Genomic DNA, 461,373 nt, shown 5'->3' with positions numbered 1-461,373 from the left:
GACCACCATTCGCTTTCCTGACACCCAAAGCCCTGGCAATGAGCTCTACGACCGCTATGGAAGTGCAGCAGCAAAAGAGAAGGGCTCCGACAATGTGATTGGTGTGCAATCCCCCGTTGTGGATGCGCTCATTGATGCGATTGTTCGAGCAGAAACCAGAGAACAGTTGCAAGCAGCAACGCGCTCGCTCGATCGCGTCCTTTGGAATAGTTACTATGTGGTACCCCATTGGTATAGTCCAACTCATCGGATTGCGTACCGTAAAGAAATGGGTTATCCCAATCCTCCACTGTATTTTTCTGCCGAGTCGTGGATCTTGTCCTTATGGTGGCGGCAAGGGGCGCGTCAATGAACTCCGAAATCCTGATCTACATCATCAAACGGATCCTACTGATGATCCCCACCTTACTCGGGGTTTTGACCTTGACCTTCGCGGTGGTGCAGTTTGTTCCTGGTGGGCCAGTAGAGCAACTGATGCTCGAACTAAAAGGTAAGGGCGATGCAGCGGTGGGTGGTGAGTCCTCGGGAGGGGGAGTTACCTACCGAGGTCGTCAAGGGGTGGATGCAGAGCGGCTTGAGCAAGTTAAAGCCTTATATGGCTTTGATAAACCCCCGCTTGAGCGGTATTTCATGATGCTCAAACGCTTTGCGCAATTTGATCTAGGACAGAGTTATTACCAACACAAAAGTGTTTGGGATTTGGTGATCTCGAAGCTTCCTGTCTCCATCAGCATTGGTCTTTGGACTTTCTTTATTAGTTATTTAGTGTCCATTCCCTTGGGAATTGCTAAGGCGGTTCGAGATGGCACGCGCTTTGATCGCGTCACCAGCACAATGATTTTGGTGGGCTATGCGATCCCAGGGTTTGTTTTGGGTGTATTGCTATTGGTACTTTTTGGTGGTGGCAGTTTTCTGCAAATTTTTCCTCTGCGTGGCCTAACCTCCGACAACTGGAGCGAGCTCAGTCTGATTGGCAAAGTATTGGATTATCTCTGGCATTTGGTCTTGCCGATTACAGCATCCGTACTCGGTAGCTTTGCAGTAATCACGATGCTCACAAAAAATTCTTTTTTAGAAGAGATTCGAAAGCAGTATGTACTCACTGCACGGGCAAAAGGCGTGAGTGAAAACAAGGTTTTGTGGAAGCATGTCTTTCGGAATGCTCTAATCCCGCTAATTACTGGATTCCCCGCGGCATTTATTGGAGCCTTCTTTGCAGGCTCACTCTTGATTGAAACCCTATTCTCTTTAGATGGCTTAGGTTTGCTTTCGTATGAAGCGGTGATGCGCAGGGATTATCCCGTAGTCTTTGGCACACTCTATTTATTTACCTTGATTGGTCTTGTTACCAAATTAATCTCAGATCTTTGCTATGTGCTGGTGGACCCCCGCATCCAATTTGGCTCTGGGGGTGGATCGTGAGCAAATGGCTGCGCTTCAAAGCCAATCGCTTAGGCTATATCAGCTTGTGGATTTTTTCGATCCTCTTCGGCTTGAGTCTATGCGCGGAGCTGATTGCGAACGATAAGCCCTTGGTAGTGCGCTACGAGGGCAAATTCTATTTCCCATTGGTAAAAAATTATCCAGAGACTGTGTTTGGTGGCGACTTTGCGACGCGCACTGATTATTTGGATCCGGATATCAAGAAGAACATTACCGATGGCGCGAACTGGGCGATATACCCCATCATTCCGTACAGCTATGAGACCCTCAATTACTTTGCTAAAGAGCCAAATCCCGCGGCACCATCCGCAGAGAACTGGTTGGGTACGGACGATCGTGGGCGTGATGTATTGGCGCGTCTCATTTATGGATTTCGTTTATCGATACTGTTTGGTATTGCGTTGACTGTGGTGGGTGTGGTGATTGGAGTGATCACCGGTGCGCTCATGGGATTTTTTGGAGGACGCTTTGACCTCATCACCCAGCGCATCATTGAGATTTGGTCAGCGATGCCTGAGTTGTATCTACTGATTATTTTTGCTTCGATCTTTAATCCCAGCGTTCTTTTGTTAATTATTTTGTTGGCTGCATTTGGGTGGATGGGTTTATCTGATTATGTGCGCGCCGAGTTTTTTCGCAATCGGGCCCTCGAGTATGTGCGAGCAGCTAAAGCCTTAGGGCTGACGAATGCCCAAATTATGCGACGGCATATCTTGCCAAACAGCTTAACCCCCGTTATTACCTTTTTGCCATTTCGGATGAGTGCAGCGATTTTGTCGCTCACCAGTTTGGATTTCTTGGGTTTAGGAGTACCACCCGGAACGCCTAGCTTAGGCGAGTTGCTATCGCAGGGAAAGGCAAACCTCGATGCGTGGTGGATTTCGCTATCAACCTTCTTTGTGCTCGGGGGTACCTTACTTTTATTAACGTTTATGGGTGAAGCGCTGCGAGATGCGTTTGATGCACGCAAGAGTAATCCGCTAACCGGAGCGCGAGCATGAGTTTGCTTCGCTATGAGCAACTCTCTATCTCGTTTGGCGCAGGCCGACGCGAAAAGTTTGCCGTTCGCGATTTGGATCTCAGTATTCAGCCAGGTGAGCGGATTGCCTTAGTTGGTGAATCTGGCTCAGGCAAAACACTCTCTGCGCTTGCGCCATTGCGCCTTACTCCAGAGGGCGCGCGTTTACAGGGCCGTATTCTTTGGCAGCGTGAGGATGGCAAGGAAGAAAATCTCTTGGACTTATCGATTGAACGAATTCGGGAGATTCGGGGGCGTGAGATCGCGATGATCTTTCAAGAGCCGATGACCGCACTTAACCCTTTATTCACGATTGGCAATCAAATTGTTGAAGCGGTGCAAGTCCATGAACCTTTGATGCCGATGGAGGAGTGCCGCCATACTGCGATTGCACTTCTTAAGAAAACGGGGATCCCGCAACCAGAAGAACGTTTTTATGCCTATCCCCATCAACTATCGGGTGGGCAACGTCAACGCGCCATGATTGCAATGGCGCTAGCATGCAAACCACGCCTACTGATTGCCGATGAGCCCACCACTGCCTTAGACGTGAGTTTACGGCTGCAAATATTGGATTTATTAAAGGACCTGCAAGAGGAAGCGAAAGAGCGTGGCGGCATGGCGATTTTATTAATCACCCATGACCTCAACTTGGTGAAGCATTTTGCAAGTCGGGTAGGGGTTCTAAATCAGGGGTGCTTGGTGGAGTGTGGGCCAACCCATGAGGTTTTCTCGCACCCCACCAATCCATACACTGAGCAATTGGTGAACAGCCAGCCTGTGCGTGAACTACTTCCTTTAGTGCCATTAGCTCCTGTTTTGTTGACCGTCAACCAATTGAGTGTGTCCTATCCACAATCTAATTTTGCTAACGGCTCTATGCGATGGCGAAATTGGTTTTCAAAGGGGAAGCGCCATCAAGTTCTCAAGCCCTTGAGTCTTGAACTGAAACAAGGGCAAACGATTGGTGTGATTGGTGAGTCTGGTTCAGGAAAAACAACATTAGCGATGGCCATCTTGGGATTGCTCGGAGAGACAACGGGCAAAGTGGAAGGTGATGTCTCGGTCTTGGATCAACCGTGGCTATCCTTGAGACCGATCGAGCGTCGTGCGATGCGCGCCCATTTGCAGGTGATTTTTCAGGATCCCTTTGGTTCCTTGTCGCCACGCATGACTATCTTTCAAATTGTGTCGGAGGGTTTGGATGTTCATCAACCGCATTTGTCGCATGATGAACGCGAGAGTCGGGTGGTGGAGATCTTGCGTGAAGTGGGTTTAGACCGCTCTGCGCTGCAACGCTATCCCCATGAGTTCTCTGGTGGCCAACGTCAACGTATCGCTATCGCTCGTGCATTAATCCTCAAACCACAAATATTGGTATTGGACGAGCCCACCTCGGCCTTGGATGTTTCGATCCAAAAACAGGTTTTAAAGTTGCTCAGCGAGCTTCAAAAAAAGTACAACCTGGCCTATCTCATCATTAGTCATGATCTGGCTGTCATTCGGGCAATGTCCCACGAACTCATGGTTCTGCGAGCCGGGGAGGTGGTGGAGTATGGTGAGACCGAGGCCATGGTTCGTGACCCTAAAGAGGGATATACCAAGGCCTTGTTTAGTGCTGCTGAGCTAACCTAGCAATAAAAAATCGATATAAAACAGTTGGTTACTGATTAGAGTGAAGGGTTAACCCGCTTTCACTTTTACCAAGGCTTTGCTAGAATCCAATCCATGCCTATTCGTAAGCACATGATCCTTTTGCCTTTTCAGTTCCTGACCGCCATGGTTTTGGGTGGTTTTGTGTTGACTGCGAGTGCTAACACCGGTGCTGACGCAGTAGCAAAAGAGGCCCCAAAGCCGGAAGTTCGAATTGAGAACAACTCATCTTACTTTGCACGTTTTACTTATCAAGTGGTGGATTCTGTTTCAACAAAAACAGAAGCTTTGATTAATGAAGCGATGCAACTGATTGGGGTACGGTATCGCTGGAATGGCGATCTGCCGCAATCGGGATTGGATGCCAGTGGTTTTGTGCGATTTGTGTTCAGAGACAAGTTAGGATTTTTACTCCCACCAAAGTCCTCGCAAATGAGTAAAGTGGGTAAGCCCATTTCTCGTGATGAGTTGGAGCCGGGTGATTTGGTGTTCTTCAACACCATGCGCCTCACCTTCTCGCACGTTGGTATTTACGTGGGCGATAACAAATTTATTCACTCCCCATCCAAAGGTTCAGCAGTGCGCGTCGATGATTTGGCGAGCACCTACTGGGATAAGCGCTTTGATGGCGCTAGACGTTTAGATGGGACCGATGAGTTAAGCAATGCGGAGCGCAATGCCTTAATTCAAGAAGCAAAAAAATTACGGACTCAAGCACGTAATCTTTAATCGCATTAAACCTTCTTTAGTCTCTCTTTGATCTCCACTACTTTTTCTTGAGTGGCAAGCTCGCCAGCAAGGATTGCGGCGTTCCGCGCCCTGAAGTCGGCGCTACCCATTTGCTTGAGTTGGGGTGTAATGACGACATCTGCTTTTGCTAACTCATATTGATTAATACTCTGTTGCATGATGCTAATCGTTTGTTGTAACAAACCCAGTGTGCCCGTCGCATTAAATGCGCTAGCATCGGAAGAGATATTGACGGCTATTACAAAAGTGGCGCCCATCTCGTATGCGTAACGGACTGGAACGGGAGCAACCAATCCGCCATCGACGTATTCACGACCTTGAATGACTGCTGGCTGAAAGACACCGGGAACGGCGCAGGATGCACGAACTGCTAAACCAGTATCGCCTCGACGAAAAAGAACCCCTTTACCCGTTTGCAATTCAGTGGCAACAATTCCGAGGGGCATGGCCATTTGCTCGATCGTCTTATTCTGGACCTCGCGATTCACCATGCTTTGTAAGGCATCACCTTTAATCAATCCGCCAAAGCGTCCAGCAAATGGATAGGCCCAGTCTGCAAGAGCTGCCTCATCTAGATTAAGTCCAATCCGATTGAGTTCAAGGCCGCTATAACCAGAGGCATAGAGTGCTGCAATGACACTCCCCGCGCTTGATCCCACCACGAGATTGGGACGAATTCCTTGAGCTTCGAGAGCCTTAATCACCCCAATATGCGCAAAGCCACGTGCAGCTCCGGAGCCAAGAACCAGGGCAATGACCGGTGGCTTAGGACTTTCACGAAATAAGCCACATGCGGGGAGGGTGCTAATTCCTGCAAGACCTAAGCCTTGCAAAAATCCGCGACGATTTGGAGAAAATAGCGACATTTGGCTATTGTATTGAGCCTCCCCTATAATGGGAGGATAGGTGTAAATTGCCTCGTAAGCGACTTGACCTCCTTGGATGGCTGGCCTCTCCCCCGAATAAGAATTGATGTGAGTTGCCCGCGCAGTCCAGATAACACCCCAACCTTTTTTGACGATTGTGAATAAGCCTCTAAACAGCCTCGCTGTTTGATACAACATATGGATACCGATCACTACAAGCGGGTCATTGAGACCGCCTTAATTTGCGCCCAAGAGCCATTAACAGTTCATGAGTTGGGCCGACTCTTCGTGGACCCACCCTTAGCGTCTGCGGAGTTGCAAACTATTCTGCTCGAGATTCAGAAAGAGTGGCAAGACAAAGGAATGGAACTTGTCAGCATCGCAACGGGCTGGCGTTTTCAAAGCCGTCTTCACCTGCGCGAGTATTTGGATCGCCTCACTCCAGAAAAGCCTCCAAAGTATTCACGAGCAGTTTTAGAGACCCTGGCAATCATTGCTTATCGCCAGCCGGTTACTCGTGGTGAGATTGAGGAGGTTCGTGGCGTGGTAGTTAGCAGTAATGTGATGCGTCAGTTGGAAGATCGTGGCTGGGTGGAAGTGGTTGGTCATAAGGAGACCATTGGTCGCCCAGGCCTTTATGCCACCACCAAACAATTTTTAGATGATTTGGGTTTAAAAGATTTACAAAGTTTGCCGATGCTTGAAGATGGCTCTATCTCTGCGGAAGCCTTGGGGCAGGCTGTGATTGAGTTTGATGCCGATGCAACGGTGGAAACCGTGATTCCGCTGGAGTCGTCCCCTGAGAGTGCTGAGAATGACAAATCCTGAAAACGATTCGTCTATCGTTCATACGAGCCTAGACCCAGTCGATGGCGCTGCCTCCCGCGATGAGGGTGGCGAACAGCGTAAAGACCGAGGCCCAAGGCGTTTTAATAAGTTCAATAACAAATCCCGCCCGGGTAAGTTCAATAAAAATAAGCGTCATTCAGGAGGATCCTCGAATGAAAATCCAACAGCACCTGCTCCAGTTTCTCCTGAACTAATTGCTGAGACCGAAGCATTATTTGCATCGGTGGTTTCCGGTGAGTTTGACGCTGCTCTCGAAGCGCCTGAGCCTGTCTTGCAGGCAGTTAGTGATGATCCAGCACAGATCTCTCATGAGGCTGGCGTCGAGCGTCGTGCGAGCAAGGCGGGGGAGGAAGATTCCGAAGAGTCGGAGTCTTTAAGTGATCTGGAGCGTTTGCAATTTGCGAGCGTCGATGAGCTACCACTGAGTTTGCGCGATGAAGTTTGGTCTGATTTGGATGGTTTAGATGATGACGCAGATGATGAGGATACGGTTAAGCTCCATAAGGTCTTGGCCGATGCTGGAATGGGATCACGTCGAGAGATGGAAGATCTCATTATTCAAGGTCGTGTTTCTGTCAACAGCATGCCTGCCCACATTGGTCAGCGCGTTGGCCCGAGCGATATTGTTCGCATCAATGGCAAGGTTGTGCATCGTAAGATTCCGACAAAGCCCCCTCGTGTGATTCTGTATCACAAACCCGCCGGAGAAATCGTCAGTCAAGCTGATCCCGAGGGACGCCCCAGCGTATTTGATCGCTTACCAAAACCTCGCCAAGGCCGCTGGATTGCTGTGGGTCGTTTGGATTTCAACACTGAGGGACTATTGCTCTTCACGACCTCTGGTGAACTGGCAAATCGATTGATGCACCCACGCTACGGCGTTGAGCGTGAATACGCGGTGCGTATTCTGGGTGAGTTATCGGCTGAGTCTACTGAACAATTAAAAACAGGTATTACGCTTGATGATGGGCAAGCACGGTTTCTGCGTTTGAGCCAAGGCGGTGGTGATGGTGCGAATCGCTGGTACTCGGTTGCGTTGACCGAAGGGCGGAATCGTGAAGTACGTCGCATGTTTGAGGCGACCGGGCATGTGGTGTCGCGTTTGATTCGAACCCGTTATGGCATCTTCATGCTGCCACCGCGTTTGCGTCGTGGTAAGTGGGAAGAGGTGCCGATGGACAGCGTGGCACAACTCATGCGCATGGCGGGTCTGAAGTTGCCCCAAAATATGGCAAAAGAAAAAGGTCAGACTCAAGGCCGATCATCGCGGCTGGATCCAGCCAGTGATCCAAACTTTCAGCCTGATCCCATGCAAACCTCGGTGTCGTACTGGGGGTCGAAGGAGGCGCTCACGCTCGCAACTCACCACGGACACGGGGTATCGCATTTACCCGGCCAGGGGCGAACCAATGGTGGCGGAGGGCGTGGCGGCTTTGGGCAAAAACCGTCTCACTCAAAGGGTGGTAAATCGGGCTCACCCCGCTCTAAGGGCCAAAAGGTCCATCATGCGAGTGGCTTTAGTGCCCCATCGGGCAATAATCCAGGAGGTCAACGGCGACCCAGTAAAGGTAAGCCGTTCAAAGGACCCCGTAAGCCACGCAACCCGGGCGAAAGTTTCTGATTTCTCAGTCATTTTTCTGATTCAGGTATAATTCATTACATACACCGGCTGATGTTGACATCAACGTAAGCCGGCCTGTTCTGGTAATGAGGAATATGGGCTTGTAAGCCCATTTTTTTTTGCCAAACGCTTTGTAAAAGCGGCTTTGTAACAGCGGTTGATTTGTGGGGAAGATGTGAAAGAACAGCAGATTATTTCTGCCGAGGTGCGCAATTTGGGGTACTCGCTCGTGGATATTGAGCGGGAAGGTCGTGGTTTATTGCGAGTCACGATTGAGAACCCCGATTATGAACGCATGATTACCGTTGAGGATTGTGAGAAGGTGAGTCATCAGTTGACTTACACCTTTGCAGTTGAAAACGTGCCATACGAGCGACTCGAGGTGTCTTCACCAGGGTTGGATCGACCGATTAAGTCGGGTGATGATTTTGTTCGGTTCGCCGGTTTAGAGATTGAGCTGAAGTTGCGAATTGCAGTGGGTAATCGAAAGAATTTCAAAGGGGTGTTGCAAGGCCTGAGGTCTGGAATTGTCAACACTCCGGATGCAAAGTTTAGTTTGTTATTTGAGGCGAGTGATGGATCTCCAGCCGAACTGGAATTTAGTTTGTCTGAAGTGGAAAAAGCTCGTTTGGTCCCTGTTATTGATTTCAAAGGAAGAAAATCATGAGTCGTGAAGTTCTCATGTTGGCAGAAGCCCTGGCCCGTGAAAAAAATGTTGATCGTGAGATCGTGTTTGAAGCACTTGAGATGGCACTTGCCTCGGCAACGAAGAAACGGTACACCGAAGACGTTGATATTCGGGTTTCGATTGACCGCACTAGTGGTGAGTATGAAACTTTCCGTCGTTGGTTAGTGGTGCCTGATGAGGCTGGTTTACAAGAGCCCGATAAGGAAATTTTGCAATTTGAGGCCAAAGAGCAAATTTCGGATATCGAGACAGGTGATTACATCGAAGAACAAATTGAATCCCTAGCCTTTGGTCGCATTGGCGCACAAGCCGCGAAGCAAGTGATCTTGCAACGCATTCGCGATGCCGAGCGTGAGCAAATCTTGAACGATTATCTTGAGCGCGGCGAAAAGATTATGACCGGCACCGTCAAACGGGCTGACAAAAATGGACTAATCGTCGAATCAGGTCGAGTCGAGGCGTTGCTGCGTCGCGATCAAATGATCCCTAAGGAGAACTTACGCTCTGGTGATCGTGTGCGTGCCTATATTCTGAAAGTGGATCGTGAGGCACGTGGACCTCAAATTGAACTGTCGAGAACATGCCCTGACTTCTTGATTAAGTTGTTTGAGAATGAGGTGCCTGAGATCGAGCAACGTTTACTGGAAATTAAGGGCGCTGCTCGTGATCCTGGAATCCGAGCCAAGATTGCGGTCGTGACCCATGACAAGCGCATTGATCCGATCGGTACCTGCGTTGGTGTACGGGGTACTCGTGTGACTGCAGTGCGTAACGAAGTCGCGGGTGAGGCCGTTGATATCGTTCTATGGTCTGAAGATCCTGCGCAATTTGTGATTGGCGCATTAGCACCGGCACAAGTGTCATCGATTGTGGTGGACGAAGAGCGTCATGCCATGGATGTGGTGGTTGATGAAGAAAACTTGGCGATTGCGATTGGTCGCAGTGGCCAGAACGTTCGTTTAGCCAGCGAGTTAACTGGCTGGCAAATTAACATCATGACCCCAGAAGAGTCTGCTGAGAAGTCTGAGAAAGAATCCGTCGCCGTTCGCCGACTCTTTATGGATAAGTTGGATGTTGATCAAGAGGTCGCTGATATTTTGATCGATGAGGGCTTTAATTCGCTCGAAGAAGTTGCCTATGTACCGCTTTCTGAGATGCTCGAGATCGAAGCATTTGACGAAGATACGGTTAATGAACTGCGCACACGTGCACGCGACTCCTTGCTAACTATGGAATTAGCGAAAGAGGAGCGTCTTGAAGAGGTTTCTCAAGATTTGCGATCGCTTGAAGGTCTTTCCACAGAATATATTGCAACTTTGGCTGAGAACCAAGTGCATACACGCGATGATCTAGCTGGATTAGCTGTAGATGAGCTCGTTGAGATGACGGGTATGGATGAAACAGCAGCCAAAACGCTCATTATGAAGGCGCGCGAACATTGGTTTAATGCATGAGGGGAAGCGCATGGCGACAACAACTGTAAAAGCATTAGCCGAGGAGCTTAAACGAAGTTCTGCTGATTTATTGGTGCAACTGAAAGCCGCTGGAATCGACAAAGAGTCGGAGGCTGACAAGATCACTGATAAAGACAAGACCGCGTTACTTGCTTATCTTCAAAAAGCACACGGTAGTGCCGAGACTGGCACTCGGAAAAAGATCACACTGACCAAGCGTGAGACCAGTGAAATCCGTCAAGCCGATTCAGCAGGAAGAACCCGTACCGTCCAAGTTGAGGTGCGCAAAAAGCGTGTCTTGGTAAAACGTGATGAAGCCGCAAACGTTGATGAGCCAACCGAGGCAAAACCAGTGGTAGCAGTTGAGACCAAGCCTATTTTGTCGGATGAGGAGTTGGAAAAGCGTGCCGCCGAGGCTGCGCGTCAAGCTGAACTCTTAGCACGGCAAGAAGCGGAGATGAAAGCGGCGAGTGAGGCCAAGCAGAAAAAAGCGGAGACCGAGCAAAAACCGAGCAAAGTCGATTCTGAGAAAGAGGCCGCTAGTAAGGAGCAGGCTAAAAAAGAGCTAGCTGAGCTACAAACGCGCCGTGCGGCAGCTGAACGTGAGGTATCAGCGATTCGTGACATGATGAGCACCCCGGCACGCGTGCTTAAAGCTCCGAGTGAGATCGCCAGTGAGGAAGCCAAAAAAGGTACCTTACATAAGCCCGTCAAAGCCGATGGTGGCGAGGATAAGAAAAAGCCCACCAAGGTTGGTGGCAAACTGATTAAATCATCGGAGACATCCTCCACTTGGCAAGAAGAAGGGGCCAAGCGTAAGGTTGGCTTAAAAACACGCGGTGATCTGACCGGTGGCTTAGGTGGCGGATGGCGAACAGGTGGCGGTCGTAAGAAGCAACAGCATCAAGAAGATAGTCCAGCCAGTAATTTCCAGGTTCCTACTGAGCCGATTGTGCGCGATGTGCACATTCCCGAGACCATCACGGTTGCAGATCTCGCTCATAAGATGTCAGTTAAAGGTGCCGAGGTTATTAAGTTACTCATGGGCATGGGTCAGATGGTGACCATTAACCAAGTCTTGGATCAAGACACCGCAATGATCATTGTTGAGGAGATGGGTCATAAAGCCCATGCTGCTAAATTGGATGATCCGGAGATTGATCTTGGAGCAGCCGCAGAAGATGCGCCACTAATGCCAAGACCTCCTGTTGTGACTGTGATGGGCCACGTTGATCATGGCAAAACCTCGCTCCTCGATAAGATCCGGGTTGCAAAAGTGGCGGCTGGTGAAGCGGGGGGTATTACCCAGCACATTGGTGCTTATCACGTGGATACTCCACGTGGCGTTATTACTTTCCTTGATACGCCTGGTCACGAAGCATTTACCGCGATGCGTGCTCGCGGTGCAAAGGCAACGGATATCGTGATTTTAGTGGTCGCTGCCGATGACGGCGTGATGCCGCAAACGCGTGAAGCCATTCATCATGCAAAAGCAGCGAATGTCCCCTTAGTGGTTGCAATCAATAAGATCGATAAGCCTGAAGCAAACCCCGATCGCGTTAAAACTGAGCTGGTGAGCGAAGAAGTGGTGCCTGAGGAATATGGCGGTGATTCACCATTTATTGGAGTATCCGCAAAGACTGGCGAAGGCATTGATACTCTATTGGAAAACGTTTTGCTGCAAGCGGAGGTATTGGAGCTGAAAGCCCCTAAAGACGCGCCTGCGCAGGGCATCGTGATTGAAGCTCGTTTGGATAAAGGCCGTGGACCGGTCGCTACGGTCTTGGTTCAATCGGGCACCTTAAAGCGCGGCGATATGTTGTTAGCGGGTCAGTCCTACGGGCGTATCCGGGCGATGTTGGATGAGAACGGCAAATCTAGCAATGAAGCAGGACCATCCATACCGGTCGAGATTCAAGGTTTGTCTGAGGTACCCGATGCTGGGGAGTCGTTCCAGGTGGTGGCTGATGAGCGTAAGGCTCGTGAGATTGCACTGTTCCGCCAAGGTAAGTTCCGAGACGTCAAGTTGGCTAAACAACAGGCGGTCAAGTTAGAGAACATGATGGAAAACATGGGCGAAGGCGCTATTGAAGCGAAGGTCTTGCCAATCATCATTAAAGCTGATGTACAAGGTTCTCAAGAGGCGCTGGCTCAATCGCTACAAAAACTTTCGACTGATGAGGTCAAGGTTCAGATTGTGCATGCTGCCGTTGGTGGGATTACCGAAACCGATGTCAATCTCGCGATTGCTTCTAAGGGTGTCATTATTGGCTTTAACGCGAGAGCCGATGCAGTGGCTCGCAAGCTCGCCGAGAGTAACGGCGTTGATATTCGGTATCACAACATTATTTATGACGCGGTCGATGAAGTAAAAGCGGCTCTTAGCGGCATGTTGACCCCAGATAAGAAGGAAGAAATTACTGGCTTGGTTGAAATTCGTCAGGTCTTCCTTGTCTCCAAGGTTGGTGCGATCGCAGGTTGTATGGTGCTCGATGGAGTTGTGCGGCGTAACTCAAGGGTTCGCTTATTGCGTGACAACGTCGTGGTATGGACTGGTGAGCTCGATTCCTTAAAGCGGTTTAAAGACGATGTGAAAGAAGTGAAAGGCGGCTTTGAGTGCGGTCTCTCCTTGAAGAATAACAACGACATTCAAGAGGGTGATCAACTCGAGATCTTTGAAGTGACTGAAGTGGCTCGAACCCTTTAATCATCATGCATAAAACAAGCCCTCATCGTCACCAGCGTCTTGCGGATCAAATCCAGCGCGACTTAGCCGAATTGATTCCTCGAGAGTTACGTGACCCTTTAAATGGTTTGATTACGATTCAGGCGGTAGAGCTCTCGCCTGACCTTGCGCATGTAAAGGTGTACTTCACAGTTTTAGGTGGCGACCCACAGTATGCGTTGGGATCGTTACAAGAAAAAGCGGGTTATTTGCATTCCTTACTCTTTAAACGGATGCACACTCATACAGTCCCCACCTTGCATTTTGTATTTGATACCTCGATTGAGCGGGGCGCAGAGATGTCACGATTAATTGATCAGGCATTGGGCTCAAAGCCTAATTAATTGTGATGGCGCAACGAATTGATGGGGTAGTTTTGCTTGATAAGCCCAATGGAATGAGCTCGCAAAGTGCGGTGACTGCCGTCAAGCGTCATTTTCAGGCAGAAAAAGCTGGGCACACTGGCACTTTGGACCCCATGGCGACCGGTTTATTACCCATCTGTTTGGGTGAGGCTACTAAGTACTCACAAGATCTTTTGGATGCGGATAAGACTTATATTGCAACTGTACGGTTTGGCATCGAAACCGATACCGGTGATGCCGAAGGCCAAGTGTTAAGCGAGCGATCGACTGCTGAAGTGGTTGATAATTTGATGGCTAAGACATTATTGGAAGCCATTTTGCCTAAGTTCATTGGTGAAATTGAGCAAATTCCACCGATGTACTCCGCATTAAAACGCGATGGCAAACCGCTCTATGAATATGCGCGCTCGGGTGTGGAGATTGAACGTGAACCCCGAAAAATAACCATTTACTCGATTCGTCTAGTCGCTATCCATTGGCCCCACGTAGAGATCGAAGTTCATTGCAGTAAGGGAACATATATCCGAGTCTTGGCGCAAGATATTGGCAATTCACTAGGCTGTGGTGCGCATTTGAGCGCATTGCGGCGTACCAAGGTTGGCCACCTCAGTCTGGAGCAGGGCTGTACTCTAGAGACCCTTGAAAATACCCCCAAGGTATTACTTCCGGTGGACGCCTTATTGCAAACCCTACCTGAGTTGACGGTCGATGACCAACAGGCCAAGCGTTTAGAAATGGGTCAGCGCGTGCCTTGCGCACTCAATCGTGCGAGCCAGTGGGCTAATTCTTTATTTCGGATTTATCGCAGCCAAGCCTTGCCGCAAAACTTTATTGGCACTGCGGATTGGCGTAGTGGTGTTTTACACCCCAGACGCTTTATTGCCCAACGACTTTTGAATCAAAACTAATTTATCTTTTTGTAAAGCAACTCATGACCAAACGCGCACTTCGTAATATTGCCATCATCGCCCACGTTGACCATGGCAAAACGACTCTTGTTGATCAACTTTTACGGCAATCCGGAACTTTTCGCTCCAACGAAAAGATCTCTGAGCGCATTATGGATTCCAATGATCTCGAGAAAGAGCGCGGTATCACCATCTTGGCTAAAAACTGCGCGGTGGAGTATGAGGGTACGCATATTAATATTGTGGATACCCCGGGTCACGCTGATTTTGGTGGCGAGGTTGAGCGCGTTCTGTCAATGGTCGATGGCGTATTGTTGCTAGTGGATGCGGTTGAGGGCCCGATGCCCCAAACCCGATTTGTGACCAAGAAAGCGCTTGCCTTGGGTTTAAAGCCCATTGTTGTCATTAATAAGGTGGACCGCCCTGGAGCCCGATGTGATTACGTGATTAATGCAACCTTTGAGCTCTTTGATAAATTGGGTGCAACCGAGGAGCAGTTGGATTTTCCTGTGATTTATGCCTCGGGCTTAAATGGCTATGCCGGTACTGACGAGAATGTGCGTTCTGGCGATATGCGCCCGCTATTTAACGCGGTTCTCACGCATGTGCCAGTACGCGATGATGAAATCGACGCCCCGTTGCAGTTGCAGATTTCATCAATTGATTACAGCAACTATGTCGGCAAAATTGGTGTGGGCCGGATTCGGCGCGGCAAAATTAAACCCGGTACTGATGTGGTGTGTGTTAATGGACCGGATGGAACCCCCTTTAAGGGGCGCATCAATCAAGTGCTGAAGTTCAAAGGGCTCGAGCGTGAAGTGGTTGATGAGGCCATTGCCGGCGATATTGTCTTAGTAAATGGCATTGAAGATTTAGCAATTGGGACCACGATCTGTGCACCCGATCAGGTTGATGCTTTACCGATGCTCAAGATTGATGAGCCAACCCTCACCATGAACTTCATGGTGAACACGAGTCCTCTTGCTGGGCGCGAGGGTAAGTTTGTTACAAGCCGACAAATTCGGGAGCGTTTAGATCGTGAGCTCAAATCCAATATGGCATTGCGGGTCCGCGATACCGATGACGACACCATCTTTGAGGTATCAGGTCGGGGCGAGCTCCACCTCACCATTTTGGTTGAGAACATGCGACGCGAAGGGTATGAGTTAGCTGTATCACGACCCCGTGTGGTGTTTCATGAGGAGGATGGGGTGAAGTTAGAGCCCTACGAGAACCTCACGGTGGATGTGGAGGATACGACGCAGGGTGGGGTCATGGAAGAGTTGGGTAAGCGCAAAGCTGAACTGCTGGATATGGTGAGCGATGGTAAGGGCCGTACCCGTCTTGAGTATCGGGTTCCAGCCCGAGGTTTAATTGGTTTTCAGGGTGAGTTTATGACCCTCACCCGTGGTAACGGACTCATGAGCCATAACTTTGATTCCTATGGTCCTGTAAAAGAGGGTATCTTGGGTGAGCGCCACAATGGTGTATTGATTAGCCAAGATGATGGTGACGCAGTTGCTTATGCACTGTGGAAACTGCAAGATCGTGGCCGCATGTTTGTCTCACCGGGCGATCCTCTCTACGAAGGCATGATTATTGGGATTCATAGTCGAGACAATGATTTGGTGGTGAATCCCATCAAAGGAAAGCAACTCACCAACGTGCGGGCCTCTGGTACGGATGAAGCGGTACGCCTCGTACCACCGGTACAACTCACCTTGGAATACGCCGTGGAATTCATTGCCGATGACGAGTTGGTTGAGGTGACCCCCAAGAGCATCCGCTTACGCAAGCGCTTTCTGAAAGAGCATGAGCGTAAAAAGGCCTCGCGCGAGGAAGTGTAATCCTTTCTCCCCTTTGGAAAAATGTAGTAACATTGCTACATTTACTGGATTGTGGGGAATGAAATGCCCAAGACCTTATCTAGCCGCGAATTTAATCAAGACACCAGTGGTGCCAAGAAGGCCTGTCAATCAGGCCCAGTCTTCATCACCGATCGAGGCAAGCCTTCGCACGTGCTGATGCGATACGAAGATTACCAACGTGTGATTGGTCAACAAAAAACCATTCTTGATCTTGTGGGTATGCCTGGATTGGCTGAGATTGAATTTGAGCCTGCGAAAATAAAACGCTTTACGAAGCCAAGCGATCTTTCCTAATGTATCTTCTCGACACCAATGTCATCTCGGAGCTCCGAAAAGCCGGTACTTCCAAAATGAATCCACAGGTTCATGATTGGGCACAATCAATTGCCCCAACCCGTTTATTTCTCTCGGTGATTAGCATTCTAGAAATCGAACAAGGCATTCTGTCCGTAATGCGCCGAGATAAAAAGCAGGGCCAGTTATTAAAAAAATGGCTGATGCAAATGATTCTCCCGGTATTTGCTGATCGGATTATTCCAATTGATGTTCCAATTGCATTGCGTTGCGCAGATCTCCATGTTCCTAATCCATCTTCTGAGCGAGATGCCATGATTGCAGCGACAGCGATAGAGCACCGCTTGACTTTGGTGACGCGTAATACTGGTGATTTTGATCCAACTAAATTGAAGTTGATCAATCCTTGGGACTGATTGCATGAGCATCAAGCGTTTAGCTGTCGCTCCCATGATGGAGTGGACCGATCGTCATTGCCGATCATTTCATCGAATGCTAACTAAGCGAGCCGTGCTCTATACCGAGATGGTCACCACGGGGGCGCTTTTGCACGGTGACCAGCCACGGCATTTGGATTTTAGTCAGGAAGAGCACCCGATCGTTTTACAACTTGGCGGCAGCGATCCGGCTGAGCTCGCTCAATGTGCAGCGCTTGCCCAACAATGGGGCTATGACGAGATCGATCTCAACTGCGGTTGCCCCTCAGAGCGCGTGCAAAAGGGTGCATTTGGGGCATGCTTGATGGCCGAGCCTGAGCTCGTTGCCCAGTGTGTGAGTGCGATGCGTGCCGTCTGCGATCTACCAATTTCGGTGAAGCATCGCTTGGGTCTTGATCAAATGGATGCGGCCCAGTCGCCGCGTGACTATCAATTTGTATTGGATTTTGTACTGGCAGTCGCGGCCGCAGGAGCAACCCAGGTAACGATTCATGCGCGTAATGCGGTCTTAAAAGGCTTATCCCCGAAAGAGAATCGTAGTAAGCCCCCATTGCACTATGAGGTTGCGAAGCAAATACGTCGTGATACACAAAAGCACTATCCAAATCTTCGTGTACTACTTAACGGTGGCCTAGAATCCAATGAGCAGGTTGCACAATATTGGAATGATTTTGATGGTTTTATGATCGGCCGTGCTGCTTATCATTTTCCGGCGATGCTATTGGGCTGGGATGATCTCGTCGAAAGTGATGGCAATGCAGTAGGTTATCTCTTTAGTGAGGCAGACTGGCACCGTATTCAAATTGGTTTGGTTGAATACAGTCAAGCATGGTTAGCCCAGTGCAATGCGCATCGTAAAGACTTCTATTTGGGAGCGATTACTCGGCACATCATGGGTCTTGCTCACGGTCGTGCGGGGTCGCGCCGTTGGCGTCAACATCTATCGGATCATCATGCTTTGGCACGGGTTAAAACACAGGATGCCATCGAAACCTTCTTTTTGGAGGCCAGTATGGAGTTGGGTGATTGGGCGCTATTTGAGCCCCCATCAATCGGTTCGAGGGCATAGTCGTTATAATACTTAAGTAGCAATGGTGGACGTAGCTCAGTTGGTAGAGTCCCAGATTGTGATTCTGGTTGTCGCGGGTTCGAGTCCCGTCGTTCACCCCATTTAGCTACTGACTTGGCCTTACGTCAATCACTTCGATAATCGCTGTATTGCGATCTGCCTCCCCGATTATTCGTTCACTGCGGTCTTGAACGGTCGGTATCACAATTTCTTCACAAATTGGTTTAGAACTAAAGACGTTAAAGAAACTGCAATCTTTTTTGGTTGCTGCAGATGTCGCGTGTTCGAGGGGAGAGCGCCCTGTGGTGACTGTTGATGTAACACTTACCGCGGTCATGGGGCTTGCAGCTACCGCCGATCCTGCAGCAGTACCCGCGCTACTTGCTGCTGCCATGATGGGTGCGGCGCAGCCTTGTAAACCTGAAATACTAAGAATACTAAGAAGTGCAATGAAAATGTAGAGAAGGGAGACCGACCCTTGATGGGTAGTTGAAGGCTTGATTGAACTAGTTAGGTCGACACGCAAGGTTATAGACTCCAGCTGGCCAATCACCACTCGCGATTGCCTCAAAGCTGCTATCGGGCGTCTTGATATCTTCAACCACCTTGCCAGTACCCCGTTTACCTGACATAAATTTAACCTCTAGTGGTCGGTATTGAACCTGTCCGCAGTGGTATTCATTTAGACCAATGATGGAGTTCACTGGTGATTTAGTTTTTGGCTCAACTCCCGGTTTCTTAAGATCGAGCATCGAAAGAACTTGGACCTTATCGCCTGACTTCTTGATGCTGGATTTATCAATCAAGACGGTTATGAACTCATTGCTTCCCAGTTCATCCCAAGCGCCGAAGGCAAAACTGGAGCTTAGGGTGAAGATGCAAGTAATTAGAAGTTTAAGACGTGTTTTCATCATGATCCTATACAGTTCTACCGATTGTAATGGGTCAATGCGACAACTCAAAACGACTTAGCTTTTAAGACCAATTCACGCTGAACCTGCTTAGGCTTCATCGCCAATGGAATTAATTGATTCGTTGCCCATGAGGCGCTCAAATTACGATAGCGATGACTTTGAACCCAACCCGACTGACCGGTAGGAAGCATAAAAGCCGATTGTTCTGGATCATTGAGGTCATAGATCGCCCTCAGACTTGGTGCATGATTAGCCTGGAATGGCGCTTTTGGATTGTTCAGAACTGGACGACCCACATTGACCGTAAAGGCATCCCCTGGAAATGGAATGTTGACATTGAAGAACTCCGCTAAGAGGGGAATGTTTTTGAAGGGGCGATGTTCAGACACAGCATGATGCGCTGTTCCCCAACGCCAATCAGTACTCGATTTTCCGTAGCGTTGGCTCAAATCATTGAGCGCTCGTTGCAGAGCGAGATTGGCGGCACCTTGGCAATTTTCTCGTTCTGCGGTAGTGTGCACATCGCACCAGGGGCTGTCGGGATTACTGATTTGATGATTGACCGCCCTCCGAAACGAGCGTCTGCCATATTCCTCAGTAAACGAATCACCCAAACGCGAGAATAGGATCCGCGTTAATTGATCGACCCAGGTATTAAAGATAAGGGCAGCGGTGGAATCAATACTCATGCTTCCATCGAAGCGATCGATCACCGACTGAATCCCTGGCTGCAAAGTATGGCCTGATTGCGCATTTTTAAACAGAGGTAAGAGTGCTTGCGCTCCAAGGGAGAGAACATCGCCCTGCATAGCCTGCATCGAAGTGCGATCATGCTGATCTTTCTCTCCAATCATGGCTGCAATACGGTCATAACGAAAGGGCAAGTCCCAGTCTCCGGTTAGTGGATTGGGATTGCTTGCAGAAATAATTTCCTGATTGGCGCTCGCTAGCCACTCCGCTGTTGGATTAAAAAAGCTGGGAAGTTGCTCAAATGGTAGGTAGGCTGTCCAATCAAATTGGCGCTCCCATCCGAGAGCAGGAGCGACGCCATACAAGCCTTGATGCAATTGCCGGCGTGGCGCAACCCCAGCAACTTGCAAGGCAATATTACCTTGAACATCTGCAATCGCAACGGTTTGCATCGGAGCGTAATGATGACGCAAAGCATTTTTGAAAGAGTCAATCGAATCGGCCCGATTCATGAGGATGCCGCCCATCAAGGTTTGATTCTCAACATCCAAAGCGGTCCAGCGTAGGGCTAGGGCATAACGCTGCGTATCAATTACCTTTTTGGCACGGGCATGGCTATCGGAAATAATAGGACCATGGCGACTTTGTTTGACGACAAACCGCAAGGGCGGTTTATCTTTAATCTGAATAATCTCCTCGCGAGCTAAAAAGGAGAGCGGACCGTCAGGACCGATGTATTGATTCGGATTATCAGGATCAATTTTTTCAAGATAGAGATCTTGCACATCTGGTCCGGTATTGGTAAATCCCCAGGCAATTTTGTCGGTCCTACCCAAAACAACGGCTGGTATGCCTGGCAGGGTGGCCCCGATTACATTTAAGCCTGGAGCTTCGAGGTGTGCAAAGTACCATGTCGATGGAGCACTTAATCCCAAATGCGGATCGTTGGCGAGCAAGGGTTTGCCTGAACTCGTTTTTTTACCCGTAAGCACCCAATTGTTAGAGCCCAAGCCTTCTTGTTGATCACTTAGCCATCCCACCGTATCGGCATGTTTTAGTAAGTAAGGCTCTCCATCACGAGATGCTTGAACCTTGGATTGAGTGGGCCTAAATACCTGATGTTCGCGATATAGCTTGGCAAAATCGACGTTGGTAACTGGATTGGTGCCGGGATAGGGTGGCATCACCTGCCATATATCAGCTGTGCTGAGATATTGAGAAAGCTCTAAGCTAAACAATTCTTTTTGCCAGTTATCGCCCAAATCTAACGCCATCATTAAAGACCATGCAACACTATCTGCGGCAGACCAATAACCGGGCTTGGAACCCGTCAAAAAATACTCGATCGGTAAGGCCCAACCGAGTGCTCGATTACCAGCATTGACGCCATCGGCATAGGCTTGAACCAATTGCTTGATTTCTGCTGGATAGCGCTCAAACTGTTTCTCAGCCGCTTGTTTAATCCCTAGGGTACGAATAAAGCGATCAAGTGAGACGGTGCGCTCACCCAAAATCTCGGAGAGTCTCCCTGAAGCCAAGCGACGACTAATCTCCAGTTGCCAAGAGCGTTCAGTCGCATGCAAAAATCCTAAGGTGTAATACGCATCACGCTGGGATTTTGCCTTAACGTGCGGCACATCGTTCTCATCAAATTGAATCTGAACGGTTTGACCCAGACCGGCACTAATGATTGTTCCAGAAAGATTTGATTTAGCACTTACCCAATAACTTACAGCAAGGATGACTAGGCAGATGAATAAAAGGATTAGTGCAACGATCAAGTAACGCAGGAACTTCGTGAGACTGGATTTGCGCTTTAGGGTTCTCATATCAACGGCAAACGATTACAAAAAAACCCCGCCGTAGCGGGGTTGATTGGTTTTAAACCTCACTTGTAGAGAACTTGCGGTAACCACAAGCCAATTTCTGGGAATACATACAGCAAAACAAGCGCAATGACCTGAATGCCCATAAACGGCATCATCCCCATGAAGATCTGATTTAAGGTGACGTGGGGAGGTGCAACACCCTTTAAATAAAACGCAGACATCGCAACGGGGGGCGATAGGAATGCAGTTTGTAGGTTCAGGGCAACCAATAGACCAAAGAACAGCGGATTGATTCCAAAGTCATCAAGTAAGGGTACAAAGATTGGCATAAAGATCACAATAATCTCAGTCCATTCCAAAGGCCAACCCAATAAGAAAATAATGACTTGTGACAGAATCAAGAACTGCAATGGGCTAAGTCCTAAAGATAGAACCCATTTTTCAACCAAGTCTTGGCCGCCAAGTAATGCAAAGGCTGCCGAGAAAATGGACGAACCCACAAAGAGCCAACAGACCATCGCACCCGTCTTCGCCGTTAGGAAGACCGACTCTTTAATCACCGTCATATTGAGCTGCTTGTAGGCAGCCGCTAATATAAATCCACCAATGGCGCCGACTGCCGCTGCTTCGGTAGGCGTTGCCAAACCAAAGACGATGGAGCCTAATACAAATAAGATTAAAACCGCAAGCGGGAAGAAAGAGCTCAAGAGCATCTTGAAGATTTCAAGACGCACCCAAGTGAGGAGGGCATAGTAAATCACCAAAATGGCGCCGAGAATACCGCTCATGATCCAGAACCACAGCGGTGCATCGACGGGTTTTGGTGGTTCAGCAGCCGCTGCTGGCTCTGCAGGGCCCGAGGTCTTTGCTACTGGCTTTTCATCTTCAGCGCCTGGTGGCAGGGCCAGACCAGTTCCGCCACTATCTTTTTCAGCGCCAGGAGGTTCGCTAAGGCCGGTTGAACTTGAGCTACTTGAGTAATCACTACCACTACCCGCTTCGCCCATCGGAACCACATCCATGCTAATCACTTCGACTGGCTTAGTGGCTACTTGGTACATCGTGGCAGTGAAAGCAACAAATACGATCAGTGGGATCAGAGCAATGAACAGCGATTTCAACATCTCTTTACCACTGACATTGATATTGCGTTTACCTTTAAGGCCAACCAATAAAGCAGGTAATACTTTTTGACTAATCTTCTCGCCAAGCTCGGTATAGCTCATCGGCAGAGGCACTTTGCGCTCAGACTCAGACAAAGGCGGCATGAGATTTGGTTTGAGTTTAGCCAAAATGATCACATAGCCAATGTACAAACTGGCCAACATGATTCCTGGGAAAAAAGCGCCTGCATACAACTGCACCACCGATACGCCAGCGGTTGCGCCATAGACAATCAAGAGTACCGAGGGTGGAATCAAAATACCGAGGCAGCCACCAGCGGTAATACATCCTGCTGAGACACGGGTGTCATACCCCGCTTTCAACATGGCAGGCAATGCCAAAAGACCCATTAAGGTCACCACGGCACCCACAATGCCGGTTGCCGTTGCAAATACAGCGCAGGTAAAAATGGTTGCAACTGCCAAGGAACCTGGTACACGAACCAAAGCCAAGTGAAGTGATCTAAACAGCTTTTCAATGAGATTGGCGCGCTCAACTAAATAACCCATGAACACGAATAGGGGAATTGAGATCAACACGTCATTGGTCATGACCGCGTAGGCACGCTGCACCATGAGGGATAAAGTGTTTTGCAGTGCTAAATCAGGATTTTGAAAGCTGTATGCAAAAAACGTGAAGATCATACCCATACCCATTAAGGTAAAGGCGGTGGGGAAGCCAAGCATGATGGCAACCACGACAAGGGAGAGCATTAGCAGGCCAATATGCCCACTCTGAATATTGCCCCACGGCATTAAAACGATGGTCAATAAGACCACCAATGCCATGATGGAAAAACCAAATAAGAGTTCTTTACGCATAATGATTATTCCTTATCCTTGCCAACCATCGCCTTAAGGGCGTCGACGTCAACTTCCTCAACGTCTTGTTCGCGGGAGGGCCATTCACCCTCGCGGATGCAAACCACGCAACGCAAAATCTCAACGATACCTTGCATTAAAAGAACCACTCCGGCAATCGGAATAATCGTTTTAAAGGGGTAAAGCGGAGGGCCGTCGGCCGTGATCGAAGAGTGCTCCAAAATTCGCCAAGAGTCAGCGGCATACCCATAGCCAGCGTAGGCAAGCGCAATCACTCCGGGAATGAAGAAAACAATATAGAGAATGAGATCAAAAATCGCTTGGGTACGGGGCTTTAAAAAGCCATACAAGATGTCACCACGTACATGACCATTTTTTGCCAGGGTGTACGCACCTGCCATCATGAACATGGTGCCGTACATCATGATTTGAGCATCAAAAGCCCAGGCATGCGGACTATTGAGCACATATCGTGAAAACACCTCAAAGCCGATGAGAGCAGTAAGCCCAACCACCAACCAAGAGAAACAATGGCCGATAAATGTCGAAACTTTATCAACGGTTAAAAAAAGGTTTTGCATGGCTACACCTACGATTTAGATATAAAAAATGGGATGGTTATTTGCTAACCATCCCATTGGGTTACAGCAAACCGGTATTCTAACAAAAACCGGCTAAGTTGTTGCTAGCTTAGGCCTTTTTTGCAGGAGCTGCTGGCTGACCAAAGTAGTGGTCATACGCCATGCGGCGCTGGACGTTGGTGTCCAGATCCCACTTCACGGCACGCTTAGCAAATGCACGCTGCGAGTCAACAATCTTCTTAAAGAGTGCGTTCTCTGCTGATTTCTTGGCTACCACCTCGTCAAACACCTTCAACTGAGCACGCAACACCGAGTCAGGGGTCTTGAAGAACTTGACACCTTGCTTGGCTTGCATTTCTTCGTAGGCCGAGGAGTAGCGATCTACTGCTTTCCAAGACATATCAGCAGAAGAAGCTTCTACGGCATAGTCAAGGATGTTACGGAGCTTGGCAGGCATCGCGTTGTACTTGGTGCCGTTAAAGAGGATCTCAAACTGCTCAGCATTTTGGTGATAGCTTTGCAACATGCAGACCTTAGAAACGTCTGGGAAGCCCAACTGGCGATCGGAAGATGCATTGTTGAACTCCGCTGCATCAAGAAGACCACGATCCATCGCAGGAATAATTTCCCCGCCAGGAAGCGCATTGACTGACACACCCATGGCTGTGAACATGTCAATCGAAATACCAACGGTACGGTACTTGAGACCTTTCATGTCCTCAATCTTGGTAACAGGCTTCTTGAACCAGCCTAGAGGCTGGGTAGGCATTGGGCCGTATACATAGGATTTGACGTTGGCGCCAACTACTTTGTAGAGCTCATCGAGTAGCTCTTTGCCGCCGCCGTATTTGTGCCATGAAAGGAGCATGTTGGCATCCATACCGAAGGATGGACCTGATCCCCATAGGGCAAGCGCAGCATTCTTTCCGTAGTGATAAACAACCACACCATGACCGCCGTCCAAAGTGCCTTTAGAAACAGCATCTAAGAGACCAAAAGCAGGAACCACTGCACCAGCAGGCAGAACTTCAATTCGGAGTTCGCCACCAGTCATGTCGTTCACTTTCTTTGCGAAGTCGAGTGCGTACTCGTGGAAGATATCCTTCGCTGGCCATGTGGACTGGAAGCGCAATGTTTGTGGCGCTGCCTGACCTTGAGAAATCATTGGGAAGCTAAGAGCAGCTGCTCCAGCGCTACCGACTGCTGCACCTTTCAAAAATTTACGACGTGGTGCTTGTTTTTTGGTTTCGGACATTCATATCTCCTGGTTAATATCAATTTAATACTGCGTGTAAAGCAGAAGGAAATTGTAGGATTATTGGCGGGAATGAGATATCGGGTAAACCCTTTGTTTGCATGGCTTCATGGTTATTTAAAAAGGGTGTTCGGAAAGGGTCTTCAAGCCGCTCGTGATACGATTTCATCTAGCTATCATTGTTGCAACGCATCAGCGTGCGTAACATTTTTAATACAATGTTGGATTGCGTTTGCCCGAGTGGTGAAATCGGTAGACACAGCAGATTTAAAATCTGCCGCTCATAAAAAGGGCGTGCCGGTTCGATTCCGGCCTCGGGCACCAGTTATGGATTGCGTACGCAGCGAAATCCGATGTAGACCACCACAGTATTTTCTGGCTTAGTGGCCACATTACCCTCCATTTGTTGCTCAGGACCATACCACCACGATGCCCCTCGGGTAATGCGCTCACTGTTAACTTTAGTTGACGTCCATTCCCATACATTGCCACCCATATCAAAGAGCCCATTGACCCCTGGCTGGGTAGTGCCGGCGGCCACATGGCCATCGCCACGCAGCAAACTTCCTGCCGGAGCCAAGCCTTTGTAGTTTCCGCATGCTGAACTTAAACAATGGGAAGCTTTGGGGGTGCTACCGTTTGGGTAGGGATAGCGTTGCCCTCGCTGAAAACCTGCCGGCGGGGATTTGCGTTGCTCTACGAATGCTGCCTCAACCCATTCTTTATCGGTGGGCAAGCGTTTTCCAAAGAATTCGCAGATCGATTGAGCCTCAAAGGCATTGAGGTGAACGGCTGGTTCATTATCTCCAGCTGCTACCCCGTATGGCGTTCGCCAGGTCCACCCAGGTTTTTTCACAAAACCTAATTCATAGGAGGTGCCACCCCCAGCCTTCTCCGCCGCACTTTGAAATCCAGTCGCAGCGGCATACCGTTTGACTTCGCCAATCGTCATCTCATATTGATCCCAAAGAACACCGTGCACCTCAAGGCTGGGAATGGTTGATTTCACTGACTGAGCTTGTAGATGAAAACTAAAGGTCAGGAGTGAAAATATGCAAATTTTGCTAATTGTGAGAATATTCATATAAGTTTGTTAACCTAGATTTTGATTAACAATCATTTTTGCTGAATTTCAATTCTTTTGCACAGTGAAATTAACGTGCAACCCGGCCCATGAATAAATCCATTCTTTTTCTTGTTAGCACGTTCTTCTTAGCGCAAAGCGTTTTGGCTAATCCTGAGCCATCTAAAACTAACCGAGAGATAGCAAAAGGCGATGCGCCTATGACTGCGGAGGTGCTTGCGGTCTTTTTTACGCCTCCGACCGGGGCGGCGCGCGGGTTAATTCGTTATCTAGATGGCGCCAAGAAAAGTATTCAGGTGATGGCCTATAGTTTTACTTATCTTGAGATCGCTGATGCGCTTGCTAGGGCAGCCAAACGGGGCGTGGATGTGCAGGTGATTCAGGATGGGCCAACGGCTGCGAATAATTTTGACGTGATCCCAGTTTTATTAAAAGGCGGCGTCTCGGTCCGGGGCAATAAAGCGCATCGTATTTTTCATCATAAGGTGATGATCATTGATGGCGATATTGTGGTGACTGGAAGTTATAACTTCACCAATAGTGCTGAGAAAAGCAATGCGGAGAATATGATTATTTTGCGCTCAACACCACTAGCGCAGCAGTATTACAAAAACTTCATCTCGCATTGGGAGCGCAGTTACCCAATTACTACGCCACCAGAGCGAAAGACAGCCAAACCTAATTAATCGGGCTCGGTCACAAATCCCAATTTCGTTAAGCCCGCGCGCCGTGATGCGGCGAGCACTTGAGCTACGGCATCGTAGCGCACGGATTTATCAGCCCGCAAGTTAATCTCAGGCTGTGGATCTTTCTTGGCCGCTTTATCTGCATATGCCGAGAAGGTAGCTAAATCGATCGGTGTGCTATTCCAAAAGATTTGGCCCTTGCCATCAATCGTTAATTGAACCGATTCAGGTTTTATCTCATTGCGAACGCTATTGGCTTTGGGCAGTTCGACCTTCACTGCTTGCTGGACCACGGGCAGGGTGATCATAAAAATAATCAGCAAAACTAACATGACATCCACCATCGGGGTCATGTTGATCTCGGCCATCAGGCCATCTTCGTGGTGATCGTTTGAGGGATTACTAAAGGACATGATTAATCTTTCTGGGCAACGCGTGCGCCAGTCACAAAGTAGGCCAAGAGATCATTGGCAAAGCGATTGAGGTCTGCAACCACTAAGCGATTCGAGCGATTAATGGTGTTATAGCCAAGCACGGCTGGAATCGCAACAGCGAGACCAAACGCGGTCATGATCAGTGCCTCACCAATGGGTCCGGCGACTTGATCAATCTGTGCACTACCAGAGCTACTAATTGCAATCAGGGCGTGATAGATCCCCCAGACCGTACCGAATAAACCGATAAATGGTGCAGTTGCACCAGTCGACGCTAAAAACGTTAATCCTTTTTGCAATTGAGCGGTTGAGGAGTCGACCCCATTTTTTAAACTACGCGCCATCCATTCGGAGTAGTTGAGCGTTTGAAAGAGTTCGCGATGGCTAGCGCTTTGGTTCTGATGATGAGCCGAAGCTTCATGACCAGTCCTTGCAACCATAAAAAAGGGATTCATTGCTTGATTGCTTAAGTGACTGAGTCCCTCATCAAAAGAGCGGGCTCGCCAAAAAGAATCCAGTTCACTTTTAAGGTGTTTGATATTGCGTAAGCCCCATAAGCGACTGATCAAAATCACCCAGGTCACAATCGACATCAACAAAAGTAAAAGAGCAACAAAGTGAGTGACGAAGTCCCCCTGGGTCCAAAGGTGGTGAAGGCCAAATGCATTGTTCATATTAGGGACTCTTTAGGTTGAATTTAATTAATAGATTAGTTGAGATTTTAGTGGGACTACCGTTGATGGTGTAGGGTTTAAATCGATACCGCTTCCCAATTTCCATCGCCGCCCGATCAAGCCTTGGGTAGGAACTCGACTGTAATAATCGCGCTTCCTCCACTTCACCAGACTCGCTAATGATGAGCCTGACCACCACTTCACCTTGTTCGCCCGCGCGCTTTGAGAATGAAGGGTAATACGGATCTGCGTCAGGCTGGTAGACCACTACTAATTTCCCAATATCCGTTTGGATGGGGGTGCCACTAATTCCACCTCCACCAGTAGGCGGGGCAACACTTGCATTTTGGTTACTTTCGCTGGGTTTGGCGGCCGCAGTTTCTGTCGGGGCTGCAGTCTTTTGTGCTGGCGTTGGATTTGGAGCGGGAGCAACGGATTTTTCTGGTTTTTTAGGTTCAGGTTTGGGTGTTGGTCTGGGTGCTTCAACTGCCGGCTTTGGGGCGGGGGGCGTCGCCGCCTTCGTTGGCGCCTGCGGAGCCTCTGGGGCCACGAGATTTGCCATCACCCGTTCATCATTTTGATAATCCGGTGGCTTTGGGCTTAAACCAAATTGAAAGGGAATAATTAAGGATAAATGCGCAAGAACCACCAGCGCGATGATGATGCCCTCATCCCGGGAGAAGGGGAGGCGCCATTGTCTGGAACTAGCAAGGACCATGCTCAAATCATCAATGATTGGTTGTTGATGCTGCGGAGTGACAGGGGAGTTTGCAATAAGCGCTCTGCCATCGCCTGTAATGTATCCCCATTCGCAGTGCTCAGCAAGTTTAATGACATGATCTCTGCCTCATTGGCTAGGCCATGCTGCTCAAGCTGCCGACCCAGTTGACGAACCACGGCATCGCTTGTATCCACGATGGTGATTGATGCGCCAATGAGCTCCCTAATATGATTTTTCAGAAAAGGGTAATGCGTGCAACCCAGAACCAGGGTATCTGCCTGTGCCTCCACGATACCTTGCAGATGCGTTTGCAATAAAGTGCGCATTGCTGGAGATTCGATTTCTCCATTTTCAATAAGTGGTACTAGGCCGGCGCCGGCTTGCTTAATAAAACGGCATTGACTTGGTAATGTCGCCAAGAGTGCATTGAACTTATCGCTATTGAGGGTTGCTTCAGTAGCGAGCACACCCACAACGCCATTCTGGGATTGCATCGCCGCTGGTTTGATACCAGGCTCTACGCCAATGACGGGTATCTGCAGCTCCGCGCGGATTTGGGCAATCGCTTCAGCAGTTGCGGTATTGCATGCCACCACAATCGCATCGCAACCATGCTCGACTAGGTAGCGGCACATGTGCAAGCTTCGATTAGCAATCCAAGAGGCTGATTTTTCTCCGTAGGGCGCGTTGGCAGAATCGGCTAAATAAATGTAGTGATGCAAAGGCAATTGCTTTAGCGCCTCATCCAAAATGGATAGACCACCAACCCCAGAATCAAATACACCGATCGTTGCCAACGTTGCTTACCAGTTTGATCCGTTAAGCGACGCTCACTGGAATTTTGCCAATCTTCATTTGCCACTCTTTAGGTCCAGTCTCATGCATGGAGATTCCTTTTGAGTCAACTGCTACAGTGACTGGCATGTCGACCACATCAAACTCGTAAATCGCTTCCATGCCTAAATCTTGGAATGCAACGACTTTGGCATGAGCAATTGCTTTGGATACGAGATAGGCTGCACCGCCGACTGCCATGAGATATGCGGAGCGATGTTTCTTGATTGACTCAATCGCCACCGGGCCGCGTTCGGCCTTACCAATCATTGCAATTAAGCCAGTTTGACCTAACATCGTCTCAGTAAATTTATCCATCCGGGTCGCAGTGGTTGGGCCTGCTGGACCAACTGCTTCACCACGCACTGGATCAACGGGCCCAACATAATAGATCACGCGATTTTTAAAACTCACAGGTAATGACTCGCCTTTAGCCAGCATGTCGGCAATGCGTTTGTGAGCTGCATCGCGACCCGTGAGGATCTTGCCATTGAGTAATAAGGTCTGACCGGGTTTCCAACTAGCTACTTCCTCGGGTGTCAACGCATTGACATCAATGCGTTTGGATTGTTTGGTGTCCGGTTGCCATGCGACGGCAGGCCAATCGTTCAACGACGGAATATCAAAATGAGCCGGGCCGCTACCATCAAGGTGAAAGTGGAGGTGTCGTGTGGCTGCACAGTTCGGAATCATCGCTACTGGTAATGAGGCGGCATGCGTGGGGTAGTCCATGATCTTGACATCGAGTACGGTTGCAAGACCACCAAGACCTTGAGCGCCGATCCCTAATTGGTTGACCTTTTCATAAATCTCAAGACGTAACTCGTCAATACGATTTTTGGGGCCACGCGCAATCAGCTCTTGAATATCAATCGGTGCCATCAACGATTCTTTAGCAAGCAAGGCAGCTTTCTCCGGCGTGCCACCGATTCCGATTCCAAGAATACCGGGAGGGCACCACCCAGCACCCATGGTAGGGACGGTCTTCATCACCCAATCCACAATGGAGTCCGATGGATTGAGCATCACCATCTTTGCTTTATTTTCAGAGCCACCACCTTTGGCAGCACAGATCACCTCAAGATCATTGCCTGGAACGATTTCATAATGAATGACCGCAGGCGTGTTATCGCCCGAGTTTTTGCGTTTACCTGCTGGGTCAAGTAATACAGAACCTCGCAGGGGATTGTCGGGATTCATGTACGCACGCCGCACACCCTCATTCACCATATCCGCAACACTCATGGTGGCACCACTCCAATTGATGTTCATGCCCACTTTGAGAAAGACCACCGCAATCCCGGTGTCCTGGCAGATCGGTCGTTTACCCTCCGCACACATTTTGCTGTTGGTCAGAATTTGGGCAATCGCATCCTTTGCTGCCGGGCCTTGTTCGAGCTCATAGGCACGTCCCATGGCTTGGATGAAATCCCGAGGATGGTAGTAGGAAATAAACTGAAAAGCGTCCGCAATGCTTTGAATCAGGTCGTCTTGGCGTATCGTAGGCATAGGAATATTTCAATAAGTGGAATGAAATAAGCATTTTAAGGGTTTGCCATAGGGCAAATCAGGACTTAATTCACTTATCGTCATATGAAACGATAGACCGATTGTTTGTTGTGTTGTCACTATAAGTTCGAAGAGAGGGTGTTATTCGTATGGAACCATTAATGCAAGAAAACCGGATTTTTAATCCGCCCGCTGATTTTGTAAAAAACGCCGCCATTTCAGGAATGGATGCTTACAAAAAGTTATGCGCAGAAGCAGAAAAAGATTACGAGGGATTTTGGGGGCGCCTAGCCAAAGAGAATCTCCATTGGAAGCAAGTGTTCACGAAAGTGCTTGATGAGTCCAAGGCACCTTTTTATAAATGGTTTGAAGATGGCACAACGAATGCCTCCTACAACTGCCTTGATCGTAATTTGCAAAATGGCAATGCCAATAAAACCGCCATCATTTTTGAGTCGGATGACGGTAAGGTAACAAAGGTTACGTATCAAGAGTTACACGATCGCGTTTGTCAATTAGCGAACGCGTTGCGTAAACGCGGTATTAAAAAGGGTGATCGCGTCATCATTTATATGCCGATGTCAGTCGAGGGCGTGATTGCCATGCAAGCCTGTGCTCGCATTGGCGCCACACACTCCGTGGTGTTTGGAGGCTTCTCCGCAAAATCCTTGCAAGAGCGCATTATTGATGCGGGTGCGGTTGCAGTAATCACCGCCGATGAGCAAATGCGCGGAGGTAAAGCATTGCCTCTGAAGACGATTGTCGATGAGGCCTTAGCGCTTGGCGGCTGCGAGATCATTAAAAACGTGATCATCTACAAGCGCACAGGCGGCAATATTCCCTTTAAGGCTGGCCTTGATTCATGGATGCACGAAGTGACTGCGAGCGAAGCAAAAACCTGTGATCCAGAATGGGTAAGCGCTGAGCATCCTTTATTTATTTTGTACACCTCCGGATCAACCGGTAAGCCAAAAGGTGTGCAGCATTCCACCGGCGGTTATCTGTTGTGGGCCATCCTCACGATGAAGTGGACCTTTGATATCAAGCCAAGCGATATCTTCTGGTGTACGGCGGATATTGGTTGGGTCACTGGACACTCCTACATTGCCTATGGACCATTGGCAGTGGGTGGTACACAAATCGTGTTTGAAGGTGTGCCCACCTTCCCGAATGCTGGCCGCTTTTGGGAGATGATTCAAAAACACAAAGCCACGATTTTCTATACGGCACCGACTGCAATTCGTTCTTTGATTAAGGCATCGAATACGGACCCTAGCGTTCATCCTAAAAATTACGATCTCAGTTCATTGCGTCTCTTGGGATCGGTGGGTGAGCCAATTAATCCCGAGGCATGGATGTGGTACTACGAGAACATCGGCGGCTCGCGTTGTCCGATTGCCGATACCTTCTGGCAAACCGAGACCGGTGGTCATATGATTAGCCCATTGCCTGGCGCAACTCCCATGGTTCCCGGTTCTTGCACCTTGCCATTGCCAGGCATTATGGCCGCGATTGTGGATGAGACTGGTAACGATATGCCCAATGGTCAGGGTGGCATCTTGGTGGTGAAGCGTCCTTGGCCATCGATGATTCGGACAATTTGGGGTGATCCCGATCGCTTTGTGAAAGCGTATTTCCCAGATGAGTTTGGTCGCAAACTTTACTTGGCAGGTGATGGTGCAATTCGGAACAAAGATACTGGCTACTTCACCATTACTGGCCGTATCGATGACGTTCTCAACGTGTCAGGCCATCGTATGGGCACCATGGAGATTGAATCGACCCTGGTTGCCAATCCGCTAGTCGCCGAAGCTGCTGTTGTAGGGCGCCCAGATGATATGACTGGCGAAGCAATTTGCGCTTTTGTGGTTCTTAAGGGTAAACGTCCCGAAGGGGAAGAGGCCAAGAAGATTGCGACTGAATTACGCAATTGGGTGGGCAAAGAAATTGGTCCGATTGCGAAACCGAAGGATGTGCGCTTTGGTGATAACTTGCCAAAGACCCGCTCTGGAAAGATTATGCGCAGACTCTTACGCGTGATTGCGAAGGGCGAGGATATTACGCAGGACACCTCGACGCTTGAGAACCCGGCAATCTTAGAGCAATTAAAGAAGTCACTGTAAGCTTGCAAAATCAACAGAAATCATTCAACACTCTTCGAACCGTATAATGAACGGTTTCGGAGAGGTGGATGAGCGGTTTAAGTCGCACGCCTGGAAAGCGTGTGTAGGTTAATAGCCTACCGCGGGTTCGAATCCCGCCCTCTCCGCCAATGAGTTCTTTGTTTGCATTCGATAATCCCAGAAAGAGGATTCCGAGATGAAATCTTCCATCTTCACCCAAGGGCTTGATAAAAACCCTGCGAATTACGTTGCTCAGTCTCCGCTGACCTTTATTGAACGTGCTGCATTGGTCTACCCACAAAGGCCAGCAGTGATTCATGGGAGTGTGACGCGCACCTGGTCAGAAACCTACGCGCGCTGCCGTCGGTTTGCTTCTGCGCTTACTCAGCACGGAATTCAACGTTTTGATACCGTCGCCGTGATGTTGCCAAATATTCCAGCGATGGTTGAGGCGCACTTTGCAATTCCGATGACCGGCGCAGTTCTATGCGCACTCAATACTCGTTTGGATGCGTCTGCTATTGCATTTATGCTTGAGCATGGCGAAGCCAAGGTCGTATTGATTGACCCTGAATTTTCTGGAGTGATGCAAGCCGCATTAGTAATTCTTCACGAGAAAAAGCTTCCATTACCGTATGTCATCGATGTAAGTGATGCTTTGTATTCGGGTTCCGGTAAAGCAATTGGTTCGATTGAATATGAGCAATTTATTGCCAAGGGAGATCCAGAGTTTTCATATCAACTCCCAAGCGATGAATGGGACTCCATCTGCCTGAACTACACCTCTGGCACAACGGGCAATCCAAAAGGTGTGGTGTACTCACATCGGGGCGCCTATACCAATGCGATCTCAAATATTTTGGAGTGGGACATGCCACGCCATCCTGTGTATTTATGGGTATTGCCATTATTTCATTGCAATGGTTGGTGTTTTCCATGGACTGTTGCCGCACGAGCAGGCATTAATGTCTGCTTACGTAAAGTCGACGCGAAGCAGATATTTGATGCGATTCGCGAACACCAAGTGACCCATTATTGTGGTGCGCCGATTGTTCATAACATGCTCATTAATGCCCCCGATGATTTAAAAGAAAGGATTGCCCATCGTGTGAGCGCTATGGTTGCCGGTGCAGCACCGCCAGCAGCCATGATTGAGGGCATGGAAAAGATGGGGTTTGATATTACCCATGTATATGGTTTAACTGAGACTTATGGTCCCGCTTCAGTGTGTGTCAAGCATGATGATTGGACCTCGGTGGATGTGGGAGAGCGCGCTCGATTAAATGCGCGACAAGGTGTTCGGTATCACTTGCAACATGCCGCTTTAGTGATGGATCCCGAAACGATGCAACCCGTCCCAGCCGATGGCGAGACAATGGGCGAAATTATGTTTCGGGGCAATATCGCGATGAAAGGTTATCTGAAGAATGAAAAAGCAACGCAAGAAGCGTTTGCAGGAGGGTGGTTTCATTCGGGCGACCTAGCCGTCATGTATCCCGATGGGTACATCAAAATTAAGGACCGTAGTAAAGACATCATCATTTCTGGTGGAGAAAATATCTCCAGCATTGAGGTTGAAGATGTGTTGTACCGGCACCCTGCAGTTTTAGCTGCAGCGGTCGTTGCAAAACCGGATTCAAAGTGGGGCGAGACTCCATGCGCATTCATTGAACTGAAGGCCGGTGCGAATCCCACCCCAGAAGAAATTCTGGAGCATTGCAAAAAACACCTCGCTGGTTTTAAGGTGCCTCGTGCAGTGGTCTTTGGTGAGATACCTAAAACAGCAACTGGAAAGATTCAGAAATTTGAATTGCGTAAGCGCGCCGGTTCAGCCACAGCCATTGATGTTTAATTATGCCGGTTGACTATCGCGCCCCGCTGGCTGATATGCACTTTATTGTGCATCAGCTCATCCCGCTCTCCAGAATTCAGGCCTTACCAGGCTATGAAGAAGTGGATGATGATTTAGTCAATACGATTTTGGAGGAAGCCTCTAAGTTTGCGAATCAGGTCTTAAGCCCCATCAATTGGACGGGCGATCAAGAGGGCTGTATCTTGGAGCATGCCGTTGTGAAAACTCCAAGTGGGTTTAAGGATGCCTATCAGCAATATATCGAAGCGGGATGGATTTCTTTAGCAGCAAATCCTAATTTTGGAGGGCAGGGTTTGCCTGCATCGCTCGCTACCCCCGTCAATGAGATGTGGCACTCTGCCAATATGGCATTCATGCTATGCCCCATGCTGACCGCGGGTGCTATTGAGGCGATTGAGCACCATGCAACTGCAAATCAGCAATCAATTTATTTGCCAAAATTGATTTCGGGTGAGTGGGCGGGTACGATGAACTTAACCGAGCCAGCAGCCGGATCGGATTTGTCAGCCGTTAGTACCAAAGCGATCCCCAATGGCGATCACTATTTAATTACCGGTACCAAAATCTTTATTACCTATGGTGAGCATGACCTTACTGAAAATATCGTGCATTTGGTATTGGCACGTTTGCCAAATGCACCGGCTGGCGTAAAAGGAATTTCTCTATTTATCGTACCTAAGTTCTTGGTGAATGCCGATGGTAGCTTGGGTCCACGCAATGATGTGCAGTGTGCTTCGATTGAACATAAGCTTGGGATACACGCAAGCCCCACCGCAGTAATGTCTTTTGGGGAAGCTGGCGGAGCAATCGGTTATTTGGTGGGCGAGGAAAACCGTGGCTTGGAATATATGTTCACGATGATGAACAATGCGCGTCTAGCGGTTGGTCTTGAAGGTGTTGCAGTTGCCGAGCGTGCGTATCAGCAGGCTGCCGAATATGCCAAAGAGCGCGTACAGGGTAAGGTCCCTCAAAAGAGCGGCAAATTACCGATCTTGCATCATGCTGACGTCCAGCGGATGCTCATGCTGATGAAAACCCAAACCGAGGCCATGCGAGCCTTGGCCTACATTGCGGCGGCTGAAGTGGATTTTGCTCAAAAGCATCCTGATGAGGCGATTCGCCAAAGTAGCCAACGTCGTGTTGATTTTTTAACCCCCATTGTTAAAGCCTGGTCTACGGAGCAAGCGATTGAAATTGCGTCCTTGGGAGTGCAAGTGCATGGTGGGATGGGTTATATCGAAGAGACGGGTGCTGCTCAACATTTACGCGATGCGCGCATCACTACCATTTATGAGGGAACAACTGGCATTCAGGCTGGCGATTTGCTTGGACGAAAAATTATTCGCGATGATGGTGTCGAGGCACGAAAACTAATTGCAGAGATTGAGGCTGAAGCACAAGCGTGTCAAAACCATACCGATCCTGATCTCCAGTTAATCGGCCACGAATTGCATAAGGCGACTCAAGCACTCGCTAAGGCCCTAAATTGGCTGCTCACTGCGCACAATGATCAACCGCAAGCCACCTTGGCAGGTGCGTACCCATTATTGCGTTCGTTTGGCATTCTTTGTGGTGGCTGGCTCTTAGCAAAATCAGCCTTAATCGTGAATAGCCCAAGTTATTCTGGTCAAAATGGATTTGCATCCCAGAAAAAAGCGAGTGCTATTTTTTATACCCATGAAGTGTTGCCACACGTCGCAGGGCTTGTGCAAACAATTTGTGCTGGCGCTGATGTTGCAAAAGCCATGAACGATGGCTTGGCCGATTTAATGAATCCCTAAGCCCTGTAAACCAATTTCAGCTAAAAGCCCCGCTTTTTTACCATTCTCAGCGGCATCTTGGGCGCTGGCATTACCGTCCACGGCGCGTTGCGCAACGCCATGCAAGATGGCTGCAATCCGAAAAAAGTTATATGCCATATAAAAGTTCCAATCCGCATTAGCATTGCGTCCGGTACGCACTTCATACGCTTTGATGTAATCTTCTTCAGACGGAATCCCAAGATACTGCAGGTCAAGGCCACCAATGCCGCGCCATAAAGCGGGAGGGATTCTCCAGGCCATGCATTGATAGGAAAGGTCTGCCAGCGGATGACCCAAGGTTGAGAGCTCCCAATCGAGCACACCCATGATCGTGTGATCCTTAGGATGGAACACGAGGTTATCTAGACGAAAGTCACCGTGTACGAGGGTGGTTTCATCATCGCTCGGAATGTGATGAGGAAGCCATTCAATGAGTTGTGCCAGGGCGCTTGGTATTGGAATAGTGGTTTCCTGCACTTGCTTTGACCAACGACTTACCTGCCTCGCAAAATAATTACCGGGTTTGCCAAAACTCTCCAAACCAATTTGGCGGTAATCCAATTGATGAATCGCAGCCAGCACTCGATTCATTTCGTCGTAGATCGCTCCCCGCTCGATAGAACTCATTTGCGGAAGCGATTGATCATGAAATACCTGCCCAGCTAGATAAGACATTAAATAGAAAGGGGTGCCAATCAGTGACTCATCCTCACACAGCGCGAGCATTTTGGGAACTGGTACAGCGGTTGATGCTAGGGCACTCATGACGCGGTATTCCCGTTCAATCGCGTGGGCGGAGGGCAATAGCTTGCCAGAGGGTTTTTTACGCAGCACCACGCAGTCGGAGCCACACCTAATTTTGTAGGTTGGGTTGGATTGACCGCCAACAAGTGATTCAATTTCGATCGAACGGGTATCTAAACCAAGTTGACCAAGATAAGTACGCAACCGAGGATGATTGATCGACTGATCCACAATCTACCTTACAAGGAGCTAACTAAATGGGCTCCATCGACAACTAGGGTGCTGCCTGACATCCCCTGACCAGCTGCTGAGGCAAGAAGCAAAATAGGGCCATCCAAATCTTCTGGTTCGTTAAAGCGTCGACTAGGAATACGCATGCGTAGCTTCTCGCCCAACTCACTTTGCAAAAATTCTCGGTTGAGATCGGTGATCACGTAACCTGGCAGGATGGCATTTACCCGAATTTGATAACGGGCGAGCTCAAGCGCCATCGTTTTGGTCACTTGGATAACCCCCGCTTTAGAGATGGCATATGGGGCAACCCCATTAATTTGGCGTTCCCCAAGAATGGATGCCATATTAATAATGGAGCCTGCAGTCTTTGTAGCTACCATCGTGCGTGCCGCTTCAGTAGCTACTAGCCAGACCCCTTTTAGGTTGGTATCCACAACCCTATCCCAATCCGCTTCAGTTTGCTCTAACAAACTCTTGGTGACAGAAACGCCTGCATTATTAATCACGATGGTTGGCCGTGCCCACGAAGTGATTTGCGTGAAGCATTGCGTCACACTGGACTGCTGGGTCACATCCAAGTGAAAAGCTTTGGCATGACCTCCAGCGCTGACAATCTCCTTTGCCAATAATTCAAGCTCTTTTATATTGCGAGAGGCGAGAGCGACTTTAGCACCAGCGTTTGCTAATAAAAGACTGCAGTGTCGGCCAATGCCACTTGATGCACCCGTCACCACGGCCACTTGTCCGTCGAGACGAAAACGTTCAGTGGGCGATGAGCTCATCGTGTTTGATCAAGTAATTTACGAGCCATGCTCCAACGGTGAACTTCACTGGGACCATCGTAGATCCGAAAAGCACGCATATCGGTAAAGATTCGCATCACGGCCGACTCGCCAGTTACACCTTGACCGCCCATTATTTGCACACAACGATCAACTACGCGCCACTGCGCTTCAGAACAAACAACTTTTGCCCGACTGGATTCGTAATTGCATTTTTGTCCCTGATCCAATAGCCAAGCAGTATGCAAAATATGTAAGCGCGCAGTTTGTAAATCCATATCGTTATCCGCCAACATGAATCCAACCCCTTCGTGATCCCCTAAACGTTGTCCAAAGGCTTGGCGTTTTTGGGCATAGGCAAGAGCAATATCATGGGCACGACGGGCTTGACCTAACCAGCGCATGCAATGCGTGAGTCGTGCAGGCGCTAAGCGAACTTGGGCATACCGAAATCCCTTACCGAGTTCACCTAAGATCTGATCGGCGGGGATGCGCAAATTAGTAAAGCGCAAAACACTATGACCGCCAGCAAAGCATTGATCCATAGATTCCATATTGCGCTCAATCTCAATGCCGGGCGCATTCATATCGGATAAAAACATGGTTGCCTGATTATCTTCAGTACGCGCCATGATGATGACGTAATCCGAGCCATCAGCACCGGTAATAAACCATTTACGTCCGTTAATCACATAGTCATTGCCGTCTCGAGTCGCTGTGGTTAATAACATGGATGGGTCCGAGCCAGCTCCGGGTGCAGGCTCGGTCATGGCAAAGCAGGAGCGCAGTTTTCCTTGCACTTGAGGGAGCAACCACCGCGCTTGTTGAGCGGGACTGGCCACCTGTTCCATCAAATGAATGTTGCCTTCGTCGGGTGCATGAATGTTCATTGCAATAGGTCCGAGGCGCGAGTAGCCAGCCTCTTCAAAAACAATGGCTTTAGCGACATGACTTAAACCTAAGCCGCCATGCTTAATGGACGCATGGGGAGTTAGTAGACCAGCCGCTTTAGCTAATGCAATTAATTCTTGGCGTAACTCGGGGGTGGGGCCATGTGCCGTTTCTCGGGCATCGCCCTCAAAAGGGATCACTTTTTGAGTAATAAAGTCTCGGGTTTTATCCCGAAGAGCAATGAACTCAGGGGTGAGATTAAAGTACATGACCCATTGTAATCCGAGCGATTTGGCCTAACCCATTGATTTTTGCCAAACAAAGCAGCCTTGATTAGGGTTTTCGCTATACAGGGCAATACGTTGATCCACTATTCTTAGTCAATTCAGGCTTCTAGGATCGTTTATGCAGGATGTAGATGGTTTCATTTTGACCACAGCGCACTTAACCAAATCATTTTTTGGATTTACTGCAGTTCATGATGTCAATTTGAATGTGAAACGCGGCAGCATTCATGCATTAATCGGTCCGAATGGAGCGGGGAAGACCACCTGCTTTAATTTGCTAACAAAATTCTTAGAACCCACTAAGGGCAGCATTACGTTTAATGGTCAAGACATTACCAAAGAGAAACCTGCGCAAATTGCGAAGCGCGGCATTATTCGTTCCTTTCAAATCTCTGCAGTCTTTCCCCATATGACTGCCTTAGAAAATGTGCGTATTGGTTTGCAGCAACAGCTTGGCACCTCTTTTTATTTTTGGAAAAGCGAACGCTCATTGGATGTTCTAAACGATCGTGCGATGGATGCATTACGCCAAGTGGGCCTCGACCGCTTTGCTGATGAGTTGGCGGTCAATCTTCCGTATGGCCGCAAGCGCGCTTTAGAAATTGCCGCAACCGTTGCCATGAACCCCGAACTCATGTTGCTTGATGAGCCAACTCAAGGAATGGGTCATGAAGATGTTAATTTGGTCACCGAGTTAATTAAGCAGGTTGCAAAAGGCCGGACGGTATTAATGGTAGAGCACAACATGAAAGTAGTTGCGAACATCGCACATACGATTTCCGTACTGCAACGTGGTGAGGTAATTGCGGAGGGCCCCTATGAGCAAGTATCTAGAAATCCACAGGTCATGGAGGCATACATGGGTACTGCCGATACTGAGTTGCAAGGTCACTAAATACCATGAGCGCCGCACTTGAAATTCATGATCTCAATGCTTGGTATGGCGAGTCCCACGTCTTGCATGGCATTAATCTAACGGTTCATCCTGGCGAGGTGGTTTGTTTATTAGGTCGCAACGGCGCTGGCCGCACGACGACTTTAAGGGCGATCTTGGGCCTTGTTGGTCAGCGCACTGGTTCGATCCAGGTCAATGGGCAAGAGGTGATCGGGATGCCAACCTATCGCGTGGCAAAGCTCGGTATCGGTTATTGCCCTGAAGAGCGCGGTATTTTTACTAGCTTGACCTGTGAGCAAAATTTAATGCTGCCGCCCAAAGTTGGCAAGGGTATGGCGATGAGCGTTGACGATATTTATGCGATGTTTCCGAACCTCTATGAGCGGCGCTCAAGTCCTGGCGGCAAACTCTCCGGTGGCGAGCAACAGATGCTGGCGATTGCCCGCATTTTGCGAACGGGAGCTAACTTACTGCTTCTCGATGAGATTACCGAAGGTCTTGCGCCAGTCATTATTCAGAAACTAAGCGAGGTTGTAAAAGTATTAAAAGAACGTGGATTTACGATTGTGTTGGTTGAACAAAATTTTCGATTTGCCTCAAAGCTCGCTGATAGAAACTATGTGATTGAGCATGGGCAAGTTGTAAAAATGGTGGAGAGACATCAACTCGAAGCTAGTCAAGAGGAGCTCAAGATTCTGTTGGGTGTTTAGTTGTGAAAAGGTGGTAAAAGTTTAAAAGGAGAAGTTCAAATGAAAAAAACTGCAATCGCTGCGCTCGTATCCGCTGCCTTTTTGACAGCGGCTATTCCTGCAAAAGCACAAACCGTCTCGGATAACGAGATTCGTATCGGGGTATTAACAGACCTTTCTGGTATCTATTCTGCGATTGAGGGACCTGGCGCCGTACTTGCCGCTCAAATGGCTGCTCGTGACTTTGGTGGTCAAGTATTGGGCCGCAAAATCGTGATTACCTCTGCAGATACTCAGTCCAAAGCTGATTTATCTGGTTCAAAAGCCCGCGAGATGTTTGAGAAAGATAAGGTCGACATGATCGTCGGTAACGTTTCGACCGCTTCAGCCTTAGCTGCGATGGAGGTAGCTGAGCAATTTAAACGCGTATCGATTGTGACTGGCGCGGCTTCATTGCCCATTACCAATGAGAAATGTACGCCATACAGTATTCACTACGTGTATGACACCTATGCGCTCTCACGCGGTACTGGTAAGGCAGTGGTGGACTCTGGAAAGAAGACATGGTTCTTTGTTACTGCCGACTATGCCTTTGGACATACATTAGAGCGTGACACAACTGAGGTGGTACTAGCCAACGGTGGAAAAGTATTGGGTAGTGTGAAGCACCCAATTAATACCCAAGATTTTTCATCATTCATGGCTCAGGCACAATCCTCGAAGGCTGAAGTGATTGGTTTAGCCAATGCCGGTGGTGACACGATCGGATCGATTAAACAAGCCGCTGAGCTAGGCATTATGGGTTCGAAGCAAACCGTTGTGCCCCTGCTCATGTTTATTAGTGATATTCAAGCGTTGGGATTAAAAACAACCCAAGGCATGAACTTTACTGTAGGCTGGTACTGGGACTTTAATGACTCCAATCGCAAGTTTGCTGAGCGCTTCATGAAAGAGTTCAAAGGCAAAGCACCAACCTCGGTTCAAGCGGGTGTTTATTCAGCCACGATGCAATATCTGAAAGCTATTGAAGTCACTAAAACCGATAATTCGGATGCGGTCATGAAGCAAATGAAGTCGGTTGAGATTAACGACGGTTTATTCAAGGGCAGGATTCGTGCTGATGGTAAGTTTGAACACGATATGTACTTGCTTGAAGTGAAGAAGCCAAATGAGTCGAAGGGACCCAATGATGTAGCAAAAGTTGTTAAAGTAATTGCTGCAAAAGATGCAACGTTGCCCTTGGCTCAATCGAAGTGCAAATACGTTACTAAGTAATCAAAGGTGAATTGATTCATGTTTGAGCTTCTTGGGATTACACCGCAAGCCTTAGTCTCGCAACTATTGATTGGTTTAATCAATGGTTCGTTTTATGCATTACTAAGTCTAGGTCTTGCAGTCATCTTTGGACTTCTCAATGTGATTAATTTCACCCATGGAGCTCAATATATGTTGGGCGCCATGCTGACTTGGATCGGCTTAACTCAAGTGGGTCAGTGGATTGGAATGCCAGAGTTTGAGGTTAATTATTTTGTGGCTTTGATTCTGGCGCCACTGATCGTAGGACTTTTTAGCATCGTGATTGAAAAAACGATGCTAAAGCGTCTTTATCACCTTGATCATTTGTATGGGCTCTTACTGACCTTTGGTTTGGCTTTGGTCATTGAGGGTTTATTTCGACATTGGTACGGCGTATTAGGAAATAGTTATCCGGTGCCTGATGTCCTAAAAGGCGGTATCCGGGTGGCTGAACTATTCTTGCCGTATTACCGACTGTGGGTGGTGTTCTTAGCTTTAATCGTTTGCTTTGCAACTTGGTATTTCATTGAACGTACAAGCTTGGGTAGCCTATTGCGAGCAGGCACAGAAAACCCACGTCTTTTGCAAGCGCTTGGTGTGAACGTACCGCTGATCGTGACGCTTACCTATGGGGCGGGTTGCGCTTTAGCGGCATTTGCGGGTGTGATGGCAGCCCCGGTTTATCAAGTTACCGCAGTGATGGGATCGAATCTGATCATTGTCGTCTTTGCCGTAGTGGTGATTGGCGGTATGGGCTCGATTGCGGGTGCCATTGTGACTGGTCTTGGTCTGGGGATTGTGGAGGGACTAACAAAGGTTTTCTACCCCCAAGCTTCATCCGTATCAATCTTCATCATCATGATCATTGTGCTCTTAATAAAACCCGCAGGCTTATTTGGTAAGTCGAATTAATCATGAAGCCAACGCTATCCCCACTCGACAAGATTTCAATCGTCATCATTGCTTTCTTGGCAATCGTACCTTTTCAGGGCATTGTCTACGATCTGTTCATGATGAAAGTCTTTTGTTTTGCTATCTTTGCAGCTTCTCTTAATTTGTTACTGGGTTACGCGGGCCTCCTGTCGTTTGGTCATGCGGCATTCTTTGGAACGGGTGCTTACATTACAGCGTACGTGATGAAGGAGTGGGGCTTTACACCTGAATTAGGCCTCATCATGGGAGTGCTTTGCTCAACTGCTTTGGGATATATCTTTGGGGCCTTGGCAATTCGTCGCCAAGGAATTTACTTTGCAATGATTACTTTAGCGTTGGCACAAGTAATCTATTTCTTGGCAACTCAAGTACCCTTTACCAATGGTGAAGATGGCATCCAAGGGGTACCCAGAGGAAAGTTCTTGGGTTTGATTGATCTTTCAACCTCCACCCCGATGTATTACTTTGCCTTGGTCGTATTTGTTATCGCATTCTTTCTGATTAAGCGCATTGTTAGTTCCCCGTTTGGCCAGGTCTTGAAATCCATTCGCGAGAATGAACCGCGAGCCATTTCCCTTGGATACGATGTAAATCGGTATAAATTAATTGCATTTACCTTATCGGCCGGTTTAGCAGGATTAGGCGGTGGATTAAAAAGCTTAGTACTGCAATTAGCATCCTTATCTGATGTCTTTTGGCACACGTCTGGTGAGGCAGTGTTGATGACTATTTTGGGCGGCATTGGAACATTGTGGGGACCTGTTGCAGGCGCTGCTGTCATCATCAATCTGCAAAATTACTTAGCCAACTTAGGCGGGTGGAGCACAATCACTACCGGAGCAATTTTTGTGGTCTGCGTTCTTGCATTCAGACGAGGAATTATTGGAGAAATTGCGTATCGTCTCAAGATTAAGTTGTAGTCATTTTTTTTGACACATTACATTCAATGGTTTCGGTCATTATTGTTCTATGAATAACCTTGACATGCATTCCAAATTTAGCGCTGAACTTAAGAAAATTTTCATTCTTTTTATTTACTTTGCAATCTGGTTTTCTGCACTCTCGTTTTTAAGTTACTCCATCTTGCGGCACGATGGAATTCCTTATGCACCGCTTAGTTTCGCCTTGATCAAAGCTTTTTTGTGTGCCAAGTTTATGCTTATGGGTCAGGCACTTTATCCGATCGAGAGTAGGCGCGATAAGCCACTGATTGGACAGATCCTACTTCGCTCGATTGTCTACCTAGGTATCGTTATTTTGTTGAGTGCTCTCGAATCCGGTTTGGATGGTTGGATCCACCACCGAGGATTTATTAGCTCATTAGCTAATTTTGGAAATGGTGACCCGATTCATATACTGGCACTCAGTTTGATTTATTGGTTAATCGTATTGCCTTACCTCACATTTATGAGCTTGCAATCGGTCATTGGGTCGCCGGAGATGAAAAAGATTTTTTGGGGCTAATTACAAATTGATGCGATTGCCCAGTAATCGACCCCTTCGCATCGCACTCATATCGGGCGTGGTACTGGCAATCTTGGCCAGTCTATTTTGGTTGATTGGTGTCACTTGGGCGCCCACGTGGATCAAAAAGCAAATTGAGGGATACAGCCAGCAACTGGGCTATTCAATTCAGATTCAATCGATTGATGTCAAACCCTTTCAATTAGCGGTTCAGGTACAAGGCTTACGCCTTGACCAGATTCAAGGCAAGCAACTATTTGGCTTAGATACTGGCTTAATTCGCTTGCGCTGGAGCAAATTAATTACTGGAGAGTTGGGGGTCCAGGATCTCCAGCTAACGAATCCATCGATTTTGCTTGAGCGTGCAGCAGGCGCTGGATCGAAGTGGAACTGGATGCAACTGATTGAGACAATCAATACACAAAAGCCACCATCGACTGAGGCCAAACCGAAGGCAATCAAAGTATCGGTCGATCGTCTAGCAATTCAAGGGGCACGTCTTCAATTTCGCGATGGGCAAACTAAGTTTGCGGATGACTTGGGGCCATTTTCCCTCAATCTTCGGCAACTCAGTAATTATCGACAGGCATCCGATGAGCCTGGGGTTGAAGGGTTGTATGAGCTCGATCTCGGTAAAGTCGATTTACTGATTCCGTCGCTCAATAAGATGGTGGTTTTTGAAAAGGTTCAAGCATCAGGAGGAGTTAGCAGTCCAGAATCCGATCAGCTTGAGGCAAAGTTAAATCTCAAACTTGATGCGGGTTTATTGGATTTCCTTTTTCATCTGGAGCCTAAACAAAATTTAATCAAGATCGATGTGGCCATCGATAACCTGTCTGTTGCCCCGATGATTACTTTGTTACCAGCCAATAATCCATTGCAAACGAACTCGGGCGTGATGGCTGGAAAATTGCAATATCAAACTCGCCAAGGCTTATGGTCAACCAGCGGTGATTTAAGTCTCAAGAATTTTGAAATTACGGAAGGTAAGCCCAGGCAAGCCTTTATGAAGTGGCACCAAGCCGATTTCAAGCAAATTGATCTTCGTCGGTTGGCGAGTGGTAAAACATCACTCACGATTGATGAGATTCAGTTTGATCAGCCGGACTTTAAGTATGACCTTGATGAGCAAGGGTTCTCTAACATTCGTCGAATGTTTGCTAAGCCAGTTTCAACCACAACACCATCTACGGGTCCGGTTGAGGAGAAATCAGCCAATTTTGAACTTGATATTAAGGCACTTAAATTACGAAACGGCATCGTGCATTTTGCTGATTTGGGGGTGGTGCCGCAGTTACAAACGGATATTCGTAAGCTAAATGGTTCTTTACTTGGCGTGAGTAACGTTCCAGGCCGTTACGCTGCGATTGCTCTTGATGGCTTGATTGCCGATCGCGGCAGCTTTCGGGCAAAAGGTCAGGCAGCGTTTGATGACCCCCGACGTAACCATGACGTGTTGTTTGAGTTTAAAAATGTTCCTTTGAAAACTGCTAATGCCTATTTCATGAAATACGCTGGGTATCCGATTCAAGATGGGCGTTTAGATCTCATGTTGAACTACAAGGCAAAAGACGCTGAACTGGTTGGTCAGAATCGATTTGTGATCAAAGATATCGAACTTGGGGAAGAGGTGCCTAATTTTCAGGGTCGGCGCTTACCATTGCGCTTAGCCATTGCCTTATTAGAAGACTCCGATAACGTAATTGATATTTCCTTGGGGATTAAGGGAAACGTAGATTCTCCCGAGTTCTCGGCGACCGGCCTCGTTTGGCAAGCGATTCGAACGGTTCTAACGAATATTGTTACCGCACCGTTTCGCGCATTGGCATCCTTATTGGGGCTTCAAAGTGATGCACCAATTCATGCAGTATTGGGGGAGAGCTCTTATCTGCCGGTTGATCAAGAGAAGCTCGATAAATTAGCGGGTGTTTTAGTAAAACGCCCCAATGCCACGATTGAGTTTGTTGGCGTTTATGACCCGAGTGCCGATAAGGCAGCCTTAGCAAGGGCGCGTGCTGATCGCGCTATTTTGAATGCTGCTGGATTTAAATTAAGCCCTCAGGAACCCCTTCCTATACCGAGTCTTTCCGACCCTCGGGTGCAAGCCGGAGTAAGGTCAGCCTATGGGCAACAAGTCGGCCGAATTCAGTTGGCACAGCGTTTGATTTCCCTGCCAGACAACGAGGCCCGCTATCAGCAACTTCGCAATGAGCTCATTCAAAGTTATACCATTAGCGAAGCGGAGCTAATGCAGTTGGCAAGCGCAAGAGCTAATCGCGCAAAAGAGTTGATGGTTGCTCAGCAGCCTAACTTAGCAGAACGAATTACCATAGGAACATCCAAGGCGGGCGGTGCCGATCAAGACGGCATACCGTTGGGTGTTTCCTTGGGTAGTAAAAAATAACACGAACAAAGAATATTTATTTTTGAGTTAATTAGCCCCGTCTCATTTATTGCCGCCTGCACGATTGTGTTGGTGGCGTATTTCATTTTTGGGGTGACCGGATTTGGATCATCGATTATTTCAGTACCGGTGCTGGTGTTATTTTTCCCCCTGCAGGTTGTAGTACCGATTATGGTGATATTGGATCTGTGTGCGGCATTCTATTTGGGTACAAAGTCTTTTGATGCGGCGGATAAGAGGGAGCTCTCTTGGTTGCTGCCATTTAGTTTCATTGGCATGGTCATTGGTATCACCTTGCTCTTGAAGGCACCGCCCGAGCCTTTACTAATTACCTTGGGTGCCTTTGCAGCGTTTAATGGAATTCGCGTTTTGATTAAGAAAAAATCTGCCCCCATCCAAACCATTTCACAGTATTGGTCCATTCCTTTTGGTGTAGCAGGGGGGATTTTTACGGCATTGTTTGCTACAGGTGGACCGATTTATGCATCCTACTTAGCAATGCGCTTTAACGAGCCCAATACATTGCGCGCAACCATGGCATTTGCCATTCTGATCTTCGTGTTCTTGCGTTTAGTCTTCATGTTGGTAACGGGCCTGATATTGAACTGGGAGGTCTTGGGTCTTGCATTGTTTTTGGTACCCTGCATGGTAATTGGTCTATGGATCGGATCAAAAACTCATCGACTCTTGAGTATTCATCATATGCAATTGGCGTATGGCAGTATTTTGCTATTTGCAGGATCGGTCCTGTTAATTAAGCAACTGGTTTAGGTGATAGACTCAAACGATGACAACAAAAATGATGATTGCTGGATTGGTCTTTGCCAGTGCTTTTGGCTTATCAGCTTGTGGCACGGTGCAGTCCGCTGCACAAGCGGATTGCACGGCAGTGGGGTTGCGGGTTGGAACCCCCGACTATGAGGCCTGTTTTAAAGCCCGTGTCCGCGAGAGGGAAATGGATTACAGCAATACCTTTTTGCCCAGTTCCAATTAATCTAGCTTGGTAGAAACTGGTCTGTGTGTCCAACTTCAGGGTTAACCCTGATTCGAGAGATCTTGAGCCATATCAATTACTTACAGGGGTAGATCAATTACATTGATTTCAACCACTAAATGGCCATGCAGTACGACCTTTTAAATAACTATTTATATTCTGACTGAGAGACTAAAACAGCATGAATCACCCTAAGCCTTCCAACGAAATCAAGGCGGTTGCCATCGCAAGCGCGGATGACCTTCGTGAGCGAATTCGGCAAAAAAGTAAATTAAAAGGGCGACAGGCGGACGATGCATCATTGGCCGAAGTAAAGAAACTCATCGGTGATGGTCCGTATCGTCGCGACCTACTGATTGAGAACTTGCATCTACTCAATGATGCATACCGTGCTTTGCATGATCGTCATTTGGTTGCACTTGCAAAGCTGATGAACTTGCCAATGGCTGAGGTGTATGAAGTAGCGACCTTCTATCATCACTTTGAAGTGGTGCGCGGTAACGATCCGGTTGCCGATATTACAGTGCGCGTATGCGATGGATTGTCATGCGAGTTAGCTGGGGCCAAACAGTTATTGGAGCGCCTACCAACGATATTAGGCAATCCCAAGACCAAGATCATTGCTGCTCCTTGCGTGGGTCGGTGCGAGCAAGCCCCGGTCGCTGTGGTGCATCAATACCCTGTATTGTTTGCTGATGCGGAAAAGGTATCGAAAGCGGTTAAAAATCGTCAGCTCATGCACCCTAAGGCAAAGGATGATGCCCAATTCGAGCCCGCAGATTTTGCAGAGCACGCCGTAAGCCCAGAACAAAAAGCCAATGAGGTGTCGCCCGCATATGTGGGTTATGAAGCGTACTGCGCAAAGGGTGGTTACGCTTTGGTGAAAGAGTTTGATAGCGGTAAACGCGAGATTGAAGCCATCATTAAGGCAATGGAAGATTCTGGCTTACGCGGTCTTGGTGGAGCAGGATTTCCAGCTGGGCGTAAATGGCGGATTGTGAAGGATCAACCAGCACCTAAACTCATGGCAATCAATATTGACGAGGGTGAGCCAGGAACATTCAAAGATCGCACCTATCTAGAGCGTGATCCCCATCGTTTCCTTGAGGGAATGTTGATTGCTGCGCGAGTGGTTGGGATTGATGCTTGTTACATTTACCTGCGCGATGAGTACCATGGTTGCCGCGAGTTACTCGCTGCTGAAATTAAAAAACTTCAGGCAAATGCATCCTTTAAGTTACCGCTCATTGAGTTGCGTCGTGGTGCAGGTGCCTATATCTGCGGTGAAGAGTCCGCCATGATTGAGAGTATTGAGGGTAAGCGGGGCGAGCCCAGAATGCGTCCTCCTTACATTGCGCAAGTCGGCTTATTTGGTCGACCCACGCTTGAGCATAACTTTGAAACCTTGTATTGGGTGCGCGACATCATTACGCGTGGACCGCAGTGGTTTAGCACCTATGGTCGTCATGATCGCAAAGGCTTGCGTAGCTTTAGCGTGAGCGGTCGGGTGAAATATCCCGGTGTCAAACTGGCACCAGCTGGCATCACCATTCAGGAATTGATTGACGAGTATTGCGGCGGCATGCAAGAGGGCCATACCTTTTATGGGTACCTGCCTGGCGGTGCCTCAGGCGGCATCTTGCCAGCCACCATGAATACCATTCCATTGGATTTTGATACCTTGCAGCCTTATGGATGCTTTATCGGCTCTGCAGCCGTGATGGTCTTTAGTCATCAAGACAAGGCGCGCGATGCAGCGCTCAATGTCATGCGTTTCTTTGAGCATGAGAGTTGTGGTCAGTGCACCCCATGTCGGGTTGGTACAAGTAAAGCCGCACAATTAATGCAAGCAAGCACATGGGATCAAGCAACCCTGGAGGATCTGTCTACCGTCATGGTTGATGCCTCGATTTGTGGTCTGGGGCAAGCCGCACCAAACCCCATTCGTTGCATCCATCAATATTTCCCCCATGAAATTGCATAACCGCTTAGATAGGGAGCTTAAGGCGTGAACGCACCAGTCAATCCGCAAGAACTAGCACTGCAAACCGTTGAGTTCAAGCTCGATGGTAAGACGATTGTTGCCTATGAGGGTGAAACCATCTTAAAAGCAGCAAAACGCCATGGCATTGATATTCCCCATCTCTGTTTTAAGGACGGCTATCGGCCCGATGGGAATTGTCGTGCATGCGTTGTTGAAATCAATGGCGAGCGTACCCTGGCCCCTAGTTGCTGTCGCGCTGCAACGGCTGGGATGGAGGTAAAAGCCAATAGTGAGCGTGCGTTAAAGAGTCAAAAATTAGTGCTTGAGATGTTGCTCTCCGATATGCCCGATGAAGGTTATAAATGGGTTGGTGATAGTGATGCCGAGCGTGAGCGCCAACAGCATGGAGAGTTAAGTGAGTGGGCCAATCGCCTCGATGTAGCAGTTCGTCCTGAACTCAAGGCCTTGCGTCGTCATCAACCCTCTGCTGATTTGTCACACCCTGCGATGGCAGTTAATTTGGATGCCTGCATTCAGTGCAATCGATGTGTGCGCGCTTGCCGTGAAGAGCAAGTCAATGATGTGATTGGTTACGCCATGCGGGGTGCGCATAGCGAAATCGTATTTGATTTGAGCGATCCGATGGGTACCAGCACTTGCGTTGCGTGTGGTGAATGCGTACAAGCTTGCCCAACGGGTGCATTAATGCCAAAGACCCACATTGGTTCCCAAGCAGTTGATCGCCAGGTCGATTCGGTATGTCCATTCTGTGGAGTAGGCTGCCAAATTACGTACAACGTAAAGGACGAAAAAATTGTGAGCGTAGATGGTCGCGATGGCCCTGCAAATCACAGTCGCCTATGCGTTAAAGGCCGATTTGGATTCGATTATGTACATAACCCTCAACGTTTAACCAAGCCATTGATCCGTAAGCCTGGTGTACCAAAGGATGAGCACTCGATTGAGTCTGCCGGTAAAAAGCCTGAAGATTGGAGCGAAGTCTTTCGTGAAGCCAGTTGGGAAGAGGCCCTTGATCTGGCAGCCAGTAAGTTAAAAGCGATACGCGATCAACATGGCAAGAAATCCTTGGCAGGATTTGGTTCAGCCAAGGGCAGTAACGAAGAGGCTTACTTGTTTCAGAAGTTGGTACGTACTGGTTTTGGTAGCAATAACGTCGACCATTGCACGCGTTTATGTCATGCATCGAGTGTGGCTGCATTGCTTGAGGGCGTTGGCTCTGGAGCTGTGAGTAATCAGGTGAACGATATCGAACACTCTGGTTTAATCCTTGTAATTGGTTCTAATCCAACCGCCAATCATCCGGTGGCTGCAACTTGGATGAAAAATGCTGCTAAGAATGGCACCAAGATTGTGTTGGCCGATCCACGCGTGACCGATATTGGTAAGCATGCATGGCGGACCTTGCAATTTAAGCCCGATACCGATGTCGCCATGCTCAATGCCATGATCTACACCGTGATCGAAGAGGGACTGTGCGATCAGCACTTTATTAAAGAACGCGCTTCCAATTTCGAGGCCCTCAAAGAGAATGTAAAAGGTTACAGCCCTGAAGCGATGGCCCCGATTTGTGGCGTACCTGCTGCGACACTTCGTGAGGTAGCGCGCGAGTTTGCCAAATCCAAAGCCTCAATGATCTTGTGGGGGATGGGTGTTAGCCAACATGTGCATGGCACCGATAATGCCCGTTGCTTGATTGCTTTAGTCAGCATTACCGGTCAAATTGGTAAGCCTGGTTCTGGTCTGCATCCATTGCGTGGACAGAACAATGTTCAAGGCGCCAGTGATGCGGGACTAATACCGATGATGTTCCCGAACTATCAGCGCGTTGATAATGCCCAGGCGCATGAGTGGTTTGAGAAGTTTTGGAATACACCGCTTGATAAAAAGCCCGGGTATACCGTGGTTGAGATCATGCATAAGATCACAGCGCCGGATTCTGATCCCGATAAGATTCGGGGGATGTACATCATGGGTGAGAACCCCGCCATGAGCGACCCGGATCTTAATCATGCGCGGCATGCCTTGGCTTCCCTTGATCATCTTGTGGTGCAAGATATTTTTATGACCGAGACTGCGTGGTTAGCGGACGTCATTCTGCCAGCAAGTGCTTGGCCCGAGAAAACCGGTACGGTGACCAACACCGACCGTATGGTGCAGTTGGGTAAGCGTGCCTTAAACCCACCTGGTGACGCGAAGCCTGATTTATGGATTATTCAGGAGCTTGCTAAGCGGATTGGTTTGCAGTGGGGCTATCAAGGCGAGGAGTGTGGCGTTGCCGAGGTCTATGACGAGATGCGCCGTGCTATGCATGCTGTGATCAACGGAATTACCTGGGATCGCTTGCAGCGTGAGTCATGCGTGACCTATCCATGCTTAAGCGAAGATGATCCTGGCCAACCCATCGTATTTGATGAGAGTTTCCCAACTCCCGATGGCAAAGTAAAACTGGTTCCTGCTGATCTTATTCCAGCTAACGAGCGACCCGATACCGAATATCCTTTTGTATTAATCACGGGCCGTCAGCTCGAGCATTGGCATACTGGAAGTATGACCCGACGCGCAGGTGTTTTGGATGCCATTGAGCCAATGGCAACCGCGTCGATGTGCGGTGAAGATATGGCGAAGTTAGGCCTGAACCCCGGTGATGTAATTACCGTGAAGTCGCGCAGGGGCGAGGTTGGGATTCATGTGCGCCGGGATGATGGCACGCCAAGTGGAGCTGTGTTTATGCCGTTTGCTTACTACGAGGCGGCTGCCAATCTAATGACTAACCCCGCATTGGATCCCTTTGGCAAGATCCCGGAGTTTAAGTATTGTGCTGTTGCCGTTCAAAAAGGCGGTAAGCCAGCGCAGCACATCGGTTATGACCTAACAGTAAACGATGCTATGCTCATTCAATGAGCGTAGCGCATGACCATCATCCTGTACTAATCATTGGGGCCGGCTTAGCCGGCCTTACAACTGCGCTTCACCTCGCCGACCATCAGCCGGTTATTTTGATGGCTAAACGCCGTCTGAGTGAAGCGGCGACCGCATGGGCGCAAGGCGGAATTGTTGGGGTTCTCGATCAAGAGGACAGCATTGAATCGCATGTAGTCGATACGGTCAATGCTGGAGCAGGTCTGGTCGTTGAATCTGTGGCGCGTTACGTTGCTGAACAAAGTGCACAAGCGATTCATTGGCTGGTTGAGCAAGGCGTACCATTTACTCCCGATCAGGCCGGACCAGAGGGATTGCACTTAACTCGTGAGGGCGGGCATAGTCATCGACGAATTGCTCATGCCGCAGATGCAACTGGTAAGGCAATTCATGAGGTATTGCTGGATAAAGCCAAAGCGCATCCCAATATTCGGATTCTAGAGAATTGGATTGCTCTTGATTTGATCACTAACAAACATTTACAAGTCCCTGCGAAGTACAAATCGAATCGTTGCTTCGGGGCATATGCACTTGATATTGAAAAAGGCCGAGTTGAAACGATCTTAGCTAAAGCGGTTGTCCTGGCGACGGGTGGTTTGGGTAAGGTCTATCGCTACACCAGCAACCCAGACACCGCAACGGGTGACGGAATTGCCATGGCATGGCGTGCAGGCTGCCGGATTGGCAATATGGAGTTTGTGCAATTTCATCCAACCTGTTTGTATCACCCAAGCGATCGTACATTTCTGATTACTGAGGCGATGCGTGGCGAGGGTGGAATCTTGAAGCTACCAAATGGTCATCGCTTCATGCCAGAGCATGATGAACGCAAGGAACTGGCTCCACGCGATATTGTGGCGCGTGCGATCGACTTTGAGATGAAAAAACATGGCTTGGATTATGTGCATCTCGATGCAACGCATCTAGGAGAATCCTTCATTCGCGAACACTTCCCGATGATCTACTCCCGCTGCCTTGCTCTGGGTATCGACATTACTAAAGAACCAATTCCGGTGGTACCTGCTGCACATTACACCTGCGGGGGTGTTGTCACCGATCTTAAGGGACGTACCGATTTGACCGGCTTGTATGCCGTTGGTGAAGCAACCTATACTGGATTACATGGCGCCAATCGCTTGGCCTCGAATTCATTACTGGAATGCGTGGTCATTGGTAAAGCTGCTGCAGCTGATATTACAGAACAGGATGATGTTGAGCAAGCCCCAGTACGACTGTGGGATGAAAGTAAAGTTGAAGATGCTGATGAGCAAGTGGTGATTGCACATAACTGGGATGAGCTACGCTCCTTGATGTGGAACTACGTTGGTATTGTGCGAACCACGCGAAGACTTGAACGCGCCTTACATCGTATTGAGCTCTTGCGCACTGAGGTTCAAGATTACTATGCTAACTTTCGAGTAAGCCGAGATTTGATTGAGTTACGCAACCTACTCGAATGCGCTGAATTGATTGTGCGTTCTGCTTTGTTACGCAAAGAGAGTCGAGGATTGCACTTTAGTCGCGATTACCCAAAAACATGGCCTGTCTCATACCCAACCATTCTGACCCCGATTCAAACCCAACAATCTAGCTGATGCGATCAATACGCATCGAATAATCGATTGCCTGAATATCCTTAGTTAATTTACCAATCGAGATTCGGTCGACACCCGTTGCTGCAATGGCACGGAGTTGATCTTGGGTAATACCGCCAGAAGCTTCCAATAAAGCTCGACCATTCGTAAGACGCACAGCTTCGCGCATTTGATCGAGGTTAAAGTTATCGAGCAAAATACTCTTGGCGCCTTGGCCGATCGCCTCTTGGAGTTCTGCAAGGCTTTCCACTTCAATTTGTACATCCACCCCTGCATTGAGTTGATTGGCAGCAGCCAACACCGCAGTAATACTCCCTGCCGCCGCAATGTGATTTTCTTTAATCAAGATGCCATCCCATAGGGCCATCCGTTGATTCTGACCATGACCCACTCGAACCGCATATTTCTGGGCTTGGCGTAGTCCTGGAATGGTTTTGCGGGTGTCCAAAATAGCGCATCCTTTGGGATTGGGGCTAGCATCTGCAATTGCTTCAACGTAGCGGCGAGTGGTGGTCGCCGTTGCAGAAAGGGTCTGAAGAAAGTTCATAGCAGGGCGCTCAGCGCTCAGAAGTGCTCGTGCATTCGCAGTCATTTCGCAGACCAAGCGATCGGGTGCCAGCCAGTCACCCTCAGAAGAGAGCCAATGAACAGTTGCCTGTGGGTCAAGTGCCTGAACCACCGCATCAAACCATGCGGTTCCACACAGCACCGCTGGCTCGCGCACAATTAACCTAGCATGCGCAGTTTGATTGGCAGGCACAAGATTGGCAGTCCAATCTCCACGACCAATATCCTCATAGAGGGCATCGCGCACATTGCGGGCAATGGCTTGATCTAAGGATTCATTATCAGAAAACATATTCAAAGCAGCTTATGCAGCGCCAATATTTCTAATGAAGCCGTGCTGGGCTTTGGCTAATAATTCTGGGTGGGTGGAGGTAAAGTCCAGCATGCGAAGAATGCATGCAAGTGCTTCGGAACGAATAGGCTCTTTCACCTCGATTTCACCAATGCCATGCTCTAAGCATTGCAAGATGCCGTATAAGCCATTCATGGCCATCCAAGGGCAATTGGCACAGCTTTTGCAGGTAGCACTCTCACCAGCGGTTGGTGCTGCAATCAACTTTTTCTGAGGCGCGAGTTGACGCATGCGGTGCAAGATGCCCTGATCAGTGGCCACAATGTATTCAGGAGCACTACCCTCAAGTACCGCTTTAATCATCGCTGAGGTTGAGCCAACCACATCTGCTTGATCGACAACGTGTTGTGGTGACTCTGGATGAACAAGAACCATGGCATTGGGATGCTTCTGGCGCATTGCTGCCAGTTCGGTTGCTTTGAATTCATCATGCACAATGCATGCGCCATTCCACAGAATCATATCGGCGCCAGTTTGCTCTTGTATGTAACGTCCCAGATGTCGATCGGGTGCCCACAATATTTTCTTACCTTGCTGATCCAAATGGTGCACGATGGCTAGTGCGCAAGAGCTGGTCACCATCCAATCCGCCTGGGCTTTCACAGCGGCACTCGTGTTGGCGTACACCACGCTGACTCGATCTGGATGGGCGGACTTGAATTTACGAAAGTCTTCCGCGGGACACCCTAAATCAAGCGAGCAGGTTGCCTCAAGGTCTGGCATGAACACGTGCTTTTGGGGACTCAAAATCTTCGCAGTCTCACCCATGAATCGCACACCAGCAACGATTAAATTTTGGGCAGCGTGATTTTTACCAAACCGAGCCATCTCTAAGGAGTCAGAGACAAAACCCCCAGTTTGCATTGCAAGATCTTGAATATCGCCATCGACGTAATAGTGCGCCACAATGACCGCATCCCTTGCCTTCAATAAGGCCTTAATGCGCTCAATCACATCCCGTTTCTCTTCTAAACCAAGCGGTGCAGGCGTTTTGGCCCACGCCTGTGCAATACAAGTAGCCCCCGATGCATCTTGCTGGGGGTAATCATAAAAATTACCGGTCGAGAGTGATTGATTCATTGTGCTCATCCATCAATCTTAACTCGCAATCACTTTCGCGATAGAATCCCATGCTTAAAGGGGATTTCTATGAAGCGGATCATGTTATTGGCTAAGTTACATCGGGTGGTCGTCACCGAGGCCGATTTGCATTACGAAGGTTCCTGTGGGATTGATGAGAATCTCATGGATGCAGCTGATATGCGTGAATATGAAAAGATAGAGCTCTACAACATTAATAATGGCGAGCGATTCTCCACATATATTATCAAGGCACCCAGAGGTTCAGGTGCGATCGCTTTAAATGGTGCCGCTGCTCGTAAGGCCCACGTGGGTGACCATCTCATTATTTGCACCTACGGACCCATTGATAACGCCGAGTCTAAAACCCATAATCCCAAAATTGTTCTAGTAGACGAGCAAAATCGGATTAAAGAAATTAAAAAGATTTAAGTGGGTTTCTACTAAAACGGTAATCTTGCATCCGGCTTCACAGCTAAAAGAGCCGCTTTGAATTCTTGCTGGATTCGTTGAATCGCTTCTTCCGAATCAGCCTCAAATCGAAGTACCACAATCGGTGTTGTATTCGAGGGGCGAGCCAAACCAAAGCCATCGTCATATTCCACCCGTACACCATCAATCGTATTAATCGATTGAGAACTTGGGAACTTGGGGTTAGCCTTGATTTTCTCAAGCAAGACAAAAGATTCACCCTCGGCACATGGAAGTTGCAATTCAGGGGTGCAAATGGCATTCGGTAGGGCATTTAACACTGTACTTGGATTATCAAAATGACTAAGGATTTCTAGTAGGCGGGCGCCGGTATAGAGACCATCATCAAATCCAAACCAGCGATCCTTAAAAAAGATGTGACCGCTCATCTCCCCAGCTAGAGGGGCACCAGTCTCTTTCAGCTTGGCCTTGACTAAGGAGTGGCCAGTCTTCCACATGAGAGGCTCACCCCCATGTTCACGGATCCATGGGGCAAGGTTACGCGTACATTTGACGTCATAAATGATTTGGCCCTTTGGATTGCGACTGAGTACATCCTTGGCAAACAGCATCATTTGCCGATCCGGAAAAATCACCTCGCCATCTTTGGTTACTACACCAAGTCGATCGGCGTCGCCATCAAAGGCAAGACCCAGCTCATTGCTAGTGCTTGCAAGGTTGCGAACTAGGTCTTGAAGATTCTCAAGGTGGGCAGGGTCCGGATGGTGATTGGGAAAATGCCCATCAACCTCACAAAAGAGTTCTTGCACCTCACAACCCAGGGCCCGAAATAATTCTCCAGCAAACGCGCCACCCACGCCATTGCCACAATCGATGGCGATTTTTATGGGTCTGGCTAGGCGAACATCGCCAACAATGGTTTGTAAGTACTGAGGGAAGATATTGAAGCTGGAACGTTTGCCACTCCCTTGGCGAAAATCATCCGCTTCAATTTGCTGGCGCAGCCCCTGAATCTGATCGCCATAAATCGCTGATCCACCGAGTACCATCTTAAAGCCGTTGTAATTGGGCGGATTATGGCTGCCGGTAATCATGATCCCAGATTTGGGTTGGCTATTTCCAATGGTCTGATGGGTAGCAAAGTACACCATCGGTGTGGCGACCATTCCGAGGTCAATCACATTAATGCCGGTCGATAGCAAACCCTCGGTTAGGGCCTCAATCAGAACTGGGCCCGAGAGTCGACCATCTCGACCAATAACAACGTCCATTTCTCCCAAATCGCGCATTTGACTGCCAAAAGCTTGGCCAATTGCTCGAGCAATCTGTGGATTAAGAGTTTCATCAATAATGCCGCGGATATCGTAGGCTTTAAAAATCGAGGCAGGAACATTCATGGAATTATTTTCGGAAATAAGAAATTCTGGCAGCAGTGATGGAGTCCAAGGTATCACCCGAACCCTCTTTTTCTTGGAGGGCGCGTTCAATGGGTTTTGCTAGTACTTTGCCAAGTTCAACTCCGGGCTGATCAAAGCTATTAAGACCCCACAGCGATCCCAAGCAAACAGCACGGTGCTCATAAAGAGCAAGTAAGGCGCCCAAATGATAGGCATCGAGTTTGGGCAGCACAATTAAATTACTGGGACGCTTTCCAGGGTAGCTAAGATTAGGGTCGCTCGCATCGCGACCTAAGGCTAAGGCTTGGGCTTGTGCCAAACAATTGGCTAAGAGAGCGAAGTGATGATCCTTGGCTTCTGGTAGAGCGCTCATTGCTTCTTTGACGGCAATTAGATCAACCGGAATGCACTCTGGACCTTGATGCAGTAACTGAAAATACGAGTGCTGTGCATTAGTGCCAGCACTGCCAAAGACAACGGGAGAACTAAGTGATACGGGCTTACCAAAGCGATCCACTTGCTTGCCATGACTCTCCATATCTAATTGCTGCAACCAGTATGGAAATAGTTCAAGGGCATGTGCATATGGAATCACGGCGTATGCCTTGGAATGGTGTTTAGTTTGTTGATGGTACAAAGCCAAGGCCATCAGAATTGGAAGATTTTGATCGGCGCGAGCGCTAATCGCATGGCGATCCATGTGATTAGCACCTTGCAAAAATTGTTTGAAGGTATCAAAGCCGTATTGCAGTGCGATGGGTAGACCGACCGCAGACCATACCGAAAATCGTCCGCCAACCCAATCCCAAAAGGGAAAGATATGCTCTGCCTGAATGCCGAACTCTTTGGCTGCTTGGACATTGCTGGTAATGGCAAACAAGGAGTTTTGGATTTGTGAGCTGGTGAGGTTCTTGGTTTTAAACCAATTAAGAACAGCTCGCGCATTCATCAAAGTCTCGGCTGTACCAAAGGACTTGGTCACAATCAATACCTTGGTACTGTTGGCTTGAGCACGCTCTAAAGCATGACTTAGTTCAGCACTGTCGACATTGGCTACAAAATGAACTCGCAGCCCGCGATTGGATTTATTCGCTGAGTGAGCGAGGGCTTGCACAGCAAGTCGTGGGCCAAAGTCTGAGCCCCCAATACCAATATGAATTAAATCGGTCACACCCACCCATTTATTGCATAAGCCCTCGATTCGTTGCCAGACTTCAGCGATCTCTGGCATGACATCCTTACCATCAACCAAAATTGGGCTCTTATCGAGATTACGCAGTGCCGTATGCAGTGCAGGGCGATGCTCACTAGTATTTACACGCTCACCATTAAAAACAGCATTTAAGTGGTCACTGACCTTTGCTTCCTGAGCGTTCGCAAATAATCGTTTCCAATCCTTAGCGTCAATACCCTGGTAGGCGAGATCCAAAACGATACCAGCCGCTTGAAGGGAGCCAAAAACCGCGCTTGAGGGGTTGCTCGATGATTCTGCGTTAGAGAGTGCGGTCATGCAGTGATTTTATCAATAAGGGCATCAAAAGCATCAAGATTAAATTTCAATGAAATGGTACGATTTGGCATCAAAAAATAACAAATTAATATGGAAAAACTGGATTGTGTGGTGGTGGGAGCTGGAGTTGTTGGTTTGGCAGTCGCCCGAGAAATGGCATTGCAAGGTCATGAAACTGTATTACTCGAGCGGGAAGCATCGTTTGGAACCATTAGCAGCGCCCGAAATAGTGAAGTTATTCATGCGGGCATTTATTACCCAAAGGATTCATTAAAAGCAAAATTATGCGTTGAGGGTAATCGCATACTCTATGAGTATTGCCGCGACCATCAAGTTGGGACCCAGCGCTACGGTAAATTAATTGTGGCAAGCGATCCACAGCAGGTTGACGATCTGCATGGGATTTTCTATCGCGCTCAGCAAAATGGTGCACGTGAAATCAGCCTCATCACAGCCAAAGAAGCCAATACTCTAGAGCCGGATCTTCGTGTTGCCGCAGCAATTTGGTCAAAAACCACCGGCATTGTGGATAGCCATGCTTATATGCTGTCACTGCTTGGCGGTTTTGAGGATGCGGGCGGGATGGTTGCTTATCTCTCACCTTTAAATCATGCGCGCGCGATCCCTGGAGGATTTGAGCTGGAGGTGGGCGGTGCTGATGCGATGCAACTGCAAACGAAGTATCTCATTAATTGTGCAGGTATGAGCGCCCCAGCAGTTGCACAACGCATAGAGGGAATACCAACGGAACACATTCCAACAGCCTATTTTGCGAAAGGCAATTACTTTTCCTTAGCAGGCAAGTCACCATTTCAGCATTTAATTTATCCCGTACCAGAACCGGGTGGCTTGGGAGTGCATTTGACACTCGATATGGCGGGGCAGGCTAAGTTTGGTCCCGATGTGGAGTGGCTCGAGATTGAGTCTGAGGATCAGATTAACTATTCAGTCGATCCGATGCGGGGCGAGCGATTCTATGCAGCCATCCGTCAATACTGGCCAGACCTTAAGGATGGTAGTTTGCAGGCCGATTATTCAGGGGTACGTGCGAAGATCGTATCGAAAGATCAACCCGCTGGAGACTTTCGGATCGATAGCCCCAATGAACATGGAATTGAAGGTCTCTATAACTTCTTTGGCTTTGAGTCACCCGCACTAACCTCCAGTTTGGCAATCGCGAAGTATCTAAAGGGTTTGCTTAATCCCTAGGCCTCAATTCTTCATCCAAGCTTCAACTCCCCTATAATTGCTCCTTCTTAGGAAGCGTGGCAGAGTGGTTGAATGCACCAGTCTTGAAAACTGGCGAGGATGAAAGTCCTCCGTGAGTTCGAATCTCACCGCTTCCGCCACCACTTATTTCAAGAACAATTCCTGCAGGTCATTGAGATAGCGCATGCCCAGTGGACTGGCTTTGAGTCGCGTAGGATCTTCGTCCAATAATCCTTTACGAAGAGCCTCTGCAATCGGTTTGCTAATCGCGGTGAGCCCAAGACCCGTTCGCTCCGAGAACATTGCTGTTGGCACCCCATCAATTAGTCTTAATGCTCCTAGCATGAACTCAAAGGGTAAATCGTCTTGCGTGAGCACTCGGTTTTCAATGACGGCGTGACCCTGTTCGGTCATCTTACTCATATAGGTCTCAGGGTGGCGTTCACGGATCTGACGTGTTATTCGATCCGGAAACGAGATCTTGCCATGCGCACCAGCACCAATGCCAATGTAGTCACCAAACTCCCAATAATTCAGATTATGTTTGCACTGTTGCTTTGGCTTGCTGTATGCCGAGACTTCATACCGACTAAAGCTATGCGCCGCCAGTGTCTCTAATGCCGATTCAAACATGGCATGGCTCTCATCTTCGTGCGGAAGTGGTGGCGGATGACTCGCAAAATAGGTATTTGGTTCGAGTGTTAAGTGGTAGAGCGATAGATGGGATACATCAAATGATAGGGCTTCTTGAAGATCAGCCCGGGCCTCGAAAAGGGTCTGCTTGGGAAGGGCGTACATCAGATCAATATTGATGCGTTCAAAATGATCGTGTGCGATTTCAATGGCACGGCGCGCATCGTGCTGATTATGAATCCGTCCCAATGCCTTGAGATGATCTGAGTTAAAGCTCTGTATCCCTAAGGACACACGGTTAATGCCAATACTGGCAAATTCAGCAAACTTACCCGATTCGACCGATCCTGGATTGGCTTCAAGAGTGATTTCAGCATGGGGCTCGATGGGGATGAGAGCCCGTACATGGGATAAAAGATCATCGAGGCCTTTGGGGGATAAGAGGCTAGGAGTGCCGCCCCCAATAAAAATGGTATGGACTCGACGACCCCATACATTGGGAAGCTCGGTTTGGAGATCAGCCACCAGCGCTTCGATGTAACGGCCCTCATTAAATCCGCCATCTTTGACCTGATGCGAATTAAAGTCACAGTAGGGACACTTGCGCTCACACCAGGGGAAATGGATATACAGCGAGAGAGGAGGGAGCGCGGTGAGCGCGAATGCAGCCTTAAGCATGGGGTCGATAAAAAAACGAATCGCTCTGCAATTGCCTCATTAACTGAACCAGCGCTTGGCCTCGATGGCTAATCGCATTCTTGCGCTCTGGACTTAACTCTGCGGCGGTCATTTGCAATTGCGGTAAATAAAAGTAGGGGTCATAGCCAAAGCCCTCTTGACCGCGTGGCTCATCGATAATCTCACCGTCCCAACGCGTTTCAACGATGATCGGATTGGGATCATCAGCGTCTCGAACCACTACCAAGGCACATACATAGTGGGCTCGACGGTTTGCATGACCCACCAGTAAGGACAAAAGCTTTTGGTTGTTATCGGTATCTGAGCAATGCTCACCGGCAAAGCGGGCTGAGCGAACACCGGGCGCACCACCTAAGGCATCCACACAAATGCCGGAGTCATCGGCAATGGCAGGTAAACCGCTAAGCTTGCTGGCATGCCGAGCCTTCGCTAGGGCATTATCGATAAAGCGGTCAAAGGGTTCCTCTGCTGCGCTAATCCCAAGTTGTCCCTGAGGAATGAGTTCAATTGCAAAGGGTTTAAACAGTTGTGAAAACTCTCTCAGCTTGCCTGCATTATTCGAAGCCAATACCAAGCGTTGGTTCATGCGGCTAGAGCATTTTTCTGGATACGCGTTAGCTCCTCAATGCCAACTTGAGCAAGGTTTAATAGTGCGTCGAGTTCAGAGCGTGAGAACGGAGCCCCTTCGGCCGTTCCTTGAACCTCAATCATGCCTCCACGACCGGTCATCACCACATTCATATCCGTATCGCAGTCGGAGTCTTCTGCGTAATCAAGATCGAGAACGGGGACGCCCTGATAAATACCCACCGAGATCGCGGCAACACTATCGATGATCGGATCGGAGGTAATCAGCTTCTGGTGAAGTAAATGATTGACCGCATCGCGGGCAGCAACATAGGCACCGGTAATCGCTGCGGTGCGCGTTCCCCCGTCGGCTTGAAGCACATCACAATCAAGATGAATAGTGCGCTCGCCAAGTCGTTTGAGATCAAAGACGCTGCGCAAGGCTCGACCAATCAGTCGCTGAATCTCTTGAGTACGTCCGCTTTGCTTGCCTCGGGCAGCTTCACGATCCGATCGGGTGTGGGTGGAGCGGGGCAGCATGCCGTATTCGGCGGTTACCCAGCCTTCACCCGAGCCTTTTTGATGGGGGGGTACCTTCTCGAGAACGCTTGCGGTGCAAAGAACCTTGGTGTCCCCAAATTCGATTAAGACCGAGCCCTCGGCGTGTTTTGTAAAGGAGCGGGTGATGGTGATGGGCCGCAGATCACGTGCTTGGCGTTGGCTGGGACGATTCATGGAAGACTTCCTTTTTTGCAATTTACAATGCCTACATGATATCGAGCATGACTGGTTATGGCAGTGCTTCCCACCCCATTACGATTGGTCAGGGGAGCTTTGCCAATCTTCAGGTGGAGATTCGGGCAGTTAATAGCCGCTTTTTGGATCTGAGCTTTCGGATACCCGATGAGTGCAAAAGCGCTGAGGGTGCTTTGCGTGAGCTCCTCAATAAACATCTAAAGCGCGGCAAGGTTGAGGTTCGGGCTGCTTGGCGTCAAAGCTCAAGCGAGCATGGGCACTCCCAAAGTGCGATTGCAATAGACCTCGCCAAGCTGAGGGCCTTGAAAGATGCACAAAAAGCGATTCGGGAACAGTTTCCTTCCGCAGAGGAGCTTCGCATTGCCGATATTCTGCGCTATCCGGGTGTGGTTGCGGATTCGGATACCGCTGAGGACCAGTGGCATGGCGCAATTCTGAAGGCCGGCGAGGAGGCCTTGCAGCAGTTGCTTCAATCACGGCAGGTCGAGGGTCAGGCGCTCGCTAAGGTTTTAACGAATGCTCTCGATGCGATGCAAGGCATGGTGACCAAACTTGAACCTCGTATTCCTGAGATTGTGACCCTTTATCAAAACAAATTAGTGGCTCGGATCGAGGAAGCCTTGGGTGTTCATGCGACGCAAGCCAATATCCCGTTTAATACCGAGTTACTAGAGCGTATTCGGCAGGAGGTGGTTTTGTATGCGGTTCGTATTGATGTTGCCGAAGAGTTGGCTCGTCTTAAAACGCATATTCAGGTCGCAAGGACCGCGATTGCAGAGGGTGGGGCCGTGGGTAAGCGCTTAGATTTCTTGATTCAAGAGCTAAATCGTGAAGCCAATACCCTTGGATCTAAATCAGTTCATGAGGACTGCACAAATACTGCATTGGAACTCAAATTATTGATTGAGCAAATGCGCGAGCAAGTGCAAAATTTGGAGTGATGACCATGAGCACTCCAAAATCGTACCAAGGTAGCATGTTGATGATTGTGGCCCCTTCAGGGGCAGGTAAATCGTCTTTGGTGAATGCACTCCTGGAGTCTGACCATCGATTGCAGCTCTCGCTATCGTGTACCACGCGTGCACCGCGTGCCGGTGAGCTGGATGGGCGCGATTACTCCTTTATTACTAAAGAGGACTTTTTGGCTAAGCAAGCTGCCGGAGATTTTTTAGAGTCTGCGCAAGTGCATGGCAATCTCTATGGCACTTCGCGCTCGTGGATTGAGGGCCAAATGCAACAAGGCCATGACGTCATCTTAGAAATTGATTGGCAAGGCGCTCAGCAAATTCGCAAATTAATTCCTCAGGCGATTTGGGTGTTTATCTTCCCTCCCTCAATTGAGGCTCTTGAGGAACGTTTGCATAAGCGTGGCCAGGATGACGAGGTCACGATTGCAAAGCGTGTTGCAGCTGCCCACATCGAGTTACAACACGCCCACGAAGCTGATTTCATTGTCATTAACGAGGTCTTTGCAGACGCCCTACGCGACTTGCAGGCGATTGTGGCTGCTAGCCGCCTGCGGACAGGGCCCATGATGGCGCGTTACCCAGCCTTGGTCAAGCGACTTGGGGCATGATAGCCAGTCATCGGGTATCCTATAGGGGTTAATCTAAATAAGTGAGTTCAGAATGGCCCGTATTACTGTAGAAGATTGTCTAAAAACCATTCCCAATCGTTTTGAGTTGGTCCTAGCTGGCACCTACCGCGCCCGGCAATTAGTTCAGGGACATGCAGCCCGAGTCGACGCAAAAGATAAAGCAACGGTTGTTGCTTTGCGTGAGATTGCTGTTGGGGTAACCGATCGGGATATGTTGACCAAAGTACCTCTCTAAGCCGGAGGTCCCGCTGTGGCGTCAACTGTCACCACAACGGGTTCGCTAGACGAAGTCTCGTCTAGTCAGATGCGCACAAGCGCTTCTTTACCAAGCGCCAACCCCGCCCAAAGTGTAATTGCTTCTTTGTTGGAGCAGTCGAGCCGCCATCTTTTTGGCCCCACCTCACAACCCACATTACCCCCCAAGCAGCAAGTTGTATCAATTACCGGTTTAACTGACAAGCTTCATTATTTAAAGCCTGAGGAAATAAACCAGATCAAGAAAGCGTTTCAGTTCGCAGACGCCGCGCACTTGGGTCAGTACCGCCATAGCGGCGAACCCTATATTAGTCATCCGGTCTCGGTTGCCGAGCTGTGCGCAACTTGGCGTTTAGATGCCCAGAGCATCATGGCCGCTTTGCTCCACGACGTGATTGAGGATTCTGGCTGCACTCAGACCGATCTCATCAATCAATTTGGTACGAAAGTGGCTGAGCTGGTTGAGGGCTTAACCAAACTCGATAAATTAGAGTTTCAGAGTCATGCCGAGGCTCAAGCTGAGAGTTTTCGGAAAATGTTTATGGCAATGGCCCGTGATGTGCGCGTCATCTTGGTCAAGTTGGCTGATCGAACCCATAATATGCACACTCTTGATGCGGTCCCCATTGAAAAACGACGCAGGGTTGCATTAGAGACGATGGAAATCTACGCCCCGATTGCACACCGTCTGGGGCTCAACTTAATCTACCGTGATTTACAAGATATTAGCTTTAAGCATTCCATGCCGATGCGTTTTCGGGCGATTGAGAAAGCGGTTAAGAAGGCGCGCGGTAATCGTCGTGAGATGGTTGACAAGATTCTGGATGCGGTGCGGATGCAATTTGCCAAGGCTGGGATTGAGGTCGATTTGCAGGGTCGTGAGAAAACCCTCTTTAGCATTTATCACAAAATGCGCAGTAAGCATTTGAGCTTCTCGCAAGTCTTGGATGTTTACGCTTTCCGAGTTACCGTCCGTACGATCGATGAGTGCTACCGAGCCCTTGGAATTTTGCATTCCATCTATAAACCTATGCCCGGGAAGTTTAAGGATTACATCTCGATTCCTAAGTTGAATGGCTATCAATCCTTACACACCACCTTAGTGGGTCCATCTGGTGTACCGGTCGAGTTTCAGGTGCGCACCGCGGACATGCACGCCGTGGCTGAGTCTGGGGTAGCGGCCCACTGGGCTTATAAGGATGGCTCACCGGAACTCAGTGAAGTGCAAAACCGCGCGCACCAATGGTTGCAGTCGCTCGTTGATATTCAAGATAACAGCGGTGACTCACAAGAATTTTTAGAGCACGTCAAGATCGATTTGTTCCCCGATGCGGTCTATGTATTTACTCCTAAAGGCCAAATCCGTGCCTTGCCACGGGGCGCAACGGCCCTCGACTTTGCCTACTCCATCCATAGCGATCTTGGCAACACCTGCGTTGCGGTCAAGATTAATAATTTGCAATTGCCACTGCGTACCGAACTCAAGAATGGGGACATTGTGGAAGTGATTAACTCCACATCTTCACAGCCAAACCCAGGGTGGTTGGAGTTTGTACGCACTGGCAAAGCTCGCGCCGCCATTCGTCATTCATTGAAAACCAAGCACTATGCCGAAGCATTGCAATTGGGAGAACGTTTATTAGCGAGCGCGCTGCGACATCAGGGTGTCGATGCAGGACTCTTAACCCCGGAGATTTGGGAAAAGTTATTACATTGGACCGGCGATAAATCCCGCGAGGAGGTTTGCGTCAATATTGTCTTGGGACGACGGACTGCTGCTGAGTTAGCGACTCGTTTAAAAATCCTAGTTGGCGAAGAGGGCGGGTCTGAGCAAATGCGTCTTGGCTCGAACGATTGGGGCGGTTCGGATCATGAGACGCAAACGCAATCTCTGGTCGTGGATGGTCGTGAGGGTATGTCGGTCAGTTTTCAAACCTGTTGTCATCCGATTCCTGGCGATGACATCATGGCTTATCTGGGTAAAGGAGAGGGATTGCAAATCCACACCCAAGATTGCAAGGTGGCGCATCGCATGCTGTCAAAAGACAGTGATAAATGGGTTGGTGTGCAATGGAGTAAAGACACTAAGCGAGAGTTTGATGTGGCTATTACAGTAGATACTAAGCAAGGAAAGGGCGTGCTCGCCCGCGTTGCGAGTTCGATTACATCGGCTGATTCGAACATCTTAAATGTTTCAATGGATGATAAATACAAAGAGGACTCTGTGACGATGCGCTTTACCATTCAAGTATTAAATCGTTTGCATCTCTCTCGAGTGTTACGCGGTTTGCGCGCCAATACCGACGTGTTCCGGGTAATCCGTAATAAAAGCGTCTAGTTCTTAGCAGTCCTCGTAGCGCACATCCAAAATATCAATTTCCTTAACACCCGCAGGCGTTTGGATGCGAACGGTGTCGCCCACTTTGGCTTTGATTAGGGCTTTCGCAATTGGTGATATCCAACTCACATAGCCTTTTTCGAGATCGACCTCATCGACCCCAACAATCCGGATTTGGGTATCCGCTCCCTCGGCATCGCTATAGATAACGGTTGCCCCAAAAAAAATTTGCTCAGGATCACCACCATTTGCAATGCGTTCTTGGTTATTGACCACCACTGCATTCTCCAAACGTTGGTTGAGGAATCGAATCCGTCGATCGATCTCGCGCAAACGCTTCTTACCGTAAATGTAATCGCCGTTTTCTGAGCGATCTCCATTGGATGCGGCCCAATGGACCACTTGCACAATTTCAGGACGCTCGTGGTCCAAAAGATGCAAAAGCTCAGTTTTTAGTGCCTCATGCCCAGCCGGTGTGATGTAGTTCTTCGTATCCATGGCATAATTCTGCCTGATGCGGCTGTAGCTCAGTTGGATAGAGTACTTGGCTACGAACCAAGGGGTCGTGGGTTCGAATCCTGCCAGCCGCGCCATATTCCTTGATTTGCCCCAGTGGCAAGTTTTTATAAGTCACGATTCTTTGCTTTAATAGTCAGAATATGGCTTCTCCCAAACGCACATCCTCAACGGCCCCAGTTGCAAACTGGCGCGCATCGGGAGCGACTGCTTGCGTGACTCTATCGGGACAAATTAGTGCCGACACCTTGGGACATACATGGCAAGAAGTTCGCGATCATCAAATTGCCTGGTTGACACAAGGTTCCGCGAGTAAAACCTTGCAAATTGATGGGGCAGGAATTCAGTACATTGATGGTGCCGGACTGGCATTTTTAATCGATCTGCAGCATGCCCAAACACTGCATGGGGGAACGATTGAGCTACGAGGATTTAGTGCCACCCATCAAAATCAATTAAAGCGGTTTACGCCCTTTGAAAAATTATTCCCAAAAGAGGAAAAGGGTTTAGACGACGGAATATTCGTTAAGGCTGGCAAGGCAGCGAGCTTACTTTGGAATGATATTCGGGGCATTATCTTTTTCACTGGCCAGGTCGCAAGCGAACTGATTTGGGCCGCACGTAACCCCCTGAAGGTCCGTTGGCAAGATTTTGCAAGCGTTGCTGTGCAAGCCGGTCTTGCTGCGATGCCAATCGTCGGATTAGTTGCTTTTCTAATTGGTGTGATCTTGTCGTTTCAATCAGCCATTGGCATGGAAAAGTTTGGAGCGATCACCTTTGTTGGGCCACTCGTTTCCTTGGGGATCTTTCGAGAGCTAGGACCTTTGATTACTGCCATCCTTTTAGCGGGTCGATCCTCCGCTGCATTTGCCGCTGAGATCGGTACGATGACTGTTAATAGCGAAGTCGATGCTTTGGTGACGGCTGGATTAAACCCCATTCGCTTTTTGGTTCTGCCCCGAGTCTTAGCAGGTTTGGTGGTGGCGCCGATCTTAACCATTTATGCCGATCTAGTGAGCGTTTTTTCATCTTCGCTCACGATGCTGATCTACGGTGTACCCTTGGTTAATTTTTATGAAGGTGTTCTCAATACTGTGGTGCTAGAAGACATTTTTTCGGGATTAACTAAGGCTACTTTATTTGGCGTGGTGGTTGCTAGTGTGGGTTGTTTGCGAGGGATGCAAACGGGTACTGGTGCCGCAGCGGTCGGGATCTCTACAACGCGAGCAGTAGTGAGTAGTATTGTGATGATTACGGTAGTCGATGGAATTTTTGCTTACGTCTCGTATCGGACGGGTTTCTAATGAATCCAATTGAGGTCAAAAATCTGACTGTGGGTTATGGCAACAAAGTGCTGTTGCAAAATCTCAATTTCTCGGTCGCTGATGGTGAGGTATTTATTATTCTCGGTGGCTCGGGTTGCGGTAAATCAAGTTTACTTAAAAATCTATTTGGGCTTTACCAACCTCTAGCAGGTGATGTGTGGATTGAGGGCATGAATATTACCCAGTCGATCGGCCAACAACGCCAAGACATCATGACGCATTTTGGTGTGATGTATCAGCAGGGCGCATTATTTGGTTCAATGACACTCCTTGAAAATGTGCGACTCTTTATGGAGGAGTACACCGAGCTAGATGATGATGAGATGGATCTATTAGCGCGTTGCAAATTGGATCTGGTGGGCTTATTGCCTTATGCCAACTACATGCCCAATGAGATTAGCGGGGGGATGCAAAAGCGTGCAGCCATTGCGCGCGCCATGGCCTTAGACCCGAAGATTCTGTTTCTGGATGAGCCTTCTGCCGGACTTGATCCAATTACATCAGCCGATTTAGATCAGACCATCCTTGATTTAGCAAAGAACTTAGGCATTACGTTTGTAATCGTGTCACACGAGTTGGCTAGTATTTATGCGATCGCGGATCGGGTAATTATGTTGGATAAAGATACTAAACGTATTATTGCGCAAGGAGACCCGAGGGTCTTGCGAGATACGAGTACGGATCCCAAAGTTCATCAATTTTTTAATCGCGTTATGTCGAAGGAAGTAGCATGAGTCAATCGAATCCAAATTACTTTCGCTTGGGATTATTCGTATTTGCCGGCTTTGCTGCCATTCTTGCGTTGATTTTGATATTTGGAACGGGTCAACTCTTTAAGAAAACAATCATGGTAGAAACCTATATTGAGCAATCAATTACAGGATTGGATGTGGGTGCCCCGGTACGCTTTCGGGGAGTGAAAGTAGGGCAAGTTACTTTTATTGGTTTATCGGGAAGTTTGTATGAGTCAAATGAACCCTTCCCCGAGCGCAAAGAGTATGTGGTGGTACGGATGTTGATTGATGGCGATGAGGAAAAATTATTAGGCCCAACTAAAAAATTACCCAAGGACTTGCGTGCTCGCGTTAAAAGCCAAGGCATTACGGGCGTGAATTATGTTGAACTCGATTATGTTCGCGATATGGGTAATTACAAAACTCTTCCATATAACTGGAAGCCACAGTATTTGGTGATTGATGCCTTGCCCAGCCAAACCGACATCTTTTTTTCGGGAGTCCGTAAAGTATTGGATAACTTGGGTGAAATGAATTTAGCAGAAACCCAGAAGAAATTTGATGTGCTCCTAACCAATCTCAACACTATTATTGGTGGTGATGGTAACGACAATACTGGTATTGCTAAATCGGTTGAACGACTCAATGTATTGCTTGGCAGGATCGATGAGGTAGCTAATAAGACAGAGCTTGAGCTCTTGATGCGTGAAGTGATTGCGACCACAGTGATTCTTCGTCAAACCTTATCGAGCATGCAAGGCGATACGATTAGCTCGATCGATAATCTCAAACAAATTACCGATCAGTTAAATGATTTTGCAAAAGTGGCTAGTCGATATCCGAGTAGCATGGTTTGGGGAGAGCCCCCACCACGCATTACCTTGCCACAAACTGGAGCCCAACCATGAGCTTTTCACTGCGTCACGTTACCCGGGTATTGGTCCTGTTTGCAGCCATTGCTACATTAGTTGGCTGTGCGCCTACCCGACCCAATCTGGACATAAGCACTTGGTTGATTGATCCAAAACGAACTGGAGAGCCTCGTAAGCCAAACACAGATTTTTGGTTGAAGGTTGGTCCCGTATCCGTTGACGGACCATTCGATAGTAAATCCATGGTTTATCGCTTGGGCGATCAGCGCTATGAGAAGGATTTCTATAACGGGTATATTTCCACTCCTGCTGAGATGGTGAGTAATGCGACGCGCCAATGGATTAGCGAAGCCAATATCTTTAAGGCGGCAGTGAACCAAAGTAACACCTTCTTTCCGTATTACGCACTTCAAGTGAATGTTACTGAACTGTATGGGGATTATCGAGGCCAGCCTGAAGCCGTGGTTAGCATCCATTTTTATCTAACCGTTTTATCAACCGGTACTCAAAATCCGATCTTAATGAGTAACCGTTACACACAGCGCGTGCCTTTAAAGGATAATCGTCCAGGTACGTTAGCCAATGGCTTACAGCAAGCGTTCGCCACCATCTTGCAGCGTTATGAAGTGGATTTAGATGCTGGCACAAAGAAACTGCCAAAGCCATTGACTCAGCCGAAGTCAACTAATAAGTAAAACAACGAATAAGGGAGTGCACGATGGATTTAGGAATTAAGGGAAAGACTGCATTAGTGCTGGCATCAAGCCGAGGCTTAGGTCAGGCGATGGCACATTCTTTGGCGCGGGAGGGCGTCCAGGTTGCGGTGACCGGTCGAAATGCCGAAGGTCTCGCACAGACCGTCAAAATGATTGAGTCGGTTGGCGGCAAGGCGCTCGCCTTAAATTGGGATCTCGCGGATCTCAATGCAATTGATGGTCATGTACAGACGATTGAAAACCAGTTGGGACCAGTCGATATCTTGATTAATAACACTGGTGGACCGCCACCAACATCAGCGAGTGGTCAAGATCCGCAGTTGTGGCAAAAAAGCTTCCAGGAGATGGTGCTCTCCCTCATGAAAATTACCGATCGGGTCTTGCCAGGGATGCGTGAGCGTCGTTGGGGCCGCATTATTACCAGTACCACTTCCGGAGCAATCGTACCGATTCGTAATCTAGCGATTTCAAACACCTTAAGAGCTGCATTACTCGGTTGGTCCAAAACCTTGGCTGCGGAGGTGGCAGCCGATGGGGTAACCGTAAATGTCATCATGCCGGGTCGAGTGGCAACTGATCGCTTACGCCAACTCGATGAGGCGCGTGCGAAGCGGGAGAACATCACCTACGACGCCGTTGTAAGCGCAAGTTTGAAAACCATTCCTGCAGGTCGTTATGGTGATCCAAAGGAGTATGGCGATACCGCGGCATTCCTAGCAAGTCAAAATGCTTCTTACATCACTGGCTCTGTAATTCGGGTGGATGGTGGTCAGGTTCCCAGTATTTAATTAATATGCAGATGCTCCTAAAAGAGCTTCGCGCTAAGGAGCTCTTTTGGCTCTTTATTGCCCTTGTGCTTTCCGTAGCTGCGCTCTCCAGCGTCAGCTTTTTAGCCGATCGTCTTCAACGCAGCTTTGAAATCGATGGCCGTATGCTGCTGGCTGCCGATTTATTGATCGCTGCAGATCAGCCCATTGCACCTGCATTGATTGAGGCGGCAAAGTCTCAGAAATTAAATATTGCCCAGACAGTGGTGTTCCCCAGCATGGTAAGCCATGGTGGGGAAAGTAAATTAAGTTCATTAAAGGCCGTAAGTGCCCTCTATCCCCTCAGGGGGCAATTGCAAATTAGTCGTCAAGTGCATGACGGTAGGGTCGATGAACGATCGATTGAAGAGGTCACCGGAATGCCTCCCAAAAATACGGTTTGGGTCGACCCCGCCGTATTAATTTCCTTGCGTGCAAAGTTAGGCGATTCACTGAGCATTGGCGATCGTCAATTTCGGATTGATGCAGTCATTGTGCGGGAACTCGATCGTGGTGCAGCCTTTATGAACTTTGCACCCCGAGCCATGATTGGTATTGATGATTTAGCAAGTACAGGGTTGATTGGCTTTGGTAGTCGAGTGACCTATCGCCTACTGCTATCTGGAACCGATCCTCAAATTCGGGGCTACCAAGATTGGGCTCTCAATCATATTGAGCAACAAAAATTACGCGGTATTCGCATTGAGTCCCTAGAGAATGCTCAGCCGGTCATGCGAAAAACCTTAGAGCGTGCAGAACGCTTCTTATCGCTTGTGGCTTTAATGACTGCCTTAATCTGCGCCTTAGCAATTGCCCTTGCTGCCAGGCGCTATGTTCTTAAGCAAGCCGATAGCTGCGCAGTGTGGAAATGCTTTGGTGCGAGTCAGGCGCAAATTCTTCGCAAACAACTGTATATCCTCACGATGATTGGTGTGGTAGCAACTATTCTTGGGGGATTCATTGGCTGGTTTGCTCAAGAGCTGTTGATGCAACTCTTGGGTGGGCTTATTCAGACTCGTCTGCCATTGCCCTCGGTATGGCCCGTGGTTTGGAGCGTGGTGTTTGCGCTTTTACTGCTCTTTGGTTTTGCAGGACCACCGATCTTAACCTTAAGTCAGATCTCCCCATTGCGTTTAGTGCGCCGAGAGTTTGGCAAGGTACCACTGGCTGCTAAATCGATTGCATTATTTGGATTCATTAGTTGTTTGGTATTGGTATTTTGGGCAACCCGTGATCTGAAGTTGCTGGTTTGGGCGACTGGTTCATTTGGGCTTGGCGCATTACTCTTTGCGGGGCTCGCTTGGCTTGGCTTGTGGGGTCTTGAGCGCTTTAGTCAATCAAGTTACCTTGCGAGGATCGGCTTTGTGACCCGCTTTGCGATCAGCACACAATCGCGCCGCGCTGCTTTTGCCATGATTCAGGTGAGCTCTTTGGCGTTAGCCATCATGGCGCTCCTACTGATCTTTTTGTTGCGCCAAGACTTATTGCAAAGTTGGCAAGCCAATGTGCCTGATAACGCCCCGAATCGGTTTTTGATCAATATCCAAAATGATCAGAAAGCAGAAGTGCAGCGTATGTTAATTGCCGGAGGCATTACTGAGGCTCAGCTTTATCCAATGGTTCGGGGGCGACTCACGCATATTAATGAGCAAGAGGTGATGCCTGACAATTACCAAACCGATAATGCCCGCCGCCTAGTCGATCGTGAATTCAATCTCTCGTACACCAATCAATTACCAAGCGACAATCAGTTAGTTGCCGGTCAATGGTTTGGTAATTCGGTCACTCCACAAATCTCGATTGAGAGTGGTATTGCGAAGACCCTCAATCTTCGCATGGGCGATCAAATGAGCTTTGATATTGCGGGTCAGAAAATTACTGCACCCATTACCTCGATGCGCAAACTTGATTGGGGCTCCATGCAGGTTAATTTCTTTGTGATCTTTCCTCCGAAGGCCTTGGATGATTTCCCAAAATCTTGGATTACTTCGTACCACCAGCCCAAAGAACGCGAAAATTTGGATCTCAAGTTGGCTCAAACCTATCCGAATTTAACAATTGTTGATATTGAGAACTCGATTCGTCAAATTCAGGAGGTGTTAAATCGTCTGGCGAGTGCTTTGGGTCTGTTATTGGTCTTTACTTTGTGTGCCGCGATTTTGGTACTCTTTGCCGCCATTGGCTCCACGCAAGACGATCGTTTCCGGGATGCGGCTCTGCTCAAGGCGGTGGGTGCTTCGAAGCGAACCCTGGCGCAACTCGTTGTCATTGAGCTCACCACCATTGGATTTTTGTCAGGCCTATTGGGCGGCTTGGCTGCCAGTGCGACCACGTGGGCTTTGGGTCGATACGTATTGGAAATTGAGTTCTACTCCTTTGGTACCGCGATTGGACTTGGTATTGTTCTAGGGGTATGCGTGAGTTTGCTTGCCGGATTTCGCTTGCAGCAAAAGATTCAGACGGCAAGCACGATGGAGTGCTTGCGCGAAGTCTAGTCAGTCTTAGAAACCGAAGTTGCTGTGACCTTCGATTTTGGTGGTAACTGAACCAATTTAGTTTGTGCCATCCGATCTGGTATGCCCTGGCGATGCTTGCGATCCAAATAGGTGGTAAGCGGCCAAAGGAAAAGAGAAACTGAAAACAATAAACCAATGATTTGCCATCCTCGTAGTGGATGGATTGCGTGAACAATGAGGCAGGGCACAATCCATAGCGAGCCGTAGACGTAACGCCAAAGTGCCTGATTTTTGGCAAGCAGCCCACCATCCTCAGCCACAATTTGCATACGCCAGGTTTGCATGGCCAAAGTTTGTCCATTGCGTCGCCAGTACCAGACAAAGTAAAACCCCAACACACCATACAAGTAGAAAAAACTGAGCCAACTGGGAATGGCAATACCAAATAGAACCCCAATTAATAAATTGGGAACCATAAAGGCAAGCGCTAGAACTCCAACGAGGAGCAGTTGTTCGTAGAGGTTACAAAATACGCGTCGCCAAAATCGAGGGGTTGGCAAAGCATTTATCTCGGCGGGGTTCATCCCCACAGTTTATTTGATTGTGGCGCTAGACGATGAGGCGTTCGATGAATTGAGGGGTTGCCGTGTTTGTATGGCAGGTGATGTTACGGCACCCGTCTTTTTACGACTTTGCTCTTGTTGAGCTAGTTTCTGTTTTTCTTCCTCCGAAAGCTGTTGATAGGCTTGCCAAGCAGCTGCTTTTTGCTCCGGAGGGAATTGCAAACTCGAAAGATAGTTATCACGGGCTAGGCGCCGATCTTTTTGCGGAAGTTTGGCCCATGCAGCCATTCGTGACTGCAAGCGTTCTTGTTCAGCACTCGACATGGTTGGGTAGCGATTGGCCACCTTCAGCCATTTGGTCTTACTTGCGTTTGTAAAACTGCTCCAGTCGGACTCGAGAGAAGCAAGCACTGCTTGCTGAAGAGGGCTCAGGTATTGCCAGTCAAGATTTGTTGCTTTCTTGATTTCGGTTTTAGCTTCCGCAGGATTAACCGTGGTGGAATTCTGAGCATATGCCGGATAAATTAGCACCAAGCCAATAAGCAGGGAGGCAACACGAAACGTGATGCGAGCGGTTCTCACTAGATTTTTTCATCCTCTGACGGAGTGGCTTCTTGAGGCTTGGCACTGGTTTTAAGTTTTAGATACGCCATGAAACCGTTATCGACAAATGCATCGGGAGGCACGTCATCCGTCAACAGGGCAATATCCACATTGGCGATGTCTTTAATGCGCTGATCTTCTTGCCATTCTGCAATCGCAATCAGACCAAATACCACGATGGCAATTGGAATTAGCCAACTGCTCAGCGACCAAAGTGGCTTCTCCCAAGAAAAGTTTTTATTACCAGGATGTGCAGTTTGTACGGAATGTACAAAGACCAGCTCAGGCTTTGCCCGATTGACGGCAAGCAAGCGTGCTTCGCGAAGGCGATCTTGGGTATCGCCACTAAGTTCGTGGCTACTGGTATTGAGTAGGCTGGTGACGCGTTTTGCAAAACGCTCCTCCACTGAACTCGCAAATTGTTTCTGATTCGTATCTTTCATCACAACACAATCCCCTTGGCCTTTAAAGCAGCTGCCAAAGTGTGGGCGGCTCGGGAGCAATGGGTTTTCACACTTCCCTCGCTGCATCCCATGGCGAGGGCCGTTTCGGACGTACTAAGCTCATCCCAATAACGCATGAGGAAGGCTTCCCGTTGACGATGTGGCAATTTTGATATTTCTTGTTCCAGAGTGGCCAAAAGCTGACGCTTAGCCAGCGCTGTAGAGGCATCCGAGGGCATTTGGCCTTCTTCCCGAATCTCAATCAGTTCAAGGGGGTCAAAATCCTCCTCCCCATCCATGCCAGCCCCCAGAGCGGAGAAGGGGGTCTCATAGGTCGAACGGACCTTTTGACGTCGAAACCAGTCATGAATCCGATTTTGCAGAATTCGGGTGAAAATCAACGGGAACTCTCCGGCGGGCCGATCACCATATTTTTGGGCCAAGCTAATCATCGCATCCTGAACAACATCGAGAGCGGCCGCCTCATCCCGAACCGCATAGACGGCCTGTTTGAAGGCTTTTTTCTCAACGCCAGCTAGAAATTGATCGAGTTCTTGGGCGGATGCCATGTGAATTACTACGAATAAATGATCGTTGTTTTTGTGGTTTGCTTGCGATGAATGGACCCAAAATACAGTCTAAACCCACTCATTCTAGGCTATTGCTTTACAATGGAAGGCTTACCGCAAAGAAACCATCCAAGAAGTGGCAGTCTTTTTTCTTTGCGGCTGTGCCGTTCGAACCCGGACCATAAGTAAGGGACAGAACAGCCTAAACAATTTTTTGCCGAAAATTGCAAAGGAAAATGACAATGAATACGAGTAATGCTGAGTTTTTAGCCACCAAAGGTGGTCAGGACGCAACCGGTCCTCAATCTGATTCCACAAGCCCTGCAAAACAACCTGCCCCCGAAATGATTGGTGCTGAGATGTTGGTGCATGCCTTGCATGCTGAGGGAGTCGAGTATGTCTGGGGCTATCCCGGTGGTGCGGTTCTCTTTATTTATGACGAGATCTTCAAGCAAGATAAGTTTGAACACATTTTAGTTCGCCATGAACAAGCTGCGGTTCATGCGGCCGATGGTTACGCGCGCGCCACTGGCAAAGTCGGTGTTGCTCTCGTTACTTCCGGTCCTGGGGTCACAAATGCCGTCACTGGTATTGCAACCGCTTACACCGATTCCATTCCGATGGTCATCATTACCGGTAACGTGCCAACCTATGCCATTGGTGAGGATGCCTTCCAAGAGGCTGATACGGTAGGTATCACCCGTCCGATCGTAAAACATAATTTCTTGGTCAAGGATGTGAACGATCTTGCGGTGACCCTTAAAAAAGCCTTTCATATTGCTCGCACCGGCCGTCCTGGACCTGTATTGGTCGATATTCCAAAGGATGTTTCGGCAACTAAAGGGCCCTTTGTCTATCCCGATAGTCTGAGCATGCGTTCATACAACCCGGTGATCAAGGGGCATAGTGGACAGATTCGTAAAGCAGTATCCCTATTACAAGAGGCTGAGCGCCCCTATATTTATACCGGTGGCGGCATCATCATGGCCGAAGCCGCCAAGGAACTCAAAGAGTTTGCTGAGCTTTTAGGTTATCCAGTGACCAATACTCTGATGGGCTTGGGTGGATTCCCGGGGACGCATCAGCAGTTTGTGGGCATGCTTGGAATGCACGGCACCTATGAAGCCAATATGGCGATGCAGCACTGCGATGTATTGATTGCAATTGGTGCCCGTTTTGATGACCGCGTGATCGGTAACCCTGCACACTTCGCAAGTCATCCTCGCAAAATTGTTCATATTGATATTGACCCATCGGTGATTTCAAAGCGCGTCAAGGTAGACGTTCCGATTGTGGGTGATCTCAAAGAGATTTTGGTTGATATGAGTGCTCAATTAAGAGCGGCACCGGCGCGTAAGAATCAAGCGAAGGTGAAAGCCTGGTGGGATCAGATTAATGAATGGAAGAAGCGCGATTGCTTGAAGTACGATCGTGATTCCCAAATCGTCAAGCCTCAATACGTCGTTGAAAAACTGTGGGAGCTGACCAAGGGCGATGCCTTTGTGTGCTCAGACGTTGGCCAACATCAGATGTGGGCAGCCCAGTTCTACAAGTTCAATGAACCACGGCGCTGGATTAACTCGGGTGGCTTAGGCACCATGGGCGTTGGTTTGCCTTATGCCATGGGCATTAAAAAAGCATTCCCAGATCAGGAGGTCGTTACCATCACCGGAGAGGGTTCGATCCAAATGTGTATTCAAGAACTTTCAACGCTGACTCAGTACAACACGCCGATCAAGATTGTTTCCTTAAACAATCGATATTTAGGCATGGTGCGTCAATGGCAAGAATTAACCTACAGTAAGCGCTATTCCAGTTCCTACATGGATTCATTGCCCGATTTTGTGAAGTTGGCTGAAGCCTATGGTCATGTGGGGATGCGCATTGAGACCAAAGCAGATGTTGAGCCCGCACTCAAAGAGGCTCTCAAATTAAAGGATCGCACTGTGTTTATGGATTTCCAGATTGATCCGCAGGAAAACGTCTGGCCCATGGTACAAGCAGGTAAGGGCATTAGTGAGATGCTGCTTGGAAGTGAGGATCTCTAATGCGTCACATTATTTCTGTTTTGCTCGAGAACGAGCCGGGAGCGCTCTCGCGAGTCGTTGGCTTATTCTCGGCTCGCGGTTACAACATTGAGACTCTTAGCGTCGCACCGACTGAAGACCCATCCCTATCCCGCATGACCTTGGTCACGATTGGCTCAGATGATGTGATTGAACAAATTACCAAGCACCTCAATCGCTTGGTTGAGGTGGTGAAAGTATTTGATTTAACGGAAGGCCCACACATCGAGCGCGAACTGATGATGATCAAAGTGCGGGCGGTTGGTAAGGAGCGCGAGGAATTAAAGCGCACCACGGATATATTCCGCGGACGCATTATCGATGTGACTGATAAAAGTTACACGATTGAGCTCACTGGTGTGAGTAGTAAGTTAGATGCATTCATTAGCGCAATTGATCGCGCATCCATTCTTGAAACAGTCCGTTCTGGCGGTTCGGGAATTGGGCGCGGTGAACGTATTCTGAAAGTTTAGTTTTAATCACTCTTTATTTAATTTAAGGAAATCGTATGAAAGTTTTTTATGACAAGGACGCCGATCTGTCCCTGATCAAAGGTAAAAAAGTCACCATTATTGGTTATGGCTCACAGGGTCATGCCCACGCGCAAAACTTGAATGACTCTGGCGTGAAGGTCACCGTGGGTTTGCGTAAAGATGGCGCATCGTGGAAAAAAGCAGCCAATGCCGGTTTACAAGTCAAAGAAGTTGCTGAGGCAGTGAAAGACGCAGACGTTGTGATGATGCTGTTGCCCGATGAGCAAATTGCCGAAGTCTACAAGAACGAAGTACATGCCAACATCAAACAAGGCGCCGCCTTAGCGTTTGCCCACGGTTTTAATGTGCATTATGGTCAAGTGATTCCTCGCGCCGATTTGGATGTCATCATGATTGCTCCGAAGGCACCTGGCCATACCGTTCGTAGCACATACACCCAAGGCGGTGGCGTACCCCATTTGATCGCGGTCTATCAAGACAAGTCGGGCTCAGCACGTGATTTAGCCCTCTCTTATGCAACTGCGAATGGCGGTGGCCGTGCTGGCGTGATTGAGACCAATTTCCGAGAAGAGACCGAAACCGATTTGTTTGGTGAGCAAGCTGTCTTATGCGGCGGTACTGTGGAGTTAATTAAAGCCGGATATGAGACCTTGGTTGAAGCCGGTTATGCCCCGGAGATGGCCTATTTTGAGTGCCTGCATGAGTTGAAGTTAATTGTGGACCTCATTTATGAAGGCGGTATCGCCAACATGAACTACTCGATTTCAAACAATGCCGAGTATGGTGAGTACGTCACTGGTCCAAGGATTGTGACCGAGGACACCAAGAATGCGATGCGTAAAGCCTTGCACGATATTCAGACGGGTGAGTATGCCAAGAGCTTCATCCTTGAAAATCGCGCTGGTGCACCCACCCTGATTTCACGTCGCCGTTTGACCGCTGATCATGAGATTGAAGTTGTGGGTGCGAAATTGCGCGCCATGATGCCTTGGATTGCGAAAAACAAACTCGTTGACCAATCGAAGAACTAAGCTCAGAAGGTAATCATCCGATGATGTATCCACACCCCATCATTGCCAAAGAGGGCTGGCTCTATTTAGTTGTGATTGGGGTTCTGGCTTTTGTGGTCCATCGCTATGCCGGTTTTTTCTGGTCTTGGCCGCTCTGGCTATTCTTCACCTTCACGCTGCAATTCTTTCGTGATCCACAACGAATCGCGCCCCTTGGTAAGGATCTTGTTTTATCGCCAGCGGATGGGCGCATTGTGGTGGTTGAGAAAGCCCATGATCCCTATGCCAATCGGGAAGCCTTAAAGATTAGCGTGTTCATGAATGTCTTTAATGTGCACTCCAATCGGTCTGCGGTGAATGGACTGATTAAGCAAGTTACCTATTTTCCAGGCAAGTTCTTTAACGCCAGTATTGATAAAGCCTCTACCGAAAATGAGCGCAATGCGGTCGTGATCGATGCCAATGGCAAGACCATCACCCTTGTGCAAATCGCCGGTTTAATTGCTCGTCGTATTTTGTGCTACATCCACATTAATGATCGTGTGAAGCGCGGGGAGCGTTATGGCTTTATTCGCTTTGGTTCCCGGGTCGATGTGTATTTGCCTTTAGATGCTGAGCCCTTGGTTAGCGTCGGTGAAAAAGTTTTTGCTACCAATACTGCGTTAGCTCGCTTACCAGGATTAGATTAGCAACATGACTTCGCGTCGTAAGTTCCGAATGGGCCGCCCCCGCTTTCTGCGGAGTAAAAATACACGGCGTGAGGACTGGAGCTCGGCCGATGAGTCGCACGAGGATGATCTGATCGAAGATCCACCAAGGCCTCGGAACAAAGGGATTTACTTATTACCGAATTTATTCACCACGGCGGCATTATTTTGTGGGTTCTTTGCCATTGTGAACGCCATGAACCATCGTTTTGAGATCGCAGCGATTGCGGTCTTTGCTTCACTGGTTCTTGATGGCATGGATGGCCGAATTGCGCGAATGACCAATACGCAAAGTGCGTTTGGTGAGCAATACGATTCTTTGGCAGACATGGTCTCATTTGGGGTGGCCCCAGCGTTGGTGGCCTATGAGTGGGTTTTAAAAGATCTGGGCAAGTGGGGCTGGTTAGCAGCATTTACCTACTGTGCTGGCGCCGCACTTCGTCTAGCCCGCTTTAATGCCAATATTGGCGTGGTTGATAAAAAGTTTTTCCAGGGTTTGCCAAGCCCTGCGGCCGCAGCGCTCTTGGCTGGTTTCATTTGGTTGGCAGACGATAACAAGATACCCGTGAAGGATTCGGCAATTCCATTAGTCACCTTTTTCATTACGATTTATGCAGGACTAACCATGGTTTCGAATGCCCGTTTCTACAGCGGTAAGGCCTTGGATATTCGTTACCGTGTGCCTTTCTGGGTTATGGTTCTTTTGATCTTGGGTTTTGTCTTGATTTCTTCAAATCCACCACTAACTCTGTTTGGCCTCTTTGTGGTGTATTCCCTGTCTGGCTATGTATTGTGGATGTGGGAGCGGGCGATGGGTCGTCGGATTGGTGGAGAAACCACAGTCTCAGCTAAGTCCGAGTAAATGCGGTATATTATTTCCATGATGAACCAATTAAGCGCACTTCTACTTCTTCTAGCACTGGGCCTTAGGCTCGGGGCGGGTCGCGCTTAGACACATGAAGTAAGGCACTAAGTTCGCAAACCAGCCCCAGCTAAATTGCTGGGGTTTTTGTTTTAGAAAACGGAGCATTGGATTATTAAAGAAGGAATCAATGATGAGTGATCGATTAATTATTTTTGATACCACCTTGCGTGACGGTGAGCAGTCGCCTGGTGCATCCATGACTCGAGATGAGAAGGTGCGGATTGCACGTCAACTTGAACGCTTACGAGTTGATGTGATCGAGGCCGGCTTTGCGGCTAGCTCAGAGGGTGACTTTGCAGCAATCTCTGCGGTTGCTGCCGCGGTGAAGGATTCAGTCGTATGCTCCCTCGCACGTGCCAATGAGACCGATATTACTCGGGCCTCTGATGCCCTAAAGGCAGCTAACGCAAAACGCATTCATGTGTTCTTGGCCACTAGCGCTTTGCATATGGAAAAGAAATTGCGCATGACCCCGGAGCAGGTGTATGAGCAAGCAAAAAAGTCCATCCGCTTTGCCAGAAATTTGGCGGGGGATATTGAGTTCTCTCCAGAGGATGGCTACCGTTCGGATATGGACTTCTTGTGCCGAGTCTTAGAGGCTGTTATTGCTGAAGGCGCAACCACGATAAACGTTCCTGATACGGTTGGATATGCTGTCCCCGAACTCTATGGCGAGTTCATTAAAACTTTACGTACTCGGATTCCGAACTCGGATAAAGCGATTTGGTCCGTGCATTGCCATAACGATTTAGGGATGGGTGTGGCCAACTCATTAGCCGGCGTTCACATTGGCGGTGCTCGCCAAGTAGAGTGCACGATTAATGGTCTGGGCGAGCGGGCAGGTAATACTTCCTTAGAAGAAATTGTGATGGCAGTTCGTACTCGCAAGGATTTCTTTAGGTTGGAAGTGGGGATCGATACCAAACAAATCGTACCGGCTTCTAAATTGGTTTCGCAAATCACAGGCTTTGTGGTGCAGCCCAATAAAGCCGTGGTTGGTGCAAATGCCTTTGCTCATGCATCGGGTATCCATCAAGATGGTGTATTGAAGGCTCGTGATACTTACGAGATTATGCGGGCTGAAGATGTGGGCTGGGCGACCAATCGCATCGTGCTTGGTAAGTTATCCGGTCGGAATGCCTTCAAACAACGTATTTCTGAGTTAGGTGTGGTATTGGAGTCGGAGAGTGAACTCAATGATGCATTTGCTCGCTTTAAAGCTTTAGCCGATCAAAAAGCCGAGATTTTTGATGAAGACATTATTTCCTTGATGTCGGATTCTTCGGTGGCTGATCAAAGTGAGCACTTTAGCTTTATTTCATTGAACCAGCACTCCGAGACCGGTGAAAAGCCAATGGCGAAGGTGGTATTTAAGATGGGCGGTCACGACGTGCACTCTGAAGCCCAAGGCAATGGTCCGGTTGATGCTACTTTGCACGCCATTGAGAGTAAGGTACAAAGTGGTGCTGAGTTATTGCTCTACTCGGTCAATGCCATCACGTCGGGCACTGAGTCGCAGGGGGAGGTCACGGTTCGTCTCTCTAAGGGAGGGCGGATTGTGAACGGCGTGGGGATGGATCCAGACATTATTGCTGCCTCTGCCAAGGCTTATTTGGCGGCATTGAATAAATTACACGATCCAAGCGCCATGAAACTGAATGCCCAAATGGCACCTTAAAATCATAAGTTATTGATTTATATAAACTTATTTACTAGTAGGCCGCTTGGTATGCATTGGCAGACGGCGGTCTGTTAGAATGCTGAAGCTTTGATTTATAAAGCTTTTTATTAACACGGCATATCAGGTGCAAGCTTGAGTGACCGCACGTATGGAGTATGAAAATGGCAGTTGCAGACATTAATAAGGCGGAAATCGTCAAACAAAACGCGCGTGGCGCAAACGATACGGGTAGCCCCGAAGTTCAGGTGGCATTATTAACTGCTCGTATCAATGAACTTACCCCCCATTTCAAGGCAAATGCAAAAGATCATCACAGCCGTCGTGGCTTGCTGAAAATGGTCTCGCGCCGTCGCCGTCTCTTGGATTACCTCAAGAGCAAGGATCTGGACCGTTATCGCGCGCTGATCGACAAACTAGGTTTACGTAAGTAATTTCTTGTTTTTGTCAGCATTGCAATGAAGTAGGGTGTTGCCAAACGGGCAAGGCTCTACTTTGAGTGGTTCAAGATGACCGGCTTCTAGGGATCGTGTCATTCCAATGCACTTCTTTTTAAAGAGGTGCACTGGAATGGCATCCCAATTGGGTTCATCAATCAATCACTCCAGTGATACCGCGGCGCTGTGGATCCGCGGTGTGTATGTTTGGAGAAAAAAAGATGTCAATGTTTCATAAAGTTGTAAAAACGTTTCAATGGGGCCAACACACGGTCACGATGGAAACCGGCGAGATTGCTCGCCAATCGAGTGGTGCGGTACTTCTTAATATGGACGACACCGTGGTGCTTGCTACGGTAGTCGGTGCTAAAACCGCCAAAGAGGGTCAGGACTTTTTCCCCTTAACGGTTGACTATATTGAGAAGACCTATTCAGCTGGCAAGATCCCTGGTGGATTCTTTCGTCGTGAGGGACGTCCGTCTGAAGGCGAGACTTTAATCTCACGTTTAATTGATCGTCCGATTCGCCCATTATTTCCTGAAGGGTTCTATAACGAAGTTCAGGTAGTCGTGCATGTGATGTCAATTAATCCTGATGTGCCTGCCGATATTCCTGCTTTGATCGCATCGTCTGCAGCCTTGGCGATTTCGGGTATTCCATTTAATGGTCCGATGGGCGCAGCGCGCGTTGGTTATCGTGATGGTCAGTATTTGCTTAATCCGAATCGCAGCGAGCAAACAACGAGTGAACTCGATTTGATCGTGGCGGGTACTCAGGCAGCAGTATTAATGGTGGAGTCTGAAGCGCAGCAGTTATCTGAGTCCGTGATGTTGGGTGCTGTAGTTTATGGTCACGAACAGTCGCAAATTGCGATTAATGCAATCCAGGAACTCGTGCGCGATGCGGGCAAGCCCGAGTGGGATTGGAAGCCTGCCGCAAAGAATGATGCCTTGATTGCGAAGTTACAAAGCTTGGCCGAAGGCCCATTGCGCGATGCGTATCAAATTCGTCAAAAGCAAGCCCGCTCCACCAAGATTAAAGAAGTGGTTGCCAATGTCATGACTCAGTTAGCCGCTGAGGGCGAAGTGAATGAAGTCGAAGTTGGTAATCTCTTGTTTGAGATTGAAGCAAAGATCGTGCGTAGCCAAATTCTTAATGGCGAGCCACGTATTGATGGTCGCGATACCCGAACCGTACGCCCCATTGAAATTCGTAATGGCGTATTGCCTCGTACCCACGGTTCTGCTCTATTTACCCGCGGAGAGACGCAAGCCTTAGTCGTTGCAACCCTTGGAACTGCGCGCGATGAACAAATCATTGATGCGCTCGAAGGTGAGTACCGCGATCGCTTTATGTTCCACTACAACATGCCTCCATTTGCAACTGGTGAGACAGGTCGTGTTGGTACCCCTAAGCGTCGCGAGATTGGTCACGGCCGTTTAGCAAAGCGTGCTTTAGTACCCGTGTTGCCAAGTATGGAAGAGTTTGCTTACAGCATTCGTTTGGTTTCTGAGATTACGGAATCCAATGGTTCGTCATCAATGGCCTCGGTATGCGGTGGTTGCTTGGCTCTGATGGATGCCGGTGTTCCGGTGAAGGCGCATGTGGCCGGAGTGGCTATGGGCCTGATTTTGGATGGCAATCGCTTTGCGGTATTAACCGATATCTTGGGTGATGAAGATCACCTGGGTGATATGGACTTCAAAGTAGCCGGTACCGCCAACGGGATTACGGCTTTGCAGATGGACATTAAAGTTCAGGGAATTACCAAAGAAATTATGCAGGTTGCTTTGGCTCAGGCCCAAGAGGGTCGCTTGCATATTCTGAGCAAGATGCAAGAAGCCATGAGCTCTGTACGCACCGAACTTTCTGAGCACGCACCACGCATGGTGACTTTCAAGATTCATCCAGACAAGATTCGTGAAGTCATTGGTAAGGGCGGTGCAACGATTCAGGCGCTCACTAAAGAGACCGGTTGCAGCATCGATATCAAAGATGATGGTACGGTTACCATTGCTTCGACAAGCGCGGAAGGTATGGCGCAAGCAAAAGCCAAGATTGAAGGCATTACCGCTGAAGCCGAAGTTGGGAAGGTCTATGAGGGCCCTGTAGTGAAGTTACTTGAGTTCGGAGCCCTTGTGAACATCCTGCCCGGCAAAGATGGACTCTTACATATCTCCGAGATCTCGACTGAGCGCGTGAAAGATGTCAAAGACTTCTTGCAAGAGGGTCAGGTTGTGCGTGTGAAATTACTCGCAGCCGATGAGCGCGGCCGCTTACGTTTGTCCATGAAAGCCCTGTTGTCCCAAGAGTCTGGTGCAGCAGATGCTCAGGCAAGCGATAGTCCAAACGAGACTGTTTAAGCGGGAGTATTGCGATGCGTGTGATGGAGATTCGGGAGTATGGCGCTCCAGAAATGTTGGTCAAAGCTGAGCGTCCAGATCCATCTGTGCCTGGTTCGGGCTCCGGTGAGGTCTTAATTCGGGTGAAGGCGGCTGGTATTAATCGTCCAGATGTCTTGCAGCGAAAAGGCCATTACCCCGTTCCTCCAGGCGCATCCGATATCCCTGGCCTTGAAGTGGCTGGAGAGATTATTGGGGGTGACCTAGCTCACCCCGATAACACCTTCGGTTTAAAGCTGGGCGATAAAGTTTGTGCCCTGGTGCAAGGTGGTGGGTATGCCGATTTATGCACCGCCCCAATTGCGCAATGCTTGCCCTATCCAAAAGGCTTTACTGATATCGAGGCAGCTTCCTTACCCGAAACCTTCTTTACTGTGTGGAGCAACGTCTTTCAACGGGGCCATTTGAGTAAAGGTGAGACCTTGTTGGTGCAAGGAGGCTCAAGTGGCATTGGAGTGACCGCGATTCTCATTGGCAAAGCATTCGGTCACCGGGTGTTTGTTACTGCTGGAAGCGATGAAAAGTGCGCAGCGTGTACACAATTAGGTGCCGATCTAGCGATCAACTACAAAACCCAAGATTTTGTGGAGGAGGTTAAGAAAGCCACGAATGGTAAGGGTGTCGATGTGATTTTGGACATGGTTACTGGCACGTATTTGCAGCGCGAGATTGATTGCTTGGCCGATGATGGTCGCATTGTGGTAATCGCTATTATGGGTGGTTCAAAGGCCGAAGTGAATACTGCACAGATATTACGTCGCCGCTTATCAATTACGGGATCCACCTTGCGTCCGAGACCCGTTGCCTTTAAGCATCAAATTGCGAAAGAGTTGTATCAATCGGTTTGGCCTCTACTAAATTCTGGCCAATTAAAACCAGTGATTTATAAAACATTTTCCTTAGAGCAAGCTGCCGATGCACATCGACTGATGGAATCGAGCGAGCATGTTGGAAAAATTGTTTTAACGGTGTAAGAGGTTTAGTATGCGCGCATTGACGGTCATCGGTAATTGGAAGATGAATGGCAGTGTTCGCAGTAATCGGGATTGGATGCAAACGGTTATTGAGGAAATGCAACAGGGTATGCCGGCTGGACGGCGTTTTGGTGTGTGCGTGCCTTTTCCGTATTTGCAAGAATGCAGTCATTATTTAGGAAGTTCTCAGCTTCAGCTAGGGGCGCAGGACGTGTCAGCTTATGCATCGGGGCCATACACGGGCGAGGTGAGTGCAAGTATGTTGCAGGAGATGGGCGTTCGCTTTGTGATCGTCGGTCACTCGGAGCGTCGCATGCAATACGGCGAGGCTAATGAGAGCATTGCCCTCAAAGCAGAGCAGGCTTTAGACCATGAGTTGACCCCGATTATTTGCGTTGGTGAGACCGCCGATGAACGAAATTCAGGGCGCGCAGTGGAGGTGGTTAGGCGACAGGTTGCTAGTCAAGTCAGCACCTTGCAGGACCGCTTGGTGGATTGCTTGATTGCATACGAACCAATTTGGGCGATTGGTACCGGTAAGGTTGCGAGTGCGCAAATGGCCCAAGACATGCACCGAGCGATTCGTTTGCAGTTAGCCGAGTTTGATGATGACGTAGCGTCTCATATTGGGATTGTTTACGGAGGCAGTGTCCGGGCCGATAACGCTACGGAGCTTTTTGCGATGCCCGATATCGATGGGGCGTTGGTAGGCGGCGCATCGTTAGATGCCAAGGAGTTTTTAGCAATTTGTCGGGCTTGACGGATTGCATGATGAACGGAGATATGGAGAACAGATATGGAATGGCTTAAAACTTTATTCGTGGTCCTGCAAGTAATTTCTGCATTAGCCATTATTGGCTTGGTCTTGATTCAACAAGGTAAGGGCGCCGATATGGGTGCCGCATTTGGCTCTGGTTCCTCAGGAAGCCTCTTTGGAGCAACTGGATCTTCAAACTTCCTATCGCGGACTACCGCTATTTTTGCGGTGATCTTTTTCGTGAGCACCCTAGGGATTACGTGGTTGGGCACTAAAAAGCCTGTTGAGTCAGGGGTTATGTCTAATTCAACCTTACCGACGGTTGCCCCTTCCCAGCAAGGTGGTGCTACGCCAGCAAATGGGGCAAGTTCAGAACCGAGTAAACCGGTTGTACCTCGCTAATTTGCACCTTTTTGGAAGGTGCAATGCGGTAGAATTGAGGGTTGTTGTAGGGCTTTTCCAAGATGCCGACGTGGTGAAATTGGTAGACACGCTATCTTGAGGGGGTAGTGGCTTAGGCTGTGCGAGTTCGAGTCTCGCCGTCGGCACCAAAGTGGATTAGTTTGGTCGGGAATTCTTGTCTTATTGTTGTAAATCAAGAGTCCCAAAATGAAAGTCGTTGATAATTCGAACGTTTGGAAATCTGACACAGGATAGAAGAAGTTGAACCTTTCAAATTACTTCCCAGTACTGTTGTTTATTCTCGTTGGTCTCGGCGTCGGTCTTGCCCCTATTGTGTTGGGTAAAGTTTTAGCCCCCTCCAAATCCTATTCAGAAAAAGATTCTCCTTACGAGTGCGGCTTTGAAGCCTTTGAAGACGCTCGTATGAAATTCGATGTGCGTTACTACTTGATCGCCATCCTCTTTATCCTATTTGATTTAGAAACTGCATTTTTATTTCCTTGGGGCATTGCCTTGAGGGATATTGGTTGGGAGGGATACATTGCCATGGCAATCTTCCTGCTCGAATTTATTGTTGGTTTTGCATATATCTGGAAAAAGGGCGCCCTGGATTGGGAGTGAACGTCGATGGCACTTGAAGGTGTTCTAAAACAAGGTTTTGTTACTACCTCGGCTGACCAGTTAATTAATTGGACCAGGACCGGTTCGCTTTGGCCGATGACCTTTGGCTTAGCCTGTTGCGCGGTCGAGATGATGCATGCTGGCGCATCGCGCTACGACCTTGATCGATTCGGGGTCGTGTTTCGTCCATCGCCACGTCAATCCGATCTGATGATTGTGGCGGGTACTTTATGCAACAAGATGGCTCCAGCCCTACGCAAAGTCTATGACCAGATGCCAGAACCGCGCTGGGTGATATCGATGGGTTCATGCGCTAATGGCGGTGGTTACTATCACTACTCTTACTCGGTGGTGCGTGGTTGCGATCGCATCGTCCCAGTGGATGTCTATGTGCCTGGCTGTCCGCCAACCGCAGAAGCTCTGATCTACGGCATTATTCAGCTGCAGGCTAAGATTGGCCGCACGAGTACGATTGCAAGGAAGGGTTGAGATGAGCGAGCGTCTTTTGCAACTCCGTCAGCAACTCGATCGTGTTTTAGGAAACCGTATCCAGAGTGCCACAATCGATCATCGTGAGTTAACGATTGTTTTGCATCACGCAAGCTATGCCGAGTCAGCAAAACTTTTGCGAGATGATCCGAGTTTAGCCTTTGAGCAACTCATTGACCTATGCGGGGTTGATTACAAAGACTATGCCGATGGCACTTGGAGTGGACCACGTTTTGCAGTCGTTAGTCACTTGCTGTCGATTAAACATAATTTGCGTCTACGGATTCGGGTATTTGCTCCAGACGACGATTACCCATTGGTGGCATCGATGGTTCCGATTTGGAACTCGGCCAATTGGTTTGAACGCGAGGCTTTTGATCTCTTTGGTATCTTGTTTGATGGTCATGAGGACCTGCGCCGCATCCTGACCGATTATGGCTTTATTGGTCATCCATTCCGTAAAGATTTCCCAATCTCGGGTCATGTTGAGATGCGCTATGACCCAGAGTTAAAGCGGGTGGTGTATCAGCCAGTCACGATTGATCCGCGTGAAGTAACCCCACGCGTGATTCGTGAAGAACAATACGGCGGCTTAGCAAATGGCTGAGATTAAGAACTACACCCTGAACTTTGGTCCGCAGCATCCTGCGGCTCACGGTGTATTACGTTTAGTGCTGGAGCTTGATGGCGAGGTGATCCAACGCGCTGATCCGCATATTGGCTTATTGCATCGTGCGACCGAGAAACTCGCCGAGACCCGCACTTGGATTCAGAGCGTACCGTATATGGATCGTCTGGATTACGTATCGATGATGGTCAACGAGCATGCCTATGTCATGGCCATTGAGAAACTTCTTGATGTTGATGTACCAGTGCGCGCTCAGTACATCCGCGTGATGTTTGATGAGCTCACCCGTCTACTCAATCACTTACTCTGGGTTGGCTGCCATGGTCTTGACGTTGGTGCCATGGCAATCTTCTTATATGCCTTCCGTGATCGCGAAGATATTTTTGATATGTATGAGGCAGTATCCGGTGCGCGTATGCATGCAGCCTACTATCGTCCCGGCGGCGTCTATCGCGATTTGCCTGAGAAGATGCCGCAATACGCTAAATCAGCGATTCGGAGTGATCAGGCTGTAAAGCGCCTAAATGAGACGCGCAGCGGGTCGTTATTGGATTTCATTGAAGACTTTAGTAATCGCTTCCCTGCGAATGTGGATGAGTACAACAATTTATTGACCGATAACCGAATCTGGAAGCAACGTTTGGTTGGTATTGGTGTGGTCTCACCCGAGCGAGCACTGCAGATGGGCTTTACTGGACCAATGTTGCGCGGCTCTGGTTTTGCTTGGGACTTACGTAAGAAACAACCGTATGAAGTCTATGACCAATTGGATTTTGATATTCCAGTGGGAGTCAATGGCGATAGCTACGACCGCTATCTAGTGCGCATGGAAGAGATGCGCCAATCCAATCGCATTATTCAACAGTGTGTGAAGTGGTTACGTGCTAATCCAGGCCCAGTGATGAGTGATAACCACAAAGTAGCCCCACCAAAGCGCGTTGATATGAAAACCAATATGGAAGAGTTGATCCATCATTTCAAGCTCTTTACAGAGGGCATTCATGTACCTGCGGGTGAAGCCTATGCAGCGGTTGAGCATCCCAAGGGCGAGTTTGGTATCTACGCCATTTCAGATGGTGCCAACAAACCCTATCGTTTAAAGATCCGAGCACCTGGCTTTGCGCATCTAGCCGCGATGGATGAGATGTCACGAGGGCATATGATTGCCGATGCGGTCACCATCATTGGTACGCAAGATATTGTGTTTGGTGAGATCGATCGATAAATCATGATGACAGCCCAATCACTTTTTTCTGCTAAGACCCGCGCTGAGATGGATCGCAATATTGCGAAGTATCCGCCAGAGCAAAAACAATCGGCGGTGATGGCATGCTTGATTGCAGCGCAATCGGAGCATGGCTGGGTATCGCCGGAGATTATTGCGGAAGTTGCTCAGATTCTTGAGATGCCCACGATTGCGGTTGAGGAGGTTGCGACCTTCTACAACATGTATGAGACCAAGCCGATTGGTAAGTTCAAACTTGTGATCTGCACCAATTTACCTTGTCAACTTACACACGGCGAAGAGGCTGCCGACTATCTTAAGAAAAAACTTGGAATTAATTTCAATGAGACTACGCCATGTGGAACCTTCACGTTAAAAGAGGGTGAGTGCATGGGCGCTTGTGGCGACTCACCTGTGATGTTGGTGAACAACCACCGCATGTGTAGTTTTATGAGCCAAGAAAAGATTGATGCCTTATTGGATGAATTGAGTGCGCAAGCAAAGCGAGGGAGCGTATGACCAGTTTGCATAGTCGTCACATTAAACCCTTAATTTTGGCTGGCCTCGATGGTAAGAACTGGCACCTAAAGGATTACGAGGCGCGCGGTGGTTATCAGCAGTTACGACGGATTCTGACTGAGAAGATCACCCCGGATGCTGTGATTGCTGAAGTCAAGGCATCATCACTGCGTGGTCGCGGTGGCGCTGGATTTCCAACTGGCTTGAAGTGGAGCTTCATGCCCAAGAACTACAACGGCAATAAATACTTGGTATGCAATAGCGACGAAGGAGAGCCTGGAACATTCAAAGACCGCGACATCATGCGCTACAACCCCCATGCACTGATTGAAGGCATGATCATTGGTGCCTATGCGATGGGAATCTCAACTGGATACAACTACATTCACGGTGAGATCTGGGAGGTTTACGATCGCTTTGAAGAAGCGCTTGAGGAAGCGCGTGCTGCGGGCTATCTTGGCGAGAAGATTTTAGGAACCGAGTTTAACTTCCAGTTGCATGCTGCCCCTGGTTTTGGTGCCTATATTTGTGGTGAAGAAACTGCGCTCTTGGAGTCGCTTGAGGGCAAAAAAGGGCAGCCCCGATTTAAGCCACCATTCCCAGCCAACTTTGGTTTATATGGCAAACCAACCACCATTAACAACACCGAGACCTTTGCGGCCGTACCATTTATTCTTGCGATTGGCGCTGAGGCCTATCTTAAATTGGGTAAACCCAATAACGGCGGTACCAAAATATTCTCCGTATCGGGAGACGTCACTTACCCAGGCAATTATGAAGTTCCACTGGGCACGCCCTTTGCAGAGATGCTAAAGCTTGCCGGTGGAATGCGCAATGGCAAGCAGCTCAAAGCCGTGATTCCCGGAGGATCATCTGCTCCAGTTTTGCCTGGCAAGATCATGATGGATATCACCATGGATTACGACGCGATCTCCAAGGCTGGCTCCATGCTTGGCTCTGGAGCGGTGATCGTCATGGATGAGACCCGTTGCATGGTGCGCTCTCTGTTGCGCCTCTCGTATTTCTATCACGAAGAGTCGTGTGGTCAATGTACGCCTTGCCGCGAAGGCACGGGTTGGCTCTGGCGCATCGTTAACCGCATTGAACATGGCCAAGGTCGTCCAGAGGATTTGGATCTCCTCAAAGACGTTGCCGGAAATATTCAGGGACGGACGATCTGCGCTTTAGGTGATGCTGCTGCGATGCCGGTCCAAGGAATGCTCAAACACTATATGGATGAGTTTGCTTACCACATCGAGCATAAGCATTGCATGGTCTCTTCATTTGCCAAGGCCGCCTAATCATGAGTACGGTGAACATGATTGAGATCCATGTCGACGGTAAGCCCGTTGAGGTGCCGCAAGGCTCGATGGTGATGCATGCCACCAATAAGTTGGGGACCTATGTTCCTCATTTTTGCTATCACAAGAAACTGAGCATCGCAGCGAACTGCCGGATGTGTTTGGTTGAAGTGGAGAAGGCCCCCAAGCCATTGCCGGCATGCGCTACCCCAGTGATGGCCGGCATGAAGGTGTTTACCCATTCGGCCAAGGCAGTTGAGGCTCAAAAATCCGTGATGGAGTTTTTGTTAATTAATCATCCCTTGGATTGCCCGATCTGCGACCAAGGTGGCGAATGCCAATTGCAAGATTTAGCCGTTGGCTATGGCAAATCCAGTTCTCGTTACAAAGAAGAGAAACGCGTGGTCTTTCATAAAAATGTCGGACCACTTATTTCCATGGAAGAGATGTCGCGTTGCATTCACTGCACCCGCTGCGTTCGCTTTGGGCAAGAGGTTGCCGGTGTGATGGAGCTTGGTATGATTAACCGCGGTGAGCATTCAGAGATCACGACCTTTGTAGGGCAAACGGTTGACTCTGAGCTCTCGGGCAACATGATTGATATCTGTCCTGTTGGCGCCTTGACTAGTAAGCCATTTCGGTATGCCGCACGCACTTGGGAGTTAGTCCGCAAGCGCTCAATTAGCCCGCACGATGCCGTCGGTGCCAATACCACGGTTCAAACCAAGGCTAATCACGTGATGCGGGTAGTGGCACTTGAGAACGAGGCCATTAATGAGTGCTGGATCAGTGACCGCGACCGCTTTGCATACGAAGGTTTAAATAGCCCTGATCGTTTAACCACGCCCATGGTGAAACAAAATGGGCAGTGGTTGGAGACCGATTGGCAATCCGCTCTGGATTATGTAGTTCACTCCTTAGGTGATATTCAGAAGCAGCACGGCAGCCAAGCATTAGCCGCACTGGCTCATCCCATCGCAAGTGCCGAAGAGCTTTACCTCTTACAAAAGGTGATGCGCGGATTGGGAAGTCAACAGATTGAAAGTCGCCTTCGCCAAACCGATACCCGTGGATCTGCAGCACTTCCTTGGTTAGGCATGCCAATTGCCAAGCTCGGTGAACTCAAACGTGTTCTAGTGATCGGTAGCCATTTGCGTAAAGATCTACCGTTGATCGCCGCTCGGGTACGAACGTCAACCAAGCAGGGCCTCAAGGTTTATCGACTCGATGCAGGTGGAAACGATTGGCTCATGCCGATTGCTGCCCATCTGAAATCGAAGCCCAGTCAGTGGATAGATCAATTGGGTCAAATTGCCCAAGCGATTGCGCAAGCAAAATCCATTTCATCGCCATCCGGCCTTGCTGTGAAGAGCGTATCTCGTGAAGCGCAAACAATTGCAGATCAGTTGCTCAGCAATACCAAACTCGAGAGCCCGGAACCGCAGGCCATCTTATTGGGATCATTAGCGATTGCTCATCCCAATGCCTCCGATTTACATGTTCTCGCCGAGTTTATTGCTAAGCATACGGGATGCACCTTTGGATTCTTGTGCGAAGGTGGCAATTCAGTGGGTGCGCAACTTGTCGGTGCTACTCAAGGCAATCAAGGCAGTATTGATACCGTATTACAAAGTAAGGCGCGCGCCTACGTAATGTTGCATGTCGAGCCGCTTAATGATCTTCCCAACCCACAGCACACACGCTCTGCTTTGCAAGCTGCTGACACCGTGATTGCGATGAGCGCCTATACGAGCCCCGATTTACTTGAGTTGGCCGATGTGATTTTGCCGATCACACCTTATACCGAGACCATTGGAAGTTATGTGAACATGGCAGGGCAGGTGCAAACGATCCAGCCTTCTGTCCGTCCACTGGCCGATGCAAGACCAGCATGGAAGGTACTCCGAGCACTTGGAAGTCTTCTAAACCTCGAAGGCTTTTTATATAACCTGCCCGAGGAGGTTTATGCCGATGCCTTCGCTAAGCCTGTGCAGGACCTACTAAACAATGGTTTTACAGCCACCCCTGAAGTCCAGCAGCGTGTTCCGCTTGCCGCAGTGCTCGAGCGTCTTGCTGATCAACCCATTTACTCAAGTGACGCGATTGTGCGTCGGGCGCCTGCGTTGCAACGCACCCGTGATGCAAAAGATGCGACCATGGTTGGGGTGGGGCAGACCCTTTGGGCTCAACTTAGTTTGCAAGCCGGCGATCGCGTGGTACTGGCCCAAAATGGCCATACGGTGGAGGCAAGCGTTTTATTGCAACCGGACTTAGCAGACGGTGTGGTTCGCATCGCAACTGCCACAGAGTTAAGTGGGCAGTTGGCATCGATGTTTGGTGAAGTGAGCCTTTCTAAATCAACGGTGAGTGCTTAAGGTTTGTATGGGTAATTGGATCGATCTCATTACCAGTCACGGTGAAGACCTATTTGGCTCCTTCTGGCCCTTGGTTTGGAGCTTAGCGAAGATCCTGATCATCGTATTACCCATCTTTGGCGCAGTTGCTTACCTCACGCTGTGGGAGCGCAAGCTGATTGGCTGGATGCATATTCGCTTAGGCCCCAATCGAGTTGGCCCCCTTGGATTATTTCAACCCATTGCTGATGCATTAAAGCTGCTCATGAAGGAGATCATCTCTCCAACACGAGCTAGCCATACGCTTTACATTATTGCTCCATTGATGGTGCTAACTCCTGCGTTAGCTGCATGGGCAGTTGTGCCATTTCAAGCAGATTTGGTACTGGCGGATGTAAATGCTGGTCTTTTATACGTCATGGCTATTACCTCGGTGGGTGTGTATGGCGTGATCTTGGCAGGATGGGCTTCAAACTCGAAGTACCCATTCTTAGGCGCCATGCGTGCTTCTGCTCAAATGATTTCTTACGAAATTGCCATGGGTTTAGCTTTGGTCACCGTATTAATGGTCGCCGGCTCATTAAATCTAAGTAACATCGTGCGCTCCCAGGAAGTTGGCATCTTCGCCGACATGGGCTTGAATTTCTTGTCGTGGAATTGGCTGCCTTTGTTGCCAATGTTTGTGATCTATTTCATCTCTGGGGTTGCAGAGACCAATCGTCACCCATTTGACGTCGTCGAAGGGGAGTCTGAGATTGTTGCGGGCCATATGGTCGAGTACTCCGGGATGGCCTTTGCCTTATTTTTCTTGGCCGAATACGCCAATATGATTCTGATTGCCGCCTTAACCTCGATTATGTTCTTGGGTGGTTGGTTACCAATTCTCGATTTACCCATCTTGCGCGATATCCCAGGATTTTTCTGGCTATTTGCCAAGATCTTCTTTGTCCTCTCATGCTTTATTTGGTTGCGGGCTTCATTACCTCGCTACCGCTATGACCAAATTATGCGTTTGGGCTGGAAGGTCTTTATTCCGCTGACCGTAGTTTGGGTATTGTTGATTGGGGCTTGGATTTTGTCCCCCTGGAACATTTGGAGCTAATCACCATGTTCAAGCGCGCCTCCCAGTTTCTGAATAGCTTAATGCTCAAAGACGTTCTGAAAGGAATGTCGATTACGGGGCGCTATTTATTTAAACGCAAGATTACGATTCAGTATCCGGAAGAGAAGACCCCGTTATCACCACGTTTTCGGGGCTTGCATGCCTTGCGTCGTTATCCAAATGGGGAAGAGCGTTGCATTGCGTGCAAATTATGTGAAGCGGTTTGCCCAGCACTTGCGATCTCGATTGAGTCTGATCAACGCGAAGATGGCACTCGTCGAACAACACGCTATGACATTGACCTCACCAAATGCATTTTCTGTGGCTATTGCGAGGAAGCCTGCCCAGTGGATGCGATTGTTGAAACCAATATTTTTGAGTACTTCGGCGATAAGCGCGGCGATCTCTACTTTACGAAAGAGATGTTATTGGCAGTCGGTGATGAATACGAAAAACAAATTGCAGCCAACCGAGAGGCAGATGCCCCATACCGTTAATTGATTTATGACCCTCGATCCTGATTTCATTTTCTCCCTCTTTTTCTTTGCCTTCGCAGCGCTCTTAGTGATTTCTGCGTTGCGGGTCATAACAGTTCCTAATCCTGTGCACGCAGCCCTGTTCTTGGTTTTGGCTTTCTTTAGTGCCTCGGGAATTTGGATGCTCCTTAAGGCTGAGTTCTTAAGTTTGATTCTGATCTTGGTCTATGTCGGTGCTGTGATGGTGCTGTTCCTGTTTGTGGTGATGATGTTGGATCTTGATTTGGCACATTTGCGACGTGACTTCAAAAAATATCTGCCCCTCGCCATGTTGATAGGGGTCGTGATTATTTTGCAACTTTCCATTGTCTTGATCCGTGGCTTCATTGGTACTACTGCACCAGTCAATACCTTGCCAGATGTGGTGGCCGCAAATAATACGCAAGCGCTGGGCTACTTAATGTTTACTGAGTACATCTATGCCTTTGAGGTTGCCGGCATTGTCTTATTGGTTGCCATCATCGCAGCTGTAGCCCTTACCTTGCGCAAACGCAAGGATGTTAAGGGTCAAAATATTGCAGAGCAGGTTGCAGTTTCCGCTAAAGATCGGATGCGAATTGTCTCGATGGATGCTGAGCGTGAGGCTAAGCAAGATCTCAAGTCCCGATCTAACCCAGGTGATCAAGCATGACCATCACACTTGCTCATTATTTAGTACTCGGCGCTATTTTGTTTGCAATTAGCGTCGTCGGTATTTTCCTAAATCGGCGTAACGTGATCATTCTCTTGATGGCGATCGAACTAATGTTGCTCGCTGTCAATATGAACTTTGTCGCGTTTTCTCATTACTTAGGTGATATGGCCGGTCAGGTATTTGTATTTTTCATTCTGACGGTGGCCGCAGCGGAGGCTGCAATTGGTTTGGCAATCTTGGTGGTTCTATTTCGCAAGGTTGACACGATTAATACCGAAGATCTCGATCATCTCAAAGGCTAGTTGACATGACCACTGCTTTAACAACTGCCCATCTCTGTGCGATTCCACTAGCCCCCTTGGTGGGTGCGGCCTTCGCAGGTCTATTGGGTACCAAGTTCTTTGGTAATCGAATTGGCCAAGTGGCATCGCAATCGATCACGATTCTAGGGGTTGCAATCTCCCTCATGCTGTCTTCTTGGGTTTTGTATGAGGTGATGAACGGCTATTACTTTGATGGCAGTGTCTATACCTGGATGAAGATTGGGGAGTTGAGTCTAGACATTGGCTTTCTGATTGATCCATTGACCGCAGTGATGATGGTGGTGGTGACCTTTGTCTCGTTGATGGTCCATATCTACACCATTGGATATATGGCAGGTGAAGAAGGCTATAACCGCTTCTTTGCATATATTTCTCTCTTTACCTTTGCGATGTTGATGCTGGTGATGAGCAACAACATGCTGCAACTCTTCTTTGGTTGGGAAGCAGTTGGTGTCGTGTCGTATTTATTGATTGGCTTTTATTACGATCGTCCCACCGCGATTTTTGCCAATATGAAGGCCTTCTTAGTCAATCGGGTGGGTGACTTCGGTTTTATCTTGGGCATTGGCTTATTGCTTGCTGCCACTGGCTCGATGAACTACGCCGATATCTTTGCTCAAAATACTGTCTTAGCCGCTCAGACTGTCCCAGGAACAAACTGGAATCTGATCACCGCTGCATGTATCTGTCTATTTATTGGGGCAATGGGTAAGTCAGCGCAGTTCCCATTGCATGTTTGGTTGCCGGATTCGATGGAAGGCCCAACCCCAATATCTGCGTTGATCCATGCGGCCACCATGGTGACCGCAGGTATTTTCATGGTGACCCGTATGTCTCCATTGTTTGAGCTCTCGGATGTGGCCTTGAGCTTTATTTTGGTCATGGGCTCAATCACCGCGCTGTTCATGGGATTTTTGGGAATCGTACAAACCGATATCAAGCGCGTGGTGGCGTATTCAACCCTCTCGCAATTGGGTTATATGACCGTTGCACTTGGGGTCTCTGCCTATCCGATCGCAATCTTTCATTTAATGACCCACGCTTTCTTTAAGGCTTTGTTGTTCTTGGGTGCGGGCAGTGTAATTATTGGAATGCATCACGAGCAAGACATGCGCAAGATGGGCGGCCTCTGGAAATACATGCCCATTACATGTCTGATGATATTAATTGGTTCCTTAGCATTGATCGGCACACCATTTTTCTCGGGCTTCTATTCCAAGGACTCGATTATTGAAGCGGTAGCTGCAAGCACGATTCCTGGATCGGGATTTGCATACTTTGCGGTGATGGCGAGTGTCTTTGTGACCGCGTTGTATTCATTCCGCCTTTATTTTTATGTCTTCCATGGCAAAGAGCGCTTTGGTCATGATCATAGCCATCAGCATTCGCATGATGCGCACGATGAGCATCATCATGGTCTTGCACCAGGCGAGAAGCCACACGAGTCACCCTGGGTGATCACCTTGCCTTTAATTGCCTTGGCAATCCCCTCAGTGATTATTGGTTACTACACCATTGACCCGATGCTCTTTGGCAGTTTCTTTGGGGATGCTATTTTTGTGGACGATACCAAGCATCCTGCAATGGCGACTTTGGCATCCCACTTCCATGGGCCAGTGGCCATGGCTTTGCATGGCTTTACGACCCCTGTGTTTATTTTGCTAGCCCTTGGCGTACTCGTTGCTGCTATTTGTTATCTATGGGCTACATCCTTGCCCGAGAGAATTGCCAAGATCTTTGCGCCAATTAAGACGCTCTTAGATAACAAGTACTACCTTGATGATCTAAACCAATGGATTTTTGCTAAAGGCGCGTTGCTCCTTGGCGGTGGTTTATGGAAGCAAGGCGATCAACGGGTCATTGATGGCTTGATGGTCAATGGTAGTGCCCACTTGGTTGGTAAGTTCTCTGGGGTGATTCGTCATTTGCAGTCAGGCTACCTCTATCACTATGCCTTTGCCATGATCGTCGGCCTAATTGGCTTAATGGCCTGGATTTTGTATACCCACATTTATATTGCTTACTAAGTACACCTGGTCATGATTCTTTCTTACGCGATTTGGATTCCGATTGTTTTTGGCCTGCTGATTTTGATCTATGGCTCTGAGCGTCCGTCCACTGGCGTGAAGTATTTGGCATTAGTTGGCGCCATTTTGGGCTTTATTGCCACCTTGCCCTTGATCGCTAATTTTGATGTAGCCAACGCCGGGATGCAGTTTGTGGAGAAGCACAGTTGGATTCCACGCTACGACATTAACTATTACCTTGGTGTTGATGGTATCTCGGTATGGTTTGTGGTGTTGACCGCGTTTATCAATATCTTTGTGGTCATTGCTGCTTGGGAGGTCATTACTGAAAAAGCCTCGCAATACTACGCAGCCTTCATGATTTTGTCGGGTCTTATGATTGGCGTGTTCTCAGCGCTTGATGGTTTGCTCTTTTACATCTTCTTTGAGGCGACCCTAATCCCAATGTACATCATCATCGGGGTATGGGGTGGACAAAATCGCATCTATGCCGCATTTAAGTTCTTCCTCTACACCTTGTTGGGATCGCTCCTGGCGCTAGTTGCCATTTTGTATCTCTATAACCTGACCAATACCTTTGACTTACTCACCTGGCATCGGGCGAAGTTGGATATTGTGGAACAGGTGCTGATCTTTATTGCCTTCTTCATGGCCTTTGCCGTGAAGGTGCCGATGTGGCCTCTGCATACTTGGTTGCCCGATGTTCACGTTGAGGCGCCAACCGGTGGCTCGGTGGTGCTAGCGGCCATTATGCTAAAGCTTGGTGCTTATGGATTCTTGCGCTTCTCCTTGCCGATAGCTCCGGATGCCAGCATCCTTTTAGGACCAATCATCATTTTCTTATCGCTAGTAGCGGTGATCTACGTTGGCTTGGTGGCACTGGTTCAGCAAGACATGAAGAAGTTGGTGGCGTACTCGTCGATTGCGCATATGGGTTTTGTTACCCTTGGCTTCTTTATTTTTAGTCCTCTAGGCATTGAGGGCGGCATTATTCAAATGATCTCGCACGGATTTGTATCGGGTGCGATGTTCTTGGCCATCGGCGTTTTATACGATCGCATGCATACCCGTAAGATCGCCGATTACGGCGGTGTGGTGCATCGTATGCCAAAGTTCTCGGCATTCATGGTGTTAATGGCAATGGCCAATTGCGGTTTACCAGCGACCTCAGGCTTTGTCGGTGAGTTTATGGTGATCTTGGCGGCTGTTGATTACGACTTCATGATTGGTCTGTTATCGGCAACCGCCTTAATCCTCGGCGCTGCGTATTCCTTATGGATGGTCAAGCGCGTCATCTTTGGCGCAATCACCAATCCAGAGGTTGCTAAGCTTGAAGATCTCAACGGCCGTGAGTTTTTTATGTTTATTGTTCTGTCGCTCTGCGTGATTGGCATGGGCGTGTATCCCAAACCCTTTACCGACATTATTCATCCTGCTGTGATGCAGTTGCTCGAACATGTCGCGATTAGCAAACTCTGAGTAAGGTTATTGCATGGATACTTTTGACCTGATTGCCATTGCACCTGAACTGATCCTGGCTTTTGTTGCCAGTGATTTGCTGTTGACCAGCGCCTTCATTAAAGAAAAGAGCAGTCATGAAGCAAATGATGTATTTCATGCGCCACGGGCTGCATCCTTTGTGTATTTCTGTTCCTGCCTGCTTTTAATTGGTTTGGGTATTGCATTTTTGAGCAGAACCGTTGATTTACCTTATTTTGCGATGGCTGGCCTGTTTCAGTCCGATCCGATTGCTAATCTTTTGAAGTCAGGGTGCTGCTTTGCGCTACTAATTAGCCTGATTTACTCCAAGCAGTATTTAATTGATCGAGGTCTCTTCAGACCTGATTTCTTGGTCCTCACTTTATTTGCTTTATTAGGCCAATTGGTTTTGATCTCCGCATCGAACCTCATTACCTTGTATCTGGGTCTTGAGTTGATGGCTCTTTCAACTTATGGTTTAGTGGCGATGCGTCACTCTAGTGGTTTATCCTCGGAAGCCGCGATTAAGTACTTTGTATTGGGTGCCTTGGCATCTGGATTCTTGCTCTATGGCATGTCAATGATCTACGGCGTGACCGGATCATTGGATCTCTTGGAGATCTTGCGTTCACTCCTCGATCCTCGGATTAATCACCTCATTATGGCCTTTGGTCTCGTCTTTATTGTGGCTGGCGTTGCCTTTAAGTTTGGCGTAGTGCCATTTCATATGTGGGTGCCTGATGTGTATCAAGGCGCTCCGACCGCGGTCACTTTGTTGATTGCAGCAGCTCCAAAGCTCGCTGCCTTTGCTCTGTTATTCCGCCTACTGATTAATACTTTATTGCCTTTAATTTCCGATTGGCAACCGATGTTGATGATTCTTGCGGTTCTGTCCTTAGTGATTGGCAATATCACTGCGATCGCCCAAACGAATATTAAGCGGATGTTGGCGTACTCAGCCATTGCACAGATGGGCTTTGTGCTGCTTGGCATGCTCTCGATTTTTGATGATCACGCCTTTAGTGCCTCGATGTTCTATGTAATTGCCTATGTGATCACTACCTTGGGTACCTTCGGTTTGTTGATGGTCTTGTCACGTAAGGGCTACGATTGCGATACCCTAGAAGGTTTAAAAGGTTTAAATCGTAAGCACCCATGGTATGCCTTCATTGGTCTCATCATGATGTTCTCCTTGGCTGGGGTACCTCCGACCTTAGGCTTTGCCGCCAAACTCTCTGTTTTGGAAGCATTGGTTGATGCCGATTACATTGCCTTGGCGGTCATTGCGGTGATCGCATCGCTGATTGGCGCTTTCTACTACTTGCGCGTAGTGAAGGTGATGTACTTTGATGAGCCAAGCCACGAGCATTCAGTAACTGGCTCAGGAATTACAAAAGGGGTGTTGGGTTTGAACGGTTTAATGGTTCTACTTTTGGGTATATTCCCAGCGGGCCTCATGGCCCTGTGCCTCAATATCATGCGCAATACCCTCATCGGTTCATAAAGGTTTGGGTATGAGCGAGAAATCGTTTCAGGACCTCGCGCATACCGATGATCATCTAGTCGAGAAGCGTGTATCGGGTGAGGATGTCTACTCCGGCATCTTTTTAAAGATGAAGCGTGACACCGTATTGTTGCCCGATGGGCAACACGCACTGCGTGAGTATCTTGAGCATCCGGGCGCTGTTGCCATTTTGCCAATCCTGGAGGACGGGCGCGTTTTAGTGGAGCGTCAATACCGCTATCCCATCGAGCAAGCTGTGATTGAGATTCCGGCTGGGAAGCTTAACGTGGGGGAGGACCCCTTACTCTGTGCACAACGGGAGTTGCAAGAAGAAACTGGCTACATCGCAAAACGATGGAGCAAGATTCGGCGGATTCATCCGGTGATTTCCTACTCCACCGAGTTTATCGATATTTATCTGGCAGAAGGCTTAACTGCTGGCCCGGCACGACTCGATGCGGAGGAGTTTTTGGATGTCTTTGCTGCACCCCTTGAGGAACTCATCGAGTGGGTTGAAAACGGCACGATTACGGATGTCAAGACCATTATTTCGCTGTACTGGCTCGATCGGCAACGGCGACTGCGTTAAGGGCTTAAAATGGCAATATCGACAAATATGTCATGTTGCTATTGAATATTCAACCTTCATCCCCATCTGCTTTCCATGAAAGTCTATAACCTAGCGTGCGATCTCGAACATCATTTTGAGGGGTGGTTTGCCTCTGAGAATGACTTTTTGTCGCAACAAGCTGGTGGTACTTTATGCTGCCCGGTCTGCGATAGCGCCCATGTCAGCCGCCTACCATCCGCCCCTCATATTGGTGGCAAAGTAAGCAGTGATGAGCCAGTGTCCGCTGAACCAAGTCAAAGTATTGCCTTATCCAATGCGGATCATGGTCAGCTCGAGCGCCAAATCCAAGCAACGTTCATGAAAGCCATGCGGGACTTGGTAGGTAAATCAGAGGATGTTGGTGCTTCATTTGCCGAGGAGGCAAGGAAGATTCATTACAAAGAGTCGCCCGAGCGCAGTATTCGGGGGCAGACCAGTGCTGATGAGGTGATGGCATTACGCGAAGAGGGCATTGATGTCCTTGCACTTCCAGAAATGCCGGTTCTTAAAAATACTTTGCAATAATGTCAGCTTCTTGACGATTGTTTTGTAAAGGGCTCCATGGAAGAGCTGAGTTTTTGGGTTGGCATTATTGCTTCTGCAGCGTTTGCGATTACTGGGGTTCTTGCAATCTCCGATCGAGGCGTTGATCTCTTTGGTGTTCTAGTTCTCGGTATCATCACGGCGATCGGTGGCGGTACGATTCGGGATGTGATTTTGGGGGTGCCTGTGTTTTGGGCCGATGCGCCCATTTATATTCTGGTGGCAGCAATCGCTAGCATCATTACGTTCTATGCGGAGTCCACCTTATCCCAGCCTCAGCTATACAAGGCCATTCTTTACATCGATGGCTTAGGTGCAGCTCTATTTGGGATCCAGGGCGCCGATAAAGCCTGGCATTATGACTTTGGTGGCTCGGCCGCAGCCATCATCTTGGGTGTGGTCACCGCGATTGGTGGGGGATTGATTCGGGATGTGTTGGCAGGACGCAAAACCTTATTGATGTCCTATGAGCTCTATGCAATTCCGGTATCACTCGGTTGCATGCTCTATGTCTTGCTTCTCAACTACTTTCCAGAGCATGCGATCGTCGGATCGATTGCATGCATCGTGCTGATCTTTGCCTTTCGGTCAGCCGCGATTTACTGGAACCTCAAGGTTCCAGTGATGTTCATCTCACGTAAAAAGTAAAGGACTCGCTTTATTTGGAAGTGGGCATGACAAACTCAGCCCCTTTGGAGATACTCTCCGGCCAGCGTTGCATGACACTCTTTTGCTTGGTATAAAAACGCACACCTTCTTTGCCATACGCATGGGTATCGCCGAATAGAGAACGCTTCCAACCGCCAAAACCATGCCAAGCCATTGGCACTGGAATGGGCACATTAATACCCACCATGCCAACCTGAACACGCCGTGCAAATTCTCGGGCGATATTGCCATCGCTGGTAAAGCAGGCTACGCCATTGCCATACTCATGCGCATTAACTAGATCGAGTGCTTCACTGAAGTTCGCAACGCGCACGCAGGACAGAACAGGGCCAAAGATTTCTTCTTTATAGATGGTCATCTCCGGGGTCACCTGATCAAAGAGGGTGCCCCCGAGCCAGAATCCATTCTCCAAACCTGGAACCTTGAGCCCACGGCCATCGACCAATAACTTGGCACCACCACTTACACCTTGATTGATATAGCCAGTAATGCGCTCAAGCGCCGCCTTGGTCACAATCGGACCCATTTCAGCATCAAGCTCAAGCCCATTTTTGACTTTAAGAGTCTTGGTGCGTTCAATGAGTTTAGGCATCACTTTCTCAGCAGCATCGCCAACGAGCACGGCAACCGAGATGGCCATACAACGCTCGCCTGCGGATCCGTATGCGGCGCCAACCAAGGCATCAACCGCCTTATCAATATCGGCATCGGGCATCACCACCATATGATTTTTGGCACCACCTAAGGCTTGAACGCGTTTGCCATAATGGGCACCACGTTCGTAAATGTAATTGGCGATTGGTGTCGAGCCCACAAAACTCACTGCGCGGACCTCGGGATTTTCTAGGAGCGCATCAACCGCCTCTTTATCCCCTTGCACCACATTAAATACGCCATCGGGAAGACCCGCTTCTTTTAGGAGGCGTGCTAATAGTAAAGAAGCTGATGGATCGGTTGGGCTGGGCTTGAGGATGAAGGTGTTACCGCAAGCAATTGCGACGGGGAACATCCACATCGGTACCATGACCGGAAAATTAAAGGGCGTAATGCCAGCAACCACACCGAGAGGTTGGCGCATCACCCAGTTATCAATGTCGGTGGAGACCTGTTCGGTGTAATCGCCTTTGAGGAGTTCAGGAATGGCAGTGGCAAATTCCAGAATTTCAATTCCACGAGTGACCTCGCCTTGTGCGTCGGTAAATACTTTGCCGTGCTCAGCGGTAATGATAGCGGCCAGTTCATCGCGGTGACGATTTAAGAGCTCTAAGTATTTGAATAGAATGCGCGCACGACGCAGTGGGGAGGTATTGGCCCACGCTGGGAACGCAGCGTGTGCAGTTGCCACCGCTTGATTGACATCAGCCTTGCTAGCTAGCGCTACGCGGCGCGAGATGCTCCCTTTGGCAGGGTTGTAGACATCGGCAAAGCGGCTACCTTGGGGCAGGACAATTTGGCCGCCGATGTAATGAGCAATATCTTCTTTAATTTCAAAGGCTTGAGGAGCGTTCATGGTCTGGGTGTCTCGTGAAAATAGGCGGTTGGCAATTAAGTGGCTTACCAACGCATTGGTTATCAAAGCTATTGGTATCATTTTAATCGTTTCAGATAAACCCGTAAGCGGGTCACTCCCTCACCCTAATCCAACACACTGCCCATGAGCCTCCTCTTTTCTTCCTACCCACTTTCAGCCCCCCAAGGATCTCTCACATTAGCTAATCGGGTGGTGGTGGCGCCGATGTGCCAATACTCTGCAAATCATGGTCAGGCGTCCGACTGGCATTTGATGCATTGGGGTAATTTACTCAATAGTGGCGCTGGACTTTTTATCATCGAGGCCACCGCAGTGAGCCCCGAGGGCAGAATCACTCCCTATTGCTTGGGGCTCTGGGATCAAGCGACCCAAAATGCATTGCATACCACCTTAGAGCGAGCCAAACAATTGGCACCTAAGACCCCGGTGTTCATCCAACTGGCGCATGCTGGTCGTAAAGCATCGAGTGCAGCCCCATGGCAAGGCGGTCAGTTATTACCAATGACTCAAGGTGGCTGGGAAACACAAGGGCCTTCCGATATTCCGCAATTGGAGGGTGAGCGACCACCGCATGCCTTGAAGGTGGAGGAGATGAACAAGATCATCGATGACTTTGTCATTGCAGCCAAGCGTTCAAAAGAAATTGGTATCGATGGGATCGAACTTCATGCTGCTCACGGATATCTACTTCATCAATTTCTATCGCCGATTGCCAATCAGCGCCAAGACCAATACGGTGGATCGCTTGAGAACCGGATGCGTTTTGTCTTGGAGTTATTTGCAGCAGTCCGTGCTGAGTGGCAGGGCGTGCTGGGAGTGCGTCTCTCAGCCAGTGATTGGATTGACGACGGCTGGTCGCTTGATCAATCGATTGAACTGACCAAACAACTCCAAGCATTGGGATGCGATTACATCCATGTCTCTTCGGGGGGAATCTCTCCAAAGCAGCAAATCAAGTTAGGACCAAATTACCAAGTACCATTTGCGAAAGCGATTAAAGCAGCAACTGGGATGCCAACCATGACCGTTGGTCTCATCACTGATCCAAAGCAAGCAGAGACCATCCTCGAAAACCAAGAGGCTGATTTGATTGCACTGGCTCGTGCATTCTTATACAAGCCCCGTTGGGCGTGGGAGGCAGCAGCAGCCTTAGGAGGGCAAGTGAGTGCCAGTCCGCAATACTGGCGCTGCTTACCGAGGGAAGCACAAAGCGTTTTCGTGGAAGCGAAGATGGGTCAGCGTTAGAATGAAATCATCATAACTACAAGAGGAGACTACGATGACCACAAAAAGAGTTCTTAAGACGCTCGTCGTTACCACATTCGGTATTGTTCTGGGTTTTATTGGTCCTAAAGTGATTGCTCAAAATTTTCCGGATCGACCAATCACGATCGTTGTCCCAGTCCCTCCGGGTGGTTTAGTTGATGCATCAGCACGTTTATTGAGCGAGCCATTAGCACGTGTGATTGGCCAATCGATTGTGATTGATAATCGCCAGGGAGCGAGTGGCAATATTGCCTATCAATACGTTGCCCGCAGCAAACCGGACGGCTACACCTTGCTAGCCTCTTACTCCGGGTACCACGCAGCCAATCCTCTTCTCATGGATAAGTTAAATTGGGATCCCTTCAAAGACTTTACGCCAATTGCTTTATTAACGGTCGCCATGAACGTCATTGCGATTCATCCCTCGGTTCCTGTGAGCAACCTAAAAGAATTTATTGCGTATGCCAAAGCAAACCCTGGGAAGTTGAACTACGCCTCTCAAGGAAATGGCTCGGTCTCACACATTGGAACCGAGATTTTTGAGCAAGCGACCGACATCAAATTAACTCACGTTCCCTATAAGGGGTCTGGGCAAGCAATTCAGGATGTATTGGCTGGACAAGTGCAGGTCTTTATTACAACCCCGCCCTCGGTCATGGGCCACATTCAAGGCGGTAGATTGAAGGCGCTAGCAGTGACTGGTAAAGCTCGACATCCAATGATGCCCAATGTGCCAACGGTTGCTGAGGCGGGTTTGCCAGGATTTGAGCTGGAGTCATGGGTTGCGCTATATGCTCCCGGAGGAACTCCAGCGTCGATTGTGAACAAATTAACGCAGGATGTAAAAAAAGCCTTAGAACAACCAGAAGCTAAACAACGGGCAGATGCCGCAGGAATTGAGCTACGTTATCTAAATCCGCAGGCAACCGATGCCTTGCTAAAAAGAGAAATTGCGTTAACTCAAAAAGCGATTAAAGCAGCAAACATTAAGATTGATTGAAACCGGATCCGAGAGTTGTTGGGCGAGAGCGCTTGCGGCACTCAGTAACAAGCGATCTTGTCCGGGTCCCGCAACCAGCGTGACCCCAACTGGCAGACCATTGGGCCCGGTAGTAACAGTCAGATTGATGCAGGGTAAACCAAGCAAGGTCCAGCCGCGACTAAAAATGGGGTCGCCGGTTTGCTCTAAGGTCTTTGGAGCCTCTCCGGTTGCGCTTGGCGCTATCAAAATATCGACCTGATCGGCAAAGAGTTGCTTGATGGCAGCGCGGGCTAGTTTGGCCTTGAGGAGCGCAGCATGATAGTGGTCATACGTAATCGCATCACCACGCTCAATAATCGCTTTGAGGGTTGGGCTAATTTGATCAAAGTGATTAAGCTTTTCAAAGGTAAAACTTTTGGCCATCTCAAAAAGCATGATGGTGGTTTGGGTTTCACTCAGCTTAGCGCAATCCATCGGCAGGGCAATTTCACCAACACCACCGTTTGCAAATGCTTTTGCCGCAAAGCCGGCGAGTGAGAGGGCAGCAGCAGTTTCAGCCTGAGCATGAGCAAAATCATCGGTCTTGCAAATCCCAATACGGATCTTTGACTCTAAAGGAGCAATGTTCATCAGATCATGATCAGCCGACATTGCGGCAACGCCTAAAGCCACATCCGATACGGTGCGACCAAAAACACCCAGGGTATCTAGCGTCACCGAGAGGCTTTTAACTCCACCAATACTGATCTTTCCGTAACTGGGTTTATAACCAACCACACCGCAATAACTCGCCGGTCGAATAATCGAAGCAGCCGTTTGGCTTCCTGTAGCAAGAGGAACCATGTAATCAGCAACCGCCGCAGCAGAGCCGCTCGAGGAGCCACCGGGCGTGTGATCCAGATTGCGTGGGTTACGTGTTGGCCCAGGCTTAAAACTTGCAAACTCAGTCGTCACTGTTTTACCCAGCACAATCGCTCCTGCCTCGCGCATCAGCGACACCGAGACCGCATCGCAGATCGGATGATTATTGCCATAGATGGGGGAGCCGTAATTGGTGGGCAGGTCGTGCGTATCAAAAAGATCCTTTACCCCAATGGGTAAGCCATGCAATATCCCCTGAATCGGTCCACGATCGAGTTCACGGGCTTGGGTTTGCGCATGTATCTTGGCAAAGCTTACCCAGGCATGCACCTCAGGCTCACGTATCCCAATTTGATTTAAGCAATCATTGAGTAAATCCTCAGCCTTGATTTCGCGTTGGGCGAGTGCTTTTGCGGCTTGTGTTGCGCTCAGATTAGCTAGGTTTTTTAAGGAGGTCATCGCTTAGACTCAAATGCGTTTATGCTCGTGGTTTTGTTGCCTGATCCTTTTAGAATACCCCATTTACCTTTTCATCCCCCACTTATTGCATGAGTCAAAGTAATTCCTCTCACACCACTCGCGAAGCTTGGCTACAAGATGGTGTTCGCCATTTGGAGCCTATTTTTGCAAAGGCGGGTTATGTTATTCCGCCGGTCAGGGTCTCGTGTGGTTTTCCGGCATCGAGTAGCCCGCGAACGACCTTAGGCCAATGCTGGCCGCGGGAGCGCTCGGGTGGTGGTGTTAATGAGATCTTTATCTCTCCGAAGTTGGATGATCCCGTTACGCTCCTCGATACGCTTGTGCATGAGCTGTGCCATGCAGTGGATGATTGCCATAGCGGTCATGGTGAGGATTTCAAGGGAATTTGCCAAGCGGTTGGTCTTGAAGGGCCTGCACGCATGGCGCATGCATCGGAGGCCTTGCAAGTGCGCCTCATGACCATTGGTCAAAAGTTAGGCCCTTACCCTCATCAAGCGATTGTGTTTCCTCCACCGCGAGCCAGTAATCTCAGTCGCAATAAGGCTAAGTGCCCACAATGCGGCTATGAGGTGACGCTCTTAAAGCGCTGGGCAAGTTATGGTGCACCCATTTGCCCCAAAGATAACCTTCGTATGGAAGAGCTCGCATTATCAATTCCGGCGGCCGATACTGACGAGGAAGCCAAAGAAAAGGAGCGCCAGGTAGAGCGCGAAATCCGCCGAGCCATCAGCTAGTAAAATCGATTTTTTAATCAATGAGACATGATTCATGAACACAAGAAAGAAAATAACCAATCCTAAAATTGCTGTGATTCCAGGTGACGGAATCGGTAAAGAGGTGATGCCGGAGGGCGTGCGTGCTTTAGAAGCGGCTGCCAAAAAGTTTGGTATTCAATTTCAGTTTGATCATTTTGATTTCGCTAGCTGCGATTACTACCAACAGCATGGCAAGATGATGCCGGATAACTGGTTTGATACCCTCATGAAGTACGACGCCATCTTCTTTGGGGCTGTGGGAATGCCCAACATCTTGCCTGATCATTTATCGTTGTGGGGTAGCTTGATTCAGTTCCGTCGTGGCTTTGATCAGTACGTCAATCTGCGCCCAGTCCGTTTATTGCCAGGGGTACCGTGCCCACTAGCGAACCGTAAACCCGGTGATATCGATTTCTTTGTGGTGCGTGAGAATACGGAAGGGGAGTACTCAGCCGTTGGTGGCAAGATGTTTGCGGATACTGATCGTGAGATTGTGGTTCAGGAATCAGTCTTCTCACGCCATGGCGTCGATCGCATTCTGAAGTTTGCCTATGAGCTGGCGCAGAGTCGCCCGAAGAAGCATCTAACCTCCGCAACCAAATCCAATGGCATTGCGATCACGATGCCGTATTGGGATGAGCGGGTCGAGGCAATGGCGAAGAACTATGCCGACGTCAGGACAGACAAATACCATATCGATATCTTGACCGCTCAGTTTGTGATGAACCCTGATCGCTTCGACGTGGTGGTGGCATCCAATTTGTTTGGCGACATTCTGTCCGATTTGGGCCCCGCATGCACCGGCACGATTGCCGTCGCACCGTCAGCCAGTATTAATCCAGAAGGGAAGTTCCCGTCACTGTTTGAGCCTGTGCATGGTTCAGCCCCAGATATTTATGGCAAGAAGATTGCTAATCCAATCGGTCAAATCTGGAGTGGTGCACTCATGCTCGATCACTTAGGTTATCCAGAAGCCGGTGCACGCGTATTTGAAGCCATTGAGTCTGTGCTATCCGCTGGTCCTGCGCATGCCCCCCTCACACCAGACATTGGCGGCAAAGCGAGTACTCAGGATTTAGGTAAGGCAATCGCAGCTGCGATCTAGATAAGATTAGAGACCCCAAATTGGGGTCTTTTTACTGGCTTTCTCAATCGCCTGTAAAACCTTTTCATGCTCGGCGCAATCGAGCTCACTTGCTTTGAAGTAGATCAAGTCAGTTGGCAGCGGCGCTTTTGCTAGACCATCTTTGCCAGTCGCGCTGTAATCAATTAAATCAATGGTGAGATCATCCTGACCTCGGGTCATGGCTAGATAAACCTCGGCTAAGAGCTGTGCATCAAGTAAGGCGCCGTGGAGGGTGCGGTGTTCGTTGCTGACTGCAAAACGTTCACATAAGGCATCAAGCGAATTGCGTTTACCTGGAAACATGCGGCGTGCGTCTACCAGCGTATCGGTAATCTTGGCAGCAAGCTCTGAGAAATTAGGGCGCTTGAGTAAGGCGTACTCATTGTTGAGAAACGATAAATCAAAGGGCGCATTATGAATAATTACCTCAGCCCCAGCAATGAACTCAGTGAGTTCATCAACAATCACTCCGAAGACGGGTTTATCGGATAAAAACTCTCGCGATAGACCATGCACTGCAAATGCACCCTCGGCAATATCGCGCTCAGGATTAATGTAGTGATGGAGGGTCTTACCGGTTTGGCGACGATTGATGAGCTCAATACAACCGATCTCGATGATGCGATCACCGGTGGCTGGGTTCAGTCCAGTGGTTTCGGTATCTAAGATGATTTGACGCATACCTAATTGTAAAACGCTTAGGTATCTTGGAGATCTTCTGGGGGTATCTCAAGGGGTCCGCGCCCAGCATATCGATCTAAATACAGATATATGACAGGGGTGATGAACAAGGTCACAAATTGTGACAAGATCAAACCGCCGACGACGCTAATACCAAGGGGTTGGCGTAGTTCAGCGCCAGCACCAAGGCCGAGCGCAATCGGCAAGGCGCCCATAATTGCAGCGAGGGTGGTCATCATGATGGGGCGAAAGCGCAAGATGCATGCGGTCCGAATAGCCTCCGTAGGGCTCATTTTTTGTTTACGTTGCGCATCAAGGGCGAAGTCAATCATCAAGATGGCATTTTTCTTGACGATGCCAATCAGCATCAAAATACCAATCGTGGCAATGATGGTGAGCTCCATTCCAAACATCCATAAAGAGAGCAGGGCACCAATGGCCGCGGACGGTAAGCCAGCCAAAATGGTAATGGGGTGAATGTAGCTCTCATAGAGCACCCCAAGCAGAATATAAATTACTGCTAGCGCAGCAATAATCAGGACAAATTGCCCAGTTTGATTGCCTTTAAAGACTTTGGCGTCGCCTCCGTAGCTAGTAATGATGGAGGGCGGTAAGTTAATTTCTTTTACATACTTTTCAATCTTGTCAGTCGCTTCACCCAAGGCCACATCAGGCGCCAAGTTAAATGACAGAGTCACGGCTGGGATTTGGCCCTGATGGTTAACCGCAGTCGGGCCAATCGTGCGCTTGAAACTTGCGAGACTCGATAACGGAATTAACTGATTGGTCGCGCGGCCCCGCAAGAACACTTTGTTGAGATCGGTCTCAAACTGGCGTTGATCCTCTGCTGTTTCTAAAATGACGTAATAGGTATTGACGCTTGTATAAATGGTGGAGACCTGGCGCTGTCCAAAGGCGTTATACAAAGCTTGACGAATATCCGCGATCGTAACCCCTGCCTGTGCGGCTTTATCACGATTAATATCAATTTGTACGTTTAGACCTTTCATTTGCGAGTCAGAGGTGACGTCCCTAAAGATTGGATCAACTCGTAATTTCTCGAGCAATTTCTCTGACCACTCATTCACTCCCTCAAAACCAACGCTTTGCAGAGTAAATTGATAGCGGCTTTTACTGGATCGTCCACCGAGTTGTAAATTTTGGATGGGGCGCATAAACACTTGCAAACCTGGAACATCCCTGAACTTCGCACGCAGACCCTCAAGAACTTTGGTCATGGATTCGCGTTCATCGCGTGGCTTGAGAACAATAAAAAAGCGACCTGTATTACTGCCTGCACTGAGGCCACCACCCAATATGGAAACAAAATTTGCGACATTTGGATCGTTTGCCACGATCTGTGCAGCACGGTCTTGTAACTCCAGCATGGCCTTGAAAGAAATATCTTGATCCGCCTCGGTCGTTGCAGTGATCTGGCCAATATCTTCCTCGGGAAAGAATCCCTTTGGCGTATAGATAAACATGGCAATTGTGATCACGAAGGTAGCCACCGCTAGCCACAAGACTTGTTTGCGCTTTTGTAAGGCAATATCCAAATAATGCACATAGGTCTTTTGCGTCCACTCAAACCAACGATCAAAGTGACGATTGATTGCAAACTCGCGAGCATGCTGTCCAGGTTTGGGAAGGTAGCGACTGCAGAGCATAGGTACCAAGGTGAGTGAGACCACCGCCGACACTACGATCGCCAAGGAGACGACCACCGCAAACTCACGGAATAAAAGACCGATTGGACCTTCCATGAAGAAGATGGGAATAAAAACAGCCACTAAGGAAAGTGAAATGGAGAGAATGGTGAACCCAACCTCGCGACTACCTTTGAGAGCGGCTTTTAACGGACTCATGCCCTGATCGACATAGCGTACGATGTTCTCTAAGACCACAATAGAATCATCAACCACTAAGCCCACTGCCAAGGTAATCCCCAAGAGCGACACGTTATCTAAGCTGTAGCCCATGAAATAGAGCAAGAAGAAGGCGCCAATCAGAGAAATTGGCAAACTCAGCGAGGGGATTACCGTTGCAGAAATATGCTTCAGAAATAGAAAGATCACTAAGACCACTAAGGCAACGGTGAGTCCTAACGTCAAATTGACATCATGAATCGCCTCACGAATCGATAAGGAGCGATCATTGATCAGTGTGAGCTTAATCGAGGCGGGTAATTGCTTCTCAAATTCCGGAATCATCACCTTGACGGCATCCACTACTTTAACCGTATTGGCATTGGGCTGGCGCTGAATCGCAAGTGCAATCGAACGCTCACCGTTGGTCGTAGATAGAGTGCGAACGTTCTCATAACTCTCAACCACCTCGGCCACATCGCGCAGATAGATGGGTAAACCATTCTTTTGAGCAACCACGAGGTTGGCAAAATCCGCTGCACTCACTAATTGTTTATTGGCATAGATGGTAAGTAGTTGCCGTGGGCCCTCTAAAACACCCACGGGGGTATTGGAGTTCGCTTTATTGATGGCGATCGAGAGATCTTCCATCGTGAGGTTGTGCGTAGCCAAAGAGTCGGGTCTGGCTTGCACGCGGATGGCATAACGTTTAATGCCATACACAATAATTTGAGCCACTCCATCAATTGTGGAGAGCGTTGGAGAGATTAAGTTCTCAGCGTAATCATTGAGCTCGGATAAATCCATCGATGGCGAGGTCATACCGATGATAAGAACCGGTGCATCGGCAGGGTTGACCTTGCGATAGGAGGGCGGTACGGTCATCTCGATTGGCAGACGACGCTGAGCGCGCAATAGTGCGGCCTGAACATCGACCGCGGCTTTATCAATATCGCGATCGTTATTAAATTCGAGGGTGATATTGGTTGTACCTAAAAAATTGGTGGAGCTAATCACCGTAATGCCATCAATGGTGGAGAACTCTTTCTCAAGCGGTAGGGCAACCGAGGACGCCATATTTTCGGGAGAGGCTCCTGGTAAGGATGCCGATACGGAAATTACCGGAGTATTAAAGCTGGGTAATGCTGCAACGGGAATGCGGGTGTATGCGATAGCACCGGCAAAGACCGTCACTACCGAGAGCAAAACGGTCATGACAGGCCGTCGGATACAAAGCTCAGAGAGCGTCATTTTTTGTCAGCAGGTTTGGATTCAGGCTTGGGGGCTTCAGCAGGCTTCTGAGCAGCAGCGGACTTACTCTCTCGTATTTTGGTGCCAGGGCGTAGATTTTGTTTACCCTCAATCACCACGCGTTCACCAACCTCAACGCCGGTGATCGCAGCCTTGCCTTGATACTCATAGCTGACCTTGATGGGTTTGAGGCTCACCTTGTCCTCTGCACCCACCACATAAATAAATCGACCGCGGGGATTAATCACCACCGCTTGAGACGGAACCAGAATGGCATCTTTTAAGGTGTTGGCTTCGAGCTTAACCCGGGCAAACTGCCCTGGTAATAAGAGGCGCTTGTCATTGGCAATCTGTGCCTTGACACGAACTGCCCCAATCGCTGGATCCACCTGATTATCAATCACCAAGACCTTGCCTTCGAAGATTTGGGTTTGCTGATCGCCAACACTGACGGCTACTTTTAGACTGTTGGGATCGCTTTGCATCAATAGTGGAATGCTGTCTTCACCCACAATAAATTGCACATTGATCGGATCTAATTGCGTAATGGTGACCATCGCACCCAATGCGGTCGTTGCAGTCGAGCTTGAGGTTGTAGTTACCACATTACCAGGGGCTACCAAGGAGCCAGGGAATACATTAATAATGCCTGCGCGACCATCAATCGGTGCGCGAATGTAATCAAAGGAGAGTTGCACCTCGGCAGCCCGTGCTGTAGCCACCGCCGATTTGGCATTCGCCTCGGCCGTATCTAAGCCCGCTTTAGAAATAAAGTTTTGAGCCACCAGCTCTTTGGCACGTTGCAACTGCCGTTGTGCATCGTCGGCTACGGCTTTGGCTTTATCGTAATTGGCGCGGTCATTGCGATCATCTAAGGTGAAGAGCAGTTGCCCTTTCTTTACCTCTTGGCCTTCTTTAATATGAATTTCTTTCACCACATTACTGACTTGTGGACGGACATCCACGATATTGGCTGCCACAACGGTACCGGTCGATTCAATGATGATGGGAATATCTTGTTTCTCGAGAAGGGCAGTGGTAACTGTTTGGATTCCACCACGCTTGCTCTCCGCTGGGAAAAAATGATCGTAGGCTTTATTGCCTGCATAAACCAAGACCACAATTGCAAGGAGCCACCATTTGCGCTTCATTAGAAACGCCACAAATTGCTTGAGATCGATTTTCTGGAGCCGGTTGATCAATTGGCGACCCCACGCCGTAATGGTCTGCTTGATGCGGGCAATAAAGGATGGAGGTTTGGTCACGGCACTAGTCTAAATTGCTTTGCGATTGATCGAGTTAAAGCATTCTCTCATATGCCCAAGCGGGGCGCCCATCAGTTATTGGATAAAAAGGCCTCCACACCTTGATTGGCTAGCTGATCTGCTAATTCATTTCCGGGGTGGCCGTTGTGCCCGCGGACCCAATGCCACGCAATCTCATGCTGGGGTAATAGGGCATCGAGCTCTTGCCAAAGATCGACATTCTTGACTGGGGATTTATCAGCGGTTTTCCAGCCGCGTGCTTTCCAGCCAGAGAGCCACTCGCTGACCCCTTTTTGGACGTATTGGGAGTCGGTATAGAGATCGACGACGCTCGGCTGCTTGAGCGCCTTGAGGGCATGGATCACCGCACTGATTTCCATCCGATTGTTGGTGGTATCGGGTGCGCCGCCATGCAAGTGTTTTTCATGTTCACCAGATCGCAATACCACCCCCCAGCCACCTGGACCAGGATTGCCTTTGCAGGCACCATCGGTATAGATCGTGATGTGGGGTTTACTCATACGCTCTTTATACCTCTTCGGTAACTTTGTGGGAAGTTTGCTGAGCGGCTGGGTTGAGTTGCGGAAGCGCCAGAGCTTGTTTAGGAACTCGCCCCACTAAACGCGTACCCGGATGGCGCTTAATGGCAGAGATTAAAAATACGGAGCCAAAGATTGGCCACCAGCGATTCCCCATTTTTTCGAGGAATGCCATGCGGGTCATATTTTTCTCTTTTCGCAATGGTAGGCGATAGCACGCAAAGTGACCACGGTCGAGGGAGTAGTCTAGTAACTTCAACCAATCCTTTACACGTAACAAACTTAGGAACTGACCCTCACGCGGCAAATAATTTTTACCAATCAAGCGACCGGCATATTGCCGCAAGCCCCAAAGGCTCGCTGGATTAAAGCCCGAGATCACAACGCGGCCTTCAGGCATTAAGACGCGATCAACCTCGCGCAGAATCTGGTGCGGGTCTTGGGCAAATTCCAAGACATGGGGCAGAACCACTAAATCAATGGATTGATCGGCAAATGGTAATTCTTCCGGAATCCCTTCAATCGGTTGATAGGGCAGATCGCCATCGGCTTTCGCAATCCCATGCGGAAGCAACATCAGTTTCAAAGAAATCCGATTTTCTGCGAGGGTGTTGATTTGCGGTAAACCAATTTGCAAGGCGTAATAGCCAAATACATCGACAACCGCTTGATTGAAGAGCTCTTGCTCCGATTGGAGAATGTATTGTCCCGGAGGCGATTGCAGCCACGTCTCCCACGAACTCTCAGGCGGAGTATCGGTCTGCACGTTCGGTGGGATCGTTGATATCATAGACGGATTATCTTGTGTCCTTAGGTGTTGCCATGGTTTCAAATTCCTTATTGCAAGTGTGGCCCATACCTGCGTTTACCGACAACTACATTTGGTGCATTCACGATCAACAGTCGGCTATTTTGGTTGACCCTGGTGAAGCAAAGCCGGCGATTGACTACCTTACTCAACAGAATCTGCGCCTTACCGGAATTCTAATCACTCATTACCACGCTGACCATATCGGCGGATTACCAGAGATCCTCGCGTGGGCAACTCAACATGGATTCTCGGTACCGGTGTATGGCCCTGCTGGCGAGGATATTGCCTTACGCAGTCACGCGCTCTTTGAGGGGGATACCGTGGCATTTGATGCGCCGAAGATCCAGCTTCAGGTTCTAGAGGTTCCAGGCCATACCTTAGGCCATATTGCCTATGTAGCGCGAAGCGAAGCGAACGCTGGACAAACCCCAAAGTTATTTTGTGGCGATACGCTCTTTGCCTCAGGATGCGGACGTCTCTTTGAAGGAACGCCTACCCAAATGTCGAGTTCGTTGGCAAAATTCTTGGCCTTGCCTCCCGATACCTTGGTGTACTGCACCCACGAGTACACCTTATCGAATATTCGTTTCGCACTTGCAGTCGAGCCAGATAATTCAGCTTTAATTGAGTGGTCCCAAGCGGCCGATGCCATGCGCAAACGTAATCAACCCACGCTCCCCACCACGATTGCGCATGAGAAGCGGGTCAATCCATTTATGCGATGTGATCAAACCCCGGTGATTGCCGCCGCACGCGCTCAAATTGGGCAAGATCTTAAAAGCCCCGCTGAGGTTTTGGCAGTCGTGCGGGCATGGAAGGATCGGTTCTAAGATGATGCGTCGTTTGCTTCTTCTTATCGGAAGTGCAGCCATTCTGGTCTTGAGTGGTTGTGCTAGTACCTCACCTGAGTGGTCCTCCTCGAGTGCTGATACTCGGCGTGATCCACGTGCTGCTAAAGCCCCACGTGTAGATCTCAGTAAACAGTCGGTGAGCAATCTCATGGCGCCCTCAAATGATCTGTGGGTCCAGATTCGTCAGGGCTTTCAGTTGCCTGAGCTCGATAGCCCTTTGGTTGAGAAACAAACCCAATGGCTTGTTAATCGTCCAGACTATGTGAATCGCTCAATGGCGCGTTCTTCGCGCTACCTCTTTTATATTGTTGAAGAGGTCAACCGCCGCAACATGCCCACGGAGATCGCACTCTTGCCGTTTGTTGAGAGCGCTTTCAATCCAGAGGCTAAGTCAACAGCCAAGGCGATGGGGATTTGGCAGTTCATGCCGAGAACCGGTCAAGATTTTAAGTTAACGCAGAATGTATTTCGGGATGAGCGCCGCGATGTATTGCAATCAACGAATGCGGCACTGGATTATCTACAGCGACTCTATAAACAATTTGGGGATTGGCAATTGGCTCTGGCTGCATACAACTGGGGCGAGGGGAATGTTGCTCGGGCGATTAAACGCAATCAAGCGCTGCGCAAGCCCACTGATTACGAAAGCCTCACGATGCCGCGCGAGACCCGTGAGTATGTGCCGAAGTTAATGGCATACAAAAATATTGTGCAAAATCCGGGGGCGTACAACATCGTATTGCCCGAGCTTGAGAACCATCCGTATTTTGTGGCGATTGATGTGACCCGTGATATTGATGTGGATGTTGCTGCCCAATTGGCCGAGATGTCCCTAGAGGACTTTCGTAATCTCAACCCTGCATTTAATAAACCTGTGATCTTGGCGGCAGCCGATCAGCAAATGCTTTTGCCATTCGCACGTGCTGAACTTTTTCAGATGAACTTAGCAAGCTATACGAAGCCCTTGTCATCGTGGACTGCATTGAAGGTCACCAAAAGCGAGACCCCTGAACAATTGGCAACCCGACTGGCTTTAAATCCTGAGACCATTCGCGACGTGAATAACATTCCCCGTGGTATGCGGATTCGGGCAGGATCAACCGTTTTAATCCCGAAACCCCCAGGAAAAGAGTCGGATATTCCGCAATATCTGGCTGACCATGGTCAGTTAAAGCTTGATCGGACAGCTCCCGCCAAACCGAAGGCCAGTAAGCCATCTCAGGCGAGCGCCAACGCTAAAACCACCCCGAAGAAGGCCACCAATTCCAAGACTGCCAGCACTCAGCAAAAATCCCCATCGACAAACACCACAAAATCAGCGAAAACAGGAAGTAATTCTGGCTCTGGAGTGAACGCCAGTGTAAAAACGGCTCCTTAATTCGAAGCCATTGATTATTTTGTTGTGAAGGGAATGCAGGATGAGTATTGGTTACAAATCATTTCATGAGAACTCGATTCGGGATCCAAAAGCATTTTGGTCCGAGCAGGCTAAATTAGTTGATTGGCATCAGCCGTTTTCACAAGTCCTCGATTACTCCAAACCACCTTTTGCCAAGTGGTTTGTTGGTGGACAAACCAATCTTTGCCATAACGCGGTTGATCGGCATTTAAAGGATCGTGCATCGCAAATCGCATTGGTTGCGGTCTCCACTGAAACCAATCAAGAGCACGCCTATACATTTCTTGAGTTGCATGATGAAGTCAATCGGATGGCTGCGATCTTGCAAGCCAACGGCGTGAAAAAAGGGGATCGTGTCCTGATTTACATGCCGATGATTGCGCAAGCCTGTTTTGCGATGCTCGCATGCACCCGCATCGGCGCCATTCATTCAGTAGTATTTGGTGGATTTGCATCGCATAGTTTGGCCTCACGCATTGATGATGCGAAGCCGAAGATGATCATTACTGCAGAAGCTGGAATGCGCGGTGGTAAGGCAGTCCCTTATAAGCCGCTACTCGATGAAGCGATCACGCTATCAACTGCCAAACCTGAAAAAGTGTTGATTGTGAACCGAGGTCTCTCTGAATACACCACAGTAGCCAATCGCGATTTGGATTACGCCACAGAGCGTGAGAAGCACCTCAATACCAAAGTGCCCGTTGAGTGGGTTGATGCAACTCATCCCTCGTATATTTTGTATACCTCGGGCACCACTGGCAAACCCAAGGGTGTGCAGCGCGATACGGGAGGTTATGCGGTGGCACTGGCAAGCTCGATGCGTCTCATCTTTGGTGGTAATCCAGGTGAGACCATGTTTACCACCTCGGATATTGGCTGGGTGGTCGGGCATAGCTACATTATTTACGGACCACTCATTAATGGCATGGCGACCATCATGTACGAGGGCACGCCGCTGCGACCTGATGCGGGTATCTGGTGGAGTTTGGTTGAAAAGTACAAGGTATCAGTGATGTTCTCAGCCCCGACGGCGGTACGAGTTCTCAAGAAACAAGACCCAGCGTTTTTGAGCAAATACAACCTATCGACTCTTCGTACCCTGTTCTTGGCTGGCGAACCACTTGATGAGCCAACGGCTTCATGGATTCATGATGCACTGAAGAAACCCGTCGTAGATAACTATTGGCAGACCGAGACCGGATGGCCGATTTTGGCGATTCAACGAGGCGTTGAGGTCATGCCGCATAAATTTGGCTCACCCGGTGTGCCGGTCTATGGTTACAACATGAAGCTCCTTGATGAAGCAACGGGTGCCGAGTTGGGTCCAGATCAAAAGGGCGTGGTTGCGATTGAAGGCCCATTGCCACCCGGATGCATGCAAACCGTATGGGGTGATGATCAGCGCTTTATCAAAACCTACTGGGAGACCGTGCCTGGCAAGATGGTGTATTCCACCTTTGATTGGGCAATTAAAGACAAGGATGGTTACTTCTTTATCTTGGGTCGAACGGATGATGTGATTAACGTTGCTGGACACCGATTGGGTACCCGTGAGATCGAAGAGAGTATTTCAAGTCATACGAATGTGGCTGAAGTCGCAGTCGTTGGCGTGGAAGATCAACTCAAGGGGCAAGTAGCCATCGGCTTTGTGATTGCAAAAGATCCAAGCAAAACCACCAATATGGAAGCGGAGGTCATGAAGACCGTTGATTCGCAATTGGGTGCGGTTGCAAGACCCGCGCGTGTGTATTTGGTGAGTGCATTACCAAAGACACGTTCGGGCAAAATTGTGCGACGCGCATTGCAAGCAGTTGCGGAAGGACGTGATCCTGGTGATATCAGCACGATGGAAGATCAATCCGTTCTAGCGCAGATCAAACAGGCGATTGGAAAGTAGCCGGGCAAAGTAAACGGTTTTGCGTGAAGGCAGGGTGAGGGGCAGAGAACTGGTATCATTACGACTATCAGTAACTAATAATTTGCCCTAGCGCTTAAAGACACTTACCTCCCCGCAATTTCGCCTCGGGTTTGTCTTTTGGGGCAAAAAGTGTTGGACGGCAACAGGGTATTGGAGATTGTTTGTCGCCCTTGCTTCCTTCCTTTCCCCCCGCTGTTTTAGCTCTTGCTGATGGCTCCATTTTTTCTGGTCAAAGTATTGGCGCCCCTGGCGAAACGAGTGGTGAGGTGGTATTTAATACTGCGCTAACTGGTTATCAAGAAATCATCACTGATCCGAGTTATGCGCGTCAGTTAGTGACCTTAACCTATCCGCACATCGGTAATGTAGGTGTCAATGCCCAAGATGCGGAGTCAGCAAAAATCTATGCAGCGGGCCTCATTATTAAAGACCTATCGGCGCGTGTCTCAAATTTCCGAGCTGAAGATAGTCTTGATCATTATTTACGTGCTGCCAAAGTTCCTGGTATTGCTGGCATTGATACCCGTAAGCTAACTCGTCTGTTGCGTGATCGAGGAGCGCAATCGGGCGCAATCGTGGCCGGCAAGATCGGTGATGATGTGGATGCCCTCGCACAGCGCGCTTTAACTTTAGCCAAAGCATTCTCAGGAATGGCAGGCCTTGATCTTGCGCAAGTGGTTACCACCCCAACACCCTATGAGTGGCAAGAAGGGGAGTGGCAGTTGCACGGTGAGCATGGCAAACCAGCATTTAGAGTGATGAAGAACCCAAGTAAGCGAGTTGTCGCTTATGACTTTGGTGTCAAGCGTAATATTCTGCGCATGTTGGCTGAGCGTGGATGTGCACTCACGGTCGTGCCTGCCAAGACCCCCGTGGCTGAAGTCTTGGCTTTAAAACCCGATGGCGTATTTTTATCCAATGGCCCTGGTGACCCCGAACCGTGTGATTACGCGATCAGTGCTGCACAAACCGTCATTAGCAAAAACATCCCAACCTTTGGTATTTGTTTAGGTCATCAGATCATGGGCTTGGCTGCCGGTGCGAAGACCTTGAAGATGAAGTTTGGGCACCACGGCGCTAACCATCCCGTGAAAGACTTAGATAGCGGTCGTGTCGCGATCACGTCACAAAACCATGGCTTTGCAGTCGACGCAAAGACCTTGCCGGCTGATTTACGGGTCACACACATCTCCTTGTTTGATGGATCCTTGCAAGGCTTAGCTTGGAAAGATAAACCAGCGTTTTGTTTTCAGGGGCATCCAGAAGCCTCGCCAGGTCCTCATGACATTGCCTATTTGTTTGATCGCTTCATGCTCCTCATGAATGCTGCTGGTCAAGGAGCGCGTTGATGCCAAAGCGGACTGACATTCAGAGCATTTTGATCATCGGCGCCGGTCCGATTGTGATTGGGCAAGCTTGCGAGTTTGATTACTCGGGTGCACAAGCCTGTAAAGCCTTACGCGAAGAGGGCTACCGTGTCATTCTGGTAAACAGTAATCCAGCGACCATCATGACCGATCCGGAGATGGCCGATGTGACCTACATCGAGCCGATTACCTGGGAAGTCGTTGAGCGCATTATTGCCACCGAGAAGCCCGATGCCATATTGCCCACCATGGGCGGCCAGACGGCACTGAACTGCGCTCTGGATTTACATCGCCATGGCGTTCTTAAAAAATACAACTGTGAACTCATCGGCGCCTCTCCCGAAGCGATTGATAAAGCTGAAGATCGTCAGAAGTTCAAAGACGCAATGACCAAAATTGGTTTGGGGTCGGCCAAGTCTGGGATTGCGCACTCGATGGAAGAAGCGATTGCCGTACAGCAACGCATTCAAGCGGAGACCGGTAGCTCAGGATTCCCGGTGGTGATTCGGCCCTCCTTCACGATGGGTGGATCGGGCGGTGGCATTGCGTACAACCGTGAAGAGTTCGAAGAGATTTGCAAACGCGGTCTGGATCTGTCGCCAACTCGAGAGCTTTTGATTGAAGAGTCCCTCTTGGGCTGGAAAGAGTTTGAGATGGAAGTGGTGCGTGATCGTGCCGATAACTGCATCATTGTTTGCTCGATTGAGAACTTAGACCCGATGGGTGTGCACACCGGGGATTCGATCACGGTGGCTCCCGCACAAACGCTGACCGATAAAGAGTATCAAATCATGCGTAATGCCTCAATCGCAGTCTTGCGCGAGATTGGGGTGGATACTGGTGGATCGAACGTGCAGTTCTCGATTAATCCGGTTGATGGGCGCATGATCGTGATTGAGATGAACCCACGGGTGTCGCGTTCATCCGCGCTTGCATCGAAGGCCACAGGATTCCCAATTGCCAAGGTCGCTGCCAAATTAGCCGTGGGCTACACCTTAGATGAGTTGCAAAACGATATTACGGGTGGTGCCACGCCGGCATCGTTTGAGCCCAGTATCGATTATGTGGTGACTAAGATCCCACGCTTTGCCTTTGAGAAGTTCCGTGAAGCCGATCCACGCTTAACCACTCAAATGAAATCGGTTGGTGAGGTCATGGCGATTGGCCGGACCTTCCAAGAGTCATTCCAAAAAGCTTTGCGCGGTCTTGAAGTGGGCGTCGATGGTCTTGATGAGAAATCGACCGACCTCGAAGACATCATTGCCGAGATCGGTGAGCCAGGTCCAGATCGGATTTGGTATGTGGCTGATGCCTTCCGTATGGGCATGGGAATTGATGAGGTTTACGAAGAGACCAAAATTGATCCATGGTTCTTGGAGCAAATTGAAGAACTGGTGGAAATTGAGAATGCGGTGAAAGAGCATACCTTAACAAGCCTCAGTGCGGCAGAGATCCGATTCTTAAAGCAAAAAGGATTTGCTGACCGACGCTTAGCAAAATTATTAAAGACCGATGCGACGGCAGTGCGTCAAACTCGGCATCGTCATGGCGTATTCCCCGTGTATAAGCGAGTCGATACCTGCGCAGCCGAGTTTGCGACCAATACGGCTTATATGTACTCCACCTACGAAGCCGAGCATGGTGAGTGCGAGTCACAGCCCACGCAGCGCGAGAAGATCATGGTACTCGGTGGTGGACCCAACCGGATTGGCCAGGGCATCGAGTTTGATTACTGCTGCGTGCATGCAGCGCTTGCGATGCGCGACGATGGTTACGAAACCATCATGGTGAACTGCAATCCAGAGACCGTATCGACCGACTACGACACATCCGATCGCTTGTATTTTGAGCCCCTCACCTTAGAGGATGTGCTCGAGATTGTGGCTAAGGAGAAACCCAAGGGTGTGATTGTGCAATACGGCGGTCAGACCCCACTGAAGCTTGCTTTGGATCTTGAGGCCAATGGCGTACCGATTATTGGCACCTCGCCCGACATGATTGATGCTGCTGAGGATCGGGAGCGCTTCCAAAAGCTCTTGCATGACCTTCAATTGCGTCAACCGCCCAATCGCACCGCGCGTGCTGAGGATGAGGCTCTTAAGCTTGCGCAAGAAATTGGCTATCCCTTAGTGGTTCGTCCTTCCTATGTATTAGGTGGTCGGGCGATGGAGATCGTGCACGATGGCCGTGACCTCGAGCGTTATATGCGCGAGGCCGTGAAGGTTTCCAATGACTCACCCGTTCTGTTAGATCGTTTCTTAAACGATGCAATTGAGTGCGATGTGGATTGCATTTCTGATGGAAAGCGCGTGTTTATTGGTGGCGTGATGGAACATATTGAACAAGCGGGTGTGCATTCAGGCGACTCGGCGTGCTCATTACCGCCATACTCTTTATCCAAAGAGACCGTTGCCGAGCTCAAGCGCCAGACTGCGGCGATGGCGAAGGGTCTTAATGTGATTGGTCTAATGAACGTGCAATTTGCTATTCAGCAAAGCGACGGTAAAGACACCATCTTTGTTCTCGAGGTCAATCCTCGTGCATCACGCACCGTGCCCTATGTATCAAAAGCAACTGGCTTACAGTTAGCAAAGATTGCCGCGCGCTGCATGGTCGGTCAAAGTCTTGATCAGCAGGGCATTATGGAGGAGGTGATTCCTCCGTACTACTCGGTTAAAGAGGCGGTGTTCCCATTTAATAAGTTCCCAGGCATTGATCCAATCTTAGGTCCGGAGATGCGCTCCACCGGTGAGGTGATGGGTGTTGGTAAAACCTTCGGGGAAGCCTTATTCAAATCGCAATTAGCAGCGGGGATTAAATTGCCCAAGAGCGGTAATGTGGTGCTAACAGTGAAAGATAGTGATAAGCCACTCGCCGTTGTGGTGGCCAAGCTCCTGCACGAGATGGGCTTTCCGATGGTTGCCACCAAAGGCACTGCTGCAGCCATTGCCGCAGCGAATATTCCGGTATCGGTGGTGAACAAAGTCAAAGAGGGCCGTCCGCATATTGTCGATATGATTAAAAATGGTGAGATTACTTTGGTCTTTACAACCGTTGATGAAACCCGTAATGCGATTGCGGACTCTCGCTCGATTCGAACCACGGCACAGGCTAACGGTGTGACCTACTACACCACGATTAGTGCAGCGCGTGCGGTGATGGAAGGGATGCGTGCGAAGGACTTGCTCGAGGTTTATTCCTTACAGAATTTACATATTTCGCTTAGCTAGTCTAAAATCGAGCCTGATCGATTTTAAGGTTGAGCAGTATGAGTACAAACACGATTCCGATTACCAAGCATGGTGCTGAGCTCTTGAAAGAAGAGCTCACGCGCTTAAAGCATGTGGAACGCCCAGCAGTAATCAATGCGATTGCTGAAGCGCGCGCCCAAGGCGATCTTTCGGAGAACGCAGAGTACGATGCCGCCAAAGAGAAGCAGGCGTTTATTGAAGGTCGCATTAAAGAGCTCGAGACCAAATTATCTGCCGCACAAATTATTGACCCTGCATTACTTGAGGCAGAAGGTCGTGTCGTTTTTGGAGCCACGGTTGAACTCGAAGATCTTGATGACGGCAAAAAAATGAGCTATCAAATTGTGGGTGATGATGAGGCCGACATTGCTGCTAATAAGATCTCGATCAGCTCCCCCATTGCCCGCGCCTTAATTGGTAAAGAAGAGGGCGATGTGGTCACCGTTCAAGCCCCTGCGGGCGCCCGAGAAGTCGAGATCCTCTCGGTTCGTTACATCTAGTTATATAAAAATATAATCTCTCCCCGAATTTGTTATACTTTGGTATAACTTATTCGGAGGGCGTATGCATACTAATTTAAGAAAGGTTGGAGGTTCAGTGATGCTGGCAGTGTCCCCGGTTTTCCTCAAAGAACTTCAGATTGCTTGCGGATCAACCGTTGATGTCGCCCTGGTGGAAGGGCAATTGGTCGTGCGACCCATTACCAAGCCTCAATATGCACTCGCTGATTTATTGGCGCAGTGCGATCCCAAAGCAAAAATGCCAAGCGAAGATCGGCAGTGGCTGGATAGCTCCCCTGTCGGTAATGAGATTCTGTAATGAAGCGAGGCGATATTTATTTGGTATCTCTTGATCCAACAGCTGGCCATGAGCAAAAAGGGTATCGACCTGTATTGGTCGTGTCACCAGCACCGTTTAATCAACTAACCAAGACCCCAATTGTTGTGCCGATTTCAACTGGCGGTCAGTTTGCCCGGGTTGCAGGGTTTGCAGTCGAGCTGGTTGGAACTAAAACCACAGGGATTGTTCGCTGCGATCAACCTCGCACCCTAGACCTCGTGGCGCGTAAAGCAAAACGCGTTGAGACCGTGTCGGCGGCTGTGATTGATGATGTCTTAGCTAAACTGGCAACCTTAGTCACTTAGTTTGCACGATGCAACACGATTCCACTTCGCACCAAATTGCGCAACGCCTGTTCCTCTTTGTCAGTAGCCTTTGGGTTGGTAGCCTAATTACCGTCGGCTATTTGGTTGCGCCTACTTTGTTTGCAACCCTCACCGATCGTCAAGTGGCCGGTATGGTGGCTGGCGCAATCTTTCAGGTGGAAGCCTATGTGAGTTTGGTGCTCTGTGTGGCGCTGCTGGTCTTAGCAAACCTCTTGGTAAGTCGTGGGTTACAAGCCTATCGTGCGATTCGCTGGATTTTGCTTGCGATGCTTGTGTGTGCGGCGCTTGGTAGCTTCGTACTGATGCCCTGGATGGACAAATTGCGCGAGGATGCCTTGTTGCAAGGCATGCCGGTGATGTATTCCGCTTCAGCCAGTTTATTTGCCACTTTGCATGGCATTGCGAGCAGTGTTTTCTTAGTGCAAAGTCTCTTGGGTATTTATTTGGTTTGGCGATTAACCCAAAGCCGCTTTTTTGGGGCTCGCTAAGCGAGTCTTGCGGCGCTTTGGTTTGCTGTTGCTGGCCACGGCTGCTTTTTTAAAGCCAACTCGCGAACCATTGCTGCGTTGATTAGTGCGTGCAGTTTGATAGGCGCGCGCCACCTTCTTGGAGGGAACTGATTTCTCAGGTTTTGATTCCATCGGTCGCCACATCACGAGGAGTTTGCCGATATGCTGAATCGGAGCAGCGCTCAGGTCATCGCAAATGGATTCGTACATCGCAATGCGGGCATCGCGATCATCACCGAGTACGCGGATCTTAATGAGACCATGGCTCGATAGGGCGCGATCAATTTCCTTACGAACTGCTGCGGTGAGACCTTCGTTACCGATCATGACAACGGGATTAAGGGCATGGGCTTTAGCACGCTGGGCCTTACGTTGCGCTGGAGTTAGTGAGAGAGCAGTCATGCCTGCATCATAGAGGATTTCTGGGTTGTGATCGAAAACAAGGACAATGCTGTTTGTGGCAAAGAACAAGTTCAATAAAAATTGGTTGCACGATCATGTCAATGATCCGTACGTTAAGCTCGCGCAGAAAGAGGGCTATCGTGCGCGCGCAGCCTACAAACTCTCCGAGATCGATGAGCAGGATCATTTGATTCGGGCGGGCATGACCGTGGTCGATTTAGGCAGCACCCCAGGTAGCTGGAGTCAATACATTCGTAATCGTTTAGTGCAGCTTCGCAAACACCCCACACCCGAAACCGCTGGTAAGCCCGATGGTTGCATCATCGCCATTGATCTCTTGCCGATGGAACCTGTAGCCGATGTCACCTTCATTTTGGGTGATTTTCGGGAGGAGGAGGGCTTGCGAGCACTTGAAGCGGCATTGCCACCAGAAGCAAACGGCAAGGTGGATTTGGTGCTGTCTGATATGGCGCCCAATCTTTCTGGAGTGGGTGTTGCTGATGCGGCACGGATGACCAATCTTGCTGAGCTTGCCTTGGAGTTTGCCAAAGAGCATCTCAAACCCGATGGAGCGTTGTTGATTAAGTGCTTTCATGGCAGTGGCTACAGCCAAATAGTTGAGGCCTTTAAGGGGGTATTTAAGACCGTTTCTCCCCGTAAACCCAAGGCCTCTCGGGATAAATCATCTGAAACCTTTCTGCTAGGGCGCTATTTAAAGTAGGTCAAATCGCACAGATTGACCCTAAAACATAGAAAACCCAGCTTTTTTAGGATAAATTAGACCTCCAACCCTTGAATTTCAACGGGAGTAGAATCAAATATATAGGGTGAGGTTTGGTTCTTGGCCCCGATAACTCCCGGATTGATCCGGCAAAGGTATATTTTGAATAACAATATGTTCCAAAAAGTGGGTGTATGGCTCATCGTTGGCCTGGTTCTATTCACTGTATTTAAGCAGTTTGATAAACCTCGCACGCAAGATCAGGTCACGTATTCCCAATTTATGGATGACGCCAAGGCTGGCAAGATTAAGCGCGTCGATGTGCAAGGCCGTACCTTGCAGATTACCCCAGTCGATGGCAACAAATACTCGATCATCTCCCCAGGCGATATCTGGATGGTAGGCGATCTCATGAAATACGGAGTTCAGGTTACCGGTAAGACCGAAGATGAACCGAACCTGTTGGTCTCTGCACTGTATTACTTAGGACCCACTTTATTAATCATCGGTTTTTGGTTCTTCATGATGCGCCAGATGCAAGGTGGCGGTAAGGGTGGTGCGTTCTCCTTTGGTAAATCCAAGGCGCGTCTCATCGATGAGAACAGCAATTCAGTGACCTTTGCGGATGTTGCGGGTTGCGATGAGGCTAAAGAAGAAGTGTTTGAGATTGTTGACTTCCTCAAAGATCCGCAAAAGTTTCAGAAGCTTGGTGGCCGCATTCCACACGGTGTACTCTTAGTCGGCCCCCCTGGAACCGGTAAGACCTTATTGGCCCGTGCGATTGCAGGCGAAGCCAAAGTACCATTTTTCTCCATCTCGGGCTCTGACTTCGTCGAGATGTTTGTGGGTGTTGGTGCTGCACGCGTGCGCGATATGTTCGAGAACGCTAAAAAGCATGCACCTTGCATCATCTTCATTGACGAGATTGATGCGGTCGGTCGTCATCGCGGTGCCGGCATGGGTGGTGGTAATGATGAGCGCGAGCAAACCTTAAACCAAATGCTCGTCGAGATGGATGGCTTTGAGACCAATAGCGGTGTAATCGTCATTGCTGCAACCAACCGTTCGGATGTGCTGGATCGTGCTTTACTGCGCCCCGGCCGTTTTGATCGCCAAGTGCATGTGGGCTTACCTGACATTCGGGGTCGTGAACAAATTCTGCGCGTGCATATGCGCAAGGTCCCCATCAACTCCGATGTGGATCCAGCTGTCTTAGCGCGTGGAACCCCAGGGTTCTCGGGCGCGGACTTGGCTAACTTGGTTAATGAGGCTGCTCTGTTTGCAGCACGTCGCAGTAAGCGTGCAGTCGATATGCAAGACTTTGAAGATGCTAAGGACAAGATCTACATGGGTCCTGAGCGCAAGTCGGCGGTGATGCGCGAAGAAGAGCGTCGCAATACGGCTTATCACGAGTCTGGGCATGCGGTGGTTGCAAAGATGCTGCCTAAGGCTGACCCGGTGCATAAGGTCACGATCATGCCTCGCGGTATGGCCCTCGGTGTGACCTGGCAGTTGCCGGAGTTTGATCGGGTGAACTTGTATAAAGATCGTATGCTTGAGGAGTTGGCCATCTTGTTTGGTGGCCGTGCGGCTGAAGAGGTGTTCTTGGGTTCGATGAGCACCGGTGCATCGAATGACTTTGAGCGCGCTACCAAAATGGCCCGTGATATGGTGACCCGTTATGGCATGAGCGATAGCTTAGGCACGATGGTGTATGTGGATACCGAACAAGACAGCATGTTTGGTCGCATGAACAGTAAGACCGTATCCGAGCTCACCCAACAAAAGGTGGATGCTGAGATCCGGACCTTAATTGATAGTCAATACGCGCTGGCGAAGAAGATCCTTGAACAGAACCGTGACAAGGTAGAAGCCATGGTCACCGCACTCTTAGAGTGGGAGACGATTGATTCTGAGCAGATCAATGACATCATGGCGGGGCGCCCACCCAAACCTCCAAAGCCAGTCACCGCGACTGCGTTTGGTAATTCCGCGGGCGGCGGTACGCAGGGTCCTGCAGCAGGTAGCGCACCCGCAACCGCGTAAGTATGCTGTATTCATCCTCGCCCGTGGCATGGCGCTGCGGGCGTTTTCTTTTTGAGTTCCCCTCCGATCAACACAAACGTCCATTGGTGATGGGCATCCTCAATGCCACGCCGGATTCATTCTCGGATGGCGGACGTTTTTATCAACGGGATGCAGGGCTTGCGCAGGCCGAGAAAATGCTCGCTGCTGGCGTTGACATCATTGATATTGGTGGAGAGTCCACCCGACCAGGAGCACAACCTGTTGGCTTGCAAGAGGAGCTCGATCGAGTTCTACCTGTTATCGAAGCCCTTAAAGATTGCGGTGTTGCGTTATCGATTGATACCTACAAGCCACAAACCATGCAAGCAGCCCTTGCCATGGGCGTTGATTGCGTCAATGACATTTGGGCCTTGCGACAAGCAGGGGCAGTGGATGTTGTGAAGTCAACCCAATGTGGCATCGTATTGATGCATATGCAACGTGATCCCCAAACCATGCAATTTGATCCCAATTACGAACACGTTGTTCAAGAAGTGCAAGCATTTTTATTGGAGCGCGCCGCGATCATTGAAGAGGCGGGCGTTGATCCACAACGTATTGCCATCGATCCCGGTTTTGGGTTTGGTAAAAGCCTTGAGCACAACTATCAGTTATTGGCGCATATGGACGCGTTTGTTGAACATGGCTACCCGGTCTTAGCAGGTTTATCACGCAAGTCCATGCTGGGCAAGGTCACCAATCTTGAGGTCGGCGAGCGTCTGCTCCCGAGTATTGCTGCAGCCATCTTAGCCGTGGAGCGCGGCGCCATGATTGTTCGCACTCATGATGTGCCTGAGACCGTAAGTGCACTGCAGGTTTGGCAAGCCACGAAAGAGCAAAGTACCTAAGTTTTATAATGAATCATGACTAAAAAATATTTTGGGACCGATGGCATTCGGGGGGAAGTTGGTGTGCCACCGATTGTCCCGGAGTTTATGTTGCGCCTCGGTTACGCCACTGGCATGGTACTTAAGCGCCATGGCAAAGCGAATGAGCGTCAACGTATCCTAATTGGTAAAGACACACGGGTCTCAGGTTATCTCCTTGAAGCAGCTTTGGAGTCTGGGTTCTCGGCCGCAGGTGTTGATGTGACTCTCTGTGGACCGATGCCAACACCTGGGGTCGCTTATCTCACCAAAGCACTGCGCCTATCTGCTGGAGTGGTGATCTCTGCGTCGCATAACCCCTATCACGATAACGGCATCAAGTTTTTTAATGGCAAGGGCGACAAGTTCACCGATGCTACGGAGCTTGAGATTGAGGCGGAGCTCGAGAAACCGATGGGCTGCGTGAGCTCCGACAAAATTGGTAAGGCATTTCGATTGGATGATGCCGCAGGGCGCTACATTGAGTTTTGCAAATCCACTTTTCCACAAGACCTTAATCTCAAAGGATTGAAGATTGTGGTCGATTGCGCCAATGGCGCTGCCTATCACACCGCACCACCAGTATTTCATGAGCTCGGTGCTGAGGTGATTGCGATTGGGGTGGAGCCGAATGGCAAAAACATTAATGATCATTGTGGTGCAACCGCACCCGCTGCGCTGATTGCCAAAGTGAAGGAAGTCAATGCTGATATTGGTATAGCACTCGATGGTGATGCCGATCGATTGCAAATGGTTGATCAAAGCGGGCGCCTATTTAATGGCGATGAGCTCCTCTACATCTTGGCTAAAGATCGCTCAGAGCAAGGCAAGGCGATGGGTGGAGTGGTTGGCACCCTAATGACGAACTTAGCAATTGAAGTTGCCATCAAGAACCTCGGTCTTGGATTTGAGCGAGCGAAGGTTGGAGACCGCTACGTACTTGAACTCTTGCAAGCCAAGCAGTGGGTCATTGGCGGAGAGGGCTCAGGGCATCTCTTATGCCTTGATCAACACAGCACCGGCGATGGCACGATTGCAGCTCTGCAAGTACTCGCAGCGATGCAACAAAAGCAACAATCCCTCAACGAACTATTAGATGGCATCACCATTTATCCACAAGTGCTCATCAATGTGAAGACCAATGCAAACTATGAATGGCAAGCCGATCACAAGCTCAATGCGATGGTCAGCAAGGTCGAGGAAAGCTTAATCGGTAAGGGTAGAGTTCTAATCCGACCCTCAGGAACCGAGCCGGTCCTGCGCATCATGGTCGAAGCCAATCAGCAAAGCCTGGCACAAGCGAGTGCCGAGGCAATCGCAAGGGAAGTCAGCGTTTAGTTTTCCCAATCGGTATCCACTTCATTCTGTTGGATGTCTCTCTCGCGTTTCATCTTTCGATTTATGAGGTATTGCCAGATCAAGCGATCTTTCACTTGATGGTCAATATCGTAATGCCTGAACTGATTTTCAAGTTCAGCGAGTGTAATTTTGTCCTTGTTATCCATGGCGTGTCTCCGTATCGATCTTAGGTCGAACTTGATCCAGACTCCCAAAAAAACCGCCCACAAGGGGCGGATCAAAAACAACATGAAGGGAGATTAAAATGATGATCCTGATTCATGACACCATGATGTCAGTTTTATGTCAGGGATGGAGTTGTCACATTTCAGTCATGGGGCTTTTGTAAGGTATGCACAAAAGGAGCCCAATCGTGAAATTAAACCAGGAAGAACTCTCCGAGTGGTACAAAAAAGCCCAAGATGAAATTCTTGATGATTTGGATGAGGAGCTTGAGCTTGAGCTCGACGACCAGAGACTGGGTGACGATGGCGATGGCCTCATTTCAATTAATCGCCAATTCTATTTTCGGGAACTCTTTCGTCTTCAAAAAGAGCTCATCAGATTACAAGACTGGGTGGTTCATCAAAAGCTCAAAGTCGTTGTCCTGTTTGAAGGCCGTGATTCAGCAGGTAAGGGCGGAGCCATTAAACGAATTACTCAACGTCTAAATCCACGCGTTTGCCGAGTGGTTGCCCTATCGGCACCATCGGAGCGAGAGAAGACTCAGTGGTACTTTCAGCGCTACATCGCACACTTGCCGGCAGCGGGTGAAATTGTGTTGTTTGATCGTAGTTGGTATAACCGCGCTGGCGTTGAAAAGGTGATGGGCTTTTGTACCGATAAAGAGTATCGGGAGTTTCTTGAGACCGTACCTGAGTTTGAAAAAATGATCATCGGCTCCGGAATTATCTTGATCAAGTATTGGTTCTCGATTTCTGATGAGGAGCAATACAACCGTTTTACTCAACGTATCCACGATCCCTTAAAGCAGTGGAAGTTGAGTCCTATGGATCTAGAGTCAAGACGACGCTGGGAGGATTACACCAAAGCGAAAGAAGCAATGCTAGAGGCTACTCATCGACCCGAAGCGCCTTGGTGGGTGGTGGCCGCGAATGATAAAAAACGTGCCCGTCTCAATTGCATTCATCACCTGCTATCTCAAATTCCACATCAGGAGATTGACCATCCTCATATCGTCTTGCCTGAGCGAGTCCATAACCCGGACTACATCCGCGGGCCAGTACCAAAAGAAATGTACGTGCCAGATATTTACTAATTTCAATTCAAGAGGGGCTTGTGATGCGGGATCAAATGATTGCTTTAATGACACAATTGCGAGCGGGTGAGGGAATTTCACTAGAGGATTTTCGTGAAGTAACCTACAAAGAACGGGAGTTCTTGTTTAATGAGATCCAGTACTGGTGCCTTTATGAGAAGGATGATCCTGCCTCATTTGCGGCTGGCAAGATTCCAAATTAATTGCAGAGGTTGATTTAGTTCCTAGTTTGGTCGGTTCTCTGACAAAGACCATAACTCGTCAAATAGAGAGTTACTCCATTCAGTACATGCCATAACCAGTGGGTACTAAAGCCTGATTCGCATAAGGGCATATCCAGTTGGCGACTGAGGAGCGAGAAAGGAAACACAAGCACTGCGAACCATAAGTAGCGGGCAGCGATAGGATTGGAGTTCTGGGTTAGCACCGCATAGAGAAGTAATGCTGACCAGGCTCCAACATACATACCTGAGGGCATCCAAGGTAATGCAGGTTTCATGTAATTAATTGCCAATTGACAAAGCACAATCAGAATAAAGAGCGTAATCACAGATCCGATTTGAGTCCAGTGCGAGCCCCATGACCATTGTTTTGGAATTAGGTAGGCAAAGCTAACCAAGTAAAGTGCGATCGCAAGAACATCTAAGAGACCCGTTAGTCGATTAGCAAAGGTATGAAAACTAAAGCTGCCAAGGCCAATTAGAATGAGCAAAATAGCCATCAAGCCAGATCGAGGTGATCGTATACGCCAAATCAACCATCCGGCGATGATGAACGCTAGATTGGTGATTGCATTGATGGGCTCAGACCAAAAGCTAGCATCCAAGCGCTCGCAGTAGATATCAACTGGATTAAGCCAAGTACCCATTACTCCATCTTAAATGAGAACATTGGTATTTCAGTGACTGCAATGGTATTCATTAAACTGTCATTAAGCTATTAGAAGATATTTTCTTTCAATAGCCTGTTAGGTAACCCATGAATGAATTCGATAACCCGATTGTTAATCAGCGATTTGATCCTGCCCAAGCTATTACGGAGCAATCGCAGCGCCGCTTATTTCTGAAATCAAGTGCTGCAGTTGTTGCGCTCTTTGGTTCTAATCTTGGATTTGCACAAACTGCAAAATCCGTTTGGGGCGCAGCCAAACCCTTTACCTTTGAATCCGTCCCACTTAGCATGGCAACGGATGGTATTGTGGTTCCCAAAGGATACCGCTGGGCGGTATTGGCAGCCTGGGGAGATCCGATTAACGGTAAGTTTCCGGTGATTTCCTACGATGTAATTAATACACCTGAGCAGCAAGCCAAACAATTTGGTATGCACCATGATGGTTGCGCATTCTTTCCCGATCAAGGTTCATCCAGTAAAGGCTTATGGGTTGTGAACCACGAATACACCGATGATGGACTCTTGCATCCAGATGGCATGAAGAATTGGTCCTTGGAGAAGGTCAGAAAGAGCCAAGCAGCACACGGCGTTACTGTTGCGCATATTCAAAAGGATGAGAAGGGAAGCTGGCAAGTGGTATCAGGACCCTATACTCGTCGCATTACTGGCTATACTCCGTGCGCTATTTCAGGCCCTGCCGCTGGCAGCAAGTATCTGCAAACCGCATCCGATCCCAAAGGTCGTTTGGCTTTAGGCACGATTAACAATTGCGCAAATGGTGTAACGCCATGGGGTACTTACCTGACCTGCGAAGAGAACATTAACGGATACTTTGTGAAGAAGGGGAAGGTATCCAAGGAAGAGCAGCGTATTGGTATTAATGCCAAAGGCTTTGGTTACCGCTGGGAAGAATTTGATGATCGTTTTAATGTGGATCTCAATCCCAATGAACCCAATCGCTTTGGTTGGGTTGTTGAAATTGATCCGCGCAATCCCGATCAGGCACCGATTAAGCGCACCGCATTAGGGCGCTTCAAGCACGAGGGTGCTGAAGTGACCTTGGCGAAGGATGGACGGGTGGTGGTGTATATGGGCGATGATCAGCGCGGTGAGTATGTGTATCGCTATGTCAGCAAGAATAAGTATCAACCCAATCAACCCGAACTCAATCGTACACTTCTTGATGAGGGCACCTTATCGGTTGCACAGTTTTCTGATAATGGGGAAGGTCGATGGATTCCCTTGGTATTTGGACAAAATGGTTTAACTCCAGAGAACGGTTTTGCCGATCAAGCATACATCTTGGTTGAAACACGCTTGGCGGCTGATCAGGTGAAGGCAACTCCTTTAGATCGCCCGGAGTGGGTAGCAGTACACCCAACTTCGAAGGATGTTTATGTAGCACTGACCAACAACAATCAGCGTGGTAAAGAGTTTCCCATCAATGCTGCTAGTCCGCGGGAGAACAATCAGATGGGGCATATTATTCGCTGGCGGCCACGCCAACAGGACGCAGCAAATGATCGATTCGATTGGGAGATCTTTGTCTTAGCAGGTGATCCTGATAACACCGACCCTAACCTAAAAGGCAATATTCGGGGGGATGTGTTTGGCTCACCCGATGGTTTGTGGTTTGATCAACGCGGCATCTTATGGACTCAGACCGATATCTCTTCTGGAGCTCTTGGGAAGGGTGCCTATGCACGGATTACCAACAATATGATGTTTGCTGCAGACCCGGTAACGCGTGAGTTTAGGCGTTTTCTGATTGGTCCAAATGGCTCTGAGGTGACTGGCGTTGATCTAACACCCGATTACAAAACGATGTTTGTCAATATTCAACATCCAGGGGAGAGTCCAAGTGAGCGCAGTAATCCCGATAAGCCAAAAGCAGTTAGCGATTGGCCGGATCGTAAACTGTTCTCACGACCACGTTCCGCAACGATTGTGATTTGGCGCGAGGACGGCAAGCCCGTCGGAGCATAGTCGCTAACGAATCACCAATGGACGAAAACTAAAGGGGCTGCGCTTTTCTGAATCGATGGTGATTTCAAGTGCTTCAACTTGATGATCACCCATCACTTGTATTCGATAGGCACGCTCAATAGCGCTTTTCGTACCCGGGTGCTTGAAGGGCTGATCAATGATGAGTTGATGGCTATCGCCATGGATTACCAATGCGGGTTTATTCCATTGCGATAAAAGTTGATTAAGGCGCGCAATCGTTTCACGTAAACCACTTTTTGGTGAGCTTGCTTGCTCAGGTGAATAAAATAAATCCGCTTGCATCGCAATTACTAGATGATCGAGCGCTCTGTCTTGTGCAACTTTAACAACATAATCAAGCCAAGCGAGATTGGCGCGATTGCGCATGGCATATTCATTTGCATTCTCAAAATTATTGTTCGAGCCAACCACGTGCACTGTGGCAAAGAGAGTGGTGCCACTAATCCAGTAAGCATTCTCAACAAAGATTTTGTGTTCTGGATCAATATCGGCTTGCCGAATCAGGCGCAGCGGTTTTTTACCCAAGCTGTCGCTATTTTGAAAATACAACTGGCGAATAAATCGCAAGCGCTCCTCTGGATCAAATGACCCGGCCGATGGCCGATGGCAATCGGTCCATTCGTTATCACCAGGCGTATAAATTAATGGGCTCTCAAACCGATTGAAGGATTTCCAGATGGATTCAAGATAGGTATTGGTGCATGGCGAACCACCACTTTTGGTATCGCCGACAAAGATCGTGAACGCGGGATTGGTTCGATTAATTTCGGTAATGAGATTTGCAAATAGAGCTTCATCGGCTGAACGATAGGGCATATCACCAAGCGTCACAAATCGAATTGGGTTGGCGTTGACTGGTGCTAGAGCTAGGCAGCCAACGCTTAAGAGAAGGGCGGTCAGAATGTAACGCAGATTATTTTTTATTGATTTCATCAGATTGAAATAATTCTTCAGGAAAATCGCAGGGTAATAATGAATCAACTTACGCAAGCAACACTAACATGCCCCCACTGCCAGGCAACTGAAATCATTTCGGTTGATGCCAGTGATAGTAAGCAATTCCATCAATGTATGCACTGCCATCGCCCCTATGGCGTTAGTAAAAATGATTGCTGCATCTTGTGTAGTTATGGGGATGTGCTGTGCAGTCAAGTTGATCAAAACCTCGCCTCTTAAAAAAAGACCGCCAATACGGGGCGGTAACGACAACTTTAGGGAGTTTTTTACATTTTCCACTGAGTGTGTGACTATTTAGTGTCGTATTCATGACAATCTAATCATTGTGCATCGCAGCAATTTATTGTCATATTGCTTTGCTAGACTGATTTTCCTTAAATCGTCTCGAGGTATGGAATGAAAAAGCCGTCTGAAGCTGCAAAGAAAGCCAAAGCGAAAGAACTCTTTACCCTTTCTCATAAGTTACTCGATGCTGCGAAGCAGTTAAGTGAGCATCATGCTGCGGAGTTGCGCTACAACATGCAACAGGCCATGGAGGCAGCCAAAACGGCAGCGCAAAAGGATGTGACGAAGTTACAGGCCATGCAGAAAAAAGCGGCTGACGATGCAGCTAAGCGAATGAGTGTTTATCAGAGGAAGGTAAAAGCAATCCTCAAGGACATTGGTAATGAGGCAGCCGATGGTGCCGAGAAGCACTTTGATCGTGCGCGTGATGCGATTAGTGACTGGATTAAAGAGGCCGATAAGAAGATCCCGATGGGTGGCGAGAAGTTGGCCAAGGTCGTTCGTGAGGTGTCAGACGCCGGTGCCAAAGTATTCAAGGAAGGACGTAAAGCTGTTGCCGATGCGGTCGAACTTGCTGAAAAGAACATCGAAAGTGCGGCAAAGAAGGCTAGCAAAACCATTCAATCCAAGGTGGCTAGCAAGAAAAGGGCGCCTACTAAGAAATTAGTTCCAAGAAAATCCCCAGCAGCCAAGAAAAAGGCTCCCGCCAAGAAAGCCCCTGTTGAGAAGGTTGCGGCCGTTCCAGCTGCCCCAGTCACTACACCAGCGGCAGGCAATCCCATCAGCAATTAACCTGAGATTTTTGGGGCTTTTTCCAGGTAATCGCTACGATCAAGCGGTAGAGAACGTTTCCTTAATAATTGATTTGTAAGGAATTTTTAGATTCCCTACACTTTAAATTGTCATTAAATCGTCATATTTAATCTCTATTGTTTGATTATCGCAATGTGCGAAATCATTTAAAGGAAGATCAATGACGATTACTTTGAAAAAAGCCCTAGCAGTAGCGGCTCTTTCCATAACAACGGCAAGTTTTGCTCCAGCCGCTTTTGCTGCGGACATTACTGGTGCTGGCGCAACATTCCCTTTCCCAATTTATGCCAAGTGGGCTGAAGCTTATAAAGCTCGTACTGGCACTGGTTTGAACTACCAATCAATTGGTTCCTCAGGCGGTATCAAACAAATTAAAGCCAAGACTGTAGACTTTGGTGCAACTGATAACCCAGTGAAGTTTGAGGATCTACAGGCCGATGGATTGGTTCAGTTCCCCGCAATTATCGGTGGTGTTGTACCGATCATTAACTTAGACGGTATCAAGCCTGGTCAAATTCGTTTAGATGGCCAAACCTTGGCTGATATTTTCCAAGGAAAAATCACCAACTTCAATGACAAGCGGATTGCTGATTTGAATCCTGGTGTGAAGATTCCTGCAGGTGAGATTACCGTGGTTCACCGTGCAGACGGATCTGGTACAACTGCAATTTTTACTGACTACTTGGCTAAAGTGAGTGCAGATTGGAAATCCGCCGTTGGTGCTGGCGCTGCTGTGAAGTGGCCTGCTGCTTCATCGGTTGGTGGTAAGGGTAACGAAGGTGTTGCTGCGAACGTATCACGTGTGAAGAACTCGATTGGCTATGTTGAGTATGCCTATGCTAAGAAGAACAACATGACTCACATTCAATTGCGCAATGCTTCTGGTCAGTTCGTTCAACCAGATGACGAGACATTTGCCGCCGCTGCAGCAGGTACGGATTGGGCAAAGATTCCTGGTATGGGAACCTTTATTACCAATGCAGGCGGTGCTAAGTCTTGGCCAATCACTGGCGCATCATTCATCTTGATGTACAAAAACCCAAATAACAAGGCAAGTTCTGCCGAAGTGTTGAAGTTCTTTGACTTCGCTTTCAAAGAGGGTAAGAAGATGGCTGCTGAACTAGACTATGTTGCAATGCCTGACGCAACAACTGACTTCATTCGTAAGAACGTTTGGAATCAAATTAATACCAAGTAATATTATTACTGACTGTTTTAAGATCAGCCCTAGGTCATCTAGGGCTGATTTTGTCTAAAAAGGTTTAATCCATGGAAGCAGTGTTAAATACCAATGCAGTGAATGATTCGGTTTTAAGAATTGCGAAGCGTCAGCGAACTCTAGATCGACTATTTAAATACGCCACTCAGTTTTTTGCACTTTCTGTTCTCCTGACCTTACTTGGCATCATCGCTTCATTGATTTTTAATGCTGCACCTGCTTTAAGTAAATTTGGTTTTGGATTCTTCACTACCGTTGAATGGGACATCATCAATGGTGAGTTTGGTGGATTAATTGCAATCTACGGTACCGTTATCACTTCGGTGATTGCTTTGTTAATCGCAGTACCACTGAGCTTCGGTATTGCAGTGTTTCTGACTGAAATGTGCCCACAAGTTCTCAAGCGTCCTTTGGGGACCGCCGTTGAGATTCTGGCTGCTGTACCTTCCATCATCTACGGCATGTTTGGTTTGTTCATTTTTGCACCCTTATTTGCTAAGTACATTCAGCCTGCTTTGGCTGGTACCTTGGGTCAGATACCCGGACTTGGTATTTTGTTCTCAGGCGCTTTTAATGGCATTGGTATTCTGTGCGCCGGTTTAATACTGGCAATGATGGTTCTGCCATTTATTGCTTCGGTGATGCGCGATGTATTTGAGATCGTTCCTCCGGTTCTTAAGGAGTCGGCTTATGGAATTGGTTGCACCACTTGGGAAGTGGTTAAGAATGTCGTGTTGCCGTACACCAAGACCGGTGTAATTGGTGGAATTATGTTGGGCTTAGGGCGCGCCTTAGGTGAGACCATGGCGGTAACCTTTGTGATTGGTAATGCGCACAAGATTTCTCCCTCGTTATTTGCCCCTGGAAACTCAATTGCATCGACCTTAGCCAATGAGTTTGGGGAGGCAGAGGTCGGTCTGCATTACTCCTCGTTATTTGCCCTCGGCCTAGCTCTGTTTGTCATTACATTTGTTGTTCTAACCCTGGCAAAAATTATGTTAATGCGCATGGAAGCGAATCAAGGAGCGAAGACCTAATGAGCACTCGCGATCCGTCTTTATTTGCAAAGCGCAAGCGTGCAAACGCCATTGGCCTAACTTTTTCTATAACTGCCATGCTGATTGGTATGGCATTCCTACTCTGGATTCTTGCAATCCTCCTTTGGAATGGATTTGCTGCAATTAGCCCTTCCTTATTTTTTGCAAGCACACCCGCACCTGGAACCGATGGAGGTGGTTTAGCAAATGCCATCGTTGGTAGCTTGATGATGGTTTTTTTCTGTGCATTCTTTAGTACGCCGATTGGAATCCTAGCCGGTATTTACTTGTCAGAATACGGCGAGAATAACAAGTTCTCTGAAGTAACTCGTTTTGTGACCGACATTATGCTGTCAGCCCCTTCGATTGTGATTGGCCTCTTTGTCTACGCAATCATTGTTTATAACGTGAAGCATTTCTCGGGTTGGGCTGGAACTGTGGCACTTTCGCTGATTGCAATCCCAGTGGTTGTGCGTACTACTGAAAACATGCTGAAGTTGGTACCCACCACACTCCGTGAAGCAGCATTCGCATTAGGTGCGCCAAAGTGGAAGGTTTCGATGAGTGTGGTCTTGCGCGCTGCGAAAAGTGGTGTGATTACTGGCGTATTGTTAGCAATTGCTCGTGTGAGTGGCGAAACAGCACCATTACTCTTTACAGCCCTTAATAATCAGTTCTTTTCAACTAATATGAATGCCCCAATGGCGAACTTGCCGGTCGTAATCTTCCAGTTTGCAATGAGCCCTTATGACAATTGGGTTAGCCTAGCTTGGGGTGGCGCACTCTTAATTACATTCACAGTTTTAGGTTTAAACATTCTAGCCCGCGTATTATTGCGTGAAAAGGTAAGCGTATGACAACTACTATGAAATCGATGTTCCATTCTGATATTAATCAATCGAGTGCAGGAGAGGGACAGATTGCTCATTCGACTGATACAACCGCAGTGAACGCGCTTGAGATTAAAAACCTGAACTTCTTTTATGGAAGTTTCCAGGGTTTAAAAAACATTAACCTGAATATCCTAGAGCGCAGAGTCACGGCCTTTATTGGACCATCGGGTTGCGGTAAATCGACCTTATTGCGTACCTTAAATCGCATGTACGACCTCTACCCAGGCCAGCGCGCTGAGGGCGAAATCAATTTCTACGGTGAGAATATTCTGGAAAAGGGTAAGGACGTTAACTTGCTCCGCTCACGGATTGGTATGGTCTTCCAAAAGCCCACCCCATTTCCAATGTCCATTTATGAGAACATTGCGTTTGGTGTGCGCTTGTACGAGCGTCTTTCTAAAGCTGAAATGGATGAACGCGTCGAGTGGGCTTTAAACAAGGCAGCTCTTTGGACTGAAGCGAAAGATAAGCTCAATCAGAGCGGTTTATCCCTTTCTGGCGGCCAGCAGCAGCGCCTCTGTATTGCCCGTGGCGTAGCGGTCAAGCCCTCGATTTTGTTGTTGGACGAGCCAACCTCGGCTCTGGATCCAATTTCGACTGCCAAGATCGAAGAATTGATTAATGAGCTCAAAAAAGATTACACGATTGCGATCGTGACCCATAATATGCAGCAGGCTGCCCGTGTTTCTGACTTCACTGCCTATATGTACCTTGGTGAGCTCATCGAATACGGCAAGACCGACCAAATCTTTATTAAACCCGCTAAGAAAGAAACCGAAGATTACATTACTGGACGCTTTGGTTAATTAGGAGACATTATGAACGACCGCCATCTCTCATCGCAATTTGATGAAGACTTAAATTCTCTTTGCAGTAAGTTGCTGCAAATGGGTGGTTTGGTGGAATCGCAAATTGAAGTTGCGATGCGTGGTTTCTCAGAGACCAATATTGATTTGTGCAATCAGGTGATTGATCGGGAAAAAACTGTTAATTCCTTAGAAGTGGAGATTGATTCGTCTTGCGCAGAACTAATTGCCCGTCGTCAGCCAACGGCTCGTGATTTGCGATTGGTGATGGCGATTTCAAAGGCCATTACGAATTTAGAGCGTGCCGGTGATGAGGCTGAGCGGGTTGCGAAGCGTTCTAAGCGTATTATCGAGCAGTCTGTGAGCTACAAGATTAATGCTGCTGAGATTAAGCTCTCTGGCCAAATGGCGATCGATCTCTTAAGGCAGTCGCTCGATTGTTTTGCCCGACTTGATGCGGTTGGTGCTGCGAAGGTGGTCGAAGACGATAAGCAAATTGATGAAGAGTTCAGGGGTTTTGTACGGAAGCTCATCACTTATATGGCCGAAGACCCAAAGATGATCTCCACCGGATTGGATCTCCTCTTTATTGCAAAAGCGATTGAGCGCGTTGGCGATCACGCAAAAAATATTGCTGAATTTGTAATTTATATTGTGAAGGGTTCAGACGTGCGTCATGTGCCCCATGATGATCTGGTTCGCGAAGCAACTAAATAGCCTATGCCCCATCGCATTCTGATTGTTGAAGACGAACCTTCGATTGCAGAACTGATTGCGATTAACCTAAGCCATTCGGGATTTACCGTCGACCGAGCCTTGCAGGCCGAGGAGGCGATGCGGATGATTCGTGTTCATCGGCCTGATCTCTTGATTTTGGATTGGATGATGCCCGGTAAGTCGGGAGTGCAATTTACCAAAGAGCTGCGCGCGAGCCCTGAGTTGCAAAATATCCCCATTTTGATGCTCACCGCCAAAGGAGCAGAGGCCGATAAGATCCAGGGGCTAGATTCTGGGGCGGATGATTATGTCACGAAGCCATTTTCACCGAAGGAGCTGATTGCCAGAGTGAAGGCATTGCTGCGACGAAATTCGGTCTTGGGACTAGGTGATGAAGTCTTAAAGCTAGGTCCTATGCAATTGGATCCCTCAACCCATCGGGTCACTGTGTCTCATCCGGGTGAAAAAGATCAGTTTGTCAATTTAGGACCAACGGAATTTCGCCTACTTCAGTTCTTCATGAGTAATCCAGAGCGGGTTCATACGCGCTCGCATTTACTCGATCGGGTCTGGGGTGACCAGGTTTATATCGAAGAGCGAACCGTTGATGTTCACATTAAGCGCTTGCGTTCAGCCTTATCCGAAGCCAATTGCGATCAATACATTGAGACCGTGCGCGGTAGCGGCTACCGAATCACCAAAACCCCAGGTTAATCGGCTTGCTTAAATTTTGAGCATCGCTTCAAGATGCTCTAAGATGTCGCCATGCTTTCTGGATTTCTGCGACTTATCCCGATCCTTGTGCTTGCCAGCATTGCTGGCCTGATCGGAGAGTCGTTTTTGGGCGATGAGCTCGGATGGTTAATTGCTCTTTTAATCGTAGTCATCAGTCTATTTATTGCCTACGTCAATCAATCCCGTTTAGATGTTTTTGTGAGGGGCGCTGGGATTTCTCATTTGTTTGGATTTGGAAGTTCTTGGTCCGAAATCTTCTTTAGGCTTCAACGTATTATTACTGGTTTACGTAAAGATATTGAGCATGTAGAACGCCAATACAGACGCTTCATCGAAGCTTTTCAAGCGTCACCCAATGGCATTGTGATGCTCGATGATCAGGATCAAATTGAGTGGTGCAATGCGATTGCAGAGCAGTTCCTCAGTATTCAGTTCAAGCGGGATGTGCTACAGAGAATTCACTACATCGTGCGACGCCCTGAGTTTGTACAGTACATTACGGGTCGTAAGTATGATGAACCAGTCGTGCTAGAGAAGATGGGGGCAAATTTCAGTCGCATTCTTCTTCTGCAAGCTTTCCCATTCTCTGAGAACCGGCGCTTGGTCCTAATTCAGGATATTACCGATTTGAGTAAGGCTGAGGCCATGCGTCGTGACTTTGTGGCGAACGTTTCGCACGAGATGCGCACACCATTGACCGTCATGATGGGATTTTTGGAAACAGTTCAGACCTTAGATCTTCCCCCAGAGCAAAAAGCCCAATACCTTGAGATGATGATGGATCAAGGCAAGCGTATGAAAAACTTGGTTGAGGATCTCTTAACTCTGGCAAATCTTGAGGCTAATTCACAACCAGCTCCATTAAACAGCATTTCAATGAGCTATTTGATGTCACTCATCAAAAATGATGCTTATGCCTTATCGCAAGGTAAACACGCACTCAACATGAATCTCAATACATCCTGTAATTTATTGGGTGAGGAACGTGAAGTTTTATCAGCCTTTAGTAATTTGGTATCCAATGCGATCCGGTATACCCCCGAGGTTGGATCGGTAACGGTCTCATGGGGTATCAATGCTGCAGGCGAGGGCGAGTTCTCGGTCACTGATACTGGCCCCGGGATTTCATCGGAGCACATCCCGCGCTTAACGGAGCGTTTTTATCGGGTCGATCGAAGTCGCTCGCGTGAGACTGGTGGTACCGGTTTAGGGTTAGCGATTGTGAAGCATGTGGCGAGCCGTCATCAGGCTCAGCTAGTTATTGAGAGTACGCTTGGTAAGGGTAGCACCTTTACCCTGCGCTTTCCGCCCGAACGAATTTCTTAAGCAGTTCGAGTTGACCCACGATTGGAGCCTGATTGATGCGTGGCTTACTCTTGACATAGCTACCATCGGCCTTCATGAGCCATGCTGAGGCATTGTCTTTAAGCAAAACCATCAAACCCTCGTTAATCACCCGTTGCTTTAGTTTGGGATCTTTGATGGGGAAGGCAACTTCGACGCGGCGTAGCAGATTACGTTCCATCCAGTCTGCACTGGACAGATAGACCTGCTCAGAGCCACCATGGTAGAAGTAATAAATCCGGTGATGCTCTAAGAAACGGCCCACGATCGAGCGCACCTTAATGTTCTCGGACAGACCTTTTACTCCAGGGCGCAGCGCACAGACACCGCGCACAATCAAATCAATCTTCACCCCAGCCTGAGAGGCTTTGTAGAGCTCCTCGATGATGGTCTTTTCCAAAAGGGCATTCATCTTGCCAATGATGCGCGCCTTCTTGCCTTGCTTCGCAGCCTTGGTCTCGGCACGGATGTGATGCACGAGTTGCTCGAGCATGGTGAACGGTGCTTCCCACAGCTCTCGGGTCTCGAGTTGCATGCCAGTCCCTGTGAGTTGCTGAAAAACCTGATGCACATCCTTAGTGATGAGCGGATCGCAGGTCATCAAACCAAAATCGGTGTAGAGCTTGGCGGTGCGAGGGTGGTAGTTACCGGTTCCAAGGTGGGCGTAGCGTACCAGTGCAGTCTTACCCGATTTGTGGATTTTCTCTTTACGAACGATGAGTAAGAGCTTGGCATGGCATTTATGACCGACCACACCATACACCACATGCGCGCCTACTTCCTCTAAGCGGGCTGCCCAATTGATATTGGTTTGCTCATCAAAACGAGCAAGGAGTTCAAGAACTACAGAGACCTCTTTACCATTTTGGGCAGCCTCAATCAGCGCCTCCATCACTGGTGATTTATCGCCAGTTCGGTATACCGTTTGCTTGATAGCCATTACGTGAGGATCTCGACTGGCTTCGCGTAAGAGGTCTAAGACAGGCTCAAAGCTTTCATAGGGGTGGTGCAAGAGTAGATCAGACTGTTTAATACGCTCAAAGAATGAGATCACGCCATTACCTGAGCCACGTTTGAACGGCATAGCAGGGATATGAGGCTTAAAGACCAACTTAGGCTCATCGACCAAGTCAGGGAGTTGCGCAAGGCGGACTAAATTGACGGGGCCATTCACCCGATAGCAATCGCGCATGTCCAGATTATTCTCTTTACACAGGCGTTGCAACAACGCTTCTGGAATATTAATGTTCGCTTCAAGTCGCACGGCATCACCTAAATGGCGGGTGGGCAACTCACCTTGTAAGGCTTGGCGTAAGTCGGTGATCTCGTCATCGGATACAAAGAGATCGGAATTGCGCGTGACCCGAAATTGATAACAGCCTAGGACGCTCATTCCCGGGAACAGTTGACCGACAAAGGCCTGAATAAACGATGATAAAAAGACAAATGTTTCTTGACGACCCGCAAGGCGCTTAGGCATTTTGACCAAGCGAGGGAGTGAACGCGGCGCCTGTACCACAGCGAGATTCGCTTTGCGCCCAAATGCATCCTTACCCTCGAGTTGAACAATAAAGTTCAGACTCTTATTGATGACGCGTGGAAAAGGATGAACGGGATCGAGTGCGATGGGTGTTAGGAGGGGAAAGAGCTCTTCTTTAAAGAAGTCCTCAGCCCAAACGCGTTGTTCGTGATTCCAGTGCTCGGGCAGCAAGAACTGAATATTGACTTTACAAAGCTGAGGAAGTAATACTTGCTGATACAGATGGTATTGGCGATCAACAAGCGCATGTGCATGTTGAGAGACTAGCTCATAGTTCTCAGCAATCGTGCGCCCGTCAGCACCCACTTTTAAGGGGTTGTCGCTGAGCTGTTCTTTGATACCCGCCATCCGAATCTCAAAGAACTCATCGAGATTACTCGAGACAATACTCAGAAAGCGAATGCGTTCCAAGAGGGGAATTTTTGGATCTTCGGCTTGCGCTAGTACCCGTGAATTAAACTCCAGAATACCGATTTCACGGTTGAGTAATAAAAGTGACATATCTCTTTATATTTCACAAATGTGTCACTTTTATTTCATACGATAATAGTCTTTGACCTTAATAAATTCTAAATACCGTGTCTAAGACCAGCACCCCCAATAAGCCCGGACTAGACCTAGTGGCCGCTGTGGACCTTGGCTCCAATAGCTTTCGACTGCTCATCTGCCAGGCCTACATTACTCCCTCCGGGATGCAGCTACGTACCATTGATACCTTGCGTGAGCCGGTCCGCTTGGCAGCAGGCTTAACCCCCGGTAAGGTCCTGGATGATGAGGCAATGGAGCGGGGCTTAGGCGCAATTCGACGCTTTGGAGAGCGCTTGCGGGGCTTTCGGCCAGAACAGGTGAGAGCCGTTGCCACCAATACCTTGCGGGTAGCACGTAATGCGCAAAAGTTTGTGCAAGAAGCTCAGGTTGCCTTGGGATTTCCAATCGAGGTGATTGCTGGAGTTGAAGAGGCCCGCTTGATTTATATCGGCACCTCGCATGAGGCACCAGCCGTCTCTGGTAATCGCTTGGTGATTGATGTGGGTGGCGGCTCAAGCGAGTTCATCATTGGCAAGGGCTATGAGCCTAAGCTCTTAGAGAGTCTTTATATCGGCTGCGTCTCGCATAGCATCCGCTTTTTTCCGAACGGCGCGATCGATCCCCATGCATTTAAAGAGGCAGAGCTTGCAGCGCGCCGTGAGGTACAAGTGATTAAAGGACGATTTAGCAAGTCGGGATGGAATCAAGTGATTGGTTCATCTGGAACGGCACGCGCTTTATCGGATTTGATTGCCGATAACAAACTCAATGGTTCTGGGGAGAAATCGACTCTTGATCCCTTAGACAATAGCGGTGCGGGGGTGATTACCTTGCAAGGCCTCAAGGGGATGAAGAAGCGCCTACTCGACTTTGATCACATCGATCGCGTTCAACTCATTAACCTTAAAGATGATCGTCGTCCGGTATTACCTGGAGGACTATCGATCATGATCGCCATCTTTGATGAGTTAGGAATCGAGCGCATGGAAGTTAGTGATGCAGCTTTGCGTGTGGGTGTGCTCTATGATCTATTAGGTCGCACGCAACATGACGATATGCGCTTCGTAACCGTTGAGCAGTTTATGCAACGCTATGCAGTCGATCGTGAGCAGGCGCATCGCTTAGGGATGCTGGCGGCGGATTTCTTGGCCCAATTACCAAAGCCGAATCATGAGAGCCGCACCGATAATCTTGCCTTACTTGGCTGGTCAGCCAACTTGCATGAGGTGGGATTATCGATCTCGCATAACGGCTATCACAAGCACTCGGCTTATATCGCAGCAAATGCCGATATGCCGGGGTTCTCCAAGAATGATCAAGCCCGACTGGCGGCGCTCTTACTGGGACACACCGGTAAACTTGGCAAACTCTCGAACAATGCCAACTTCACCGACTGGCGCATGTTGTTCTGCATCCGTCTAGCGCATGTCTTGTGCCGCTCACGCATGGATGAGCATTTACCCAAGGTGAAGATAAAGAACCCTAACACTGAGACCTTTGAGGTCTTGCTTGATCGACAGTGGGCAAGTGCCCACCCCTTAACCGAGTTCAGCCTGCGTAAAGAAGCAGCGGAGTGGGAACGAATTGGGTATCGCTATACCCTAAAGCTAATCGACTAGTCGGCTTTTTCTAGGAAATGCTTCGCGTAGCGCGGATTCATTTCGGAGAGACGCAACATCGTGAGTAGATCAGCGGTGTTGAAGTCGGGATCCCAAGCCGGAGCACTGCAAATCTTTGCTCCAAGTTTTAGGTAGCCCTTGATGAGTGGTGGCGCTTCAACATCAAGACCGCCATTTAGACGATCTAAGGGGAGGGGTAACTTCGGAAATGCATGGTTCTCAACCGGTGCCATTTGCTCCGGCCCGAGCGAGTTGTAGAGACTCGCTGCATAGTGGCCGCCATCAGCCATCGGAATGCTGGCGCAACCAAGCATGATCTCATATTGATGCTGTTTCATGTACTGGCCAAGACCACTCCATAGTGCCATGATCACTGCGCCCGTGCGATAGTCCTCGTGTACACAAGAGCGACCCACTTCAACCATTTTGGGGCGCAAATGATTAATACGAGAGAGATCAAATTCGGAGTCCGAGTAAAGACGACCGAGTTGACTCGCTTTATGGGGTGGCAAGACACGGTAGGTACCAATCACGCGCAAGGTCTCAGGGTCACGAATGAGTAAATGATCGCAATAGGCATCAAACTCATCGATATCAAGACCTTCTTCATTGGCCGGTAAGCGTGCACCCATCTCTTCAGCAAACACCTTGTAACGCAAGCGCTGCGCTTCTTTGATCTCTTCGTCATTGATGGCCCATGAAATCTTGAACGGGGCACGCTTGGCTTTACCTAATAGCTGGGGGACATTTTCTAATCCAGTCTTGGATGAAGATGTCTCGGATTTGGCCTCACCCTTGGTGGCCTCGGGCTTTTTGCCAAAGAGCTTCTTAAGGGGATTCAATTTATCCGCCCAGGGTTTTGTAGGAATTGATGCGTTCGCATGACGTTTCGATGTAATGAATAGATTGTCCAAGGGCGAAAAGGGATTTGGGATATCAGGCATAGCGGTTCCTAAGGTGATAGCCTGATCCTATAGGGCATATATTACAGGAATAAGGCAATGGCGACAGAATCATAAGTAATTGATTTTATTGAATAAATTCTTGATAAAGGACGGCAGCCCAGATCACAAAGGCGATTAATAGGGCTAACATCACGGCGGCCGAACCAAAATCCTTGGCCCGTTTAGAGAGGTCGTGGTGTTCAAAAGAGATCCGATCAATAGCCGCTTCTACGCTCGAGTTGAGTAGTTCAATGACCAGCACCATGATTAAGGAGCAGATCATGAGCGCCTTCTCGAGTAGACCCACTGGCAAGAGAATGGCAATTGGACTTAAGACAAGTAATAAGACCAATTCCTGCCGAAAGGCGCTTTCCTCTTGATACGCAAAGATTAAGCCATGCCACGAATTTTTGGCGGCATGGATTGCCCGGGTTAGACCACGATTCCCCTTGTGGGGATTTTGTTTAATGTCGTACGGCTGGCTCATTAAGCAGGAACCGTTTGCGTGCTCACATGCACACGAACCGGCTTTAAATGATTGGCAAATTGCTCACTTGCTGCTTTCCATGAGAAATTCTCGGCATGAGCACGCGCTACCTCACGCGGAATGCGTAGCGCCTCCATGCATGCAGTCTTTAAATCCTCATGCATGACCCCGGCTTTGGAGTCACCCAGTACATCAATCGGACCCGTCACAGGGTAAGCAGCCACAGGGAGACCACACGCCATGGCTTCAAGCAAAACGAGACCAAAGGTGTCGGTCTTGCTTGGGAACACAAACACATCAGCGGCAGCATAGACCTCGGCCAATTGATATTGATTGAGAACGCCAAGGTAGTTCACGAGGGGGTATTTCTCCTTAATTTCTTTTAAGGCTGGACCGTCACCGACCACCCACTTTGATCCAGGCAGATCAATCTCCAAAAAGGCATTGATATTCTTTTCAACCGCAACCCGACCTACGTATAAAAAGATGGGATGAGCAGAGTTCAATACCTTGGAGGATTGGGCTTTAAAGATCTCAAGGTCAACACCGCGTGACCAGATCACAACATTATCAAAACCGTATTTCTCAAGATCGTCTTTCACCACTTGGGTGGGTGCCATTACCGCCATCGATGGTCCATGAAACCATTTGAGGAAGCGATAGGTCCATGCCAGAGGAATACGAGCCCGTGCATAGACGTATTCCGGAAAACGAGTATGGTAAGCGGTTGAGAATGGTAAGTGATGGCGTAGTGCATACGAGCGTGCCGCCAAGCCAAGTGGCCCCTCGGTCGCAATGTGAATCGCATCGGGCGAGAACGCCCTCATCCGCTTGGCGACACCTTTACCAGGCAGGATCGACAAGGAGATATCAGGATAAGTTGGGCAGGGGATGGTCTTAAATTCAGCGGGAGTAATCATCTCGACCTGATGCCCCATCTTCTGCAGCTCATACGTAGTTTGCTTGAGGGTTCTTACAACGCCATTGACTTGGGGTTCCCAAGCGTCAGTCACGATCATGATTCTCATGTAATGGTCTCCATTGAATGGGTAATAGTGGATTGCGCCATCAATCCAGGTGATGACACGCGGCTTGGAAAAGAAATTGATAAGCTCATTTGTTCAACCGTTACTTCCTCGATGACGGGTTTGTCGTCCAAGATGCGAGGCCAATGCACAATCTTGAGCTCGCCCTCGTGGGTTTCAACTAGGGCAGTCAAGCTTTCGACCCAATCGCCATCATTGCAATAGAGGAGGTTGTCGATCATGCGGATCTCGGCTTTGTGGATATGCCCACAGACCACGCCTTGGCAGCCCCGTAAGCGGGCCTCGCGCGCCATGATCATTTCAAAGTCGGCGATGTAACTCACCGCATTCTTCACCTGGTGCTTTAGGTATTGCGAGAGTGACCAATATTGCATGCCCATCCGAACGCGTAGCAGATTAAGGTAGCGATTGAAGTACAGGATCAGGGAGTAGAGGTTGTCACCCACATAGGCAAGCCACTTGGCGTATTGCATCACGCCATCAAATAAATCGCCGTGGGTAATCCAGAGCTTGCGACCATCAGCCGTTGTATGAATGGCTTCAGGCACCACTTTGATTTCACCAAAGGAGAGGCCTAAGAACTGACGAATCGATTCATCATGATTGCCAGGAACATACACAACTTCAGTTCCTTTGCGAGCTTTACGTAAGATCTTTTGGACCACATCGTTATGGGACTGTGGCCAGTAGATACTTTTCTTTAAGCGCCAACCATCAATGATGTCGCCCACTAGATAAAGGGTGTCGGATTCGTTATGCTTTAAGAAATCGAGGAGGAATTTAGCCTGGCATCCAGGTGTCCCGAGATGCACGTCTGAGATCCAAATGGCTCGATAGTGCTCCATGGACCTCTACGATGCCACCGCATCATGAAATCATCATGACACTTTAGTGTCAGTTTGATGACAAGCGCCAATACAACCCCTTTATCATCTGAACTATGGCAGATTCCTCCCGACTCTTACTCTGGCCCGCCTTGCACATCATTTTCCATGTGATCAAAGGTGCGTTGATCCTGATAATCATCTTTCCCTTTGCGCAAGAAGCTATCAAGAAACGCCATATTCAATCTTGGTCGAAGCAACTGCTTAGCATCTTTGGTCTCAAACTCAAGGCCATCAATACCGAGTATTTGCCCAAGAGCGGGGGCTATCTGATTGCGGCTAACCATATTTCGTGGATTGATATTGCCAGTATTCATTCCTTCTTGCCTTGCCGCTTTGTGGCTAAGTCGGAAGTCGCTGGCTGGCCCGTATTTGGTTGGATGGCTAGGCAAACTGGAACCCTCTTTATTCGCAGAGACAATAAACGGCACGGCAAAGAGATTGCTAAGCAATTGGAAGATCTACTCCCAAAAGAACCAATATGCATCTTCCCAGAAGGGACCTCAACAGCAGGGGATCAGGTCTTACCATTCAAGACCAATCTCTTTGAGTCAGCCGCACAAACCCACGTCCAAACCTTCCCAATGGCTATTCGGTATCGCAATGCCAATCAGGAATATAGCGATACCACAGCCTTCATTGGCGACATGACCCTATTTGATTCAATTGCCAAGATGCTCAGAGCCAAAGCCATTACCGTCGAGCTGATCTTTGCTCCAAGCCCAGCAACTGATTTGGATCGCAAGGACCTCGCGCTGTATTGCGAGACCCAAGTGCGATCCATGATTGAGACTAGAAGTTAGCTCGAACGCCAACCATCAAACTGCGGCCGGGCTGGGGTGCGTATAAACGAACCGCCATTGGCGTGGTGGCATACCGAATATCATCGTTCAGAATATTCTTGAGCATCATATAGCCCGTCCAGCTCACCTTGTTGATCTTCTCGGTATAGGACAAACCGGCATTTAAGAGGTTATAGCTTGGAGTAGGCCCAACCTCCCAAGTGGCTAAACGATTTTGCTGAAAGCTATAGGTATAACTCGCATTGGCCAACCACCCATTCTTCTGATGTGCCACCTGCACACCAACCCGAGGAGCAGGTTGCAAGGGCAAGTTACCACCCGCATCAAAAGTACCTTGAGACGCATCGGCAAACAAGCGTGCACCGCTACCCACATTGCCCCAGTTGTAGGTCAGCTCACCCTCAGTCCCCTTAATGGTAGCAGCAGCTTGTTGGGCTTGAACTACAGAGAATCCCTTACCTTCATCTGCAGCCTGAGTAATGTATTGTCCAGTATAGAAGCCATAAATATAGTTATTAAATTTATTGAGATACACATTCACCTTGCCCCGAACTTGACCCATGGTTTTTTGAAGATTGAACTCTAGGTTGTGTGAGGTCTCTTTACTTAAATTGGAATTACCCACCGCGAAGGTGGCAGTCGACTCATGAATCCCGTAGGAGTAGAGCTCCTGGGCACTTGGAGCTCTCTGAGAAACTGTATAAGAAAGACCAGTGCCATACCCGTTCGCAAAGTACCAGAGGCCGCCAGCAGAATAGGAGATTAAATTAAAGTTTTTACTTTGGACTTGGGGAGCTGTAGGGTCTGTTGTTGGGCTAGCGAATGGACCTTCAGCACTTAATACCGTTGAAGAATTTGGATTTTGTTTGACATTGTCATACCGTAAACCCAAATTACCTTGTAGGGCACCCCAGCGGCCCTCTTCAATCCAGAAGAGTGCGTTGGAGTTGGTCTTGGTCGATGGCAAGATGGCATAACTTCCACTTCCAATCTCTACGGCCTCAACGGAGGATCTCGTTACTTGTGCACCAAACGTTCCTTTCCAACCCATAATCGCCTTGTGCGCCAATTCAAGCCTTGCCTCATTAGCAATATTTTTCCAAAGAGCGGCAGGTGTATAAGCTCCATTTGTTATAGAAAACTCTGTGTGGTTGTAATTACTATTTGCTGCACTAAACTTAATTGAAGAGAACCCTGCAAATGGATCACGGGTTTGATGCTGGAAGTCATAGCGATTTTGAGATTGGGCAATCATGCCGCCCTCAGGTGTCGGGATACCGTAGTTATTGTTCAAACGCTCAACTGAAATACCCGTGTATCCCGATTTGCCAATATACGAGGCGCCCACGCCTAAGTTATTTTGGTTATTAAATGAGTTTGGTAGTTTTCCTGAATACGCGACATTTTCAGCCTCTCCATTGGGATTAATTTTCCAGTTTGCGTTTGGCCCATTTTGCTCGGCGTATCCCGGAATCCGATAGTTCTGGTTGTTATTGATGGCGGTATCCACATGAACTGCCACGGATCCCACGGAACTCTCAATAACACCAGAGGCTGCTCTGCCATTACTCACCGTGTCATAGCTGGTGTTCACTGCACCCGTTGGCTTATCGGGCAAGGTTGTCAAAATCCGGTCATTGACGACGTTGACTAAGCCACCACTCGATCCTGAACCATAGAGTAGAGCAGCAGCTCCTCTCAAAATCTCAATCTGTCTGGCATTCGCCACTGGGCTTGCTACCGCATGATCTGCAGAGATTGCAGAGACATCACCAACCGATAGACCGTTTTGTAAGATCTGAACACGCGCCCCTTCGAGACCGCGCATCACGGGGCGCGATGCACCAAGACCGTAACCCGTTTGCGATACACCAAGTTCATTTCCAATGGTGGCGCCTAAGGTGGTACCTAATTTGTCTTGCAACTCATTACCTTGCAAGATCTTGGTGGGGGTCAAAATGCTGCTTGCAGACTCACGGGAGCCCGTGACATCAATTTGCATGGGATTTTGTTGTGCCATAGCTGCGCTACTAAATGCAGCTGTGGCCACAAGCCAAAGGGCTGATCGCTGTGTTGCGATCGCTGAGTATGTCAGGTTCATGATTGATTCATCCAAATGGGGGATGACCCAGCCAAGCTAGGTCAAGCCGTTTAAGCATTCAAATCCGTCTTCAGGCGAAGACCGATTTACGTAGGGGGATTAGAGGATGGGGAGTGGGGGTGCCCGCGATTGATAGGGCTCGTGAGTGCGAGATGCACTAACTTGAGTGACAAAGCCAAAGAGGGATTGGCTAAAACCATTTGGAGCAACAAACTGAATTGGACTGCCAGTAATGAGACCCGCGAGCGTGATCGCATCAAAGAGTTGGCAATCGACTGAACTCTCTTCGTGGCCCAGGAATGCAAAGAGCGAATGATCATGGCTCTCGCAGCTGGCATGGGACTCATGGGCGTGGAGGGTTACCGAGGGTTTAAATTCTTGATGCTCTAACTGGTGAACCAACCCAAGCCATTGAGTGCTTAAGAGGCTCAATAGCACGAAGCCAAGCACGACCCAGCGCTTGATGGGCGCAGTATTTTGTGAGGCGAGTCGAGGGGGCAAAGAGATACGCATACCTTTAATGGTACCTGAGCTGTCAAGCCCCCCAGATGTAGGCAGGTACTTAGGCCCCAGTCAGGCTATAATGGAGGTCTGTCGGAGTGTAGCGCAGCCTGGTAGCGCACCTGCTTTGGGAGCAGGGGGTCCAAGGTTCGAATCCTTGTACTCCGACCACTTTTCTCTTGTTGATTCTCCCAAATTCCTCAAAAACGCCAAGTGACACCAATCTCGGTACGGTTGGATACGATCCCTTTGCTAGTCCATGCATTATTTGGCGTCGTGCTACTTTGTAAATACGAGAACCCAACATCAATATTTTTATCGACTGAGAAGATCGCTGCTACCATCCCATAGTCGTTGACCGCAGCGGCATCGGTGGAGGTATCAATTGAGCTACCAATGTCCAAAGCAAGCTTGAGCCACGAGTTGACGATCCAGACGGGCGCAATTGAAGCCGATACCAAATTAATTTGATACGGACTGTATGTGCCGCTAATGGGGTAGTTGGTGTTGTAGGGATTACGGGCGTAACTAATATTGGTATGCACCTGAATCCGTTCCCAATAGTAGGAGAGGATGTAGTTGAACTCGTAATTGGTCTTTGCCAGACCTAAGCCTTGTACCTGCTGTGAGGTACTCGCTGGCAGGGTAATTGCTGGCTTAATTGCCATTCCAAGGCCGGTCTGACCATCGCCCCAGAAGCGCCATTTAAAGGAAACAATATTGTTTGAGAATGGCGAGTAGGATCCACGCGGAGTTGCATAGTAGGTGGTAGCAAACGCAATCTCAGTGGTATCGGAGAGACCATGGGTGTAAGTAAATGGAAAAGCCTTAGCATTACCAAGCCCTCGGAACTCCTCACCAGGGGTAGCCACGCTACCAGGATTACCCGGCGTGTTGTTGTGTAAAACATAAAAGTACTGCTCGATCTGGTTAACGCTTTTACCAATCGTGCCCGCATCATCGGTATTTAATGGCTCAAATGCATAGACTGGTCTTGGCAATCCAGTCAAGACCAGAATCAGCAAAGCATATTGAATCAACGAGAACAAACGCATGAACAGCAACACCCTAAAAGCTCCAGTTTACAGAGCCAGATGTCAATTTAATGACCTAAGAGGCCTTACGTAAACGCAGAATGAGTAATGCCACGATGCCGGCAAGCATCACATAGAAAGAGATCTGCACTGCCCCTTTGCTATGCGCATACATGATGCTGGAGTAAGCCAGGTAAGCACACGAGGCGCAGAAGATCAGTGGTGTGATGGGGTAGAGGGGAACGCTAAAGGGGCGCGGGGAGCGATCTTTAAACCGCAATACAAATAAACCAATACCAACCAATAACAAGAAGGTCCAGAAGACCGGGGCAGTAAATTCCACCATGGCTTCAAAGCCATCGCTTTGTAGGGCACCAAAGCCAACCAAGGCCAGACTGATGACACCCTGAACCAGATACGCAAACGTGGGTGTGCCGCGGGAAGATTCCCATTTGCCCATTTTGCTAAGACCATCCCAGTCTTCACCCATGGCGTAGTTGGTGCGGGCCCCCACAATCATGGTGGCATTAATACTGGTGAGCGCAGCAACCGCTACAAATAAACCCAGTAATTTCTCACCCACAGGGCCAAAGACTAAGCCCAATAGATCCGCAGGGGCGGCTTTACTGCTGGCTAGTGCTTTAAGACCAAGTCCATTAATGAGGGCAATATTGACTAGTAAATAGATGATGGTAATGACTACCAAGCTGATCACAATCACGCTCACAATTGTTTTGCTAGTGCCTTTGAGTTCAGCTGAGATGTAAGCGGATTCATTCCAACCGCCAAAGGTGAGTAAGACAAAAACCATTCCCAAGCCAAGCATGCCCAGTTGTGGGGTGCTACTAAACATGGGGGGGTTATCAACCGCAGGTGGAGCATTTCCAAACAAACCAAAGCCAGCAACTACGATGGCAACTAAACCAGTTACCTCTAAAACAGTGAGTACTGTTTGCACATTGGCTGATGCATGAATCCCAATCAAGTTAACCAGTGTGAGGGCAATCACAATGAAGAATGCCCAATAAAGCGAAGAATGAGTCCCTAGAGGTAACACCTTGGTCATGTAGTCACCAAACACAAAGGCCAACAAAGCAATCGAGCCAGTATTAATGACCATCGCCTTGGCCCAACCATATAAGAACGAGACGTTCTTGCCATACGCACGGGTCAAGAAATGGTAATCCCCGCCTGCATGGGGATAGAGGGTGGCAAGCTCAGCATAGCAAAGCGCACCCATCAATGAGATGAGTGCGCCAGCGATCCAAATGGTAATAGCCCAGCCAACGTCACCGGTGATACCAGCCACCATCGATGGGGTTTTGAAGATACCGGCACCAATGACGATGCCCACAATAATGGCAACAGCCCCAAGGGGGCTGAGCAAACGAAGAGGAGAGGCGCTAGAGCTAGCGCCTTCAGAACTTCCCATTGACAGACTTAACGGCGCTTACCGGTTACTTCAGTAAACGTCGTACTGCCTTTGTCTTCACCCTTTAACTGTGAGCCATTGACAGTAACTTTCACTGAATGCAAATTGTTCTTACGATCAAGATAGCCAAAACTCAGTTTGTCGCCCTCAAGGGTTGGATTAAGGATTGGTTGTGATTTGCCACTGATAGTGAGGTTGCCACCAATGCGTTGGTAACGTTGCGACAAACTGAGGGTGCCTTTGCCGTTTACATCAACACCATCGAGTTGCCATTCACCAGCCACATTAGCAGGAACGACCCAGTAGTAACCTCTTTGTCCCGCATCAATTTCTTTATCGGCTTCCCAATCGCCCATCGTGAAAGCATGCGAGACCACACGAGTACCGGGTTTCATGGCAAGAATGATGGGTCGCAAACGTAAATTCAGATCAGGTAACAAATACATGGTCACGACAGTTGCTTTGCTAAAGTCTTCTTTAAAGATATCCCCATTAATGATCTTTACACGATCACCCACGCCCGCACGATTAGCATTGCGTTGTGCAAAGGCTGCCATATCGGGATTGAATTCAATACCGATGGTGCGCGCACCGAAATCTTTGGCTGCTGCAATCGCAATTCTGCCATCACCAGCACCAAGGTCATACACCAAATCATTGGGACCCACTTTGGCGGTCTTGAGCATTTGGGCAATCAACTCATTGCTAGTCGGCATCCAAATCACATCTTTGCCTTCTTGACCCAAGCGAGGCTGATACTTGTCGTCACCCACATCGGCAGGGAATTGAGCAAACGAAGAAACAGAAAGGCTTAAACCAATCAGTAGAAGCCAAGATTTGAGGAATTTCATGAAATCTCCAACACAGTTTTTGTTATGAAAACACTATTTATAACAGGAGTTTAATAAATTGCCCAAAAGAGCCCAAGGCAGGGGATAGTCCATTAAAATCAGTCATCCCAACTGCCCATAGCTCAGCTGGATAGAGCAACGGCCTTCTAAGCCGTAGGTCGCAGGTTCGACTCCTGCTGGGCAGGCCACCCAATGGAATTTTCTACTGATTCGATTGAGCTGATTGTGGTCCGGATTGGGCACCTATCAGACCGACAGCGGTGGGGCGCAGTTACCGGTTGAAATCTCCGAAATTACTGGCATCTAGTGGAACTTGGTGGAATCTATCGGGAAACCCGACAAACCCAAATGCGAAGCCTAAACCGACTCATCATTTTTCTACAAAAAGTGGTAAATTAAAACGATGTTACGAAAAATTTTCCTTGTATTTCTGGTAATGCTGACTCCAGTCCAAGCTTGGGCGGTGTTGGATATGGGCATGCAAAAAGTGCTTGTTATCCCCGTGAGCCAGATGCAGGAGTCGGTAGTAGCCCATCCTTGTCACCAAGATGGTGATGTAGCTCAACATTCCATGGATAGTCACCAAGCCATTGAAGTGAGTGAGGATCGATGCTACTCATGTACTTTATGCATGGCCTTTGCTTTACTACCTGATTCTGTTCCTGCGCTAATAACAGATCGATTTACACAAACTTTTTCTACCTCCCTCAAAACACTAACGGGTATCGACCTCTCGGTCGCTAATAAGCCACCCATTCTTTAACTCCCCTAGGATAAGTCCGCCCAAATTTTGGGCTTGATCTTTTTTGGAGAGTTAAATGAAACGATTGATTGTTGTATTTCTTGGTCTATTTTCGGCCTACGTCTATGCCAGCCCCGAGTGGGTAAATGGTGAAGTGGTGCGTGTTGATCAATCACGAAGCCGCATTGTGTTAAAGCACGAGTACATCCCCAGTATCAAGATGGCCCCGATGACCATGCCCTTTGGAGTGGTTAAGGAGATTCCACTGGATCAATATCGGCCGGGCGATAAAGTCCGATTCCAAATCAAGGTTGTGGATGGAACGCTTGATATCACCACCATGGAAAAACTCAAATGAAGCAAGGAATTGCCTTAGCCAGCTTTTTCCTGTTATTTGCAGTAAGTATCCAAAATTCATTGGCGGCGCCGATGGGGTTTAAGAACAGCTGGATGCTGATGGGGGACTTTAGTAAAACCTATCAGGAGTTAGGCTTGAACTACGCCACCACTGCAAATGATGCATTTGGGATTTCAGCAAGTGCCATGCAAACCGATAACTCTGTGTCGAAACAGCAAAATCTGGAAGCGGTTTACACCCGCAAGGTAGCACGCTGGAATTTGCCAGAACTACAAGCCAATATCTGGTTTATTGGCGGTCTTGGTTCTACCACTGGAAATACCTTTGCTGGCTCAAAAGCCATGGCGTCACCAGGTATTCAAGTGGATTACGAGACCACTCGCTTTTATTCAATGGCATCAGCTCGGGTCTATGCCGCACAGGGGGCAACCAGCAATATCACCACCGCTCGTTTGGGCGCCTCTTTTTATGAGGCGGACTATGACGAACCGCAACCCTGGGTGGTGATTGAAGCAAGGCGCATGACCTTTGTTTCTAAGCAATATGAGTTCACGCCGATGGTCAGGGTGATTCACAAACGGTACTTTGTGGAGGCGGGCGCTAATTTATCAGGACAACTGCGATTTAACTTTATGTATAACTATTAGGAGAATGAAAATGAAACAATTGAACTTAATCATTGCAATTGCATTTATGGCATTGAGCCAGTCTGCCTTAGCTAGTATGAAAGTCACCGTCAATGGCATGGTTTGCTCATTTTGTGCCCAGGGTATTGAGAAAAGTATTTCCAAAATGGACGAAACCAAGGCAGTCTTTGTCGATCTCAAGAATAAAGTCGTGATCGTTGAGGCCAAAGAGGGCAAAACTCTCAATGAGAAGCTCATTAGCCAAGAGATCAAAGACTCAGGCTACGACGTAGTCAAGATCGAAACCATTCCGCAGACGGTTGCGCAATTTAAGGCTCAGCAAAAGGATAAAAAATGAGTCACGATGGCTTGAGTGAAACAAAGACTAGCTATATCAGTGCTTTAATTAGCCTCTTTGCGAGTTCGAGTACCCTCATTTGCTGTGCCATCCCCGCACTCCTGGTCAGTTTGGGTGCGGGGGCAACGCTCGCCTCTTTAGTATCTGTATTTCCAAAGATTGTGTGGATTAGCGAGCATAAAGAGGCGATATTTGCATTAAGTAGTGGTTTGATGCTCATTGGCGGCATATTGCAGTGGCGTAATCGAAATGCCCCATGTCCGATTGATCCTAAGATGCGTGATCCCTGCTTGAAAACACGGAAATTCTCAGAACGAATTTATTGGATTAGCCTTGGCTTATTAATGATTGGTGGATGGTTTGCGTTTATTCAGCCACTTCTATAAGGTATTTAGTTTATGGTTTGATGTATCTAAATAGAGATTAGATTTGAGATTGACACGCTTAAAAAATTAGGTCGCTTAGAAACGATACTAATTACATTAGAACCTTGATAAGTTTCCATTATTAGATAGTGAAAATATTTCAAAGAATTCAGGGTTGGGCAAAGGAGCTCAAGCGCGATGTCTTGGTTTTATGGTTTGCCCTTAAAAATCCTGAAACACCATTGATAGCGAGGGCAGTGGCATTCATTACAGTAGCGTATGCGCTAAGTCCCATTGATTTAATTCCAGACTTTGTACCAATACTAGGTTATCTTGATGACCTTATTCTGATCCCAATCTTTATTTGGATCACAATTAAATTAGTACCCGATGATGTGATGGCTCAATCACGAGAACAAGCCCAACAGTGGTTGAAATCCAATCAACTAAAGCCCAAAAGCCATTTAGGGCTATTCATAATTTTGTTAATTTGGATTTTATTGATTTGGGTATGCGTCAAGTCTTACTACGGAGATATGGGACAAATATTGTCGCTTTAACTGACATAGTTAAAACACTGATATTTCACTTAATCGCAGCATATTTTTTCGTCGACTCCGTAAGCTTAAGTAACTAGCCATCCTCAACCGCGGGAATATCCCATCCAGCAGTACGACCACCGGTGTTTTGACGGACACAGAATCAGGGCTAGATATCCCATTTTTGAATATTGTGTTTCGTAGATTAGTTTGCCCTTATCGGCCGTGGGTGGCAACTTCTCATCAAATAAAAAACCAGTAATCGTTGATTTTCTTATGCTCTGAACTAAGAGTTAGTAAATTCGTATCAAGATTAAACCTAGACATATTCCCAGCGCACCTAAAATTCGCTGAGGGTATGGCGATTCTTTTAAATAGAGAGTTCCAAATAGAAATGCAAATAAAACGGATGTTTCCCGAACTGCTGCAACTAAGGAGATGGGGGCTTGGGTCATTGCCCAAAGTGCAATCGAATAGGAACCAATAATACAAGTCCCGCCGATTAAGGGGTACATGAGACGGGATTTGATATAGCTAAAGCTCTCCGGTAGCAATTGCTGACGACGACGTTGCCAAAGGACTACTGACAGAAAAACACAGCCATGCGAAAACATTAATAGGCTCACATAAGACCACGCATTATTACTAAGCCGCACCCCATGCCCATCAACAATGGTGTAGAGGGCTATGACTAAGGCATTGCCAAGAGCAAAGAGTAGGGCTTTTAAATGATGGGCTGAGGAGGTGGTTTTACGTAAACCCAAGAGGATGACTCCAGCTGATACAAGAAAAATGCCAGCAATTACTCCATCAGATACCTGTTCACGTAAAAACACATACCCAAATAAGAGGGTTAAAAGTGGGGCCGCACCGCGCATGATGGGGTAAGCGAGATTCAAGTCCCCGAAGCGATATGCGGATGCAACCAAATAAAAATAAATTAAATGAAGGGCAATTGATAAAGCGATATATGGAAAGGTTTGGGAGTCAGGAAGTCCATATATCACCAGCAAGGGAAGGGCTAGGATTGCGGTTGCAAAGTTTGCTACCGCGGTTTCTAGATTTTTATCCGATGCCGACTTGAGTAATATATTCCAAAGAGCGTGCATGAGCGCAGCGCCTAAGATGCAGGAAAAGACAAAACCACTCATTGGTGAATCATACTCATCATCAAAATTGCAATCCCCGAAATAGCAATCACCCATTCCATCATCTGGATAAATTGCTCCTCACGCATTTTTAGAACAATTCGTTTGGATAGTAGTGATCCTATAAAGACACAGACCCCAAGAAAGAGTCCCTCCAGGATAGCGATACGATCAATCACGCCCAGTTCATGGAACACTACCCCTTTGGTAATGAAGATGGAAAGTGAGCTGGCTGCCTCGGTACCGAGATAGGCGCCTTTGGTTAATCCATAAGCCAAAAAGAAGGGGGTATTAATCGCCCCTGTTGTTGCAACGATGCCTGTTAAATAGCCAATCCCAGCACCAACTAAGGCCATGTGCCACAGGCTAACTACGATCTCTTGGCGGCGCATCCAACGACGGATTGGAATGAGGAATAGTAAAAATAGGCCCAGCACAATCTCAATCGCCTGGGGATTGAGCAAGATTAACGTATTGGCGCCCAAAATAACGGCAGGAATGGCGCTAGCAGCATAGACGGCGCATACTTTCCAATCAATACTGCGCCACCAAATGAAAACCCTAGCCAGATTAGCAATGGTTGCCGTAATTGCAATGATGGGGATGGTTAACAGCGATCCATGCAAATAGACTAAGGGTGGCATGAGAATAATGGTGGTGCCAAAGCCAATCACACCCCCTAACAAACCAGCACCAATTCCTAAAAGACCAAGGATTAGATGGATTGCACTAAGTTCCATCTCAAGATCTTAGTCGATGCGTGCCTGTAGACACCATCGGACCCCATCCAACACCACGACACCCCTGTTTTGACGGACACCTCGAACCTGCCTACTGTAAATCATTGTCGAACATTGTGATTTGTATATTTGCCAGCCCTTCTTGGCCGTGGGTGGTGGCTTAACTAAGTAGTTTCATCTCTTTGGGTTTAGTTTTTCTTGAGCTAAGGTTGTTTTCCTGATTAACACATCGTAGGTAACGTAATATTTATAGACGTTACGAACGTATTGAAAGGTTTCCAGTCCGAATAGTCTTGCACTGGCCATTTCGACATTCAAAAACCATTGATTGGGGTCAAGCCCCATCTTGATAGCCAGCTCTCTTGCTTTGCGAACATTATTTGCCCCAGAGTTATATGCCGCCACGGCAAAAAATCCTCGTTCAGTTTCAGAAAGAGCGCTTTCTAAAGACAACGCTTGCAAAAGCGAATTAATATACTTGGCCCCTGCGTGAATATTGGGCTCTAGCTCATAGATATTGCCTGTATTCATGGACTTTCCCGTTTCTAGCATCAATTGCATCACGCCAATTGCGCCAACGGAACTTACCGCATTTTGATTAAGTAACGATTCTTGAAAACCCAGACCCGCTAAAAATAAAGGATCCAATTGATTCTCGTGGCCATATCGATAAAAGTACTGCTTCATGGATTCAAAACGATTTAATTCAGTTTGAGTCAATGGGCTTTTTAGTGCAAACCGTTCCTGTGAAAAAGTCTTTTGTCGATAGTCTCGTAATGCGGCTTCTAAATAAGGACTTGCTGCAAAATCTAAAATATCCTTGGCTAGATCAGCATTCATTTTTGTAACAATTACGTCTCCGGGTGATCCGCCAGTCACAGCAGTATCTGGATGAATCACAATATTCGGTAGTAGGGGTTTCCAAAGCTCTGCGCGCCAATTGGCAACCCAAATATAATCAATAAGGTCACCATTGACCATTTGCAAAAGATCCTCGTCACTTAAAACGCCCCGATCTTGATAAATGTGAATTTCATCTTTTTTAGTTTTTTTTAATTCCTTATTGGTTTCATCTAATGCGGTTGTTTGAGTGAATCGATCGACACAAACGGTTTTACCCGATAGATCTAAAAGATTAATGATCTTTGCTTGATTTTGATTAGAAACAATGACATATTTCTCAACGCGCGGGTGCTCGTAAACTAAAAAGCGATTCGAGTCTTTGTTGGGAATAAATTCTTTTAGATAATCAAGTGCAAAGTCAGCGTTTCCATCATCAATTGCAGATAGCAATCTTCCAGGCACGGAAGGAACGACCTTAATTAGAACCTTCTTTTTATATTTTGCGAGTAAAAAATTACTGAAATACTTACTTAACTCTGGCGCAAATCCCAGAATTTGCCCTTTTGAGTTTATGTAGGTGATACGTCCATAAGGAATGGCCATGCGTATTTCGCCCGAATTTAGCATCTGGGCGTAGGTGTGTTGCTGTGGTGAGGCAACTGCTGGAGTTATTTTTAATAGACCAGAAATGACAATTACAGCCAGTATGAAAACTGCCGAGAGGCGCATCATTCATTTCCTAATGAAATAAAGAAAAATTTTATCAATTGACTTGATTGTCTAGAGCTGACACTACATATTTTTTACTCTAGGTTAATATTTTACTAGCTTGTGAATTATATTTTAGTGATTAGTGAGTACTTCGAATTGTCGGTTTTCCCGACAAACGCCTGCCAACACCACGAACCCAACATCAGATCCCACCCAACGCCATGCCCACCCCTGTTTTGACGAACACCCAAATCAGGATTAGATAACCCATTGTCGAGCATTGTGTTCCGCAGATTTGAGAACCCTTCTAAGCCGTAGGTCGCAGGTTCGATTCCTGCTGGGCAGGCCAGATCTTGGAATTTTTTACTGATTCGATAGTGGCGATTAGTGTTGAGATTGGCTAGCCATGAGGCTGTGGATGTCAACATACATCAAATTTTTGATTTCTCGAATATTCCAACTATCTAATATATCCGGATTCATATATATAAATCCCTTTATATTATTTTGAGGAATGTAAATCTTTCGTCACAATCCATTGGATGTACCGATATGACGAAATCGACCAATCCCTAGTTCAAGAACGCAGCGCTCAATTCGCGGAGCAGGTCGTACGTCGCTTAAAGCACCAGCTTTCCGAAGATGAGTTCAAGCCATTGCGACTGCAAAACGGCTTATATCTTCAGCGCCACGCTTATATGCTGCGGGTTGCGATTCCCTATGGCATGTTGAGCTCTGCGCAACTGCGAACCCTAGCCAAGATTGCCAAGTATTACGACCGTGGGTATGGGCATTTCACCACCCGCCAAAATATTCAATTTAATTGGATTGATTTGGAAGAGGCACCACTCATCCTAGAAGAGTTGGCTGCGGTGCAAATGCATGCAATCCAAACTTCAGGCAATTGCATTCGTAATATCACGAGCGATCCATTTGCAGGTGTAGCCGCTGATGAATATATTGATCCAAGACCGATTTGCGAGCTTTTGCGCCAATGGTCGACGCTGCACCCAGAGTTTGCATTTTTGCCTCGCAAGTTCAAGATTGCAGTCAATAGCGCAGTAGAAGATCGCACGGTTTTGCTGTGCCATGATGTGGGGATTGAGCTCAAACGAAGCGATCAGGGCGTACTGCTAGCCAATATCTACGCGGGTGGAGGAATGGGACGCACCCCCATGTTGTCTGAGCTGATTAAAACGGATGTGCCATGGCAAGATCTGCCTGCTTATCTCACAGCACTCTTGCGGGTTTATAACCGTCACGGTCGGCGGGATAACATTTACAAAGCCCGTATCAAGATCTTGGTTAAAGCCTTAGGGGTCAATGAGTTTGCCAAGCAAGTGGAGGAGGAGTGGGCGCATACCCAAACGACTTATGCTGCATGGACTGATGCCGATTGGCAGCGGGTGGCGCAGCACTTTACCAAGCCGCCATATAAAAAACTACCAGCCCTATCCCAAGAGCAACTCATTCAAGAACTCCAACCGAATGAGCGTGTTGGCTTTGTGCGCTGGTTCGAGCGCAATGTACGTGAGCATCAGGTCGTTGGGTACAGCAGCGTAGTGCTCTCTTTAAAACCCCATGGAACTCAGGCCCCAGGCGATGCTACGGCTGAGCAGATGAATGCCATTGCCGAGCTAGCCGATCGCTATAGCTTTGGGGAACTGCGGGTGACCCATGAGCAAAATTTGGTATTGGCTGATGTGGAATCAACCCAATTAGTTGCCTTGTGGCAAGAGGCTAAACGACTGGGACTGGCGCTGAGCAACATTGGTTTACTCACTGACATCATTGCATGTCCGGGTGGCGACTTTTGCTCGCTCGCCAATGCAAAATCCATCCCAATTGCCAAAGCGATTCAAGAGCGCTTTGATCATTTGGATTACTTACATGACGTGGGCGATGTTTCTATCAACATCTCGGGGTGCATTAACTCCTGTGGGCATCATCATGTGGGCAATATCGGTATCTTGGGGGTGGATAAAGACGGTGAGGAGTGGTTTCAGGTTACCTTGGGTGGCGCACAAGGTCATGAAGCTGCAATTGGCAAGGTGATCGGGCGCGCTTTCTTAGCTGAGGAGATCCCTGCGGTAATTGATCGACTCATCAAGACCTATGTCAACGAGCGTTACGATGGCGAGCGCTTTATCCAAACCGTATGGCGCTTGGGTCTTGAGCCATTTAAGCAAGCAGCCTATGCCCATGATGCCAAAGCAGAGAAGGAGGGCGTCGCATGAGTGGATTAATTCGTTTTCTACGCACGCAGCAGCCAACCCTCACCCAAACGGATTGGCAGATCTGGCAGCCACAGGACAATGAGGCGAATGTTCCAGCGGGTAAGCACATTATCCCGTTTCAGTACTGGCTTACCCATCGAAACAATCAGCAATTACTCGAACGAGCAGTAGCGGGTGAGATTGGTATGTGGTTTGCAGCGACCGATGATGTCATCGATCACAAGCAATTAATTCATGCAGGGCAAAAACTTTGGCCCATGGTGGCGGTGCATTTCCCGATCTTTAGAGATGGGCGAGGGTATAGCACCGCTGCGCTCCTGCGTGAGCGACTGGCATGGACTGGTCCTGTATGGGCGATTGGCGATGTATTGATCGATCAACTGGATCAATTAGCACGCGTAGGCTTTGATCACTTTGTGTTACGAGCCGATCAAGATCGTGAGCTAGGACTGCGCAAATTTGAACAATTTAGTGTGCGGATGCAAGATAGCTGGCGTTATCCCCGTACCCTAAATTCAATCCATCAAGCCGAGGCACTTACAGCATGATTCCGATGGGTAAGGTGTATCTAATTGGAGCGGGACCTGGTGCTGCAGATCTAATTACGGTGCGGGGTGCAAAGCTATTAGCCCAAGCCGATGTGGTGTTGCATGATGCACTCGTTGAACCCGAACTGCTAGCACTTTGCCCGCAAGCTAAGCGCATTGCGGTTGGCAAGCGCTGCGGCAAATTATCAACCTCCCAGCGTTTTATTAATAAGCGCTTGGTTGATGCTGCCTATCAACATACCACGGTGGTTCGTCTCAAAGGTGGTGATCCCATGCTCTTTGGTCGAGCCGATGAAGAGTTAGCCGCACTGGAAGACGCAGGGATTGCCTATGAAATTATTCCTGGCATTACCGCCGCTCAAGCGGGAGCCGCGAGCCTAGGTCGCTCACTGACCTTGCGCGGTGTCGCTCGCAGCATTGCTTTTGTCACCCATGCCAAGGCCAAAGATGGTGAAGCTCAGGAATCACCATTAGCTTCACCAAGCGCCGATACCTTGGTGTATTACATGGCAAGAGCCCATGCGGTAGAAATTGCACAAAATCTGATTAATTCGGGTCATAAGAGATCAACCCCAGTTCATTTATTGGAATCGATTAGTACATCAAGGGAGCGCACCTGGTCGATGACGTTAGATGAGTTGGCCGATCAAAGCAATTCCACTGAGAGCAATCGCAATGATTGGCAGACAAGTGATCAGCCCTTATTGGTATTAATTGGGGATGCGTTAGCGCAACGTGCGGGCCGTGAAATCAATAATGGCGCGCAAGACCGACTCATCCTCACCGACCGCAGACGCAGCGCGTAACTGAATATGCGGAAATTGTTCTTGCGCCTCGCTCAGCAATTTGGGAAAGTCTTCACGCAAGTGACCGCCTTGCCCAAAAAAGACTGGGATGATCTCAATCTCTTTAGCCCCTTGGCGTCCTAAGGAGAGAATGGCCGTGGATAAATTGGGTTGCATCAACTCTAAAAAAGCCAGCTCCACCATTACCTCAGGGTATTGGCTTTGCCACATACTGACTAACCGATCAAACGGTTCACGCCAGCGCACATCGCGCGCTCCATGGCCAAAGAAGATGACTGCTTTCATAGATGGAATTGTATAGAAGGAGAGGAAAATGAGTTTTTATCCAGAAACGCTCTACATCGACTATCCACAAGAAAAAGTGGATGGCAAGCTCTATGAATATCGTTGTCAGTATTGCAAACGACTTACAACGGACATAAATGGCAAGGTTAGTAACCATGATGCCAATTGCCAATACCGCAAAGAACATACGTATTTTGAGTTAGAGGATTAATCGTGCCAAGGTCAGCAGTCCCTGAAGTTGAAAATACCATTACCGATGAATTAGTAGAGGAGGTTGCGATGGTGCTTAAGGCACTGTCAACCCCACTGCGTCTAAGAATGGTTTGTGAGCTTTGCATTCAGCCACGTACTGTAAGCGAATTAATTCAGATTACAGCGGTTCGTCAGACTTTGGTATCCCAGCAGTTGGCAACGCTTCGGGAACTCGGAATTATTGATAAACGTCGCGATGGCACCAAAATGATCTACCGAATCGCAGACGAAAACGCCATCAAGATCGTTAACAGTCTATGTGAGATCTATAAAAAATAAAACTCATCTAGTTATTTAATTAATATGTCGGTTTTCCCGACAAGTGCCTGCAGATAACGCGAACCCGACATGGGACCCCACCCAACATTTTTTTGGTGATTGTTAGCGGATTTAATATTTCATTAGTTAAGGATTTTCTAACCGCAAATAATAATTTATTACTTTATTTGTAATTATGTTAATTTCTTTATATAAAAGTTTGATACATCTTGATTTTATATATTTAAGTTGCAAAATTTCTTACTCTTAATAATTCCTGAAACTATAAAGTGAATATATTCAGGCTGTACTGGAAATTTCTACTGTCTGTATTTTGTTTTGCTAATTACTCAACCTTGCCAATTTTTTTAACTGCCTCTTCCATTTGTTTTGCATCAGCATCCCAGTAGGCTTTAAATTCAGGTGCATCTAAGTATTGAATGGGGCTTCCTGCGGTATTAATGATTAATCGAACCTTTTCATCGTTTGACGCTACTTTAGACGCTTCACGCAATTTATTCGTAATGAAATCAGACGTTCCAGCAGGAACGAACAGACCAGCCCATTGGGCAAATTGAATTGGTACCCCCATTTCTTTAAAACTCGGTACATCAGGCAAGCTGGCTAGACGACCTTCCCCCCAGTGAGCCAAAGCCCTGACACGTCCGGCTTTAATATATTGAACAATGGAACTCGGACCAGTTGCAACAGCATCGACTTGACCACCTAAAAGACCAACAATAGCAGGGCCTGCGCCCGTATATGGAATATGCACCATGAAAAATTTTTGGCTAGCTTTTAGCATTTCCATAGGAACATGCATTGTTCCGTAATTTCCGGACGAGCCAAAATTATATTTTCCAGGAGATTTACGCATTGCATCAATAAATTGATAATAATTTTGCCAAGGACTATCGCTTCGAACAACCAATACCGTAGGGTCTGCAGTAAATCGAGCAATTGGCTTCAGTTGGCTCAGTGAATAGGAAGGTGGCTTGCCTAAAATTTTATCGGCTTCGGGGATAATTGAGATAGAAGAAAGTGCCAATAAAATAGTGTATCCATCTGGTTTAGCTTTTGCTACAGCAGCCATGCCGATTCCACCTCCCGCACCAGCTCTGTTTTCAACAATAACCGGTTGCCCTAAAGATCGTGACAAGGCGTCAGCAACCGGTCTTCCGACAGTATCAGCAACACCTCCGGGAGGAAATGGAATAATCATAGTAATTGGCTTGATCGGCCAATTTTCTTGTGCTACAGCATTTTTAATAGGGTGAAAAAAAGCTGCACATGAAAAAAAGAAGAGTAGAAACCGATAAGTGATTTTCATGGCACCCCCGAACTTATATTTATGAATACTAATTAAGGATCCTACTACAATTAAACTATATCAGCAGTTGTTTATTTAATAAATAAAAAGTTTTTATCTATAAAAAGGATATCGGATGAAATTTGCTACTTTTAGATTAAAAAATAACTCAAATCAAGTCCGAATTGGAATGGTAGATACAAATCATCAAAAAATACATGAGTATGATGAAAATAAAGATTTATCGGAAATGGGTGTCTTGCATATCCTTAAATTACAGCTTGATGCAAAACCATTACCAAAAATTACCGCAACCCATGAGCTTGAAAATGTTCAGTTACTAGCGCCAATACCAAGACCACAAAGGAATATATTTTGTGTGGGTAAAAATTATTATGAGCATGCTAAAGAGTTCGGTACAAGCGGGTATGACAGTAGTACTTCAAAGCCGGGCGATGAAATTCCTAAACATCCCATCATTTTTACAAAACCACCTGAATCAGTAATTGGCACAGGGGGGAATATTGTGATCCCCCAAAAAGTTTCAACTGATATTGATTACGAAGTTGAGCTTACCGTGATCATTGGCAAAGGAGGCAAAGGTATTACAAAGCAAGACGCATTTAAACATGTGTGGGGGTACACCATTATTAATGATGTAACTGCCCGTGATTGGCAGCAGCGTCATAAGCAGTGGTTTCTTGGTAAAAGTTTTGATACATTTTGTCCAATGGGCCCATGGATCGTCACTCGAGATGAATTAGTCGATGACGACATATCCGTAAAATGTTGGGTAAATGATGAGCTTCGACAAAGCTCAAATTCTAAAGACTTAATTTTTGATGTACCTACTCTTATTGAAACTATTTCGGCTGGGATAACCCTGTATCCAGGCGATATCATTGCCACAGGAACTCCTGCTGGTGTTGGCTTGGGCTTTAAGCCACCTAAATTTTTAAAAGCAGGCGATACAGTACGGCTAGAAGTTGGTGGTGTAGGTGTACTTGAAAATAAATTAGTTAGTGGAGTATAAGTTCGCGGAGGTTTAAATGCTCTCTCCTGATGAAATTGCAAGATTAGTACCTGCTGAAGAAGAAAAAGTACGCTTACCAATTCCAACTCGAGCGATATCAAGCGATGAGTTTTTCCCTGGTCGGCAAACTGAGAAACAAAAAGAATTTGAAAAGCGCGTACAGCGACTTGGACTTGAGCTAGCAAAAAAACAGGGTCAATCAAGACGACGTTTCTTTCAGGGTGCCGCAGGTATGGCAGCTGCCTTTGTGGCAATGAATGAGACGTTTGGGCCTTTGTATGCAGTTAGTATGGCCGAGGCATCAACACCAGAAATGGCAAACGAGCGAGCTAGTCAACTAAAAGACCAGTTCATTATGGATATGCACACTCATTTTTTACGGGATGACACTCGTTTGGAAGGTTTTGTGCGATCACGAGAGGCTGTTGGTAAGGCCTCATGGAATCCCGCCTTAATCGATAAGCCCCAATCTTTAGATGATTTAAAGTTTGCTAACTACTTTAAAGAAATATATTTAGATAGTGACACTAAAGTTGCGCTTATTTCTGGATCGGGGTCTGAGGATCCGCGCGATTGGTTTCTTACCAATGCAATGAAAGCTCAGGCAAGACAAACAATTAACCGAGAGAGTGGCTCAAAACGCATGTTCTCACATGCCATTTTTATGCCAGGCACAGCTGGTTGGCTTGATAAGGTAGAAAGTGATTATGAAAATTTAAAGCCTGATTCATTCAAAGGCTACACGATTGGAGATAACACTAATAAACATCTATCTAAACATCCGTGGCGATTGGATGATGAAAAATTACTCTACCCTTTTTATGAAAAACTGACCAAATGGAGCAAGACGACCCCAAGCCTTGCGAATGTTTGCGTACATAAGGGCTTATATCCCCCATCCGTCACAGCACAATATCCCCATCTTCTAGGGTATGCAGATGTTCGTGATGTTGCTAAAGCAGCTAAAGATTGGCCAAACTTAAATTTTGTGATTTATCACTCTGCATTTCGATATACAGGCGGGACTTGGAATCTAGGGTGGGAGCAATTTACCAAAACTGGCCGCATTGATTGGGTTACTGATTTATCTGAAATTCCAAAAAAATATGGAGTCAAGAATGTCTATGGTGATCTTGGACAAATTTTTGCACAAAGTACCATTGCTGAACCTCGCCTTTGCGCCGCCATGCTTGGCCAATTAATCCAGGGCTTGGGCTCAGATCATGTTGTTTGGGGTACCGACGCAATTTGGACAGGCTCACCCCAATGGCAAATCGAAGCAATGCGTAGACTTGAAATTCCAGAGGACATGCAAAAGAGATATGGATTTATGCCGCTTGGTGGCCCGAATAGCGAGGTTAAGCAAGCTATATTCGGCAAAAACTCAGCGCGCATTTACCACTATTCATCCGAAAAACAAAAATCATTAATTGGTGATGCGGTAAGTATGGCCAAATCCCATTACGACCAATTTGGTGACGGTAGGACAAACTTACGATATGGCTATATGAGTATTTAATCAGATTATTGGATCATTTGTGCAGTAAATTAAATAACAGTGATCGGTACAGTATTTGGCAGAAAACTTCCCACTAAGTGATCCAAATTGAATCAATCAATTCTGAATTTTTTATAAATAGCGTTATCCTCAATGAAATTTCTTCACCTGGTTAGTTTCATCATTTCTAGTATTTTCCTGTTAAATCCAGCCTTTGGTCAAACAGACCAATGGCCTAAACGCACAATTAAGTTTGTAGTCGGTTTTGGTCCCGGGGGCGCAAATGATATTGTGGCTCGCATAGTTGCTGAGGGCGTCTCTAAGCAGCTTGGGCAACCAGTCATCGTTGAAAATAAGCCTGGCGCTGGATCTGTTCTAGGAGCAGATTTTGTGGCAAAGAGCCCGTCTGATGGCTACACATTTTTTGTGAGCGCGGGTGGAATCATTACCAATCCCATGATTAAAAAATCGATGCCTTATAAGGAGGGGGATCTGGTCCCCGTGGCGCTTCTGGCTGTGAGCCCATCGATCATCGTGGTACCTCCAGACTCAACCATTAAAAATCTCCGTGATTTAATTGCCCGAGCCAAAGACGCTAAGGGAATTCAGTTTTCAACGGCAGGCACTGGTAGCACCCCGCATTTTGTTGCCGAAATGCTCAAGGTTAATGCGGGTGGCAAATACGACATCATTCCGTATAAGAGTGGCTCAGAGGCCAAAGTAGCAGTACTTTCTAATCAGGTTGATGCAACATCGGAATCAAGCGCAGTCACGATTCCACAGATTCAGGGAGGAAAGCTGCGAGCAATTGCTTCGACTTGGAATAAGCGCATTGAGGCACTTCCAAATGTGCCAACTACGAAAGAGGAGGGTTACCCTCAAATCTTGATTGGGCATTGGGCTGGTCTTTTTGCCCCGAAGGGAACTTCCAACGAGATCCTCGACAAAATGAATAAGGCAGTCGAAGCAGCTCTGAAGTCGAGTGAGGTGCAAAAACGTTTGGTACCGCAAGGTATCGAGCCAATCCCAGGATCTCGAGCAAGTTTTGTAAGCTTTCTTAATGATGAGAGAAATCGCCTTGCTCCAATTGTCCAACGGGCTAATATGCGAGATGATTGACCTAAAGAATGAAAAAGTTCGTTTCGACCTTATTGCTTATCAGTGTTGGCCTATGGGCATTTTTGTTCCACACGAGTGCGGTGCTCGCTCAAACGAATTACCCCAATAAACCGATTATGTTTATTGTCCCCTATGGAGCAGGGGGCGGCGCAGATGCCCGTAGTCGGCAAATTGCTCAAAAGATGAGTGCATTACTCAAACAACCCATCGTTGTTGAAAACAAGCCTGGAGCAGGCGGTAATATAGGTACTGAAATGATTGCGCGTGCAGCCCCGGATGGATACACCATCGGGATGGGAAATTTTGCACCATTAGCCGTTAATAAAACCCTCTTTGGTAATTTACGCTATGACCCAGAGAGCGATTTAGTTCCCATCGTATTAATCGAGAGAGGTCCTTTGGTATTGGTTGTAAATCCAAGCTCGCCTTACAAATCAGTACAAGATATTATTAAAACCGCTAAGGCAAAGCCTGGATCCTTGACCTTCTCGTCGGGGGGAATTGGAGGTAGTCATCAGTTATCGGCAGAATTATTTAAGATCAATACCGATATTGATTTGATTCATGTGCCTTATAAAAGCGGTTCAGCAGCTTTGATGGATCTCATGGCCAACAATGTGACGATGATGTTTGACCAAATGTATTCTGCCATGCCCGGTATTAAAGGGAACAAGTTACGACCCTTAGCGATTACCAGTAAAGTACGCTCGCCTTTACTACCCAATGTGCCCACATTCCTTGAGCTTGGCTATCCAAAAGTGGAGGTCTTAAATTGGCAAGGACTCATAGCACCAAAGGGTACGTCTCCAGAGATTATTCAAGCCTTAAATGCAGCAGCCAATCAAGCCTTAAAGGATCCGCAGATACGTGAGCAAATGCTCGCACAAGGTAATGAAATCGGCGGAGGTACTCCAGCAGAATTTGCAGCACTAATTAAATCAGAGTCGACAAAGTGGGGCGCTGTAGTGAAAATGGCGAACATTAAACCGGAATAAGATAGCGTTCAAGTATCCGCCTTAGCAAACCTCTCTATGTTGCAGATCGCAGTTTTGAGCACGAAGCATCGGTGAAGCCATTCCTGCTGGGCAGGCCAGATCTGAGCGATTTCAACTGTGTGGATTGAGTTGATTGTGGCTGAGATTGGCCACCCTTAAGTCCGATAGCGGTGGGGCTGAGAGACCGGGTGGGATCCAGGTGACTACTGGCATCAGGTGGAACTTGGTGGAATTTGTCGGGTAAGTCGATATTTCATTTTGTTTTGTTAGTATTTTGTAATGAAAATATTCCTAACCGGTGCCACAGGTTTTGTTGGTAGTCACTTTTTAAAAAGGTTGCTATCAGATGGTCACGAGTTAGTCTGTCATATTCGTTCGGATAGGGGTATTAAAACTATTGAAGCACTAGGCGGCGGCTATTGGTTGGGAAGTTTGGGTGATGATGTGGCGCTTCAGGAACTGCTTAAAAATTGTGATGCGGTTATTCACTGCGCTGCCTATCTGAAGTTTTGGGGTCCAGAGAAAGAATTTGAAGATGCCAATATTAGTATTACAAAGCACCTTCTTGAAGCCGCCAAAATTGCTCAGGTTGAACGCTTTATTTTTATCAGCGCCGCCTCTGTAGCAATGAATGAGAGAAAAGCACTCATTGATATTGATGAGAGTCAGCCTTACTGTAGCTCGCTAGAGTTTCCTTACTCAAGAACTAAGGCAATCGCAGAACAATTGGTTTTATCGGCCCATAGTACGCAGTTAAAAACCATAGCCCTACGCCCACCATTTATCTGGGGCGCTGGTGATGCGGTAGATAAACAAATTGGTAAAGCTGCCAATCAAGGCCAATTTGCTTGGTTTGATGGGGGTCAATATCCGTATGCGACTTGCCACGTGGACAACCTAAGTCACGCAGTATCACTTGCCTTGAAGGCTGAATTGGATGGCTCGGCCTGTTTTATTGCTGATGAAGGCCATTTGCCATTTAAGGAGTTTATGACCCAACGCTTGAGGGTTGGAGGTTACAAAGTTCCCAAACTATCTTTACCAACATCGATTGCTTATAAGATTGCTGGCCTGATCGAGGCGATTTGGAAGTCATTAAATTTAAAGTCAGACCCACCGTTAGTCAGAGAAATGGTGCGTTTGATGGGGTATGGTTTTAGTATCTCCACAAGTAAAGCCCAAAAGGTACTTGGCTACGAACCAGCTTCTTCAATAAACGAAAGTTTAAAACAAATTGAGAAGAAATCTTAAGGGCACTACTTCTAAGATGTGTTTCATTGGGGCGGTTTTCCCGACAAACGCCTGCAGAAACCATGAACCCGACATCGGACCCCACACAGCACCACGATGACCCCTGTTTTGCCGAAAACCCAAATCAGGGCACGGAAACCCATTGTCGGATATTGTCTAAAGCAGATTAGCCAGCCCTTCTAAGCCGTAGGTCGCAGGTTCGACTCCTGCTGGGCAGGCCAATTCTGGGAAGTTCTGACTGGCATAATATGCAATCAATTCTGAGGCTGTCATGAAACTATTTTTTAAATTAGCACTGATCTGGTTCGCAGTACTGCATGGGGCGAATGCTTTTGCTCAGGCTAATACTGTTCAGACTAAGCCAGAGATTAAATATACCCAAGTAGGGGATGTAAAACTTGCTTATTACATTCGCGGACAGGGTGAGCCACTACTCATGATCAATGGTTTTATCTCAACAATGTCCTTGTGGGACCCCGCTCTTTTAGATGAGTTATCCAAGAAAAATCAACTCATCTTGTTTGATAATCGTGGCGTTGGATTATCAACCGATACCAAGGAAAACAAGACAACGATTGCTCAGATGGCTGATGATGCGGCTGGGTTGGCTAAAGCCCTAGGCTATAAGAAGGTAAATATCCTTGGGTGGTCAATGGGCGCTCGGATTGGTCAACAAATGCTGATTCGTCATCCAAACTTAGTCCATAAGGCTATTCTGTGTGCAGCCAATCCAGGAGGCAGTCATCAGGATCCCGCTTCGCCAGACGTAGAGAAAAAGCTAAATGATCCCAATGTTCCGGAAACCGAAAAGGTAAGTTTAGTATTTACAAACAATGAGGCTGGTAAGAAAGCAGCAGCGGAGGTATTGGCCCGACTAAAAGCTGCGGTGAACTCAGGAATTGTCCCAAATAACTTTCGAGTAAGTAAAGAGACGACTATTCGGCAGGATAGAGCTCGAACTACTCTATGGGAAAAGGATCAGGAGAACTTTAGGAATCTGAAAGCGATTAAGCATTCAGTACTTCTTGCCGATGGAAGATTTGATGTGGTCGATATGCCAATGAACTCTCTCATCATTGCCAATCAAATTCCCTTTTCATGGCTAGCATTTTTCGATGGTGGACATGCATTTTTATTTCAGCAGTACAAACGCTTTGCTGATACCGTTAATGCATTTTTAATGTGATTAATGTAAATTGTCGGTTTTCCTGACATACGCCTGCTGACAATCGTGTTTAAACACGTGACTCCAATTAGCGATATGAACGATCTGATTAGGGTCGCGGTCTGATACGTTTAACATTGAGCTCTATATAAGGTATCCCTAGCAAAGCCTGAATCGATACGCTGTAAATTCTTGGAGAAAAATTTTGAAACAATACCTCGAATGTGGGTTTGCAATAAAAAAATTTACCCTATCTCTGCTTTTGATCCTGCTTAGTCTCTCAGGCCCTTTATATGCTCAAGCAAAAGTTGAAGTTCAATTTGCCCAAGTAGGGGAGGTAAAGCTTGCTTATTACACTCGTGGTCAAGGCGAGCCGATTATTTTGATCGCAGGGTATTCGCAAACAATGGGTATGTGGGACCCGGGATTGTTAGATGAGCTATCTAAAAATAATAAATTAATCATCTTTGATAATCGCGGTATTGGTCTATCAACGGATTCCATGGAAAACAAGACAACGATTGCTCAGATGGCTGATGATGCGGCAGGGTTGGTAAGAGCCTTAGGCTACAAGAAAGTGAATATCCTTGGATGGTCAATGGGCGCCCGAATTGCTCAACAATTTTTAATAAGACATCACGACTTAGTGATTAAAGGGATTCTTTGCTCTCCCAATCCAGGTGGAAAGTTTCAAATTAAAGCGAGCAAAAAAGTCACTGATGAACTCAACAATCCTAATCTTTCATTGATGGAAAATGTTGCATTGCTCTTTCCACAAAACGAGGCTGGTAAGCAGGCTGCTAAAGATGCGCTCGCAAGATTAAATGCGGCAAAATTAGCAGGAACAATTCCACTGGACTTTAATATCTCAAAAGAAACTAAGATGCGTCAAGATCGGGCAAGAACGGTGCTTTGGGATTCGGATAATCAAAACTATGTTGATTTAAGAAATATTAAGGTACCGGTGTTAGTGGCTGGTGGACGTTTTGACATTATTGATGCTCCGAAGAATGCTCAAATCATCGCGAATCAAATTCCCTACTCATGGCTCACGTACTTTGATGGCGGACATGCATTTTTGTTCCAACAACGCCAAAAATTCTCTGAGACAGTTAGAGCGTTTCTAAATTAATGGCTGGTATCGGATATCTGAAGTTCTAATAGATTAATTAGTACAAATCAGAACTGATAATTTAGCGATAAATAAGCCAAGTCTTTTTTGGTAACGGTTTTTAGACAGGCGTCTGCGGATACCACCAACCCAACATCTGGCCCTACTGACGCCATACTTACCGGTATATTGACGAACAATGAAATCAGGACACTGCGAGCCATTATTTAATGTTGTCTAGGGGAGTTTTTCAGCCTTTCTGAGCGGTGGGTCGCAGATTCGACTCCTGCTGGGTTGGCCAGACTTAAGGCAATTGCTAAAAAGCTGACCATTCATCAAAGATTGTTATTCTATAGACCTTAATGGTCAAAAATTTGAGAGCAATGTTTATGAGGATTCTATCCAAAACAATCTTTATTAGTCTTTTATCGGCATTAATAGCAAGCACTACTGTTTTTGCTCAAAGTGCCCCCGACAGGACTAACAAAAAGCCAAATATTGTTTTATTCTTGTCGACAACGTTGGATGGGGATTGGGTTCCACCGACGTAAATTAATAACAGTAATGGTAAATAATTCAAGTGAAGATATTCGCAATTCTTCGGATTCTAGTATTGCAGGTTCTTGAAATGCGTTGCAATGTTCTATTAGACAGTGATAATTCTCGCAATTTAATCTAAATTGAAGTTTGCGAACATCTGATCATCCAATCAGTTGATCAAAGAAAGAATATTTTAGAGAGTCAGCATGAGACTATTTAGTTACCGCGACCAAAGCATGCAACCCAAAATCGGGTTGTTGCGTGATAAGTCATCACAAGAATTTATTGATTTATGCGCCACCGACCCAAGTATTCCAAATAAGTTAAGAGCGCTGATTGAAATCGATCCTCATTTTTCGATGGCCAAGCAAGCTTTATCTAATCCTAATGCAATCATTCATAACCTTTCTGAAGTTAAGTTCGATGTTTTAATTGATCAGCCTGGAAAAATCGTGTGTTTGGGTCTGAATTACGCTGATCATGCCAAGGAAGGCGGTAACGCTCGGCCTGAGTACCCCAGTTTTTTTATGCGCGGCCCATCCTCACTCACTGCCCATTTGGCTCCGATTATTCGTCCACGCGTTTCTGACAAATTAGACTATGAGGCAGAGCTTGCATTTATTGTAGGAAAGAAAGCGCGTAATTTAACCAAGGAAAACGCCCTTGATTGCGTCGCTGGCTATAGTATTTTCAATGATGGTAGTCTCAGAGACTATCAACGCAAAACAAGTCAATGGACGATTGGCAAGAACTTTGATCAGACTGGGGCTTTTGGTCCATGGCTTGTGACCCCAGATGAGTTGCCTCGCGGGGCGCATGGTTTGCAAATTCAGTCACGCCTAAATGGCAATCTTATGCAAAATGCCAATACCAAAGATTTCTTATGGGGTGTTGCCGAGACAATTCAATTGATTACAGAATGCATGACTTTGGAGCCTGGCGACGTGGTGATTACAGGAACTCCCGCCGGCGTCGGATATGCCAGAACGCCACCAGTTTTTATGAAGCAAGGTGATCTTTGTGAAATCGAGATTGAGGGCATAGGGGTTTTACAAAACTCGATCAAAGATCAGAGCTTGTAGTCATTAGCTTACTTGATGCAACCCCAAGATCTGTCTGGCCTCTTTCGCTTTAGCAACTGGCCGGTTGTATTTGCTACATAGCTTGGCTACCCGAGCAACCAATTGCGCATTATCTTTAGCAATCTGGTCTTTATCAAAGCGAATATTATCTTCAAGGCCAGTTCTGACGTGACCCCCAAGTTCTAGGGCCCACTCATTAAGAACAAGTTGATGCTTGGCGATTCCAGCAGCTGTCCAAGTCGCTTGTGGCAATACCTCATGAAGCTCTTTGATTAAGAACTCTAGGATGCTACGCTTAGCAGGCATGGCATTGGGGATGCCCATCACAAATTGCACATGAGCTGGTGCTCGGATGAGGCCTTTCGCAACTAAATTCGCGGCATTATACAGCATCGCCAAGTCAAATATCTCGATCTCTGGCTTGACGTTGTATTTGAGCATTTCACCCGCTAAGTGTTCAATGAAATCGGGGGGATTTTCATAGATCGAGGTTGGAAAATTGACTGAACCAGTTGCAAGCGATGCCATATCAGGACGATGAACTAACATTGCTCCGCGCTCTTGTTGATTGCGGCCCCGGCCACCAGTTGAAAACTGAACAATCATTTGGGGGCAGTATTTACGAATGCCTTCTTGAACTGCAAAAAATTGATCGGGATTTGAGCCAGGGCTTTCATCTGGATTGCGAACGTGGATATGAACCAAACTAGCCCCAGCGTCATACGCCTTATGCGTTTCCTCAATCTGTTCGCTAACCGTCACCGGCAGGCCGGCACAATCCTTCTTTCTGGGGACTGAGCCGGTAATGGCGACGGAGATAATTACGGGGTTTGTCATGATTGTTGGTAATTCGTCTAGTTAAGCGGTAATTGTAGGTAATTATGCTTTGCTAAACCATGAATTTAGTTGTTTTATTAGAGGCTATTAGGATTTATCCTGAGCATTATTTTGATTCTTACCATTAATATGGATATTAAAGCCAATACAGGCGGCTTTAGCTGCTGGCTCTCAAAATAATGCGTTGATTGATAACGCGGTTTTTAAAAGGGGAATACGATGCAAAGGGCAGCACTTACTAATTTTTGTTCGCCTAGCCAATTATTACGACTAGTCTTGCCATTTATTTTTCTTGCAAGCTTTGGTCTTGGTGGTGTTCATGCACAAAGTCAGTTTCCAAATAAACCGATTCGTTATGTAATCCCATTTCCTCCTGGTGGGGCAACGGATAATATCGCCCGACCTTTGGCTGCGGAGTTGGGGGTTTTAGTTAAATGGAATATTGTGATTGACAATAAACCCGGCGCTGGAGCAAATATCGGCGCTGAACTGGTTGCTAAAGCTCCGGCTGATGGCTATACCTGGTTGATGGGCTCGGTGGGTACCCACGGAATTAATCAGCCCTTGTATACCCAAGGTGGCGGTAGATTACCATTTGATCCGATTAAAGATTTTGCACCGGTTACATTGGTGGCAGAGTTTGGGAACGTCTTGGTGGTCAATCCAGATTGGGCCAAGCGTAACAATATAAATAGTGTGAATGATTTGATTCGCTACGCGCGTGCTAATCCCGGTAAGGTGAATATGGCATCCAGCGGAAATGGCACCTCGATTCATATGGCTGGTGAACTATTTAAGTCAATGACTAAAACCTATATGGTTCATTTACCGTATCGGGGTAGTCCTCCAGCAGTTGCGGATTTGATTGCAGGCAATGTGGACATCATGTTCGATAACATTCCATCGGCTATCAATTTCATTAAAGCTGGACGCTTAAAGGCTTTGGCTGTGACCGGTGCTAAGCGCTCGCCAGCATTGCCCGATTTGCCTACCGTGGCTGAGGCTGCCAACCTTCCAGGTTATGAGGCTACTTCATGGTTTGGAATTTTGGTGCCGGCAAATACGCCTCCCGATTTGGTGCGCTTAATCAACACTGAAGCGGTGCGTGCGATTAATAGTCCGGTAGTGCGGGAGAAATACGCAGCCATGGGGGCTGAACCCGTGGGCAATACCCCTGAGCAATTTGCTAACTTTATTAAGAGTGAGATTGCAAAGTGGACCCGAGTGGTTAAAGAGTCTGGAGCAAAAGTCGATTAAGAGGGGCGCCCGAGCTCAGAAAGGCGCTTACTCGGACTAATTGCTTCTGGGTCGATGACGATTTCAATGATGGCACCTTTTGAACTGTTAAGAGCTGCTTGCAGTGCAGAAGCAAACTGTTCGGTTCGTTCAACCCGATAACCGGGCATTGAAAAACTCTCTGCAAATCGTACAAAGTCAGGATTTGTTAATTCAGTACCGGACACTCGACTCTTAAACTCTCGTTCTTGGTGCATTCGAATGGTGCCGTACATCCCATTGTTGATGATTAAGACAATCGGTTGGGCTTGATAGCGAAGTGCTGTTGCTAACTCTTGGCAATTCATCATGAAGTCGCCGTCACCACAAAAGGCCACGACCACTCGCTGAGGGTCAACCAATTTTGCGGCAATTGCTGCTGGCAAGCCATAACCCATGGAGCCATTGGCTGGAGCTAATTGTGTTTTAAAACCACCATAGGGGTAAAAGCGATGGAGCCAGGCGGCAAAATTACCCGCTCCATTCGTCAGTATCGCGTTACGGGGTAATTCATTCGCTAGCTTAGCAACGATCTCTGATAGTTGGACATCCCCTGGAATGGAGTTGGGTTGACTAAAAGCAAGGTAGTCCTTGTGTGCTGCATGCATGCGCTCGGCATTATGTTGCTTACCCATAGTTACGTTTGTTAATGCGAAGCAAAATGCCTCTGGCGAACATGCTAGGGCATAGTCAGCTGCATAAACCCGACCCAGTTCATCAGGACTGGGTAAAACGTGAATGAGTGTTAATGCCGGTTTTGGAACACTAAGAATGGTGTAGCCACCAGTGGTCATTTCGCCTAAACGCTCACCAATAACAAGTAGGACATCCGCCTCTTGAACTCGTTTTACTAGGGCTGGATTAGCAGCAATACCCAGATCTCCTGCAAAGCAAGGATCGTGATTATCAATCAGATCTTGAGAACGAAAACTTGTCGCTACGGGCACTCCTTCCCGATTTGCCCAATGCTTTAATGCATCGCACGCATCTTTGGTCCATGAGCCACCGCCCGCAAGGATCATGCCTCGTTTGGCCTTGGTTAGAGCCTGCATGGCTTCGCTAAATAAGGCTTGGTCTAATCCGGGACTAATAATTTGAGCTTTAGGGCTAGGGTGTTCATGGGCCTGGGCAAACAAAACATCCTCTGGTAGGGCCAACACTACGGGACCCTTGCGTCCAGATTGAGCGAGATGAAATGCATGGGAGATGTATTCATCGATACGATCCGCACGATCAATACTGCCAACCCACTTGGCACACTCAGAGTAAACCTTGCGGTAGTCCATTTCTTGAAAGGCTTCCCGACCTACCATGTCGGTACCCACTTGTCCGATCAGTAACACCATCGGAGTTGAATCTTGAAAGGCTGTATGCACTCCGATCAGGGCATTTGCGGCTCCAGGGCCACGTGTAACCATCAAAACACCTGGCTTCCCAGTTAGTTTGGCATAGGCTTCAGCCATATAGCTGGCGCCACCTTCTTGGCGGCAGGTAATAAAGCGTAGTTTGGAATCGTGATCAACCAGACCGTCAAGAAGAGGCAAAAAGCTTTCGCCAGGAACACCAAAAGCGAATTCAACGCCTTGACGAACCAGGGCATTGGCTAAGATCTTGCCACCATGCATTAAGGTTGACGAGTGATTCATGTCCATTCCTTTACAGATCAATACATTGAAAGCAGTAGTTTACTGATAAGCACTTCAGTAATAGCAAAACTAGGTACATTGATACAAATCCTAAGTATTGATCTTCACCATTAGGGAAATTCAGGAATAGCAACCCATTGAAATTTAAAAGGATGCGGCGCACAATGGTCGCATCGCCGATCAATCAACTAGGGATGAATAATGTCAACTAAAAAAGAAACCTCTTACGAAAATCGTCGCCAATGGATGAAGCTTGGACTGGGGGCTGCCTCCATCGTGACCTTAGGGGCCACATCTTCGGCAGAAGCAGCAAAGCCAAAGACGCCGTTTCAATTAGAGCCAACCTATATTCCGATAGCGAATAGTAGTGAGCAATTTCCCGTTCGTCGTATTTATTGCATTGGGCGAAATTATGCAGCGCATGCACGGGAGATGGGGTCTGACCCAACACGTGAACCACCATTCTTTTTTCAAAAGCCTACCGATGCGATTCAATTTGTTGCCCCCAATAAAATTGTGGATCACCCGTATCCAACCCTAACTAAGAATTATCACTACGAGGTGGAGTTAGTGGCTGCCCTAAAAACTGGTGGTAAAAATATTACGATTGATAAAGCCTTAGACCATGTGTATGGATATGCCCTTGGTTTAGATATGACGCGGCGTGATTTGCAGCGATTTATGGGCGATCAAAAGAAACCCTGGGAAATCGGTAAATCGTTTGATCATTCGGCACCCATTGGCCCCATTTTTCCAGTCAACAAAATTGGGCATCAAAAGAGCGGTTCTATTTCTTTATCGGTTAATGGTGAAGTTCGTCAAAAGGCAAACTTAAACCAGATGATTTGGTCAGTCGCAGAGCAAATTGTGAAGCTATCCGAAGCCAATGAACTGTTCCCTGGTGACATCATTTACTCAGGAACCCCAGAAAATGTGGGTCCTGTGGTGCGTGGCGATATTGTACGTTGCATGCTTGACGGCTTTCCTGATCTAGTCATCAAAATCGTTTAGAAGTTTGGTCTCATAACCGTTTGTCATTTATCCTTGGCAAGCCTTTAATCCATCAAAGCGGTTAACAAATGAAAATCTTCAAACGATGTTTTGGTATTTGCATCCTTTTAATCGCGACCCACGTATTTGCCAATACCGCGAGCGTCTATTTCAATGGCGACATCCTGACGATGGAGGGTGAGCAACCGCAGTATGTTGAGGCAGTCGTAGTGAGGGGTAAGACAATCGCATACGTTGGTAACTTGCGAGATGCCCTAAATGCGGCGGGTACCAATCCCGTCTTGCATGATTTAAAAGGTCAAACATTAATGCCGGGCTTTATCGATGCCTGGGGGCACTTTACCTTGATCGCTCAAAATACCTTGACCGTTAACTTGGGCTATTTTTCAAAAAATCCACCCAGCACCACAAAGCAATTAATCGACCGCTTAAAAGCAGAAGCTCGACCATTCAATGGTTGGATTATTGGTGCCGAGTATGCAGATTCTTTTCTAACCGATGGCCCTCTAACGATTGCGCAGTTGGATAAAGCATTTCCCAATCAACCAGTATTTATTAACAATATTTCCACATTGACGGGGATTGTTAATTCGGCAGGCCTAAAAAAGTTAGGGATTACCAAAGCCACAAAGGTTACACAAGGAATGATTCCCGTTGATCCAAAGACCGGAAAACTCACGGGGGAGTTAATCGGTATGCCCAATGTAGAGGCAACTGCTAGGGTATTTGGTAGGTATTCTGAGGATTTAATTTTGGAGACCTATCGTAAGGCCGAAATGATTTATGCCTCAAATGGATTCACCACAGCGCAAAGTTATGAAACCACCATTGATGATATTCGTAAAATGCGCCAAGCAGTGGACCGTAATTTGATTCGCTTAGATTTGATTGCTTTACCAACCTATGATGTAGTGGATCAATTACTGGCAAGCAATAAAAATTACCCATTTGGTATCTATACCAAGGGTGATGGGGGTTTCAAAGTCGCTGGGATTTTAGTATCCACGGATGGCGCCCCTCAATTGCGTCTTGCGTATTTCTCAAAACCCTATGCCGATACCGTTGGCGTGCCAAAAGGATGGCGAGGTATGGCGATTGTGTCGCAAGATGTTGTGGATCGCTATGCAAAGCTCGCTTATCAAAAGAATATTCAGTATTACGGCTATTCGAATGGCGACGCTGGAATTGATATGACCCTTTTGGCAATATCAAAAGCAATTCGAGAGACAGGCATTACAGAGGACCGTCGTACCGCGATTGCCCACTCCTTTTTTATTCGTGATGATCAATTGGATCAGTACAAAACCAATAAGATTCTTCCCCAATTTATGCCAAACCACATTTGGATGTATGGCGATGTGTACCGAAAAATTTTAGGGGAGGATAGGGCTCGCTCAATGGTGCCCCTCAACTCAGCCCGAGCAAAGGGTATGCAGTTTGGTATTCATAATGACACCCCATCATCTGGTCCGAGCGCTCTATTTACCATTTGGACCTCGGTTAATCGAGTTACCTACTCTGGGACAACCTTAGGGCCTGAGCAAGGCATTGATCCTTATTTTGCACTTCGTGGTTTCACATCGGTTGCGGCGTATCAATACAAAGAAGAGGCCTCAAAGGGCAGTATTACAACGGGGAAGCTAGCGGATTTAGTTGTTCTCGAACGGAATCCCTTAAAAGTGAAGCCAATGGAAATTAAAGATATTCAGGTTGTAAAGACCATCAAGAATGGTCAGGATTTGTACGTTCGTCCATAGTTGGTGCGAATGCAATCCAATGTCAGCGCTGGGACAAGAGCGTTCGATTGATTGCTGGACTTTTTCAAGGCTTAGGCTGTTAGTCGTTTCATCAGTCTGCTTAAAATAGCCTGATTCAGATCAAACACTGGGAGTGGCATATGGCTTCAAACGGACCAACCGTTGCAGAGTATGTGGTCAATCGCTTAGCCGATTTAGGAATAGATCGGGTCTTCGGGGTACCGGGTGACTACTCCTTTCCATTTGATGATGCGATTGAGGCATGCGAGCGGGTCGAATGGATTGTGTGCGCCAATGAGCTAAACGCTGCCTATGCTGCCGATGGCTATGCCCGAATTCAAGGAGCCGCTATCTTATCAACCACCTATGGGGTGGGGGAGTTGAGCGCCATCAATGGCGTGATGGGTGCCAAAGCCCAGCGCTTACCAGTGTTTCATATCGTTGGTGCGCCTAGTACTCAAATCCAACGTCAGGGCTTAATTACCCATCACACCTTGGGTGACGGGGTGTATAACAACTTTCGTCATCTTTCAGAGGCGGCCTGTTGCGTATCGGCCTATCTCACGCCAGATAATGCGATCGCCGAGATGGAGCGTGTGATTCGAGAGGCCTTGCGACAAAGCGCACCAGCTTACATCACAGTTCCCATGGATCTTGCCAAAATGCCGGTGATTGGTAAGCCCGTCAAGGGAATCCTATTGGCTAATATTGAGCGGGCTTGTAGCGACCCCGTTGCACTGGACGCTGCGATTAATTTCATTATTACTAAGATCGAAGCGAGTAAGAACGTTGTGGCATTGCCTACTCATTTACTTGCACGGTATGGAGTCATCGCAAATGCCATCGAGTTTTTTAACCGAAGCAAGATTCCGTTTGCGTGCTCGCCGATGGACAAGGGCACTCTTTCTGAGGCGCACCCAGGCTATCTAGGTATTTATAACGGCGCAGGCTCGAGCCCCAGTCAAGTGAAAGAAATTGTGGAGAGCGCCGACCTGGTGCTGGATATTGGCGGGGTTATTTTTGAGGATTTCAATACCACCTTTTGGTCCGATGCCATCGCATCATCAAAGCAACTCATCATTGGCGATCAGTTTGTGCGCAAGGGTAACACCATCTTTACGGGCGTGGTATTAAATGATGTTTTACAGGGTGTAACTCAGAGAATCAAAGCACGTCCTCAGCCAAGCCCCCTCAATCAGGCCGCAACCCCTGTGGATGCAAAACCATCCGATCCAACCACCTCCGCCAATTTTTATCCCCGTCTACATGCGTTGCTAAAGAGCGGTGATATCTTAGTCGTTGAAACCGGAACTTGCGTTTTGTACACCACGCCAATGCGCTTACCCGATGGAGTTGGTTTCCAGACTCAAACCCTGTGGGGCTCGATTGGATGGGCTACCCCAGCAGCCGAGGGAATTTGCATGGCCAATACTAAAGGCCGAACCATCTTGGTCACAGGTGATGGCTCCCATCAACTCACTGCTAATGAAATCGGAGTGATGGGACGCTACGGAATCAAGCCCATCATTTTTGTATTAAACAATGGCATCTATGGAGTCGAGAACGTATTAAGTGAGATTGGTCCATCCTATGACAATCTAGCTCAATGGAACTACGCACAAATTCCGGGGGCGATGGGTTGCCATACTTGGTTCACGGCGCGCGTGAGCACCGTGGCAGAGTTAGACGCCGCGATTCAGAAAGCCAACACGAGCGATTGCGCCTCATATATCGAAGTGATGATTCCTGCTTCTGAGAGTCAGCCACTGCCAGAGACAGTACAAAACCAAATCTACAAAACCAATATTCCAGGAAGGTCAGCATGACATCATCGAACCGTCGCCAATTTCTACAAACCTCTGCTTTGGGTGTCGCTGCCTCCGTTACTGGAGGTTCAGCACTAGCGCAGACTAGCAATGCATGCACTAAAGCCGTTGCCGAAGCGAAGGCACAGGACGCAAAAACTATTCAGGCATCGACTGCGAGTTGGAATGATGGGCTAGCGCATCCCATTCCATATAAGAACCCTCCGGGTAAGGGCAAGGATCGTGCACTCGTATTGGGTGGTGGCTCGGAGTATATGAGTTCATTCTTGGTGGGGTATTTTCATGCCATGCTAAGTAACGGTGTTAACCTGCGCCTAGCCGATATTGTGGTTGGATCCTCTGCGGGTGCATTACTGGGAAGTGCGTTATTAGGAGGACGCCTTGACCTATTCTCTGCAGAATTCAATCTGCTAGCCGATTACCCCAAAATGATGGCTAAGTTTGTACCAACCAATAAGTTCTCACCCAGTCAAGAGCGCGTCATGAAAATGGGTATAGCGGCCAAGGATGGTAGTCCAGCAACTATTCAGGCGATTGGGCATGCAGCGATGGCAGCCAAATCAATCCCACAGGATAAGTTTGAGATGAACATCAAAGTATTTCTGGGCGATCTAAAAACGATACCACCCAAGATGTACATCACGACAATTGATTGCTACACCGGTGAGCGCTTAGTGATTGCCCCAGACTCGGGCGTGCCAGTTGCAACTGCGGTTGCCGCCAGTGCATCTGCTCCCGGCGTCACCGGGCCGACCTGGGTGAAAGATCGTGTTTGTATGGATGGCACGATTGGCTCGACAGAGACCCATTGCGATGTGGTCGCCGGTTCAAAGCGTGCCTTAGTCTTTGCTTTGGCCGATACGATTGCCCAAGAGAAGGCGGGCTTACGTCTTAATCATTTGCCCAACACCATCTTGCAAGAGGTAAAAGATTTAGAAGCCGGTGGGACCAAAACGAAATTAGTTGTGGTTGGAATGTTGCCAGGTCGTAAAACTCTGAGTGTGGTGGATCCTGGCATCATGGCTCCTGCGATTAAGTTTGGCTACGATCGCGGTATGCAAGATCTCCCAGAGATGAAAAAGTTCTGGGCCTAATAAACGATCGCTAGTATTACAGTAGTGCGCCGCGCGCTGCAATCGGCCAGATGGCCTCGACCCGATCTCCACGAATCGCGATTAACTCATCGTACAGATTAACGGTCGGGTCGCAATGCCCCGGCACGAGCATCACATAGTCGCCAAGCTTTAGGGTGCTGTCGGGCGTAAGCTCCAGAACCCCATGCTCATCGGAGGCCTTTAGGTACTTGGCATCGGTGCGCTGCCAAACCACTGGCATCCCAGAGTCAACACTCGATGCTTTCAGGCCAGCATCGACCACCGCACGATTGGCATTCGGGTGACTAAGAACAGCAGTTTTAACAAATAAGGCATGCTCAAAGGGCAGGTCGCTAGGATCGCGTTGATTAGTAGCGTAATCACGATCCATCAAGATATAGGACCCCGCTTGCACTTCATTAAATAGCTTGGAGTGACTCTCGAGCATGACCGAGCCAGTCCCCGCACCCGAGATCCGCTCCACCGCAATCCCCACACCCTCAATCGCCGCTTTAGCCGCCGCCGCTTTGGCGCACACCTTTGCAATGGCTTGTTGGCGCTCTTCGGGCAATCGATAGTGCTGGGCACTACCGTGATAACACTGTAGGCCCATAAAGTTTAAGTAGGGCGCAGCAGTAATTTGTTGAGCCATTGCCACTGCGCGCTCAATCGATGCTACGCCGCAGCGACCCATGCCCACATCAATTTCAAGATAGACATCAATCGTCACTTGACGCGCTGCGCTAGCACGTGCAAAGGCACTGATTTGATCTTCGTGATCCACGAGCACCCCAATACGTGCGCGCGCAGCTAAGTCAAGGGCATGCGCTACTTTTTTCTGACCCACCACTTGATTGGTAATGAAGATATCCGATACACCCGCATCGACAAAGACTGCTGCCTCACTAACTTTCTGGCAACAAATGCCCACTGCGCCTAACTCAATTTGACGCAAGGCAATCTCAGGGCACTTATGACTCTTGGCATGAGGGCGCAATCGCACACCGGCCCTCGAGACCGCATCTTGTAGCAGCTTCATATTGCGCTCAAATGCATCAAGATCCAGAACTAAAGCCGGAGTATCAACCTGATCAATATGATCGCCTACGCGTGCTGCTTTCCAGGGTGCCATGTCTCTCTATTCTTTATCAAATCGCATTCACGCAATCGCGTGATGCGTTATGAACTCATTCTAGATCAGATAAAACCGTGCAATCAAAGTAATAAATACTGTAATTTTGTCTAATATAATTTACATTCTTAATCTATTGTCAAAAAACTTAATCTCATGAAATCAAGCTCTTCCAATCCTTTTCATCGTGGCTTACAGGTAATTTTGGTCGCCTCTAGCTGTATGGTGATTGGTACGGCATCAGCCAATGCCGATAATCCGATTCCCACCGTAGCCGACCAATGGCGTGTTGAAGTAAGCCCTTATGTCTGGGCCCCAGGCATCAAAGGCACGATGGGTTTTGATAATGGCTTGGCACGATCTGCCGACTTTAATTCGAGTAATGTTCTTAGTAATCTCAAATCAGGTGGCATGATTGCTGCAGAAGCGCACTACGGCAAGTGGGGAATCATGGGTGATTTGGTTTCGGCAACCCTCCAGCATTCAGGTTCGATTCCGGTTGCAGGGGGCGCTGCTACCGTTGCTGACAAAATTACTCTGCAACAAACCATCTTGACCGGTGCAGCAACGTATACCTTTGTGAACACCAAGAATACGTATGTGGATGGATTGCTCGGTGTTCGTGCGATCGACGTGACTGCAACCTTAAATGGTAATTTAGTGGGTACCTCAGAGAAAGAAACGATTTCGAAGACCACCTCGACCGTTGATCCGATTATTGGTGCTAAAGGACGCTATCGCTTAGCCGATTCAAGCTGGTATGTCCCGTTCTATGGCGATATTGGTAGCGGTGGCGGTACCACGAATGTCACATGGCAAGCCATGATTGGTGTGGGCAAATCCTTTGGTAAGTTAATTGATGCCTCATTGAGCTATCGTGCCTTGTACTACGATATGAAAGCCGGCGGTGTATTGCAAAAGACTACCATGCAAGGCCCTCAACTTGCGATTACCTTCAAGTTTTGATTCCTGAGACCAATTTATGAAAACCAAAAAAATCGTTAGCGCCATTCTCTTCTCGGGATTTTTATCGGGGACTGCAATCGCACAACAGGCCGCACCTAGCCCATCGACTGGCCCAGCAAAGGGAATAGACACGGTTGATATTGCTAAAAAATTAGCAAACCCGATTGCAAACATGATCTCGGTGCAAACCCAGTATCAGTACAGTCGTGGGGTGGGCGTGAACCAAGCCGGCTCGGAGCAAAGTTTGTTATTCCAGCCGGTCTTGCCATTTGACTTAGGCGGTGGCGATACTTTTATTGTGCGACCCATTGTGGCTGGCGTTCGTGAAATCAATGTGCAAGGCACGAGTGGCTCGTCATTTACCGGTTCTGGTATCGCCAGCGTTACCGTCGAATCCTTTTATGCACCGAATACCAACTCCTCATGGATCTGGGGTGTTGGTCCCTACGCCATTTCGCCATCAGGCAATAGTGGTAAGTTTGGTTCGCAACAAACGGGTGCTGGTGTGACCGGTGTCGTACTTAATCGTCAAGGCCCATGGACCTATGGCTTACTCGCTTATCAATCGTGGGAAGTGGGCGGCAATCCCGCCTTCGGCACTCAAAATAATCTCTACGGTCAGCCCTTTGTTGCCTACACCAATAAACAGGCATGGACTTTCTCAACGAATATGGAAGCGCTTTATAACTACGATACTCGCCGTACCTCTAATCCGCTCTATGCAGGAGTCTCAAAAGTGGTGGTGATTGATGGTTTGCCATTTTCCTTTAGCGCTGGCCCAATGTATTACGTGAGTAATACACCCGGCGGTCCATCCGGATGGGGTGCTAGAGCAACTGTGACCCTAATTATTTTGAAGTGATTTCTCTTATATATACCTAGCGTAATTATTTCTTCAGGTTTCTTATGATCAAACTATTTTCTATTCTGGTAGTCAGTGCTCTATTCATCGCTCCAATTTCGGTAGTGCATGCCAATCCACCCATGCCCGCGTTTTATGCCGATGTTATGAAAATGAAACCCGAAGGTAAATTGGGTCAAGTCATCAAACAAGAGAAGATTGATACCTCGATCAAGGGTGCGCAGGCCTGGAGGATTGCTTACATTTCATCGGATGTTGCCGGTCGTAGGACCATCTCCACTGGCGTGATTATGGCACCCGTTGGGCCTGCTCCAAAGGAAGGAAGACCCATTTTGGCTTGGGCTCACGGTACCACTGGCTCTGCGCAAAATTGCGGTCCATCGCAAATTATTGATCCAACCCGTGCACTGAATCAGTATTTCTTAATGGATGGAAATTCCTGGACCGACTTTGGGATCCCTAATGGGCAGGAGTTTATTAATCAAGGTTATGTCGTTGTAGCCACTGATTATCAAGGCCTTGGCGGTGGTGGGAAGCATCAGTATGCCGTTGCGCAAACGAATGGTCGCGATGCCATCAACTCAGCGCGCGCCGCCAGCTCCATGAAAGAAGTGGGCGCGGGTAAAAAGACCGTGATCTATGGCTGGTCTCAGGGTGGTGGTGCCACGATCGCAGCAGCGAGCCTTCCTGAGTATCAGTCTCAAAAGGGTACTGCGGCCGATGATTTGCAATACCTCGGATTTGTGGCTTTGGCACCAGATGATGTCGCCGTGATGTTGCCGAATATTCCTAAGGACGAAGCGGCTGCAAAAAAACTCATGAATGGATTTACGCAAGCCAACGTTCCCAACATATTTTTGTTTGCCCATTACGTGATGGGGTTATGGGGTACTCAGGCTGCTTTTCCAGATTTGAAGTTAACCGACATGTTGACTACTGAGGGTGCAAACGTTGTTGAGAAGCTCGCCATGAATAAATGCGTTCATGTGCTAGCTGATTCGTTTAACTATGCCTATGGCGACAACTATAAGTCGCTCTTAAAGCCTGAGCCAAGTAATACACTGGCATGGCTTAAAGCATTTGTCGATGGTAGTGTCAAGCCAGTAAAACCTGTGGCACCGGTCATTATTTATTGGGGCACCAAGGATACCGCGGTTCCTCCCATCATGCACGAGCTCTATCAAAAGCAGATGTGTGCAAAGGGCGCGAATGTTGCGCGTATCCAATTACCTGGAGAGCAAACGCACTTTGCGACTCCGGGTGTTTCAGCCCCAATGTATCTTGAGTGGGTGAAAGATCGTATTGCGGGCAAGCCCTTGGCCAATGCCTGCCCCAAAAGCTAAGGGATCGCTCATGATGTCATCGAAACCCTTGCTTATCATGGTGAGGGTTTAGTTTCTCAACTTACTTATTTATTACTATGCAACGTCGAACCTTTCTAAAAACATCTGCCTTGGCTGCACCTGCAGTCGCAAGTGCTTTCTATGGATCTACTGCTCAGGCTCAAGGCTTTGCTCAAAAAGCTCAGCAGATCTCAGAGAAGATCTTTGCAAATGACGGCCTGTCGATTCCCATTGCGACGACCCCAACGGTTTCTCCCTTCGCAAAAGGCCTCGACCGTACGCTAGTCTTAGGTGGTGGTGGGGAGTATTACATTGCCTGGTACTGCGGGTTCTTTCATGGTTTATTGGAGGCTGGCCTTGACATGGCAGGCTTGCCTCAAATGGTCGTGGGAACCTCAGCGGGTTCGTACATGGGTTCATCGCTGTTGTCAGGACACTTCAAACGTCTTCGTACGGAAATGGATTTCTTTGGCGAGTTCCCCAAGATTTTTGCCAAGCTCGCCCCGACAACAAATCCCAATACAAGTCAGCTCAGAGCAATAGAAATTAATATGAGTGCGACCGATGGCAGCATTGAGACACGTCAGGTAATCGGACGCGCCGCACTAGCAGCGGATAACCGCATAAATGGCTCCCGTGTTGAAGCACTCGCAGCATTGCTCACTGGCGATAGTAAAACGGATTGGCCAACACCCAAAATGTTTACGACAGCGATTGATTGCTATACCGGTGAACGGCTAATCGTAGGTCAAGCCAATGCTCGTAAGAATAAGATTCCCTTAGCTCACGCCGTCGCAGCAAGCAGCTCGCTACCCGGAATCGTGGGGCCTACCTTGCTAGGTCAGCGCTACGGTATGGATGGTGGGATGTGCTCTAACCCAGCCCATGTCGATGTAGTGGCTGGATCAAAACGTGCTCTAGTCATTACTCTGACCGATGGGGTGACCGGTCCTATTTTGACGAAGATTCCGCATCCAATGGCACAAAACATCAAGGACATTGAAAGTGTGGGCACGAAAGTGAAGTGGATTGTGGCTGGCGCGCCAGACGGAATTAATCTAACCGATCCTCGTCAGATCCAACCTGCGCTGAAAGCAGGGTATGAGCGTGCCAAGAAGGAAGCAGCTCAAATCAGGGCTTTTTGGGCTTAGTCGCTTTTGTTAACAAAGTGTCACTTGTATTTTGTATGATTTGATTTCAACCGCTTGTTTTTGTATGTCTTTATTTAGAAAGATCCAATGACCTTGCTTAGAAAAATACTCACCATTGCTCTCATGGGCTCCGCCTCTTTCGCCTTTGCTAAAGGCAATGCCGATACCATTTTTTATGGTGGCCCGATTGTGACCGTCAACCAGAAAAATGATGAGGTCCAAGCCTTAGCAGTTCAGGGTGGCAAGATTGTGGCGGTGGGCAATAAAGATACGGTCATGAAAGACTGGCAATCCAAAACGACGCAGATGGTCGATCTCAAGGGTCAAACCTTAATGCCAGGGTTTGTTGAGCCTCACGTTCATATCTTGATTACCTCGGTCTTTGAGGGCTTGGGACTCAATCTCAGTAATTTCACCTTACCGTATGACACTAAAGAGACCTTAATTGCCAAGATGAGGGCGCATCTGAAGAATATTCCGAAGGGTGGTTGGCTGTTTGGCTTTGGAGTGGACCCATCGCGTACTTCACCTTTTATGGCAGAGCTGAATGCCGATGACCTCGATAAAGTGTCGAAGGATGTACCAATCTTTATCGTTAACCAGTCTGGTCACATTGGCTACGTCAATCGCAAAGCCCTTGAGCTCGCTGGTGTGACCGATAAAACCCCAAATCCCAAAGGTGGGGGCATTTATGTGAAAGATGCCAGCGGTAAGCTGACTGGTAAGTTGGTTGAGCCGCCATCGTACTTGCCATTCATGGCCAAAATGCCCAACCCCTCTGAAGCCGAGTTAATTGGCGCCATATTGGGAACGATGCGCAAAATGGCATCGGTTGGTGTCACCACTGCTTCAGAGATGAGCGTGGGAGGTAATTTTGGAGTCGATCAAGAAATCGCGATTTACAAAGGGATCTTTGCTAAAAACCTGTCACCCATTCGGGTTCGGGGTTATCTCTTTAGCGAATCGATGCCGCCAGGCTACAAAACCATTAAACCAAACGAAGGTGATGATCGTTTGCGATTTATCGGAATCAAATACATCTCAGACGGTTCAACCCAAGGCTTAACTGCAGCACTGCGCGAGCCCTATACCTATCCAAAAGGAAGTTCTTGGAGCGGAGCACTTAATTTCAAAGACGATGAGATCTACAACTCGATGAAGTCATACTTTGATCAAGGTTGGCAAATCTCAACCCATTCCAATGGTGATAAGGCCATTGATCAAACCCTCAAAAGTTATACCAAACTCTTGGCGAACAATCCAAAGCCACAAGATCGCCGTCTACGTATTGAGCATTTCACGGTGAACCATCCAGAACAAGTTAAGCAAACCGTGAAACTCGGGGTGATTCCAAGTTTTACGATTGGTCACGTCGACTATTGGGGCTCGGCTTTTCATAACCACATCATCGGTGAGAAGCGTGCCAACCGTATTGATCCCGCTGCAGAGATCAAGCGCGCAGGTGGCAAGTTCACATTGCATAGCGATACACCAGTTTCTAATGTTGGTCCGCTGAACTACATTACCGAGTCGGTCACGCGAATGTGGCAATTGCCGCCCACCAAGGTTTTAGGTCCTGATCAAGCCATTTCAGTGGACGATGCGATTCGAGCAGTTACCATTGATGCGGCTTATCAGATCTTCGCCGATCAATTGGTTGGTAGCTTAGAGCTTGGTAAGCAGGCTGATTTGGTGATTCTGGAAAAGAATCCACGTAAAACCAAGCCCGAAGAGATCCGCAACATCAAAGTGATCTCGACCTGGATCGATGGTAAGCAGGTTAGCCTAAAGTAAGCACCAGAAAGATCAATTGAGCTTTTGATGGATTAGCACCGAACGCAAATTTTTCTTCGGTGCTATCGTTATCACTCCGTCATAAAGAGTGATTTGCCATGAGTTATGAGCTTGTTTGGTTTAAGCGCGATCTGCGTTGGGAGGATCATGCTGCCTTAGCTCATGCCGCACGTCGTGGACCGGTTCGCTGCATCTATATTGTTGAGCCAGGCCTCTGGCAGCAAGCCGATATGGCTTTGGGCCATTTTGGATTTATTACCGAGTCTTTAATTGACCTCGATGCAGAACTCCGAAAGCAGGGCGGTGGTCTTGAGGTGTTCACCGGCGATGTAATCGAGATTCTCGATAAAGTCTGGCAACACCATCCTTTTACTGGGCTGCATTCGCATGAAGAGACCGGTAATCAATGGACCTATGATCGCGATCGACGCATAGGACGTTGGTGCCGCGATCATCACATTCCGTGGCATGAGTACCCACAGTTTGGTGTGGTGCGACGCCTAAAGAGCCGAAATGCGTGGCAGGCAGCGTGGGAGCGTCAGATGGCAAGCCCACCAGAAACAGTTCCACCACTCGCATTCTGGAATCACTCGATACCACCCTTGCCAGTAATCAATCCTCCAGCGCATCTTCAACATGATCCACCACGGCGTCAGCGAGGCGGTCGTAGCCTTGCACTCAAAACCTTGGATAACTTTTTGATGCATCGCAGTCAGCGTTATCGGGGCGGTATCTCATCGCCTGTTACTGCCCCACAGGCATGTTCGCGTATCTCCACCTACCTGGCCTATGGTTGCCTAAGCATGCGCGAGGTCGTGAGTCGTACACGGTCAATGATCACTGAAGAGGGGATTTCAGTAAGACAAAAGGCAGGCTTACGGGCGTTTCTGAGCCGTTTGTATTGGCACTGCCATTTCATTCAAAAGCTTGAGAGCGAGCCTGAGATTGAATGGCGCAATATGCACCGTGGTTACGATGGTCTGCGTGAGAATGACTTTAATTATGAACACTTTGAGGCATTGAAAGCAGCGCGAACTGGTTGGCCAATGGTTGATGCGTGTGTGGTGATGTTGCGCGAGACCGGTTGGCTCAATTTTCGGATGCGCGCGATGCTGGTCTCGGTCGCTGCTTACCCCCTATGGCTGCATTGGCGCCCCGTGGGCGAATGGCTAGCCACCCAATTTTTGGATTACGAACCGGGGATTCATTGGAGCCAACTGCAAATGCAATCGGGTACCACCGGAATCAACACCACCCGGGTCTATAACCCGATTAAACAAGCCATGGATCATGATCCTACTGGCGAGTTTGTGCGCACCTGGTTACCAGCAATGCGCAAAGTGCCAGATACCTATCTTTTTGAGCCCTGGAATATGCCCCAAGCTTTGCAAGAGCAATTTGGTATTCGGGTGGGCTTTGAGATTCCCTTGCCGATTGTGGATTTGGCGATTGCCACCAAAGAGGCCAAGTCACGGCTTTATGGACGCCGACAGCTTGCTGAAGTCCGAATCGCTAAACAGGCAGTCCTAGAAAAGCACGGCTCTCGCAAGACCATGCATCGGACTCGGGCAAAGGCTGCCCCAGAGAAGGCGCAACTGGGCTTTGACTTTTAACGAGCGCCACAAAATAGCATGACGATCAGTGAGGGTGATCGACCTCCTGCATGAACAGATGGATTTTGGTATGCTGGTTTCATCATTTTGGAAGCTTCCCATGAAACCTACCCGCATCCCAACAGCCTTATTGAGTAGCTTGTTGCTTGTAATATCCAGCCCAGCTTTGGCTACCGTTAGCAGCGATCCAATCGCTAAAAATTGCATTGCCCAGCAACTGCGCAATCATCAAAACGTGAAGAACAAAAGCCTCGAGGCCAGTGACTTTAATAATTACTGCACGTGTGTGGCACGCGTGGTGCGTAATTTGGCCAATGATCATCAATTAAGTGAACTCAATACACTAACCAATCAAGCCAAGCCGGAGTGGCTCAAAGCGATTGAGCGTAATGCTCAAAAGCAATGCATGGTCGATCCCAACGCTAAGCTGCAATCGACTTAAAGCATTATCGTGGGCTGTTCGATCTATTGGTTTAGAGCAGACCTGCGTCTTCTGGATAATCCCCAATTTGTAAACGCCTGCCAACACTCAGAAAGTCTCTTACCGGTTTTTATATTTCCTTCACAAGAGCAAACACTATGGGGATTTGAGCGAGCAAGTAAGCAACGCGCTCTATGGCTGCACCAGAACCTTCGTGATTTACAAAAATCACTAGAAGAGAAGGGCTCAACACTACTCGTTCTAGAGGGCGAGCCAAAGAATGTCTTGCCAGCACTTTGCATAGAGGTCGGTGCCGATGTCATTTATTGTGAGGCAATCGCCGCTCCCGAAGAGCAATCCGATATTTTGGAGCTGCAAAGAGCAGGACTAACCATCAATACCCAGTGGCAATCAACAATGCTCGATCCAAAAACTCTGGGCATGGATGTTCAAGAGCTACCCGATGTCTTTACTAACTTTCGACAGGCGGTCGAAAAACGTCGACTGCGATACGCTGAGCCGGTTGCTAGACCCCAATCAATTCCGCCCTTACCAGCCAAGCTAACAAAGCAAGACCCGATTTCAGAGCTTACAACCTCGCTCTTCGTAAACGGCGGTGAGTCCCAAGCGCTGACCCACCTTGAGCAATACTGTGAACGACGCTTGCCAGACTCCTATAAAGAGACCCGTAATGCCTTAAGTCAATTTGATGCGTCCAGTAAGTTTTCACCTTGGTTAGCAGTCGGATCAATCTCCGCACGCACGATTGCAAAACGGATCCATCGCTATGAGGATCGGTATGGGGCCAATGATGGCAGCTATTGGCTTTGGTTTGAGCTCTTGTGGCGTGATTACTTTCGCTTTCTGATGCTGAAATATGGCAAGCGCTTATTTAGTCCGAAGGGATTGAGTCAGCGAACACCGAATACTGTTGACCCCGAACTCTTTACACAGTGGTCTACTGGGACGACGGGAGTTGATTTGATCGATGCGGGGATGCGCGAGTTAGCCGTCACGGGTTTTCTATCCAATCGCATGCGCCAAATTGTGGCGAGTCACTGGGTCTATGCGATGAACGGTAACTGGCAGGTGGGCGCAGCCTGGTTTGAGTCCTGCCTGATTGACTATGATGTGTATAGCAATCAAGGCAACTGGCTATATGTGGCGGGTCATGGCACTGACCCACGGGGTGGTAGAGCCTTTAATGTCGCCAATCAAATTGCGCAATATGATGCAGACGGTTCTTATCGAAAACGCTGGTTGGATTAAATGATTTCTACTAAAAAACGGGTTGCCATCATCGGTGCGGGTATTGCTGGACTCTCCTGCGCCGGGGAGCTAGAAGCCCATGGCTTTGCAGTCACACTCTTTGACAAGAGTAAAGGCGTGGGTGGTCGCATGAGCCATCGCTACTTTGGCGATTGGGAAGCCGATCATGGTGCCCAGTACTTCACGGCGCGCGATGCTCTATTCAAGGAAGAAGTTGCTCAGTGGGTACAAGCCGAAGTCGCCAAACCATGGTCAGGTCGGATTGTGACCTTCAGTCAAGGCAATACCATTGATAAACCATCGGATGCAACGCGCTATGTCGGCATTCCAGCAATGACCTCCCCTGCGAAGTATTTAGCAAACCGCCTACAGGTACTAACGCAACATACGGTGGTGGATGTGCATCGTATCAATGATCTCTGGAAGATCACGACCAAAGAACACGGTCAAATCCCTGAGGCATTTGAATACCTCGTACTCGCGATTACGTCGGTGCAAGCTGAACGCTTAATTGGCAAATACTCTGCCAACTTAAAAGCGATTTGCCAGGAAGTAGTGATGCTGCCCTGTTGGACACTGCTTGCCTATCTGAAAGAGCCTCTTCATTTAGCATTCGATGGCGCGTTTGTGGAAGGCAGTGTGTTCTCTTGGTTGGCGCGTGATAACTCCAAACCCAATCGCCCCGTGTATGAGACCTGGGTAGCGCAAGCCAGTCACGCATGGTCTGCGGCGCACGTCGATCACACCCAGTTTGAGATCGAACCCATCTTGATTAAAGGATTTCAGGAACTCACTGGAGTGGAGCCCGATTTACACCAAAGCCATTTGTGGCGTTACGCCAAACTCGAGCAGCCCAATGAGCGTGAGTTTGCCCTTGATCCATCCATTGCGGTGGGGATGTGTGGCGATTGGTTGAAGAACTCGACCGTTGAGGGTGCTTGGCTGAGTGGCTATCGCTTGGCACAGCAACTAAAGCAGACCCTCTAATTACCAGGGAATCACTTCGCCACTGTAAGACCGAAACGTTCCAGAGTCCTCGGTATTGACTTTCAGTAGAACGGCTAAGATTTCATTGGCGGCTTGCTGAGGGTCACGACCAATTTCTTCACCCCGAAACGGTTTGGATAAATTGGAGTTCACAGTACCCGGATGGATGGCAATCAAAGCAACTCTAGGCATGGTACGTTTGAGTTCGATCGCAGCGGTTTTAATCAGCATATTAAGTGCCGCTTTAGAAGAGCGATAGCTATACCAACCCCCTAAACGGTTATCGCTAATGCTGCCCACCTTGGCTGACAGCGTGGCATAAATACCACCCGCAGGATTTAAGAGCTTTGTGAACTGACTAATCGTCAGTGCAGGCCCAATTGCATTCACTAAAAACTGTTCTTGGAGCTGCGCCGCACGCAGATCCGCTAAGCGCTTTTCGGGGGACACGTTCTGATTGTGCAAAACCCCGATGGTATTAATAATCAGATCAAAGGGCCGGTGGGCTGCTAGTGCTTCGGCTGCTGTGGCGATTGTGCTTGGGTCAGCGTAATCAATGGATGGTATCGATCCTCGATGGATTCCCATCACCTCAGCACAGTTGGAATGCATTTGGAGAGTAGAGACCAGGGCGGAGCCGATGGTCCCCGATGAGCCAATGACAAGCGCCCGAAACGGTTTCTGGAGGAGGGTCATGCGAGCTGACTGTACCTGATTTTGTAAATTCGTGTTTAATCCTTAGGATGAGCACACTTGATCCATCTGAGTTATCGCGTATTGTTGAGATGGCGTGGGAAGACCGCACGCCCTTTGAAGCAATCCAGGCTCAGTTTCAGCTAAGTGAGCCCGAGGTCAAAGCCTTAATGCGTAGTGTTCTAAAGCCGAGCTCCTATCGTCTGTGGCGTGCGCGAGTTACAGGACGACAAACCAAGCATCGGCAACTGCGTGACCCAGATGTGCTGCGGGCTTACTGTCCAACCCAATACAAATACAAATAAGTCGATGAACCCTAATCTCAGTCTTTATCTGGTCTGCGGCATGATCGGCATCATGGTGTTCTTTACCATCGCCGTAGCACCCACAGTATTTAAGGTGCTGCCTCAAGAGTGGGCAAGTAAATACGTGCGTAATTTCTTCCCAAAGTACTACGCCTTCTTAGGAGCGGTCTCGATCATCGCCTCCTTCGTAGCAACGGACACTTTAAGCATGGGATTGTTGGTGGGGTGCGCTGCCTTATTTTTTATCTCCCTATGGGTGCTAACTCCAGCGATTAACCGCGCATCGGATCAAGGGAATAAGAAAAAATTTGGGATTTTGCACGGCGCGAGTGTCGTAGTGAACTTCATCCAGCTTGGGATCTTTGTTTATCTAGTTTGGTGACACGACCGATAATTCCCCTAAAAATAGTCAGCCAATTCGTTTTCAGCACATTTAAGAAATTCCTGATAGCGTAGTCCTATTGTCATAAGGAGTACTACGTATGAAACGCATTTTTCTCTTCCTCATTACCAACATTGCCATCATGTTGGTGATCACCATCATCATCAATATCTTTGGCCTAGGCCAGGTTTTGGATGAGCAGGGTGTTGGCCTTGATCTCACCTCTTTACTAATGCTCTCAGCGGTTGTCGGTATGACCGGCTCCTTTATCTCGCTGGCACTTTCCAAAACCATGGCGAAACACTCAACCGGTGCGTATGTGATTGAGCAACCCCGCAATGAACAGGAGCAGTGGCTGGTCAATACGGTGGCACGGCAAGCCAAGGAAGCGGGTATTGGTATGCCCGAGGTAGCAATCTATGACTCGCCAGACATCAACGCCTTCGCTACGGGGATGATGCGAGACAGTTCCTTGGTGGCAGTCAGCACCGGCTTGTTGCATGGCATGACCCGTGATGAGGCCGAGGCGGTATTGGCTCATGAAGTAAGTCACGTCGCAAATGGCGATATGGTGACCTTGGCACTGATTCAAGGCGTTATTAATACCTTCGTCTTCTTCCTCTCACGCGTGATTGGTCATATTATTGATCGTGCTGTCTTTAAGACCGAGCGTGGTCATGGTCCTGCCTATTGGATTACTACCGTTGTTGCGCAGTTGGTCCTAGGTATCTTGGCAAGCGCTATCGTGATGTGGTTTAGTCGTCAAAGGGAGTACCGTGCCGATGCCGGCGCAGCTTACCTTGAAGGCAAGCAAAAGATGATTCGGGCGCTCGAGCGCTTACAAAAGTCGATCAATGAACCGCATTTGCCTGAGCAGTTAGAAGCCTTTGGTATTTCAGGGGGTATGGGCACTGGACTCAAGCGCCTGTTTATGAGCCATCCACCATTGGACGAGCGCATCGCCGCCTTGCGCAATATGCCTGATTAGAATTGTCTTCAGTTTGTGCGGATTAATTTCATTTTTTGTACCCTGACTTAAATGATGCAGATTCGTAAGTCGCAGGAGCGGGGCTATGCCGATCATGGCTGGCTCAAGAGCTTTCACTCCTTCTCATTTGCTAATTACTACGACCCTAAATTTATGGGGTGGGGTAATTTGCGCGTGATCAACGAGGATCGAATTGATCCCGGAACTGGATTTGGTGAGCACAGCCATCGGGATATGGAAATTATTAGCTATGTTCTCTCAGGCGAGTTGGCACACAAAGACAGTATGGGGAATGTCAAATCCATCCCGCCAGGCGATATCCAACGCATGAGCGCAGGGACTGGTGTTACCCATAGCGAGTTCAACTATGCCAAGGATCAAACGACACACTTTTTGCAGATTTGGATTCAGCCCAAATTTACGGGGGTCAAACCAGGCTACGAGCAAAAAACGATTCCAGCCCAAGATAAGGATGGTAAGTTGCGCCTCTTAGCTTCCATCGATGGAGCAGGGGATTCGATCACCATCAATGCCGACGCCAAGCTCTATGCAGGAACCTTTGATGGTAATCAGCATGCAACTCTAGCAATGGATCCCAACCGTAAGGCTTATGTTCACCTCATCAAAGGTGCACTAACGGTAAACGGACAGCGCTTAAGTGGTGGCGATGCTGCCATGATTACTAACGAGTCACGCATTGAGATCAACCAAGGAGAGCATGCGGAGGTGCTTGTTTTTGATCTAGCAGCTTAGGGTAATTGGGTTGAAATAGGGTACCCGTTGCTTAATGCGTACCTCGATTGAATGTTAGAATTTTAATCAACTCCTTTTCCACCATTCCCTATGACTGATTTGATGCCAGTATTGCCTCTGTGGGTCGATGTCACAGCGATGTCAACTACTGCGCTCTATGGTGCTGCTACTGCACGTAGTCGGAATGTTCCGATTTCTGGAACATTAATTGCAGGAATTTTATGTGGCGCTGCTGGAGGTATGGTGCGTGATTTACTATTAGGCTTGGAGCCAGTTGCAATCACGGGCCCATATTATTTGCCTTGGATCTTATTTGCCTCTGTCTTGGGTGCATTTTTCTTTTACCGCTTCATCTCTCAAGAGCTTCCATATTTAGTGCTTCGTGGAGTTGCGATTGGTCTACTGATTGCAATTGGCTGCCAAAAAGCACTCATTCATGAGGTTCCCTTTGTGTCCATCATTCTGTGTGGGGTACTGACAGCAACAGCAGGGGGGATGGCGTTAGATGCTTTAACTGGGCATCGCTCTGCAGTGTTTAGTCAAGCCCATTGGTTTGCAACCGCACTCATCATTGGAAGTTTGATATTTTATGGTTTAACGATTACCACCTCGTTCTATGTTGCAACAGCAATTGCAGTTATTGTCACCGCCTCGTTATATGTAACCAGTGTTATCCGCAAGTGGCCTTCCCCCAAATGGCCCAATGAGGGTAACGATATGTCTGCCTAATAGGATCCATACCATGCAAGAGCCATTTAAGGTCGCCGCCATTGAATTTAATCCAGAGTTCATGGAGTTTGAGAAAAACATCACGGCTGCAGCAGCCATTGCTGAGGAGGCTGCTAAAAATGGCGCACGTCTAATTGTGATGCCAGAGGCTGCGATCTCGGGTTACATCTACCGGGATCTAGAGCAATTTTTGCCCTATATGGATTCGGTGCCAGGTAAGACCACCGATGCACTATCCCAAATCACCGCTCGCTATCAGTGCTATATCGCCATTGGCATTGCAGAGATTGATCGCGATACTGGCTTGACCTACAACACTGGTGCGCTGATTGGTCCCAAAGGATTTATTGGTAAATACCGCAAGAATGGCTTAAATCCCTCTGATATCTTATGGTTTGTTCCTGGAAATACGGGCTACCCAGTGTTTGAGACCGAGCTTGGTCGTATCACCATGATTATTTGCTATGACGATACCTATTGGGAGCCCGCTCGAGTGGCTGCTCTGAAGGGGTGCGACATCATCGCCTACATTTGCTCATCCGATCGTGTACTGCCAGAGCTAGGTGCAGAGGCTGCAAGTAAACATTCCACCATTGCGGCAGTTCAGCATCAATCTGCTTGGAATGGCTTGGCCATGGTGGCGGCGGATCGTAATAATGCCGAAAGCAACCCCACAACTGGTATTACAGTCACTTATGGAGGCTCAGCCTCAATTTGGCAAGCCGATGGCGAGCGCATTGCGCATGCCCCCGCAACGGATTACTCCAAAACCATGACCAATAAAGCCAGTATTATCTATGGCACGATTGATCCTGCGAAGTTTAATAATGATCAGAAAAAAACACTCGAGCATCGGCGCCCAGAGCTCTATAAAGACCTTGCTTTCTATCGAGCGCCCACCGATGGAGCCGCGACCAAGTCACCAAGCGAGGTAACAGCTCGAGCAGTGCAATACCGTATTGATGCCAATGATTTTGATGGCAATCTCAATCGTTGTGATGGATTGATTAAAAAGATACAAGCTCTATCAGCAACCTCCAATCTCGTCGTCTTACCAGCGTATTCATTTTGTGGTCCGGTATCAAAAGATAATGTTCAGGCCATTGCTGAAAAGCGATTGGGCAAATCAACGCAAGCTGCGAGTGACTTTGCGGTACGACTCAAGTCCCACCTGGTAGCCTCCTTTATTGAGAGTGAGAACGGAGTATATTTTCATACGGCAGTATTGTTGGGACCAGACGGCAAGTTGATTGGCCATTACCGACAGACCCATCTGGATCCGTCACAGAATGCCTTCCTTGCCGCAGGGGATGATTTGCCCGTTTATCAAACCTCGATCGGAAAGATTGGGATGCTGCTCAATGATGATTTCCGTTTTCCAGAAGCATCGGGTGTCTTAGCATTGCGTCGTGCCGATTTAATTGCGGCACCGGTCTCTTGGTCTGGACAGTATGGTGCGCGATTACAAGATGCTGCCGGACTATTCGATCATCCTAGCGCAAGTAACACCATGATTTTCTGGTACGCCGCCGCTAAGACCTCGCAGGCTTATACCGTAGTTGCGAACGCGGTGGATAACGGTTGCTTGGGCTCAAGTGGTATTTTTACGATCAATCCAATTGACTCCTTGGAGATTCCGCAAGTAGCGTCAATTGATCAGGAAGAGGTTGTATCCCTGAAATTCACGACGCTGGGGAATAATTATTGGATGAATCAAACGAAACTTGTTGGCGGGCGCCGTGCTGATTTAGCCTCGCCCTTGGTCTTCCCGATGGGCTCCAAAGCTTTGCAGCAATGGCGTGCAGCCAGTGGCTTTGATATCAATGCCTGGTCGTCATATCAGCAGTAGCTTATGGAAATTACTGCAGGCCAGGATGTATTTAATTTCCAGGCATTTGTCCTAGGAAGTTTTGTTCTCATTCTATGCATCTTGATTCAAGCATTCTTTGTGATGGTGGTAACTAGCAAGGGTAAGCGAGCCCTGATTAGTTTTACCAGCCAACACCAGAATGTAAGGGCACAACTCGTATTTGTTGCTTGTATTCTTACATTACTTTTATCTCATCTTTGCCAGATTTATGTCTGGGGTCTTGCTCTTAATTACTCCGATATTATTCCGATGGCACATCAAGCGATGGTGTATGCAGGCAGTACGTACACCACCGTTGGATTTATTTCAGACCCGTTACCAACCCAATGGCAGTTGTTATCTGTGATCATGGCAGTCTCGGGGCTACTCTCTTTTGGTTGGAGTACCGCAGTCATGTTTATCTTGTCACAGGCATTATTTCCTGCTGAGAAGTAAAGACTGTATTGGAACTTTCCTGAATTACACTTCTTAGATTATGTCACCCGGCTCATCTAAACTCGTTCGCTTATTCCTAACTGGTCTTCTGGCGGCTTTTCCTCTGATTGCAACTGCTCTGCTCATTGCCTTTGTGGTGGGCATTGTGATTCGTTGGCTTGGACCTTCGAGTGCGGTGGGCAGCGTGATGGCAAAGATGGGCTTAGGTATTGCCGGCCTAGAGTGGGTCGGTTATGTGGTTGGTTTAGCGATTGTGATCCTATCTCTGCTGTTTTTGGGTGTGTTGGTTGAGAAGGGCTTGCAAAAGGGATTTTCAGCCATCATTAATGGCATCGTTCGTAAGATACCCATAGTGCGAACGGTCTATGACACTATCCACACTTTTGTAAGCTTGGTTGCCAAGCGGGATGATGAAGAGCTCAAAACGATGCGCCCAGTATGGGTTCATTTTGGTGGTTCAGGTGGTGTATCCGCTCTGGCTTTGCTCTCATCCCCCCAAGCCGTGATGGTGAAAGAGCAAGCCTGCTATGCGGTGATTGTGCCAACCGCGCCGGTACCAATCGGGGGCGGCTTACTCTATGTGCCGATTGATTGGGTGAGTCCTGCCGAGATTGGTATGGAAGAGCTAACCAGTATCTACGTGTCGATGGGCGTTACATCACCGCAGTTTATGAAGACAGCAACAGCGGCAAAATAGCACCGTTTGTTGGTATCAAGGATTTTGTTGATAACTAATTTCTGGATCATTAATCCTGTTGATTATTCGAATTTAGATCATTCATTAAATCTTCGATAGTCTTAAATTTCTCCAGGTTCTCTTCTCTAGCTTGGCGGATTGCTTCAATAGTCTCTTTATTAGGAATTAAATAATTAATCGATACCCTTGATTCTTCACAAGTAGTTTTCATCCATATCTCCCCGTTTGTAATTTTACTTTTATAAATTTGATTTAGGCTCACTATTTTTACTTTTGTCACAAACCTGTCATATATTTCTATATAATTGGAAATATGAAAAATACTGATGCCATCCAAGTTCTTCTGGCCCTAGGGCAGGAGACCCGTCTCAATATCTTCCGTCTGATCGTGCAACGCGGCGATATTGGCTTGACCCCTAGTCAATTGATTGAGAAGTTGGGGATTCCCAATGCAACCTTGAGCTTTCATCTGAAGGAGCTTTTCAATGCGAAATTGCTGTTGGTAGAACGTCAAAGCCGAAACCTCATTTATCGCCCTAATCCCAACTTGATTGAGGATTTAAGTGGTTTCTTATTGGATAACTGCTGCCAGGGACAATCGTGCAGCACCCCCAAGTCCAAGAAAAAGGTCGTATGCCCATGAAAAAATATAACGTACTCTTCTTGTGCACCCATAACTCCGCTCGTTCAGTACTTGGTGAGGTGCTAGCTTCCACTCATCCTAGTGGACTTTTTGTTGGTTACTCTGCCGGCTCAACCCCAGGCACCCAAGTCAATCCCTTTGCCAAGGAATTAGCCTTAGAGATGGGCTATGACCAATCTAAATTACGCAGTAAGAGCTGGGATGAGTTTGGTTTGCCCAATGCCCCTAAGATGGATTTCATTATCACGGTCTGCGATAACGCGGCCGGTGAGGTATGTCCGATCTGGCCAGGTAATCCTGCTACTGCACATTGGGGTTTCCCTGATCCATCCCAAGTAAGCGGTACGGATGTGGAGAAGCGCCTTGCCTTTATTGATGTCAAGAACGGACTTAAAAAGCGCATTGATTTATTAGCCAGCATGCCGCTTGAGAAACTCGACTCGATGGCTCTGAAAGAGATCCACCACAAAGCCTCATGAACTCCTACGTCGCCGAGTTCGTCGGCACCGCATTACTGCTCGCGATTGTGGCGGGTAGCGGCATCATGGGTGAGACCCTCGCGAATGGCAATGCAGCCGTGGCCTTACTTGGCAATAGCATTGCAACGGGAGCGGGGCTTTATGTCTTAATCGTCCTCTTGGGCCCGATCTCAGGTGCGCATTTCAATCCTGTGGTGAGCCTGATGTTTTGGAAGCTGGGGCATCTCAGTCTCAACAAGCTACTTGCCTATTGGGTATGTCAGTTCAGTGGTGCGATTGCTGGTATCTGGGTAACGCACCTGATGTTTGGACTATCGATTTTGCAAGAATCGACCAAGGCGCGAACTGGAGTTGGTATCTGGGTAAGTGAGTTGATCTCAACGCTTGTCCTGCTCTCGGTGATTCGGATTGGGGATCAAGGGGCGAAAGATAGGGTGCCGATGTTGGTGGCGCTCACTGTCACCGCGGGCTACTGGTTCACGTCATCCACCTTCTTTGCTAATCCTGCAGTTGCTGTAGCCAGAAGTTTTACCAATACCTTTGTGGGTATTGCCCCAGCTGACGTCTTCGGATTTGTCAGCGCCGAGCTCGTTGCCGCTATTGTGATGGTAATACTGTTTTGCAGGGATCGACAGTCTACGCGCTAATCTAGGCCTAGGAGTTTATTGGATACATGCGTCTAGAGCGTTATGATGTTTACTTTCTCAGATAGAGTAATTAAAAGTATCCTCGTCAATGAATCCATCCAAGCGCTTTATCCATTACCTTGCCTTAGTGCTTTGCCCCTTATTTTTGATTGCATGCCAATCGACCGGTAAGGATGGTAAACCCTTGACGCCTGCTGAAATTCATCAAAAGCGCCAAGCAACCATCAAAATGGCAGAGACGGGCTTAAATCTTCTATTGAAGCAAGACCCCAAGGTTCGCAAAGATATTGAGAGCGCAGCAGGCTATGCCATATTCAATACCACGAATGTGAACGTCATCTTGGTGGTGGTGGCACGCGGCGAGGGGGTTCTATACGACAAGCGCTATAAAGACCAACCCGTCTTCATGCGCGATATGAAAACCGGTGAGGGTCTCGGTGCTGGATACCAAGAGCAATATCAAATTATTATCTTTAAGACCCAAGATGCCATCGAACAATTTATTCTTACTACTGTTGATGGTCAGCAAATGGGTCTTGATATCGAAGCCAATTTCTCTGCTGGCTCAAGCAGCACGATCCGTTCGTTTAATCCAAATGTAACTTTCTATACCGTTGGTATTTCTGGCTATGATCTGCAAGCTAATTATGGCGGGGCTTTATACATGGTTGATCAGCAACTCAATACCCCGGTTGTATTAAAAGCCATTCAAGAACGACGTCAAAAGAAGTAATTCATCTTTCTACCGTGAGCATTCCAGCATCACTCGAGTTTGACACCATCATCGTAGGTGCTGGCAGCGCAGGCTGCCTCTTGGCAAACCGCCTCTCAGCAGACCCTAAGCACCGGGTCTTATTGCTCGAGGCAGGTGGTGAAGACGATTGGTTTTGGATCAAAATCCCTGTCGGTTATCTCTACACAATTGCTAATTCAAGAACCGATTGGTGCTTCAAAACCGAACCCGATCCTGGCTTAAATCAACGCTCGATTCATTATGCGAGAGGGCGTGTGATTGGTGGTTCCTCATCGATCAATGCCATGATCTATATGCGTGGTCAGGCGAGTGATTATGCCCGTTGGGCTGAGTTAACCGGGGATTCTAGATGGGCATGGGACACCACCCTAAAGACCTATAAATCCCTGGAGAGCTACTTTGCTGGAGCCAATGCCTGGCACGGAGATCAGGGAGAGATGCGAGTCGAGCAGCCGCGGGTGCAGTGGGAGATCCTCGATGCTTGGCGCAAAGCTGCACAGGAGCAGGGTATTCCTGCCATCGAGGAGTTCAACCGAGGCGATAACGAAGGGTGTGCTTATTTTCAGATGACCCAAAAGAAGGGAGTGCGTTGGTCAATGGCCGATGCCTATCTTCATCCGATTCGCCACCGCCAGAACCTCACCATTCTGACCAAAGCGCAGGTCTTGCATCTGAATCTCATTCCCACTCAACCTCAAACTCAGAACAATCCACAGCAACAAAAGAACGCCTGGCATGGCGCCGCCTGGGAAGTGAGTGGCCTCGATCTGTTGCATGAAGGATCGCGCGTTACTGCCCATGCGAAGGACCAAGTCATTTTGTCGGCTGGCTCGATCGGCTCACCTCAACTCCTGCAAGTTTCTGGAATTGGGGCGCACCACCACCTCGACGCCATCGGAGTTAAAACGAAGGTGGATCTCTCAGGAGTGGGTGAGAACCTGCAAGATCATTTGCAGATCCGCACCGTGTATCAGGTGGAGAACTGTAAGACCGTCAATACCCTCTATAAAAATTGGTTTACCCGAATCGGTATGGGCTTGGAGTATGCATTCAAGAGAACGGGCCCACTAACGATGCCGCCTTCTACTTTAGGCGCATTTAGCAAAAGCGACCCATCGCAACCCACTGCTAATATTGAATGGCATGTGCAGCCACTCTCTTTGCCTAAATTTGGAGAACAATTGCATCCCTTTAATGCGATTACACCAAGTGTGTGTAACCTACGACCCAGCTCACGCGGTTGGGTGAGGGCTAAATCGGCCGATGCCCAGATTGATCCACAAATCCAGTGTAACTATCTATCAACCCCAGAGGATTTAAAGGTTGCAGTGGATAGTCTCCGAATCACCCGTCAAATTATGGGCAGTGATGCCCTAAAGCCCTATGCTCCCAAAGAGGTATTGCCCGGTACTCAATTGCAAAGTGAGCAAGACCTAGAACATGCGGCACGCGATTTAGGAACCACAATCTTTCATCCGGTGAGTACCTGCGCCATGGGGAAGGTCGATGCTCGAGGGCAAGTCGATAATCCCCATACTGTCTTGGACTCCGAGTGTCGGGTACGCGGAGTAGCACGCTTGCGAGTCATCGATGCTTCAGCGATGCCCTGCATTACATCGGGCAATACCAATGCACCGGTGATGCTGATTGCAGAGACGATTGCCAGGCAAATCCTAGTGCAGCGCTAGGTAGAGCCACCGTATTTTTTCTGGCAGGCCTCGGCTGATAACTCAGGGTGATTGCGCTTGCACCGTTCAACGCGTTGCTCAGGAGTCATGTTCTTCATATTTTGGTACATGGAGCGACACTGATCAACACTCATCTCCGGATGGCGTTGACGGCAATGATCAATCATGCGTTGTTCATTGCTGGTATCTTGCGCATAGCTAGGTGTAATCAAAATTAGCATCACTGCGCTAATGGCTGTTGTTCCATGAATGATTTGTGATCGAATCATATTTATCTCCAAACGGTCAATGGTGCATGAATCTTCAATTAGAATGATTCAACGATATCGTGAATATGATCATAAATCAATGACGCAATATAGACGCCTATTCATCGTGCTAGCATTATTTTCAGGCTTTGTGTTTGCACAAGATGCCAGCCAGTGCGGGTTTATTCAAGAAGCGAACTATCGATCTCTTTGCCGAGCCCTTGCAGAGAAGAATGCAAGCCAATGTGGATTTATCAATGACAGTGATTTGAGATCGATGTGCCGAGCGCTTGCCGGGAACGATAAAAGTCAATGTGGTTTCATTACCAATGGTGATCAACGTGCGATGTGTCGTGCATTAACGGCGAATCGTTAATTCCGAAGGATAATCAATGAACATCAATAATCTTGTTTTAATCACCGGTGCAAGTCAAGGAATAGGGCGGGCGATTGCAACCCGGGCAACCGAGGATGGCTATCGCGTGATTAACCTAGATCAAAAGGCGCCCAAGACACTTTTGAAGGATGAAGTATTTCATCCAATTGATTTAAACGATGTGAAGGCAATTGATGATCTGATACCTCAACTTCTAGCACGCGAACCCATTGTGCGCTTAGTGAACAATGCAGGAATTATTCGTCCAGCAGCATTGGAGCAGACCACGGTTGATGACTTTGATGCGGTGATGGCAATTAATTTAAGAGCCCCAATGCTTTTAACTCAACATCTTTTTCCTGGAATGCGAAAGGCCAAGTTTGGACGCATTGTTAGTATTGCCAGTCGAGCAGCCCTTGGTAAAGAAGAACGAACCGTTTATGCAGGCAGTAAAGCTGGGCTGATTGGGATGACCAAAACCTGGGCACTAGAGATGGCTCAATATGGCATTACGGTCAATGCGATTGGGCCTGGACCTATTGCTACAGAGCTCTTTACTTCCGGCAATCCTCCAGATGCTCCAAAAACAATTAAGATTTTGCAAAGTATTCCGGTTCAGCGGATGGGACAACCCGAAGATGTAGCGCATGCAGTAGCCTCAATATTGGATGATCGCGCTGGATTTATTACTGGACAAATCCATTACGTCTGCGGCGGAATGACCGTAGGTCTTAGTAATGCCCAATAGAAAACAAAAAAGGCTTACAAGCCAATTAACCTGTAAGCCTTACTGAATTTGGCTCCCCGACCTGGACTCGAACCAGGGACCTGCGGATTAACAGTCCGTCGCTCTACCGACTGAGCTATCAGGGAATAGTCGCTATTATAGCGAATAGATTCCAAGGACATCTTTTTCATGAAACTCTCCAAACCCAACCCCATCTTCATCCCTAAGGTATTAAGTATTGCGGGATCGGATAGCGGTGGTGGCGCAGGGATTCAGGCGGATCTGAAGGTGATTACTGCCTTAGGTGGGTTTGGTATGACCGCGATTACAGCGATTACCGCCCAAAATACTTTGGGCGTAACAAGAATCCAAGACATTGATCTTGATGTGATTGAGGCACAAATTGATGCAGTCGTTACTGATATTGGTGTAGATGTGGTCAAGATCGGTATGTTGGCGAGTCCCGCCATTGTAAAAACGGTAGCCGCTTGTCTAAAAAAACATGGCATTCGTAAGATTGTCTTGGACCCAGTCTTGCGCGCTACTTCAGGTGCGAGTTTGGGTGGTGACGATACGGCACGCACCATGGTGACCGAGCTCTTTCCCCTTGCCACCATCATTACACCGAACTTGCATGAGGCCTCAATCTTATTAGGACGGCCCATTGTGGCGGTTGATCAATTTAAGACGGCTGCCGAAGAACTCTTGGCCCTTGGTCCACGTGCGGTCCTGATCAAAGGGGGTCATTTAGAAGGTGAGCCGCACGAGCTGGTGGACTATTTAATTTGGCACGATCGCAAAGACGATGTGCCAGTGGTGTTTCATAAAGAGTTTAAGCATCGACGCATTCCGACGGTGAACACCCATGGTACCGGCTGCTCACTCTCAAGCGCTATTGCGACCTACTTGGCCGATAAACATGATCTAAGCCACTCAGTGGCTAAAGCAATCACCTTTGTGAGTGCAGCCATTGAAGCGGGGCAGCATCTAGAAATTGGTCAAGGGCCCGGGCCGCTGTGGCATATGCACGACTTCTATCCCACTCAATTACCAGACCAACAATAAACGCTTAATTAGTTAGTTAGTTTTCATGAGCTCTTGCAAGCGTTTGACGGCTGCTTTGGGATCATCGCTAGCCACAATCGCACGAACCACAGCAACAGAGCCGACCCCGCTTTGTGCCACCGCATGAACACTAGCTTCATCGATTCCACCAATGGCAACCAGCGAGTAGTGTTGCATGAGTTTGGCATAGGCATATAAACGACCTAAGCCTTGAGGTGCAGTAGGCATCTTCTTGAGATTGGTGGGAAACACCGCACCCATTGCAATATAGCTTGGGCAATACCGATCTGCAATGGCTAACTCGGCATAGCCGTGGGTACTAATTCCTAATCGCAGTCCAGCCTCGCGAATGGTATCTATATTGGCACTGACCAAATCCTCTTGGCCTAGGTGTACTCCATAGGCACCTGCGGCAATCGCTTCTTCCCAATGATCATTAATAAATAAGAGGGTCTTACTTCCCTTAACCGCTGCAACCGCCTCCTTTATTTGCATACGAATGCTCTTGGCATCATCCGATTTAAATCGCAACTGTGCGGTGGGAAGTTCGGCATCGACCATGCGCTTAATCCAATCGGCATCCGGGAACACTCCGTAGAGGCCTAAGCGCTTGGGACACTCTTTGAAAGCCTTTGGATTTGAATTTCGGGAATAGGGCAACATCTCAAAATACTCTGGGCGTGAGGGCCAAAGCTTCGGATTAAAGTCGCCCACTTCTTTAATCATGCGTGACCAGGCTTTCCCTAAAACGCGTGCATCGCTTTCAATAAAGCCCATCTCAATCGCTGCAATCGTACCCGCGAGTTCGTATTGGTCTTGGCTGGTCTCGGTCTTAATGGTAGGCGGAGGTTGATCAGGACTAAAGCTTGGCAAAGGTAAGCACAAATCATCTTGGCCATGCGCCGCCACAATTTGCTTCGCCATCTCCCGAATATGACTCACGCTATTTTCCTATTCGTGATGCCAAAATGGGGTGCCCACCAATGGCGTGCTCGCTTGCGCTGAATCTTGTGGTTGCATCGCTCCTGATAAAAATGCTTGCCGACCCGCATGAACTGCAGCAGTAAACGCCGAAGACATCGCTACGGGATCTTGGGCAAGTGCCACGGCAGTGTTAAGTAGTACGCCATCAAAGCCCCATTCCATCACCGTGCAGGCATGCGACGGTAGACCTAAGCCCGCATCCACCAGCAATGGAACCGAAAGACGCTCACGCAATAAACGCATTGCATACGGATTGAGTGGTCCTTGACCGGTACCAATCGGCGCAGCCCACGGCATGACCGCCTGGCAACCAACATCAACCAAGCGCTGACACACAATCAAATCCTCGGTGCAATAAGGCAAGACCTTAAAGCCATCTTTGATGAGATGCTCGGCAGTCTGTACCAAACGTAAGGTATCGGGTTGCAAGGTGTAATCATCCCCAATCAGTTCTAACTTAATCCAATTGGTCTCAAACACCTCACGCGCCATCTGTGCAGTGGTGATCACCTCTTGAGGACTATGGCAACCGGCGGTATTTGGTAGTACCGGTACTGCCATTTTCTTAAGAAGCTCCCAAAAGCCGCTGTGCGCTTCGGTTGCTGCAGAGCCCTGACGTCGCAAGCTTGCAGTAATCATGGCGGGGCGTGCACGTTGCACGGCGGTCTCCAGTACCTGAGGCGAGGGGTAGCGCGAGGTACCCAAGAGTAAGCGACTCGCAAACGACTCTCCATACAAAATGAGAGGATCGTTGAGATGGGTCGGTAAAGGAGCGGTCATGAGTTGAATATGAATAGTTTAACCACCGGTCACCGGTGAAATAATTTCGACGGAGTCGTTATCCTGCAAAACATACTCCGCATGTTGTGATTTTGGAACGAACTGCAAATTAACTGCCACAGCATACGGCGGTTTGGCATCAAGCACTGTTAAGAGATCACTGACCTTACTCGCAGGGGCAAGCTCACGGACCTGTTGGTTAACGATCACGCGCATCATACGAGAGACTGACTCAATGTAGCTTGCTGGATTTGCAGATCAAAACGCTTGGCAAGGGTTTGAGATTCACCACGAAGCACTTGCAATGCCGCATCCATCATCGCTGGTGCAATTAAATACCCGTGGCGATAGAGCCCATTGATTTGCATGAGCCCAGGCTCCGGAATACAAATCTCGGGTAAATTATTTTTAAGCGTAGGCCGGCATTGTGTGGCAGCCTCCACAATTCGGGCTTCGGCAAAACCGGAGTGCACCGAGTAAGCCGCCGAGAGTAACTCCATGGAGGAGCGCACACTCACCGGCGAGAGATCATCGGATTCAATCTCCGTAGCACCAATCACATACAGATCATTCTCCTTGGGAGCAATGTAAATGGGATAGCGGGGATGGATTAAGCGTGTTGGGCGCTTGAGCTTAACCTCCGGCGCATGCACCCGAATCACTTCCCCCCGAACCCCACGCAATGGATTGCGAGTATCAGCCCAACTGGCTTTTGCCCCTAAACCACGGCAATCAATGACCCAATCAAAGCCATGACCACGCAGCTCATTGGGCTCTATCGCACGATGCCAATGCATGGGCACTTGTGCTTTGGTTAAGAACTCAAGTAAGCCAGTTAAGAGTTGACGATTATCGAGTTGGCCCTCACGTGGCAAAAAGAGGCCCTGAGTAAACCGCTCCGCTACTGCAGGCTCAAGTTCGGTTAACGCCTTACCATCAAGATGCCATGGGGTTGCTAGTGCAGGGTTCATGCGCACATTGCGCTCAAGATGCTCAGCAAAACGTTGCGCCTCAGGTGCATCGAGGCGATGCCACAGAACGAGGGTACCATCTTGCTGAAAGTAAGTCTGTTGAGATACCTGCGCGTTCAACTCCGTGATAAGTTGCTTCCAACGATCAAGGCCATAGAGACCCATGCGCACTACTGGTGCTTCCGTGATGGCTGATTCAGCCAGAGGAGCCAGCATCGAAGCAGCAACCCGCGCTGCGGAGTGCTCTGCCTCGGGCCCGCTGCGTTCAAACAGTTCAACCCGCGAACCCGATTTGGTGAGGGCATACGCCATCATCCGACCCATGAGGCCGGCACCGACGATGGCGTAGGACATACTCATCTTCGTTCTTACTGATAGATCTCGCTACCGCGTTTGCGGAACTCGATCGATTTTTCTTCCATGCCCTTGGCGGGATCGACGCCTTCTTTAAGACTTGCGGCGTAGTCACGTACATCTTGCGTGATCTTCATCGAACAGAACTTCGGACCGCACATCGAGCAGAAGTGAGCAATCTTGGCACCCTCTGCAGGGAGTGTGGCATCGTGGTACTCACGCGCCCGCTCGGGATCTAAACCAAGATTGAACTGGTCTTCCCAGCGGAACTCAAAGCGCGCTTTGGAGAGTGCGTTATCGCGCAACTGAGCACCCGGAAAGCCCTTCGCAAGATCGGCACCATGGGCAGCAATCTTGTAGGTAATGATGCCCTCGCGCACATCTTCTTTATCGGGTAGACCCAAGTGCTCTTTGGGAGTTACGTAGCACAGCATGGCAGTACCGTACCAACCAATCTGCGCTGCACCAACTCCACTAGTAATGTGATCGTAGCCAGGAGCGATATCAGTAATTAAGGGTCCTAAGGTGTAGAAGGGTGCTTCTAAACAATGCTTGAGCTCTTCGGTCATGTTCTCTTCAATGCGTTGCATTGGAACGTGACCCGGACCTTCAATCATGACCTGCACATCGTGCTGCCATGCTTTGGCTGTCAGTTCACCCAAGGTATGCAGTTCACCAAATTGCGCGGCGTCATTGGAGTCGGCAATGCAACCAGGACGCAAACCATCGCCTAAGCTAAAGGACACATCGTAGGCTTTCATGATCTCGCAGATCTCATCAAAGTGGGTGTAGAGGAAGTTCTCCTTGTGATGCGCTAAGCACCACTTCGCCATGATGGAGCCACCGCGTGAGACGATCCCGGTAATGCGATCGGCAGTGAGTGGCACATAACGCAACAATACGCCCGCATGGATCGTGAAGTAATCTACGCCTTGCTCGGCTTGCTCCACCAAGGTGTCTCGGAACATTTCCCAGGTGAGGTCTTCAGCAATACCACCGGTCTTATCCAGGGCTTGATAAATAGGCACCGTACCAATGGGTACTGGCGAGTTCCGAATAATCCACTCGCGGGTCTCATGAATGTGCTTACCGGTGGATAGATCCATGATGGTGTCTGCACCCCACCGAATCGCCCACACCATTTTCTCGACCTCTTCATTAATGGAGGAGGTCACCGCAGAGTTACCTAGATTGCCATTGATCTTGACTCGGAAGTTACGGCCAATGATCATGGGCTCCAACTCCGGGTGATTGATGTTGGCAGGAATAATGGCGCGACCTGCGGCAATCTCCGAGCGCACAAACTCGGGCGTAATCACATCGGGGATATTGGCACCAAAGGATTTACCAGGATGCTGCTTGAGGATTTGTTGATAGCGAGGATCTTGACGAAGTTTCTCAAGACCCATGGACTCGCGCAGAGCCACGTATTCCATTTCAGGGGTAATGATGCCTTTGCGGGCGTAATGCATTTGACTCACGTTCGCACCCGACTTGGCAACCCGTGGTGCGGCAATATGTGAGAAGCGTAAATGGGCGGTGGCTGGATCGTGAGCACGGGCCTCACCGTATTCGGAAGAGGGGCCAGCGAGTTGCTCGGTATCACCACGCTCACTAATCCATTGGCTACGTAATTTGGGCAGACCCTTTTCTAAATTGATGACGATGTCGGGATCGCTGTAGGGGCCTGAGGTGTCATACACCGGAATGGGCGGATTAGCCGATTCAGTCTCACCCGTTTTAGTCGGCAACTGTTCGATCACCCGAATTGGCGCCTTCACGTCGGGTCGCGATCCTTGCAAATAGGTTTTGGTGGAAGCCGGATAGGCAAACTTTTGCCCAAAGTCACGCTCCAAGCTTTTCAGACTTGGGATCTCTGGTTTGACCTTCTTTTGATTCTCGGTGCTAACGCTCATGTCCATCTCCTCACAATATTCATCGAGTGGACGAAACCGGGTACCGGTTTGATGGAACTCCCCACGCCAGCATTACCTGGATCGGGTTCGAGGGTCTTTCTCAGCACCACCGCAATGGGGGCACCCCTGTTTCATCCTTGTGACCCTATTTAACCACGAATCCCCCAAGTGCATCCTTGAGCCGGATCAAGCGATACGGTTGCGGCGCAATATGAAGTCGGCTGTGACCAAGGCTGCATCAGTAGTGAACTCATCAGCCAGTATTCGTGCGGCGGCTTCTGCAAGATCCAACTGGATAAAGCCACTGACCTCGCCATCGTGATTCACAGGAATGAGGTGATTGGGAAGCTCTAGATCAAAGATAAAGAGACTCTCGTGGTGGATGCCGTGCGGTGGATGAGGGCGACTAATGAGTAGCTTACCCGCTGGGGTGATGCCGCTGGCAATGGGCTCAGGTATGCCAGCTTCTTCCCACAGTTCCCGAATCGCGCAATGCACGACGGTCTCTGCGGCGCTAATACCGCCGGCAGCCAGATTATCAAGCTTGCCAGGATCGATTTGCTTACTTTCGCTGCGTCTTCCCACCCAAAGTTGGCCATTGGCAGCAACACCATTGATATGCGCCGCCTGACTTTGCACCCCAAGACTTCGAAATGCCGCGCGCTCAACCCGAAAATACTCATGACCATCAGCGCCATAGAAAGCAAACTCTTCATTACGCCACGCTGGAATCAATCCGGCCCTACGCATGCGCATTGCCAAGATACGCAAGCTCGCACTGAGGTGAGCAGGCGATACCGTTGCTAATGCAAGACCGCGTGCACTAACATGAAGATGCGCGATCGGTTCGCGTTGCAAACTCTCAATTACAAAGGGGGTAAATTCAGGGACGAGGTGACCGACGGTGTGATCACCCAACAGAACTGGCAAGCACGCGTGGGGCAAATGGCAACTCGCGTTTTGCAACATTTCTTCGAGGGCGGCGAGAGTGCTTACAGGGATTATTGCCATGAGTCAAGTGTAAGCCAACTCATTGACCAAGCAATCAAGCCACACGATTGATGCTCAATTATTGAGCATACTAGCTCACTCGTTTAAAAATCAGCACTTACAAATCATTTTGCAGTTTTGTCCACACGCACTGTGGATAACTTCATCACCAATGGACTGTGCACGAATGAAAAAGCGTAACAAATGCGTGACACATTAATATGCAATCGATTTAGTGATTTTCCTAATTCAAAAATAAAACTCACATGAATTTGGTCCCCCTGCCAGGAGTCGAACCTGGATCTATCGCTTAGGAGGCGATTGCACTATCCATTGTGCTACAGCGGGAATGAACTATCAGCCACACAGGGCCCATGCTTGCTCAGCTAAACCAATCACGACCTCAGGGATGAAGTAAAGCGCAAAGACCAGCGCTAAAAGGATCGCACTGCTGGCATAGAGTGCAATCTTCTTCCAGGTCGGAGATGAGGTGATTGATGCGGATTGGCTCATGAATGCATTCTACCGAAAGCAGGCGGCCATCGCTACCGAATTGCTGCGGCCTTAGGCGCTAGCCGGACGCTGCAGGGGCTCTTCACGGATTGGTAAATTAATCAAGCCTGCAAAGACCCCAAGGGCCATCGCAATGCCCCACACAATCTGATAGGAGCCGGTGAGATCATATAAGTAGCCACCGAAATACGCACCACAAAAGCTACCCAATTGATGCGAGAAGAACACCACTCCGGAGAGCATGGTGAGGTATTTGACACCAAAGATTTGAGCAACGATCGCGTTTGTTAAAGGAATAGTCGAGAGCCACAGCACACCCATGACCGCAGCAAACACGTAGGTGCTCATCGATGAGAGGGGCAACAATAAAAAGAGAGCAATCGCTAGTGAGCGCGTGAAGTAAATTCCTGAGAGTAAAAAGCGTTTTGGATAGCGCGCACCTAAGATGCCTGCGTAATACGTACCAATGACATTAAATAAACCAATCAATGCCAATGCAGTGGTAGCAACGGTAGCACCGTTGATACCCGGATAGACCGCAGACATATCCTTGAGATAGGGCGCAAGGTGAACCGTAATAAAGATCACCTGAAAGCCACATACAAAGTAACCCATCATTAAAAAGCGAAAGTTACGATTACCAATCGCTTCATTAAGGGCCTGACGAATCGTTTGATCGCCGGCTTGATTGGGCGCAAAACCGGTCTCGCGCAAGCAAAATGCAATCGGGATCATGAGCGAGGCCATGAGTCCTAAATAGATCAGTGCTTCGTTGGCACCAAAGCTCGTAATCAAGCCTTGCTCCAGAGGCATCATCAAGAATTGCCCAAAAGAGCCTGCTGCTGCAGTGACACCCATGGCCCAGACGCGCTTCTCTGCGCTGACATTACGACCTAAGATGCCGTACACCACGCTGTAGGTCGTCGCTGCTAAACCAATACCAATTGATAGGCCACCCGCTAAATGAAATAACCAGGGATCATTGGTGAGAGCCATACCGATCAAACCTACGGCATAGAGGAATCCACCCAGAATCATGATCTTAAATGGACCATAGCGATCAGCAAGCGCACCGGCGACGGGTTGCGCAAATCCCCAAATTAAATTCTGGAGCGCAATCGCTAATGCGAAGGTCTCACGGCCCCAGCCGTTGGCAGAGGTAATCGGCATATTAAAGAGACCAAAACCATGACGGATCCCCATGGAAAGGGTGACCATCAAACTACCAAAGATCAGCACTTGGACCATCGATAAGCTTGGAGCGCGCTGGGTCATACGATGCCTCTCTGATGCAGTTCGTTAATTTGTGAGGCACTCATGCCAAGTTCGTTTCGTAACACTTCGTCGGTATGCTGCCCCAATAGTGGGGGAGGCATACGTACTTCAACCGGTGTCTTCGATAGACGCATTGGGCTAGCGACCAATTTCATGGTACCAGCCGTTGGGTGAGGTACATGCATTTCAATACCGCGCGCAATCACTTGTTCGTTCTCAAACACTTCTTGCAAATTATTAATGGGCCCACAAGGCACCCCCGCTGCTTCCAAAAGAGTAATCCATTGTGCTTTGGTCTTCTCCTTCACCATCTCAACCAACAGTGGAATTAAAGAAGCGCGATGCTCAATGCGCGCTGGATTTGTTGCAAAGCGCGGATCGTCGGCTAAGGCCTCGCGGTTACCAGCCTTCACAAAGTTACGGAACTGACTATCGTTACCCACTGCCACAATGATCCAGCTATCCGATGTCTGAAAGGTTTGATAGGGCACGACATTGGGGTGGGCATTACCCCAGCGATGCGGTGAGACCCCGCTGCATAAATAATTGCTGGAGATATTGGCAAGCATCGCGACCTGCGTATCTAAAAGCGCCATATCAATGTATTGACCCTCACCGCTGCGATCGCGATGGATCACCGCGGCTAGGATGGCAGAACTGGCATACATGCCTGTAAATAAATCGACGATGGCAACCCCTGCCTTTTGAGGACCACCACCGGGTAGATGATCGGCTTCACCAGTAATGCTCATAAAGCCACCCATGCCTTGCAAGATGAAGTCATAGCCAGGGCGTTGCTGATAGGGACCGCTTTGACCAAAGCCGGTGATCGAGCAATAAATGAGATTCGGTTTAATTGCACACAAACTCAAGTAATCCAAACCGTACTTTGCTAACTGACCAACCTTGTAGTTCTCGATCACCACATCGGAGGTCTTAACCAGATCGCGCACAATCGCTTGCCCTTCGGGAGTGCTGATGTCGAGAGTGATGGATTTCTTATTGCGATTAATGGAAATGTAATACGCTGATTCGGTGGTGTCCTGACCATTTGGGTCTTTGGCAAACGGTGGCCCCCAATGACGGGTATCGTCACCCGCGCCCGGCCGCTCCACCTTGATCACTTGCGCACCTAAATCGGCTAGGTTCTGAGCACACCACGGACCCGCTAAAACGCGGCTTAGATCCAATACCCGAATATGACTTAATGCTCCCATCAGCTTATTTTCCCATGCTTTTGCTACCCACCTCATGGATATGACTACAATTTCTGCGCATGGCAACACGTAAACCATCCCAATACAGCGAATCCTCCATCAAGGTCTTAAAGGGCTTGGAGCCGGTGCGTCAGCGCCCGGGCATGTACACCCGTACCGATAACCCACTGCATATCATTCAAGAGGTCTTGGATAACGCCTCTGACGAAGCGCTCGGTGGTTACGGTAAAGAAGTGGTGGTGACCTTGCACACCGATGGCAGTGTGAGTGTTGAAGACGATGGCCGCGGTATTCCAGTGGGTATGCACCCGCAAGAGAAAAAACCGGTGGTGGAGATTGTGTTCACGCAATTGCATGCCGGTGGTAAGTTCGAGAAGGGCAGTGGCGGTGCGTATGCATTCTCAGGCGGCTTACACGGTGTTGGTGTGTCGGTGACCAACGCATTGGCTAAACGTTTAGAGGTGACTGTGTGGCGTGAGCAGCAGGTCTCTAATATTACTTTTGCCGATGGCGATGTGATTGAGAAGCTCAAAACCAAAGCGGCCACCAAAGGCGATAAAGCGCATGGCACCAAAGTGCGCGTTTGGCCCAATCCAAAATACTTTGATAGCGCCACCATTCCCATGGCTGATCTCGAGCGCCTCTTGCGTTCTAAAGCAGTCCTCTTGCCAGGCGTCAAAGTAACGCTCGTGCACGAGAAAAACGGTCAAAGCCAATCGTGGCTCTATACCCAAGGATTGAAAGGCTATCTCGATGAGGCCTTAGCACAAAGTGGCCATAGCGCCCCAGTGATTCCTGCGTTTGAGGGCGAGCATTACGCCAGTGGTGCTGGCGATGAAGAAGCCTTTGCTGAAGGTGAAGGCGCCGCTTGGGTGGTGAGTTGGACCGAAGAGGGTGCACCGGTACGTGAGAGTTATGTGAACCTCATTCCAACTCCTGCGGGTGGTACGCATGAGAGCGGTTTGCGCGAAGGACTATTTCATGCAGTCAAAAGTTTTGTCGAGATTCATGCTCTGCAGCCCAAAGGCGTGAAGCTCATGCCTGAGGACGTCTTTGCTCGAGCCTCATTCATATTGTCTGCCAAAGTATTGGATCCGCAGTTTCAAGGGCAGATTAAAGAACGCCTGAACTCCCGCGACGCGGTGCGCTTGGTCTCTGGCTTTGTAAAGTCTGCGCTTGAGTTATGGCTTAACCACCACGTTGATTACGGCAAAGCACTGGCAGAGCTCGTGATTAAGCAAGCACAAGCGCGCACCCGCGCTGGGCAAAAGGTGGAAAAGAAAAAATCCTCAGGTGTCGCAGTACTACCTGGCAAGCTCACAGACTGTGAGAGCGAAGATATTCTCTTAAACGAGATCTTTTTGGTGGAGGGTGACTCCGCTGGCGGCTCAGCGAAGATGGGTCGCAATAAAGAGTACCAAGCCATCCTCCCCTTGCGCGGTAAGGTCCTTAATACGTGGGAGACCGAGCGGGATCGGCTCTTTGCGAACAATGAGGTGCACGATATTGCAGTGGCAATTGGCGTCGATCCGCACGGACCCAATGATGAACCTAATTTAGGCAACCTGCGCTATGGCAAGATTTGCATTCTGTCTGATGCCGATGTGGATGGCTCGCATATTCAGGTGCTACTCTTGACCCTCTTTTATAAACACTTCCCACGCTTAGTCGAGAACGGTCATGTCTACATTGCCCGACCACCGCTGTATCGTGTTGATGCTCCCGCGCGGGGCAAGAAGCCGGCACAGAAGATCTACGCACTCGATGAGAGTGAGCTCATTGCGATTGAAGACAAGCTACGCAAAGATGGGGTGCGCGAGGGTGCGTGGCAGATCTCACGCTTTAAAGGTTTGGGTGAGATGAGCGCCGAGCAATTGTGGGATACCACCCTCAATCCGGATACCCGACGTCTCTTACCAGTGACCTTGGGCGAGATGAGTGAGAGTGAAACCATCAAGACCATGGACATGTTGATGGGCAAGGCAGAGTCTGGTGCGCGCCGCGATTGGTTAGAAGAGCGCGGCAATGAAGTCGAAGCCGATATTTAGGACAGAGCATGGTAACTAAAAAATCCGCATCGACTAAAAGTAAGAAAGCAATTCCTGAGCAAGGGGATCTCTTTACGCAAGAGCGACCCAAAGCCAATACGGCAAACCCTGAGGAGTTTTTATCCTTAGGCATCTACGCTGAGCGCGCGTACCTCGATTACGCCATCAGTGTGGTCAAAGGGCGCGCACTCCCAGAAGTTGCTGATGGTCAAAAGCCGGTGCAACGTCGCATTCTCTTTGCCATGAACGAGATGGGCTTGCGCGCTGACGCTAAGCCTGTCAAGAGTGCGCGTGTGGTTGGTGATGTCTTGGGTAAATTTCATCCGCATGGCGATCAATCCGCGTACGATGCCTTAGTGCGCTTGGCCCAGGATTTCTCCTTACGCTATCCACTCATCGATGGCCAAGGTAACTTTGGTTCACGCGATGGCGATGGGGCTGCAGCCATGCGCTACACCGAGGCGCGTTTGACCAAGATTGCGAGCCTGCTGCTTGCTGAGATTGATGAAGGCACGATTGATTTTGTGCCCAACTACGACGGCTCCTTTAAAGAACCCAAACTACTCCCTGCACGCTTACCATTCGTGTTACTCAACGGCGCCTCCGGAATTGCTGTGGGTATGGCGACCGAGATCCCATCGCATAACTTGCGCGAGGTTGCAAGCGCCGCCGTGGCGTTGATGAAGTCGCCTAAAACCAGTTTGGGCGACTTACTTAAACATATCCCAGGACCTGATTTTCCGGGTGGTGGGCAAATCATTTCCCCAAGCAGTGAGATCGCTCAGATCTATGAGAGTGGGCGTGGCTCGGTCAAAGTACGAGCGCGCTGGACGATTGAAGAGCTCGCTCGTGGCCAATGGCAAGTGGTGGTTAACGAGTTGCCACCAGCCACCTCTGCACAACGTGTCTTGCAAGAGATTGAAGAGCTCACCAATCCGAAAGTGAAGTTGGGTAAGAAGTCACTCACCACCGAGCAAAACAATCTTAAGCAAACCATATTGAACGTCTTAGATAGCGTACGTGATGAGTCAAGTCGTGAGTCCCCAGTCCGCTTAGTGTTTGAACCGAAAAGTAAGAATGTAGAACCGAGTGAGTTCATCACCTTGCTCCTTGCGCATACCTCGCTCGAGTCCAATGCCTCGATTAACTTGGTAATGATCGGCAATGACGGTCGCCCCCGTCAAAAGGGCTTAAAAGAGATATTGACCGAATGGATTGAGTTCCGAGTTGAGACCGTAACCCGACGTACTGAGCACCGCTTGGGTAAGGTCAAGGACCGGATTCATATCTTAGAAGGACGCAAGATCGTCTTTCTGAACATTGATAAGGTGATTAAGCTAATTCGGAATAGCGATGAGCCTAAGCCCGATTTGATGAAGGCCTTCAAGCTCACTGAGCGCCAAGCGGAGGACATCTTAGAGATTCGTCTTCGCCAACTTGCGCGTCTTGAGGGGATCAAGATCGAACAGGAGCTCAAAGAACTCAAAGGGCAAAAGGCCGAACTCGATGAGTTGCTTAGTAATGAGTCAGCATTGCGTAAGCACATCATCAAAGAGATTGAGAGCGATGCGAAGGAGTTTGGTGATGCGCGTCGTACCCTCATGAAAGAAGACGAGCGTGCAGTAGCCGAAGTGAAGGTGATTGATGAGCCAGTGACCGTGATCGTATCCCAAAAGGGATGGGTGCGGGTTCGTCAGGGCCATGAGCATGATCCTCAGCAGTTCACCTTTAAAGCTGGTGATGCGCTCTATGACACCTTTGAGTGCCGCACCGTGGATCAAATGCTTGGCTTTGGTAGCGATGGTCGGGTCTATACGGTTGCCGTGAGTGAGTTACCTGGTGCACGAGGGGATGGCTCACCACTGACGAGTTACGTCAATCTTGCCGCAGGCTCGCAAATTGTCGCCTACTATGCGGGTCACGCCGATGATTTGGTTCTAATCTCCACCAAAGGCGGTAATGGCTTCTTAGCCAATGTTGCGGACATGATCACTCGTAATAAAGCAGGTAAATCCTTTGTGGGTCTGGATAAGAAAACAGCCGGTGATGCACCACTGGGTGCTGCGAAGGTGAGCGAGGGCATGCGCCAAGTTGCTTGCTTATCCGAAAACGGTCGACTCTTGGTATTCCCGCTCGATGAGCTCAAGCGCCTACCCACGGGTGGTAAAGGCGTGATCTTGATGGGTCTCGATCCAAAAGAATTTATGCGCTCAGCCATCGCAGTTGGCGCTGATGGTGCGAGTTACTCTGGACTTGGTCGCGCTGGCAAACCAACCGATACGCATCTCGATGCTAAAACGCTGAAAGGCTTTGCAGGTAATCGCGCACGCAAGGGCCACCTCGTTGAACCACGACTCAAAGAGGCAAGGCTAAAAGCAAATACTGTCTAAGCGCCCGAGCCTATTTGTTGCAAGCGAATAATGCCTAATGAATCTCAGGATCTGCTCCGGATCCTGCAGCGGATTTGGTTTCTAAGAAATCAAAATCGCAGCCATGATTGGCTTGCATGATGTGGGCGCTATACATCTTGCCAAAGCCTCGATCAAACTTTTGTGGTGGCGCTTGCCAAGTACTTTTGCGTTTTGCCATTTCCGCATCCGAAATTAATACATTAAGTTTGCGGGCTGGCACATCGAGTTCGATCAAATCACCATCGCGCACAAAGGCGAGTGGACCGCCTACGTAAGACTCTGGCGCAACGTGCAAGATGCACGCGCCGTAACTGGTCCCGCTCATGCGCGCATCAGAGATGCGGACCATGTCGCGAACTCCTTGCTTGAGTAACTTTTGGGGAATGGGTAATTGCCCCCACTCGGGCATCCCAGGTGCACCCAAGGGGCCGGCATGTTGCAACACAATGACCGAGTCTTTATCAATATCGAGCTGTGGATCGTCAATGCGTGCGGCTAAATCATCGTAGTTCTTAAAAACAACGGCTTTGCCAGTGTGTTTGAGTAAGTGCGCTTCGGCCGCAGGTGGTTTAATCACAGCGCCATCGGGCGCAAGGTTACCTTTGAGAACTGCCAAACTATCCCGAGGAACAAGGGCATTATCGGGAGATCGAATCACCTCGGGTTGATAAACCTTGGCATCGGCAATCAGCTCACCCAGGGATTTACCGTCAACGGTGTGTTGCTGCAGATCTAAAAAGGGCGAGAGTTGCTTGAGCAGGGCACGTAAGCCACCGGCGTAATAAAAATCTTCCATTAAATACTGACCTGCGGGCCGTAAATTTGCCAGAACAGGAACACGTCTTGCCAGTGCATCAATGTGATCGAGCGTGAGCGGAAATCCAGCACGTCGTGAGACGGCAATCATATGAACCACGGCATTCGTGGAACCAGCAAGGGCTAAGACCGTAGTCATTGCGTTATCAAATGATGCTTTGGTGAGAATATCCGAGGGCTTAAGATCTTCCCAAGCCATCTCCACAATACGTCGTCCTGTGAGGCTTGCCATTTGTGCATGGCGTGCATCGCTCGCCGGAATCGAGGCAAACCCGGACAAGCACAAACCCAACGCTTCAGCTGCGCTCGTCATGGTGGAGGCAGTTCCCATGGTCATGCAATGCCCTGGGGAGCGTGCAATGCCGTTCTCGATGTTTTGCCAATCACTCTCCGTAATATTGCCGGCGCGTAACTCAGCCCAGTATTTCCAGACATCGCTACCGCTTCCTAAATATTGACCTTGATAGTCACCCCGTAGCATCGGACCTGCAGGTAAAAATATGGTGGGCAAGTTCATGCTAATGGCGCCCATCAGTAAAGCAGGAGTCGTTTTATCGCAACCGCCCATCAACACACATGCATCGGCAGGGTAGGAGCGTAATAATTCTTCGGTTTCCATCGCCAACAGATTGCGGTAGAGCATGGTGGTGGGTTTTTGAAATGGCTCCGATAAGGTAATCGCTGGCATTTCAACTGGAAAGCCACCTGCTTGCCAAATGCCGCGTTTTACTTCTTCAGCACGTTGTCGAAAATGCGCATGGCAGGGATTAATATCGCTCCACGTATTAATGATCGCAATGACGGGCTTGCCTGCATAATCTGCGCGGGTGTACCCCATTTGAGCTGTCCGTGAGCGATGACCAAAGCTACGTAAGTCCTTCACACCATACCAACGGTGACTGCGTAATTCTTCTGGCTTTTTTAACTTGCGAGCAGACATGGGTTCCTGTAATTCATTGATGAATTGATTGATTTAATATACACGAGAACCTTAAGCTACTATTTAGCCAAGAGACACTTATTCATGCCCACCTTAGCCCACGACGTTATCGAACAACAGATTACAAATATCGTGCGGGCAATGGGGAGTAGTGAGAGCGAAGCGCAGACCGTTGCCCATAACTTAGTGCTCTCTAATTTAAAGGGACATGATTCGCATGGGGTGGGGATGATCCCGCGTTATGTTGAAGCCTTTCTTGAGGGTTCCCTCAAACTGAATCAAAGTGTCAAGGTCAATAGTGACCTGGGCTCTTTGCTCGTATTGGATGCCCAACAAGGATATGGGCAAGTAGCTGGAGAGAAAGCCATGCGCATGGGGATCGAGCGCGCAGAACGGCATGGCAGTTGCATCGTATCTTTAGCGAATGCGCATCATCTTGGTCGGATTGGTCATTTTGCTGAGATCGCTGCTCTTCATGGTTTGGTCTCGATTCATCTGGTGAACGTTTTATCCTCGCCTGTTGTAGCAGTGTGGGGCGGTGCGGATGGACGACATGGTACCAATCCATTTTGTGTGGGTGTGCCACTCAAACAGCAAACACCATTTATCTTGGACTTTGCTACCAGTCGAGCTGCTCAAGGAAAAATGCGGGTTGCGCATAACCAAGGCAAAAAAATTCCAGAGGGATTTTTATTAGACCCCCAAGGCCGACCCACGCAAGATCCCAGTGTGGTTGTTAAACCAAATGCCGACGGCAAGATGGGTGCGTTAATGCCGTTCGGTGAACACAAAGGTTCTGGCTTAGCCATTGCTTGCGAGCTCATTGGTGGAGCACTGACCGGGAGTGGTACTTGGAAACCCAGGCCAATGAAGAGCCGGGCAATTTGGAATGGGATGTTGAGTATCTTGATTAATCCCCAGCAGACCACCACCCAAGAGCAATTCGATGCAGAGGTTGCATCCTTTATGCAGTGGGTTAAAGAAAGTCCCAAGGCCAATGAGGACCCAGTACAAATTGCTGGTGAACCTGAGCAACAGAAGATGCAGATGAGAATGCAACAGGGCATTACGATTGATGAGCAGACCTGGGGTGATATTGTGGAAGCTGCAAAGCGATTTGGAGTATCACTGTAGTCATCCACCGTGAGGAATGAATGGTTAATTTAGAACTTTGTTTCAAAACCGCCTGCGAGCAAGCACAACTCATTCGCAATAAAAAAATCAGTGTGACGCAATTAATCACTGCGCACTTGGATCAAATCGAACGCTTCAATCCCACCCTCAATGCCATCGTTACATTAACGGCCGAGAGTGCTTTGGAAGAAGCACAGGCGGCGGATGCGGCACTCGCCAAGCAAGCTCCACTCGGTGCTTTGCATGGCTTACCTGTTGCACACAAGGATTTATTTTTGACCAAGGGAGTACGCACCACCTTTGGATCACCCATCTATCGGGATTTCATTCCCGAGCACGATTCATTACCCGTTGAGCGACTTAAAAAAGCAGGGGCGATTAGTCTTGGCAAAACCAATACACCCGAGTTTGGGGCTGGCAGTCAAACTTTTAACAGTCTTTTTGGCACCACCCCTAATCCCTATGACTTAACCAAGACCTGCGGTGGCTCATCTGGTGGAGGGGCGGTTGCTTTAGCAACGGGGATGGTCGCCTTGGCCGATGGCACGGATCTCGGCGGCTCGCTACGCAACCCCGCTAATTTTTGCAATCTTGTTGGGATTCGTCCATCGGTTGGTCGCGTGCCCAATTGGCCAGATCAGCTGGGTTGGTACACCATGAGTGTGGCAGGCCCCATGGCTCGCACAGTGCAAGATCTTGCACTGGCCATGTCGGTGATGTCAGGGCCCGATGATCGTTCACCGATTGCGTTAGATACACCCGGTTCTATCTTTAATGCTCCTTTGGGTCGTCAGTTCAAGGGTACTAAAGTGGCGTATAGCGAAGATCTTGGGGGCTTACCGGTTGAACCCGAAGTGCGGCAGGTCATGCGAGCCGCGCGCAGTGTTTTTGAGCAACTGGGTTGCGAAGTGATCGACGACAGTATTGATCTTGCAGAGGCCGGTGAGATCTTTATGCTCTGGCGCGCTTGGCGTACCGAGCTACGCATTAGTCCCTTAATGAAAGAGCATCGGCATCAACTCAAAGACACCGTGATCTGGAATGCTGAACAGGGTCTTGACTTAACCGGTCCCCAACTGGCGCGCGCCGAGGCCAAGCGCACTGAGATTTATCTCCGCATGCGGGCATTTATGCAGCGCTATCAATTTTTTATTCTGCCCGTGAATCAAGTCGTGCCATTCTCGGTCGACCTGGATTACCCGCGCGAGATTGCGGGGGTGAAGATGGAAACCTATATTGATTGGCAGAAAACCGCCTACTTCATTAGTGCGATAGGCAATCCAGCGATTTCAGTGCCTGCAGGATTTACTGCTTCGGGTTTACCTGTAGGCATACAGATTGTTGGAGGCCACCGTCAGGACTTTGAGGTATTGCAGATGGCGTACGCTTTTGAGCAAGCCACCCGTTTTGGGGAGCGTCGACCCCCGATTTGCCTCAATTGATTTAATACCAAATTTATGTAGTAATGTTTCAATTACAAAATCAAAATGATCCTAAAACATAAGGAGACAACGATGCAACTAAAGCAACTATTACTGGGATTATGTGTATTGCTCGGGATGACAACTGGGGCATGGGCACAAAAATACCCTGATCGACCCATTAAGTGGATCGTGCCCTATCCACCTGCTGGAACAACGGACGTAATCGCCAGAATCGTAGCCCAGCCATTAAGCGAGGTGCTTGGTCAACAGGTGATTGTGGAGAACCGACCTGGTGGTGGTAACAACATAGGAACAGAAGCAGTCATCAAGGCAGCGCCTGATGGCTATACGATGTTGTTTGTTAATCCAGCCAATGGTATTAATGCGACTTTGTATAAAAACCTGCCATTCAATTTCGTTCGGGATATTGCCCCGGTGGCTGGACTAGTGCGTACCCCCAACGTCATGGTGGTGCCACCCAGTTTTCCTGCAAACAATGTGGCGGAGTTCTTAGCGTATTGTAAGAACAACGTGAGCAAAATCAATATGGCGTCTTCGGGAAGCGGTACTTCAGTACACATGTCGGGTGAGCTATTTAAATCCATGACCAGTTGCAATATGCTGCATGTCCCTTATAAGGGTGCCGGCCCAGCGCTGGTTGATTTGATGGGCAATCAAGTGCAAGTGCTCTTTGATAACCTGCCGTCTTCAGCCGGTCACATCAAGTCCGGAAAATTAAAGGCGCTTGCAGTAACCTCGGCCAATCGTGAGCCATCTTTACCCAATGTGCCAACCGTTGGTGAAACCGTGCCTGGCTATGAGGCGACTGCGTGGTTTGGAGTCGGGATGCCTAAGGGTACGCCTCGCGACATTATTAATCGCATGAATGCCGCTATTAATAAAGTAATGAGTGAGCCCAAAGTTCGTGAGCGCTTAGCTGAATTGGGTGGCGTTCCAATCACCGGAACACCCGATGACTTTGGCAAGATCATTCAGGCCGAGACCGACAAGTGGGCCAAGGTGGTGAAGTTTGCGGGAGCAACTGCCGAATAGTCATTCGTTAGTTCAAGCTTAAATCTTGGTAGAGTAGGGTCGATGCGAGCATCGGCCCTTACTTTTTTCTACCTCACCACGGCAGCACTGATGTGGGCGGGTAATGCCATTGTGGGGAAGATCTTGGTGCAAAGCAGCTCACCCGTCTTACTCAATACCATTCGCTGGGGTGTAACCGCGCTCTTACTACTTCCATTTGCCTGGCGGGTATTGATGCCCCGCAGCCCATTGTGGACCCACCGTAAACGGTTCTTACTCTTAAGCCTCTTTGGCGTTGGTAGTTATAACGTCTTGCTGTATTTAGCCTTACAAAGTTCCACACCAATTAATGTCACTCTGATTGGGGCAAGCATGCCGATTTGGGCAATTGTGATTGGGGCCGTTGTTTATCACGAGAGGGCACAGATTCGGCAAATTGCCGGCGCATTGATTTCCATGGTGGGTGTAGCCGTTGTGATTGTGCGCGGGGATTTTGAGCGACTCATCGAGATTGAATTTGTAGCCGGTGATTTATGGATGGTGCTGGCAACCATTTTGTGGGGCGCCTACAGTTGGATGCTAGCCCATCCTAAGCAAAGTACAGAACGCAGTTGGCCTTGGGCAGAGTTCTTATTTGCGCAAGTGGGATTTGGGTTTTGTTGGTCTTTGGTGTTTGCGCAGACCGAGTATTTACTGGGATTAAATTACTTTACTTGGAACTGGCAAACACTCGGCATGATTGGCTATGTCATCATTGGGCCATCATTGATTGCGTATCGGTGTTGGGGGCTCGGGGTCAATCAAGCAGGCGCAACGGTAGCCACCTTCTTTACAAACTTGATTCCAGTGTTTACTGCGATTCTCTCAACACTGCTGCTACAAAAACCACCTGAGCTCTACCACGGCGTGGCATTTGCATTCATTTTGTGTGGTATCGTTTTATCCCTAAGCGTTCCGCGACGCCTTACTTAGAGTCGTTGAACTTGCACTAAGCGCCACCGAATTGGCCCGCCGACCGCACCTTTGACCCCCGGACCAAATTGCAAAGCAATCGGACCTTCTTTAAAGCGACCATCATTGACGCGCGTTGTTTCAATCCCATTGAGTTTGACAATGATTTCTGGACCAACGGCGCGGATTTCCATGACATTCCACTTGCCACCGGCTAAATTAGTAATGGGGGTTTTCACTGGAGCGACATCCACAATCGCCCCCGTACCAAATTTAGGCTCCGGTCGGATATCCCAAATGTTGACTTCGTAGGAACTAGCGGCAGCAATCTTGGTTGGATTGGTGACCCGAATGAAGATGCCGCTATTGGTATCAGTCTCTGCCCAGAACTCGGCACGAATGTAAACGTCTTTGTAAGACTCTTTGGTGAGTAGAAATCCGGCCTTGCCACGATCAGCCACAATCAGATTATTTTCGACTCGCCAGTTTGCATCACCAACCTGGTGAAAGTTTTCAAGACCTTTGCCATCGCGGATTAAATCAGTGGAAGAGGTTGAGAGGTGGGAACAGGCTGTCAAACAAAAAACAAGTCCAAGAATCCAAGCGCGCGTCATGGTGAGGCCCTCCTATTGGTTGTAACACCATCATAACGAATACCAAAAGTGGAGTCTATAAGTAAGCCAACCAACGACCCATCCCAATCACGCTTGCCCAACCCGCAAGTGAGATCAGGGCTTGGGCTTTACTGATCCCATTGGAGACCGTGCGCATGCGCAAAATGATTGCATTGGCTAACAGTAAGAAGATCAAGCACATCTTCAGAATAAATAAGCGTGAGCTAATCAACTCAGAGGCTTGAGCAATAAACATCAGTGATCCGGTGAGCACTGCTAGACCAAAGCCGAAGAGGGCAACCAAGACTCCCAAGCGAGATAGGTCCGATAGATTGAGTTTGCTGGCAACACCCAAGATCCTTAAATCCATGATGACCACGCTACCATAGAGCATGCCAATGCCCCAGATGTGCATGGTCTCAACCGTGGGATAGAGCCAACTGGAGTGCTTCATGGCCTGGGCTAGCCACAAGCCCTCCAAGGCCATGACGGGACTACTCATTAACGCAGTTCGACCGTTTTATTTCCAGCAGTGATGCGCTCAGCGCGCAACTCATCGGGTTGGCTGCGATTGATATAGCCTTCAACCGTGACTTGTGCACCGTTGGCAATATCACTTTTGCTCAAGCCACGATTTTCCATCCGAAAGGGTGGGGCAAGTACGATGGTCCATGACTTACCATCCGCGTTTAACTTTACCACCCCATGCGGATGCTCATAGCCGCTCTGAGTAATCGTGCCAGTGAGCTTCACGGTCTTGGTCTGGTCATATTCAGACCAACCATGATGGGCATGCGCGATTACTAGATTTAAAAGGAGGCAACTCAGAATAATTCGTTTAAGGATTGTGATCATAGGCAATGGAATAAAAAAGTGTTAACTCAAATGACCTCTTGATTTAACCCCTTGAATGACTCGCAGGGTGGATAGAACACGGTTTGCTAAAGGTGCGCTGATCTCGCCTTTGGCGAGTGCATACAAAACACAGTCAGCGCGCTCATGATCCGGTATGGTACTCAGTTCAGAAAATATATGCTTCTCAGACATTCGATCATGGATTAATAAGGGTGTCAGTTGAACCTCGACTTTAGACCCTTTAATTCCATAGCGAACTTGTGCTAACTCCACGAGTTCAGCACATTGCTTCTCCAAAATCTCCTCAAGACTAGGTAACGGTGTCTGTGAGACAGGTTTTGGTACAGGTTTCTTATAGACCGGATCTTCCATCCCCCCCATGGTAATGGAGATTGATGATTTGCACTATGCGTAGCGTTTAAGCGCTTTTTGATGCTCGTCCATTACTTTTTTTCGCAAACTGGCTGGCGCAAGAACTTCAACGCCATCCCCGTGTTTCATGATTTCCATCACCAATTCGGGGTCTTGGTTGTAATCAAACTCGAGCAGATAATTTCCGTCCTTATCAAAGCTGCTGACCTGTTGCCCATGCCATGTCTCTGCAGCAACCCACCTTGCTTTCTGGGGGGTAAAGCGTAACTTGGCACGCTGGGTTGCTTTACCCGAGAAGATGCCATAACTCTCGGCAAAGTTTTCATGTAATTCTTTTTCAGAGACTTCGATAGCTTTCTCTTCGAGAACACGTGCAGCTTGAATACCATCCATGACAAAACTGCGCAGCCCCTTACGCATGTGGCAATGGGCATCGAGATACCAGTTATCTCGATAAAAAATTAGGCGCTGTGGCGAGACTGTGCGCTCGGTTAATTCATCTTTACCTTTGGAATAGTAGGAGAGGTGTAAACGTTGACGCTTTAGAAGTGAGACGCCCACTTCTTCAAAGTTCTCGAGGATATTCTTGCGAGCCGACATACCAAAAACCTTAATGCGTTTGCGTAACTCCTTAGCAGAAATCTCAGACTGACCCAAGATGCCATCGATGATGTTCATGAGGGGTGCAATATGGGGACTCAGTAAACCATTAGTGTCTAGATTAGATAAGAGATGCTGCATGAGAACGAGGGCAGTCGCCTCCTTTTCAGAGAACCACAGACCAGGTAACTCAAACTTGTCCCCCGCATTGGGTTTATCAAAGCGATAACCGCCCATTGCACGGTCATACACAATCGGCGCGTTCATGCGATCTCGCAGGTAGTCAAGATCCCGCTTGAAGGTCGCACGCGAGATCTCCAACTTCGTCAAGAATTCCTCGATCGGCACGCAGCCTTGATTCTGGATCATATAATTAATCTTGTGTAAGCGCTCTAAATCACTCATCGGCGATCCCCCAAAACAGAATAGGCAACAGCATGAACCATAAAAGGCTCACAATATGAGCCAGTATAGGGGAAGTAATGGCACCAAAAAATACGGGCTGCGAATCAATTCAGTTAGGATTGATCTATGAAACTTCTTAGACATCTAATCTTATGCCTAGCGCTCTTGCCAACCATGGCCATGGCGCTGACAGTTGGTCAAACAATTGAGCTAGGGCAGCTACAAACACTAAACAGCACACCGTATGCCATACCGGCCAACAACACCAAAAACACCTTAATCCAGGTTTGGGCCACCTGGTGCCCATTTTGTAAGAAGCAAAACGCCTATCTCGAAAAACTCTATAAAGAACTACCGCCGAATTCACTCAATGTCATTACGATTTCGATTGATAAGAATCCATTGCTTGCCAAGCAATATATGGAAAACAATCAGTACACATTCCCGGCAGCCATGATGACTCCAGAATTACAAAAGTCGATGGGCAAGGTCAAAGGCATACCAATCCTCATCATCCTTGATAAGAACAACAAAATTATTTACCGAGAAATTGGGGAAATCTTTCCCGAGGAGTATGCTGATCTCAAGCGCTTTGCAAAAGCTCCATAAAGAAGTAATTATTTTTTACAAATAGTCTCTAATGTGATTACAAACCTTTAAGGTTTGTCCTCTTCACAAACCACATTCTTGCCAATAACCTTGTGATTTTCATATCTAAACAGTTAGGCACTCAAAATGGTATTTTTAATTGAACTCACACACAATCGAGCCAAAATATTTCGTATTGAATTTGGATCCCGTTTGCTAATGGCTATTACCATTCTGGGAATTGCCTATTGGACCTTCAAGAGTATTTTTGGAGTGTTTCTAGGACTATTGAGCAAATAAGCAATCGATAAGTAAGTAACTAAGATGCTGAAGAAATAAGGACGAGCCGGACCCTCGGCACTGATAGTATTTGGGTATGGCTGCTTCGTTCCCGACCTGACCAGGTTGCCAAGCCACCATGCGAGGAGGCCCGTCCATTCTTATTGTAGCCTTGTTAGAATTGAGCCCATGACTGCACTTGCACTGGCTCGTAAATGGCGCCCTAAAACGTTCACTGAACTGGTGGGTCAGGATCACGTAGTTAAAGCCTTAACTCACGCCTTAGACCAAGGCCGCTTACACCATGCATGGCTGTTCACTGGAACCCGTGGAGTCGGTAAGACCACCATCTCTCGCATTATGGCTAAAGCCCTCAATTGCACGGGAGTGGATGGTAAAGGGCAAATGACCTCACAACCATGTGGTCAATGCCAAGCCTGCACCGAGATTGATGCGGGACGCTTTGTCGATTACATCGAGATGGATGCGGCGAGCAATCGCGGTGTCGATGAGATGGTCTCTCTATTAGAGAAGGCCGCTTACGCACCTAGCAGTGCACGCTTTAAGGTCTACATGATCGACGAGGTGCATATGCTCTCCACGCATGCCTTTAATGCCATGCTCAAGACCCTTGAAGAGCCGCCACCGCATGTGAAGTTCATCTTGGCAACCACCGATCCGCAAAAGGTGCCGGTCACCGTACTCTCTCGCTGCTTGCAGTTCAATCTCAAGCAAATGCCAGTGCCTCTGATCGTAGAACACCTGCAACAGATTCTGGGATCGGAGTCAGTAACTGCAGAAGCGAATGCCTTGCGGGTGATTGCGAAAGCCGCCCAGGGATCCATGCGCGATGCGCTATCGCTCACCGATCAAGCGATCGCCTATGCAGCCGGACCCGTGTCTGAAGCTGCGGTTCGCACCATGCTCGGCACCATTGATGAGACCTATCTCATCAAGATCTTGGATGCCCTGCAGAGTAAGGATGGCAAGACCTTAAACGAGATTGCTGAAGAGATGGGTCTACGCAGTATGTCCTTCTCCCTAGCGTTGCAAGATCTCGCCAGCCTCTTACACAAAATAGTCACGGCCCAGATCGTGCCAAACTCCGTATTAGAGGATTGGCCAGAGGCGAATGAGATTCGTAGGCTTGCTAAAGCGTTTACTCCCGAAGAAACCCAACTCTTTTATCAAATCGCTATTACCAGTCGGGCTGATTTGTCATTAGCCCCCGATGAGCAAGCTGGATTTGCGATGGCGCTCTTACGAATGTTGGCCTTCAAACCCGGTGGCAGTGGTAGCACGTCAGTAACAGCGAACAGCGCACCGAAGGCTGCTGCGCAAACCTCTAAACCAGCAACTCCTGCAAGTAAGTCCGTGGAGACAAAGCCGGTTGCAAAGAGTGTTACTTCGCAGACAGTTGCCCATACCCCAAACCTCAATAGTGAGATCAAGCCTGATTGGCATGCGATGGTTCGTAACCTGCCACTGCGAGGACTCTTGCAGCAACTCGCTCACCAAACCGAACTCGTGGAGTGGCGCGATACCCCAACGACACTCTTTATTACTCTGACGACTGCGATGCCACAACTGGCAACGGATGATGCCCTCGCCCGTTTTGGGGAGACCTTGCGGGCCCAGTACGGCAAACCGGTGAAGTTGCAATTGGGTGAGGGTAAAGCCAATCACACGATTGCTAAAGTTGATGCGCAAGTGTATGAAGAGAAAAAACTCAATGCCGAAGAGCAAATTGCTGAAGATCCATTCTTAAAAGAGCTTGAGCGTGAGTTTGGCGCCAAAGTGGTCTCGGGCTCGGTTCGTCCCATTAATTAATTTCGATAGCGGAGAAGCACACCATGATGAAAGGTCAAATTGCGGGCTTAATGAAACAAGCGCAGCAAATGCAAGAGAAGATGAAGCGCGCTCAGGAAGAGCTCAATGCCTTGGAGCTCACGGGTCAAGCCGCAGGAGGCCTAGTGAAGGTCACCATTAGTGGTAAGTATGAGATGAAGCGGGTGCAAATTGATCCGGCGGCGATGGATGATCGCGAGATGCTCGAAGATTTAGTGGTGACCGCATACACCGACGCATTCAAACAAGCTGAAGCCGCTAGCCAAGCACTCATGTCGGGAGCGACCGCTGGGATGCCCATGCCCCCTGGATTTAAGTTACCGTTCTAAATTCGGATGAGTCGTACTAAACCATCAAACGAGCCTCAAGACGCACTCAGTCGTTTGGTGGAGGCCCTGCGGGTCTTGCCTGGTGTTGGCCCAAAATCAGCACAGCGGATGGCGTATTACCTATTGCAACATGATCGTAATGGCGCCGCGGTCCTTGCACAAGCACTCGGTGAAGCGGTTGAGTCGATTGGCCATTGCCAGCGTTGCAATACCTTTACTGAACTTGCACTGTGTACGACGTGCAGCGATTCGCGTCGTGACCCAGCCTTGCTATGCGTGGTGGAGACCCCGGCCGATCAAGTGATGGTCGAGCAAACCATGAGTTTTAGGGGCCAGTACTTTGTGCTGATGGGTCGTATCTCACCGCTTGATGGCATGGGACCCAATGAGATCCACTTTGATCGCTTACTTGATCGGATTGAGAAACCGGAGTTTGGAGGACCCGTGCGCGAGGTGGTGCTTGCCACGAACTTCACAAGTGAAGGTGAGGCCACTGCGCATTACATTGGCGAGATCTTAAAGATCAAGGGCATTAAAGCGACTCGCATCGCCCGTGGGATTCCGGTGGGTGGCGAGTTGGAGTATGTCGATGCGGGAACCTTGGCGCGTGCTTTACTCGATCGCCGCTCCATCAGCTAAATCAATCAACGAAAGTATCTATGAGTAAAGTCCCACACATCTTAGTGAGCAATGATGACGGCTACCTAGCCCCTGGCTTACTCGCTTTAGTCAATGCCTTACGCCCCTTAGGCAAGTTAACGATTGTGGCACCGGAGCAAAACCACAGTGGCGCATCGAACTCGCTCACGCTCTCGCGACCCTTAAGTATTCATCGGGTAGCCGGTGGAGAGCGCGATGGATTTCTGTTTGTGAACGGCACACCGACCGACTGCGTACACATGGCCATGACTGGATTTTTGGAGAGCAAACCCGATCTCGTGGTCTCCGGAATTAATCAAGGCGAGAACATGGGTGAGGATGTTCTGTACTCAGGCACCGTGGCGGCCGCAATTGAAGGCGTGATGTTTGGGGTACCGGGCATTGCGTTCTCGCAAGTCGATCGCGGCTGGGCGCAAATTGACGATGCGGCTAAAGCAGCGCGCGATATTGTGACCCAGGCCCTGCAAGAACCCATGGAGCGGGTTGATGGCATTGCTACCTTACTAAACGTCAATATTCCCAATGGCCATTATGAGCAACTCAAACGGTGGCGTGTGACACGTTTAGGAACCCGCCATCACTCACAACCCGTGATCGTGCAACAAAACCCACGCGGCGAGAACATTTATTGGATTGGTCCTGCGGGTGAGGCGCGCGATATTTCGCCGGGGACGGATTTTCATGCGATTAATGAGGGATGCATCTCAATTACGCCCATGCAACTCGATTTAACCCACCATGCCCGCCAAGCCAGTATGCGGGCATCGGGCTGGGACCGCGGATGAAATCTGCCGAGCGCTTTGCTGGGCATCGCCAAGACCTTGCGCGCAAGGTGCATGAGGCGGGCATTAAGAACCCGCAGGTCTTGCAAGCCATAGCCACAGTGCCGCGCCATTCATTTGTCGATGCTGGACTGCACGCCCGCGCGTATGAGGACTCTGCATTACCGATTGGGCATCAGCAAACCATCTCCAAACCATCGGTGGTGGCACGCATGATTGAGTTGTTACACAAGAATAAACAACCCTTGGGTAAGGTGCTCGAGATTGGGACTGGTTGCGGCTACCAAGCCGCGGTACTGAGTTTGTTGGCACAGGAGGTCTACTCCATTGAGCGCGTCCGTGCCTTGCATGATCTGGCCCGCACCAAATTACGTCCGTTTCGGATCGCTAATCTGCGCCTGATCTATGGCGATGGCATTCGAGGGCTACCTCAAGCAGCACCATTTGATGGCATCATCCTCGCCGCGGCTGGATTGGGAGTGCCAGACCCCTTATTGGATCAACTGGCTATTGGGGGACGCTTAATTGCTCCAGTTTCTAAAAGCGAGACCGAGCAGCAGCTCTTACTCATCGAGCGGGTCAGCTCCCACCGTTACCAAAGGACCGCACTTGATGAGGTCTTTTTTGTCCCCTTACAATCAGGGGTGATATGAACGTATTGCACAACAGCTCACATATCCGATATCCCGTTGGCTTTGGTCAGACCGTACTCATTGCGCTTATCGCTCTGGGGCTTACCGCGTGTTCGACCCCGCCACGAACCAAACCAGCCACCATTACCGATCGCAGTACACCGGTAGCCAGTGCCCCCGCTCAAGAGCCGGTGCCACCTGGGTTCTATCGAGTGAAGCGGGGCGACACCTTAATCCGGATTGCACTCGATAACGGTCAGTCGTACCGCGATATCGCCGCTTGGAACAATATCACCGACCCCAATTTGATTGAGGTTGATCAGGTTTTACGGGTCAAGCCACCACCGAGTACGGCTCGGGTTGTAACCAAGCCAATTGAACCGATTAAACCAGCCGACAGCAAAGCATCGACGGATAAGAAAGTCGCCACTAAGAAAGTGGAAGAGAAAGAAGTTGCTGCTGCAGAGCCGAAGGCCGATGCTGTTGATCCACCCATTAAGCTTTCGTGGCCAGCGAAGGGTAAAGTGGTTGAAGAGTTTAATGAAGCCAAGAACAAAGGCATCGATATTGCCGGCAAGATGGGTGAGCCGATTCAAGCGGCAGCCGATGGCAAAGTGGTCTATGCCGGCAATAGTTTGCGTGGCTATGGCAATCTCGTCATCATCAAACACGACAACACCTATCTAACAGCTTATGCCCATAATCGCACGCTGGTGGTGAAGGAGGGCGAGAGCGTCCGCAAGGGTCAACGCATTGCGGAGATGGGCGATTCAGATGCCAACATGGTGAAGTTGCACTTTGAGGTACGCATGAATGGTAAGCCCGTTAATCCAATGCAGTATTTGCAATAACGAGTTTGGCTAAATCGATTCCCAGCGTATTGGTATTTGATATTGAGACCATTCCGGATGTGGCCGGATTGCGATTACTCAATGCGTATCCAGATTCGATGAGCGATGCTGAGGTGGCAAAGGCCGCCATGGACGACCGTGCTACTCAAACCGGCCAAGCGTTTTTGCCGCTCTATCTGCAAAAGATCATCGCGATCTCGTGCGTAATCCGCAGAACGACCAAAGAGGGCTTGCCGCAATTTAAGGTTGGCAGTCTTGGAGCGCCAGATGATGATGAGAAAGCCTTGGTGCAAGCCTTCTACGAACTCATCGAAAAATATACCCCTCAATTGGTGTCATGGAATGGAAGCGGCTTTGATCTTCCGGTCTTGCACTATCGAGCACTACTCAACCAAGTGGCAGCACCACGCTATTGGGAGATGGGGGAGAGTACCGATAGCGATAGTAAAGACTTTAAGTGGAACAACTACATTAATCGCTATCACATGCGACATATTGATCTGATGGATGTCTTGGCCAAACATAATGCTCGAGCCAATGCACCGCTCGATGCACTTGCCAAGCTGTGTGGATTTCCGGGGAAGCTGGGTATGGATGGCTCACAAGTATGGCCTGCATATCAACGCGGTGAGATTGAGCAAATCCGACAGTATTGCGAGACCGATGTGGTTAATACGTATTTGGTGTATTGCCGCTTTCAGCAAATGCGCGGTGGCTTTACCGCCGACGAGTATGAGGAAGAACTCGCGTATGTGAAGCAGCAACTTGAACAGGATGCCAAACAAGGTAAGGCACCTTGGCCTGAGTATCTCGCGGGCTTCACTCACTAACGCATTCGTGATGAACGATGAGCACTGAGGTGCGGATGCCTAAGGCATCGCCGATTGTCACGATTGATTCATTGGATTTAGAGGCCCAAGGCGTTGCACGGCAATCCAATGAGGAGGGCGGCAAAGTGCTCTTTATTCGGGGAGCATTGCCCACCGAGCAGGTGACCTACACCATTACCCGTGAGAAAGCGCGTTTTGCCAAAGCCAAACTCCACGAACTCATTAAACCCGCGGTCTATCGCACTACACCCCGCTGCACCTATTTTGGAGTCTGCGGAGGGTGCAGCATGCAGCATCTGGATTTTGCTGCGCAGATTGCGATGAAGCAGCGGGTCTTAGAGGATGATCTGTGGCATATTGGACGAATCAAGCCCGACGAGATCCTGCGACCAATTGCAGGACCTGCTTGGCACTATCGCCATCGTGGGCGCTTGAGTGTGATTGATCGCTCGATTAAGAAGGGTACGATCTTGGTGGGTTTTCATGAGCACAACAGTAGTTATGTGGCGGACATGCTGACCTGCGAAGTGATCCCTAAGCGGATCTCAGATCTATTAGTGCCCATGCGGGAGCTGGTGGGCTCACTTAGTATTCGAGATCGCGTACCGCAAATTGAGTTTGCGGTTGGAGAGGATGTAAACCAACCAAGTGCTCCCAAAATTGCCTTAGTGATTCGGCACTTGCTACCACTGATCCCCGCAGATCTGAAGAATCTTGAAGTATTTGCTAAACACCATCAGGTGGGTATTTGGTTACAAGCCCAAGGCCCTGAGAGTGCCAAACCGTTTTACCCCGCTGCGCAAGCGCTGAGTTACAGCTTGCCAGAGTTTGGGGTCAGCTTACCGTTCTTACCGACGGACTTCACCCAAGTCAATCACGCAGTCAATCAAGTACTAATTAGTAAAGCGATTGCATTACTGGAGATCCAAGGAAGTGATCGTGTGATCGATCTCTTTTGTGGCATTGGCAACTTCACACTCCCCATTGCAACACTGGCTAAGGAAGTGCTTGGTATTGAGGGCAGCAAGACCCTGACTCAGCGTGCCTTACAAAACGCCCGTCATAACCAACTCGATCACAAAACCCAATTTACCCAAAGCAATCTCTTTGAGGTCACGGCTACTGATCTCAATAGCTGGGGCAAGGCCGATAAATGGCTGATTGATCCACCGCGAGAGGGTGCGATGGAGATTTGTAAGGCAATGCTAGACCTACCATCAACAGCGCTACCAAAGCGCATCGTGTATGTGTCCTGCAATCCCAAAACACTGGCACGCGACGCAGCGATTCTGACGCACGAACTCAATTACACCCTGAGCAAAGCAGGAATCATCAATATGTTCCCCCACACCTCGCACATTGAATCGATTGCGGTGTTTGATCAAAAAGAAAGCCGATTAACTATTAAGAGTTGAGCTTTAATGTATCAAGATTCGTGGCTACTGCTGGATTTACAACGGCCCATGCCAACGCTTTCGCAAGATCATTACTTACATCAGGGGAATGAAGCCATCTTTCTTTTTCTGGAATTGCGGGAGGAGGTAATATGCTCTTTGCTTTGTTCATTTATTTGAAACCATATTCAATTACAAAATTTTACAAGCATGAGTATCATGAAAAAGAAACTAGTTAAGCCTAGCACTAAAGAGGATGCTGAAATTACAAAAGCAGCAAAATCTGACCCAGACAGTCAGCCGATCTCTAAAAAGGATTGGGAGCGCATTAAACATACAGTTGTTCGTTCTCCATTGAAACTTAGCTCGGATCACTAATTCCATGACCAATCTCAACCAACTACCCACTGATTTACCTGTTCCCCAAGACGATGGGGCTTGCAATCATTTGGTTGGCATGTCTTTGCCGAATGTAGCTTTGTTAGCAACGGATGGATCGATGGTGAACCTCTCCCAACTAGCTGGGCGTTTGGTGATTTATTGCTATCCCATGACCGGTCAGCCTAACGTGCCATTACCTGAGGGGTGGGATCAAATCCCAGGAGCGCGGGGTTGCACACCGCAAAGTTGTGCCTTTCGGGATCACTATCAAGAACTCCAAGCCCTAAATGCCAATGTGTTTGGGCTCAGTGTACAAAGTACGGAGTATCAACGCGAGATGGCTACGCGTTTGCATTTGCCGTTTCAGGTGCTCAGTGATGAGCATTATCAGTTCCAGAAGGCCCTCAACTTACCAACCTTTGTGGCAGCAGGGATGACCTTACTCAAACGCGTGACCTTAATTAGTCATCTAGGGCGTATTGAGGCGGTGCATTACCCAATCTTCCCAAGCGATAGTGATCCTGCTTGGGTATTGGATTACTTAAAGAGCAAGAAATAAAAAGGGCGCCGCAGCGCCCTGAAGTTACCGCAGGACTACGTTGCTATCAGTCGCGGTCTCCACCGAAAATGCCCAGAAGAGCCAAGAGGTTGGAGAAAATGTTGTAGATATTGAGGTAGATACCTAGGGTCGCAATGATGTAGTTGGTCTCGCCACCATTAACTACCCGTTGCACATCCACAAGGATGAACGCAGAGAAGATAGCGATTGCAACCACCATGATGGTTAGCATCAATGCAGGCATCTGCAACCAGATGTTGGCTAAGGAAGCCACGATCAACAGAATGACACCCACGAACAGGAACTTGCCCATGCTCGAGAAGTCTTTCTTGGAGACCGTTGCAATGGAAGCCATCACCGTGAAGATGGCGGCTGTGCCACCAAAGGCGCCCATAATTAGGGTTGCACCATTGCTATAGCTGCCTAGAGTCATACCAATTAAGCGTGAGAGCATCACACCCATAAAGAAGGTAAACGCTAGCAAGAGCATCACACCCATACCGGTATCTTTGTTCTTCTCGATTGCCCAGAAGAAACCAAAGGCAACTGCCAAGAAGATAATCGCACCCATAAATGGACTACCTTCGAAGAAGGTAAAGCCCATGGCCACACCTAACCACGCGCCGATGACGGTAGGCACCATGGAAAGTGCCAAGAGGGCGTAGGTGTTTCTTAGGACACGATTACGGGATTGGGCAGTTGCAACCGAAACGTTACGACCGAAACCAACCGAATTAAGATCACTCATTGAGTAGCTCCTATAAATAAGCCCAACATGGGCTTGATAGTCACTAAGTATAGACAAAACATATAAAAATCAAGACCTTTGTGTCATTCGGGTCTTCTGGATTGGCCGCTAATTTGATATACCTAAGAAATTCAAGGGCTTAGGAGTGGGAATCGGGGATAAAACCCTAAAAACAAAGTATAATTTCGCATCGCAATACCGAGTATTGCTGACAAATGAATCAATAAAACCGAAAAACCGTTTCACACAACATCATTGGAGTTTTTGCATGGCAATTCAGCGCACCTTATCCATCATCAAACCTGACGCAGTCGCGAAGAGCGTGATTGGCCAAATCTATGCTCGTTTTGAGCAAGCCGGTTTGAAGATCGTCGCCGCCAAAATGGCGCACCTCTCAAAAAATGAAGCGGAGCAGTTCTATGCAGTTCATAAAGAGCGTCCTTTCTTTAAGGATCTCGTGAGCTTCATGATCTCAGGCCCAGTGATGATTCAGGTGCTTGAGGGTGAGAATGCAATTGCCAAAAATCGCGAGTTGATGGGTGCTACGGATCCAAAGAAGGCTGATAAAGGCACAATCCGTGCTGACTTTGCAGACAGCATTGATGCCAATGCCGTGCATGGCTCGGATGCGCCGGAGACCGCTGCGGTGGAAGTCGCTTTTTTCTTCCCCGGCATGAACATCTTCGCGCGTTAATTCACCATTGATTACCAACCGCACGAACTTACTTAATTTTGATGCTGCCAAGATGGCAGAGTACGTTGCGGGATTAAACGAGAAGCCGTTTCGGGCTAAGCAGCTCTTGCAGTGGGTGCATCAGCGTGGCGTTTGTGACGTTGCGCTGATGACCGATCTAGCCAAATCCTTTCGTCAGCAGCTTGCCGATCACGCTGAGATCACGAGCTTGCCTGTTATTGGGGACATGAAAGCCAGTGATGGCACCCGCAAGTGGTTACTGGATGTGGGCGCTGGTAATGCCGTTGAGATGGTCTACATCCCCGAAGACGATCGCGGTACGCTTTGTATCTCTTCCCAAGCAGGGTGTGCAGTCAACTGCCGTTTTTGTTCCACCGGTCATCAGGGCTTTGCCCGCAACCTAACACCCGCAGAGATTATTGGACAACTCTGGTTTGCGGAGCATCATCTGCGCGAGGATCCGCTTGCGATTCGCAGACTCGATGAGGATTGTGCCGAGCAAACCCAGGGTCGGGTGATTACGAATGTGGTGATGATGGGCATGGGCGAGCCCTTATTGAACTACGATGCGGTTCTGATTGCGCTACGCTTGATGCTTGACGATCATGCCTATGGTCTATCACGCCGGCGCGTGACCGTATCCACCTCGGGTGTGGTCCCTATGATGGATCGCTTGGCGCAGGATTGCCCTGTGGCGCTCGCCGTATCCTTGCATGCACCCAACGATGCGCTGCGCGATGAGCTCGTGCCACTCAATCAAAAGTATCCCTTAAAAGAACTGATTGCTGCTTGTGATCGCTACTTACCATTTGCACCGCGCGACTTTATTACCTTTGAGTACTGCATGCTCGATGGCGTGAACGACCAAGACCAGCATGCCAAAGAATTAATCAAACTCTTAAAGGGCTTGCGTTGCAAATTAAATCTCATTCCCTTTAATCCATTCCCTGCCTCGGGCCTCAAGCGCTCACCGGCCGAGCGGGTTAAGCAGTTTGCCCAAATTTTGCAAGACGCCGATCTGGTCACCACCGTGCGTAAGACCCGCGGTGACGACATTGCAGCTGCCTGCGGACAGTTGGCAGGCGATGTGATAGACCGAACTCGCCGTGCCGAGCGCATGCAAGCACTCGATGAGCAGGTGATTCAGTTTCAGGGACGATAATGATCGCAATTGGATGCCATGATGAATAAGATTGAGCCTGGTTGTTTACCCCCATTGCCCCTTGGACCATTGCCACGCCGGCTCTCGCGCCAGTCGGTGGTTGCGTGGGGCGATCACCGCGTGACCGTTGGTGGGGACGCCCCGGTGCGTGTGCAATCGATGACCAATACCGATACCGAAGATGCAATCGCAACCGCGATTCAGGTGAAGGAGTTGGCAAGAGCAGGCTCAGAGCTGGTGCGCATTACCGTCAATACTCCAGAAGCCGCGGCCCAAGTTCCTTACATCCGCGAGCAACTCGATCAGATGGATGTAAAGGTGCCATTGATTGGTGACTTTCATTACAACGGCCATACCTTACTCAAAGATTATCCGGATTGTGCTAAGACCTTATCCAAATACCGCATTAACCCTGGTAACGTGGGTAAAGGCGCCAAGCGCGATCCACAATTTGCGCAAATGATCGAGGCGGCTTGTCACTACGAGAAGCCGATTCGGATTGGTGTGAACTGGGGTAGTCTCGATCAAGATTTGCTAGCGCAGATCATGGACGATAACGCAAAGCTGGCAATGCCCAAAACCTCGCAAGAGGTCATGATTGAGGCCTTGATTCAGTCGGCACTTCAATCGGCGAGTAAAGCCGTTGAGCTCGGCATGAACCCTGATCAGATTACGCTATCGTGTAAAGTGAGCGGTGTGCAAGACCTGATTGCGGTGTATCGCGATCTGGCAAGGCGTTGTGATTACTCCTTGCATCTTGGTCTCACCGAAGCGGGCATGGGTAGCAAAGGCATCGTGGCATCGACTGCCGCACTCGCAGTTTTATTGCAAGAAGGCATTGGCGATACCATTCGCATCTCCTTAACCCCCGATCCGGGTGCGCCGCGTGAGAACGAAGTGATAGTGGGTCAGGAGATCTTGCAAACCATGGGATTGCGCAATTTCACACCGATGGTGATTGCTTGCCCTGGATGTGGTCGCACCACGAGTACCACCTTCCAAGAACTCGCTGCCAAGATCCAGTCTTACCTGCGTCAACAAATGCCGGTGTGGAAGAAAACCCATCCCGGTGTTGAGAACATGAACGTGGCGGTGATGGGTTGCATTGTGAATGGCCCGGGTGAGAGTAAGCACGCCAATATTGGTATCTCTTTACCAGGCACTGGTGAGAGCCCCGCCGCCCCCGTGTTTGTGGATGGTGTAAAAGTAAAGACCTTGCGCGGTGAGGGCATCGCTGAAGAGTTTCAACTAATTGTCGACGAGTACGTTAAAGCCAATTACCATGCAAAAAATTAATGCCATTCGCGGCATGAACGATCTGCTGCCCAAAGATGCAGCGGCTTGGTCTTATCTCGAGCGCACCTTAGCCGATCTCACTCGAGCTTATGGTTACGAGCAGATTCGGACGCCGATCGTCGAGGCAACGGCGCTCTTCCAACGTGGTATCGGTGAGGTGACCGATATCGTGGAGAAAGAGATGTACTCCTTTGAAGATCGACTCAATGGAGAACAGCTCACATTGCGACCCGAAGGAACCGCAGCAGTGGTGCGTGCTTCGATTGAGCACAATTTGATCTATGACGGCCCCAAACGCCTTTGGTACACGGGACCCATGTTTCGGCACGAGCGCCCCCAGCGTGGACGCTATCGCCAGTTTCATCAATTTGGGATTGAAGCCTTGGGATTTGCAGGCCCAGACATCGATGCCGAGATCATCTTGATGGGTCAACGCCTTTGGGATGAGCTTGGTTTGCAAGGTGTACGTTTGGAACTCAACTCTTTGGGTGAGGCTGCGGAGCGCACAGCGCATCGTCAAGCCTTAGTGGAGTACTTTACCCAACACCATGTGCAATTGGATGAGGACTCGCAACGGCGTTTGCAAACCAATCCACTGCGGATTCTGGATTCGAAGAACCCAAGCATGCAGACTTTGATTGAAGGTGCACCAAAGCTCCTGGAGTTTTTGGGTTCAGAGTCACTGGCCCACTTTGAAGCAGTACAAACCCTTTTGAAAGCCAACAACATTCCATTTAAGATCAACCCACGATTGGTGCGCGGTTTGGATTATTACAACCTAACAGTATTTGAGTGGACTACCGAAGCACTGGGAGCCCAAGGTACGATTGCTGGCGGTGGTCGCTATGATCCCTTGATGGAGCGTATGGGCGGTAAAAGTGCCCCAGCCTGTGGATGGGCCATGGGCATGGAGCGCGTGTTGGATCTCATGGCGATCTCGAAGAGTGTTCCAGAGAGCGATCCGGTTTGCGATGTCTATGTATTACACCAGGGCGGGGATACCTTGGTACAAGCCATGATTGCAGCAGAAGCGCTCCGTAGCGCCGGGATTGATGTGATCTTGCATTGCCCACCCGATGGGCAGAGTGCGAGCTTTAAATCCCAAATGAAGAAAGCCGATGCAAGTGGTGCGCAATTGGCGCTGATTATTGGCCCTGATGAGCTCGCTTCGGATGAGGCGCAATTGAAGGACCTTCGTGGCACTGGTGAGCAACATGCCGTGCCACTATCGGGTTTATTGGCAGCAGTGGTCGACGCTTTAGTCGATTCGTAAGCGATACAGCATAAAATAAGCGTTTAATTCATTGAAGAAAGCAGTATTGGCATGGCACTTGACCTCGAAGAACAAGAAAACCTAGCGAACCTGAAATCGTTTTGGGCCCGCTATGGCAATTACATCATCGGTGTCATTACCGTGGCATTGCTCGTTTATAGCGGCATGAGTGCTTGGAAGTGGTATCAACGCGATCAAGCCGCAGATGCGGGTAAGTTATACGAGACCTTAATTAATTCGATTAGTAAGAACGAGAAAGACAAAACGTATCTTGCGGCTGAAGATTTGCAAAACAAATACGGTGGCACGAGTTATGCAGCGATGGGAAGCCTTGTGGCTGCCAAGGTCGCGATGGACAGTAACGATGCAACTAAAGCACAAAGCTATTTGAAGTGGACCGCCAATCAAGCCAGCGATGATTCGTTTCGGGCTCTGGCGCAATTGCGGCTCCTTGGAATTCTTATTGATCAAGGGACTGAAGCCAGCCTCAAAGAGGCTGATCAACTCCTCAAAGAAAAAGCTGTGAAAGGATTTGAGCCCCTTTGGATTGAGCGTCGTGGTGATTGGTATCTGGTGCAAACAAAAATCCCTGAAGCGCGTACCGAATACCTCAAGGCCATGAAAGCCATGCAAAGTGATCGAGCCTTTCCGGAGGACGCGCGTGGCTTATTGAAAGTAAAGATTGATGCTGTAGGGGGGATGTAGTGCGACTGTTGCGCTGGGGTGCCATCGCATCTCTTTCCATCGCATTGATTGCCTGTTCGGGCTCGTCCAAGGTTCGCAAACCGGCTGAGCTCGTCAATATAACGAATCAAGTCGAGCTTGCTGAGGTCTGGTCAACCAGTGTCGGTAGCTCCGTTCCTGCTAACTTTCGTCCCGTTGTTGCTGATGACCATCTCTTCGCAGCATCGGCACGTGGCACGCTTAGTAAGTTAAATATTCAGACTGGGCGTGTGGTTTGGGAGGTTAGTGTTCCCGAGAAACTCTCCATTGGTCCAGGATCGGATGGCAAGATTACAGTGGTGGTTAGTAGTGAAGGCAATGCCTATGGCTACGATGAGTCGGGTAAAAATATTTGGAAGCACCTAATTGGAAGTGAGGTACTTTCTGATCCGATCGTAGCAGCCGGTGTCGTAGTGATCCGTACTTTAGATCATCGCTTTATTGGTTTGGATGCAAACACGGGTAAACGGCGTTGGATTTATCAACGGCAACAGTCCCCATTATCACTGCGTGTTGGTTACGGCATGCTCTTAGTTGGCAATGATGCCGTGGTCACTGGTTTTGCCGGCGGCCGCTTTGGAGCACTCGCGCTCTCCAACGGTGGACTCATTTGGGAGTCGGCAGTCTCGTTCCCCAAAGGCTTTTCTGAGATCGAACGTTTAAATGATGTCACCAGTCGACCGAGTCTTGAGGAAGGGCGCCTTTGCGTGGTTTCTTATCAAGGGAAAATTGGTTGCGCTGAACTACGCACTGGTAATTTAGCGTGGTCGAAGGATTTCTCAAGCTATACCGGCACCACTCAAAGTACGGAGTTTGTCTTTGCTGCTAATGAGAAGTCCCACGTTTATGCCTATCGTGCAAGCGATGGTGTGCAAGTGTGGGAGAACACGCAACTCACCTGGCGTGATGTGGGAGAACCGCTTGCAGTTGGCAAAGTGGTGCTGATGGGTGATAAACAAGGTTATGTTCATCTTCTCAATCAAAATAGTGGACAGTTGGTCTCGCGCATTCGTCACGACAGCTCACCAGTTACTGCAGCTCCGATTGCAGCAGGTGGCGTGATCATCATTGCTTCTCAAGGTGGCAAGATTGCGGCATATCGCCCGCGTTAAGACCAATCCCCATGAAACCCGTTATTGCCATCGTGGGCCGACCCAATGTCGGTAAATCCACCTTATTTAATCGCCTCACTAAATCGAGAGATGCCTTAGTTGCTGATTTTCCTGGGCTCACGCGTGATCGTCACTATGGCAACGGTCGCGTTGGCGATCGGGAGTTCATTTGCATTGATACGGGTGGTTTTGAACCCGTTGCGAAGACCGGCATCATGGCTGAGATGGCAAAGCAAACGAAGCAAGCCGTCGCCGAATCGGATCTAGTGATCTTTATGGTCGATGGCCGACTAGGGCTTGCCCCACAGGATCGCGTGATTGCCGATTTCTTACGCAAGACCGGTCGCCCGGTCATCCTTGCGGTCAATAAGACCGAGGGCATGTCGGCTAGCGTAGTCACAGCCGATTTTTATGAGTTGGGTCTTGGTCAACCTGAACCCATTTCGTCTGCTCACGGCGATGGGGTGCGCGCTCTCATCGAAGAAGCGCTCGATCAATTGCAGATCCCTGAACCCGAGCCTGATGATGCAGCGGTCGCCGATGGCACGCGGCCAATGAAGATTGCGGTGGTGGGCCGACCCAATGTTGGCAAGTCGACCTTCATTAACACCTTGCTTGGGGAAGATCGGGTCATTGCCTTTGATCTACCTGGCACGACGCGGGATGCTATTGAGGTTGAGTTTGAGCGCAATGGCAAATCCTATGTCTTGATTGATACCGCAGGACTGCGTCGTCGTGGCAAGGTCTTTGAAGCCATTGAAAAGTTTTCGGTGGTCAAAACTCTGCAAGCGATTAACGATGCCAATGTCGTGATCTTGATGCTCGATGCTCAGCAGGATATCTCTGAGCAGGATGCGCATATTGCGGGCTACATTGTGGAAGCGGGACGCGCTCTGGTGGTCGCGGTTAATAAATGGGATGGGATAGACGCCTATGTGAAAGAACGTGCGCGCGTGGAGATTGCACAAAAGCTGCGCTTTTTAGACTTTGCCAATGTGCATCCCATCTCGGCCAAAAAAGGCTTTGGCATCAAAGAGCTCTTTAAGGATGTGGATAAGGCTTACCAGGCTGCGATGGCCAAACTGTCTACACCAAAACTGACTCGCGCCATGATTGATGCGGTGGCACATCAACAGCCCAAACGGGTGGCCAAAGGCCGACCCAAACTCCGGTACGCCCATCAGGGCGGCATGAACCCGCCAATTGTGATTATTCATGGGAGCGCCTTGCACGGCATTACCGATAGCTACAAACGCTATCTTGAAGGGCGCTTTCGGGAGATCTTTGAATTACGCGGTACGCCCCTGCGGATTGAGTTCCGGACTGCGGCAAACCCCTACGTCAAGGATGAAAAACCACGTCGTAAGTAGGATATGTTCAATCCGTGGAGAATTCCGTTGAATACGGTTAATATCCTTACAGAAACCATCCGTGTTGTATACAAAAGCAAGACTCCCTAACTTAAATAACGATTAAGGAGCAGTATGAGTACCAAACAAGTCCAGTTGCTGCAGGACCCTTTTCTGAATGCCTTGCGCAAAGAGCACATTCCAGTGTCGATCTATTTGGTCAATGGCATTAAGTTGCAAGGTAACGTTGAGTCATTCGATCAATACGTGATTCTGTTGCGCAACACCGTAACCCAAATGGTCTATAAGCACGCCATCTCCACCGTAGTACCCGCCCGAGCTGTGAGCTTTAGGGCAGACGATGAGGAAGCTCCAGCTGCATAACACCGGAGTCGAGGAGGTCCGTGCGGTATTGGTAGGAATTGATACCGGCAAAGACGATTTCCCAGAGAGCATGGCGGAGCTTGCACTCTTAGCGCAGAGTGCAGGATCGATACCAAGCGCTTCGGTCATTGGGCGTCGCGGTAGCGTTGACCCTTCCTTATTTATCCGTTCGGGTAAGGCCAATGAGGTCTTACGTGCGATGCAGGAGCACGATGCAGAACTTGCGATCGTCAATCATGCGATTTCACCAACGCAACAACGCAATCTTGAGCGTCATCTGGGTAAACACGTGATCGACCGCACCGGATTGATCCTCGATATTTTTGCCCAACGTGCGAAGAGCCATTTGGGTAAGACCCAAGTGGAGTTAGCCAATGTGCGCTACCGCATGTCAAGACTCGTGCGCGCTTGGAGTCACTTAGAGCGTCAGAAGGGTGGTATTGGTCTGCGCGGTGGTCCGGGTGAGACCCAGATGGAGTTGGATCGCCGCATGTTAGCAACCAAAGCCAAACGCTTGGAAGCAGAACTGGCCAAGTTGCAACGTCAGCAGCGCACCCAACGGCGAGCAAGGGCACGCAACGAAGTGTTCTCCGTGTCATTGGTGGGATATACCAATGCCGGTAAGTCCACCTTATTTAATGCACTGACCAAAGCCGGCACCTATGCCGCTGATCAACTCTTTGCGACCTTGGACACCACCTCCCGACGCGTTCATTTGGAGGAGGGGCGGCAAATTGTCCTTTCTGATACTGTGGGATTTATTCGGGAGTTACCGCATCAATTGGTTGAGGCCTTTCGAGCCACGCTTGACGAAACGGTGCATGCCGATTTGATTGTGCACGTGATTGATGCTTGCAGCCCAGTTGCCCAGGAGCAGCAGGCTCAAGTTGAAGCGGTCCTGAAGGAAATTGGGGCGGATGGCATTCCACGTTTAGAAGTGATGAACAAAATTGATTTGATGCCGCAGACTTTTACTAAAGGCCCTCATATTGAACGTGATATTCATGGGGTGCCTTACAAGGTCTTTTTGTCTGCCCAGGAAGGCATAGGTTTAGACCTGCTGCGCGAGTGTCTATGCGAGTTTGCACACAGGACTGATAAACTAAAGGTTGAGCACGCTGACGTCCAACATCACAAGGCGCATGGCGATCTGCTTCAACCATTAACCGATAGACCAGAAACCGCCGATTTTGATTTCCATTCGACCCGAAACTATTCGCCAAACACTCCATAAAGTAGGTGACTACTTTAAAGGGTTTTTCTCCGTCAATGATCCTGGCTGGGGAAATAACCATCAAGCACCCAAAGGGGATAAAGATCCTAAAGAGGGTGGTGATCAGGCTCAACCTAATCAGCAACCCCAAGGTAATCGCCGCCCTGAAAATGGACCGCCCGATCTTGATGATCTCTGGCGCGATTTCAATGACAAGTTAAATAACCTCTTTGGCGGCAAGAAGCGGCCATCGGGTGGCGGACAGCCCCCTAGTGGTGGTGGACGTAAACCACCCCAATTTAATGTTGAGGGCTTTAATCCCAAGACCGCTAGCTTAGGTGCCTTAGTCATTGTGACCCTGGTGTGGCTATTTAGTGGCTTTTTTATGATTCAGGAAGGTCAGGCCGGTGTTGTTCTCACCTTTGGTAAATACGACTACACAGCACGTCCCGGTATTAACTGGCGGATGCCTTGGCCGATTCAATCAACCGAGACCGTGAACTTGTCGGCCGTACGTTCGGTTGAGGTTGGTCGCTCGGTGATGATTAAGGGTACCAATCAAAAAGATTCGTCGATGTTGACCGAAGACGAGAACATCATTGATGTGCGTTTTGCGGTTCAGTACCGCTTAAAGGATCCGATGGAGTATCTCTTTAATAATCGCGATCCAGATATGGCCGTGGTGCAGGCTGCTGAGACCGCAGTGCGTGAGATTGTGGGACGCAGCAAGATGGATACGGTGTTGTATGAAGGTCGTGAGAAGATTGCGATTGATCTGGCTTTGGCCATTCAAGCTATTTTGGATAGTTATAAAACCGGTATCTTTGTGACTAGCGTGACCGTGCAAAATGTGCAACCGCCAGAGCAAGTTCAGGCCGCGTTTGATGATGCGGTGAAAGCGGGTCAAGACCGTGAGCGTTTAAAGAGTGAGGGTGAGGCGTATGCCAATGACATCCTGCCTCGTGCGAAAGGTACAGCAGCGCGTCTAATCCAAGAGGCTGAAGGTTATCGGGCACGTGTTTCTGCGATGGCCGAAGGTGATGCCTTGCGTTTCAAACAAATTTACAGCGAGTACGCCAAGGCACCTCAGGTAACGCGCGATCGGATGTACATCGACACCATGAAAGAGATCTACAACAATGTCACCAAGGTATTGGTCGACACTGCCAAGAGCAATAGCTTGTTGTATTTACCGCTCGATAAAATCATTAACCAAGTGACTACCGAAGCGCAACAAGCTGCGCAACTGCAAGGCGCTGCTTTGCCGGGTGTCATCTCACCCAATGCCATCTCTAGTCCCACTCCCAGTGCAGCACCATCCCCAGCGGAGCGTACTCCCGAGAAACGGGATGGCTTGCGCAGTCGTGATCGCGGTGATCGTTAAGAATCGAGGAAAAAGTTATCATGCCTAATCGTCTCCTTGGTCTTATTCTGGGTCTAATCGTTTCTTTCTATTTGATTAGTTCCTGTATTTTTATTGTCGATCAACGCAAGTTTGCCGTGGTCTTTGCCTTCGGTCAGATTGTGCGAGTGATTGAGCAACCAGGTTTGCAGTTCAAGCTACCTGCACCATTTCAAAACGTCATCTTCTTTGATCGTCGCATCATGACGATTGATAACCCCGACGCAGAGCGCTTTATTACTGCTGAGAAGAAAAACCTCTTGGTGGATTCGTATGTGAAGTGGCGCATTATTGATCCCCTCAAGTTCTTCGTGAGCTTCCGTGGTGATGAGCGGCTAGCGACCGATCGGATGAACCAGCTGATTCGTTCGGCGTTAAACGAAGAGTTCACCAAACGCACCATTCGCGAGATTATTTCAGAGCAGCGTGATCAGGTGATGCAAGGGATTCAGAAAAAAGTGGAGGACGATGCCAAAGCGATTGGTGTTGAAATCGTCGACGTGCGCTTAAAGCGGATTGACTTGCTCGCTGAAATTAGCGATTCGGTCTATCGCCGAATGGAAGCAGAGCGTAAGCGAGTGGCTAATGAATTGCGCTCCACGGGAGCAGCAGAATCGGACAAGATTCGGGCAAGTGCGGAGCGTCAGCGCGATGTGATTTTGGCAGACGCCTATCGCGATGCACAGCGGATCAAGGGAGCGGGCGATGCTCGAGCGACAGCCCTCTATGCCGAAGCATTTAATCGTGACCCCCAGTTTGCTCAGTTCTATCGCAGCCTTGAAGCCTATCGCAACACCTTTAAGGATAAGAAAGACTTAATGGTGATCGAGCCAAGCAACGATTTCTTCCGGTTCATGCAAAAGAAGAACTAAACGATCGCATCATGAACCGTTGGTTACTGCCCGAGGATATTGCTGATGTATTGCCAGCCCGGGCTCGCAAGATCGAGGAGTTACGCCGTCGCTCCCTCGATCTATATCAATCCTACGGCTATGAGCTCGTTAGCCCGCCGCTCTTGGAGTTCTTGGATTCACTGTTAACCGGAACGGGATCGGATCTTAATTTACAAACCTTTAAGCTCGTTGATCAGCTCTCGGGTCGTACTTTAGGCTTACGTGCAGATATCACGCCCCAGGTGGCGCGTATCGATGCACACCTTCTCAATCGTGAAGGCGTGACCCGTCTGTGCTATGCAGGGTCGGTAGCGCGTGTCCGTACACCGCCGGGTTCAACCTCGCGTGAAGAGTTGCAACTCGGTGCCGAGATTTATGGGCATGCAGGGTGGGAGGCTGATCTTGAAGCGATCAATTTACTCCTAAAGACACTAACTCAAGCAGGGCTTGGCAAGATCTATTTGGATTTGTCGCATGCAGGAGTGCTTAAAGGCATCTTAGGTGATTTGGTATTAAGCCATGCCGATACCGAGACCCTCTACACCATATTACAAACCAAAGACCAGCCAAGCCTCACTCAATGGGTGAGCCAGTTTGCGCCTGCGATTAGCAAACCATTATTGGCATTGTTGCAACTCAATGGCTCTTGTGCGGAAGTCTTGGCTAATGCCCGGTCGGGTCAACTCGCCTTACCCAATCAACCCTTGATTGCACAATCGCTCAAGGATCTAGAGCGTCTGATTGCGGCGACTAGTGGCTTATCCAAACAATTGGAGCTCTCGCTGGATCTAGCGGATTTGCGTGGATACCAGTACCACAGCGGGGTCATGTTTGCTGCCTATGTGGATGGTTTACCCCAACCCATTGCGCGCGGTGGTCGTTATGATCATGTGGGTCAGGCCTTTGGTCGCTCACGACCCGCTACGGGCTTTTCACTGGATCTACTCACACTTGCCGACTTATCCAATATCTCAGTCAAGCGTCAAGCGATTTTTGCACCCTGGTCGAACGATCCAGATCTAAATCGTCGTATTGATGAGTTACGTGCTGCAGGCGAGGTGGTCATTCAGGCGCACAAGGGCGATGATGCAAATTCGGAGGAGTTTGAGTGCCAACGTGAACTCGTGAAACAAGGTGCCAGTTGGGAACTAAAATCGCGCGTCTAGTCGCTTGATCACTACAATAAAGCGAAATCAATAAAAAACGAAGTGGAATGCATATGAGTAAGTCTCAGGGTCGGAATGTTGTTGTGATTGGTACGCAGTGGGGTGATGAAGGAAAGGGTAAGGTGGTTGATTGGCTTACCGATCATGCACAAGCCGTCGTACGTTTTCAGGGTGGACATAACGCTGGGCACACACTCATTATTGGTGGTAAGAAAACCATCTTGCGCCTGATTCCTTCAGGCATCATGCACCCCCAAGTCATTTGCTATATCGGCAATGGCGTGGTGCTTTCACCCGAAGCCCTCTTTAAAGAGATTGGTGAGCTCGAAAGCGCTGGCTTGGATGTGCAGGGACGTTTAAAGATCTCCGAGGCAGCCACTCTGATTTTGCCGTACCACGTTGCGATTGATCATGCCCGGGAGAAAAAACGCGGTAGCGATAAGATCGGTACGACCGGTCGCGGAATTGGGCCAGCCTATGAAGATAAAGTAGCAAGGCGCGCATTGCGGGTGCAAGACTTTTTTTACCCCGAACAATTTGCGGCCAAGTTACGCGAGAACCTGGACTATCATAACTTTGCATTAACCCAGTACTACAAGGTTGATGCCTTGGACTTCAATCGCGTACTCGATGAAGCCATGTCGTATGCCGAGCGCATCAAGCCAATGGTGGTTGATGTCTCCAGCGCACTCTATGCCGCTGAGCAAGCAGGCCAGAACCTTCTCTTTGAGGGCGCTCAAGGAACCTTACTTGATATCGATCACGGCACTTATCCTTTTGTAACTTCGAGTAATTGCGTTGCTGGTAATGCCGCCGCTGGATCTGGTGTGGGTCCGGGATCTTTGCATTACATCTTGGGCATTACGAAAGCCTATTGCACCCGAGTGGGTGCTGGGCCATTCCCCAGTGAGTTGTATGACCATGAGAACCCCAACAAACAAGATCCGGTGGGTATACGGCTCGCTGAGGTTGGTAAAGAGTTTGGGTCGGTAACTGGACGACCACGGCGCACTGGCTGGCTCGATGCAGCTGCACTCAAGCGCTCCATCCAAATCAATGGACTCTCCGGCTTATGCATCACTAAGCTAGACGTGCTCGATGGCATTGAGACCATTCGTCTTTGTGTGGGCTATAAACTAGATGGCAAGACCTTGGATGTATTGCCACGCGGTGCTGAAGCGGTGGCACGCTGCGTACCGATCTATGAAGACTTTAAGGGTTGGACCGATAGTACGGTTGGGATTACCGATTGGAACAAATTACCCAAGACCGCTCAGGACTATCTCAAACGAGTTGAAGCGATCTGCGGTAAACCGATTGCGATGGTCTCTACGGGTCCCGAGCGCGATGAGACCATCCTCTTGCACCATCCGTTTGAAGCGTAAATGAGGATTGGTAGCTAATCCTCTTGCATTTTGGTGCCCAAAAGAGGACTCGAACCTCCACAACCTTTCGATCGCCAGCACCTGAAGCTGGTGCGTCTACCAATTTCGCCATTTGGGCATTTGTGCATTATAGGTTGCTGCCTTCACATTGTGGTCAAATCACTCTCATGACCTCAATTGCGAAAGCCGTTCATGCGTAAGTCGGATCAACCCATCACCCGCGATAGCGATCGCATGGGTACGGTACAAGGTCACCGTGATGGCTTTGGCTTTGTGGTTCCAGACGATGGTGGTGAAGACATCTTTTTGACCGAGCGCGAGATGGCTCGGGTCATGCATGGTGATCGGGTCTCGATTCGAGTATTGGGTACGGATCGTCGCGGACGCCCCGAGGGTCAGATTGTGGAAGTTCTGGTGCACGCCAATCGCTTGGTCATTGGACGCCTTCTTAATGAGAACGGCGTGTTGATTGTGGCACCTGAAGACAAACGCATTGGTCACGACATTTTGATCCCACCACGTGGCCAAGGCATGGCCAAACTAGGTCAGGTGGTGAGTGTCGAGATCATTGATTACCCCGATAGTTATCGACAAGCGGTGGGTCGCGTCGTTGAGGTTTTAGGTGAGATCGATGACCCTGGCATGGAGATCGAGATCGCGGTTCGTAAATACGGCGTGCCGCACACGTTCTCACCAGCTGCCTTAAAAGAGGCTGAAGCATTACCAAATGCAGTAACGCAAGATGATCTCAAAGGCCGAGTCGATCTGCGCGATATTCCACTGATTACGATCGATGGTGCCGATGCTAGAGACTTCGATGATGCGGTCTATTGCGAGCCCGTGCAGTATGGTCAGATCAAAGCCTGGCGTTTAATCGTGGCAATTGCTGATGTGGCGCATTATGTGAAGCCTGGTCATCCACTCGATAAAGATGCGCTGCTGCGGGCCACCTCGGTGTATTTCCCTCGCAGAGTGATCCCGATGCTGCCGGAGAAAATCTCCAATGGCCTTTGCTCCCTCAATCCCGAAGTGGATCGCCTATGTATGGTCTGCGATGCGGTGGTGGATCAACGCGGGGAGATTCTGGCGTATCAGTTTTACCAAGGCGTGATGCATTCGGCGCAACGCTTTACCTACGATACCGTTTGGGAGATCTTGAGTAATACCCGTGGACCCGAGGCAGTGCGCTTTGCACAGTTCAATGAACAACTCAATCACCTCTACCAGCTCTACAAAATATTATTTGCAGCCCGTGAGAAACGCGGTGCCATTGATTTTGAGACCGTTGAGACCCAGATCATCAGTAATGAGCTAGGCAAAATCTTGCGTATTGAGCCGAGGTTACGTAATGACGCCCATCGCTTAATTGAAGAATGCATGCTGACCGCAAACGTCTGCGCTGCTAATTTCTTACAAAAGCATCACCATCTCAGCCTCTTTCGGGTACACGGCGAACCATCGATCGAGAAAGTACAGACCCTCAAACAGGTATTACGAACCACTGGTTTACATCTCACTGGAAACGAGAAGCCACACCCCAAAGATTTTGCAAAGCTCATGAAAGAGATCAAAGGTCGGCCCGATGCCAGTACCTTACAGATGCTGATTCTGCGATCGATGCAACAAGCGATTTACCAGCCCGAGAATGAAGGCCACTTTGGTTTGTCCTACCCAGCATACGCCCACTTTACGAGCCCCATCCGACGTTACCCCGATCTCTTGGTGCATCGTTCCATTAAAGCGATCTTGAGTAAGAAAGCCTATCATCCGCACTTGCCAGAGGATGTGCCGATGAACCTCACCATGCCTCGTAAGGGTCAGGGCCGGGCCAATGCTGCAGCTGTGAAGCAGTCACAGCAGGATGCGAAGGCCAGAGCCAAACGAGCAGGCAATACCAAAGGATCGAAAGAAGGTGCAGCGCTTGCCGTCTGGGCTCAGTTTGGGGTACATTGCTCTGCCAATGAACGCCGTGCCGATGAAGCCTCACGCGATGTGGAGGCATGGCTCAAGTGCTATTACATGCGCGACCACTTAGGTCAAGAATACGCAGGCACGATTACGGGCGTTGCTAATTTTGGTCTCTTTGTGCAACTCGAGAGTTTATTTGTAGAGGGCATGGTGCACGTCACTGAGTTGGGTGGCGATTATTACCAATACGATGAGGCCCGTCAGGAGTTACGGGGTGAGCGCACCGGGATACGGTATCGAATCGGTGATCGCTTGCACGTCTTGGTCAGCCGAGTTGATCTTGATGCTCGTAAGATCGAGTTTAGTCTCGTCAAAGCGAATACCAATCACGAGCGCGATGGAATGCGCTTTAAATCAACTGTGTTGGCAAATGATTCAGGGCGCCCCAGTAAAAAAGCAGCACACAAGAAGACCCGTCCTGCTGAGAAAGCGCCTAAGCGCGAGGCTACGACCGCGAGTAAGAAATCAAAGACAAAAACTGGTAAGACCGCGCGGCAGCCATCGATGGGTCAGGGTACCGGTCGCAAGAGCCATAAGGGCAAACGCAAATGAAGCAACTGCTGTTGGGATTTCATGCGGTGCAGACCCGCTTACGGGTCGACCCCCAGAGTATTCAGTCGGTTTACTATGATCCTGCAAGGCGCGATCGACGCATGGCAGACTTTATCAAGCAAGCCGAACCCATTTTGGGAAAGCGACTTTATTCAGCCAATGCGGAACGCTTACATAACTTAGCGGGGCATGATCGCCATCAAGGGATTGTGGCGATGGCTGAGGGTATTTCTGTAGCGAGAACCTTACCAGAACTGTTGGACAGTTTGGATGTCAAAAGTGATCCACCCTTACTCTTAGTGCTTGATGGCATTACTGATCCACATAATTTTGGCGCCTGCTTACGCGCAGCCGATGGTGCCGGGGTGCATGGCGTGATCGTGCCAAAAGATCGCTCGGCCAGCATCAATGCCACCGTGAGTAAAGTAGCCAGTGGCGCTGCCGAGGTGATCCCAATCATTACGGTGACCAATCTTGCGAGAACGATGCGTGAGATGCAAGAGCTTGGAGTTTGGTTGATCGGTACCGATGATGAGGCCGATAAGTCGATCTACGACGTTGACCTCAAAGGACCCACTGCGATAGTGATGGGTGCGGAAGGTGAAGGCATGCGGCGTTTAACCCGTGAGACCTGTGATCAATTAGTGCATATTCCGATGCAAGGGGCGGTCGAGAGCTTAAACGTTTCGGTAGCCACAGGTGTGACCCTCTATGAGGCACGCCGCCAACGAGCACACGCTAAATCACTGAAGAAGTGATTAGCGAGTTAGCAAGGCTTCAAGCTTCTCGATATCAGTACAAAAAGCGTGAATGCCTTCTTGGAGTTTCTCGGAAGCCATGGTGTTCTCTGCTAATAGCTTCCCAAAACTTGCCGGATCCAAGTTCAGCCGCTCAACACTAGCTGATTTAGCATCTGCGACTCGCAATTTAGGACTGACTGGTTCATGACTGGCTTGCAACTCAGCCAAGAGTTCAGGGCTGATGGTGAGTAGATCGCAACCTGCCAGTTCTAAGATCTGGCTGGTATTGCGAAAACTCGCCCCCATGATCTCGGTTTCAATCTCAAAGTGTTTGTAATAGGTATAGATGCTCCGCACCGATTGCACTCCAGGGTCATTGGCGCCCCCGTATTGCTCGAGAGACCATTGATCACCCAAGGACTTCTTATACCAATCGCTAATGCGCCCCACAAATGGTGAAATCAATCGGGCTTTTGCATCAGCGCACGCTACTGCTTGCACCACAGAAAAAAGCAAAGTCATATTGCAATGAATGCCTTCTTGCTCGAGCTCACGGGCTGCCACAATACTTTCCCAAGTGCTGGCAAGTTTGATTAAGACCCGCTCGCGAGGAATACCAAGTGCCCCATACAGCGCCATGATCTCTTTGGCCTTCGCAATGGTGGCAGCAGTGTCAAACGAAAGACGCGCATCAACCTCGGTTGAGACCCGACCCGGCACAATGCGCAGAATCTCCGCCCCAAACGCCACTAAGATCCGATCAATCAATTGAGTGGGCGAGGCTTTCGGATTGTCACGCTGTACCGCTGAAACTAAAGCTTGGTACGCGGGTTGCAAGACCGCCTTAAGAATGAGTGAAGGGTTTGTTGTTGCGTCCTGGGGGGCAAAAGCACGCATCCGCTCAAAGTCGCCAGTATCGGCAACCACCGTGGTAAAGCGTTTGAGTTGAGCCAGTGTATCCATAGAGTAAAGGCATATGATAGCGAATATCCTTCTGTATCATTGCCTTCATGAGCCAAGACGATCTCAAAAAACGCGTTGCCCAGGCAGCTAAAGAGTACGTAATCCAAAAGATGCCCAAAGGGCAGTATTTAGGGATTGGGACCGGCTCAACCGCAAATTGGTTTATTGATCTACTTGCACCGCACCGCGATCATTTTGCGGGAGTGATCTCAAGTTCACTGGCAAGTACGGAGCGTTTGCTTAAATTAGGCTTTCATGTCGTCGATGCCAACCAATTACCTGATGCGATTGCAAAGCAATCCCACCCCATGCCAATCTATGTGGACGGTGCCGACGAGATTAACCCACAGGGTCATATGATCAAAGGTGGCGGTGGTGCTTTAACCCGCGAGAAGATTATTGCCAGCATGGCACAAGAATTTGTCTGCATTTGCGATGAGAGCAAACTGGTGCAGCAACTGGGCCACTTTCCTCTTCCGGTCGAGATTATTCCCATGGCACAAACAGCAGTGAACAAGGCGCTTGCACTATTGGGCGGGCAAGCTCAATTAAGACTCATTAAATCCGGTAAAGCCGAAGGTCAACCCTACCTCACTGATAACAAGGGATGGATTGTGGATATCCATGGTTTATCGATTCAAGATCCGATTGCGCTTGAAGCAGCGATTAATCAAATCCCGGGCGTGATTAGCGTTGGACTCTTTGCCAAACGCAAAGCAGATGTATTGCTTTTGGGTAAAAAGGAAACTGTAGAATCTCTACGTTTTAGCTAAACGCAATTACTGCGATGGTGGTACATAGCCACTTGCCATATCCGCACCACCTTCAAAGAAATACTTCTCGACCTGCTTGAGAAGGTATTGGCGGGCTCGGGGGTCGGCCATATTGAGGCGGTTCTCATTAATGAGCATGGTTTGGTGCTTGAGCCAATCCGCCCACGCCTCTTTGGAAACCTGATTCCAGATCTTTTTACCCAAATCGCCAGGCAGGGGAGCAAAATCTAAACCCTCGGCTTCTTTATTGAGCTTAATGCATTGAACCATTCGTGCCATATCAACCTCGATTGAACTAATTGCCATGATTATAGGCAGTCATGGCCAGGTTGGTATGACATCCCTGAATAAGGGGATTAAATCCTTTTGGTAAGCACCATGGATTTACGGTCCCAGTTATAGATCTGCTTGCGCTCTTCTGGGAGATCGTCAACGGTGGCACGTACAAAACCGCGCTTGAGGAACCAATGCTCAGTCCGGGTTGTTAAAACAAATAAGGTATTGATGCCTTCTTGCTTGGCGCGGGCTTCAATGCGCTTCAATAGCCGTTCGCCATCGCCCGAGCCTTGGGAGTTGGGATCAACCACTAGGCATGCCAGTTCACCGACACCATTGGGAAACGGAAAGAGGGCGGCACAACCAAATAAGACCTTGTCGTGCTCGATGACCGAGAACCGAGCAATATCGCGCTCGAGTACTTCTTGCCCACGCGCAGCCAAAATACCCTCGGCCTCGAGTGGCAGCGTGAGTTGCAAAATACCACCCACATCGTCTTGCGTTGCCTCGCGCAGGTTCTCAATGTCGGAGGCGGCCAGCATCATGCCTACGCCATCGTGCGTGAACAACTCTTCGAGTAAAACACCATCCCGATCGCAGGGTAAGAAGTGTGCACGGCTCACACCCGAGCGCACCGCGCGCATGGCCGTGTTTAAGAAGTTGCGCATATTGCTGGGTAGGTCAGGGTAGAGCTGCAAGTAGTCCTGCAACTGAGCGATCGATAGTTCAGTAACCAGATGACCTTCCTCATCGTGCAACCCTGGGAATGGGGTTAAGAACATGAGCTTATCGGCCTTCAGTGCTGCAGCGGTAGCGGCAGCCACATCTTCAAACGATAAGTTAAATGCCTGACCGGTCGGTGAGAACCCGAGTGGTGAGAGGAGAACAAGTTTGCCGCTATTAAGCGACATCCGAATGGACTCCGAGTCCACCTTGCGAACGAGTCCGGTGAGAAGGTAGTCGATGCCATCGACTACGCCAATCGGCATTGCCGTAATAAAGTTACCCGAGATCACGGAGATGCGTGAGCCCGCCATGGGTGTATTGGGCAGACCCCGACTAAATGCAGCTTCAATATCAAGACGCAGTTCTCCAGCCGCTTCTTTCACACACTCCAGAGCCGCAGAATCGGTAATTCGGTAACTGCTCATATGGCCCTTACCAAACTTACTCTTAATCTTGCGCAAGGAGAGCTGCTCATCAATTTGGGGGCGAATGCCATGAACCAGGACAATGCGCATGCCCATGGCGTGCAACATGGCAATATCCTCAATGAGGTTCTCCAGTTGATCAAAGTCTTGGGCGAGCTCACCCGCAAAGGCGATCACGAAGGTCTTCTCGCGAAAGGCATGGATATAGGGCGCTACCTCGCGTAGCCAGCCAACGAAGGGAAAGTGATTGGAGTGGGATGAGGATGGAAGCGCGGACATAATGCGAAAATTATAGGGTGCAAGCGCTTAGATACCAAATAAATGATAGACAGCCATTCCTAAATACCAAGGTCAAGGGTTTGGTATGAGCGAGTCAAGCGCAATCGTTTGGCATGCGTTGCGGGGTAAGCCCATCGCATTCCCCGAGAGTTTGCCAGTCTCTTCCCAGCGTGAGGTGATCGCCAAAGCCTTGCTAGCAAGCCCTGTGATCATTGTTTGTGGGGAAACGGGTTCGGGTAAAACGACCCAGCTCCCCAAAATTTGTTTAGGCCTGGGCCGCGGCAAAATCAACCAAGGTAGACTCATTGGCCATACGCAGCCTCGTCGTATTGCCGCCACAAGTACCGCTAAACGAATTGCGCAAGAGTTAGGCACTCCCATCGGCGAGGATGTGGGTTATCAAGTCCGCTTTGCCGATCACACCAGTAACCAAGCGTCGATCAAATTGATGACCGATGGGATTTTGTTGGCCGAGACCCAGGCTGACCCACTTCTCAAAAAATACGACACCATCATCATTGATGAGGCCCATGAGCGCAGCCTGAATATTGATTTCTTACTGGGGTATCTCAAACAGCTGATCGCTAAGCGACCCGATCTTAAGCTCATCATTACCTCAGCAACAATCGATGCGCAACGCTTTGCCAATCATTTTGCAAGCCATGGTCAAGCTGCTCCAGTGATTGAGGTGAGTGGTCGACTCTTCCCGGTGGAGCAACGGTATGCGCCATTGCAAGTTGCTGGTCAGAAAGAGGCACTAGAAATTCCTGAGGCGGTTTGCAAAGCAATTGGTGAGGTGTGGCGAGAGGGTGCTGCGGGGGCTGGCGATGTCTTAGTGTTCTTACCGGGTGAGCGGGAGATTCGGGAGTGCGCCGAGGCATTGCGCAAAGACCCATTGTTGCAACAGCGTTTTCATCCAGAGATCTTGAGTTTGTTTGCACGGCAAGCCGTGAGTGAGCAAGAGCGGGTATTCCAGACAGGGAGTGGTCGCCGCATTGTGTTGGCAACCAATGTGGCTGAGACCTCGTTGACGGTGCCGAACATTCGGTATGTGATTGATTCAGGATTGGCGCGGGTCAAACGTTACTCGTATCGCAACAAGGTTGAGCAACTCCAAGTGGAGCCGATTTCTCAGGCAGCCGCTAATCAACGTGCGGGTCGTTGTGGCCGTGTAGCCGACGGTATTTGTATTCGCCTCTACAGTGAGGCGGATTATCAAGGGCGTCCTGCATATACCGATCCAGAGATCTTGCGCAGTTCTCTGGCCGCGGTGATTCTGCGCATGGCTGCTTTGCGCCTACCGAACATCGCACAATTTCCTTTTATTGATAAACCCTTGGGTCGTGCAATTGTCGACGGCATGCAGCTTTTAGAGGAGCTGGGTGCGATTGAGAGCACCACCGAGCCTGATTTACAGGGGCAACATCGGGTTCAACTGAGTGCAATAGGGAAGGCACTAGCGGAGTTACCCTTAGATCCCCGCATTGGGCGCATCCTACTGGCCGCGCGTGAGCAGCAGGCACTCAAAGAGCTCACCATTATTGCTTCTGCCATGGCCTGCCAAGATCCGCGTGAACGACCCATGGAGTTTGCCAGTGCGGCTGATCAAGCCCACTTGCAATTTGCGGATGAGCGCTCTGAGTTTTTGTCATTCGTGAAGTTGTGGAACTGGTATCAAGAGGCTCTTAAACATAAACAAAGTAATCGGCAGCTTGAGAATCAGTGCCGCAGTCTTTTTCTCTCACCAAGGCGACTTCGTGAGTGGCGCGATGTGCATGGGCAATTGCATGTCTTACTGGCGGAGAAGGGCTGGAAAGAAAATCAAACACCAGCAACCTATGAACAAATTCATACAGCACTCCTCACCGGTCTGCTTGGCTATATTGGCAAGCGCGATGAAGACGCAAGCGATCAACGCGGCAATAAAGCAGGCGATTATCTTGGAGCCCGGGGGATTCGTCTCTTTATTTGGCCAGGATCGAGTCTGGGTAAAAAGGTGGGGGCGTGGTTTGTGGCTGGTGAGATTCAAGAGACCACCCGCTTGTATGCCAGAACCCTGGCTAAGATCGAACCACAGTGGATTGAGCGGGTTGCTAAACACCGCTTAGTGAAGTCGCTGAGTGACCCGTTTTGGGATAAAGAACGCGGCGAGGTCTTAGCGTTTGAACGCGCCACGCTGTATGGTTTACCGGTTTACCACGGTCGACGGGTGGCCTATGCCCCCCATGATGCAAGCGAAGCCCATCAGTTGTTTATTCAGAAAGCGTTAGTTGATGGTGAGATGTTTGGTAAGGTCGACACACCAGCTTTAGAACGCGAGACCCAAGCCGAAGCAAAACGCCGCTACGGTAAATTATTTGCCTTCTTTTGGCACAACCGTCAACTAATCCGAGAGATTGAGGCGCTGGAACATCGATCACGCCGTCCTGATGTCTTAGTAGACGATGAGCTACTGTGCGCGTTCTATCGCGAACGAATTCCAGAGACGGTCTATAGCCGCAGCGGTCTTCAAGCGTGGCTTGAGGAAGATCGTGTCAATTTGGAACAAAAAGATCAGAGTCTGCGACTTCAGAAATCAGACCTGATGCGCCATGAAGCAGCAGGCATTAGTGCAGACCGTTACCCCAAGACAATTGTGATGAATGGCGTAAGCCTGCAAACCAGTTACCACTTTGAACCAGGCAGCCCCAAGGATGGCATCACCCTAATTGTGCCAATCACCGTTCTCAATCAAGTCGATGCCATTCAGGCAGAGTGGCTCGTACCAGGCCTTTGTGTTGAGAAAGTGCAACTCCTCCTTAAATCCTTACCGCAAAAGATCCGCCGCCATTGCATCCCTTTGCCAGAAAGTGCTAAACAGTTTGTTCAAGAACGGCTAGATGGCAACTCCTTCGGAAAGGGCGATCTCACCGATTGCCTCATGCGTTTTATCCGCAATCAAAATCCCATTGAAATTAAGCGATCTGACTTTCGGCCTGAGGCCTTGCCAGCGCATTGCCACATGAACTTTCGTTTAATTGATGAACATGGCCGGCAACTTGAGTTAGAACGTAATTTAAATCGCTTGCGTAGCGAATACGGTGGAATGGCGCGAGAGGCTTTTCAAAGCCTTGCCGATACCAATATAAACACTGTACAAACCGATCAAGCAGAAGCATCGCCTATTCAGAAGGGCAGTTATCAGGCTTGGGATTTTGGTGAGTTACCACAAACCGTCACCATGACCCGGGGGAACCAAACGATTCAGGGCTATCCGGCATTGGTGGATCGCAAAACAGCGGTCGAGTTTGAAGTATTTGATGACCCAGCAGAAGCCAAACGGGTTCATCGACAAGGTTTATGTCGCTTGTACAGCGTGGTTCTAAAAGAGCATACGAAGGCTTTGCATAAACAATTACCCCATGCCCGCGAAATCGGCTTACTCTTTATTCAACTGGGGTCGGTTGAAGAGTTGATTGAGCATATTGGAATGATGGCCATTGAACGTGCCATGCTGCAGAACCAAGAGCCCACCAACAAAATGCAGTTTGAGGAATCGCTAAAGCAGGGTAAACCGCGACTCATGCTGATTGCAGGTGAGATCGCTAAACATGTCTTAGCCAGTTTGCAAGAGTATGCGGAATTGCATAAGAAGTTAATTGCAGCCAAAGCCCTATCGAGTAGTGCCTACGACGATATGCGGTCGCAATTGCAAGGATTGATTCATTCGCAGTTTGTCAAACAGGTTCCTTATGAGCATTTGGTGCATCTACCACGTTACCTCAAGGCGATTGCACTACGGATTGATAAACTTCGCAGCAATGCCAGCCGGGATGCCCAAAACCAGCGCGATTGGGAATCGGTTGCGAGACCGTGGCAGCGGATGGTGCAAGAGAGCAAAGGCATGCTTGGGATGAATGATGAGCACAATACGCGCTTACGCGAGTTCCGGTGGCAACTCGAAGAGTTACGGGTTGCCTTATTTGCTCAAGAGCTCAAGACCCCCATGCCAATGTCGGTCAAGCGCCTTGAGAAGGTCTTAGCCAGTTTGCGTTAATAGGCCTAGAGTTATTAGGCCTATGCCTGCAAGGCTCGGCCTTACAATCACGCTATGCAATTAATTCAACGACTCGTATTTACTCTATTAGCCTCATTGCTGGGGATTTCAGCAGCGTTTGCTGCACCCGCCGAACCTAAGCTCGCAGTTGTTCTGAACTCTGGCGAAGCAACGGTAAGTCTCATCGACATGCAAACGCGCAAGGTTACAAAAACCTTTTATGTTGGCAAGGAGCCGCATCATTTAATGATGACCCCGGATGAGAAAACCCTTCTCGTTGCCAATGCGGTGGGCGATGACATCGCCTTACTCAACCCATTGACCGGTGAGATTACAGGGCGGATTCCCAAAATTATTGATCCCTACCAAATTGGGTATTCACCAAACAATAAATGGTTTGTGGCGGCAGCCAATCGCTTGGATCGTGTGGATGTGTATGCAGCGAATGGCGCTGACTTTAAGTTAGCCAAATCCATTCCTGCTGCGAAGACCCCGAGTCATATTGCGTTTACAGCCGATAGCAAACTGGCATTTGTGACATTGCAAGATTCTGCCGAAGTGGTGGCGATTGATCTGGATAAACAAGTGATCGTTTGGCGTATGCGCACTGGACCCGTGCCTGCCGGGTTGTGGATGACTCCTAATGATCAATATTTATTGGTTGGCATTACTGGGGCTGATTATGTGCAGGTGATTGATTGGCGCAATCAAAAAGAGATTAAGCGAATCAAAACCGGCAATGGAGCGCATAACTTTCGACCGATGGGTGATAAGAAGCATGTTTTTGTGACGAATCGTGTGGCGAACTCGATCAGTTTGTTGAACATGCAAACGCTTGAGAAGATCAGTGAAATTACAGGTTTGCCTGCAGGGCCTGACGATATGGAGTTAACGCCCGATGGTAAAACTTTATGGGTCACCTTGCGCTTCTCAAAACGAGTGGGCGTGATTGATGTACCCTCGATGAAACTAATTGATGTGATTCCGGTAGGGCGTTCTCCACACGGCGTCTTTTTCTATCCCCGGGCGAAGTGGGAATAGCGAGTCTCGCATGCGAATGATTCGGTATGGATTGATCGGCGCATGCATCCTCTGGAGCCAACTTGGCTTGGCTCAAACCAATACTTGCAAAAATTCGGCGTACCTCACCTTTGATACCGGCAATATGGCGGTTGCTGAGTACATTGCTCAGGTTCTCAAGCAGCAGAACATCAAAGCCACCTTCTTTTTAGCGAATGAGAAAACCAAACAGGGCGGTTATTCATTAGATGATTCATGGAAGGGGTATTGGCAAGCAAGGCTTCAAGAGGGCCATCGTTTTGGCAGTCATACTTACGATCACAGCTATTGGGTTCAAGATGCTGGTGAGAGTGATGTGCTCTTAAGACCTCAGTTTGGTAAGAACGCCGGCAAAGCAATTCGTTTTGATCAAGCTCAACTGTGTACCGAAATATCCAAAGTAAGCACCCGTTTTCAAGAGCTAACGGGTAAACCAATTGATCCCATCTGGCGTGCACCAGGTGGTAAGACCTCTCCTCGACTAATTGCCATGGGTGAGCGGTGTGGCTATCGCCATATCGGTTGGTCCCCAAGCGGCTTCTTGGGCGATGAGTTGGACTCAAAGCGTTTTCCGAATGCAAAGTTGCTTGAGCAGGCTAGTCGAGGTCTCAAGAATGGCGATATTGCCATTGCCCATTTGGGGATTTGGTCCCGCGAGGATCCGTGGGCGCCCGCGGTACTCGAGCCCCTCATTGAGAACTGGAAAAAACGCGGCTTCTGCTTCGCCTTGATCCCGAATTGACGATAATAGAGGCATGAGCCTGATTCAATCGATTCAAGACATCTACGCGGATTTGCACACTTGGTTGTATACGCAGATGGTCGAACCCCTTTTGTTCCATGCCGGAGCGATGGCATGGGCTGAAGATTTGTTTGATGGCACCGAATGGTTCATGTTGGGTGTGATTCAGATTTTGATCATTGCGATTGTGTTTAGGACCTGGGAGCGGATCAATCCAGCGGAGACCCAAATCGATGCAAGATCGTATGTGCGTACGGATATACTTTATACGATGATCCATCGCTTAGGTTTATTCCATGGCGCGTTCTTTATTCTGTTCTCCAGTTTATTTTTCTACCTCTCTGGTGTCCTGCACGATTGGCGCTTTGAGCGCTTTAACGTTGAGGGCTGGATCCCGGGTGTAACTACCATCCCCATTGTTAGTTTTCTGATCTATTTAGTGATATTGGATTTCATTGACTACTGGTATCACCGCGCGTCGCATCGCTTTCATTGGTGGTGGCAGTTGCATGCTTTGCACCATAGCCAAACGCGGATGACCGCTTGGTCGGATGATCGTAATCACATCGTTGATGATGTGATGCGGGCAATGGTTTTTGCTTTCTTTGCTTTGATCTTTGGCGTACCGCCTGGACAATTTATATTTTTGGTTGTAGTGGGGCAGTTGGTGCAGAGCTGGCAGCATGCCAATCTAAAGATTGATCTTGGCCCTGCAAAGTATTTATTAGTATCCCCATTATTTCATCGCTATCACCACGCAGTAGGCTATGGCCATGATGCGCCAGGTAAGCCCGGGGTATTAGGTGGTTGTAATTTTGGTGTGTTATTTCCTTGGTGGGATCTGGCATTTGGTACAGCCGTGTTTGAGAAGCGTGTTTTTCCAACGGGCGTTCGTAATCTCGAGGTATCGAATAATCTTCTAGTGCAGCAATGGCGGGGTCTTATGCATTCCCTGCGGTATTTATTGGATCTGCCTCGGTCAACAGAGACCAAATCTAAATCGGTCAGCTAAGTAGATAAAGGAGCATGATTGTCTGATTTAATTCGTTCCTTGGGTTTGGCATTGGTTGGTACCATGCACCCAAAAATGCTGTGGCTGAGCTTTCGTCCATTTTTAATTGTGTCGATCTTTTGGGGCGTAGTGATTTGGTTGATCTGGTCGCCTGCACTAGAGATGCTACGCACCTTCTTAACCGCATCGATCTTCACGAGTTGGATTCAATCGGGCCTTGAGTACGTTGGCTTTGATGAGGCACGCGCTTGGATCGCACCCTTGTTCTTAGTGATCCTATTAATACCAATTATTGCCATTAGCCTCTTGGTCTTTATTGCATTCTCAACCGTTCCTGCTGTGGTTGATTCGGTTGTCAAACAAAAAGCCTACGAAGGCTTAGACCGTATCAAAGGCGGTAGCTTTATTGGTAGCTTCTTTTACACCCTGTGGTCCGCACTCATTTGCTTGGCCTTAGTGATGCTGACTTTGCCGGTATGGTGGATCCCACCACTCTTTGCAATTTTGCCGCCACTCTTGTGGGGTTGGTTAACCATGCGCCTCATGGCCTACGATGTTTTGCTAGATCACGCAACCCCTGATGAGCGCAACCAATTACTTGAAGAGCATCGCTGGACTCTTTTAGGGATGGGTGTGGTCGCTGGCATGATCGGCGCGGTACCGACATTTTTCTGGGCCACCTCGGTATTGGCCTTAGTCCTATTTCCATTTGTATCCTTTGTAGCGCTATGGATCTATTCCCTAATCTTTATCTTCTCCGCTCTTTGGTTTAGTCATTTCTTATTGCATGCACTCAAGCAATTGCGTCAGAAAGAACACATGAACACGATTGATACTTCAGCAACTCTGATTACTAATCCATCCAACCCAGGAGTGATCGATGGTTAGGGAGGAGCAGCGTCGCTTTGGATTAATCGTCATTGGTGATGAGATTTTGTCAGGTCGCCGCAGTGATAAACACTTAAGCAAGATGATTGAGTTATTGAGCGAGCGGGGCTTGCACTTGTCATGGGCTCGTTATGTGGCCGATGATCCCAATCAAATTACGCAAACCCTCAAAGAGACGTTTGCGAGCGGTGATGTGGTCTTTAGTACTGGCGGTATCGGTGCAACACCCGATGACCATACACGACAGGCCGCTGCTCGTGCTTTGGGTGTTGATCTTAATCTGCATCCGCAAGCTAAAGCGTTAATCACTGCGCGCATTATTGCCAGTGCCGAGGGTGATCCCATCAAAGCCGATCTCAATCGTCCTGAGAATCAACATCGCTTTAAGATGGGTGAGTTTCCAGTAGGTAGCGAGATCATTCCTAATCCCTATAACCAGATTCCGGGGTTTCGGATTCATGAGCATCATTTTTTCCCGGGATTTCCGGTGATGGCTGCACCGATGATGGCCTGGTGTTTGGATGAGCACTACCGTGAGCTTTTTCATCAAACCAATTGGCTTGAGCAGAGTTTTATTGTGCCCAGCGGGATTGAATCGACCTTAACGCCACTCATGGAATCGGTTGAGTCTGAATTTGAAGGCATCAAAGTATTTAGCTTGCCCTCGGTCGGCGATCCGATCCGGGGTGGGGTGTTTGCCAAGCGCCATATCGAGTTAGGCGTGAAGGGTGATGCGGATATCGTGCCAATGGCCCTTGAAAAGCTCAAATTAGGCACTGCTGACCTGGGCTTTGAGGTCTTTATTCACCAATAAATCATCTTTATTGCACTTTTATTGTGCAAAAACCGACTAAATCATTATTTATTCACCAAAATAGTGCAAAATGGTGATTTCGTGCAATTGCGCACGAGTACAGTTCATTCCATGTATTAAATCGGAATTGGCATGGTTAGCGCCATGTTGTTGAAAAACGCTTTATCTATTCATCGAGGAGAGTTGCATGACCAAAACTGTCGCAGACGTAATGAAATTAGTCAAAGAAAAGGAATGTACTTTTGTGGATTTCCGCTTTGTGGATACCAAGGGAAAAGAGCAACACGTATCAGTTCCGATTTCAGCATTCAACGAAGATAAATTTGAGAGTGGTCATGCGTTCGATGGTTCATCGATTGCTGGATGGAAAGGGATTGAGGCGTCTGACATGTTGTTGATGCCTGATCCAACCGCAGCCTATGTCGATCCATTCTATGAAGAGCCAACCTTGGTTCTTACCTGCGATGTGATTGAGCCATCCGACGGTAAGGGCTATGACCGCGATCCACGTTCAATTGCGAAGCGCGCCGAAGCGTATTTAAAGAGCTCTGGTTTGGGTGATGCGGCTTACTTTGGTCCAGAGCCTGAGTTCTTCGTATTTGATGGTGTGCAGTGGAATGTTGACATGCAGGGTTGCTCGGTGAAGATTCATTCCGAAGAAGCACCATGGTCATCTGGATTAGAGATTGAAGGCGGTAACACTGGCCATCGTCCCGGTAAGAAGGGTGGTTACTTCCCCGTCGCACCCGTTGATACCTTCCAAGATATGCGCTCGGAGATGTGCTTGATTCTGGAGTCCTTGGGAATTCCAGTGGAAGTGCATCATCATGAAGTTGCTGGTCAAGGTCAAAATGAGTTGGGTACCAAGTTCAGCACGCTCGTGCAACGCGCCGATTGGACCATTTGGCAAAAGTATGTGGTACAGAACGTGGCGCACGCCTATGGCAAGACCGCAACCTTTATGCCAAAGCCAGTCGTTGGTGATAACGGCTCAGGCATGCACGTGCATCAGTCAGTCTGGAAAAATGGTGAGAACCTTTTTGCAGGTAATGGCTACTCAGGATTATCGGAATTTGCCTTGTATTACATCGGCGGCATCATCAAACATGCGCGCGCACTCAATGCCATTACCAACCCAGGTACAAACTCATATAAGCGTTTAGTGCCAGGCTTTGAGGCACCCGTGAAGTTGGCCTACTCAGCACGCAACCGCTCGGCATCGATTCGTATTCCATACGTTGCCAATCCCAAAGGTCGTCGTATTGAGACCCGCTTCCCTGATCCACTAGCGAATCCATACTTGGCATTCTCGGCCTTGTTGATGGCGGGCTTAGATGGCGTGCAGAACAAGATTCATCCGGGTGAGGCTGCTGATAAGAACCTCTATGATCTGCCACCGGAAGAGGATGCAAAGATCCCAACCGTATGCCATAGCTTGGATCAAGCCTTGGAGTGCTTGGACAAGGATCGTGAGTTCTTGACCCGCGGTGGCGTGTTCACAAATTCGATGCTCGATGCGTACATTGATCTGAAGATGGAAGAGGTAACCCGCTTCAGAATGACCACGCATCCGATCGAATTTGATATGTATTACTCGCTGTAAGCATTTGATTGGTTGCGCGCTCTATGTTGCGTAATCCATTCATTGAAGGGGCGGTTGCTGGTGCGCCAGTGGCTGCCCCGTTTGTTTCTAGCATGCTCGACCAGATGCCAAACTCGGTATTGGTTTTTGTGGGGGCTACCAAAGACTTAGTCTACGCCAATGCCGCTGCCGAAGCATCGCTCGATTTATCTCGAAAGAGCTTACAAGGCTTAACCTTGTATGACCTCTTTGGTGAGAACCAATCCCTAAATCACATGATCGATGAGGTCTTTGCCGGTCGTGCTGCAGCTCAGCGCCAAGAATTGGTGCTGTACTCGGTTCCCGGAAAAATCTATCGTGAGCCTCTTGCGGTGCATGTCGTGATTGCGATGTTGGAAGACCCAACTCTCATGATGATGGAGTGGTTTCCGATTGACCAACAGCTGCGTAGCGAGCGCGATGAACGCGTCTCGCATCAGGTGGAAGCGAATAAACAACTCATGCGTAATTTAGCGCATGAGATTAAAAATCCCCTAGGTGGTATTCGGGGGGCGGCGCAACTGCTCGAGTTTGAGTTACCTGAGAAGGGCCTGCGTGAGTACACCCAGGTCATTATTAAAGAATCCGATCGCCTGCAAACACTGGTTGATCGCTTGCTTGCGCCACATCGTAAAGCACATGCGATGGAGCCTCTGAATATTCATGAGGTCTTAGAACGCATTCGCAGTCTTGTATTAGCGGAGTTTCCCCAGGGCTTAAAGATCATTCGGAACTATGACACCAGCTTGCCGGATATTTTGGGTGATCAAGAACAATTGATTCAAGCGGTTCTAAACATTGTTCACAATGCTGCCCAAGCCTTGTCCGATGAGATTCGGCGAGGTACTGCTCAAATTGAACTGCGGACCCGGGTGGCACGCTCAGTCACGATTGCAAAGCAACGCCATCGATTGGCTTTGGATCTGCATGTGATTGATAACGGCCCTGGTATTCCCGATGAGATTCGGGAGCGTATCTTTTTTCCCTTGGTCTCGGGACGCGAGGGTGGTAGTGGTCTTGGTTTAACCCTCGCGCAAACCTTTGTACAGCAGCATCAGGGCTTTATTGCCTGCGAGAGTCGTCCAGGCTATACAGATTTTCATATACAGATTCCTTATCGGAAGCAGGAGACAGCGGCATGAACAAACCAATCTGGATCGTTGATGACGATCAATCCATTCGTTGGGTTCTCGAGAAGGCCTTAAGTCGCGAGAAAATTCCGCATCGCAGCTTCAGTAATCCCAATGATGTACTCAATGCTCTAGAAAAAGAATCCCCTGAGGTATTGATCTCTGATATTCGTATGCCACGTGGTAATGGGATTGATCTGTTGCAGCATGTCAAAGCCAGTCATCCAGACTTACCCGTCATTATCATGACCGCCTATTCTGATTTAGAGTCCGCGGTTTCATCGTTTCAGAGTGGTGCGTTTGAGTACCTCACCAAGCCCTTTGATATCGATAAGGCCGTGGAGTTGATCCATCGTGCAGTGGGCGAGGGCAAACGCTCACCTGGCGCCAATAAAGAATCCAATGCTTGGCTTCAAGAGGCTCCAGAGATTATTGGTCAAGCGCCGGCTATGCAAGAGGTCTTTCGTGCCATCGGTCGCTTATCGCAGTCTCAGGTCACGGTCTTAATTACGGGTGAGTCTGGAACGGGTAAAGAGTTGGTAGCGCATGCTTTGCATAAACACAGCCCGCGAGCCAAGGGACCCTTTATTGCTTTGAACACTGCCGCTATTCCGAAAGACCTACTTGAGTCGGAGTTGTTTGGTCATGAGCGGGGAGCGTTTACGGGTGCGCAAGCCCTGCGTCGAGGACGCTTCGAGCAAGCCGAAGGCGGTACGCTCTTCTTAGATGAGATTGGTGATATGCCATTTGATTTGCAAACCCGGCTCTTAAGGGTGTTGTCCGATGGTCACTACTACCGAGTGGGCGGTCATGATCCAATTCGGGCTAACGTGCGCATCATTGCAGCAACGCATCAAAATCTAGAGGCGCGGGTGGCACAAGGATTATTCCGGGAAGACCTATTGCATCGTTTGAATGTCATTCGGATCCGTTTGCCAGCATTACGCGAGCGCTCGGAGGATATTCCTGCGCTCGCACGGCACTTCATGATCTCCAGTGCGAAGTCCTTGGGGGTTGAGGCAAAGCGTTTATCGGATGAGGCCATTAAGGCGATTAGCCAAATGTCCTTTCCCGGAAACGTGCGCCAACTCGAGAACCTGTGCCATTGGATGACCGTGATGTCACCCTCAACCATTGTTGGGGTTCATGATCTGCCCGAGGATTTGCTGCTGTCGGCCAATCCACCCGCTGCAAGTGCAAGTTCATCGGTAGCCACTTCAACCCCGAGTCTAGAAGCAAGTATTGGTCAGCGGGGCGGTGATTGGGAAAACAACTTGCATCGTTTGGCGGTCAAGATGCTGCAAGAGAACCAGGACGAGGTATTTGATTCTCTATTATCGAAGTTTGAGCGTTCGGTCTTAAGTGCGGCACTTGAGGTCACCCGGGGTCGTAAGGTCGAGGCAGCAACGCGCTTGGGGATCGGACGCAATACGATCACGCGCAAACTGCAAGAGCTACAGATCGACGTATAAGTATCCTGACCGGGTATGGCAATTACAATCTTGTCATGCCCGCTCAAAAATCAATCCGCATAGCAGCCTGGAATGTTAATTCCATCAAGGTGCGTCTACCGCACGTTATTCAGTGGCTAGATAGTCAGGCAAAAGCACAAAACCCGATTGATGCGCTGTGCTTGCAAGAGCTCAAGCTGACAGATGATAAGTATCCCCATCGTGAGCTGGAGGCGGCAGGGTACATTAGCATTAGTAATGGTCAAAAAACCTATAACGGGGTATCCATCATTTTGCGTAAGAGTGCCTTGACCTCTTTAGCATGTGACCCAGAAACTGCATTCTTACAAGTCAATAAGAACATCCCCAACTTTGCCGATGAGCAACAACGTATCCTTGCTGCTACCGTTTGTTTTAAAGAGATGCCACCGATGCGCTTAATCTCGGCTTATTTTCCAAATGGTCAAGATCCCGCTAGTGATAAGTTTGTTTATAAACTTAATTGGCTTCATGCTCTCAGAACATGGCTCGCCACCGAGCTGAAAACCTATCCACGTCTAGCACTCTTGGGAGACTTTAATATCGCCCCCGAAGATCAGGATGTGCATGACCCCAAGGCCTGGGAAGGGCAAAATCTAGTATCACCCCAAGAGCGAGAGCAGTTTCAGAATTTGATTCAATTGGGACTGCATGACTCTTTCAGACTCTTTGAACAAGCACCCAAGACCTATAGCTGGTGGGACTATCGCATGATGGGGTTTAGGCGCAATGCGGGTCTTCGCATAGATCACGTATTACTCAGCAAAGAACTCAAAGAGAAGTGTATAGCCAGCACTATCGATAAGACCCCCCGAGGCTGGGAGCAACCATCGGATCATGCGCCGGTAATCGCACAGATTGCCTATTGAACAGCAGCCTCATGAGATTAATAGTCTTTGCTATTTTGTCTCTTACAAGTTTGCATCTACATGCAAGCTGTACTGATCAGCTTATTGATAATGTGAAGTATTCAAATGAATTTACAGTTCCATACATATTAACTAGTCAAAATCAATCACCCCAGTACGTTTTAATCTTAATGCCCGGAGGAGCTGGTACTCTCAATCCGCACATCAATAATGAGGGTAAGTTGCAATTTGACTTCGCTGGCAACTTCCTGATTCGTTCCAGGAACCGGTTTTGTGATTCGCAATTTGCAACAGCCTCAACTAATTCAACGGAGAGCCCAGAGAGGATGGGTGCCTTAATTAATGATTTAGGGACACGCTTCCCAAATGCCAAAATCTGTATGGTGGGAACCAGTCGGAGTACCTACTCCACAATGGGATTGGCAGAAAAGTTTGACGGTAAGATCAATTGCATCATTCATACAGCATCCATGAACCAAATTGCCCGCTTTGATACTCGCAAGTTCAAGAGTAGACACCTAATGGTTCATCATAAAAATGATCCATGCCATTTAACCACCTATGCCAGTACCCAAGCTAATCATGAGCGGTATAAAACACCTTTGATAACCATGGAAGGTGGGAGCTCAACGGGTGATGCGTGCCAAGCATTTTCTTATCATGGCTTTCATGACATTGAGCAGCAAACCATTGATCAAATAAAGGCTTGGATTAAGCAGTAGCTAGGCCTGCGCCACCAACCCGCCATGACGCAATAGCGCATCAATTTGTGGAGGACGCCCCCGAAAAGCAGCAAATGACTCCGCAGCCGGGCGACTACCGCCCACCTCCAAAATCTCTTGGCGATAACGAATGCCAGTCTCTGGATCCAAGACCGTACCCTTAACCTTGGCCGCCTCCTCAAATGCCGAGTAGACATCTGCCGATAAAACCTCAGCCCATTTATAGCTGTAATAGCCAGCGGCATAACCACCCGCAAAGATATGGCTAAAGGTATTGGGCCAGCGCGAGATTGATGCTTGGGGAATCACGTGATATTCGTTATTAATCGATCGAGCAAGGTCTAAGACAGCTTGGCCCTGCGCAGAGTTGGCATCAAAGCGGGAATGCAAACGCCAATCGGTTAAGGAGAACACCAGTTGACGCATGGTGGTTAAACCATTTTGGAAATTCTTGGCAGCAAGCATTTTGTCAAACAGGGATCGAGGTAATGGTTTACCGGTATCAACATGAGCGGTCATGCCTTGCAGCACTTCCCATTCCCAGCAGAAGTTCTCCATAAACTGGCTAGGTAATTCAACGGCATCCCATTCAACACCATTAATGCCAGAGACACCCAATGCGCTCACTTGTGTGAGGAGATGGTGAAGGCCATGACCGCTCTCATGAAAGAGGGTAATGACATCATCATGGGTAATGGTGGGCGGTTTCATTTGATCGTTGACCTCGACGGGCGCTGCAAAATTACAGACCAGATACGCAACTGGCGCTTGCACTTCACCATTGCTGAAAACACGACGGCCGCGCGCATCGTCCATCCATGCGCCACCTCGTTTACCAGGACGCGCATAGGGATCCAGATAAAAATAAGCAATGGTTTGCTGTTGCTTATTTTGGATCTCAAATGACTGAACGCTGGGATGCCATGTTGGTAATGATGCAGAGCGAATACTGACCGAGAATAGAGTTTGGATTACCTTAAATAATCCTTCCAAAACCTTTGGCAGAGGAAAGTACTGTTTGAGTTCATTCTCAGAGAACGCATACCGAGCTTGCTTGAGCCTCTCGGATACAAATGCCATATCCCATGGCTCGATTGTTTGAAGACCTAGCGATTGATGTCCAAACTCTTGCAATTCTAGCCAGTCCTTTTGTGCAAATGGTTTGGCTCGTTGAGCAAAATCACTTAAGAAGGTATCGACCTCGGCCACATCCCGCGCCATCTTGGGAGCTAAGCTGAGCGCCGCATAGTTTGCAAAACCGAGCATCCGAGCTTCTTCATCGCGCAGACGCAATTGATCGATCATGTTTTGGGTGTTATCCCATTCCAGTTGACCACGACCATATTGCACAGCCAACTCTGAGGCACGGGTTACATAGGCCTCATACAAGAGACGCCGCAGTGAGCGATTCTCAGCATATTGCTGTACTGGGTAATAGGATGGAAAGTGCAGAGTAAACGCCCAACCTTCCAAATTCTTTTGTTTGGCAGTGTCAGCTGCTGCTGCAATGACGTCCTGCGGTAATCCAGCTAGATCGTCAATCGAGGTCACCACATGCACAAAGGCATCGGTGGCATCAAGCACGTGATCAGAGAATGCTTTGGCCAAAATCGCTTGTTCATCCTGGATCTGGGCAAAGCGGGGCTTATCAGCATCGGGTAGCTCTGCACCTCCTAAACGAAAGTCGCGTAGGGAGTTCTCAATCACTTTCTTTTGATCAACGCTAAGAGCTTCAAATGCCAAACTGTTTCTTAACTCTTTATAACGCTGGTAAAGGGCTAAGTTTTGCCCAAGGCTGGCAAAGAAGGCGGTGACCTTAGGTAGCATCGCACCATAGGCTGCACGAAGTTCTGGGGTATCAGCGACTGCATTGAGGTGCGATACCACCCCCCACGACCGCCCTAATTGCTCAGTAGCATCTTCAAGGGGCTCTACCAAATCCAGCCAGGTTGCAGGGGTTTTCGCATCCACCGCCTGAGTGACCGCGGTCTCGCAAACACCTAGTAAGTGCTCAATGGCTGGAGCAATCTGCTGAGGACGCACGGCATCGTACTGCGCAATACCACGACCAAAGGATAAAAGGGGATTATGGGAATCGAGGGAGGAGGGATTGATTGGAGCATTCATAGGGATAGCTTACCCGAATGCAAAAAAACTGGTATTCCCCTCAATACTAATTAGCTAAGCTTACTCACTGGCTTCATGCTGCGCTCAACCGCTTCAAGGGTGTTCATGAGAAGCATGGTGATGGTCATGGGGCCCACGCCACCTGGAACAGGAGTAATCCAACCCGCCACATACTTGGCTGTATCAAAGTCGACATCGCCACAGAGTTTGCCATCGGGCAAGCGATTAATGCCGACATCGATCACCACAGAGCCGGACTTAATCATATTGCCCGTAATCATTTTGGGCTTACCAGTTGCCACGACCAGAATATCAGCCTCTTTGGTATGAACGCTGAGATCTTTGGTCTTGCTATTGCAAATCGTAACTGTGGCTCCCGCTTGAAGTAGAAGCATCGCCATGGGCTTACCCACAATATTGGATGCCCCAATGACAACGGCACGAGCGCCGCGTAAGGGGTACTCAATGCTCTCAAGCATCTTCATGCAGCCATAGGGCGTGCAGGGTTTAAAGAGTGGGGCACCAACCATGAGCGCTCCGGCATTGGCGACATGAAAGCCATCCACATCTTTCTCAGAAGCAATGGCTTCTAAGACGCGGTCCGCAGCGATATGCTTCGGTAAAGGTAATTGCACCAGGATTCCATGAATACTGGGATCCGCATTGAGGGTAGCAATTCGGGCGAGAAGTTGAGCCTCGTCGAGTTCCGCAGGATAGCGCTCTAATACCGAATGAAATCCCACATCCTCACAGGCTTTCACTTTATTACGAACATACACTTGGCTCGCAGGGTCATCTCCCACCACAATGACTGCTAATCCTGGACGCACCCCTTTGGCGGTCAGAATAGCTGAACGAGTTGCAATCTCAGCCCGAAGCTTTTTGGAGAGAAGATTACCGTCGATCAGTTGGGCTGGCATGACTTCGTAATCAGATAATTAGGAGAGCGCAAGACGCAAAAGATCAGCAACGGTATTGACGTTGAGCTTCTCCATGATGTTGGCACGGTGTGCTTCAACGGTTTTAATGGAGATGCTGAGATCGTCAGCAATTTGCTTATTGAGACGACCTGCCACAATACGCTCTAATACCTGACGCTCACGACCAGTCAGTTTGCTCAATAGACTTTGAGTGTTCTTGCGTTGATCGGCTTGTGCAAAATCAACGCGGGCCTTGGTCAGCATCCGCTCAACAAGAGCGCACAACTCATTTTCTTTAAAGGGCTTCTCAATGAAGTCAACCGCACCACGCTTCATGGTTGACACTGCCATTGACACATCCCCGTGACCAGTAATGAAAGAGATGGGCATTGGTAAGTTCTCGCTGATGAGACGCTCTTGAAGCTCCAAACCCGACATACCGGGCATACGCACATCCAAGATCAAGCATGAGATGGTTGATTTATCCGTATTTTGGAGAGACTGCAAGAAGCGTTCCGCACTGGCATGGCAACGGACGGTATAGCCATTGCTCTCGAGTAACCAGGTGAGCGAGTCACGTACTGCCTCATCATCATCAACCACATAAACCACTTCAGCCTGGGTTGTTTTCGGTGGATTGCTCATGTTCATTGCTATTTCCTATTGACGTCTTTGTTATTTGATTGGATTCCAACGGTAACAGAATTGTAAAGGTGCAGCCGACCAAGCGGGTGTGCTCGGTATCCATATGGTTCTTGGCCCACAGCCTACCATGGTGGGACTCGATGATGGAGCGGCAAATATTAAGACCCATGCCCATTCCGTCGGATTTGGTACTAAAGAAGGGCTCAAACATGCGGCTGATCACCGATTCGGCGATGCCAGCCCCGGCATCGGTCACCCGAATTCGGAGCATGCTGGGGAAAGTGCTGGTCTCGAGATCCGCACTAATCTTCACCGGTGGGGCTGACCAGCGCGAGGAGAGGGGGTAAACCTCACGCAGGCTGTCTAAGGAGTTTTTCAGGAGGTTCACTAAAACCTGCTGGATGAGAACGGGATCTAGCTCAACCTGAGGAATATCGGGCGCAATCTCGGAAACAATCTTGAGGCGGTGTCGATTGGCTTCAAACTCGACGAGACCAACGGAGTCGGCAACAATGTCACCAATGTTGCACAACTTACTTTGCGGCTCGCTGCGCTTTACAAAGCTTCGAATGCGCGAAATGATGGTGCCTGCCCGATGGGCTTGGTCGCTAGCTTTCTCTAATGCAGGAACTAGCTCATTGGAGAGCGGGTTTTGGGTGCTCGATAGGCGTTTGGCAATTCCCATGCAATAGTTCGAGATGGCCGAGAGCGGTTGGTTGAGCTCGTGTGCAAGCGACGAAGCCATTTCACCCATGGTGGTAAGACGACTTGTAAATTGCATCCGTTCCTCTTGCTGACGTGCAAGCTCTTCGGTGTTCTTACGTAGCGTAATATCGGTCGCAATGAGTAACTGTGCAAGGTGGCCATCGACCCATGAAATATAACGACGCCGCACTTCATACCAATGGGTTGTATCGCCCCGCAACTGAATCTCCTCCGACTCAATCTCATTGGATTGTTTTAAAGCAGAGGCCGGTAAGCCGGCTAGGGCATCCACGTTATCACCCTCAAAATGGAAGATGGAGGATGGATCCATTTCATGACCGGTTAGGTCAATATGCCCTCTCGCAGTATCACCAAAGCGCTCGCGGTAATAGCGATTGGCAAAGAGGAGTTCGCCCGTTTCAATGGAGACCACCGATACCGCCGCATCTAAGCCCTCGAGCACCGTAACAAAGCGTTCTTGGGTGGCGGTTAACTCTTCTCGGATCTTTTTCGGTTCGGAGATATCAATCACCGATGTCACCCAACCGGTTTGCTGGCCCTTATCATTAATTAATGGGGCGATAAAGGTGCGCGTTGCAATTCGGGTTCCATCTTTGCGCTGAATCGTGCCCTCGATTCCGCTTTTAACATTCCCCTCAAGTGCGCCCGCCATCTTCTGCATCAGCTCATCATGGAGCTCTGCTGGCCAAAAGGGAAAGGGTGGCTTTAAGCCGAGTAATTCTTCTTGGGCCCAGCCCGTCATTTCCGAGAATGAGCGATTGACGTAGGTAATGCGTTTTTCCATATCGTGCGCCCGAATCCCAACCGGCATCGAGTCCTCAAGTACCTTACGAAAACTACTTTCGGTTCGTAAGTTGGCTTCGGTGAGCTGACGGACTTGCATTTGCTTAAGAACCGACCACAAGCTCCAAACCACAAACGCAGACAAGCCGATTACAACCCCTAGCAACATCCGAAAGGTAAGATCGGTTGGTGGTGGGTAAGTGTCGACACGTAACATGATGTTGGGACCAAGCGCACCAAAATCCAAACTGGTTTCATTGCTTAGTGAGCGCGTGGGCGTATCACGATCCGATGAGATAGCGAGCACTCGGTTGTCCTTACCAATTAAGGAGTAGCGATGCTGGCTCTTTAACTCAGGCGGGATAATGTATTGCAAGATTCCTTGGCTGGAGTACATCACCGCCAGTGCGCCTGTGGCTTCTCCATCTTTGAAGATTGAAATGACCTCCCAAAAAACCGATTGACGCTCGCTCATCATCGGATCATCTTTGGGAACGGTGAGGCTAATGACTTGACTATAAGCAGGTCGGTTGGTTTCGCGACTTAAGAACACCGCTTTCTTGAGTTCGCGATCAATATCCGTTGCTTGAGGCACCACATCGAACCATTCGTTATTGCGCGCTGGGGGCGGCACCATCCATTGGCGCCACTCGTTATCGTTTAGCCAAATGAGCTGCAAGATTTCTGGGTTACCCAAAACAAACGATTCGATTTGAGCCAAGACCTTGTCGCGTGCTACGCGATCATTTTGGGTTTGTGCAAGATCGCGACTAAAGGATTGCAAGGCTTCACTATTGTTGACAAAGCGCAGCTGAATTCGTTGTTTCACCAAACTCAGTTCTCGAAAGAGGGACCCTTCTTGTTGTTGCCGTTCTTGAACTTGTAGGGTTCCTAAGATGATTGCCATCACCACCAGAAAAATGACGATTGCCATTAGTGGCGTATAGACCAGACGCGAACCAATAAAGCGTCGTATCGAAGGCATTCGTTTAAATGCTTCGTAGAGCTTTACTTGTAAGGAGTTCCCGGTAGCCAATCCAAGGGTCTTTCTAGTTGGTGGAAGTTCCTAATATAAAGGGCTTTGCATTGCAGCATAATTCCATATAGTGATAAAGATTACCGGAATGTGGAAAATAAATTGTCACAATCACCACCTATTCTTAGAATACTAGCCATAGGGGGACACAATCCCTTGTTATTGATAAAACGGAGGCAAACCATGGCAGCTGTACCCGAGCAAGTGGCAGGTCAAATGAATCAATTGGATGTGGATCCAGTGGAAACCAAAGAGTGGTTAGAGGCACTCGATGGTGTAATCAAACACGAAGGCACCGACCGTGCCGCGTATCTGATCGATCAACAAATTGCGCATGCGCGTGTGAATGGTGTTGATCAACCATTTCATGCCGAGACGCCTTATATCAATACGATTCCAGTAGAGATCCAAGCGCGGATCCCAGGTGATCAAAATATCGAGCATCGGATTCGATCGTTTACACGATGGAATGCCATGGCGATGGTATTGCGGGCTAATAAAGACACCAACGTAGGAGGGCACATTTCCTCCTTCCAATCTGCGGCCACTTTGTACGATGTTGGATACAACCACTTTTGGCACGCACCGTCCGCACAGCATGGCGGCGATCTTATTTTTGTACAAGGACACTCGGCACCTGGCGTATATGCCCGTGCTTATATGTTGGGTCGTTTAAGTGACGAGCAACTCAATAACTTCCGCCAAGAGGTCGATGGCAAAGGTATCTCAAGCTACCCTCATCCTTGGTTGATGCCAGATTTTTGGCAGTTCCCCACGGTATCGATGGGTCTCGGTCCCATTATGGCCATCTATCAAGCACGCTTTATGCGCTACCTCGAGGATCGTGGTTTTGCCAAGACCGAAGGGCGCAAAGTGTGGGCCTTCTTAGGCGATGGTGAAACCGATGAGCCTGAGTCACTTGGTGCGATCGGCATGGCGGGTCGCGAGAAACTCGATAACCTCATCTTTGTTGTGAACTGCAATCTGCAGCGCTTAGATGGTCCCGTTCGTGGTAACGGCAAGATTATTCAGGAGCTTGAAAGCGAGTTCCGAGGCGCTGGCTGGAATGTCATCAAAGTGGTGTGGGGCGGTCATTGGGACGCGCTCTTTGCGCGCGATAAGAACGGCATCTTGATGCAGCGCTTGGGTGAGATTGTGGATGGTGAGTACCAGACCATGAAAGCTAAAAATGGTGCCTACGTGCGTGAGAAGGTATTTAATACCCCAGAACTTAAAGCCTTGGTTGCTGATTGGAGCGATGAGGATATCTGGAACCTCAATCGTGGTGGCCATGATCCCCATAAAGTATTTGCCGCATTTCAATCGGCAGTGAGCCATCGGGGTCAACCCACCGTAATCCTTGCAAAGACAATTAAAGGCTATGGGATGGGCGGGTCGGGTGAGGGCATGAATATTGCTCACCAGGCTAAGAAAATGAGTCACGATGACGTCGTACGTTTTAGGGATCGCTTTGAGATTCCAGTGAGTGACGATCAATTGGCCGATATGCCCTTTGTGAAGTTTCCAGAGGGCAGTCCTGAACTGGAATACATGCGGGCGCGGCGCACGGAGCTTGGTGGCTATTTGCCACAACGCCGAGCAAAAGCCGAGAGCTTGCCAGTTCCTGCGTTAGATGCATTTACTCCACTATTAGAGGCCACTGCTGAAGGGCGTGAGATCTCAACCACGATGGCCTTTGTGCGTCTACTCAATACGGTTGTGCGCGATAAGACCATTGGTCGCCGGGTTGTGCCGATCGTGCCAGACGAGTCGCGGACCTTTGGTATGGAGGGCATGTTCCGCCAACTCGGTATCTGGAATCAACTGGGACAGCTCTACACCCCAGAAGATCATGATCAGTTGATGTTCTATAAAGAAGATAAGGCAGGACAAATTCTGCAAGAAGGCATCAATGAAGCGGGTGGCATGTGCGACTGGATTGCAGCTGCAACATCGTATTCCACGCATGGCGTACCGATGCTACCGTTCTATATCTTCTATTCGATGTTCGGCTTCCAACGGATTGGCGATTTGGCATGGGCTGCTGGCGATATGCGCAGTCGTGGATTCCTCCTAGGCGGCACTGCGGGTCGCACCACACTCAATGGTGAAGGCTTGCAACACGAAGATGGCCATAGCCAGATCTGGGCGGCAGCCGTTCCGAACTGCGTGAGCTATGACCCAACCTTTGCCTTTGAGTTGGCTGTTGTGATTCAGGATGGTATGCGTCGTATGTTGACCGAGCAAGAGGATGTTTATTACTACATCACCTTAATGAATGAGAACTATGCCCATCCAGCGATGCCCAAGGGTGCGGAGCAAGACATTATTAAAGGGATGTACAAGTTGCAATCGATGGGCGATGCAAAAAATCCATTGCGCGTTCAATTACTCGGTAGTGGCACCATCTTCCGCGAAGTGATTGCTGCCGCAGAGCTGTTAAACCAAGATTGGGGTATCGCCTCCGATCTGTGGGGCTGCCCCAGCATGAACGAGCTTGGACGGGATTGGAATGAAACCAATCGCAGTAATTTACTGAACCCAACAGCTTCACCTAAGCTATCCCATGTCGAGCGTCTACTAAAAGATAGTCAGGGCCCAGTCATTGCTGCAACCGATTACATGCGCTTGTTTGCAGAGCAAATTCGTCCGGCGATTCAGAACCTCGGCCGTCGTTATGAAGTGCTAGGTACCGATGGCTTTGGGCGTTCGGATACCCGCGAGCAACTCCGGCACTTTTTTGAGGTGGATCGTCGCTGGGTCACGGTTGCTGCACTAAAGGCCTTGGCCGATGATGGGAAGATTGATCGCAGTAAGGTTGCCCAAGCGATTAGTAAGTACCAAATTGATCCAAATAAACCCAACCCCATGAAGATGTAAGGCCATCATGAGTCAATTACTTGAAATCAAGGTTCCTGACATTGGGGACTACCAAGATGTGCCTGTGATTGAGGTGCATATCAAACCAGGTGATCGCGTTGAGAAAGAGCAGTCCCTCATTACGCTTGAGTCCGATAAGGCCACCATGGATGTGCCATCTTCGCATGCAGGGATCGTGAAAGAGGTTAAGGTCAAGGTCGGAGATAGTATTTCGGAGGGCGGCTTAGTTCTTCTCCTGGAGCCAAGTGATGCGAGCGCATCCGCTGCATCAAGCGCACCAGTTCCTCCAACTTCGGCCCCACAGGCTGCACCTGCTGCGCCAGTACAAAAAACAGTGGCTCCTCCTGCAGCACCCATACCGACCCCGGCAGTGGTGTCAGCCCCAACCTCAACCCCAGCCCCAGTGCGTGCTGAGCCGGCGAGCTCGAGTGATGGTGCAAGCCACGCGAGTCCATCGGTTCGTAAATTCGCTCGTGAGTTGGGTGTCACGATCGCGCAAGTCAAAGGTACGGGACCCAAAGGGCGCATTTCACAAGAGGATGTACAGGCCTTCGTTAAATCCGTCATGAGCGGTGCGAGCGCACCGGCTAATCAAAACTCGGGCGGTAGTTTAGGGGGACTTAATCTTCTTCCATGGCCGAAGGTCGACTTCAGTAAGTTTGGCGAGACTGAGCGTCAACCACTCTCTCGCATCAAAAAACTTTCTGCTGCCAATCTCGCACGCAACTGGGTGATGATTCCGGCAGTAACGTATCACGAGGATGCCGATATTACTGACCTCGAAGCATTTAGAGTTCAGACCAATAAAGAAAATGAGAAGCAAGGCAGCAAGATTACGATGCTTGCCTTTTTAATCAAAGCCTCGGTTGCCGCATTAAAGAAGTACCCCGAGTTCAATGCCTCACTCGATGGCGATGATCTGGTCCTCAAGAAATATTTTCATATTGCCTTTGCAGCCGATACCCCGAACGGTTTAGTGGTTCCGGTGATTCGTAATGCCGATCAAAAAGGGATTTTTGAAATCGCTAGAGAAACTGCGGAACTCGCAGCGCTTGCGCGTGAGGGCAAATTAAAGCCTGAGCAAATGCAAGGAGCCAGCTTTACGATTTCATCATTAGGTGGAATTGGTGGCACGTACTTTGCTCCCATCATTAATGCTCCTGAGGTAGCAATTTTGGGCGTTAGTAAAGCTGCCATGAAACCGGTTTGGGATGGTAAAGAATTTGTCCCACGCTTAATTTGTCCTCTATCGCTCACTGCAGACCATCGGGTGATTGATGGTGCCTTGGCCACGCGATTTAATGTCTATATTTCGCAGTTACTCGCCGACTTCCGTCGTGCTGTTTTGTAGGAGAGGGTGATGAGTCAGCATGCGATCGTAGTCCCTGATATCGGCGATTACTCCGATGTCCCAGTCATTGAAGTGTTGGTGAAGGTTGGTGATGCCATTGAAAAAGAGCAACCACTTATTGTTCTCGAATCCGATAAAGCGACGATGGAGGTTCCTGCCGGTCAAGCGGGTATCGTTACCAGTCTTACGATTAAAGTAGGCGACAAAGTAAGCAAGGGTTCTGTGATTGGGCAACTCGAGGTATCTGCTGCGGCCTCAGCCTCAACTCCCACCGTAGCTTCCAGTCCGGCGATTACAAAATCACCCACACCACCGCCAGTAGCACCTGCAGCTATTCCGGTTCCAGCAGGTGCGTATCAGGGCAAGGTGCAGCACGAATGCGAGGTACTCGTCTTGGGGGCGGGGCCCGGTGGCTACAGTGCGGCATTTCGTAGCGCTGATCTTGGTGCAAACGTTATTCTGGTGGAGCGTTATCCAACCCTTGGCGGTGTTTGCCTGAATGTCGGTTGCATTCCATCAAAAGCCCTTTTACATACTGCAGCCGTGATGGATGAAGTCAAACACATGGCCAAGCACGGTATTGAATTTGCTCCGCCTAAAATTAATCTTGATCAATTGCGTCAACACAAAGAGGGCGTCATTGCGAAGTTAACTGGTGGTCTAGCGGGTATGGCTAAGATGCGCAAGGTTAATGTGGTGCGCGGTTTGGGACGTTTTTTGGATGCGCATCATCTTGAAGTGGATCTGTGCACAGGCAGCGGGCAGGACCTCTCGGGTCAGAAAGAAGTCATTCGTTTTCAGAAAGCCATTATTGCGGCTGGTAGCCAACCGATTGCGTTGCCGTTTATGCCCAAGGACCCCCGCGTGGTCGATAGTACTGGAGCATTATTACTACAGAGTATTCCAAAGCGCATGCTCGTGATTGGTGGCGGCATCATTGGCTTAGAGATGGCCACAGTCTATAGCGCACTCGGTTCACGCATCGATATTGTGGAGATGATGGATGGCTTGATGGCCGGGGCCGATCGCGATCTTGAGCGCGTTTGGGAAAAGATGAACGCCTATCGTTTTGATCGCATTATGCTTAAAACCCGTGCGGTTCGTGCAGAAGCCAAGCCTGATGGTATTGCAGTGTTTTTTGAAGGTGAGAAAGCACCCGATGGCCCGCAACATTATGACCTCGTCTTAGTCGCAGTAGGGCGCACACCAAATGGTAAGAAGATTGATGCAAGTGCAGCCGGAGTGCAAGTTGATGAACGCGGATTCATTCCGGTCGATGCCCAAATGCGAACCAATGTAGCCAATATCTTTGCGATTGGCGACATCGTTGGTCAACCGATGCTAGCGCATAAGGCCGTGCATGAAGGTCATGTTGCAGCCGAAGCAGCGGCTGGTCAGAAGTCCTATTTTGATGCTAAGCAAATTCCGTCGGTGGCCTATACCGATCCGGAAGTCGCGTGGGCAGGGCTTACCGAAGAACAATGTAAGGCACAAGGCATTGCCTATGAGAAAGGCTTATTTCCATGGGCGGCTAGCGGACGAGCCATTGCGAACGGTCGCGATGAAGGCTTTACCAAATTACTCTTTGATGCCAACACCCATCGCATTATTGGCGGAGGAATTGTGGGTACCAATGCAGGCGATCTGATTGGTGAAGTGTGTTTAGCCATTGAGATGGGAGCCGACTCGGTTGACATTGGTAAGACCATTCATCCTCATCCAACTCTTGGTGAATCGGTGGGCTTAGCCGCCGAGGCCCATCATGGATCGTGTACCGATTTACCGCCCGCTAAGAAAAAATAGTCAAGTGGCTTCGAAGCCTTAGCGCCTATAAAAAACCCCGCCGCAGCGGGGTTTTAATCTCAGACGTTCTAATTACTCAGACGATTTCTTAGAAGCCTTCGCTGCTTTGGTAGCGGCTTTGGTAACGGTATCTGCCGCATTTTGCATATTGGCTTGGGCAACTTCCATCGCGTGCTTAATAGCCTTTTGGCTGGTCTCATAGCTATTGTTGGCTGCAGCAATCGCTTGCTTCATCATTTGCACGGCAGCATCGGAGCCAGCAGGTGCATTTTTGGTCCACTCATCGACCATTGATTGCAGTTTTTTCTGGTTAGCCGCGAGCTCTGCTTCTGCAGTCTTGGTAAACGCTTGCGAACTGTCTTGCGCAATCTCGTACAGATCACGACCATAGCTCATCATACGCTCAGCCATTGGCTGAATCATTTGAGCTTGCTGGGCCATGAGTTGTTGTACGTCGCGAACCTCTAGTGCTTTCTTTGCGTTGCTCATGCTCTCGCTCAAGCTATTCTTAGCGATTTGCATGTTGAGCTCAACGAGCTTCTCAACGCTTTTGAGGGCTTGGTTGGTAAGACCGGCGAGGGTCTCGAGGTTGGCCTTCTGGGCCGCTGCAATTTGTTCAGGGGTTAAGTTCATGGTGGACTCCTTTAGTTAAATAGGGGAGACTAGTTTTAGTCATCTTATTCTCAATTATAGAAGATATTATGTTGCATTGCAACAATGAATGTTACCGGTGCGTAAGATATAAATAATCAAATATAATCAATAACTTAAACAATCAATATGACAAACCTTGAAAGCCTTCTATAGCGATCACTTTGTGCTGCCGTTGCCCACCGGACACCGGTTCCCGATGGCCAAGTACAAGATGCTGCGTGATTTAGTCCTTGGACTGCCAAACGTCCAATTGCATGAGGCTCCTCGGGCTAGCGATACGGAGCTCCTTTTGGCGCATGACGCTTCATACGTCCAGCGGGTTATTAGTGGAACTATCAGTGAGGCAGAGCAGAAAGAGATTGGTTTTCCATGGTCCGAGAAAATGGTCGAGCGTTCTCGTCGCTCGGTGGGCGCAACGATTGCGGCATGCCAATCCGCCCTTAAAGAGGGTATGGCCGTCAATCTAGCAGGTGGTACCCATCACGCCTACCGAAACAAGGGATCTGGCTTTTGTGTTTTTAATGATGCCGCGATTGCAGCGCGTGTTTTACTCAAAAGTCCGATTGGTCCCCAAAAAATTGGTATTTTGGATCTGGATGTGCACCAAGGCGATGGCACGGCTGCGATTTTGCAAAACGATGCTGCAATTTGCACGGTCTCGATCCATGGGGAGAAAAACTACCCCTTTGCAAAGGCGAGTAGCGATCTAGATATTGCTCTAGCCGATGGTAGTGGTGACACCATCTACTTAGAGGCCCTTGAAGAGGCTCTCCGTTTTCTATCCAAACAAGGTATTCAGTTTCTGATTTACTTAGCGGGTGCCGATCCCTTCGAAGGCGATCGTTTAGGTCGTCTAAGACTGACGAGCGAGGGATTAGCGGTGCGCGATCAACGCGTCATGGCATTTGTCAGTGAGCAGCGTATCCAGATTGCCATGGCGATGGCTGGAGGGTATGCCAATCCCATTGAAGATACGGTGCGGATCCATTATCAAACCATACAGATTGCGTGTGCGCATCAGCATACAATAGGCGTTTCCAAGCCTTTGTCCACTTCATGAAGTCAGCCACCTCGATTGAGGCATTTGCCGCACCTTTATTTGTCTTTATCTGGAGTACAGGCTTCATCATCGCGCGCTTTGGAATGCCGTATATGGAGCCAGCCACATTTTTATTTCTGCGCTTTACTGGCGTACTAATGGTGATGGGCGTCATCATTTTGTTTTGGAAACCCATCTGGCCTAATCGTTCTCAGACCGGTCACATTGCAGTGGCTGGAGCGCTCTTGCAATTCGGGTACGTCATGGGAGTATGGAGTGCAGTGCGTTTGGGCATGACCGCTGGACTGATTGCATTGATTGTGGGCTTGCAGCCTATCTTGACCGCATGGAGTGCATCATGGGTATCTGAGCGCGTCAATTATCGTCAATGGCTTGGCTTGATATTGGGCATTGGTGGAGTTGCATTAGTAGTTGCCGAGAAAACCAGCTTTTTGGATATTCCAATGAGTGCTTATGGTTTTGCGATTGCCGCGCTATTTGCCATTACCTTTGGCACGCTTTATCAAAAAAAGTACTGTCCTGATTTTGATCTTCGGGCAGGGTCGATGATTCAGTTTTCAATCTCGACCGTTTTGTGTTTAATCGTTGCTTTGCTGTTTGAGACCCGCCAGATCGTCTGGAATGCATCGGTGATTGGCGCCTTACTGTGGGGTATTTTGCCAACCTCGATTGGTGCAATTAGTTTGTTGTTTATCTTGATCCGCAAAGGTGCCGCCACCAAAGTAACCAGCCTTTTATATTTGACGCCCCCAACCACAGCCCTGATGGCCTGGGTTTTGTTCGATGAGCCCTTGACGCTCATGATGCTAGCTGGACTAATGCTCACCATGACCGCGGTGATTTTGGTCAATTACCAAGGAAAAGTGGGCGCTCAACGCTAATCCAGTTATCATTACACAACTGAACTGTGTTCTAGGATTTACGTTGAGATTGATTCAAGCGGTCATTTATTCAGTAACTCATTCTTTGCCTGCCTTGCAGACAAGGGTTCGATACCCCCTCCAGATTCTTCTCCTTGGCATTTTGAGCTTCACTCTCGGTATCGCCGAGCCGGCTCTTGCCCAATCCTCTACCGGAACGCAGACGAACAAACCCAAACAGAGCGCTCAAGGAAATAAATCCAACGCAGCTCAAAAACCAAAGTCTTCGAATTCAAAACAGGTCCGCACCACGGTTAATCGTCCCAAGAATCCTCCGCAGGCGGCTGCACGCCCATCGTTTGCGACGGCGATGGGATTGCGTAACCAGCCCGATGACCTCAATCTGAAGTCGAGCGTGGCCATGGTGGTGGACCAGCATTCGAAAGAAATTCTTTTTGAGAAAAACCCTGATGTTAGTTTGCCAATTGCGTCCATTACGAAGCTCATGACTGCCATGGTGGTGCTTGACTCCAATGCGCCACTCGATGAAGTGCTAACCATTACACAAGAGGATGTGAAGATTTATTCAAAATCCCGCTTAAGTCTGGGTGCCAAGTTAACGCGCGAAGAAGCGCTGCTATTAGCACTCATGTCCTCCGAGAATCGCGCCTCCTATTTATTAGCCCGTAACTATCCTGGTGGGGCAAAGGCTTTTGTCGAGGCCATGAACCATAAGGCGTATTCGTTGGGAATGACAAACTCCAGCTTTACCGATCCAACCGGTCTATTGGCCACCAATGTATCGACTGCTGAGGACTTAGCCAGAATGCTGGTTGCGTCTTATAACTACAAATTGATACGGGAGTTTTCGATCTGGCCTGATACCACCTTGGTGATTAATAAACGCCCGCAGGTGTTCTTAAATACCAACCGTCTTGTGCGCGCTGGTGATATGGAAATTGGTTTACAAAAAACCGGATTCATCAGTGCGGCAGGTAAGTGCTTGGTGATGCAAGCGAAAGTTAATGGCTTGCCATTGCTGTTGGTTTTCTTGGACTCCGTTGGAACCCAATCGCGATTTGCCGATGCAGTGCGCGTACGTGATTGGATTGAGAGCTATCAGCCTGGTGAGCCCAAGCCAATTCGCCGCCTCACCATGTAAGGTTAATCTTTTTTAGGGCTTGGTTTATAGCCCAAACCTTTGGAAATCTGCAGCGCAGTTTCTTGCAAAGCTTTAAGCCAATCGGGTTGCATGCGATCGGTTGGGGAGCTTAGCGATAAACCCGCAACCAATTTGCCAGTGTCATCCAAAATTCCGGCAGCGAGGCAACTCACTCCGAGTTCAAGCTCTTCGTTGTCGCGCGAATGACCTACGTGTCGAACACTCCCAAGCTCGCTCTCAAGCTTGGCCAATTGGGTAATGCTATTGCGCGTGTGTCCAGCAAGGCCAGTGCGTGTCGCATAAGCGCGTACTTGATTGGGATCGTCGACGGCTAAGAATAATTTACCCACGGAGGTAAGGTGCAAGGGGGCACGGCCACCAATTGCTCGGACCACTTGCATTCCAGAGCGCTCACTGTAAGCGCGGTCGACATACACAATTTCATCGCCTTGGCGAACTGAAAGGTTAACCGTCTCTCCAGTCAGCTTATGAAGCGCTCGCATTGGCAATTGGGCGGCTTCTCGAACCGACAAACGCTCTTTAACCAAGTTGCCAAGCTCCAAGAGTCGTAAGCCTAATCGATACGTACCTCCATCACCACGCTCTACCAAGCGGCAAGCAACCATATCATTAAGAATGCGATGGGCCGTAGAAGGGTGCAGCCCTGTTTTTTGAGAGAGTAATTTGAGACTACTAGCTTCTTCTTGATCGGCTAAACAATCAAGCAGGTTCATCATGCGTTCAACGACCTGAATCGCTGTCTTGCCGACTTCACCTGAGTTTTTGTTTGCTTTGCTATCCATATCGATGATTGTAGCCAGTTTTTACAGCATTGCGTATTGTGAAATCTAATGGTAAATCAACACGGGCAATTCAACAACTGCGGTATTAATGATTTGCTTAGGGAAAGGCCCGAACACAATCCGCAATTAGTTTAGGACCTTGATAAATGAGCCCGGTGTAGATTTGCACCAAACTGGCGCCGGCATCGAGTTTTTGTTTGACGTTCTCGCCTGAAAGAATCCCTCCAACCCCAATGATGGGAATGCGATTATGGAGTGCTTGAAATAAATCATGAATGGTTTGATTAGAGCGTGCTAAGACGGGTGATCCCGAGAGGCCGCCAGCTTCGTGACCATGTTCAAGCCCCTCAACGCCCGCGCGAGCAATGGTGGTGTTGGTGGCGATTACCGCATCGATACCAAATTCAATTAAAAGATCGGCAATCAACTTGAGATCTGCCAGTTCAAGATCGGGTGCAATTTTCAGAAAAATTGGCTTGCGTACGCTAAATTGTTGACATAAGTCCTCACGTGTTTGACAAAGTGCTTGCAACAATTGGCGCAGCATCACTTCACCTTGAAGGTCGCGCAAGTTTTTAGTGTTCGGCGATGAGATATTGGCTGTGATGTAGCTCGCTATGGGATAAACCTTGCGCATACCGATGACGTAATCACTGGTAGCGTTCTCGATCGGCGTACTCGCATTCTTCCCAATATTAAGTCCAATGACACCGCCTTCTTGATAAAACCGTGAACGCTTAACCCGTTCAATACAGGCATCAACACCATCGTTATTAAAGCCCATGCGATTAATTAGGGCGTGTGCACTGGGTAGACGAAACATGCGCGGCTTGGGATTGCCTGGTTGTGGCAGTGGCGTAACTGTCCCGATTTCTAAGAATCCAAAGCCAAGGCTTGCGAGTGCGTCGATGTGTTTTCCATCTTTATCTAAGCCGGCGGCCAAACCTACTGGATTACGAAATCGCAATCCACAAAGTTCAATGGGCTTGATGATGGGTTTACCCACCAAGGTTTTAAGAAGACCGCAGCGCTCTAGGCGATCGAGTTGTGCAAATGAAAAATCATGAGCCTCCTCGGGGTCAAGCGAAAACAATAGGGGGCGAACAAGCGGGTAGGTATTAATCATCAGTACGCTGATGCGGCAACAAGCGTTGCCACTGATCGTTGATCAATCCTTCGAGCGGTTGAAATTTAATCTTGTACGACATTTTAGGGCTTTGTGCGATGTAGTATCCCAAATATAAATAGGGCAGACCCAATTGCTGAACCTGATCAATCTGCCAGAGGACACTGTAGGTGCCATAGCTCGAGCTGACTTGAGCGGAATCGTAAAAGGTATAGACCGATGAGATCCCTTGCTCCAATACATCAATCATGCTCACCATACGCAAACGACCAGGATGTGGATCGTGTGGTCCATCCCGAAACTCCACCATGCGCGAGTTAACCCGGCTTTGCAATAAGAACTGGGTGTATTGCTCTTGGTTGTCATGCTCCATCAAGCTTGAATGATGACGGGTTGATTGATACTGTTGATAGAGTTGATAGTGCTCGTCGGTGAAGGCAAGACTCAAGACCTGAGTTTGTAATCCAGCGTGTTTTTGCCAAGCGCGGCGTTGACTGCGATTGGGGGTAAAGGAAGCGACCGGAATGCGCGTTGCGATACAGGCTTTGCAATGATCGCAATAGGGTCGATAGGTGTATGAGCCGCTGCGACGAAACCCTGCATTGACTAAATTGCTATAGACGTCAGCGCCAATTGAGTGGGTGGGTGTAGCCACTTGCGAGCGTGCAATTTGCTTCGGAATGTAGCTACACGGATAGGGTGCCGTAGCGTAGAACTGAATTGCTGTAATCGGTAACTCATGAACACGGCTCATCGCAGGTATCTCTCAAGAATGAACTTATCCATTACCCATTTTTCTTGGATCGGAGCGTGAATAGCGCATGCCACATGCTGCAAAAACTCAGAGCGGCCAATTGGTATCGCACCCAAGGAGCGAAGGTGGGCAGTTTCTTGTTGGCAATCAATTAAGGTCACCCTATGATCGTAGCACCATGCGCATAAAGCTGCCAAAGCCAGCTTCGAGGAGTCACGTACCTTTGAAAACATGGACTCACCAAATACCATCCCCCCAAAGGAGACGCAATATAGCCCGCCAATAGCCTGTTGGTTTTGTTCCAGAGTGATGCAATGGGCATGACCTTGCTCATGCAATGCCGTGTAGGCGTTCATAATTTCATGGGTAATCCAGGTACCGTCTTGGCCCTGACGTTCAGTGGTAGCGCAGGCACGCATCACCCCTGAAAAATCATGGTCAACCCGCAAGGTCAAGCTCGGGTCATCGAGGGTAGCTCGAATTGTTTTACGCAATGACTGACTAATTTTGAGATTCGCGGGATTGAGCGTCATGCGAGGATCAGGCGACCACCACAACACTGGCTGATGATCGGAATACCAGGGAAAAATTCCGCTTCGATAAGCGCGCTCTAGCTGCCCTGAATAAATCCGTTCACTGACTGCCAACAGACCTGGCACTTCGGGGTCCGGATCCGGTTGGGATCGTGGATCGGGGAATGGATCGTTTGGACCAAGCCACGGGATCGTACTCATGCTGGACGATCTGATTTACTCAATGCGTTCACTGGGCAAAATATCGCGAGAGCGTGTTCGGCCGTGATGAAAGCCGCCCGCATGCAGATCCTCAAAATACCATTGCAAGGTCTGCTTTACTGTCGGGAAGGCAAGCTCAGACCAAGGGATCTGCGCCTCAGTAAATAGACCCACTTCCAAGCTCTCTGTACCCGCTTCAAAGTGGGGTGTGCGCATGTGTGCCAAATAGAAGAGGTGGACTTGCTCGACATGCGCCACATTGAGCAGTGAAAACAAGGGGCCAATATCCACGAGAGCACCAGCCTCCTCAAGGGTCTCGCGCGCGGCGCCGTGTTCGGTACTCTCGCCGACTTCTAAGAAGCCTGCTGGCAGAGTCCAATAACCATGCCGTGGGGCAATGGCGCGTCGACACAAAAGAATTTGGTTCTCCCAAATGGGAATGGTGCCAACGACATTGCGTGGATTGCGGTAGTGAATCTCACCGCATTGCTCGCAGACATGACGCATGCGCGTATCGTCAGGCGGTATTTGCAGGCGGACATTGGAGCCGCATGAGGAGCAGTAGTTCATAAATGAGCCGGAATCATTCCACGCAAAGCATTGCACAGCATTATTTCATTAGCGCTCATAACCTGGTTAATAGTCAGGTTCGCCTCGCGGGCATTCATAGTCGGATCCGCCAAGATCGCCGAACGCATGACACCGGGTAACACCCCAGCCGAAAGGGGCGGTGTGAGCCAAGGACCTTTGGGCTCCACGCGAACAAATACGCTGGTGCGCCCACCTTCAGTGACGTGCTCATGCTCGTTGATAAAGAGGGCATCAAAGCCACCGAGCGCCACTGCCTTTTGCCAGCCGGCATCGTAGATCGTGCGCGCGGTGACCTTATGGCGTAATAAGGGATTGTGCGATTGCATGGTGAGTTGTTGCGGTGTGTAATCGTCTTGCAAAATTGCATGGGCCCAAAATAATTTGACGGGTCCATGAAGCATCTCGATTTGTGAATGGGATAGCGACAGTTGACCCGTTGCACTTAAATCAACGCGGACACGATGGACGCAATCCTGCGCTAAATCCGTTGTGGCTGCCTGCACTAGACCAAGCAACCCATCGTAATCAAATTGAATTCCTAAAGCGTGGGCAGAGCTTGATAGGCGCTCGAGATGCCTTGACCAGTTTGCAATTCGGCTTAGGTCCTTACCCGGATTAAAACGAATGGTTTCAAAAATCCCCACACCACTTGGTAAGTTTGTTAAAAACGCCGCCTTCAGTTGGCACTCTTGGTATTCCGTATTCGCATCCGAATCCATTGTGATGCCTGCACCAACACCCAAGATAAAAGCGGATGAACCTGCTTGCGGGTGCTGATCCATTTGTAGCGTTCGGATTGGCACGCTCATGGCAAAGTCGCCGTTTGGATCAAACCAACCCAAGGCTCCGCAATACCAACCGCGTGGTTGATCTTCCAGGGCTTGAATAATCTCCATACTTCGTCTTTTAGGAGCCCCAGTTACCGAGCCACATGGGAACACCGCCCGCAGTACATCTTCAATTCGAAGATCAGGTAACGACCTTGCTTCTACGGTTGATGTCATTTGCAGGACCTGACCATGTTGCTTGACCTCAAAAAGTGCAGGAACATGGACCGATCCCGTTTGCGCAATGCGCCCAAGATCGTTACGCAGGAGATCGACAATCATGACGTTCTCGGCTCGGTTTTTTGGATCGTCGGCTAACTCCTTCGCATGGGCTTGAGTAGCGTCGGCCGTACCTTTCATGGGTTCTGCAATCAAGGTATTGCCAGAGCGTCGAATAAAGAGTTCGGGAGATTGCGATAAGACCGCCTGATGACCATCTTCAATGAATGCACCATAGCGACCTGGCTGCCGCTCTCGCAAGCGCGCATACAGTGCAAGGGGTGAGCCATAGGCTTTTCCATACACTCGATAGGAGTGATTAATTTGATAGGTATCGCCCGCCTCAATCCATGCATGAATGCGCGCAATATCCTCTGCAAAACGCATTGGGTTGATTGAGTCGTGCCGATCGAGGATGCCACTGGGTGTTGACTCAATCGCTAAGCGTTCATGCAAAAATGCATCGACTGCCTCTTTGGGTAATTTGCTGACTTCACTAAAAGACCATGCTCTCAATAAAGGCAGTGGCTCTGGGTGTTTGCAGCTTATTCCTTGCCAGTAATAACCGAGTTCGTAGGCAAAGAGTGCAACAACATAATGGCCTTGGCGCAAGGCCGCTTCAATACCATTAAAACAGGCATCTAACTCACAAAATCGATTGGCATGCCATTGTTCTTGGACGTGTTGATAGAGTCGGCTAGTCGGCTGCTCCCGACTACTCTCAACATCGTCTAACAATAGCATTGACTTATTTGAGGATGGTGACCGACTCAATAACAACGGAGGTGTTAGGTACATCAGCCATCCGGCCGCGCGGGGTTGAAGCAACACCGGTTGGTACTTGTTTGATCTTATCGATGGTTTGTGTTCCTGAAATTACTTTTCCAAAGACGGTATAGCCATTACCCATTGCATTTGGAAAGTCTAAGCCTGGGTTGTCTTTGACATTAATATAAAACTGCGCAGTTGCTGAATCGGGATCTGAGGTTCTTGCCATAGCAATGGTGTAGACCTGGTTCTTTAAACCATTTTGCGCTTCGGAGACTACAGGCGGCTGCGTTGGTTTTTGTACCAAATCAGTGGTAAAGCCGCCACCTTGAACCATAAAACCATTAATAACGCGATGGAATACAGTGCCGTTATAAAAACCACTCTTTACATACCCCAAAAAATTATTGACGGTCTTGGGGGCCTTCTCGGAGTCAAGATCGACGACGAAGTTACCAAGGTTGGTCTTAAATTCCACTTTAGGTCCTGCGTACGAAAAGCCTGAGAGGGCAGTGATACTAACTGCAAGACCAAGCGAGAGCCAAAATTTGCGCATCGTATTTCCTTTAATTGCAATGGTTATGGATGCTTCATTGTATTAGCGATTCGCGCATGCTTGGGCAAGTTCATTCCAGGCTGTGGTGTAGTTAGGGCTACGTTGTGAAGAGCGCATGGTCCACTGTGGACGTAGGCCAGCGGCTGCGAGGCGCAGAGTGTTGGAACCATATTCGTGATTAAGTCGATCCATCACCTGCATGAGTTGGGAGGAACACTCTCTTTGTGGTGCATGACAAAAAAGATCACCCTGATCATGCCCGGCTGGATGCAGATCGAAGAGCATCACCCCCGCTTTCTTGTATGCAAAGCCAGGACGATAAATGTGTTCAATGCCTGCGCTGGCGTGTTTGGCCAATACGCGGGTGTCATCCGTACCCATCAATAGGGGGATGGTGATACTTTTGGCATATTGGGGATGATGGGGCGCAAATGGATTGGTGCGTAGATAAACGAGGAGGTGTGAGCACCACGAACCTTGCTGGCGTAATTTCTCAGCTGCACGTGTGACATAACTGACTACCGCTTGGCGCAACTCATCGAGTTGATGAACAGGCTTACCAAAACTTTTACTCGAGATAATTTGGTGTTTACGAACCGCCTGGTGCTCTTCGGTGTCTTCTAAAGTAAGGCAACTCACCCCGTTGAGCTCATGCACGGTACGCTCAAGCACGACACCAAAGCGTTTACGAATCAAACTCGTTTGTGCATATTTCAGATCGCATACGCTACGCATACCAAATTGCTCAAGTTGGATTTTTAGGCGACGACCCACCCCCCATACTTCACCAATATCGATATCGGCCATCAAAGCATCGGCCTCAAGGCGATTGCAATGTGACCAGCTAAATACGCCTTGATAATGCAAACGTTTCTTAGCAATGTGATTGGCTAATTTGGCCAAGGTCTTGCTATGACCAATCCCAACGCAGGTTGGTAATCCTAAATATTGCTTAATGCGTTTACGCATTCGGTGGGCATGCGCTACCAAATCATTTGGAATGCCTGTTAGATCAAGAAAGCATTCATCAATCGAATACATTTCTTGATGGGGGGTAAATTCGCTTAAGAGGGCCATTAGGCGCGCGCTCATATCGCCATACAAGGTGTAGTTGGAGCTTAGCCAAATTAAGCCGTGCGAGTGCATCAGATGTTTGGCTTCAAAGAAGGGGGCTCCCATCCGAATTCCGAGTGCGCGGGCTTCTTGGCTACGGGCAACGATGCAACCATCATTATTGGATAAAACCACAACGGGCTTGCCCTCGAGGCGAGGATTGAATACGCGCTCGCACGACACATAAAAATTATTGCCATCCACTAGAGCAAAGACAGGGCGCATAGGCAATCTACACCTTATGGATTACGTGGGCCACAACCCCCCAAATTTGCAACTCTTGTCCCTGACGAATCTCGATGGCGGGGTAGTTGGGATTATCAGCGCAGAGCAAAATCTTGCCGCGTTGTTGATGTAAGCGTTTGACAGTGAGTTCTCCATCGAGCGCTGCAATGACCACCCGACCATGACTGGGTTCAAGCGAGCGATCTACCACCAATAAGTCACCATCATGAATACCCGCCCCAATCATCGAGTCGCCCTTGACTCGTAAGAAAAAAGTAGCCTCCGGATGCAAGACCAGGTGTTCATTGAGATCAAGGCGTTTGTCGTAATGATCGGCTGCTGGTGACGGAAATCCAGCAGGCGCACGTCCAGCAATCAGAGGTCGATAACACGATTCGTGCCGGATGGGGGTGAGGCACGAGGACGGCAGAGGGGGTAAATGAACCGATTTCATATACTGTATATTTATACAGTATATCGTAGTTTTATTAGTTCAGAAACGGCTGATGCGTCAGCTTTGATTGGCTTGATCATCCAAACTACGCAAGAAAGCCATACGTTCTGCAATCTTACTTTCTAGGCCACGCTCAACTGGCTCATACCAGCGCGGCTCCTCCATACCCTCAGGTAGGTAGGATTCTCCAGCAGCATACGCGTGGGGTTCATCATGCGCGTAGCGATAGGCATGACCATGCCCTAGGTCTTTCATGAGTTGGGTTGGCGCATTACGCAAGTGCACCGGCACTTCACGACTGCGATCAGTGGCAACAAAAGCGCGAGCCGCATTAAATGCTTGGTAGCTCGCATTGCTTTTGGGCGCAACGGCTAGATAAACCACGGCTTGCCCTAGCGCCAGTTCGCCCTCAGGGGATCCCAAGCGCTCATAGGTTTGCGCGGCATCATTGGCAAGTTGCATGGCGCGCGGATCTGCTAGACCAATATCTTCCCACGCCATCCGAATAATCCGACGCGCAAGATAGCGGGGATCGGCACCGCCATCGAGCATTCGGCACAACCAATAGAGCGCGGCATCCGGATGCGAACCACGGACTGATTTATGTAAGGCCGAGATCTGGTCATAAAACTGATCACCACCCTTATCAAAGCGCCGCGTATTGAGATTGAGGGTGTTCTCAATCCGAGCTCGATCCACCGTAGTGATTCCCTGGGTGCGTACAGTTTGTTGCAATTGCTCGACCAAGTTGATTAAGCGCCGTGCATCTCCATCGGCGTAGGTCACGATGGTAGTGATGGCATCGTCACTCAATGCAATGGTGGGTAAGGCATGCGCGCACGCACGCGTTACAAGTTGTTTTAACTCATCGTTGGTGAGTGACTTGAGAACATAGACTTGAGCACGTGAGAGGAGGGCAGCATTAACCTCGAACGAGGGGTTCTCGGTGGTTGCGCCAATCACAGTGAAAAGACCAGATTCCATATGCGGCAGCAGCGCATCTTGTTGACTCTTATTAAACCGATGAATCTCATCAACAAATAGGATGGTTTGCCGACCAAATTGAGCCATGTCGTGGTGTGCTTGCTCAATGGCCTCTCGGATTTCTTTAACACCGGCAAGGACCGCTGAGATCGCGATGAAAGAGTGACGAAAGGCTTGTGCGGATAATCTGGCGATGGTGGTTTTACCAACTCCAGGCGGTCCCCACAAAATCATCGAATGCGGTTGACCGCTTTCAAAGGCTAAGCGCAATGGTTTACCAGGCCCCAATAGATGCGCCTGTCCAATGACTTCATCGATTTGTTTGGGACGCAAGGCCTCGGCCAATGGTGCAATGGGTTTGGTGTCAAAGAGGCCGGGCATCATCTTCCTATTCTCGCACTTTTGTTGGTTGTTATAAGGTCATGACCATGACATAAAGTCCGCTAAAATGATGCGATGAACGAAGATAAAGAATTCGCATTTGAAAAGAAGTTACGTCCTTTGCCACGTTGGATATTCATGTCCCGCTGGCTACAAGCCCCCTTATATATCGGACTCATTGTTGCGCAAGGCGTTTATGTCTGGCAGTTTTGGATGGAGCTCGCGCATTTAATCTCGATGATGAAGGACAAAGACCTCACTGAGACTGCCTTAATGTTAGTTGTATTGGGATTAATCGATGTGGTAATGATCTCAAATCTTTTAGTGATGGTGATTGTGGGTGGTTGGGAAACCTTTGTATCGCGCCTTGATCTACAAAATCATCCCGATGAGCCTGAATGGCTCTCCCATGTTAATGCGGGCGTCTTGAAGGTCAAATTAGCAACCGCGATTATTGGCATTTCCTCGATTCATTTATTGAAGACTTTTATCAATGCCTCTGCCTACGATGAGAAAACACTGATCTGGCAAACCTTGATCCACGTGACCTTTGTGTTATCGGCTATTTCGATTGCCTATACCGAGAAGATTATTGCCAGCACCTATCACAAGAAGCACGAGTAACTAGGCGTTGCGCACCAAGCTAGTTAGACCCGCCCATATCAAACAAAGTGCTGCCACGACTGTTAAATGCGTGCGCATCTTTAGGAATGCACTCGCAGCGTCTTGGTTTGTGAAGTAATAACGGTAGGTGTTTTGATCAATCACGCGCTGAACGACGAGGGTTGCTGCGAGCAGTAAAAGCGCAAGCGGAATGAAGATATGAATCGCCAACCAAGCAATCAGTGCTGGCATGATTCCCCAAATCCAAACGCTATGATCAAGCCAGCGATTGTGGGTTGACTCACTAAGCGTCTTAAAACAAGCCCCCCAGTGCAGGGCACCCAAAAACGAGACGATCACCGCACCATATGCCACGAGTGACTCGAGGGCAATCAGGTCATTGGGGCTGTCGGCGAGCTGAACCATGAAGGCTAGACCAATAAATGGCATGAGGCCGGCGTATCCGAGGATCCGCACGATGGTTGGTAAGGGCATCTCACTTTTTATCGTAGGCATACACTCCGCGTCCAGTCTTGCGTCCTAGATGTCCTTTGGCAACCAAATCAATCAGGTATGGCGATGGACGATATTTATCGTCCTTAAATTCTTTGTGATACACCTCCATAATGGCTAGGCAAGTATCTAAACCAATTAGATCAGCCAATGCCAGTGGACCGATGGGGTGATTGCACCCAAGTTTCATGCCGGTATCAATATCTTCTGGGCTCGCAATTCCTTCATGCAAGACAAAGAAAGCTTCATTAATCATTGGTAGAAGGATGCGATTGACCACAAAGCCAGGTGAGCTTTGTACGGTAATGGGTTCCTTGCCCATGCGCGTGGCCATTGCCAGCACGGCCTTGAGGGTCTCGGGACTGGTTTGCTTACCCATAATGACCTCGATGAGGGCCATTAGGGGTGGGGGATTAAAGAAATGAATCCCAATAAAGCGCTCTGGTCGTGAGTTGCGTGAACCCAGATGCGTAATCGAGATGGATGAAGTATTGCTCGCAATAATGGCATCTTTGCTGACCACCTGATCGACTTGCTGCAAGATCGATTCTTTGATGGCTTGATTTTCTGTGGCGGCCTCAATGACTAAAGAGACTTGAGCCAGATCGGCGTAATGTGTCGTTGTTTTAATCCGTGCCAATGTTTGGGATTTTTGCTCCACATTCATCACTTCTTTTTTAATGAGGCGATCAAGGCTATTACTTAGTGCTGCCAAACCTTTCTCGAGTGCCGCATCGTTAACATCAAGTAACAGGACATCATACCCAGCGCTCGCAGCCACTTGTGCAATGCCATTGCCCATCGTGCCAGCGCCAATAATTCCAATGGAGGTGATCGTCATTTTGATACCTTCCTGCGTTGATACTGAGTTGCACCAAATAACTGCTCTTTTTCTTTCGAATCCATCTCGGGCTTACGTAAGGTGGTCAGTACCTCAACTCCGCGCTGCACGGCAGGTCGTGCACCAACCATCTCAAACCAGCGTTTGAAGTTCGGGTAGTCCTTAAGGTCCATACCTTGCTTGTCCCAACGACGAGTCCATGGAAAGATCGCAATATCGGCGATGGTGTATTCATTACCAACGATGTACGGATGTTTCTTTAAACGCTCATCCAAAACACCATACAAACGCTTGGCCTCATTGGTATAACGCTCGATTGCGTAATCAATTTTTTGAGGTGCATACAAACGGAAATGATGATTTTGACCGAGCATCGGACCCAGGCCACCCATCTGGAACATCAGCCATTCCATCGTCTCGTATTTACCGCGAATCGATTTGGGTAAAAAGCGTCCCGTTTTGTTAGCCAGGTAGAGCAAGATGGCGCCGGATTCAAATAGATGGATTGGTTTGCCATCGGGTCCATCCGGATCAACGATGGCTGGAATCTTATTATTGGGACTGATTTTCAGAAAGGCTGGCTTGAACTGATCCCCTTTGCCAATATCAATTGGAATGGCGCGCCAATCGCGATCTAAGCGATAGCCGCATTCTTCCAGCATGATATGGATCTTATGGCCATTGGGAGTGGCCCAACTGTATACATCAATCATGGATTTTTTCATCATGGCTCTCTTGTTTGTAATGATTATGACGCTAAGGCCTGCAAGCGATGTAGCGCGGTCTTGAGCGTTGACTCTTGCTTGGCAAAACAGAAACGGATAACACCCGATTCGGTTTGATTGGCATAAAAAGCCGAGTTTGGAATCGCTGCAACCCCTAACTCCGTGGTTAACCAGCGGCAAAATTCGGCCTCTGAGAGGCTTGCTTCCTTACGCGGTAAGGCGGTGTAATCAACGCATTGAAAGTAACTTCCTGCGCAGGGTAATAACTTAAGGGGGGTGCTAGCAAGACCCGCACGGAAATAATCCCGCTTGGCTTGGTAAAACGCGGGAAGACCAAGGTAATGCTCGGGGTTTTGCAGATAGTGGGCAATGCCATATTGCATCGGTGTGTTGACGGAAAACACATTAAATTGATGCACCTTTCGGTATTCATGCATCAGTGCAGCCGGTGCAGCAATAAATGCCAATTTCCATCCAGTGACATGAAAGGTCTTCCCAAAACTTGAGACCACAAAACTACGCTCTGCCAATGCTGCATGGCGCGCAATGCTCTCGTGCGGTTTGCCATCAAAGACCATGTGCTCATATACCTCATCACTGAGTATCAAGATCGAGGTATCTTTGACCAACGAATACAAACGCTCTAAATCTGCAGCACTCCAAATACTAGCTGTGGGGTTATGTGGCGTGTTGGTTAGGATTAATCGGGTCTTTGGAGTAATTGCATTCGCTAGCGCTTCCCATGGCAAGGCATACGAATCGACGAGTCCATCACCATCGCGCACAATCTCCATGGCAATTGGTATGGCCTTACCACCCGCTAATTGAATGGCTGGTAAGTAACTATCAAAGGCAGGTTCAATCACAATGACTTCGTCATTGGGACCGACACAAGCAGCAATTGCAGTAAAGATTGCTTGGGTTGCTCCCGCAGTCACTGTAATTTCAGAATGCGGATCGTAGTGATGGCCATAAAGGGTTGCAATCTTAAGTGCAAGAGCTTGGCGAAGTTCAGCAATGCCTGGCATCGGTGCGTATTGGTTATGACCCAAATGCATGGCGTGATTGACGGCATCGAGTACGGCTGGATCGCACGGAAAATCCGGAAATCCTTGACCGAGGTTAATGGCCTGGTGTTCAGCTGCCAATGCCGACATGGTGGTGAAGATGGTGGTACCAACGTGTGGCAGTTTGGAGGCAAACCAGCCTTCAGATGCAAGACTATCGCTAGAATGATGAGTTTGGAGTAGCGGTGATGGCATGACTAAATTGTGCCACGCTGACTCTGAGTACTTAGGATCATTCATAAATTGCGGTTCTCTTTTCCTTTTGCCCGTTGGTTACCCGAATATCAGCAGCCGGGCGTGGTGCGCGCGGATCTTCTTGCTGGATTAACGGGCGCGATCGTGGTCTTGCCCCAAGGAATTGCATTTGCTCTGCTAGCCGGCATGCCCCCGCATTATGGTTTGTATGCTGCGATGGTCCCATGCATCATTGCTGCACTATTTGGGTCAAGCCGCCTGATGGTGACCGGGCCAGCCAATGCGATCTCGCTCACCACCATGGCTTTGATTGCACCGCTAGCGATTCCGGAGAGCGAGCATTATGTGGTGTTGGTACTCACGCTTAGTTTTCTGATTGGTGTGATTCAGATTGCATTGGGTTTGGGTGGAGCAGGGAAGTGGGTTGAGAAGGTGCCGCACTCCGTGATTGTGGGATTTACTGCAGGCGCTGCCGTACTGATTATTAATAGTCAGGTTGGAACCTTATTGGGTATCGAGATCGCGCGGGGTACGAATGTGCTTGAGACCATCAAGCAAACGAGTGCCGCGATTTATCAGGGCCAATGGCGACCGCAGGTATTGACCCTGGTGCTGATCACCTTAGTCACCATGCGTTTATGGAAACCGCTCAATCGTTGGATACCGGCCATGCTCGTTGCAGTTATTGTTGGTAGCATCGCCTTAGTGGTTCTTGAGCGCTACGTCGCCGAATTTTCTGGGATCCGTAAAGTGAGTGCAATACCTGGCGCGTTGCCTCCGCTTTCCTATCCGGTCCTGTCATTAGAGCATCTGCAGCTTTTGTTTGGGCCCGTTTTAGTCATGACCTTGCTGGCCTCCACGGAAGCCATGGCAATCGCGCGCGCATTAGCGCTTAAACGCAATGACGCGTTTGATGCAAACCAGGAGTTCATTGGTCAAGGGCTTGCGAATGTGGGTGGCTCGTTCTTTTCAGCGTATCCATCGAGTGGATCATTTAATCGTTCGGGCGTTAATTTGGCAGCCAACGCTCAAACTCCACTTGCAGCGATTTGTGCAGCAGTTTTTCTATTAGTCATCTTGATCTTTGTTTCGCCTTTAGCGGAGTATTTGCCTTACGCCGTGATTGCTGCCTTACTATTGGCGGTCGCATGGAACCTGATTGATCTTGGGCAGATTCGACACGAATTTCGTTCAGGAGCTCACGAATGGATACCGATGGTGATTACTGGCGTTGGCACCGTAACCATCTCCTTGGAGTGGGCCGTTTTAGCTGGTATTTGCAGCGCCGCGATAGCAAAGCGCATTCATGGGTCTGCAAAATAATCCAAGGTGACTAGAATAGGGTGTTAAGCACTATTGAACGAGCCATTTTTTATGTTAATTGTTTTATCGCCTGCTAAATCCCTCGATTACGAATCACCACTCAACATCAAGAAGCACACTCTGCCAGATTTTGTGGGGGAGTCGGCCAAACTTATTGCGGATCTCAAAAAACTCTCACCACAGCAGGTTGGTAAGTTAATGGGAATCTCCGACCCATTAGCGGTTTTAAATGTGGGGCGTTATCGCGATTGGTCAAAAACATTTACAACGGAGAACAGTCGTCCAGCGCTCCTCGCTTTTAATGGCGATGTGTATGAGGGCTTCGATGCACGCTCACTCGATGCGAAAGCACTCGACTTTGCGCAAGAGCATGTGCGAATTCTGTCGGGTTTGTATGGAGTCTTACGCCCCTTGGACTTAATGCAACCCTATCGCCTAGAAATGGGCACCGCCCTGAAAAATGCACGCGGCAAGGATTTGTATGCTTTTTGGGGTGATCGTATTACTAAAGCCCTTCTGAAAACACTGAGTCAACAGAAAAAACCATTCTTATTGAACTTAGCCTCTGAGGAGTATTTCAAGGTATTGCAAGCTGATGCATTGGGATATCCGGTCATCTCACCGGTTTTTCAGGATCAGAAAGACGGCAAGTACAAAATTATTTCTTTTTATGCCAAGCGAGCACGCGGTCTCATGGCGCGCTTTGTGGTGGACAATCGCATCACCGATGTTGCAGACCTTAAGAACTTTAAATCGGAGGGCTATCGGTATAGTGCTGCAGAATCTAAACCAGATAAACCCGTATTTCGTCGTGCCGAGCAAACGAAGTAAGTTCTGAAGTAAATTGATTGAGTAGGAGTGCTATTCCATTATGGCGGTTCATCGTTCCAAAACATCCCAACGCACCTCGCCTGAGACCGAGCGTTTAGTGGCGGATTCCATTTCTCTGGCCGCATCTGGCAGTCAGGTGGAGGATCGGTTTTGGGAAGAGCGTTTGCAAACGCGCCTCCTTAAACTGTTGAAGAGTCATCATCAATCGGTGATTGATGCAGCTCTTGATCAAACCTTTCGGATTAATACGGTTGCTTTTGAAGTATTGGCCGATACTGCTGAGACCTTGGCCGAGTCCATGAGTTTTGAGAGCGAGGGTACGCATTGGGATGCATTGCTGATTGCGATGCCCATTGTGGCCCATACCCGTTATCAAATTCCTTCGGGGCCATTACCCGTTTCCTTAATTGAAGCATCGGCTAGCGCATTGCAACGCGCTGTTGCTGCGGAGGGTACGCAATTTGCGATCGTGCCATGGCTCTACAGCATTGACCAAATGCCTCATTCACATACCCAAACCCGCACCTTGCTTGAGACCTTAGCAAATGCCGCGGTATCTGGTGGTGAGATGAAACTCGAGTTGCGTGATATGTCGGAGACGATTGCCGTCCTGGCGGATCCACGATTCATTCTGGCAGTAATCATTGCGCCGCACCAGCAACCGATCTTTCGGTGGCAAATGGATGGCCCTCAGCGGCAAGAGCGCGGTGTGGCTTTAGCAGAGTGGCAAAGTGCAATGTACGAACCACTGTGCCAACTGCTACCCGGTTGTGAGTTTGAGCTCCTATTGCCAGAGGCGTATTTCACGAACTGCCGCTTAGCCGATAAACATGTGCGGCCTTTGAGCATTCGTGCAGCCGTGAACTTTTTAGAATCGACTCTCGGCGTATTGCCAGCCGGCTTGGCCTGTGTGGTGGGTGCGTTTGGTGAGGAACAGGCCGATGAGTACCGCATCGCATTTAGCCTTAAAGGCTCGTCGGAGATTATCTACGGTGTGATCTGGCCTCTTTACGATCGGGAGAGCGTGGCCAGTGATGCGCTCAATGATGTATCCGATGAAGAAAGTCCGATTAAACGGATTTGCGATGCACTGCATGATGCAGGTGTGGACGATGTGTTCCGGCACGCTGTCTTGTTTACCCCAGAACTATGCGACGATTGTGGAGTGCCACTCTTTCCGGATCGGCAGGGTGAAGTGGTTCATGCCGAAATGCCCGAAGATAGTCCTTCGCAACAACCTTTATTTCATTAATTCGGATTAGCTTGATTATTTCTCGAGGGCGAGAAGATGGGCTTCGTTGCCTTCTTTCATGGCTACGGTTTTGCATTCGTCGGCTAAACGAATACCCGTTTTGATATTAAAGAGCATTGCCTTAGGTCCGATCACCACTAAATCGAGGCCGCTGTCGTAGTTCTTAAACCGCATACTGCCGGGTAGGGATTGCTCTTTTAGCATTGCATAAGACTTCGAACGCCATTGCACGATCAGTTTTTCAGCAGGGCCACTCGTAACAAAACGCTCATTGTTACTGCAAGTCCAGACATGGGGGATGGTCAAGGCACTCTCTTGTGCCTTAACATCATGCGCAACACCAAGCGTCATACCAACGAGCAATGCTGGAAGTAATGAGCTTCGTAATTTGCGCATGCCATCTCCTGTAGTGCGTTTTTCAATGCATTGATCTTAACCCAAAAGATGTTTTACACCCGCTTGCTCTTCAAGTAACTCATTTAAGGTCAGGGTCATGCGCTCACGCGAGAACGCATCGATTTCTAAACCTTTAACAAGGGTGTACTCACCATTGGCACACGTGACTGGGAAGCCATAAATAATCTCGGCAGGGATTTCGTAATCACCGCCCGAGGGAATGCCCATCGTGACCCACTTACCATTGGTACCCAAGACCCAGTCACGGACATGATCGATTGCCGCATTCGCAGCGGATGCGGCTGACGATAAGCCGCGCGCTTCAATGATGGCGGCACCACGCTTACCCACCGTTGGAATAAAGACATCTTTATTCCAAGCCGGATCGTTAATGAGGTCTTTGACCGATTGGCCGTTGACGGTCGCAAAGCGATAGTCGGGGTACATGGTTGGGCTGTGATTACCCCACACAATGAGTTTCTCAATATCCGCTACCGCTTTGTTGGTCTTACTTGCTAATTGGGAAAGGGCGCGGTTGTGATCAAGGCGCAACATAGCAGTGAAGTTCTTCGCTGGCAAGCTGGGCGCGGATTTCATGGCAATGTAAGCATTGGTATTGGCGGGGTTGCCAACCACTAATACCTTGACGGTGCGCTTGGCCACTTGATCGAGCGCCTTGCCTTGTGCTGTAAAAATTTGTGCGTTGGCGGAGAGTAAATCTTTGCGCTCCATACCAGGGCCGCGAGGGCGTGCACCAACGAGTAGAGCGACATCAATGTCTTTGAACGCGGTCATGGGATCACTGTGGGCACTCATGCCAGCTAACAAAGGAAATGCGCAATCCTCAAGTTCCATCATCACGCCTTTGAGCGCTTTTTGTGCTTTCTCATCGGGGATTTCGAGTAACTGCAAAATGACGGGCTGATCTTTGCCCAACATATCGCCATTGGCAATACGAAATAGTAGGGAATAACCAATTTGACCTGCTGCACCAGTGACAGCGACACGCATAGGGGCTTTTGCCATTACAAACTCCGGATAAAGGGTTAATGATGAACTTGCTTACAAACCGCTAGTTTACATTTACACTAGCATGAAGTCTTTTATAAGATAAAAGAATTTAGATAAGTAACAATGCGATCCGTAGAGCAAGCTGCCAACTTTAGCCCCCTGTACCAACAGATCAAAGATCTCTTATTGGAGAGCTTACAAGCCGGTGAGTGGCAGCCTGGGCAGCCGATACCCAGTGAAATGGACTTGGCCGAGCGCTACAAAGTAAGCCAAGGAACAGTCCGCAAAGCCATCGACGCACTTGCTGCAGAGAATGTGGTGGTGCGGCACCAAGGGAAGGGCACATTTGTGGCGAGTCACCGCGAAGATGCGGTGCAATTTCGGTTCTTGCGCCTTGTTCCAGACGATGGCAAAGAGTTGATTCTGCGAAGCACTTTTCTGAGCTGCGAATTGCGCTCGGCCGATGCGCACCTTGCCGCGCTTTTGGAGCTAAAGACAGGCGACTCGGTAATGGAGGTCAAGAGGATTCAGCGCTTTGGTGGTCAGCCAACGGTCTTTGAAACCATATACTTGCTACCAAAACGTTTTGAGGGCATTTCCTTGGAGCGTTTAAATGCTTGGCATGGACCCCTATACGGCTTTTATGAGAGCGAATTCAATACCCATATGGTCTGGGCTCAGGAACAAATTAAGGCCGTTAACGCAGATGCGGACTTGGCTTCCCACCTCAGTCTTACGACTGGCGCAGCCCTTTTATCCGTAGAGCGCCGAAGCTTCACTTATGGCAACAAGCCAGTTGAGGTCCGTGTGGCTTATTACGAGACCACGAAGTTGCACTATGTGAATGAATTAAGTTGATGGATTAAGGATAAACACCTAAAGAAAAATTAATAAAATTACTTAAAATCAATAAGTTAGCTTATTTGATGCAAAAAAGTGTCCACTAAGTCTTACGTTTCTAATAGAATATGTTGCAATACAACAATTTAACAATTTGGCCCTTCATCAGTCAGGATTACAACCAGCTATGAGTGACTCACACCAGGACTCAAATCCAGCCCAACAGCGGCCAGTGTTCCGGAACATCGGGATTGCGCAACTTGCCCAATATCGACTTCCTTGGCCCGGCAAAGTTTCTATCCTTCACCGCATTTCTGGCGCCGCCTTATTTCTGTTTCTTCCCTTCATTCTCTTCCTGTTCGATAAAAGTCTAGCCTCCGAGCTTAGCTTTGCGTATTTCTCGAATTTGCTCGGCAACCCATTCGTGAAATTAATTTGCTTAGGGTTGATTTGGGGATATTTGCATCATTTCTGCGCCGGAATTCGTTATTTATTTCTCGATCTAGAGATTGGGGTCGACAAAGCCGCCGCGAATCGCTCAGCAGTATCGGTTATGGTGATTAGTCTCACGCTGACTGCCATACTGGGTCTGCGTTTGTTTGGTCTCTTTTAGGTCACACGCTATGTCAAAAAATAATATTGGTCCAAAGCGTCTGGTAGTTGGTGCTCATTACGGACTCAAAGAGTGGATTATTCAGCGCGTCACAGCAATCATTATGGTTGCCTTCACCGTTGTTCTGTTGATCGCTTATCTTTTGAACGGTAACCCAAGTTATGACGGTTGGGCAGGCTTGTTTGCCAATCAGTTCATGAAGCTACTGACCCTTCTGGCCTTACTCAGCCTTTTCTATCACGCCTGGATTGGTGTGCGTGATATTTGGATGGATTACGTGAAGCCCGTTGGCATTCGTTTAGGTCTACAAGTGATTACCGTTTTATGGCTCGTCGGTTGTGCAGCGTATGCCATACAGATCTTATGGAAAGTGTAAGGAATGACAGCCATTAAAAAAACACTACCCCGCAGGCGTTTTGATGCTGTGATCGTGGGGGCCGGCGGTTCCGGGATGCGTGCAGCCTTGCAACTCTCGGAGGCGGGGCTTAGCGTCGCCGTTTTATCCAAAGTATTCCCTACCCGTTCGCATACAGTCGCTGCGCAGGGTGGCATTGGCGCTTCACTTGGCAATATGAGTGAGGATAACTGGCACTATCACTTTTATGACACCATCAAAGGTTCTGATTGGTTAGGCGATCAAGACGCGATTGAGTTTATGTGCCGTGAGGCACCTAAGGTGGTCTATGAGCTTGAGCACTTTGGGATGCCATTTGATCGCAACGCCGATGGCACGATCTATCAACGGCCTTTTGGTGGTCATACCGCTAATTATGGTGAGAAACCAGTGCAACGCGCCTGTGCTGCAGCGGACCGAACTGGGCACGCCATGTTGCACACTTTGTATCAACGCAACGTAAGAGCAAAGACCCATTTCTTTGTGGAGTGGCTTGCGCTTGATCTGATTCGGGATGCGGAGGGTGATGTCGTTGGTGTCACCGCACTCGAAATGGAAACGGGTGAGATTTACATCCTAGAGGCCAAGATTACCTTGATGGCTACTGGTGGAGCGGGCCGCATTTGGGCTGCCTCAACCAATGCATATATCAATACGGGTGATGGTATGGGTATGGCGGCTCGCGCTGGCTTACCGCTAGAGGATATGGAGTTCTGGCAGTTTCATCCAACCGGTGTGGCAGGTGCAGGCGTTTTGCTCACCGAGGGCTGTCGTGGTGAAGGCGGAATTCTGCGGAACAAAAATGGTGAGCGTTTTATGGAACGCTATGCACCAACGCTAAAAGATTTAGCCCCACGTGATTTTGTATCACGCTCAATGGATCAAGAGATCAAAGAAGGGCGCGGTTGTGGTCCAGATGGTGACTATGTGGTGTTGGATCTCACGCACATTGGTGCAGAGACCATCATGAAGCGCTTACCCTCGGTCTACGAAATCGGTATGAACTTTGCGAACGTGGATGTGACCAAAGAACCCATTCCAGTCGTACCCACCATCCATTACCAAATGGGTGGCATCCCTACGAATATTCATGGTCAAGTGGTGATTCCGAAAAATGGTAACCCCAATACGATTGTGAATGGTCTCTATGCAATTGGTGAGTGCTCATGCGTCTCAGTGCATGGTGCAAATCGTCTTGGTACTAATTCCTTATTGGATCTTTTGGTCTTTGGTCGTGCCGCAGGCAATCACGTCGTACAAGCCAACCTGAAAGCCCGTGAGCACAAACCATTGCCTGCGGATGCTGGCGAGTTCACACTTGAGCGGATTGCCAAGCTTGATAACAGCAGTTCAGGTGAGTATGCGCAAGACCTTGCCAACGATATTCGTAAGACGATGCAAACCTACGCTGGTGTATTCCGTAACCAAGGCTTACTCGACGAGGGCGTTCGTAAGATGGCAGAACTCACCGAGCGTGCGAAACGTGTGTGGGTCAAGGACAAGTCCCAGATCTTTAATACCGCCCGAATTGAAGCGCTAGAAATCGATAACTTAATCCAGACAGCAAACTCCACCATGATTTCAGCGGCAGCGCGTAAGGAAAGTCGCGGAGCGCATGCGCATGACGATTATCCGAAGCGTGACGATGCCAATTGGATGAAACATACCCTCTGGTACGAAGGCAATCGTTTGGATTACAAGCCTGTGCAACTCAAGCCCCTGACGGTGGAGTCGGTTCCACCCAAAGAGCGTACGTTCTAATACTTGGATAAAGACTATGAGTGATACCCGTATCTTTGAAATCTATCGTTACGATCCAGAGGTTGATAAGGCGCCACGGATGCAACGCTATGAGCTTGAGCTCAAAGGCGAGCGCATGCTCTTAGATGCTCTGATCTCCCTGAAGAAGCAAGACGAGAGCATTTCCTATCGTCGCTCCTGCCGCGAGGGTGTTTGTGGATCGGATGCAATGAACATTAATGGTAAGAATGGTTTGGCTTGCTTAACCAATATGCGTTCTTTGCCCCAAAAGATTACTCTGCGTCCTTTGCCAGGCCTGCCCGTGGTGCGCGATCTAATCGTCGACATGACCCTGTTCTTTAAGCAATACCTCTCGATCAAGCCTTACTTAATTAATGACATGCCGCCACCGGAGAAAGAGCGGTTGCAAAGTCCGGCGGAACGAGAAGAGCTTGATGGCTTGTATGAGTGCATTCTGTGTGCGTCGTGCTCAACCTCGTGCCCATCGTTTTGGTGGAACCCCGATAAATTTGTTGGTCCCGCAGGTCTACTTCAAGCCTATCGATTTATTGCCGATAGCCGCGATCAGGCAACCGCTGAGCGCTTAGACAATTTAGAAGATCCGTATCGCTTGTTCCGTTGCCATACCATCATGAACTGCGTTGACGTATGTCCAAAACATCTCAACCCAACCAAAGCGATTGGCAAGATTAAAGAATTGATGGTGCGTCGGGCAGTATGAGCCTTGATGCCAAGCAGATTTATCAGCTTCGCAGTGCAGCGCGACGCGGTTTGTTGGAAAACGATTTAATTCTGGAGCGTTTCTTTCATCGATTCGCTCATGAACTAAATGAAGAGCAGGGTAAAGCGTTATCAACGCTCTTGCAATTGGATGACAATGATTTGCTGGATCTGTTGTTAGCTCGTCAAGAGTTAAAGCCAGCGATGGATTCAGAGTCTGCTCGAGCGGTATTGGGAATGTTGCGTCAACGATAATTGAATTGCATTGACTGATTGGGAATGAACCATGATTGAATCGAACATCAAAGCCAAACTTTCTTTCTCCGACGGTACGCCCGATATCGAGCTACCCATCTATAAGGGCACTCAAGGTCCTGACGTGATTGATATTCGGAAGCTCTATGGTCAAACCGGAAAGTTCACCTACGATCCCGGCTTTTTGTCCACAGCATCGTGTAGCTCAAAGATCACCTTCATTGATGGTGATAAAGGCGAATTGCTCTATCGCGGTTACCCGATCGAAGAGTTAGCGACCAAGTGCGACTTCTTGGAAGTATGCCAACTTCTAATTAATGGTGAACTACCCAATCAGAAACAAAATGGCGAGTTTCAGGATATGGTCATGCACCACACCATGGTGCATGAGCAAATGCAGTTCTTCTTGCGAGGATTCCGACGAGACGCACACCCAATGGCCGTGTTAACCGGCTTAATTGGTGCGATGGCTGCTTTCTACCATGATGAGATTGATTACGGTGATCCGAAGGCCCGTGAGATTGCACAAATTCGCTTGATCGCCAAGATGCCAACCTTGGTGGCAATGTCGTACAAGTACTCGATTGGTCAACCGTTTATGTACCCGGACAACAGTCTGTCCTATACCGCCAACTTCATGCGTATGATGTTTGCAACACCATGCGAGCCCTATAAAGTTAATCCAGTCTTGGTTCGTGCACTCGACCGTATCTTTATCTTGCATGCCGATCATGAGCAAAATGCCTCAACCTCGACGGTGCGCTTAGCGGGATCCTCTGGTACCAACCCATTTGCCGCGATCTCCGCTGGAATTGCATGCCTTTGGGGCCCAGCCCATGGTGGCGCAAATGAAGCCTGCCTTGAGATGCTGACCTCGATTCAAGCAAGCGGGGGCGTAGAAAAGATTGGTGAATTTATTACCCAAGTGAAGGATAAGAACTCCAATGTGCGTCTGATGGGTTTTGGTCATCGCGTATACAAGAACTTTGATCCCCGCGCTAAGTTAATGCGTGAGACCTGCCATGAAGTTCTCAAAGAACTCGGTCTTGAAAATGATCCGCTCTTCAAGCTCGCCATGACTCTTGAGAAAATCGCCCTTGAGGACGATTATTTTGTGGGTCGTAAGCTCTATCCAAACGTGGACTTCTATTCAGGTATTGTGCAGCGGGCGCTTGGTATTCCGACCGAGATGTTTACCTGCATCTTTGCACTGGCTAGAACCGTTGGTTGGATTGCCCAGTGGGAAGAAATGATTACCGACTCTGAATACAAGATTGGTCGCCCACGTCAGTTGTTCGCGGGTGCAAGCCCACGAGCCGTTCCTCCCATTTCTGAGCGAAAATAAGCGTTTTATTGCTTCATTTGCTTTAAAGGGGATTATGCGTACGCTTTATGACAAGTTGTGGGATGAGCACGTCGTTCATTCGGAAGAGGACGGCACCGCCACGATCTACATTGATCGTCAGTTGCTTCATGAGGTAACTAGCCCTCAAGCCTTTGAAGGCTTAAGCCTTGCTGCACGTCCAGTCTGGCGTATTTCAGCGAACCTCGCAGTCTCTGATCACAATGTGCCCACCACAGACCGCTCTGAAGGCATTGCCGATCCCGTCTCCAAGTTACAAGTCGATACCTTGGATCAAAATTGCGATCGCTTTGGTATTACCCAATACAAAATGAATGACCAACGCCAAGGGATCGTGCATGTGATTGGCCCCGAGCAGGGCGCCACCTTGCCTGGGATGACCGTGGTGTGCGGGGATTCTCATACCAGCACCCATGGTGCTTTTGGAGCATTGGCTTTTGGTATTGGTACATCCGAGGTGGAGCATGTGCTCGCAACCCAAACCTTGCTCATGAAAAAGAGTAAGAACATGTTAGTTCGGGTTGAAGGTCGTTTGCAACCTGGTAGCACTGCAAAAGACATTATTTTGGCGGTGATTGCCAAGATTGGTACTGCCGGTGGCACTGGCTACACCATGGAGTTTGCTGGTGAAGCCATTCGTCAGTTATCGATGGAAGGGCGCATGACCATTTGCAATATGGCGATCGAAGCAGGTGCGCGTGCCGGCCTAGTAGCCGTTGATGAAACCACCATTGAGTACATCCAAGGTCGTCCTTATGCCCCCAAGGGCGAAGCCTTGCGCCAAGCTTTGCAGTATTGGCGCACTTTGCATTCAGACCCTGGCGCTCATTTTGATCGCATTGTTGAGTTACGGGCAGAAGAGATTGCACCGCAAGTGAGTTGGGGAACCTCCCCCGAAATGGTTTTACCGATCGGTAGTCGCGTGCCTGATCCAGAGCGTGAGCGTGATCCTGTGAAACGTCAAGCGATGGAGCGCGCTTTGCAATACATGGGACTAGAGCCCAACTTACCGCTTGACACGATTTATCTGGATAAAGTCTTTATTGGTTCATGCACCAATAGCCGAATTGAAGACCTGCGCGCTGCCGCTAAAGTGGTCGAGCGATTGGGTAAGAAAGTGGCAGTCAATGTGAAGCAAGCCCTGGTGGTGCCAGGCTCTGGTTTGGTGAAAGCCCAGGCTGAGCGTGAAGGCCTTGATCGCGTCTTTAAGGCTGCTGGTTTTGAGTGGCGTGAGCCGGGTTGCTCCATGTGCCTTGCCATGAATGCCGATCGCCTCGAGCCTGAAGAGCGTTGCGCCTCGACCTCCAACCGTAATTTTGAGGGTCGTCAGGGCGCGGGTGGTCGCACGCACTTGGTTAGTCCTGCAATGGCTGCAGCTGCGGCCATCGAGGGGCATTTTGTGGATGTGCGCAAGATCGCTTAATCTTTCTTAGAATCTGAATATGAACTTTTCAATGCGCGCTGGATTAATTCTTTTCTTTGCAATCACGCTCACAGCGTGTTCCAATACCTGGACCGGTGTGGGCAAAGATTTGCAGGAGATGGGTAAGAAAATGGATCCACAAGCTAAGCCCGTGGAAACTGCACCGAAGTCTTCTAATTCTCCGGGCACAAGTCCGAACAACAAAGACGTTACCGTCACCCCAGTGAACTAATTATGGATGCATTTACGGTTTATCAAGGCCTAGTCGCCCCATTGGATCGCGAGAATGTCGATACCGACGCGATTATTCCGAAGCAGTTTCTTAAATCGATTAAGAAAACTGGTTTCGGTCAAAATCTATTTGATGAGTGGCGGTATTTGGATCAGGGTGAGCCGGGTCAAGACTGCTCAAATCGGCCTCTAAATCCAGACTTCGTACTAAATCAAGCGCGCTATCAAGGAGCTGGTATTTTGCTTGCTCGTAAGAACTTTGGTTGCGGTAGTTCTCGAGAGCACGCACCCTGGGCCTTATCGCAATTTGGCTTTCGAGCCATTATTGCCCCAAGTTTTGCAGATATTTTCTTTAATAATTGCTTTAAGAATGGTCTCTTACCTGTGGTGTTATCGGAGCAGGAGGTTGATCATTTGTTCAATGAGACCAAGGCATTTTCGGGCTATCAGTTGACCATTGATCTTGAGCGTCAGGAAGTCATTGCCCCAGATGGGCGACGTTACAGCTTTGAGGTCACCCCATTTCGGAAGTATTGTTTACTCAATGGTTTAGACGATATTGGTCTGACCTTACGGCATGCCGATAAAATAAAAGCTTTTGAGGCAGAACGCTTATTGCGGATGCCATGGCTTGCGACCCAGCTCCCGTAATCTGGCGCGATCCTGGCGCTGAGTAGGCCAGCGCTATTAGATAAAGGTTCATGATGAAGATTGCTGTTCTACCGGGCGACGGTATTGGCCCGGAAATTGTTGCTCAAGCGGTAAAAGTTCTTGAAGCACTCCGATTACCTCTTGCGCTGGAAACCGCTCCAGTTGGGGGCGCTGCCTATGATGTAGCAGGCCATCCACTACCACCTGCCACGCTTGATTTAGCTAAAGCAGCCGATGCCATTTTATTTGGCGCCGTTGGTGACTGGAAGTACGACACCTTAGCGCGCGAGTTAAGGCCTGAGCAAGCCATCTTAGGTCTACGCAAGCACCTAGGTCTTTTTGCTAATTTCCGCCCAGCAATTTGTTACAAAGAGTTAACCGCCGCCTCAAGCTTAAAACCAGAAATCGTTGGTGGTCTTGATATTCTGATCGTGCGGGAACTCAATGGCGATATTTATTTTGGCTCACCCAAGGGTATTCGTAATGCTCCTGATGGTCTCTTTACAGGAGCACGTGAGGGCTTTGACACCATGCGCTATAGCGAACCCGAGATTGAGCGCATTGCGCATGTGGCCTTTACAGCTGCTCGTAAGCGCAATCGCAAGGTATGCAGTGTGGATAAGTCCAATGTCTTGGAAACTTCGCAGCTCTGGCGGGAGGTCATCACGCGCATTGCGAAGGAATACAGCGATGTGGAGTTAAGCCACATGTATGTCGATAACGCCGCCATGCAATTGGTGCGTGCCCCCAAATCCTTTGATGTGATTGTCACGGGCAATTTATTTGGGGATATCTTGTCGGATGAGGCTGCCATGCTCACGGGCTCGATTGGGATGTTGCCCTCGGCGTCGCTTGATAAGAACAATAAAGGTTTGTATGAACCAAGTCATGGTTCAGCACCTGATATTGCAGGAAAGAATATTGCTAATCCCCTAGCTACTATTTTGTCGGCAGCCATGATGTTGCGGTTCTCACTGAATATGGCAAGCGAGGCAGAGCGTATCGAGAATGCCGTGCAAAGAGTACTTGCTCAAGGCTATCGTACGGCCGATATTGATACGGCTGGAATGAAACGTGTATCCACCTCCGAGATGGGTGACGCAGTTGTTGCAGCACTTGGTTAATGATGAATGAATAGAACAGTTTGATATGGCTTATACCCCTTTAGTAAATCCTTTGGTTGGTTTAGTTGGCTGGCGCGGCATGGTTGGCAGCGTGTTGATGCAGCGCATGCAAGACGAGAATGACTTTGCCCACATTGAACCCATTTTCTTTAGTACCAGCAATGCGGGTGGTGAGGTGCCGTTGATTAATGGTCAACGGGTCACCAAATCCGAGACCCGTTTACAAGATGCCAATGATCTAAAGGCCTTATCACGTTGCGATGTGATTCTGACCTGTCAGGGTGGTGATTACACCAAAGCCATTTATCCCCAATTGCGAGCAGCGGGTTGGCAGGGCCATTGGATTGATGCAGCGAGCGCACTGCGAATGGAAAATGACGCAGTGATTGTGCTCGATCCCATTAATCGCCCGGTGATTAATACGTCTTTGGATGCTGGTGGCAAGAACTGGATTGGCGGTAATTGCACCGTTAGCTTGATGATGCTTGCAATGGGCGGATTGCTCAAAAGCGGGATGGTTGAGTGGATTAGTGCGATGACCTATCAGGCAGCATCAGGTGCCGGGGCAGCGAACATGCGCGAGCTGCTTGAACAAATGGGCGCTTTGCACCACAGCGTTGCCAGCGAACTTGCTAATCCAGCTTCATGGATTTTGGATATTGATCGCAAGGTTGCACAGACCATTCGATCGGCAGAGTTCCCTAAAACAAACTTTCGTAACACCGCTTTGGCAGGTAGTTTGATCCCATGGATTGATGTGCCAGTTGAAAACGGTCAAACCAAAGAGGAGTGGAAGGCGGGGGCGGAGTGCAACAAAATTATGGGTAATCCGCCATTTCGGTCGCCGGGCAGCATTCCAATCGATGGCATTTGTGTGCGCGTTGGCGCCATGCGTTGTCACTCCCAAGGCTTAACCGTGAAGTTAAAGAAGGATATTCCGCTTGCTGAGATTGAAAAGATGCTAGCGGCTGATAATCAGTGGGTCAAGGTAGTCCCCAATGAGCGCGAGCTCACCGAGCGCGAGCTATCGCCCGCAGCGGTCAGTGGCACGATGACCATTCCGATTGGGCGTTTACATAAATTAGCGATGGGTCCGGAGTATCTTGGCGCATTCACGGTTGGCGATCAGTTGCTGTGGGGTGCTGCTGAACCATTACGTCGCATGCTGCGTATTTTGATCAATCACTAGGGTCAATTCAGAAATGCCTTGGCGTTGCGTCCTGCAAACTCTCTTTAACTGGCTCGTACTGGCCATCGTGATCTTTTTCATGGTGCCAAGTTCACAAGCCGTAACGCTTGGCTCACCCATTATTTTGTCTAAGCCTAAAGAGGCTTTGCGGGCTGAGATTCCCGTTCGAACCGGGGCTGAGGATAAGCCTTACATGGAGTCATTAGCAATTGATCCGGTGGCTAAGACGGAATATGAACGCCTTGGTATTTCTCCTCGGATTTTGGATTACAAGCCATCGATTACCTTAAAGCGCAATCAGCCTGATCAATTTTTGATCGTGGTGGAGACGGAGAGCCCGATTGACGCTGATAACGACCCCTTTATTGACATCATCTTAGGGCTCAAGTGGAGTAATGGGGGTGTTGCCAAGACCTACAGCTTGATGGTCGGCGATGTTAACAAGGTTACCGTGCGCCCCGGCCAAAGTTTAAGTGAGATTGCTTCGCAAATCAGGCCTCAGCTGGGCAATGCTGATTTAGATGAGACCCTCCTTGCTTTGTATAAGGCCAATCCCGATGCATTCATTGGGGGGAGTATTCATCGTCTGCGAGCAGGCGCCCAGTTAAATAAACCGGATGCCAGCGTATTAAGTTCGATTACACCTGCACAGGCAAAAGAATTTGTACAAGAAGCAAATCAGGCTTGGCGAGAGCAGCGTGGTGAATCCCCTCAAAGCACGTCCCCAAATAAAGCGGTCAGTCAAACTCCTAGCGCAGCATCGGGAGCGGGAGAGGATCGCTTACGCATTGGTCCTGGCTCAGGCGATGAGGCCGAGACGCGACGCTATATCGAAGAGATCGTTGCTCAAGAAAAGGCCTTGGCACAAACGAAAGCTCGCGTTGCAGAGCTTGAGAAAAATATTGCCGACTTGCAAAAAGTCCTCGAGGCTCGCAAAGCGGCTTTGAACGCAGGTGAGCAGCCATTACCGAAGTCAGGCATGGATCAATGGGGCCCAGCAGTCGTAGGTCTTGGTTTAACTGCGATCACAGGCTTGCTGCTTTGGTGGCTGGCGCGCTACTCACGCCGTGCTGAATCACAACCTAGTGAAACCACGGTTGCCGATGCAGGCTCGATGGCATCTGCTAACCCTGCCGCAATTCCTCCCAATGCGGCCGCCATCTTGTCGAGCTTAGATTTAAATCTGAGCCCAACCCCTGCGCAGCACGATGCAGATGCCTTGCGGGTAAAGCTCAATTTAGCAAAGGCCTACATTACCATTGAGGATTTTGAGGCAGCTCGCAAAGCCTTAGAGGAAATTCTGCTGGTGAGCAGTCAGGTTGATCCGCAAATTACCATTGCCGCTCGTGGCCTGATGGCTGAGATCAATCAACGCAACGACCATTAAATGATGCGAATTGCCTTAGGCGTGCAGTATGATGGCCGCGCCTATTGCGGGTGGCAAGTTCAACCCAATCAACCCACTATTCAGGCTGTACTCGAATCGGCGATTGGTCAGTTTATTGGTGACGGGCAATCGGTGAGGGCCACTGCAGCGGGTCGAACCGATACCGGTGTGCATGCCCTCGGTCAAGTTGTGCACTTTGACACCGACGTGGTGCGGGATGATTGGTCTTGGGTACGAGGGATCAATACTTTCTTGCCCCCCAGTGTGGTGGTGAACTGGGCTAAGCCCGTGAAGAATGATTTTGATGCGCGCTTTAGTGCCCATGAGCGCACTTACCTTTATGCCTTACTGGCTGGACCAACACGCTCACCCATCTTGCATCAGCGCTATGGCTATCACATGCTGCCAGCTGGCCAGTGGTTTGATATGAAGCAGATGCAAGCCGCAGCACAGCACTTGGTGGGTGAACATGATTTCTCATCGTTTCGGGCGTCAGAGTGTCAAAGCAAGACCCCGGTAAAGCACCTTTACGAATGCGCCATTGTGGATCAACAACCCTTTGTGTACGTGAAGGTGAGGGCTAATGCCTTTTTGCATCACATGGTGCGCAATATTGTGGGAAGTCTTTTGCATATTGGCCAAGGTCGGCAACCCAGTGATTGGATGCAATCCGTCCTTGCAGGTCGAAACCGGGATTTAGCAGCGCCAACCTTTGCTCCCGATGGGCTGTACTTGGTGCGTGTGGGTTATCCAGAAGAATTTAATATTCCAGCACCGCATTTGCACAATGCCGGTTTTCCAAAAGAGCTTATGCTCCTACCTTAACCATGGGCTTACTTGCTTACACACCCACTCAAACCCGGATTAAGATCTGCGGCCTACGTACGCCCGCTGATATTGAAGCTGCGGTGGCGGCTCGGGTTGATGCGGTAGGCTTTGTCTTTTATCCCCAAAGTCCCAGAGCGATCAGCCCAGAAGACGCGGGTACCTTGATTACCCAATTGCCTGCTTCAACCGATGCGGTGGGACTGGTGGTTAATCCCACCCCCAATCAAATGGAGGCGATTCGGGCCAATGCAGCCATTACTTTGTGGCAATTTCATGGGGATGAGACCCCAGAACAATGTCGACGGCTAGCAGGGGGCTTGCCCTGGATCAAGGCAGCCCGAATTGGCCAGTCCTTCAATTTCCCTGAATTTTCCCTACAATATGGGGATGCTGTCGGATTTTTGCTCGATGCACTAGTCGACGGCTACGGCGGTAGTGGTACCGCCTTTAATTGGAACCTTATACCGAACACATGGGCAAACGTAAACGCGCATCGGGTCGTTTTGAGTGGTGGGTTGAACTCGCACAACGTTGGCGAGGCCATTGCTCGTCTGCACCCTTGTGCGGTTGATATCTCAAGCGGAGTTGAGATTCGTAAAGGGGTGAAAGACCCGGCATTAATCAGGCAGTTTGTGGATGCGGTTCGAAGCGCAGACCAAACCAAACCAAACCAACCAGTCATTCCTAACGCTAAGCGTTAAACCAAGTCGAGGTTCCTATGTACGATAAACCAGATGAACGTGGCCACTTTGGTCCATACGGCGGCATCTTTGTCTCTGAAACGTTGATGTATGCATTAAATGAGCTCAAAGAAGCGTATGCAAAATATCAACACGACCCTGCATTTATTGAAGAGTTTCATTACGAGTTAAAGCACTTTGTCGGACGCCCATCCCCCGTCTATCACGCCAAGCGTTTAAGTGAGCAATTGGGTGGGGCGCAGATTTATCTCAAGCGTGAAGACTTAAACCATACTGGCGCTCACAAGATTAATAATGTGATTGGCCAAGCCATGTTGGCCAAGCGCATGGGTAAGCCACGCATTATTGCTGAAACCGGTGCAGGGCAGCACGGTGTAGCAACCGCCACCATCTGTGCCCGCTTTGGTTTGGACTGCACAGTCTATCAAGGCTCAGTCGATGTTGCGCGACAGGCTCAAAACGTCTATCGCATGAAATTACTCGGTGCCAAAGTGGTTCCCGTTGAGTCCGGAAGCAAAACCCTCAAAGACGCACTCAATGAAGCGATGCGCGATTGGGTCACGAATGTCGAGAACACCTTTTACATTATTGGCACGGTTGCGGGACCACATCCTTATCCCATGATGGTTAGAGATTTTCAGAGTGTGATCGGGGACGAATGCAAAGTTCAAATGCCGGAGATGATCGGCCGACAGCCTGACTATGTCTTAGCGTGTGTGGGCGGTGGGTCAAATGCCATGGGTATTTTTTATCCTTATATTGATGTGCCTAATGTGCGTCTAGTGGGCGTTGAAGCGGCAGGTCGTGGCATGAAGACTGGCGATCACTCTGCTGCGCTGTGCGCTGGTAAGCCAGGCGTCCTTCATGGCAATCGCACTTATCTCTTGCAAGATGAGAATGGTCAAATTGCCGAGACCCATTCGGTATCCGCCGGGATGGATTACCCGGGTGTTGGGCCAGAGCATGCGTGGTTAAAAGACTCTGGCCGAGCCGAGTACGTTGCCATCTCCGACGACGATGCCTTAAAAGCCTTCCACGATTGCTGCCGCATTGAAGGTATTATTCCGGCGCTTGAGTCTTCCCATGCAGTAGCATATGCCTGCAAATTAGCACCGACCTTAAGCAAAGACAAAGTCATTTTGATTAATCTCTCTGGTCGTGGCGATAAAGACATGCATACAGTTGCACAAGCAACCGGTTCGGAAGGCTAGGTTCATGTCGAAGATTGCTGGTGTATTTGCTGGTCTGAAGGCCAAGAATAAAAAGGGGCTGATCCCATTTGTAACGGCAGGCGACCCCCATCCAGGCTTAACGGTGGATGTGATGCATGCCTTAGTCAAAGGTGGGGCCGATATTATTGAGCTTGGCGTCCCATTCTCTGACCCGATGGCTGACGGTCCGGTAATTCAGCGCTCGTCCGAGCGTGCACTTGCGCAAGGGGTGACACTCAAGCAATGCTTAAGCAATGTGCAGGAGTTTCGACAAAAGAATCAAACCACTCCCGTTGTGTTGATGGGTTACGCTAATCCAGTCGAGCAAATGGGCCATGCTGCCTTTGCAAAAGCTGCTAACGCAGCGGGTGTCGACGGGGTATTAATTGTGGATTATCCGCCTGAAGAATGTGAAGAGTTTGCAAAGCAAATGCGTAGCGAAGGAATTGATCCGATCTTTTTGTTGGCGCCCACCTCAAATCAAGAGCGGATTCATCATGCAGCACAAATTGCTGCGGGCTATATCTATTACGTCTCGCTGCGTGGGGTCACTGGAGCGAATAACCTCAATACCCAAGATGTTGCGAGTGTGTTGCCTTTAATTCGGCAAGAGACCTCGATCCCTGTTGCAGTGGGTTTTGGAATTCGGGATGCGGCGAGCGCGAAAGCGGTTTCTAAAACGGCCGATGCAGTGGTGATCGGTAGTCGCATCGTGCAATTGCTTGAGGAAGCAAAAAAGGGGGAAGAGTTACAGGTGCTCGAGCGCTTTATCCAAGAAATCCGCCAGGCCCTAGACCAGAACTGAAGGTCGTTACAATACCGCTATGAGCTGGATTGATAAAATACTCCCGCCCCAGATCCAACAAAGTGATCCGGCCAATCGGAAGACTGTTCCTGAAGGCTTGTGGGTGAAATGCGGTGGTTGCGATGCGGTTCTCTACAGCAGCGATATTGAGGCCAATCTCTCAGTTTGTCCAAAATGCTCACACCATATGCGCATCAATGCGCGCAAACGCCTTGATCATTTACTAGATCCTAAGCCACGTCTTGAAATTGGTGAATCGGTATATCCCGTTGATGCTCTTAAGTTTAAAGACAGCAAAAAATACCCCGATCGTTTAAAGCAAGCGAGTGACGCGTCGGGAGAATCGGAAGCCTTGGTGGTAATTGCTGGCAAGATTGAATCCATTCCTGCGGTGGTGGCGTGTTTTGAATTTGAGTACATGGGTGGCTCGATGGGCTCGGTGGTGGGCGAGCGTTTCGTCCGCGGCGTTCAAGAAGCGATTCAAAAGAAATGTGCCTTCATTTGCATTACTGCCACCGGCGGTGCACGCATGCAAGAAAGTTTGTTATCGCTTTTGCAAATGGCTAAAACTAACTCGATGTTGACCAAACTATCGCAGGCAGGCTTACCTTACATTAGCGTATTAACGGATCCCACCATGGGTGGTATCTCGGCGAGCTTTGCATTTATGGGTGATGTGGTGATGGCCGAACCAAAGGCCTTAATTGGCTTTGCTGGCCCGCGCGTGATTGAGCAAACCGTGCGTGAGAAATTACCCGAAGGCTTTCAACGCTCGGAGTTTCTGATGCAAAAGGGCGGCATCGACATGATTGTTGATCGTCGGCAGATGCGTTCTGAGCTTGCAAAATTACTCGCCTTATTGCAAAAGATACCGTCTGAGAAATTGCCCAAGCAATTGTTGCAAACCAATAGTTCGAGCTAAGTCGTGCTTGAACTCCAAAAGAACCAACCAATCCTATTTACCAGCCTAGACCAGTGGTTATCCCACTTGGAAACTGCCCACCCCGTTGGGATTGATATGGGTCTTGCTCGCATTACGCGAGTGAAGGAATCGCTCGGACTGAAATTTGCATGCCCGGTCATTACGGTGGGCGGAACCAATGGCAAAGGCTCCACGTGTGCGTTTCTAGAAAGCATATTGCTAGCCGCTGGATATAAGGTAGCGTGTCATACATCCCCCCATCTCTTGCGATTTAATGAACGCGCCAGACTGAATGGCGCCGATGTTAGTGATGCAGATTTACTAAAGGCATTTGAGCGTGTCGAGCAAGCTCGCTGTCGATTAAGTGATCCGCCAACTCTCACGTATTTTGAGTTCACCACTTTGGCGATTATGGATATCTTTGCCAATGCATCGGTTGATGCAGTGATCTTAGAGGTTGGGATGGGCGGACGCCTTGATGCAGTCAATATTGTGGATGCGGATTGCGCGATTGTGACCAGTATTGATCTCGATCATATGGCTTATTTAGGTAATACCCGTGAGGCGATTGCTTTTGAGAAAGCCGGTATTTTTCGAACGAAGGCAATTGCAATCTGCGCTGACCCAATGCCACCTACATCGTTAATCAACCATGCCAATACAATCGGAGCAGATCTCTGGCTAATGGGCAAAGACTATTCCTTTACAGGTGATCAACAGCAATGGGGATGGACAGGTCGGGGTAAGCGCTTTAGTGGGTTAGGCTACCCAGCATTACGGGGCGCCAATCAACTGCTCAATGCCTCAGCGGTGATCGCCGCTTTAATTGCTTTGCATGATCGTCTGCCTGTTAGCGCTCAGGATATTCGCAATGGTTTGGCCTTGGTGGAGTTGCCCGGACGCTTTCAAGTTTTGCCTGGTAGACCCACGGTGGTATTGGATGTTGCGCATAATCCCCATGCTGCGGCCACCTTGGCCGAAAGCATTGAAGCGATGGCTTACCACCCCTATACCTATGCGGTATTTGGGGCGATGGCCGATAAGGATATTGATGGTGTTTTAAAGCCCCTATTAAATACTGTTGATTATTGGTATTGCATCGATTTACCCACACCGCGAGCCGCATCAGCATCTGATCTTGCTAAGCGCCTGCGCGCGTTTAATAAAGAGGCCTTGGTGTTTATGGATCCAGGTGCTGCCTATCAAGCGGCGTTGGATAAAGCAGGTGAGGGTGATAGAATTCTAGTCTTCGGATCCTTCTATACCGTTTCAGGCGTAATGGCTTATCGAAATAACCAGGCACATTGATCCATGACCTTCTTATCGAACCTGTTTCGACGCAAGCCTGCCCCCCAAAAAATTGAGCCCCTGGCTCGGCGCACCTTCCCAAAGCGTGCAAAGCCTAACGAAGAAAGTGCCGAAGAACTTGCGCTGACCGAAGACCCTGAGAAGCAACGGGCTCGTCATCGCTTAATTGGGGCAGCAACCTTAGTCTTAATTGCGGTGATTGGATTGCCACAAATTTTGGATCAACAACCCAAGCCGGTAGCGAACGACATTACAGTACAAATCGTGAGTAACTTACCAAATCCGGCAGCGGGCGTACTTGGTATCGAGTCAGATAAAAAAGCACCGGTGGAACTAAAAGCAGAGCCAAAGCCTGAAATGAATCCAACGCCGGCGCCGACCGCTAGCACTCCTGCAGCAGCACCCAAGCCAACGAATCCAGCCCCCGCAGCATCCAATGCGGCTAATAAAAGTTTAGGTTTGGCTCCGGGCGAAGAGTTGGTGAGCACGAGTAAGGAGCCCGTTGGCTCAACCGATGCAAAAGCGGTGGCCAATGGCAAGTTTGTGATTCAGATTGGAGCCTTTGCTTCGGAAGAGCGTGCCAATGGTTGGGTTGCCAAGTTAAAAGAGAACAAAATTCCGTATTACGTTCTGACCCGAAATAACACAGAGGGTGTCAAACTTTATTTGCTTCGGGCCGGCCCCTTTGGTGAGCGCGAGGCAGCAGAGTCGGCCGAGAAACGAATTCGCTCGCTTGGCCTAAGTCCTCGCATTGTTGAGTCGAATAAGAACTAATCATGCAATCACTAAACGCCATGCAATTGACAACCTTGGATTATTTTGCGATTGGCATCTTGGTCGTTTCAGCAGCGGTTGGCTTATGGCGCGGTTTTTTTCGGGAGATCATTGCACTGGTCGCATGGTTTGCTGCCGCATGGCTTGCTTACCATTTCTGCAATTATTTAGCCACCGAGTGGCTTTCTGCATTTATTCCGAATGAGGCTGCGCGTTTAGCTAGTGCTTTCCTACTGATCTTTGTTGCGGTATTAATAGCAGCTGGTTTATTGGCACGCGCCTTTCAATCTTTACTCTCAAGTGCAGGACTCACTTTGGTCGATCGATTCTTTGGTTTGATATTTGGGTTTGTCCGTGGTGCCCTCGTATTGGTTGTATTGAGTACCTTGGGCGCGCTTACTGGTGCACAACAGACTAAGGCATGGCAGGCATCGGCAATTCGGCCGGTGCTTGAGCAGGGGGCTGGACTGATCCGCTCATGGTTACCTGAAAACTGGGCGAAGCAGTTAAATGCAATTTCAATGACCGATCCTTACCGATCGGCAGGGGGCTAACTATGTGTGGTGTTGTCGGAACGATTTCGCATCGACCAGTAAACCAACTCTTGTATGACGCCTTGCTCCTATTGCAGCATCGCGGACAGGACGCAGCCGGGATAGCCACGATGAACGGTAATTCATTTGCCATGCATAAGGCCAACGGTCTGGTACGCGATGTATTCCGGACCCGCAATATGCGCAGTCTCGTTGGTAATGCGGGTATTGGCCAAGTGCGTTACCCCACTGCTGGCTCGGCGAGCAGTGAAGAGGAAGCACAACCGTTTTATGTCAGCGCACCCTTTGGCATCATCTTGGCCCACAACGGCAATCTAACCAATGCCCCGATGCTGCGAAGTGAGATGGCGTACCGTGATCGCCGCCATATCAACACCAACTCCGATACCGAGGTCTTACTGAATGTACTCGCCGACGAGTTGCAAAAAGAGACGAATAGCGCCGCATTAGATGATGACTCCATCTTTAAGGCTGTTGCAGGTCTCAACAAGCGGGTGAAGGGATCCTATGCCGTTGTCTCCTTGATTGCTGGATTTGGTTTATTGGCATTTCGGGATGCCTTTGGGATTCGTCCTCTGTGCATCGGCAAGATCGATACACCCGATGGAACCGAGTGGATGATCGCCTCCGAGTCGGTTGCTCTTGAAGGCTTAGGCTATACCTTTGTGCGTGATGTGATCCCGGGTGAAGCAATCTATATTGATCTTGATGGAAACTTTCATACGCGCCAATGCGCTCCGAGTGCCAGTCTCAACCCCTGTATTTTTGAATACGTCTATTTAGCTCGCCCCGACTCAACGATTGATGGTGTGACCGTTTATAACGTACGGATGCGCATGGGGGACTACTTAGCAGAAAAGATTCGGGCGGAGACCGACGTTAGCAAAATTGATGTGGTGATGCCGATTCCTGACTCGAGCCGACCTGCTGCGCTTCAGGTTGCAAAGCGCTTAGGTATCTCGTATCGCGAAGGATTTTTTAAGAACCGCTACATTGGTCGTACCTTTATCATGCCTGGTCAAGCGGTGCGCAAGAAATCGGTTCGTCAGAAATTAAATGCGATGCGGATTGAGTTTAAAGACAAGACCGTTTTAATTGTGGATGACTCGATTGTGCGGGGTACTACCTCGTATGAGATTGTGCAAATGGCACGCGAGTCTGGCGCCAAGAAAGTGATCTTTGCCTCTGCTGCACCCCCAGTGCGGTTTCCCAATGTCTACGGTATTGATATGCCAACCCGAAGTGAACTCGTTGCGTATGGTCGTACCCACGATGAGATCAATGATCTGATTGGTGCCGACCAACTGATTTATCAAAGCGTTGAGGATATGAAAAAAGCGGTTCAGGATATCAATCCAAATATTAAGAACTTTGAGGCATCCTGCTTTGATGGAAATTACATCACGGGTGATATCACCGAGGCGTATTTGGATGCGCTCGAAGCAGCACGCAATATCGCAAACAATGAAGAGGATCGTAAGAGCGACCCCAGTGACTTTGCACGTTCGCAATTGCATTTGCATTTAGCCAACGGAGACTAAACAACAGCTGTGGCATCTGCGGCACGCTGTGCGTGACAGCCTGTCATTTACCTGTCAAACTTCTTCTGTTATGAAAAAAATTGCACGACCAACACCCAATCTAAAAACCTTGGCGCCCGAGACCCTAGCAGTTCGAGCCGGAACTCGTCGTTCAAGCGATTATCAGGAACACTCCGAGGCGATGTTTTTGACCTCGAGCTTTTGCTTTAATTCAGCCGAAGAAGCAGAGCACGGCTTTGCCAATGCTGATCAAGGATTTATCTACTCACGATTTACCAATCCAACGGTTAGCATGTTTCAGGATCGGCTTGCGGCACTTGAGGGGGGTGAGGCATGTATTGCTACATCCTCTGGAATGGCCGCCATTCTGACAACAGCGATGGCGCATCTGCAGGCGGGTGATCACGTAGTGTGTTCTAAATCCGTCTTTGGTGCGACCACACAACTGTTCTCCTCAATTCTGAGTCGCTTTGGGATCACAACGACCTATGTGGCAATTGCTGACCTAAAGGCTTGGCAGGCAGCAGTGCAAAGTAATACAAAGCTCTTTTATCTGGAGACCCCGTCCAATCCGCTAACGGAGATCGCTGATATTGCAGGAATTACCAAGATTGCTAAAAAAGCAAAGGCATTATTTGTGGTGGATAACTGTTTTTGCACTCCAGCCTTGCAAAAGCCCTTAGCGCTCGGCGCAGATGTGGTGATCCATTCGGCGACCAAGTATCTTGATGGGCAAGGGCGGGTCGTCGGTGGGGCAATTGTAGGCAGTCGTGATTTTGTGATGGGCAAGGTATTTCCCTTTGTACGAACCGCGGGACCGACGCTCTCGGCCTTTAATGCCTGGGTATTTCTGAAAGGCCTTGAGACCTTAGAACTGAGAATGCAAGCGCAGAGTGCGAATGCTTTAGCCTTGGCGTTGTGGTTAGAGAAGCAAGCCGGAGTCGAGCGTGTGTATCACCCTGATCTTAAGAGTCATCCACAGCATGCCTTAGCGAAGCGTCAACAAAAAGCGGGAGGGCCGATTGTGTCGTTTGTCCTTAAGGGTGGCAAAAAGGCGGCCTACAAGCTCATCAATCAAACACGCTTAAGCTCGATCACAGCAAACCTTGGGGATACCCGCACCACGATTACGCATCCAGCGAGCACCACTCACGCCCGAATTACACCGCAAGCGCGCAAAGACGCGGGTATTGTGGATGGCTTGGTGCGGATTGCTGTCGGTCTTGAGAACATCGATGATCTCAAGCGTGATCTAGCGGCTGGCTTAAAAAAGTAATTACGTAGTGCCCACAAAACGACGCGGGTCGTTAATCGGTCGCAACGGCATGATATGAATGAGCTTACGATCGAGCTCGAGGTAAACCTGCGCATCCTGAACTAAACCTAAACGCTTAACCTCTGCAGCAGAGGCTTCCCATGTTAAGTGTTCGTCAAGACCATCGATCGAAAACTCAATGAGTGCAATTTGGCCCAAAGAACTAATGGTATTCACGCGACATGGAATGCGTTGACCATCTGGAGCCGTGTGAACGCTAAGCCCCTCTTGGGGAATGACCCATGCCACTTGAGAATTTGGAGGAATGCGACCCTTATCGACAACGTGAAAGGACCAAGGGCTTGCCCCCCACGATAAGGTACCGCCATTAAATACCCCATGAAAGAGATTGGGAATCCCAACGAGCTGGGCAACGCGCGCATTCCGCGGTTTCGTAAATAAGGATTGTGGGTCAGTGGTCTGCAAACCCACGCCGTGATCGAGCACAGTAATACGGTCGGCTAATAAGTGGGCTTCTCGTAGATCGTGCGTGACCAGGATGATGGGGATATTGAGCTGCTTACGAAGTTCAGCCAGTGTTTGGTAGAGTTTCTGACGCGTGGGTATATCAATGGCGGAGAAGGGCTCATCGAGCAAAAGCATCTTGGGTGAGCGCGCCAAGGCACGAGCGAGGGCAACGCGCTGTTGCTGACCACCCGATAATTGTTTAGGTAAGCGTTCCCCAAGCTCACCAATATTGAGCTCATCGAGCCAGCGCTTAGCCTCAGTGCGGCGCATTTGCGGATCACTAATCGTGTTGTAAAGCGCCATGCACACATTATCCAAAGCACTAAGGTGAGGAAACAGGGCGTATTGTTGGAATAAGAATCCACAAGAGCGTTGATTTGGTGGCATTGTCATCATGGAGCCACGGGCCGGATCCCGATTAAGCCACACCGCGTGGTCGCACTCAATAAAACCAAATTCAGGATGATGAAGCCCGGCAATGGAGCGCAAGATACTCGTCTTACCACTACCAGAGGGGCCCACCAGCGCATGAACCTCGCCAGCATCGATTTCTAACTGAATCGATAGGGGATTGGGAAGGGTCTGCTGAAGGTGAACCTTAAGCACGGCGCACCCCCGCGCTGTTGCGGCCAAAGATCCCATAGGAAATAGCAATGGCAATGAGCGAGATCAGTAACAAAATTACGGAGAGTGAACCAGCCCCTGCGGTATCGAATGTTTGCACCTTATCGTAGATTGCAATCGATGCGGTTTTGGTTTCTCCAGGAATTGCGCCGCCCACCATCAGGACCACCCCAAACTCTCCCAAGGTATGGGCGAAGGTCATGGCAGCACCACTCACAATGCCACGCCATGCAAGGGGGAGTTCAATTAAACGAAAGCGCTGCCAAGTGCTAAGCCCGCTGACCTTGGCTGCTTCCTTGATCTCGGTGGGGATTGCCTCGTAGGCACGTTGGATGGGTTGGATGGCAAAAGGTAAATTGACGATGATGGAGGCAACCAGGAGACCGGTAAATGAGAACACTAAGGGCTCCCCGAAGAGGCTTTTGCCAGCAAACGCCACGATGAAGTAGTAACCAAGAACCGTGGGTGGCAACACCAAGGGTAGGGCGAGTGCCGCCTCAGCCCAGGATTTCCAGGGGCCCGCCTGGGCTAGGTGATAGCCAATCCAGATCCCAATGGGGATTAAAACCAGTAAGGTCCAAAAGGCCAACTGCAGGGATAGAAAAATCGCTTGGGTATCTAACAATTCGTGAATTAAATCAGTTGGTTATCTAATTTTTCTAGAATAAAACGAGGTTACAGCCAATCACAGCACTCTATTCTAGAACGATTGAATCAGGGTATCTCTGTATATTCTTTTGGACGTATTTTAAGTGTAATATGCGCAACTACGCATATTTATGGCAAGCTCATCCTTCTCCTCAAAAAACCCTATTGCCCAGGGCTTCGCGGGTGGCTTGGCTAAAAAATCATTATCCCCAGAACAAATGGAAGCACTCTTTAAAGAGGTATCTGCGTTCTTTGCGGTCCTTGCTGAGCCATCCCGTTTGCGCATTATGTACGCCTTGTGCGAAGGCGAGAAATCCGTCTGTGAGGTCATTCAGTATTCAAAATCCAGCCAAGCAAATGTGTCGCGTCATTTAGGAACCCTCCATGAGGCAGGAATATTGGCACGCCGTAAAGTTGGCACCACTGTTTATTACTCGATCTGCGATGACGCCACGCTAGAAATCTGCCAACGCGTTTGTGGCCGCGTCATGAATGGATTACTGGATTAATCGGCATCACTTTTGTCTAACTATTTAATTCCCGATGAATATGAGTGAACGAAGCAAAACGATGCAATCCCTCAGTACCCCGAATCTCATTCGGAAGGCACCCGAGAACTTTTTATCGCAAGAAGCAATTGCGCAAATCAACCAACATGGTGCCGATGAGACCCGTCGCGGCTTTCTGCGCAAGAGCTTCATGGCGGCCCTTGGTGGTGTCGGTGCTGCAGGCAGCGGCTTGGCCCTTGCAAATCCCCAGGGCGATCCAGCGATTCTGGAGAAGCAAATTTGGCAAACGACTTTGGGTAAAAACGTTGCCACCGAGCCCTATGGCACACCATCTATTTATGAAAAGAACTTAGTGCGTCGTGAGTCGCCCGGATTAACGAGGGTATCGGCGGCATCCGTAGCGTTCACACCGCTGCAAGGCCTATTTGGCATCATTACCCCAAACGGCTTGCACTTTGAGCGCCACCATCAGGGTTGGTACAACATTGATCCCAATAAGCATCGTTTAATGATCAATGGCCTTGTAAAGAATGAAAAAGTATTCACGATGAACGATCTCATGCGCCTACCATCGGTATCGCGCATTCACTTTATTGAGTGCGGTGCCAACACCGGCTTAGAGTGGGGTAATGTGGCTGTACCAACCGTGCAATATACCCACGGCATGTTGTCCTGCTGCGAGTTCACGGGCGTACCACTATCAACGCTTCTTGATATTTGCGGCGCTGATTTAAAGAAGGGCAAGTTCATTTTGGCCGAGGGTGGCGATGGCTCCGGTATGACCCGCACGATGTCTATGGAGATGGCTCTGGATGATGTGATGGTTGCTTGGGCGATGAACGGTGAGATGCTGCGCCCTGAGAACGGCTTCCCAATTCGTCTCGTGGTACCAGGTGTGCAGGGCGTGAGTTGGGTGAAGTGGTTACGCCGCATTGAAGTCGGTGACAAGCCTTATGCAACGAAGGATGAAGCGATTCACTACATTGACTTGATGCCAGATGGTTTGCATCGTCAATACACCTCGATTCAAGAGTGTAAGTCGGTTATCACCACACCATCAGGTGGTCAGCAACTCTTTGATAAGGGTTACTACAACGTGAGTGGTTTAGCGTGGTCAGGTCGTGGCAAGATCAAGCGGGTAGATGTCTCGTTTGATGGCGGTAATAATTGGCGTACGGCACGTCTTGAGACCCCCGTTTTGACGAAGGCTCTGACGCGCTTCAATATCGATTGGGTTTGGGATGGTTCACCCACCATCATGCAATCGCGCGCAATTGATGACACGGGTTATGTGCAACCCACCATTCGTCAATTACGAGCTGTACGCGGTACACGCTCGATTTATCACAACAATGCAATTCAATCGTGGAAGGTTGATACCAATGGCGAGGTCAGCAATGTTCAAGTCGGCTAATGTTTTGATGAAACCTATTCTTGCCAGCGCAGTAGTTGCTACCACCATTTTTTTAAATGGTACCGAGGTAAATGCTCAAACCGCTCCAGCGGCAAACAAATCAAAGCCCTATATGAATATGGGCCGTAACGCGACGCCTGCAGAAGTGGCGGCTTGGGATATTGATGTGCGCCCTGACTTTAAGGGCTTACCAGCTGGCTCGGGCTCGGTTGCAAAGGGTCAAGAGCTTTGGGAGAAACAGTGCGCAAGTTGCCACGGTACCTTTGGTGAATCCAATGAGGTGTTTACACCCATTGCTGGAGGAACCACGAAGGACGATATTAAAACTGGTCGGGTCGCATCGTTGATGAGCGATAAGCAACCCCAACGAACCACGATCATGAAGGTGGCAACAATCTCAACGCTTTGGGATTATGTCCATCGCGCCATGCCATGGAATGCACCGCGCACCCTGACGGTCGATGAAACCTACTCCCTAGTTGCTTTTATGCTCAACTTAAGTGAAGTGGTTCCTGACGACTTTGTGCTCTCGAACAAAAATATTGCGCAAGTGCAAGGCATGATGCCCAACCGCAATGGCATGACCCAGAAGCATGGCTTATGGACGGTGAAGGGCACACCCGATGTGAAAAATACGGCATGCATGGCAAATTGCGCCCAACACGTTGCGATCGGATCGGTATTGCCAGACTATGCTCGTAATGCTCACAATAACTTAGCAGAGCAAAACCGGGAGTATGGCCCGTATCGTGGCGTTGATACTACAAAGCCACCAGTGGCTGCTTTGCCATCCTCTGGCATGTTGATGGTATCAACCGCTAGTGCCCCACCCAAAGCGGTAGGCCCAGCCGACTTGTTTAAGAAAGAAAACTGTTCAGCGTGTCACGCACCGGCAGCAAAATTAGTGGGCCCATCGATCGCTGATGTTGCCAACAAGTACAAAGGCGTTGCGAATGCCCAAGCGATGCTTGAGAAGAAAGTGAAGGCAGGTGGTGCAGGTGTTTGGGGTGCAATTCCGATGCCTGCGCAGACTCAGTTATCCGATGCGGACAACAAGATCTTGGTGCAGTGGATGTTAAATGGGGGAAAATAGTTAAAGGGTTAGCACTAACTGAAGTAGGGTTATATACACTTTATAGTTTTAGGTAAGCAACAACTAATGAGTAGCAGTTGATAACAAGGAGTTTTTATGGATATGCAACGACGTGATGTACTGAAGTATTCAGCCATCTTTGGCTTGATGGCTTCAGCAGGTTTGATTACTCCTGCGCAAGCGCAAGAGTGGAACAAAGCCGCCTTCGAAGGAAAAACTTTGGATGATGTGTTCAAAGTGCTAGGTGCCGGTAAGCCAGAGAATTCAGCTGCAATCACGATGATTGCTCCGGATATTGCCGAGAACGGTGCCGTAGTTCCTGTTGGCATTAACACCACTCTTAAAGCTCAACAAATGGCTATTTTGGTCGACAAGAACCCAAGCGCCTTGGCTGCTCAGTTCTTCATTCCAGCCGGTACCGAGCCATTTGTCACAACCCGGATCAAGATGGGTCAAACCTCTAACGTTTACGCTTTAGTGAAAGCCGATAACAAGTGGAGCGTGGCGGTGAAAGAAGTGAAAGTAACCCTGGGTGGTTGCGGCGGTTAATGATTAAACCGATTAGTCAATTACATATTTAACGAATTAGAGAGGAAGCAAAATGTCAGATCCGATGCGCGTACGAGCAACCGAGAGCGGCGGTGTGGTGGATGTCAAAATCCTAATGAAACATGATATGGAAACGGGTCAGCGCAAAGATGCGTCTGGCAAGGCGATTCCAGCGTGGTTTATTAGCACTGTGACTGCAAAAGCCAATGGTAAGGATGTGTTTAAGGGTGAGTTTGGTCCAGCAGTATCTAAAGACCCATTCTTGAACTTTAAGTACAAGGGTGCCAAAGGTGACAAAGTAACCGTTAGTTGGGTTGATAACAAAGGCGGTAAGCGGACCGATGAGGCAACGGTTTCGTAATTTGTATTTTGTACTTCACTGATCAAAACAATAAGAGGGAATCATGAGACAACACTGGACTCGCGGGGCACTCATTGTGTCCTCGCTATTTGTTCTGCAAGCATGTACAACACCTGAGCCGCCTAAGAAAGCGGCGACTCCTGCGCCAGCGCCTCAAGCTGCTGCTCCAGCTGACGCACCAACCGCTGAGATTGAGAAGTACCGTGCGATGATTGCTGATGGTAATCCCTCTGATTTGTATGAAATGGCTGGTGAGGAGCTCTGGAAGAAAAAGATGGGTCCCAAGAATGTCAGCCTTGAAAAATGCGATCTCGGTCTAGGACCCGGTGTAGTCAAGGGTGTTTATGCGGTGCTACCTAAATACTTTAAAGACACCAACAAAGTTCAAGATCTGGAGTCGCGTATCGTGACCTGCATGGAGCGTCTGCAGGGTTTTGATGGCAAAGAAATTATTGCCGGTAGTTTTGGAAAAGGTAAGCGTAAAGATGTCGAGGCTGTAGTAGCTTATGTGGTTGCCAATTCCAAAGGGGCAACGATTAATGTTTCAATGAAGCATCCTAAAGAAAAAGAAATGTATGAGCTTGGTAAGAAGTCATTCTTTTATCAAGCTGGTCCGATGGATTTCTCCTGCGCATCCTGCCACGCCGATCCTGGTAAGCGGATTCGTTTACAAGATTTACCAAACTTAACGACTCAAGCTGGTGCAGCCTTAGGCTGGGGAGCCTGGCCTGCATACCGAGTATCGAGCGGTACCTTTTGGACCATGCAATACCGTTTGAATGATTGTTATCGTCAGCAACGTTTCCCAGAGCCAATTTATATATCCGATGACACGATTGCGGTCTCGATGTATATGGCCGTCATGGCAAATGGCGGCAAGATGGCTGCCCCTGGTCTGAAACGCTAATCGCTGGAGAACAACATGAAGAATAAATATCTAATTACAGCAGCAACTTTATTGGCGTTACCTATGGGCTCTGCATTTGCTGATGCAAAGTTCGACAAGATGATGAAGGATAGTTTTCAATCGAACGGAATTGCCTCAATTGACCGATTAAAGCAAGATGCAGCACAAAAGTATTGCTCGGATCCTGCAGTGTTAGCAGGTAAGGGCAATGCCAAGCAGGCCGAGTCGATTCAGAAGGCCAACATGGAAACCATCAAACAACCGGCTGGTGGTAAATACATCGGCGATTGGAAGGCCGGTGAGCGAGTTGCTCAGAGTGGTCGCGGCGCAACTTGGACCGATAAAGCAGATGCTGCGAATGGTGGTGGTTGCTATAACTGCCATCAAATTAATAAAGCAGAACTTTCTTATGGAAACATTGGCCCAAGCCTCTGGAACTACGGCAAGTTACGCGGTTACAGCAAGGAAGTTGTGACCTATACCTGGAATCGGATTTATAACTCCAAGGCTTATAACGTGTGCAGCAATATGCCGCGCTTTGGTCATTTCAACTTATTGACCGAGAAGCAAATGCAAGACGTGATGGCTCTGTTACTAGACCCGAATTCTCCTGTTAATCAGTAAACCAATTACCAAGGAGTTGTATGTCTTTTAGTAGACGGGAGTTTCTGCAAGCCCTTGCAGTGGCGTCGGCTGGCGGAATGAGCTTGCAGTCCAATTTTTCTCATGCTCAAAGTGCTGCACAGAAGTTTTATGACCTGCCAAAGTTTGGCAATGTGCATTTCTTGCACTTTACCGATTGCCATGCGCAATTGCTCCCAATCTACTTTCGTGAGCCCAATGTCAATTTAGGCATAGGCGCACAAGAGGGTAAGCCACCCCATTTGGTGGGCGAGTATCTATTGAAGTTCTATGGGGTCAAACCTGGCACGCGGGATGCCCATGCGTTTACGTATCTGGACTATGCGTTGGCTGCGAAGACCTATGGCAAGGTCGGTGGCTTTGCCCATCTCGCTACTTTGGTCAAACAAATCAAGGCTAACCGTCCTGGCGCTTTATTGCTTGACGGTGGTGACACCTGGCAGGGCTCGGGAACTGCGCTTTGGACCAATGGTCAGGATATGGTGGATGCCTGTCTTGCGATGGGCGTTGATGTGATGACTCCCCATTGGGAAATGACCTTGGGTGAGAAACGCGTCATGGAGATTGTGGAGAAGGATTTCCGAGGCAAGGTCTCGTTTGTCGCTCAAAACATTAAGACCGCCGACTTTGGTGATGCGGTCTTTGCACCGTATGCCATGAAGACCATGAATGGTGTTCAGGTTGCCGTGGTTGGTCAAGCATTCCCGTATACACCGATTGCGAACCCACGTTATTTCACGCCCAACTGGACCTTTGGTATTCAAGAAGAGAATATGCAAAAGATGGTTGATGAGGCTCGCTCCAAGGGTGCAAAAGTGGTTGTGGTGCTCTCGCACAATGGCATGGATGTGGATTTAAAGATGGCCTCTCGGGTACGAGGCATTGATGCCATCATGGGTGGCCATACCCACGATGGCGTACCAGCTCCTGTGAAAGTGAAAAATCCTGGTGGCGTCACCTTGGTTACCAACGCTGGATCGAATGGTAAGTTCTTGGGCGTTTTGGATTTTGATGTGAAGGGTGGCAAAGTAAGCGACTTCCGTTACAAACTCCTGCCTGTGTTCTCGAACTTATTACCCGCAGACGCAGGGATGAGTGCCTTGATTAAGAAGATTCGGGCGCCGTACGAGTCTAAGCTTGCCGAGAAGCTTGCGGTGACCGATGGCCTCTTGTATCGCCGTGGTAACTTCAATGGTAGTTTTGATCAAGTGATCTTAGACGGGCTGTTAAAGCAAAAGAATGCCGAGATCTCATTCTCACCGGGCTTTCGTTGGGGCACCTCCTTATTGCCCGGCGAGTCCATCACCCTGGAACATCTGCTCGATCAAACGGCGATTACCTATCCCTACACCACGGTCACCAATATGAGTGGCGAGATGATCAAGACCGTCTTAGAGGACGTTGCCGATAACTTATTCAACCCCGACCCGTACTACCAACAGGGTGGCGATATGGTTCGGGTTGGTGGCTTGCAATATACGATTGATCCTGCGGGTGGCGCTGGTAAGCGTATCTCCGAGATGCGTCTGAATGGTAATCTGATTGAAGCAGGCAAGACCTACAAAGTAGCTGGCTGGGCGCCGGTCTCGGAAGAGGCAAAGAATGCGGGTGGTGAGGCCATTTGGGATCTCATGGCACGGCATTTGCGTGAAGTCAAAACCATTAAGGCGGTCAAGCTCAATGAACCGGTGATCAAAGGCGTCAAAGGTAATCCGGGGATGGCCCCAATCTAGTCGTACCTTCAACAGGAGAGTGGCATGAAAGCATTCATTCGCACAGTATTGATGGGCTTTCTAGCCGTCGGTTTGTCACTTGGTTCTAATCTAGCAAGCGCGGAACCAACGAAGGTGGTTTATCACATCGATGATGCGGCTACCCAGGGTTTAAAGGGCTTGCGCAATATTCGCAATCACTTGGATGTCTCACCGCAGACCAAAATTATTGTCGTGACCCACGCCAATGGGGTTGATATCCTGATGGAGGGTGGCAAGGATAAAAGTGGCACTGAGTATGCGCCATTGGTTGCCGCATTAAAGTCACGAGGTGTGCGCTTTGAGGTTTGTGAGATCACCTTACGTAACCGGAACCTCAAACGTGACCAATTTATCCTGGATGCCGAGTTCACACCTTCTGGCGTGGTTCGCATTGCTGACCTGCAATTTAAGGATAAATACGCCTATATTCGGCCTTAATGACTCATTGCTTTATAACTTTTGCTTATATTAGTATTACCGAATCATCTTGATTTTAGCTTCTAAAACACTGATTTTGCTGTAGTTTTTTAACTCAGTCCGATAAAATCACAGTTTCTGAAATTACTATATTTTGAGACTATGAAGACTTTATCGACCTTAGCAATTCTCATCGGTGTTTTGGGTGGATTCGCTCTGCAGCCTGCGCTGGCGGCACCGAATCTTGCCAATGGCAAGAAGATTGAAGACACCAAGTGCTACAAGTGCCACGCTGAGAAGTCTGGCTTTGGCGATGGCACCTTGATTTACACCCGTAAAGATCGTAGGGTCCAAGGGTTGGATCGCTTGAAGGTCATGGTCGCACGTTGCAATACCGAGTTGCGCCTTGATCTATTCCCTGAGGATGAAGCAGACGTGGTGGCTTACCTCAACCAGCAATACTACAAATTTAAACCCTAGGAATCATCATGACTGATTTATCGCCAGAGCAGATTCGCTCTCTGGGTAGCCAAGCTTTGCTGATTACCTTTGTGATTACTGCCGCTTTGGGTGCCATCATGCAACGCACGAACTTTTGCACACTTGGTGCCGTATCGGATGGCATTTTGATGGAGGACTGGTCGCGCATGCGCCAATGGTGTTTAGCCATTGGTATCGCAATCTTGGGGGTTGCCCTCATGTCCCATCTTGGCTGGATTGATGTCACCAAATCGCTTTATACCGGTAACCGCATACTCTATCTTTCTACCTTCATTGGTAGCGTTCTATTTGGGATCGGCATGGTGCTGGCATCGGGATGCGGCAGCAAAACCCTGGTTCGAATCGGCAGCGGCAATCTCAAATCCATCGTTGTCTTCATTGTGTTGGGACTGGTTGCGTACATGACCATGCGCGGATTTTTGGGGGTCCTGAGAACCAATTCCATCGATCAGGTGGCATTGACTCTCAAAACCACACAGGATTTACCCAGCGTTCTCTCTGCGAGTGTGGGCATGGGCAAGGAGCAATTGCGTTGGATTTTGTCGCTTGGTATTGGTGGTGCCTTCATCGCTTATGCGCTTTTGAAGAAATCGTTTTGGAATGTTGAGAATCTTTTAGCAGGAGTAGGGGTTGGCCTAGCAATCACCGCGATTTGGTGGGTATCCGGGCACTTTGCGCACCTTGAGGAAGATCCTAATACCTTGCAAGAGGCCTTCTTGGTAACTAACTCAGGTCGGATGGAAAGTCTCTCATTTGTGGCGCCGTATGCTTATTCACTCGATTGGTTAATGTTCACGAGCGATAAATCCAAAGTGCTCACCATTGGTATCGTGGCCGTATTAGGCATGATTTCGGGTTCAGCGATTAGCGCCGTGATCAGTAAGCGTTTTCGTTGGGAAGCCTTTCGAGGTGTGGAAGATACAGCCAATCATCTTGTGGGTGCTGCACTCATGGGATTTGGTGGAGTTGCCGCAATGGGCTGCACGGTAGGTCAAGGTTTAAGTGGGATTTCAACTCTGGCACTGAATGCATTTATTGCGCTCCCCGGATTTTTCTTGGGAGGCTATTTGGGGCTTCAATACTTACAGTGGCGCATGAGTCCAAAGCCCTGTTAAGCATTAAAATAATTTGATGACGATTGACTGGACATCCTTTACCCCAGGGCCTGCATTAGCAGGCGGCATTATTTTAGGAATCGCAGCCGCACTGTATGTGTTGATCAACGGTCGCATTCTCGGAATCAGTGGCATTTTGGGCGGCCTGATTGGACCCAAGAGGACCGATTGGTTGTGGCGCGCCAGTTTCGTGTTGGGATTGCTAACCGCCCCTTTGTGGGGAAGGTATGTGTTTCAGATGAACACGACTGCAGTCATTGATGCGGATTACCTCACACTCATTATTGCCGGTTTATTGGTAGGCTTTGGGGCTCGCTACGGATCGGGTTGCACCAGTGGCCATGGCATATGTGGCTTATCGCGCCTATCACCACGCTCCTTGCTTGCGACCCTCACATTTATGGGTTGTGGTTTCTTGGTGGTGTTTCTCATTCGGCATTGGATCTAAGTCGATGAGTCAGAATCAATCCTTTTTCTCAAACGGTAGCGAGTATCTAATTGGCGTATTGTTTGGCCTTGGTTTAATGATCTCAGGGATGACCAATCCCGCCAAAATTTTGGCCTTCCTCGACCTTGCCGGTAATTGGGACCCGTCACTTATTTTTGTCATGGGCGGTGCAGTACTGATTGGTTTAGTTGCTTTCTACTTGGCCAAGAAACGTACTCAAAGTTTTTTGGGTGGTGCCATGCATATCCCAACGCGGCGTGATATTGACCGTCCTCTGGTTGTGGGTAGTGCAATGTTTGGAGTGGGTTGGGGACTTGCTGGTTTCTGTCCAGGACCCGCGCTGGTTTCTCTCGGCTCTGGTGAAATGAAGGCGCTGATTTTTGTCATCGCCATGGTTGCCGGGATGTGGTTGTTTGAGCAAACCCAGAAAAAGTCTGTTTAAATTCAAGATACGTTATTTTGTAAGGATCGTATGAGCATTCACATTTCGTGCCATAACCCCAATTTTGGAACCGCTGGTCAAATTGAACCCAGCGATGTTGATCAAATTGCAAAGCAGGGCTACAAGAGCATTATTAACAATCGTCCAGATGGTGAAGAGGGTCCTGAGCAACCCAGCAATGCGTCGATTGCTGCCGTGGCTAAAGAGTATGGTCTGGAATATGCTTACTTACCGGTTGTGAGTGGGGCGATTACTCCTGAGCAAGTAGTTGAGATGGCAAAACTCCTCAAATCAATGCCGCAACCCATCTTAGCCTTTTGCCGCTCGGGGGCTCGCTCAACCTTCTTGTATCAACTCGCTTTACAAAACTCCTAAGTATAGAAATGGCGAGCTTACTCAGTCCTAACGAGCGCTCGGTCTTAGCTGTTGATTTAGCGCAATGGTCGATGGTTACCAATCGGGATGCCATTACCCGTTCGTATCAGTTTAAGGATTTTAAGGAAGCCTTTGCGTTCATGACTCAATGCGCACTCATGGCTGAGCAAATGAATCATCATCCCGAGTGGTTTAATGTTTGGAATCGGGTTGAGGTCACGCTCTCGACCCATGATGCTGGCGGACTCACAAAGCTCGATCTGGATTTGGCCCGATCCATGGATCGATACGCTAACACTCTCTTAGCAAAATAATCGTCATGCGTACGTGGCACACGAAACGAAATTGTTCGTTTACGCCACGTCAGGTTGGTTATTTCTATTTATCGATGTTTCTGTTTTCATCGTTTATAGCAACCTACTTCTTGCTCCATGGCGTTTGGATGATTTTGATCTTCACAGTGATTGAATTAACTGTCCTAGGTATTGCTCTCATTATCTATGCTCGCCATGCACTCGATTATGAATCGATTGCCATCGATGGCACCGCACTGCAGATTGAAAAGAATATCGGTGGCAAGATCGAACGTCATGTCTTTAACACGCGGTGGTTGACACTCACACAAGAAGAGAGTGGCAAGCGCTTAATTCGGGTGGAGGAGAGTGATCGGGAACTGCCGATCGGGATCTTCGTGCCGCAGGATGCCAGGCCTCAGTTCTACAGTGATCTGCGAGCTCAAATACGGATGGAATCGTAAGCGAAGAGTAAACTAGCGCCTTGATTCGTCATTTAGAACTCCCTAATCATGCGCATTGAAATTCCTGCTGATAAGACATTTGTTCATGAAACCATCATCCCCTTACGTTGGGGTGATATGGATGCATTTGGTCACGTCAACAACACGCTTTACTTTCGGTATATGGAGCAAGGCCGTATTCATTGGATCGAATCCTTTGGATTTGGTGCCCATCATGATGAGGGCGGCGCTTTAATTGCAAACGCGTTTTGTAATTTCTATACCCAAGTGAGCTATCCAGCCGATATTCTGGTGCGCACCTATATTGGTAAAGTGGGGCGAACCAGTGTGGATACGTATAACCTCATGTCCCTTGCTAGCAATCCCGAGGAGCTGTGTGCAGCTGGTGGCGCCACCTTGGTGTGGGTCAACCTCAAGACCAATCGTCCTGCGCCATGGCCAGAACCCATTAAGCAAAATTTAGGACTGCGTTGAGTTCAGCATTGCTCTCGCCCGAGCTATTGGGTCAGGTTTTAGATCGGTTTAACTGCATCATCGATGCCCGCTCGCCTGCTGAATACGCACTTGATCATATTCCAGGGGCTATCAATTGCCCTGTTTTGAACAACGAGGAACGTGCCACGGTTGGCACGCTCTACAAGCAAGAATCTCCTTTTGCAGCGAAGAAATTAGGCGCGGCGCTGGTTGCAAAAAATATTGCCAACCATTTGCAAGAACACTTTATTCACCAGTCGCGGGAATGGCGGCCCTTGGTTTATTGTTGGCGAGGCGGTGAGCGCAGCGGTGCCTTCGCCCACATTCTGCAACGTATCGGTTGGAAGGCCCAGCAGCTGCAAGGCGGGTATCAAGGATATCGGCGTCAAGTGATTGCTGATCTGGAGCGATGGGCGCCTTTAGCAAAGTTCACCGTCATTTGTGGCATGACAGGCAGTGGTAAGACTCGATTATTACAAGCATTGCATGGACAAACTCAGGTGCTGGATCTTGAAGACCTCGCGGCGCATCGCGGTTCAGTCCTTGGAGGCTTGCCTAATCAGGCACAACCCAGTCAAAAAATGTTTGAGAGTCGCTTATGGAATGCGTTGCGGCTATTCAAGTTTGACCAAACCATTTATGTGGAATCCGAGAGTAAAAAGGTGGGTTGTCTGCATATACCCGATGCGCTGATGGATCAAATTCGGCAGGGGGATTGCGTTGAAATCAAGGCCGATCGCTCAGTCCGGGTCGATGTATTGATGCAAGAGTACGTGCATCTTTTAAGTAATCACGATGAACTACAGCATTTGCTAGGTCTATTGACGCAACGCTACGGCAAGGAACAAATTACAAAATGGCAGCAACTAGCTACAGAGGGGCGCTATCCAGTATTGGTTGAAGAATTACTAATCAAGCATTACGACCCAGCGTATCAAGATTCGATTGCTCGCAACTTTGGCCAATACCAAAATGCTAGGTCACTGACAGTACCAAGCGCAGAGCAAACGAGTTATCTTGACTTAGCGCTGCAACTTCTGCAATCTAACTAAACGCTTGGATACCGGTTTGGGCTCGGCCCAAAATGAGAGCATGAATATCGTGCGTGCCCTCGTAGGTGTTGACGACCTCCAGATTGAGCATGTGACGGATCACGCCATACTCATCCGAGATGCCATTGCCACCCAACATATCGCGTGCCATCCGAGCAATATCAAGCGATTTACCACAAGAGTTGCGCTTCATGATGGAGGTAATCTCTGGAGCGGCGGTTCCCTCATCCTTCATCCGCCCCAATCGCAGAACGCCTTGCAGTGCCAAGGTGATCTCGGTTTGCATATCGGCTAATTTTTTCTGAACGAGCTGATTAGCTGCGAGGGGTCTACCAAACTGTTTACGATCCAAGGTGTATTGGCGCGCTGCATGCCAACAAAACTCGGCAGCACCGAGAGCGCCCCAAGAAATGCCATAACGCGCTGAGTTCAGGCAGGTAAAGGGACCTTTAAGACCCGTAATTTCTGGGAACTCATTTTCGGCGGGTACGAACACTTCATCCATCACGATCTCTCCCGTGATTGAGGCACGCAAACCTTGCTTACCTGTAATCTTTGGAGCACTTAAACCCTTCATGCCTTTTTCAAGGATGAACCCCCGAATCTGATCCTCATCGTTCTTGGCCCAGACCACAAACACATCCGCAATGGGGGAGTTGGAGATCCACATCTTGGAGCCTGTGAGCGAGAATCCGCCAGGTACTTTCTTGGCGCGCGTGATCATGCCACCCGCATCGGAACCGTAATTGGGCTCTGTGAGACCAAAGCATCCGATCCACTCACCAGTGGCTAGTTTGGGTAGGTACTTTTGCTTTTGGGCCTCGCTACCAAATTCATAGATTGGCACCATGACCAGTGAGGACTGCACACTCATCATGGAGCGGTACCCAGAATCAACCCGTTCAATTTCTCGGGCGATTAGGCCATAAGACACATAATTAAGACTAGCGCCACCGTATTCCTCTGGAATCGTAATACCGAGAAGACCTAGTTCACCCATTTCTCGAAAGATGGATGGGTCGGTTGATTCCGAGCGAAAGGCTTCATGCACCCGCGGAGCCAGCTTCCCTTGGGCGTATTCACGGGCCGCATCGGCAACCATGCGCTCCTCGGTGGTTAATTGGTCTTGCAGGAGGAGGGGGTCTTCCCAATGAAACTGCGGCTTACTCATTTTTTACCTATTCTGTGAATTCATATCAATACCGCTATTCTATGAAATATTTCATCTTTTAACTGCCTCATTGAACCTATAAGGCCCTCGTTCCCATGCGTCGTCAGTATCGCTATTACGACCTCATCTTAGGCGCTTTTGTTGCCGTGTTGCTGTGCTCGAATTTTATTGGGGCTGGGAAGGCTGCCACGGTTGAGCTTCCATATTTTGGTTATGTCATCTTTGGCGCTGGAATCTTATTTTTCCCGATCTCCTACTTTTTCAGCGATATTCTCACTGAGGTTTATGGCTACGCCTATGATCGCCGCGCAGTATGGGCTGGATTTACTGCCTTAGGCTTTGCTGCCATCATGGCGCTGATCGTTATCGCATTACCAGTGGCGCCAGGATCGTATATGGCAAATTATCAACACGGCCTAGAAACGGTCTTTGGCAACTCCTGGCGAATCGCCTTGGCTTCCATGCTCGCATTTTGGTGTGGCAGCCTTACCAATAGTTTCGTGCTTGCCAAAATGAAGATTTGGACCCAGGGGAAATATTTATGGACCCGCACGATTGGCTCAACCGCGGTGGGTGAGTTGGTGGATTCTTCATTATTCTATTTCTTGGCCTTTTATGCCATTTGGCCTACCACCGAGATTATTCAGGTTGCGATTGCTCAATACATCCTCAAAACCTCTTGGGAGATTTTGGCAACCCCACTGACTTATGCGGTAGTGGGATACTTAAAGCGCAAAGAGAATGAAGATTATTACGACACCAACACGAATTTCACACCATTTCAGTTAAAGGTAGATCGATGACATTTAAAGACCCCACGATTCATCCAAGTCAAATTACCCCACGTGCGATTGCAGAGGATCGCCGCCAGTGGTTAAAAAATCTTGCCTTGGGAGGTGCTGCACTGGGAATGGGATCGTGGCTTGAGCGCGAGGCCTTTGCAAAACCAGTAGCCCCCCGTGAGAAATTACCCGCAAAGCTAAACGAGCCATATTCAACGCGTGAGACCCAAACTTCGTATGAGGATGCAACGAGCTATAACAATTTCTATGAGTTTGGGATGGATAAGGAGGATCCAGCAAAGTTTGCTGATCGTTTGCAAACCAGACCTTGGACGGTATCGATTGAAGGGATGGTGAAGAAACCCGTTACCCTTGATATTGACGCTTTACTGAAATTGGCACCCATGGAAGAGCGCGTTTATCGACTCCGTTGTGTCGAGGGCTGGTCGATGGTGATTCCATGGAATGGCTACGCCTTATCAAACCTTCTCAATCGAGTCGAGCCACTCGGATCGGCCAAGTATGTGGAGTTCATCAGCCTTGCTGACCCAAAACAAATGCCTGGATTAAAGCGACCTGTGCTTGATTGGCCCTATCGCGAGGGTCTGCGGATGGACGAGGCCATGAACCCATTAACTCTCCTTACGTTTGGGATGTATGGGGAACTATTGCCCAAGCAAAATGGTGCGCCCATTCGTTTGATCGTGCCCTGGAAGTATGGCTTTAAGAGCTCCAAATCCTTAGTGACCATTCGTTTGATCGAGAAACAACCACTTACTAGTTGGAGCGCATCCGTACCACGTGAGTATGGTTTCTATTCAAACGTTAATCCAGCCGTGAGTCATCCCCGTTGGAGTCAAGCTACGGAGCGTCGTATTGACGGTCGCGGTATCTTTGCGCCGAAGATTAAAACCGAGCCCTTTAATGGTTATGGTGAGTATGTTGCCAAACTGTATGCAGGGATGGATTTGCGTAAGTTTTACTAAACCATGGTGGCAATCGCGCAGATCAAGCGCTGGGTCTTTGTTGTAGCGCTGATTCCGCTTGTGCGTTTATTCGTTCTGGCCTATGCCGGACAGTTTGGGGTTAATCCCGTCGAGTTTATTACCCGCTCAACGGGGACTTGGACCATTACCTTTTTGTGTATCACCCTAGCGATGAGTCCAATGCATTGGTTAACTGCGTGGTCGGGGTGGATCCAAATGCGACGGATGCTCGGGCTATTTACATTCTTTTATGCATTCCTGCACTTCACCATTTGGTATTGGCTAGACCATTACCTTAACCTCCAAGAGATGTTTGCTGATGTGATCGAGCGCCCATTCATTACGGTGGGCTTCATTGCTTTTGTGTGTATGAGTTTATTGGCAATTACCTCAAATCGAGCATCCATGCACTGGTTGGGGCGCCGTTGGAGTCAATTGCATCGCCTGATTTATTTAATTGCGATTCTTGCAGTGCTGCATTACCTTTGGCATAAGGCTGGTAAAAACGATTTCCAGACCGTTTACATCTATGCTGGGATAATCTTGGTATTGTTAGTAGTGCGGATTCCCGTTATCCGTGAACAACTTCGAAGAATAAAGACACGATCATGAGCTCATCGTTTAATTGGTACAACCCATATCCCACGGTAAGAATGCCTGTTTTTGGTCGTAATATTTGTTCGACCTCGCACCCTTATGCTGCCCAAGCAGGTTTGAAGATGATGCAGCAAGGTGGGAATGCAATTGATGCTGCGATAGCTGCAGCAGCTGCGTTGATGATTGTTGAACCTGTATCGAATGGCTTGGGTAGTGATTGTTTTGCCATCGTTTGGGACGGGCATGAACTGCATGGATTAAATGCCTCAGGGGTCTCGCCGGCCGATTGGAGTCTTGACTACTTTGCCATCAAGTATGGTCGTGACGCACAGGGTTTTGTGAATCGCCCCATGCGAGGTTGGGATAGCATCACTGTGCCAGGCGCCATTGCGGGCTGGGATACGCTTCATCAGCGCTTTGGATCCTTGCCCCTGGCTGATCTCTTGCAGCCTGCCATTGAGATCGCGGAGCGTGGGCACGCGGTCGCACCAATCGTGGCCCATAAGTGGGCTGCTGCTGTGAATGAGCTCAGCCCACAACCTGGGTTTGCTAAGGCATTCATGCCCCATGGCCGAGCACCACACACGGGTGAGATGTTTTATTTCCAAGCGGCTGCAAATGCATTAAAGCAAATTGCTCAGAAGGGCATCCGCGATTTTTATGAGGGCGAGATTGCCAGTTCGATTATTCGGTTTGCGCAGGAGCACCAAGCGGCATTAAAGGCGAGCGATTTAGCCAACTATCGACCCGATTGGGTTGGCACAATTTCAACCAGGGTACAAGGCTATGACGTACACGAGATCCCACCAAACGGACAGGGGATCGGTGCCCTAATGGCGATGGGAATCTTAGAGAATCTTAATTTGGGGCAGTATCCAGTCGATGGTGTTGAGAGTCAGCATGTGCAAATCGAGGCCATGAAATTAGCCTTTGCAGATATTTACCGCTATGTGGCGGATCCACGCTCGATGGAGGTCAGCCCCGAACAAATGCTCAATCCAAAATACCTTGCCAAGCGAGCAGAGCAAATTGACCTTTGGCATGCCACCCAATTTAAGTTTGGGCTACCCAATACGGGAGGTACTATTTATTTGAGTGCTGCCGATGAAGAAGGGCGCATGATCTCATTTATTCAGAGTAATTACATGGGTTTTGGCTCAGGAGTCGTGGAACCGAATTGGGGAATTAGTTTTCAGAACCGTGGGTATGGGTTTTCATCCGATCCTCAATCGCCCAATGTAGTAGCAGGCAATAAGCGACCCTTTCACACGATCATTCCCGCGTTCTTGACCAAAGAGGTAAATGGTAAAACCGTTCCGCAAATGAGTTTTGGGGTGATGGGTGGCGATATGCAACCGCAAGGGCACTTACAAACCCTCTTGCGGATGTTGGTCTATCAACAACAACCGCAAACGGCTTGCGATGCACCCCGCTGGAAGGTCAATCGGGACTTTAGTCTTGATGTGGAGGCCAATATGGATCCTCAGACGGTTAAGGGTCTCATCGAGCGAGGGCATGTTCTCAAAAAGGTGGATGATCCCTATATGGATTTTGGCTCTGGTCAGTTCATTTGGCGCTTATCGGATAGGATCAGCGATGGCTATGTTGCAGCGAGCGATAGTCGTCGAGATGGGCTTGCGGCAGCCTATTAACCATCGTTCGGTTGGAAGACCGTTAAAATGATGAGCTTTGCCAGCACTGCACCCTTATTGAGAAAGTTTCTGTGTTAAACGCGTCTAATATCACCATGCAATTTGGGGCGAAGCCCTTGTTTGAAAACATTTCCGTCAAATTTGGTGGCGGTAATCGTTATGGCTTAATCGGTGCCAATGGTTGTGGCAAATCCACCTTCATGAAAATCCTTGGCGGGGAACTAGAGCCATCGGCTGGCAACGTCAGCCTTGAACCGAATATTCGTCTTGGTAAGTTACGCCAAGATCAGTTTGCCTATGAAGACATTCGAGTGCTCGATGTGGTGATGATGGGTCATGCTGAAATGTGGCAAGCGGCGGCAGAGCGTGATGCCATTTATGCCAATCCCGATGCGACCGATGAAGACTACATGCGCGCCGCTGAGCTTGAAGCCAAGTACGCTGAGTTTGGCGGCTACACTGCTGAAGCACGCGCTGGCGAGCTATTGCTTGGTATTGGCATTCCGCTGGAACAACACAACGGTCCCATGAGTAATATTGCGCCAGGCTGGAAATTGCGCGTTTTACTTGCCCAAGCCTTATTTTCGGATCCCGATGTCTTACTGCTTGATGAGCCGACGAACAACTTAGATATTCATTCGATTCATTGGCTCGAAGAAATCCTGAATCAACGTAATAGCACCATGATCATCATTTCGCACGATCGACACTTCTTAAATGAGGTATGCACGCATATGGCGGATATGGATTACGGTACGTTGAAGGTCTACCCCGGAAACTACGACTCTTACATGCTGGCATCGACCCAGGCGCGTGCCCAGCAAATGGCAGCCAATGCGAAGGCCAAAGAGAAGATGGCTGAACTGCAGGCGTTCGTGAGTCGCTTCTCGGCCAATGCATCCAAGGCCAGACAGGCTACTTCCCGTCAACGCCAACTTGAGAAGATCGAGCTCATCGATATTAAACCGTCATCCCGTCAAAACCCATTTATTCGGTTTGAGACCGAGAAGAAATTGCACAACATGGCAGTGGAGTGCAATGCCCTTACTAAAAAATTTGATCGAGTAATTTTCAAGAACTTCAAGATTGCGATTCGTCCTGGTGAGAAGATCGCCATTATTGGTCAGAATGGTGCGGGTAAGACTACCTTACTGAAAACCATGTTAAGTAAACGCTTTGATGGCATAGCTGCCGATACCGGGGATGTGAAGTGGGCTGAAAATGCCAATGTGGGTGTCATGCCGCAAGATACCAGCGAATGCTTTCCTAATGATGAGAACCTCATTGAGTGGATGACGCAATGGCGTAAACCGGGCGATGACGATCAAGTTGTGCGAGGCATCCTAGGACGTCTTTTGTTCTCAGGCGATGAGATTGGTAAATCAGTGAAAGTGGTATCGGGTGGCGAGAAGGGGCGCATGATCTGGGGAAAGTTAATGCTCCAAAAGCACAACGTGCTTGCAATGGACGAGCCGACCAACCATATGGATATGGAATCGATTGAGAGCTTACAAATCGCCCTTGAGAAATTTGATGGCACTCTGATTTTTGTCTCCCATGACCGCGAATTTGTCTCGGCACTAGCGAACCGTATTCTGGAGATCAAGCCTGATGGCACGATCAATGATTATTCAGGAACGTATGAGGAGTACCTGCGTAGCCAGGAGTTGGCGGGTTAAGATTTTTGCTCGCGGGTAAAGCGCATCGCTGTGCCCTCTGCCTGAATCCGAACCCAGACAGATTGCTTCTCCTCAGGGCTCATAAAGACCCAGTTGCTGACTTCTAGGGCAGTGCGACCACAGCCTTTACAGATTTCATCAAAGAGGGTCGAGCAGATCCCAATACACGGGGAGTCAGAATCGCTATCTCCGATTCCTAAAGAATTAGCACCGTTATTGATTGAGTTCATGCCTTACTTTAATGCATCGAGTTCAATTCTGCCGAGGCTGCTTGAATCAGAGTCCTGGCGCAAGGGGCTATGTTCAGCCAGCTCATCGAGGTATTGACCAATGCCTTGACGTTCGCGCTCCAGAAATCGTGCCACCGCAGCAGCAAAACGTGGATCACTCAGATGGTGATATGACGAGACCGTGGTCGGCATAAATCCTCGTGCCATTTTGTGCTCGCCTTGCGCACCGCCTTCCAGAGTTTGAATTCCTTCGCGGATGCAATAGTCAATTGCTTGATAGAAGGCGGTCTCAAAATGAAGGCAGGGGTGTTGCTCGACGCATCCCCAATACCGACCATAGGCTTTGCTCTGATTACGATCAATTACCAACAAGGCGCAGGCGATCGCTTGCCCTTCACGCTTTGCAACAATCAAATGGAGATGATTGGGCATCTGCTGCGCCCACTCCTGAAAAAAAAGTTGATTCAGGTAGGGGCTGGAGTAGTGGTTCTGGTAGGTATTGCGATAGCAGCGATAGAAAAACAGCACATCCTCTTCAGTAAGCAATTCTCCAGGAAGGTGTTCAAAGGTAATGCCTGCCCCTTGAACCTGTTTACGTTCGCGCTTAATGTTCTTGCGGCGTTTCATGGTGAGGGTGGATAAAAAGGCTTCAAAATCAGAGTAGCCCTGGTTATGCCAATGAAACTGTACGGACTCACGCTTTAAAAATCCCGCATTACCAAGTAGATTTGCCTCCTCCTCAACCGGAAAAAGAATATGAGCGGACGATAGGCTTAGCTCGCCAACCAATTGTTTTAAACCAGTGATTAGGGCCTCTTGATGCTCGGGTGATCGGGCCAACAAACGCGAAGAGGTAACTGGAGTAAATGGGATAGCACCGAGTGCTTTTGGAAAGTAGGGCAGCCCTGCTTGGGTATAGGCTTCTGCCCATGACCAATCAAAGACATACTCTCCGTAAGAGTGCGTTTTAAGGTAGAGCGGCAGTGCGCCAAGAAGCGTATGGCCATCGGCGTCATAAAGCGCCAGATGCGATGACTTCCAACCTGTCTCTGCGCTCACGCAACCGGTTTTCTCCAAAAGACTCAGAAATGCGTGCTGCATGAAGGGGCCGGCAGAGGGCGGAAGGATTGAGGTCCATGCGGCCTGTGGGACATCCGAAATTTGATTTAGAACCCGAACCTCATACTTAGCTTGCATACGAATCAGCCAAGTCTTTCAAATCAGCGCTGAATCAGCTCGATCTTGTATCCATCGGGGTCGGTGATGAAGGCAATCAAGGTCTTGCCTCCTTGAACGGGGCCGGCAGGACGCGTGATATTACCCCCGGCAGCAGCAATATCCTCACATGCCTTGTAGACATCGGGCACGGCAATCGCAATGTGTCCATACGCGGTACCATGATCATAGGCAGACACCCCATAGTTGTATGTGAGCTCAATCTCTGCCTGCCCATCCGCATTACCATTCCCAAATCCTACAAAAGCGAGCGAGTATTTCTGCTCCTCGCGATTGGTCGTGCGCAATAGGTTCATCCCTAATACTCGGGTATAAAAATCGACTGATCGGGCAATATCACCCACGCGGAGCATGGTGTGTAAAATCATATTACTCAATGCGCGCTTTCTCACGAATCTTCTTCATCATTTCAGAGAACTTAGCCTTTTGCCAAGCTTGATCTTGCATCAACATGGATTTCAATTGCTCTTTGATTTCTGCCATGGACGGAATCTTAACGTCACGCACATCTTCGAGCTGAATAATGTGCCAGCCAAATTGAGTCTTGACCGGCTTATCGGTCATTTGACCTTTTTTCAACGTCGTCATAACCTTAGAAAACTCTGGGACTAGCGCTTTATCGCTCACCCAGCCAAGCTCTCCGCCGTCAGGAGCAGAGCCTGGGTCTTTCGAGTTGGCTTTAGCCAGATCCTCAAATTTTGCTCCGGCCTTAATCTTTGCGATCAGGGCTTTGGCATCGGCTTCTTTCTCAACCAGGATATGACGGACTTTGTACTCTTTGCCGCCAAATTGACTCTTGATGGAGTCATAGGCTGATTTGTAATCTTCCTCCGTAATCCCGCCTTTATCAATATAGTCTTCAAAGAGTGCGCCCACCAAAACACCTAAGCGTGCTTGCTCAATTTGATCTTTCACATCATCTTTTTGGCTTACCCCACGCTTATCCGCCTCTTGAAGGATGAGTTCACGCGTGATGAGCAATTCACGGCCTTGCTCACGAATTTTTGGATCGGTTGCCGACTGGCCTGAACTTTTAATCAGGCGATCAAGTTGTGCCTTCGGGATAGGCTTGCCATTTACGATCGCTGCATTTTGAGCGGTTACGGAGGCACTCAGTAGGCCGATTGAACAGGCTAGGATTATTTTTTTGATTAGGCACATAGATTAAAGATAAAGAAGCAAAAAGAAGAATTATGACTCATTTGGTGCAAGTGCATGGATGGCGAGGGCGTGGATCTCGTGGGGCATAAACTCTTTTAAGGCGCCGTATACGAGTCGATGGCGTGCAACGGAGTTAAGCCCAGCAAATGCCTGCGCGGTAATCTTGATCCGAAAGTGGCCTGCACCGCCTGCGGCCCCGGCATGCCCGGCATGCAAATGACTCTCGTCTTCGATGAGGAGAGCTAAGGGTTGGAGTTGTTTTTGCAGTGCGGTCTGGAATAAAGCAATGCGCTCTTGATTGGTCATCATGCTTCATCTCCCTCCATATGGCGACTTAACCACAGGCCTTGAGCAATGATGAAGAGAATTAGTAAGCCAATTCCACCAAAGAGCTTGAAGTTGACCCACACATCTTCAGAGAAGGTATAGGCCACATATAAATTGAGAACACCCATGAAGAAAAAGAATGCTGCCCAAGCATGATTAAGTTTTAACCAAATCGAGCGCGGACTATCTGGCTTTAAGGTAACTTGCTTTCCCATGAGGCTCTCAATCCAATTTTTCTTAAAGAACTGAGCACTAAAGAAAAGTACTGCGGCAAATAACCAATAGAGAACCGTAGGTTTCCACTGAATAAAGGTCTTGTCTTTTAACAAAATAGTAAGACCGCCAAATACAACGATTAGGATTAGGCTAGCCCACTGCATCCCCTCAATTTTTTCCCGACGAATATAAAGCCACACAATTTGCGCAATCGTTGCAACGATCGCAACAATGGTTGCCACATAGATATCGGCAAGTTTGAATGCAGCAAAAAATAGGATGACCGGGAATAGATCAAAAAGAAATTTTTTCATGGGGATAACTTAAGGCTGGCATTTTGGCTAGGTTCAAAACGCAATGACGCAGAGTTAATGCAGTACCGAAGTCCCGTGGGCTGGGGGCCGTCTTCAAAAACATGGCCTAGATGGGCATCGCAATTTGCACAGCGTACCTCGGTCCGAATCATACCGTGCGATACATCCCGATGCTCACTGATCACTTGGGGATTGGCAGGAGTGTGATAACTTGGCCAACCACAACCAGCATCAAATTTGGTGGTCGATAAAAATAACGGGGTGCTACAGCAGACGCACTTGTAGAGACCATTTTCCCAATGATCCCAGTAGCGACCCGAAAAGGGTGGTTCAGTTGCCGCTCGGCGCGTTACCCGATACTCAATATCAGAGAGTTCTTGACGGTATTGTTCATCAGTTTTAGTCATGGATTGGATTGTAAAGAAGGATTAAGACGAGCAACTCAGGGCAATAGCCTCAAGCTCCTTAGGGGGCGGTGCTGCATAAGCTTCAAACTCCGATTGCTCTGCGTAAGGATTCTCAAGGATATGCAGGAGCTTTTGGACTTCTGAAAAATCATCCTGCTGGGCGAGTTCGATGGCATGCTGTGCGAGGTAGTTGCGTAGGATAAATTTTGGATTTGTTTTAAGAATAGCGCTCTGGCGAACCAGATCAGAGGAGTGTTCAAGTTTTAATCGATCCAAATAGCTTTGCATCCAAGCATCAAAAGCTTGGCGGTCGATGAAGTGGTCGCGCAATGGATTAGATTGGTCATTAGTCATGGATTGGACTTCGGCAAAAAGACGAAACGTTGTCGTGAAATCTACCCGATTCTGATGCATGAGTTGCAATAAGTTTTCGATGAGGGTGAAGTCATTTGGATGCTCCTCGTGCAGCCCGAGTTTTGCTCGAAAACGTTTTAACCACGCCTGCCGGTATTGAGTCGGAAATTGCTCAAGTGCAGTTTGTAATTTCTGCTGGGCCACTTCGGTTGAATCGGTTTTCTCCAATAAGGGCAACATACCGCCTGCCAAGCACGCCATATTCCAATGCATGATTTGAGGTTGCCGATGATAGGCGTACCTGCCTTGAGAATCGCTGTGATTACAGATGTGATCCATTTGAAAGCGATCCATCATTCCAAATGGGCCGAAGTCAATCGTGATCCCAAGAACGCTAATGTTGTCGCTATTTAAGACGCCATGGCAAAAGCCCACTGCCTGCCAATGCGCAACGAGTTCGGCGCTGCGACGGCTAATTGATTTAAAGAGTTCCAGATACGCATCGTCGCTATCTTTGCACTCCTTATAGTGTTTATCTAAGAGATAGTCCGCCAATTGCGTGAGATGCTCCGTTTGGCGCGCAGCCGCATAATGCTCAAAATGACCAATGCGCAGAAAACTGGGAGCCAAGCGAGTACATACCGCAGCGGTCTCCAAGGTCTCACGCATCACTGGTTTTTTGGATCCCGTAACCGCCAATGCTCGACTAGTTGGTATACCAAGCGCATACATGGCTTCACTACCTAAGAACTCACGGATCGATGAACGCAATACCGCTCGGCCGTCGCCCATGCGCGAGTAGCGAGTAATACCGGAGCCTTTTAATTGAATCTCATAAGGACCAATATCGCCTAATAGAATGGCGCGACCATCGCCAAGTTGACCAGCCCAAATACCAAATTGGTGACCGCTGTATGCTGTTGCGATTGGATTTGAAAAGTGGTGCTCTTCGACTTCGAGCGCGTTCCCACTTAAGACGCTTAACCAGCGTGGATCGGAAGGTAAGCCAGTGTCATTGAGTGGAATGCCCAGTTCTTGCCCAAGCGCAGAGGAGAATCCGACCCAATAGGGCTCTGGTAGGGGTGTAGGTGCAATCGATTGACATGTATCGTCACCCTGGAGGGGAAAGACCATTGCTATACCGAGTAATTAGCCCAGGCTGAGCCAATTAAATTACCGGTAATCACGTCGTGCGCAATCACGCCGTTGGCATCAAACCGCCGCTCAACCATCTCGTAGTTACCATCCTGGCGAACCCGCAAAATAGTACTTGAGCGCGTGCCGTAGTGTTCTGTTCGAATAAAGGCAGCAGAAAGTGCTTTCTCCCATTCCAAGCTAACGCCTGTGCTCGGAAGCTCTCGCTCGGGAGCCTGATGGTCATCGGCTAATATGTGTAGATAGGCATCGGCATTCTTTAAACTTCCACCATCCATCGCTAGGGTTTGAGCAAATGCAGCAATGCGGTGATTTACTTTAGGCCAGGGTGTATCGAGCATGGCGTTCGATAGCCCATAGACACCTGGACTAAGAGGTTGACTTGGGAAGGTTTTACGAGGACGCACTGATTTGCCCATCACCACACGATTGCTTACCCAATGCATTTGGGCATCATTCGGATCACTCAAATCGGCCATCAATAGATTAAAACCGTTGTATTGGTCAAAGCGCTTACTGTGCTTTTCAATAAAGTAGTTGGGTTTATCTGGGCTGGTTAGATATAAAAAGGGGAGTTCACCCCGGGTTCTGGCATCCGGTTTTTTCTCACTCGGAGAGCGCACATTGGTGAGCGCAGAAAATCGGCCATGCTTATTAAGCCCTAACCAAGTACCGGGACTACCAATCACATCGGCATGATCTCGACCTGCTAATACATCTGGGTGCTCAGGCCACCATCCAATACCACTGGTATTGCGTTCATAAAACTCATCCCGATTGGCGGCTACCACCAACGGGTATTTTGGGTGCGATTTCCAGGCAAATAAAATGAGGCACATACCAATACTATGCCTGATTAAATCTCAACGAGGGAATAGGGTAGTTTTCCTAGCTCCAGACTGGGGCCGCTAGCATCACCAAGGTGAAGTTTGCTACTTTGAGCAAGCTCTGATTTGCATTCAATCTGAATATCGATCCAAAGAGGATTATTCAAATTGGGGGTTGAGAGCACCACCATGCCAGCCGGCTGGCCAGGATCTTCCTCATGAAAAATCTCGGTTCCTGGCGGGCAGGACTCGATGGGATTTTGTGCTTTTGCCAAAAAGAGGCGTCGTTTGATTGCGCCTCGATACTGGCTACGAGCAACTACTTCTTGACCTGGGTAGCACCCTTTCTTGAAATCAACCCCGCCTACGGATTCAAGGTTTACCATTTGAGGCACAAATTGATCTTGGGTAGCCGCCACAATTCGAGGGATTCCACTAAGGACCTCAGCCATATTCCACGCACTTGCATTGGCTTGCGCATCAACTGTCATCTGTGAGGCAAACACAATCCGTTTCAACGGATTGCTATCTTCTGGAGTTTGCATTGCCAGGGCGATTGCATCGGCGGGAAGATGGGGAAGTGCCTGCGCTATCGGTTCAAGAGCCCCATAAATCGACCACGCCTCGCTCATGTCGCGTACCGTCACCTTGGAGCGCAAAACAAACATGGTCAAGCGTTTTGCAAAAACTGCCGCAATATCGCGAGAGACAAACAAGGCATATTGCATCTCCGCAGGGGATGAATATAAGCTGATCCACGCAGAAGCAAGTAGACGACCCTTTGCTGTACAGTACCCCGTTAACCGTGCCGCAGAACTCCCTTGGGCTATTGCTCCAGAGGAAGTGGGGCTTAATCCAAGGACTGAATTCGTTAATTGGCCTTGCAAAAAAGAACTTGCATCAGGCCCCTCAACGAGAATCAAGCCCCAGCCTGGTAAGCGGCAAATGGTTGGTGGATTCATGGTGTGGATCGGTTCATGATGGTCGTGTTCTAAGTTAGGCTTTTATCATAGTGCTATGTACAGAAACTTTCTAAGACCTCTAAATCCATATTTCATACCATGGCTCTAAGTAAACGATTTTTGGGCCTCGGGCTTGGCTTGCTCATCGGGATTGTTTGTTTGCATTACCTCGTGTTATTTGCATGGGGAGTGGTGCCAGCCAAATCTGCCCTGGCTAATCAAAGCGATGGTACAAATGCTGCCGCCCGGTACAAGGTATTGCCCAAATCAGGTGTCTCAAAAATTGCAGCTCAGTTGCAGGATCAAGGAATCAGGGCTCCAGGCTGGGCCTTCCAAATTGGTGCTCGATCGCTAGGTGTCGGCACATCACTGAAGCCAGGTACCTATGAATTCCCGGTAAATGCAAGCTTAGGCCAGATCTTGTTGCAAATGGCTCGGGGCGAGCGTGTCCGTGAATCAGTGAAGATCATTCCGGGAATGGCCATTTGGCAAGTACGAGCTGCCATTGATATGCACCCAGCACTCATTCATCAAACGAAATCAGCCAGCGGAGCCCAGCTTGCCACACTCTTAGGCCTTACTCAGACCGATGTGGAAGGGTGGTTATTTCCAGATACTTATGTATTTGATCCTGATGATTTGGATTTAAGTATTTATCAACGGGCTTACGCTGGTATGCAAAAGCAATTAGCAAATGCATGGGATCTTTACCTTCAGGGCCATGCAAATGATCAGGTCCTAAAGAGCCCGTATCAATTACTGATCCTTGCATCGATTGTTGAGAAAGAAACAGGGCAGGCTTCTGAGCGCGGATTAATTTCGGGCGTCTTTCATAATCGGCTTAAGAAAGGGATGATGTTACAAACCGATCCCACCGTCATTTACGGAATTGGACCGCAATTCGATGGCAATATCAAAAAAACGGATTTACGCCGCGATACTCCCTACAATACCTATATGCGCTATGGCTTACCTCCAACCCCAATTGCAATGCCCTCTAAAGAATCGCTCATCGCCGCTGCGCAACCTGCGCCCACGAATGCGCTGTATTTTGTTGCAAAGGGTAATGGCAGCAGCCATTTTTCTGCATCCTTGAAGGAACACGAAGCCGCTGTTGATCGGTACCAGCGTTTACCCACCCAATCGTCGACTAAGACAGCGAAATAACTTCATGCCTACTCATCGTCCTGGGTTTTTTATTAGCTTTGAGGGCATCGATGGTGCCGGGAAGAGCACACACCTTGAGGCCTTTGCAAATCATCTACGACAACGCTATCCGCAGCAAGAGATTGTGCTCACTCGGGAGCCGGGCGGTACCCCGTTGGGAGAAAAACTCAGGCAACTTTTATTGCAAGAGCCCATGCATATTGAGACCGAGGCTTTATTAATGTTTGCTGCAAGGCGCGAACACCTGGCTCAAGTCATCGAGCCTGCCTTGCAATCCGGCAAGATCGTGATTTCTGACCGCTTCACTGACGCCAGCTTTGCCTATCAAGGTGGGGGGAGGGGATTAAGTCTTGAAACCCTTAATACCCTTGAGACTTTGGTGCAGAGAAGGGGGGCAGATTTGATTCAGCCAAACCTTACTCTTTTATTTGACCTACCCGGGCATGTTGCGCAGGAGCGTCGCTCCAAGGCCAGAACCCCGGATAAGTTCGAGCGTCTGGATCTTGATTTTTTTGAGAAGGTTCGTAACGAGTACTTGCGCCGCGCCAAGTCTGATCCCGGGCGTTTTGTGGTGATCGATGCCCAGCAATCACCAGAGCGCATCTGGAAGAACTTATCAGAAATTCAGTTGAATTATTAATCTAAGTTAATGATTTATATAAATTAATTGTTGATAGATTTTATCTAAATCCCATGGCCATAGAAAATTCACATCACGAATCCGTCAAGCTATTGCCATGGTTCGAGGCACTTGGTAAAGCCTTTGATTTGGAGTCAATGCCTCAAGCTATTTTGTTTCATGGTCAACCAGGAATAGGCAAATTTGATTTTGCGCGCTGGCTTTCTAAGGCGCTACTCTGTGAGGCTGATTTGTTCTCCACAGGGCAAAAGCCATGCAATGCGTGTGAGGCTTGCCGCTGGTTTGATACTGGTAATCACCCAGACTGTATTACTTTGTTGCCCCAAAGCTTAAAAGGCCGCCTAGTTCAAGCGGAGCTTGAGGGTAGCCCCAAAATGGATCCTGTAGCCCCAGAGGGTCAAGACGATGGCGATGGAAAAAAAGAGAGTGCGTTCATCAAAATTGATGAGCTTAGGGCAGTGCTTGGCGGGATCAACATTGGTTCACACCGGGGCGGCAAACGGATTATTCTGATTTATCCACTGGAAAGTCTGCGCGAGGATGCATCGAACACCTTACTGAAATCCCTTGAAGAACCCAATCCTGATACGAACTTTATCCTAGTTAGCAATCGTCTTGATCGCGTCTTACCAACCTTACGATCGCGCTGCCAACTCATTGCCCTGCCAAAACCAAGTCGAGAACTGGCGCTTAACTGGTTGCAATCTGAACTGAAAATACTTCTCTCGGATGCCGTTGGTGCAGAGGAGTTAGAGGCCACAATTGATGAACATGCTGGTGCACCCTTGAGCGCAAGGGATCAGATCGTTGCTAGGCATTTAGGGGATGATAAAGATGGCATTGGTCTAGCCATCAATTCCACGCGAATATTAGTAGAGGCCTTGAGTAACGGACCCAAAATTGGCTACCTTGAATGCGCTGAGAAGGTTCAGAAAGCCCCATATTCCGCATTATTGGTGTGTATGCAACGCTGGCTCTTTGATTTGCAACTGTCATATCAGCTAGGGGAGGTGCGCTATTACCGCCGGCACGCACAACGAATTAGTCAGCTCGCATCTCAACTGCAATTAACCAAAGCGCAGCGACTTTGGTCAGCCCTTACACTCGCTCGTCGCCATGAGAATCACCCCTTGTCCACACGGGTGCAAATGGAATCCATGCTCTTGCAATATCAACAGCTCTTTGGGGACTAAAATTAGCGGTTATGTTGATTGATTCGCATTGCCACCTCGATTTCCCAGAGTATCAAAATCGCCTTCCTGAGGTATTAGAAAACATGGTGCGAGCCAAGGTGAGTCACGCACTTTGCATCTCTGTTGATATTCCAGATTTCCCCAAGGTGAAGCGACTGGCTCACACCTACCCAAATTTATTTGCTTCGGTTGGCGTTCATCCGGATTACGAAGATACCCCCGAGCCAACTCTTGCGTTTTTAGTTGAGGAAGCCAAAGACGACAAGGTGATTGCAATTGGAGAAACCGGGCTGGATTACTACCGAATGGGAGATCGATCTTACGAGTCGATGGAGTGGCAGCGTGAGCGCTTTCGGACCCATATTCGTGCTGCCTTGCAAGCCAAAAAGCCTTTAATTATTCATACGCGCTCCGCTTCGGAGGATACGTTGCGCATTATGCGCGAAGAGGGTGCTGACGCAATTGGCGGAGTAATGCATTGCTTTACAGAGTCTTATGAGGTAGCCAAGGCGGCGATTGAGCTTGGGTTTTATATCTCTTTTTCCGGAATCGTCACCTTTAAGAATGCCAAAGATCTTCAGGCGACCTGTAAGGCATTACCATTGGATCGACTGCTCATTGAGACCGATTCACCGTATTTGGCTCCTGTACCGCATCGCGGTCAAACCAATGAACCAGCTTGGGTAGCGCATGTTGCAAGTTATATTGCGCAATTACGTGGTGAAACGCTTGAAGAAATAGCCCAGCACACTACAAATAATTTTTTTCAGTGTTTTCAATTAAATAGAAGTTACTCATGATGCTACGCCGCAGTTTTATTGTTCTTACCGCCCTTAGTTTATTTTCAAGAATTGCAACAGCCCAATCCCAAGAACAGGCCGATCGCATGGCTCGCGCTGTTCAATTTGACGACCTTGCACAAGTTAAAAAGTTACTGCAAGAGGGTGTAAGCCCTAATTTATTAGTCCGGGGTGGAAATCCAATTACGGTCTACGCAGTAAGGGAGAACTCGCGCACAACCCTAGACTACCTGTTAACCCTCAAGAATTTGGATGTGGATCAGCCAAACCTTTCAGGTGAAAACGTCTTAATGATGGCATCCCTGTATGGGCTTTTGCCAGAGGTGAAGACTTTAATTGATAAACGGGCAGCCACGATCAATAAATCCGGCTGGACACCGCTGCATTACGCTTGCACCAATGGTCACCTACAGATTGCTGAGTTTCTATTGGATAAGGGCGCCCAGGTCAATGCCTTGTCTGATAGCGATACAACTCCTTTGATGATGGCTGTTCGCTCGGGCAATATTCAGTTGGTCAGATTATTACTTGACCGTGGCGCTGATCTGCAAATCCGCAATCACCAAGGATTCAGTGCGATTGATGTTGCTGATTTATTTAATCAGGAAGAGGTTTCCCGGGGTCTGCGTTCCCGTTGGGAGAAGCTTTACAAGACCAAATATGAAGGGGGCCCAAAGCCCGGAAGCGCTGAATCCAAGCCTAAGGGCTAATATCATTATCTGCGTATAATCATTATTATGTCAAATAATAGACGGGCCGTCAAATAAGCATGGCAGACCTTCCAAACTTCTTTACCCTTTTTGAGAAAGTTGGCAATAGCCTGCCACTCAGCGAACTCTATATTGTCTTTTTAACTGCGATTGCCATGTTAGTTGCCCATGCATTATTTATATTGTTGGTGGGTAAGATCTATCAGGTTTTAATCGATTGGGCAGATCACACTGGGATGTTTTGGTTATCCATCCCGTTTTATATGATGGCTGTCGGGATCGTATTTATGACCCACATTGTGGATATCATCATTTGGACCTATGCGCTAATTGCACTCAATATTTTTGAGGTTGATATCAACGCATTTTATTTTGCTGGTGAGATGTACACCACGGTTGGATACGGAACCTTTCCATTGCCTGAAAACTGGAAAATCTTACCGATTGTGGTTGCCTTCAGCGGCATTTTTGCTGCCTCAATGTCTGGAGCCGTTCTCTTTAATATGATTGGTCAAATCATTCGTAAGAAAAAGGTTCAATAAGCGTTTATTTGGGTAAATCAGCAATTGGGTCAACTTGCTTTAGAAAGAGTTCAAAGGTTCTGCCCTTTTCATTTTCAAGACGCACCCTTCCCGGTATCCAGCCAAAATCTTTAACTAACCAAATATCATTTCTTCGTTTGTGATCCATTTCTTTTACAGGTAAACGCTTGTAATGCCGTAGCACCGTGGGGCCTAGAGTTGAAACTGCATCCGATAATTCTTCGCCTTGGCTTTGAAAACGCCAGGTTTCAACGGTATCCAGATTAGCAATCGGGATTTCACGCACGGTTCCTTTTTCATCAATCTGGTCATTTCCAGCCAGTAAGGAAGCCAATTGCATCATCAGACTAAATCGATCTTGGGTACCAGGAGGAATCTCTTTTAATTGATCTGGTTTTTGGGAGAAAAACAACTTCCCTCCCCCTTTGCCATCTCGATCAAAGCGGGTAAACCGAGCTGGCCGACTCCCAAGGTGCTCTACATAAAAATCAGGAGCCAATCCATAGGCATCAATTTTTCCTCGGGATTCAAAAATAAAGGGTCCAACAAACGCGTAAGGAATATTGATAAACAAGCGATAGCCAAGCTTAGGATCAAACTGCCACTCGATCGAAGCTGTCTGTAGGTATTGCCCATCGAGATAGGCGTCGTAATAATAAATCCCCGGATCGGGAACCCGAAAAGCTTGCCCTTCTTGCTCTGTTTGGCCCTGACCATTACCGCTTCCCGATCCAATAACAACACCATCGCCCACAGCATTCGAACTTTGATCACGAATACTCGGTTCAGGCGCGGCTGGTTTACTTAGCTGAACTTTCTTAATGGGCTCTACCCGAAGCTCAGCGACGGTCACATCCTCAAGTGGTGCGGCCTTCGAGAATAAAAAACTAGGGAATCCAATGAATATATAAAGGTGAATGAATACGGATATTAATATCGCAAGCAGCACAATTGTGCGCGGCTTGAGTAGGCGCAAACCGTTCATCGGCGATTTAAGTCAACGACTGCTGCTAGCAATCAATTAGACCCAAAAGGGGTCTTGCAGGATACGGCTATCCTTGGGCAAATTGGCAGCTAGAAAATCCATCTGATCGGCCAAAATATTTCTGCCCTTCAAAATCATATCTTCGTACAAACTAGGCGTATAAGGAGCATAGAGGAGGCTCATCCCCGCTCTCTCGGGCGTGCGATTCCCTTTGCGTTGATTGCAAGGACGGCATGAGACAACGAGATTCATCCAAGTGTAGCTACCGCCCTTACTGTTTGGAATAATATGCTCTGCTTCGGCATCATGCTCCGAGATTCGGCATCCGCAATATGCGCAAAGTCCGCGATCGCGGCGATAGAGCTTGCGCTTTGTAATGGCTGGAATTACATCAAACAAATTAATTTTTGCAGAGCCTTTAACGGCAATGATGGAGTGCAGCTCAATGATCGATTGACGGCCAGTCAGGCGTGAAATGCCTCCGCGCATGACGGCGATGGGTTCACCCAGCGTCCATGAGACGCTGTCATCCGCGTAATGTCGGGTTGCATCCTCAGCATCAATCCAGCACTGAGGGATACCGCCCGCATCTAACTTCAAAATGCTGAGCACCACTCCTCCTCTCTGCCATGGTATTTGCGCCATTGCACGCTTGATACCTAATATAGTCTAAGTTTGCTATAAAAAGATGACGTTTTTCAAGCCCCTAGAGGATTTATGCTTAATTGACTGATTAAATGCAGCCCTTAATCAAATCGCTTGCACACCCATTCTTTGCGACCCCACTCCCCTGGCCGCTCTGCAAATACCAACCAAACAATCCATTCTGATAGCTTTTTCATGACATTCTCCTTGTTGGATAAATGCCATTGTGGTCTAAGAGAAGCTCATAAAATGAGCTTTAAGTAAGTACTTTGAGAATATCTATAAATCATTGATTTCAATCATGAATTATTAGCTTACTTGGTGTTTTATTTGCAGAAAATTTACCAAAATGCCGCTACAATAAACTCATAACTATAAGTCGCTGCATGTTCAAATTATTCTCCTCACAACCGGTTCACGACCCAATTAATTTCCAAAATCCTGCTACTGAGGTCAAAACGACCACCTGCTATATGTGCGCTTGCCGCTGTGGCATTCGGGCCCATTTACGTGATGGTGAGCTGGTCTATATCGATGGCAATCCAAACCATCCCCTCAATCAGGGAGTCATTTGCGCTAAGGGTGCCTCGGGCATCATGAAGCAGAAGTCGCCCGCACGGATCACGAAACCTCTCTTACGCAAACCTGGTTCAGAGCGCGGTCAGTCGGAGTTTGAGGAAATTTCTTGGGATCAGGCATTTAGTATTTTAGAGAATCGCTTACGAGGCATTCGAGAAACGGATCCCAAAAAATTTGCTTTGTTCACCGGTCGCGATCAAATGCAAGCCCTTACTGGTTTATTTGCTCGTCAATTTGGTACCCCAAACTATGCAGCCCACGGAGGCTTTTGCTCGGTGAACATGGCGGCTGGCATGATTTATACGATTGGTGGCAGCTTTTGGGAATTTGGCGGCCCCGATTTAGAGCAAGCGAAGTTATTTGTGATGATTGGAACTGCGGAGGATCATCACAGCAATCCGATGAAGATTGCTTTGTCAAAGTTCAAACGCAATGGCGGTCGATTTATCTCCATTAATCCAGTGCGAACTGGCTATTCTGCGATTGCTGATGAGTGGATTCCGATTAAACCGGGTACTGATGGTGCGCTATTTATGGCATTGATGCATGAGTTGCTTATGGCAAATCAAGTCGATCATCCATTCTTAAAGCGCTACACCAATTCATCGCAGCTCGTTTGCCTGGATCCGGGTCCTGAAGAAGGTTTATTTTTGTTTGATCCTGAATCAGATCCAATTAATGCTGATATTCCTCACAATAAGTACATTTGGGACACCAAAAGCAATACTGCGAAAGCTTGTTTTGCAAATGATGTCGACCCTGCTCTCTCTGGCGAATATGTGATGGGTCCTGGCCCTCATCAAGGCAAGCGAGTAGCGCCTGCATTTGAATTATTGCGCCGGCAAGTGAAGTCTTGCACGCCCGAGTGGGCCCAGAAGATTACTTCCATTCCTGCGCCACGTATCCGTTTACTAGCCAAAGAAATGGCACACACAGCATTTAAGCAATCCTTTGAGCTACCGATTGCTTGGACTGATTCGTTTGGGCAGCAACATACATCAGTAACTGGTCGTCCCGTTGCATTTCATGCGATGCGTGGCCTTTCTGCCCACTCAAATGGCTTTCAAACTACACGTGCCTTAGCTGTATTAATGACCCTGCTTGGTACCATCGATCGCCCAGGCGGGTTTCGACATAAAGCTCCGTATCCCCGTCAGATTCCTCCCAACATCAAACCGCCCTCTTCGGAAAATGACATTCAGGTAAATACGCCCTTAGCGAAAGCACCGCTTGGTTGGCCAACCCGTCCAGAGGACTTAGCACTTGATCGAGATGGCAAGCCTCTACGAATTGACAAGGCCTATACCTGGGAGCATCCTTTGGCTGCCCATGGCTTAATGCATAACGTGATTACCAATGCAGTCAAGGGCGATCCCTACTCGATTGATACTCTGATGATTTTCATGGCTAACATGTCATGGAACTCCACCATGAACACCATGGAAGTTCGACAGCATCTCAATGCCAAAGATGAAAATGGACAGTTCAAGATTCCATTTTTAGTGATCTGCGATGCATTTCAGTCGGAGATGGTGGCCTTTGCTGATCTCGTACTTCCAGATACAACCTATCTTGAGCGCCACGATGCGATGAGTATGTTGGACCGACCCATCTCAGAATTTGATGGGCCTTGTGATTCAGTTCGCATTCCGGTTTTACCTCCAACCGGGCAATGCAAACCATTTCAAGATGTTTTAATTGAACTTGCATCCCGCTTAAAGTTCCCAGCATTCACAACAGCGGATGGACAAAGAAAGTTCAAGGATTACCCCGACTTCATTACCAACTTCCAGACGGCTCCGGATTCGGGTATTGGATTTTTAATGGGTTGGCGTGGCAAGGATGGTGAGAAAAGTATTCGTGGGGAACCCAACCCTGACCAGTGGAAGCGCTATCAAGAAAATAATTGCGTCTTTCATTACAGCATGCCCCCCGAGCATCAATACATGCGCAATTGGAATCAAGGCTACTTAGACTTTGCCAAAGCCAATGCCCTGCGCCAAAAGAATGATCCGATTATTTTGGCGGTGTATTCCGATGTTGTTCAACAGTTTCGACTGGCTGCTAAAGGCCAGCGCCCTGGTCGCGTTCCACCTGAGCATCTTAAAGAACGCATCATTGAGTTTTTTGATCCTCTGCCATTTTGGTATCCACCCTTGGAAGATGCAGACACTAATTTAGATGAGTTCTCGATCAATGCGATTACGCAACGACCGATGGCGATGTATCACTCCTGGGATTCTCAAAACGCTTGGTTGCGACAAATTCATAGCCATAATTATTTGTTTATTAACGCTGCAACTGCAATTGACCATGGCATTGAGGATGGTGCATGGATCTGGGTTGAATCCCAATGGGGCAAAGTGCGCTGTATGGCGCGCCACACCCAAGCTGTTGAACTAGGAACCGTCTGGACTTGGAATGCCATTGGTAAAGCCGAATCGGCATGGCATCTTGATCCCAATGCGGATGAATCCAAAAAAGGGTTTTTGCTCAATCATCTAATTACTGAGGAATTGCCCATTAAAACCATGAATGGCACATTTCGAGTGAGTAATTCAGATCCGATTACTGGTCAAGCGGGTTGGTACGATGTGCGCGTCAAGCTTTCACCCGCCGGATCCAGTGAAGATATGGATACGTGGCCAACAGCGCAAGCCAACGAAGTTCCCGGAATGCTCTTTTCTTCATCCTACGTAAATAAGAGTTCTAATGAGTAAACAACTAGCACTCGTGATTGATTTAAATGTATGTGTGGGTTGCCATGCATGTGTTACCTCATGCAAGGAATGGAATACCCAGGGTTCCGCCGGCCCCATGACCGATCAAGATCCTTATGGTGCGTATCCGAGTGGCACCTTTTTTAATCGAGTTCAAACTTACGAAGCCGGCGTCTTCCCTAAAATGGAGACCGTGCATTTCCCTAAATCGTGTTTGCATTGCGAAGAACCGCCGTGTGTGCCAGTTTGTCCAACCGGAGCGAGCTACAAACGTAAAGAGGATGGCATTGTGCTGGTGGACTATGACAAGTGCATTGGCTGTAAGTATTGTGCCTGGGCCTGCCCTTACGGAGCGCGTGAACTTGATGAAGATCGGCAGGTGATGACCAAATGCACCTTATGCGTGGATCGCATTTACAGTGAGACCTTACCCGAAGCGGAACGCAAACCAGCCTGCGTTTTGGCCTGCCCAACAAGTGCACGAATCTTTGGTGATGTGCATGATTCACAATCTGAGGCAAGTAAGGCAATTGCCGAACGCGGTGGGTATGGCCTCATGCCTGAATGGCAGACCCAACCAGCGAATCACTACTTGCCACGCTCTATTACCGAAACGATTGCCGCAGTAAAAGCAGAAAACTAATGCATCCCGCTTTCTCACTCGTCTTCTTCACTAGTATGGCTGGCATGGCCCAAGGCATGGTGGTAAGCCTTCTAGTTTTACATCTAGCAGGCGATCCGTTACCCAATCAGTTCATGAATTACCTTGCCTTCCCAATCATCTTGCTGCTACTGGGGGGAGGATTGCTTGCCTCGTTTTTTCATCTAGGGCATCCTGAGCGTGCTTGGCGCGCCATTCTGATGTGGAGAACATCTTGGCTCTCCCGCGAGGTTTTGGTAATGCCTAGTTTTATTGCCCTCACCGTACTAGCCTATATTTATTCTTGGCACTTCAGTGCTATTCCAAATTGGCTATGGGGATTACTAAGTATCTTTGCGATCCTTTTGTGGGTTTGTACAGCCATGATCTACCAATGCATTCGGTTTATTCAGGAGTGGGCGCATCCAATGACCATGGTCAATTTTATTGTCCTTGGATTTGCCTCAGGCTGGTTTTTATTGATGGTTTTATTTGTTATTTGGTCGGCATGGCTTTCAGGTGAAGCCATCGTAACCACTCAAAATATTGCTGGTGTTGCAGGATTTACTGCATTCTTATTATTGTTCTCGCTCACTCTAAAACTCTGGATCTGGAAGCGTAATCGTACCCTCAAACCTAAATCGACTCTGCAATCAGCAACCGGGATCCAACAAACGCCAGTTCGACAAATCTCGATGGGAATGATGGGCGGTAGTTTTAATACCCGAGAATTTTTTCATCAACAGTCGAACTTTTTTATTGCTAACGTTCGCAAGCTTGCATTTTTTGGGGCTTATATTATTCCGGTCACTCTATTGGCGGTTGCCGTAGGCCAGATAAGTTTGAATTTAATTGTGATCGCATTTATGGTCCACCTACTTGGCTTAATGGCAGAGCGGTGGTTATTTTTTGCGGAATCAAATCACCCACAAAATCTTTACTACCAGCGAATCGCTTAGGCACCTAGTTCACTGAAGTACTCATGGCGCTCAGTATTTAAGGTGGAGATACGCCATTCGATCGGCTCGTCTTCAATTCCGAGAGCAATGCGGCGAATCATAATTACAGGCTCACCTGGTTTGAGATGGAGCCATTCAGCATCTTGCTTATTTGCTGCCCCGGCGCGTAATCGCTCACTGGTTCGCGCCACTGATTGTCCGTATTGGGCTTGATACAGCTGATAGATACTTCCCTCCCGATTCTGAAATGCACTGCGTGTCAATGTTGGAAAACGCTCTTTACTAAGCGTGAGTCGATCAACGATCACACACTGCCCATCAAGCGATAAACGATTCACAATTCGCCATACCGGTGCACCCTCTTTTAGTTCAAGTTTTTTTGCCTCTTCACTATTTGCGGTTGCGCTTTGAAACGATACTAACTCGACCTTGGGATAATTTTTATGGTCAGCATCATGCTTAATCACATGAAAGAAATAATATAAAAGACGTTGCTCATCATGCTCAGCAATAAACGTACCTTTGCCTTGACGACGAATTACGATACCTTCGGAGACTAACTCGTCAACCGCTTTACGAAGCGTGCCGATCGATACCTTGAATTCTTTAGCAAAGTCTTTTTCTGCTGGCAAGGCTTGGCCAATGAAATAGCGACCATTCACAATATCGCGTGTGATTTTTTGTTTTACTTCTTGATATGCCGTAATAGCTTTCATAGAAGAATTGGTCATCCAACATCTGGATGACCAGCTTAATTACTTAGGCAGATTCATAAAGACGGGTCATTACAAATTCGTTGTGACCCAGAATTTCAGCAGCTGTTAGTTCACCATTCGCTGTGCGTAAGAGCGCATCCAATAGTTTTTCTCCTGCTGTATCCATATTTTCTTCACGGCGCAAGATTCCTGAAACATCGACATCAATGTGTTCAGACATCGTACGTACTGTTTTTGGATTTGCGCAGAGCTTAATGACAGGAAGAATGGGGTTACCAATCACATTGCCTTGCCCAGTTGGGAAAAAATGGGCAGCAAATCCTGAGGCAGCACATAGGGTCACCATTTCTGCAGCGGCCGATGAGGAATCCATAAACCACAAGCCTTTACCAGTCGGCATTTCAGCCTTATCTAACACGCCATCGACCATGCACTTTTTACCAATTTTCTGAATATTGCCAAGTGCTTTTTCTTCAATGGTCGTTAAGCCGCCTGCGATATTACCCTTGGTGGGTTGAGAATCAGAAAGATCGCTGGTTTTATTGCGTTCGACAACGCCTTGGTAACGATCAAACATCAGCTTAAACTTTGCCTTAACCTCAGGAGTACGGCAACGCGCTTCGACTAAATGCTCACCGCCTGTAAGCTCAGTTGTTTCGCCAAAGACTAATGTAGATCCAATCGCATAGAGCTTATCAAAGGCATTACCTACTGTTGGGTTTGAGCCGCAACCTGATGTTGTATCAGACTCACCGCATTTTGTGGAAACCCAAAGCTCTGATAAGGGGGCAGAAACGCGCTGCAACTGCGATGCGTGTTTCATAAATTTGTAGGCAGCACGACTTGCATTCGCAATCGTTGTGGTATCGCCATTACCCTCAATCCAGAATCCCTCGACTGGTTTACCCGATTTTTTAATCCCTTCCACTACTTTGGCAGTCCACTGGGGCTCAATACCGATCACCACCACTGCTGCGACATTGGGATTGCATCCTGCACCAATCAAGGTACGGAAATGAAGCTCTAAATCGGCACCAAATTGCAAACGCCCATAGGGGTGAGTAATTTTCACAGTCCCTTTAATGTTATTTGCCACTGCATCGCAAGCAGCATTTGATAGATCATCTAGGGGCATAATGATCACATGATTACGGATTCCCATCCGTCCGTTTTCACGACGATATCCCATAAAGGTCGCTTTTTTTAAATCAATCATTTGTTCTTCTCTCAATTAAAAATAAGTTAATTAGCTAGCCAATCGATTACCAGCGCTTTGTCTTAACGTTTTGCACATGCAAATGTTCGCCCTTCTTAATCGGGGCAACCACCTTACCAATATCTACGCCATATTTAATAACGGTATCGCCAACCTTGAGGTCTTGCAGTGCAATTTTGTGACCGATCGGAATATCGCTCTCTGACTTAATGTTGAGAGTGGTATCGCCTTCCATGACCCAACCTGTTAGATTGGTTCCAGAATTAACGCCCTCGACCACGACAACACCCACTACATCTCCGGGTTCATGTACGACAAAGTGAATCATGTTTACTCTCCTTTAAAGATTGACTTATTAATTATTCCAACCGCTTTGAATACCATTCTGAATTTCTTGCAATACCGCTTCATTGACTACGATCCCTGACTTCATTGCATTCTGGCGAACTGTAAAGCGGCGCTGTCCAGGTAAGCGCACTCCGGCATCGCTTGCAAATGTATTAATTAAATCGAGCATTCGGTTTCGGTAAATGCCTTTTCCAGGCAAACCAGGGTCAATCGTAATGATGAGTTGGCCTAATCGTGGCTTATTACCTTTCATTGAGAAGAAGCTATCGGCTTCATACGAGTACTGACTTCCTGATAAACCGACTGCGAGTAGTTCAATGATGAGCGCTAATAGCGAGCCCTTGTCTCCGCCCAGTGGCACCATTAAACCCTTAAGACCCTCGTTGGGATCGGTCGTGGGCTGTCCGTCCGCGGTCAGGGCCCAACCTAAAGGAATGGATTCCCCTTTTTTCGATGCCACTAGTAATTTGCCGCGCGCTACAGCCGAGAGTGACATATCAACCACCAAGGGATCCTTCCCTTGAACCGGAAATGCGGCAGCAAGCGGATTGGTTCCGAAAACTGCTTTACTGCCACCAGCCATTGGCATCGCAGCAGGAGTATTACCTAACAGAATTGAGATGTATCCTGCCCTAGCAGCAGCTTCAGTGTAGTGCCCTGCAACACCAAAATGATGGGTGTTCTTAATCGCCACTAATCCAACACCATGCTGATGCGCAAGTTGTACTGAAAGATCCGTTGCGTACTTCAGCGCTGGAAATGCAAGGCCATCTTGTCCATCAACTACTGCCGCCGCCGATTTATAAGGATGCGTCTTAATGACAGCTTGGGTATTAATGCGTTGATGTTTTGCATGCCCCGAATACTGGGCAACCCGGGCTAGGCCATGAGAGGCCAATCCATCAACCTCTGCTAAGGCTAAAAATAAGGCGGTATCGGCTGCAGCATCATGTTTAACTCCGGCGGCACACAATCCTTGATAAGCAAGTTGCACCAATTCCTGAAATGAATGACTCACGTATTTTTCTCCAAAAATAGATTCACTTCGCGGGCTATCATATTGCTCACTCGATCATTACTTTCTTCAGTGACACCTGCCACATGGGGCGTCAGAATTAAATTCGGTACCCCAACAAAATGACTAAGATCTTTTGCGGGCTCAACCGCAAAGACATCGAGCGCTGCTCCACCGAGCTTGCCGGATTTCAAAGACTGCGCAAGCGCAAGCTCATCGACAATGCCACCTCGGGCTGTATTAATTAAATAAGCACCCTCTTGCATTTGATCAAGCAGGGCCTGGTTCAATAGACCTTTAGTCTCAGGGAGCAATGGTAAATGCAGGCTAACGATGTGGCTACTTGCAAGCACTTCGGTCAGCGTCCGCATCGCTACATCTCCGCCTTTTATTGCGATGGATGATTCTTTAATGATGGGATCGTAGGCAATGCAGCGCATCCCAAGCGCGAGTGCTTTCTCAGCAACAACACGACCGATGCTGCCAAATCCAATAATCCCAATGGTTTTGCCAGAAATTTCGTGGCATTTAGAGTAAGTCGGTCGGGGCCATTTTCCTGCTAAGGTTTCAGTGCTAGCCTCGCGATACGAGCGCATCAGCGCCATTGCCGTCCCAAGCACATATTCTGCGACAGATTCAGCGTTCGCACCGGTGGCAGGAATCACCCGAATCCCTCGCTCGGCGCAGGCATTTAAATCAATATTCTCTAGGCCTACACCCAAACGACCGACCACCTTCAACTGCTTTGCCCCCTCAACCAACTCCTTAGACACTTTCGTGAGATTGCGCACAATCCAAGCTTGAGCAGCAATCAAGGAATCAGTCATTTGTTTTGGGTCTTGATACGCATCGGGTTGGTAAATAACGGTATGCCGAGCCTTAAGGGTTTCTAGGGCTTGACTGGTAATGAATTCGGAGATGAAAATGGTGGACATATCCATATCATATAGATGACTTAGATTTCTTGCAAGGATTCGGTCATCAAAATCATGTTTAAATGGGTAATAAATAGATAACCAAGGAGATCAGCATGTTCAAAGCAATACGAAATCGCTTCAAGTTTGCACTCGGTCTTATTGCGGTAAGTGCGATTGCATTTACAAGTCCAGGAATTCAGGCGCAGTCCTGGCCTGATAAACCCATTAAATTAATTATTCCTTTTGCTGCAGGAGGAACGACCGACATTATTGGTCGTGTATTGGCTCAGCAGATGACCCCGATTTTGGGTCAAAACGTGATCGTCGAAAATCGTGGTGGTGCCGGTGGAAATATTGGTGCTGAAGCGGTTGCAAAATCCCCTGCAGATGGCTATACCCTCTTATTGGCCTCTGGAAGCATGTTGACGGTTAATCCACACATGTACAAGAAAATGGCGATTAACTACTCAAGGGATTTCGCCCCAATTTCTACATTAGTGAGTGGCCCCATGATTATTTCGGTCAATCCAAAATTACCGGTCAATAATCTCAATGACCTAATTGCTCTTGCTAAAACAAAGAACTTAAATTTTGGTTCTGCTGGAATTGGTAGCCAAGTGCATTTAGCTGGAGAAAATTTCATTACTGCAGCAGGTATTAATGCAACTCACATCCCATATAAGGGTGAAGCAGCAGCGCTCACTGATTTAATTGCTGGCCAAATTGATTTTTGTGCTTGTAACGTTCCTGCATCGACTGGATTTATCAAGAACGGTCAGATCAAAGCTCTGGCAGTAACCAGTGCTAAACGCCTACCAGCGCTTCCTAATATTCCAACGGTTGCCGAAGCAGCAATACCTGGCTTTGAGAACGTTGGCTGGTTTGCATTAATGGCTCCATCAAATACCCCCAAAGTCATCACCGATAAGATTTATGCTGCAGCTGTCAAGGCAGTTAAGAGCGAGGCGATGCAAAAGAGTCTGGAGCAAAATAGTTTGACTGCGGTACTCAATACCCCCAAAGAACTAGAGGCTCAGATTAATTCAGAATCACTGAAGTGGGAAAAGGTGATCAAGGCGCGTAATTTGACTGCTAATTGATATCAAGTCTCTCCTGGTTTAAGCCCAGTTCATCTGGGCTTTTTTTATGCCTCGACCAAAATCGTTTCACCTGGTTTGACCATACTGAATATCACGGGTTTTTTATCAATCCTTAATTGATCCCCATCCATTTGCACAGCAGTGTAATAGGAAGTCTCCAGATCGCCCTCCTCAGGATAATCCTCCCGGTAGTGCGCTCCTCGAGAGTTCTCACGAACCAAGGCAGCCTCCACCACTGTTTTACTAACCAACAATAAGTTACGTAGATTCATCCAATCCTGCCAGGTCAGATTGAATGCTGGGTTGGTATCACCCACCCCCATGGTTTGCAACATCGCATCCAGTCGATCCAAGCGCTCACGTGCTGCCACCAAATCATTTTGATTACGCAAGATCCCTACTTGATCCCACATGCAATCGGCTAACTCGTCACGAATGAACTCAATATCGCCTTGGGCTTGCGTGAGCGGTTTGCGATGCATCGCAATACTTTGCTCCATTAATTCTTGATTGGGCTCTAAGAATTCTCGATTGGATACATAGTGCGCCATCGTGTCTCCGGCAATCCCGCCAAACACCGTGGAGTTTGCGACCCCATTACCGCCTAATCGATTGGCACCATGTACACCACCGGTATCCTCACCAGCAGCAAATAATCCAGGTAAATCGGTACTGGTATCGGCATGAAATACTACGCCACCCATCATGTAGTGAGCGGTGGGAACCACTTCAACCAGTCCGCCCGCTAAATCAAAGCCCGAGTCGGCACACCGCTCAACCATTCCTTTAAATAATTTACGTACATTCTCGGGGCCTAAGTGATGCATCTGAATATAAACCCCACCATTTGGACTGACTCGACCAGCGCGCATCTCGGAGTAAATCGATCGTGAGACGATGTCACGCGTAGCACGCTCGTTGCGAGGATCATAGTTACCCATAAAGCGCTCTTGATTACCATTTAGGAGATAACCGCCAGCTCCCCGCAAGCCCTCTTCCAGAACCGTTCCGGTCATGCGCGTATCGGGTCCAGCTAACATTCCAGTTGGATGGAACTGCACCATCTCCATATCACGTAGGACAAGACCGGCTCGCAAGGCCATCGCCAATCCATCACAGCTTTTATCACCCGATGGGGTGTGGTATTTGTACATGGTGGGGCCGCCACCGGTTCCTAGTAATACTGCCTTGGCACGTACCATGACAAACTGACCAGTGCGCATATTGAGCATCAATACGCCCGCGATTGCCTTGCCATCAGCGCTCTTGATTAACTCAATCGCACGATGCTCTTCTAGGCGATGGATTCCACGAGCCCATACTTGCTCGGCTAGGCGATTAATGATTTCGATGCCAGTAAGATCGCCCTTGTGAACTGTGCGATCAAAGGTTTGACCAGCAAATGCTTTTTGATGAATCGTGCCATCAGGGTTGCGATCAAAGAAGCAACCCAGCTCATTCTCTAGTTCATGAATTCGTTCAACCGATTTGGTCACCAAGGTCCAAGCCAGCTCTTGATCGGATAGCCACTTGCCCCCTTCAATGGTATCCATAAAGTGACGCTCAACCGAATCACCCTCAGCCAACGCAACGTTGTAACCACCTTGAACCATGCGGGTGCAACCGCATTTACCCAGGAGGCCCTTCACCGCAATCGTAATATGCAAGTTGGGGTTGGCTTGATGCGCATGCAACGCCGCAAAGAGACCCGCCCCACCGGAGCCAAGAACCAAGATATCGGTCTTTATGGTTTCAATCGATGTCATAGTACCCTTCTCTCTTTAGACAATGCCTAAGCTCTTTAGTACTGCTGCTTTATTACTTGCAACCTCAGACTTCACTTCTTGATAGATGCTGCCACCATGGCTATCCATGGCCACTAATAAAGGACCAAATTGATTAATCTTGAACTTCCAAAGTGATTCTGGGTTTAGATCATCGAGATCCACATCCTCAATCTGATCAATCCAAGTGGTCTCGAGGGCAGCAGTACCACCAATAATGGCGAGATAGACACCGCCAAATTGTTGAAAGGCGTTTGCGGATGACTCCCGTAAACCACCCTTACCCACAATCATGCGTACTCCGTATTCTCGCATCAGGGGTTCTGTAAAGCGCTCCATCCGATCCGATGTGGTCGTACCAATGCAAATTGCTTGGTAGCCTGCTGGGAACTCAGGGCTAACTGGTACTTTGCGAACATTGGGTGCCGTATGAATCACGGCATGACCTTGCAGATCAAATTTAGTTTTGCGGCCCCGATCAAATAAATGGATTTGGGTCGCATCGCGGATACCAAACAAGGTTTGTTGCAAGGTGACCGTATCGTTAATCCTCAACTTGCGGATATCGCTCTCACTAACTGGGGTTGCGAGGTTGTAATGTGCCATGACCGTCCTTAAAAGCCGTATTCAATGCCACGCGATCCAATCGTTGCACGCGCACGACGTGCCGAATGGCATTGCATATTTACAGCAACAGGGTTCATGGTGATATGCGTTGCTGCTAATTCCACATGGACTGCAAACGCCGTACCATCACCACCAAGTCCCTGAGGACCAATTCCTAATTGATTGACTGCAGCGCTTAACTCCTTCTCCAACTTAGCACCTTCAGCATCACTACAAATGCTACCAAGTGGCCGGGTCGCAGCGCGCTTTGCAAGTGCGACGCATTGGTCGGATGTACCGCCGACGCCTACCCCAACAATAGTGGGTGGGCAGGTTTTACCACCAGCGTTCACAACACTCTCGATCACAAATGCTTTAACTCCTAAGATTCCTTCGGCTGGTATAGCCATCTTTAAAAATGAATTATTCTCCGAGCCACTTCCTTTGGGAATCATTTCAATCTCAATCACGCCAGGCTTATCCATGAAATCAAGATGAATTGCTGGCATCTCAATGCCTGAGGAGGTGTGATTGTTCTTGCGTGTAATCGGATGCACTACCGATGAGCGAAGTGGATACTCTGTTGTGGCTCGCTCGCACCCCTTTCGAATCGCTTGCTTTAAGAGAACTCCATCGAATTGAACATCGCGACCAATCCAAACGTTATAGATCGGCAAACCGGTATCTTGACAGAGCAGGTTATCCTCTCGTTCAGCCACCGCAATATTCGTGACCATGGTTCCAAGTACCACTTGCGCACGAGCATCACGTTCTTTGCGTTTGAGATCGTTAATCCCCTCTTTAATATCGTCAGGTAGTAATTTCAGGGCCCTGATATAAAGCTCTTTGCATGCGTCTTCAACGTGTTGCAGGTTCAATTCCATAGATGATCGATGTTAGCGAGAAAGGATTAAAAATAAGGCCCCACAAAGCAAGGAGCTAATCAATGTAACCTGCACCCAGGCCTTACGCAAACCTTTCCAAATACCAAACTCGATGACCAATAAACGGGTGCCACCGATTAGGTGAAGGGCTAGCAGGGTCACTAAACCCCACTCCCCAAACTTGACCATGGGGTGATCAGTAAATTGCAGATAGCGGCCAAGCTCGGCTTCGCCATACAAAGAGCGTGAGAGCAGGAAAAAATGAAGGGGTAAAAAGCAGGCTAGTAAGAGACCCGAGACGCGATGCAAGTAATACGCAAAGTAAGACCAATGCGCCTTCGTTCGAAAATCAAGTCGACGCCCTATCTGGCTCATGGCGTACCCCACACCACGCCGATGACCGCGGCTGTTCCTAAGATCAGGATGAATGCCGCAAGTAACACAGGAAGTGCTCGAATCAGAAACCCACTTTGGATGTTCTCACGCAGAATATTCGCTAAACCAATCGGGGCATGAACAAAACAGGCTAGAACAAAGATCTCGTAGAAAAGTGCAAAGGCAAGATTGCCGCGTGTACGTGCCAAGATTTCCCCGGCGCTTAAACCATCTTGAATGGCGTAATAAATGATAATGAGATGGATTGCGACACACAGTGTGAGCACCATCGCACTGATGCGTTGGCAGTACCAAAGTTTGGCCTGGAGAATGGCGCTACTGGTCATTACAGCTTGCCCCACTTACTACCTCTCACTGCTGCTCGACCAACCATCTTCTTCAAACCAGCAATTCCTGCGGTTGGCTCAATCTGTTTGGGGCAGCGCTCTGAACAAGTCCCTTGCGTATGGCACGAATGACAGCCTGCATCACCAGCAACTGCTCGCAAGCGATCCAATTGCTGAGTATCGCGCTCATCGTTTACCAGGGTCCAAGCACGATTGAGAGCAGCTGGACCCAAATAACTATCGCGTGCTGAGACTACTTCACACGATGCATAACAAACGCCACACCCGATGCATTCAATACCCGCGTTGGCGAGTTGACGTTCCTCTGAATCTGGTTTGACCTGAGCAAAATCATCAAATCGGGTCTTGTCCCCTTTAAAGTAACCGACGGCCTTGCTCATTTTGTCAAAGAACTCGCGCATATCGGTTGCCAGATCTTTGATGATGGGTAAATTATCCAGGGGTGCAATCTCAAGGGTATTTTGATCGGCAATTTTGGCCACATGAGTCCGGCAGGTCCAACGGGCCTTACCGTTGACGGTCATCGCACAAGAGCCGCACATTCCAACACGGCAGGCAAAGCGATAGCTCAAGGTCGGATCAATTTTGCGCTGGATATAGGTCACTACGTCCAATACCGTTTGATTAGCGGCACGCGGCACGTCGTACTCGACGAACTCACCGGCATCGGTGCCCCGCCAGACTTTTACTTTGAGGATGCTTGCATTCATATCCACATTATAGGGATAGACAATAAAAAATAAATCGAATAGTATTTTAATTCAGATAAAGAAATACTTTACGATCAAGTTCATGTCCAGTATTCGGGTTCTCAAAAACTTCATTGCCATTACGCGTCACAGTAGCGTGGCTGCCGCCGCCCGTGAGATTGGCTTAACCCCTGCTGCAGCAGGACAGCAGCTAGCCCAGTTAGAGGCTGAATTGGGGGTGACATTATTTGATCGCAATAAGCGCTCACTGATTCTTAATAATCAGGGCCGCGCTCTAATCGAACCCATCCAAGACATCCTCTCCCGCTACGAATCCCTTGGAAGTCAGTTTCGAACTGGGCTATCGGGCTCACTCACCGTGGGCGCGCTTGTTTCAAGTTTGATGGGGCAATTTGGCAAAACACTGGATCATTTGAAAGATGAGTATCCTGGCCTTGAACTAAAAATTAGCACAGGCCTATCGAGCGACTTCTTGCAGCAGGTGATCGATGGTCTACTCGATGCGGCGATTGTGACGGAGTCTCCCTACGCGTTACCAAAAAGTATTCGCTGGACTTTGTTGTATGAGGAAGCGATGATTTTGATTTACCCCAAGGGCAAGGATCCATCAAATCTACCCTTCATTCGGTTTGAACCCAAAACCTGGACTGGGGAGCTAGTCGATCGGTTTATTCGAGTCAATGGTCTGGAGATCCGCAACAGCATGGTGGTTAACTCGGTTGAGGCCATTATTGAATTAGTTCGTCAAGGCTTTGGCTATGCCGTGGTGCCAAAACTGGCCAATGTCGAGTGGAACAAAGACAAACGCATCGTAATTGCCAATCCACCTCGTAAAACCATTTATCGTCGGGTAGGTCTACTAGAGCGCAAGAATCATGCTCGCACCAAAATTACCAAGGCCATCGAAGAGCAGTTTAGAACCGGAGCTAACTCCGCTCATTAATTAGTCGAGATAGCAGGCGAAGTGAACCACCCGATCGAGATACAAGGGATACTCGGTAATGCCATGATCGCTCCCCTCAATGACTTCATGGTTTGCATTGGGGTAAAAGTCGACCATCTCATGCCAATCAAGCAACTCGTCACCGGTTGCTGCAACTAACAAATAGCGCTCGGGATGCGTTATCTTTTCCACCTGTTGTTGACGCAACTGCTCGACATACTCTGCTCGCCAATCAAAAGGTTCATCGCTGTCATAGGCAGTGAGTTGCCCAACGTAGGGCGCTAACTCCCGAGCGGCTCGCACTGCTGGATTCAGTAACACAGCACGTGCATTGGGAAACTGCTCGGCCAAATGCGTTGCATAAAATCCGCCAAGCGATGAACCGATAAAGCTGATGCGTTTAGGTTTTACTGCTGCAATATTGGTCTTAACTATAGCAATTGCTTCGCCAGGCGATGGCGGTAGTTGGGGGCAATACCAGTGAATTGACTTGCCCTTCTCGACCAAGGATGCAATGGCATCCTTGGTTAACTGGGCTTTTGAGGAGTTCGGTGAGGACCGAAATCCATGTAAATAAACAATCAGCAGATCAGGATGATCGGGCATGGTGCCTTAGTTTGCTTTTTGTCCAATCTCAAAGTTCGCCAGGGTCTCAAGCGCTTTGACCATAGCCGAGTGATCCCATGCTTTACCACCGTGAGCCGCGCATGAATTAAATAACTCTTGGGCAGTCGCCGTATTGGGCAAAGAGACACCAAGTGCTTTAGCGCTACTAAGGGCTAAGTTCAAATCCTTTTGGTGCAACTCAATCCGAAAGCCTGGATTAAAAGTGCGATTGACCATGCGTTCACCATGCACCTCCAAAATCTTTGAACTCGCAAAGCCGCCCATCAATGCTTGACGAACCTTGGCAGGATCGGCGCCTGCTTTAGCAGCAAATAAGAGAGCCTCACCAACCGCCTCAATGTTAAGCGCCACAATAATTTGATTGGCTACTTTTGCAGTTTGTCCTGCGCCATTACCACCCACGAGGTTGATATTTTTACCCATTAGTTCAAAGAGCGGTTTGACTTGATTAAATACCGCTTCGTCTCCTCCAACCATAATCGAGAGCGTGGCGTTTTGTGCGCCAACCTGACCACCAGACACGGGAGCATCGACATAATTGCAACCGAGATCATTAAGCTTTTTAGCAAACTCTTTGGTCGCAATTGGTGAGATGGAACTCATGTCCACCACAATCTTGCCTTTGCTTATCCCGGAGGCAATGCCGTTCTCACCAAAGAGAACTTTTTCAACATCGGGAGTATCAGGAACCATTGTGAAGATGATGTCGGCATGCTGAGCAACCTCAGCGGGGGTCTTGCATGCAATACCTCCTGCCTTAATGAGTTCCTCGGGTACTTGGCTTCGCGTTGCTAAATAAATCGTATGGCCGCCCTTGATTAAATGACCAGCCATCGGAGAACCCATAATACCTAAGCCAACAAAACCCAATTTCTTTGCACTCATAGCAATCCCTTTGAAAAATAACGAACTGAATTAATTTTAGGAAACCGACTTCAACCAGCCTAAGCCAGCTTCAGTGGTGGTAGCTGGCTTATATTCGCAGCCGATCCAGCCTTGATAACCCAATTGATCAATGAACTTGAACAGATAGACATAGTTAATTTCACCAGTCCCAGGTTCGTTACGCCCTGGGTTATCCGCTAATTGCATATGCCCAATACGATTTAGGTATTTTTTGATGGAGTTTGCTAACTCGCCTTCCATGCGTTGCGCATGATAGATGTCGTATTGCAAGAAAGCGTTATCGGCCCCCACTTCATCGAGGATGGCAATACCTTGAGCAGTGGTTGATAGAAAGAAACCTGGAATATCAAAGGTATTAATCGGCTCAATCAATAACTTGAGGCCATGCTTTTTAAACTCACCTGCGGTGTACTTCAAATTACTCACAAAGGTACTATGCAATACTTTCGGGTCAACACCGGCAGGTACCTTACCGGCTAGGCAATTCAGCTGACCAACCCCAAGAGCGGTTGCGTATTCAATAGCCTTCGCTACCCCTGCACGATATTCATCAATGCGGTCTGGCAAGCAAGCAATACCCCGCTCACCACCATCCCAATCTCCAGCAGGAATGTTGTGTAACACCAATTTCAATTGGTTATGATCAAGCTTGGCTTTGATCTCACTCGCCGCATAGGCATAGGGATAGAGGAATTCGACTGCCTTAAAACCACAAGCCGCTGCTTTGTCAAAGCGCTCCATGAATGGGACTTCGTTAAACAACATCGATAAATTTGCAGCAAACTTTGGCATTCCAATTCCTCTGGTTGAGTTAAAAAAAGACTTATTCTAAAAGACCAGCTGTTACCAAGCCTTCGGTACCAGCGGGATGACGGCAATCAATATCTTCAAACTCGTTGATGTTATTGATCTCGGTGCCCATTGCGATATTGGTCACCTTCTCCAAAATGATCTCAACAACTACGGGTACGCGGTATTCTTTAGCCATCTTCTGCGCTTCAATCAAGGCCTCCTGAATCTTGCCTGGCTGCGTTACACGCAAGGTTTTGCAACCCAAGCCCTCAACTACTTTACCGTGATCAACGCCATAGCCTTTTAAGTTGTCATCGTGTACGTTGATATTGTCAAAGGCAAGCTGTACGCAGTAATCCATATCAAAGCCGCGCTGAGCTTGGCGGATGAGGCCAAGGTAGCTGTTGTTCACCAACACCATGACCAATGGGAGGTGGAACTGAGCACCGACCGCTAACTCCTCAATCAGGAACTGGAAGTCATAATCGCCAGCAAGACCTACCACTGTGCGGGTTGGATCAGCAGCCAACACACCCAGTGCAGCGGGTACTGTCCAACCTAAGGGGCCTGCTTGACCGCAGTTAATCCATTGACGGGCACCATAAACATGTAAGAACTGACCACCCGCAATTTGGGACAGACCAATCGTTGATACATAAACCGTATCGCGCTTGAATGCTTGGTTCATCTCTTGATATACGCGCTGGGGTTTAATCGGCACATTGTCAAAGTTTGTTTTGCGCAACATTAGGCGCTTACGTTCTTGGCAACGCGAGACCCAATCGCTGTAATTATTGAGTTTGCCTTTTGCTTTCCACTCTTTCGCTACCTCAACAAAGAGTTCGAGGGCTGCTTTCGCATCGGACACAATGCCGTAATCGGGATTGAATACGCGACCAATCTGTGTTGGCTCAATATCCACATGCACAAACTTACGGCCTTTGGTGTACACATCGATTGAGCCGGTATGACGATTTGCCCAACGGTTACCAATTCCTAGGACAAAGTCGCTAGCCAACATTGTGGCATTGCCATAACGATGGGAAGTTTGCAAGCCAACCATACCAGCCATCAAGGGATGGTCATCCGGAATCGAGCCCCAACCCATCAAGGTAGGAATCACTGGAACGCCAGTGATTTCAGCGAACTCCACCAAAAGATTTGCTGCATCCGCATTAATGATTCCGCCGCCAGCCACAATCAATGGCTTCTCGGCCGACATCAACATCTCCATTGCCTTCTCAATTTGTTTCTTATTAGCAAATGGTTTGTAAACGGGCAATGGCTCATAGGTATCGATATCAAACTCGATCTCGGCTAACTGCACATCGATTGGCAAGTCAATAAGCACTGGGCCAGGACGTCCGGAGCGCATCACATGAAACGCTTGCTGAAATACGCGTGGCACCAAGCCGGGTTCACGCACAGTCACTGCCATTTTGGTCACTGGCTTCGCAATGCTCTCGATGTCAACCGCTTGGAAGTCTTCTTTATAGAGACGGGCACGTGGCGCTTGACCAGTAATACAGAGGATTGGAATCGAATCAGCGCTTGCTGAATACAAGCCAGTAATCATGTCAGTACCAGCGGGGCCAGACGTACCGATGCAAACACCGATATTGCCAGCCTTAGCACGGGTATAGCCTTCAGCCATGTGCGAGGCGCCCTCAACGTGGCGGGCCAAAATATGGGTAATTGATTGACGCTCACGCAATTGTGCGTAGAGCGGATTAATTGCGGCGCCAGGCACACCAAATGCCGTGGTGATACCCTCTTTTTCCATTACCAAAACAGCTGCCATTGCGGCTTTCATGAGTGCCATTGTTGCCTCCTTTTGAATAAGATGGATGAATCATCCTTAAATTGAGGTATTCTGAGAAGTGTGATACCTTAATATCATCTATTCTATTTTGGAATATATACGTTTTATACTATTTAAATCAATGACTTATGGATCGAATTCAAGGCATCTCCTTATTCATACGGGTAGTTGAAACTGGCTCTTTCAGTAAGGCTGCAAGCAGTTTGGGTATTACCCAACCGACGGCCACGAAACACGTCGCTGCCCTGGAAAAGCGCTTGGGGTCTCTGTTACTTCACCGCAGTACCCGTGGGGTAACCCCCACTGAAATTGGGAAGATCTATTACGAGAAGTGCAAAACGATTATTCATGAGGTTGAGGACGCTGAGAACCTGGCGGGTCTCTTGCAATCTGAGGTGCAGGGCAAACTCAATATTAGTAGCTCGGTAGCCTTTGGTCGACGCGTTTTAACCCCACTGGTCCTGCGGTTCATGCAAGAGCATCCTCAGTTGCAGGTGAGCCTCAATTTAGATGACCGCTACATTAATTTGGTCGAGGAAGGTGTTGACCTCGCCATTCGGATGGGGCGATTATCCGATTCCAGTTTGGGTGCGCGCTTTTTAGGACTCAATCCCTGGGTCCTTGTTGCTACCCCTGAGTACCTCATGCAAGCTGGTACACCCTCGATTCCAAGCGATTTGAGTCGTCACACCGCACTGATTTACAGCTCGGTTCAAGGAGACCATCGCTGGCAATTTACAGGTCGCGACGGCTCGAACAAGTCCATTCAGGTGCAAGGCCCCCTCTACTCCAATAATCTTTCAGCACTTCTATCAGCCACCAGACAACATCTCGGTATTGCTGCCCTACCTTGGTATGTGGCCCATACCTCGGTCCAAAGTCGTCACCTCAAACCCCTCCTCGAGGATTGGACTATGCCTGCTCAAGAGATTCATGCGGTCTATAGCTCACCACGACTTCTGACCAGCAAGGTCAGTAAATTAATCGATTGGCTGGCAGGTCAATTTAAGGGAAACTGGTGGGCCAGGGAAATCGGGTCATAATCACTTGGTATTCATCAACCATTAATCAAAATCATGAATTTATTAACACGCACCACGAAAAATTTTGCAATCCTCGTTATAAGTATTGGGTTTTCTTGCACAACCCTTGCCCAAACTAAGCCAGCAGTGGTTGATCCCAACAAGGCGCCCATTGCAGCAGCTGGTATTGATGAGGTCTATCAGTTAGTGGATGCAGTGGTTACTAAGGTGGATAGCAAAACCCGCACCGTGACCTTAAAAGATAAGGACGGTACGGTCACTAATTTTGTAGCCGGCCCGGAGATTAAAAACTTTCCTCAAATTAAGGTTGGTGATCGCCTCACCGTCACCCATGAACTAGCGGTTGTGATTGAGTTGCTCAAAGTGAACAACCAAGGCATTCGTAGCGAGGTGCAAACCACCAGTCAAACTTCTGCTCCACTTGGTAGTAAGCCTGCCTCTGTAATTTCGAACACCACGACCATTATTGCCACCGTGATTGGCATTGATCGCCAGAAACTGACGATTTCAGTGAAGGGTCCTAAAGGTAAGCCAGACATCTACCGCATCAAGAATGCCGCCTTACTCAAAGACATTGCGGTGAACGATGAGGTCAAGATTGTTCTATACGATGCAATGGCGGCTTCATTTACCGCTCCCGCTCCGGCTGCTGCCCAGAAAAAATAAAAGGATTCATTAAGGAGTCATCATGGCAGAACGGCTTGGCGCGCATTCATTGGTGGATGCCTTTAAAGCACAGGGTGTAAATTCAATTTTTACGCTTTCGGGTAATCACATCATGCCAATTTTTGATGCGGTGATTGATGAACCCATTAAATTAATTCATACGCGTCATGAGGCAGCAACGGTTCACATGGCCGATGCGTATGCTCGCTTGAGTGGCAAAGTAGGCATCGCGATGGTGACCGGTGGTCCAGGTCATGCCAATGCAGTGTCGGCGCTGTACACCGCCGCCATGGCCGAATCCCCAGTCGTGCTCTTATCGGGTCATGCTCCTTTGAATCAATTGGGCAAAGGCGCATTCCAAGAAATGTCCCAAGCGGATATTGCAGCGCCTTTATGCAAAGCGTCATGGACCTGTAGAGGACCGCAGTATCTCGCTGCAGATTTTCAGTTAGCGTGTGCGATTGCCCAATCCGGACGACCAGGACCCGTTCATCTCAGTTTGCCTGCCGATGCTCTTGAGAACCCTTTACCAAATGCCTCTACAACACCAAGTCCCAGCGCACCCAAACTCACACTAAACGCCCCCCTCACTTCTGAGAAAGCGCAGTCGATCGTTACGCAACTGCGTGCTGCTCAAAAGCCAGTTGTGATCGTCGGTCCGCGCGGTTGCTATCGGTACGCGAAGCAACTCCATGCATTGAGTAAAGCGCTTGGCGTCCCAGTCATCGCAACGGAGAGTCCTCGCGGCGTGGGCGATCCGAGCTTGGGTGCGTTTGCCGAGGTTCTTGCGCAAAGCGATTGTGTCTTACTGCTTGAGAAACGCTTGGACTTCACACTCAAATTTGGGAACGCACCAACGTTTAAGGCCGATGCACGCTTTATGCAAATTGATTCCGAGGCTAATGAACTCAAACGATCTCAGAATGCGCTCGGTTCACGCTTAGAGATGGCACTGCAAGCGGATTTATCGTCTTCGATGGATGCCCTACTGCATGCGGCGCAGAGTGTGCCTACCAAAACGCAGGATGCCAGTTGGCTACCATGGGTGAATGAATCAATTGCCTATCGTCCCACTACTTGGTCGACCGCCACATCCAAGACGCCCAATCATGCGCATCCGGGCAGAGCAATGCTTGCCTTACAAGCCATTCTCGACTCCCATCCAGATTCAGTATTGGTGATTGATGGTGGTGAAATTGGTCAATGGGCTCAAGCCTGTCTGCATGCCCCAAATCGTGTGATTAATGGTGTTGCTGGTTCGATTGGTGCCGCACTTCCTTTTGCCACTGCGGCAGCGTTCACCAAGCCTGGGGTTCCGGTCGTTGCGGTCATGGGGGATGGCACCTTTGGCTTTCATTCATCCGAACTCGATACTGCCGTTCGTTATCAACTGCCATTCATTGGTGTGGTGGGAAATGATGCCTGCTGGAATGCCGAGTATCAGATTCAGATACGGGAATATGGTCAAGAACGGGCCAAGGGATGTGAGCTTTTACCATCCCGCTATGATCAGGTTGCACTCGCCTTTGGTGGTGCCGGTGAACTAGTCACCGATGCGCTTGATGTCTTACCCGCTGCGCAGCGCTTACAAGCCAAAGGCTTACCGGCGATCTTGAACATTTTGATCGAGGGCCTACCTGCCCCGAATCTCAAGCGCAGCTAGTTCAGGTCATCCACTCTTCCTTATCAGGCGTTTATCCACTATGCACCTGATCTATCAACCAAGGTTTATTCAAACCGTGATTAGTGTTTTGGTGGCATGCTGCCTCTTGGTGGCATGTGCCAATACCAGTCGTCCTGGGGTCGTTGGAGTCGAGCGCTCTCAGTTCATGATGATCTCCGCAGCGCAAATTGATCGGATGTCCGCCATTAGTTATGAGCAACAGGCCAAGGCGGCGCAGAAGAAAAAGATACTCATTACCAGTGGCCCTGAATATGAGCGCCTTAAGACCATTGCCAATCGCTTGATTCCGCAGACGGCGGTATTTCGGGACGATACGCGTAATTGGAACTGGGGTCTGCAGTTAATTGATTCCCCCATTGTGAACGCCACCTGTGCACCCGGTGGTCGCATTACCTTTTATAGCGGGATTATTAATAAACTCAACTTAACCGATGATGAGATTGCTGCCATCATGGGTCATGAGATTGCTCATGCGGTTCGGGAGCATGGGCGTGAGCAGGTCTCGCAAGCACTTGCTCAAAACATCATTAGTAATGTTGCGCTTGCCGCAGCAGGCGCAGGTTCGGCTCAATCGATTGATGCGGCCAATCAAATCATGCAGTACGTGTTGGTATTGCCAAACTCGCGGCAGAATGAACGTGAAGCCGATGCGATTGGCTTAGAGCTAGCGGCGCGTGGCGGCTATGATCCGCGGGCTGCCATTACATTGTGGCAAAAGATGAGTAAAGAGAGTCAGGGCAAGAACCCCCCTGAGTTTTTATCGACCCATCCTTCCAATGAGAATCGCATTAAGGAGCTTTCTGCATTAATACCCAAAGTGATGCCCTTGTACGAGGCAGCGAAGCGGAACAGCGCAACCAAATAAAAACGGCCCCTAATGATGGGGCCGTGATTTTTAAGACCTTTTGTTTATTTCTTTAGGTTCAGTTGTGTTCCTAATTTGCTATAGAGCTCAAATTGCTCCCGGGCAAATTTCTCAGTATCTTGGGGTGAACGAATCGCTGGGATTGCACCAACGGTATCGTTACCGCGCAACCAAGCTGGGTCTTTCGCGACTTCCTTCAAAACAGCTTGCCATTTGTTCACTACCTCAGCAGGCATCCCTGGGGGTCCATATAAACCACTCCATCCCATGACTTGCTCGAGGTTACTGATACCCATTTCTTTAGCGGTAGGCACATCAGGGAAGTCTTTGAGGCGGTTAGGGGTTGATGTAACTAACGCACGCATTGCACCGCCCTTAATTTGGCCAACCATGGTGGTTAGATTGTTGCAAATAAATTGCACTTGACCACCTAATAACGCAGTTGTTGCTTCACCGCCTCCTTTGTAGGGGATCATCATGGCTGCAGTTGATGGCAATCCAAGTTGACTGAGCATCACTTCTACCGCTAAATGCTGCGTGGTACCAGGACCGGCAGATGCGTAGTTGAGCTTACCGGGGTTAGCACGGATCGCATCAATCAAATCTTTCATGTTCTTGTAGGGTGCGTCATTTTTAACCACACACACCACCGGATTGAAATCCAACAACGAGATCATCGTGAAATCATTCCATTTGTAGGGCGTATTACTATCCAGTGCTGGAGTAATGGCTTGCGATCCACCGCGCGATACCAATAAGGTATAGCCATCTGGTGGTGAGGTGCGTACTTTTTGTGAACCAATGGTTCCCGATGCGCCCACTACGTTTTGAACAACAACCGGTTGACCAATCATCTTGCTCGCTACCGCAGCGAGATTGCGGCCCGAGAAATCGCTGTCACCCCCAGCAGCATAGGGAGCAATCAAGGTAATGGTTTTGTTGGGGTAGTTTTGCGCAAGCGCAGGACTTATGCCAAACGCACTGGCCACCAGCCCCACAAGAATTGATTTGCCGATCAGGCGTTTACTAGACTTCAGCATCTTAGATCTCCTCCACAATGGGATGTATTTATAAGTACAGCAACCCATACTACAAGTCGATTTTTGGGAAACCAATCAGGGTAATAACTAGGTATAACGCCTTTAGGGTTTTAGGTGCTCAGCTCTACGGAGAGTTTGGTACCCGGCACGATAATGCCACCCCGGTCGCCAGGCGTGACATTGCCCCAGCGGGAGGCAAAGTAATCGGGTAATGGGCGGCCCGATGGCGGGGCAATCCAGAGTCTTAGCAAATGACGGTGACGCTCAGGCTCAGGCCAGTTCTCAAAGTCATTTCTGGAGTGCAGAATTTGATGGTTGTGCAAGAGCTGAATATCGCCCGGCTCAAACGCCATTTGCAATGGGAAACCGGGTTCTTGCAAGATTGCATCGATCAAATCCATCACCTCCACTTGCTCTTTAGTTAAGCGCGGAGCATTCGGAAAGCGGCGTTGCGCTTCCTCAATATAGTGGCGCAGATAAACGCACGATAGTTCACCGTGATACCAGTTAAAGATCGGGATCTCAAACCATGGGTCACGGCCTTCAGGCACCTCGCCACGACGATCGGTGGGATATGGGGTAAACATCGCTGGGATTAAATCGGGGCGGCGCTTCACGAGTTCGTTGTAGACTGCCATTGAACTTGCAATGAAGGACTCTCCGCCCTGCTTCGCTTTCTGGAGACATAAGAGACCCACAATATCAGCAGAGTCAGTGTGGTAATCCAGCTTCTTGTTGGTTTGGTAAAAACGTGCGCCCGCTTCAACCTTGGCACCTTGATCGCGCACATGACCCAAAAGATGGCCCTTACCGTTGGAGCTACGCAAACTACCCATATGGCGACCAATCCCCATGTAAATAGTGGCAGCCTTCTCTATCGACCAGTTTGCGATCGGCAAACCTCGAAGCATCACAAAACCACGACCATGCAAGAGCTCTTGCAATTGCCCCCCAATCAATGAACTTAGGTTTTGAAGGGGAAAACTCTCAGGCGTAATGTTCTCAAGCGCAAGTCCAGTGCTAGCAAAGTGCTCTGCTGCACGCTCGAGTTCGGCGACTTGTGCGGAGGTCCACTGCACAATCCAATCGGATTTCTGAGCAAGGTCAGATCCTCGCCATGCGCAAGGTCCATCAATCGCTTTGGGGATGCTGCCCACTGCATTAATTGCTTGATTGGTTCTCATCACGACCCCCACTTCAAATGGTTACTGTATTAATGGATTGAAATTAGTCTATTACAAAAATAGCCTAAATTTAAGCAAAAATGGGGTTTATCAGATCAATTAGTTTGGATATGAATAGGCTTTATATCCAAATTGCATAGATGAGTCTAAATGACTGCGGGGTAATACTAACTTACGACTTGGATTCGTCTTGCTTCGTTTTGCTCAAAATTGACTGCAATAAAGGGGCTGGTTTTGCGTTTGGCCTACCCTTTGCCTGTTTATCTAACAAGTCAGCTTTGCTTGCGTTTTTCATCCGCAAAGCAATTTGCAAACCTTGGCGTTTTGCTAAATCGGTTTTCTTCAGCGTCATGATAAAAAACCCGCCTAGCTCACACCAGACGGGTCTTTAATACGATACAAATTATTTCTTAGGAGCAGTTACTTCAATCGCAATGATCTCAGTAACCGTTGCTTCCACTTGGGTGCCAACTTTTACGCCTTTGAGTACTTTCGGATCCTTCACTTTGAGATCCAATGTACGGGTTGCACCACGCAGAGTAATCGTGCCTTTCTTCTCATCCACAGCGGTCACGTCAGCAACCACGGTAACTTGACGCTCAATCGCGGCAGCGGGTTTATCACCCAACTTTGCACGCGCTGCTTTTTCAGTTTCAATACGCTCACGGATTTCAACTTTGCTTGGCTTTTTAATATCTGCTACCAAGATCTCAACATGCGTGAGGGTCACGATATCACCGACTTTAATTTGATTAAAGTTTTTGACCTCATCGCCTAAGACGGTTTTGAACTCATTGCCATTGGGGCCAACAATAACGACTTGACGGGTTTTTGGATCAACGGATTTGAATTTACCTTGGAACTGAACACCTTCAGCTACTTTTAAGACGCCTGGAGCAGTTTCAACAGCAACCACAGCTTGTGGTTTATTTTGGGCGATGGCAACCGATGTGCCCATCATTAGTACTGCTGCGCTTACAAGTGCAATTTTCTTCATGAAATTCCTCTATGGTTAATGAACAAAAATACCTCAAACGAGAATATTGCTGTAATGATAGTGGGTTTCATGACCATTTAATGAAAAAACCACCCGAAGGTGGCTTTTAGAAATTGGCGGAGCGGACGGGACTCGAACCCGCGACCCTCGGCGTGACAGGCCGATATTCTAACCAACTGAACTACCGCTCCAGATACTGCATCATGCGCGTCACTGCATGACTGGCGTCCCCAGGGGGATTCGAACCCCCGTACTCACCGTGAAAGGGTGATGTCCTAGGCCTCTAGACGATGGGGACCTTGGACTACTTGTTTTGTTGGTGGAGATAAGCGGGATCGAACCGCTGACCTCTTGCATGCCATGCAAGCGCTCTCCCAGCTGAGCTATACCCCCTTATATTGATGCACTTTCAAAACAATCCAAGATTTTAGCCTATTTTTGTCAGACGCTCGATGACTTCGTCTTTGCCCATCACTGCAATCACTGCATCGAGTGCTGGTGTTTGGGTGGTGGCAAATAATGCATACCGGATTGGCATTGCCAAGGCTGGCATCTTGAGTTGAAACTGGGCTAGCGTGGCTTTTAATTGACTAGCAACCTCTTCTTTGCTTTTGGGATTTGATGCTATTAGTCGCTCTCTAAAATCTGCGATAGCTGGAATCACGGCGGTCGGGATATTTTGTGCAATTTGCTCGCTATTTAGATTGGGTCGACCCTGATAAAAAAGCTTAGCTCCCTCCACTATCTCTAATAGGGTATTTGCTCGATCCTTAAGTAAGTGAACTACGGACTCAAAATCAGGACCCTGCGAGAGATCAATCCCCTGCTGATGAATAAACGGCATACATAACTGCACAAGGCGCTTTGCATCACCTTGCTGGATATAGTGATGATTGAGCCAGAGTAATTTTTCAGGGTTATGTTGTGCGGGTGAGCGCCCCAAGTGCTCCAGATCAAACCATTTCACAAACTGCTCTTGGGTAAAAATTTCAGCGTCGCCATGTGACCAACCCAATCGAGCAAGGTAATTTAGAACGGCCTCAGGCAAATAGCCCATTTTTTGATAGTCGCGCACACTCAGAGCACCATTACGCTTGCTCATCTTCTCGCCACTTTCATCCAAGACTGTTGGTAAGTGCGCGTAGACCGGTGGCGTCCCACCGAGGGCTTTCATGATGTTGATTTGCCGAGGGGTGTTGTTCACGTGATCATCACCCCGAATCACATGGGTAATCTGCATGTCGAGATCATCAACCACCACACAAAAGTTATAGGTGGGGGTGCCATCAGGACGAGCGATGATGAGATCATCGAGCTCATCGTTACTGATTTCAATTAATCCTTTGACCGCATCCTTCCAAATGACGGAGCCGCCAATCGGGTTTTTAAAACGAATCACTGGTAAACCATCTTTTGGGGGCTCTGGCAATGTCTTGCCTGGCTCAGGACGCCAGAAGCCGTTATAGCGTGGCTTCTCTTTATTAGCCATTTGCTGATCACGTAAACGATTGAGTTCGTCTTCGCTCATATAACAGTAATATGCCGAGCCATCAGCAAGCATCTGCTTGAGAACTTCACGATAGCGATCCATGCGTTGCATTTGATAGATTGGCCCTTCATCCGGATCCAAGCCAAGCCAATGCATTCCTTCTAAAATGACCTCAACGGCCTCGAGTGAGGAGCGCTCTTGATCGGTATCTTCAATCCGCAAGATAAAGTCCCCACCTTTACTTCTGGCAAAGGCCCATGGATATAACGCACTTCGCAGGTTACCTAAATGAATAAAGCCGGTTGGGCTTGGGGCAAAACGGGTTCGAATACGCATGGGCAGTATTATCTCAGGTCAGAACTGCTCGGGATATTTTTAGGATGAATCAGCTTTTGGTCTTTGTATGCGATGGAGCCCCCGTTCGGGGTGAATTTGTTTCGATTGGAAGTGCCTGGCAGAACATAGTGGCCTTACGCAAGGATCCACCGGCAGTGCAAAAGGTAATGGGTGAGTTTGTTGCAGCCGCCACCCTCCTGACTGCTAGCATTAAGCTTGATGGCACCCTCATGATTCAGGCACAGAGTAAGGGGCCGATTCAACTTTTGGTGGTTGAATGCACCTCTCAACTTGAAATTCGGGCAAGCGTTTCTCTCAATCCTGATTTTGGTGAAATTCCTGACAATGCCACGCTTGCCGAGTTACTCGATGCGGAGGGCTCTGGGCGTTTAGCCATCACCCTCGATCCGATCGATCGCAAACCTTCCCAAACGCCGTATCAAGGTATTGTGGCATTAAAACGGCCATCCTCCACCCACCCCGGTCTTGATGAACCGATTGAAACGGTGAGTGAGGCCATCATGCAATACATGCAACACTCGGAACAAATTGATACGCGCATCTGGCTTACCTCCAGCTCACAATCCTTAGGCGGATTTTTATTACAACGCATGCCCGATGCCGGTGGCGCCTCGCAATACGATCCCAAGATGATGGCCGAGGGCTGGGAACGAATTCAGATGCTTGGAAGCACCATTACCAATGAAGAACTCCTCGAGGTTTCACCAGAGACCTTATTGCGTCGCTTGTTTTTAGAAGAATCCGAACGGTTTGGTGTGCGCAGCTTTCCAATACGCCTCATTCGCTTTGCCTGCCGCTGCTCGCGTGAGCGGGTTGCGGATGTGATTCGGATGCTTGGTCAAGAAGAGGTCGATAGCATTTTGGCCGAACTCGGTGCCGTTGAGACCCGCTGCGACTTCTGTGGCATGCAATACCGTTTTGATGCGGTTGACTGCAAACAAGCATTGACTAGTGCAACGCTTAGCGATGCCGTACGACCGGCTTCCAAGGGGCATTAATTATTGCTTTGGAGCAGTTGGTGCCGGGGCAAGATTGGGGTTCTGAGGAACGCCGTCCTTAGGAACAATCTGCACAAAATACTCACCTTCTTTAATCATCCCGTGCTCGGATCGAGCCCGCTCTTCAATGGCGCGCGTGCCCTCTTTTAAATCCTTCACGTCACCGGCGAGTTTATTGTTCCGAATTTCTAAGGCTTTATTTTTTTGGATCTGGGCTTCAAGCTGACGCTCTAACTCGTAGGCCTTTAACCATCCACCCTGACCAAACCACAGCGGGTACTGAATCACGATCAGCAATCCCAGCATCGAGTAGATAATCAGGCGCATCGCGCAAGCCGGTTTACTTTAGATTGTGCAAGTTGTAGAACGCTGCTTTACCAGGATAGCTCGCTACATCACCCAAATCCTCCTCGATGCGCAAGAGCTGATTGTATTTAGCAATTCGGTCAGAGCGCGAGAGTGAACCGGTTTTGATTTGGCCGGCATTGGTGCCCACTGCAATATCGGCAATCGTGCTGTCTTCGGTTTCACCAGAGCGATGGGAGATGACGGCGGTGTAATTGGCGCGTTTAGCCATCTCAATCGCTGCAAAGGTCTCGGTGAGCGTACCGATTTGATTAATTTTGATCAGAATCGAGTTAGCAATGCCTTTGTCAATGCCCTCTTTGAGGATGCGAGTGTTGGTGACAAAGAGATCGTCGCCAACGAGTTGAATTGTTTGACCCAATTTTTGGGTGAGGGTTGCCCAACCATCCCAATCACTCTCATGCATTCCATCTTCAATCGACACAATCGGAAACTGATTAGCCAGATTGCCAAGGTAATCGGCAAACTCGGTAGAACTGAGTTGCAAGCCTTCACCCGATAAATGGTATTTACCATCGTTATAGAACTCGCTTGCCGCGCAATCTAAGGCCAGCAACACATTGTCACCGGGGTGATAGCCCGCTTTCTCAATCGCACACAGAATGGTTTCTAAGCACTCTTGGTTACTCTTGAAGTTGGGGGCAAAGCCGCCTTCATCACCCACCGAGGTTGGCATATTTTTATCGTGCAATATTTTCTTGAGCGCATGAAAGACCTCGGCACCACAGCGCAGTGCTTCCCGAAAGCTGTCCACACCCACTGGCATGATCATGAACTCCTGAATATCTAAGCTATTGTTCGCATGAGCGCCACCATTGACGATGTTCATCATCGGCACTGGCAATTGCATAGCACCTGAGCCGCCAAAATAGCGATAGAGGGGTAAGCCTGCCTCTTCTGCTGCAGCACGAGCCACGGCCATTGATACCGCCAACGTCGCATTGGCTCCAAGTCCCGCTTTATTGTGGGTACCGTCAAGGTCGTTTAGGGTGCGATCCAAAAAGGCCTGCTCACTGGCATCCAAACCCAATACGGTTTCTGCGATTTTGGTATTGATGTTCTCAACCGCTTTTAGTACGCCTTTGCCAAGATAACGAGAGGCATCACCGTCGCGTAACTCAATCGCCTCACGAGAACCGGTCGATGCACCCGATGGAACGGCAGCTCGTGCCATCACACCGGACTCAAGTAGAACATCGCACTCAACGGTGGGATTGCCACGCGAGTCCAAGATCTCTCGACCAATAATGTCAACAATTGCGCTCATGATTTCTCCTAGGTATCTGTTCGGTGATGAAGATCAACGATTTGTTAAGAACGATCAACAAATCGGTCTTCTAAAAACATATTGGCTTGCTTCACAACACGATCCAATTGTTGGAGTGTTGCTAATAAATCTTTTAAGTGATTAAGCGGTACTGCATTCGGACCATCCGATAGTGCCTTAGCAGGATCCGGGTGGGTCTCCATAAAGAGACCGCTGATACCAACTGCTACCGCTGCACGCGCAAGAACCGGGACAAACTCGCGTTGGCCACCACTACTGCTACCTTGACCACCAGGCAATTGCACCGAGTGCGTTGCATCAAATACAACGGGGGCCTTAGTCGAGCGCATGATGGCAAGGCTGCGCATATCCGATACTAAATTGTTGTAACCAAAACTGGCGCCGCGTTCACACACCATAAACTGATCGGGTAGGTTTTTCTCACGCGCTGCCGCACGGGCTTTATCGACCACATTACCCATCTCATGAGGGGATAAAAATTGCCCCTTCTTAATATTGACTGGTTTACCACTTTGAGCAACGGCGGCAATGAAGTCCGTCTGGCGACACAGAAACGCTGGGGTTTGCAACACATCAACCACGGACGCCACTGCGCTCACATCACTGATCTCATGCACATCGGTGAGAACAGGAACGTTTATTTGCTTCTTGACCTTCTCTAAGATCGCCAAGCCCTTTTCCATTCCAAGTCCCCGAAACGAACTTCCTGAAGAACGGTTGGCTTTATCAAAAGACGATTTATAAATAAAGGGGATATGCAGTTCCTTGCAAATCGCTTTAATTTGTCCTGCGGTATCGATCGAAAACTGTTCCGACTCTATGACGCAGGGACCTGCGATCAAGAAGAATGGTTTGTTTAAACCAATCTCGAAGCCACACAAATGATTAAACATAAGAATCCAATTACGCAGCAACTGCTGTTTTAGCAGTCTGACGCGCGAGCGCTGCGCGGATGTAGGCTAAGAACAAGGGATGCCCTGCTCTTGGCGTTGAGGTGAACTCCGGGTGAAACTGCACTCCAAAGAACCATGGGTGCATTGATTTGGGTAACTCCATCATCTCTGGCAAATCTTCATTCGGAGTCCGTGCAGAAATGACCATACCGGCTTTCTCAAGCTTTGGTGCGTAGATGTTGTTCACCTCGTAACGATGGCGGTGACGCTCATTCACTTCAGATCCATAGATGCTGTGCGCGAGTGTGTGGAGTTTCACTGGGCATTTTTGTGAACCCAAGCGCATCGTGCCACCCATGTCAGAGTCAGCTGCTCGTTTTTCAATCCTGCCCTCGCGATCAAGCCACTCGGTAATGAGAGCCACAACGGGATTGGGCGTATCGGGGTCAAACTCAGTGCTATTGGCTGCGTCAATCTTCGCAACATGCCGTGCGAACTCAATCACAGCAAGCTGCATGCCTAAGCAGATCCCCAAATACGGTACGCTGTTTTCACGCGCATACTGAATGGCTTTGATCTTTCCTTCGGTGCCGCGTTTACCAAATCCACCGGGTACCAAAATGGCATCGAGATCGTAGAGGCACTCTAAATTACCTTGCTCCAAGCGCTCGGAATCAATGTATCGAATATTAATTTTGGTATGGTTATGAATTCCAGCGTGGCGCAGGGCTTCAATCAATGATTTATAGGATTCGGTGAGGTCCACATACTTACCCACCATACCAATCGTGACCTCATACTGAGGATGCTCAAGCTCGTACACCAACGAGTTCCACATCGCTAGATCAGCAGGCTTTGCATGAATATTAAGTTCCTGACAGATGAGCTCATCCATGCCTTGCTCGTGCAACATCTTCGGAATCTTATAAATCGTATCGACATCCCACACCGAGATGACTGCTTCTTCGCGGACATTGGAGAACAAAGAAATCTTAGCGCGCTCATCATCCGGAATCTCACGATCGGCGCGGCACAATAAGACCGTTGGCAAAATACCAATCTCGCGAAGCTTTTGCACCGAGTGCTGCGTTGGTTTGGTCTTCAACTCCCCCGCACTCTGAATCCAAGGTACAAGGGTCAGATGCACAAATGCACAATCGCCTTTGGGAAGTCTCAAGCTCATTTGACGTGCCGCTTCTAAGAACGGCAAGGACTCAATGTCACCGACGGTACCGCCAATCTCGCAAATCGCAATATCGGCCTGGCCATCATGACTCGCTTTGGCACCCTTTTCCACAAAGGCCTGTATCTCATTGGTTATGTGTGGAATCACTTGAACGGTCTTGCCAAGATACTCACCGCGGCGTTCTTTGCGGATTACCGACTCATAAATTTGGCCCGTGGTGAAGTTATTGCTCTTGCGCATCTTCGCGCTCACAAAGCGCTCGTAATGCCCCAAATCGAGATCGGTCTCAGCCCCGTCTTCGGTTACAAAGACCTCACCATGCTGGAACGGACTCATGGTTCCAGGATCAACGTTGATGTAAGGGTCTAATTTTAGGAGGGTGACTTTCAGGCCGCGTGATTCAAGAATCGCGGCAAGCGAGGCGGCTGCAATTCCTTTTCCCAGAGAAGAAACTACACCACCAGTGACAAAAACGTATTTGGTCATCGCTTAACGTCTATTGGTAATACGCAATTATAACGATAGCTTGGGCGGATTGAAAAAAAAGGAGGATTCGGACTTGCCCTAAGTAAAATTAGGAATGCGTTTATTCTTCGCCATTCTCATTACCCTTCTCTCCCTCTTTTACTTCTTACCGGCAGCCATTGCGTTTTACCGTAAGCGCGCTAATACGGGGGCTATTTTTGCCTTGAACCTCTTTTTGGGGTGGTCCTTAATTGGCTGGGTGATTGCCCTGGTTTGGGCCTTAAAGGACGAACAAATCCTCTAAGGATCAAGCGGATTAGGGGTATTTTCTCTAGATCCCCTGTCAGTAAAGTTTTACAATATAGCCTGTTCTTTTGGCCCACTTCTGATCAGGAATCTTATGTTAGACGCATACCAATCCCACGTAGCTGAACGTGCCGCGCAAGGCATCCCCGCCCTCCCATTAACCAAGGATCAAACCGCTGAGTTAGTCAAAATGCTTCAGAACCCTCCTCAAGGTTTAGAGGCCCAACTCCTTGATTTAATTAGCTATCGCGTACCCGCTGGAGTGGATGAGGCGGCCAAGGTTAAGGCCGAGTTTTTGGATGCGGTTGCCAAAGGGAAGCTGCAATCTCCTGTCATTTCACGGATTAAGGCGACTGAACTCTTGGGCACCATGCTTGGGGGTTACAACATCAAACCATTAGTTGAATTACTAGAGGATAAGGAGTGTGGCGCTGCCGCGACCGAAGCCCTCAAGAAAACCTTACTCATGTTTGATTACTTTAATGATGTCAATGAGTTAGCCGAAAAAGGTAATGCCAATGCTAAGGCTGTGATTCAGAGTTGGGCTAATGCCGAGTGGTTTACCAGCCGGCCTGCAGTACCAAAATCCATGACCCTCACGGTCTTTAAGGTCACCGGTGAAACCAATACTGATGATCTCTCCCCAGCCCCCGATGCGTGGAGCCGTCCCGATATTCCGTTGCATGCGACGGTGATGCTCAAAAATCAACGCCCCGGCATCGAACCCGATGAGGCTGGAGTGCGTGGCCCCATGAAACAAATTGAGGCGCTTAAGCAAAAAGGCCATCAAATTGCCTATGTGGGCGATGTCGTTGGCACTGGGTCGTCTCGTAAATCAGCCACCAACTCCGTTCTCTGGTGGACCGGTCAAGACATTCCATTTGTACCCAATAAGCGCTATGGTGGTGTTTGCTTGGGCAGCAAAATTGCACCGATCTTTTTTAACACCATGGAAGATGCGGGCGCCCTCCCCATTGAGCTTGATGTCAACCAAATGAATATGGGTGATGTGATTGAACTGCGCCCCTATGAAGGCAAGGTTTACAAAGATGGCAAGGTGATTGCGGGGTTCACATTGAAGTCGCCAGTGATCCTCGATGAGGTTCGCGCCGGCGGTCGGATTCCACTCATTATTGGTCGTGGTTTAACGGCTAAGGCACGCGCCTCACTTGGCTTACCCGCATCGACAGAGTTCCAAGTACCAATTAGCCCACCTGATAATAAGAAGGGCTTTAGCTTGGCCCAAAAGATGGTGGGTCGTGCATGTGGCCTACCCGAAGGCCAAGGCGTTCGTCCAGGAACCTATTGCGAGCCTCACATGACCACCGTGGGTTCGCAAGACACCACGGGTCCAATGACCCGCGATGAACTAAAAGACCTTGCTTGCTTGGGATTCTCCGCAGACTTAGTGATGCAATCGTTTTGCCACACCTCGGCCTATCCAAAGCCGGTGGACATTCGTACCCATCATGAACTGCCATCGTTTATGACCAATCGCGGTGGCGTATCACTGCGCCCAGGTGATGGTGTGATTCATAGTTGGTTAAATCGCTTGTTGTTGCCCGATACGTGTGGCACCGGTGGCGACAGCCACACTCGCTTCCCCATTGGCATCTCTTTCCCTGCTGGGTCGGGTCTGGTCGCATTCGCGGCTGCAACCGGTGTCATGCCACTTGATATGCCCGAGTCCGTACTGGTTCGCTTTAAGGGCCAAATGCAACCTGGTATTACCTTGCGGGACTTGGTCAATGCAATTCCTCTTTTTGCGATTAAGCGTGGTCTCCTCACCGTTGAGAAAAAGGGTAAGAAGAATGTGTTCTCCGGTCGTATTCTCGAGATTGAAGGCTTACCTGATCTGAAGGTCGAGCAGGCTTTTGAACTATCGGATGCGTCAGCCGAGCGTTCTGCCGGTGGTTGCACCGTGCATCTCAATAAAGAGCCCATTATCGAATACATGCGCTCCAACATTACGCTTATGAAGTGGATGATTGCGAATGGCTACGAAGATAAGCGCACCCTCGCACGCCGTATCAAAGCGATGGAGAACTGGATCGCAAACCCACAATTACTCAAGGCCGATGCGAATGCCGATTATGCTGAGGTCATTGAGATCGATCTAAACGAGATCAAAGAACCAATCTTAGCCTGCCCCAATGATCCAGATGATGTGAAGTACCTCTCTGAGGTTCAGGGTGACAAAATCGATGAAGTGTTTATTGGTTCGTGCATGACCAATATTGGACACTTCCGTGCAGCTGGCAAAATCCTTGAAGGCAAAACCGATATCCCAACGCGCCTCTGGGTAGCACCGCCCACCAAGATGGATGCCATGATCCTCACCGAGGAAGGCTACTATGGCATTTTGGGTCGCACTGGTGCGCGCATGGAGTCCCCCGGTTGCTCATTGTGCATGGGTAATCAAGCCCAAATCCGCAAAGGCGCTACCGCGGTTTCCACTTCAACACGTAACTTCCCTAATCGTTTAGGAATTGATACGCGGGTGTATTTAGCTTCGGCTGAACTCGCTGCGGTCGCCGCCCTACTCGGTCGGATACCCACCATGGCCGAGTACTTGGAACAGTTCCAAGCGGTCAATGCCAAAGCCAATGATGTGTATCGCTACATGAACTTTGACAAGATCAAAGACTTTAGTGAGGTTGCGGATACCGTAAGCGTTTAAGCGTCACTTAAAGTAAAGAAGCCCAGGGTTTAGGCCTTGGGCTTTTTTATTTCAGTTCTTACTCTTCGGTGATTCAAATATCAATGCAAGACAACCGGCTTCGCTTGCTTTTTGCGTTTGTGAAGTAGCCAAGCGCTATGGATTCTAGTGACGACCATGATAGGCCAGAGTAAGGCGCAAAGTAATACCCAAAACGTACGACTTTCAAATGGATTTTCGTCGCAACTCTTTGCCTTGTGAGGACCCTCACTGAATAAGTGACGTTGTGCATAAGTGACAAACCCAAAACACGCACCAAAGAGGATGAAAAGGCTAATGAAAGTCGTATCGGTCATCACTGATACCCCACAGAAGTAGTGTGAGGTAAATATTACACACAACCATCTAAAAGAAAAGGGGTATTTAAATAACCAGTCGTTCGTCTTGGTGGGCGTTCACTGCGCGCAAACCACTTGCCCAGGACTTAGTTGGCAATCCCGTCGTTTGTTCAATGATTATGGCGCGCTGCACAACACGCTCCCAATCGGTGGTGATCATGGGTCCTTTGAAAGCGATCGCGACAGCATTGCAATCGTGCGATTCTGGGAAGATGAGTACCCTACCCTTAAAGGCTTTACATATATTGTTGAGATTAATGTCAAAGCTTTTATGTTGTGAGAACAAATTAACGGTCATTACCCCAACTGCTTTTAGAGTGCGGTAACACGCTTGATAAAACGCAAGCGAACTTAAGACCGGACCTTTGGCATCGGCATCATACAAATCCACTTGTAAGACATCGAACTGCTGCTGATGCCGTTTGTTATTCACAAATGCTAGGGCATCATCTTGCAGAATGCGTAGCTTGGCATGATCATTGGGTAACTCAAACATGGTTCTTGCTGCCAGAATGACTGCTGGGTTAAGCTCCACAACCGTATTCGCAACATCAGGACAATGTTCTAGTGTGAACTTCGCGAGTGAGCCAGTACCCAAGCCCAATTGTGCAACCTGCATCTTGGGTTTGCTCTGTAGAAAGAGGAGCCAGGCCATCATTTGTTGTGAGTACTCAAGATAGATCTCGTTCGGATCGCGAATACGCATCGCACCTTGAATCCAAGGTGTACCTAAATGCAGATAGCGAATACCACCAGACTCGGAGAACGTAACCGGGGGAAACGATGTTTTGTTGCTTGCCACCTAGTTCACCCAAACACGGGCATTACGGAACATGCGCAGCCACGGGCTTGCACCATCCGCGTGCTGATGCCATTCTTTGGGATACCAACTCATTTGCACATTTCTGAACACGCGCTCGGGGTGCGGCATCATCACTGTGAAACGGCCATCCGGAGTTGTTACGCCAGTAAGTCCTTGAGGGGAACCATTAGGGTTATATGGATAGCGCTGCGTTGGCTTGCCATAGTGATCAATAAAGCGTATGGCTGCTAAGTGATTGGATTCAATCTGTTGATCATTGCCTTGGTGTTTAAAGTTCGCATAGCCTTCACCATGTGCTACTGCGATGGGTAAATGACTTCCTGCCATGCCTTTGAAGAACAGCGATGGAGAATCCAACACTTCCACCATCACCAAACGCGCTTCGTATTGCTCTGACTGATTACGAGTGAACTTCGGCCAGGCATCTGCCCCTGGAATGAGTTTCGATAAATTACTCATCATCTGGCAACCATTGCAAACGCCTAATGCAAAACTGTCCGAGCGATTAAAAAACGCTCTGAACTGATCGCTGAGCATTGGGTTAAAGAGAATGGTCTTAGCCCATCCTTCACCGGCTCCGAGTACATCGCCGTAACTGAATCCACCACAGGCAACTAGGCCTTGGAACTCGTTAAGGTGTGTGCGGCCCGCAAGCAAATCGCTCATGTGGACATCGTGCGTAGCAAAACCAGCAAGATCCATTGCATAGGCCATCTCCAGATGCGAGTTCACACCCTGCTCTCGTAATATGGCGATCTTTGGGCGAATTGTTTTTTGGAGGTAAGGTGTACTGATGTTCTCGTTGGGATCAAACGTGAGCTTCGGGCTCATGCCCGGGTCCTTGGCGTCATCCAAGGCGTTGAACTCACTATCAACGCACTCGGGGTTATCGCGTAGACGTGCAATTTGATAGCTGGTGTTTTGCCAAAGCTTTTGCAAGGTCATGCGGCTCTCTGAGTAAACGCATTTTGCATCGCGCCAGATCTCTAAGGTGTCATTCGAGTTGGGTTTACCGATCACATGACTAAAGGCACTAATGCACTGTTCTCGCAAGATAGCAAAGACAGAATCGCGCTGCGAACGCTCAATCTGAATCACCACCCCAAGCTCTTCATTAAAGAGCGCCCGAATGGTTTGTTCATGGCGGCGACCGCTGACTTGGCTCGCCCAATTCTTCGCATCGCCGTAATCCTGTTCGGTGCGCGCATCAATACAGAGTAAATCAACGTTGATGGAAATACCGCAATGACTGGCAAAGGCCATCTCCGCGATACAGGCGAGTAGGCCTCCGTCGGATCGGTCGTGATAGGCCAAGACCACTTGCTTGGCACGCAGTTGTGTAATCGCGTTGGCAAAACCTTTGAGGACCTCAGGTCTGTCAACGGATGGTGCTTCGCTATCGGTTTGATCAAATACTTGGGTGACGATACTGCCTGCCATGCGATTTTGGTTACATCCCAGATCAATCAGAATGAGTTCGGTATCCACGATCTCGGTGTTGAGTTGTGGTGTCAGTGTTTTGCGAACATCATGTACTGGGGCGAAGGCCGAGATAATGAGCGACACGGGTGCAATCACTTGCTTGGTTTGATTCTGATCCTGCCAGGTCGTGGCCATTGATAAAGAATCCTTCCCGACTGGGATCGAGATCCCCAGTGCAGGACAGAGCTCCATGCCGACTGCTTCTACTGAGGCGAAGAGTTTGGCATCCTCGCCTGCTTGACCACAAGCAGCCATCCAGTTCGCTGAGAGCTTGATGTCTTCAATTCGTTGGACATCGGCTGCCAGAATATTCGTGATGGCTTCACCCACCGCCATCTTGGCCGCCGCGGGCGCATTAAAGAGAGCGACGGGAGTGCGCTCACCCATACTCATGGCCTCACCGCGATAGCCGTGGTAGTCCATGGTGGTTACTGCGCAATCAGCCACCGGTACTTGCCATGGTCCAACAAAGGGATCGCGGGAGTTCAAACCACCCACGGTGCGATCCCCAATCGTGATCAAGAACGATTTACTGGCTACGGTTGGTTGTTGCAATACAGCTTCAATCGCCACTTTGAGATCAATGTCGTTGCAATTGATTGGAACAAATTGCTCGTGCGTACTTTGTACATCACGGTGCATTTTGGGAGGCTTGCCTAAGAGTACCTCCATCGGCATATCAATTGGATAGCGTTGATCTGGATTAGTACTTTGCTGCTGATCGTGCAATTGCAGTTGCCGATCTTGGGTGGTATGCCCAACGACCGCATAGGGACAGCGTTCCCGCTCACAGATGGAGGCAAAGCGTTCGAGATCCTTGGCGTGGATCGCAATCACATACCGCTCTTGCGACTCATTGCACCAGATCTCGGCAGGACTCATGCCGCTCTCTTCTAACGGAATCTTGCGAAGCTCAAATTGCGCACCGAGCTTGGCGCTATCGGCGAGCTCAGGAAATGCATTTGATAAGCCACCTGCACCCACATCATGGATTGACACAATCGGATTGTTCTCTCCTAGGGAGCGGCATTGATTAATCACCTCTTGCGCACGACGCTCAATTTCTGGGTTACCGCGTTGAACGGAGTCAAAGTCAAGGTCGGCGGTGTTGGTACCTGTTGCCATCGAGCTTGCTGTGCCACCGCCCATACCAATGCGCATCCCAGGACCACCCAACTGAATGAGCAGATCGCCATCCAGAATCGTTTTCTTATGGGTGTGGATATCTTCAATCGCACCAATGCCACCGGCGATCATGATGGGCTTGTGGTATCCGCGGCGCTTGCCTGCAATGGTTTGTTCAAAGACCCTGAAATACCCACCCAAATTAGGGCGACCAAACTCGTTATTGAAAGCAGCGCCACCCAGTGGGCCATCGATCATGATTTGTAAGGGGGTCGCGATACGCTCTGGTTTGCCATAGGGCTTTTGCTCCCAGGATAAGTTCGTGCCAGGGATATGCAAGTTCGATACTGAAAATCCAGTGAGTCCTGCTTTGGGTTTACCACCAATACCGGTTGCGCCCTCATCACGGATCTCGCCACCCGATCCAGTCGCCGCCCCCTGAAAAGGAGCAATCGCAGTGGGATGATTGTGGGTCTCAACCTTCATTAAGGTATGCACGAGAGTTCGCTTAGTTCGATATTGCCCGGCGGGGCCTGTGGAACTCCATACATCGGCTTCACAGCCTTCCATAATCGCTGAGTTATCCGAGTAAGCAACAACGGTTCCCTTTGGCTGCAAACGGTGCGTGTTCCGAATCATGGCAAAGAGCGAGTGCTCTTGGTTCTGGCCATCAATTGTCCAACTCGCATTAAAGATTTTGTGGCGACAGTGTTCGCTGTTCGCTTGCGCAAACATAATTAACTCAACATCACTGGGATTGCGACCTAAGCGCTTAAAGTTCTCTTCAAGATACGTGATCTCATCGGCCGAGAGCGCTAACCCTAAGGCTTGGTTTGCATCATCAAGCGCCTTTTGACCCATACCGATCACATCAATGCGAGTAAATGGGCGGTCTGGCAGCGTTTGATACAGAGCATTCGCTTCTTCGTACGAGGTAATGATGATTTCAGTCATGCGATCAAACAGACTTGCTTGCAGAATGCGTTCTTGCTCTCGGCTGAGCGTTCGTTTTGCACTCCATTGATAGCAAATACCGCGCTCGATCCGCAACACATCCAATCCGCATTGATGAGCGATATCCGTCGCCTTACTTGCCCAAGGTGAAACCGTCCCAAAGCGTGGAATCACGATGGCACGATTGGGTGTGGCGATTGCTTGATATGGCTCACCGTATTGCAGTAAGGCCTCAAGCGTTACGAGCTCCTGACTGCTTAGTTCGTTAACAGACCAGATAAAGTGCAGGTACTGAGCATGAATCGACTGAAGTTCAATCCCCTCCTGATGGAGGTGACTCAGAAGCCGTTGTTGACGGAATACAGAGAGGGCATCAGCCCCGGGCAGACAACGGAAAAAGGACATCTCGCAATTATAAGATCCTAGCGATCCTCAAGCTATTTTTAGAGAAGACGACCGCCTTGAAGTATTAACTGACGGCTACAGCGCTGTGCTAATTGAGGGTCATGGGTGACCAGGATTAAGGTAGAACCATTCTCGCGGTTGAGCTCAAAAAGATGTTCAATGACTTTGGCGCCACTTGCCTCATCCAAACTACCGGTTGGTTCATCTGCAAATAGGATGGCTGGCTTACTAACAAACGCACGGGCCAAGGCCACCCGTTGCTGCTCACCACCCGATAGGGTTTTAGGGTAATGCATCAAGCGCTGCGACAGGCCGACACGTGCGAGGCAATCGGCTGCTAACTCGCGCGCTTGCGTAAGAGGTACACCCCGAATCTCCAGAGGTAGCATCACGTTCTCAAGGGCATTGAGATGCGGCACCAGTTGAAAGGATTGAAATACAAATCCGACGAACTGGCCTCTTAGTTTTGCCCGACCATCTTCATCCAATCGTCCCAAATCCTGCGCCATAAGATCAATCGAACCACTGGTTGCTTGATCCAAGCCAGCCATTAGACCCAAGAGAGTACTTTTGCCAGAGCCCGATGCCCCCACAATCGCGACGGATTCTCCAGCCTGGATTGCGAAATGAATATCTTGCAAGATCGCAAGCGGCCCATCGCTGGTTTGAACCGTTTTACCCACACCCATGGCCTGCAAGACTGGGGTAGATTCATGCACAATAGTCACTGTGAACCCTTTGTTTAGACAATTTGTTGTTGGATTGGCCTCCATCTTACTCGCCAGTACTGCACCCTTGCAGGCACAAACGACTAAGACCCCAAGCGCGACTCCACAACTCCTGGTTCTCGGCGATAGCCTCTCTGCAGAATATGGACTGCCACGCGGCAGCGGCTGGGTAGGACTGCTCCAGAATCAATTACGTAAAGATGGCAGTGTTTGGCAAGTGGCTAATGCCAGCATTAGTGGTGAGACCACTGCAGGTGGCTTAAGTCGTCTGCCTGATCTTCTAAAGCGGATTAAGCCACGCTTGGTGATTATTGAGCTAGGCGCCAATGATGCCTTACGAGGGCTCTCCCTTTCATCTACCCAGAAAAACCTCAAAGAGATGATTGCGATGAGCAAGAAAAGTGGTGCTGAAGTTTTGCTGCTTGGGATGCAAATCCCTCCCAACTATGGTCAGGAATACACCAAACAATTTGCACGCCTATTTGTGACGCTATCGCAATCAGAGCAAGTCCCCCTACTGCCTTTTTTCTTGGAAGGTGTCGCTGCACGGCCTGAGCTATTTCAGGCGGATCGGATTCATCCAAATGAACAGGCTCAACCAATCCTATTTAACAATGTGTGGAAGGCTCTCAAACCATACCGAGAGCTTCTTAAAACAAATTAGGTTGGTTGCTAACGTAGGATAAGAAAGAAAACTCTATCCCAAGCAATAAGATCAGGTCAGATCTGATTCAAAATGGTAACTAGTGGTTTGATTTGCACTAACTTGATCTAGGCCAATCAAAATATCCTCAATCATCGAGACCGGTAAGTCAGGATTTTTCCTCGCAACTGCCTGAAGTTTTTCTAAGAATTCTGGTGATCGATAGAAATCTTCCACGAGCAATACTACTTCAGAGGATTAACAATCTTCACATCCGCTAAGATGCGCATGTGATTGAGGAAGGCTGCAAACTCTGCTTGAGCTGCCAATGCTTCCATTTGCTGTGCTTGTGCGGCACGCATTTTTGGATCCCCGGCCGGTGGTTGTCGAACCTGATCAATGCGATACAGAGTAATTCCATCAGATCCTTGGGCAGATACCACGACAGGTAGTTTGGCTGGATCAACCGCCATCACCGCATCCAACTGTGGACCAACAAGATCGGTTGGTTTATTACGTGAGACCCACACTGGCTTAGCAAATCCATTGGTGTCGTTGGGATTTTTTTGCAGGGCCTCAAAGCGCGTACCCGCTGCTTCGGCTGCTAGTTTTTGAGCAGCCTTTAGGCTGAACTGGCGACGTACTTCAGCGCTCACTTCTTTATAAGGCAGAACTTTTGCAGGATAGAAGGTCACAACGCGTGCCGACACAAATGTACCCGGAGCGATTTGTACTGCTTCAATATTGCGTTTGTTCTTCAGCGCTTCATCGTTGAATAAGGCTTGGACCACGCGTCGGTCATTCATGGGGTGATCTTTGGAGAGGCTAGCTTGACCATTACGCCCCACCCCTTTAGCCGACTGAATCGAGAGCTTTAATTTATCCGCTGCGGGTTTTAAGCTGTCCGCTTGGTCATAAGTGATGTTCGCAAACTGATCAGCCCTGTCATTAAATACTTTAGCGTCTTCTTTAGGGTCAGCCTTGAGTACCAAGAACTCCACATCAATGGTTTCTGGGGCTTCGAAGAGTTTGGTGTTTGCCTCATAGTACTCTTGCAATTGAGCATCGGTCGGGGTCACCTTGTTTACAAAATCAGTTGCAGTAAAGCGCAGGGCTTGAACTTGCCGTTCGGTCTCATACATCGTTGAGATCATGCTGGCTAATTTTGGATTGGGTAACTCGGTACGGGCCACTGCGGTGACCAGCTGCTGAATCATCAGGTCAAAACGTTGGGCATTCTCAAATTGATCAACGGTCATGCCCACATTGGCTAAGAGCTGCCGATAGCGTGCCGAGTCAAAACTGCCATCAGGTTTATACATCGCCTTGATTTCTGGGATCTGCGCTAAGCTTTGACTTAGAAAAGCATTACTAATATTTAGTTTGAGGTCGCGTACCGCAAATGCCAAGAGACGCTGTTGGATCAGTTCATCCAATACCGCTTGGCGAAATGGCAGGCTCTGCGCAATTTGACTCGTTCCACCAAATCGCTCGGCTTGACGCTTGGCATTGTTATCCACTTCAACCGTGGTGATTGATTTGCCATCAATCTTGACGAGATCCGTATCTTTATCAAAAAAGTCGGTGTAACTCGAGATACCAAACATTGCAAAGGAAGGAACTACAAAAAGTAACAAGACAATTTGCAGAAGTTTTTGGTGTTTGCGTACGGAATCGAACATGGATTAGAAGAAATGGTGGGTGCTAACGGGATCGAACCGCTGACATTCTGCGTGTAAGGCAGACGCTCTACCAGCTGAGCTAAGCACCCTTAAAACTGACAACCGAGATTGTAACTTAATGTTTGATTACATCTCCACTCGTGGGGCTACTTGTTTGCTTGGAAGCCTCGGCAGCCTTTTTGGCCAACTCTTCAGGGCTAGGATCGGGCAAGGGTTCAGGTTTGCGCTCGAGGGCAAGCTCTAAGACCTTATCGATCCAGCGCACTGGGACGATCTCGATTGCATTCTTCACGTTATCTGGAATATCAATCAAATCCTTCACATTCTCTTCTGGAATCAGGACCAACTTAATTCCACCGCGGTGGGCAGCAAGAAGTTTCTCTTTCAGTCCGCCGATCGGGAGCACTTCGCCTCGCAAGGTGATCTCACCGGTCATGGCGATATCCGAACGCACGGGGATTCCGGTAAATACCGAGACCAAGGCGGTGGTAATTGCAATACCTGCTGATGGACCATCTTTTGGAGTGGCGCCTTCTGGGAAGTGAATATGAATATCTTTTTTCTCAAAGCCTTCATCGATAATTCCAAGACCCTTGGCGCGTGAGCGGACCACCGTTCTTGCAGCTTCAACGGACTCCTTCATCACATCACCAATGGAGCCAGTTCGAGTGATCGTACCCTTACCTGGCATTAGCGCTGCTTCGATGGTGAGCAAATCACCACCGACTTCAGTCCATGCGAGACCCGTAACCTGTCCAATTTGATTCTCTTTGGCCGCAGAGCCAAAATCAAACATGCGCACCGATAAGAATTTCTCAAGGTTGTCGGCATCAACTTTGATGGGCGCACTCTCTTTTTTGAGTAGCAACATCTTCACGGTCTTACGACAGATTTTGCTAATCTCGCGCTCGAGTGCACGAACGCCCGCCTCTCGCGTGTAATACCGAATGATATTTCGAATCGCGCTCTCTTCAATGGTGAGCTCGCCATCCTTTAAGCCATTGTTCTTGTTTTGTTTTGGAATAAGGTAGTTCTTCGCAATACTGAGTTTCTCATCTTCGGTGTAACCCGCTAAGCGAATCACTTCCATACGATCTAATAATGGTCCTGGGATGTTGAGCGAATTTGCGGTTGCCACAAACATCACATCCGATAGATCAAAGTCCACTTCAACATAGTGATCTTGGAAGGTATGATTTTGCTCGGGGTCTAAGACCTCTAGTAGAGCGCTCGCGGGATCGCCTCGGAAGTCCATGCCCATCTTGTCCACTTCATCGAGCAAGAACAATGGATTACGCACACCCACCTTGGTGAGACTACTCAGAATCTTGCCTGGCATCGAGCCAATGTAGGTACGGCGATGGCCGCGAATCTCGGACTCATCGCGCACACCACCTAAGGCCATGCGCACGAACTTACGGTTGGTGGCGCGTGCAACCGATTGCCCAAGCGAGGTCTTACCTACTCCGGGCGGACCAACCAAACACAGAATGGGTGCTTTGACGCGATCGACTCGTTGCTGAACCGCGAGGTACTCCAAGATGCGCTCTTTAACCTTATCCAGACCATAGTGGTCTTCGTTCAATACTTTCTCGGCATTGCTGAGGTCGTTGTTGATCTTGCTCTTCTTGCGCCATGGCAAATTGACCAAAGTATCGATGAAGTTACGGATCACCGTTGCCTCAGCCGACATTGGTGACATGAGTTTAAGTTTCTTGAGCTCAGACTCGGCTTTTTTCAAGGCCTCTTTTGGCATGCGCGCCGCTTTAATCCGCTTCTCGAGCTCCTCAAGGTCAGCACCTTCTTCACCCTCGCCTAATTCCTTCTGAATCGCTTTAACCTGCTCGTTGAGGTAGTACTCGCGCTGACTCTTTTCCATCTGCCGCTTCACGCGGCCACGAATGCGTTTTTCCACTTGCAAGATATCAATCTCGCTCTCCAGATCCGTTAAGAGGCTTTCTAAGCGCTGCATCACTCCGTTCATTTCCAGTAAACGCTGCTTTTGCTCAAGCTTTACTGGCAGGTGTGCACAAATGGTATCGGCTAAGCGGCTTGGATCATCGATACCAGCAAGCGATGCCAAGATCTCTTGGGGGATTTTCTTATTGAGTTTGACGTACTGATCGAACTGAGCCATGATCGCACGGCGCAGCGCTTCGGTCTCATGCGCATCGACCACCTCAATCTCTTTAGGAGTTGCTTCGCAACTAAAGTAGCCCAGGCTATCCTCAATCTGGCTCACTTCAGCCCGTTGCGAGCCTTCGACGAGGACCTTCACGGTACCGTCAGGGAGTTTGAGCATTTGCAAGATGCTAGCGATACAGCCCACTTCATAGAGGTCCTCAACCGAGGGTTCGTCTTTCGCTGCGGCTTTTTGTGCCACCAACAAGACGCTCTTGCCGGTTTCCATCGCAGCCTCAAGGGCTTTAATGGATTTGGGGCGACCCACAAATAATGGAATCACCATATGGGGAAAAACCACCACGTCCCTTAAGGGCAACAAAGGTAACTGGATGGGTTCAGAAGGAAGTAATAATTGTCCTGGCATTGCGTTGTTCTCCAGTTAGATCTATGACTAGCATACTACCTATGTGGGGAGTTCATTGGGAAACTCAATACCAATCATACAAAAAAGATGAAAAGTACCCCAATTTAGGGTTAATTTTGCAAAAATAGCCCGATTTTGGGGGTTTTCTGGCAAAGGCCTAGGCCTTTTTGGTCAGGGATGACTCGTTCTCATCACTGCCCTGCTTGTACACAATCAACGGTTTAGTGCCAGACTGTACCGTACTGTCGTCAATCACGACTTTCTGAACATTCTTCATCGATGGCAGCTCGTACATGACATCCATGAGCACGCCTTCAAGTAGGGATCGCAGGCCTCGAGCGCCAGTCTTACGGGCAATGGCTTTCTTGGCGATTGCACTCAAAGCCTCGGCGCGCACCTCGAGCTCCACACCCTCCATGCCGAGCAATGCTTGATATTGCTTAACTAGCGCATTTTTAGGTTCGGTCAAGATGGCCACCAAAGCGGTCTCGTCGAGCTCGGCTAAGGTTGCTAGAACTGGTAGACGACCAATCAGCTCCGGAATTAAGCCAAACTTGATGAGATCCTCGGGTTCCACTTCCGCGAGAAGCTGGCCAATGCCACGACTATCCTTGGCAGCGACCTCTGCCCCAAAACCGATACCGGTCTTTTGCGTACGTTGCGCTATGACCTTCTCTAGACCATCAAAGGCACCGCCACAGATAAACAGGATATTGGTGGTGTCGACTTGCAAGAAGTCTTGATTGGGGTGCTTGCGTCCACCCTGAGGTGGCACCGAGGCCATCGTGCCTTCAATCAATTTGAGTAATGCTTGTTGCACACCCTCACCCGAGACGTCACGTGTAATGGAGGGGTTATCGGATTTACGCGAGATCTTATCGATCTCATCAATGTACACAATGCCGCGCTCTGCCTTCTCAATGTTGTAGTCGCAGTTTTGCAAGAGCTTCTGAATAATGTTCTCAACGTCTTCGCCCACATATCCCGCCTCAGTGAGCGTCGTGGCGTCGGCCATCACAAAAGGCACATCCAGCATACGCGCTAAGGTTTGCGCTAATAAGGTCTTGCCAGAACCAGTCGGACCAATGAGCAAAATATTACTTTTGGCCAACTCCACACCATCAACCAGTGGCTTGTTATTGCCCGCTTGTGCAGTGGCAGTTTTCTTGCCATCTTTTGCTGCTTCTGCTTTATCGCCATCTGCCTTTTTCACTTTCGGTGCAGGCAAGTGCAATAAGCGCTTGTAATGGTTATAAACAGCAACGGCTAGAGTCTTCTTCGCCAGATCCTGGCCGATCACATACTGGTCTAGGTTTAACCGAATCTCTTGCGGGGACGGGAGTGCGTCGCCTTTCGTGGTGAGAGGCTCTTTGGCAATCTCTTCTTGAATAATGTCAGTGCACAGATCAATGCACTCGTCACAAATGAACACCGATGGGCCAGCAATCAGTTTTTTGACCTCATGCTGGCTTTTGCCACAGAAGGAACAGTACAGCGTTTTATCCGTGGTGGTGGTTTCGCTCATCGCTCGTTCTTACTATTAGCTACCGCGCTGATCGATCACTTTATCGACTAAACCGTAATCGCGGGCCTGCTCGGCTGACATAAAGTTATCACGATCCGTATCTTTAGCAATGGTCTCAATGGTTTGACCGGTGCGCTGCGACAAGATCGTGTTCAAACGTTCACGCAGATACAAAATCTCGCGGGCTTGGATCTCGATATCAGAGGCTTGTCCTCGTGCGCCACCCAAAGGTTGATGAATCATCACACGGGCGTTGGGTAAGGCATAACGCTTGCCTTTTTCACCAGCAGCTAGCAAGAAGGCGCCCATGCTGGCGGCCATACCCATGCACAAGGTACTTACATGCGGTTTAATAAATTGCATGGTGTCGTAGATTGCTAAACCAGCAGACACCGATCCACCCGGGGAGTTGATGTAGAGGGAGATCTCTTTATCGGGGTTCTCGCTCTCCAGAAATAGCAATTGCGCGATCACCAAGTTGGCAGTTTGGTCATTGACCTCACCCACCAGAAATACCACACGCTCTTTTAATAGGCGTGAATAAATATCGTACGCACGCTCTCCTCGTCCAGAGGTCTCTACCACCATCGGGACTAAACCAAGGGCTTGGGTCTCAAGTGCGCTCATGCTCATTGACTTTCTAGAGTGATCATTGGCTATTAGATTAACTCATTTTGCTGAGCTCTTCGAAACTAACCGATTTATCGGTTACCTTCGCGAGGCCGCAAATGTGTTTAACCACATTCTCCTCAAGAACTACAGCTTCCACTTCTTTAAGGCGGCTTGGATCGCTGTAGTACCAGCGCACTACTTCCTTAGGATCCTCGTAGGTTGCTGCGGTCTCCTCAATTGAGGCTTTAATTTGATCGGGGGTGGCGGTTAAGTTGTGAAGCTTGACGAGATCCGACAAAATCAGACCAAGACGCACGCGCTTGTCGGCTTGCTCAGCAAACATCTCAGCTGGAATTGGTGCATCTTTGGCGTTAGGGATACCCCGTTGCATTAGATCTTGACGAGCGCCTTCTATCAAACGCTCTTGTTCACTAGTAATTAATGACTTAGGAGCATCAAGTTGGCATTGCTTAATCAACTCATCCATCACTTGGTTTTTAAGAAGAGCCTCGGTGCGCCGCTTCACTTCACGCTCCATGTTGGCTTTGATCTCACTGCGCATTTTCTCGACACCGCCCTCGGTAATTCCAAGGGACTTGGCAAACTCTTCATCGACTGGGGGTAAATGGGGCCAGGCCACATCCTTCATCGTAATCGTGAACTGAGCGGTTTTACCTGCCACCTCTTTGCCGTGATACTCCGCTGGGAAGCTTAAAGGGAAGGTCTTACTCTCGCCCTTCTTGAGTCCCAATGCTGCAGCCTCGAACTCAGGGAGCATCTGACCCGCACCAATCACAAACTTGAAGTCATCGGCTTTACCGCCGGCAAACTCCACACCATCAATCGTGCCGACAAAATCCAGAGTCACTTGATCATCTTTTTGAGCACTTGTATCCGAACCACCATCGCCGTGGTCACCTGCTTCGCCGCGCGAGTGATAGTGCACGCGTTGTTTGCGAAGAACATCGAGCGCCCGATCGATTTCAGGGTCGTTCACTTCGGTGGTGTAACGGGTTAACTCCGAGTTACTGAAGTCACCAATCTTGACTTCGGGCAGAACCTCAAAGAAGGCATCAAACACAACTTCGTCAGCGCCAATTTCGCTTTTGGGTTCCAAGCGGGGTTGGCTGGCTAATTTAATCCCCTCTTTCTTGCTAACCTCATAAAAGAGTTGAGAGGCTTTGTCGTACTGAACCTCAAAATCCACTTGCAGGCCGTATTGCTGCTCCACCATTTTCTTGGGCACCTTGCCTGGACGAAAGCCGGGCATCTTCATGGATTTACCAATCTTATTTAAACGGGCCTCGCGTGCTTGATTCACATCAGCACGATTAAATTGGAGAGTAATTTTGCGGTCTAAGCTACCTAAGTTTTCGATTTGCACTACAGCCTCTTTATGAAGGTTAGATGTGAAGACTAAGCCAAGCAGCCGTGTGGTGCGAGGAGGGGGACTCGAACCCCCACACCATTTCTGGCGTCAGGACCTAAACCTGGTGCGTCTACCAATTTCGCCATCCTCGCTATTTAAGCGATGCAGACACGAACTGGCTCAGAATTCACGTAAAAGGTAGATTCTACAATGCCTTATAGAGGAGAGCTACGGCATGCACCGCGATTCCCTCACCCCGACCCAGATGGCCTAAGGATTCATTGGTTTTGGCTTTCAAATTAACGTGGCTATCGGTCACCTTCAAGTCGCTGGCAATATTGCGCACCATCTCCGGTATGTACGTGGCTAATTTTGGTTTTTGACAAATTACGGTGGCATCGACATTACCCACTTGATAGCCCACCGCTTGCACTTTTTGCAAGGCTGCACGCAGAAGAACTCGGCTATCCATATCTTTAAAGCGCACATCGTCATCCGGAAACATTTGCCCAATGTCATGCAATCCTGCGGCACCTAAAAGTGCATCGGTAATGGCATGCAGGAGTGCATCGGCGTCCGAGTGACCAAGCAGGCCCTTTTCATAGGGAATGGTTACTCCTCCAAGAATCAATTTGCGATCAGGGACTAAGGCATGAATGTCATAACCCTGTCCGATCCGAAATGGAATGCTAGTTGTCATGACGCTATTTTACCGACGCTCACTGAGCACCAACTCCATTAAGTCCCAATCTGCCGGGTGCGTCACCTTAAAGTTTCGGGTGGCGCCTTCCACCAAAAGGGGTTGCCCACCTAAGCGTTCAATTGCACTGGCTTCGTCGGTAATATTGGCTCCATCGCGTATCGCTTGATCAAGGGCATCGTGCAAAACCTGAAGAGGAAACATTTGTGGGGTTTGGGCTTGCCAAAGACGGGAGCGATCAATCGTGGTTTGTGAGCGCATGGCGTCTTGCGTGGTTTCTTTCATCGTGTCAGCAACTGGCATCGCTAAGAGGCCACCGGATTGCAGTGCCTGCTGATGATCATCGACTTGCTCTTGGGCCTTTACTAAGGTGATGAGGCGAACAATTAATTCAGGGGTAATACCTGGACGGGCTGCGTCATGCACCAATACCCAATCGTATGGATCGACACCAAGATCAAGCATTGCTGCGAGGGTATTTAATACGGTTTGCTGCCGAGTGGGACCCCCGGTTTCTAGAAACTCAAAGCGTTTGGTCGGATTGGGGTAGCGGGACTTCAGATCATGAATCAAGGGATTGGAGCCAGGACTTATTCCGATCCAAACGGAGTTCACCTCAGGACATTGGAAGAATGCATCTAAGGCATAGAGCAACATGGGCTTACCGGCCAAATGACGAAATTGCTTTGGCTGATCACCACCCAAGCGCACACCCATCCCTGCAGAGGGCAGTACAGCATGGCAACGTTTGCTTATGGTTGCCATAGCAGGGTTCGATTGGAATGCATACCTGATTCTATAATGCTTCTAGATGTCGGATGCTGTCAATCCAGCGGCAGCGCCAAGGCCTGCTGCTTTACTTACACCCCCTATTCCCGTGCTGCGGGCGGGGCAACGCTTTACCTTCGATTCCGTGGTTGGCTCCGCCGATGCCGCACTCCTTGCACAAATGGCAATCGCCTACCGCGCGCACTACAGCCAGTTTGTAGTGTTTTGCGCTAGTGCAACCGATGCCCAACGATTGTTGGAAGAGATTCCGAGCTTTGCTCCGCAATTGCGTATTCGTTTGCTGCCGGATTGGGAGATCTTGCCCTACGATCATTTCTCGCCGCATCAAGATTTAATCTCAGAGCGCTTAGCCACGCTCTACGAAATGCAAAATGGCACCTGCGATCTCATTTTGATGCCAGTAACCACAGCCTTACAGCGCCTCGCGCCACCCGCATTTTTATCTGCTCATACTTTTTTCTTTCGCCAAGGGGAGCGCTTAAATGAAGAGGCACTCCGTTTGCAATTGCAACAGGCAGGTTACGACCCCGTCAGCGCAGTAATGCGCCCCGGTGAATACAGCATCCGCGGTGGCTTGATTGATTTGTTCCCGATGGGCTCATCCCTACCCTATCGACTCGATCTCTTTGGCGATGAGATTGAACATATTCGCGCCTTTGATCCAGACACCCAACGTAGCTTGTATCCCGTTAAAGAAATCCGCTTACTTCCAGGTCATGAATTTCCGTTCGATGAGGCCTCACGTACCGCCTTTCGAGGACGCTGGCGCGAGTATTTTGAAGGGGACCCCACGCGTTGTGCGATCTATAAAGATGTCAGCACTGGAATTCCGACGGCAGGAATTGAATCCTATCTCCCACTCTTCTTTGATGAAACCACAACGATCTTCGATTACTTTGTGCGCAGCAATGAATCCGATCATCACCATGCAATATGTGTGGGGTATGTCGGCGATATTGAAACCAGCATCACGCAGTTTTGGAAAGATACCGAGCAACGCTACGATTTTCTCAAGCACGATCTCGAGCGCCCAGTTCTCAAGCCCCACGATTTATTTTTGAGCTTAGAGCAGTTTTATACGATTGCGAAGCCGTATCCACGCTTTGTCCTTCAGTCACAAACCGTTTTAGATTCAAGCACAGAACCGGTTTTTACGCCATTGCCAGATGTTGCCGTTCATCGACGCGATGCAGATCCCTTAAAACGCTTACGTCAGCTGGTTGCACAAAATGAATGGCGTGTATTAATTTGCGCTGAGAGTGCAGGACGACTGGAATCCATTCGGCAACTGATTGAGGAAAGTAATCTCGGGGCTTCTGAGGATGTGGTATTTGCTTTGCATCCACAGAGCGCAAACACCATTGCTGATTTTATGAAAGGCAATGAACGTTTTGGGTGTTGCGTATCGCCACTTTTTAATGGATTTGTGTGGCAACCGCAGCAATTACTCCTCATTACCGAGGCTGAGCTCTTTACTCAAACTGCACGTCAGCGTCGTAGTAAAGAAACCAGTAACACCGATCCCGATACCCTCTTTAAAGATTTATCCGAGCTCAAAGTGGGCGACCCCGTGGTTCATGTTGAACATGGCATTGGTCGTTACCAAGGTTTGGTATTACTGAATATGGCAGGTCCCAAAGAAGCGCCCGCCTTCGAGGAGTTCTTGCATCTCGTCTACGCACATGATGCAACTTTGTATGTGCCCGTTCAACAATTGCATCAGGTCACGCGCTACGCAGGAGCCGATCCCGATTCAGCACCTTTGCATCAACTGGGGTCTGGTCAGTGGGATAAAGCCAAACGTAAGGCTGCTCAGCAAATTCGGGATACGGCAGCAGAGCTTCTCAATCTGTATGCGGCACGAGCAATCCGCAAAGGTCATGCTTTTGAGTTCTCAGCGCATGACTATGCGGCATTCTCGGAAAGTTTTGGTTTTGAGGAGACCCCCGATCAAGCCAATGCCATTGCTGCAGTGATTGGTGATATGACCAGTGGCAAGCCGATGGATCGCTTGGTCTGCGGTGATGTCGGCTTTGGTAAAACTGAAGTGGCACTGCGCGCCAGCTTTATTGCGGTCATGGGTGGCAAGCAAGTGGCTATTCTGGCTCCAACCACCCTCTTAGCGGAGCAACATGCCGCCACTTGGAAAGATCGCTTTGCCGCTTGGCCTGTGCGCATTGTCGAGCTCTCCCGCTTTAAGACCGCAAAGGAAATTAGTACCGCATTGGCTGCGATTGCTGCGGGTGATGCTGATATTGTGATTGGTACTCATAAGTTGCTATCCAAAGAAACGCAATTTGCTCGCCTTGGTTTAGTGATTGTTGATGAAGAGCATCGCTTTGGTGTGCGTCAGAAAGATGCCTTGAAGGCGCTGCGTGCTGAGGTGGATATCTTGACACTCACTGCGACCCCAATACCGCGCACTTTGGGTATGGCGCTGGAGGGTTTGCGTGAGTTCTCGGTCATCGCTACCGCTCCTCAGAAACGTCTAGCCATTAAGACCTTTGTGCGACGTGAGAGCGATGGCGTGATTCGTGAAGCGGTCCTGCGTGAGATCAAGCGCGGTGGTCAGGTGTATTTCTTGCACAACGAGGTGGAGACCATTCAAAATCGCAAGCAAGCTCTACAAATCCTCCTACCTGAAGCCCGAATTGCTGTCGCACACGGTCAAATGCACGAACGTGAACTTGAGGCGGTGATGCGTGATTTTGTGACCCAGCGTAGCAATGTCCTGCTTTGCACCACCATTATTGAGACCGGCATCGACGTACCAACCGCCAATACCATCATCATGCACCGCGCCGATAAGTTTGGTTTAGCTCAGCTGCACCAGTTGCGTGGTCGGGTGGGCCGCTCGCACCATCAAGCCTATGCGTATCTCTTGGTACCCGATCCGGATGCCCTCACCAAGCAAGCCAATTTACGCTTAGATGCGATTGTGGCAATGGAAGAACTAGGCTCTGGTTTTTATCTGGCCATGCACGATTTAGAGATTCGGGGGGCTGGCGAGGTTTTGGGTGATAAACAATCGGGGGAGATTCATGAGATAGGGTTTCAGTTGTATACCGAGATGCTCAATCGTGCCGTCAAGTCATTGCGCAGTGGCAAAGAGCCCGATCTGCTCTCTCCCATGCAAGCGATAACCGATGTCAATTTAGGTGCACCTGCTCTCTTACCCGCCGATTACTGTCCCGATGTTCACGAGCGCCTATCGTTGTATAAACGCTTTGCTAGCTGTGAGGACTTTGATAACTTAAGTCAGTTACGCGAGGAGCTCGTCGATCGCTTTGGAAATTTACCTGATCCAGCAAATGCCTTTTATGAGACCCATCGCCTGCGCCTTGAAATGGTCTTGTATGGAATCCAGAAAATGGATGCGAGTCCAAATGGTATTCAGATAACCTTTATTGCACATCCCCCCTTAGATCCTGTGAAATTAATTCGCTTGGTGCAATCCAATCCCCAAGTGCAACTCAATGGCCAAGATCGGATTAAATACTTACCTACTAAAGGATCCGCGTTTAATCAGCTTGAGCAGCGCATCGAGGCAATTCGGCAGCTCATGAAACTCTTAAGCACGGCTTTGGTTACTTCCGCTCATGCATTTCCGACCCCTGCGCTCTCATCAACGGCTTAGGCATAATTTATCCATGATGACTACCGCATCGAACCCATACCCAAGCTTGCAGGTCCTCGGATCAAGCGCGACCGATCCGCAATTGATTCAAGGTTTGGAGCGTGCCTTGCAAACATTAGGAATCGGCTTTCAACATCGTGCTGGGCGATTTTTATTGTTGCGCGAGATTGAAGCATTCGAGCGCAATGGTCTGCGCCAGTATTGCTCTGAGCGCGGTTGCGACCTAGCAATTCTGCCGGCTGGTTTTGATGCCACTGCGCTCAAGGTCTTAGCCATGGATATGGACTCGACCCTGATCAATATTGAGTGCATTGATGAGATTGCGGATTTTGTTGGTAAGAAAGCAGCGGTTGCAGCAATTACTGCGGCTACGATGCGGGGTGAGATTCCAAACTTTGCGGAGAGTCTGCGAAGGCGCGTTGCCTTATTAGAGGGTGTACCCATCTCGGCCTTGCATGCGGTTTATGAGGAACGCTTACAACTTAATCCAGGGGCGGAGTTACTGATTGGCGGTGCCCACGAACGAGATATGCACACGCTTTTGGTCTCTGGTGGTTTCACATTCTTCACCGATCGCATGCAAGAACGCCTTTCCCTGTGCGAAACCCATTCTAATCAACTGGAGAGTACGGGTGATCAACTCACTGGTCAGGTCTTGGGCGATATTGTGGATGGCGTTGCCAAGAATCGTTTTGTGGAAGCCGCATGCGCGCGTTTTGATCTCAATAAGCGCTCAGCGATCGTGATCGGTGATGGTGCCAATGATCTATTGATGATGTCCGATTGTGGTTTAAGCGTTGCCTATCGCGCTAAAGCCATTGTTAAAGAAAAGGCCGACGTCGCTTTAGACAACGTCGGCTTAGATGCAGTCCTCGAACTGCTGTAAGGCTTAGAGCTTCTCAAAAACCGCGGCAATGCCTTGACCACCACCAATACACATGGTGACTAAGCAGTACTTACCATTGGTGCGGTGTAATTCATAAATTGCTTTGGTGGCAATCGCAGCACCCGTACAACCCACTGGGTGACCGAGTGCAACCGCACCGCCGTTAACGTTGGTCTTTGCTGGATCCAAGCCCAACCCTTTGGTCACCGCAATCGCTTGAGCAGCAAAGGCCTCATTGGATTCAATCACATCCATCTTGTCTAGCGTCAATCCAGCACGTTGCAAGGCAATCTTGGTTGCGGGGATTGGGCCCTCGCCCATGATGTGGTTAGGAACACCAGCCACTGCATAAGAAACCAAACGCGCAATCGGTTTTTGGCCTGCTTTGGCAGCGACATCGGCTGCTGCTAAAACCATGAAGGCGGCGCCGTCGTTGACACCCGATGCATTTCCTGCGGTCACTGTGCCACCCTCTTTTTTGAAGGCAGGCTTCATTTTTCCTAAGGTCTCCATGGTGGTATCCGGTTTGCAATGCTCATCGGTATCAAACACCACATCGCCCTTTCGGGTTTTTAATGTAATCGGTACGATTTGGGATTTAAAGCGGCCTTCTTTAATCGCAGCAGCAGCACGGCGATGCGACTCCACTGCAAAGGCATCTTGATCTTCGCGCGTGATCTTCCATTTCTCGGCCAAATTCTCTGCCGTGATCCCCATATGGCCAACACCAAAGGGGTCGGTGAGTACTGCGACCATGAGGTCAATCATCTTCGTATCGCCCATGCGTGCACCGTTACGCATCGCTGTGGCTCCGTACATCGCGCGCGACATCACTTCCACACCGCCACCAACTCCATAGTCATAGTCGTTGAGCATGATGCCTTGCGCAGTGGTCACAATCGCTTGTAATCCAGAACTGCACAGACGATTAACGGCCATCGCGACCGAGTCCATCGGCAGTCCCGCTTGAATGGCTGCAACACGAGCCACATAGGCATAGCGTGAATCAGTTGGCATGGTATTGCCGACCGTTACGTAGTTAATCTTGGTAGGATCGGCGCCAGATCGGGCAACCGCCTCTTTCATGACAACGCCAGCCAACTCCGATGGCTCCATGCCACTGAGACTGCCACCATAACTTCCAATTGCAGAACGCGCTGCACTTAAAACCACGACTTCACGACTCATCATTTTTCCCCTCTTTGCAAATTAGCTAATCAACCGACACTTTCAATTATCTACCCAAGTATTACTCATTCATTACGAATTATCTAGACTTCCACGATCAGATCATGCCCTTGAGTTTCTAAGACCGTAGCCCTCACAAACTCCCCAACCCGGAAGCGCTTGGAAGGCTTACTGGGTGGCAAGATTTTTACAATCCCATCAATTTCTGGGGCATCGGCCGCACTCCGACCAATTCCGCCCTCAGGGGTTACATGGTCAACTAATACCCGAATGCGTTGGTCGACTAATCGCCGTAAGCGCCGGCTTGATTGTTCCTCGGCGAGCGCCATGAAGCGGGAGCGTCGCTCCTCACGAAGGGACTCAGGCACGGGGTGGTCGAGCTCATTGGCCGTGGCGCCCTCCACCGGTGAATAGGCAAAGCACCCGGCTCGATCGATTTGCGCCTCTTCCATAAATTGCAGTAAGGCTGAAAACTCATCTTCGGTTTCGCCAGGGAATCCGGCAATAAACGTACTACGAATCACAAGATCGGGACAAATCGCTCGCCATGCAGCAATACGATCCAGATTTTTTTCTCCGCTCGCGGGTCGTTTCATGCGTTTGAGCACATCGGGGTGTGCATGTTGAAACGGAATGTCCAAATATGGCAAGAGCCCAAATCCCTCATCCTTGAATTTCGCCATGATTGGAAGAATCTGATCCACATGGGGATAGGGATACACATAATGCATGCGCACCCAGGCTTGATGCCTTAGCGCAAGCTCATGCAGTGCAAGTGCCAAATCATACAAGCGTGTCTTGATCGGCTTACCATCCCAAAAGCCGGTGCGGTACTGAATATCAACGCCATAGGCACTGGTATCTTGCGAGACCACCAAGAGCTCTTTCACTCCCGACTCAAAAAGTTTTTGTGCTTCTTGCAATACATCGCCGATGGGGCGCGATACTAGATCACCTCGCATACTGGGGATAATGCAAAAGCTACACCGATGATTACAACCCTCAGAGATTTTGAGATAGGCGTAATGCTTTGGCGTCAGTTTGATACCCGCTGGGGGCACGAGATCCATAAAAGGATCATGCGGTTTAGGCAAATGAGTGTGCACGGCTTGCAAGACTTCCGCCGTTGCGTGCGGTCCAGTCACTGCCAATACTTTAGGATGAATACTCGTAATGAGATCACTGCCATCGGCGTTCTTCTTAGCACCTAGGCATCCGGTTACGATCACCTTGCCGTTTTCAGTGAGCGCTTCACCAATCGCCGATAAACTTTCTTCGACTGCCGAATCAATAAAGCCGCAGGTGTTCACAATGACGAGATCGGCCCCTGCATAGTCTTTTGCGGTCTCATACCCTTCGGCACTTAATTGGGTCAAGATCAGTTCTGAATCAACCAATGCTTTAGGACAACCTAATGAAACAAATCCTACTTTTGCAACCACGAATAAGGCCCGATCCTAAAATTAAATAGTGAGAACGCCTAAGGCCCAGTGCCTAAGAATTAGAATCCGATGCGTCGGATTTGCCTTTGAATGGAAAAGGAGTGAACAACTGGTTTGAGCCTTGCATTTGCTCCTGCATTTTTAGAAATAAATCTTTACTCTGATCCATGTAGTTGGTCATCAGATTTTGCATAAACGGATTTTGCAAGTTCATCATTTGGGTCCAGGCTTCAGTGCCGCCACCCGTCATCGACTTGGATTGCTCGGTCAATTTTTGCTGCATATCCATAAACGATTGCATGGTTCGCTCTAAATGGTTACCCATTAAACCTTGCATTGAGTGCCCATAAAAACGGATCATTTGCTGGAGCATTTGGGTAGAGAAAATTGGCATCCCGCAGGCCTCTTCCTCAAGAATGATCTGCAAAAGAATACTGCGGGTCAGATCTTCGTCCGTTTTGGCATCGAGCACCTTAAAGCTCTCCGATGCCATTACCAACTCTTTAATGTCAGCGAGGGTCACATAGGTACTCGTTTGGGTATCGTAAAGACGCCGATTGGGGTACTTCTTGATGAGGCGCTCATCGCCAGCCCGTCTAGTTCGTGTAGCCATGGTTATTCCCTTGCTCGTTGTTGCAATGCAGAATTTCCCCTTAGTTTAGCCTGTATGAATCCCTCCATTGAGCGAGAAGTCAGCGCCAGTGGAAAAAGCACCATCGTCCGAGGCAATCCAGGCACAAATCGAGGCAATCTCATCGGGGGTTCCAAGACGCTTCACCGGGATGGTGCCAATGATCTTCTCGAGCACGTCCTCCCGAATCGCTTTGACCATATCGGTTGCAATATAGCCTGGAGAGACGGTATTGACGGTCACGCCCTTACTGGCAACCTCTTGGGCGAGCGCCATGGTGAAGCCGTGTAATCCAGCTTTGGCGGTGGAATAGTTGGTTTGACCAAACTGACCTTTTTGACCATTGACTGAAGAAATATTAATAATCCGGCCCCAGCCGTTATCGATCATGCCATCAATCACTTGTTTGGTGACATTAAAAAGTGAGTTCAGGTTGGTATCAATCACCGCCTTCCAATCTTCAGGGGTCATCTTCCGAAATACGCTATCCCGAGTGATACCGGCATTATTCACCAACACATCAACGCGACCAACCTCAGCCCTCACCTTTTCAAAAGCCGCTTTGGTACTTTCCCAATCGGATACATTGCCCTCTGACGCAATGAACTCATAACCTAGGGCCTTTTGCTCACCAATCCAGCGATCCTTACGCGGTGAGTTTGGGCCACAGCCAGCAATCACCTTAAAGCCGCCTTTGGATAGGCGCTGACAAATCGCCGTACCAATTCCGCCCATACCACCCGTTACATATGCAATCCGTTGTGCCATCATCTTCTCCTTGTATTCAGATCAATCGATTAAACCTTTTGCGCCTTTTCTTTGACGTAGGTGCCAGGCGCTGCAACTAATTTCTTATATTTGCCCCGCCCATACTCCGTTGGTGGAGGAATTTGCTTGCCGCCATATTGAGTAAGCCATTCAGTAAAGTCCGGCCACCAACTGCCAGGTACCTCTTTGGCGCCTTTGAACCAAGCGGCGGCGGATTTCGGTAAATTGGAGTTGGTCCAGTAATTGCGTTTTTTCTTATGGGGTGGATTGATCACACCAGCAATATGACCCGATGCCCCCATCACAAAGCGAATTGGGCCCTTCAGAATTTGGGTGCTCTCGTATCCAGATTGCCACGGAACAATGTGATCCTCGCGTGAGGCGTAGATGTAAGCAGGAACTTTGATCTTGCTTAGATCAATTTTCTCACCACACACTTTGAGTTTGCCGGGTTTTGCTAAATCATTTTGCAAATAGGTATGGCGCAGGTACCAGCAATACATCGGGCCAGGCAAATTGGTGGAGTCGCCGTTCCAGTAGAGCAAGTCAAATGGCGGCGGCGAGTTTCCTTTGAGGTAGTTGTCGACCACGTAGTTCCACACCAACTCATTGGGCCGTAAGAACGAAAAGGTATTGGCTAACTCCAAGCCGGATAAGAGGCCATAGCGTCCCTCAGCACCACCAATGGATTTCTCGCGCAGGTTAACCAAAGACTCATCAATGAAGACGTCCAAGATTCCCGTGTCCGTGAAATCCAATAAGGTGGTTAACAGTGTCAAGCTTTCAATGGCATCGTCTTTGCGTGCCGCGAGCACTGCGAGAGCGGTACTGACTAGTGTGCCACCCACACAGAAGCCCAATATATTAATTTTGTCTTGTTGACTAATTTCCTGTGTGACCCGAATGGCTTCAAGGACACCCGTGCCCACATAGTCATCCCAAGTGATGCGATCCATGCTGGTGTCCGGATTTTTCCAGGAGACCAAGAACACCGTATGCCCTTGGCTCACCATATAGCGCACCACCGAATTATCGGGTTGCAAATCCAGTATGTAGTACTTATTAATGCACGGAGGTACCATCAAGAATGGACGCTCATAAACCTGGTCGGTCAATGGCTTGTACTGAATCAGTTCAAAGAGCGGGTTGCGAAACACGACGGCACCCTCAGTCTGCGCTAGATTTTTGCCGACCTCAAAACCACTCTCGTCGGTTTGGCTCACCTTGCCTTTGCCGAGATCCCCTAATAAGTTCAGAATGCCTTTCTGAATCGATTGGCCTTGAGTCTTCAGGATGGTCTCAAGCGCTTCTGGATTGGTGGCCAAGAAGTTCGATGGCGATAAGGCATCGATCATTTGATTGGTAGCAAACTCAATTCGCTGACGGGTTTTGTTATCCGTTTGCACCGCTTGCACGAGCTCGTTCAAATAACGCGAGTTCAATAAGTAGGTCGATACCAGCGCCTTGCTCCAGGGGTTTTGCCACGCTTCACCCATAAAGCGCCGGTCTTTAAACTCCAAGGCATTGGGATCTTTGCCCAATTTACCGAGGTCCTCGAGGTATTTTGTTTGAATTTCAGAGAGCTTTTCTGCGGGGATCATGGCCATGTATTGCGGGGCCAAGCTTGGTGAATTACCCAAATTCATGATGATGGTGATTTTCTTAAAAGGTGTAAAACAAACTAAACAGTACGTCTCTATTCTCAGATGATTATGACGCTAGGGTTATAAGCACTAACCCTAGCATTTATCAGGATTGATGGGCCATGGTACGGCAAGGGCCCTGATCACTAGGACTTCGGATTGAACCAAATCAAGCTGGCAAAGCGTCCCGTGGGGGTTTCGCGGCGATAGGAGTAAAAGCGCTCAGGGTCACGGTAGGTGCACAAATCACCACCATAAACCGCGTTAATACCCAAGGCCTGTAGTCGAGATTTGGCAATTCGTGGCAGATCAGCCAAATATTTATCAGGACCGGATGCATGATGGGGAATGAAGCATGCGGCATCGAGTTGATAATCAAATTGCGCTGCCGATGCGATAAACGCAGCTCGTACTTCAGCTCCGACTTCGTAATGGGCTACCGAGATGCTCGGACCAATCCATGCCAGCAAATCTGATGGTGTGCAAGAGGATGCCTTTAGAAGGTTTGCAACGGTATTTTCTAAAACACCGGCGCACAATCCCCGCCAACCCGCATGCGCTGCCGCCACCGCTGTTCCAAATCGGTTGGTCAATAACACTGGCATGCAATCGGCTGCCAAGATACTCAAAACAGTTTGAGGATGAGTCGTGACGCTCGCATCGGCTTCAATGATGGAATCGCCAATGCCCTCATGAACACCTTGCGCCATAACCACATCCGTTCCATGCACTTGTTTAATCCAAAACGGCGCTTGCGGCAATAAGGCGTTTAGTAAGGCCCGGTTTTGTTGGACGACCTGGAGGTCCTCACCGGCAAACGCTCCTAAGTTGAATTGATCGTATGGTGTTTGGCTAAAGCCACCTTTTCGGGTGGTCGTAAATGCATGCACATTGGCTGGCGCTGGCCAATCGGGTTTAAGAATACGAAGCGGGCTCATGAGGAAGATTCATGAAACGGTTTAGGAAGAACTGCGCCATTCATTTGCACTTGCGCGTGCAACTCCATGAGATCGTCTGGAATGGGGGCAAACCATTGCATCGGCGTGTTAGTACTTGGGTGAACGAACTCCAATGCAAAGGCATGGAGCGCTTGGCGCTTTAAGAACAATTGACTCGCGGCTGCTGGGATGCGCTTACGATAGACTGGATCGCCAAGTAAGGGATAGGACAAGGACTCGAGATGCACGCGAATTTGATGGGTTCGTCCGGTCTCAAGACGACATTCCAATAACGAGACCTTGCTCTGTTGATAGGCGCCAAGGGCCAACCGTTTGTAATGTGTGCGCGCGGCTTTAGCGTTTGCCACTTTGGAATCTGCAGGAACCACTGCAATCTTGAGTCGATCACGGGGGTCACGCGCTAAGGCCGCATTGATCGTTCCATGCAAAGGGGTATCGCCCCAAACCCATGCAAGATAGCGTCGCTCAACCAAATGATCTTGCAATAGCCGTACTAAGGCAGTTTGAGCCAATGCGGTACGCGCCACCACAAAGAGCCCTGAGGTGTCTTTATCCAATCGATGCACAATGCCAGCACGTGGTAACTGCGCGAGCTCGGGGTAATGAAACAGTAAGCCATTTAATACCGTTCCGGTCCAGTTCCCAGCCGCTGGATGCATCACCATCCCAGCCACTTTGTTAAAGACCAGTATGTGATCGTCTTCATAGATGCAATTGAGGGGGATCTCTTCTGGCTCAAACGCGTGCTGCTCTGGCATCTCTTGCGGAAAGACCCGAATTGCTTCACCGCCGCGCAAAATCTGCCGTGATTTAACAACCTTGCCATCGACTAGAACGGCCCCTTGGTTGGCCCATGACTGGATCCGATTGCGGGAGTAATCGGTTAAAAAATGGGCTAAGACTTTATCTAAACGCTCACCGGCCCATGCATCAGGGATCTCAAGGGCAATGAAATCCTCATCATCGATATAATCAGTGGAATTCGGATCAGGAGTTTGCGGCAATGCCACGCTGGAAGGACCTTATTGTGTTATCAATTCCCCCTATGGGGCACCATCGTGCTAGTTTAAGGCTTGTTGTTCTTGCTTCGCTAGTTTCTTCTGTAATGCTTCTCACCTCATGCGCCAATACCAGCACCGATGAAACCTTAGGCTGGTCAGAGGCAAAGCTCTACACCGAGGCGCGCGATAAGATGAATGAGAATGATTTTGATAAGTGCGGTCAGTACTTTGAGAAACTCGAGGCGCGCTTTCCATTCGGTCCCTACTCGCAACAAGCGCAAATTAACTCAGCGTATTGTTTTTGGAAGGCCCAAGAGCCTGCTCAAGCCTTAGTACAAATCGATCGCTTTATTAAATTGCATCAAGGCAATCCCAGTTTAGATTACGCGTATTACCTCAAGGGCCTCATTACTTTTAATGATGACTTGGGTTTTATGGGTAAGTTCACTGGGCAAGATCTCAGTGAGCGCGATCCCAAGGCTGCTAAGGAGGCCTTTGAATCCTTTAAGGTCGTGGTCGAACGCTTCCCTAATAGTAAATACGCGCCTGACTCGCTCGATCGCATGCGCTACATCGTCAACTCATTAGCGGAGGCCGATGTCATTGTGGCGCGCTATTACTATGACCGTGGTGCCTATTTGGCTGCTGCGAACCGTGCCCAGCTCGTTATTCGGGATTATGACCGCGCACCCGCAGTTGAAGAGGCGCTTTATATTTTGATTCAGTCCTACCAAGCCTTGGGTATGACTGACTTAAGTTCTGATGCGATGCGCGTCTTTAAATTGAACTTTCCTGATAGTCAGATCTTTAAGACCGGTAAGCGAGTTCAGAAAGAACGCAAGTGGTGGCAGTTCTGGGTCACTAAATAACTTCAAGCGGTACCCGGGGTGCAATCGCGCACACCAGTTCGTAGCCAATCGTTTGGGCATGCATCGCCACATCATCCACGGGTAGGTTCTTGCCCCACAGTTCCACTTTAGTGCCAACGCTTGCCCATGGAGCGTGGGTTAGATCAATGGTTAGCATATCCATCGAGACCTGACCCGCAATCGGGCAAATTCGGGATTGGCCAGGTTCCTTGGCATGAACCCAGACCGGAGTGCCATCCTTGGCATGGCGAGGATAGCCATCGGCATAGCCACAGGCGATGACACCAATTCGCATGGGTTGAGTTGCTCGATATCGGGATCCATAACCCACGGCGTCGCCGGGTTCTAAGTCTTGAATGGCGATGATCGAACTGGAGAGAGTCATCACCGCTTGCAAATTAGCATGGGCAATATCCGCAAACTGACCGGATGGGGAAATACCGTGCAACATAATGCCAGGACGAACCCAATCACCCAAGGCATTGCGATGCCATAAGACCGCTGCAGAATTGGCTAGTGAGGTCTCGCCGGCTAATCCATCAATCGTGCTGGTAAAGCACTCCATTTGCGCGCCCACGGACGGTTCGCGATCGATGTAATCGGCATTTGCAAAATGGGTCATGTGGTTCATGCGGTGACCAGCAGCATGCAAGCGATGGTATGCAAGCCGGTAAGCTTCGGGACGAAAACCCAATCGGTTCATCCCGGAATTAAGTTTTAAGAAGATGGTCATGGGATGACTCTGCTTCTCAAGCCATGTGACTTGATTGGGGTTATGAACCACCATATCGCAGTTCAACTCAATCGCTGCCGGGATGTCCGCCTCTTGGAAAAGACCCTCCAGAAGCAAGATCCGCTTGGTCCACCCCTGGACCCGCAACCAGCGCGCATCATCAAGATCTAAGACTGCAAAACCATCGGTTTGTGAGAGCCCCACCAGCGCCGCCTTTAAGCTATGGCCATAGGCACGGGCTTTAACCACAGACCATATGCGAGAATTACCGGCGAGTTCTCTGACCCGCCTTAAATTGTGGCCTAATGCAGCAGTGTTAATCGTTGCCAGAATCGGGCGCTCCAGAAATCTCCCCTTTCATGCTCTAATCTAGTAAATGAAGCAATTGTACGAATGAAACCAGGTTTTTACACCATTATGGCGGCGCAATTTTTTTCGTCGCTCGCTGATAACGCTCTGCTGATTGCGGCCATCGCCCTCTTAGCCCAGCTGGCTGCCCCGGACTGGATGACCCCGCTTCTCAAACTTTTCTTTGTGCTCTCGTATGTATTGTTGGCTGCCTTTGTCGCAGCCTTTGCTGACTCCAGACCCAAGGGTCAGGTGATGTTCATCACCAACACCATCAAAATTATTGGGTGTGCTGCCATGCTCTTGGGCGCCCATCCATTGGCTTCTTACGCAATCGTTGGTCTCGGAGCAGCTGCCTACTCCCCAGCCAAATACGGCATCTTGACCGAATTACTTCCCCCAGAAAAGTTGGTGGCGGCAAACGGGTGGATCGAGGGCTTAACGGTTGGCTCCATCATTGCTGGCACGGTATTGGGTGGCGTATTAATTAGCGCCAAGGTATCTGCCACGCTCATGAGTTTTGACTTGCCGATGGTTGCGACCGGGGTGGATAGTCCTGCTGAATCCGCAATCTCGATCATTATGTTTATTTACTTGATCGCAGCACTCTTTAACTTAAAGATCCCAGATACGGGAGCCCGCTACCCTGAGCAGCACCTTAACCCCATTCAGTTGACCAAAGATTTTTTTGTGGGTTTTCATATTCTGTGGCGTGATCGTTTGGGCCAAATCTCGTTGGCGGTAACTACCTTATTTTGGGGTGCTGGTGCGACCCTGCAGTTCATTGTGTTGAAGTGGGCTGAGACCGCGCTCAATATGAACCTCTCGCAAGGGGCTATCTTGCAAGCGGTTTCCGCCATTGGTGTTGCAGGGGGTGCAGTTTGGGCTGCATCGCGCATTCCATTGAAATCCGCTTTAAAGGTCTTACCTTATGGCGTCGTCATGGGCTTACTGGTGTGCATCATGGCCATTTACCATATTGAATATATTCCTTCGATCGTGCTCTTTAAGATCGGGGCATTGGAAGTCAACTTCAATCTCATCCCTGCCTATGCGCTCCTCATTACAGTGGGCTGGTTAGCGGGATACTTTGTGGTTCCCATGAATGCCCTCTTACAACACCGTGGTCACGTCTTACTGTCTGCGGGTCACTCCATTGCGGTTCAGAACTTCAATGAGAACCTCTCGGTACTCATGATGCTCATGCTGTATGCGCTCTTAATTTGGCTCGACGTTCCTGTTCCGATCGTAATTACAGGATTTGGTTTGGGTGTTGCGCTCACCATGTGGCTCGTGATTAAAAAACATCAAGCCAATCAGGCCGAGTACGACTCACTGCATCTGATTGGTGAGGCCAAGCACTAATTAGAGGGATTGCAATACGGAGCGAGCCAGTAATAAGTCTTGCCAGACTAAGGCTTTATCTTTTGGCCGGTTTAGGCAGTGGGCCAGATCAAAGCTTGCAATCAATGGGATATCTTGACCAGCAATCTCAAGCACGACATCGCGCAACTGGGTGAGTGGCTCTTGCTCACCACTTAATACCTGTGCAGCTTGCTCACCAAAGGCAAATGCCACGCATGGTAAATGCGTATTCGGTGTTTGTGTATTCGTTGGTGAGCGCCATTCCCATTCTTTAGGTAAGAGCCCGAGCGCCAAAATCATGTTCTGAAATAAGCGCTCTTGATCCCCGCCGGGCGCTTGACCATAAAACAGCCAATACACTTTGGGCTCTTGATTTGGAATGGCGTGTTGAGACTCGGCAGTTGGCGATGCAGTTGGCTCGGAGTCATTCGCAGTGGAGCGCACAGACCACTCTGTGATTCCCATTTCTTTCAAGTAACGTGAGCGTTCATCAATGTGCATAGGGTTTGACTGAGCAGTCGATGTTTTTTACCATCACAATCGCGTCTTCGCGAATTCCAGAAGACGATTCTACTGGGTAATAGGCTTTGCGTCGTGCTAACTCCTCATACCCTGCCTTCTCATACAGAGCGATCGCCGCTTCATTGCTTGGACGAACCTCGAGCAAGATGCGTGGGATCGACAAATTACTCGCTATCGCTTGAATAGCGCTCATGAGGCGCAGCCCCACACCCTGACCACGTAGATCGGTATCCACCGTAATGTTCAGTAGATGCAGATCATCCACCGCTGGAAGCAAAATGCAGTAGGCCCATATTCGTTTACCGGGATCACTCACCTCGCGAAGGCAATATGCCCAATGGCCTGCTTGAATTGAATCGATAAAGTTACCGCGTGACCACGGGTGACGATGGGAGCTAGCCTCAATCGCCATGACCGTATCCAGATCTGGCTCGGTCATCAACTCCAAAACGAGCTCAGCCAAGCAAATGACCGGTTGGGGCACGGCTGGCGGCATCATTACGTTCTTGGGTAGTGAGGGCGACTTTATTACGGATATAAAGGGGTTCAAGCTGCTCGACCGAAATTACTTGGCCGGCTTGGTAACGGGCTTTGGCAAGTTCTAAGATACTCAGTGCGTTGGGTACTAATTGCGCATCAAACTGTCGGCCAACAAAATGATTGGCAAAGTAATCGGTGTACTCGGCCAGTGCATTTCCGGCAATTAGGTCCTCGCCGTTATCTGGGATCTCAGCAGGCACCGTCAGTTGAATGGGATGAAGGGGATTGGGTTGGGTTGCATTGCGTTGATAGCGGGCCCAATAGACTTCACCCATGCGGGCATCCAGAGCCATGGTGAATGTCGTATTTTGAGGCGTTTGATAGTGCTCTACAAATTGCAATGCCATGGCATCAAGACTGGTTACGGGAATAACTGGAAATTGCGAACCGATTGATAAGCCTTGAGCAACCGCAACCGAGAGGCGCACTCCAGTGAATGCGCCGGGCCCGACTCCCACCGCGAGCGCATCAAGATCTTTAAAGCCTGCGCCAAGCTGTTGAAGTAGTTCACTGCACCATGGCAAGAGATGTTGACTGGCTTTTGAACCAAGTTGCTCGTGCCGATGCACAATCGGCTGATCATCAAAACATAAGGCCACCGAACACCACGAGGTCGAAGTGTCGATGGCCAAGATGCGCATGCCTAGCGTCCTAAATTTAGAATTCTTCGTACAGCGGCAGAGTTAAGAACTCCACAAAATGATCATTGGCAACCAGATCCTCAAAAATCTTGGCAGATCGGTCAAACTGTCCAACGGCACCTGAATCCTTAACCTTTTTTAACTCTTCACCAATTAGTTGACGAACTAGCTCAAGGGTGACTTTGCGACCGTCATCGAGAACCCCTTTGGGTGAGCGAATCCACTGCCAAACTTGCGAGCGGCTGATCTCAGCGGTAGCCGCGTCTTCCATCAAATTGTGGATAGGCACACAACCGTTGCCCGCCAACCAAGCGCCCATGTAATGAATACCCACGTTGATGTTGTAACGTAGTCCTGCTTCCGTAATGGGGCCTTCTGGGGCAAAGTTGAGTAAATCGGCAGCCGTTACTTGAATGTCATCGCGTTGCCGATCAAATTGATTGGGCTTATCACCCAATACGGCTTTGAACTCATTCATGCACAGCTCAACCAAGCCAGGGTGAGCAACCCAACTGCCGTCATAGCCATCGGTTGCCTCGCGACGCTTGTCCGTCGATACGGCAGCAAGTGCGATTGCATTCTTTTCAGGATCGTTCTTAATTGGGATGAACGCGCTCATGCCTCCCATTGCTGGGGCGCCACGCTTATGGCAGGTCTTTAATAGAAAGAGTGCGTACGAGCGCATGAAAGGCGAGGTCATGGTTACTTTCACGCGATCGGCTAAGCAGAAATTTTTATCCAGCTTGAACTTTTTAATCGCGGAGAAGATGTAGTCCCAGCGACCTGCGTTTAAACCCGCGCTGTGGTCACGCAACTCATAGAGAATCTCGTCCATCTCAAAAGTTGCGTTAATGGTCTCTACCAATACGGTTGCCTTAATGCTACCGTGCTTCATGCCAAGCTCTTTCTCAGCCATGGTGAAAATATCATTCCACAAACGCGCTTCGAGATGGCTTTCGATCTTAGGCAAATAGAAAAATGGTCCCAAGCCTCTTGCTTCCAAATACTTGCCACTGTTGAAGGTGAAGATGGCGAAGTCAAAAATGCCACCCGATACGCGCTGACCATCCACTAGGACGTGCTTCTCATCAAGATGCCAACCGCGAGGGCGAACAATTAGCGTCGCGGTTTTCTCATTGAGCTTATATTCCTTACCAAAGAGATTGAGCTCAATATCGCGGCGCGCAGCTTTCTTTAAATTAACGTGCCCTTGGACGATGTTTTCCCAATAGGGACTATTGGAATCCTCAAAGTCCGCCATATACGAATCGGCACCAGAGTTCAGCGCATTAATCACCATCTTGGCATCCACTGGACCGGTTAGTTCAACGCGCCGGGTTTGCAAAGCCTTCGGTACTGGAGCAATCTTCCAATCGCCCTCACGGATTGATTTGGTCTCAGGTAAGAAATCGAGTTTTTGTCCAGCGTCTAATTTTTTCGCTAGTTCGACTCGTTTTTTGAGGAGTTCTTGACGGCGGGGCTCAAAGGCTCGATGCAATTTAGCAACAAACTCGAGGGCATCGGGGGAAACAACGGTTGCGAAATCCGGATTGAGTTTAGCTTTGAGCTCAATGCCATTGGATTCGATGGTTGGGGCGCCAGACATGAATACTCCTAATCGGTTTTAAGGATTTAATGACAAATTGATGACTATTATGCCTGATTTGTTGCACTGCACACAAATCGGGGTTTATGCCAATGCGGCAATCACATTGGGTGGTGCTTGAACTAACTCAATCAAGACTCCTTCACCTGAAAACATAAATTCTTCATTGGCTTTGGGATGAACAAAAATAATGTCATGGCCAGCCGCTCCTGTGCGGATACCGCCAGGGGCAAAGCGCAGTCCTTGCTGCGTTAACCACTCCACTGCTTTTGGTAAATCATCGACCCACAGGCCAATATGATTGAGTGGCGTTTGATGCACCGCTGGCTTTTTCTCAATATCAAACGGTTGCATCAAATCAATTTCAACTTCATGGGGGCCATGACCGATGGCACAAATATCCTCATCGACGTTCTCGCGCTCAGATACGAAGGTGTCTTTGTATTGCAGTCCAAGGAGATCCACCCACAAGGCTTTCAGTTTTTGCTTGTCAGTGCCACCAATGGCAATTTGTTGGATACCTAAGATCTTGAATGGTCGGCTCATGATGATTACTTTGCAAACTGAATAATGATTTGATCAACCGTTAGACTCGATCCTTCACTAGCGCAGATATCTGCCACGATGCCATCTTGTGCGGCAAATAGCGTGTTCTCCATTTTCATGGCCTCAATCACAACGAGTTTTTGACCTGCGGTGACCTTATCCCCTTTAGCGACATGCAACTTCGTTAAGAGACCGGGCATCGGTGACAGTAATAACTTCGATGTGTCAGGTGGTGCTTTATAGGGCATGCGCCGTTGCAACTCTGCCCCAAATGGACTAAGCACCACGCAGTCAAAATGCACGCCATCTTGCATCAACACATAGCCCAATCCTGGGCGCTCCACTTGCGCACATGCCATGGGCCCATCGTTTAAGCGATACGCCAAGCGAATGGAACCTGGTTGCCAATCACTCTCAAGGAAATAATCCGTCATCGCGTGTTTTCCTTGATTGGCCTTGACGGATATTTGGTAACCGTGATCACGCTGCTCAATCTTGGTGTTGTAGGAAGTCTCACCATGCATCACCACAAACTCTTGCGTAATCTTCATCTCGTGGCCCAAGAGTTGCCCTTCAAGCAATTTGGCGCGCTCCAAATACCGGCGGTGCACAAAACTGGCTAGGGCTGGTAAACGATTGGGGTCAGTTGGTAGAACGGATTCTTTTAAGAATCCTTTGGGGAACTCTTCAGCAATGAATCCAGTATTGAACTGGCCCGATAGAAAACGTGGGTGCTGCAACAAGGCGGATTGGAATTGAATGTTTGAATGAATTCCCCGAATCACAAACTCATTGAGCGCTCCGCGCATTTTGCTCATCGCTTCATCGCGATTGGCTCCATGCGTAATCAGTTTGGCAATCATGGAGTCGTAATACATCGGGATCTCACCGCCCTCATACACACCCGTATCAACTCGTACACCATCGTTTGATGCGGGTGGCTGATATTTCACTAAGCGCCCGGTCGAGGGTAAGAAGTTACGTAATGGGTCTTCCGCATTGATGCGGCACTCCATGGCCCAGCCTTTACGTGGGATTTGGTTTTGGGTAAAGGCCAACTTCTCGCCAGCGGCCACTCGGATCATTTGCTCCACAAGATCAAGTCCTGTAATGCATTCGGTGACCGGATGCTCAACCTGCAAGCGCGTGTTCATTTCTAAGAAGTAGAAGGACTTATCCTTACCAACCACAAACTCAACAGTACCTGCTGATTGGTAATGAACTGCTTTAGCAAGAGCAACCGCTTGCTCGCCCATGGCTTTACGGGTGGCATCGTCCAAAAAGGGTGATGGTGCTTCTTCAATCACTTTTTGATGGCGGCGCTGAATGGAGCACTCACGCTCCCACAGATACACCACATTGCCATGCGCATCACCCAATACCTGGATCTCGATATGGCGAGGTTCTTCCACAAACTTCTCAATGAACACGCGATCGTCACCAAAACTATTGAGTGCTTCGTTTTTGCAGGCCACAAAGCCTTCGGCAGTTTCTTGATCGTTATACGCAACGCGTAATCCCTTACCACCACCTCCAGCGGAGGCCTTGATCATCACAGGGTAACCAATGCCCTGCGCAATTTTTACCGCAGCCTGTGGGTCATCAATGGCTGCATTGTGACCGGGGATGGTATTTACTTTCGCCTCAAGAGCGAGTTTCTTGGAGGCAATCTTGTCACCCATCGCAGCAATCGATTGGTATTTAGGGCCAATAAAGATAATGCCCTCTTCCTCAACCCGTTTGGCAAACTCTTCGTTCTCAGACAAGAACCCGTAGCCTGGATGCACTGCTTGCGCTCCTGTTTCTTTGCAGGCAGCAATTATGCGATCCATACGCAAATACGACTCTCGTGATGGTGGTGGTCCAATGCAAACGGCCTCATCGGCAATCCTTACATGACGGGCTTCGGCATCCGCCTCAGAATAAACCGCTACCGTTTGGATCCCCAACCGTTTAGCGGTCAACATCACTCGGCATGCAATTTCACCGCGGTTAGCAATTAAGATTTTCTTAAACATAGTGATTGGTCAGTCGATTAAATTAAAGTGGGATGTTGCCATGTTTACGGGGTGGATTTTGTAAATCCTTATCTTGGAGCATGGCCAGCGATCGTGCGATGCGCTTACGTGATTCATGGGGCATGATCACATCGTCGATATAGCCACGCCGTCCTGCGACAAATGGATTCGCAAACTTCGCTTTGTATTCCGCTTCACGCTCGGCAATCTTTTGCGAATCATTTTTTTCTTCGCGGAAGATAATTTCAACGGCACCCTTCGGTCCCATCACTGCAATCTCTGCCGAAGGCCAGGCAAAGTTCACATCGCCTCGCAAATGCTTGGATGCCATCACATCGTAGGCACCACCATAGGCTTTGCGTGTAATTAAGGTTACTTTGGGAACGGTGCAATCGGCGTAAGCGTAGAGCAACTTAGCACCGTGCTTAATAATGCCACCGTACTCTTGAGCAGTGCCTGGCATAAAGCCTGGCACGTCGACCAAAGTTACTACTGGGATATTGAAAGCATCACAAAAGCGCACAAACCGAGCAGCTTTAATCGATGATTTGATATCAAGGCACCCTGCGAGTACCAGCGGTTGATTGGCAACAATACCCGCGGTTTGACCACCAATGCGGGCAAAGCCAATGATGATGTTCTTCGCATAGTCGGGCTGCAACTCAAAGAAGTCTTCATCATCCACAATCTTGTGAATCAGCTCTTTCATGTCATAGGGCTGATTGGGATTGAGGGGTACTAAGGTATCAAGTGAGTAATCGGGCTCGTCCGACCAAACCAAGCCACCCAGAAATGGGGCTTTTTCTTTATTCGAGAGCGGCAAGTAGCTATAAAAGCGTCGCAGCATCATGATTGCCTCGACATCGTTATTAAAGGCTAGATCACAAACACCGGATACGGTGGAATGGGTGTTCGCACCGCCCAGATCTTCTGCGGTGACATCCTCGTGCGTTACGGTTTTTACTACCTCGGGTCCGGTCACAAACATGTACGAGGTGTCTTTCACCATGAAGATGAAATCCGTCAACGCAGGCGAGTACACTGCGCCACCTGCGCAAGGACCCATGATCAAAGAGATTTGCGGGATCACACCCGAAGCGGATACATTACGCTGAAAGATCTCCGCATAGCCACCAAGTGAAGCCACCCCCTCCTGAATCCGCGCACCACCCGAGTCATTCAGTCCGATGACAGGCGCGCCGACTTTCATGGCTTGATCCATGATCTTGCAGATTTTCTCGGCATGGGCTTCGGATAAAGAGCCGCCCAGAACTGTGAAGTCTTGCGAGAACACAAACACCAAGCGGCCGTTAATCATGCCGTATCCGGTGACGACGCCATCGCTCGGTACAGTTTGATCGGCCATGCCAAAATCCGTACAGCGATGCTCTACAAACATATCCCACTCTTCAAATGAGTCTTCATCAAGCAATAACTCGATCCGCTCGCGTGCGGTGAGTTTGCCTTTGGCGTGCTGAGCAGCAATACGTTTTTGACCGCCACCGAGACGTGCTAACTCACGCTTAGATTCCAATTGAGAAATAATGTCTTGCATAGAAACTCCTATCGAATATCGGGTGTTTGCATCGCGTCGAGTAAGCGACGCGCTGCTACGGATGGGGCGATCGTGCCCACATTGACTGCGGCACTGAGTTCGGGTAATAACTGCTGTACGCCAGGATGGTTCTTAAAATTACTTTTGAGCGCGCTATCAATACGTTCCCACATCCAGGCCGTGGCTTGCTGACGGCGACGCGTCTGTAAATGGCCATTTTTTGTTTCAAGGGATTGAAAGCGTGCGATCTCATCCCATAACTGCGCCACACCTTGATTAAGGAGTGCACTCATTTGCATGACCACGGGATGCCATTGCTCGGCATGATGAGCGGCGTGGTCTGGGTTCCCCTGAAATCCCATTAAGCGCAAGGAGCTGGTAATAAATGCTTGGGCACGGGTCGCCGCATTGGGATCGAGATCGGCTTTATTGATCACAATCAGATCAGCGATCTCCATTACTCCCTTTTTGATGGCTTGCAAATCATCGCCGGCATTGGGGAGTTGCAACAACATAAAGAGATCGGTCATGCCAGCCACTGCAATCTCGCTTTGCCCTACCCCAACGGTCTCCACAATCACCACATCATGCCCAGCGGCTTCGGCTAAGAGCATCACCTCCCGGGTGCGCTCAGCAACACCGCCCAAGGTGCCCGATGAGGGACTTGGACGAATAAAGGCGTTCTCATTGACGGAGAGAAGTTCCATGCGAGTTTTATCCCCGAGGATTGATCCGCCAGACAAACTCGATGAGGGATCAATTGCAAGGACAGCAACTCGATGGCCTTTTGAGATTAAGTAAAGACCTAAGTTTTCGATGAGGGTGGATTTACCAACGCCCGGCACTCCTGAGATTCCGAGACGAAAGGATCGTCCAGTGTGCGGCAAGATGGTGTTGAGTAATTGATCGGCCCGAGTGCGATGATCGAGTCGCGTTGACTCCAACAAGGTAATGGCTTTAGCCAATGCTCGACGTTGCTCGGTGCACGGTTTGCCGAGCAAGGCCGCCACTAACTGCTCATCGCTTGGGGCATTGGGCATCGCAAGGGCTCAGCGTAGGTTGTTCCGAATTTGCTCAAGCACGTCTTTTGCTGACGCTGGGATCGGCGTACCGGGTCCGTAGATGCCCTTCACGCCTGCCTCATACAGAAACTCGTAATCTTGTCGTGGAATCACTCCGCCAACGAACACGATGATGTCATCGGCGCCTTGCTTTTTGAGTTCCGCCACAATTGCAGGAACTAAGGTTTTATGACCCGCTGCTAAGGTAGAAATACCCAACGCATGCACATCATTCTCAATGGCTTGACGCGCGCACTCTTCAGGTGTCTGAAATAAAGGTCCCATATCGACATCAAAGCCTAGATCGGCATAAGCAGTGGCTACCACTTTGGCACCCCGATCATGCCCATCCTGACCAAGCTTCGCGATCATGACCCGCGGACGGCGTCCATGTTCTTTGGCAAACTCAGCGATCTCCACTTTGAGTTTTTCCCATCCTTCGGCTGAATCGTATGCGGCTGCGTACACTCCGGTCACCTTTTGTGTATCGGCACGGTGGCGCCCATAAACTTTCTCCAAAGCATCCGACACCTCGCCCACCGTTGCGCGTAAACGAATTGCTTTGACCGCTAAATCCAATAAATTACCCGTGTTGTTCTCAGCTGCTGCTGTCAGATTCGCCAGGGCTTGATCCACCTGCGCTTGATTTCGCTTAGCCTTGATGTCCTTTAAACGAGCAATTTGATTATTGCGAACCATATCGTTATCGATGACTAAGACATCTACCAAACTCTCTTCTTGCAGTTTGTATTTGTTGACACCCACGATCACATCCGACCCAGAGTCGATCTTGGCTTGCTTTTGTGCAGCGGCCGCTTCGATCTTTAGTTTGGCCCAACCACTTTCCACAGCTTTGGTCATGCCGCCCATCTGATCCACTTCCAAAATAATTTCCCAGGCAGCATCGGCCATCTCTTGAGTGAGTTTCTCCATCATGAACGATCCTGCCCACGGATCAACCACGCTCGTGATATGAGTTTCTTCTTGCAAGATTAATTGGGTATTGCGCGCAATTCGGGAGGACATCTCCGAGGGCAAGGCAATCGCTTCGTCAAATGAATTGGTGTGTAGGGACTGTGTGCCGCCGAAGACCGCGGCCATCGCTTCAATCGTGGTACGCACCACGTTGTTATAGGGATCTTGTTCGGTAAGCGACCAGCCAGAGGTTTGGCAATGGGTGCGCAACATCGATGACTTCGGGTTCTTGGGATTGAACTCTTTCATGATCCGCCACCACAGCATTCGTGCTGCGCGCAGTTTTGCGACCTCCAGATAGAAGTTCATACCAATCGCAAAGAAGAACGATAAGCGTCCAGCAAACTCATCCACATCTAAGCCCTTGGCTAAGGCAGTCTTTACATACTCTTTGCCATCGGCCAGTGTGAATGCCAGCTCGAGGGCTTGATTCGCTCCAGCTTCTTGCATGTGATAACCCGAGATGGAAATCGAGTTGAACTTGGGCATATTCTTTGCGGTGTACTCAATGATGTCACCGACGATGCGCATCGAGGGTCCAGGTGGGTAGATGTAGGTATTGCGCACCATGAACTCTTTGAGAATGTCATTCTGAATCGTGCCGCTTAGTTGCTCTTGCTTCACGCCTTGCTCTTCACCAGCCACGATATAACCGGCCAAAACTGGTAAGACCGCACCGTTCATGGTCATCGACACCGAGATTTTGTCGAGCGGGATACCATCAAACAGAATCTTCATATCTTCTACTGAGTCAATGGCAACCCCTGCTTTACCGACATCACCGACAACGCGGGGATGATCTGAGTCATAGCCCCGATGCGTGGCGAGATCAAATGCCACCGAGACCCCTTGTCCACCCCCTTCGAGGGCTTTGCGATAGAAGCGATTGGACTCTTCGGCTGTTGAGAATCCGGCGTATTGACGAATGGTCCATGGGCGCACCGCGTACATCGTGGCTTGGGGTCCACGCAGATAGGGTTCAAACCCGGGGAGTGAGTTCACATAAGGCAGTCCCTCAAGATCGTTCTTGGTATAGAGCGCCTTGAGATGAATGCCATCCGGTGTGTCCCATCCCAGGGCATCCGGGTTACCGTTTGGAGCCGATTTACTGGCTGCTTTTTGCCATTGCTCGAGGGATTGATCCGCTGCAGTTGGCCACTGCCCGCTGGGTTGTGATGCGTTCTTCGTCATAAGCGCCCCATATGTGCATGAATGTGCATTGATATTTTTGCTATTTTGCTTGACTTTTATGGATTTGTCTATAGAATTGAATACATAATTATGAATTCAAAAATAGTGTTAGGTAGGAATAATTACTTGATAAACAAGCACTTACATATAAATGAGCAAATTACTATCATCACGGCCGCTGTATGAAGAAGTAGCAGACCAGCTACGCAGCCGTATTTTTGCCCACCACTTAGCACCCGGTGCCTGGATCGATGAGCAATCATTGGCCAAAGAATTTGGGATTAGTCGTACCCCCATGCGCGAAGCAATTAAGGTATTGGCGGCTGAGGGGTTAATCACCATGAAACTGCGCCGCGGTGCTTACGTGACCGAAGTCAATCGTGGCGACCTCGAGCAAATCTTTACGGTTCTCTCCCTGCTTGAAGGTGAGGCTGCCAAGGAGGCTGCCACTAAGGCTAAAGAAAGTGATTTGAATGCCTTAGATGATCTGCACTTGCGTCTTGAGAAAGCCGCGGCCGATCGCAACCTCGATTTATTTTTTGATACCAATGTGCGTTTTCATGAACGCATTATTGCCATTGCGGCCAATCCATGGATGACCAGCGTGATTGCTGATCTTCGTAAGGTTCTAAAACTGCAACGCAAGGATTCTTTATCGCGCACAGGTCGTTTGCAACAATCCTTAAGCGAGCACCGTGAGATCTTAAAAGCCCTCCTCAAGCGCGATCCAGTTGCTGCAGAGCAGGCCATGCGCACTCACCTTGCTCATGGTTTAGAGGCTGCTAAATAAAAAAGCCTCCATATTCTTGGAGGCCTTTATTAAGCAGTGGTGCTCTACTTTTTTACGATCAGATCGCCTGGAATGGATGCGATGTACGCAGCCATATCTTTTAGATCTTTATCGCTAAATTGCTTTACTTGCGATTGCATGATGGCATTATTGCGGCCCACTAAGGAACTGCCATCCACCTTATAAGACTTCAAGGCATAGTACAAATAGTCTTCGTATTGACCAGCGATTTTTGGATAAGCCGCAGCAACGGGAGCCTTGAGGCCAGCGCCATGGCAGGCAGCGCAATTATTTTTTTCTACTAGTTCTTTGCCCTTGGCAACATTTCCGGCAAAGGCTGTACCAATTGAGGCACTCAGCAAGGTTAGGATCAGAGCGGATTTCATCATGTTCTCGATTCCAATTACTTTAAGGGATTACGGGGAGAGGTGGGGGTTTGAGCCGAGTAGTAAGCGGCCAAGTCAGCCATGTCCTGATCAGTCAAACTTCCAGCAATCGCACGCATCGTCGGATGTTTACGCTCACCCGATTTATAGGCTTTAAGCGAAGCAGCAATGTAATCTGCATTTTGGCCGCCTAACTTGGGAACGCGGTAGACCTGTGGCCAATCGGCACGGTAGTCATTGATGGCATGGCAACCCACGCAGATCCAGACTTTGGCTTCGCCTGCTTTCGCAGAGCCTTTAGTTTCTTGGGCATGGGCAGTGAGGGAAAACAAGCTGGCGAATACTGCGACGCCGAGCGAAGTAACGATGGCTTTGTTCATATGCGTGATCGTGTTGCAAAATGGTTAATATTTTGTAGGCTGAAGTATAGCGGACAGCGAATTGTGTCAGGTATTTTTGTCATCTCCATATACTAAAGGCTTGTCCGATCATTTCGGATTTAACCCCGATCCTTGAAGGAGTTTCATGAGCGTCATTTCCCAAAAACTGAGCGACCTAGGAATTACCCTAGCCAGCCCTGGTGCACCAGCAGCCGCCTACGTCATGGCCGTCACAAGCGGTCATCAGGTATTTCTTTCGGGCCATATTGCCAAACGCGATGGCAAACCATGGGTGGGCAAATTGGGTTTTGATATGGATACCGCCACGGGTCAGATGGCTGCGCGCAGCATCGCGATTGATTTACTCTCAACCCTCAACGCTCACCTCGGTTCGCTCGATCGCGTTCGTCGGATTGTTAAGGTCATGGGTCTTGTTAACTCAAGCTCTGAGTTCACTGAGCAGCATTTGGTGATGAATGGCTGTTCTGAACTCATCGTCGAGGTATTTGGTGAGATTGGAAAGCACGCCCGCAGTGCGTTTGGGGTTGCGCAAATACCGTTGGGGGCTTGCGTTGAAATTGAAATGATCGTCGAGATCTAATTCAATAAATTAGCACCGTGGCCCCGTGAATCGATCAAAAGACTGCGCACAAGCTTGTTGGGGAATAGTTTTCGTACTGCTTGGCAATAGCGTCCAAGCTGCTGTTGATATTGGGTATACAGAGGATCCGCTTGTTCTGGGATACTAAGCTTGTAATCGAGAACAACAAGTTCGTGATCAAACTCAACCAATCGATCAATCCGTAAGCATCGCCCATCCTCGCTCACCACATCAAGCTCATTCCAGGCATTGCGATAGCTCTCTGGATTAAAAAGTGAGTTCAACGCAGGGCTAGTAAAAACCGAGTGGGCGCGCTTGATGGTTCGCTCCGCACTGACCTCGTCGATACCCAATCGACTCGCAAGCGATTGAGGGTCTGGTATTGCCTCCGCCATGCGGTATTGCGACGGCGTAATCCGTTCAAGGATCTGATGAAACCACTCGCCCTCTTGCATCCGTCGCTGCTCATCGATGCCTAAGGCATGGGTTTCTAAAGAGGTGCTTGGTGTGCCGTGCCACGTCAAGACCAGATCTGGGAAGTCAAATGAGGTCTCGCTTGCGGTGAATGGTTCCGAGGCGATTGAATGCGTTTGGGCATTTGATGCTTCATCGAGTTCTGTGAAGACTGGAACTTGCCCCTCGCATGAACGCTCATACCAACTATCAGGCACCAAACCGCCCTGCTGCCGATGACGCGTACTCTCTACTCCACTCAACCACAGTCCCTGCTTAGCTCGGGTGAGTGCCACGTAGAGAAGGTTCCAGTTCTCATGCAAAGCAATTTGTTTCTCTTCTTCTACCAATTCTTCACGGGCTTTGGATAAGCTCAGTTTCGTGAACATGGATAGATGGTTTGGCGCCTCGTGATCGGGATCCCAGTCCAGCAATACGCCGCGCCCTGGATTTGTGATGGCAGTGTGATTGCAATCTAGGATGATTACAAACGGAGCCTCCAATCCTTTCGCACCATGAATAGTCATTAAGCGAATCCGTTGTTGGCGGTGGGCGATTGAGTGGGTATCCAGATCAAAATCCCCTTCATCCACATCATCGCCCTCATCGTCCAGAGGCACTTCACCGCGCATCTCACCTTCATCAGGAGTCTCATCTTGATCACCACGACGCATCTGTTTAAGTTGAGTGATAAATCGTCCTAAGCTGGGATAACGTCCGCCATCAAGATTTAGAGCGAGCTCTAGAAACGCATCTAAATTGGCTAAGACCTGATCCCGGTCTCGAGGCTGGCAAACACTGGCGTATTTGCAACGAATATCGCCCGAGTAATAGACGTGATCGAGCAAATCATGCACTGGGAGATGTTTCGCTAACTCCATCCACGCCATCAGTTGCTGCGCGATACCTAAAAAGACGTCCGCATATGGATGATCGTTGGCGTGCGATAAGGCTTCCCACCAATTGCGATAACCGCGATTACTTTGAACCAACTCCGAGAGCGTTTGCATCTGTGCTTCATTCATGCCATACAAGGGGCTGCGCAAGATCTGTGCAAGGGCAAGATCATGATTTGGATTACTCAGAATAGTCAATAAGGCGATCAGGTCATCAACCTCCAGGGTCTCGAGTAAACCACCTAAGCGTGGGCTCTCAAATAATAGATTGGCGTGGCGCAACGCTTCTTCATACTCGGGAAGGTATTGACGGCGCTTGACGAGAACCAAGAAGTCTCCGGGGCGAGCCGGTCGCCAAACATGGTTGCGTTGCTGGTGATG

General features: G+C 48.9%; 447 protein-coding genes, 16 tRNA genes, 1 other RNA gene, 1 pseudogene and 1 riboswitch (2 of these 466 only partly in view). Of the genes and pseudogenes, 285 read left to right on the top strand and 180 right to left on the bottom strand.

From position 1 onward, the window contains the following. The 5 genes from ICV32_RS06900 to ICV32_RS06880 form a co-directional block, all read left to right on the top strand. Positions 1-352: the 3' portion of an extracellular solute-binding protein gene (locus tag ICV32_RS06900; RefSeq protein WP_215369504.1), read on the top strand. 1,538 nt of this gene lie to the left of the window's left edge; only the last 352 of its 1,890 coding nucleotides appear in the window; its start codon lies beyond the left edge, outside the window; the stop codon is at positions 350-352. An 8-nt stretch (positions 353-360) separates the two neighbouring features. Next, positions 361-1,422: a microcin C ABC transporter permease YejB gene (locus tag ICV32_RS06895; protein ID WP_215372637.1), complete on the top strand. Its 1,062-nt coding sequence runs from the start codon at positions 361-363 to the stop codon at positions 1,420-1,422. Next, positions 1,419-2,444, top strand: coding sequence for an ABC transporter permease (locus tag ICV32_RS06890; protein WP_215369502.1), 1,026 nt, complete (start codon positions 1,419-1,421; stop codon positions 2,442-2,444). The genes ICV32_RS06895 and ICV32_RS06890 overlap by 4 nt, the downstream gene beginning before the upstream one ends. Further along, a complete protein-coding gene (locus ICV32_RS06885) occupies positions 2,441-4,096 on the top strand; it encodes an ABC transporter ATP-binding protein (RefSeq protein WP_215369501.1) in 1,656 nt (551 codons plus the stop codon). Before ICV32_RS06890 ends, ICV32_RS06885 begins: the two co-directional genes overlap by 4 nt. Before the next feature lie 93 nt (positions 4,097-4,189). Then, a complete protein-coding gene (locus ICV32_RS06880; protein ID WP_251371825.1) occupies positions 4,190-4,843 on the top strand; it encodes a C40 family peptidase in 654 nt (217 codons plus the stop codon). Between the two features lie 5 nt (positions 4,844-4,848). On the opposite strand, the gene ICV32_RS06875 is transcribed toward ICV32_RS06880, so the two are convergent. Beyond that, positions 4,849-5,730: a patatin-like phospholipase family protein gene (locus tag ICV32_RS06875; protein WP_215369499.1), complete on the bottom strand. Its 882-nt coding sequence runs from the start codon at positions 5,728-5,730 to the stop codon at positions 4,849-4,851. A 198-nt stretch (positions 5,731-5,928) separates the two neighbouring features. Between ICV32_RS06875 and scpB the strand changes: the two genes are divergently transcribed. The 12 genes from scpB (at position 5,929) to ICV32_RS06815 (ending at position 18,109) form a co-directional block, all read left to right on the top strand. Then, a complete protein-coding gene (scpB, locus tag ICV32_RS06870; RefSeq protein WP_215369497.1) occupies positions 5,929-6,558 on the top strand; it encodes an SMC-Scp complex subunit ScpB in 630 nt (209 codons plus the stop codon). Then, positions 6,545-8,200, top strand: a complete 1,656-nt coding sequence (locus ICV32_RS06865) for a pseudouridine synthase (RefSeq protein ID WP_215369495.1) — start codon at positions 6,545-6,547, stop codon at positions 8,198-8,200. The genes scpB and ICV32_RS06865 overlap by 14 nt, the downstream gene beginning before the upstream one ends. 175 nt (positions 8,201-8,375) lie before the next feature. Beyond that, a complete protein-coding gene (gene rimP, locus ICV32_RS06860) occupies positions 8,376-8,867 on the top strand; it encodes a ribosome maturation factor RimP (protein ID WP_215369493.1) in 492 nt (163 codons plus the stop codon). Next, the gene (gene nusA / locus ICV32_RS06855; RefSeq protein WP_215369491.1) at positions 8,864-10,342 is read left to right on the top strand and encodes a transcription termination factor NusA; all 1,479 of its coding nucleotides are present in this window, start codon (positions 8,864-8,866) and stop codon (positions 10,340-10,342) included. Before rimP ends, nusA begins: the two co-directional genes overlap by 4 nt. Positions 10,343-10,352: 10 nt before the next feature. Beyond that, complete coding sequence (gene infB / locus ICV32_RS06850) at positions 10,353-13,049, top strand: translation initiation factor IF-2 (RefSeq protein ID WP_215369489.1); 2,697 nt, start codon at positions 10,353-10,355, stop codon at positions 13,047-13,049. A gap of 5 nt (positions 13,050-13,054) precedes the next feature. Then, entirely contained in the window at positions 13,055-13,411 is a 357-nt protein-coding gene (gene rbfA, locus ICV32_RS06845) for a 30S ribosome-binding factor RbfA (RefSeq protein WP_215369487.1), read from the top strand. Positions 13,412-13,416: 5 nt separating this feature from the next. After that, positions 13,417-14,340 carry a tRNA pseudouridine(55) synthase TruB gene (truB, locus tag ICV32_RS06840; RefSeq protein WP_215369485.1) on the top strand — a complete coding sequence of 308 codons (924 nt, stop codon included), beginning with the start codon at positions 13,417-13,419 and terminating at the stop codon, positions 14,338-14,340. 23 nt (positions 14,341-14,363) lie between these two features. Continuing rightward, positions 14,364-16,187 (top strand): translational GTPase TypA, encoded by a 1,824-nt coding sequence (typA, locus tag ICV32_RS06835; RefSeq protein WP_215369483.1) that lies wholly within the window; start codon positions 14,364-14,366, stop codon positions 16,185-16,187. Between the two features lie 63 nt (positions 16,188-16,250). Further along, positions 16,251-16,502 carry a type II toxin-antitoxin system Phd/YefM family antitoxin gene (locus ICV32_RS06830; protein WP_215369481.1) on the top strand — a complete coding sequence of 84 codons (252 nt, stop codon included), beginning with the start codon at positions 16,251-16,253 and terminating at the stop codon, positions 16,500-16,502. Further along, positions 16,502-16,918, top strand: a complete 417-nt coding sequence (locus ICV32_RS06825; RefSeq protein WP_215369480.1) for a type II toxin-antitoxin system VapC family toxin — start codon at positions 16,502-16,504, stop codon at positions 16,916-16,918. Before ICV32_RS06830 ends, ICV32_RS06825 begins: the two co-directional genes overlap by 1 nt. Positions 16,919-16,922: 4 nt before the next feature. Beyond that, positions 16,923-18,008: a tRNA dihydrouridine(20/20a) synthase DusA gene (gene dusA / locus ICV32_RS06820; RefSeq protein ID WP_215369478.1), complete on the top strand. Its 1,086-nt coding sequence runs from the start codon at positions 16,923-16,925 to the stop codon at positions 18,006-18,008. Between the two features lie 25 nt (positions 18,009-18,033). Beyond that, positions 18,034-18,109: transfer RNA gene (locus tag ICV32_RS06815), tRNA-His, on the top strand. A 5-nt stretch (positions 18,110-18,114) separates the two neighbouring features. Here the strand turns inward: ICV32_RS06815 and ICV32_RS06810 are convergent. The 6 genes from ICV32_RS06810 to ICV32_RS06785 all read right to left on the bottom strand — a co-directional run bounded on the left by ICV32_RS06810 (position 18,115) and on the right by ICV32_RS06785 (position 25,262). Continuing rightward, the gene (locus ICV32_RS06810; RefSeq protein WP_215369476.1) at positions 18,115-18,534 is read right to left on the bottom strand and encodes a hypothetical protein; all 420 of its coding nucleotides are present in this window, start codon (positions 18,532-18,534) and stop codon (positions 18,115-18,117) included. After that, positions 18,515-18,922: a surface-adhesin E family protein gene (locus ICV32_RS06805; protein WP_215369474.1), complete on the bottom strand. Its 408-nt coding sequence runs from the start codon at positions 18,920-18,922 to the stop codon at positions 18,515-18,517. The genes ICV32_RS06810 and ICV32_RS06805 overlap by 20 nt, the downstream gene beginning before the upstream one ends. A 44-nt stretch (positions 18,923-18,966) precedes the next feature. Beyond that, positions 18,967-21,441, bottom strand: coding sequence for a penicillin acylase family protein (locus ICV32_RS06800; protein WP_215369472.1), 2,475 nt, complete (start codon positions 21,439-21,441; stop codon positions 18,967-18,969). 59 nt (positions 21,442-21,500) lie between these two features. Beyond that, the gene (locus tag ICV32_RS06795) at positions 21,501-23,426 is read right to left on the bottom strand and encodes a TRAP transporter large permease subunit (protein WP_371817051.1); all 1,926 of its coding nucleotides are present in this window, start codon (positions 23,424-23,426) and stop codon (positions 21,501-21,503) included. 5 nt (positions 23,427-23,431) lie between these two features. Then, positions 23,432-24,007, bottom strand: coding sequence for a TRAP transporter small permease subunit (locus tag ICV32_RS06790; RefSeq protein ID WP_215369470.1), 576 nt, complete (start codon positions 24,005-24,007; stop codon positions 23,432-23,434). Positions 24,008-24,116: 109 nt separating this feature from the next. After that, positions 24,117-25,262, bottom strand: a complete 1,146-nt coding sequence (locus ICV32_RS06785; RefSeq protein WP_215369468.1) for a TRAP transporter substrate-binding protein — start codon at positions 25,260-25,262, stop codon at positions 24,117-24,119. Positions 25,263-25,496: 234 nt separating this feature from the next. On the opposite strand from ICV32_RS06785, the gene ICV32_RS06780 reads away from it, so the two are divergent. Further along, a tRNA-Leu gene (locus ICV32_RS06780) sits at positions 25,497-25,586 on the top strand. Between the two features lies 1 nt (position 25,587). Here the strand turns inward: ICV32_RS06780 and ICV32_RS06775 are convergent. Further along, the gene (locus tag ICV32_RS06775; RefSeq protein WP_215369467.1) at positions 25,588-26,346 is read right to left on the bottom strand and encodes a formylglycine-generating enzyme family protein; all 759 of its coding nucleotides are present in this window, start codon (positions 26,344-26,346) and stop codon (positions 25,588-25,590) included. Positions 26,347-26,435: 89 nt separating this feature from the next. On the opposite strand from ICV32_RS06775, the gene ICV32_RS06770 reads away from it, so the two are divergent. Beyond that, a complete protein-coding gene (locus ICV32_RS06770; RefSeq protein WP_215369465.1) occupies positions 26,436-27,032 on the top strand; it encodes a phospholipase D family protein in 597 nt (198 codons plus the stop codon). Here ICV32_RS06770 and ICV32_RS06765 read toward each other — a convergent pair. The 5 genes from ICV32_RS06765 to ICV32_RS06745 are packed head-to-tail and all read right to left on the bottom strand — an operon-like array spanning position 27,029 to position 31,204. Next, complete coding sequence (locus ICV32_RS06765) at positions 27,029-27,445, bottom strand: biopolymer transporter ExbD (RefSeq protein WP_215369464.1); 417 nt, start codon at positions 27,443-27,445, stop codon at positions 27,029-27,031. The genes ICV32_RS06770 and ICV32_RS06765 overlap by 4 nt on opposite strands. Before the next feature lie 2 nt (positions 27,446-27,447). After that, the gene (locus ICV32_RS06760; protein WP_215369463.1) at positions 27,448-28,140 is read right to left on the bottom strand and encodes a MotA/TolQ/ExbB proton channel family protein; all 693 of its coding nucleotides are present in this window, start codon (positions 28,138-28,140) and stop codon (positions 27,448-27,450) included. Position 28,141: 1 nt separating this feature from the next. Then, on the bottom strand, positions 28,142-28,858 hold the full coding sequence (locus ICV32_RS06755; protein ID WP_215369462.1) for an energy transducer TonB: 717 nt from the start codon (positions 28,856-28,858) through the stop codon (positions 28,142-28,144). A gap of 2 nt (positions 28,859-28,860) precedes the next feature. Continuing rightward, on the bottom strand, positions 28,861-29,658 hold the full coding sequence (gene murI / locus ICV32_RS06750; protein ID WP_215369461.1) for a glutamate racemase: 798 nt from the start codon (positions 29,656-29,658) through the stop codon (positions 28,861-28,863). Positions 29,659-29,680: 22 nt separating this feature from the next. Further along, the gene (locus ICV32_RS06745) at positions 29,681-31,204 is read right to left on the bottom strand and encodes a fumarate hydratase (protein ID WP_215369460.1); all 1,524 of its coding nucleotides are present in this window, start codon (positions 31,202-31,204) and stop codon (positions 29,681-29,683) included. 149 nt (positions 31,205-31,353) lie between these two features. Here ICV32_RS06745 and acs point away from each other — a divergent pair, with 149 nt between their 5' ends. The 4 genes from acs (at position 31,354) to ICV32_RS06725 (ending at position 36,981) form a co-directional block, all read left to right on the top strand. After that, complete coding sequence (acs, locus tag ICV32_RS06740) at positions 31,354-33,327, top strand: acetate--CoA ligase (protein ID WP_215369459.1); 1,974 nt, start codon at positions 31,354-31,356, stop codon at positions 33,325-33,327. 58 nt (positions 33,328-33,385) lie between these two features. Beyond that, positions 33,386-33,476 (top strand) — tRNA-Ser (locus ICV32_RS06735). A 47-nt stretch (positions 33,477-33,523) separates the two neighbouring features. Further along, the gene (locus ICV32_RS06730; protein WP_215369457.1) at positions 33,524-35,179 is read left to right on the top strand and encodes an acyl-CoA synthetase; all 1,656 of its coding nucleotides are present in this window, start codon (positions 33,524-33,526) and stop codon (positions 35,177-35,179) included. Positions 35,180-35,181: 2 nt separating this feature from the next. Continuing rightward, positions 35,182-36,981, top strand: a complete 1,800-nt coding sequence (locus ICV32_RS06725; protein ID WP_215369455.1) for an acyl-CoA dehydrogenase — start codon at positions 35,182-35,184, stop codon at positions 36,979-36,981. Here ICV32_RS06725 and ICV32_RS06720 read toward each other — a convergent pair. The 3 genes from ICV32_RS06720 to ICV32_RS06710 are packed head-to-tail and all read right to left on the bottom strand — an operon-like array spanning position 36,967 to position 39,922. Further along, a complete protein-coding gene (locus ICV32_RS06720; RefSeq protein ID WP_251371824.1) occupies positions 36,967-37,950 on the bottom strand; it encodes a phosphotransferase family protein in 984 nt (327 codons plus the stop codon). The two genes, ICV32_RS06725 and ICV32_RS06720, sit on opposite strands and share 15 nt — an antisense overlap. A gap of 35 nt (positions 37,951-37,985) precedes the next feature. Continuing rightward, positions 37,986-38,762, bottom strand: a complete 777-nt coding sequence (locus tag ICV32_RS06715; protein ID WP_215369453.1) for an SDR family NAD(P)-dependent oxidoreductase — start codon at positions 38,760-38,762, stop codon at positions 37,986-37,988. After that, positions 38,759-39,922 carry an acyl-CoA dehydrogenase family protein gene (locus ICV32_RS06710; RefSeq protein ID WP_215369443.1) on the bottom strand — a complete coding sequence of 388 codons (1,164 nt, stop codon included), beginning with the start codon at positions 39,920-39,922 and terminating at the stop codon, positions 38,759-38,761. The genes ICV32_RS06715 and ICV32_RS06710 overlap by 4 nt, the downstream gene beginning before the upstream one ends. 136 nt (positions 39,923-40,058) lie before the next feature. On the opposite strand from ICV32_RS06710, the gene ICV32_RS06705 reads away from it, so the two are divergent. From ICV32_RS06705 to nadB, 12 genes are all read left to right on the top strand, one after another. Then, positions 40,059-40,835, top strand: a complete 777-nt coding sequence (locus ICV32_RS06705; RefSeq protein ID WP_215369430.1) for an ABC transporter ATP-binding protein — start codon at positions 40,059-40,061, stop codon at positions 40,833-40,835. Between the two features lie 5 nt (positions 40,836-40,840). Continuing rightward, a complete protein-coding gene (locus tag ICV32_RS06700) occupies positions 40,841-41,545 on the top strand; it encodes an ABC transporter ATP-binding protein (protein ID WP_215369427.1) in 705 nt (234 codons plus the stop codon). Between the two features lie 39 nt (positions 41,546-41,584). Beyond that, entirely contained in the window at positions 41,585-42,799 is a 1,215-nt protein-coding gene (locus ICV32_RS06695) for an ABC transporter substrate-binding protein (protein ID WP_215369420.1), read from the top strand. 18 nt (positions 42,800-42,817) lie between these two features. Beyond that, positions 42,818-43,732, top strand: coding sequence for a branched-chain amino acid ABC transporter permease (locus tag ICV32_RS06690; protein ID WP_215369418.1), 915 nt, complete (start codon positions 42,818-42,820; stop codon positions 43,730-43,732). Positions 43,733-43,734: 2 nt separating this feature from the next. Next, positions 43,735-44,673, top strand: a complete 939-nt coding sequence (locus ICV32_RS06685) for a branched-chain amino acid ABC transporter permease (protein ID WP_215369415.1) — start codon at positions 43,735-43,737, stop codon at positions 44,671-44,673. Positions 44,674-44,737: 64 nt separating this feature from the next. Beyond that, on the top strand, positions 44,738-45,217 hold the full coding sequence (locus tag ICV32_RS06680; RefSeq protein WP_215369413.1) for a hypothetical protein: 480 nt from the start codon (positions 44,738-44,740) through the stop codon (positions 45,215-45,217). Positions 45,218-45,227: 10 nt separating this feature from the next. After that, positions 45,228-47,621 carry a DUF748 domain-containing protein gene (locus ICV32_RS06675; protein WP_215369410.1) on the top strand — a complete coding sequence of 798 codons (2,394 nt, stop codon included), beginning with the start codon at positions 45,228-45,230 and terminating at the stop codon, positions 47,619-47,621. Positions 47,622-47,693: 72 nt separating this feature from the next. Further along, positions 47,694-48,392, top strand: coding sequence for a sulfite exporter TauE/SafE family protein (locus tag ICV32_RS06670; RefSeq protein WP_215369402.1), 699 nt, complete (start codon positions 47,694-47,696; stop codon positions 48,390-48,392). Positions 48,393-48,408: 16 nt separating this feature from the next. After that, positions 48,409-48,615 carry a hypothetical protein gene (locus ICV32_RS06665; RefSeq protein WP_215369400.1) on the top strand — a complete coding sequence of 69 codons (207 nt, stop codon included), beginning with the start codon at positions 48,409-48,411 and terminating at the stop codon, positions 48,613-48,615. 181 nt (positions 48,616-48,796) lie between these two features. Continuing rightward, the gene (locus ICV32_RS06660) at positions 48,797-50,599 is read left to right on the top strand and encodes an NADH-ubiquinone oxidoreductase-F iron-sulfur binding region domain-containing protein (protein WP_215369398.1); all 1,803 of its coding nucleotides are present in this window, start codon (positions 48,797-48,799) and stop codon (positions 50,597-50,599) included. A 24-nt stretch (positions 50,600-50,623) separates the two neighbouring features. Beyond that, on the top strand, positions 50,624-53,521 hold the full coding sequence (fdhF, locus tag ICV32_RS06655) for a formate dehydrogenase subunit alpha (protein ID WP_215369395.1): 2,898 nt from the start codon (positions 50,624-50,626) through the stop codon (positions 53,519-53,521). Next, on the top strand, positions 53,518-55,134 hold the full coding sequence (gene nadB, locus ICV32_RS06650) for an L-aspartate oxidase (RefSeq protein ID WP_215369392.1): 1,617 nt from the start codon (positions 53,518-53,520) through the stop codon (positions 55,132-55,134). Before fdhF ends, nadB begins: the two co-directional genes overlap by 4 nt. Here the strand turns inward: nadB and nadC are convergent. Next, complete coding sequence (nadC, locus tag ICV32_RS06645; RefSeq protein WP_215369389.1) at positions 55,127-55,993, bottom strand: carboxylating nicotinate-nucleotide diphosphorylase; 867 nt, start codon at positions 55,991-55,993, stop codon at positions 55,127-55,129. The two genes, nadB and nadC, sit on opposite strands and share 8 nt — an antisense overlap. A gap of 12 nt (positions 55,994-56,005) precedes the next feature. Continuing rightward, entirely contained in the window at positions 56,006-57,133 is a 1,128-nt protein-coding gene (nadA, locus tag ICV32_RS06640; protein ID WP_215369386.1) for a quinolinate synthase NadA, read from the bottom strand. Between the two features lie 69 nt (positions 57,134-57,202). On the opposite strand from nadA, the gene panD reads away from it, so the two are divergent. Continuing rightward, positions 57,203-57,565: an aspartate 1-decarboxylase gene (gene panD / locus ICV32_RS06635; RefSeq protein WP_215369383.1), complete on the top strand. Its 363-nt coding sequence runs from the start codon at positions 57,203-57,205 to the stop codon at positions 57,563-57,565. Positions 57,566-57,576: 11 nt separating this feature from the next. Here panD and ICV32_RS06630 read toward each other — a convergent pair whose 3' ends face one another. Together ICV32_RS06630 and pgi are read right to left on the bottom strand one after the other, a co-directional pair. Then, positions 57,577-58,962: a phosphomannomutase/phosphoglucomutase gene (locus ICV32_RS06630; RefSeq protein WP_215369378.1), complete on the bottom strand. Its 1,386-nt coding sequence runs from the start codon at positions 58,960-58,962 to the stop codon at positions 57,577-57,579. Positions 58,963-58,966: 4 nt separating this feature from the next. After that, on the bottom strand, positions 58,967-60,472 hold the full coding sequence (gene pgi, locus ICV32_RS06625; protein WP_215369376.1) for a glucose-6-phosphate isomerase: 1,506 nt from the start codon (positions 60,470-60,472) through the stop codon (positions 58,967-58,969). A gap of 90 nt (positions 60,473-60,562) precedes the next feature. Here pgi and ICV32_RS06620 point away from each other — a divergent pair, with 90 nt between their 5' ends. Together ICV32_RS06620 and ICV32_RS06615 are read left to right on the top strand one after the other, a co-directional pair. Further along, positions 60,563-61,681 (top strand): NAD(P)/FAD-dependent oxidoreductase, encoded by a 1,119-nt coding sequence (locus ICV32_RS06620; RefSeq protein WP_215369366.1) that lies wholly within the window; start codon positions 60,563-60,565, stop codon positions 61,679-61,681. A 50-nt stretch (positions 61,682-61,731) separates the two neighbouring features. After that, positions 61,732-61,821, top strand: a tRNA-Ser gene (locus tag ICV32_RS06615). 4 nt (positions 61,822-61,825) lie between these two features. Here the strand turns inward: ICV32_RS06615 and hemW are convergent. Genes hemW through rph form a run of 3 tightly spaced genes read right to left on the bottom strand, consistent with a single transcriptional unit; the run spans position 61,826 to position 64,315 of the window. Next, positions 61,826-62,992 (bottom strand): radical SAM family heme chaperone HemW, encoded by a 1,167-nt coding sequence (hemW, locus tag ICV32_RS06610; protein WP_215369358.1) that lies wholly within the window; start codon positions 62,990-62,992, stop codon positions 61,826-61,828. Then, a complete protein-coding gene (gene rdgB, locus ICV32_RS06605; RefSeq protein ID WP_215369356.1) occupies positions 62,985-63,599 on the bottom strand; it encodes an RdgB/HAM1 family non-canonical purine NTP pyrophosphatase in 615 nt (204 codons plus the stop codon). Before rdgB ends, hemW begins: the two co-directional genes overlap by 8 nt. After that, entirely contained in the window at positions 63,596-64,315 is a 720-nt protein-coding gene (rph, locus tag ICV32_RS06600) for a ribonuclease PH (protein WP_215369348.1), read from the bottom strand. The genes rdgB and rph overlap by 4 nt, the downstream gene beginning before the upstream one ends. Positions 64,316-64,350: 35 nt before the next feature. Here rph and ICV32_RS06595 point away from each other — a divergent pair, with 35 nt between their 5' ends. The 4 genes from ICV32_RS06595 (at position 64,351) to ICV32_RS06580 (ending at position 68,526) form a co-directional block, all read left to right on the top strand. Then, on the top strand, positions 64,351-65,277 hold the full coding sequence (locus ICV32_RS06595; RefSeq protein ID WP_215369340.1) for a YicC/YloC family endoribonuclease: 927 nt from the start codon (positions 64,351-64,353) through the stop codon (positions 65,275-65,277). Further along, complete coding sequence (gene gmk / locus ICV32_RS06590) at positions 65,277-65,912, top strand: guanylate kinase (RefSeq protein ID WP_215369332.1); 636 nt, start codon at positions 65,277-65,279, stop codon at positions 65,910-65,912. Before ICV32_RS06595 ends, gmk begins: the two co-directional genes overlap by 1 nt. A 52-nt stretch (positions 65,913-65,964) precedes the next feature. Next, on the top strand, positions 65,965-66,168 hold the full coding sequence (gene rpoZ, locus ICV32_RS06585; protein ID WP_108508758.1) for a DNA-directed RNA polymerase subunit omega: 204 nt from the start codon (positions 65,965-65,967) through the stop codon (positions 66,166-66,168). Between the two features lie 69 nt (positions 66,169-66,237). Then, positions 66,238-68,526 carry a bifunctional (p)ppGpp synthetase/guanosine-3',5'-bis(diphosphate) 3'-pyrophosphohydrolase gene (locus ICV32_RS06580; protein WP_215372629.1) on the top strand — a complete coding sequence of 763 codons (2,289 nt, stop codon included), beginning with the start codon at positions 66,238-66,240 and terminating at the stop codon, positions 68,524-68,526. A 3-nt stretch (positions 68,527-68,529) separates the two neighbouring features. Here ICV32_RS06580 and greB read toward each other — a convergent pair whose 3' ends face one another. Then, a complete protein-coding gene (gene greB / locus ICV32_RS06575; protein ID WP_215369330.1) occupies positions 68,530-69,024 on the bottom strand; it encodes a transcription elongation factor GreB in 495 nt (164 codons plus the stop codon). An 18-nt stretch (positions 69,025-69,042) separates the two neighbouring features. Here greB and ICV32_RS06570 point away from each other — a divergent pair. The 7 genes from ICV32_RS06570 to ICV32_RS06540 all read left to right on the top strand — a co-directional run bounded on the left by ICV32_RS06570 (position 69,043) and on the right by ICV32_RS06540 (position 75,990). Beyond that, a tRNA-Arg gene (locus tag ICV32_RS06570) sits at positions 69,043-69,119 on the top strand. A 66-nt stretch (positions 69,120-69,185) separates the two neighbouring features. Further along, the gene (locus ICV32_RS06565) at positions 69,186-70,346 is read left to right on the top strand and encodes an ABC transporter permease (protein ID WP_215369327.1); all 1,161 of its coding nucleotides are present in this window, start codon (positions 69,186-69,188) and stop codon (positions 70,344-70,346) included. After that, complete coding sequence (locus tag ICV32_RS06560; RefSeq protein WP_215369325.1) at positions 70,346-71,101, top strand: ABC transporter ATP-binding protein; 756 nt, start codon at positions 70,346-70,348, stop codon at positions 71,099-71,101. The genes ICV32_RS06565 and ICV32_RS06560 overlap by 1 nt, the downstream gene beginning before the upstream one ends. Continuing rightward, positions 71,098-72,009: an MlaD family protein gene (locus ICV32_RS06555; protein WP_215369322.1), complete on the top strand. Its 912-nt coding sequence runs from the start codon at positions 71,098-71,100 to the stop codon at positions 72,007-72,009. The genes ICV32_RS06560 and ICV32_RS06555 overlap by 4 nt, the downstream gene beginning before the upstream one ends. Next, complete coding sequence (locus ICV32_RS06550) at positions 72,006-72,668, top strand: ABC-type transport auxiliary lipoprotein family protein (protein ID WP_215369309.1); 663 nt, start codon at positions 72,006-72,008, stop codon at positions 72,666-72,668. The genes ICV32_RS06555 and ICV32_RS06550 overlap by 4 nt, the downstream gene beginning before the upstream one ends. Before the next feature lie 23 nt (positions 72,669-72,691). Further along, the gene (locus ICV32_RS06545; protein WP_215369306.1) at positions 72,692-73,477 is read left to right on the top strand and encodes an SDR family oxidoreductase; all 786 of its coding nucleotides are present in this window, start codon (positions 72,692-72,694) and stop codon (positions 73,475-73,477) included. A gap of 5 nt (positions 73,478-73,482) precedes the next feature. After that, positions 73,483-75,990 carry an ABC transporter permease gene (locus ICV32_RS06540; RefSeq protein WP_215369303.1) on the top strand — a complete coding sequence of 836 codons (2,508 nt, stop codon included), beginning with the start codon at positions 73,483-73,485 and terminating at the stop codon, positions 75,988-75,990. Here ICV32_RS06540 and ICV32_RS06535 read toward each other — a convergent pair. Genes ICV32_RS06535 through ICV32_RS06520 form a run of 4 tightly spaced genes read right to left on the bottom strand, consistent with a single transcriptional unit; the run spans position 75,987 to position 78,129 of the window. Further along, positions 75,987-76,535, bottom strand: a complete 549-nt coding sequence (locus ICV32_RS06535) for an RDD family protein (protein ID WP_215369296.1) — start codon at positions 76,533-76,535, stop codon at positions 75,987-75,989. The two genes, ICV32_RS06540 and ICV32_RS06535, sit on opposite strands and share 4 nt — an antisense overlap. 9 nt (positions 76,536-76,544) lie before the next feature. Then, positions 76,545-77,096, bottom strand: a complete 552-nt coding sequence (locus tag ICV32_RS06530) for a DUF3106 domain-containing protein (RefSeq protein WP_215369293.1) — start codon at positions 77,094-77,096, stop codon at positions 76,545-76,547. Next, the gene (locus ICV32_RS06525) at positions 77,096-77,560 is read right to left on the bottom strand and encodes a DUF3619 family protein (RefSeq protein ID WP_215369291.1); all 465 of its coding nucleotides are present in this window, start codon (positions 77,558-77,560) and stop codon (positions 77,096-77,098) included. The genes ICV32_RS06530 and ICV32_RS06525 overlap by 1 nt, the downstream gene beginning before the upstream one ends. Then, on the bottom strand, positions 77,560-78,129 hold the full coding sequence (locus ICV32_RS06520) for an RNA polymerase sigma factor (RefSeq protein WP_215369288.1): 570 nt from the start codon (positions 78,127-78,129) through the stop codon (positions 77,560-77,562). Before ICV32_RS06520 ends, ICV32_RS06525 begins: the two co-directional genes overlap by 1 nt. Positions 78,130-78,371: 242 nt before the next feature. Between ICV32_RS06520 and ICV32_RS06515 the strand changes: the two genes are divergently transcribed. The 29 genes from ICV32_RS06515 to ICV32_RS06375 all read left to right on the top strand — a co-directional run bounded on the left by ICV32_RS06515 (position 78,372) and on the right by ICV32_RS06375 (position 106,524). Next, positions 78,372-80,177, top strand: a complete 1,806-nt coding sequence (locus tag ICV32_RS06515) for an acetolactate synthase 3 catalytic subunit (RefSeq protein ID WP_215369286.1) — start codon at positions 78,372-78,374, stop codon at positions 80,175-80,177. Further along, positions 80,177-80,668: an acetolactate synthase small subunit gene (gene ilvN / locus ICV32_RS06510; RefSeq protein ID WP_108508744.1), complete on the top strand. Its 492-nt coding sequence runs from the start codon at positions 80,177-80,179 to the stop codon at positions 80,666-80,668. Before ICV32_RS06515 ends, ilvN begins: the two co-directional genes overlap by 1 nt. Before the next feature lie 35 nt (positions 80,669-80,703). Next, positions 80,704-81,720 carry a ketol-acid reductoisomerase gene (ilvC, locus tag ICV32_RS06505; protein ID WP_215369283.1) on the top strand — a complete coding sequence of 339 codons (1,017 nt, stop codon included), beginning with the start codon at positions 80,704-80,706 and terminating at the stop codon, positions 81,718-81,720. A gap of 20 nt (positions 81,721-81,740) precedes the next feature. Further along, positions 81,741-82,388 (top strand): phosphatidylserine decarboxylase, encoded by a 648-nt coding sequence (locus ICV32_RS06500; RefSeq protein WP_215369280.1) that lies wholly within the window; start codon positions 81,741-81,743, stop codon positions 82,386-82,388. A 4-nt stretch (positions 82,389-82,392) separates the two neighbouring features. Beyond that, positions 82,393-83,268 (top strand): CDP-diacylglycerol--serine O-phosphatidyltransferase, encoded by an 876-nt coding sequence (pssA, locus tag ICV32_RS06495; RefSeq protein ID WP_371817050.1) that lies wholly within the window; start codon positions 82,393-82,395, stop codon positions 83,266-83,268. Positions 83,269-83,461: 193 nt separating this feature from the next. Then, the gene (locus tag ICV32_RS06490; RefSeq protein WP_215372625.1) at positions 83,462-85,009 is read left to right on the top strand and encodes a 2-isopropylmalate synthase; all 1,548 of its coding nucleotides are present in this window, start codon (positions 83,462-83,464) and stop codon (positions 85,007-85,009) included. Positions 85,010-85,173: 164 nt separating this feature from the next. Then, positions 85,174-85,443 (top strand): 30S ribosomal protein S15, encoded by a 270-nt coding sequence (gene rpsO / locus ICV32_RS06485; protein ID WP_108508739.1) that lies wholly within the window; start codon positions 85,174-85,176, stop codon positions 85,441-85,443. 224 nt (positions 85,444-85,667) lie between these two features. Further along, on the top strand, positions 85,668-87,809 hold the full coding sequence (gene pnp / locus ICV32_RS06480) for a polyribonucleotide nucleotidyltransferase (protein ID WP_215369277.1): 2,142 nt from the start codon (positions 85,668-85,670) through the stop codon (positions 87,807-87,809). 14 nt (positions 87,810-87,823) lie between these two features. Then, positions 87,824-88,822, top strand: a complete 999-nt coding sequence (locus ICV32_RS06475; protein ID WP_215369274.1) for an NAD(P)H-quinone oxidoreductase — start codon at positions 87,824-87,826, stop codon at positions 88,820-88,822. Positions 88,823-88,832: 10 nt separating this feature from the next. Further along, positions 88,833-89,582: a triose-phosphate isomerase gene (gene tpiA, locus ICV32_RS06470; RefSeq protein ID WP_215369271.1), complete on the top strand. Its 750-nt coding sequence runs from the start codon at positions 88,833-88,835 to the stop codon at positions 89,580-89,582. Positions 89,583-89,618: 36 nt separating this feature from the next. Beyond that, a complete protein-coding gene (secG, locus tag ICV32_RS06465) occupies positions 89,619-89,981 on the top strand; it encodes a preprotein translocase subunit SecG (RefSeq protein WP_215369269.1) in 363 nt (120 codons plus the stop codon). Positions 89,982-90,045: 64 nt separating this feature from the next. Beyond that, positions 90,046-90,130: transfer RNA gene (locus tag ICV32_RS06460), tRNA-Leu, on the top strand. A gap of 112 nt (positions 90,131-90,242) precedes the next feature. Next, entirely contained in the window at positions 90,243-90,602 is a 360-nt protein-coding gene (locus ICV32_RS06455; protein WP_215369258.1) for an NADH-quinone oxidoreductase subunit A, read from the top strand. Positions 90,603-90,608: 6 nt separating this feature from the next. After that, positions 90,609-91,091: an NADH-quinone oxidoreductase subunit B family protein gene (locus ICV32_RS06450; protein WP_108508733.1), complete on the top strand. Its 483-nt coding sequence runs from the start codon at positions 90,609-90,611 to the stop codon at positions 91,089-91,091. 1 nt (position 91,092) lies between these two features. Further along, positions 91,093-91,698 carry an NADH-quinone oxidoreductase subunit C gene (locus ICV32_RS06445; protein ID WP_215369255.1) on the top strand — a complete coding sequence of 202 codons (606 nt, stop codon included), beginning with the start codon at positions 91,093-91,095 and terminating at the stop codon, positions 91,696-91,698. Next, positions 91,691-92,944 (top strand): NADH-quinone oxidoreductase subunit D, encoded by a 1,254-nt coding sequence (locus ICV32_RS06440; protein WP_215369253.1) that lies wholly within the window; start codon positions 91,691-91,693, stop codon positions 92,942-92,944. Before ICV32_RS06445 ends, ICV32_RS06440 begins: the two co-directional genes overlap by 8 nt. A 6-nt stretch (positions 92,945-92,950) precedes the next feature. Continuing rightward, entirely contained in the window at positions 92,951-93,463 is a 513-nt protein-coding gene (gene nuoE, locus ICV32_RS06435; protein ID WP_215372624.1) for an NADH-quinone oxidoreductase subunit NuoE, read from the top strand. Beyond that, positions 93,460-94,764: an NADH-quinone oxidoreductase subunit NuoF gene (nuoF, locus tag ICV32_RS06430; RefSeq protein WP_215369246.1), complete on the top strand. Its 1,305-nt coding sequence runs from the start codon at positions 93,460-93,462 to the stop codon at positions 94,762-94,764. The genes nuoE and nuoF overlap by 4 nt, the downstream gene beginning before the upstream one ends. Positions 94,765-94,781: 17 nt before the next feature. Then, positions 94,782-97,139, top strand: coding sequence for an NADH-quinone oxidoreductase subunit NuoG (nuoG, locus tag ICV32_RS06425; protein ID WP_215372622.1), 2,358 nt, complete (start codon positions 94,782-94,784; stop codon positions 97,137-97,139). Positions 97,140-97,146: 7 nt separating this feature from the next. Next, positions 97,147-98,220 (top strand): NADH-quinone oxidoreductase subunit NuoH, encoded by a 1,074-nt coding sequence (nuoH, locus tag ICV32_RS06420; protein ID WP_215369244.1) that lies wholly within the window; start codon positions 97,147-97,149, stop codon positions 98,218-98,220. 5 nt (positions 98,221-98,225) lie between these two features. Continuing rightward, positions 98,226-98,717 carry an NADH-quinone oxidoreductase subunit NuoI gene (gene nuoI / locus ICV32_RS06415; RefSeq protein WP_215369241.1) on the top strand — a complete coding sequence of 164 codons (492 nt, stop codon included), beginning with the start codon at positions 98,226-98,228 and terminating at the stop codon, positions 98,715-98,717. Positions 98,718-98,724: 7 nt separating this feature from the next. Next, a complete protein-coding gene (locus ICV32_RS06410; protein WP_215369232.1) occupies positions 98,725-99,387 on the top strand; it encodes an NADH-quinone oxidoreductase subunit J in 663 nt (220 codons plus the stop codon). Beyond that, positions 99,384-99,692, top strand: coding sequence for an NADH-quinone oxidoreductase subunit NuoK (gene nuoK, locus ICV32_RS06405; protein ID WP_108508726.1), 309 nt, complete (start codon positions 99,384-99,386; stop codon positions 99,690-99,692). Before ICV32_RS06410 ends, nuoK begins: the two co-directional genes overlap by 4 nt. A 5-nt stretch (positions 99,693-99,697) precedes the next feature. After that, positions 99,698-101,740 carry an NADH-quinone oxidoreductase subunit L gene (gene nuoL / locus ICV32_RS06400; protein WP_215369229.1) on the top strand — a complete coding sequence of 681 codons (2,043 nt, stop codon included), beginning with the start codon at positions 99,698-99,700 and terminating at the stop codon, positions 101,738-101,740. Between the two features lie 12 nt (positions 101,741-101,752). Next, the gene (locus ICV32_RS06395; RefSeq protein WP_215369227.1) at positions 101,753-103,219 is read left to right on the top strand and encodes an NADH-quinone oxidoreductase subunit M; all 1,467 of its coding nucleotides are present in this window, start codon (positions 101,753-101,755) and stop codon (positions 103,217-103,219) included. 13 nt (positions 103,220-103,232) lie between these two features. Further along, positions 103,233-104,723, top strand: a complete 1,491-nt coding sequence (gene nuoN / locus ICV32_RS06390; protein ID WP_215369224.1) for an NADH-quinone oxidoreductase subunit NuoN — start codon at positions 103,233-103,235, stop codon at positions 104,721-104,723. 10 nt (positions 104,724-104,733) lie between these two features. Continuing rightward, the gene (locus tag ICV32_RS06385; protein ID WP_215369222.1) at positions 104,734-105,312 is read left to right on the top strand and encodes an NUDIX domain-containing protein; all 579 of its coding nucleotides are present in this window, start codon (positions 104,734-104,736) and stop codon (positions 105,310-105,312) included. Positions 105,313-105,387: 75 nt separating this feature from the next. After that, positions 105,388-105,858 (top strand): DUF1178 family protein, encoded by a 471-nt coding sequence (locus ICV32_RS06380; protein WP_215369219.1) that lies wholly within the window; start codon positions 105,388-105,390, stop codon positions 105,856-105,858. Positions 105,859-105,894: 36 nt separating this feature from the next. Beyond that, complete coding sequence (locus ICV32_RS06375; RefSeq protein ID WP_215369209.1) at positions 105,895-106,524, top strand: trimeric intracellular cation channel family protein; 630 nt, start codon at positions 105,895-105,897, stop codon at positions 106,522-106,524. Positions 106,525-106,534: 10 nt separating this feature from the next. Here the strand turns inward: ICV32_RS06375 and ICV32_RS06370 are convergent, their stop codons facing one another. Continuing rightward, the gene (locus ICV32_RS06370; RefSeq protein ID WP_215369192.1) at positions 106,535-108,055 is read right to left on the bottom strand and encodes a CoA-acylating methylmalonate-semialdehyde dehydrogenase; all 1,521 of its coding nucleotides are present in this window, start codon (positions 108,053-108,055) and stop codon (positions 106,535-106,537) included. A gap of 144 nt (positions 108,056-108,199) precedes the next feature. On the opposite strand from ICV32_RS06370, the gene ICV32_RS06365 reads away from it, so the two are divergent. Next, positions 108,200-109,321 carry an NADH:flavin oxidoreductase/NADH oxidase gene (locus tag ICV32_RS06365; protein ID WP_215369190.1) on the top strand — a complete coding sequence of 374 codons (1,122 nt, stop codon included), beginning with the start codon at positions 108,200-108,202 and terminating at the stop codon, positions 109,319-109,321. A gap of 34 nt (positions 109,322-109,355) precedes the next feature. Then, entirely contained in the window at positions 109,356-110,342 is a 987-nt protein-coding gene (locus tag ICV32_RS06360) for a tripartite tricarboxylate transporter substrate binding protein (protein ID WP_215369188.1), read from the top strand. Here ICV32_RS06360 and ICV32_RS06355 read toward each other — a convergent pair. Continuing rightward, the gene (locus ICV32_RS06355) at positions 110,298-111,644 is read right to left on the bottom strand and encodes an amidase (protein WP_215369186.1); all 1,347 of its coding nucleotides are present in this window, start codon (positions 111,642-111,644) and stop codon (positions 110,298-110,300) included. The genes ICV32_RS06360 and ICV32_RS06355 overlap by 45 nt on opposite strands. 89 nt (positions 111,645-111,733) lie before the next feature. On the opposite strand from ICV32_RS06355, the gene ICV32_RS06350 reads away from it, so the two are divergent. Both ICV32_RS06350 and ICV32_RS06345 read left to right on the top strand, forming a co-directional pair. Then, a complete protein-coding gene (locus tag ICV32_RS06350; RefSeq protein WP_215369184.1) occupies positions 111,734-112,399 on the top strand; it encodes a SprT family zinc-dependent metalloprotease in 666 nt (221 codons plus the stop codon). A 52-nt stretch (positions 112,400-112,451) separates the two neighbouring features. Further along, the gene (locus tag ICV32_RS06345; RefSeq protein ID WP_305848885.1) at positions 112,452-113,525 is read left to right on the top strand and encodes a tartrate dehydrogenase; all 1,074 of its coding nucleotides are present in this window, start codon (positions 112,452-112,454) and stop codon (positions 113,523-113,525) included. A gap of 6 nt (positions 113,526-113,531) precedes the next feature. On the opposite strand, the gene dnaQ is transcribed toward ICV32_RS06345, so the two are convergent. The 5 genes from dnaQ to ICV32_RS06320 form a co-directional block, all read right to left on the bottom strand. Further along, the gene (gene dnaQ, locus ICV32_RS06340) at positions 113,532-114,227 is read right to left on the bottom strand and encodes a DNA polymerase III subunit epsilon (protein WP_215369175.1); all 696 of its coding nucleotides are present in this window, start codon (positions 114,225-114,227) and stop codon (positions 113,532-113,534) included. A gap of 17 nt (positions 114,228-114,244) precedes the next feature. Continuing rightward, the gene (locus ICV32_RS06335; RefSeq protein WP_215369166.1) at positions 114,245-117,343 is read right to left on the bottom strand and encodes an efflux RND transporter permease subunit; all 3,099 of its coding nucleotides are present in this window, start codon (positions 117,341-117,343) and stop codon (positions 114,245-114,247) included. Beyond that, the gene (locus ICV32_RS06330) at positions 117,340-118,608 is read right to left on the bottom strand and encodes an efflux RND transporter periplasmic adaptor subunit (RefSeq protein ID WP_251371823.1); all 1,269 of its coding nucleotides are present in this window, start codon (positions 118,606-118,608) and stop codon (positions 117,340-117,342) included. Before ICV32_RS06330 ends, ICV32_RS06335 begins: the two co-directional genes overlap by 4 nt. 71 nt (positions 118,609-118,679) lie before the next feature. Continuing rightward, entirely contained in the window at positions 118,680-119,129 is a 450-nt protein-coding gene (gene rnhA, locus ICV32_RS06325) for a ribonuclease HI (RefSeq protein WP_215369163.1), read from the bottom strand. Positions 119,130-119,136: 7 nt separating this feature from the next. Beyond that, a complete protein-coding gene (locus tag ICV32_RS06320; protein ID WP_215369154.1) occupies positions 119,137-119,937 on the bottom strand; it encodes a class I SAM-dependent methyltransferase in 801 nt (266 codons plus the stop codon). Positions 119,938-119,969: 32 nt separating this feature from the next. Here ICV32_RS06320 and gloB point away from each other — a divergent pair, with 32 nt between their 5' ends. The 9 genes from gloB (at position 119,970) to ICV32_RS06275 (ending at position 130,398) form a co-directional block, all read left to right on the top strand. Next, the gene (gene gloB, locus ICV32_RS06315; RefSeq protein ID WP_215369152.1) at positions 119,970-120,788 is read left to right on the top strand and encodes a hydroxyacylglutathione hydrolase; all 819 of its coding nucleotides are present in this window, start codon (positions 119,970-119,972) and stop codon (positions 120,786-120,788) included. A gap of 1 nt (position 120,789) precedes the next feature. After that, entirely contained in the window at positions 120,790-122,187 is a 1,398-nt protein-coding gene (locus ICV32_RS06310) for a transglycosylase SLT domain-containing protein (RefSeq protein WP_371817049.1), read from the top strand. Between the two features lie 40 nt (positions 122,188-122,227). Continuing rightward, positions 122,228-124,105 (top strand): propionate--CoA ligase, encoded by a 1,878-nt coding sequence (locus ICV32_RS06305; RefSeq protein ID WP_215369131.1) that lies wholly within the window; start codon positions 122,228-122,230, stop codon positions 124,103-124,105. Positions 124,106-124,296: 191 nt separating this feature from the next. After that, on the top strand, positions 124,297-125,475 hold the full coding sequence (gene carA / locus ICV32_RS06300; protein ID WP_215369128.1) for a glutamine-hydrolyzing carbamoyl-phosphate synthase small subunit: 1,179 nt from the start codon (positions 124,297-124,299) through the stop codon (positions 125,473-125,475). Beyond that, positions 125,475-128,723 (top strand): carbamoyl-phosphate synthase large subunit, encoded by a 3,249-nt coding sequence (gene carB, locus ICV32_RS06295; protein ID WP_215369110.1) that lies wholly within the window; start codon positions 125,475-125,477, stop codon positions 128,721-128,723. Before carA ends, carB begins: the two co-directional genes overlap by 1 nt. 38 nt (positions 128,724-128,761) lie before the next feature. After that, positions 128,762-129,244: a transcription elongation factor GreA gene (greA, locus tag ICV32_RS06290; protein WP_215369105.1), complete on the top strand. Its 483-nt coding sequence runs from the start codon at positions 128,762-128,764 to the stop codon at positions 129,242-129,244. Positions 129,245-129,308: 64 nt separating this feature from the next. Then, positions 129,309-129,563, top strand: coding sequence for an antitoxin (locus ICV32_RS06285; RefSeq protein WP_215369103.1), 255 nt, complete (start codon positions 129,309-129,311; stop codon positions 129,561-129,563). Beyond that, entirely contained in the window at positions 129,563-129,889 is a 327-nt protein-coding gene (locus tag ICV32_RS06280; RefSeq protein ID WP_215369089.1) for a type II toxin-antitoxin system PemK/MazF family toxin, read from the top strand. The genes ICV32_RS06285 and ICV32_RS06280 overlap by 1 nt, the downstream gene beginning before the upstream one ends. 8 nt (positions 129,890-129,897) lie before the next feature. Further along, a complete protein-coding gene (locus ICV32_RS06275; protein WP_215369087.1) occupies positions 129,898-130,398 on the top strand; it encodes a DUF4149 domain-containing protein in 501 nt (166 codons plus the stop codon). Here the strand turns inward: ICV32_RS06275 and ICV32_RS06270 are convergent. Continuing rightward, positions 130,366-130,821 (bottom strand): YhbY family RNA-binding protein, encoded by a 456-nt coding sequence (locus tag ICV32_RS06270; RefSeq protein WP_215369085.1) that lies wholly within the window; start codon positions 130,819-130,821, stop codon positions 130,366-130,368. The genes ICV32_RS06275 and ICV32_RS06270 overlap by 33 nt on opposite strands. Before the next feature lie 55 nt (positions 130,822-130,876). On the opposite strand from ICV32_RS06270, the gene ICV32_RS06265 reads away from it, so the two are divergent. The 4 genes from ICV32_RS06265 (at position 130,877) to glmM (ending at position 135,813) form a co-directional block, all read left to right on the top strand. Next, positions 130,877-131,542 carry an RlmE family RNA methyltransferase gene (locus tag ICV32_RS06265; RefSeq protein WP_215372617.1) on the top strand — a complete coding sequence of 222 codons (666 nt, stop codon included), beginning with the start codon at positions 130,877-130,879 and terminating at the stop codon, positions 131,540-131,542. Positions 131,543-131,704: 162 nt separating this feature from the next. Then, entirely contained in the window at positions 131,705-133,588 is a 1,884-nt protein-coding gene (gene ftsH / locus ICV32_RS06260) for an ATP-dependent zinc metalloprotease FtsH (protein WP_215369083.1), read from the top strand. Positions 133,589-133,590: 2 nt separating this feature from the next. Further along, on the top strand, positions 133,591-134,457 hold the full coding sequence (gene folP / locus ICV32_RS06255) for a dihydropteroate synthase (RefSeq protein WP_215369055.1): 867 nt from the start codon (positions 133,591-133,593) through the stop codon (positions 134,455-134,457). Between the two features lie 15 nt (positions 134,458-134,472). Next, positions 134,473-135,813 (top strand): phosphoglucosamine mutase, encoded by a 1,341-nt coding sequence (gene glmM, locus ICV32_RS06250; RefSeq protein WP_215369053.1) that lies wholly within the window; start codon positions 134,473-134,475, stop codon positions 135,811-135,813. Here the strand turns inward: glmM and ICV32_RS06245 are convergent. Then, positions 135,810-135,980, bottom strand: coding sequence for a hypothetical protein (locus tag ICV32_RS06245; RefSeq protein WP_215369043.1), 171 nt, complete (start codon positions 135,978-135,980; stop codon positions 135,810-135,812). The genes glmM and ICV32_RS06245 overlap by 4 nt on opposite strands. A 206-nt stretch (positions 135,981-136,186) precedes the next feature. Between ICV32_RS06245 and ppk2 the strand changes: the two genes are divergently transcribed. Then, the gene (ppk2, locus tag ICV32_RS06240) at positions 136,187-137,092 is read left to right on the top strand and encodes a polyphosphate kinase 2 (protein WP_251371822.1); all 906 of its coding nucleotides are present in this window, start codon (positions 136,187-136,189) and stop codon (positions 137,090-137,092) included. Between the two features lie 23 nt (positions 137,093-137,115). Continuing rightward, entirely contained in the window at positions 137,116-137,295 is a 180-nt protein-coding gene (locus ICV32_RS06235; protein ID WP_215369039.1) for a hypothetical protein, read from the top strand. 14 nt (positions 137,296-137,309) lie between these two features. Here ICV32_RS06235 and ICV32_RS06230 read toward each other — a convergent pair whose 3' ends face one another. Continuing rightward, the gene (locus tag ICV32_RS06230) at positions 137,310-137,960 is read right to left on the bottom strand and encodes a ceramidase domain-containing protein (RefSeq protein ID WP_215369037.1); all 651 of its coding nucleotides are present in this window, start codon (positions 137,958-137,960) and stop codon (positions 137,310-137,312) included. Between the two features lie 110 nt (positions 137,961-138,070). On the opposite strand from ICV32_RS06230, the gene ICV32_RS06225 reads away from it, so the two are divergent. Further along, complete coding sequence (locus ICV32_RS06225) at positions 138,071-139,969, top strand: PhoX family phosphatase (protein WP_215369035.1); 1,899 nt, start codon at positions 138,071-138,073, stop codon at positions 139,967-139,969. A gap of 3 nt (positions 139,970-139,972) precedes the next feature. On the opposite strand, the gene ICV32_RS06220 is transcribed toward ICV32_RS06225, so the two are convergent. Beyond that, the gene (locus ICV32_RS06220; RefSeq protein WP_215369033.1) at positions 139,973-140,923 is read right to left on the bottom strand and encodes a hypothetical protein; all 951 of its coding nucleotides are present in this window, start codon (positions 140,921-140,923) and stop codon (positions 139,973-139,975) included. A 39-nt stretch (positions 140,924-140,962) separates the two neighbouring features. Between ICV32_RS06220 and ICV32_RS06215 the strand changes: the two genes are divergently transcribed. The 9 genes from ICV32_RS06215 to phoR all read left to right on the top strand — a co-directional run bounded on the left by ICV32_RS06215 (position 140,963) and on the right by phoR (position 148,778). After that, complete coding sequence (locus ICV32_RS06215; protein ID WP_215369030.1) at positions 140,963-141,166, top strand: GDCCVxC domain-containing (seleno)protein; 204 nt, start codon at positions 140,963-140,965, stop codon at positions 141,164-141,166. Between the two features lie 177 nt (positions 141,167-141,343). Further along, on the top strand, positions 141,344-142,024 hold the full coding sequence (locus ICV32_RS06210) for a phasin family protein (RefSeq protein ID WP_215369029.1): 681 nt from the start codon (positions 141,344-141,346) through the stop codon (positions 142,022-142,024). Between the two features lie 181 nt (positions 142,025-142,205). Continuing rightward, complete coding sequence (pstS, locus tag ICV32_RS06205) at positions 142,206-143,243, top strand: phosphate ABC transporter substrate-binding protein PstS (protein ID WP_215369014.1); 1,038 nt, start codon at positions 142,206-142,208, stop codon at positions 143,241-143,243. Positions 143,244-143,314: 71 nt separating this feature from the next. Further along, positions 143,315-144,301: a phosphate ABC transporter permease subunit PstC gene (pstC, locus tag ICV32_RS06200; RefSeq protein ID WP_215369011.1), complete on the top strand. Its 987-nt coding sequence runs from the start codon at positions 143,315-143,317 to the stop codon at positions 144,299-144,301. Further along, on the top strand, positions 144,301-145,158 hold the full coding sequence (pstA, locus tag ICV32_RS06195; RefSeq protein ID WP_215368996.1) for a phosphate ABC transporter permease PstA: 858 nt from the start codon (positions 144,301-144,303) through the stop codon (positions 145,156-145,158). Before pstC ends, pstA begins: the two co-directional genes overlap by 1 nt. Further along, on the top strand, positions 145,155-146,000 hold the full coding sequence (pstB, locus tag ICV32_RS06190; protein WP_371817048.1) for a phosphate ABC transporter ATP-binding protein PstB: 846 nt from the start codon (positions 145,155-145,157) through the stop codon (positions 145,998-146,000). Before pstA ends, pstB begins: the two co-directional genes overlap by 4 nt. A 12-nt stretch (positions 146,001-146,012) precedes the next feature. Then, positions 146,013-146,717: a phosphate signaling complex protein PhoU gene (gene phoU / locus ICV32_RS06185; RefSeq protein ID WP_215368994.1), complete on the top strand. Its 705-nt coding sequence runs from the start codon at positions 146,013-146,015 to the stop codon at positions 146,715-146,717. 3 nt (positions 146,718-146,720) lie between these two features. Beyond that, positions 146,721-147,431: a phosphate regulon transcriptional regulator PhoB gene (gene phoB, locus ICV32_RS06180; protein ID WP_215368980.1), complete on the top strand. Its 711-nt coding sequence runs from the start codon at positions 146,721-146,723 to the stop codon at positions 147,429-147,431. A 51-nt stretch (positions 147,432-147,482) separates the two neighbouring features. Next, positions 147,483-148,778: a phosphate regulon sensor histidine kinase PhoR gene (gene phoR / locus ICV32_RS06175; RefSeq protein WP_215368977.1), complete on the top strand. Its 1,296-nt coding sequence runs from the start codon at positions 147,483-147,485 to the stop codon at positions 148,776-148,778. Here the strand turns inward: phoR and ppk1 are convergent. Next, a complete protein-coding gene (gene ppk1 / locus ICV32_RS06170) occupies positions 148,744-150,837 on the bottom strand; it encodes a polyphosphate kinase 1 (protein ID WP_215368974.1) in 2,094 nt (697 codons plus the stop codon). The two genes, phoR and ppk1, sit on opposite strands and share 35 nt — an antisense overlap. 77 nt (positions 150,838-150,914) lie before the next feature. Between ppk1 and ICV32_RS06165 the strand changes: the two genes are divergently transcribed. After that, entirely contained in the window at positions 150,915-152,483 is a 1,569-nt protein-coding gene (locus ICV32_RS06165; protein ID WP_251371821.1) for a Ppx/GppA phosphatase family protein, read from the top strand. Here the strand turns inward: ICV32_RS06165 and ICV32_RS06160 are convergent. The 4 genes from ICV32_RS06160 to ICV32_RS06145 all read right to left on the bottom strand — a co-directional run bounded on the left by ICV32_RS06160 (position 152,480) and on the right by ICV32_RS06145 (position 155,805). Then, positions 152,480-153,427, bottom strand: a complete 948-nt coding sequence (locus tag ICV32_RS06160; RefSeq protein ID WP_215368972.1) for a GNAT family N-acetyltransferase — start codon at positions 153,425-153,427, stop codon at positions 152,480-152,482. The two genes, ICV32_RS06165 and ICV32_RS06160, sit on opposite strands and share 4 nt — an antisense overlap. Positions 153,428-153,512: 85 nt before the next feature. Beyond that, positions 153,513-153,914: a diacylglycerol kinase gene (locus tag ICV32_RS06155; protein ID WP_215368969.1), complete on the bottom strand. Its 402-nt coding sequence runs from the start codon at positions 153,912-153,914 to the stop codon at positions 153,513-153,515. Next, entirely contained in the window at positions 153,914-154,942 is a 1,029-nt protein-coding gene (locus tag ICV32_RS06150) for a glycosyltransferase family 1 protein (RefSeq protein WP_215368959.1), read from the bottom strand. The genes ICV32_RS06155 and ICV32_RS06150 overlap by 1 nt, the downstream gene beginning before the upstream one ends. Continuing rightward, positions 154,939-155,805 (bottom strand): UDP-2,3-diacylglucosamine diphosphatase, encoded by an 867-nt coding sequence (locus ICV32_RS06145; RefSeq protein WP_215368957.1) that lies wholly within the window; start codon positions 155,803-155,805, stop codon positions 154,939-154,941. The genes ICV32_RS06150 and ICV32_RS06145 overlap by 4 nt, the downstream gene beginning before the upstream one ends. Before the next feature lie 95 nt (positions 155,806-155,900). Between ICV32_RS06145 and ICV32_RS06140 the strand changes: the two genes are divergently transcribed. After that, positions 155,901-156,647 (top strand): 1-acyl-sn-glycerol-3-phosphate acyltransferase, encoded by a 747-nt coding sequence (locus ICV32_RS06140; protein WP_215368948.1) that lies wholly within the window; start codon positions 155,901-155,903, stop codon positions 156,645-156,647. On the opposite strand, the gene ICV32_RS06135 is transcribed toward ICV32_RS06140, so the two are convergent. Both ICV32_RS06135 and ICV32_RS06130 read right to left on the bottom strand, forming a co-directional pair. Continuing rightward, positions 156,637-158,748, bottom strand: a complete 2,112-nt coding sequence (locus tag ICV32_RS06135) for a TonB-dependent receptor (RefSeq protein WP_215368943.1) — start codon at positions 158,746-158,748, stop codon at positions 156,637-156,639. The two genes, ICV32_RS06140 and ICV32_RS06135, sit on opposite strands and share 11 nt — an antisense overlap. A gap of 99 nt (positions 158,749-158,847) precedes the next feature. Further along, positions 158,848-159,261, bottom strand: coding sequence for a hypothetical protein (locus ICV32_RS06130; RefSeq protein WP_215368941.1), 414 nt, complete (start codon positions 159,259-159,261; stop codon positions 158,848-158,850). 82 nt (positions 159,262-159,343) lie between these two features. Between ICV32_RS06130 and ICV32_RS06125 the strand changes: the two genes are divergently transcribed. Further along, positions 159,344-159,420, top strand: a tRNA-Pro gene (locus ICV32_RS06125). Between the two features lie 29 nt (positions 159,421-159,449). Here the strand turns inward: ICV32_RS06125 and ICV32_RS06120 are convergent. The 3 genes from ICV32_RS06120 to ICV32_RS06110 are packed head-to-tail and all read right to left on the bottom strand — an operon-like array spanning position 159,450 to position 162,566. After that, positions 159,450-160,304 carry a hypothetical protein gene (locus ICV32_RS06120; RefSeq protein WP_215368939.1) on the bottom strand — a complete coding sequence of 285 codons (855 nt, stop codon included), beginning with the start codon at positions 160,302-160,304 and terminating at the stop codon, positions 159,450-159,452. A gap of 55 nt (positions 160,305-160,359) precedes the next feature. Continuing rightward, entirely contained in the window at positions 160,360-161,715 is a 1,356-nt protein-coding gene (locus tag ICV32_RS06115; RefSeq protein WP_215368927.1) for an APC family permease, read from the bottom strand. Positions 161,716-161,723: 8 nt separating this feature from the next. After that, the gene (locus ICV32_RS06110; RefSeq protein WP_215368925.1) at positions 161,724-162,566 is read right to left on the bottom strand and encodes a class I SAM-dependent methyltransferase; all 843 of its coding nucleotides are present in this window, start codon (positions 162,564-162,566) and stop codon (positions 161,724-161,726) included. A 111-nt stretch (positions 162,567-162,677) separates the two neighbouring features. Between ICV32_RS06110 and ICV32_RS06105 the strand changes: the two genes are divergently transcribed. From ICV32_RS06105 to ICV32_RS06075, 7 genes are all read left to right on the top strand, one after another. Continuing rightward, positions 162,678-162,754: transfer RNA gene (locus ICV32_RS06105), tRNA-Arg, on the top strand. Between the two features lie 248 nt (positions 162,755-163,002). Continuing rightward, positions 163,003-163,329 carry a hypothetical protein gene (locus ICV32_RS06100; protein WP_215368921.1) on the top strand — a complete coding sequence of 109 codons (327 nt, stop codon included), beginning with the start codon at positions 163,003-163,005 and terminating at the stop codon, positions 163,327-163,329. Positions 163,330-163,384: 55 nt separating this feature from the next. After that, the gene (locus ICV32_RS06095) at positions 163,385-163,666 is read left to right on the top strand and encodes a copper-binding protein (RefSeq protein ID WP_215368918.1); all 282 of its coding nucleotides are present in this window, start codon (positions 163,385-163,387) and stop codon (positions 163,664-163,666) included. Beyond that, positions 163,663-164,313 (top strand): hypothetical protein, encoded by a 651-nt coding sequence (locus tag ICV32_RS06090; protein WP_215368916.1) that lies wholly within the window; start codon positions 163,663-163,665, stop codon positions 164,311-164,313. Before ICV32_RS06095 ends, ICV32_RS06090 begins: the two co-directional genes overlap by 4 nt. Before the next feature lie 10 nt (positions 164,314-164,323). Continuing rightward, positions 164,324-164,650, top strand: coding sequence for a heavy-metal-associated domain-containing protein (locus ICV32_RS06085; RefSeq protein WP_215368914.1), 327 nt, complete (start codon positions 164,324-164,326; stop codon positions 164,648-164,650). Further along, a complete protein-coding gene (locus ICV32_RS06080) occupies positions 164,647-165,036 on the top strand; it encodes a hypothetical protein (RefSeq protein WP_251371820.1) in 390 nt (129 codons plus the stop codon). Before ICV32_RS06085 ends, ICV32_RS06080 begins: the two co-directional genes overlap by 4 nt. A gap of 128 nt (positions 165,037-165,164) precedes the next feature. Continuing rightward, the gene (locus ICV32_RS06075; RefSeq protein WP_215368903.1) at positions 165,165-165,575 is read left to right on the top strand and encodes a YkvA family protein; all 411 of its coding nucleotides are present in this window, start codon (positions 165,165-165,167) and stop codon (positions 165,573-165,575) included. A 272-nt stretch (positions 165,576-165,847) separates the two neighbouring features. On the opposite strand, the gene ICV32_RS06070 is transcribed toward ICV32_RS06075, so the two are convergent. The 4 genes from ICV32_RS06070 to ICV32_RS06055 all read right to left on the bottom strand — a co-directional run bounded on the left by ICV32_RS06070 (position 165,848) and on the right by ICV32_RS06055 (position 169,424). Then, positions 165,848-166,705 (bottom strand): EamA family transporter, encoded by an 858-nt coding sequence (locus ICV32_RS06070; protein WP_215368894.1) that lies wholly within the window; start codon positions 166,703-166,705, stop codon positions 165,848-165,850. Next, positions 166,702-167,442 carry a sulfite exporter TauE/SafE family protein gene (locus tag ICV32_RS06065; RefSeq protein WP_215368887.1) on the bottom strand — a complete coding sequence of 247 codons (741 nt, stop codon included), beginning with the start codon at positions 167,440-167,442 and terminating at the stop codon, positions 166,702-166,704. The genes ICV32_RS06070 and ICV32_RS06065 overlap by 4 nt, the downstream gene beginning before the upstream one ends. A gap of 174 nt (positions 167,443-167,616) precedes the next feature. Beyond that, complete coding sequence (locus ICV32_RS06060) at positions 167,617-169,017, bottom strand: transglycosylase SLT domain-containing protein (protein WP_215368884.1); 1,401 nt, start codon at positions 169,015-169,017, stop codon at positions 167,617-167,619. 104 nt (positions 169,018-169,121) lie between these two features. Continuing rightward, a complete protein-coding gene (locus ICV32_RS06055; RefSeq protein WP_215368857.1) occupies positions 169,122-169,424 on the bottom strand; it encodes a hypothetical protein in 303 nt (100 codons plus the stop codon). Positions 169,425-169,538: 114 nt separating this feature from the next. Between ICV32_RS06055 and ICV32_RS06050 the strand changes: the two genes are divergently transcribed. From ICV32_RS06050 to cobA, 3 genes are read left to right on the top strand one after another with little or no spacing between them, the layout of a single operon-like run. After that, entirely contained in the window at positions 169,539-171,233 is a 1,695-nt protein-coding gene (locus ICV32_RS06050; RefSeq protein WP_215368855.1) for a nitrite/sulfite reductase, read from the top strand. Continuing rightward, positions 171,230-171,781: a DUF934 domain-containing protein gene (locus ICV32_RS06045; RefSeq protein ID WP_251371819.1), complete on the top strand. Its 552-nt coding sequence runs from the start codon at positions 171,230-171,232 to the stop codon at positions 171,779-171,781. Before ICV32_RS06050 ends, ICV32_RS06045 begins: the two co-directional genes overlap by 4 nt. A 5-nt stretch (positions 171,782-171,786) precedes the next feature. After that, complete coding sequence (gene cobA / locus ICV32_RS06040; RefSeq protein ID WP_215372608.1) at positions 171,787-172,587, top strand: uroporphyrinogen-III C-methyltransferase; 801 nt, start codon at positions 171,787-171,789, stop codon at positions 172,585-172,587. Here the strand turns inward: cobA and ICV32_RS06035 are convergent. Next, positions 172,507-172,872, bottom strand: a complete 366-nt coding sequence (locus ICV32_RS06035) for a sirohydrochlorin chelatase (protein WP_215368846.1) — start codon at positions 172,870-172,872, stop codon at positions 172,507-172,509. The genes cobA and ICV32_RS06035 overlap by 81 nt on opposite strands. A 28-nt stretch (positions 172,873-172,900) precedes the next feature. On the opposite strand from ICV32_RS06035, the gene ICV32_RS06030 reads away from it, so the two are divergent. Both ICV32_RS06030 and ICV32_RS06025 read left to right on the top strand, forming a co-directional pair. Beyond that, positions 172,901-173,083, top strand: a complete 183-nt coding sequence (locus ICV32_RS06030; RefSeq protein WP_108508550.1) for a hypothetical protein — start codon at positions 172,901-172,903, stop codon at positions 173,081-173,083. A gap of 2 nt (positions 173,084-173,085) precedes the next feature. Further along, entirely contained in the window at positions 173,086-173,403 is a 318-nt protein-coding gene (locus ICV32_RS06025) for a helix-turn-helix transcriptional regulator (RefSeq protein ID WP_215368844.1), read from the top strand. A gap of 325 nt (positions 173,404-173,728) precedes the next feature. Here ICV32_RS06025 and ICV32_RS06020 read toward each other — a convergent pair whose 3' ends face one another. After that, a complete protein-coding gene (locus tag ICV32_RS06020) occupies positions 173,729-174,712 on the bottom strand; it encodes a tripartite tricarboxylate transporter substrate binding protein (RefSeq protein ID WP_215368836.1) in 984 nt (327 codons plus the stop codon). 115 nt (positions 174,713-174,827) lie between these two features. Between ICV32_RS06020 and ICV32_RS06015 the strand changes: the two genes are divergently transcribed. The 8 genes from ICV32_RS06015 to ICV32_RS05980 all read left to right on the top strand — a co-directional run bounded on the left by ICV32_RS06015 (position 174,828) and on the right by ICV32_RS05980 (position 184,485). Beyond that, positions 174,828-175,724: a fumarylacetoacetate hydrolase family protein gene (locus ICV32_RS06015; protein ID WP_215368833.1), complete on the top strand. Its 897-nt coding sequence runs from the start codon at positions 174,828-174,830 to the stop codon at positions 175,722-175,724. Between the two features lie 16 nt (positions 175,725-175,740). Next, a complete protein-coding gene (locus ICV32_RS06010; RefSeq protein ID WP_215368830.1) occupies positions 175,741-177,243 on the top strand; it encodes an amidohydrolase family protein in 1,503 nt (500 codons plus the stop codon). A 132-nt stretch (positions 177,244-177,375) separates the two neighbouring features. Next, positions 177,376-178,341, top strand: coding sequence for a tripartite tricarboxylate transporter substrate binding protein (locus ICV32_RS06005; protein ID WP_215368822.1), 966 nt, complete (start codon positions 177,376-177,378; stop codon positions 178,339-178,341). Between the two features lie 8 nt (positions 178,342-178,349). Continuing rightward, positions 178,350-179,336 carry a tripartite tricarboxylate transporter substrate binding protein gene (locus tag ICV32_RS06000; protein WP_215368812.1) on the top strand — a complete coding sequence of 329 codons (987 nt, stop codon included), beginning with the start codon at positions 178,350-178,352 and terminating at the stop codon, positions 179,334-179,336. 279 nt (positions 179,337-179,615) lie between these two features. Further along, a complete protein-coding gene (locus ICV32_RS05995) occupies positions 179,616-180,587 on the top strand; it encodes an NAD(P)-dependent oxidoreductase (protein WP_215368799.1) in 972 nt (323 codons plus the stop codon). A 271-nt stretch (positions 180,588-180,858) separates the two neighbouring features. Then, positions 180,859-181,773 (top strand): alpha/beta fold hydrolase, encoded by a 915-nt coding sequence (locus tag ICV32_RS05990; protein WP_215368797.1) that lies wholly within the window; start codon positions 180,859-180,861, stop codon positions 181,771-181,773. 241 nt (positions 181,774-182,014) lie between these two features. After that, a complete protein-coding gene (locus tag ICV32_RS05985; protein WP_215368795.1) occupies positions 182,015-182,884 on the top strand; it encodes an alpha/beta fold hydrolase in 870 nt (289 codons plus the stop codon). A gap of 725 nt (positions 182,885-183,609) precedes the next feature. Beyond that, positions 183,610-184,485, top strand: coding sequence for a fumarylacetoacetate hydrolase family protein (locus tag ICV32_RS05980; protein WP_215368793.1), 876 nt, complete (start codon positions 183,610-183,612; stop codon positions 184,483-184,485). 3 nt (positions 184,486-184,488) lie between these two features. Here the strand turns inward: ICV32_RS05980 and ICV32_RS05975 are convergent, their stop codons facing one another. Then, the gene (locus ICV32_RS05975; protein WP_215368786.1) at positions 184,489-185,322 is read right to left on the bottom strand and encodes a 3-keto-5-aminohexanoate cleavage protein; all 834 of its coding nucleotides are present in this window, start codon (positions 185,320-185,322) and stop codon (positions 184,489-184,491) included. Between the two features lie 219 nt (positions 185,323-185,541). On the opposite strand from ICV32_RS05975, the gene ICV32_RS05970 reads away from it, so the two are divergent. Then, positions 185,542-186,579, top strand: a complete 1,038-nt coding sequence (locus ICV32_RS05970) for a tripartite tricarboxylate transporter substrate binding protein (RefSeq protein WP_215368784.1) — start codon at positions 185,542-185,544, stop codon at positions 186,577-186,579. Here the strand turns inward: ICV32_RS05970 and ICV32_RS05965 are convergent. After that, positions 186,576-188,243 (bottom strand): thiamine pyrophosphate-binding protein, encoded by a 1,668-nt coding sequence (locus ICV32_RS05965; protein WP_251371818.1) that lies wholly within the window; start codon positions 188,241-188,243, stop codon positions 186,576-186,578. The two genes, ICV32_RS05970 and ICV32_RS05965, sit on opposite strands and share 4 nt — an antisense overlap. Before the next feature lie 201 nt (positions 188,244-188,444). Here ICV32_RS05965 and ICV32_RS05960 point away from each other — a divergent pair, with 201 nt between their 5' ends. From ICV32_RS05960 to ICV32_RS05945, 4 genes are all read left to right on the top strand, one after another. Then, on the top strand, positions 188,445-189,254 hold the full coding sequence (locus tag ICV32_RS05960; RefSeq protein WP_251371817.1) for a fumarylacetoacetate hydrolase family protein: 810 nt from the start codon (positions 188,445-188,447) through the stop codon (positions 189,252-189,254). A 68-nt stretch (positions 189,255-189,322) separates the two neighbouring features. Then, a complete protein-coding gene (locus ICV32_RS05955; RefSeq protein ID WP_215368773.1) occupies positions 189,323-191,011 on the top strand; it encodes an amidohydrolase in 1,689 nt (562 codons plus the stop codon). Between the two features lie 140 nt (positions 191,012-191,151). After that, a complete protein-coding gene (locus tag ICV32_RS05950) occupies positions 191,152-192,837 on the top strand; it encodes an alpha-keto acid decarboxylase family protein (protein WP_215368771.1) in 1,686 nt (561 codons plus the stop codon). Further along, positions 192,834-193,931 carry a patatin-like phospholipase family protein gene (locus ICV32_RS05945; RefSeq protein ID WP_215368764.1) on the top strand — a complete coding sequence of 366 codons (1,098 nt, stop codon included), beginning with the start codon at positions 192,834-192,836 and terminating at the stop codon, positions 193,929-193,931. The genes ICV32_RS05950 and ICV32_RS05945 overlap by 4 nt, the downstream gene beginning before the upstream one ends. A gap of 16 nt (positions 193,932-193,947) precedes the next feature. Here ICV32_RS05945 and ICV32_RS05940 read toward each other — a convergent pair whose 3' ends face one another. After that, positions 193,948-195,063, bottom strand: a complete 1,116-nt coding sequence (locus ICV32_RS05940) for a DSD1 family PLP-dependent enzyme (RefSeq protein ID WP_215368762.1) — start codon at positions 195,061-195,063, stop codon at positions 193,948-193,950. 156 nt (positions 195,064-195,219) lie between these two features. On the opposite strand from ICV32_RS05940, the gene ICV32_RS05935 reads away from it, so the two are divergent. From ICV32_RS05935 to ICV32_RS05895, 9 genes are all read left to right on the top strand, one after another. Continuing rightward, on the top strand, positions 195,220-196,029 hold the full coding sequence (locus ICV32_RS05935) for a hypothetical protein (protein ID WP_215368760.1): 810 nt from the start codon (positions 195,220-195,222) through the stop codon (positions 196,027-196,029). A gap of 16 nt (positions 196,030-196,045) precedes the next feature. After that, positions 196,046-196,891, top strand: coding sequence for a hypothetical protein (locus ICV32_RS05930; protein WP_215368758.1), 846 nt, complete (start codon positions 196,046-196,048; stop codon positions 196,889-196,891). Between the two features lie 44 nt (positions 196,892-196,935). Next, positions 196,936-198,234 carry a lipase family protein gene (locus ICV32_RS05925; protein ID WP_215368756.1) on the top strand — a complete coding sequence of 433 codons (1,299 nt, stop codon included), beginning with the start codon at positions 196,936-196,938 and terminating at the stop codon, positions 198,232-198,234. Between the two features lie 77 nt (positions 198,235-198,311). Further along, the gene (locus ICV32_RS05920; RefSeq protein ID WP_215368747.1) at positions 198,312-199,385 is read left to right on the top strand and encodes a patatin-like phospholipase family protein; all 1,074 of its coding nucleotides are present in this window, start codon (positions 198,312-198,314) and stop codon (positions 199,383-199,385) included. A gap of 87 nt (positions 199,386-199,472) precedes the next feature. After that, positions 199,473-201,179, top strand: coding sequence for an amidohydrolase (locus ICV32_RS05915; RefSeq protein WP_215368745.1), 1,707 nt, complete (start codon positions 199,473-199,475; stop codon positions 201,177-201,179). A gap of 98 nt (positions 201,180-201,277) precedes the next feature. Further along, positions 201,278-202,792, top strand: coding sequence for a cryptochrome/deoxyribodipyrimidine photo-lyase family protein (locus tag ICV32_RS05910; RefSeq protein ID WP_215368742.1), 1,515 nt, complete (start codon positions 201,278-201,280; stop codon positions 202,790-202,792). 100 nt (positions 202,793-202,892) lie between these two features. After that, positions 202,893-203,234, top strand: a complete 342-nt coding sequence (locus tag ICV32_RS05905) for a hypothetical protein (RefSeq protein WP_215368741.1) — start codon at positions 202,893-202,895, stop codon at positions 203,232-203,234. A 9-nt stretch (positions 203,235-203,243) separates the two neighbouring features. Then, positions 203,244-204,482: a DASH family cryptochrome gene (locus ICV32_RS05900; RefSeq protein WP_215368738.1), complete on the top strand. Its 1,239-nt coding sequence runs from the start codon at positions 203,244-203,246 to the stop codon at positions 204,480-204,482. Next, complete coding sequence (locus ICV32_RS05895; RefSeq protein WP_215368727.1) at positions 204,483-205,469, top strand: NAD(P)/FAD-dependent oxidoreductase; 987 nt, start codon at positions 204,483-204,485, stop codon at positions 205,467-205,469. It begins immediately after the preceding gene. On the opposite strand, the gene ICV32_RS05890 is transcribed toward ICV32_RS05895, so the two are convergent. Further along, positions 205,470-206,165, bottom strand: a complete 696-nt coding sequence (locus ICV32_RS05890) for an SDR family NAD(P)-dependent oxidoreductase (RefSeq protein ID WP_215368725.1) — start codon at positions 206,163-206,165, stop codon at positions 205,470-205,472. Positions 206,166-206,212: 47 nt separating this feature from the next. On the opposite strand from ICV32_RS05890, the gene ICV32_RS05885 reads away from it, so the two are divergent. The 8 genes from ICV32_RS05885 to ICV32_RS05850 all read left to right on the top strand — a co-directional run bounded on the left by ICV32_RS05885 (position 206,213) and on the right by ICV32_RS05850 (position 212,321). Further along, on the top strand, positions 206,213-206,467 hold the full coding sequence (locus tag ICV32_RS05885) for a TIGR03643 family protein (RefSeq protein ID WP_215368723.1): 255 nt from the start codon (positions 206,213-206,215) through the stop codon (positions 206,465-206,467). 4 nt (positions 206,468-206,471) lie between these two features. Beyond that, positions 206,472-206,849: a DUF4149 domain-containing protein gene (locus ICV32_RS05880; RefSeq protein WP_215368720.1), complete on the top strand. Its 378-nt coding sequence runs from the start codon at positions 206,472-206,474 to the stop codon at positions 206,847-206,849. Between the two features lie 100 nt (positions 206,850-206,949). Beyond that, complete coding sequence (gene htpX, locus ICV32_RS05875; protein WP_215368716.1) at positions 206,950-207,837, top strand: protease HtpX; 888 nt, start codon at positions 206,950-206,952, stop codon at positions 207,835-207,837. Positions 207,838-207,888: 51 nt separating this feature from the next. Further along, entirely contained in the window at positions 207,889-208,590 is a 702-nt protein-coding gene (locus ICV32_RS05870; RefSeq protein WP_215368714.1) for a pirin family protein, read from the top strand. Between the two features lie 90 nt (positions 208,591-208,680). Then, a complete protein-coding gene (locus ICV32_RS05865) occupies positions 208,681-209,319 on the top strand; it encodes a TRIC cation channel family protein (protein WP_215368712.1) in 639 nt (212 codons plus the stop codon). Between the two features lie 13 nt (positions 209,320-209,332). After that, entirely contained in the window at positions 209,333-211,168 is a 1,836-nt protein-coding gene (locus ICV32_RS05860; RefSeq protein ID WP_215368710.1) for a nitrilase-related carbon-nitrogen hydrolase, read from the top strand. A gap of 3 nt (positions 211,169-211,171) precedes the next feature. Further along, entirely contained in the window at positions 211,172-211,624 is a 453-nt protein-coding gene (locus ICV32_RS05855; RefSeq protein WP_215368707.1) for a hypothetical protein, read from the top strand. A 40-nt stretch (positions 211,625-211,664) separates the two neighbouring features. Beyond that, complete coding sequence (locus ICV32_RS05850) at positions 211,665-212,321, top strand: DUF502 domain-containing protein (RefSeq protein ID WP_215368704.1); 657 nt, start codon at positions 211,665-211,667, stop codon at positions 212,319-212,321. Between the two features lie 49 nt (positions 212,322-212,370). Here ICV32_RS05850 and ICV32_RS05845 read toward each other — a convergent pair whose 3' ends face one another. Next, positions 212,371-212,601 (bottom strand): hypothetical protein, encoded by a 231-nt coding sequence (locus tag ICV32_RS05845; RefSeq protein WP_215368701.1) that lies wholly within the window; start codon positions 212,599-212,601, stop codon positions 212,371-212,373. 33 nt (positions 212,602-212,634) lie between these two features. Between ICV32_RS05845 and ICV32_RS05840 the strand changes: the two genes are divergently transcribed. From ICV32_RS05840 to ICV32_RS05820, 5 genes are all read left to right on the top strand, one after another. Then, positions 212,635-212,964, top strand: coding sequence for a helix-turn-helix transcriptional regulator (locus ICV32_RS05840; protein WP_215368688.1), 330 nt, complete (start codon positions 212,635-212,637; stop codon positions 212,962-212,964). Further along, positions 212,955-213,443, top strand: coding sequence for an arsenate reductase ArsC (locus ICV32_RS05835; RefSeq protein WP_215368685.1), 489 nt, complete (start codon positions 212,955-212,957; stop codon positions 213,441-213,443). The genes ICV32_RS05840 and ICV32_RS05835 overlap by 10 nt, the downstream gene beginning before the upstream one ends. Beyond that, the gene (locus ICV32_RS05830) at positions 213,440-214,090 is read left to right on the top strand and encodes an MIP/aquaporin family protein (protein ID WP_215368681.1); all 651 of its coding nucleotides are present in this window, start codon (positions 213,440-213,442) and stop codon (positions 214,088-214,090) included. Before ICV32_RS05835 ends, ICV32_RS05830 begins: the two co-directional genes overlap by 4 nt. 88 nt (positions 214,091-214,178) lie before the next feature. Continuing rightward, positions 214,179-214,823: a hypothetical protein gene (locus ICV32_RS05825; RefSeq protein ID WP_215368678.1), complete on the top strand. Its 645-nt coding sequence runs from the start codon at positions 214,179-214,181 to the stop codon at positions 214,821-214,823. A 14-nt stretch (positions 214,824-214,837) separates the two neighbouring features. After that, positions 214,838-216,532: a GMC family oxidoreductase gene (locus ICV32_RS05820; protein ID WP_251371816.1), complete on the top strand. Its 1,695-nt coding sequence runs from the start codon at positions 214,838-214,840 to the stop codon at positions 216,530-216,532. Here ICV32_RS05820 and ICV32_RS05815 read toward each other — a convergent pair. Beyond that, positions 216,529-216,801 carry a hypothetical protein gene (locus ICV32_RS05815; RefSeq protein WP_215368676.1) on the bottom strand — a complete coding sequence of 91 codons (273 nt, stop codon included), beginning with the start codon at positions 216,799-216,801 and terminating at the stop codon, positions 216,529-216,531. The two genes, ICV32_RS05820 and ICV32_RS05815, sit on opposite strands and share 4 nt — an antisense overlap. Before the next feature lie 79 nt (positions 216,802-216,880). Between ICV32_RS05815 and ICV32_RS05810 the strand changes: the two genes are divergently transcribed. Both ICV32_RS05810 and ICV32_RS05805 read left to right on the top strand, forming a co-directional pair. Then, complete coding sequence (locus ICV32_RS05810; RefSeq protein ID WP_215368673.1) at positions 216,881-217,156, top strand: hypothetical protein; 276 nt, start codon at positions 216,881-216,883, stop codon at positions 217,154-217,156. A 16-nt stretch (positions 217,157-217,172) separates the two neighbouring features. After that, positions 217,173-217,904, top strand: a complete 732-nt coding sequence (locus tag ICV32_RS05805) for an SDR family oxidoreductase (RefSeq protein WP_215368670.1) — start codon at positions 217,173-217,175, stop codon at positions 217,902-217,904. A 49-nt stretch (positions 217,905-217,953) separates the two neighbouring features. Here the strand turns inward: ICV32_RS05805 and ICV32_RS05800 are convergent. Then, positions 217,954-218,029: transfer RNA gene (locus ICV32_RS05800), tRNA-Asn, on the bottom strand. Between the two features lie 43 nt (positions 218,030-218,072). On the opposite strand from ICV32_RS05800, the gene thiD reads away from it, so the two are divergent. Continuing rightward, positions 218,073-218,948: a bifunctional hydroxymethylpyrimidine kinase/phosphomethylpyrimidine kinase gene (gene thiD, locus ICV32_RS05795; protein WP_215368667.1), complete on the top strand. Its 876-nt coding sequence runs from the start codon at positions 218,073-218,075 to the stop codon at positions 218,946-218,948. Positions 218,949-218,960: 12 nt separating this feature from the next. On the opposite strand, the gene ICV32_RS05790 is transcribed toward thiD, so the two are convergent. The 10 genes from ICV32_RS05790 to ICV32_RS05745 all read right to left on the bottom strand — a co-directional run bounded on the left by ICV32_RS05790 (position 218,961) and on the right by ICV32_RS05745 (position 227,948). Beyond that, a complete protein-coding gene (locus ICV32_RS05790) occupies positions 218,961-219,890 on the bottom strand; it encodes a thiamine phosphate synthase (RefSeq protein WP_251371815.1) in 930 nt (309 codons plus the stop codon). A gap of 9 nt (positions 219,891-219,899) precedes the next feature. Next, positions 219,900-220,712, bottom strand: a complete 813-nt coding sequence (locus ICV32_RS05785) for a thiazole synthase (protein WP_215368664.1) — start codon at positions 220,710-220,712, stop codon at positions 219,900-219,902. Positions 220,713-220,730: 18 nt separating this feature from the next. Then, positions 220,731-220,931: a sulfur carrier protein ThiS gene (thiS, locus tag ICV32_RS05780; RefSeq protein WP_353506658.1), complete on the bottom strand. Its 201-nt coding sequence runs from the start codon at positions 220,929-220,931 to the stop codon at positions 220,731-220,733. Further along, entirely contained in the window at positions 220,928-222,043 is a 1,116-nt protein-coding gene (locus ICV32_RS05775) for an FAD-dependent oxidoreductase (RefSeq protein WP_215368663.1), read from the bottom strand. The genes thiS and ICV32_RS05775 overlap by 4 nt, the downstream gene beginning before the upstream one ends. Positions 222,044-222,051: 8 nt before the next feature. After that, positions 222,052-223,953, bottom strand: a complete 1,902-nt coding sequence (gene thiC / locus ICV32_RS05770) for a phosphomethylpyrimidine synthase ThiC (RefSeq protein WP_251371814.1) — start codon at positions 223,951-223,953, stop codon at positions 222,052-222,054. 41 nt (positions 223,954-223,994) lie between these two features. Beyond that, a riboswitch (TPP riboswitch) is annotated at positions 223,995-224,091 on the bottom strand. Positions 224,092-224,139: 48 nt separating this feature from the next. After that, on the bottom strand, positions 224,140-224,964 hold the full coding sequence (locus tag ICV32_RS05765; protein ID WP_215368661.1) for an NUDIX hydrolase family protein: 825 nt from the start codon (positions 224,962-224,964) through the stop codon (positions 224,140-224,142). A 252-nt stretch (positions 224,965-225,216) separates the two neighbouring features. Further along, a tRNA-Arg gene (locus ICV32_RS05760) sits at positions 225,217-225,291 on the bottom strand. A gap of 9 nt (positions 225,292-225,300) precedes the next feature. Next, positions 225,301-225,456: a hypothetical protein gene (locus ICV32_RS05755; RefSeq protein ID WP_215368657.1), complete on the bottom strand. Its 156-nt coding sequence runs from the start codon at positions 225,454-225,456 to the stop codon at positions 225,301-225,303. A 51-nt stretch (positions 225,457-225,507) separates the two neighbouring features. Further along, positions 225,508-226,731, bottom strand: coding sequence for an MFS transporter (locus tag ICV32_RS05750; RefSeq protein WP_215368655.1), 1,224 nt, complete (start codon positions 226,729-226,731; stop codon positions 225,508-225,510). Next, positions 226,728-227,948, bottom strand: coding sequence for a CaiB/BaiF CoA-transferase family protein (locus ICV32_RS05745; RefSeq protein WP_215372597.1), 1,221 nt, complete (start codon positions 227,946-227,948; stop codon positions 226,728-226,730). The genes ICV32_RS05750 and ICV32_RS05745 overlap by 4 nt, the downstream gene beginning before the upstream one ends. Positions 227,949-228,007: 59 nt before the next feature. On the opposite strand from ICV32_RS05745, the gene ICV32_RS05740 reads away from it, so the two are divergent. Further along, on the top strand, positions 228,008-229,996 hold the full coding sequence (locus ICV32_RS05740) for a DNA topoisomerase IV subunit B (RefSeq protein ID WP_215368652.1): 1,989 nt from the start codon (positions 228,008-228,010) through the stop codon (positions 229,994-229,996). A gap of 8 nt (positions 229,997-230,004) precedes the next feature. Then, positions 230,005-232,386 (top strand): DNA topoisomerase IV subunit A, encoded by a 2,382-nt coding sequence (gene parC, locus ICV32_RS05735; protein WP_215368649.1) that lies wholly within the window; start codon positions 230,005-230,007, stop codon positions 232,384-232,386. Between the two features lie 34 nt (positions 232,387-232,420). On the opposite strand, the gene araD is transcribed toward parC, so the two are convergent. Continuing rightward, entirely contained in the window at positions 232,421-234,163 is a 1,743-nt protein-coding gene (araD, locus tag ICV32_RS05730) for an L-arabinonate dehydratase (protein WP_215368647.1), read from the bottom strand. 84 nt (positions 234,164-234,247) lie between these two features. Between araD and ICV32_RS05725 the strand changes: the two genes are divergently transcribed. From ICV32_RS05725 to ICV32_RS05710, 4 genes are all read left to right on the top strand, one after another. Next, a complete protein-coding gene (locus tag ICV32_RS05725) occupies positions 234,248-235,297 on the top strand; it encodes a malate/lactate/ureidoglycolate dehydrogenase (protein ID WP_215368645.1) in 1,050 nt (349 codons plus the stop codon). A 20-nt stretch (positions 235,298-235,317) separates the two neighbouring features. Further along, positions 235,318-236,739 (top strand): amidase, encoded by a 1,422-nt coding sequence (locus tag ICV32_RS05720; protein ID WP_215368644.1) that lies wholly within the window; start codon positions 235,318-235,320, stop codon positions 236,737-236,739. 72 nt (positions 236,740-236,811) lie between these two features. Beyond that, complete coding sequence (locus tag ICV32_RS05715; protein WP_215368643.1) at positions 236,812-237,774, top strand: tripartite tricarboxylate transporter substrate binding protein; 963 nt, start codon at positions 236,812-236,814, stop codon at positions 237,772-237,774. 42 nt (positions 237,775-237,816) lie between these two features. Further along, complete coding sequence (locus ICV32_RS05710; RefSeq protein WP_215368642.1) at positions 237,817-238,725, top strand: DMT family transporter; 909 nt, start codon at positions 237,817-237,819, stop codon at positions 238,723-238,725. On the opposite strand, the gene ICV32_RS05705 is transcribed toward ICV32_RS05710, so the two are convergent. From ICV32_RS05705 to ICV32_RS05685, 5 genes are read right to left on the bottom strand one after another with little or no spacing between them, the layout of a single operon-like run. Beyond that, on the bottom strand, positions 238,722-239,318 hold the full coding sequence (locus tag ICV32_RS05705; RefSeq protein ID WP_215368638.1) for a DUF1080 domain-containing protein: 597 nt from the start codon (positions 239,316-239,318) through the stop codon (positions 238,722-238,724). The genes ICV32_RS05710 and ICV32_RS05705 overlap by 4 nt on opposite strands. A 55-nt stretch (positions 239,319-239,373) precedes the next feature. After that, entirely contained in the window at positions 239,374-239,820 is a 447-nt protein-coding gene (locus ICV32_RS05700; RefSeq protein ID WP_215368634.1) for a hypothetical protein, read from the bottom strand. Continuing rightward, positions 239,820-240,173: a DUF6152 family protein gene (locus ICV32_RS05695; RefSeq protein ID WP_215368633.1), complete on the bottom strand. Its 354-nt coding sequence runs from the start codon at positions 240,171-240,173 to the stop codon at positions 239,820-239,822. The genes ICV32_RS05700 and ICV32_RS05695 overlap by 1 nt, the downstream gene beginning before the upstream one ends. A 21-nt stretch (positions 240,174-240,194) precedes the next feature. Then, on the bottom strand, positions 240,195-240,545 hold the full coding sequence (locus ICV32_RS05690) for a hypothetical protein (protein ID WP_215368632.1): 351 nt from the start codon (positions 240,543-240,545) through the stop codon (positions 240,195-240,197). A gap of 33 nt (positions 240,546-240,578) precedes the next feature. Continuing rightward, positions 240,579-241,550 (bottom strand): YafY family protein, encoded by a 972-nt coding sequence (locus tag ICV32_RS05685; RefSeq protein ID WP_215368630.1) that lies wholly within the window; start codon positions 241,548-241,550, stop codon positions 240,579-240,581. Between the two features lie 126 nt (positions 241,551-241,676). Here ICV32_RS05685 and ICV32_RS05680 point away from each other — a divergent pair, with 126 nt between their 5' ends. Next, positions 241,677-242,159 carry a TlpA disulfide reductase family protein gene (locus ICV32_RS05680; RefSeq protein ID WP_215368628.1) on the top strand — a complete coding sequence of 161 codons (483 nt, stop codon included), beginning with the start codon at positions 241,677-241,679 and terminating at the stop codon, positions 242,157-242,159. A 316-nt stretch (positions 242,160-242,475) separates the two neighbouring features. Here ICV32_RS05680 and ffs read toward each other — a convergent pair. Continuing rightward, positions 242,476-242,573: signal recognition particle sRNA small type (ffs, locus tag ICV32_RS05675), an RNA gene on the bottom strand. 33 nt (positions 242,574-242,606) lie between these two features. Here ffs and dnaX point away from each other — a divergent pair. From dnaX to rlmD, 8 genes and pseudogenes are all read left to right on the top strand, one after another. After that, positions 242,607-244,247, top strand: a complete 1,641-nt coding sequence (gene dnaX / locus ICV32_RS05670) for a DNA polymerase III subunit gamma/tau (RefSeq protein ID WP_215368627.1) — start codon at positions 242,607-242,609, stop codon at positions 244,245-244,247. Between the two features lie 23 nt (positions 244,248-244,270). Next, positions 244,271-244,594 carry a YbaB/EbfC family nucleoid-associated protein gene (locus tag ICV32_RS05665; RefSeq protein WP_215368625.1) on the top strand — a complete coding sequence of 108 codons (324 nt, stop codon included), beginning with the start codon at positions 244,271-244,273 and terminating at the stop codon, positions 244,592-244,594. Positions 244,595-244,600: 6 nt separating this feature from the next. Beyond that, on the top strand, positions 244,601-245,233 hold the full coding sequence (recR, locus tag ICV32_RS05660) for a recombination mediator RecR (protein ID WP_215368620.1): 633 nt from the start codon (positions 244,601-244,603) through the stop codon (positions 245,231-245,233). 20 nt (positions 245,234-245,253) lie between these two features. Next, positions 245,254-246,039 carry a 5'/3'-nucleotidase SurE gene (gene surE / locus ICV32_RS05655; protein ID WP_215368618.1) on the top strand — a complete coding sequence of 262 codons (786 nt, stop codon included), beginning with the start codon at positions 245,254-245,256 and terminating at the stop codon, positions 246,037-246,039. Positions 246,040-246,065: 26 nt separating this feature from the next. Then, positions 246,066-246,689: pseudogene (locus tag ICV32_RS05650) on the top strand (protein-L-isoaspartate(D-aspartate) O-methyltransferase); the annotation flags it as partial. Further along, positions 246,686-247,519, top strand: coding sequence for a peptidoglycan DD-metalloendopeptidase family protein (locus ICV32_RS05645; RefSeq protein WP_215368613.1), 834 nt, complete (start codon positions 246,686-246,688; stop codon positions 247,517-247,519). The pseudogene ICV32_RS05650 and the gene ICV32_RS05645, both read left to right, overlap by 4 nt. Before the next feature lie 17 nt (positions 247,520-247,536). Continuing rightward, the gene (locus ICV32_RS05640) at positions 247,537-248,349 is read left to right on the top strand and encodes a 3'-5' exonuclease (protein ID WP_215372596.1); all 813 of its coding nucleotides are present in this window, start codon (positions 247,537-247,539) and stop codon (positions 248,347-248,349) included. A 17-nt stretch (positions 248,350-248,366) separates the two neighbouring features. After that, on the top strand, positions 248,367-249,764 hold the full coding sequence (gene rlmD, locus ICV32_RS05635) for a 23S rRNA (uracil(1939)-C(5))-methyltransferase RlmD (protein ID WP_251371813.1): 1,398 nt from the start codon (positions 248,367-248,369) through the stop codon (positions 249,762-249,764). Here rlmD and ICV32_RS05630 read toward each other — a convergent pair. Next, on the bottom strand, positions 249,754-249,915 hold the full coding sequence (locus ICV32_RS05630) for a hypothetical protein (RefSeq protein WP_215368612.1): 162 nt from the start codon (positions 249,913-249,915) through the stop codon (positions 249,754-249,756). The genes rlmD and ICV32_RS05630 overlap by 11 nt on opposite strands. Positions 249,916-249,962: 47 nt before the next feature. Here ICV32_RS05630 and ICV32_RS05625 point away from each other — a divergent pair, with 47 nt between their 5' ends. Both ICV32_RS05625 and ICV32_RS05620 read left to right on the top strand, forming a co-directional pair. After that, on the top strand, positions 249,963-250,121 hold the full coding sequence (locus tag ICV32_RS05625; protein WP_215368610.1) for a hypothetical protein: 159 nt from the start codon (positions 249,963-249,965) through the stop codon (positions 250,119-250,121). A gap of 4 nt (positions 250,122-250,125) precedes the next feature. Then, positions 250,126-250,683, top strand: a complete 558-nt coding sequence (locus ICV32_RS05620; RefSeq protein WP_215368608.1) for a peroxiredoxin — start codon at positions 250,126-250,128, stop codon at positions 250,681-250,683. A 46-nt stretch (positions 250,684-250,729) separates the two neighbouring features. Here ICV32_RS05620 and ICV32_RS05615 read toward each other — a convergent pair whose 3' ends face one another. Next, on the bottom strand, positions 250,730-251,431 hold the full coding sequence (locus ICV32_RS05615; RefSeq protein WP_215368606.1) for a Bax inhibitor-1/YccA family protein: 702 nt from the start codon (positions 251,429-251,431) through the stop codon (positions 250,730-250,732). A 268-nt stretch (positions 251,432-251,699) separates the two neighbouring features. On the opposite strand from ICV32_RS05615, the gene ndk reads away from it, so the two are divergent. The 13 genes from ndk to ICV32_RS05550 all read left to right on the top strand — a co-directional run bounded on the left by ndk (position 251,700) and on the right by ICV32_RS05550 (position 265,483). Beyond that, the gene (ndk, locus tag ICV32_RS05610) at positions 251,700-252,125 is read left to right on the top strand and encodes a nucleoside-diphosphate kinase (RefSeq protein WP_215368605.1); all 426 of its coding nucleotides are present in this window, start codon (positions 251,700-251,702) and stop codon (positions 252,123-252,125) included. A gap of 52 nt (positions 252,126-252,177) precedes the next feature. Then, positions 252,178-253,287 (top strand): 23S rRNA (adenine(2503)-C(2))-methyltransferase RlmN, encoded by a 1,110-nt coding sequence (rlmN, locus tag ICV32_RS05605; RefSeq protein WP_251371974.1) that lies wholly within the window; start codon positions 252,178-252,180, stop codon positions 253,285-253,287. An 18-nt stretch (positions 253,288-253,305) separates the two neighbouring features. After that, complete coding sequence (gene ispG, locus ICV32_RS05600) at positions 253,306-254,583, top strand: flavodoxin-dependent (E)-4-hydroxy-3-methylbut-2-enyl-diphosphate synthase (RefSeq protein ID WP_371817047.1); 1,278 nt, start codon at positions 253,306-253,308, stop codon at positions 254,581-254,583. Then, entirely contained in the window at positions 254,570-255,856 is a 1,287-nt protein-coding gene (gene hisS, locus ICV32_RS05595) for a histidine--tRNA ligase (RefSeq protein WP_215368601.1), read from the top strand. Before ispG ends, hisS begins: the two co-directional genes overlap by 14 nt. Positions 255,857-255,907: 51 nt before the next feature. Next, positions 255,908-256,561 (top strand): tetratricopeptide repeat protein, encoded by a 654-nt coding sequence (locus ICV32_RS05590; protein ID WP_215368599.1) that lies wholly within the window; start codon positions 255,908-255,910, stop codon positions 256,559-256,561. Next, positions 256,561-257,691 (top strand): outer membrane protein assembly factor BamB, encoded by a 1,131-nt coding sequence (bamB, locus tag ICV32_RS05585; protein ID WP_215368597.1) that lies wholly within the window; start codon positions 256,561-256,563, stop codon positions 257,689-257,691. The genes ICV32_RS05590 and bamB overlap by 1 nt, the downstream gene beginning before the upstream one ends. A gap of 11 nt (positions 257,692-257,702) precedes the next feature. Further along, positions 257,703-259,061 carry a ribosome biogenesis GTPase Der gene (gene der, locus ICV32_RS05580; RefSeq protein WP_215368595.1) on the top strand — a complete coding sequence of 453 codons (1,359 nt, stop codon included), beginning with the start codon at positions 257,703-257,705 and terminating at the stop codon, positions 259,059-259,061. 114 nt (positions 259,062-259,175) lie between these two features. Further along, positions 259,176-259,424: an RNA chaperone Hfq gene (gene hfq / locus ICV32_RS05575; protein ID WP_215368593.1), complete on the top strand. Its 249-nt coding sequence runs from the start codon at positions 259,176-259,178 to the stop codon at positions 259,422-259,424. Beyond that, a complete protein-coding gene (gene hflX / locus ICV32_RS05570; RefSeq protein ID WP_215368591.1) occupies positions 259,402-260,658 on the top strand; it encodes a GTPase HflX in 1,257 nt (418 codons plus the stop codon). The genes hfq and hflX overlap by 23 nt, the downstream gene beginning before the upstream one ends. Beyond that, positions 260,615-262,021 (top strand): FtsH protease activity modulator HflK, encoded by a 1,407-nt coding sequence (gene hflK / locus ICV32_RS05565; RefSeq protein ID WP_371817046.1) that lies wholly within the window; start codon positions 260,615-260,617, stop codon positions 262,019-262,021. The genes hflX and hflK overlap by 44 nt, the downstream gene beginning before the upstream one ends. 20 nt (positions 262,022-262,041) lie before the next feature. Next, positions 262,042-262,911, top strand: coding sequence for a protease modulator HflC (gene hflC / locus ICV32_RS05560; protein ID WP_215368586.1), 870 nt, complete (start codon positions 262,042-262,044; stop codon positions 262,909-262,911). An 11-nt stretch (positions 262,912-262,922) separates the two neighbouring features. Next, the gene (locus ICV32_RS05555) at positions 262,923-264,098 is read left to right on the top strand and encodes an ATP phosphoribosyltransferase regulatory subunit (protein ID WP_215368585.1); all 1,176 of its coding nucleotides are present in this window, start codon (positions 262,923-262,925) and stop codon (positions 264,096-264,098) included. A gap of 53 nt (positions 264,099-264,151) precedes the next feature. After that, the gene (locus ICV32_RS05550) at positions 264,152-265,483 is read left to right on the top strand and encodes an adenylosuccinate synthase (protein WP_215368583.1); all 1,332 of its coding nucleotides are present in this window, start codon (positions 264,152-264,154) and stop codon (positions 265,481-265,483) included. Positions 265,484-265,514: 31 nt separating this feature from the next. Here ICV32_RS05550 and ICV32_RS05545 read toward each other — a convergent pair. Continuing rightward, positions 265,515-265,601: transfer RNA gene (locus ICV32_RS05545), tRNA-Leu, on the bottom strand. 74 nt (positions 265,602-265,675) lie between these two features. Here ICV32_RS05545 and rnr point away from each other — a divergent pair. Beyond that, positions 265,676-268,003: a ribonuclease R gene (rnr, locus tag ICV32_RS05540; protein WP_215368582.1), complete on the top strand. Its 2,328-nt coding sequence runs from the start codon at positions 265,676-265,678 to the stop codon at positions 268,001-268,003. Further along, positions 268,000-268,761, top strand: coding sequence for a 23S rRNA (guanosine(2251)-2'-O)-methyltransferase RlmB (gene rlmB, locus ICV32_RS05535; RefSeq protein WP_215368581.1), 762 nt, complete (start codon positions 268,000-268,002; stop codon positions 268,759-268,761). The genes rnr and rlmB overlap by 4 nt, the downstream gene beginning before the upstream one ends. Here rlmB and tal read toward each other — a convergent pair whose 3' ends face one another. Continuing rightward, positions 268,762-269,706 (bottom strand): transaldolase, encoded by a 945-nt coding sequence (gene tal, locus ICV32_RS05530; RefSeq protein WP_215368578.1) that lies wholly within the window; start codon positions 269,704-269,706, stop codon positions 268,762-268,764. Between the two features lie 47 nt (positions 269,707-269,753). Here tal and rpiA point away from each other — a divergent pair, with 47 nt between their 5' ends. Next, positions 269,754-270,479 carry a ribose-5-phosphate isomerase RpiA gene (gene rpiA / locus ICV32_RS05525; protein ID WP_215368576.1) on the top strand — a complete coding sequence of 242 codons (726 nt, stop codon included), beginning with the start codon at positions 269,754-269,756 and terminating at the stop codon, positions 270,477-270,479. A 6-nt stretch (positions 270,480-270,485) separates the two neighbouring features. Here the strand turns inward: rpiA and ICV32_RS05520 are convergent, their stop codons facing one another. After that, the gene (locus ICV32_RS05520) at positions 270,486-270,758 is read right to left on the bottom strand and encodes an oxidative damage protection protein (RefSeq protein ID WP_108508503.1); all 273 of its coding nucleotides are present in this window, start codon (positions 270,756-270,758) and stop codon (positions 270,486-270,488) included. A gap of 77 nt (positions 270,759-270,835) precedes the next feature. Then, positions 270,836-272,185: an amino-acid N-acetyltransferase gene (gene argA / locus ICV32_RS05515; RefSeq protein WP_215368574.1), complete on the bottom strand. Its 1,350-nt coding sequence runs from the start codon at positions 272,183-272,185 to the stop codon at positions 270,836-270,838. 85 nt (positions 272,186-272,270) lie between these two features. Between argA and hrpA the strand changes: the two genes are divergently transcribed. The 11 genes from hrpA (at position 272,271) to ICV32_RS05460 (ending at position 286,568) form a co-directional block, all read left to right on the top strand. Then, a complete protein-coding gene (hrpA, locus tag ICV32_RS05510; protein WP_215368573.1) occupies positions 272,271-276,221 on the top strand; it encodes an ATP-dependent RNA helicase HrpA in 3,951 nt (1,316 codons plus the stop codon). Positions 276,222-276,275: 54 nt separating this feature from the next. Further along, the gene (locus ICV32_RS05505) at positions 276,276-277,262 is read left to right on the top strand and encodes a cytochrome D1 domain-containing protein (protein WP_215368568.1); all 987 of its coding nucleotides are present in this window, start codon (positions 276,276-276,278) and stop codon (positions 277,260-277,262) included. A 10-nt stretch (positions 277,263-277,272) separates the two neighbouring features. Then, positions 277,273-278,022, top strand: coding sequence for a polysaccharide deacetylase family protein (locus ICV32_RS05500; RefSeq protein WP_215368564.1), 750 nt, complete (start codon positions 277,273-277,275; stop codon positions 278,020-278,022). 19 nt (positions 278,023-278,041) lie between these two features. Then, positions 278,042-279,034 (top strand): sterol desaturase family protein, encoded by a 993-nt coding sequence (locus ICV32_RS05495; protein WP_371817073.1) that lies wholly within the window; start codon positions 278,042-278,044, stop codon positions 279,032-279,034. Between the two features lie 18 nt (positions 279,035-279,052). After that, on the top strand, positions 279,053-279,922 hold the full coding sequence (locus tag ICV32_RS05490) for an EI24 domain-containing protein (protein WP_251371812.1): 870 nt from the start codon (positions 279,053-279,055) through the stop codon (positions 279,920-279,922). Further along, entirely contained in the window at positions 279,915-280,736 is an 822-nt protein-coding gene (locus tag ICV32_RS05485) for a molybdopterin-binding protein (RefSeq protein WP_215368560.1), read from the top strand. The genes ICV32_RS05490 and ICV32_RS05485 overlap by 8 nt, the downstream gene beginning before the upstream one ends. Positions 280,737-280,923: 187 nt before the next feature. Next, positions 280,924-282,339, top strand: a complete 1,416-nt coding sequence (gene glnA / locus ICV32_RS05480) for a type I glutamate--ammonia ligase (protein WP_215368559.1) — start codon at positions 280,924-280,926, stop codon at positions 282,337-282,339. A 23-nt stretch (positions 282,340-282,362) separates the two neighbouring features. Then, positions 282,363-283,499 carry a nitrogen regulation protein NR(II) gene (gene glnL / locus ICV32_RS05475; protein ID WP_215368557.1) on the top strand — a complete coding sequence of 379 codons (1,137 nt, stop codon included), beginning with the start codon at positions 282,363-282,365 and terminating at the stop codon, positions 283,497-283,499. Next, positions 283,496-284,959 carry a nitrogen regulation protein NR(I) gene (ntrC, locus tag ICV32_RS05470; RefSeq protein WP_215368555.1) on the top strand — a complete coding sequence of 488 codons (1,464 nt, stop codon included), beginning with the start codon at positions 283,496-283,498 and terminating at the stop codon, positions 284,957-284,959. Before glnL ends, ntrC begins: the two co-directional genes overlap by 4 nt. Before the next feature lie 35 nt (positions 284,960-284,994). Further along, positions 284,995-285,846, top strand: coding sequence for an exodeoxyribonuclease III (gene xth, locus ICV32_RS05465; protein ID WP_215368553.1), 852 nt, complete (start codon positions 284,995-284,997; stop codon positions 285,844-285,846). Positions 285,847-286,016: 170 nt separating this feature from the next. After that, positions 286,017-286,568, top strand: coding sequence for a hypothetical protein (locus ICV32_RS05460; RefSeq protein WP_215368551.1), 552 nt, complete (start codon positions 286,017-286,019; stop codon positions 286,566-286,568). On the opposite strand, the gene ICV32_RS05455 is transcribed toward ICV32_RS05460, so the two are convergent. From ICV32_RS05455 to ICV32_RS05440, 4 genes are read right to left on the bottom strand one after another with little or no spacing between them, the layout of a single operon-like run. Beyond that, a complete protein-coding gene (locus tag ICV32_RS05455) occupies positions 286,569-288,695 on the bottom strand; it encodes a M3 family metallopeptidase (RefSeq protein WP_215368549.1) in 2,127 nt (708 codons plus the stop codon). Between the two features lie 50 nt (positions 288,696-288,745). Further along, positions 288,746-289,615, bottom strand: a complete 870-nt coding sequence (gene folD, locus ICV32_RS05450; protein ID WP_215368547.1) for a bifunctional methylenetetrahydrofolate dehydrogenase/methenyltetrahydrofolate cyclohydrolase FolD — start codon at positions 289,613-289,615, stop codon at positions 288,746-288,748. A gap of 18 nt (positions 289,616-289,633) precedes the next feature. Continuing rightward, positions 289,634-290,266 (bottom strand): response regulator transcription factor, encoded by a 633-nt coding sequence (locus tag ICV32_RS05445; protein WP_215368546.1) that lies wholly within the window; start codon positions 290,264-290,266, stop codon positions 289,634-289,636. Then, positions 290,229-292,805 carry a PAS domain S-box protein gene (locus tag ICV32_RS05440; protein WP_251371811.1) on the bottom strand — a complete coding sequence of 859 codons (2,577 nt, stop codon included), beginning with the start codon at positions 292,803-292,805 and terminating at the stop codon, positions 290,229-290,231. The genes ICV32_RS05445 and ICV32_RS05440 overlap by 38 nt, the downstream gene beginning before the upstream one ends. A 183-nt stretch (positions 292,806-292,988) precedes the next feature. On the opposite strand from ICV32_RS05440, the gene aceE reads away from it, so the two are divergent. The 3 genes from aceE to lpdA are packed head-to-tail and all read left to right on the top strand — an operon-like array spanning position 292,989 to position 298,839. Continuing rightward, positions 292,989-295,685 carry a pyruvate dehydrogenase (acetyl-transferring), homodimeric type gene (aceE, locus tag ICV32_RS05435; protein ID WP_215368543.1) on the top strand — a complete coding sequence of 899 codons (2,697 nt, stop codon included), beginning with the start codon at positions 292,989-292,991 and terminating at the stop codon, positions 295,683-295,685. A gap of 7 nt (positions 295,686-295,692) precedes the next feature. After that, entirely contained in the window at positions 295,693-297,036 is a 1,344-nt protein-coding gene (gene aceF / locus ICV32_RS05430; RefSeq protein WP_215368542.1) for a dihydrolipoyllysine-residue acetyltransferase, read from the top strand. 9 nt (positions 297,037-297,045) lie between these two features. Beyond that, positions 297,046-298,839 (top strand): dihydrolipoyl dehydrogenase, encoded by a 1,794-nt coding sequence (gene lpdA / locus ICV32_RS05425; RefSeq protein ID WP_215368537.1) that lies wholly within the window; start codon positions 297,046-297,048, stop codon positions 298,837-298,839. Positions 298,840-298,911: 72 nt separating this feature from the next. Here the strand turns inward: lpdA and ICV32_RS05420 are convergent, their stop codons facing one another. After that, positions 298,912-299,472: a phasin family protein gene (locus ICV32_RS05420; RefSeq protein WP_215368536.1), complete on the bottom strand. Its 561-nt coding sequence runs from the start codon at positions 299,470-299,472 to the stop codon at positions 298,912-298,914. A 157-nt stretch (positions 299,473-299,629) separates the two neighbouring features. On the opposite strand from ICV32_RS05420, the gene ICV32_RS05415 reads away from it, so the two are divergent. From ICV32_RS05415 to ICV32_RS05405, 3 genes are read left to right on the top strand one after another with little or no spacing between them, the layout of a single operon-like run. Continuing rightward, positions 299,630-300,553 carry a histone deacetylase gene (locus ICV32_RS05415; RefSeq protein ID WP_371817045.1) on the top strand — a complete coding sequence of 308 codons (924 nt, stop codon included), beginning with the start codon at positions 299,630-299,632 and terminating at the stop codon, positions 300,551-300,553. After that, the gene (locus ICV32_RS05410; RefSeq protein WP_215368535.1) at positions 300,550-301,434 is read left to right on the top strand and encodes a DMT family transporter; all 885 of its coding nucleotides are present in this window, start codon (positions 300,550-300,552) and stop codon (positions 301,432-301,434) included. The genes ICV32_RS05415 and ICV32_RS05410 overlap by 4 nt, the downstream gene beginning before the upstream one ends. A 43-nt stretch (positions 301,435-301,477) precedes the next feature. Next, on the top strand, positions 301,478-302,575 hold the full coding sequence (locus ICV32_RS05405) for a serine hydrolase (RefSeq protein ID WP_251371810.1): 1,098 nt from the start codon (positions 301,478-301,480) through the stop codon (positions 302,573-302,575). Positions 302,576-302,577: 2 nt separating this feature from the next. Here the strand turns inward: ICV32_RS05405 and ICV32_RS05400 are convergent, their stop codons facing one another. The 10 genes from ICV32_RS05400 to ICV32_RS05355 form a co-directional block, all read right to left on the bottom strand. Next, positions 302,578-303,378, bottom strand: coding sequence for an IclR family transcriptional regulator (locus ICV32_RS05400; RefSeq protein WP_215368534.1), 801 nt, complete (start codon positions 303,376-303,378; stop codon positions 302,578-302,580). A 97-nt stretch (positions 303,379-303,475) separates the two neighbouring features. Beyond that, positions 303,476-304,504 carry a quinone-dependent dihydroorotate dehydrogenase gene (locus ICV32_RS05395; protein WP_215368533.1) on the bottom strand — a complete coding sequence of 343 codons (1,029 nt, stop codon included), beginning with the start codon at positions 304,502-304,504 and terminating at the stop codon, positions 303,476-303,478. After that, on the bottom strand, positions 304,497-305,258 hold the full coding sequence (locus tag ICV32_RS05390) for an arginyltransferase (protein WP_215368532.1): 762 nt from the start codon (positions 305,256-305,258) through the stop codon (positions 304,497-304,499). The genes ICV32_RS05395 and ICV32_RS05390 overlap by 8 nt, the downstream gene beginning before the upstream one ends. Next, positions 305,255-305,992, bottom strand: a complete 738-nt coding sequence (aat, locus tag ICV32_RS05385) for a leucyl/phenylalanyl-tRNA--protein transferase (RefSeq protein WP_215368530.1) — start codon at positions 305,990-305,992, stop codon at positions 305,255-305,257. The genes ICV32_RS05390 and aat overlap by 4 nt, the downstream gene beginning before the upstream one ends. A 15-nt stretch (positions 305,993-306,007) precedes the next feature. Next, complete coding sequence (locus tag ICV32_RS05380) at positions 306,008-306,562, bottom strand: NUDIX hydrolase (RefSeq protein WP_215368528.1); 555 nt, start codon at positions 306,560-306,562, stop codon at positions 306,008-306,010. Next, complete coding sequence (locus ICV32_RS05375; RefSeq protein WP_215368526.1) at positions 306,559-308,373, bottom strand: bifunctional chorismate-binding protein/class IV aminotransferase; 1,815 nt, start codon at positions 308,371-308,373, stop codon at positions 306,559-306,561. Before ICV32_RS05375 ends, ICV32_RS05380 begins: the two co-directional genes overlap by 4 nt. Positions 308,374-308,377: 4 nt before the next feature. Next, complete coding sequence (locus tag ICV32_RS05370) at positions 308,378-308,953, bottom strand: peptidylprolyl isomerase (protein WP_215368525.1); 576 nt, start codon at positions 308,951-308,953, stop codon at positions 308,378-308,380. A 42-nt stretch (positions 308,954-308,995) separates the two neighbouring features. Beyond that, positions 308,996-310,291 carry a Y-family DNA polymerase gene (locus tag ICV32_RS05365; RefSeq protein WP_215368524.1) on the bottom strand — a complete coding sequence of 432 codons (1,296 nt, stop codon included), beginning with the start codon at positions 310,289-310,291 and terminating at the stop codon, positions 308,996-308,998. 7 nt (positions 310,292-310,298) lie between these two features. After that, a complete protein-coding gene (locus ICV32_RS05360; protein WP_215368523.1) occupies positions 310,299-310,745 on the bottom strand; it encodes a LexA family transcriptional regulator in 447 nt (148 codons plus the stop codon). 57 nt (positions 310,746-310,802) lie between these two features. Then, positions 310,803-312,110 (bottom strand): replication-associated recombination protein A, encoded by a 1,308-nt coding sequence (locus tag ICV32_RS05355; RefSeq protein ID WP_215372581.1) that lies wholly within the window; start codon positions 312,108-312,110, stop codon positions 310,803-310,805. Positions 312,111-312,185: 75 nt separating this feature from the next. Here ICV32_RS05355 and ICV32_RS05350 point away from each other — a divergent pair, with 75 nt between their 5' ends. After that, entirely contained in the window at positions 312,186-312,734 is a 549-nt protein-coding gene (locus ICV32_RS05350; RefSeq protein WP_215368522.1) for a TIGR00645 family protein, read from the top strand. On the opposite strand, the gene ICV32_RS05345 is transcribed toward ICV32_RS05350, so the two are convergent. From ICV32_RS05345 to ICV32_RS05330, 4 genes are read right to left on the bottom strand one after another with little or no spacing between them, the layout of a single operon-like run. Beyond that, positions 312,735-313,229, bottom strand: coding sequence for a DUF3429 domain-containing protein (locus ICV32_RS05345; protein ID WP_251371809.1), 495 nt, complete (start codon positions 313,227-313,229; stop codon positions 312,735-312,737). Further along, positions 313,210-314,067: a 3-hydroxybutyryl-CoA dehydrogenase gene (locus ICV32_RS05340; RefSeq protein WP_215368521.1), complete on the bottom strand. Its 858-nt coding sequence runs from the start codon at positions 314,065-314,067 to the stop codon at positions 313,210-313,212. The genes ICV32_RS05345 and ICV32_RS05340 overlap by 20 nt, the downstream gene beginning before the upstream one ends. Next, positions 314,064-314,780: a glutathione binding-like protein gene (locus ICV32_RS05335; protein ID WP_215372578.1), complete on the bottom strand. Its 717-nt coding sequence runs from the start codon at positions 314,778-314,780 to the stop codon at positions 314,064-314,066. Before ICV32_RS05335 ends, ICV32_RS05340 begins: the two co-directional genes overlap by 4 nt. Positions 314,781-314,815: 35 nt before the next feature. Continuing rightward, complete coding sequence (locus ICV32_RS05330) at positions 314,816-316,054, bottom strand: pyridoxal phosphate-dependent aminotransferase (protein WP_215372577.1); 1,239 nt, start codon at positions 316,052-316,054, stop codon at positions 314,816-314,818. Between the two features lie 48 nt (positions 316,055-316,102). Here ICV32_RS05330 and ICV32_RS05325 point away from each other — a divergent pair, with 48 nt between their 5' ends. Genes ICV32_RS05325 through ICV32_RS05315 form a run of 3 tightly spaced genes read left to right on the top strand, consistent with a single transcriptional unit; the run spans position 316,103 to position 319,460 of the window. Further along, a complete protein-coding gene (locus ICV32_RS05325; RefSeq protein WP_215368520.1) occupies positions 316,103-317,377 on the top strand; it encodes a SulP family inorganic anion transporter in 1,275 nt (424 codons plus the stop codon). 51 nt (positions 317,378-317,428) lie between these two features. Beyond that, entirely contained in the window at positions 317,429-318,208 is a 780-nt protein-coding gene (gene yaaA, locus ICV32_RS05320; RefSeq protein ID WP_215372576.1) for a peroxide stress protein YaaA, read from the top strand. A 40-nt stretch (positions 318,209-318,248) separates the two neighbouring features. Beyond that, positions 318,249-319,460: a DUF2863 family protein gene (locus ICV32_RS05315; protein ID WP_215368519.1), complete on the top strand. Its 1,212-nt coding sequence runs from the start codon at positions 318,249-318,251 to the stop codon at positions 319,458-319,460. Between the two features lie 15 nt (positions 319,461-319,475). Here ICV32_RS05315 and ICV32_RS05310 read toward each other — a convergent pair whose 3' ends face one another. After that, positions 319,476-319,856 carry a hypothetical protein gene (locus ICV32_RS05310; protein ID WP_215368515.1) on the bottom strand — a complete coding sequence of 127 codons (381 nt, stop codon included), beginning with the start codon at positions 319,854-319,856 and terminating at the stop codon, positions 319,476-319,478. A 36-nt stretch (positions 319,857-319,892) separates the two neighbouring features. After that, the gene (locus ICV32_RS05305) at positions 319,893-320,882 is read right to left on the bottom strand and encodes a malate dehydrogenase (protein ID WP_215368514.1); all 990 of its coding nucleotides are present in this window, start codon (positions 320,880-320,882) and stop codon (positions 319,893-319,895) included. Positions 320,883-320,990: 108 nt separating this feature from the next. Here ICV32_RS05305 and ICV32_RS05300 point away from each other — a divergent pair, with 108 nt between their 5' ends. The 23 genes from ICV32_RS05300 (at position 320,991) to ICV32_RS05190 (ending at position 342,738) form a co-directional block, all read left to right on the top strand. After that, positions 320,991-321,725, top strand: a complete 735-nt coding sequence (locus tag ICV32_RS05300; RefSeq protein ID WP_215368511.1) for a GntR family transcriptional regulator — start codon at positions 320,991-320,993, stop codon at positions 321,723-321,725. A gap of 169 nt (positions 321,726-321,894) precedes the next feature. Continuing rightward, positions 321,895-322,320 (top strand): succinate dehydrogenase, cytochrome b556 subunit, encoded by a 426-nt coding sequence (sdhC, locus tag ICV32_RS05295; protein WP_215368508.1) that lies wholly within the window; start codon positions 321,895-321,897, stop codon positions 322,318-322,320. Positions 322,321-322,330: 10 nt separating this feature from the next. After that, positions 322,331-322,696, top strand: a complete 366-nt coding sequence (sdhD, locus tag ICV32_RS05290; protein WP_215368507.1) for a succinate dehydrogenase, hydrophobic membrane anchor protein — start codon at positions 322,331-322,333, stop codon at positions 322,694-322,696. A gap of 3 nt (positions 322,697-322,699) precedes the next feature. Next, the gene (gene sdhA / locus ICV32_RS05285; RefSeq protein WP_215368504.1) at positions 322,700-324,475 is read left to right on the top strand and encodes a succinate dehydrogenase flavoprotein subunit; all 1,776 of its coding nucleotides are present in this window, start codon (positions 322,700-322,702) and stop codon (positions 324,473-324,475) included. A gap of 16 nt (positions 324,476-324,491) precedes the next feature. Further along, positions 324,492-325,196, top strand: coding sequence for a succinate dehydrogenase iron-sulfur subunit (locus ICV32_RS05280; protein WP_108508463.1), 705 nt, complete (start codon positions 324,492-324,494; stop codon positions 325,194-325,196). Then, positions 325,193-325,450, top strand: coding sequence for a succinate dehydrogenase assembly factor 2 (locus tag ICV32_RS05275; RefSeq protein ID WP_215368502.1), 258 nt, complete (start codon positions 325,193-325,195; stop codon positions 325,448-325,450). Before ICV32_RS05280 ends, ICV32_RS05275 begins: the two co-directional genes overlap by 4 nt. Before the next feature lie 31 nt (positions 325,451-325,481). Further along, positions 325,482-326,795, top strand: coding sequence for a citrate synthase (gltA, locus tag ICV32_RS05270; RefSeq protein ID WP_215368499.1), 1,314 nt, complete (start codon positions 325,482-325,484; stop codon positions 326,793-326,795). A 31-nt stretch (positions 326,796-326,826) separates the two neighbouring features. Continuing rightward, a complete protein-coding gene (gene leuC, locus ICV32_RS05265; RefSeq protein WP_215372575.1) occupies positions 326,827-328,236 on the top strand; it encodes a 3-isopropylmalate dehydratase large subunit in 1,410 nt (469 codons plus the stop codon). A gap of 19 nt (positions 328,237-328,255) precedes the next feature. Beyond that, positions 328,256-328,468 carry a hypothetical protein gene (locus tag ICV32_RS05260; RefSeq protein ID WP_215368496.1) on the top strand — a complete coding sequence of 71 codons (213 nt, stop codon included), beginning with the start codon at positions 328,256-328,258 and terminating at the stop codon, positions 328,466-328,468. 2 nt (positions 328,469-328,470) lie between these two features. Continuing rightward, positions 328,471-329,118, top strand: a complete 648-nt coding sequence (gene leuD, locus ICV32_RS05255; protein WP_215368494.1) for a 3-isopropylmalate dehydratase small subunit — start codon at positions 328,471-328,473, stop codon at positions 329,116-329,118. A gap of 53 nt (positions 329,119-329,171) precedes the next feature. Then, complete coding sequence (gene leuB, locus ICV32_RS05250; protein WP_215372574.1) at positions 329,172-330,242, top strand: 3-isopropylmalate dehydrogenase; 1,071 nt, start codon at positions 329,172-329,174, stop codon at positions 330,240-330,242. A 25-nt stretch (positions 330,243-330,267) separates the two neighbouring features. Next, positions 330,268-331,431 carry an aspartate-semialdehyde dehydrogenase gene (gene asd, locus ICV32_RS05245; protein WP_215368492.1) on the top strand — a complete coding sequence of 388 codons (1,164 nt, stop codon included), beginning with the start codon at positions 330,268-330,270 and terminating at the stop codon, positions 331,429-331,431. 13 nt (positions 331,432-331,444) lie between these two features. Beyond that, positions 331,445-332,818, top strand: coding sequence for a FimV family protein (locus tag ICV32_RS05240; protein ID WP_215368478.1), 1,374 nt, complete (start codon positions 331,445-331,447; stop codon positions 332,816-332,818). Next, positions 332,819-333,643 (top strand): tRNA pseudouridine(38-40) synthase TruA, encoded by an 825-nt coding sequence (gene truA / locus ICV32_RS05235; protein WP_215368476.1) that lies wholly within the window; start codon positions 332,819-332,821, stop codon positions 333,641-333,643. It abuts the gene before it with no gap. Between the two features lie 2 nt (positions 333,644-333,645). Continuing rightward, the gene (locus ICV32_RS05230; protein WP_215368459.1) at positions 333,646-334,347 is read left to right on the top strand and encodes a phosphoribosylanthranilate isomerase; all 702 of its coding nucleotides are present in this window, start codon (positions 333,646-333,648) and stop codon (positions 334,345-334,347) included. A gap of 17 nt (positions 334,348-334,364) precedes the next feature. Beyond that, a complete protein-coding gene (gene trpB / locus ICV32_RS05225; protein WP_215368457.1) occupies positions 334,365-335,558 on the top strand; it encodes a tryptophan synthase subunit beta in 1,194 nt (397 codons plus the stop codon). 4 nt (positions 335,559-335,562) lie between these two features. Beyond that, positions 335,563-336,363, top strand: coding sequence for a tryptophan synthase subunit alpha (gene trpA / locus ICV32_RS05220; RefSeq protein WP_215368455.1), 801 nt, complete (start codon positions 335,563-335,565; stop codon positions 336,361-336,363). Between the two features lie 19 nt (positions 336,364-336,382). After that, entirely contained in the window at positions 336,383-337,285 is a 903-nt protein-coding gene (gene accD / locus ICV32_RS05215) for an acetyl-CoA carboxylase, carboxyltransferase subunit beta (RefSeq protein ID WP_215368453.1), read from the top strand. Positions 337,286-337,288: 3 nt separating this feature from the next. Next, positions 337,289-338,593: a bifunctional tetrahydrofolate synthase/dihydrofolate synthase gene (gene folC / locus ICV32_RS05210; RefSeq protein WP_215368450.1), complete on the top strand. Its 1,305-nt coding sequence runs from the start codon at positions 337,289-337,291 to the stop codon at positions 338,591-338,593. A gap of 3 nt (positions 338,594-338,596) precedes the next feature. Beyond that, complete coding sequence (locus tag ICV32_RS05205; RefSeq protein ID WP_215368447.1) at positions 338,597-339,367, top strand: SPOR domain-containing protein; 771 nt, start codon at positions 338,597-338,599, stop codon at positions 339,365-339,367. A gap of 2 nt (positions 339,368-339,369) precedes the next feature. After that, positions 339,370-339,921 (top strand): CvpA family protein, encoded by a 552-nt coding sequence (locus tag ICV32_RS05200; protein ID WP_215368444.1) that lies wholly within the window; start codon positions 339,370-339,372, stop codon positions 339,919-339,921. A 2-nt stretch (positions 339,922-339,923) separates the two neighbouring features. Beyond that, entirely contained in the window at positions 339,924-341,462 is a 1,539-nt protein-coding gene (purF, locus tag ICV32_RS05195; protein ID WP_215368441.1) for an amidophosphoribosyltransferase, read from the top strand. Between the two features lie 70 nt (positions 341,463-341,532). Next, positions 341,533-342,738 (top strand): O-succinylhomoserine sulfhydrylase, encoded by a 1,206-nt coding sequence (locus ICV32_RS05190; protein WP_215368438.1) that lies wholly within the window; start codon positions 341,533-341,535, stop codon positions 342,736-342,738. Here the strand turns inward: ICV32_RS05190 and ICV32_RS05185 are convergent, their stop codons facing one another. Both ICV32_RS05185 and modB read right to left on the bottom strand, forming a co-directional pair. Beyond that, entirely contained in the window at positions 342,739-343,887 is a 1,149-nt protein-coding gene (locus ICV32_RS05185; RefSeq protein ID WP_251371808.1) for an ABC transporter ATP-binding protein, read from the bottom strand. It lies immediately after the preceding gene. Next, positions 343,844-344,494, bottom strand: a complete 651-nt coding sequence (modB, locus tag ICV32_RS05180) for a molybdate ABC transporter permease subunit (RefSeq protein WP_215368435.1) — start codon at positions 344,492-344,494, stop codon at positions 343,844-343,846. Before modB ends, ICV32_RS05185 begins: the two co-directional genes overlap by 44 nt. Positions 344,495-344,648: 154 nt before the next feature. On the opposite strand from modB, the gene ICV32_RS05175 reads away from it, so the two are divergent. From ICV32_RS05175 to mnmH, 18 genes are all read left to right on the top strand, one after another. Continuing rightward, positions 344,649-345,026: a helix-turn-helix transcriptional regulator gene (locus ICV32_RS05175; protein WP_215368427.1), complete on the top strand. Its 378-nt coding sequence runs from the start codon at positions 344,649-344,651 to the stop codon at positions 345,024-345,026. Between the two features lie 40 nt (positions 345,027-345,066). Then, positions 345,067-346,440, top strand: coding sequence for a sulfite dehydrogenase (soxC, locus tag ICV32_RS05170; RefSeq protein ID WP_371817044.1), 1,374 nt, complete (start codon positions 345,067-345,069; stop codon positions 346,438-346,440). Between the two features lie 7 nt (positions 346,441-346,447). Beyond that, positions 346,448-347,533, top strand: a complete 1,086-nt coding sequence (locus ICV32_RS05165; RefSeq protein WP_251371807.1) for a c-type cytochrome — start codon at positions 346,448-346,450, stop codon at positions 347,531-347,533. Positions 347,534-347,629: 96 nt separating this feature from the next. Continuing rightward, complete coding sequence (soxY, locus tag ICV32_RS05160) at positions 347,630-348,082, top strand: thiosulfate oxidation carrier protein SoxY (RefSeq protein WP_215368415.1); 453 nt, start codon at positions 347,630-347,632, stop codon at positions 348,080-348,082. Between the two features lie 52 nt (positions 348,083-348,134). Beyond that, entirely contained in the window at positions 348,135-348,443 is a 309-nt protein-coding gene (gene soxZ, locus ICV32_RS05155; protein ID WP_215368412.1) for a thiosulfate oxidation carrier complex protein SoxZ, read from the top strand. Positions 348,444-348,486: 43 nt separating this feature from the next. After that, positions 348,487-349,350, top strand: a complete 864-nt coding sequence (soxA, locus tag ICV32_RS05150; RefSeq protein ID WP_215368410.1) for a sulfur oxidation c-type cytochrome SoxA — start codon at positions 348,487-348,489, stop codon at positions 349,348-349,350. A 15-nt stretch (positions 349,351-349,365) separates the two neighbouring features. Then, the gene (gene soxX / locus ICV32_RS05145; protein ID WP_215368407.1) at positions 349,366-349,974 is read left to right on the top strand and encodes a sulfur oxidation c-type cytochrome SoxX; all 609 of its coding nucleotides are present in this window, start codon (positions 349,366-349,368) and stop codon (positions 349,972-349,974) included. Between the two features lie 20 nt (positions 349,975-349,994). Continuing rightward, positions 349,995-351,725: a thiosulfohydrolase SoxB gene (gene soxB, locus ICV32_RS05140; RefSeq protein WP_215368404.1), complete on the top strand. Its 1,731-nt coding sequence runs from the start codon at positions 349,995-349,997 to the stop codon at positions 351,723-351,725. A 24-nt stretch (positions 351,726-351,749) separates the two neighbouring features. Further along, on the top strand, positions 351,750-352,184 hold the full coding sequence (locus ICV32_RS05135) for a DsrE family protein (RefSeq protein ID WP_215368402.1): 435 nt from the start codon (positions 351,750-351,752) through the stop codon (positions 352,182-352,184). A gap of 141 nt (positions 352,185-352,325) precedes the next feature. Then, positions 352,326-352,643 (top strand): hypothetical protein, encoded by a 318-nt coding sequence (locus ICV32_RS05130; protein WP_215368398.1) that lies wholly within the window; start codon positions 352,326-352,328, stop codon positions 352,641-352,643. 8 nt (positions 352,644-352,651) lie between these two features. Then, positions 352,652-353,779: a YeeE/YedE family protein gene (locus ICV32_RS05125; RefSeq protein WP_215368395.1), complete on the top strand. Its 1,128-nt coding sequence runs from the start codon at positions 352,652-352,654 to the stop codon at positions 353,777-353,779. Positions 353,780-353,795: 16 nt separating this feature from the next. Then, positions 353,796-354,227: a YeeE/YedE family protein gene (locus ICV32_RS05120; protein WP_215368392.1), complete on the top strand. Its 432-nt coding sequence runs from the start codon at positions 353,796-353,798 to the stop codon at positions 354,225-354,227. Between the two features lie 4 nt (positions 354,228-354,231). Beyond that, complete coding sequence (locus ICV32_RS05115; RefSeq protein WP_215368389.1) at positions 354,232-354,669, top strand: YeeE/YedE family protein; 438 nt, start codon at positions 354,232-354,234, stop codon at positions 354,667-354,669. Between the two features lie 30 nt (positions 354,670-354,699). After that, positions 354,700-355,044 carry a TIGR01244 family sulfur transferase gene (locus ICV32_RS05110; RefSeq protein WP_215368387.1) on the top strand — a complete coding sequence of 115 codons (345 nt, stop codon included), beginning with the start codon at positions 354,700-354,702 and terminating at the stop codon, positions 355,042-355,044. Between the two features lie 8 nt (positions 355,045-355,052). Further along, positions 355,053-355,358: a 4a-hydroxytetrahydrobiopterin dehydratase gene (locus ICV32_RS05105; RefSeq protein ID WP_215368378.1), complete on the top strand. Its 306-nt coding sequence runs from the start codon at positions 355,053-355,055 to the stop codon at positions 355,356-355,358. Between the two features lie 5 nt (positions 355,359-355,363). After that, positions 355,364-355,801, top strand: coding sequence for a DUF2244 domain-containing protein (locus ICV32_RS05100; RefSeq protein WP_215368375.1), 438 nt, complete (start codon positions 355,364-355,366; stop codon positions 355,799-355,801). 48 nt (positions 355,802-355,849) lie between these two features. Beyond that, positions 355,850-356,275 (top strand): thioesterase family protein, encoded by a 426-nt coding sequence (locus ICV32_RS05095; RefSeq protein ID WP_215368372.1) that lies wholly within the window; start codon positions 355,850-355,852, stop codon positions 356,273-356,275. Then, entirely contained in the window at positions 356,272-357,327 is a 1,056-nt protein-coding gene (gene mnmH / locus ICV32_RS05090) for a tRNA 2-selenouridine(34) synthase MnmH (protein ID WP_215368370.1), read from the top strand. The genes ICV32_RS05095 and mnmH overlap by 4 nt, the downstream gene beginning before the upstream one ends. On the opposite strand, the gene ICV32_RS05085 is transcribed toward mnmH, so the two are convergent. Continuing rightward, positions 357,320-358,498, bottom strand: coding sequence for an acyl-CoA dehydrogenase (locus ICV32_RS05085; protein WP_215368367.1), 1,179 nt, complete (start codon positions 358,496-358,498; stop codon positions 357,320-357,322). The two genes, mnmH and ICV32_RS05085, sit on opposite strands and share 8 nt — an antisense overlap. Before the next feature lie 95 nt (positions 358,499-358,593). Between ICV32_RS05085 and ICV32_RS05080 the strand changes: the two genes are divergently transcribed. From ICV32_RS05080 to ICV32_RS05060, 5 genes are all read left to right on the top strand, one after another. Next, positions 358,594-359,301, top strand: coding sequence for a queuosine precursor transporter (locus tag ICV32_RS05080; protein ID WP_215368365.1), 708 nt, complete (start codon positions 358,594-358,596; stop codon positions 359,299-359,301). Then, positions 359,298-360,266, top strand: a complete 969-nt coding sequence (gene msrP / locus ICV32_RS05075) for a protein-methionine-sulfoxide reductase catalytic subunit MsrP (RefSeq protein WP_215368357.1) — start codon at positions 359,298-359,300, stop codon at positions 360,264-360,266. The genes ICV32_RS05080 and msrP overlap by 4 nt, the downstream gene beginning before the upstream one ends. Positions 360,267-360,269: 3 nt before the next feature. Next, positions 360,270-360,878 (top strand): sulfite oxidase heme-binding subunit YedZ, encoded by a 609-nt coding sequence (locus ICV32_RS05070; RefSeq protein ID WP_251371806.1) that lies wholly within the window; start codon positions 360,270-360,272, stop codon positions 360,876-360,878. Further along, complete coding sequence (locus ICV32_RS05065; protein ID WP_215368355.1) at positions 360,875-362,515, top strand: gamma-glutamyltransferase family protein; 1,641 nt, start codon at positions 360,875-360,877, stop codon at positions 362,513-362,515. Before ICV32_RS05070 ends, ICV32_RS05065 begins: the two co-directional genes overlap by 4 nt. A gap of 71 nt (positions 362,516-362,586) precedes the next feature. After that, positions 362,587-364,194: an ABC-F family ATPase gene (locus tag ICV32_RS05060; RefSeq protein ID WP_215372424.1), complete on the top strand. Its 1,608-nt coding sequence runs from the start codon at positions 362,587-362,589 to the stop codon at positions 364,192-364,194. Here the strand turns inward: ICV32_RS05060 and ICV32_RS05055 are convergent. Genes ICV32_RS05055 through ICV32_RS05010 form a run of 10 tightly spaced genes read right to left on the bottom strand, consistent with a single transcriptional unit; the run spans position 364,191 to position 371,383 of the window. Next, positions 364,191-364,424, bottom strand: a complete 234-nt coding sequence (locus ICV32_RS05055; RefSeq protein WP_215372422.1) for a DUF1289 domain-containing protein — start codon at positions 364,422-364,424, stop codon at positions 364,191-364,193. The genes ICV32_RS05060 and ICV32_RS05055 overlap by 4 nt on opposite strands. Positions 364,425-364,427: 3 nt before the next feature. Continuing rightward, on the bottom strand, positions 364,428-365,621 hold the full coding sequence (locus ICV32_RS05050; protein ID WP_215372421.1) for a GNAT family N-acetyltransferase: 1,194 nt from the start codon (positions 365,619-365,621) through the stop codon (positions 364,428-364,430). 23 nt (positions 365,622-365,644) lie between these two features. Then, a complete protein-coding gene (gloA, locus tag ICV32_RS05045; RefSeq protein WP_215372419.1) occupies positions 365,645-366,028 on the bottom strand; it encodes a lactoylglutathione lyase in 384 nt (127 codons plus the stop codon). Position 366,029: 1 nt separating this feature from the next. After that, positions 366,030-366,812, bottom strand: coding sequence for a peptidylprolyl isomerase (locus tag ICV32_RS05040; protein ID WP_371817072.1), 783 nt, complete (start codon positions 366,810-366,812; stop codon positions 366,030-366,032). A 39-nt stretch (positions 366,813-366,851) separates the two neighbouring features. Beyond that, positions 366,852-367,130 (bottom strand): BolA family transcriptional regulator, encoded by a 279-nt coding sequence (locus ICV32_RS05035; RefSeq protein WP_215372415.1) that lies wholly within the window; start codon positions 367,128-367,130, stop codon positions 366,852-366,854. After that, positions 367,127-367,678 carry a septation protein A gene (locus tag ICV32_RS05030; RefSeq protein WP_215372413.1) on the bottom strand — a complete coding sequence of 184 codons (552 nt, stop codon included), beginning with the start codon at positions 367,676-367,678 and terminating at the stop codon, positions 367,127-367,129. The genes ICV32_RS05035 and ICV32_RS05030 overlap by 4 nt, the downstream gene beginning before the upstream one ends. Beyond that, a complete protein-coding gene (msrB, locus tag ICV32_RS05025) occupies positions 367,675-368,085 on the bottom strand; it encodes a peptide-methionine (R)-S-oxide reductase MsrB (protein WP_215372411.1) in 411 nt (136 codons plus the stop codon). Before msrB ends, ICV32_RS05030 begins: the two co-directional genes overlap by 4 nt. 21 nt (positions 368,086-368,106) lie before the next feature. Further along, entirely contained in the window at positions 368,107-369,573 is a 1,467-nt protein-coding gene (locus tag ICV32_RS05020; RefSeq protein ID WP_215372409.1) for a YdiU family protein, read from the bottom strand. A gap of 2 nt (positions 369,574-369,575) precedes the next feature. Continuing rightward, positions 369,576-370,433 (bottom strand): NRDE family protein, encoded by an 858-nt coding sequence (locus ICV32_RS05015; protein ID WP_215372407.1) that lies wholly within the window; start codon positions 370,431-370,433, stop codon positions 369,576-369,578. A gap of 17 nt (positions 370,434-370,450) precedes the next feature. Beyond that, a complete protein-coding gene (locus ICV32_RS05010; protein ID WP_215372406.1) occupies positions 370,451-371,383 on the bottom strand; it encodes a folate-binding protein YgfZ in 933 nt (310 codons plus the stop codon). A gap of 99 nt (positions 371,384-371,482) precedes the next feature. Here ICV32_RS05010 and mltG point away from each other — a divergent pair, with 99 nt between their 5' ends. From mltG to ICV32_RS04980, 6 genes are read left to right on the top strand one after another with little or no spacing between them, the layout of a single operon-like run. Then, positions 371,483-372,550: an endolytic transglycosylase MltG gene (mltG, locus tag ICV32_RS05005; protein ID WP_215372404.1), complete on the top strand. Its 1,068-nt coding sequence runs from the start codon at positions 371,483-371,485 to the stop codon at positions 372,548-372,550. Positions 372,551-372,554: 4 nt separating this feature from the next. Then, on the top strand, positions 372,555-373,190 hold the full coding sequence (tmk, locus tag ICV32_RS05000) for a dTMP kinase (protein ID WP_215372402.1): 636 nt from the start codon (positions 372,555-372,557) through the stop codon (positions 373,188-373,190). 53 nt (positions 373,191-373,243) lie between these two features. Beyond that, a complete protein-coding gene (locus ICV32_RS04995) occupies positions 373,244-374,383 on the top strand; it encodes a DNA polymerase III subunit delta' (protein ID WP_215372401.1) in 1,140 nt (379 codons plus the stop codon). Positions 374,384-374,394: 11 nt separating this feature from the next. Beyond that, entirely contained in the window at positions 374,395-375,183 is a 789-nt protein-coding gene (locus ICV32_RS04990) for a TatD family hydrolase (protein WP_215372400.1), read from the top strand. After that, complete coding sequence (locus ICV32_RS04985; protein WP_215372399.1) at positions 375,180-375,893, top strand: ankyrin repeat domain-containing protein; 714 nt, start codon at positions 375,180-375,182, stop codon at positions 375,891-375,893. Before ICV32_RS04990 ends, ICV32_RS04985 begins: the two co-directional genes overlap by 4 nt. A gap of 59 nt (positions 375,894-375,952) precedes the next feature. Then, positions 375,953-376,435, top strand: coding sequence for a hypothetical protein (locus ICV32_RS04980; RefSeq protein ID WP_215372398.1), 483 nt, complete (start codon positions 375,953-375,955; stop codon positions 376,433-376,435). 4 nt (positions 376,436-376,439) lie between these two features. Here the strand turns inward: ICV32_RS04980 and ICV32_RS04975 are convergent, their stop codons facing one another. Together ICV32_RS04975 and ICV32_RS04970 are read right to left on the bottom strand one after the other, a co-directional pair. After that, positions 376,440-377,420: a DUF3108 domain-containing protein gene (locus ICV32_RS04975; protein ID WP_215372397.1), complete on the bottom strand. Its 981-nt coding sequence runs from the start codon at positions 377,418-377,420 to the stop codon at positions 376,440-376,442. A gap of 36 nt (positions 377,421-377,456) precedes the next feature. Further along, entirely contained in the window at positions 377,457-378,065 is a 609-nt protein-coding gene (locus ICV32_RS04970) for an HNH endonuclease (protein WP_215372396.1), read from the bottom strand. A gap of 386 nt (positions 378,066-378,451) precedes the next feature. Here ICV32_RS04970 and ICV32_RS04965 point away from each other — a divergent pair, with 386 nt between their 5' ends. The 3 genes from ICV32_RS04965 to ICV32_RS04955 are packed head-to-tail and all read left to right on the top strand — an operon-like array spanning position 378,452 to position 382,963. Then, positions 378,452-381,364: a molybdopterin oxidoreductase family protein gene (locus tag ICV32_RS04965; RefSeq protein ID WP_215372395.1), complete on the top strand. Its 2,913-nt coding sequence runs from the start codon at positions 378,452-378,454 to the stop codon at positions 381,362-381,364. Continuing rightward, positions 381,357-382,007, top strand: coding sequence for a 4Fe-4S dicluster domain-containing protein (locus ICV32_RS04960; protein ID WP_215372394.1), 651 nt, complete (start codon positions 381,357-381,359; stop codon positions 382,005-382,007). The genes ICV32_RS04965 and ICV32_RS04960 overlap by 8 nt, the downstream gene beginning before the upstream one ends. Further along, complete coding sequence (locus ICV32_RS04955) at positions 382,007-382,963, top strand: DmsC/YnfH family molybdoenzyme membrane anchor subunit (protein WP_215372392.1); 957 nt, start codon at positions 382,007-382,009, stop codon at positions 382,961-382,963. The genes ICV32_RS04960 and ICV32_RS04955 overlap by 1 nt, the downstream gene beginning before the upstream one ends. Here the strand turns inward: ICV32_RS04955 and ICV32_RS04950 are convergent. The 5 genes from ICV32_RS04950 to ICV32_RS04930 are packed head-to-tail and all read right to left on the bottom strand — an operon-like array spanning position 382,960 to position 387,193. Continuing rightward, positions 382,960-383,679, bottom strand: coding sequence for a GntR family transcriptional regulator (locus ICV32_RS04950; RefSeq protein ID WP_215372390.1), 720 nt, complete (start codon positions 383,677-383,679; stop codon positions 382,960-382,962). The two genes, ICV32_RS04955 and ICV32_RS04950, sit on opposite strands and share 4 nt — an antisense overlap. A 43-nt stretch (positions 383,680-383,722) precedes the next feature. Continuing rightward, on the bottom strand, positions 383,723-384,895 hold the full coding sequence (locus tag ICV32_RS04945; protein WP_305848882.1) for a UxaA family hydrolase: 1,173 nt from the start codon (positions 384,893-384,895) through the stop codon (positions 383,723-383,725). Positions 384,896-384,941: 46 nt separating this feature from the next. Beyond that, on the bottom strand, positions 384,942-385,223 hold the full coding sequence (locus ICV32_RS04940) for a UxaA family hydrolase (protein ID WP_215372389.1): 282 nt from the start codon (positions 385,221-385,223) through the stop codon (positions 384,942-384,944). Between the two features lie 27 nt (positions 385,224-385,250). Then, complete coding sequence (locus tag ICV32_RS04935) at positions 385,251-386,261, bottom strand: Ldh family oxidoreductase (RefSeq protein WP_215372387.1); 1,011 nt, start codon at positions 386,259-386,261, stop codon at positions 385,251-385,253. Then, the gene (locus ICV32_RS04930) at positions 386,258-387,193 is read right to left on the bottom strand and encodes an NAD(P)-dependent oxidoreductase (RefSeq protein ID WP_215372386.1); all 936 of its coding nucleotides are present in this window, start codon (positions 387,191-387,193) and stop codon (positions 386,258-386,260) included. The genes ICV32_RS04935 and ICV32_RS04930 overlap by 4 nt, the downstream gene beginning before the upstream one ends. A 95-nt stretch (positions 387,194-387,288) precedes the next feature. Between ICV32_RS04930 and ICV32_RS04925 the strand changes: the two genes are divergently transcribed. Further along, positions 387,289-388,275 (top strand): tripartite tricarboxylate transporter substrate binding protein, encoded by a 987-nt coding sequence (locus tag ICV32_RS04925; protein WP_215372384.1) that lies wholly within the window; start codon positions 387,289-387,291, stop codon positions 388,273-388,275. Positions 388,276-388,319: 44 nt separating this feature from the next. Here ICV32_RS04925 and ICV32_RS04920 read toward each other — a convergent pair whose 3' ends face one another. Genes ICV32_RS04920 through ICV32_RS04895 form a run of 6 tightly spaced genes read right to left on the bottom strand, consistent with a single transcriptional unit; the run spans position 388,320 to position 393,002 of the window. Continuing rightward, positions 388,320-390,041, bottom strand: a complete 1,722-nt coding sequence (locus ICV32_RS04920) for an L-aspartate oxidase (RefSeq protein ID WP_215372382.1) — start codon at positions 390,039-390,041, stop codon at positions 388,320-388,322. 15 nt (positions 390,042-390,056) lie between these two features. After that, on the bottom strand, positions 390,057-390,665 hold the full coding sequence (locus tag ICV32_RS04915; protein WP_215372380.1) for a fumarate hydratase C-terminal domain-containing protein: 609 nt from the start codon (positions 390,663-390,665) through the stop codon (positions 390,057-390,059). 8 nt (positions 390,666-390,673) lie between these two features. Then, positions 390,674-391,549 carry a fumarate hydratase gene (locus tag ICV32_RS04910; protein WP_215372378.1) on the bottom strand — a complete coding sequence of 292 codons (876 nt, stop codon included), beginning with the start codon at positions 391,547-391,549 and terminating at the stop codon, positions 390,674-390,676. A gap of 12 nt (positions 391,550-391,561) precedes the next feature. Next, the gene (sdhC, locus tag ICV32_RS04905) at positions 391,562-391,924 is read right to left on the bottom strand and encodes a succinate dehydrogenase, cytochrome b556 subunit (RefSeq protein WP_215372377.1); all 363 of its coding nucleotides are present in this window, start codon (positions 391,922-391,924) and stop codon (positions 391,562-391,564) included. After that, entirely contained in the window at positions 391,921-392,271 is a 351-nt protein-coding gene (locus ICV32_RS04900; protein ID WP_215372375.1) for a succinate dehydrogenase, read from the bottom strand. The genes sdhC (ICV32_RS04905) and ICV32_RS04900 overlap by 4 nt, the downstream gene beginning before the upstream one ends. Beyond that, the gene (locus ICV32_RS04895) at positions 392,271-393,002 is read right to left on the bottom strand and encodes a succinate dehydrogenase/fumarate reductase iron-sulfur subunit (protein ID WP_215372373.1); all 732 of its coding nucleotides are present in this window, start codon (positions 393,000-393,002) and stop codon (positions 392,271-392,273) included. Before ICV32_RS04895 ends, ICV32_RS04900 begins: the two co-directional genes overlap by 1 nt. A gap of 82 nt (positions 393,003-393,084) precedes the next feature. Here ICV32_RS04895 and ICV32_RS04890 point away from each other — a divergent pair, with 82 nt between their 5' ends. Then, positions 393,085-393,945, top strand: a complete 861-nt coding sequence (locus ICV32_RS04890) for a LysR family transcriptional regulator (protein WP_215372371.1) — start codon at positions 393,085-393,087, stop codon at positions 393,943-393,945. Here the strand turns inward: ICV32_RS04890 and ICV32_RS04885 are convergent, their stop codons facing one another. Genes ICV32_RS04885 through gcl form a run of 4 tightly spaced genes read right to left on the bottom strand, consistent with a single transcriptional unit; the run spans position 393,946 to position 398,092 of the window. After that, positions 393,946-394,551, bottom strand: coding sequence for a YqiA/YcfP family alpha/beta fold hydrolase (locus ICV32_RS04885; protein ID WP_251371944.1), 606 nt, complete (start codon positions 394,549-394,551; stop codon positions 393,946-393,948). 6 nt (positions 394,552-394,557) lie between these two features. Next, the gene (gene glxR / locus ICV32_RS04880) at positions 394,558-395,457 is read right to left on the bottom strand and encodes a 2-hydroxy-3-oxopropionate reductase (protein WP_215372370.1); all 900 of its coding nucleotides are present in this window, start codon (positions 395,455-395,457) and stop codon (positions 394,558-394,560) included. A gap of 36 nt (positions 395,458-395,493) precedes the next feature. Beyond that, complete coding sequence (gene hyi, locus ICV32_RS04875; RefSeq protein ID WP_215372368.1) at positions 395,494-396,270, bottom strand: hydroxypyruvate isomerase; 777 nt, start codon at positions 396,268-396,270, stop codon at positions 395,494-395,496. A gap of 31 nt (positions 396,271-396,301) precedes the next feature. Beyond that, positions 396,302-398,092, bottom strand: coding sequence for a glyoxylate carboligase (gcl, locus tag ICV32_RS04870; protein WP_215372366.1), 1,791 nt, complete (start codon positions 398,090-398,092; stop codon positions 396,302-396,304). A gap of 128 nt (positions 398,093-398,220) precedes the next feature. Here gcl and ICV32_RS04865 point away from each other — a divergent pair, with 128 nt between their 5' ends. Genes ICV32_RS04865 through ICV32_RS04850 form a run of 4 tightly spaced genes read left to right on the top strand, consistent with a single transcriptional unit; the run spans position 398,221 to position 402,350 of the window. Next, positions 398,221-399,135: a LysR family transcriptional regulator gene (locus tag ICV32_RS04865; protein WP_215372364.1), complete on the top strand. Its 915-nt coding sequence runs from the start codon at positions 398,221-398,223 to the stop codon at positions 399,133-399,135. Positions 399,136-399,168: 33 nt separating this feature from the next. Beyond that, positions 399,169-399,801, top strand: a complete 633-nt coding sequence (locus ICV32_RS04860) for a hypothetical protein (RefSeq protein ID WP_215372362.1) — start codon at positions 399,169-399,171, stop codon at positions 399,799-399,801. A 22-nt stretch (positions 399,802-399,823) separates the two neighbouring features. Continuing rightward, complete coding sequence (locus tag ICV32_RS04855) at positions 399,824-401,464, top strand: thiamine pyrophosphate-binding protein (RefSeq protein ID WP_251371942.1); 1,641 nt, start codon at positions 399,824-399,826, stop codon at positions 401,462-401,464. Positions 401,465-401,504: 40 nt separating this feature from the next. After that, entirely contained in the window at positions 401,505-402,350 is an 846-nt protein-coding gene (locus tag ICV32_RS04850) for a M48 family metallopeptidase (RefSeq protein WP_215372360.1), read from the top strand. A gap of 44 nt (positions 402,351-402,394) precedes the next feature. Here the strand turns inward: ICV32_RS04850 and ICV32_RS04845 are convergent, their stop codons facing one another. The 8 genes from ICV32_RS04845 to gltX all read right to left on the bottom strand — a co-directional run bounded on the left by ICV32_RS04845 (position 402,395) and on the right by gltX (position 407,402). Beyond that, positions 402,395-403,390 (bottom strand): tripartite tricarboxylate transporter substrate binding protein, encoded by a 996-nt coding sequence (locus ICV32_RS04845; RefSeq protein ID WP_215372359.1) that lies wholly within the window; start codon positions 403,388-403,390, stop codon positions 402,395-402,397. 110 nt (positions 403,391-403,500) lie between these two features. Further along, a complete protein-coding gene (locus tag ICV32_RS04840) occupies positions 403,501-404,574 on the bottom strand; it encodes a TauD/TfdA family dioxygenase (protein ID WP_215372357.1) in 1,074 nt (357 codons plus the stop codon). Positions 404,575-404,746: 172 nt separating this feature from the next. After that, a complete protein-coding gene (locus ICV32_RS04835) occupies positions 404,747-404,926 on the bottom strand; it encodes a hypothetical protein (protein ID WP_215372355.1) in 180 nt (59 codons plus the stop codon). A 51-nt stretch (positions 404,927-404,977) separates the two neighbouring features. Further along, positions 404,978-405,571, bottom strand: a complete 594-nt coding sequence (locus ICV32_RS04830) for a hypothetical protein (protein ID WP_215372354.1) — start codon at positions 405,569-405,571, stop codon at positions 404,978-404,980. Positions 405,572-405,685: 114 nt separating this feature from the next. After that, positions 405,686-405,762: transfer RNA gene (locus ICV32_RS04825), tRNA-Asp, on the bottom strand. 31 nt (positions 405,763-405,793) lie between these two features. Continuing rightward, positions 405,794-405,869: transfer RNA gene (locus tag ICV32_RS04820), tRNA-Glu, on the bottom strand. 19 nt (positions 405,870-405,888) lie between these two features. Beyond that, positions 405,889-405,964, bottom strand: a tRNA-Ala gene (locus ICV32_RS04815). 34 nt (positions 405,965-405,998) lie between these two features. Beyond that, on the bottom strand, positions 405,999-407,402 hold the full coding sequence (gene gltX / locus ICV32_RS04810) for a glutamate--tRNA ligase (protein ID WP_215372564.1): 1,404 nt from the start codon (positions 407,400-407,402) through the stop codon (positions 405,999-406,001). Between the two features lie 38 nt (positions 407,403-407,440). Between gltX and ICV32_RS04805 the strand changes: the two genes are divergently transcribed. Next, positions 407,441-408,415, top strand: coding sequence for an Hsp33 family molecular chaperone HslO (locus tag ICV32_RS04805; RefSeq protein ID WP_215372352.1), 975 nt, complete (start codon positions 407,441-407,443; stop codon positions 408,413-408,415). Here the strand turns inward: ICV32_RS04805 and ftsB are convergent, their stop codons facing one another. Genes ftsB through ICV32_RS04785 form a run of 4 tightly spaced genes read right to left on the bottom strand, consistent with a single transcriptional unit; the run spans position 408,416 to position 412,634 of the window. Then, positions 408,416-408,742, bottom strand: coding sequence for a cell division protein FtsB (gene ftsB / locus ICV32_RS04800; RefSeq protein ID WP_215372350.1), 327 nt, complete (start codon positions 408,740-408,742; stop codon positions 408,416-408,418). It lies immediately after the preceding gene. A gap of 13 nt (positions 408,743-408,755) precedes the next feature. After that, the gene (gene eno / locus ICV32_RS04795) at positions 408,756-410,048 is read right to left on the bottom strand and encodes a phosphopyruvate hydratase (protein WP_215372348.1); all 1,293 of its coding nucleotides are present in this window, start codon (positions 410,046-410,048) and stop codon (positions 408,756-408,758) included. Positions 410,049-410,092: 44 nt separating this feature from the next. After that, entirely contained in the window at positions 410,093-410,962 is an 870-nt protein-coding gene (gene kdsA / locus ICV32_RS04790) for a 3-deoxy-8-phosphooctulonate synthase (protein ID WP_215372347.1), read from the bottom strand. Positions 410,963-410,972: 10 nt separating this feature from the next. Beyond that, complete coding sequence (locus ICV32_RS04785) at positions 410,973-412,634, bottom strand: CTP synthase (protein ID WP_215372345.1); 1,662 nt, start codon at positions 412,632-412,634, stop codon at positions 410,973-410,975. 94 nt (positions 412,635-412,728) lie between these two features. On the opposite strand from ICV32_RS04785, the gene ICV32_RS04780 reads away from it, so the two are divergent. Next, complete coding sequence (locus ICV32_RS04780) at positions 412,729-412,917, top strand: superinfection immunity protein (RefSeq protein WP_215372344.1); 189 nt, start codon at positions 412,729-412,731, stop codon at positions 412,915-412,917. A 96-nt stretch (positions 412,918-413,013) separates the two neighbouring features. After that, entirely contained in the window at positions 413,014-415,599 is a 2,586-nt protein-coding gene (gene acnB, locus ICV32_RS04775; protein ID WP_215372343.1) for a bifunctional aconitate hydratase 2/2-methylisocitrate dehydratase, read from the top strand. A gap of 402 nt (positions 415,600-416,001) precedes the next feature. Here acnB and ICV32_RS04770 read toward each other — a convergent pair whose 3' ends face one another. The 3 genes from ICV32_RS04770 to ICV32_RS04760 are packed head-to-tail and all read right to left on the bottom strand — an operon-like array spanning position 416,002 to position 421,454. Then, complete coding sequence (locus ICV32_RS04770) at positions 416,002-416,778, bottom strand: spermidine synthase (protein WP_251371941.1); 777 nt, start codon at positions 416,776-416,778, stop codon at positions 416,002-416,004. Continuing rightward, the gene (purL, locus tag ICV32_RS04765; RefSeq protein WP_215372342.1) at positions 416,779-420,765 is read right to left on the bottom strand and encodes a phosphoribosylformylglycinamidine synthase; all 3,987 of its coding nucleotides are present in this window, start codon (positions 420,763-420,765) and stop codon (positions 416,779-416,781) included. 38 nt (positions 420,766-420,803) lie between these two features. Beyond that, the gene (locus tag ICV32_RS04760; protein WP_215372561.1) at positions 420,804-421,454 is read right to left on the bottom strand and encodes an ABC transporter ATP-binding protein; all 651 of its coding nucleotides are present in this window, start codon (positions 421,452-421,454) and stop codon (positions 420,804-420,806) included. Between the two features lie 40 nt (positions 421,455-421,494). Here ICV32_RS04760 and ICV32_RS04755 point away from each other — a divergent pair, with 40 nt between their 5' ends. Further along, the gene (locus ICV32_RS04755; RefSeq protein WP_251371940.1) at positions 421,495-422,157 is read left to right on the top strand and encodes an arylesterase; all 663 of its coding nucleotides are present in this window, start codon (positions 421,495-421,497) and stop codon (positions 422,155-422,157) included. Between the two features lie 224 nt (positions 422,158-422,381). Here ICV32_RS04755 and ICV32_RS04750 read toward each other — a convergent pair whose 3' ends face one another. The 9 genes from ICV32_RS04750 to ispD form a co-directional block, all read right to left on the bottom strand. Beyond that, on the bottom strand, positions 422,382-423,818 hold the full coding sequence (locus tag ICV32_RS04750) for a peptidylprolyl isomerase (protein ID WP_215372340.1): 1,437 nt from the start codon (positions 423,816-423,818) through the stop codon (positions 422,382-422,384). 13 nt (positions 423,819-423,831) lie between these two features. Then, positions 423,832-423,907 (bottom strand) — tRNA-Val (locus ICV32_RS04745). 26 nt (positions 423,908-423,933) lie between these two features. Next, positions 423,934-426,366: an endopeptidase La gene (gene lon / locus ICV32_RS04740; protein WP_215372339.1), complete on the bottom strand. Its 2,433-nt coding sequence runs from the start codon at positions 426,364-426,366 to the stop codon at positions 423,934-423,936. 157 nt (positions 426,367-426,523) lie between these two features. After that, on the bottom strand, positions 426,524-427,891 hold the full coding sequence (gene clpX, locus ICV32_RS04735) for an ATP-dependent Clp protease ATP-binding subunit ClpX (RefSeq protein WP_215372338.1): 1,368 nt from the start codon (positions 427,889-427,891) through the stop codon (positions 426,524-426,526). 15 nt (positions 427,892-427,906) lie between these two features. Further along, the gene (gene clpP / locus ICV32_RS04730; protein ID WP_108508366.1) at positions 427,907-428,524 is read right to left on the bottom strand and encodes an ATP-dependent Clp endopeptidase proteolytic subunit ClpP; all 618 of its coding nucleotides are present in this window, start codon (positions 428,522-428,524) and stop codon (positions 427,907-427,909) included. A 31-nt stretch (positions 428,525-428,555) separates the two neighbouring features. Continuing rightward, on the bottom strand, positions 428,556-429,887 hold the full coding sequence (tig, locus tag ICV32_RS04725; RefSeq protein WP_215372337.1) for a trigger factor: 1,332 nt from the start codon (positions 429,885-429,887) through the stop codon (positions 428,556-428,558). A gap of 50 nt (positions 429,888-429,937) precedes the next feature. After that, positions 429,938-430,024: transfer RNA gene (locus tag ICV32_RS04720), tRNA-Leu, on the bottom strand. A gap of 53 nt (positions 430,025-430,077) precedes the next feature. Beyond that, complete coding sequence (gene ispF / locus ICV32_RS04715) at positions 430,078-430,572, bottom strand: 2-C-methyl-D-erythritol 2,4-cyclodiphosphate synthase (protein ID WP_215372336.1); 495 nt, start codon at positions 430,570-430,572, stop codon at positions 430,078-430,080. A 9-nt stretch (positions 430,573-430,581) separates the two neighbouring features. After that, positions 430,582-431,337, bottom strand: a complete 756-nt coding sequence (gene ispD / locus ICV32_RS04710) for a 2-C-methyl-D-erythritol 4-phosphate cytidylyltransferase (RefSeq protein ID WP_215372335.1) — start codon at positions 431,335-431,337, stop codon at positions 430,582-430,584. A gap of 46 nt (positions 431,338-431,383) precedes the next feature. On the opposite strand from ispD, the gene mfd reads away from it, so the two are divergent. Beyond that, on the top strand, positions 431,384-434,998 hold the full coding sequence (mfd, locus tag ICV32_RS04705; protein WP_215372334.1) for a transcription-repair coupling factor: 3,615 nt from the start codon (positions 431,384-431,386) through the stop codon (positions 434,996-434,998). A gap of 13 nt (positions 434,999-435,011) precedes the next feature. After that, positions 435,012-435,884, top strand: coding sequence for a phosphoserine phosphatase SerB (serB, locus tag ICV32_RS04700; RefSeq protein WP_251371939.1), 873 nt, complete (start codon positions 435,012-435,014; stop codon positions 435,882-435,884). A gap of 3 nt (positions 435,885-435,887) precedes the next feature. Here the strand turns inward: serB and ICV32_RS04695 are convergent, their stop codons facing one another. The 7 genes from ICV32_RS04695 to ICV32_RS04665 all read right to left on the bottom strand — a co-directional run bounded on the left by ICV32_RS04695 (position 435,888) and on the right by ICV32_RS04665 (position 443,525). After that, complete coding sequence (locus tag ICV32_RS04695; protein WP_215372558.1) at positions 435,888-437,072, bottom strand: acetyl-CoA C-acyltransferase family protein; 1,185 nt, start codon at positions 437,070-437,072, stop codon at positions 435,888-435,890. Between the two features lie 83 nt (positions 437,073-437,155). Beyond that, positions 437,156-438,514 carry a 30S ribosomal protein S12 methylthiotransferase RimO gene (gene rimO / locus ICV32_RS04690; RefSeq protein WP_215372333.1) on the bottom strand — a complete coding sequence of 453 codons (1,359 nt, stop codon included), beginning with the start codon at positions 438,512-438,514 and terminating at the stop codon, positions 437,156-437,158. A 52-nt stretch (positions 438,515-438,566) separates the two neighbouring features. Next, positions 438,567-439,127 carry a polyhydroxyalkanoate synthesis repressor PhaR gene (gene phaR, locus ICV32_RS04685; protein ID WP_215372332.1) on the bottom strand — a complete coding sequence of 187 codons (561 nt, stop codon included), beginning with the start codon at positions 439,125-439,127 and terminating at the stop codon, positions 438,567-438,569. A gap of 45 nt (positions 439,128-439,172) precedes the next feature. After that, positions 439,173-439,913 (bottom strand): 3-ketoacyl-ACP reductase, encoded by a 741-nt coding sequence (locus ICV32_RS04680; protein ID WP_108508359.1) that lies wholly within the window; start codon positions 439,911-439,913, stop codon positions 439,173-439,175. Between the two features lie 29 nt (positions 439,914-439,942). Continuing rightward, positions 439,943-441,559 (bottom strand): class I poly(R)-hydroxyalkanoic acid synthase, encoded by a 1,617-nt coding sequence (gene phaC, locus ICV32_RS04675; protein WP_215372331.1) that lies wholly within the window; start codon positions 441,557-441,559, stop codon positions 439,943-439,945. Between the two features lie 143 nt (positions 441,560-441,702). Next, positions 441,703-442,494, bottom strand: a complete 792-nt coding sequence (pgeF, locus tag ICV32_RS04670; RefSeq protein WP_215372330.1) for a peptidoglycan editing factor PgeF — start codon at positions 442,492-442,494, stop codon at positions 441,703-441,705. Further along, complete coding sequence (locus ICV32_RS04665) at positions 442,491-443,525, bottom strand: RluA family pseudouridine synthase (protein WP_215372329.1); 1,035 nt, start codon at positions 443,523-443,525, stop codon at positions 442,491-442,493. Before ICV32_RS04665 ends, pgeF begins: the two co-directional genes overlap by 4 nt. 95 nt (positions 443,526-443,620) lie before the next feature. Between ICV32_RS04665 and ICV32_RS04660 the strand changes: the two genes are divergently transcribed. After that, positions 443,621-444,385 carry an outer membrane protein assembly factor BamD gene (locus ICV32_RS04660; protein WP_251371938.1) on the top strand — a complete coding sequence of 255 codons (765 nt, stop codon included), beginning with the start codon at positions 443,621-443,623 and terminating at the stop codon, positions 444,383-444,385. Here ICV32_RS04660 and alr read toward each other — a convergent pair. Continuing rightward, positions 444,378-445,463: an alanine racemase gene (gene alr, locus ICV32_RS04655; protein ID WP_215372557.1), complete on the bottom strand. Its 1,086-nt coding sequence runs from the start codon at positions 445,461-445,463 to the stop codon at positions 444,378-444,380. The genes ICV32_RS04660 and alr overlap by 8 nt on opposite strands. 48 nt (positions 445,464-445,511) lie before the next feature. Between alr and lplT the strand changes: the two genes are divergently transcribed. Continuing rightward, entirely contained in the window at positions 445,512-446,831 is a 1,320-nt protein-coding gene (gene lplT / locus ICV32_RS04650; protein WP_215372327.1) for a lysophospholipid transporter LplT, read from the top strand. On the opposite strand, the gene ICV32_RS04645 is transcribed toward lplT, so the two are convergent. The 9 genes from ICV32_RS04645 to scpA all read right to left on the bottom strand — a co-directional run bounded on the left by ICV32_RS04645 (position 446,832) and on the right by scpA (position 457,486). Next, positions 446,832-447,332 (bottom strand): DNA polymerase III subunit psi, encoded by a 501-nt coding sequence (locus ICV32_RS04645; protein WP_215372326.1) that lies wholly within the window; start codon positions 447,330-447,332, stop codon positions 446,832-446,834. Further along, positions 447,322-447,852: a ribosomal protein S18-alanine N-acetyltransferase gene (rimI, locus tag ICV32_RS04640; RefSeq protein WP_251371937.1), complete on the bottom strand. Its 531-nt coding sequence runs from the start codon at positions 447,850-447,852 to the stop codon at positions 447,322-447,324. Before rimI ends, ICV32_RS04645 begins: the two co-directional genes overlap by 11 nt. After that, positions 447,809-448,534: a tRNA (adenosine(37)-N6)-threonylcarbamoyltransferase complex dimerization subunit type 1 TsaB gene (tsaB, locus tag ICV32_RS04635; RefSeq protein ID WP_215372325.1), complete on the bottom strand. Its 726-nt coding sequence runs from the start codon at positions 448,532-448,534 to the stop codon at positions 447,809-447,811. Before tsaB ends, rimI begins: the two co-directional genes overlap by 44 nt. Positions 448,535-448,550: 16 nt before the next feature. After that, positions 448,551-450,140, bottom strand: coding sequence for a malate synthase A (aceB, locus tag ICV32_RS04630; RefSeq protein ID WP_215372323.1), 1,590 nt, complete (start codon positions 450,138-450,140; stop codon positions 448,551-448,553). Between the two features lie 84 nt (positions 450,141-450,224). Continuing rightward, positions 450,225-450,686: a VOC family protein gene (locus ICV32_RS04625; protein ID WP_215372321.1), complete on the bottom strand. Its 462-nt coding sequence runs from the start codon at positions 450,684-450,686 to the stop codon at positions 450,225-450,227. Positions 450,687-450,691: 5 nt separating this feature from the next. Further along, positions 450,692-452,704, bottom strand: coding sequence for an acetyl-CoA carboxylase biotin carboxylase subunit (accC, locus tag ICV32_RS04620; RefSeq protein ID WP_215372319.1), 2,013 nt, complete (start codon positions 452,702-452,704; stop codon positions 450,692-450,694). A gap of 22 nt (positions 452,705-452,726) precedes the next feature. Then, on the bottom strand, positions 452,727-454,259 hold the full coding sequence (locus ICV32_RS04615; RefSeq protein ID WP_108508348.1) for an acyl-CoA carboxylase subunit beta: 1,533 nt from the start codon (positions 454,257-454,259) through the stop codon (positions 452,727-452,729). An 8-nt stretch (positions 454,260-454,267) separates the two neighbouring features. Beyond that, on the bottom strand, positions 454,268-455,299 hold the full coding sequence (gene meaB, locus ICV32_RS04610) for a methylmalonyl Co-A mutase-associated GTPase MeaB (protein ID WP_215372318.1): 1,032 nt from the start codon (positions 455,297-455,299) through the stop codon (positions 454,268-454,270). Between the two features lie 9 nt (positions 455,300-455,308). After that, positions 455,309-457,486 carry a methylmalonyl-CoA mutase gene (scpA, locus tag ICV32_RS04605; RefSeq protein ID WP_215372316.1) on the bottom strand — a complete coding sequence of 726 codons (2,178 nt, stop codon included), beginning with the start codon at positions 457,484-457,486 and terminating at the stop codon, positions 455,309-455,311. A 151-nt stretch (positions 457,487-457,637) separates the two neighbouring features. On the opposite strand from scpA, the gene ICV32_RS04600 reads away from it, so the two are divergent. Then, the gene (locus ICV32_RS04600) at positions 457,638-458,276 is read left to right on the top strand and encodes a GntR family transcriptional regulator (protein WP_215372314.1); all 639 of its coding nucleotides are present in this window, start codon (positions 457,638-457,640) and stop codon (positions 458,274-458,276) included. A gap of 44 nt (positions 458,277-458,320) precedes the next feature. Here the strand turns inward: ICV32_RS04600 and ICV32_RS04595 are convergent, their stop codons facing one another. After that, positions 458,321-458,662: a c-type cytochrome gene (locus ICV32_RS04595; RefSeq protein ID WP_215372555.1), complete on the bottom strand. Its 342-nt coding sequence runs from the start codon at positions 458,660-458,662 to the stop codon at positions 458,321-458,323. Positions 458,663-458,679: 17 nt separating this feature from the next. Then, positions 458,680-459,042 carry a cytochrome c gene (locus ICV32_RS04590; protein ID WP_215372313.1) on the bottom strand — a complete coding sequence of 121 codons (363 nt, stop codon included), beginning with the start codon at positions 459,040-459,042 and terminating at the stop codon, positions 458,680-458,682. Positions 459,043-459,187: 145 nt separating this feature from the next. Between ICV32_RS04590 and ICV32_RS04585 the strand changes: the two genes are divergently transcribed. After that, the gene (locus ICV32_RS04585) at positions 459,188-459,643 is read left to right on the top strand and encodes a RidA family protein (protein WP_215372311.1); all 456 of its coding nucleotides are present in this window, start codon (positions 459,188-459,190) and stop codon (positions 459,641-459,643) included. Here ICV32_RS04585 and ICV32_RS04580 read toward each other — a convergent pair. After that, positions 459,640-461,373 carry the final stretch of an exodeoxyribonuclease V subunit beta gene (locus ICV32_RS04580; RefSeq protein WP_215372309.1) on the bottom strand. Its footprint extends 1,785 nt past the window's final position, so only the last 1,734 of its 3,519 coding nucleotides appear in the window; its start codon lies beyond the right edge, outside the window; its stop codon occupies positions 459,640-459,642. The genes ICV32_RS04585 and ICV32_RS04580 overlap by 4 nt on opposite strands.

The sequence above is a fragment of the Polynucleobacter sp. MWH-UH24A genome, assembly GCF_018687475.1.
In the GTDB taxonomy this organism is placed as follows: Bacteria; Pseudomonadota; Gammaproteobacteria; order Burkholderiales; family Burkholderiaceae; genus Polynucleobacter.
The sequence above is the reverse complement of the archived record's forward strand: the minus strand, read 5'-3'. Positions and strand labels throughout refer to the sequence as shown.

Excerpts from the sequence above, each read along its gene's own strand:
- ICV32_RS06885 (WP_215369501.1), top strand. The coding sequence starts at position 2,441 with ATGAGTTTGCTTCGCTATGAGCAACTCTCTATCTCGTTTGGCGCAGGC.
- ICV32_RS06880 (WP_251371825.1), top strand. The coding sequence starts at position 4,190 with ATGCCTATTCGTAAGCACATGATCCTTTTGCCTTTTCAGTTCCTGACC.
- ICV32_RS06875 (WP_215369499.1), bottom strand. The coding sequence starts at position 5,730 with ATGTCGCTATTTTCTCCAAATCGTCGCGGATTTTTGCAAGGCTTAGGT.
- scpB (WP_215369497.1), top strand. The coding sequence starts at position 5,929 with ATGGATACCGATCACTACAAGCGGGTCATTGAGACCGCCTTAATTTGC.
- ICV32_RS06865 (WP_215369495.1), top strand. The coding sequence starts at position 6,545 with ATGACAAATCCTGAAAACGATTCGTCTATCGTTCATACGAGCCTAGAC.
- nusA (WP_215369491.1), top strand. The coding sequence starts at position 8,864 with ATGAGTCGTGAAGTTCTCATGTTGGCAGAAGCCCTGGCCCGTGAAAAA.
- infB (WP_215369489.1), top strand. The coding sequence starts at position 10,353 with ATGGCGACAACAACTGTAAAAGCATTAGCCGAGGAGCTTAAACGAAGT.
- rbfA (WP_215369487.1), top strand. The coding sequence starts at position 13,055 with ATGCATAAAACAAGCCCTCATCGTCACCAGCGTCTTGCGGATCAAATC.
- truB (WP_215369485.1), top strand. The coding sequence starts at position 13,417 with ATGGCGCAACGAATTGATGGGGTAGTTTTGCTTGATAAGCCCAATGGA.
- typA (WP_215369483.1), top strand. The coding sequence starts at position 14,364 with ATGACCAAACGCGCACTTCGTAATATTGCCATCATCGCCCACGTTGAC.
- ICV32_RS06830 (WP_215369481.1), top strand. The coding sequence starts at position 16,251 with ATGCCCAAGACCTTATCTAGCCGCGAATTTAATCAAGACACCAGTGGT.
- ICV32_RS06825 (WP_215369480.1), top strand. The coding sequence starts at position 16,502 with ATGTATCTTCTCGACACCAATGTCATCTCGGAGCTCCGAAAAGCCGGT.
- dusA (WP_215369478.1), top strand. The coding sequence starts at position 16,923 with ATGAGCATCAAGCGTTTAGCTGTCGCTCCCATGATGGAGTGGACCGAT.
- ICV32_RS06805 (WP_215369474.1), bottom strand. The coding sequence starts at position 18,922 with ATGATGAAAACACGTCTTAAACTTCTAATTACTTGCATCTTCACCCTA.
- ICV32_RS06800 (WP_215369472.1), bottom strand. The coding sequence starts at position 21,441 with ATGAGAACCCTAAAGCGCAAATCCAGTCTCACGAAGTTCCTGCGTTAC.
- ICV32_RS06795 (WP_371817051.1), bottom strand. The coding sequence starts at position 23,426 with ATGCGTAAAGAACTCTTATTTGGTTTTTCCATCATGGCATTGGTGGTC.
- ICV32_RS06790 (WP_215369470.1), bottom strand. The coding sequence starts at position 24,007 with ATGCAAAACCTTTTTTTAACCGTTGATAAAGTTTCGACATTTATCGGC.
- ICV32_RS06785 (WP_215369468.1), bottom strand. The coding sequence starts at position 25,262 with ATGTCCGAAACCAAAAAACAAGCACCACGTCGTAAATTTTTGAAAGGT.
- ICV32_RS06775 (WP_215369467.1), bottom strand. The coding sequence starts at position 26,346 with ATGAATATTCTCACAATTAGCAAAATTTGCATATTTTCACTCCTGACC.
- ICV32_RS06770 (WP_215369465.1), top strand. The coding sequence starts at position 26,436 with ATGAATAAATCCATTCTTTTTCTTGTTAGCACGTTCTTCTTAGCGCAA.
- ICV32_RS06765 (WP_215369464.1), bottom strand. The coding sequence starts at position 27,445 with ATGTCCTTTAGTAATCCCTCAAACGATCACCACGAAGATGGCCTGATG.
- ICV32_RS06760 (WP_215369463.1), bottom strand. The coding sequence starts at position 28,140 with ATGAACAATGCATTTGGCCTTCACCACCTTTGGACCCAGGGGGACTTC.
- ICV32_RS06755 (WP_215369462.1), bottom strand. The coding sequence starts at position 28,858 with ATGGTCCTTGCTAGTTCCAGACAATGGCGCCTCCCCTTCTCCCGGGAT.
- ICV32_RS06745 (WP_215369460.1), bottom strand. The coding sequence starts at position 31,204 with ATGCCTACGATACGCCAAGACGACCTGATTCAAAGCATTGCGGACGCT.
- acs (WP_215369459.1), top strand. The coding sequence starts at position 31,354 with ATGGAACCATTAATGCAAGAAAACCGGATTTTTAATCCGCCCGCTGAT.
- ICV32_RS06730 (WP_215369457.1), top strand. The coding sequence starts at position 33,524 with ATGAAATCTTCCATCTTCACCCAAGGGCTTGATAAAAACCCTGCGAAT.
- ICV32_RS06725 (WP_215369455.1), top strand. The coding sequence starts at position 35,182 with ATGCCGGTTGACTATCGCGCCCCGCTGGCTGATATGCACTTTATTGTG.
- ICV32_RS06715 (WP_215369453.1), bottom strand. The coding sequence starts at position 38,762 with ATGAGCTCATCGCCCACTGAACGTTTTCGTCTCGACGGACAAGTGGCC.
- ICV32_RS06710 (WP_215369443.1), bottom strand. The coding sequence starts at position 39,922 with ATGTACTTTAATCTCACCCCTGAGTTCATTGCTCTTCGGGATAAAACC.
- ICV32_RS06705 (WP_215369430.1), top strand. The coding sequence starts at position 40,059 with ATGCAGGATGTAGATGGTTTCATTTTGACCACAGCGCACTTAACCAAA.
- ICV32_RS06700 (WP_215369427.1), top strand. The coding sequence starts at position 40,841 with ATGAGCGCCGCACTTGAAATTCATGATCTCAATGCTTGGTATGGCGAG.
- ICV32_RS06695 (WP_215369420.1), top strand. The coding sequence starts at position 41,585 with ATGAAAAAAACTGCAATCGCTGCGCTCGTATCCGCTGCCTTTTTGACA.
- ICV32_RS06690 (WP_215369418.1), top strand. The coding sequence starts at position 42,818 with ATGTTTGAGCTTCTTGGGATTACACCGCAAGCCTTAGTCTCGCAACTA.
- ICV32_RS06685 (WP_215369415.1), top strand. The coding sequence starts at position 43,735 with ATGAAGCCAACGCTATCCCCACTCGACAAGATTTCAATCGTCATCATT.
- ICV32_RS06680 (WP_215369413.1), top strand. The coding sequence starts at position 44,738 with ATGCATTCCAAATTTAGCGCTGAACTTAAGAAAATTTTCATTCTTTTT.
- ICV32_RS06675 (WP_215369410.1), top strand. The coding sequence starts at position 45,228 with ATGCGATTGCCCAGTAATCGACCCCTTCGCATCGCACTCATATCGGGC.
- ICV32_RS06665 (WP_215369400.1), top strand. The coding sequence starts at position 48,409 with ATGACAACAAAAATGATGATTGCTGGATTGGTCTTTGCCAGTGCTTTT.
- ICV32_RS06660 (WP_215369398.1), top strand. The coding sequence starts at position 48,797 with ATGAATCACCCTAAGCCTTCCAACGAAATCAAGGCGGTTGCCATCGCA.
- nadB (WP_215369392.1), top strand. The coding sequence starts at position 53,518 with ATGAGCGTAGCGCATGACCATCATCCTGTACTAATCATTGGGGCCGGC.
- nadC (WP_215369389.1), bottom strand. The coding sequence starts at position 55,993 with ATGTTTTCTGATAATGAATCCTTAGATCAAGCCATTGCCCGCAATGTG.
- nadA (WP_215369386.1), bottom strand. The coding sequence starts at position 57,133 with ATGAATCAATCACTCTCGACCGGTAATTTTTATGATTACCCCCAGCAA.
- panD (WP_215369383.1), top strand. The coding sequence starts at position 57,203 with ATGAAGCGGATCATGTTATTGGCTAAGTTACATCGGGTGGTCGTCACC.
- ICV32_RS06630 (WP_215369378.1), bottom strand. The coding sequence starts at position 58,962 with ATGAATGTTCCTGCCTCGATTTTTAAAGCCTACGATATCCGCGGCATT.
- pgi (WP_215369376.1), bottom strand. The coding sequence starts at position 60,472 with ATGACCGCACTCTCTAACGCAGAATCATCGAGCAACCCCTCAAGCGCG.
- ICV32_RS06620 (WP_215369366.1), top strand. The coding sequence starts at position 60,563 with ATGGAAAAACTGGATTGTGTGGTGGTGGGAGCTGGAGTTGTTGGTTTG.
- hemW (WP_215369358.1), bottom strand. The coding sequence starts at position 62,992 with ATGCTTAAGGCTGCATTCGCGCTCACCGCGCTCCCTCCTCTCTCGCTG.
- rdgB (WP_215369356.1), bottom strand. The coding sequence starts at position 63,599 with ATGAACCAACGCTTGGTATTGGCTTCGAATAATGCAGGCAAGCTGAGA.
- rph (WP_215369348.1), bottom strand. The coding sequence starts at position 64,315 with ATGAATCGTCCCAGCCAACGCCAAGCACGTGATCTGCGGCCCATCACC.
- ICV32_RS06595 (WP_215369340.1), top strand. The coding sequence starts at position 64,351 with ATGATATCGAGCATGACTGGTTATGGCAGTGCTTCCCACCCCATTACG.
- gmk (WP_215369332.1), top strand. The coding sequence starts at position 65,277 with ATGACCATGAGCACTCCAAAATCGTACCAAGGTAGCATGTTGATGATT.
- rpoZ (WP_108508758.1), top strand. The coding sequence starts at position 65,965 with ATGGCCCGTATTACTGTAGAAGATTGTCTAAAAACCATTCCCAATCGT.
- ICV32_RS06580 (WP_215372629.1), top strand. The coding sequence starts at position 66,238 with ATGCGCACAAGCGCTTCTTTACCAAGCGCCAACCCCGCCCAAAGTGTA.
- greB (WP_215369330.1), bottom strand. The coding sequence starts at position 69,024 with ATGGATACGAAGAACTACATCACACCGGCTGGGCATGAGGCACTAAAA.
- ICV32_RS06565 (WP_215369327.1), top strand. The coding sequence starts at position 69,186 with ATGGCTTCTCCCAAACGCACATCCTCAACGGCCCCAGTTGCAAACTGG.
- ICV32_RS06560 (WP_215369325.1), top strand. The coding sequence starts at position 70,346 with ATGAATCCAATTGAGGTCAAAAATCTGACTGTGGGTTATGGCAACAAA.
- ICV32_RS06555 (WP_215369322.1), top strand. The coding sequence starts at position 71,098 with ATGAGTCAATCGAATCCAAATTACTTTCGCTTGGGATTATTCGTATTT.
- ICV32_RS06550 (WP_215369309.1), top strand. The coding sequence starts at position 72,006 with ATGAGCTTTTCACTGCGTCACGTTACCCGGGTATTGGTCCTGTTTGCA.
- ICV32_RS06545 (WP_215369306.1), top strand. The coding sequence starts at position 72,692 with ATGGATTTAGGAATTAAGGGAAAGACTGCATTAGTGCTGGCATCAAGC.
- ICV32_RS06540 (WP_215369303.1), top strand. The coding sequence starts at position 73,483 with ATGCAGATGCTCCTAAAAGAGCTTCGCGCTAAGGAGCTCTTTTGGCTC.
- ICV32_RS06535 (WP_215369296.1), bottom strand. The coding sequence starts at position 76,535 with ATGAACCCCGCCGAGATAAATGCTTTGCCAACCCCTCGATTTTGGCGA.
- ICV32_RS06525 (WP_215369291.1), bottom strand. The coding sequence starts at position 77,560 with ATGAAAGATACGAATCAGAAACAATTTGCGAGTTCAGTGGAGGAGCGT.
- ICV32_RS06520 (WP_215369288.1), bottom strand. The coding sequence starts at position 78,129 with ATGGCATCCGCCCAAGAACTCGATCAATTTCTAGCTGGCGTTGAGAAA.
- ICV32_RS06515 (WP_215369286.1), top strand. The coding sequence starts at position 78,372 with ATGAATACGAGTAATGCTGAGTTTTTAGCCACCAAAGGTGGTCAGGAC.
- ilvN (WP_108508744.1), top strand. The coding sequence starts at position 80,177 with ATGCGTCACATTATTTCTGTTTTGCTCGAGAACGAGCCGGGAGCGCTC.
- ilvC (WP_215369283.1), top strand. The coding sequence starts at position 80,704 with ATGAAAGTTTTTTATGACAAGGACGCCGATCTGTCCCTGATCAAAGGT.
- ICV32_RS06500 (WP_215369280.1), top strand. The coding sequence starts at position 81,741 with ATGATGTATCCACACCCCATCATTGCCAAAGAGGGCTGGCTCTATTTA.
- pssA (WP_371817050.1), top strand. The coding sequence starts at position 82,393 with ATGACTTCGCGTCGTAAGTTCCGAATGGGCCGCCCCCGCTTTCTGCGG.
- ICV32_RS06490 (WP_215372625.1), top strand. The coding sequence starts at position 83,462 with ATGAGTGATCGATTAATTATTTTTGATACCACCTTGCGTGACGGTGAG.
- rpsO (WP_108508739.1), top strand. The coding sequence starts at position 85,174 with ATGGCAGTTGCAGACATTAATAAGGCGGAAATCGTCAAACAAAACGCG.
- pnp (WP_215369277.1), top strand. The coding sequence starts at position 85,668 with ATGTCAATGTTTCATAAAGTTGTAAAAACGTTTCAATGGGGCCAACAC.
- ICV32_RS06475 (WP_215369274.1), top strand. The coding sequence starts at position 87,824 with ATGCGTGTGATGGAGATTCGGGAGTATGGCGCTCCAGAAATGTTGGTC.
- tpiA (WP_215369271.1), top strand. The coding sequence starts at position 88,833 with ATGCGCGCATTGACGGTCATCGGTAATTGGAAGATGAATGGCAGTGTT.
- secG (WP_215369269.1), top strand. The coding sequence starts at position 89,619 with ATGGAATGGCTTAAAACTTTATTCGTGGTCCTGCAAGTAATTTCTGCA.
- ICV32_RS06450 (WP_108508733.1), top strand. The coding sequence starts at position 90,609 with ATGGCACTTGAAGGTGTTCTAAAACAAGGTTTTGTTACTACCTCGGCT.
- ICV32_RS06445 (WP_215369255.1), top strand. The coding sequence starts at position 91,093 with ATGAGCGAGCGTCTTTTGCAACTCCGTCAGCAACTCGATCGTGTTTTA.
- ICV32_RS06440 (WP_215369253.1), top strand. The coding sequence starts at position 91,691 with ATGGCTGAGATTAAGAACTACACCCTGAACTTTGGTCCGCAGCATCCT.
- nuoE (WP_215372624.1), top strand. The coding sequence starts at position 92,951 with ATGACAGCCCAATCACTTTTTTCTGCTAAGACCCGCGCTGAGATGGAT.
- nuoF (WP_215369246.1), top strand. The coding sequence starts at position 93,460 with ATGACCAGTTTGCATAGTCGTCACATTAAACCCTTAATTTTGGCTGGC.
- nuoG (WP_215372622.1), top strand. The coding sequence starts at position 94,782 with ATGATTGAGATCCATGTCGACGGTAAGCCCGTTGAGGTGCCGCAAGGC.
- nuoH (WP_215369244.1), top strand. The coding sequence starts at position 97,147 with ATGGGTAATTGGATCGATCTCATTACCAGTCACGGTGAAGACCTATTT.
- nuoI (WP_215369241.1), top strand. The coding sequence starts at position 98,226 with ATGTTCAAGCGCGCCTCCCAGTTTCTGAATAGCTTAATGCTCAAAGAC.
- ICV32_RS06410 (WP_215369232.1), top strand. The coding sequence starts at position 98,725 with ATGACCCTCGATCCTGATTTCATTTTCTCCCTCTTTTTCTTTGCCTTC.
- nuoK (WP_108508726.1), top strand. The coding sequence starts at position 99,384 with ATGACCATCACACTTGCTCATTATTTAGTACTCGGCGCTATTTTGTTT.
- nuoL (WP_215369229.1), top strand. The coding sequence starts at position 99,698 with ATGACCACTGCTTTAACAACTGCCCATCTCTGTGCGATTCCACTAGCC.
- ICV32_RS06395 (WP_215369227.1), top strand. The coding sequence starts at position 101,753 with ATGATTCTTTCTTACGCGATTTGGATTCCGATTGTTTTTGGCCTGCTG.
- nuoN (WP_215369224.1), top strand. The coding sequence starts at position 103,233 with ATGGATACTTTTGACCTGATTGCCATTGCACCTGAACTGATCCTGGCT.
- ICV32_RS06385 (WP_215369222.1), top strand. The coding sequence starts at position 104,734 with ATGAGCGAGAAATCGTTTCAGGACCTCGCGCATACCGATGATCATCTA.
- ICV32_RS06380 (WP_215369219.1), top strand. The coding sequence starts at position 105,388 with ATGAAAGTCTATAACCTAGCGTGCGATCTCGAACATCATTTTGAGGGG.
- ICV32_RS06375 (WP_215369209.1), top strand. The coding sequence starts at position 105,895 with ATGGAAGAGCTGAGTTTTTGGGTTGGCATTATTGCTTCTGCAGCGTTT.
- ICV32_RS06370 (WP_215369192.1), bottom strand. The coding sequence starts at position 108,055 with ATGAACGCTCCTCAAGCCTTTGAAATTAAAGAAGATATTGCTCATTAC.
- ICV32_RS06365 (WP_215369190.1), top strand. The coding sequence starts at position 108,200 with ATGAGCCTCCTCTTTTCTTCCTACCCACTTTCAGCCCCCCAAGGATCT.
- ICV32_RS06360 (WP_215369188.1), top strand. The coding sequence starts at position 109,356 with ATGACCACAAAAAGAGTTCTTAAGACGCTCGTCGTTACCACATTCGGT.
- ICV32_RS06355 (WP_215369186.1), bottom strand. The coding sequence starts at position 111,644 with ATGACCTCCTTAAAAAACCTAGCTAATCTGAGCGCAACACAAGCCGCA.
- ICV32_RS06350 (WP_215369184.1), top strand. The coding sequence starts at position 111,734 with ATGAGTCAAAGTAATTCCTCTCACACCACTCGCGAAGCTTGGCTACAA.
- dnaQ (WP_215369175.1), bottom strand. The coding sequence starts at position 114,227 with ATGCGTCAAATCATCTTAGATACCGAAACCACTGGACTGAACCCAGCC.
- ICV32_RS06335 (WP_215369166.1), bottom strand. The coding sequence starts at position 117,343 with ATGACGCTCTCTGAGCTTTGTATCCGACGGCCTGTCATGACCGTTTTG.
- rnhA (WP_215369163.1), bottom strand. The coding sequence starts at position 119,129 with ATGAGTAAACCCCACATCACGATCTATACCGATGGTGCCTGCAAAGGC.
- ICV32_RS06320 (WP_215369154.1), bottom strand. The coding sequence starts at position 119,937 with ATGATATCAACGATCCCACCGAACGTGCAGACCGATACTCCGCCTGAG.
- gloB (WP_215369152.1), top strand. The coding sequence starts at position 119,970 with ATGGTTTCAAATTCCTTATTGCAAGTGTGGCCCATACCTGCGTTTACC.
- ICV32_RS06310 (WP_371817049.1), top strand. The coding sequence starts at position 120,790 with ATGATGCGTCGTTTGCTTCTTCTTATCGGAAGTGCAGCCATTCTGGTC.
- ICV32_RS06305 (WP_215369131.1), top strand. The coding sequence starts at position 122,228 with ATGAGTATTGGTTACAAATCATTTCATGAGAACTCGATTCGGGATCCA.
- carB (WP_215369110.1), top strand. The coding sequence starts at position 125,475 with ATGCCAAAGCGGACTGACATTCAGAGCATTTTGATCATCGGCGCCGGT.
- greA (WP_215369105.1), top strand. The coding sequence starts at position 128,762 with ATGAGTACAAACACGATTCCGATTACCAAGCATGGTGCTGAGCTCTTG.
- ICV32_RS06285 (WP_215369103.1), top strand. The coding sequence starts at position 129,309 with ATGCATACTAATTTAAGAAAGGTTGGAGGTTCAGTGATGCTGGCAGTG.
- ICV32_RS06280 (WP_215369089.1), top strand. The coding sequence starts at position 129,563 with ATGAAGCGAGGCGATATTTATTTGGTATCTCTTGATCCAACAGCTGGC.
- ICV32_RS06275 (WP_215369087.1), top strand. The coding sequence starts at position 129,898 with ATGCAACACGATTCCACTTCGCACCAAATTGCGCAACGCCTGTTCCTC.
- ICV32_RS06270 (WP_215369085.1), bottom strand. The coding sequence starts at position 130,821 with ATGACTGCTCTCTCACTAACTCCAGCGCAACGTAAGGCCCAGCGTGCT.
- folP (WP_215369055.1), top strand. The coding sequence starts at position 133,591 with ATGCTGTATTCATCCTCGCCCGTGGCATGGCGCTGCGGGCGTTTTCTT.
- glmM (WP_215369053.1), top strand. The coding sequence starts at position 134,473 with ATGACTAAAAAATATTTTGGGACCGATGGCATTCGGGGGGAAGTTGGT.
- ICV32_RS06245 (WP_215369043.1), bottom strand. The coding sequence starts at position 135,980 with ATGGATAACAAGGACAAAATTACACTCGCTGAACTTGAAAATCAGTTC.
- ICV32_RS06235 (WP_215369039.1), top strand. The coding sequence starts at position 137,116 with ATGCGGGATCAAATGATTGCTTTAATGACACAATTGCGAGCGGGTGAG.
- ICV32_RS06230 (WP_215369037.1), bottom strand. The coding sequence starts at position 137,960 with ATGGGTACTTGGCTTAATCCAGTTGATATCTACTGCGAGCGCTTGGAT.
- ICV32_RS06225 (WP_215369035.1), top strand. The coding sequence starts at position 138,071 with ATGAATGAATTCGATAACCCGATTGTTAATCAGCGATTTGATCCTGCC.
- ICV32_RS06220 (WP_215369033.1), bottom strand. The coding sequence starts at position 140,923 with ATGAAATCAATAAAAAATAATCTGCGTTACATTCTGACCGCCCTTCTC.
- ICV32_RS06215 (WP_215369030.1), top strand. The coding sequence starts at position 140,963 with ATGAATCAACTTACGCAAGCAACACTAACATGCCCCCACTGCCAGGCA.
- ICV32_RS06210 (WP_215369029.1), top strand. The coding sequence starts at position 141,344 with ATGAAAAAGCCGTCTGAAGCTGCAAAGAAAGCCAAAGCGAAAGAACTC.
- pstS (WP_215369014.1), top strand. The coding sequence starts at position 142,206 with ATGACGATTACTTTGAAAAAAGCCCTAGCAGTAGCGGCTCTTTCCATA.
- pstC (WP_215369011.1), top strand. The coding sequence starts at position 143,315 with ATGGAAGCAGTGTTAAATACCAATGCAGTGAATGATTCGGTTTTAAGA.
- pstA (WP_215368996.1), top strand. The coding sequence starts at position 144,301 with ATGAGCACTCGCGATCCGTCTTTATTTGCAAAGCGCAAGCGTGCAAAC.
- pstB (WP_371817048.1), top strand. The coding sequence starts at position 145,155 with ATGACAACTACTATGAAATCGATGTTCCATTCTGATATTAATCAATCG.
- phoU (WP_215368994.1), top strand. The coding sequence starts at position 146,013 with ATGAACGACCGCCATCTCTCATCGCAATTTGATGAAGACTTAAATTCT.
- phoB (WP_215368980.1), top strand. The coding sequence starts at position 146,721 with ATGCCCCATCGCATTCTGATTGTTGAAGACGAACCTTCGATTGCAGAA.
- phoR (WP_215368977.1), top strand. The coding sequence starts at position 147,483 with ATGCTTTCTGGATTTCTGCGACTTATCCCGATCCTTGTGCTTGCCAGC.
- ppk1 (WP_215368974.1), bottom strand. The coding sequence starts at position 150,837 with ATGTCACTTTTATTACTCAACCGTGAAATCGGTATTCTGGAGTTTAAT.
- ICV32_RS06160 (WP_215368972.1), bottom strand. The coding sequence starts at position 153,427 with ATGCCTGATATCCCAAATCCCTTTTCGCCCTTGGACAATCTATTCATT.
- ICV32_RS06155 (WP_215368969.1), bottom strand. The coding sequence starts at position 153,914 with ATGAGCCAGCCGTACGACATTAAACAAAATCCCCACAAGGGGAATCGT.
- ICV32_RS06150 (WP_215368959.1), bottom strand. The coding sequence starts at position 154,942 with ATGAGAATCATGATCGTGACTGACGCTTGGGAACCCCAAGTCAATGGC.
- ICV32_RS06145 (WP_215368957.1), bottom strand. The coding sequence starts at position 155,805 with ATGGAGCACTATCGAGCCATTTGGATCTCAGACGTGCATCTCGGGACA.
- ICV32_RS06140 (WP_215368948.1), top strand. The coding sequence starts at position 155,901 with ATGGCAGATTCCTCCCGACTCTTACTCTGGCCCGCCTTGCACATCATT.
- ICV32_RS06135 (WP_215368943.1), bottom strand. The coding sequence starts at position 158,748 with ATGAACCTGACATACTCAGCGATCGCAACACAGCGATCAGCCCTTTGG.
- ICV32_RS06130 (WP_215368941.1), bottom strand. The coding sequence starts at position 159,261 with ATGCGTATCTCTTTGCCCCCTCGACTCGCCTCACAAAATACTGCGCCC.
- ICV32_RS06120 (WP_215368939.1), bottom strand. The coding sequence starts at position 160,304 with ATGCGTTTGTTCTCGTTGATTCAATATGCTTTGCTGATTCTGGTCTTG.
- ICV32_RS06115 (WP_215368927.1), bottom strand. The coding sequence starts at position 161,715 with ATGGGAAGTTCTGAAGGCGCTAGCTCTAGCGCCTCTCCTCTTCGTTTG.
- ICV32_RS06110 (WP_215368925.1), bottom strand. The coding sequence starts at position 162,566 with ATGAAATTCCTCAAATCTTGGCTTCTACTGATTGGTTTAAGCCTTTCT.
- ICV32_RS06100 (WP_215368921.1), top strand. The coding sequence starts at position 163,003 with ATGCTGACTCCAGTCCAAGCTTGGGCGGTGTTGGATATGGGCATGCAA.
- ICV32_RS06095 (WP_215368918.1), top strand. The coding sequence starts at position 163,385 with ATGAAACGATTGATTGTTGTATTTCTTGGTCTATTTTCGGCCTACGTC.
- ICV32_RS06090 (WP_215368916.1), top strand. The coding sequence starts at position 163,663 with ATGAAGCAAGGAATTGCCTTAGCCAGCTTTTTCCTGTTATTTGCAGTA.
- ICV32_RS06085 (WP_215368914.1), top strand. The coding sequence starts at position 164,324 with ATGAAACAATTGAACTTAATCATTGCAATTGCATTTATGGCATTGAGC.
- ICV32_RS06080 (WP_251371820.1), top strand. The coding sequence starts at position 164,647 with ATGAGTCACGATGGCTTGAGTGAAACAAAGACTAGCTATATCAGTGCT.
- ICV32_RS06070 (WP_215368894.1), bottom strand. The coding sequence starts at position 166,705 with ATGAGTGGTTTTGTCTTTTCCTGCATCTTAGGCGCTGCGCTCATGCAC.
- ICV32_RS06065 (WP_215368887.1), bottom strand. The coding sequence starts at position 167,442 with ATGGAACTTAGTGCAATCCATCTAATCCTTGGTCTTTTAGGAATTGGT.
- ICV32_RS06060 (WP_215368884.1), bottom strand. The coding sequence starts at position 169,017 with ATGATGCGCCTCTCGGCAGTTTTCATACTGGCTGTAATTGTCATTTCT.
- ICV32_RS06055 (WP_215368857.1), bottom strand. The coding sequence starts at position 169,424 with ATGTTGACATCCACAGCCTCATGGCTAGCCAATCTCAACACTAATCGC.
- ICV32_RS06050 (WP_215368855.1), top strand. The coding sequence starts at position 169,539 with ATGTACCGATATGACGAAATCGACCAATCCCTAGTTCAAGAACGCAGC.
- ICV32_RS06045 (WP_251371819.1), top strand. The coding sequence starts at position 171,230 with ATGAGTGGATTAATTCGTTTTCTACGCACGCAGCAGCCAACCCTCACC.
- cobA (WP_215372608.1), top strand. The coding sequence starts at position 171,787 with ATGGGTAAGGTGTATCTAATTGGAGCGGGACCTGGTGCTGCAGATCTA.
- ICV32_RS06035 (WP_215368846.1), bottom strand. The coding sequence starts at position 172,872 with ATGAAAGCAGTCATCTTCTTTGGCCATGGAGCGCGCGATGTGCGCTGG.
- ICV32_RS06030 (WP_108508550.1), top strand. The coding sequence starts at position 172,901 with ATGAGTTTTTATCCAGAAACGCTCTACATCGACTATCCACAAGAAAAA.
- ICV32_RS06020 (WP_215368836.1), bottom strand. The coding sequence starts at position 174,712 with ATGAAAATCACTTATCGGTTTCTACTCTTCTTTTTTTCATGTGCAGCT.
- ICV32_RS06015 (WP_215368833.1), top strand. The coding sequence starts at position 174,828 with ATGAAATTTGCTACTTTTAGATTAAAAAATAACTCAAATCAAGTCCGA.
- ICV32_RS06010 (WP_215368830.1), top strand. The coding sequence starts at position 175,741 with ATGCTCTCTCCTGATGAAATTGCAAGATTAGTACCTGCTGAAGAAGAA.
- ICV32_RS06005 (WP_215368822.1), top strand. The coding sequence starts at position 177,376 with ATGAAATTTCTTCACCTGGTTAGTTTCATCATTTCTAGTATTTTCCTG.
- ICV32_RS06000 (WP_215368812.1), top strand. The coding sequence starts at position 178,350 with ATGAAAAAGTTCGTTTCGACCTTATTGCTTATCAGTGTTGGCCTATGG.
- ICV32_RS05995 (WP_215368799.1), top strand. The coding sequence starts at position 179,616 with ATGAAAATATTCCTAACCGGTGCCACAGGTTTTGTTGGTAGTCACTTT.
- ICV32_RS05990 (WP_215368797.1), top strand. The coding sequence starts at position 180,859 with ATGAAACTATTTTTTAAATTAGCACTGATCTGGTTCGCAGTACTGCAT.
- ICV32_RS05980 (WP_215368793.1), top strand. The coding sequence starts at position 183,610 with ATGAGACTATTTAGTTACCGCGACCAAAGCATGCAACCCAAAATCGGG.
- ICV32_RS05975 (WP_215368786.1), bottom strand. The coding sequence starts at position 185,322 with ATGACAAACCCCGTAATTATCTCCGTCGCCATTACCGGCTCAGTCCCC.
- ICV32_RS05970 (WP_215368784.1), top strand. The coding sequence starts at position 185,542 with ATGCAAAGGGCAGCACTTACTAATTTTTGTTCGCCTAGCCAATTATTA.
- ICV32_RS05965 (WP_251371818.1), bottom strand. The coding sequence starts at position 188,243 with ATGAATCACTCGTCAACCTTAATGCATGGTGGCAAGATCTTAGCCAAT.
- ICV32_RS05960 (WP_251371817.1), top strand. The coding sequence starts at position 188,445 with ATGTCAACTAAAAAAGAAACCTCTTACGAAAATCGTCGCCAATGGATG.
- ICV32_RS05955 (WP_215368773.1), top strand. The coding sequence starts at position 189,323 with ATGAAAATCTTCAAACGATGTTTTGGTATTTGCATCCTTTTAATCGCG.
- ICV32_RS05950 (WP_215368771.1), top strand. The coding sequence starts at position 191,152 with ATGGCTTCAAACGGACCAACCGTTGCAGAGTATGTGGTCAATCGCTTA.
- ICV32_RS05945 (WP_215368764.1), top strand. The coding sequence starts at position 192,834 with ATGACATCATCGAACCGTCGCCAATTTCTACAAACCTCTGCTTTGGGT.
- ICV32_RS05940 (WP_215368762.1), bottom strand. The coding sequence starts at position 195,063 with ATGGCACCCTGGAAAGCAGCACGCGTAGGCGATCATATTGATCAGGTT.
- ICV32_RS05935 (WP_215368760.1), top strand. The coding sequence starts at position 195,220 with ATGAAATCAAGCTCTTCCAATCCTTTTCATCGTGGCTTACAGGTAATT.
- ICV32_RS05930 (WP_215368758.1), top strand. The coding sequence starts at position 196,046 with ATGAAAACCAAAAAAATCGTTAGCGCCATTCTCTTCTCGGGATTTTTA.
- ICV32_RS05925 (WP_215368756.1), top strand. The coding sequence starts at position 196,936 with ATGATCAAACTATTTTCTATTCTGGTAGTCAGTGCTCTATTCATCGCT.
- ICV32_RS05920 (WP_215368747.1), top strand. The coding sequence starts at position 198,312 with ATGCAACGTCGAACCTTTCTAAAAACATCTGCCTTGGCTGCACCTGCA.
- ICV32_RS05915 (WP_215368745.1), top strand. The coding sequence starts at position 199,473 with ATGACCTTGCTTAGAAAAATACTCACCATTGCTCTCATGGGCTCCGCC.
- ICV32_RS05910 (WP_215368742.1), top strand. The coding sequence starts at position 201,278 with ATGAGTTATGAGCTTGTTTGGTTTAAGCGCGATCTGCGTTGGGAGGAT.
- ICV32_RS05905 (WP_215368741.1), top strand. The coding sequence starts at position 202,893 with ATGAAACCTACCCGCATCCCAACAGCCTTATTGAGTAGCTTGTTGCTT.
- ICV32_RS05895 (WP_215368727.1), top strand. The coding sequence starts at position 204,483 with ATGATTTCTACTAAAAAACGGGTTGCCATCATCGGTGCGGGTATTGCT.
- ICV32_RS05890 (WP_215368725.1), bottom strand. The coding sequence starts at position 206,165 with ATGACCCTCCTCCAGAAACCGTTTCGGGCGCTTGTCATTGGCTCATCG.
- ICV32_RS05885 (WP_215368723.1), top strand. The coding sequence starts at position 206,213 with ATGAGCACACTTGATCCATCTGAGTTATCGCGTATTGTTGAGATGGCG.
- ICV32_RS05880 (WP_215368720.1), top strand. The coding sequence starts at position 206,472 with ATGAACCCTAATCTCAGTCTTTATCTGGTCTGCGGCATGATCGGCATC.
- htpX (WP_215368716.1), top strand. The coding sequence starts at position 206,950 with ATGAAACGCATTTTTCTCTTCCTCATTACCAACATTGCCATCATGTTG.
- ICV32_RS05870 (WP_215368714.1), top strand. The coding sequence starts at position 207,889 with ATGATGCAGATTCGTAAGTCGCAGGAGCGGGGCTATGCCGATCATGGC.
- ICV32_RS05865 (WP_215368712.1), top strand. The coding sequence starts at position 208,681 with ATGACTGATTTGATGCCAGTATTGCCTCTGTGGGTCGATGTCACAGCG.
- ICV32_RS05860 (WP_215368710.1), top strand. The coding sequence starts at position 209,333 with ATGCAAGAGCCATTTAAGGTCGCCGCCATTGAATTTAATCCAGAGTTC.
- ICV32_RS05855 (WP_215368707.1), top strand. The coding sequence starts at position 211,172 with ATGGAAATTACTGCAGGCCAGGATGTATTTAATTTCCAGGCATTTGTC.
- ICV32_RS05850 (WP_215368704.1), top strand. The coding sequence starts at position 211,665 with ATGTCACCCGGCTCATCTAAACTCGTTCGCTTATTCCTAACTGGTCTT.
- ICV32_RS05840 (WP_215368688.1), top strand. The coding sequence starts at position 212,635 with ATGAAAAATACTGATGCCATCCAAGTTCTTCTGGCCCTAGGGCAGGAG.
- ICV32_RS05835 (WP_215368685.1), top strand. The coding sequence starts at position 212,955 with ATGCCCATGAAAAAATATAACGTACTCTTCTTGTGCACCCATAACTCC.
- ICV32_RS05830 (WP_215368681.1), top strand. The coding sequence starts at position 213,440 with ATGAACTCCTACGTCGCCGAGTTCGTCGGCACCGCATTACTGCTCGCG.
- ICV32_RS05825 (WP_215368678.1), top strand. The coding sequence starts at position 214,179 with ATGAATCCATCCAAGCGCTTTATCCATTACCTTGCCTTAGTGCTTTGC.
- ICV32_RS05815 (WP_215368676.1), bottom strand. The coding sequence starts at position 216,801 with ATGATTCGATCACAAATCATTCATGGAACAACAGCCATTAGCGCAGTG.
- ICV32_RS05810 (WP_215368673.1), top strand. The coding sequence starts at position 216,881 with ATGACGCAATATAGACGCCTATTCATCGTGCTAGCATTATTTTCAGGC.
- ICV32_RS05805 (WP_215368670.1), top strand. The coding sequence starts at position 217,173 with ATGAACATCAATAATCTTGTTTTAATCACCGGTGCAAGTCAAGGAATA.
- thiD (WP_215368667.1), top strand. The coding sequence starts at position 218,073 with ATGAAACTCTCCAAACCCAACCCCATCTTCATCCCTAAGGTATTAAGT.
- ICV32_RS05785 (WP_215368664.1), bottom strand. The coding sequence starts at position 220,712 with ATGACCGCTCCTTTACCGACCCATCTCAACGATCCTCTCATTTTGTAT.
- thiS (WP_353506658.1), bottom strand. The coding sequence starts at position 220,931 with ATGATGCGCGTGATCGTTAACCAACAGGTCCGTGAGCTTGCCCCTGCG.
- ICV32_RS05775 (WP_215368663.1), bottom strand. The coding sequence starts at position 222,043 with ATGAGTATGTCCTACGCCATCGTCGGTGCCGGCCTCATGGGTCGGATG.
- thiC (WP_251371814.1), bottom strand. The coding sequence starts at position 223,953 with ATGAGCGTTAGCACCGAGAATCAAAAGAAGGTCAAACCAGAGATCCCA.
- ICV32_RS05765 (WP_215368661.1), bottom strand. The coding sequence starts at position 224,964 with ATGGCAATAATCCCTGTAAGCACTCTCGCCGCCCTCGAAGAAATGTTG.
- ICV32_RS05755 (WP_215368657.1), bottom strand. The coding sequence starts at position 225,456 with ATGAGCCAATCCGCATCAATCACCTCATCTCCGACCTGGAAGAAGATT.
- ICV32_RS05750 (WP_215368655.1), bottom strand. The coding sequence starts at position 226,731 with ATGACCCAGCGCGCTCCAAGCTTATCGATGGTCCAAGTGCTGATCTTT.
- ICV32_RS05745 (WP_215372597.1), bottom strand. The coding sequence starts at position 227,948 with ATGGGAGCATTAAGTCATATTCGGGTATTGGATCTAAGCCGCGTTTTA.
- ICV32_RS05740 (WP_215368652.1), top strand. The coding sequence starts at position 228,008 with ATGGCAACACGTAAACCATCCCAATACAGCGAATCCTCCATCAAGGTC.
- parC (WP_215368649.1), top strand. The coding sequence starts at position 230,005 with ATGGTAACTAAAAAATCCGCATCGACTAAAAGTAAGAAAGCAATTCCT.
- araD (WP_215368647.1), bottom strand. The coding sequence starts at position 234,163 with ATGTCTGCTCGCAAGTTAAAAAAGCCAGAAGAATTACGCAGTCACCGT.
- ICV32_RS05725 (WP_215368645.1), top strand. The coding sequence starts at position 234,248 with ATGCCCACCTTAGCCCACGACGTTATCGAACAACAGATTACAAATATC.
- ICV32_RS05720 (WP_215368644.1), top strand. The coding sequence starts at position 235,318 with ATGGTTAATTTAGAACTTTGTTTCAAAACCGCCTGCGAGCAAGCACAA.
- ICV32_RS05715 (WP_215368643.1), top strand. The coding sequence starts at position 236,812 with ATGCAACTAAAGCAACTATTACTGGGATTATGTGTATTGCTCGGGATG.
- ICV32_RS05710 (WP_215368642.1), top strand. The coding sequence starts at position 237,817 with ATGCGAGCATCGGCCCTTACTTTTTTCTACCTCACCACGGCAGCACTG.
- ICV32_RS05705 (WP_215368638.1), bottom strand. The coding sequence starts at position 239,318 with ATGACGCGCGCTTGGATTCTTGGACTTGTTTTTTGTTTGACAGCCTGT.
- ICV32_RS05700 (WP_215368634.1), bottom strand. The coding sequence starts at position 239,820 with ATGAGTAGTCCCGTCATGGCCTTGGAGGGCTTGTGGCTAGCCCAGGCC.
- ICV32_RS05695 (WP_215368633.1), bottom strand. The coding sequence starts at position 240,173 with ATGATCACAATCCTTAAACGAATTATTCTGAGTTGCCTCCTTTTAAAT.
- ICV32_RS05690 (WP_215368632.1), bottom strand. The coding sequence starts at position 240,545 with ATGGAAGATCCGGTCTATAAGAAACCTGTACCAAAACCTGTCTCACAG.
- ICV32_RS05685 (WP_215368630.1), bottom strand. The coding sequence starts at position 241,550 with ATGAGTGATTTAGAGCGCTTACACAAGATTAATTATATGATCCAGAAT.
- ICV32_RS05680 (WP_215368628.1), top strand. The coding sequence starts at position 241,677 with ATGAAACTTCTTAGACATCTAATCTTATGCCTAGCGCTCTTGCCAACC.
- dnaX (WP_215368627.1), top strand. The coding sequence starts at position 242,607 with ATGACTGCACTTGCACTGGCTCGTAAATGGCGCCCTAAAACGTTCACT.
- ICV32_RS05665 (WP_215368625.1), top strand. The coding sequence starts at position 244,271 with ATGATGAAAGGTCAAATTGCGGGCTTAATGAAACAAGCGCAGCAAATG.
- recR (WP_215368620.1), top strand. The coding sequence starts at position 244,601 with ATGAGTCGTACTAAACCATCAAACGAGCCTCAAGACGCACTCAGTCGT.
- surE (WP_215368618.1), top strand. The coding sequence starts at position 245,254 with ATGAGTAAAGTCCCACACATCTTAGTGAGCAATGATGACGGCTACCTA.
- ICV32_RS05645 (WP_215368613.1), top strand. The coding sequence starts at position 246,686 with ATGAACGTATTGCACAACAGCTCACATATCCGATATCCCGTTGGCTTT.
- rlmD (WP_251371813.1), top strand. The coding sequence starts at position 248,367 with ATGAGCACTGAGGTGCGGATGCCTAAGGCATCGCCGATTGTCACGATT.
- ICV32_RS05630 (WP_215368612.1), bottom strand. The coding sequence starts at position 249,915 with ATGAACAAAGCAAAGAGCATATTACCTCCTCCCGCAATTCCAGAAAAA.
- ICV32_RS05625 (WP_215368610.1), top strand. The coding sequence starts at position 249,963 with ATGAAAAAGAAACTAGTTAAGCCTAGCACTAAAGAGGATGCTGAAATT.
- ICV32_RS05620 (WP_215368608.1), top strand. The coding sequence starts at position 250,126 with ATGACCAATCTCAACCAACTACCCACTGATTTACCTGTTCCCCAAGAC.
- ICV32_RS05615 (WP_215368606.1), bottom strand. The coding sequence starts at position 251,431 with ATGAGTGATCTTAATTCGGTTGGTTTCGGTCGTAACGTTTCGGTTGCA.
- ndk (WP_215368605.1), top strand. The coding sequence starts at position 251,700 with ATGGCAATTCAGCGCACCTTATCCATCATCAAACCTGACGCAGTCGCG.
- rlmN (WP_251371974.1), top strand. The coding sequence starts at position 252,178 with ATGGCAGAGTACGTTGCGGGATTAAACGAGAAGCCGTTTCGGGCTAAG.
- ispG (WP_371817047.1), top strand. The coding sequence starts at position 253,306 with ATGATGAATAAGATTGAGCCTGGTTGTTTACCCCCATTGCCCCTTGGA.
- hisS (WP_215368601.1), top strand. The coding sequence starts at position 254,570 with ATGCAAAAAATTAATGCCATTCGCGGCATGAACGATCTGCTGCCCAAA.
- ICV32_RS05590 (WP_215368599.1), top strand. The coding sequence starts at position 255,908 with ATGGCACTTGACCTCGAAGAACAAGAAAACCTAGCGAACCTGAAATCG.
- der (WP_215368595.1), top strand. The coding sequence starts at position 257,703 with ATGAAACCCGTTATTGCCATCGTGGGCCGACCCAATGTCGGTAAATCC.
- hfq (WP_215368593.1), top strand. The coding sequence starts at position 259,176 with ATGAGTACCAAACAAGTCCAGTTGCTGCAGGACCCTTTTCTGAATGCC.
- hflX (WP_215368591.1), top strand. The coding sequence starts at position 259,402 with ATGAGGAAGCTCCAGCTGCATAACACCGGAGTCGAGGAGGTCCGTGCG.
- hflC (WP_215368586.1), top strand. The coding sequence starts at position 262,042 with ATGCCTAATCGTCTCCTTGGTCTTATTCTGGGTCTAATCGTTTCTTTC.
- ICV32_RS05555 (WP_215368585.1), top strand. The coding sequence starts at position 262,923 with ATGAACCGTTGGTTACTGCCCGAGGATATTGCTGATGTATTGCCAGCC.
- ICV32_RS05550 (WP_215368583.1), top strand. The coding sequence starts at position 264,152 with ATGAGTAAGTCTCAGGGTCGGAATGTTGTTGTGATTGGTACGCAGTGG.
- rnr (WP_215368582.1), top strand. The coding sequence starts at position 265,676 with ATGCGTAAGTCGGATCAACCCATCACCCGCGATAGCGATCGCATGGGT.
- rlmB (WP_215368581.1), top strand. The coding sequence starts at position 268,000 with ATGAAGCAACTGCTGTTGGGATTTCATGCGGTGCAGACCCGCTTACGG.
- tal (WP_215368578.1), bottom strand. The coding sequence starts at position 269,706 with ATGGATACACTGGCTCAACTCAAACGCTTTACCACGGTGGTTGCCGAT.
- rpiA (WP_215368576.1), top strand. The coding sequence starts at position 269,754 with ATGAGCCAAGACGATCTCAAAAAACGCGTTGCCCAGGCAGCTAAAGAG.
- ICV32_RS05520 (WP_108508503.1), bottom strand. The coding sequence starts at position 270,758 with ATGGCACGAATGGTTCAATGCATTAAGCTCAATAAAGAAGCCGAGGGT.
- argA (WP_215368574.1), bottom strand. The coding sequence starts at position 272,185 with ATGTCCGCGCTTCCATCCTCATCCCACTCCAATCACTTTCCCTTCGTT.
- hrpA (WP_215368573.1), top strand. The coding sequence starts at position 272,271 with ATGAGCGAGTCAAGCGCAATCGTTTGGCATGCGTTGCGGGGTAAGCCC.
- ICV32_RS05505 (WP_215368568.1), top strand. The coding sequence starts at position 276,276 with ATGCAATTAATTCAACGACTCGTATTTACTCTATTAGCCTCATTGCTG.
- ICV32_RS05500 (WP_215368564.1), top strand. The coding sequence starts at position 277,273 with ATGCGAATGATTCGGTATGGATTGATCGGCGCATGCATCCTCTGGAGC.
- ICV32_RS05485 (WP_215368560.1), top strand. The coding sequence starts at position 279,915 with ATGGTTAGGGAGGAGCAGCGTCGCTTTGGATTAATCGTCATTGGTGAT.
- glnA (WP_215368559.1), top strand. The coding sequence starts at position 280,924 with ATGACCAAAACTGTCGCAGACGTAATGAAATTAGTCAAAGAAAAGGAA.
- glnL (WP_215368557.1), top strand. The coding sequence starts at position 282,363 with ATGTTGCGTAATCCATTCATTGAAGGGGCGGTTGCTGGTGCGCCAGTG.
- ntrC (WP_215368555.1), top strand. The coding sequence starts at position 283,496 with ATGAACAAACCAATCTGGATCGTTGATGACGATCAATCCATTCGTTGG.
- xth (WP_215368553.1), top strand. The coding sequence starts at position 284,995 with ATGCCCGCTCAAAAATCAATCCGCATAGCAGCCTGGAATGTTAATTCC.
- ICV32_RS05460 (WP_215368551.1), top strand. The coding sequence starts at position 286,017 with ATGCCCGGAGGAGCTGGTACTCTCAATCCGCACATCAATAATGAGGGT.
- ICV32_RS05455 (WP_215368549.1), bottom strand. The coding sequence starts at position 288,695 with ATGAATGCTCCAATCAATCCCTCCTCCCTCGATTCCCATAATCCCCTT.
- folD (WP_215368547.1), bottom strand. The coding sequence starts at position 289,615 with ATGCCAGCCCAACTGATCGACGGTAATCTTCTCTCCAAAAAGCTTCGG.
- ICV32_RS05445 (WP_215368546.1), bottom strand. The coding sequence starts at position 290,266 with ATGAACATGAGCAATCCACCGAAAACAACCCAGGCTGAAGTGGTTTAT.
- aceE (WP_215368543.1), top strand. The coding sequence starts at position 292,989 with ATGGCAGCTGTACCCGAGCAAGTGGCAGGTCAAATGAATCAATTGGAT.
- aceF (WP_215368542.1), top strand. The coding sequence starts at position 295,693 with ATGAGTCAATTACTTGAAATCAAGGTTCCTGACATTGGGGACTACCAA.
- lpdA (WP_215368537.1), top strand. The coding sequence starts at position 297,046 with ATGAGTCAGCATGCGATCGTAGTCCCTGATATCGGCGATTACTCCGAT.
- ICV32_RS05420 (WP_215368536.1), bottom strand. The coding sequence starts at position 299,472 with ATGAACTTAACCCCTGAACAAATTGCAGCGGCCCAGAAGGCCAACCTC.
- ICV32_RS05410 (WP_215368535.1), top strand. The coding sequence starts at position 300,550 with ATGAAGTCAGCCACCTCGATTGAGGCATTTGCCGCACCTTTATTTGTC.
- ICV32_RS05400 (WP_215368534.1), bottom strand. The coding sequence starts at position 303,378 with ATGGATAGCAAAGCAAACAAAAACTCAGGTGAAGTCGGCAAGACAGCG.
- ICV32_RS05395 (WP_215368533.1), bottom strand. The coding sequence starts at position 304,504 with ATGATTAATACCTACCCGCTTGTTCGCCCCCTATTGTTTTCGCTTGAC.
- ICV32_RS05390 (WP_215368532.1), bottom strand. The coding sequence starts at position 305,258 with ATGAGCCGTGTTCATGAGTTACCGATTACAGCAATTCAGTTCTACGCT.
- aat (WP_215368530.1), bottom strand. The coding sequence starts at position 305,992 with ATGAGTACGATCCCGTGGCTTGGTCCAAACGATCCATTCCCCGATCCA.
- ICV32_RS05380 (WP_215368528.1), bottom strand. The coding sequence starts at position 306,562 with ATGAACTACTGCTCCTCATGCGGCTCCAATGTCCGCCTGCAAATACCG.
- ICV32_RS05375 (WP_215368526.1), bottom strand. The coding sequence starts at position 308,373 with ATGCTATTGTTAGACGATGTTGAGAGTAGTCGGGAGCAGCCGACTAGC.
- ICV32_RS05370 (WP_215368525.1), bottom strand. The coding sequence starts at position 308,953 with ATGCGCAAATTTTGGCTCTCGCTTGGTCTTGCAGTTAGTATCACTGCC.
- ICV32_RS05365 (WP_215368524.1), bottom strand. The coding sequence starts at position 310,291 with ATGCGCCCTGTCTTTGCTCTAGTGGATGGCAATAATTTTTATGTGTCG.
- ICV32_RS05360 (WP_215368523.1), bottom strand. The coding sequence starts at position 310,745 with ATGAAATCGGTTCATTTACCCCCTCTGCCGTCCTCGTGCCTCACCCCC.
- ICV32_RS05355 (WP_215372581.1), bottom strand. The coding sequence starts at position 312,110 with ATGCCCGGCCTCTTTGACACCAAACCCATTGCACCATTGGCCGAGGCC.
- ICV32_RS05350 (WP_215368522.1), top strand. The coding sequence starts at position 312,186 with ATGAACGAAGATAAAGAATTCGCATTTGAAAAGAAGTTACGTCCTTTG.
- ICV32_RS05345 (WP_251371809.1), bottom strand. The coding sequence starts at position 313,229 with ATGCCTACGATAAAAAGTGAGATGCCCTTACCAACCATCGTGCGGATC.
- ICV32_RS05340 (WP_215368521.1), bottom strand. The coding sequence starts at position 314,067 with ATGACGATCACCTCCATTGGAATTATTGGCGCTGGCACGATGGGCAAT.
- ICV32_RS05335 (WP_215372578.1), bottom strand. The coding sequence starts at position 314,780 with ATGATTGATGTATACAGTTGGGCCACTCCCAATGGCCATAAGATCCAT.
- ICV32_RS05330 (WP_215372577.1), bottom strand. The coding sequence starts at position 316,054 with ATGCCATCACCGCTACTCCAAACTCATCATTCTAGCGATAGTCTTGCA.
- yaaA (WP_215372576.1), top strand. The coding sequence starts at position 317,429 with ATGTTAATTGTTTTATCGCCTGCTAAATCCCTCGATTACGAATCACCA.
- ICV32_RS05315 (WP_215368519.1), top strand. The coding sequence starts at position 318,249 with ATGGCGGTTCATCGTTCCAAAACATCCCAACGCACCTCGCCTGAGACC.
- ICV32_RS05310 (WP_215368515.1), bottom strand. The coding sequence starts at position 319,856 with ATGCGCAAATTACGAAGCTCATTACTTCCAGCATTGCTCGTTGGTATG.
- ICV32_RS05305 (WP_215368514.1), bottom strand. The coding sequence starts at position 320,882 with ATGGCAAAAGCCCCTATGCGTGTCGCTGTCACTGGTGCAGCAGGTCAA.
- ICV32_RS05300 (WP_215368511.1), top strand. The coding sequence starts at position 320,991 with ATGCGATCCGTAGAGCAAGCTGCCAACTTTAGCCCCCTGTACCAACAG.
- sdhC (WP_215368508.1), top strand. The coding sequence starts at position 321,895 with ATGAGTGACTCACACCAGGACTCAAATCCAGCCCAACAGCGGCCAGTG.
- sdhD (WP_215368507.1), top strand. The coding sequence starts at position 322,331 with ATGTCAAAAAATAATATTGGTCCAAAGCGTCTGGTAGTTGGTGCTCAT.
- sdhA (WP_215368504.1), top strand. The coding sequence starts at position 322,700 with ATGACAGCCATTAAAAAAACACTACCCCGCAGGCGTTTTGATGCTGTG.
- ICV32_RS05280 (WP_108508463.1), top strand. The coding sequence starts at position 324,492 with ATGAGTGATACCCGTATCTTTGAAATCTATCGTTACGATCCAGAGGTT.
- ICV32_RS05275 (WP_215368502.1), top strand. The coding sequence starts at position 325,193 with ATGAGCCTTGATGCCAAGCAGATTTATCAGCTTCGCAGTGCAGCGCGA.
- gltA (WP_215368499.1), top strand. The coding sequence starts at position 325,482 with ATGATTGAATCGAACATCAAAGCCAAACTTTCTTTCTCCGACGGTACG.
- ICV32_RS05260 (WP_215368496.1), top strand. The coding sequence starts at position 328,256 with ATGAACTTTTCAATGCGCGCTGGATTAATTCTTTTCTTTGCAATCACG.
- leuD (WP_215368494.1), top strand. The coding sequence starts at position 328,471 with ATGGATGCATTTACGGTTTATCAAGGCCTAGTCGCCCCATTGGATCGC.
- leuB (WP_215372574.1), top strand. The coding sequence starts at position 329,172 with ATGAAGATTGCTGTTCTACCGGGCGACGGTATTGGCCCGGAAATTGTT.
- asd (WP_215368492.1), top strand. The coding sequence starts at position 330,268 with ATGGCTTATACCCCTTTAGTAAATCCTTTGGTTGGTTTAGTTGGCTGG.
- ICV32_RS05240 (WP_215368478.1), top strand. The coding sequence starts at position 331,445 with ATGCCTTGGCGTTGCGTCCTGCAAACTCTCTTTAACTGGCTCGTACTG.
- truA (WP_215368476.1), top strand. The coding sequence starts at position 332,819 with ATGATGCGAATTGCCTTAGGCGTGCAGTATGATGGCCGCGCCTATTGC.
- ICV32_RS05230 (WP_215368459.1), top strand. The coding sequence starts at position 333,646 with ATGGGCTTACTTGCTTACACACCCACTCAAACCCGGATTAAGATCTGC.
- trpB (WP_215368457.1), top strand. The coding sequence starts at position 334,365 with ATGTACGATAAACCAGATGAACGTGGCCACTTTGGTCCATACGGCGGC.
- trpA (WP_215368455.1), top strand. The coding sequence starts at position 335,563 with ATGTCGAAGATTGCTGGTGTATTTGCTGGTCTGAAGGCCAAGAATAAA.
- accD (WP_215368453.1), top strand. The coding sequence starts at position 336,383 with ATGAGCTGGATTGATAAAATACTCCCGCCCCAGATCCAACAAAGTGAT.
- ICV32_RS05205 (WP_215368447.1), top strand. The coding sequence starts at position 338,597 with ATGACCTTCTTATCGAACCTGTTTCGACGCAAGCCTGCCCCCCAAAAA.
- ICV32_RS05200 (WP_215368444.1), top strand. The coding sequence starts at position 339,370 with ATGCAATCACTAAACGCCATGCAATTGACAACCTTGGATTATTTTGCG.
- purF (WP_215368441.1), top strand. The coding sequence starts at position 339,924 with ATGTGTGGTGTTGTCGGAACGATTTCGCATCGACCAGTAAACCAACTC.
- ICV32_RS05190 (WP_215368438.1), top strand. The coding sequence starts at position 341,533 with ATGAAAAAAATTGCACGACCAACACCCAATCTAAAAACCTTGGCGCCC.
- ICV32_RS05185 (WP_251371808.1), bottom strand. The coding sequence starts at position 343,887 with ATGGGATCTTTGGCCGCAACAGCGCGGGGGTGCGCCGTGCTTAAGGTT.
- ICV32_RS05175 (WP_215368427.1), top strand. The coding sequence starts at position 344,649 with ATGGCAAGCTCATCCTTCTCCTCAAAAAACCCTATTGCCCAGGGCTTC.
- soxC (WP_371817044.1), top strand. The coding sequence starts at position 345,067 with ATGAGTGAACGAAGCAAAACGATGCAATCCCTCAGTACCCCGAATCTC.
- ICV32_RS05165 (WP_251371807.1), top strand. The coding sequence starts at position 346,448 with ATGAAACCTATTCTTGCCAGCGCAGTAGTTGCTACCACCATTTTTTTA.
- soxY (WP_215368415.1), top strand. The coding sequence starts at position 347,630 with ATGGATATGCAACGACGTGATGTACTGAAGTATTCAGCCATCTTTGGC.
- soxZ (WP_215368412.1), top strand. The coding sequence starts at position 348,135 with ATGTCAGATCCGATGCGCGTACGAGCAACCGAGAGCGGCGGTGTGGTG.
- soxA (WP_215368410.1), top strand. The coding sequence starts at position 348,487 with ATGAGACAACACTGGACTCGCGGGGCACTCATTGTGTCCTCGCTATTT.
- soxX (WP_215368407.1), top strand. The coding sequence starts at position 349,366 with ATGAAGAATAAATATCTAATTACAGCAGCAACTTTATTGGCGTTACCT.
- soxB (WP_215368404.1), top strand. The coding sequence starts at position 349,995 with ATGTCTTTTAGTAGACGGGAGTTTCTGCAAGCCCTTGCAGTGGCGTCG.
- ICV32_RS05135 (WP_215368402.1), top strand. The coding sequence starts at position 351,750 with ATGAAAGCATTCATTCGCACAGTATTGATGGGCTTTCTAGCCGTCGGT.
- ICV32_RS05130 (WP_215368398.1), top strand. The coding sequence starts at position 352,326 with ATGAAGACTTTATCGACCTTAGCAATTCTCATCGGTGTTTTGGGTGGA.
- ICV32_RS05125 (WP_215368395.1), top strand. The coding sequence starts at position 352,652 with ATGACTGATTTATCGCCAGAGCAGATTCGCTCTCTGGGTAGCCAAGCT.
- ICV32_RS05120 (WP_215368392.1), top strand. The coding sequence starts at position 353,796 with ATGACGATTGACTGGACATCCTTTACCCCAGGGCCTGCATTAGCAGGC.
- ICV32_RS05115 (WP_215368389.1), top strand. The coding sequence starts at position 354,232 with ATGAGTCAGAATCAATCCTTTTTCTCAAACGGTAGCGAGTATCTAATT.
- ICV32_RS05110 (WP_215368387.1), top strand. The coding sequence starts at position 354,700 with ATGAGCATTCACATTTCGTGCCATAACCCCAATTTTGGAACCGCTGGT.
- ICV32_RS05105 (WP_215368378.1), top strand. The coding sequence starts at position 355,053 with ATGGCGAGCTTACTCAGTCCTAACGAGCGCTCGGTCTTAGCTGTTGAT.
- ICV32_RS05100 (WP_215368375.1), top strand. The coding sequence starts at position 355,364 with ATGCGTACGTGGCACACGAAACGAAATTGTTCGTTTACGCCACGTCAG.
- ICV32_RS05095 (WP_215368372.1), top strand. The coding sequence starts at position 355,850 with ATGCGCATTGAAATTCCTGCTGATAAGACATTTGTTCATGAAACCATC.
- ICV32_RS05085 (WP_215368367.1), bottom strand. The coding sequence starts at position 358,498 with ATGAGTAAGCCGCAGTTTCATTGGGAAGACCCCCTCCTCCTGCAAGAC.
- ICV32_RS05080 (WP_215368365.1), top strand. The coding sequence starts at position 358,594 with ATGCGTCGTCAGTATCGCTATTACGACCTCATCTTAGGCGCTTTTGTT.
- msrP (WP_215368357.1), top strand. The coding sequence starts at position 359,298 with ATGACATTTAAAGACCCCACGATTCATCCAAGTCAAATTACCCCACGT.
- ICV32_RS05070 (WP_251371806.1), top strand. The coding sequence starts at position 360,270 with ATGGTGGCAATCGCGCAGATCAAGCGCTGGGTCTTTGTTGTAGCGCTG.
- ICV32_RS05065 (WP_215368355.1), top strand. The coding sequence starts at position 360,875 with ATGAGCTCATCGTTTAATTGGTACAACCCATATCCCACGGTAAGAATG.
- ICV32_RS05055 (WP_215372422.1), bottom strand. The coding sequence starts at position 364,424 with ATGAACTCAATCAATAACGGTGCTAATTCTTTAGGAATCGGAGATAGC.
- ICV32_RS05050 (WP_215372421.1), bottom strand. The coding sequence starts at position 365,621 with ATGCAAGCTAAGTATGAGGTTCGGGTTCTAAATCAAATTTCGGATGTC.
- gloA (WP_215372419.1), bottom strand. The coding sequence starts at position 366,028 with ATGATTTTACACACCATGCTCCGCGTGGGTGATATTGCCCGATCAGTC.
- ICV32_RS05035 (WP_215372415.1), bottom strand. The coding sequence starts at position 367,130 with ATGATGACCAATCAAGAGCGCATTGCTTTATTCCAGACCGCACTGCAA.
- ICV32_RS05030 (WP_215372413.1), bottom strand. The coding sequence starts at position 367,678 with ATGAAAAAATTTCTTTTTGATCTATTCCCGGTCATCCTATTTTTTGCT.
- msrB (WP_215372411.1), bottom strand. The coding sequence starts at position 368,085 with ATGACTAAAACTGATGAACAATACCGTCAAGAACTCTCTGATATTGAG.
- ICV32_RS05020 (WP_215372409.1), bottom strand. The coding sequence starts at position 369,573 with ATGGTCTTTCCCCTCCAGGGTGACGATACATGTCAATCGATTGCACCT.
- ICV32_RS05015 (WP_215372407.1), bottom strand. The coding sequence starts at position 370,433 with ATGTGCCTCATTTTATTTGCCTGGAAATCGCACCCAAAATACCCGTTG.
- ICV32_RS05010 (WP_215372406.1), bottom strand. The coding sequence starts at position 371,383 with ATGAATCCACCAACCATTTGCCGCTTACCAGGCTGGGGCTTGATTCTC.
- mltG (WP_215372404.1), top strand. The coding sequence starts at position 371,483 with ATGGCTCTAAGTAAACGATTTTTGGGCCTCGGGCTTGGCTTGCTCATC.
- tmk (WP_215372402.1), top strand. The coding sequence starts at position 372,555 with ATGCCTACTCATCGTCCTGGGTTTTTTATTAGCTTTGAGGGCATCGAT.
- ICV32_RS04995 (WP_215372401.1), top strand. The coding sequence starts at position 373,244 with ATGGCCATAGAAAATTCACATCACGAATCCGTCAAGCTATTGCCATGG.
- ICV32_RS04990 (WP_215372400.1), top strand. The coding sequence starts at position 374,395 with ATGTTGATTGATTCGCATTGCCACCTCGATTTCCCAGAGTATCAAAAT.
- ICV32_RS04985 (WP_215372399.1), top strand. The coding sequence starts at position 375,180 with ATGATGCTACGCCGCAGTTTTATTGTTCTTACCGCCCTTAGTTTATTT.
- ICV32_RS04980 (WP_215372398.1), top strand. The coding sequence starts at position 375,953 with ATGGCAGACCTTCCAAACTTCTTTACCCTTTTTGAGAAAGTTGGCAAT.
- ICV32_RS04975 (WP_215372397.1), bottom strand. The coding sequence starts at position 377,420 with ATGAACGGTTTGCGCCTACTCAAGCCGCGCACAATTGTGCTGCTTGCG.
- ICV32_RS04970 (WP_215372396.1), bottom strand. The coding sequence starts at position 378,065 with ATGGCGCAAATACCATGGCAGAGAGGAGGAGTGGTGCTCAGCATTTTG.
- ICV32_RS04965 (WP_215372395.1), top strand. The coding sequence starts at position 378,452 with ATGTTCAAATTATTCTCCTCACAACCGGTTCACGACCCAATTAATTTC.
- ICV32_RS04960 (WP_215372394.1), top strand. The coding sequence starts at position 381,357 with ATGAGTAAACAACTAGCACTCGTGATTGATTTAAATGTATGTGTGGGT.
- ICV32_RS04955 (WP_215372392.1), top strand. The coding sequence starts at position 382,007 with ATGCATCCCGCTTTCTCACTCGTCTTCTTCACTAGTATGGCTGGCATG.
- ICV32_RS04950 (WP_215372390.1), bottom strand. The coding sequence starts at position 383,679 with ATGAAAGCTATTACGGCATATCAAGAAGTAAAACAAAAAATCACACGC.
- ICV32_RS04945 (WP_305848882.1), bottom strand. The coding sequence starts at position 384,895 with ATGATTGATTTAAAAAAAGCGACCTTTATGGGATATCGTCGTGAAAAC.
- ICV32_RS04940 (WP_215372389.1), bottom strand. The coding sequence starts at position 385,223 with ATGATTCACTTTGTCGTACATGAACCCGGAGATGTAGTGGGTGTTGTC.
- ICV32_RS04930 (WP_215372386.1), bottom strand. The coding sequence starts at position 387,193 with ATGTCCACCATTTTCATCTCCGAATTCATTACCAGTCAAGCCCTAGAA.
- ICV32_RS04925 (WP_215372384.1), top strand. The coding sequence starts at position 387,289 with ATGTTCAAAGCAATACGAAATCGCTTCAAGTTTGCACTCGGTCTTATT.
- ICV32_RS04920 (WP_215372382.1), bottom strand. The coding sequence starts at position 390,041 with ATGACATCGATTGAAACCATAAAGACCGATATCTTGGTTCTTGGCTCC.
- ICV32_RS04915 (WP_215372380.1), bottom strand. The coding sequence starts at position 390,665 with ATGGCACATTACAACCTCGCAACCCCAGTTAGTGAGAGCGATATCCGC.
- ICV32_RS04910 (WP_215372378.1), bottom strand. The coding sequence starts at position 391,549 with ATGGAATTGAACCTGCAACACGTTGAAGACGCATGCAAAGAGCTTTAT.
- sdhC (WP_215372377.1), bottom strand. The coding sequence starts at position 391,924 with ATGAGCCAGATAGGGCGTCGACTTGATTTTCGAACGAAGGCGCATTGG.
- ICV32_RS04900 (WP_215372375.1), bottom strand. The coding sequence starts at position 392,271 with ATGACCAGTAGCGCCATTCTCCAGGCCAAACTTTGGTACTGCCAACGC.
- ICV32_RS04895 (WP_215372373.1), bottom strand. The coding sequence starts at position 393,002 with ATGAATGCAAGCATCCTCAAAGTAAAAGTCTGGCGGGGCACCGATGCC.
- ICV32_RS04890 (WP_215372371.1), top strand. The coding sequence starts at position 393,085 with ATGTCCAGTATTCGGGTTCTCAAAAACTTCATTGCCATTACGCGTCAC.
- ICV32_RS04885 (WP_251371944.1), bottom strand. The coding sequence starts at position 394,551 with ATGCCCGATCATCCTGATCTGCTGATTGTTTATTTACATGGATTTCGG.
- glxR (WP_215372370.1), bottom strand. The coding sequence starts at position 395,457 with ATGAGTGCAAAGAAATTGGGTTTTGTTGGCTTAGGTATTATGGGTTCT.
- hyi (WP_215372368.1), bottom strand. The coding sequence starts at position 396,270 with ATGCCAAAGTTTGCTGCAAATTTATCGATGTTGTTTAACGAAGTCCCA.
- gcl (WP_215372366.1), bottom strand. The coding sequence starts at position 398,092 with ATGGCACTCATGAAAGCCGCAATGGCAGCTGTTTTGGTAATGGAAAAA.
- ICV32_RS04865 (WP_215372364.1), top strand. The coding sequence starts at position 398,221 with ATGGATCGAATTCAAGGCATCTCCTTATTCATACGGGTAGTTGAAACT.
- ICV32_RS04860 (WP_215372362.1), top strand. The coding sequence starts at position 399,169 with ATGAATTTATTAACACGCACCACGAAAAATTTTGCAATCCTCGTTATA.
- ICV32_RS04855 (WP_251371942.1), top strand. The coding sequence starts at position 399,824 with ATGGCAGAACGGCTTGGCGCGCATTCATTGGTGGATGCCTTTAAAGCA.
- ICV32_RS04850 (WP_215372360.1), top strand. The coding sequence starts at position 401,505 with ATGCACCTGATCTATCAACCAAGGTTTATTCAAACCGTGATTAGTGTT.
- ICV32_RS04845 (WP_215372359.1), bottom strand. The coding sequence starts at position 403,390 with ATGCTGAAGTCTAGTAAACGCCTGATCGGCAAATCAATTCTTGTGGGG.
- ICV32_RS04840 (WP_215372357.1), bottom strand. The coding sequence starts at position 404,574 with ATGAGAACCAATCAAGCAATTAATGCAGTGGGCAGCATCCCCAAAGCG.
- ICV32_RS04835 (WP_215372355.1), bottom strand. The coding sequence starts at position 404,926 with ATGACGCTGAAGAAAACCGATTTAGCAAAACGCCAAGGTTTGCAAATT.
- ICV32_RS04830 (WP_215372354.1), bottom strand. The coding sequence starts at position 405,571 with ATGAAGAAAATTGCACTTGTAAGCGCAGCAGTACTAATGATGGGCACA.
- ICV32_RS04805 (WP_215372352.1), top strand. The coding sequence starts at position 407,441 with ATGAATCAGCTTTTGGTCTTTGTATGCGATGGAGCCCCCGTTCGGGGT.
- ftsB (WP_215372350.1), bottom strand. The coding sequence starts at position 408,742 with ATGCGCCTGATTATCTACTCGATGCTGGGATTGCTGATCGTGATTCAG.
- eno (WP_215372348.1), bottom strand. The coding sequence starts at position 410,048 with ATGAGCGCAATTGTTGACATTATTGGTCGAGAGATCTTGGACTCGCGT.
- kdsA (WP_215372347.1), bottom strand. The coding sequence starts at position 410,962 with ATGTTTAATCATTTGTGTGGCTTCGAGATTGGTTTAAACAAACCATTC.
- ICV32_RS04785 (WP_215372345.1), bottom strand. The coding sequence starts at position 412,634 with ATGACCAAATACGTTTTTGTCACTGGTGGTGTAGTTTCTTCTCTGGGA.
- ICV32_RS04780 (WP_215372344.1), top strand. The coding sequence starts at position 412,729 with ATGCGTTTATTCTTCGCCATTCTCATTACCCTTCTCTCCCTCTTTTAC.
- acnB (WP_215372343.1), top strand. The coding sequence starts at position 413,014 with ATGTTAGACGCATACCAATCCCACGTAGCTGAACGTGCCGCGCAAGGC.
- purL (WP_215372342.1), bottom strand. The coding sequence starts at position 420,765 with ATGTCCTTTTTCCGTTGTCTGCCCGGGGCTGATGCCCTCTCTGTATTC.
- ICV32_RS04760 (WP_215372561.1), bottom strand. The coding sequence starts at position 421,454 with ATGGGTGTGGGTAAAACGGTTCAAACCAGCGATGGGCCGCTTGCGATC.
- ICV32_RS04750 (WP_215372340.1), bottom strand. The coding sequence starts at position 423,818 with ATGTTCGATTCCGTACGCAAACACCAAAAACTTCTGCAAATTGTCTTG.
- lon (WP_215372339.1), bottom strand. The coding sequence starts at position 426,366 with ATGCCAGGACAATTATTACTTCCTTCTGAACCCATCCAGTTACCTTTG.
- clpX (WP_215372338.1), bottom strand. The coding sequence starts at position 427,891 with ATGAGCGAAACCACCACCACGGATAAAACGCTGTACTGTTCCTTCTGT.
- clpP (WP_108508366.1), bottom strand. The coding sequence starts at position 428,524 with ATGAGCATGAGCGCACTTGAGACCCAAGCCCTTGGTTTAGTCCCGATG.
- ispF (WP_215372336.1), bottom strand. The coding sequence starts at position 430,572 with ATGACAACTAGCATTCCATTTCGGATCGGACAGGGTTATGACATTCAT.
- ispD (WP_215372335.1), bottom strand. The coding sequence starts at position 431,337 with ATGGCAACCATAAGCAAACGTTGCCATGCTGTACTGCCCTCTGCAGGG.
- mfd (WP_215372334.1), top strand. The coding sequence starts at position 431,384 with ATGTCGGATGCTGTCAATCCAGCGGCAGCGCCAAGGCCTGCTGCTTTA.
- serB (WP_251371939.1), top strand. The coding sequence starts at position 435,012 with ATGATGACTACCGCATCGAACCCATACCCAAGCTTGCAGGTCCTCGGA.
- ICV32_RS04695 (WP_215372558.1), bottom strand. The coding sequence starts at position 437,072 with ATGAGTCGTGAAGTCGTGGTTTTAAGTGCAGCGCGTTCTGCAATTGGA.
- phaR (WP_215372332.1), bottom strand. The coding sequence starts at position 439,127 with ATGGCTACACGAACTAGACGGGCTGGCGATGAGCGCCTCATCAAGAAG.
- ICV32_RS04680 (WP_108508359.1), bottom strand. The coding sequence starts at position 439,913 with ATGGCACAACGGATTGCATATGTAACGGGTGGTATGGGCGGAATTGGT.
- phaC (WP_215372331.1), bottom strand. The coding sequence starts at position 441,559 with ATGAATTTGGGTAATTCACCAAGCTTGGCCCCGCAATACATGGCCATG.
- pgeF (WP_215372330.1), bottom strand. The coding sequence starts at position 442,494 with ATGAGCCCGCTTCGTATTCTTAAACCCGATTGGCCAGCGCCAGCCAAT.
- ICV32_RS04660 (WP_251371938.1), top strand. The coding sequence starts at position 443,621 with ATGCTTCTCACCTCATGCGCCAATACCAGCACCGATGAAACCTTAGGC.
- lplT (WP_215372327.1), top strand. The coding sequence starts at position 445,512 with ATGAAACCAGGTTTTTACACCATTATGGCGGCGCAATTTTTTTCGTCG.
- ICV32_RS04645 (WP_215372326.1), bottom strand. The coding sequence starts at position 447,332 with ATGCACATTGATGAACGCTCACGTTACTTGAAAGAAATGGGAATCACA.
- rimI (WP_251371937.1), bottom strand. The coding sequence starts at position 447,852 with ATGATGCCGCCAGCCGTGCCCCAACCGGTCATTTGCTTGGCTGAGCTC.
- tsaB (WP_215372325.1), bottom strand. The coding sequence starts at position 448,534 with ATGCGCATCTTGGCCATCGACACTTCGACCTCGTGGTGTTCGGTGGCC.
- aceB (WP_215372323.1), bottom strand. The coding sequence starts at position 450,140 with ATGTCTGGCGCCCCAACCATCGAATCCAATGGCATTGAGCTCAAAGCT.
- ICV32_RS04625 (WP_215372321.1), bottom strand. The coding sequence starts at position 450,686 with ATGAGCCGACCATTCAAGATCTTAGGTATCCAACAAATTGCCATTGGT.
- accC (WP_215372319.1), bottom strand. The coding sequence starts at position 452,704 with ATGTTTAAGAAAATCTTAATTGCTAACCGCGGTGAAATTGCATGCCGA.
- ICV32_RS04615 (WP_108508348.1), bottom strand. The coding sequence starts at position 454,259 with ATGCAAGACATTATTTCTCAATTGGAATCTAAGCGTGAGTTAGCACGT.
- meaB (WP_215372318.1), bottom strand. The coding sequence starts at position 455,299 with ATGCCCAATGCCCCAAGCGATGAGCAGTTAGTGGCGGCCTTGCTCGGC.
- scpA (WP_215372316.1), bottom strand. The coding sequence starts at position 457,486 with ATGACGAAGAACGCATCACAACCCAGCGGGCAGTGGCCAACTGCAGCG.
- ICV32_RS04600 (WP_215372314.1), top strand. The coding sequence starts at position 457,638 with ATGAGCAAATTACTATCATCACGGCCGCTGTATGAAGAAGTAGCAGAC.
- ICV32_RS04595 (WP_215372555.1), bottom strand. The coding sequence starts at position 458,662 with ATGAAATCCGCTCTGATCCTAACCTTGCTGAGTGCCTCAATTGGTACA.
- ICV32_RS04590 (WP_215372313.1), bottom strand. The coding sequence starts at position 459,042 with ATGAACAAAGCCATCGTTACTTCGCTCGGCGTCGCAGTATTCGCCAGC.
- ICV32_RS04585 (WP_215372311.1), top strand. The coding sequence starts at position 459,188 with ATGAGCGTCATTTCCCAAAAACTGAGCGACCTAGGAATTACCCTAGCC.